Annotated in this window: 415 protein-coding genes, 4 tRNA genes and 1 riboswitch; of the genes, 232 read left to right on the plus strand and 187 right to left on the minus strand. The window is 67.6% G+C overall.

From position 1 onward, the window contains the following. Positions 1–10 precede the first annotated feature (10 nt). The 10 genes from rpsP to ASF57_RS01055 all read right to left on the minus strand — a co-directional run bounded on the left by rpsP (position 11) and on the right by ASF57_RS01055 (position 11,482). Positions 11–373: a 30S ribosomal protein S16 gene (gene rpsP, locus ASF57_RS01010; RefSeq protein WP_055957770.1), complete on the minus strand. Its 363-nt coding sequence runs from the start codon at positions 371–373 to the stop codon at positions 11–13. A 114-nt stretch (positions 374–487) separates the two neighbouring features. Next, positions 488–2,041: a signal recognition particle protein gene (ffh, locus tag ASF57_RS01015; RefSeq protein WP_056478989.1), complete on the minus strand. Its 1,554-nt coding sequence runs from the start codon at positions 2,039–2,041 to the stop codon at positions 488–490. A gap of 44 nt (positions 2,042–2,085) precedes the next feature. Then, positions 2,086–2,310: a hypothetical protein gene (locus ASF57_RS01020; RefSeq protein WP_056189555.1), complete on the minus strand. Its 225-nt coding sequence runs from the start codon at positions 2,308–2,310 to the stop codon at positions 2,086–2,088. A 400-nt stretch (positions 2,311–2,710) separates the two neighbouring features. Next, the gene (locus ASF57_RS01025) at positions 2,711–3,793 is read right to left on the minus strand and encodes an SAM-dependent methyltransferase (protein WP_056478992.1); all 1,083 of its coding nucleotides are present in this window, start codon (positions 3,791–3,793) and stop codon (positions 2,711–2,713) included. Continuing rightward, complete coding sequence (gene lgt, locus ASF57_RS01030; RefSeq protein WP_056189550.1) at positions 3,790–4,707, minus strand: prolipoprotein diacylglyceryl transferase; 918 nt, start codon at positions 4,705–4,707, stop codon at positions 3,790–3,792. Before lgt ends, ASF57_RS01025 begins: the two co-directional genes overlap by 4 nt. A gap of 132 nt (positions 4,708–4,839) precedes the next feature. Continuing rightward, a complete protein-coding gene (locus ASF57_RS01035) occupies positions 4,840–7,002 on the minus strand; it encodes a methyl-accepting chemotaxis protein (protein ID WP_056478995.1) in 2,163 nt (720 codons plus the stop codon). Positions 7,003–7,215: 213 nt separating this feature from the next. Further along, positions 7,216–8,769: a threonine ammonia-lyase, biosynthetic gene (gene ilvA / locus ASF57_RS01040; protein WP_056478998.1), complete on the minus strand. Its 1,554-nt coding sequence runs from the start codon at positions 8,767–8,769 to the stop codon at positions 7,216–7,218. Positions 8,770–9,036: 267 nt separating this feature from the next. Continuing rightward, a complete protein-coding gene (locus tag ASF57_RS01045) occupies positions 9,037–9,393 on the minus strand; it encodes a diacylglycerol kinase (RefSeq protein ID WP_056189539.1) in 357 nt (118 codons plus the stop codon). 1 nt (position 9,394) lies between these two features. Further along, the gene (locus tag ASF57_RS01050) at positions 9,395–10,444 is read right to left on the minus strand and encodes an AbrB family transcriptional regulator (RefSeq protein WP_056189537.1); all 1,050 of its coding nucleotides are present in this window, start codon (positions 10,442–10,444) and stop codon (positions 9,395–9,397) included. 63 nt (positions 10,445–10,507) lie between these two features. Beyond that, entirely contained in the window at positions 10,508–11,482 is a 975-nt protein-coding gene (locus tag ASF57_RS01055; RefSeq protein ID WP_056479001.1) for a LysR substrate-binding domain-containing protein, read from the minus strand. A 138-nt stretch (positions 11,483–11,620) separates the two neighbouring features. On the opposite strand from ASF57_RS01055, the gene ASF57_RS01060 reads away from it, so the two are divergent. Further along, positions 11,621–13,210 (plus strand): catalase, encoded by a 1,590-nt coding sequence (locus ASF57_RS01060; protein ID WP_056189532.1) that lies wholly within the window; start codon positions 11,621–11,623, stop codon positions 13,208–13,210. A 369-nt stretch (positions 13,211–13,579) separates the two neighbouring features. Then, positions 13,580–15,598, plus strand: coding sequence for an EAL domain-containing protein (locus ASF57_RS01065; RefSeq protein WP_056479004.1), 2,019 nt, complete (start codon positions 13,580–13,582; stop codon positions 15,596–15,598). A gap of 142 nt (positions 15,599–15,740) precedes the next feature. On the opposite strand, the gene rplS is transcribed toward ASF57_RS01065, so the two are convergent. Further along, complete coding sequence (rplS, locus tag ASF57_RS01070; protein WP_056479007.1) at positions 15,741–16,196, minus strand: 50S ribosomal protein L19; 456 nt, start codon at positions 16,194–16,196, stop codon at positions 15,741–15,743. Between the two features lie 268 nt (positions 16,197–16,464). On the opposite strand from rplS, the gene ASF57_RS01075 reads away from it, so the two are divergent. From ASF57_RS01075 to ASF57_RS01120, 10 genes are all read left to right on the plus strand, one after another. Next, positions 16,465–17,031 (plus strand): NifU family protein, encoded by a 567-nt coding sequence (locus tag ASF57_RS01075; RefSeq protein ID WP_056479010.1) that lies wholly within the window; start codon positions 16,465–16,467, stop codon positions 17,029–17,031. Between the two features lie 187 nt (positions 17,032–17,218). Further along, complete coding sequence (tsaB, locus tag ASF57_RS01080) at positions 17,219–17,896, plus strand: tRNA (adenosine(37)-N6)-threonylcarbamoyltransferase complex dimerization subunit type 1 TsaB (protein WP_056189520.1); 678 nt, start codon at positions 17,219–17,221, stop codon at positions 17,894–17,896. Further along, a complete protein-coding gene (locus ASF57_RS01085; RefSeq protein ID WP_056189516.1) occupies positions 17,893–18,414 on the plus strand; it encodes a GNAT family N-acetyltransferase in 522 nt (173 codons plus the stop codon). The genes tsaB and ASF57_RS01085 overlap by 4 nt, the downstream gene beginning before the upstream one ends. A 27-nt stretch (positions 18,415–18,441) precedes the next feature. Beyond that, positions 18,442–19,392, plus strand: coding sequence for a lysophospholipid acyltransferase family protein (locus ASF57_RS01090; protein ID WP_082503613.1), 951 nt, complete (start codon positions 18,442–18,444; stop codon positions 19,390–19,392). Continuing rightward, the gene (gene miaB, locus ASF57_RS01095; RefSeq protein ID WP_056479013.1) at positions 19,389–20,729 is read left to right on the plus strand and encodes a tRNA (N6-isopentenyl adenosine(37)-C2)-methylthiotransferase MiaB; all 1,341 of its coding nucleotides are present in this window, start codon (positions 19,389–19,391) and stop codon (positions 20,727–20,729) included. Before ASF57_RS01090 ends, miaB begins: the two co-directional genes overlap by 4 nt. A 172-nt stretch (positions 20,730–20,901) precedes the next feature. Further along, positions 20,902–22,011 (plus strand): PhoH family protein, encoded by a 1,110-nt coding sequence (locus ASF57_RS01100; protein ID WP_244476757.1) that lies wholly within the window; start codon positions 20,902–20,904, stop codon positions 22,009–22,011. Next, complete coding sequence (gene ybeY / locus ASF57_RS01105) at positions 22,008–22,517, plus strand: rRNA maturation RNase YbeY (RefSeq protein ID WP_056479019.1); 510 nt, start codon at positions 22,008–22,010, stop codon at positions 22,515–22,517. Before ASF57_RS01100 ends, ybeY begins: the two co-directional genes overlap by 4 nt. A gap of 36 nt (positions 22,518–22,553) precedes the next feature. After that, positions 22,554–23,657: a hemolysin family protein gene (locus tag ASF57_RS01110; protein ID WP_056479022.1), complete on the plus strand. Its 1,104-nt coding sequence runs from the start codon at positions 22,554–22,556 to the stop codon at positions 23,655–23,657. Between the two features lie 10 nt (positions 23,658–23,667). Continuing rightward, positions 23,668–25,344 (plus strand): apolipoprotein N-acyltransferase, encoded by a 1,677-nt coding sequence (gene lnt / locus ASF57_RS01115; protein WP_056479025.1) that lies wholly within the window; start codon positions 23,668–23,670, stop codon positions 25,342–25,344. Then, complete coding sequence (locus ASF57_RS01120) at positions 25,341–26,516, plus strand: MFS transporter (RefSeq protein ID WP_244476758.1); 1,176 nt, start codon at positions 25,341–25,343, stop codon at positions 26,514–26,516. The genes lnt and ASF57_RS01120 overlap by 4 nt, the downstream gene beginning before the upstream one ends. Positions 26,517–26,624: 108 nt before the next feature. Here the strand turns inward: ASF57_RS01120 and ASF57_RS01125 are convergent, their stop codons facing one another. Then, the gene (locus ASF57_RS01125; RefSeq protein ID WP_056479028.1) at positions 26,625–28,691 is read right to left on the minus strand and encodes a protein meaA; all 2,067 of its coding nucleotides are present in this window, start codon (positions 28,689–28,691) and stop codon (positions 26,625–26,627) included. 231 nt (positions 28,692–28,922) lie between these two features. On the opposite strand from ASF57_RS01125, the gene ASF57_RS24270 reads away from it, so the two are divergent. After that, positions 28,923–29,330 (plus strand): catalase-related domain-containing protein, encoded by a 408-nt coding sequence (locus ASF57_RS24270; RefSeq protein ID WP_200935789.1) that lies wholly within the window; start codon positions 28,923–28,925, stop codon positions 29,328–29,330. 33 nt (positions 29,331–29,363) lie between these two features. Next, positions 29,364–30,641: a crotonyl-CoA carboxylase/reductase gene (gene ccrA / locus ASF57_RS01135; protein WP_056189493.1), complete on the plus strand. Its 1,278-nt coding sequence runs from the start codon at positions 29,364–29,366 to the stop codon at positions 30,639–30,641. 38 nt (positions 30,642–30,679) lie between these two features. Here ccrA and ASF57_RS26300 read toward each other — a convergent pair whose 3' ends face one another. Further along, positions 30,680–30,847: a hypothetical protein gene (locus ASF57_RS26300; RefSeq protein ID WP_200935790.1), complete on the minus strand. Its 168-nt coding sequence runs from the start codon at positions 30,845–30,847 to the stop codon at positions 30,680–30,682. A 172-nt stretch (positions 30,848–31,019) separates the two neighbouring features. On the opposite strand from ASF57_RS26300, the gene leuD reads away from it, so the two are divergent. The 4 genes from leuD (at position 31,020) to ASF57_RS01155 (ending at position 34,582) form a co-directional block, all read left to right on the plus strand. Then, complete coding sequence (leuD, locus tag ASF57_RS01140; RefSeq protein ID WP_056189704.1) at positions 31,020–31,622, plus strand: 3-isopropylmalate dehydratase small subunit; 603 nt, start codon at positions 31,020–31,022, stop codon at positions 31,620–31,622. Positions 31,623–32,071: 449 nt separating this feature from the next. Further along, on the plus strand, positions 32,072–33,232 hold the full coding sequence (locus tag ASF57_RS01145; protein WP_244476791.1) for a lytic murein transglycosylase: 1,161 nt from the start codon (positions 32,072–32,074) through the stop codon (positions 33,230–33,232). Next, entirely contained in the window at positions 33,229–33,615 is a 387-nt protein-coding gene (locus ASF57_RS01150) for a RidA family protein (RefSeq protein WP_056479034.1), read from the plus strand. Before ASF57_RS01145 ends, ASF57_RS01150 begins: the two co-directional genes overlap by 4 nt. Positions 33,616–33,628: 13 nt before the next feature. Next, positions 33,629–34,582, plus strand: a complete 954-nt coding sequence (locus ASF57_RS01155; RefSeq protein WP_056479037.1) for an NAD-dependent epimerase/dehydratase family protein — start codon at positions 33,629–33,631, stop codon at positions 34,580–34,582. 47 nt (positions 34,583–34,629) lie between these two features. Here ASF57_RS01155 and ASF57_RS01160 read toward each other — a convergent pair whose 3' ends face one another. From ASF57_RS01160 to ASF57_RS01175, 4 genes are all read right to left on the minus strand, one after another. Continuing rightward, the gene (locus ASF57_RS01160) at positions 34,630–34,965 is read right to left on the minus strand and encodes a PepSY domain-containing protein (protein ID WP_244476759.1); all 336 of its coding nucleotides are present in this window, start codon (positions 34,963–34,965) and stop codon (positions 34,630–34,632) included. A gap of 110 nt (positions 34,966–35,075) precedes the next feature. Beyond that, on the minus strand, positions 35,076–35,918 hold the full coding sequence (locus ASF57_RS01165) for a DUF1206 domain-containing protein (protein ID WP_056189480.1): 843 nt from the start codon (positions 35,916–35,918) through the stop codon (positions 35,076–35,078). A 27-nt stretch (positions 35,919–35,945) separates the two neighbouring features. Then, complete coding sequence (locus tag ASF57_RS01170; RefSeq protein WP_056189478.1) at positions 35,946–36,287, minus strand: hypothetical protein; 342 nt, start codon at positions 36,285–36,287, stop codon at positions 35,946–35,948. 169 nt (positions 36,288–36,456) lie between these two features. Beyond that, the gene (locus ASF57_RS01175) at positions 36,457–37,902 is read right to left on the minus strand and encodes a saccharopine dehydrogenase NADP-binding domain-containing protein (protein WP_056480111.1); all 1,446 of its coding nucleotides are present in this window, start codon (positions 37,900–37,902) and stop codon (positions 36,457–36,459) included. A 347-nt stretch (positions 37,903–38,249) separates the two neighbouring features. Here ASF57_RS01175 and ASF57_RS26305 point away from each other — a divergent pair, with 347 nt between their 5' ends. Next, on the plus strand, positions 38,250–38,426 hold the full coding sequence (locus ASF57_RS26305) for a hypothetical protein (protein WP_200935791.1): 177 nt from the start codon (positions 38,250–38,252) through the stop codon (positions 38,424–38,426). Between the two features lie 21 nt (positions 38,427–38,447). On the opposite strand, the gene ASF57_RS01180 is transcribed toward ASF57_RS26305, so the two are convergent. Both ASF57_RS01180 and ASF57_RS01185 read right to left on the minus strand, forming a co-directional pair. Further along, a complete protein-coding gene (locus ASF57_RS01180; RefSeq protein WP_056479039.1) occupies positions 38,448–39,065 on the minus strand; it encodes an N-acetyltransferase in 618 nt (205 codons plus the stop codon). A gap of 147 nt (positions 39,066–39,212) precedes the next feature. Beyond that, a complete protein-coding gene (locus ASF57_RS01185; protein ID WP_056479042.1) occupies positions 39,213–40,379 on the minus strand; it encodes a type III PLP-dependent enzyme in 1,167 nt (388 codons plus the stop codon). A gap of 678 nt (positions 40,380–41,057) precedes the next feature. Here ASF57_RS01185 and ASF57_RS01190 point away from each other — a divergent pair. Then, the gene (locus ASF57_RS01190; protein ID WP_056479045.1) at positions 41,058–42,635 is read left to right on the plus strand and encodes a glucan biosynthesis protein G; all 1,578 of its coding nucleotides are present in this window, start codon (positions 41,058–41,060) and stop codon (positions 42,633–42,635) included. Beyond that, a complete protein-coding gene (locus ASF57_RS01195) occupies positions 42,632–43,126 on the plus strand; it encodes a GNAT family N-acetyltransferase (protein ID WP_156375912.1) in 495 nt (164 codons plus the stop codon). The genes ASF57_RS01190 and ASF57_RS01195 overlap by 4 nt, the downstream gene beginning before the upstream one ends. A 67-nt stretch (positions 43,127–43,193) precedes the next feature. Here the strand turns inward: ASF57_RS01195 and ASF57_RS01200 are convergent, their stop codons facing one another. Next, positions 43,194–43,433, minus strand: a complete 240-nt coding sequence (locus tag ASF57_RS01200) for a hypothetical protein (protein ID WP_056479048.1) — start codon at positions 43,431–43,433, stop codon at positions 43,194–43,196. A 149-nt stretch (positions 43,434–43,582) separates the two neighbouring features. Next, a complete protein-coding gene (locus ASF57_RS01205; protein WP_056479051.1) occupies positions 43,583–44,461 on the minus strand; it encodes an SDR family oxidoreductase in 879 nt (292 codons plus the stop codon). A 106-nt stretch (positions 44,462–44,567) separates the two neighbouring features. On the opposite strand from ASF57_RS01205, the gene ASF57_RS01210 reads away from it, so the two are divergent. Then, positions 44,568–44,966, plus strand: coding sequence for a helix-turn-helix domain-containing protein (locus ASF57_RS01210; RefSeq protein WP_056479054.1), 399 nt, complete (start codon positions 44,568–44,570; stop codon positions 44,964–44,966). Positions 44,967–44,978: 12 nt separating this feature from the next. On the opposite strand, the gene glyS is transcribed toward ASF57_RS01210, so the two are convergent. Together glyS and ASF57_RS01220 are read right to left on the minus strand one after the other, a co-directional pair. Then, positions 44,979–47,123, minus strand: a complete 2,145-nt coding sequence (gene glyS / locus ASF57_RS01215; RefSeq protein ID WP_056479057.1) for a glycine--tRNA ligase subunit beta — start codon at positions 47,121–47,123, stop codon at positions 44,979–44,981. 57 nt (positions 47,124–47,180) lie between these two features. After that, a complete protein-coding gene (locus ASF57_RS01220; protein WP_056189455.1) occupies positions 47,181–48,128 on the minus strand; it encodes a glycine--tRNA ligase subunit alpha in 948 nt (315 codons plus the stop codon). A 223-nt stretch (positions 48,129–48,351) separates the two neighbouring features. On the opposite strand from ASF57_RS01220, the gene ASF57_RS01225 reads away from it, so the two are divergent. Then, the gene (locus ASF57_RS01225) at positions 48,352–48,591 is read left to right on the plus strand and encodes a hypothetical protein (protein ID WP_056479061.1); all 240 of its coding nucleotides are present in this window, start codon (positions 48,352–48,354) and stop codon (positions 48,589–48,591) included. A 24-nt stretch (positions 48,592–48,615) separates the two neighbouring features. Here the strand turns inward: ASF57_RS01225 and ASF57_RS01230 are convergent, their stop codons facing one another. From ASF57_RS01230 to ASF57_RS01240, 3 genes are all read right to left on the minus strand, one after another. Then, positions 48,616–49,470 carry a S49 family peptidase gene (locus ASF57_RS01230; RefSeq protein ID WP_056479064.1) on the minus strand — a complete coding sequence of 285 codons (855 nt, stop codon included), beginning with the start codon at positions 49,468–49,470 and terminating at the stop codon, positions 48,616–48,618. 136 nt (positions 49,471–49,606) lie between these two features. Beyond that, positions 49,607–50,401, minus strand: a complete 795-nt coding sequence (locus ASF57_RS01235; protein ID WP_056479067.1) for a methyltransferase — start codon at positions 50,399–50,401, stop codon at positions 49,607–49,609. Then, entirely contained in the window at positions 50,394–50,618 is a 225-nt protein-coding gene (locus ASF57_RS01240; protein WP_056189444.1) for a DUF2007 domain-containing protein, read from the minus strand. The genes ASF57_RS01235 and ASF57_RS01240 overlap by 8 nt, the downstream gene beginning before the upstream one ends. A gap of 158 nt (positions 50,619–50,776) precedes the next feature. Between ASF57_RS01240 and ASF57_RS01245 the strand changes: the two genes are divergently transcribed. Then, positions 50,777–51,796: a polyprenyl synthetase family protein gene (locus tag ASF57_RS01245; protein ID WP_056479070.1), complete on the plus strand. Its 1,020-nt coding sequence runs from the start codon at positions 50,777–50,779 to the stop codon at positions 51,794–51,796. A gap of 31 nt (positions 51,797–51,827) precedes the next feature. Here the strand turns inward: ASF57_RS01245 and ASF57_RS01250 are convergent, their stop codons facing one another. From ASF57_RS01250 to ASF57_RS01265, 4 genes are all read right to left on the minus strand, one after another. Next, positions 51,828–53,429 carry an EAL domain-containing protein gene (locus ASF57_RS01250; RefSeq protein WP_244476760.1) on the minus strand — a complete coding sequence of 534 codons (1,602 nt, stop codon included), beginning with the start codon at positions 53,427–53,429 and terminating at the stop codon, positions 51,828–51,830. Positions 53,430–53,607: 178 nt separating this feature from the next. Further along, entirely contained in the window at positions 53,608–54,483 is an 876-nt protein-coding gene (locus ASF57_RS01255) for a 4-(cytidine 5'-diphospho)-2-C-methyl-D-erythritol kinase (protein ID WP_056479077.1), read from the minus strand. A 78-nt stretch (positions 54,484–54,561) separates the two neighbouring features. Next, positions 54,562–56,415, minus strand: a complete 1,854-nt coding sequence (locus ASF57_RS01260) for a tetratricopeptide repeat protein (protein ID WP_056479080.1) — start codon at positions 56,413–56,415, stop codon at positions 54,562–54,564. 172 nt (positions 56,416–56,587) lie between these two features. Then, a complete protein-coding gene (locus ASF57_RS01265; protein ID WP_056479083.1) occupies positions 56,588–58,249 on the minus strand; it encodes an electron transfer flavoprotein-ubiquinone oxidoreductase in 1,662 nt (553 codons plus the stop codon). A gap of 240 nt (positions 58,250–58,489) precedes the next feature. On the opposite strand from ASF57_RS01265, the gene ASF57_RS01270 reads away from it, so the two are divergent. From ASF57_RS01270 to ASF57_RS01285, 4 genes are all read left to right on the plus strand, one after another. Next, a complete protein-coding gene (locus ASF57_RS01270; protein ID WP_056479086.1) occupies positions 58,490–59,386 on the plus strand; it encodes a uracil-DNA glycosylase in 897 nt (298 codons plus the stop codon). A gap of 103 nt (positions 59,387–59,489) precedes the next feature. Further along, a complete protein-coding gene (locus tag ASF57_RS01275; protein WP_056479088.1) occupies positions 59,490–60,401 on the plus strand; it encodes a neutral zinc metallopeptidase in 912 nt (303 codons plus the stop codon). A gap of 85 nt (positions 60,402–60,486) precedes the next feature. Beyond that, positions 60,487–61,044 carry a molybdenum cofactor biosynthesis protein B gene (moaB, locus tag ASF57_RS01280; protein WP_056189421.1) on the plus strand — a complete coding sequence of 186 codons (558 nt, stop codon included), beginning with the start codon at positions 60,487–60,489 and terminating at the stop codon, positions 61,042–61,044. A 122-nt stretch (positions 61,045–61,166) separates the two neighbouring features. After that, entirely contained in the window at positions 61,167–61,439 is a 273-nt protein-coding gene (locus tag ASF57_RS01285) for a PilZ domain-containing protein (protein ID WP_056479091.1), read from the plus strand. A 15-nt stretch (positions 61,440–61,454) separates the two neighbouring features. Here the strand turns inward: ASF57_RS01285 and ASF57_RS01290 are convergent, their stop codons facing one another. Then, entirely contained in the window at positions 61,455–61,976 is a 522-nt protein-coding gene (locus tag ASF57_RS01290; RefSeq protein WP_056479094.1) for a hypothetical protein, read from the minus strand. Between the two features lie 187 nt (positions 61,977–62,163). Between ASF57_RS01290 and ASF57_RS01295 the strand changes: the two genes are divergently transcribed. Next, the gene (locus ASF57_RS01295; protein WP_056480118.1) at positions 62,164–63,288 is read left to right on the plus strand and encodes a PA0069 family radical SAM protein; all 1,125 of its coding nucleotides are present in this window, start codon (positions 62,164–62,166) and stop codon (positions 63,286–63,288) included. Here ASF57_RS01295 and ASF57_RS01300 read toward each other — a convergent pair. From ASF57_RS01300 to ASF57_RS01310, 3 genes are all read right to left on the minus strand, one after another. Beyond that, entirely contained in the window at positions 63,254–63,898 is a 645-nt protein-coding gene (locus ASF57_RS01300) for a ribonuclease HII (protein WP_056479097.1), read from the minus strand. The genes ASF57_RS01295 and ASF57_RS01300 overlap by 35 nt on opposite strands. A 70-nt stretch (positions 63,899–63,968) precedes the next feature. Further along, positions 63,969–65,048 carry a glycosyltransferase family 1 protein gene (locus ASF57_RS01305; protein WP_056479100.1) on the minus strand — a complete coding sequence of 360 codons (1,080 nt, stop codon included), beginning with the start codon at positions 65,046–65,048 and terminating at the stop codon, positions 63,969–63,971. Further along, the gene (locus ASF57_RS01310) at positions 65,045–65,866 is read right to left on the minus strand and encodes a UDP-2,3-diacylglucosamine diphosphatase (protein WP_056479103.1); all 822 of its coding nucleotides are present in this window, start codon (positions 65,864–65,866) and stop codon (positions 65,045–65,047) included. The genes ASF57_RS01305 and ASF57_RS01310 overlap by 4 nt, the downstream gene beginning before the upstream one ends. A gap of 585 nt (positions 65,867–66,451) precedes the next feature. Between ASF57_RS01310 and ASF57_RS01315 the strand changes: the two genes are divergently transcribed. From ASF57_RS01315 to ASF57_RS01355, 9 genes are all read left to right on the plus strand, one after another. Continuing rightward, positions 66,452–67,660: an aminotransferase class V-fold PLP-dependent enzyme gene (locus ASF57_RS01315; RefSeq protein WP_056189401.1), complete on the plus strand. Its 1,209-nt coding sequence runs from the start codon at positions 66,452–66,454 to the stop codon at positions 67,658–67,660. A 129-nt stretch (positions 67,661–67,789) separates the two neighbouring features. Then, a complete protein-coding gene (locus ASF57_RS01320; RefSeq protein ID WP_056479106.1) occupies positions 67,790–68,728 on the plus strand; it encodes a D-2-hydroxyacid dehydrogenase in 939 nt (312 codons plus the stop codon). Positions 68,729–68,967: 239 nt separating this feature from the next. After that, a complete protein-coding gene (locus ASF57_RS01325) occupies positions 68,968–69,828 on the plus strand; it encodes an NADP-dependent methylenetetrahydromethanopterin/methylenetetrahydrofolate dehydrogenase (RefSeq protein ID WP_056189395.1) in 861 nt (286 codons plus the stop codon). A gap of 5 nt (positions 69,829–69,833) precedes the next feature. Further along, positions 69,834–70,475, plus strand: a complete 642-nt coding sequence (fchA, locus tag ASF57_RS01330) for a methenyltetrahydrofolate cyclohydrolase (RefSeq protein WP_056479110.1) — start codon at positions 69,834–69,836, stop codon at positions 70,473–70,475. A 256-nt stretch (positions 70,476–70,731) separates the two neighbouring features. Further along, complete coding sequence (locus ASF57_RS01335; protein ID WP_056189389.1) at positions 70,732–71,910, plus strand: malate--CoA ligase subunit beta; 1,179 nt, start codon at positions 70,732–70,734, stop codon at positions 71,908–71,910. An 18-nt stretch (positions 71,911–71,928) separates the two neighbouring features. Next, positions 71,929–72,822: a succinate--CoA ligase subunit alpha gene (sucD, locus tag ASF57_RS01340; RefSeq protein WP_056189386.1), complete on the plus strand. Its 894-nt coding sequence runs from the start codon at positions 71,929–71,931 to the stop codon at positions 72,820–72,822. A gap of 267 nt (positions 72,823–73,089) precedes the next feature. After that, the gene (locus tag ASF57_RS01345) at positions 73,090–75,849 is read left to right on the plus strand and encodes a phosphoenolpyruvate carboxylase (RefSeq protein WP_056479113.1); all 2,760 of its coding nucleotides are present in this window, start codon (positions 73,090–73,092) and stop codon (positions 75,847–75,849) included. Between the two features lie 130 nt (positions 75,850–75,979). Further along, positions 75,980–76,954 (plus strand): CoA ester lyase, encoded by a 975-nt coding sequence (locus tag ASF57_RS01350; protein ID WP_056189381.1) that lies wholly within the window; start codon positions 75,980–75,982, stop codon positions 76,952–76,954. Between the two features lie 219 nt (positions 76,955–77,173). Beyond that, positions 77,174–77,608: a heme-binding protein gene (locus tag ASF57_RS01355; RefSeq protein WP_056189378.1), complete on the plus strand. Its 435-nt coding sequence runs from the start codon at positions 77,174–77,176 to the stop codon at positions 77,606–77,608. 128 nt (positions 77,609–77,736) lie between these two features. Here the strand turns inward: ASF57_RS01355 and ASF57_RS01360 are convergent, their stop codons facing one another. Then, positions 77,737–78,603 (minus strand): porin family protein, encoded by an 867-nt coding sequence (locus ASF57_RS01360; RefSeq protein ID WP_056479116.1) that lies wholly within the window; start codon positions 78,601–78,603, stop codon positions 77,737–77,739. Positions 78,604–78,852: 249 nt separating this feature from the next. Here ASF57_RS01360 and ASF57_RS01365 point away from each other — a divergent pair, with 249 nt between their 5' ends. Continuing rightward, positions 78,853–79,032, plus strand: coding sequence for a hypothetical protein (locus ASF57_RS01365; RefSeq protein ID WP_056189372.1), 180 nt, complete (start codon positions 78,853–78,855; stop codon positions 79,030–79,032). 216 nt (positions 79,033–79,248) lie between these two features. Further along, positions 79,249–79,467, plus strand: a complete 219-nt coding sequence (locus ASF57_RS01370; RefSeq protein ID WP_056189369.1) for a hypothetical protein — start codon at positions 79,249–79,251, stop codon at positions 79,465–79,467. Between the two features lie 7 nt (positions 79,468–79,474). On the opposite strand, the gene ASF57_RS01375 is transcribed toward ASF57_RS01370, so the two are convergent. From ASF57_RS01375 to ASF57_RS01385, 3 genes are all read right to left on the minus strand, one after another. After that, positions 79,475–80,320 carry a formate/nitrite transporter family protein gene (locus ASF57_RS01375; RefSeq protein WP_056479119.1) on the minus strand — a complete coding sequence of 282 codons (846 nt, stop codon included), beginning with the start codon at positions 80,318–80,320 and terminating at the stop codon, positions 79,475–79,477. A gap of 65 nt (positions 80,321–80,385) precedes the next feature. Then, complete coding sequence (locus ASF57_RS01380; protein WP_056189694.1) at positions 80,386–81,105, minus strand: molybdopterin-binding protein; 720 nt, start codon at positions 81,103–81,105, stop codon at positions 80,386–80,388. A gap of 165 nt (positions 81,106–81,270) precedes the next feature. Next, positions 81,271–83,538: a lytic transglycosylase domain-containing protein gene (locus ASF57_RS01385; protein WP_056479122.1), complete on the minus strand. Its 2,268-nt coding sequence runs from the start codon at positions 83,536–83,538 to the stop codon at positions 81,271–81,273. 186 nt (positions 83,539–83,724) lie between these two features. Between ASF57_RS01385 and dapA the strand changes: the two genes are divergently transcribed. Further along, positions 83,725–84,624 carry a 4-hydroxy-tetrahydrodipicolinate synthase gene (dapA, locus tag ASF57_RS01390; protein WP_056189361.1) on the plus strand — a complete coding sequence of 300 codons (900 nt, stop codon included), beginning with the start codon at positions 83,725–83,727 and terminating at the stop codon, positions 84,622–84,624. An 80-nt stretch (positions 84,625–84,704) separates the two neighbouring features. Beyond that, positions 84,705–85,178, plus strand: a complete 474-nt coding sequence (gene smpB / locus ASF57_RS01395; protein WP_056189358.1) for an SsrA-binding protein SmpB — start codon at positions 84,705–84,707, stop codon at positions 85,176–85,178. Between the two features lie 111 nt (positions 85,179–85,289). Here the strand turns inward: smpB and ASF57_RS01400 are convergent, their stop codons facing one another. From ASF57_RS01400 to rpoZ, 3 genes are all read right to left on the minus strand, one after another. Beyond that, the gene (locus ASF57_RS01400; protein WP_056480121.1) at positions 85,290–86,048 is read right to left on the minus strand and encodes an NYN domain-containing protein; all 759 of its coding nucleotides are present in this window, start codon (positions 86,046–86,048) and stop codon (positions 85,290–85,292) included. A gap of 380 nt (positions 86,049–86,428) precedes the next feature. Then, positions 86,429–88,672 carry a bifunctional (p)ppGpp synthetase/guanosine-3',5'-bis(diphosphate) 3'-pyrophosphohydrolase gene (locus tag ASF57_RS01405; RefSeq protein ID WP_056189352.1) on the minus strand — a complete coding sequence of 748 codons (2,244 nt, stop codon included), beginning with the start codon at positions 88,670–88,672 and terminating at the stop codon, positions 86,429–86,431. A gap of 217 nt (positions 88,673–88,889) precedes the next feature. Further along, positions 88,890–89,300 (minus strand): DNA-directed RNA polymerase subunit omega, encoded by a 411-nt coding sequence (rpoZ, locus tag ASF57_RS01410; RefSeq protein WP_056189348.1) that lies wholly within the window; start codon positions 89,298–89,300, stop codon positions 88,890–88,892. A 763-nt stretch (positions 89,301–90,063) separates the two neighbouring features. On the opposite strand from rpoZ, the gene ASF57_RS01415 reads away from it, so the two are divergent. The 6 genes from ASF57_RS01415 to fabF all read left to right on the plus strand — a co-directional run bounded on the left by ASF57_RS01415 (position 90,064) and on the right by fabF (position 95,179). Continuing rightward, complete coding sequence (locus tag ASF57_RS01415; RefSeq protein WP_056479125.1) at positions 90,064–90,363, plus strand: hypothetical protein; 300 nt, start codon at positions 90,064–90,066, stop codon at positions 90,361–90,363. Between the two features lie 227 nt (positions 90,364–90,590). After that, positions 90,591–91,313 carry a carbonic anhydrase gene (locus tag ASF57_RS01420; protein ID WP_056189341.1) on the plus strand — a complete coding sequence of 241 codons (723 nt, stop codon included), beginning with the start codon at positions 90,591–90,593 and terminating at the stop codon, positions 91,311–91,313. A gap of 119 nt (positions 91,314–91,432) precedes the next feature. Further along, complete coding sequence (gene fabD / locus ASF57_RS01425) at positions 91,433–92,374, plus strand: ACP S-malonyltransferase (RefSeq protein WP_056479129.1); 942 nt, start codon at positions 91,433–91,435, stop codon at positions 92,372–92,374. A 16-nt stretch (positions 92,375–92,390) separates the two neighbouring features. Continuing rightward, a complete protein-coding gene (gene fabG / locus ASF57_RS01430) occupies positions 92,391–93,131 on the plus strand; it encodes a 3-oxoacyl-[acyl-carrier-protein] reductase (RefSeq protein ID WP_056479132.1) in 741 nt (246 codons plus the stop codon). Between the two features lie 465 nt (positions 93,132–93,596). Further along, positions 93,597–93,833 carry an acyl carrier protein gene (locus tag ASF57_RS01435; RefSeq protein ID WP_018044468.1) on the plus strand — a complete coding sequence of 79 codons (237 nt, stop codon included), beginning with the start codon at positions 93,597–93,599 and terminating at the stop codon, positions 93,831–93,833. 83 nt (positions 93,834–93,916) lie between these two features. Next, positions 93,917–95,179, plus strand: coding sequence for a beta-ketoacyl-ACP synthase II (fabF, locus tag ASF57_RS01440; protein WP_056479135.1), 1,263 nt, complete (start codon positions 93,917–93,919; stop codon positions 95,177–95,179). A gap of 856 nt (positions 95,180–96,035) precedes the next feature. Here fabF and ASF57_RS25320 read toward each other — a convergent pair. After that, a complete protein-coding gene (locus ASF57_RS25320) occupies positions 96,036–96,506 on the minus strand; it encodes a hypothetical protein (RefSeq protein ID WP_156375913.1) in 471 nt (156 codons plus the stop codon). Between ASF57_RS25320 and mltG the strand changes: the two genes are divergently transcribed. The 4 genes from mltG (at position 96,505) to ASF57_RS01465 (ending at position 101,252) form a co-directional block, all read left to right on the plus strand. Then, the gene (gene mltG / locus ASF57_RS01450) at positions 96,505–97,872 is read left to right on the plus strand and encodes an endolytic transglycosylase MltG (protein ID WP_056479141.1); all 1,368 of its coding nucleotides are present in this window, start codon (positions 96,505–96,507) and stop codon (positions 97,870–97,872) included. The two genes, ASF57_RS25320 and mltG, sit on opposite strands and share 2 nt — an antisense overlap. Before the next feature lie 290 nt (positions 97,873–98,162). After that, positions 98,163–99,041 (plus strand): YicC/YloC family endoribonuclease, encoded by an 879-nt coding sequence (locus tag ASF57_RS01455; protein ID WP_056479144.1) that lies wholly within the window; start codon positions 98,163–98,165, stop codon positions 99,039–99,041. 12 nt (positions 99,042–99,053) lie between these two features. Then, entirely contained in the window at positions 99,054–99,716 is a 663-nt protein-coding gene (gene gmk / locus ASF57_RS01460) for a guanylate kinase (protein ID WP_056479147.1), read from the plus strand. A gap of 114 nt (positions 99,717–99,830) precedes the next feature. Continuing rightward, positions 99,831–101,252 carry a dihydrolipoyl dehydrogenase gene (locus tag ASF57_RS01465; RefSeq protein ID WP_056479150.1) on the plus strand — a complete coding sequence of 474 codons (1,422 nt, stop codon included), beginning with the start codon at positions 99,831–99,833 and terminating at the stop codon, positions 101,250–101,252. 19 nt (positions 101,253–101,271) lie between these two features. Here ASF57_RS01465 and ASF57_RS01470 read toward each other — a convergent pair whose 3' ends face one another. The 3 genes from ASF57_RS01470 to ASF57_RS24275 all read right to left on the minus strand — a co-directional run bounded on the left by ASF57_RS01470 (position 101,272) and on the right by ASF57_RS24275 (position 103,750). Beyond that, positions 101,272–102,192 carry a DMT family transporter gene (locus ASF57_RS01470; RefSeq protein ID WP_056480124.1) on the minus strand — a complete coding sequence of 307 codons (921 nt, stop codon included), beginning with the start codon at positions 102,190–102,192 and terminating at the stop codon, positions 101,272–101,274. A gap of 8 nt (positions 102,193–102,200) precedes the next feature. After that, positions 102,201–103,217, minus strand: a complete 1,017-nt coding sequence (locus tag ASF57_RS01475) for a lysylphosphatidylglycerol synthase domain-containing protein (RefSeq protein WP_056479152.1) — start codon at positions 103,215–103,217, stop codon at positions 102,201–102,203. A 170-nt stretch (positions 103,218–103,387) separates the two neighbouring features. After that, on the minus strand, positions 103,388–103,750 hold the full coding sequence (locus ASF57_RS24275) for a (2Fe-2S) ferredoxin domain-containing protein (RefSeq protein ID WP_082503617.1): 363 nt from the start codon (positions 103,748–103,750) through the stop codon (positions 103,388–103,390). Between the two features lie 240 nt (positions 103,751–103,990). Here ASF57_RS24275 and ASF57_RS01480 point away from each other — a divergent pair, with 240 nt between their 5' ends. Together ASF57_RS01480 and ASF57_RS01485 are read left to right on the plus strand one after the other, a co-directional pair. Then, on the plus strand, positions 103,991–105,304 hold the full coding sequence (locus ASF57_RS01480; protein WP_056479155.1) for a capsule biosynthesis protein: 1,314 nt from the start codon (positions 103,991–103,993) through the stop codon (positions 105,302–105,304). Between the two features lie 75 nt (positions 105,305–105,379). Further along, positions 105,380–105,658: a hypothetical protein gene (locus ASF57_RS01485; RefSeq protein WP_056479158.1), complete on the plus strand. Its 279-nt coding sequence runs from the start codon at positions 105,380–105,382 to the stop codon at positions 105,656–105,658. A gap of 45 nt (positions 105,659–105,703) precedes the next feature. Here the strand turns inward: ASF57_RS01485 and ASF57_RS01490 are convergent, their stop codons facing one another. The 8 genes from ASF57_RS01490 to ASF57_RS26160 all read right to left on the minus strand — a co-directional run bounded on the left by ASF57_RS01490 (position 105,704) and on the right by ASF57_RS26160 (position 112,870). Further along, entirely contained in the window at positions 105,704–107,071 is a 1,368-nt protein-coding gene (locus ASF57_RS01490; RefSeq protein ID WP_056479161.1) for a sigma-54 dependent transcriptional regulator, read from the minus strand. Positions 107,072–107,135: 64 nt separating this feature from the next. Next, complete coding sequence (gene fliN, locus ASF57_RS01495) at positions 107,136–107,480, minus strand: flagellar motor switch protein FliN (protein ID WP_056479163.1); 345 nt, start codon at positions 107,478–107,480, stop codon at positions 107,136–107,138. A 27-nt stretch (positions 107,481–107,507) separates the two neighbouring features. After that, positions 107,508–108,107: a FliH/SctL family protein gene (locus ASF57_RS01500; RefSeq protein ID WP_056479166.1), complete on the minus strand. Its 600-nt coding sequence runs from the start codon at positions 108,105–108,107 to the stop codon at positions 107,508–107,510. Next, positions 108,104–109,165 carry a flagellar motor switch protein FliG gene (gene fliG / locus ASF57_RS01505; protein WP_056479169.1) on the minus strand — a complete coding sequence of 354 codons (1,062 nt, stop codon included), beginning with the start codon at positions 109,163–109,165 and terminating at the stop codon, positions 108,104–108,106. Before fliG ends, ASF57_RS01500 begins: the two co-directional genes overlap by 4 nt. Before the next feature lie 54 nt (positions 109,166–109,219). Beyond that, positions 109,220–110,821 (minus strand): flagellar basal-body MS-ring/collar protein FliF, encoded by a 1,602-nt coding sequence (fliF, locus tag ASF57_RS01510; RefSeq protein WP_056479172.1) that lies wholly within the window; start codon positions 110,819–110,821, stop codon positions 109,220–109,222. 242 nt (positions 110,822–111,063) lie between these two features. Then, positions 111,064–111,339 carry a DUF1153 domain-containing protein gene (locus tag ASF57_RS01515; protein ID WP_018044452.1) on the minus strand — a complete coding sequence of 92 codons (276 nt, stop codon included), beginning with the start codon at positions 111,337–111,339 and terminating at the stop codon, positions 111,064–111,066. A gap of 101 nt (positions 111,340–111,440) precedes the next feature. Next, positions 111,441–112,115 carry a flagellar hook capping FlgD N-terminal domain-containing protein gene (locus ASF57_RS01520; protein ID WP_056479175.1) on the minus strand — a complete coding sequence of 225 codons (675 nt, stop codon included), beginning with the start codon at positions 112,113–112,115 and terminating at the stop codon, positions 111,441–111,443. Between the two features lie 11 nt (positions 112,116–112,126). Beyond that, positions 112,127–112,870 carry a flagellar hook-length control protein FliK gene (locus ASF57_RS26160; RefSeq protein WP_056479178.1) on the minus strand — a complete coding sequence of 248 codons (744 nt, stop codon included), beginning with the start codon at positions 112,868–112,870 and terminating at the stop codon, positions 112,127–112,129. 916 nt (positions 112,871–113,786) lie between these two features. Between ASF57_RS26160 and mnmA the strand changes: the two genes are divergently transcribed. The 4 genes from mnmA to ASF57_RS01545 all read left to right on the plus strand — a co-directional run bounded on the left by mnmA (position 113,787) and on the right by ASF57_RS01545 (position 118,137). Next, complete coding sequence (mnmA, locus tag ASF57_RS01530) at positions 113,787–114,938, plus strand: tRNA 2-thiouridine(34) synthase MnmA (protein ID WP_056479181.1); 1,152 nt, start codon at positions 113,787–113,789, stop codon at positions 114,936–114,938. 76 nt (positions 114,939–115,014) lie between these two features. Further along, the gene (locus tag ASF57_RS01535) at positions 115,015–115,668 is read left to right on the plus strand and encodes a class I SAM-dependent methyltransferase (protein ID WP_056479184.1); all 654 of its coding nucleotides are present in this window, start codon (positions 115,015–115,017) and stop codon (positions 115,666–115,668) included. Then, a complete protein-coding gene (locus ASF57_RS01540) occupies positions 115,665–116,453 on the plus strand; it encodes a VTT domain-containing protein (RefSeq protein ID WP_056479187.1) in 789 nt (262 codons plus the stop codon). Before ASF57_RS01535 ends, ASF57_RS01540 begins: the two co-directional genes overlap by 4 nt. Before the next feature lie 199 nt (positions 116,454–116,652). Then, a complete protein-coding gene (locus ASF57_RS01545) occupies positions 116,653–118,137 on the plus strand; it encodes a HAMP domain-containing sensor histidine kinase (RefSeq protein WP_244476762.1) in 1,485 nt (494 codons plus the stop codon). A 27-nt stretch (positions 118,138–118,164) separates the two neighbouring features. On the opposite strand, the gene bioB is transcribed toward ASF57_RS01545, so the two are convergent. Then, positions 118,165–119,184, minus strand: a complete 1,020-nt coding sequence (gene bioB / locus ASF57_RS01550; protein ID WP_056479193.1) for a biotin synthase BioB — start codon at positions 119,182–119,184, stop codon at positions 118,165–118,167. Positions 119,185–119,231: 47 nt separating this feature from the next. Then, a complete protein-coding gene (locus ASF57_RS01555; RefSeq protein ID WP_056479196.1) occupies positions 119,232–120,116 on the minus strand; it encodes a fumarylacetoacetate hydrolase family protein in 885 nt (294 codons plus the stop codon). Between the two features lie 513 nt (positions 120,117–120,629). Between ASF57_RS01555 and ASF57_RS01560 the strand changes: the two genes are divergently transcribed. Both ASF57_RS01560 and ASF57_RS27190 read left to right on the plus strand, forming a co-directional pair. Then, the gene (locus ASF57_RS01560) at positions 120,630–121,874 is read left to right on the plus strand and encodes an outer membrane protein transport protein (protein ID WP_348528116.1); all 1,245 of its coding nucleotides are present in this window, start codon (positions 120,630–120,632) and stop codon (positions 121,872–121,874) included. A gap of 417 nt (positions 121,875–122,291) precedes the next feature. Continuing rightward, entirely contained in the window at positions 122,292–124,727 is a 2,436-nt protein-coding gene (locus ASF57_RS27190; protein ID WP_056479198.1) for a PQQ-dependent sugar dehydrogenase, read from the plus strand. A 155-nt stretch (positions 124,728–124,882) separates the two neighbouring features. On the opposite strand, the gene phaC is transcribed toward ASF57_RS27190, so the two are convergent. Beyond that, positions 124,883–126,691: a class I poly(R)-hydroxyalkanoic acid synthase gene (gene phaC / locus ASF57_RS01570; protein ID WP_056479201.1), complete on the minus strand. Its 1,809-nt coding sequence runs from the start codon at positions 126,689–126,691 to the stop codon at positions 124,883–124,885. Between the two features lie 144 nt (positions 126,692–126,835). Here phaC and ASF57_RS01575 point away from each other — a divergent pair, with 144 nt between their 5' ends. The 5 genes from ASF57_RS01575 to prfB all read left to right on the plus strand — a co-directional run bounded on the left by ASF57_RS01575 (position 126,836) and on the right by prfB (position 131,062). Then, positions 126,836–127,165 carry a hypothetical protein gene (locus ASF57_RS01575; RefSeq protein WP_056479204.1) on the plus strand — a complete coding sequence of 110 codons (330 nt, stop codon included), beginning with the start codon at positions 126,836–126,838 and terminating at the stop codon, positions 127,163–127,165. 232 nt (positions 127,166–127,397) lie between these two features. Continuing rightward, positions 127,398–128,630 carry an LL-diaminopimelate aminotransferase gene (locus ASF57_RS01580; RefSeq protein ID WP_056480130.1) on the plus strand — a complete coding sequence of 411 codons (1,233 nt, stop codon included), beginning with the start codon at positions 127,398–127,400 and terminating at the stop codon, positions 128,628–128,630. 177 nt (positions 128,631–128,807) lie between these two features. Then, positions 128,808–129,020, plus strand: a complete 213-nt coding sequence (locus tag ASF57_RS01585) for a hypothetical protein (RefSeq protein ID WP_056189261.1) — start codon at positions 128,808–128,810, stop codon at positions 129,018–129,020. Between the two features lie 205 nt (positions 129,021–129,225). After that, complete coding sequence (locus tag ASF57_RS01590; RefSeq protein WP_056480133.1) at positions 129,226–129,543, plus strand: hypothetical protein; 318 nt, start codon at positions 129,226–129,228, stop codon at positions 129,541–129,543. A gap of 390 nt (positions 129,544–129,933) precedes the next feature. Continuing rightward, positions 129,934–131,062, plus strand: a protein-coding gene (gene prfB / locus ASF57_RS01595) for a peptide chain release factor 2 (RefSeq protein ID WP_156375915.1) whose coding sequence is annotated in 2 segments (ribosomal slippage) — positions 129,934–130,002 and positions 130,004–131,062 — 1,128 coding nt in all. Because the reading frame shifts where the segments join, the coding sequence is not laid out codon by codon here. A 93-nt stretch (positions 131,063–131,155) separates the two neighbouring features. On the opposite strand, the gene ASF57_RS01600 is transcribed toward prfB, so the two are convergent. After that, positions 131,156–132,292, minus strand: a complete 1,137-nt coding sequence (locus ASF57_RS01600; RefSeq protein ID WP_244476764.1) for a M23 family metallopeptidase — start codon at positions 132,290–132,292, stop codon at positions 131,156–131,158. Positions 132,293–132,452: 160 nt separating this feature from the next. After that, positions 132,453–132,920 carry a peroxiredoxin gene (locus tag ASF57_RS01605; protein WP_056189680.1) on the minus strand — a complete coding sequence of 156 codons (468 nt, stop codon included), beginning with the start codon at positions 132,918–132,920 and terminating at the stop codon, positions 132,453–132,455. A 173-nt stretch (positions 132,921–133,093) separates the two neighbouring features. On the opposite strand from ASF57_RS01605, the gene ASF57_RS01610 reads away from it, so the two are divergent. Together ASF57_RS01610 and ASF57_RS01615 are read left to right on the plus strand one after the other, a co-directional pair. Further along, positions 133,094–136,543, plus strand: coding sequence for an AsmA-like C-terminal region-containing protein (locus tag ASF57_RS01610; protein WP_056479210.1), 3,450 nt, complete (start codon positions 133,094–133,096; stop codon positions 136,541–136,543). A 183-nt stretch (positions 136,544–136,726) separates the two neighbouring features. Beyond that, positions 136,727–137,965 (plus strand): GGDEF domain-containing protein, encoded by a 1,239-nt coding sequence (locus ASF57_RS01615; RefSeq protein ID WP_056479213.1) that lies wholly within the window; start codon positions 136,727–136,729, stop codon positions 137,963–137,965. A gap of 96 nt (positions 137,966–138,061) precedes the next feature. On the opposite strand, the gene tyrS is transcribed toward ASF57_RS01615, so the two are convergent. Beyond that, positions 138,062–139,360 carry a tyrosine--tRNA ligase gene (gene tyrS / locus ASF57_RS01620; RefSeq protein ID WP_056480137.1) on the minus strand — a complete coding sequence of 433 codons (1,299 nt, stop codon included), beginning with the start codon at positions 139,358–139,360 and terminating at the stop codon, positions 138,062–138,064. Positions 139,361–139,480: 120 nt separating this feature from the next. Between tyrS and ASF57_RS01625 the strand changes: the two genes are divergently transcribed. From ASF57_RS01625 to ribB, 3 genes are all read left to right on the plus strand, one after another. Then, on the plus strand, positions 139,481–140,620 hold the full coding sequence (locus tag ASF57_RS01625; RefSeq protein WP_200935792.1) for an anhydro-N-acetylmuramic acid kinase: 1,140 nt from the start codon (positions 139,481–139,483) through the stop codon (positions 140,618–140,620). Between the two features lie 94 nt (positions 140,621–140,714). Next, the gene (gene aroC / locus ASF57_RS01630; protein ID WP_056479219.1) at positions 140,715–141,818 is read left to right on the plus strand and encodes a chorismate synthase; all 1,104 of its coding nucleotides are present in this window, start codon (positions 140,715–140,717) and stop codon (positions 141,816–141,818) included. Between the two features lie 51 nt (positions 141,819–141,869). Beyond that, positions 141,870–142,946 (plus strand): 3,4-dihydroxy-2-butanone-4-phosphate synthase, encoded by a 1,077-nt coding sequence (gene ribB, locus ASF57_RS01635; protein WP_056479222.1) that lies wholly within the window; start codon positions 141,870–141,872, stop codon positions 142,944–142,946. A 143-nt stretch (positions 142,947–143,089) separates the two neighbouring features. On the opposite strand, the gene ASF57_RS01640 is transcribed toward ribB, so the two are convergent. Continuing rightward, a complete protein-coding gene (locus ASF57_RS01640; protein WP_056480140.1) occupies positions 143,090–144,019 on the minus strand; it encodes a histone deacetylase family protein in 930 nt (309 codons plus the stop codon). Positions 144,020–144,216: 197 nt separating this feature from the next. On the opposite strand from ASF57_RS01640, the gene ASF57_RS01645 reads away from it, so the two are divergent. The 9 genes from ASF57_RS01645 to ASF57_RS26680 all read left to right on the plus strand — a co-directional run bounded on the left by ASF57_RS01645 (position 144,217) and on the right by ASF57_RS26680 (position 152,014). After that, entirely contained in the window at positions 144,217–144,870 is a 654-nt protein-coding gene (locus tag ASF57_RS01645) for a L,D-transpeptidase (RefSeq protein ID WP_056479225.1), read from the plus strand. A gap of 168 nt (positions 144,871–145,038) precedes the next feature. After that, the gene (locus ASF57_RS01650) at positions 145,039–145,476 is read left to right on the plus strand and encodes a hypothetical protein (protein ID WP_056479228.1); all 438 of its coding nucleotides are present in this window, start codon (positions 145,039–145,041) and stop codon (positions 145,474–145,476) included. Between the two features lie 66 nt (positions 145,477–145,542). Then, positions 145,543–146,856 (plus strand): GGDEF domain-containing protein, encoded by a 1,314-nt coding sequence (locus tag ASF57_RS01655; protein ID WP_082503619.1) that lies wholly within the window; start codon positions 145,543–145,545, stop codon positions 146,854–146,856. A gap of 134 nt (positions 146,857–146,990) precedes the next feature. Then, the gene (locus tag ASF57_RS01660) at positions 146,991–148,994 is read left to right on the plus strand and encodes an acetyl/propionyl/methylcrotonyl-CoA carboxylase subunit alpha (protein ID WP_056479233.1); all 2,004 of its coding nucleotides are present in this window, start codon (positions 146,991–146,993) and stop codon (positions 148,992–148,994) included. Between the two features lie 77 nt (positions 148,995–149,071). Then, positions 149,072–149,503: a gamma-glutamylcyclotransferase gene (locus tag ASF57_RS01665; protein WP_056189223.1), complete on the plus strand. Its 432-nt coding sequence runs from the start codon at positions 149,072–149,074 to the stop codon at positions 149,501–149,503. Between the two features lie 124 nt (positions 149,504–149,627). Further along, a complete protein-coding gene (locus tag ASF57_RS01670; RefSeq protein ID WP_056479235.1) occupies positions 149,628–150,467 on the plus strand; it encodes a formate/nitrite transporter family protein in 840 nt (279 codons plus the stop codon). Positions 150,468–150,482: 15 nt separating this feature from the next. Then, complete coding sequence (locus tag ASF57_RS01675; protein ID WP_056189218.1) at positions 150,483–150,767, plus strand: acylphosphatase; 285 nt, start codon at positions 150,483–150,485, stop codon at positions 150,765–150,767. A 114-nt stretch (positions 150,768–150,881) separates the two neighbouring features. Continuing rightward, positions 150,882–151,604, plus strand: a complete 723-nt coding sequence (locus ASF57_RS01680) for a DUF599 family protein (RefSeq protein ID WP_056479238.1) — start codon at positions 150,882–150,884, stop codon at positions 151,602–151,604. 149 nt (positions 151,605–151,753) lie between these two features. Then, a complete protein-coding gene (locus ASF57_RS26680) occupies positions 151,754–152,014 on the plus strand; it encodes a DUF3253 domain-containing protein (protein WP_056189674.1) in 261 nt (86 codons plus the stop codon). On the opposite strand, the gene ASF57_RS01690 is transcribed toward ASF57_RS26680, so the two are convergent. Further along, positions 151,972–152,805, minus strand: coding sequence for a YdcF family protein (locus tag ASF57_RS01690; protein ID WP_056480143.1), 834 nt, complete (start codon positions 152,803–152,805; stop codon positions 151,972–151,974). The genes ASF57_RS26680 and ASF57_RS01690 overlap by 43 nt on opposite strands. Before the next feature lie 223 nt (positions 152,806–153,028). On the opposite strand from ASF57_RS01690, the gene ASF57_RS01695 reads away from it, so the two are divergent. Next, positions 153,029–153,331, plus strand: coding sequence for a hypothetical protein (locus ASF57_RS01695; protein WP_244476765.1), 303 nt, complete (start codon positions 153,029–153,031; stop codon positions 153,329–153,331). 169 nt (positions 153,332–153,500) lie between these two features. Here the strand turns inward: ASF57_RS01695 and ASF57_RS01700 are convergent, their stop codons facing one another. Then, entirely contained in the window at positions 153,501–154,934 is a 1,434-nt protein-coding gene (locus ASF57_RS01700; RefSeq protein WP_056479241.1) for a mannose-1-phosphate guanylyltransferase/mannose-6-phosphate isomerase, read from the minus strand. A 234-nt stretch (positions 154,935–155,168) separates the two neighbouring features. Beyond that, positions 155,169–155,456 (minus strand): hypothetical protein, encoded by a 288-nt coding sequence (locus ASF57_RS01705; RefSeq protein WP_056189209.1) that lies wholly within the window; start codon positions 155,454–155,456, stop codon positions 155,169–155,171. A gap of 573 nt (positions 155,457–156,029) precedes the next feature. On the opposite strand from ASF57_RS01705, the gene ASF57_RS01710 reads away from it, so the two are divergent. Beyond that, positions 156,030–156,362, plus strand: a complete 333-nt coding sequence (locus ASF57_RS01710) for a SelT/SelW/SelH family protein (protein WP_056479244.1) — start codon at positions 156,030–156,032, stop codon at positions 156,360–156,362. 95 nt (positions 156,363–156,457) lie between these two features. Next, a complete protein-coding gene (locus ASF57_RS01715) occupies positions 156,458–158,602 on the plus strand; it encodes an HWE histidine kinase domain-containing protein (protein ID WP_056479247.1) in 2,145 nt (714 codons plus the stop codon). 36 nt (positions 158,603–158,638) lie between these two features. On the opposite strand, the gene ASF57_RS01720 is transcribed toward ASF57_RS01715, so the two are convergent. Next, positions 158,639–159,475, minus strand: a complete 837-nt coding sequence (locus ASF57_RS01720) for an aldo/keto reductase (RefSeq protein ID WP_056479250.1) — start codon at positions 159,473–159,475, stop codon at positions 158,639–158,641. A 753-nt stretch (positions 159,476–160,228) separates the two neighbouring features. Here ASF57_RS01720 and ASF57_RS01725 point away from each other — a divergent pair. From ASF57_RS01725 to ASF57_RS01735, 3 genes are all read left to right on the plus strand, one after another. Next, complete coding sequence (locus ASF57_RS01725; protein ID WP_056189200.1) at positions 160,229–161,602, plus strand: methyl-accepting chemotaxis protein; 1,374 nt, start codon at positions 160,229–160,231, stop codon at positions 161,600–161,602. A 94-nt stretch (positions 161,603–161,696) separates the two neighbouring features. Continuing rightward, entirely contained in the window at positions 161,697–163,229 is a 1,533-nt protein-coding gene (locus ASF57_RS01730; RefSeq protein ID WP_056479253.1) for an AMP-binding protein, read from the plus strand. A 157-nt stretch (positions 163,230–163,386) separates the two neighbouring features. Further along, positions 163,387–163,478 (plus strand) — tRNA-Ser (locus tag ASF57_RS01735). A gap of 197 nt (positions 163,479–163,675) precedes the next feature. Here ASF57_RS01735 and ASF57_RS01740 read toward each other — a convergent pair. The 5 genes from ASF57_RS01740 to ASF57_RS25340 form a co-directional block, all read right to left on the minus strand. Further along, complete coding sequence (locus ASF57_RS01740; protein ID WP_056479256.1) at positions 163,676–164,410, minus strand: DUF4396 domain-containing protein; 735 nt, start codon at positions 164,408–164,410, stop codon at positions 163,676–163,678. Positions 164,411–165,175: 765 nt separating this feature from the next. Next, complete coding sequence (locus tag ASF57_RS01750; protein WP_056479262.1) at positions 165,176–165,631, minus strand: hypothetical protein; 456 nt, start codon at positions 165,629–165,631, stop codon at positions 165,176–165,178. Between the two features lie 723 nt (positions 165,632–166,354). Next, on the minus strand, positions 166,355–166,975 hold the full coding sequence (locus ASF57_RS01755; RefSeq protein ID WP_056479265.1) for a hypothetical protein: 621 nt from the start codon (positions 166,973–166,975) through the stop codon (positions 166,355–166,357). 198 nt (positions 166,976–167,173) lie between these two features. Further along, positions 167,174–167,596, minus strand: coding sequence for a hypothetical protein (locus ASF57_RS01760; protein WP_056189183.1), 423 nt, complete (start codon positions 167,594–167,596; stop codon positions 167,174–167,176). Between the two features lie 182 nt (positions 167,597–167,778). Next, positions 167,779–167,973, minus strand: coding sequence for a hypothetical protein (locus ASF57_RS25340; RefSeq protein WP_156375916.1), 195 nt, complete (start codon positions 167,971–167,973; stop codon positions 167,779–167,781). 59 nt (positions 167,974–168,032) lie between these two features. Here ASF57_RS25340 and ASF57_RS01765 point away from each other — a divergent pair, with 59 nt between their 5' ends. The 16 genes from ASF57_RS01765 (at position 168,033) to gor (ending at position 186,498) form a co-directional block, all read left to right on the plus strand. Continuing rightward, a complete protein-coding gene (locus tag ASF57_RS01765) occupies positions 168,033–168,335 on the plus strand; it encodes a hypothetical protein (protein ID WP_244476766.1) in 303 nt (100 codons plus the stop codon). Between the two features lie 497 nt (positions 168,336–168,832). After that, complete coding sequence (locus ASF57_RS01770) at positions 168,833–169,486, plus strand: LemA family protein (protein ID WP_056479268.1); 654 nt, start codon at positions 168,833–168,835, stop codon at positions 169,484–169,486. 21 nt (positions 169,487–169,507) lie between these two features. Next, positions 169,508–170,290, plus strand: a complete 783-nt coding sequence (locus tag ASF57_RS01775) for a YgcG family protein (RefSeq protein ID WP_056480149.1) — start codon at positions 169,508–169,510, stop codon at positions 170,288–170,290. After that, the gene (locus ASF57_RS01780; RefSeq protein ID WP_056479271.1) at positions 170,280–170,912 is read left to right on the plus strand and encodes a TPM domain-containing protein; all 633 of its coding nucleotides are present in this window, start codon (positions 170,280–170,282) and stop codon (positions 170,910–170,912) included. The genes ASF57_RS01775 and ASF57_RS01780 overlap by 11 nt, the downstream gene beginning before the upstream one ends. A gap of 145 nt (positions 170,913–171,057) precedes the next feature. Then, positions 171,058–173,124, plus strand: a complete 2,067-nt coding sequence (locus tag ASF57_RS01785) for a carbon starvation CstA family protein (protein ID WP_056479274.1) — start codon at positions 171,058–171,060, stop codon at positions 173,122–173,124. A 5-nt stretch (positions 173,125–173,129) separates the two neighbouring features. Beyond that, positions 173,130–173,354: a YbdD/YjiX family protein gene (locus ASF57_RS01790; RefSeq protein WP_056479277.1), complete on the plus strand. Its 225-nt coding sequence runs from the start codon at positions 173,130–173,132 to the stop codon at positions 173,352–173,354. Positions 173,355–173,484: 130 nt separating this feature from the next. Then, positions 173,485–174,765 carry a DUF898 family protein gene (locus ASF57_RS01795; protein ID WP_156375917.1) on the plus strand — a complete coding sequence of 427 codons (1,281 nt, stop codon included), beginning with the start codon at positions 173,485–173,487 and terminating at the stop codon, positions 174,763–174,765. Between the two features lie 98 nt (positions 174,766–174,863). Beyond that, positions 174,864–175,937, plus strand: coding sequence for a M48 family metallopeptidase (locus ASF57_RS01800; protein WP_244476767.1), 1,074 nt, complete (start codon positions 174,864–174,866; stop codon positions 175,935–175,937). A 172-nt stretch (positions 175,938–176,109) separates the two neighbouring features. Beyond that, complete coding sequence (locus ASF57_RS01805) at positions 176,110–179,334, plus strand: efflux RND transporter permease subunit (RefSeq protein ID WP_056479286.1); 3,225 nt, start codon at positions 176,110–176,112, stop codon at positions 179,332–179,334. 61 nt (positions 179,335–179,395) lie between these two features. After that, positions 179,396–180,673, plus strand: coding sequence for an efflux RND transporter periplasmic adaptor subunit (locus tag ASF57_RS01810; RefSeq protein WP_056479289.1), 1,278 nt, complete (start codon positions 179,396–179,398; stop codon positions 180,671–180,673). Between the two features lie 370 nt (positions 180,674–181,043). Then, complete coding sequence (locus ASF57_RS01815; protein ID WP_056479293.1) at positions 181,044–181,649, plus strand: DUF2975 domain-containing protein; 606 nt, start codon at positions 181,044–181,046, stop codon at positions 181,647–181,649. Further along, positions 181,649–181,882, plus strand: coding sequence for a helix-turn-helix transcriptional regulator (locus ASF57_RS01820; protein ID WP_056479297.1), 234 nt, complete (start codon positions 181,649–181,651; stop codon positions 181,880–181,882). The genes ASF57_RS01815 and ASF57_RS01820 overlap by 1 nt, the downstream gene beginning before the upstream one ends. 62 nt (positions 181,883–181,944) lie before the next feature. Further along, positions 181,945–183,210, plus strand: coding sequence for a hypothetical protein (locus ASF57_RS01825; RefSeq protein WP_056479300.1), 1,266 nt, complete (start codon positions 181,945–181,947; stop codon positions 183,208–183,210). A gap of 268 nt (positions 183,211–183,478) precedes the next feature. Beyond that, positions 183,479–184,660, plus strand: a complete 1,182-nt coding sequence (locus ASF57_RS01830) for an MFS transporter (RefSeq protein WP_056189148.1) — start codon at positions 183,479–183,481, stop codon at positions 184,658–184,660. Between the two features lie 107 nt (positions 184,661–184,767). Continuing rightward, positions 184,768–184,935, plus strand: coding sequence for a 50S ribosomal protein L33 (gene rpmG / locus ASF57_RS01835; RefSeq protein WP_018044575.1), 168 nt, complete (start codon positions 184,768–184,770; stop codon positions 184,933–184,935). A gap of 165 nt (positions 184,936–185,100) precedes the next feature. Continuing rightward, positions 185,101–186,498, plus strand: coding sequence for a glutathione-disulfide reductase (gene gor, locus ASF57_RS01840; RefSeq protein ID WP_056479303.1), 1,398 nt, complete (start codon positions 185,101–185,103; stop codon positions 186,496–186,498). A 9-nt stretch (positions 186,499–186,507) separates the two neighbouring features. Here gor and ASF57_RS01845 read toward each other — a convergent pair whose 3' ends face one another. The 3 genes from ASF57_RS01845 to galE form a co-directional block, all read right to left on the minus strand. After that, positions 186,508–187,914, minus strand: coding sequence for an SGNH family hydrolase (locus tag ASF57_RS01845; RefSeq protein WP_056479306.1), 1,407 nt, complete (start codon positions 187,912–187,914; stop codon positions 186,508–186,510). 69 nt (positions 187,915–187,983) lie between these two features. Continuing rightward, positions 187,984–189,129 (minus strand): lytic murein transglycosylase, encoded by a 1,146-nt coding sequence (locus ASF57_RS01850; protein WP_244476768.1) that lies wholly within the window; start codon positions 189,127–189,129, stop codon positions 187,984–187,986. A 68-nt stretch (positions 189,130–189,197) separates the two neighbouring features. Continuing rightward, the gene (gene galE, locus ASF57_RS01855) at positions 189,198–190,187 is read right to left on the minus strand and encodes a UDP-glucose 4-epimerase GalE (protein WP_056479309.1); all 990 of its coding nucleotides are present in this window, start codon (positions 190,185–190,187) and stop codon (positions 189,198–189,200) included. A 167-nt stretch (positions 190,188–190,354) separates the two neighbouring features. On the opposite strand from galE, the gene galU reads away from it, so the two are divergent. Both galU and ASF57_RS01865 read left to right on the plus strand, forming a co-directional pair. Then, on the plus strand, positions 190,355–191,221 hold the full coding sequence (gene galU, locus ASF57_RS01860; protein ID WP_056479312.1) for a UTP--glucose-1-phosphate uridylyltransferase GalU: 867 nt from the start codon (positions 190,355–190,357) through the stop codon (positions 191,219–191,221). Between the two features lie 212 nt (positions 191,222–191,433). After that, positions 191,434–192,402 carry a DUF817 domain-containing protein gene (locus ASF57_RS01865; protein WP_244476769.1) on the plus strand — a complete coding sequence of 323 codons (969 nt, stop codon included), beginning with the start codon at positions 191,434–191,436 and terminating at the stop codon, positions 192,400–192,402. Here ASF57_RS01865 and ASF57_RS01870 read toward each other — a convergent pair. Then, a complete protein-coding gene (locus tag ASF57_RS01870) occupies positions 192,390–192,605 on the minus strand; it encodes a hypothetical protein (protein ID WP_055953370.1) in 216 nt (71 codons plus the stop codon). The two genes, ASF57_RS01865 and ASF57_RS01870, sit on opposite strands and share 13 nt — an antisense overlap. Before the next feature lie 437 nt (positions 192,606–193,042). On the opposite strand from ASF57_RS01870, the gene ASF57_RS01875 reads away from it, so the two are divergent. From ASF57_RS01875 to ASF57_RS01885, 3 genes are all read left to right on the plus strand, one after another. Beyond that, positions 193,043–194,203: a trypsin-like peptidase domain-containing protein gene (locus ASF57_RS01875; RefSeq protein WP_056479318.1), complete on the plus strand. Its 1,161-nt coding sequence runs from the start codon at positions 193,043–193,045 to the stop codon at positions 194,201–194,203. A gap of 114 nt (positions 194,204–194,317) precedes the next feature. Beyond that, positions 194,318–194,524, plus strand: coding sequence for a hypothetical protein (locus ASF57_RS01880; protein WP_244476770.1), 207 nt, complete (start codon positions 194,318–194,320; stop codon positions 194,522–194,524). Then, positions 194,521–195,198: a DnaJ domain-containing protein gene (locus ASF57_RS01885; RefSeq protein ID WP_056479323.1), complete on the plus strand. Its 678-nt coding sequence runs from the start codon at positions 194,521–194,523 to the stop codon at positions 195,196–195,198. The genes ASF57_RS01880 and ASF57_RS01885 overlap by 4 nt, the downstream gene beginning before the upstream one ends. Before the next feature lie 130 nt (positions 195,199–195,328). Here ASF57_RS01885 and ASF57_RS01890 read toward each other — a convergent pair whose 3' ends face one another. After that, positions 195,329–196,819: a D-alanyl-D-alanine carboxypeptidase gene (locus ASF57_RS01890; protein WP_056479326.1), complete on the minus strand. Its 1,491-nt coding sequence runs from the start codon at positions 196,817–196,819 to the stop codon at positions 195,329–195,331. A 302-nt stretch (positions 196,820–197,121) separates the two neighbouring features. On the opposite strand from ASF57_RS01890, the gene ASF57_RS01895 reads away from it, so the two are divergent. From ASF57_RS01895 to ASF57_RS01910, 4 genes are all read left to right on the plus strand, one after another. Further along, positions 197,122–197,559 (plus strand): phasin family protein, encoded by a 438-nt coding sequence (locus ASF57_RS01895; RefSeq protein WP_082503623.1) that lies wholly within the window; start codon positions 197,122–197,124, stop codon positions 197,557–197,559. Between the two features lie 309 nt (positions 197,560–197,868). Next, the gene (clpS, locus tag ASF57_RS01900; RefSeq protein ID WP_244476771.1) at positions 197,869–198,297 is read left to right on the plus strand and encodes an ATP-dependent Clp protease adapter ClpS; all 429 of its coding nucleotides are present in this window, start codon (positions 197,869–197,871) and stop codon (positions 198,295–198,297) included. Between the two features lie 23 nt (positions 198,298–198,320). Continuing rightward, entirely contained in the window at positions 198,321–200,795 is a 2,475-nt protein-coding gene (clpA, locus tag ASF57_RS01905; protein ID WP_056479329.1) for an ATP-dependent Clp protease ATP-binding subunit ClpA, read from the plus strand. Positions 200,796–200,993: 198 nt separating this feature from the next. Continuing rightward, entirely contained in the window at positions 200,994–201,257 is a 264-nt protein-coding gene (locus ASF57_RS01910) for a hypothetical protein (protein ID WP_056189114.1), read from the plus strand. Between the two features lie 3 nt (positions 201,258–201,260). On the opposite strand, the gene egtD is transcribed toward ASF57_RS01910, so the two are convergent. Together egtD and egtB are read right to left on the minus strand one after the other, a co-directional pair. After that, complete coding sequence (gene egtD, locus ASF57_RS01915) at positions 201,261–202,229, minus strand: L-histidine N(alpha)-methyltransferase (protein WP_244476792.1); 969 nt, start codon at positions 202,227–202,229, stop codon at positions 201,261–201,263. Between the two features lie 44 nt (positions 202,230–202,273). Further along, positions 202,274–203,575, minus strand: a complete 1,302-nt coding sequence (egtB, locus tag ASF57_RS01920) for an ergothioneine biosynthesis protein EgtB (RefSeq protein WP_056480155.1) — start codon at positions 203,573–203,575, stop codon at positions 202,274–202,276. Between the two features lie 203 nt (positions 203,576–203,778). Between egtB and murI the strand changes: the two genes are divergently transcribed. The 3 genes from murI to rpsD all read left to right on the plus strand — a co-directional run bounded on the left by murI (position 203,779) and on the right by rpsD (position 206,041). Next, positions 203,779–204,654, plus strand: coding sequence for a glutamate racemase (gene murI / locus ASF57_RS01925; protein WP_056479335.1), 876 nt, complete (start codon positions 203,779–203,781; stop codon positions 204,652–204,654). Between the two features lie 96 nt (positions 204,655–204,750). After that, positions 204,751–205,227, plus strand: a complete 477-nt coding sequence (locus ASF57_RS01930; RefSeq protein WP_056480158.1) for a DUF3291 domain-containing protein — start codon at positions 204,751–204,753, stop codon at positions 205,225–205,227. Between the two features lie 196 nt (positions 205,228–205,423). Beyond that, entirely contained in the window at positions 205,424–206,041 is a 618-nt protein-coding gene (gene rpsD, locus ASF57_RS01935) for a 30S ribosomal protein S4 (RefSeq protein ID WP_056189104.1), read from the plus strand. Positions 206,042–206,141: 100 nt separating this feature from the next. Here the strand turns inward: rpsD and ASF57_RS01940 are convergent, their stop codons facing one another. Beyond that, a complete protein-coding gene (locus tag ASF57_RS01940) occupies positions 206,142–206,408 on the minus strand; it encodes a hypothetical protein (RefSeq protein WP_338011514.1) in 267 nt (88 codons plus the stop codon). 122 nt (positions 206,409–206,530) lie between these two features. After that, positions 206,531–207,301, minus strand: coding sequence for a cold shock domain-containing protein (locus tag ASF57_RS27195; protein WP_056479338.1), 771 nt, complete (start codon positions 207,299–207,301; stop codon positions 206,531–206,533). 380 nt (positions 207,302–207,681) lie between these two features. Between ASF57_RS27195 and ASF57_RS01950 the strand changes: the two genes are divergently transcribed. From ASF57_RS01950 to ASF57_RS01965, 4 genes are all read left to right on the plus strand, one after another. Beyond that, entirely contained in the window at positions 207,682–208,152 is a 471-nt protein-coding gene (locus tag ASF57_RS01950; protein ID WP_056189093.1) for a response regulator, read from the plus strand. A 157-nt stretch (positions 208,153–208,309) separates the two neighbouring features. Then, a complete protein-coding gene (locus ASF57_RS01955; protein WP_056189090.1) occupies positions 208,310–209,440 on the plus strand; it encodes a Ppx/GppA phosphatase family protein in 1,131 nt (376 codons plus the stop codon). Continuing rightward, positions 209,437–210,153: an RlmE family RNA methyltransferase gene (locus ASF57_RS01960; RefSeq protein WP_056189087.1), complete on the plus strand. Its 717-nt coding sequence runs from the start codon at positions 209,437–209,439 to the stop codon at positions 210,151–210,153. The genes ASF57_RS01955 and ASF57_RS01960 overlap by 4 nt, the downstream gene beginning before the upstream one ends. A 341-nt stretch (positions 210,154–210,494) precedes the next feature. Next, positions 210,495–211,715, plus strand: coding sequence for an alpha-hydroxy acid oxidase (locus tag ASF57_RS01965; RefSeq protein ID WP_244476772.1), 1,221 nt, complete (start codon positions 210,495–210,497; stop codon positions 211,713–211,715). 55 nt (positions 211,716–211,770) lie between these two features. On the opposite strand, the gene ASF57_RS01970 is transcribed toward ASF57_RS01965, so the two are convergent. The 3 genes from ASF57_RS01970 to ASF57_RS01980 form a co-directional block, all read right to left on the minus strand. Beyond that, positions 211,771–212,196: a DUF779 domain-containing protein gene (locus ASF57_RS01970; RefSeq protein WP_056189080.1), complete on the minus strand. Its 426-nt coding sequence runs from the start codon at positions 212,194–212,196 to the stop codon at positions 211,771–211,773. A gap of 124 nt (positions 212,197–212,320) precedes the next feature. Continuing rightward, positions 212,321–213,841 (minus strand): aldehyde dehydrogenase, encoded by a 1,521-nt coding sequence (adh, locus tag ASF57_RS01975; RefSeq protein ID WP_056479344.1) that lies wholly within the window; start codon positions 213,839–213,841, stop codon positions 212,321–212,323. A 199-nt stretch (positions 213,842–214,040) separates the two neighbouring features. Further along, positions 214,041–215,444, minus strand: coding sequence for a serine hydrolase (locus ASF57_RS01980; protein WP_082503624.1), 1,404 nt, complete (start codon positions 215,442–215,444; stop codon positions 214,041–214,043). A gap of 390 nt (positions 215,445–215,834) precedes the next feature. On the opposite strand from ASF57_RS01980, the gene ASF57_RS01985 reads away from it, so the two are divergent. Both ASF57_RS01985 and ASF57_RS01990 read left to right on the plus strand, forming a co-directional pair. Then, positions 215,835–217,004: a multidrug effflux MFS transporter gene (locus ASF57_RS01985; RefSeq protein ID WP_156375942.1), complete on the plus strand. Its 1,170-nt coding sequence runs from the start codon at positions 215,835–215,837 to the stop codon at positions 217,002–217,004. Between the two features lie 78 nt (positions 217,005–217,082). Further along, the gene (locus tag ASF57_RS01990; RefSeq protein WP_056480164.1) at positions 217,083–217,610 is read left to right on the plus strand and encodes a DoxX family protein; all 528 of its coding nucleotides are present in this window, start codon (positions 217,083–217,085) and stop codon (positions 217,608–217,610) included. Between the two features lie 3 nt (positions 217,611–217,613). Here the strand turns inward: ASF57_RS01990 and ASF57_RS01995 are convergent, their stop codons facing one another. Continuing rightward, complete coding sequence (locus ASF57_RS01995; RefSeq protein WP_056479347.1) at positions 217,614–219,029, minus strand: MFS transporter; 1,416 nt, start codon at positions 219,027–219,029, stop codon at positions 217,614–217,616. Between the two features lie 305 nt (positions 219,030–219,334). Here ASF57_RS01995 and ASF57_RS02000 point away from each other — a divergent pair, with 305 nt between their 5' ends. The 4 genes from ASF57_RS02000 (at position 219,335) to panE (ending at position 223,499) form a co-directional block, all read left to right on the plus strand. Then, positions 219,335–220,237 (plus strand): DUF3313 domain-containing protein, encoded by a 903-nt coding sequence (locus ASF57_RS02000; protein WP_056189065.1) that lies wholly within the window; start codon positions 219,335–219,337, stop codon positions 220,235–220,237. A 164-nt stretch (positions 220,238–220,401) separates the two neighbouring features. Continuing rightward, a complete protein-coding gene (gene guaB, locus ASF57_RS02005) occupies positions 220,402–221,895 on the plus strand; it encodes an IMP dehydrogenase (protein ID WP_056479350.1) in 1,494 nt (497 codons plus the stop codon). Between the two features lie 145 nt (positions 221,896–222,040). After that, positions 222,041–222,472 carry an MAPEG family protein gene (locus ASF57_RS02010; protein ID WP_056479353.1) on the plus strand — a complete coding sequence of 144 codons (432 nt, stop codon included), beginning with the start codon at positions 222,041–222,043 and terminating at the stop codon, positions 222,470–222,472. Positions 222,473–222,548: 76 nt separating this feature from the next. After that, complete coding sequence (gene panE / locus ASF57_RS02015) at positions 222,549–223,499, plus strand: 2-dehydropantoate 2-reductase (RefSeq protein ID WP_056479360.1); 951 nt, start codon at positions 222,549–222,551, stop codon at positions 223,497–223,499. On the opposite strand, the gene ASF57_RS26310 is transcribed toward panE, so the two are convergent. Further along, positions 223,496–223,669, minus strand: coding sequence for a hypothetical protein (locus ASF57_RS26310; protein ID WP_200935794.1), 174 nt, complete (start codon positions 223,667–223,669; stop codon positions 223,496–223,498). The two genes, panE and ASF57_RS26310, sit on opposite strands and share 4 nt — an antisense overlap. A gap of 147 nt (positions 223,670–223,816) precedes the next feature. Between ASF57_RS26310 and ASF57_RS02020 the strand changes: the two genes are divergently transcribed. The 4 genes from ASF57_RS02020 to ASF57_RS02035 all read left to right on the plus strand — a co-directional run bounded on the left by ASF57_RS02020 (position 223,817) and on the right by ASF57_RS02035 (position 232,034). Then, positions 223,817–225,118, plus strand: a complete 1,302-nt coding sequence (locus ASF57_RS02020; protein ID WP_056479363.1) for an RsmB/NOP family class I SAM-dependent RNA methyltransferase — start codon at positions 223,817–223,819, stop codon at positions 225,116–225,118. Between the two features lie 443 nt (positions 225,119–225,561). Then, on the plus strand, positions 225,562–227,118 hold the full coding sequence (gene guaA, locus ASF57_RS02025) for a glutamine-hydrolyzing GMP synthase (RefSeq protein ID WP_056479367.1): 1,557 nt from the start codon (positions 225,562–225,564) through the stop codon (positions 227,116–227,118). A 440-nt stretch (positions 227,119–227,558) separates the two neighbouring features. Next, entirely contained in the window at positions 227,559–228,833 is a 1,275-nt protein-coding gene (locus ASF57_RS02030; protein WP_244476773.1) for an efflux RND transporter periplasmic adaptor subunit, read from the plus strand. Between the two features lie 33 nt (positions 228,834–228,866). Continuing rightward, complete coding sequence (locus ASF57_RS02035) at positions 228,867–232,034, plus strand: CusA/CzcA family heavy metal efflux RND transporter (protein WP_056479369.1); 3,168 nt, start codon at positions 228,867–228,869, stop codon at positions 232,032–232,034. A 244-nt stretch (positions 232,035–232,278) separates the two neighbouring features. On the opposite strand, the gene ASF57_RS02040 is transcribed toward ASF57_RS02035, so the two are convergent. Beyond that, complete coding sequence (locus ASF57_RS02040; RefSeq protein ID WP_056479372.1) at positions 232,279–232,611, minus strand: hypothetical protein; 333 nt, start codon at positions 232,609–232,611, stop codon at positions 232,279–232,281. Between the two features lie 233 nt (positions 232,612–232,844). Then, complete coding sequence (locus ASF57_RS02045; RefSeq protein WP_056186567.1) at positions 232,845–234,467, minus strand: ABC-F family ATP-binding cassette domain-containing protein; 1,623 nt, start codon at positions 234,465–234,467, stop codon at positions 232,845–232,847. A 171-nt stretch (positions 234,468–234,638) separates the two neighbouring features. Here ASF57_RS02045 and ASF57_RS02050 point away from each other — a divergent pair, with 171 nt between their 5' ends. The 3 genes from ASF57_RS02050 to ASF57_RS02060 are packed head-to-tail and all read left to right on the plus strand — an operon-like array spanning position 234,639 to position 238,034. Continuing rightward, the gene (locus tag ASF57_RS02050) at positions 234,639–236,522 is read left to right on the plus strand and encodes an MHYT domain-containing protein (protein ID WP_056479375.1); all 1,884 of its coding nucleotides are present in this window, start codon (positions 234,639–234,641) and stop codon (positions 236,520–236,522) included. A 35-nt stretch (positions 236,523–236,557) separates the two neighbouring features. Next, on the plus strand, positions 236,558–236,971 hold the full coding sequence (locus ASF57_RS02055) for a response regulator (protein WP_056186660.1): 414 nt from the start codon (positions 236,558–236,560) through the stop codon (positions 236,969–236,971). A 13-nt stretch (positions 236,972–236,984) separates the two neighbouring features. Further along, positions 236,985–238,034 (plus strand): response regulator, encoded by a 1,050-nt coding sequence (locus tag ASF57_RS02060; protein WP_056479378.1) that lies wholly within the window; start codon positions 236,985–236,987, stop codon positions 238,032–238,034. Positions 238,035–238,040: 6 nt separating this feature from the next. Here ASF57_RS02060 and ASF57_RS02065 read toward each other — a convergent pair whose 3' ends face one another. The 3 genes from ASF57_RS02065 to ASF57_RS02075 form a co-directional block, all read right to left on the minus strand. After that, the gene (locus ASF57_RS02065) at positions 238,041–239,510 is read right to left on the minus strand and encodes an FAD-binding oxidoreductase (protein ID WP_056479381.1); all 1,470 of its coding nucleotides are present in this window, start codon (positions 239,508–239,510) and stop codon (positions 238,041–238,043) included. 242 nt (positions 239,511–239,752) lie between these two features. Beyond that, positions 239,753–241,534: an EAL domain-containing protein gene (locus tag ASF57_RS02070; RefSeq protein ID WP_056479384.1), complete on the minus strand. Its 1,782-nt coding sequence runs from the start codon at positions 241,532–241,534 to the stop codon at positions 239,753–239,755. Positions 241,535–241,883: 349 nt separating this feature from the next. Beyond that, positions 241,884–242,234: a hypothetical protein gene (locus tag ASF57_RS02075; RefSeq protein WP_056186550.1), complete on the minus strand. Its 351-nt coding sequence runs from the start codon at positions 242,232–242,234 to the stop codon at positions 241,884–241,886. Positions 242,235–242,719: 485 nt separating this feature from the next. On the opposite strand from ASF57_RS02075, the gene ASF57_RS02080 reads away from it, so the two are divergent. Beyond that, the gene (locus tag ASF57_RS02080) at positions 242,720–243,982 is read left to right on the plus strand and encodes a D-serine ammonia-lyase (protein WP_056479387.1); all 1,263 of its coding nucleotides are present in this window, start codon (positions 242,720–242,722) and stop codon (positions 243,980–243,982) included. A gap of 161 nt (positions 243,983–244,143) precedes the next feature. Here the strand turns inward: ASF57_RS02080 and ASF57_RS02085 are convergent, their stop codons facing one another. Genes ASF57_RS02085 through ASF57_RS02100 form a run of 4 tightly spaced genes read right to left on the minus strand, consistent with a single transcriptional unit; the run spans position 244,144 to position 247,767 of the window. Continuing rightward, on the minus strand, positions 244,144–245,103 hold the full coding sequence (locus tag ASF57_RS02085; RefSeq protein WP_056186547.1) for an aliphatic sulfonate ABC transporter substrate-binding protein: 960 nt from the start codon (positions 245,101–245,103) through the stop codon (positions 244,144–244,146). A 48-nt stretch (positions 245,104–245,151) separates the two neighbouring features. Next, entirely contained in the window at positions 245,152–245,682 is a 531-nt protein-coding gene (locus ASF57_RS02090) for a cupin domain-containing protein (protein ID WP_056186544.1), read from the minus strand. A gap of 25 nt (positions 245,683–245,707) precedes the next feature. Further along, complete coding sequence (locus ASF57_RS02095; protein WP_056479390.1) at positions 245,708–246,664, minus strand: ABC transporter substrate-binding protein; 957 nt, start codon at positions 246,662–246,664, stop codon at positions 245,708–245,710. Beyond that, complete coding sequence (locus ASF57_RS02100; protein ID WP_056479394.1) at positions 246,664–247,767, minus strand: LLM class flavin-dependent oxidoreductase; 1,104 nt, start codon at positions 247,765–247,767, stop codon at positions 246,664–246,666. Before ASF57_RS02100 ends, ASF57_RS02095 begins: the two co-directional genes overlap by 1 nt. Before the next feature lie 330 nt (positions 247,768–248,097). Here ASF57_RS02100 and ASF57_RS02105 point away from each other — a divergent pair, with 330 nt between their 5' ends. Both ASF57_RS02105 and ASF57_RS02115 read left to right on the plus strand, forming a co-directional pair. Then, a complete protein-coding gene (locus ASF57_RS02105) occupies positions 248,098–249,483 on the plus strand; it encodes an FAD/NAD(P)-binding protein (RefSeq protein WP_056479397.1) in 1,386 nt (461 codons plus the stop codon). 306 nt (positions 249,484–249,789) lie between these two features. Then, positions 249,790–250,059, plus strand: a complete 270-nt coding sequence (locus tag ASF57_RS02115; RefSeq protein ID WP_056186531.1) for a hypothetical protein — start codon at positions 249,790–249,792, stop codon at positions 250,057–250,059. 153 nt (positions 250,060–250,212) lie between these two features. Here the strand turns inward: ASF57_RS02115 and ASF57_RS02120 are convergent, their stop codons facing one another. The 5 genes from ASF57_RS02120 to ASF57_RS02140 all read right to left on the minus strand — a co-directional run bounded on the left by ASF57_RS02120 (position 250,213) and on the right by ASF57_RS02140 (position 253,073). Next, positions 250,213–251,064, minus strand: a complete 852-nt coding sequence (locus ASF57_RS02120; protein WP_200935795.1) for a porin family protein — start codon at positions 251,062–251,064, stop codon at positions 250,213–250,215. 332 nt (positions 251,065–251,396) lie between these two features. Continuing rightward, positions 251,397–251,681: a hypothetical protein gene (locus ASF57_RS02125; RefSeq protein ID WP_056479404.1), complete on the minus strand. Its 285-nt coding sequence runs from the start codon at positions 251,679–251,681 to the stop codon at positions 251,397–251,399. A gap of 96 nt (positions 251,682–251,777) precedes the next feature. Continuing rightward, positions 251,778–252,011, minus strand: a complete 234-nt coding sequence (locus ASF57_RS02130; RefSeq protein WP_056479407.1) for a DUF2171 domain-containing protein — start codon at positions 252,009–252,011, stop codon at positions 251,778–251,780. Between the two features lie 71 nt (positions 252,012–252,082). Then, the gene (locus ASF57_RS02135; RefSeq protein ID WP_056186522.1) at positions 252,083–252,319 is read right to left on the minus strand and encodes a hypothetical protein; all 237 of its coding nucleotides are present in this window, start codon (positions 252,317–252,319) and stop codon (positions 252,083–252,085) included. A 553-nt stretch (positions 252,320–252,872) separates the two neighbouring features. Then, positions 252,873–253,073, minus strand: coding sequence for a hypothetical protein (locus ASF57_RS02140; RefSeq protein ID WP_056479410.1), 201 nt, complete (start codon positions 253,071–253,073; stop codon positions 252,873–252,875). Between the two features lie 229 nt (positions 253,074–253,302). On the opposite strand from ASF57_RS02140, the gene ASF57_RS26315 reads away from it, so the two are divergent. Continuing rightward, positions 253,303–253,479: a hypothetical protein gene (locus tag ASF57_RS26315; protein WP_200935796.1), complete on the plus strand. Its 177-nt coding sequence runs from the start codon at positions 253,303–253,305 to the stop codon at positions 253,477–253,479. Positions 253,480–253,515: 36 nt separating this feature from the next. Here the strand turns inward: ASF57_RS26315 and ASF57_RS02145 are convergent, their stop codons facing one another. The 8 genes from ASF57_RS02145 to ASF57_RS02180 all read right to left on the minus strand — a co-directional run bounded on the left by ASF57_RS02145 (position 253,516) and on the right by ASF57_RS02180 (position 262,174). After that, positions 253,516–255,114 carry a cytochrome c gene (locus ASF57_RS02145; protein ID WP_056479420.1) on the minus strand — a complete coding sequence of 533 codons (1,599 nt, stop codon included), beginning with the start codon at positions 255,112–255,114 and terminating at the stop codon, positions 253,516–253,518. 34 nt (positions 255,115–255,148) lie between these two features. Beyond that, positions 255,149–255,493, minus strand: coding sequence for a hypothetical protein (locus ASF57_RS02150; RefSeq protein ID WP_200935797.1), 345 nt, complete (start codon positions 255,491–255,493; stop codon positions 255,149–255,151). A 1-nt stretch (position 255,494) separates the two neighbouring features. Further along, positions 255,495–255,983 (minus strand): TspO/MBR family protein, encoded by a 489-nt coding sequence (locus ASF57_RS02155; RefSeq protein WP_056479425.1) that lies wholly within the window; start codon positions 255,981–255,983, stop codon positions 255,495–255,497. After that, complete coding sequence (locus tag ASF57_RS02160) at positions 255,980–257,176, minus strand: geranylgeranyl diphosphate reductase (protein ID WP_056480170.1); 1,197 nt, start codon at positions 257,174–257,176, stop codon at positions 255,980–255,982. The genes ASF57_RS02155 and ASF57_RS02160 overlap by 4 nt, the downstream gene beginning before the upstream one ends. Positions 257,177–257,198: 22 nt before the next feature. Beyond that, complete coding sequence (locus ASF57_RS02165; protein ID WP_056186514.1) at positions 257,199–258,542, minus strand: BCD family MFS transporter; 1,344 nt, start codon at positions 258,540–258,542, stop codon at positions 257,199–257,201. Beyond that, positions 258,542–259,426, minus strand: a complete 885-nt coding sequence (gene chlG / locus ASF57_RS02170; protein WP_056186512.1) for a chlorophyll synthase ChlG — start codon at positions 259,424–259,426, stop codon at positions 258,542–258,544. Before chlG ends, ASF57_RS02165 begins: the two co-directional genes overlap by 1 nt. A 149-nt stretch (positions 259,427–259,575) precedes the next feature. Next, a complete protein-coding gene (gene ppsR / locus ASF57_RS02175; protein WP_056479428.1) occupies positions 259,576–261,027 on the minus strand; it encodes a transcriptional regulator PpsR in 1,452 nt (483 codons plus the stop codon). Between the two features lie 76 nt (positions 261,028–261,103). Beyond that, the gene (locus ASF57_RS02180; protein ID WP_244476774.1) at positions 261,104–262,174 is read right to left on the minus strand and encodes a cobalamin B12-binding domain-containing protein; all 1,071 of its coding nucleotides are present in this window, start codon (positions 262,172–262,174) and stop codon (positions 261,104–261,106) included. Positions 262,175–262,294: 120 nt separating this feature from the next. Between ASF57_RS02180 and bchF the strand changes: the two genes are divergently transcribed. The 17 genes from bchF to bchO all read left to right on the plus strand — a co-directional run bounded on the left by bchF (position 262,295) and on the right by bchO (position 281,747). Further along, positions 262,295–262,798 carry a 2-vinyl bacteriochlorophyllide hydratase gene (bchF, locus tag ASF57_RS02185; protein ID WP_056479431.1) on the plus strand — a complete coding sequence of 168 codons (504 nt, stop codon included), beginning with the start codon at positions 262,295–262,297 and terminating at the stop codon, positions 262,796–262,798. Next, positions 262,795–264,090, plus strand: a complete 1,296-nt coding sequence (locus ASF57_RS02190; RefSeq protein ID WP_056479434.1) for a ferredoxin:protochlorophyllide reductase (ATP-dependent) subunit N — start codon at positions 262,795–262,797, stop codon at positions 264,088–264,090. Before bchF ends, ASF57_RS02190 begins: the two co-directional genes overlap by 4 nt. A gap of 4 nt (positions 264,091–264,094) precedes the next feature. Then, positions 264,095–265,645, plus strand: a complete 1,551-nt coding sequence (gene bchB, locus ASF57_RS02195; protein WP_056479437.1) for a ferredoxin:protochlorophyllide reductase (ATP-dependent) subunit B — start codon at positions 264,095–264,097, stop codon at positions 265,643–265,645. Next, positions 265,620–269,330, plus strand: a complete 3,711-nt coding sequence (locus tag ASF57_RS02200; RefSeq protein ID WP_056479440.1) for a magnesium chelatase subunit H — start codon at positions 265,620–265,622, stop codon at positions 269,328–269,330. The genes bchB and ASF57_RS02200 overlap by 26 nt, the downstream gene beginning before the upstream one ends. Beyond that, positions 269,327–270,220 (plus strand): ferredoxin:protochlorophyllide reductase (ATP-dependent) iron-sulfur ATP-binding protein, encoded by an 894-nt coding sequence (bchL, locus tag ASF57_RS02205; RefSeq protein WP_056479443.1) that lies wholly within the window; start codon positions 269,327–269,329, stop codon positions 270,218–270,220. Before ASF57_RS02200 ends, bchL begins: the two co-directional genes overlap by 4 nt. A 14-nt stretch (positions 270,221–270,234) precedes the next feature. After that, entirely contained in the window at positions 270,235–270,936 is a 702-nt protein-coding gene (bchM, locus tag ASF57_RS02210; RefSeq protein ID WP_056479447.1) for a magnesium protoporphyrin IX methyltransferase, read from the plus strand. Then, the gene (locus ASF57_RS02215; protein ID WP_056186490.1) at positions 270,933–272,363 is read left to right on the plus strand and encodes an MFS transporter; all 1,431 of its coding nucleotides are present in this window, start codon (positions 270,933–270,935) and stop codon (positions 272,361–272,363) included. Before bchM ends, ASF57_RS02215 begins: the two co-directional genes overlap by 4 nt. A gap of 12 nt (positions 272,364–272,375) precedes the next feature. Then, positions 272,376–273,152 (plus strand): photosynthetic reaction center subunit H, encoded by a 777-nt coding sequence (gene puhA, locus ASF57_RS02220; protein ID WP_056186487.1) that lies wholly within the window; start codon positions 272,376–272,378, stop codon positions 273,150–273,152. Beyond that, positions 273,149–273,820, plus strand: coding sequence for a photosynthetic complex putative assembly protein PuhB (gene puhB, locus ASF57_RS02225; protein ID WP_056186484.1), 672 nt, complete (start codon positions 273,149–273,151; stop codon positions 273,818–273,820). The genes puhA and puhB overlap by 4 nt, the downstream gene beginning before the upstream one ends. Before the next feature lie 4 nt (positions 273,821–273,824). Next, on the plus strand, positions 273,825–274,295 hold the full coding sequence (puhC, locus tag ASF57_RS02230; protein WP_056479450.1) for a photosynthetic complex assembly protein PuhC: 471 nt from the start codon (positions 273,825–273,827) through the stop codon (positions 274,293–274,295). Continuing rightward, positions 274,295–274,594 (plus strand): hypothetical protein, encoded by a 300-nt coding sequence (locus tag ASF57_RS02235; RefSeq protein ID WP_056186647.1) that lies wholly within the window; start codon positions 274,295–274,297, stop codon positions 274,592–274,594. The genes puhC and ASF57_RS02235 overlap by 1 nt, the downstream gene beginning before the upstream one ends. A 59-nt stretch (positions 274,595–274,653) precedes the next feature. Further along, positions 274,654–275,691, plus strand: coding sequence for a magnesium-protoporphyrin IX monomethyl ester (oxidative) cyclase (gene acsF / locus ASF57_RS02240; RefSeq protein ID WP_056186644.1), 1,038 nt, complete (start codon positions 274,654–274,656; stop codon positions 275,689–275,691). A 1-nt stretch (position 275,692) separates the two neighbouring features. After that, the gene (puhE, locus tag ASF57_RS02245) at positions 275,693–276,511 is read left to right on the plus strand and encodes a putative photosynthetic complex assembly protein PuhE (protein WP_056479453.1); all 819 of its coding nucleotides are present in this window, start codon (positions 275,693–275,695) and stop codon (positions 276,509–276,511) included. Between the two features lie 120 nt (positions 276,512–276,631). Then, on the plus strand, positions 276,632–277,849 hold the full coding sequence (hemA, locus tag ASF57_RS02250) for a 5-aminolevulinate synthase (protein WP_056480173.1): 1,218 nt from the start codon (positions 276,632–276,634) through the stop codon (positions 277,847–277,849). Between the two features lie 127 nt (positions 277,850–277,976). After that, on the plus strand, positions 277,977–279,140 hold the full coding sequence (gene bchI / locus ASF57_RS02255) for a magnesium chelatase ATPase subunit I (protein WP_082503628.1): 1,164 nt from the start codon (positions 277,977–277,979) through the stop codon (positions 279,138–279,140). Continuing rightward, complete coding sequence (locus ASF57_RS02260) at positions 279,137–280,843, plus strand: magnesium chelatase subunit D (protein WP_056479456.1); 1,707 nt, start codon at positions 279,137–279,139, stop codon at positions 280,841–280,843. The genes bchI and ASF57_RS02260 overlap by 4 nt, the downstream gene beginning before the upstream one ends. A 10-nt stretch (positions 280,844–280,853) precedes the next feature. Continuing rightward, positions 280,854–281,747, plus strand: a complete 894-nt coding sequence (bchO, locus tag ASF57_RS02265; protein WP_056186473.1) for an alpha/beta fold hydrolase BchO — start codon at positions 280,854–280,856, stop codon at positions 281,745–281,747. Between the two features lies 1 nt (position 281,748). Here the strand turns inward: bchO and ASF57_RS02270 are convergent, their stop codons facing one another. The 6 genes from ASF57_RS02270 to ASF57_RS02295 form a co-directional block, all read right to left on the minus strand. Beyond that, the gene (locus ASF57_RS02270) at positions 281,749–283,146 is read right to left on the minus strand and encodes an amidase (protein WP_056479459.1); all 1,398 of its coding nucleotides are present in this window, start codon (positions 283,144–283,146) and stop codon (positions 281,749–281,751) included. Between the two features lie 7 nt (positions 283,147–283,153). After that, positions 283,154–284,764, minus strand: a complete 1,611-nt coding sequence (locus tag ASF57_RS02275) for an ABC transporter substrate-binding protein (protein ID WP_056479461.1) — start codon at positions 284,762–284,764, stop codon at positions 283,154–283,156. Between the two features lie 43 nt (positions 284,765–284,807). After that, complete coding sequence (locus ASF57_RS02280; protein ID WP_056479464.1) at positions 284,808–286,346, minus strand: amidohydrolase family protein; 1,539 nt, start codon at positions 286,344–286,346, stop codon at positions 284,808–284,810. Positions 286,347–286,395: 49 nt separating this feature from the next. Then, positions 286,396–287,211 (minus strand): ABC transporter ATP-binding protein, encoded by an 816-nt coding sequence (locus tag ASF57_RS02285; protein ID WP_056479467.1) that lies wholly within the window; start codon positions 287,209–287,211, stop codon positions 286,396–286,398. Beyond that, entirely contained in the window at positions 287,208–288,137 is a 930-nt protein-coding gene (locus ASF57_RS02290; RefSeq protein WP_056480179.1) for an ABC transporter permease subunit, read from the minus strand. Before ASF57_RS02290 ends, ASF57_RS02285 begins: the two co-directional genes overlap by 4 nt. 63 nt (positions 288,138–288,200) lie before the next feature. Next, positions 288,201–289,256: an ABC transporter substrate-binding protein gene (locus ASF57_RS02295; protein WP_056480183.1), complete on the minus strand. Its 1,056-nt coding sequence runs from the start codon at positions 289,254–289,256 to the stop codon at positions 288,201–288,203. A 379-nt stretch (positions 289,257–289,635) separates the two neighbouring features. Here ASF57_RS02295 and ASF57_RS02300 point away from each other — a divergent pair, with 379 nt between their 5' ends. After that, the gene (locus ASF57_RS02300) at positions 289,636–290,268 is read left to right on the plus strand and encodes a LysE family translocator (protein WP_056479471.1); all 633 of its coding nucleotides are present in this window, start codon (positions 289,636–289,638) and stop codon (positions 290,266–290,268) included. Between the two features lie 82 nt (positions 290,269–290,350). Here ASF57_RS02300 and ASF57_RS25345 read toward each other — a convergent pair whose 3' ends face one another. Then, positions 290,351–290,620: a hypothetical protein gene (locus ASF57_RS25345; RefSeq protein ID WP_156375918.1), complete on the minus strand. Its 270-nt coding sequence runs from the start codon at positions 290,618–290,620 to the stop codon at positions 290,351–290,353. 865 nt (positions 290,621–291,485) lie between these two features. Between ASF57_RS25345 and ASF57_RS02305 the strand changes: the two genes are divergently transcribed. From ASF57_RS02305 to ASF57_RS25350, 3 genes are read left to right on the plus strand one after another with little or no spacing between them, the layout of a single operon-like run. Continuing rightward, positions 291,486–293,012: a phytoene desaturase gene (locus tag ASF57_RS02305; protein ID WP_056479473.1), complete on the plus strand. Its 1,527-nt coding sequence runs from the start codon at positions 291,486–291,488 to the stop codon at positions 293,010–293,012. A gap of 19 nt (positions 293,013–293,031) precedes the next feature. Beyond that, the gene (locus tag ASF57_RS02310) at positions 293,032–294,084 is read left to right on the plus strand and encodes a phytoene/squalene synthase family protein (protein WP_244476775.1); all 1,053 of its coding nucleotides are present in this window, start codon (positions 293,032–293,034) and stop codon (positions 294,082–294,084) included. Continuing rightward, entirely contained in the window at positions 294,081–294,248 is a 168-nt protein-coding gene (locus ASF57_RS25350) for a hypothetical protein (RefSeq protein WP_156375919.1), read from the plus strand. The genes ASF57_RS02310 and ASF57_RS25350 overlap by 4 nt, the downstream gene beginning before the upstream one ends. Before the next feature lie 7 nt (positions 294,249–294,255). Here ASF57_RS25350 and ASF57_RS02315 read toward each other — a convergent pair whose 3' ends face one another. Together ASF57_RS02315 and crtD are read right to left on the minus strand one after the other, a co-directional pair. Continuing rightward, positions 294,256–295,155 (minus strand): carotenoid 1,2-hydratase, encoded by a 900-nt coding sequence (locus ASF57_RS02315; RefSeq protein ID WP_200935798.1) that lies wholly within the window; start codon positions 295,153–295,155, stop codon positions 294,256–294,258. After that, a complete protein-coding gene (crtD, locus tag ASF57_RS02320) occupies positions 295,113–296,636 on the minus strand; it encodes a 1-hydroxycarotenoid 3,4-desaturase CrtD (RefSeq protein ID WP_244476776.1) in 1,524 nt (507 codons plus the stop codon). Before crtD ends, ASF57_RS02315 begins: the two co-directional genes overlap by 43 nt. Positions 296,637–296,731: 95 nt before the next feature. On the opposite strand from crtD, the gene ASF57_RS02325 reads away from it, so the two are divergent. From ASF57_RS02325 to pufC, 12 genes are all read left to right on the plus strand, one after another. Then, a complete protein-coding gene (locus tag ASF57_RS02325) occupies positions 296,732–297,601 on the plus strand; it encodes a polyprenyl synthetase family protein (RefSeq protein WP_056479485.1) in 870 nt (289 codons plus the stop codon). 1 nt (position 297,602) lies between these two features. After that, complete coding sequence (locus ASF57_RS02330; protein ID WP_056479490.1) at positions 297,603–298,754, plus strand: methyltransferase; 1,152 nt, start codon at positions 297,603–297,605, stop codon at positions 298,752–298,754. A 111-nt stretch (positions 298,755–298,865) separates the two neighbouring features. Then, positions 298,866–299,801 (plus strand): chlorophyll synthesis pathway protein BchC, encoded by a 936-nt coding sequence (gene bchC / locus ASF57_RS02335; RefSeq protein WP_056479492.1) that lies wholly within the window; start codon positions 298,866–298,868, stop codon positions 299,799–299,801. Beyond that, positions 299,798–300,802, plus strand: coding sequence for a chlorophyllide a reductase iron protein subunit X (locus tag ASF57_RS02340; protein ID WP_056479496.1), 1,005 nt, complete (start codon positions 299,798–299,800; stop codon positions 300,800–300,802). The genes bchC and ASF57_RS02340 overlap by 4 nt, the downstream gene beginning before the upstream one ends. A gap of 5 nt (positions 300,803–300,807) precedes the next feature. Continuing rightward, entirely contained in the window at positions 300,808–302,400 is a 1,593-nt protein-coding gene (gene bchY, locus ASF57_RS02345; protein WP_056479498.1) for a chlorophyllide a reductase subunit Y, read from the plus strand. Continuing rightward, on the plus strand, positions 302,400–303,866 hold the full coding sequence (gene bchZ / locus ASF57_RS02350) for a chlorophyllide a reductase subunit Z (protein ID WP_056479501.1): 1,467 nt from the start codon (positions 302,400–302,402) through the stop codon (positions 303,864–303,866). Before bchY ends, bchZ begins: the two co-directional genes overlap by 1 nt. A gap of 133 nt (positions 303,867–303,999) precedes the next feature. Further along, a complete protein-coding gene (locus ASF57_RS02355) occupies positions 304,000–304,215 on the plus strand; it encodes a hypothetical protein (protein WP_056186434.1) in 216 nt (71 codons plus the stop codon). 152 nt (positions 304,216–304,367) lie between these two features. Next, positions 304,368–304,589, plus strand: coding sequence for a light-harvesting antenna LH1, beta subunit (gene pufB / locus ASF57_RS02360; protein ID WP_056186431.1), 222 nt, complete (start codon positions 304,368–304,370; stop codon positions 304,587–304,589). Positions 304,590–304,603: 14 nt separating this feature from the next. Then, a complete protein-coding gene (pufA, locus tag ASF57_RS02365) occupies positions 304,604–304,792 on the plus strand; it encodes a light-harvesting antenna LH1, alpha subunit (protein ID WP_018043293.1) in 189 nt (62 codons plus the stop codon). Positions 304,793–304,887: 95 nt separating this feature from the next. After that, entirely contained in the window at positions 304,888–305,712 is an 825-nt protein-coding gene (pufL, locus tag ASF57_RS02370) for a photosynthetic reaction center subunit L (protein ID WP_056186428.1), read from the plus strand. Between the two features lie 44 nt (positions 305,713–305,756). Further along, the gene (gene pufM, locus ASF57_RS02375; protein WP_056479506.1) at positions 305,757–306,749 is read left to right on the plus strand and encodes a photosynthetic reaction center subunit M; all 993 of its coding nucleotides are present in this window, start codon (positions 305,757–305,759) and stop codon (positions 306,747–306,749) included. Next, entirely contained in the window at positions 306,746–307,858 is a 1,113-nt protein-coding gene (gene pufC, locus ASF57_RS02380) for a photosynthetic reaction center cytochrome PufC (RefSeq protein ID WP_056479510.1), read from the plus strand. Before pufM ends, pufC begins: the two co-directional genes overlap by 4 nt. A gap of 121 nt (positions 307,859–307,979) precedes the next feature. Here the strand turns inward: pufC and ASF57_RS02385 are convergent, their stop codons facing one another. Continuing rightward, the gene (locus ASF57_RS02385; protein WP_056186421.1) at positions 307,980–308,339 is read right to left on the minus strand and encodes a cytochrome c family protein; all 360 of its coding nucleotides are present in this window, start codon (positions 308,337–308,339) and stop codon (positions 307,980–307,982) included. Between the two features lie 261 nt (positions 308,340–308,600). Here ASF57_RS02385 and ASF57_RS02390 point away from each other — a divergent pair, with 261 nt between their 5' ends. Then, the gene (locus ASF57_RS02390) at positions 308,601–308,789 is read left to right on the plus strand and encodes a hypothetical protein (protein ID WP_056479514.1); all 189 of its coding nucleotides are present in this window, start codon (positions 308,601–308,603) and stop codon (positions 308,787–308,789) included. Between the two features lie 67 nt (positions 308,790–308,856). Here ASF57_RS02390 and ASF57_RS02395 read toward each other — a convergent pair whose 3' ends face one another. The 12 genes from ASF57_RS02395 to ASF57_RS02450 all read right to left on the minus strand — a co-directional run bounded on the left by ASF57_RS02395 (position 308,857) and on the right by ASF57_RS02450 (position 319,276). After that, on the minus strand, positions 308,857–309,438 hold the full coding sequence (locus tag ASF57_RS02395) for a hypothetical protein (RefSeq protein ID WP_056479518.1): 582 nt from the start codon (positions 309,436–309,438) through the stop codon (positions 308,857–308,859). A gap of 69 nt (positions 309,439–309,507) precedes the next feature. Then, positions 309,508–309,747, minus strand: coding sequence for a hypothetical protein (locus tag ASF57_RS02400; protein ID WP_056479521.1), 240 nt, complete (start codon positions 309,745–309,747; stop codon positions 309,508–309,510). Positions 309,748–309,792: 45 nt separating this feature from the next. After that, complete coding sequence (locus tag ASF57_RS02405; RefSeq protein ID WP_056479524.1) at positions 309,793–310,833, minus strand: formate dehydrogenase subunit gamma; 1,041 nt, start codon at positions 310,831–310,833, stop codon at positions 309,793–309,795. Positions 310,834–310,904: 71 nt separating this feature from the next. Next, complete coding sequence (fdh3B, locus tag ASF57_RS02410; protein WP_055955987.1) at positions 310,905–311,501, minus strand: formate dehydrogenase FDH3 subunit beta; 597 nt, start codon at positions 311,499–311,501, stop codon at positions 310,905–310,907. 16 nt (positions 311,502–311,517) lie between these two features. Next, positions 311,518–314,460: a formate dehydrogenase subunit alpha gene (locus ASF57_RS02415; RefSeq protein ID WP_056186406.1), complete on the minus strand. Its 2,943-nt coding sequence runs from the start codon at positions 314,458–314,460 to the stop codon at positions 311,518–311,520. A gap of 7 nt (positions 314,461–314,467) precedes the next feature. Further along, positions 314,468–314,710 carry a formate dehydrogenase gene (locus ASF57_RS02420; RefSeq protein WP_056479530.1) on the minus strand — a complete coding sequence of 81 codons (243 nt, stop codon included), beginning with the start codon at positions 314,708–314,710 and terminating at the stop codon, positions 314,468–314,470. Positions 314,711–314,778: 68 nt separating this feature from the next. Further along, the gene (locus tag ASF57_RS02425; protein WP_056479533.1) at positions 314,779–315,405 is read right to left on the minus strand and encodes a molecular chaperone TorD family protein; all 627 of its coding nucleotides are present in this window, start codon (positions 315,403–315,405) and stop codon (positions 314,779–314,781) included. A 146-nt stretch (positions 315,406–315,551) separates the two neighbouring features. Continuing rightward, positions 315,552–316,247, minus strand: coding sequence for a DUF3306 domain-containing protein (locus ASF57_RS02430; protein WP_056479535.1), 696 nt, complete (start codon positions 316,245–316,247; stop codon positions 315,552–315,554). Continuing rightward, positions 316,244–316,759: a DUF3305 domain-containing protein gene (locus ASF57_RS02435; RefSeq protein ID WP_056479537.1), complete on the minus strand. Its 516-nt coding sequence runs from the start codon at positions 316,757–316,759 to the stop codon at positions 316,244–316,246. Before ASF57_RS02435 ends, ASF57_RS02430 begins: the two co-directional genes overlap by 4 nt. 71 nt (positions 316,760–316,830) lie before the next feature. Then, positions 316,831–317,841 carry a DUF6352 family protein gene (locus ASF57_RS02440; RefSeq protein ID WP_056479540.1) on the minus strand — a complete coding sequence of 337 codons (1,011 nt, stop codon included), beginning with the start codon at positions 317,839–317,841 and terminating at the stop codon, positions 316,831–316,833. A 62-nt stretch (positions 317,842–317,903) separates the two neighbouring features. Continuing rightward, positions 317,904–318,479 (minus strand): DUF6505 family protein, encoded by a 576-nt coding sequence (locus ASF57_RS02445; RefSeq protein ID WP_056479544.1) that lies wholly within the window; start codon positions 318,477–318,479, stop codon positions 317,904–317,906. After that, positions 318,476–319,276 (minus strand): biotin/lipoate--protein ligase family protein, encoded by an 801-nt coding sequence (locus tag ASF57_RS02450; RefSeq protein WP_056479547.1) that lies wholly within the window; start codon positions 319,274–319,276, stop codon positions 318,476–318,478. The genes ASF57_RS02445 and ASF57_RS02450 overlap by 4 nt, the downstream gene beginning before the upstream one ends. 349 nt (positions 319,277–319,625) lie before the next feature. Between ASF57_RS02450 and ASF57_RS02455 the strand changes: the two genes are divergently transcribed. Together ASF57_RS02455 and ASF57_RS02460 are read left to right on the plus strand one after the other, a co-directional pair. Continuing rightward, positions 319,626–321,623, plus strand: coding sequence for a 4Fe-4S binding protein (locus ASF57_RS02455; protein WP_056480189.1), 1,998 nt, complete (start codon positions 319,626–319,628; stop codon positions 321,621–321,623). A gap of 36 nt (positions 321,624–321,659) precedes the next feature. Beyond that, on the plus strand, positions 321,660–322,136 hold the full coding sequence (locus ASF57_RS02460) for a GNAT family N-acetyltransferase (RefSeq protein WP_162241531.1): 477 nt from the start codon (positions 321,660–321,662) through the stop codon (positions 322,134–322,136). Between the two features lie 7 nt (positions 322,137–322,143). On the opposite strand, the gene ASF57_RS02465 is transcribed toward ASF57_RS02460, so the two are convergent. Beyond that, entirely contained in the window at positions 322,144–323,367 is a 1,224-nt protein-coding gene (locus ASF57_RS02465; protein WP_082503664.1) for a c-type cytochrome, read from the minus strand. 279 nt (positions 323,368–323,646) lie between these two features. Here ASF57_RS02465 and ASF57_RS02470 point away from each other — a divergent pair, with 279 nt between their 5' ends. Genes ASF57_RS02470 through glp form a run of 4 tightly spaced genes read left to right on the plus strand, consistent with a single transcriptional unit; the run spans position 323,647 to position 328,566 of the window. Next, positions 323,647–324,810: a molybdopterin-binding protein gene (locus ASF57_RS02470; protein ID WP_244476777.1), complete on the plus strand. Its 1,164-nt coding sequence runs from the start codon at positions 323,647–323,649 to the stop codon at positions 324,808–324,810. Beyond that, complete coding sequence (locus tag ASF57_RS02475; RefSeq protein ID WP_056480196.1) at positions 324,810–326,783, plus strand: molybdopterin biosynthesis protein; 1,974 nt, start codon at positions 324,810–324,812, stop codon at positions 326,781–326,783. Before ASF57_RS02470 ends, ASF57_RS02475 begins: the two co-directional genes overlap by 1 nt. Beyond that, entirely contained in the window at positions 326,780–327,325 is a 546-nt protein-coding gene (gene mobB, locus ASF57_RS02480) for a molybdopterin-guanine dinucleotide biosynthesis protein B (protein WP_056479552.1), read from the plus strand. The genes ASF57_RS02475 and mobB overlap by 4 nt, the downstream gene beginning before the upstream one ends. Further along, entirely contained in the window at positions 327,313–328,566 is a 1,254-nt protein-coding gene (gene glp, locus ASF57_RS02485) for a gephyrin-like molybdotransferase Glp (RefSeq protein WP_056479557.1), read from the plus strand. The genes mobB and glp overlap by 13 nt, the downstream gene beginning before the upstream one ends. Here glp and ASF57_RS02490 read toward each other — a convergent pair. Then, positions 328,542–329,522 (minus strand): substrate-binding domain-containing protein, encoded by a 981-nt coding sequence (locus ASF57_RS02490; protein WP_082503630.1) that lies wholly within the window; start codon positions 329,520–329,522, stop codon positions 328,542–328,544. The genes glp and ASF57_RS02490 overlap by 25 nt on opposite strands. Positions 329,523–329,595: 73 nt before the next feature. Between ASF57_RS02490 and ASF57_RS02495 the strand changes: the two genes are divergently transcribed. Genes ASF57_RS02495 through ASF57_RS02505 form a run of 3 tightly spaced genes read left to right on the plus strand, consistent with a single transcriptional unit; the run spans position 329,596 to position 331,809 of the window. Continuing rightward, a complete protein-coding gene (locus tag ASF57_RS02495) occupies positions 329,596–330,291 on the plus strand; it encodes an ABC transporter permease (RefSeq protein WP_056479563.1) in 696 nt (231 codons plus the stop codon). A gap of 4 nt (positions 330,292–330,295) precedes the next feature. Beyond that, positions 330,296–331,012 carry an ATP-binding cassette domain-containing protein gene (locus tag ASF57_RS02500; protein WP_244476778.1) on the plus strand — a complete coding sequence of 239 codons (717 nt, stop codon included), beginning with the start codon at positions 330,296–330,298 and terminating at the stop codon, positions 331,010–331,012. Beyond that, positions 330,985–331,809, plus strand: a complete 825-nt coding sequence (locus ASF57_RS02505; RefSeq protein WP_056479568.1) for a substrate-binding domain-containing protein — start codon at positions 330,985–330,987, stop codon at positions 331,807–331,809. The genes ASF57_RS02500 and ASF57_RS02505 overlap by 28 nt, the downstream gene beginning before the upstream one ends. A gap of 34 nt (positions 331,810–331,843) precedes the next feature. Here the strand turns inward: ASF57_RS02505 and ASF57_RS02510 are convergent, their stop codons facing one another. Further along, on the minus strand, positions 331,844–332,089 hold the full coding sequence (locus ASF57_RS02510) for a hypothetical protein (protein WP_056479573.1): 246 nt from the start codon (positions 332,087–332,089) through the stop codon (positions 331,844–331,846). A gap of 20 nt (positions 332,090–332,109) precedes the next feature. Continuing rightward, positions 332,110–332,751: a PRC-barrel domain-containing protein gene (locus tag ASF57_RS02515; protein WP_056479576.1), complete on the minus strand. Its 642-nt coding sequence runs from the start codon at positions 332,749–332,751 to the stop codon at positions 332,110–332,112. Positions 332,752–332,902: 151 nt separating this feature from the next. On the opposite strand from ASF57_RS02515, the gene ASF57_RS02520 reads away from it, so the two are divergent. The 4 genes from ASF57_RS02520 to ASF57_RS02535 all read left to right on the plus strand — a co-directional run bounded on the left by ASF57_RS02520 (position 332,903) and on the right by ASF57_RS02535 (position 339,237). Then, positions 332,903–334,291: a Wadjet anti-phage system protein JetA family protein gene (locus ASF57_RS02520; protein ID WP_056479579.1), complete on the plus strand. Its 1,389-nt coding sequence runs from the start codon at positions 332,903–332,905 to the stop codon at positions 334,289–334,291. A 233-nt stretch (positions 334,292–334,524) separates the two neighbouring features. Beyond that, positions 334,525–334,794, plus strand: a complete 270-nt coding sequence (locus ASF57_RS02525) for a hypothetical protein (RefSeq protein ID WP_056186340.1) — start codon at positions 334,525–334,527, stop codon at positions 334,792–334,794. Positions 334,795–334,918: 124 nt separating this feature from the next. Further along, positions 334,919–335,569 (plus strand): DUF4194 domain-containing protein, encoded by a 651-nt coding sequence (locus ASF57_RS02530; RefSeq protein ID WP_056479582.1) that lies wholly within the window; start codon positions 334,919–334,921, stop codon positions 335,567–335,569. A 212-nt stretch (positions 335,570–335,781) separates the two neighbouring features. After that, the gene (locus tag ASF57_RS02535; protein ID WP_056479585.1) at positions 335,782–339,237 is read left to right on the plus strand and encodes an SbcC/MukB-like Walker B domain-containing protein; all 3,456 of its coding nucleotides are present in this window, start codon (positions 335,782–335,784) and stop codon (positions 339,235–339,237) included. A 14-nt stretch (positions 339,238–339,251) separates the two neighbouring features. Here ASF57_RS02535 and ASF57_RS02540 read toward each other — a convergent pair whose 3' ends face one another. Continuing rightward, complete coding sequence (locus ASF57_RS02540) at positions 339,252–339,725, minus strand: cupin domain-containing protein (RefSeq protein WP_056480199.1); 474 nt, start codon at positions 339,723–339,725, stop codon at positions 339,252–339,254. Between the two features lie 534 nt (positions 339,726–340,259). Between ASF57_RS02540 and ASF57_RS02545 the strand changes: the two genes are divergently transcribed. Next, positions 340,260–340,631 carry a response regulator gene (locus tag ASF57_RS02545; protein WP_056479588.1) on the plus strand — a complete coding sequence of 124 codons (372 nt, stop codon included), beginning with the start codon at positions 340,260–340,262 and terminating at the stop codon, positions 340,629–340,631. A gap of 1 nt (position 340,632) precedes the next feature. Beyond that, positions 340,633–341,436 (plus strand): Crp/Fnr family transcriptional regulator, encoded by an 804-nt coding sequence (locus tag ASF57_RS02550; RefSeq protein WP_082503631.1) that lies wholly within the window; start codon positions 340,633–340,635, stop codon positions 341,434–341,436. Positions 341,437–341,477: 41 nt separating this feature from the next. On the opposite strand, the gene ASF57_RS02555 is transcribed toward ASF57_RS02550, so the two are convergent. Then, positions 341,478–341,681, minus strand: coding sequence for an Rmf/CrpP family protein (locus ASF57_RS02555; RefSeq protein ID WP_056479595.1), 204 nt, complete (start codon positions 341,679–341,681; stop codon positions 341,478–341,480). A 157-nt stretch (positions 341,682–341,838) separates the two neighbouring features. Then, positions 341,839–344,268: a PAS domain S-box protein gene (locus ASF57_RS02560; protein WP_056479596.1), complete on the minus strand. Its 2,430-nt coding sequence runs from the start codon at positions 344,266–344,268 to the stop codon at positions 341,839–341,841. Between the two features lie 527 nt (positions 344,269–344,795). Here ASF57_RS02560 and ASF57_RS02565 point away from each other — a divergent pair. The 6 genes from ASF57_RS02565 to ASF57_RS02590 all read left to right on the plus strand — a co-directional run bounded on the left by ASF57_RS02565 (position 344,796) and on the right by ASF57_RS02590 (position 350,484). Beyond that, the gene (locus tag ASF57_RS02565; RefSeq protein ID WP_056479598.1) at positions 344,796–345,887 is read left to right on the plus strand and encodes an HWE histidine kinase domain-containing protein; all 1,092 of its coding nucleotides are present in this window, start codon (positions 344,796–344,798) and stop codon (positions 345,885–345,887) included. 11 nt (positions 345,888–345,898) lie between these two features. Beyond that, positions 345,899–346,354, plus strand: coding sequence for a response regulator (locus ASF57_RS02570; RefSeq protein ID WP_056480206.1), 456 nt, complete (start codon positions 345,899–345,901; stop codon positions 346,352–346,354). 112 nt (positions 346,355–346,466) lie between these two features. Further along, positions 346,467–347,792: a LarC family nickel insertion protein gene (locus ASF57_RS02575; protein WP_056479600.1), complete on the plus strand. Its 1,326-nt coding sequence runs from the start codon at positions 346,467–346,469 to the stop codon at positions 347,790–347,792. A gap of 2 nt (positions 347,793–347,794) precedes the next feature. Then, positions 347,795–348,613: a hypothetical protein gene (locus ASF57_RS02580; RefSeq protein ID WP_056479602.1), complete on the plus strand. Its 819-nt coding sequence runs from the start codon at positions 347,795–347,797 to the stop codon at positions 348,611–348,613. Then, positions 348,610–349,323, plus strand: a complete 714-nt coding sequence (gene larB / locus ASF57_RS02585; protein ID WP_056479606.1) for a nickel pincer cofactor biosynthesis protein LarB — start codon at positions 348,610–348,612, stop codon at positions 349,321–349,323. The genes ASF57_RS02580 and larB overlap by 4 nt, the downstream gene beginning before the upstream one ends. A gap of 51 nt (positions 349,324–349,374) precedes the next feature. Next, positions 349,375–350,484 carry an aldo/keto reductase gene (locus ASF57_RS02590; protein ID WP_056479609.1) on the plus strand — a complete coding sequence of 370 codons (1,110 nt, stop codon included), beginning with the start codon at positions 349,375–349,377 and terminating at the stop codon, positions 350,482–350,484. Positions 350,485–350,796: 312 nt separating this feature from the next. Here ASF57_RS02590 and cynS read toward each other — a convergent pair whose 3' ends face one another. Genes cynS through ASF57_RS02610 form a run of 4 tightly spaced genes read right to left on the minus strand, consistent with a single transcriptional unit; the run spans position 350,797 to position 354,516 of the window. Continuing rightward, positions 350,797–351,285: a cyanase gene (gene cynS / locus ASF57_RS02595; protein ID WP_056186303.1), complete on the minus strand. Its 489-nt coding sequence runs from the start codon at positions 351,283–351,285 to the stop codon at positions 350,797–350,799. Between the two features lie 34 nt (positions 351,286–351,319). Beyond that, positions 351,320–352,306, minus strand: coding sequence for an ABC transporter ATP-binding protein (locus tag ASF57_RS02600; RefSeq protein ID WP_056479612.1), 987 nt, complete (start codon positions 352,304–352,306; stop codon positions 351,320–351,322). A gap of 5 nt (positions 352,307–352,311) precedes the next feature. Then, positions 352,312–353,151: a nitrate ABC transporter permease gene (gene ntrB, locus ASF57_RS02605; RefSeq protein ID WP_056186297.1), complete on the minus strand. Its 840-nt coding sequence runs from the start codon at positions 353,149–353,151 to the stop codon at positions 352,312–352,314. Between the two features lie 3 nt (positions 353,152–353,154). Next, entirely contained in the window at positions 353,155–354,516 is a 1,362-nt protein-coding gene (locus ASF57_RS02610; RefSeq protein WP_056479615.1) for a CmpA/NrtA family ABC transporter substrate-binding protein, read from the minus strand. 174 nt (positions 354,517–354,690) lie between these two features. Between ASF57_RS02610 and ASF57_RS02615 the strand changes: the two genes are divergently transcribed. Next, on the plus strand, positions 354,691–356,589 hold the full coding sequence (locus tag ASF57_RS02615; RefSeq protein WP_056479618.1) for a sigma 54-interacting transcriptional regulator: 1,899 nt from the start codon (positions 354,691–354,693) through the stop codon (positions 356,587–356,589). A 158-nt stretch (positions 356,590–356,747) separates the two neighbouring features. On the opposite strand, the gene ASF57_RS02620 is transcribed toward ASF57_RS02615, so the two are convergent. Both ASF57_RS02620 and ASF57_RS02625 read right to left on the minus strand, forming a co-directional pair. Further along, positions 356,748–357,035, minus strand: a complete 288-nt coding sequence (locus tag ASF57_RS02620) for a hypothetical protein (protein WP_056479626.1) — start codon at positions 357,033–357,035, stop codon at positions 356,748–356,750. A gap of 446 nt (positions 357,036–357,481) precedes the next feature. Next, positions 357,482–357,556: transfer RNA gene (locus ASF57_RS02625), tRNA-Gln, on the minus strand. Positions 357,557–357,655: 99 nt separating this feature from the next. On the opposite strand from ASF57_RS02625, the gene ASF57_RS02630 reads away from it, so the two are divergent. From ASF57_RS02630 to ASF57_RS02640, 3 genes are all read left to right on the plus strand, one after another. After that, a complete protein-coding gene (locus ASF57_RS02630) occupies positions 357,656–358,408 on the plus strand; it encodes an SDR family oxidoreductase (protein ID WP_056479631.1) in 753 nt (250 codons plus the stop codon). 102 nt (positions 358,409–358,510) lie between these two features. Continuing rightward, positions 358,511–360,130, plus strand: coding sequence for a peptide chain release factor 3 (locus ASF57_RS02635; RefSeq protein WP_056479634.1), 1,620 nt, complete (start codon positions 358,511–358,513; stop codon positions 360,128–360,130). 188 nt (positions 360,131–360,318) lie between these two features. After that, complete coding sequence (locus ASF57_RS02640; protein WP_056186279.1) at positions 360,319–361,110, plus strand: DUF2189 domain-containing protein; 792 nt, start codon at positions 360,319–360,321, stop codon at positions 361,108–361,110. 35 nt (positions 361,111–361,145) lie between these two features. Here ASF57_RS02640 and ASF57_RS02645 read toward each other — a convergent pair whose 3' ends face one another. Then, the gene (locus ASF57_RS02645) at positions 361,146–361,598 is read right to left on the minus strand and encodes a response regulator (RefSeq protein ID WP_056186277.1); all 453 of its coding nucleotides are present in this window, start codon (positions 361,596–361,598) and stop codon (positions 361,146–361,148) included. Positions 361,599–361,653: 55 nt separating this feature from the next. After that, on the minus strand, positions 361,654–362,121 hold the full coding sequence (locus tag ASF57_RS02650) for a BLUF domain-containing protein (RefSeq protein ID WP_056186274.1): 468 nt from the start codon (positions 362,119–362,121) through the stop codon (positions 361,654–361,656). Between the two features lie 252 nt (positions 362,122–362,373). Between ASF57_RS02650 and ASF57_RS02655 the strand changes: the two genes are divergently transcribed. From ASF57_RS02655 to ASF57_RS02670, 4 genes are all read left to right on the plus strand, one after another. Continuing rightward, positions 362,374–363,765, plus strand: a complete 1,392-nt coding sequence (locus ASF57_RS02655) for a flagellar hook-basal body complex protein (protein ID WP_056186271.1) — start codon at positions 362,374–362,376, stop codon at positions 363,763–363,765. Between the two features lie 46 nt (positions 363,766–363,811). Continuing rightward, the gene (gene flgK, locus ASF57_RS02660) at positions 363,812–365,689 is read left to right on the plus strand and encodes a flagellar hook-associated protein FlgK (protein ID WP_056479637.1); all 1,878 of its coding nucleotides are present in this window, start codon (positions 363,812–363,814) and stop codon (positions 365,687–365,689) included. A 71-nt stretch (positions 365,690–365,760) separates the two neighbouring features. Beyond that, positions 365,761–367,584: a hypothetical protein gene (locus ASF57_RS02665; protein ID WP_056186264.1), complete on the plus strand. Its 1,824-nt coding sequence runs from the start codon at positions 365,761–365,763 to the stop codon at positions 367,582–367,584. A gap of 135 nt (positions 367,585–367,719) precedes the next feature. Beyond that, positions 367,720–368,058 carry a hypothetical protein gene (locus ASF57_RS02670; RefSeq protein WP_056186262.1) on the plus strand — a complete coding sequence of 113 codons (339 nt, stop codon included), beginning with the start codon at positions 367,720–367,722 and terminating at the stop codon, positions 368,056–368,058. A 39-nt stretch (positions 368,059–368,097) separates the two neighbouring features. Here the strand turns inward: ASF57_RS02670 and ASF57_RS02675 are convergent, their stop codons facing one another. The 3 genes from ASF57_RS02675 to ASF57_RS02685 are packed head-to-tail and all read right to left on the minus strand — an operon-like array spanning position 368,098 to position 370,072. Beyond that, positions 368,098–368,586 (minus strand): hypothetical protein, encoded by a 489-nt coding sequence (locus ASF57_RS02675; protein ID WP_056186609.1) that lies wholly within the window; start codon positions 368,584–368,586, stop codon positions 368,098–368,100. Further along, a complete protein-coding gene (locus ASF57_RS02680) occupies positions 368,570–368,947 on the minus strand; it encodes a rod-binding protein (RefSeq protein WP_056186259.1) in 378 nt (125 codons plus the stop codon). The genes ASF57_RS02675 and ASF57_RS02680 overlap by 17 nt, the downstream gene beginning before the upstream one ends. 45 nt (positions 368,948–368,992) lie before the next feature. Further along, positions 368,993–370,072, minus strand: coding sequence for a flagellar basal body P-ring protein FlgI (locus ASF57_RS02685; RefSeq protein ID WP_056186607.1), 1,080 nt, complete (start codon positions 370,070–370,072; stop codon positions 368,993–368,995). A gap of 301 nt (positions 370,073–370,373) precedes the next feature. Between ASF57_RS02685 and ASF57_RS02690 the strand changes: the two genes are divergently transcribed. Beyond that, positions 370,374–370,802: a flagellar assembly protein FliX gene (locus ASF57_RS02690; RefSeq protein WP_056479638.1), complete on the plus strand. Its 429-nt coding sequence runs from the start codon at positions 370,374–370,376 to the stop codon at positions 370,800–370,802. A 70-nt stretch (positions 370,803–370,872) separates the two neighbouring features. Here ASF57_RS02690 and ASF57_RS02695 read toward each other — a convergent pair whose 3' ends face one another. Continuing rightward, positions 370,873–371,418 (minus strand): ferritin-like domain-containing protein, encoded by a 546-nt coding sequence (locus ASF57_RS02695; RefSeq protein WP_056479641.1) that lies wholly within the window; start codon positions 371,416–371,418, stop codon positions 370,873–370,875. A 580-nt stretch (positions 371,419–371,998) separates the two neighbouring features. On the opposite strand from ASF57_RS02695, the gene dksA reads away from it, so the two are divergent. Continuing rightward, entirely contained in the window at positions 371,999–372,418 is a 420-nt protein-coding gene (gene dksA / locus ASF57_RS02700) for an RNA polymerase-binding protein DksA (RefSeq protein WP_056186249.1), read from the plus strand. 114 nt (positions 372,419–372,532) lie between these two features. On the opposite strand, the gene flgH is transcribed toward dksA, so the two are convergent. From flgH to flgF, 4 genes are read right to left on the minus strand one after another with little or no spacing between them, the layout of a single operon-like run. Beyond that, a complete protein-coding gene (gene flgH / locus ASF57_RS02705; protein ID WP_056186246.1) occupies positions 372,533–373,279 on the minus strand; it encodes a flagellar basal body L-ring protein FlgH in 747 nt (248 codons plus the stop codon). Positions 373,280–373,327: 48 nt separating this feature from the next. Beyond that, positions 373,328–374,392, minus strand: a complete 1,065-nt coding sequence (gene flgA / locus ASF57_RS02710; RefSeq protein ID WP_056479644.1) for a flagellar basal body P-ring formation chaperone FlgA — start codon at positions 374,390–374,392, stop codon at positions 373,328–373,330. 14 nt (positions 374,393–374,406) lie between these two features. Beyond that, positions 374,407–375,198: a flagellar basal-body rod protein FlgG gene (flgG, locus tag ASF57_RS02715; RefSeq protein WP_056186239.1), complete on the minus strand. Its 792-nt coding sequence runs from the start codon at positions 375,196–375,198 to the stop codon at positions 374,407–374,409. A gap of 12 nt (positions 375,199–375,210) precedes the next feature. Beyond that, positions 375,211–375,951: a flagellar basal-body rod protein FlgF gene (gene flgF / locus ASF57_RS02720; protein ID WP_056186237.1), complete on the minus strand. Its 741-nt coding sequence runs from the start codon at positions 375,949–375,951 to the stop codon at positions 375,211–375,213. A 270-nt stretch (positions 375,952–376,221) separates the two neighbouring features. On the opposite strand from flgF, the gene fliL reads away from it, so the two are divergent. From fliL to ASF57_RS24295, 8 genes are all read left to right on the plus strand, one after another. Beyond that, positions 376,222–376,728 carry a flagellar basal body-associated protein FliL gene (fliL, locus tag ASF57_RS02725; protein WP_056186235.1) on the plus strand — a complete coding sequence of 169 codons (507 nt, stop codon included), beginning with the start codon at positions 376,222–376,224 and terminating at the stop codon, positions 376,726–376,728. A gap of 92 nt (positions 376,729–376,820) precedes the next feature. Then, entirely contained in the window at positions 376,821–378,038 is a 1,218-nt protein-coding gene (gene fliM, locus ASF57_RS02730) for a flagellar motor switch protein FliM (protein ID WP_056186231.1), read from the plus strand. Positions 378,039–378,048: 10 nt separating this feature from the next. Then, positions 378,049–378,570 (plus strand): DUF6468 domain-containing protein, encoded by a 522-nt coding sequence (locus ASF57_RS02735; RefSeq protein WP_056479647.1) that lies wholly within the window; start codon positions 378,049–378,051, stop codon positions 378,568–378,570. Positions 378,571–378,602: 32 nt separating this feature from the next. Further along, positions 378,603–379,385 carry a hypothetical protein gene (locus ASF57_RS02740; protein WP_244476794.1) on the plus strand — a complete coding sequence of 261 codons (783 nt, stop codon included), beginning with the start codon at positions 378,603–378,605 and terminating at the stop codon, positions 379,383–379,385. A gap of 165 nt (positions 379,386–379,550) precedes the next feature. Continuing rightward, entirely contained in the window at positions 379,551–380,174 is a 624-nt protein-coding gene (locus ASF57_RS02745; protein ID WP_056479654.1) for an invasion associated locus B family protein, read from the plus strand. 214 nt (positions 380,175–380,388) lie between these two features. Beyond that, a complete protein-coding gene (locus ASF57_RS02750) occupies positions 380,389–380,772 on the plus strand; it encodes a hypothetical protein (protein WP_244476779.1) in 384 nt (127 codons plus the stop codon). Positions 380,773–380,906: 134 nt separating this feature from the next. Beyond that, positions 380,907–384,344, plus strand: coding sequence for a hypothetical protein (locus ASF57_RS02755; RefSeq protein WP_056479657.1), 3,438 nt, complete (start codon positions 380,907–380,909; stop codon positions 384,342–384,344). Positions 384,345–384,510: 166 nt separating this feature from the next. Next, a complete protein-coding gene (locus ASF57_RS24295; RefSeq protein ID WP_082503634.1) occupies positions 384,511–384,684 on the plus strand; it encodes a DUF3606 domain-containing protein in 174 nt (57 codons plus the stop codon). A gap of 86 nt (positions 384,685–384,770) precedes the next feature. On the opposite strand, the gene fliP is transcribed toward ASF57_RS24295, so the two are convergent. Together fliP and ASF57_RS02765 are read right to left on the minus strand one after the other, a co-directional pair. Next, entirely contained in the window at positions 384,771–385,529 is a 759-nt protein-coding gene (fliP, locus tag ASF57_RS02760) for a flagellar type III secretion system pore protein FliP (protein WP_056479660.1), read from the minus strand. An 84-nt stretch (positions 385,530–385,613) separates the two neighbouring features. Next, positions 385,614–387,215 (minus strand): hypothetical protein, encoded by a 1,602-nt coding sequence (locus ASF57_RS02765; protein WP_056479664.1) that lies wholly within the window; start codon positions 387,213–387,215, stop codon positions 385,614–385,616. 363 nt (positions 387,216–387,578) lie between these two features. On the opposite strand from ASF57_RS02765, the gene ASF57_RS02770 reads away from it, so the two are divergent. From ASF57_RS02770 to recA, 9 genes are all read left to right on the plus strand, one after another. Next, positions 387,579–388,073, plus strand: coding sequence for a nucleoside deaminase (locus ASF57_RS02770; RefSeq protein WP_056479666.1), 495 nt, complete (start codon positions 387,579–387,581; stop codon positions 388,071–388,073). 359 nt (positions 388,074–388,432) lie between these two features. Further along, a complete protein-coding gene (flgB, locus tag ASF57_RS02775; protein ID WP_056479669.1) occupies positions 388,433–388,855 on the plus strand; it encodes a flagellar basal body rod protein FlgB in 423 nt (140 codons plus the stop codon). A 30-nt stretch (positions 388,856–388,885) separates the two neighbouring features. Beyond that, a complete protein-coding gene (gene flgC, locus ASF57_RS02780) occupies positions 388,886–389,296 on the plus strand; it encodes a flagellar basal body rod protein FlgC (RefSeq protein ID WP_056479672.1) in 411 nt (136 codons plus the stop codon). Between the two features lie 34 nt (positions 389,297–389,330). Continuing rightward, positions 389,331–389,645, plus strand: a complete 315-nt coding sequence (gene fliE / locus ASF57_RS02785; protein ID WP_056479675.1) for a flagellar hook-basal body complex protein FliE — start codon at positions 389,331–389,333, stop codon at positions 389,643–389,645. A 72-nt stretch (positions 389,646–389,717) separates the two neighbouring features. Beyond that, positions 389,718–389,984, plus strand: coding sequence for a flagellar biosynthesis protein FliQ (gene fliQ / locus ASF57_RS02790; protein ID WP_056186199.1), 267 nt, complete (start codon positions 389,718–389,720; stop codon positions 389,982–389,984). A gap of 18 nt (positions 389,985–390,002) precedes the next feature. Then, the gene (fliR, locus tag ASF57_RS02795) at positions 390,003–390,767 is read left to right on the plus strand and encodes a flagellar biosynthetic protein FliR (RefSeq protein ID WP_056186196.1); all 765 of its coding nucleotides are present in this window, start codon (positions 390,003–390,005) and stop codon (positions 390,765–390,767) included. Positions 390,768–390,790: 23 nt separating this feature from the next. After that, positions 390,791–391,858 carry a flagellar biosynthesis protein FlhB gene (gene flhB, locus ASF57_RS02800; protein ID WP_056186194.1) on the plus strand — a complete coding sequence of 356 codons (1,068 nt, stop codon included), beginning with the start codon at positions 390,791–390,793 and terminating at the stop codon, positions 391,856–391,858. A 150-nt stretch (positions 391,859–392,008) separates the two neighbouring features. Further along, positions 392,009–394,687 (plus strand): response regulator, encoded by a 2,679-nt coding sequence (locus ASF57_RS02805; protein ID WP_056479678.1) that lies wholly within the window; start codon positions 392,009–392,011, stop codon positions 394,685–394,687. A gap of 142 nt (positions 394,688–394,829) precedes the next feature. Then, positions 394,830–395,921 (plus strand): recombinase RecA, encoded by a 1,092-nt coding sequence (gene recA / locus ASF57_RS02810; RefSeq protein ID WP_056186188.1) that lies wholly within the window; start codon positions 394,830–394,832, stop codon positions 395,919–395,921. Positions 395,922–396,279: 358 nt separating this feature from the next. On the opposite strand, the gene ASF57_RS02815 is transcribed toward recA, so the two are convergent. The 3 genes from ASF57_RS02815 to ASF57_RS02825 form a co-directional block, all read right to left on the minus strand. After that, entirely contained in the window at positions 396,280–396,615 is a 336-nt protein-coding gene (locus ASF57_RS02815) for a cytochrome c (protein WP_056479681.1), read from the minus strand. A 2-nt stretch (positions 396,616–396,617) separates the two neighbouring features. After that, positions 396,618–397,907: a PQQ-dependent sugar dehydrogenase gene (locus ASF57_RS02820; RefSeq protein WP_056479684.1), complete on the minus strand. Its 1,290-nt coding sequence runs from the start codon at positions 397,905–397,907 to the stop codon at positions 396,618–396,620. Positions 397,908–398,011: 104 nt separating this feature from the next. Further along, positions 398,012–398,428, minus strand: coding sequence for an MAPEG family protein (locus ASF57_RS02825; protein WP_056186178.1), 417 nt, complete (start codon positions 398,426–398,428; stop codon positions 398,012–398,014). A gap of 214 nt (positions 398,429–398,642) precedes the next feature. Here ASF57_RS02825 and alaS point away from each other — a divergent pair, with 214 nt between their 5' ends. Continuing rightward, positions 398,643–401,309: an alanine--tRNA ligase gene (alaS, locus tag ASF57_RS02830; RefSeq protein ID WP_056479687.1), complete on the plus strand. Its 2,667-nt coding sequence runs from the start codon at positions 398,643–398,645 to the stop codon at positions 401,307–401,309. 58 nt (positions 401,310–401,367) lie between these two features. On the opposite strand, the gene ASF57_RS02835 is transcribed toward alaS, so the two are convergent. From ASF57_RS02835 to ASF57_RS02855, 5 genes are all read right to left on the minus strand, one after another. After that, positions 401,368–401,739 (minus strand): DUF2147 domain-containing protein, encoded by a 372-nt coding sequence (locus ASF57_RS02835; protein WP_244476795.1) that lies wholly within the window; start codon positions 401,737–401,739, stop codon positions 401,368–401,370. A gap of 227 nt (positions 401,740–401,966) precedes the next feature. Then, complete coding sequence (locus ASF57_RS02840; protein ID WP_056480214.1) at positions 401,967–402,527, minus strand: hypothetical protein; 561 nt, start codon at positions 402,525–402,527, stop codon at positions 401,967–401,969. Positions 402,528–402,691: 164 nt separating this feature from the next. Then, positions 402,692–402,767, minus strand: a tRNA-Ala gene (locus tag ASF57_RS02845). Positions 402,768–403,043: 276 nt separating this feature from the next. Then, positions 403,044–403,119: transfer RNA gene (locus tag ASF57_RS02850), tRNA-Ala, on the minus strand. A 145-nt stretch (positions 403,120–403,264) separates the two neighbouring features. Then, on the minus strand, positions 403,265–403,657 hold the full coding sequence (locus ASF57_RS02855; protein WP_082503635.1) for a TIGR02300 family protein: 393 nt from the start codon (positions 403,655–403,657) through the stop codon (positions 403,265–403,267). 256 nt (positions 403,658–403,913) lie between these two features. Between ASF57_RS02855 and aroA the strand changes: the two genes are divergently transcribed. Together aroA and cmk are read left to right on the plus strand one after the other, a co-directional pair. Beyond that, positions 403,914–405,263 (plus strand): 3-phosphoshikimate 1-carboxyvinyltransferase, encoded by a 1,350-nt coding sequence (aroA, locus tag ASF57_RS02860; protein ID WP_056479693.1) that lies wholly within the window; start codon positions 403,914–403,916, stop codon positions 405,261–405,263. 5 nt (positions 405,264–405,268) lie between these two features. After that, entirely contained in the window at positions 405,269–405,901 is a 633-nt protein-coding gene (cmk, locus tag ASF57_RS02865; protein ID WP_056479696.1) for a (d)CMP kinase, read from the plus strand. A 58-nt stretch (positions 405,902–405,959) separates the two neighbouring features. Here the strand turns inward: cmk and gltA are convergent, their stop codons facing one another. Beyond that, positions 405,960–407,249, minus strand: a complete 1,290-nt coding sequence (gltA, locus tag ASF57_RS02870; protein ID WP_056186163.1) for a citrate synthase — start codon at positions 407,247–407,249, stop codon at positions 405,960–405,962. A 248-nt stretch (positions 407,250–407,497) separates the two neighbouring features. Then, positions 407,498–408,919: a glutamate--tRNA ligase gene (gltX, locus tag ASF57_RS02875; RefSeq protein ID WP_056479699.1), complete on the minus strand. Its 1,422-nt coding sequence runs from the start codon at positions 408,917–408,919 to the stop codon at positions 407,498–407,500. 171 nt (positions 408,920–409,090) lie between these two features. Here gltX and ASF57_RS02880 point away from each other — a divergent pair, with 171 nt between their 5' ends. Beyond that, positions 409,091–411,379 (plus strand): ComEC/Rec2 family competence protein, encoded by a 2,289-nt coding sequence (locus ASF57_RS02880; protein ID WP_082503636.1) that lies wholly within the window; start codon positions 409,091–409,093, stop codon positions 411,377–411,379. Here the strand turns inward: ASF57_RS02880 and lexA are convergent. Continuing rightward, positions 411,373–412,125, minus strand: coding sequence for a transcriptional repressor LexA (gene lexA, locus ASF57_RS02885; RefSeq protein ID WP_056186006.1), 753 nt, complete (start codon positions 412,123–412,125; stop codon positions 411,373–411,375). The genes ASF57_RS02880 and lexA overlap by 7 nt on opposite strands. A gap of 537 nt (positions 412,126–412,662) precedes the next feature. Between lexA and ASF57_RS02890 the strand changes: the two genes are divergently transcribed. After that, a complete protein-coding gene (locus ASF57_RS02890) occupies positions 412,663–413,952 on the plus strand; it encodes a calcium-binding protein (protein WP_056186003.1) in 1,290 nt (429 codons plus the stop codon). Between the two features lie 110 nt (positions 413,953–414,062). Here ASF57_RS02890 and ASF57_RS02895 read toward each other — a convergent pair whose 3' ends face one another. The 10 genes from ASF57_RS02895 to ASF57_RS24300 all read right to left on the minus strand — a co-directional run bounded on the left by ASF57_RS02895 (position 414,063) and on the right by ASF57_RS24300 (position 424,073). Continuing rightward, complete coding sequence (locus ASF57_RS02895; RefSeq protein WP_056480217.1) at positions 414,063–414,740, minus strand: metallophosphoesterase family protein; 678 nt, start codon at positions 414,738–414,740, stop codon at positions 414,063–414,065. Between the two features lie 209 nt (positions 414,741–414,949). Continuing rightward, complete coding sequence (locus tag ASF57_RS02900; RefSeq protein WP_056479702.1) at positions 414,950–415,912, minus strand: type II secretion system F family protein; 963 nt, start codon at positions 415,910–415,912, stop codon at positions 414,950–414,952. A 97-nt stretch (positions 415,913–416,009) separates the two neighbouring features. After that, the gene (locus tag ASF57_RS02905; protein WP_056479705.1) at positions 416,010–416,978 is read right to left on the minus strand and encodes a type II secretion system F family protein; all 969 of its coding nucleotides are present in this window, start codon (positions 416,976–416,978) and stop codon (positions 416,010–416,012) included. Beyond that, entirely contained in the window at positions 416,975–418,429 is a 1,455-nt protein-coding gene (locus ASF57_RS02910; protein WP_056479708.1) for a CpaF family protein, read from the minus strand. The genes ASF57_RS02905 and ASF57_RS02910 overlap by 4 nt, the downstream gene beginning before the upstream one ends. Before the next feature lie 90 nt (positions 418,430–418,519). Beyond that, positions 418,520–419,764 carry an AAA family ATPase gene (locus tag ASF57_RS02915; RefSeq protein ID WP_056479711.1) on the minus strand — a complete coding sequence of 415 codons (1,245 nt, stop codon included), beginning with the start codon at positions 419,762–419,764 and terminating at the stop codon, positions 418,520–418,522. A 111-nt stretch (positions 419,765–419,875) separates the two neighbouring features. Continuing rightward, positions 419,876–420,610 (minus strand): CpaD family pilus assembly protein, encoded by a 735-nt coding sequence (locus ASF57_RS02920; RefSeq protein ID WP_056185985.1) that lies wholly within the window; start codon positions 420,608–420,610, stop codon positions 419,876–419,878. Positions 420,611–420,714: 104 nt separating this feature from the next. Continuing rightward, on the minus strand, positions 420,715–422,205 hold the full coding sequence (locus tag ASF57_RS02925) for a type II and III secretion system protein family protein (protein WP_056186589.1): 1,491 nt from the start codon (positions 422,203–422,205) through the stop codon (positions 420,715–420,717). A 34-nt stretch (positions 422,206–422,239) separates the two neighbouring features. Next, the gene (gene cpaB, locus ASF57_RS02930) at positions 422,240–423,037 is read right to left on the minus strand and encodes a Flp pilus assembly protein CpaB (RefSeq protein WP_056479715.1); all 798 of its coding nucleotides are present in this window, start codon (positions 423,035–423,037) and stop codon (positions 422,240–422,242) included. Positions 423,038–423,159: 122 nt separating this feature from the next. Next, complete coding sequence (locus ASF57_RS02935; protein ID WP_056480224.1) at positions 423,160–423,666, minus strand: prepilin peptidase; 507 nt, start codon at positions 423,664–423,666, stop codon at positions 423,160–423,162. A gap of 236 nt (positions 423,667–423,902) precedes the next feature. Further along, positions 423,903–424,073, minus strand: a complete 171-nt coding sequence (locus ASF57_RS24300; RefSeq protein WP_082503638.1) for a Flp family type IVb pilin — start codon at positions 424,071–424,073, stop codon at positions 423,903–423,905. A 421-nt stretch (positions 424,074–424,494) separates the two neighbouring features. On the opposite strand from ASF57_RS24300, the gene ASF57_RS02940 reads away from it, so the two are divergent. Beyond that, positions 424,495–424,995, plus strand: coding sequence for a pilus assembly protein N-terminal domain-containing protein (locus tag ASF57_RS02940; protein WP_156375921.1), 501 nt, complete (start codon positions 424,495–424,497; stop codon positions 424,993–424,995). A gap of 8 nt (positions 424,996–425,003) precedes the next feature. On the opposite strand, the gene ASF57_RS02945 is transcribed toward ASF57_RS02940, so the two are convergent. Together ASF57_RS02945 and ASF57_RS02950 are read right to left on the minus strand one after the other, a co-directional pair. Continuing rightward, positions 425,004–425,456 (minus strand): response regulator, encoded by a 453-nt coding sequence (locus tag ASF57_RS02945; RefSeq protein ID WP_056479718.1) that lies wholly within the window; start codon positions 425,454–425,456, stop codon positions 425,004–425,006. After that, a complete protein-coding gene (locus ASF57_RS02950; protein WP_056479721.1) occupies positions 425,453–426,604 on the minus strand; it encodes a PAS domain-containing protein in 1,152 nt (383 codons plus the stop codon). The genes ASF57_RS02945 and ASF57_RS02950 overlap by 4 nt, the downstream gene beginning before the upstream one ends. 316 nt (positions 426,605–426,920) lie before the next feature. Between ASF57_RS02950 and ASF57_RS02955 the strand changes: the two genes are divergently transcribed. Together ASF57_RS02955 and ASF57_RS02960 are read left to right on the plus strand one after the other, a co-directional pair. Further along, entirely contained in the window at positions 426,921–428,369 is a 1,449-nt protein-coding gene (locus ASF57_RS02955; RefSeq protein WP_056479725.1) for an AmpG family muropeptide MFS transporter, read from the plus strand. 19 nt (positions 428,370–428,388) lie between these two features. Beyond that, a complete protein-coding gene (locus tag ASF57_RS02960) occupies positions 428,389–429,357 on the plus strand; it encodes an EcsC family protein (protein WP_244476796.1) in 969 nt (322 codons plus the stop codon). Positions 429,358–429,364: 7 nt separating this feature from the next. On the opposite strand, the gene ASF57_RS02965 is transcribed toward ASF57_RS02960, so the two are convergent. Beyond that, on the minus strand, positions 429,365–430,792 hold the full coding sequence (locus ASF57_RS02965) for a leucyl aminopeptidase family protein (RefSeq protein WP_056479728.1): 1,428 nt from the start codon (positions 430,790–430,792) through the stop codon (positions 429,365–429,367). 137 nt (positions 430,793–430,929) lie between these two features. On the opposite strand from ASF57_RS02965, the gene ASF57_RS02970 reads away from it, so the two are divergent. The 4 genes from ASF57_RS02970 (at position 430,930) to ASF57_RS02985 (ending at position 436,873) form a co-directional block, all read left to right on the plus strand. After that, on the plus strand, positions 430,930–431,784 hold the full coding sequence (locus tag ASF57_RS02970) for a tetratricopeptide repeat protein (protein WP_056479731.1): 855 nt from the start codon (positions 430,930–430,932) through the stop codon (positions 431,782–431,784). Between the two features lie 198 nt (positions 431,785–431,982). Beyond that, the gene (locus tag ASF57_RS02975; protein ID WP_056185955.1) at positions 431,983–433,749 is read left to right on the plus strand and encodes a heparinase II/III family protein; all 1,767 of its coding nucleotides are present in this window, start codon (positions 431,983–431,985) and stop codon (positions 433,747–433,749) included. Between the two features lie 79 nt (positions 433,750–433,828). Continuing rightward, complete coding sequence (purH, locus tag ASF57_RS02980; RefSeq protein WP_056479734.1) at positions 433,829–435,427, plus strand: bifunctional phosphoribosylaminoimidazolecarboxamide formyltransferase/IMP cyclohydrolase; 1,599 nt, start codon at positions 433,829–433,831, stop codon at positions 435,425–435,427. Between the two features lie 69 nt (positions 435,428–435,496). Beyond that, complete coding sequence (locus tag ASF57_RS02985) at positions 435,497–436,873, plus strand: DUF2252 domain-containing protein (RefSeq protein WP_056479737.1); 1,377 nt, start codon at positions 435,497–435,499, stop codon at positions 436,871–436,873. Between the two features lie 49 nt (positions 436,874–436,922). On the opposite strand, the gene ASF57_RS02990 is transcribed toward ASF57_RS02985, so the two are convergent. The 6 genes from ASF57_RS02990 to ASF57_RS03015 all read right to left on the minus strand — a co-directional run bounded on the left by ASF57_RS02990 (position 436,923) and on the right by ASF57_RS03015 (position 446,263). Further along, complete coding sequence (locus ASF57_RS02990) at positions 436,923–438,680, minus strand: MFS transporter (protein WP_056185946.1); 1,758 nt, start codon at positions 438,678–438,680, stop codon at positions 436,923–436,925. Positions 438,681–439,015: 335 nt separating this feature from the next. Next, the gene (locus ASF57_RS02995; RefSeq protein ID WP_056185943.1) at positions 439,016–440,710 is read right to left on the minus strand and encodes a cation acetate symporter; all 1,695 of its coding nucleotides are present in this window, start codon (positions 440,708–440,710) and stop codon (positions 439,016–439,018) included. Continuing rightward, on the minus strand, positions 440,707–441,015 hold the full coding sequence (locus ASF57_RS03000; protein ID WP_056185939.1) for a DUF485 domain-containing protein: 309 nt from the start codon (positions 441,013–441,015) through the stop codon (positions 440,707–440,709). Before ASF57_RS03000 ends, ASF57_RS02995 begins: the two co-directional genes overlap by 4 nt. Positions 441,016–441,143: 128 nt before the next feature. After that, a complete protein-coding gene (gene acs, locus ASF57_RS03005; protein ID WP_056185935.1) occupies positions 441,144–443,093 on the minus strand; it encodes an acetate--CoA ligase in 1,950 nt (649 codons plus the stop codon). 146 nt (positions 443,094–443,239) lie between these two features. Beyond that, the gene (locus tag ASF57_RS03010) at positions 443,240–443,509 is read right to left on the minus strand and encodes a hypothetical protein (RefSeq protein WP_056186584.1); all 270 of its coding nucleotides are present in this window, start codon (positions 443,507–443,509) and stop codon (positions 443,240–443,242) included. Between the two features lie 114 nt (positions 443,510–443,623). Beyond that, complete coding sequence (locus tag ASF57_RS03015; protein ID WP_156375922.1) at positions 443,624–446,263, minus strand: ATP-binding protein; 2,640 nt, start codon at positions 446,261–446,263, stop codon at positions 443,624–443,626. Between the two features lie 300 nt (positions 446,264–446,563). Here ASF57_RS03015 and ASF57_RS03020 point away from each other — a divergent pair, with 300 nt between their 5' ends. Continuing rightward, positions 446,564–447,055 (plus strand): phasin, encoded by a 492-nt coding sequence (locus tag ASF57_RS03020; RefSeq protein WP_056185929.1) that lies wholly within the window; start codon positions 446,564–446,566, stop codon positions 447,053–447,055. Positions 447,056–447,442: 387 nt separating this feature from the next. Continuing rightward, positions 447,443–447,796: a hypothetical protein gene (locus ASF57_RS03025; RefSeq protein WP_056479743.1), complete on the plus strand. Its 354-nt coding sequence runs from the start codon at positions 447,443–447,445 to the stop codon at positions 447,794–447,796. Between the two features lie 129 nt (positions 447,797–447,925). Here ASF57_RS03025 and ASF57_RS03030 read toward each other — a convergent pair whose 3' ends face one another. From ASF57_RS03030 to ASF57_RS03050, 5 genes are all read right to left on the minus strand, one after another. Further along, the gene (locus tag ASF57_RS03030; RefSeq protein ID WP_056185924.1) at positions 447,926–448,591 is read right to left on the minus strand and encodes a L,D-transpeptidase; all 666 of its coding nucleotides are present in this window, start codon (positions 448,589–448,591) and stop codon (positions 447,926–447,928) included. 123 nt (positions 448,592–448,714) lie between these two features. Then, positions 448,715–448,996, minus strand: coding sequence for a hypothetical protein (locus ASF57_RS03035; RefSeq protein WP_056185921.1), 282 nt, complete (start codon positions 448,994–448,996; stop codon positions 448,715–448,717). A 36-nt stretch (positions 448,997–449,032) separates the two neighbouring features. Next, positions 449,033–449,929: a glycoside hydrolase family 16 protein gene (locus ASF57_RS03040; RefSeq protein ID WP_056185918.1), complete on the minus strand. Its 897-nt coding sequence runs from the start codon at positions 449,927–449,929 to the stop codon at positions 449,033–449,035. Between the two features lie 245 nt (positions 449,930–450,174). Beyond that, positions 450,175–452,325: a TonB-dependent receptor gene (locus tag ASF57_RS03045; protein ID WP_082503639.1), complete on the minus strand. Its 2,151-nt coding sequence runs from the start codon at positions 452,323–452,325 to the stop codon at positions 450,175–450,177. A gap of 105 nt (positions 452,326–452,430) precedes the next feature. Beyond that, positions 452,431–452,633: riboswitch (cobalamin riboswitch) on the minus strand. A 138-nt stretch (positions 452,634–452,771) separates the two neighbouring features. Beyond that, entirely contained in the window at positions 452,772–453,362 is a 591-nt protein-coding gene (locus ASF57_RS03050) for a hypothetical protein (protein WP_056479746.1), read from the minus strand. A gap of 242 nt (positions 453,363–453,604) precedes the next feature. On the opposite strand from ASF57_RS03050, the gene ASF57_RS03055 reads away from it, so the two are divergent. Together ASF57_RS03055 and ASF57_RS03060 are read left to right on the plus strand one after the other, a co-directional pair. Further along, positions 453,605–453,847 (plus strand): hypothetical protein, encoded by a 243-nt coding sequence (locus ASF57_RS03055; RefSeq protein ID WP_056185912.1) that lies wholly within the window; start codon positions 453,605–453,607, stop codon positions 453,845–453,847. A gap of 65 nt (positions 453,848–453,912) precedes the next feature. Beyond that, entirely contained in the window at positions 453,913–454,347 is a 435-nt protein-coding gene (locus tag ASF57_RS03060) for a hypothetical protein (RefSeq protein WP_056186580.1), read from the plus strand. The last annotated feature ends 85 nt before the right edge of the window (positions 454,348–454,432 follow it).

Below are 454,432 nucleotides of genomic sequence, written 5' to 3' on the forward strand. Positions count from 1 at the left end.
GCGGGGGACCTCAGGCTGCGGCGTCTTCGGCCGGGGCAGCGGCCTTCTCGGCGCGCTTGGCGGCGCGCTCCTTGGCCTTCTCGCCCGGCTCGGCCTTCTGCGGGTTGTTGCGCGCGGGGCGCTTGGCGAGGCCAGCGGCGTCGAGGAAGCGCAGGACGCGGTCCGTCGGCTGCGCGCCCTTGGCGAGCCAAGCCTGGATCTTGTCGGCTTCGAGCACGATGCGGGCCGGATCATCCTTGGCCTTCATCGGGTCGTAGACGCCGACCTTGTCGATGAAGCGGCCGTCGCGCGGGGCGCGGGCATCGGCGACGACGATGCGGTAGTACGGGCGCTTCTTGGCGCCGCCACGGGTCAGGCGGATCTTGAGGGACATTTTTTTCTCCTGATGAGGGGGTTTTGCGTGTGTCGGATGAGGCGTCCGGTGGGCAGAGAGGAGCGGAGAAGACGCAGGTCCCTTCGCTCGTCGCTGCGCACCGGCGCCCCGGTGCTACTTCTTCTTCCCGAACGGGAAGCCGCCAAGGCCCGGAAGCCCCTTCGGCCCGCCGAGGCCTGGCAGGCCCGGCATCTTGCCCCCGAGGCCCGGAGGCATGGGGGGGAGCTTGCCGCCGAGCTGCTTCTGCATGTCGGCGATCATCTCCGGCGTGGGCTCCGCCATGCCGGGGGGCAGGCCGGGCATACCGCCCATTCCACCGCCGCCGCCCATGCCGAACATCGAGCCCAGCGCCTGGCCGATGCCGCGCTTGCCCGAGCCCATCGCCTTCATCATGTCGGCCATGGTCCGGTGCATCTTGAGGAGCTTGTTCAGCTCCTCCACCTTCGTCCCCGAACCCGCCGCGATGCGCTTCTTGCGGGAATTCTTGAGGAGGTCGGGATTCTTGCGCTCCTGCGCGGTCATCGACGAGATGATGGCCCGCTGGCGCTTGAACATGTTCTCGTCGAGGTTGGCGCTCTCGACCTGCTTCTTCATCTGGCCCATGCCCGGAAGCATGCCCATCAGGCCGCCGATGCCGCCCATCTTCTCCATCTGGACGAGCTGCATCGACAGGTCGTCGAGGTCGAACTTGCCCTTGCGCATCTTCTCCGCGGTGCGGAGCGCCTGCTCGTGGTCGATGGTCTCGGCCGCCTTCTCGACCAGCGAGACGATGTCGCCCATGCCGAGGATGCGGTTGGCGACGCGGGAGGGATGGAATTCCTCCAGGGCGTCGACCTTCTCGCCGGTGCCGACGAGCTTGATCGGCTTGCCGGTGACGGCGCGCATCGACAGGGCCGCGCCGCCGCGCGAATCGCCGTCCATGCGGGTCAGCACGATGCCGGTGACGCCGAGGCGCTCGTCGAAGGCGCGGGCGGTGTTGACCGCGTCCTGGCCGGTGAGCGCGTCGGCGACCAGCAGCACCTCGTGCGGGTTGGTGGCGGCCTTGACCTCGGCCGCCTCCGCCATCAGCGCCTCGTCGAGGGTGATGCGGCCGGCGGTGTCGAGCATCACCACGTCGAAGCCGCCGAGGCGGGCGGCGTCCATGGCGCGCTTGGCGATCTGCACGGCCGACTGGCCGGCGACGATCGGCAGGCTCTCGACCTCGACCTGCTTGGCCAGGATCGCCAGCTGCTCCATGGCAGCCGGGCGACGGGTGTCGAGCGAGGCGAGCAGAACCTTGCGCTTGTCGCGGGCGACGAGGCGGCGGGCGATCTTGGCCGTGGTGGTGGTCTTGCCCGAGCCCTGCAGGCCGACCATCAGGATGGCGACGGGGGCGGGGGCGTTGAGATCGATGATGCCGGCTTCCGAGCCCAGCATCGCCACAAGCTCGTCGTTGACGATCTTGACGACCATCTGGCCGGGCGTGACCGACTTCAGCACGACGGCGCCGACGGCCTTCTCGCGCACCTTCTCGGTGAAGCCGCGCACCACCTCGAGGGCGACGTCGGCCTCCAGCAAGGCGCGGCGGACCTCACGCAAAGCCGCGGTGACGTCGGCTTCGGTGAGGGCGCCGCGGCGCGTCAGGCCGGAGAGAATTCCGGAGAGGCGATCGGACAGGCCTTCGAACATGCGTCAGGCTCCCTGAACCGGCATCGTCTGCATCGTCGGAGCGATCACTGGTTGACGCCCGCGCTCTCGGCCCGCCGCGCCTGCAGCGCATCCTCGAAGCCGCGGATCGCCTTGGCGAACTTGTCGCGGCATTCCGGATTGCAGAAGCCCACCACGGCGCCGTTGTAGAGGGTGAGCGAATCCGCCGCGATCGGCTTGCCCGACCACGGGCAGGTGTCGTTCACCGCATCCTCGATGCGCAGGGGCGTCTTCGCGGGGGCGTTGGGCATCGGAACTCGACGACGACGTGTGAACCGGAACCGACGCCCTGTTCTCCAACGCGAAACCCGCCCGAGGGCGCATCGCGCTGTCGGGCGTTGACCTCCGGCCTCACAGGGCCGGTCGGCGTTCGTGTTGACGATCAAACCGTCGCATGAATGCGAAGGCGGTTAATCCGATGAGGGGGTGAAGTCAAGTTTTGCGCCTGCTCGGCGATCCGCCGCCCGCCAAGCCTCATACTCAGTTGTTCGGGACGACCCGGCTATGCGTTTGCCTTGAGCCATCAGGACGATGAGAACGTCGATGGACGCCCACACCCTGACCCTGCTGCTGTTCCCCTGCGGCGCTCGCGCACTGGGTCTGTGGCCCCTGTGGCTGGCCCGTCGCGTGCCTTGAGCCGGGCCGAGCCGCCTACGACGGCGCCGTCGGGAGACCCGGGAGGGCGGTGAGCGACGGGTCCGAAAACGCCATCGCCTTGAACAGGCTGCCCATGCCGCGCCGGGAGGGGTCGGTCAGGCGGGCCACCGCTGCCGTGATCGCATCGCGCTGGGCCGGGCTGGCGTCGCGGCCGAGGCGTTCGGCGCGCTCGCGCAGGCCCAGGGCGGCGAGAACGTCGCGCTGGTCGGCCGGGCCGTGCAGGGTCGCGCCCTCGGCGCGGGCGGCGCGGCCCAGGGCAGAAAAGTCCACATGGGTGGTCAGGTCGGCCTCGCCGGGCGTGGCGAGGGGCGGCACGAAACCGTGGCCGCGCATCGCCTGGAGCGAATCGCCGAACCCGGGCCGGACATGGCCGTAATCGATGATCAGGGCCGCGCCCCGGTCGGCGACGAGGCGACGGGCGAGGCTGCGCACGATCTCGAGGGCGGCGCTCGGCAGGGTCATCAGCACCCCGTCCGGACCGGTGGCGTTGATGCGGGTGTCGGGCTCGGCAGCGAGGCCGAAGGCGAGGGCAATCCCGTCCGGGGCGAGGCCCACGAGGCGCTCGAACCAGCCGCGCGCGGTGCGCTGGAACTGGCGCACGGGGAGCGCGTCGAAGAACTCGTTGGCGATGACGAGGGTCGGCGCGCGCGGGAGGGTATCGATGCTGTCGTGCCAGGTCGGCGCGGCGGCCGCGAGGCGTGTCGCCTGGGCTTCGCGCAGGACCGGGCTGGTCTCGACGAGGTGCAGGGCGGGGCGGAGTGTCGGGGCGGCGCGTGACAAGGCTCGGAGCGCGTCCTGCATCAGGGTGCCGCGCCCGGGGCCGAGTTCCACCAAAGCGAGATCGGGCGGTGCGCCCATCGCGCCCCAGGTCGCCGCGATCCAGATGCCGATCAATTCGCCGAACATCTGGCTGATCTCGGGGGCGGTGATGAAGTCGCCGCTGGCGCCGAGCGGGTCGCGGGTGCGGTAATAGCCGTAGACCGGATGGCCGAGGCAGAGGGTCATGTAGCGGTCGAGCCCGATCGGACCCGAGGCCAGGATCTCGTCGCGAATCGCGGCGAAGAGCGGACTCGTCACGCCGCGTCGGCCTTCGCCGGATTGGCGGCGCTGGCGGTGCTCGCGGGGGGCAGGTCCTCCACCGCGACACGCGGGCGGGTGGTGCCGCGCAGCGCCATCACGATGGCGGCGAGCCCGACGAGCGCCATGGGGACACACAGCACCATCCCCATGGTGATGCCGCCGGTGGACCAGTTCTCGGTGCCGAACAGGTAGCCGAGCTGGCGGTCCGGCTCGCGGAAGAACTCGCAGAAGGTCCGGGCCAGGGCATAGCCGAGGACGAAGATGCCGCCCATCAGGCCGGGCTTGCGGAAGCCGTAGGCGCGCACCGCCAGCGCCATCACGACGAACATCAGGGCGCCCTCGGTGGCGGCCTCGTAGAGCTGGCTCGGATGCCGGGGCAGGGGGCCGCCGGAGGGAAACACCACCGCGTAGGCGAAGTCCGGGGCGATGCGCCCCCACAATTCGCCGTTCACGAAATTGGCGATGCGGCCGAAGAACAGCCCGATCGGCACCACCACGCCGGCGATGTCGAGGAAGGTGAAGGGCTGGAGCTTGCGGGCACGGGCGAACAGCAGCATCGCCAGAACGGCGCCGAGGAAACCGCCGTGGAAGGACATGCCGCCGTTGCGGATGGCCAGGATCTCGATGGGGTCGGAGAGGTAGAGCGGCAGGTTGTAGAACAGCACGTAGCCGATGCGCCCGCCGAGCACGACGCCGAGCGCCACCCAGACGATGAGATCGTCGATGTCGGTGAGGGTCGGGCGCCGCACCACGCCCCAGTAGCGGTCCGCCGCCACCAGCCGACGGGCGTAGTACCAGCCGCCGAGCAGGCCTACGATGTAGGCCAGCGCGTACCACTTGATGGTGATCGGCCCGATCGCCACCGCTACGGGATCGATGGCGGGGAAGGGCAGGGCGAGGAGCGGCGGCATGGCGAGGCGTCCCGGTTGACCCGGGGCATTGGAGCCAAGCCCGCCGGGGGGTCAAGGCCGCTGAGGACATGGCTGACGAAGCAGGGCCGGCGAGCGCCGCCGGCCCTGGTCGCGTGGGGTCGGGCGCGCGCCTCAGGCGGCCCGCACGGTGGCGAGGAAGGTGCCGACCTCGGTGCGCAGGTGCTCGGACTGGCGCGACAGGTCCGCCGAGGCGCGCTGGACCTGGGCCGCCGTGGCGCCGGCCTCCGCCGCCGCATGCGCCACCGCCTCGATGTCCTGGCTCATCGCCCCGGTGCCGGCCGAGGCCTGGCCCATGTTGCGGACGATCTCCTGGGTGGTGACACCCTGCTCCTCGACCGCCGCCGCGATGCTGCTGGTGACGACGCTCATGCTCTCGATGCGGGTGACGATGCTGCGGATCGCCCCGGTGGCGCCGGTGGTGGCGGAACGGATCGCCTCGACCTGCTCGGCGATCTCGGTGGTGGCGCGGCTGGTCTGCTCGGCGAGGTTCTTCACCTCCGAGGCGACCACGGCGAATCCGCGGCCCGCCTCGCCGGCCCGGGCCGCCTCGATGGTGGCGTTGAGCGCCAGGAGGTTGGTCTGGCTGGCGATCTGCGAGACGAGGCCGACCACGTCGCCGATCCGGGTCGCGGCCTCGGACAGGGTCTGCATGGTGGCGGCGGTGCGGCCCGCCTCCTCGACGGCCTGACCCGACATGGCGGAGGCCTGCTCCACCTGCCGGCCGATCTCGCCGACCGTGGCGCCGAGTTCCTCGGCCGCCACCGCCACCGCGTTGACGTTGCCGGCGGTCTCCTGCGCGGTCGCCGCGACCGAGCTGGAGCGACGGGCGGTGCCGGCCACCGCCTCGGTCATGCCCGAGGCCGCGCCCTGGAGGTCGGACGAAGCCTGCGAAACGGTGCCGACGATGCCGCCGACGGAGTGCTCGAACCGGTCGGCGAGGTCGCGCAGCAGGGCGCGGCGCTCGGTCTCCTGGCGCAGGCGTGCCGCCTCGGTGGTCTGGAGCTGCTGGGCGGCTTCTTCCAGGGAGATGTCCCGGATGGTGACGACCGCGCGGGCGATGTCGCCGATCTCGTCGGCGCGGCGGCTGCCCGGCACCTCGGCCAGGGTCTCGCGGCGGGCAAGCGCCTGCAGAGCGCGGGTCAGGGCGCCAAGGGGACCGACGATGGTGCGGGCGAACAGCAGGCCGAGGATCGCCGTCACGGCCAGCACCGCCAGGGCCGTGAAGGCCAGCGCCCGGGTCAGGGTTCCGACCGCCGCCAGCGTCTCGTCCTCGGATTGCTCGGCCAGGATGGTCCACGGTGCGCCGAGCACCGAGACCTTGGCGGTGGCGACCATGCGGCGCCCGGCGCCGTCCTGGTAGGTGAAGGGGCGCCCGCTCGCCAGGGCATCCTTGTCGAGGCCCAGGGTCGTCACGGGTGTGCCGGCGGTCACGGGCTTGCCGGAGTTGGCCGTGAGCGGCGGGTCGCTGCGCAGGGCGCCGTCGCCGCCCACCGCCATGACCTGACCGGTCTCGCCGAGGCCGCCGCGATCCGCGAGGGTGCGGTCGAACAGGGCCGGCGTCAGGCGCATCACCACGAAGCCGATCCGGGCCGAGTCCTGGCCGGTCCCCATGGCGACGTTGGCGCGGCGCGCGATGGCGCGGCCGATGAAGGCCGACGGCACGGCATCGGCCGAGTAGGCGCCGTAATCCTCGTAGAGGGTCGCGTCGGAACCGGAAGCCTTCAGGCGCTCCACCAGACGGACGAGGCCGGTGCCGGCCAGATCGGGTTCGGCAAGGGCGCGTCCGAAGTCCTTGCCCTTGGTCGTGGTGTAGACGATGCGGCCGTCCTCGGAGACGAAGACGAGGTCGGCATAGCCCGGCCGCTCCAGGATCTTGCGGGCGACCTCCTGGACCTTGGCGTGGCGACGTCCGTACATCGTGCCGGCCGCCTCGGCGCCGAGGCGGGCTTCCAGCGTCGCGCCCTCGGTGTAGGTGCGGACGAGACCGGCGAAATCGGCCTTGACCGGATCGAGGGCTTCAACGAGGTCGCCGAAATTGCCGCCCACCTGCGGGTTGCCCGCGATGGTGACGAGGTCGCCGCCGACCCGCTCGGCCACCAGCTCGATTCCCGCCTTGCGGGCCGAGGCGGCGAATTGCAGGCGCTCCTGGGCAGCATCCACCAGCCCGGCGCGGGCGCTGTACCAGCTCAGCCCGCCCATCACGGTGGCGCTGACGAGGGCGAGCCCGACCGTGATTGCGGGAAGGCGGAAGTTCAGACTGGAGAGACGAGGCATCGAAGGGCACCGATCGGGAAATGCGAAGCCCGATCATGCAACCAAATACTGAAGAATTAGGTTTCAGCCCGTCCGTCGCTCGGCAGCCCAGGCAGAGACTGCCGGTTACGCTCCGCCGATGCGGCATCAATTGTTGCGTTTCGGCCAGCGACGCGGCGGAGACTCTGGTCGACCACACGCCAGCTCAAACCGGGCGGCCGAAACCCATCCGGCTCAGGCAGCTTCCCGGCCGGATGCTCCGCCGTCGTCGAGAAACATCCGGTAGGCCGGGTTGTCGGTCTCGTCGATGCACGGATAGTCCAGCTTCGCGATGGCGGCATCGAAGCGGGCGCGGTCCGCCGGCGGCACACCGATGCCGGCGAGCACGCGACCGTAATCGGCTCCGTGATTGCGGTAGTGGAACAGGCTGATGTCGAAGTCGTCGCCGAGCGCGTCGAGGAACTTCATCAGCGCGCCCGGGCGCTCCGGGAACTGGAAGCGGTAGAGCCGTTCGTGGGCGAGCCCGGTGGTCCGGCCGCCGACCATGTAGCGGATATGGACCTTGGCCATCTCGTTGTCGCTCATGTCGACGGTCCGGTAGCCGGCGGCGCGCAGCGATTCGATCAGGCCGTGCTTCTCCCGCGCGCCGCCGGCGAGATTGATGCCGACGAAGATCTGCGCATCGGTGCCGGTCGCGTAGCGGTAGTTGAACTCGGTGATCGCCCGCGGCCCGAGGGTCTGGATGAAGGCGCGGTACGCGCCCTGGCGCTCGGGGATGGTGACGCCGAGCAGGACCTCGCGCTCCTCGCCGATCTCGGCCCGCTCGGCGATGTGACGCAGGCGGTCGAAGTTGAGGTTGGCGCCGCTGGAGATCGCCACCAGCGTGCCGGTCCCCGCCCCGGCGCCGTCCCCCTGGCGCGCGGCGTAGGCCTTGGCGCCGGCCAGCGCCAGGGCGCCCGAGGGCTCCGAGATGGCGCGGGTGTCGTCGAAGATGTCCTTGACCGCTGCGCACATCGCATCGGTGTCGACGGTGATGACCTCGTCGAGGAACTCGGCGCAGAGCCGGAAGGTCTCGGCTCCGGCCTCGCGCACGGCGACGCCGTCGGCGAACAGGCCGACGGTGGGCAGCACCACCCGTTTCCCGGCCGCCAGGGCGGCCGCCATGCAGGCCGCATCGTCCGGCTCGACGCCGATGACCTTGGTCTCGGGCCGCAGATATTTCACGAAGATGGCGATGCCCGCGGCGAGGCCGCCGCCGCCGACGGGCACGAAGATCGCCTCGATTGGACCGGAATGCTGGGTCAGGATCTCCATCCCGATGGTGCCCTGGCCGGCGATCACGTCGGGATCGTCGAAGGGGTGCAGGAAGGTCAGCCCGTCGCGCGCCTCCAGTTCGCGGGCATGGCCCAGCGCCTCGTCGAAGGCATCGCCGAACAGGATGACCTCGGCGCCGCGCGCCCGGCACGCATCGACCTTGATCGCCGGAGTCGTGCGCGGCATCACGATGACGGCGCGGACGTTGAGCCGTGCGGCGGCGAGCGCCACGCCCTGCGCATGGTTGCCGGCCGAGGCGCAGACGACGCCCTTGGCCAGCAGCTCGGGCGACAGGCCCGACATCTTATTGTAGGCGCCGCGCAGCTTGAACGAGAAGACCGGCTGCAGGTCCTCGCGCTTCAGGAGCACCGGGCGGCCCAGGCGCGCCGACATGCGCGGCATCGGGTCGAGCGGACTCTCGATAGCGACGTCGTAGACGCGGGCGGTGAGGATCTTGCGGATGTAGTCGGTCAAGGAGACACGGGCTCCGGCGAGGCGGCGATGCGGAAGACGGATGCCCGCACATAGGCGCTCGGCGCGCCAGAAGCGAGCGAGGTCCTGTCGCGGGCGAGGTCCTGTCGCGGGCGAGGTCCTGTCGCGGGCGAGGTTCTGTCCTGGGCGAGGTTCTGTCCTGGGCGAGGTTCTGTCTTGGGCGAGGTTCTGTCGCGGGAGCCGCCGCGCGATGGCGACGACGCCGTCCGTCGCGGGTTCGGGGCGAGGGCGTCGCCTTGTGATGCGGCGTCAGGGGTGGTCTGACAGGCGCTCGACCAGGGCGGCGATCCAGATCAGCGCGGCGATGCCCTGGGCCGAGAAGGTCCCGGCCGAGGCGAGATCCTTGACGATGCCGATCTTGGGATGGTGCCCGGGATGGAGGTGGTCGCAGAGCTTCTCGATCGCGGTGTTGAGGAACTCGGCGGCCAGCATCAGCAGCAGGCTCGCCAGCAGGGCGACCCGGACCCAGAGCGTGGAGCCGAGCAGCAGCCCCAGCGGCACCCCGAGGACCAGCAGCACGAGTTCGAGGCGCACGGCTCGCTCGGTGCGGGCGCCGTGCACGAGGCCGCGCCAGGAATTGAGGAAGGCGAGATAGAGGGCGTGCATCTCAGCGGGCCGCCGGAGCGCTGCGGGTGATCCACTTGGCCACGACCGGTCCGGTGACCAGCACTACGAACAGCCGCAGGGTCTGGACTGCGAGCACGAAGGACACGTCGACCTTCGAGCCGACCGCGATGATCGCCACCGAATCGAGCCCGCCGGGACTGGTGGCGAGGTAGGCGGTGAGAAAGTCGATGGGCAGCAGGAAGGTCAGACCGTAGGCCCAGCCGCCGCACAGGGCGATCACCCCCAGGGTGGCGATCATGATGCCCGGCAGGGCGCTCACCGTTTCGCGCAGGGTCTCGCGCCGGAAACGCAGGCCGACATACCAGCCGATGGTGGCGTAGGCGAGGTCGAGGACCGGCATGGGCAGTGCCATCGACACGAGGCCGGAGGCGTGGAGCGCCGCGCCGAGCAGCATCGGCCCGATCAGCGCGAAGGCCGGCAGGCGCAGGACCTTCGCCAGAACGGCGCCGGCGGCCGCCACCGCCAGGGTCGCCAGGATCGAGAGCGGCGCCACGCTGAAGGGGTCGGATGCCGGCACCACGTCGGTGACATCGGTGAGCAGGCGGGCCATGACGGAGGCCGACAGCACCACGGCGACCACCCGCACGTACTGCATGAAGGCCACGAGGCGGGGATCGGCGCCGTACTCCTCCGACATCGCCACCATGGCGGCGGCGCCTCCGGGGGACGAGCCCCAGGCCGCGGTGGAGCCCGGCAGGATGCGCAGGCGGGTGAGCGCCCAGCCCACCGCGCCGCCGACCAGCACCGTGACCAGCACCACCGCCAGGATCAGGGCGCCGTCCTCCGACACCGTGCGGACGATCTCGCCGGTCACCGTATGGGCGACGAGGCAACCGATCATCGCCTGGGCCGCCTGGAAGCCGAATTTCGGCACCGACAGGTTCGCGCCGCCGACGCCGAAGGCGATCGCCGCCACCATCGGCCCGAGCAGGAGCGCCGCCGGAAAATGCGCGTGGTCGAGGCCATAGGCCAGGAGGCCGGAGGCGCCGAGGAGAGCCGCCCAACGGCCGAGAAAGCGCAGTGAGAGCACGGAGAGGCCGGAAGGATGCGGAGAGACGCGAAGGCCGGGCCGTACGGCCCGTCGTGCCGGGCGCTACACCGGATCGGCCACGCTGTCACGGCGCGGGATGCGCGGGCGGGGCATACCGTCGTCGCGGCAGGCGGTGGTGCCGGACGGGGCATGGGCGCGGAAGAAGGCGGCGAGATGGGCGAGGCCGTCGCTGCGCGGATCGCTGGTGCGCCAGGCCAGGGCGATTGTACGGCCGGGGCCGTCGACGTCGAAGCTGCGGGTCACCGTGAGGCCGCTCGGGTCGGGTCCGATGGGAACCGCCAGCGTGGGCAGCAGGGTGTATCCGGCCCCCGCCGCCACCATCGAGCGCAGGGTCTCCAGGCTGGTGGCGTGGCGCCCGGCGGCGGAGCCGGCGCCGCAGGCCGCCACGGTCTGGTCGCGCAGGCAGTTGCCCTCGTCGAGGAGGAGGAGGTCCGGCCCGGCGATGTCGGTGGCGCGCAGCGCACCGCCCCGGGCAAGAGGGTGCTCGGCCGGGCAGGCGAGCTGGAACGGCTCGACGAAGAGCGGCGACACGGTGAGCCCGGAGGCCGGCACCGGCAGCGAGATCAGGGCCGCGTCGATGCGGCCGTTGCGCAATCCTTCGAGAATCTCGGCGGTGCGGGCCTCGCTCAGGGCCAGGGCCAGTAGCGGAAATTCCTGGCGCAGGGTCCGCAACACCAGGGGGAACAGGTAGGGCCCGAGCGTCTGGATGGCCGCCAGGACGAGGCGGCCGGTGAGCGGGGCGCCGCGCCCCTCGCTGGCCAGGACCAGGAGGCGCTGGGCCTCCGCCATGACGATGCGGGCCTGGCTCACGATGGTCTGGCCGGCCGGGGTCAGCATCACCCGGCGATTGCCGCGCTCGAACAAAGCCAGGCCGAGCAGGTCTTCCAGCTTGCGGACCTGGACACTCAGGGTGGGCTGGCTGACATTGCAGCGCTCGGCGGCCCGGCCGAAATGCATCTCCTCGGCGACGGCGACGACATATTCGAGATCGCGCAGGGACAGGCCCGACATATTCATAGGCTTTGTCTATCATCCCTTTCGCCACGATGCATTAGCCAAATCGCCGGCGCGGGTCCATAAGACCGGCTCGGAATGATTCCAAGATTCGGATGCGGCGGTCGCCGCGACGATCTTATCTGAGCGAGAGAGCACCGCATGAGCGATCAGCGCCCGATCCTGACCACCCGACAGGGCCACCCGGTTCGCGACAACCAGAGCACCCGTACGGTTGGCGAGCGCGGCCCCGCGACCCTCGAGAACTACCAGTTCATCGAGAAGATCACGCATTTCGATCGCGAGCGTATCCCGGAGCGCGTCGTCCACGCCCGCGGCGCCGGCGCTCACGGCTACTTCGAGGCCTATGGCAAGATCGGCAACGAGCCGGCCTCCAAGTACACCCGCGCCCGCGTTCTCAACGAGACCGGCGTCAAGACGCCGATGTTCGTGCGCTTCTCCACCGTGGCCGGCGCCAAGGAAAGCCCCGAGACCGAGCGCGACCCGCGCGGCTTCGCGGTGAAGTTCAAGACCGTCGACGGCAACTGGGATCTGGTCGGCAACAACCTCAAGGTCTTCTTCATCCGCGACGCGATCAAGTTCCCCGACATGATCCACGCGTTCAAGCCCGATCCGGTGACCAACCGGCAGGAGGCGTGGCGCTTCTTCGACTTCGTGGCGCAGCATCCCGAAGCCATCCACATGGTGACCCACCTCAAGTCGCCCTGGGGCATCCCCGCCAACTATCGCGAGATGGAGGGCTCGGGCGTCAACACCTACAAGCTGGTCAATGACCAGGGCGAAGCCGTGCTGTGCAAGTTCCATTGGGAGCCCAAGCAGGGCGTCCGCAACCTGACCTCGGCCCAGGCCTCCGAGATCCAGGCCAAGGATGTCGGCCACGCCACGCGCGACCTCTACGACAACATCAAGGCCGGCAACTTCCCCGAGTGGGAATTCTGCGTGCAGATCATGCCCGACGGTCCGAACGACCACCTGTCGTTCGATCCCCTCGACGACACCAAGCTCTGGCCGGTCGAGGACTTCCCGCTGCTGCCCGTCGGCCGCATGGTGCTCGATCGCGTGCCGGACAACTTCTTCGCCGAGGTCGAGCAGTCGGCCTTCGGCACGGGCGTGCTCGTGGACGGCATCGATTTCTCGGACGACAAGATGCTCCAGGGCCGGACGTTGTCCTACTCGGACACGCAGCGCTACCGCGTCGGCGCCAACTACCTCCAGCTGCCGATCAACGCGCCGCAGCCGGGCGTGAAGGTCTATTCGAATCAGCGCGACGGCCAGATGACCTACGGCGTCGACGGCACCGGCCCGAATGCCCACATCAACTATGAGCCCTCGACCCTGGCCGAGGGCCTGCGCGAGGCGCCGAAGCCGGCCAAAGACTATCACCAGCCGGTGCAGGGCCAGCTCGGCCGCTACCAGACCTCGCGCACCGAGGACGACTACACCCAGGCCGGCGTGCGCTACCGTTCGTTCCAGGATTGGGAGCGTGACGACCTGATCGCCAACCTCGTCGGCGACATGAAGCAGTGCCCGGAGCCGATCCAGCTGCGGATGGTCTGGCACTTCTGGCACGCCGACGAAGATTACGGCCGTCGCGTCGCCGAGGGTGCGGGGATCGATCTGGAAAAGGCCAAGGCTCTGCCGCCGCTTCCGGGCCGCGCCGCGCCGGGCAAGCGGCTCCAGGCCGAGACTTATACCGACGGCAGCCAGGCTCACAGCATCGCCGCCGAGTAAACTCACCGTCTCATCGCGAAGGCTGATCGAGTCCCGCCGGGTCCTAGGACCCGGCGGGACTTTTTCGTTGCTCGATCCTCTGCGCGCCGCAGGCAAAGGTCGGATCGGGAACGACGGGCGACGAGGGGTTCGACGCAATGACATCCATCGAGCGTTGACGGACATCCGTCGTTCGACAGGCACGGACGTGGCGGTGTGATGTGCTGTAAATCTGAAAGCTTATGCTGTTGAAGACAAGTTCTTGTTTTTGATGATTCCCCCTATAGGCTGCGTTATTCGAAAGACGCACGATATATTTACCGATTTGTCTGTCAGATAGCCGGCGTGGCAGAATGCCAGGGTGTTCGAGCGCGGGACGAAAGATCAGCCTTGATCAGGAACGAACCCAGCTCCGTCGAGGCGATCATCGAGCGCGATCGGGCGCGCGAGGTCCTGCGGGGCATGCGCCCGACGCTGATCGCGAACGTGTTCGTCTCGGTGTCCCTCGGCGGGATGATGTGGGAGCTGGTTCCTCGCGCGCTGATCCTCGCCTTCGTCGGCGTCAACGCCCTGCTCAACTTCTCCCGTGCCCTGATTGCCGCCCGATGGCTGAGGCTGAGCCATACGGACCGGTACCCCGACCGGGTCCTGGCCTTCGCGTGGATCGGCGCCCTGCTCTCGGGCCTGTGCTGGGCCGGTGCCCTGATCGGCCTCGCGCAGAACGGACACACGCAATCGGTGGCGGTCGCCCTGGCCTTCTGCAGCCTGAATGCCGGGGTCATCCAGAGCAAGGTGTCCCGGGCTCCCGCCATCGCCTTCATGCTTCCGAGCCTCTCGGTGCTCACGGTGCTGTTCCTCGTCGAGGGATCTCTCAGCGCGCAGATCATCGCCGTGAACCTGATCATCCTCGCGGTGCTGATGATTCGCGGCGCGACCGACCAGGAGGCGCATTACCTGGAGTCGAGCCGCCTCAAGCTGGAAGCCACCGCGCTGGCCGAATCGTTGAAGGCCGCCAATCTCGCCGCCGAGCAGGCCCTGCGCCGTCTCGAATATTCGGCGTCCCACGATCACCTGACCGGCCTGTTCAACCGGGCGGCCTATCAAGCCGCCTTCGAGGCACGCCTGGGAAATGGGACGGCGGATCGGGAGGAGTTCTGGATCCTGCTGATCGACCTCGACCGCTTCAAGGGCATCAACGATACCTTCGGGCATGCGGTCGGCGACGCGGTCCTGATCGAATCCGGTGCGCGCCTGAGACGGATTCTCGGCGCGGAGGCCGTGGTCGCGCGTCTCGGAGGCGACGAGTTCGCCGCCCTGGTCCCCGGTCCGCCCGGCCGGGACGACGGGCCGAGGCTGGCGCGGGAGATCGTGGCGCAGCTTGCCGTGCTGGTCACGGCGTCCGGCCAGACCGTCCAGGCGGGTGCCAGCGTCGGCATCGCCCGCTACCCGGGTGACGCCGACACCCTCGTAGATCTGCAATGCCATGCCGACCTGGCCCTCTATGTCGCGAAATCGAAGGGCCGTGGCGCTTGGTGCCGGTACGAGGAGGCCATGTACCGGGTGGCGCGGATCAAGCGGGAGATCGAGCGCGACCTCGCCGGCGCCTTGGAGAGCCGGGCGATCCGGGCCTGGTTCCAGCCCCAGGTCGAGAGTCGGACCGGCGCGGTGGTCGGGGTCGAGGCGCTGCTGCGCTGGAACCATCCGAAGCTGGGGTGGGTGTCGCCCCCGGACGTGATCGCGGCTGCCCTGGCGACGCGCCAGTCGCGCGCCGTGATGCAGGTCATCCTGCGCGACGGCTGTCGTATGGCGCAGCAGCTCGATGCCGCCGGCCATTCCCACGTCCGTGTCTCGATCAACATGTCGCCGAGTGAATTCGGGAGCTATCCCCTCGCCGCGATGGTCGCCGCCGAACTGGCGGCCCACCAGGTCGCGCCGGCGCGCCTCGCGATCGAGATTACCGAGGAGGCGGTCTATTCTAGCGAGCGGGGCGGGGCGGACGTCGAGGCGCTGATCGGGATGGGGGTCGGCATCATCGTCGATGATTTCGGCGTCGCGTACTCGTCGATCGGAGCCCTGCGCAACCTGCGCTTCGACTGCCTGAAGATCGATCGGAGCTTCATCAAGAACCTCGTCGACGAGGAACGGGACCGCCTGCTGATGAAGGCCATCCTGGCCTTCGCCCGGACCCTCGGGGTGACGGTGGTGGCCGAAGGCGTCGAGACCCGCGCCCAGTTCGACATCCTGAAGCAGCTCGGATGCCCGATCCTTCAGGGCTACCACTTCGCCGGCGCCATGCCGGAGCCTGCCGCGCTGGACTGGGTCGCCCACAACGCCGCCCTGCGATTCGGATTGTCCCGGGACGAGGGCTGGTTCGTCACGGGCCGCCGACGCCTCGCCGTGCAGGCCTGATCACCGATCGTCCGGTCGGTGGCGACGGATTCTGCTCCGAAAACGACGGAAGGCCCGCGCGATATCCCGTGCGAGCCTTCTCGTATCCGCCTGACGCGCGCGCGATGCGCCCGTCAGATGTTCATCGGATCCTGCTGCGATCTTACTCGGCAGCGTTCTTGGCCGCGCTCTTGGCGGCCTTCTCGGCCTTGCGGGCGTCCTTGTTCGCCTTCGAGGCATCGGCCTTGGCGGCCTTCTCGGCGGGGCGATCGGCGCGCTCGACGATACGGGCGGACTTACCGCGACGGTCGCGCAGGTAGTACAGCTTGGCGCGACGCACCTTGCCGCGACGGACGACGACGATCGAATCGATCAGCGGCGAGTAGAGCGGGAACACGCGCTCGACGCCTTCGCCGTAGGAGATCTTGCGGACGGTGAAGCTCTCGTTGAGGCCGCCACCGGAGCGCGCGATGCAGACGCCCTCATAGGCCTGCACACGGGTGCGCTCGCCTTCCTTCACCTTCACGTTCACCGTCACGGTGTCGCCGGGCTGGAAGTCGGGGATGGTCTTGCCGAGCGAAGCGATCTGCTCCTGCTCGAGCTGCTGGATGATGTTCATCGATGATATCCTGCCGGTGCGCGCCCGTGATCCCCGGATGGGACCGCGTGCGTCAGGATTTCGGCATCCTGTTTTGAATTGAGGCGGGCCATACACGAGGTGCGGCCCCTTGTCCAACCCGGTCCCGGCGGTTTCGGGGCGGGCTCTGCGCAGCCCGCACGGTTGAGAAAATCGCCGCTCCGGTCCACATGGAGAGGGCGGCGGAGCCTTCCGGCGTCATTCCCGGCCGGCCTTGAACCGGCGCAGCGGACGAGGATCTTTCTGAGCCATGTTCATCCAGACCGAAGCCACTCCGAATCCCGCCACCCTGAAGTTCCTGCCCGGCCGCGTGGTCCTGACCGAGGGCACCTTCGAGGCGCGGGACGCCCAGGCCGCGGCCCGCTCGCCCCTGGCGACCCGCCTGTTCGACGTGCCCGGCGTCTCGGGCGTCTATCTCGGGCACGATTTCATCTCGGTCACCAAGGCCGAGGACGACAATCTCTGGCCGCAGGTGAAGCCGGCTGTGCTCGGCGCGATCATGGAGCATTTCCAGTCCGGTGCGCCGACCCTGGCCGAGGGCCACGTCGTCGGCAGCGAGGATGCCGAGGAGTTCTTCGATCCGGCCGACCTCGAGACGGTTGAGACGATCAAGGACCTGCTGGAGACCCGCGTTCGTCCGGCCGTGGCCGGCGACGGCGGCGACATCACCTTCCGGGGCTACAAGGAAGGCGTGGTCTACCTTGAGATGAAGGGCGCCTGCTCGGGCTGCCCGTCCTCCACCGCCACCCTGCGCAATGGCGTGCAGAACCTGTTCCGGCACTTCCTGCCGGAAATCCGCGAGGTGCAAGCGATCTAAGGTCGGCGATCCAAAATCGGCGATCCGAGGTCGAGAAACCGCCCGTTCGGCGCAAAGCCGCAACAGGTTTGCGCGAATGTGTCCCTGACGGCCGCTCCGCTCTGCCGGAGCGGCCGTTTTTGTCTTAACGTCAGGCCGTCCCGGGACGCAGGCGCGCTCCGGGGCCGCGGCACGATCGGGAGTGAGTTTGCGTATCCTCGCCATTGACACGGCGCTCGACGCCTGTTCCGTCTGCATCGCCTCGGATGCCACCGACGATCTCCTCGCCCACGAGTCGATGGTCCTCGGTCGCGGTCATGCCGAGGCCCTGCTGCCGATGATCGAGCGCGTGGTCGCCCGGGTCGAGGGCGGTTTCGAGGCGCTGGACCGCGTCGCCGTGACGGTCGGGCCGGGCAGCTACACCGGCCTGCGGGTGGGGCTTTCGGCCGCCCGCGCCATCGGTCTCGCCACCGGCATTCCGGTGGTCGGCGTCACCACCCTGTCGGCCCTGCTGGCGCCGCTGCTGGCGCTCAACGGCGAGGGCCTGATCGTCGCCGCCATCGACGCGCGTCACGGCTCGGTCTACCTCCAGGCGATGAGCATGACGGACGGCATCGTGGTGCCGCCGAGCCACGTTCCGGTCGCGGAGGCGGCGGCGATGCTCGATGGCGTCGTGACGCTGGTCGGCTCCGGTGCGCCCCTGATCGCCGCCGCCGCCAAGGCCCGCGGATTCGCCGTCGAGGTCGCCGGCACCGGGGCCGCCGAGATCGGCTGGATCGCCTCGCTCGGCATGCTCGCCGATCCGGCCCAGGCCCTGGCCCGGCCGCTCTACCTGCGTGGCCCCGACGCCCAACCGCAGGACCATGCGAGGCTTGCGCGCCGATGACCCGACCCCTGACTCCCTTTTGGCCCTTCGAGGTCTGGTCCGCCTGGTGGGAAGCCTGGGGCACGGCGCCCTACGTGACCGTTCTGCGCGATTCCGGTCAGGCCCGGGCGCTGGCCCGCATCCACGCCACCGCCTTCGCCCGCCCCTGGGACGCGCACGAGTTCGAGCGCATGCTGTGCGAGCGTTCCACCGAGGCGCATGCCCTGTGGAAGAACGGTGCGATCCAGGGCTTCGTCCTGTCGCGCCGCGCCGCCGACGAGGCCGAGATCCTCACGGTGGTGCTGGCGCCGGGCGTGCGCGGCGGCGGCCTCTCGCATAAGCTGGTGAGCGCGCATCTCCAACACTTGGCCCAGACCGGCATCCGCACCGTCCATCTGGAGGTCGACGAGGGCAACGCCCCGGCGCTGAAGCTCTACGCCCGCCACGGCTTCCGGCAGGTCGGCGAGCGGACGGGCTACTACACCCGCGCCGACGGCCAGCGCGCGACCGCGCTGACCATGACGGCGGTGCTGGCGTGATCCGGCGCCACGGCGCCTGAGCGCGTGATGACCCGCGTCGGCACGGCGATCCGGCTCCTCCTCTGCGCGCTCCTCTTCGGCGCGATCGTCGGCCCCCACCTTCTCAGCCTGCGCTTCGGGCGCGGACGGATCGCGGCCTGGATGCCGGTGCTGTTCCACCGCGCCTTCCGGATGCTGTTCGACCTGCGGGTGACCCAGAGCGGCACCCCGCCCGGGCCGGGCGAGCCGGCCCTGGTGCTCGCCAACCACGTGTCCTGGCTCGACATCCTCGTCCTCGGCTCCCTGCGGCCGCTCTCCTTCGTGGCCAAATCCGAGATCGCCGGCTGGCCGGTGGTCGGCACCCTGGCGCGGCTCCAGCGCACGGTCTTCATCGACCGGACCCGCCGCGCCGACACCGCCAGCGTCAACGCCACGGTGGCTCGCCGTCTGGCGCGGGGCGATCTCATCGTGCTGTTCGCCGAGGGCACCACGGGCGACGGGACCCGGCTGCTGCCGTTCCGCTCCTCGCTCGTGGGCGCCGCCCGCGCGGCCGTCGCCGGAGAGGGCCCGGCCCGCATCCGCCTGCAGCCGCTGGCGCTCACCTATCCGCGCCGGAACGGCCTGCCGGTGGTGCGTGCCGAGCGCCCCGAGATCGCCTGGTACGGCGACATGGACCTCGCGCCCCACCTCGCCAGCTTCCTGGCCGGCGGTCCCCTCGACATCCACGTCAGCTGGGGCGCGCCGATCGCCTTCGAAGCCGGCACCGACCGCAAGCGCGCCACCGCCCTGGCCGAAGCCTCCGTGCGCGAGGCGGTCCAGCGCGGCACGACCGGACGCCCGCCCCTCGGGCCGGTCTGGTGTGGGCGCCGCCCCGCCGGAACGCGCTCCAGCACGAGCCTGCCGGGGAGGGAGTTGCCGATCCACCAGGGCATCGCGACGGCGGCGCCGATCCGTGCTATGGGCGGCCGCACATCCTCATCCTCGGAATCGGACTGTTGAAGAAAGCCTACGTCAAATCCTACGGCTGCCAGATGAACGCCTACGACGCCGCCCGCATGGCGGACGTGCTGGGCGCCGAGGGCTATGCGGCCACCGACGTGGTGGAGGACGCGGATGTCGTCATCCTCAACACCTGCCACATCCGCGAGAAGGCCGCCGACAAGGTCTATTCGGAGCTTGGGCGCCTGCGTGTGCTGAAGGGTGAGCGGGCGCAGGCCGGACGCGACACCAAGATCGTGGTGGCGGGCTGCGTCGCCCAGGCCGAGGGGGCCGAGATCCTGGCCCGCGCCGCGACCGTCGACGTGGTGGTGGGGCCGCAGAACTACCATCGCCTGCCGGATCTGCTGGCGCGCTCCGCCACCGGGCGCGTGGTCGACACCGAGTTTCCGGTCGAGGACAAGTTCGACCATCTGCCGGCCCGCCGGACCCACGGCGTCACCGCCTTCCTCACGGTGCAGGAGGGCTGCGACAAGTTCTGCGCCTTCTGCGTGGTGCCCTATACCCGCGGCGCCGAGGTCTCGCGTTCCGTGGCGGCGATCCTGGCGGAGGCCGAGAAGCTGGTGCGCGGCGGGGTGCGCGAGATCACGCTGATCGGTCAGAACGTCAACGCCTATCACGGCCTCGGGCCGGACGGCGAAAGCGCGAACCTGCCGGTTCTGCTGCGGGCGCTGGAGCGTCTGCCCGGCCTCCTGCGCCTGCGCTACACCACGAGCCACCCCAACGACATGGACGACGATCTGATCGCCGCCCACGGGACGATCCCGGCGCTGATGCCGTACCTGCACCTGCCGGTGCAGTCCGGCTCCGACCGGGTGCTACGGGCGATGAACCGCAAGCACAGCGGCGACGCCTATCGGCGGATCATCGAGCGGGTGCGAGCGGCCCGGCCCGACATCGCCCTGTCGTCGGACTTCATCGTCGGCTTTCCCGGCGAGACCGATGCGGAGTTCGAGGAGACGATGCGGCTGGTGCGCGATATCGGCTTCGCCAGCGCCTTCTCGTTCAAGTACAGCCCACGTCCCGGCACCCCGGCCGCCGACAGCGTCGATGCGGTGCCGGAGGCGGTGAAGTCCGAGCGTCTGGCCGCGCTCCAGGCTTTACTCGACGCGCAGCGGCACGCCTTCAACGCCTCGGCCGTCGGCCATGTGGTCGAGGTCCTGGTCGAGAAGGTCGGGCGCCACCCTGGCCAGGTCGCCGGCAAGACGCCCCATCTGCTGCCGGTGCAATTCGATGCGCCAGCCTCGACCATCGGCACGGTGGTGCCGGTGCGGGTGGTGCGGGCCGGCTCCAACAGCCTGTTCGGCGAGACGGTCGGCGACACGGCGGCGGCCGCTTGAGCGCTCGGAGCGCAGCGGCGACGCGTCCGGTCTCCGGTCGGGCGATACGCCGCGCCGGGGAAGCGCTGGACGTGGCGCAACGAATTCCGATGTCAGGGGCTTCTCCGGACACGCGGTGCGAAACGGCTTCGCACCCTCCGATTCGTCCCGGACGGCAATGAAGGACAACGGCGTGCCAGGAACTGAAGGGTCGGGCGGACGTGGCGGCGCCCTGCGGGGGCGCGGCCCGGCGGCGCGGATCGGGGGGCTGGTCGAAACCGAGGAGGTCGCGCTGACCTTCGACGACAACCGCCTCGCGAGCCTTGTCTTCGGCCAGTACGACCAGAACGTCGCCCATATCGAGCGCCGTCTCGGCGTCACTGCCACGGCGCTCGGCAATCATCTCGTGCTGAAGGGCAGCGTCGAGGCGGCCGAGAAGGGCCGCAAGGTGTTCGAGCGGCTCTATGCCCGGGTCAAGACTAACGGGCTGCCGCTGACCCTCGGCGACGTCGACGGGGCGATCCAGGAAACGACGCAGCAGGGCAACCTCTTTCCCGCCGCCGAGGTCAGCGCCGAGCCCGACCGGGCTGTGTTCGACCAGATCGCCACGCGCAAGCGCGGCGCCGTGCGCGCCCGCAACCCCGCGCAGGACGCCTACATCAAGGCCCTACGCAGCCACGAACTCGTCTTCGCCGAGGGACCGGCCGGGACGGGCAAAACCTGGCTCGCCGTGGGCCATGCGGTCTCCCTGCTGGAGCAGGGCCATGTCGAGCGCCTGATCCTGTCGCGCCCCGCCGTCGAGGCCGGCGAGCGGCTGGGCTTCCTGCCGGGCGACATGCGCGACAAGGTCGATCCCTACCTGCGGCCGATCTACGACGCGCTCTACGATTTCATGGAGGCGCGCCACGTCGATCGCGGTCTGCAGACCGGCATCATCGAGATCGCGCCGCTGGCTTTCATGCGCGGGCGCACCCTGACCAACGCCGTGGTGCTCCTCGACGAGGCGCAGAACACCACCTCGATGCAGATGAAGATGTTTCTGACCCGGCTCGGTGAGAATTCCCGCATGATCATCACCGGCGATCCGAGCCAGATCGATTTGCCGCCGGGCCAGAAATCCGGCCTCGTCGAGGCCGTGCGCGTGCTCGACGGCGTCGAGGGCATCGGCCGCATCACCTTCCGCGACGTCGACGTGGTGCGCCACGATCTCGTCCGCCGCATCGTCACCGCCTACGAGGCGGCGTCGCACGGGGAGGGCGATGCCGACCGGGCGCCCCTGTCCCGCCGGAGGCCCCTGTCGTGAGCGCTGCCGTTTCGGCCGAGATCGACGTCGCGATCGAGGACGCGCGCTGGACGAGCGTGGCGCCGGATCTCGAAGCGTTCGTGATCCGGGCCGTGGAAGCCGGGCTCGCCGCCGCCCCCGAGGCGCCGGAGGGCGAGGTCGAGATCAGCGTGCTGCTCACCAACGATGCGGCGGTGCAGGACCTGAACCGGACTTGGCGCGGCAAGGACAAGCCGACCAACGTGCTGTCTTTCCCGGCTGCGCCCCAGCCCACTCATCCGGGCGTGCCGCGTCCGCTCGGCGACGTCGTTCTTGCGTATGACACGATGCTGCGCGAGAGTGCCGAGCAGTCGAAACCGCTCAGCGACCATCTGGCCCATCTCCTCGTCCATGGCACCCTTCACCTCCTCGGTCAGGACCACGAGACCGGCGAGGCGGATGCCGAGGCGATGGAAGCCCTCGAAGTGGCGGCGCTTCGGACCCTTGGCGTGCCCGACCCCTATGCTGCAGAGACCTGCACGGAGTGAGCGGCGATCCCGCCCGACATCCCAGATCAGAGAGACATGACGAACGATCGAAGTCGCGGCGCGGCCCAGGCCGCGCCCAGTTCCGGCGATGGTGAGAACCAGGCCCGCGAGCCCTGGTACGACCGCCTCCTCCACGTGTTCCATCTTCGCCCGCGCGATTCGCTGCGCGACGACATCGAGGGCGCGCTGGCCGAGCCCGACACTGGCGAGAACGCGTTCTCGCCCCTCGAACGCGCCATGCTGAAGAACGTGCTCGGCCTGCACAAGGTGCGGGTCGACGACGTCATGATTCCCCGGGCCGACATCGTCGCGGTCTCGATGGACACCAGCCTCGGCGACCTGCTGAAGCTGTTCCGCACGGCCGGGCATTCCCGGCTTCCGGTCTACGGGGAAACCCTCGACGACCCGCGCGGCATGGTCCACATCCGCGACTTCGTCGACCACATCGCTGCCCGGGCCGAGGCCGGCAGCCGCCGTGCGGCGCCGACGCAGCCGGAGGGCGAGGCCGCCCCGATCCTGCCGCCGCGGGCCCGCCGGGGCGCCCGCGCTCTGCGCAGCCTCAACCTCGCCCAGGTCGATCTCTCGGCGACGCTGGCGGCGACTCGTATCCAGCGCCCGGTGCTGTTCGTGCCGCCCTCGATGCCGGCCATCGATCTGCTGGTCCGGATGCAGGCGACGCGCACCCACATGGCCCTCGTGATCGACGAGTATGGCGGCACCGACGGCCTGATCTCGATCGAGGATCTGGTCGAGATGGTGGTGGGCGACATCGAGGACGAGCACGATGTCGCCGAGGGACACCTGATCCAGCGCGTCGATGGGGAGAGCGACGTGTTCGTCGCCGATGCCCGGGCGGGCCTCGCCGAGGTCTCCGCCGCGAGCGGCGTCGACCTCGTGGCGGCGGTCGGCGAGATGGCCGAGGAGATCGACACCATCGGCGGCCTGATCGTGACCCTGGCGGGGCGCGTGCCCTCGCGCGGAGAGCTGATCAGCGGTCCCGGGAACCTCGAATTCGAGGTGCTCGACGCCGATCCGCGCCGGGTGAAGCGCCTGCGCCTGCAGCGGGGGGATGCCCGCATCACCGCCGTGGTTCCGCTGGCCCTGCCGGCGCCCACGCCGCCCGGATCGCCGGCCCCGTGACGGGTTTCGCATGACGTCGAGCGTCGTGGGACGCGCCGGTTACGGAGCGGCGACGAGGCCGCTTGCCGCCCTGGCGCAGTGGGTGATGCTGACCGCAGGCTGGCGCCGCATCGCCGTCGCCATGGCGGCCGGCGCCGCCGGCGCCCTGGCGATGCCGCCCTTCGGGCTGTTTCCCGCCCTCGTCGTATCCCTGTGCGTCGCGGTCTGGCTGATCGATGGCGCCGCCACCGGACGCCGGGCCACGCGCGGGGCGGTCCTCGCCAGCGCGGTGATCGGCTGGGCCTGGGGGTTCGGCTATCTCACCGCGGGTCTGTGGTGGCTCGGATCGGCTTTCCTGGTGGAGGCCGAGGAGTTCCTGTGGGCGCTGCCCCTGGGTGTCGTCGGCCTGCCGGCGGTACTGGCCCTGTTCTACGCCCTCGGCTTCGGGCTCGCCCGGCTGCTGTGGTCGCGCGGGGCACTGCGCATCGTCGCCCTCGCGCTCGGCCTGTCCGCCAGCGAGTGGCTGCGCGGGCACCTCTTCACCGGGTTTCCCTGGAATACGCTCGGCATGGCGCTGGGGCAGAACCTGTGGCTGATGCAGGGCGCGTCCCTGGTCGGCCTCTATGGCCTGACCCTTCTGGCGATCCTCATCGCGGCCGCCCCCGCGACCTTGGCGGTGGCGGACAGCGCGCGCGGACGCTTCGGGCCGCTGGTCCTCGCCGGCCTCGCCCTGGCGGCCCTCGCGGGATTCGGCGCCGCGCGGGTTCCGGCCGCCGCCGATCCGATCGTGGCGGGTGTGCGCCTGCGCCTGGTCCAGCCGAATCTCAACCAGGACGCCAAGTTCCGGCCCGAGAACCGTCAGGACATCCTCGACCGCTACCTCGAACTCAGCGACCGCGCCGCCGCGCCCGACCGTACCGGCATCGCCGACGTCACGCACGTGATCTGGCCGGAATCAGCCTTTCCGTTCCTGATCCAGCGCGATCCCGAGGCCCTGGCCCGGATCGCCGCCGCTTTCCCGCCGGGCAAGCAGCTCATCACCGGGGCGGCGCGGGCCGAAGTGCCGGTGGGCGACGCGCGTCCGCGCTTCTTCAACAGCATCCTGACGATGTCGGCCGGGCCGAAGCTCGGCGACATCTACGACAAGGTCCACCTGGTGCCCTTCGGCGAGTACCTGCCCGGACCCCTCGACGCGACCCTGCGCGCCCTGCACATCCGGCAGTTCGTCTCGATCCCGGGCGGCTTCACCGCGGGCGACCGGGCGACCCAGCGGATCATGACCATCCCGGGCCTGCCCCCGGTGGCGGCGACGATCTGCTACGAGGCGATCTTTCCGGGCGCGATCGTGCCGGGCGCCACGCCGAACTGGCCGCCGCCGGTTCCCGGCCTGATCCTCAATCTGACCAACGACGCCTGGTTCGGCGACACGCCGGGGCCACGCCAGCACCTCGCCCAGGCGCGTCTGCGTGCCGTGGAGGAAGGGCTGCCCCTGGTGCGCGACGCCAACACCGGCATTTCGGCCGTGATCGACGCCCATGGCCGCATCACCGCCAGCCTGCCGCTCGGCGTCGAGGGCGTGCTCGATGCCAACCTGCCGACCCGGCTCTCCGGGCGGACGCTCTATGCCAGCCTCGGCGACCTGCCGTTCGGGCTGGTCTGGATCGGGGGTTTCCTCACCACCCTGGCGGTACGGCGGCGCAGCGCGTGAAGACGACATCGCCGACGCGAGCCCGGCCGATCCTTCTCGGTCTCGGCATCCTGCTGGTCGCCTTCAACATGCGCCCCGCCCTGACCACCGTCGGCCCGCTGCTGGAGCGCATCCGCGCCGAGACCGTCCTGAGTGCCGCCGGGGCGGCCCTGCTCACCACGCTTCCGGTGCTGTGCATCGGTCTCGCCTGCACCCTCGGCCCTCCGGTGATGCGACGCTTCGGGGCCGATCGCGGCGTGCTGCTGGCGGTGGCGATCGTCGCGCTGGGTTCGGGCCTGCGCGGCCTCGGCGGTCTCGGGCCGCTCTTCGTCGGCGCCTGCCTCGCCGCCTTCGGGATCGGCCTCTCGGGTGTGCTCCTGCCGGGGCTGGTCAAGCGCGACTTCCCGGGACTGACCGGATTCGTCACCGGCCTCTACACCATGGTGCTCTGCCTCGGTGCGGCGGCGGGGGCGGGCCTCGCGGTGCCTCTGGCCGACCAGCTCGGAAGCTGGCCCGTGGCCCTCGGGGTGTGGGCGCTCCCGGCCATCGTGGCGACCGTCGCCTGGGCGCCATTCGCGACGGGCGCCGATGCGCAGGCCGGACACGCGCGCCGGATCTCCCTGTGGCGCGACCGGATCGCCTGGCAGGTGACCGGGTTCATGGGCCTGCAATCGTCGCTGGCCTACATCATGTTCGGCTGGTTGCCCCTGGTGTTGCACGACCGCGGGCTCAGCGCGGTCGAGGCCGGGTTCGTGTCCTCACTGATGAGCATCGGGCAGGCCCCGGCGGCGCTGCTGGTGCCATCCTTCGCGGCACGGGTGCGCGACCAGCGCGGCTTCGCCGCCGGGCTTCTCGGCCTGTGCATCGTCTCGCTGGTGGCGCTGGTCTACGGGCCGCTGTCCTGGGCCCTTCCGGTGGGCATGCTGCTCGGGGCGGGCCTCGGTGGGCTGTTCGGCCTCGGCCTCACCATCATCGTCCTGCGTGCCCGCGATCCGGCCGCCGCCGGCAGTCTCGCGGCGATGTCGCAGAGCGTCGGCTACACCCTGGCCTCGCTCGGCCCCCTGAGCTTCGGTCTGGCCCACGACCTGACCGGCACCTGGGCCGCCTCGACGGCCCTGTTCTGCGCCATCGCGATCGCGGCGTTCCTGTGCAGCCTGGGTGCGGGACGCGACCGCTATGTCGGGCGGGGCTGAGCGGCCCCGAGACCTCGAGATTACGGGCTGGCGCTTCGACCAACGGCCCAGACCGTCAGGGCCGATCGGGTGCCCGGAGGGGCCAAAAACCCTCCGGGCGCGCTTGGCTCAGAACACCTTCTCGGCGGTGTCGCCGCGCGGGGTCGCTCCCGCGACGCCGGCCTTGGCGTCGGCCTGCTCGGCGGCGCGCTTGTCGAGGGCGCGTTCCACCACCTTGGCGATGCCCACCATGATGGTGTCGAGGATGTAGTCCTTCGGGGTGTAGACCGCCGTCACGCCCATGTTCTTGAGCACCAGTTCATCGTCGGGCGAGATGATGCCGCCGACCACCAGCGGGATGTGATCGAGCCCGGCCTCGCGCATCTTGGCCCGGACGTCGCGCACCAGGGGCACGTGGCTGCCCGAGAGGATCGACAGCCCGACCACGTGGGCGCCCGTGGACTTCGCCTTGGCGACGATCTCGGCCGGGGTCTGGCGGATGCCGTCATAGGTCACGTCGAAGCCGACGTCGCGGGCGCGCAGCGCGATCTGCTCGGCGCCGTTCGAATGGCCGTCGAGGCCCGGCTTGCCGACCACGAGCCTGGGGGTCTCGCCCAGGCGCTCGCCGAGATCCGCGATGAGCAGTTTGGCATCGGCGGCGGCGCCCGATGAGATGGTCTCGAGGGAGACGCCGGTCGGGGCGCGATACTCGCCGAAGACCTGGCGCAGGCGCTCGCCCCACTCACCGGTGGTGACGCCGGCCTTCGCCGCCGCGATCGACACCGGCATGATGTTGGCGCCGGAACGGGCGGCCGCTTCGAGGTCGTCCAGTGCCTTGTCGACGGCCCGGCCGTCGCGCTTGGAGCGCCACTCGCGGATGCGCTGTTCGGCCTCCATCTCGACCGTCTCGGAGACGGTGAAGATCGCCCCCTCGCCGGCGGTGAGGGGCGAGGGCTCGCCGGCCTGGAACTTGTTGACGCCGACCACGACCTGATCGCCGGCCTCGATGGCGGAGATCCGCTTGGCGTTTGACTCCACCAGCGCCCGCTTGAGGGCGCCGGTCTCGACGGCCGCCACGGCGCCGCCGATGCCGCCGATCTCCTCCAACGCCTTGCGGGTCTCGGCCTTCAGGGCCTCGACCTTGGCATCGATGACCTTCGAACCGTCGAAGATGTCGTCGTATTCGAGCAGGTCGGTCTCGAAGGCCAGAATCTGCTGCATCCGCATCGACCATTGCTGGTCCCAGGGGCGCGGCAGGCCCAGCGCCTCGTTCCAGGCCGGAAGCTGCACGGCGCGGGCGCGCGCCCGCTTCGACAGGGTGACGGCCAGCATTTCGATCAGGATGCGGTGGACGTTGTTTTCCGGCTGCTGCTCGGTGAGGCCGAGGGAATTGACCTGGACGCCGTAGCGAAAAATCCGCTTCTTCGGGTCGGTGATGCCGTAGCGCTCCTGGGCGATCTCATCCCAGAGTTCCGAGAACGCCCGCATCTTGCAGATCTCGGTGACGAACCGCATGCCGGCATTGACGAAGAACGAGATGCGGCTGAACACGTCGGCGAAGCTGGCTTCGTCGAAATCCGGGTCGTCGCGCACCGTGTCCAGCACCGCGATGGCGATGGCGAGCGCGTAGGACAGTTCCTGCACCGGCGTCGCCCCGGCCTCCTGCAGATGGTAGGAGCAGACGTTCATCGGGTTCCACTTCGGCACTTCCTTGGTCGTGAACAGGATCACGTCCTTGGTCAGGCGAAGGGAGGGCGCGGGCGGAAACACGTAGGTGCCGCGCGACAGGTATTCCTTGATGATGTCGTTCTGCGTGGTGCCCTGGAGCCCGGCGAACGGCGCGCCCTGCTCCTCGGCCACCGCGAGGTAGAGCGACAGCAGCCACGGTGCCGTGGCGTTGATCGTCATCGAGGTGTTCATCTGCTGCAGCGGAATCTGGTCGAACAGGGTCCGCATGTCGCCGAGATGAGCGATCGACACGCCGACCTTGCCGACCTCGCCGCGCGCCAGCTCGTGGTCGGGATCATAACCGGTCTGGGTCGGCAGATCGAAAGCAACCGAAAGACCGGTCTGCCCCTTGGCGAGGTTGCCCTTGTAGAGCGCGTTCGATTCCTTCGCGTTGGAATGGCCCGCATAGGTGCGGATGATCCATGGCTTGTCGCGCTTGATCTCCGCAACGCCTGCCTGTCCGCTCATCCCCGAAGACTCCCTGAGACTGAATTTGATGTGATCTAAAATTGAATTTGATTGTTCTCGATCACTTGCTGCGCACCCTAGCGAAGCGCGTGCGCGGCGTCATCAGGACGAACGGCCCGGATGCTCACGGTTGCGCGCCTGCAACGATCGCGCGCTCTCGGCCTGCCATTCACGGCACAGTGGTCGGCTGCCCGATCCGGGCGCGGAGCTGATTGCGGTTGGGACGGCAGATTGACGGCGATCGCCGCGGACCTGTCGAACGCGATCGCGCAGGGCGATGGCGGCCGCGATTCCAGGCCCGACGCCGGCGGCCGTCAGCGTCTCGTCGAAACCATCGTCAGCGCGATGGGCGACAGCTCGCGCGCCATCCGGGAGCGGCTGATTGGACATTGGTACAAGGTGCATCCCGACTTCGGTCGCGGCGTCGCCGAGGGCCGGCATCGCCGTCGGTCAGGAGATCGCCGAAGAAACCTGTGGGCAGCGAGCCTTAAAGGTCCGTGGCAAAAGCATAATATTGAATACAGGAAGGCGTCGGTCCGGCCGGCGCCTTCTGCTTGTGGATCGCAAGGTTTCTTGCGCGCCAACGAAAAGATTCTTGGCCGTTGGGGCTCTTGGACGGCTTCGGGTTCGCCGATATAGCGGGCAGCACAAGAAGTCACGGGGAGAGCCAAGATGGCCGCGAGCGTTGCGTCGAGCACGACTGAAATCAAGGACCTGTACGAGATGGGCGAGGTCCCGCCCCTCGGTCACGTGCCGGCGAAGATGTATGCCTGGGCGATCCGGCGCGAGCGCCATGGACCGCCGGAGCAGTCGCATCTGCTCGAAGTCCTCCCGGTCTGGGAGATCGGCGACGACGAAGTGCTCGTCTACGTCATGGCCGCCGGCATCAACTACAACGGCGTCTGGGCCGGCCTCGGCGAGCCGATCTCGCCCTTCGACGTGCACAAGGGCGAGTACCACATCGCCGGTTCGGACGCGTCGGGCATCGTCTGGAAGGTTGGCGCGAAGGTGAAGCGCTGGAAGGTCGGCGACGAGGTCATCATCCACTGCAATCAGGATGACGGCGACGACGAGGAGTGCAACGGCGGCGATCCGATGTTCTCGCCCTCGCAGCGCATCTGGGGCTACGAGACCGGGGATGGCTCGTTCGCGCAGTATTGCCGGGTGCAGTCGCGTCAGCTCATGGCCCGCCCGAAGCATCTGACCTGGGAGGAGGCGGCCTGCTACACGCTGACCCTCGCCACCGCCTACCGCATGCTGTTCGGCCACGCCCCCCACACCGTGCGCCCGGGCCAGAACGTCCTGGTCTGGGGCGCGTCCGGCGGCCTCGGCGTGTTCGCGGTCCAGCTCTGCGCGGCCTCCGGCGCCAACGCCATCGCGGTGATCTCCGACGACACCAAGCGCGACTACGTCATGAGCCTCGGGGCCAAGGGCGTGATCAACCGCAAGGAGTTCGATTGCTGGGGCCAGTTGCCGAAGGTGAACAGCCCTGAATACAACACTTGGCTCAAGGAGGCCCGCAAGTTCGGCAAGGCGATCTGGGAGATCACCGGCAAGGGCAACGACGTCGACATCGTGTTCGAGCATCCGGGCGAATCGACCTTCCCGGTCTCCACCCTGGTGGCCAAGCGCGGCGGCATGATCGTGTTCTGCGCCGGCACCACCGGCTTCAACATCACCTTCGACGCCCGCTACGTCTGGATGCGCCAGAAGCGTATCCAGGGCTCGCACTTCGCCCATCTCAAGCAGGCCTCGGCGGCGAACCAGTTCGTCCTCGACCAGCGCATCGACCCGTGCATGAGCGAAGTCTTCCCCTGGGACAAGATTCCCCAGGCTCACACCAAGATGTGGAAGAACCAGCACGCCCCGGGCAACATGGCCTGCCTCGTCAACGCCCCCCGCGCCGGTCTGCGCACGGTCGAGGACGTGGTCGAGGCCGGAAAGCGCTAAGGTCCGATACCCGATACCCGATACCCGACACCAGACGATCACCTGCCCTTTTCGGAGGGCAGGTGCTTGGCGTATTCTTCGCGCTCTTCCTTCTGCTTGATCAGGTCGGCGTAGGCTTGGCGCATCTCGGGGGAGACCGACACCGTGCGGGCCTTCTCCTTCTTGCGTTTCGGCGCCTTCTTGAACTGGTTCGTGGTTTCGCTCATGGCTGTTCCCCTGGTGTTGCGCACAGCATAGGCCCGATGGGCGACGATCGCGAGACGCGAAGCCCCGTCTTTCGGCGTCGTCGCCCGCCTGATAGAGGTCGGCCCACATGCGGCACCTGCCTCGTCCGGGGATGAGGCCGCCGCCCATCGCGAGACCACGGCGACCGGCATCATGGACAAGTTCACCACCCTGGAGGGCGTCGCGGCGCCCATGCGGATCATCAACGTCGACACCGACCGGATCATCCCCAAGCAATATCTCAAGACGATCAAGCGCACCGGCCTCGGCAAGGGCCTGTTTTCCGAGATGCGATACCGGGACGACGGCTCCGAGAACCCGGATTTCGTCCTCAACAAGCCGGCCTATCGCAACGCCCGGATCCTCGTCGTCGGTGACAATTTCGGTTGCGGCTCGTCGCGCGAGCACGCGCCCTGGGCCCTGACCGATTTCGGCATCCGCTGCGTGATCTCGACGAGTTTCGCCGACATCTTCTTCAACAACTGCGCCAAGAACGGCATCCTGGCGATCACGGTCTCGCCGGAAGACCTGGAGAAGCTGTTCGAGGATGCCGAGCGCGGCTCCAACGCCACGCTCTCAGTCGATCTCGAAGCCCAGACCATCAAGGGTCCGGACGGCGGCACCCTGCATTTCGACATCGATTCCGGTCGCAAGGAAAGCCTGCTCAACGGCCTCGACGAGATCGGCCTCACGCTGAAGCGAGCGCCCAAGATCGACGCCTACGAGGAGAAACTGGCGGCGCGCGGGTTCGCCTGAGGAGCTGCGGCAAGACGCCTCCCGGCAAGACCGGGCGATCGAAAGTCCGTGGCGCTCCGTCATTCCGGGGCGCCGCAGGCGAGCCCGGAATCCATAGCCGCCGACAGTGTAAGGCCTGGTACCACCTGAGTTTCTGGATCCCGGGCTCCGCTGCGCGGCCCCGGGATGACGCAGTGCTCCGAGTGGTTTCCGCCATCATATCGGCATTCTGCCTGAGGTTGTGTTGGGGGCTGCTGTACGCTGTGCGCAGATCCAACAGGCTGAGTTGGCCAAGCGATACCCAACACCCCGAGAGCACCAAGCCATCACCCCAACGAATCGGTCTCGCCCTCAACCGTTCGTTAACCCTGGTATCGCCTGAATCGCCGCTCACGATCGATGGGTACGTAGTGGCGGAGAACACGATGGCATTCGGCCGACCGGGCAAGACGGCGACCCTCTCCCTCGGGATGGCTGCGGCCCTCCTGTCGATCTCCGCTCCGGCGCGGGCCGATTTTCAGGGCTGCCTCGCCAACCTCCAGGCGCAGGCCGCGGCGCAGGGCATCTCGGCCCAGACCTTCCGGGCGGCCACCGCCGGCATCGCGCATGACGAGAAGGTGCTGGAACTCTCCCAGGCTCAGCCCGAGTTCAAGACTCCGATCTGGGATTACATGGCCGCCCTGGTCGACGAGGAGCGTGTCGACGACGGCAAGGCGGCGATGCGTCAGCACGCACAGGCGCTCGCCAACGCGGAGGCGCGCTACGGCGTCGACCGCCACACCATCGCGGCGGTCTGGGGCGTCGAGTCGAATTTCGGCAAGAACCTCGGCAAGATGCCGCTGGTCCAGTCCTTCGCCACCCTGATCTGCGCCAATCACCGCCGGAAGGACTTCTTCAAGGGCGAGCTGATGGCCACCCTGAAGATCATCGAGCGCGGCGACATCGACCCCTCGCGCCTCAACGGCTCCTGGGCCGGCGCCTTCGGCCAGACCCAGTTCATGCCCACCACCTACCAGCGTCTCGCCGTCGACGGCGATGGTGACGGACGTCGCGATCTGGTCGATTCGGTGCCGGACGCCGTCGCCTCCACGGCCAACTTCCTGCGCGTCGCCAAGTGGAACAACGGCCAGCCCTGGGGCTATGAGGTCAAGGTCCCGCGCGGCTTCAACGCCGGCGCCGCCGGGCGCAAGAACAAGAAGCCGGTGGCGCACTGGGCCTCCCTCGGCGTCACTCGCATCGACGGCCGCCCGCTCTCGGGCGACGGGCCGGCGGGTATCCTGCTGCCGGCGGGCAGCGACGGGCCGGCCTTCCTGGTGACGAAGAACTTCGACGCGCTCTACTCCTACAACGCCGCCGAATCCTATGGTTTGGCCATCGCGGTGCTGTCCGATCGCCTGCGCGGCCGCGCGGGCATCCAGGCGGAGTGGCCGACCGACGATCCGCCCCTGTCCCGGGCCGAACGCCGCGATCTCCAGGCCCGTCTGACCAAGCGCGGCTTCGACGTCGGCGAGCCGGACGGCAAGGTCGGGTCGAAGACCCGCGACGCGATCAAGGAGGTCGAGCGCAGCCTCGGCATGCCGGCGACCGGCCGTCCCGGTGCCAAGGTGCTGGAGGCGCTGCGACGCGGATGAGTGCGCGCCGCCTGATCAGCTCGGGGTCGCCCTTCGAGACCGCCTACGGCTATTCCCGTGCCGTGGTGCAGGATGGCGACGTGTTCGTGGCCGGAACCACCGGCTACGATTACGCCACGATGACGATGCCGGACTCGGCGGAGGATCAGGCCGAGGCCTGCTGGCGCACGATTGACGCCACGCTGGTGGACGCGGGGTCGTCGCTGGCAGGGATCGTGCGGGCGACCTATTACGTCACCGATCGCGCGGATGCCGAGGCGGTGCTCGGAATCTGTGGGCGGGTGTTGGCCGATGTCCGGCCGGCCGCCACCATCGCCATCGTGGCGGGCCTGCTGCGCCCCGAGATGAAGGTCGAGATCGAGGTCACCGCGAGACTGCCCTAGGGAGAACCCGATCGTGGTCGCACGGCTGATCGCATTGACGGGCGCCACCGGATTCATCGGGCGCCACCTGCTCCACAGCCTGTCGCAGCGGGGCTATCGCGTGCGGGTCCTGCTGCGCCGGCCGGTCGCGATGCCGGAGGGCGCCACCAGCGCCGTGGTCGGGGACCTGACGCGGCCGATGAACATGGCGGCAGCGCTCGCCGGCGTCGACGCGATCGTGCATTCGGCCGGGCTTGCCCATGCGATGTCGGGAACGCCGGAGGACGACTTCCGCGCCTCGAACACCGAAGCCACGCTGCGCCTCGCCGAAGCCGCCGCCCGCGCCCGCGTGAACCGCTTCGTCTTCCTCTCGTCGATCCGAGCCCAGGTCGGCTTCGCGGCGTCCGGCATCGTGACGGACACAGACCTGCCGGCGCCGACCGAGCCGTACGGACGCTCGAAGCGCGATGCCGAGGCAGCCCTGGCGGGGACCGATCTCGACTGGGTCGCCCTGCGACCCGTCCTGGTCTACGGAGCCGGCGCGAAAGGCAATGTCGCCCGCCTGATGCAACTGGCCCGCTCGGCGGCGCCTCTGCCGTTCGGGCGCCTCGACGGTCGGCGCTCGCTGGTCTCGGTCGAGAGCCTGGGCGCCGCGGTAGCGGCGGTTCTCGAAGCGCCCGGCCCGCTGCGCCGGCCCCTGATCGTCGCCGAACCCGATGCCCTGACCCTGCCGGACATGATCACGGCGTTGCGGGCCGGTCTCGGGCGTGGGCCGGGTCTGGTGCCGGTGCCGAGGAGCCTGCTCGGCCTCGCCTGCCGCCTCACCGGTCGGGAGGCCCTCTACGCTCGGCTGGCCGGCGATCTGGTGGCGCGGCCCGATGGGCTGTTGGACCTCGGCTGGACCCCGGCTACCGCCGCCCGGGACGGGCTGGTGCGGCTCGCCCGGGAGAGCCTGGCCGGCCACGGACCGAACGGAAACCAGACATAAAAAAAGCCCGGCACCGCGCCGGGCTCTGTCGCGAAATAGGCTGTCGATCAGCGGCGGACGTCGAGCACGTCGCCGGAGCGACTGTCGATGACCACGGTCAGGTCGTCGCCGCGACGGTCGGAGCCGCGGACGATCATCCGGGGACCGCGCCGGTCGACGCCGTCGACATCGACGAGGCCTTCGCGCCGGGCGATCCGCGCCGCCTCGCCCCGGGACAGCTCGCTGCGCGGCGGACCGCGATCATCGTAGCCGCGACGGTAGCCGGGATCGACCTGGACGCCGCCGGGGCCGATGGAGATCCCCTGCGCGGAGGCGGGCGCGGCGGTCAGGCCGAGGCCGAGCGCCATGAGGCTGCCGGCGAGAATGGTCGAACGAATGGACAACTGGGCTTCCCCCTCTTGCGCGCATCGGGGCGGCACCATCAGCCTCAATACCTGGACGCACGAACTGCGCCTCAATCGACCGATGCGCGCGTTGGTTCCGTGGGCGCGACTCAGCGGACCGCCTTGAGGGCGGCCGCGACGGCGTCGTCCGTTTGGTCGATATCGGGCGCATCGATGTGGCGGAACCGCGCCTGGATCAGGCCGAAAGCTCCGAAGGCGAAATGTCCGGCCGCCACGATGGCGAGCAGGACCCAGCCGTAGGGCTGGGCGCGCAGGGCCGCGAAGGCACCGGCAAGCCCCTTCACTTCGGACGAGGCCTGGTACCAGGCCGCCGCGATGAAGAACCCGCCGATGATCAGGAACGCGATGCCGCGCGCGGCATAGCCGAACTGCCCGATCGGCTTGGCCCAGCGGCAATGGTCGGCGTCGAGCTTCAGGCGGTCGGTCACGTCGCCCTTGAAGGCCTTCACCAGGAAGGCGACCCCGCCGCCCATCACGCCGAGGCCGATCAGGCCGACGAGCCACAGCCCGAACGGCTTGGCGAGGAGCCAAGCGGTCCAGTCCTGCGCCTTGTCGCCGCCGCCTCGGCTCAGACCGAGGGCGAGACTCGCGGCGGTGATCGCGAGACCGGTGTAGATCACCGCACTGAGGAGATGGGCGAGGCGCACGATGCTGCCCTTGAGCGACGTGCCGCGGCGGTCAGCGTCGGTGACGCCCTCGACTAGGCGCCAGATCGCGAATCCCAGGAGCCCGACGGCGATCAGGCCGACCAGCACGGCACCGAACGGCCCGGCCAGGACCCAGCGGATGGCGCTCTCGCTGTCGCCCGCGCGTCCCCCCCGGCCGATCGCCGCCAACAGGGCGAGGCCGCCGACCAGACAGTAAACGACGCCGCGCGCGCCGTATCCGAACCGAGCCAGACGCTCGATTGTGTTGAGTCCAAGTGAAAACACGGCGCTTCCTGGTATTCCACGACTGGTTCAGTCGGAGGAACGCGCAGCCTTGCCAGATAGTGCCACGTAGAAGCCGAGGCCGTCGCCAGCCGGCAGGGTCTGCAGGCGATCGACCAGACCCTTGCGCTTGGCGTCGAGCAGAAGCCGTCCGATCGGTTGGAACAGGGTTTCGCCGCCGCCCTCCGGCGGAGGATCGAGACGGAGCGCCACCGTCTTGCCCTTCCCGAACCGGCTGCGCTCCAGCATGTCGGCAAGCGACGCTTCCGCCGTCGGTCGGTTCACCCCGCGCAGGTCGAGCACCGATTCGGCGTCGGTGACGCCGAGCGAGCCACGCAGCTTGGCGGCATAGAAATCTTCGAAGTGAGGCACCGGGCAATGCAGTCCTGGCTGGAGACGAAGACGGATCTGCGCGTCAGAGCGCGATGCCATCGTAGACGTCTGTCAGTCCAGCGCACAACGGGGTCGGGGTGCGTCGTGTCGGGTTCAGTCCCCGGCACCAACGGTGCGCCGGGAACCGATCAGGCGAGTCGCAGGCCGATCAGCCGTGAACGAGCACGTTCCGGAACTGCCACGGATCGCTGGTGTCGATGTCCTCGGGGAACAGGCCCGGGCGACCGGTCAGCGGGGTCCAGTCGGTATAGACGCCGACGACGGGGCCGAGATACGGGGTCTGCACCTCGAGGCAGCGGCGGAAGTCCATCTCGTCGGCCTCGACGATGCCGGCCTCCGGGTTCTCCAGGGCCCAGACCATGCCGGCGAGCACGGCCGAGGTCACCTGCAGGCCGGTGGCATTCTGGTAGGGGGCGATGCGGCGGGTCTCTTCGATGGAGAGCTGCGAACCGTACCAGTAGGCGTTCTTGGCGTGGCCGTAGAGGAGAACGCCGAGCTCGTCGATGCCGTCCACGATTTCGGTCTCGTCGAGGATGTGGTGCTTCTCCTGAACCTTGCCGCCATTGCCGAACATCTCGTGCAGCGACAGGACGGCGTCGTTGGCCGGGTGGTAGGCGTAGTGGCAGGTCGGGCGGTAGGCGGCGCGCTCACCCTCCAGCACGGTGTAGTAGTCGGAGATCGAGACGGCCTCGTTGTGCGTCACCAGGAACCCGAACTGCGACTGGGCGGTCGGGGTCCAGGAGCGCACGCGGGTGTCGGCGCCGGGCTGCAGCAGGTAGATCGCGCAGCGCGACCCCTTCTCCTGCTCGCGGGCGTTGTCGGGCTTCCAGGTCTCGTGGGTGCCCCAGCCGAGTTCGGCCGGCTGGTTCCCTTCGGAGACGAAGCCTTCCACCGACCAGGTGTTGACGAACACGCCCATAGGCTTGGCCGACTTGGCGCGCTGGGTGTCGCGCTCGGCGATGTGCACGCCCTTGACGCCGACCTCGCGCATGAGCGCGGCCCAGCCGGCGCGGTCCTTCGGCTCGGGGGTCTTCAGCCCGAGATCGCCGGCGACGTTGAGGAGCGCCTGCTTGACGAACCACGAGACCATGCCGGGATTGGCGCCGCAGCACGAGACGGCGGTGATGCCGCCCGGGCTCGCCGCGCGGGCGTCGAGGATGTCCTGGCGCAGGGCGTAGTTGGTGCGGTCGCCCTGGCTCTTGTTCTTGTCGAAGTAGAAGCCCGGCCAGGGCTCGGCCACGGTGTCGATGTAGAAGGCGCCGAGTTCGCGGCACAGTTCCATGATGGCGCGCGAGGAGGTGTCGACCGAGAGGTTGACGCAGAAGCCCTGGCCGCCGCCCTCGGTGAGGAGGGGCGTCAGGATTTCGCGGTAGTTCTCCTTGGTGAGCGCCACCTGCTCAAAGCGCAGGCCATGCTTGTCGGCCAGCGCCTTGTGCGCATCGGACGGCTCGACGACGGTGAAGCGGGCCTTGTCGTACTCGAAGTGGCGCTCGATCAGCGGAAGGGTGCCGCGCCCGATGGAGCCGAAGCCGATCATCACGATGGGGCCGGTGATGCGGCCGTGGACGGGCCAGGAGGTTGCGGCTTCGGTCATCAGCACTCGATCCTTCTCATACTCAATTCGTCGTCATCGCTCGGCGAGCGCCGTGCTTAGGCGCCGCAAATGACGAACAAGCGACGGGCTCAGTGACGTTTGCGGCCCGCAGGGTCAACTCCCCGACCGGATCGGCGTCCACCTGCGCGACGGGCCGGGCTCGACGCAGGGGTTACGGAACCTTGAATCGTCCCATGTGTCGGACGCGGGTCGCCGTCCCACCGCAACGGATTGCAGACCGCCTCCGACACTCCGATATTGCACTGCAACAGAACAACGCCGATCCCCGTCTTCAGAGGGGTCGACAGCGAGGAAGCGTCCGTCCCTCGACGCCACGGACCGCCGCCATGCTTTCCCTGATCACCGCACGCCTTGCCGCCCCCGTCGACGAGCCGATCGATCGCGATCCCGGCATCATTACGCTGGCCGCCTCCATCCTGCGCATGATGGGCCGTCGCCACGACGCCGCCTTTCAGCGTCGCTGCGAACTCGCCGCCAAGGCCGAGCATCACTCCGCGATCTGAGGTGCGGCGTCGGGCCGACCGTCAGGCCACTCGTCGTCGCGAGGCCGCACCGGCCACGGCGAATGGCCGCTCGCCGATGATCGGTTCGGCGATCGGCAAGGCCACCACGTCCGCTGTGTCCGTGCGGTCGGGTGCCGAATCATCCCAGGCTCCGGTGGCTCGCACGATGCCGCGCGCGCCCGATAAAGTCTCCGGCCGCAATTCGAGCCCGAGCAGGCGATCGCGCTCGAACGGACCAGGCATGAACAGCCCCTCCGCCAGCGCCGGCGAGAAGCCGAAGCGCGCATAGTACGGCGCGTCACCCATCAGCAGCACGGCGCCGTGACCGAGGATCGTCGCCCGGCGCAGAGACGCGTGCATCAGCATCGTGCCGAGACCGATGCCCTGAAGGGACGGATCGACGGCGAGCGGGCCGAGCAGCAGGGCGGACCGGCCGAGGCCAGCCTCCACGTGCCAGAGGCGGACGGTGCCGATCACCCGGTCGTCCTGCTCGGCCACCAGGGCCAGCCCCTCGGCCGGAAGACGCCCCTCGCGCAGGCGCTCGGAGGTCTTCAGGCGTCGCGCCTCGCCAAAGCAGGCGTCGAGCAGTCGTTCCCGGGCGACGAGGTCGGCGGGTTTCTCATCACGGATCTGGACCAAGGCCGCACCCTTCCCGAACGTTGGGCAGGCGACGAAACGATCCGGGCGCCATCGCGGAGGATGCGCACGGGGCGAGCATGTGGGAGGCCACCGCCGGGCACCCTCGCTGGAGGGTGCCCGACCTGCGCGTCACGACCGTAGAGTGGTTCAGATGACGTATTGCTGAAGGGGCGGGAAGCCGTTGAACGCCACCGCCGCATAGGTGGTGGTGTAGGCACCTGCGCCCTCGATCAGCACCTTGTCGCCGATCGAGAGCGACACCGGCAGCGGATACGGCACCTTCTCGTAGAGCACGTCGGCCGAATCGCAGGTCGGGCCGGCGAGGACGCAGGGCGTCATGCGGTCCTCGTCGTGCTCGGTGCGGATCGCGTAGCGGATCGACTCGTCCATGGTCTCGGCCAGACCGCCGAACTTGCCGATGTCGAGATAGACCCAGCGCACCTCGTCCTCGGCCTCCGACTTCTTCGAGACCAGCACGACCTCGGCCTCGATCATGCCGGCATTGCCGACCATGCCGCGGCCCGGCTCGATGATGGTCTCGGGCATGTGGTTGCCGAAGTGCTTGGTCAGCGCGCGGAAGATCGCGTCGCCGTAGGATTCCACGCCCGGCACCGCCTTGAGGTACTTGGTCGGGAAGCCGCCGCCGAGGTTGACCATCGACAGGCTGATGCCGCGCTGGGCGCATTCCTCGAAGATCATGGCGGCGGAGGCCAGTGCCCCGTCCCAGGCCCCGGTGTTGCCCTGCTGCGAGCCGACATGGAAGGAGACGCCGTAGGCGGTGAGGCCCTGGCGATGGGCGTGCTCCAGCACGTCAACCGCCATCTCCGGCACGCAGCCGAATTTGCGCGACAGCGGCCACTCGGCCCCGGCCCCGTCGCACAGGATGCGGCAGAACACCTGCACGTCGGCGCTCTCGACCCCGACCGCGTCGGCGGCGCGGGCGATCTTCTCGACCTCGGCTTGGCAATCGACGGCGAAGAGGCGCACGCCGAGCTTGAGCGCACGGGCGATGCAGCGCTCCTTCTTGATGGTGTTGCCGAACGAGACCCGGTCGGCGGTGGCGCCGGCGGCGAGCGCCATCTCGACCTCGACCACCGAGGCCGTGTCGAAGCAGGAGCCCATCTCGGCGAGCAGGCGCAGCACCTCGGGAGCCGGGTTCGCTTTGACCGCATAGAACACGCGGGTGTCCGGCAGGGCGCGCGCGAACGCGGTGTAGTTGTCGCGCACGACCTCGAGGTCGAGCACCATCACGGGCCCTTCGTCCTGGCCCATGTCGCGGCGGGCGCGGAGGAAATCGCGGATACGATCGGTCATGGTCGTTCCAACCCACAGGTTCGCGGCCGCCCTCACGGGGCGCGCTGTCGAATGTCAGGACGACGCGAGTCGTCCGGCGTCTGGGGGCGCTGCGTCGCGACGCATCGCGTGCTTTGGAGACACGCGAAGCGCAGCGGGCGCGAGAGCACCCGGAAGCTGCCTTGGATTGGAAGGGAGGACCCCCACCGCACGCCGGGCAAAGAGAAACAAGCCTCTTCGGTGCCGGCCTTTGGAGGGCCGACGAGACCAAAAAAGCCCGTTCGTCGTTGCTTTAAGCTGCGTCCCCCGTGGAGAGCGGGGTTCGCCGGTTTCGCCTCCGGCTGCCGGTTGTTGTCGGGGTCCGGTGTTGCCACCTGGATGCCGGCCGGAGGGAATCCACCCTGTCGACCATCGATCCTTTAAGACCCCTGGCGGCTGTCCGGCAGTTGGCCGGATGCCCACCAACCGACACGCGGCCACAGGCACGTGCGAAATTGGGCAAGGCGCATATACGGTCAGGGCGTTCCGGCCACAAGGGAAAGCCGTGTTTTTCACCAACCTTCTGCTGTGAGCAGCCAGGGCTGTTGCATAAACGCCGCGCCGGTTTTCTTGACCGCGCCGATGGGCTCTTCCCAAGGGGCCGCGGACGGGCCATCAAGCGCACGGTTTTCACGCGTGGACGCACCGGGTCGCAGGCCAATGACAGAACTCAACCGGCGCTCCGTCGTCCAGGGTCTGGCGGCGACCGCGGCCTTCGTCGCGGGTACCGCGGAGGGGCAGGCGCAGCCGCCGGACCGGCGGCCCGAAACCCCGTTCGGCTTCGCCGATGTGGAGCGCCGCGCCAGCGACCTCGCCAAACTTCCCTACGACGCCCGGATTCCGGCGCTGCCGGCGCCGATCGCCAAGCTCGACTACGATGCCTGGCGCGATATCCGCTTCAAGCCCGACAAGGCGTTCCTGGGGGAGGGGAGCCCGTTCCGGCTCCAGCTCTTCCACCTCGGCTTCCTCTACAACCGCCCCGTGACGGTGAACCTCGTGCGCGGCGGGGTGGCGACGCCGATCCCCTATCAGGGCAGCCTCTACGACCTGGGCCGGACCAAGCTCGACCGGGCGCTGCCGCTCGATCTCGGGTTCGCGGGAATCCGCATCCATTCCCCCCTGAACAAGCCGAACCTGCTCGACGAACTGATCAGCTTCCTGGGGGCGAGCTACTTCCGCTTCCTCGGGCGCGACCAGCTCTACGGTTTGTCGGCGCGCGGCATCGCGGTCAATGTCGAGGGCGTCGGCGGACCCGAGGAGTTCCCGGTGTTTCGCGAGTTCTGGATCGCCCAGCCCGAGACCAATGCCGATGCGCTGGTGATCGACGCGCTCCTCGACGGTCCCTCGCTGACGGGCGCATTTCGCTTTACCGTGCGGCCGGGCGACGAGACCAGCGTCGGCGTGACGGCGACGTTGAACCCGCGGGTCGATCTCGCCACGGTCGGTCTCGCGCCGCTGACCTCGATGTATTTCATCGGCGAGAACGACCACAGCCACACCGACGATTACCGGCCGGAACTCCATGATTCCGACGGGTTGCAGATCGCGGCGGGCAGCGGCGAGTGGCTGTGGCGCCCGCTGGAGAACCCGGCCGCGCGCCGCATCTCGACCTTCGCCGACCGCGACCCCAAAGGCTTCGGGCTGCTGCAGCGTGACCGCCACTTCGAGGCCTATCAGGACCTGGAGGCCTCCTATAGCCGACGCCCCGGCTACTTCGTCGAGCCCGAGGGCGCCTGGGGCGAGGGCGCCGTGATGCTGATGGAACTGCCCACGGATACGGAGGTGAACGACAACATCGTCGCCTGCTGGCGGCCGGCTCAAGCCTATCCGGCCGGGACGCCGGTGCGGCTCGCCTACCGGGTGCGGACGGTCGGCGGCGAGACCCTGCATCCCGGCGGGCAGGTGGTGAACACCTTCAGCGTAGCGCCGGTGGCGAGCGGAACCGCGAAGGCCGCCGAGATCAAGGGCGGTCTCGTACGCCGCTTCCTCATCGATTTCGCCGGCGGCGAACTCGGCTATTACCGTCCCGATCCGGCCAAGGTCGAGATCGTGGCCGGTACCTCGGCGGGCCGGATCACCGCCACCTCCCTGGTGCCGAATCCGCATATCGACGGCTTTCGCGCCGCCGTGGATGTGGCTCTCGAATCGACCGGGCAATCGACCGATCTGCGGGCCTTCCTCAAGGCGGGCGGCCGCGCGCTGACGGAAACCTGGACCTGTCCCTGGACCGCCACGTGAGCGCGCCTTCGCCGAAGGCGGAGCCGCCCCCCATCGTCACGCTGCGGGTCGCCACGCCGGCCGACCTCGACGCGCTGGTCGCCCTCGAACATGCGGCCTTCGCCGGTGACCGGGCCGAGCGCCGCTCCATCCGGCACGCCATCCGGTCGCCGAGCATGACCGTGCTGGTGGCGATCATGGATGACGGGGCGGAGCAGGACATTCTGGTGGGCGCGGCCACCCTGGAGCGGCGGCGCGGCAGCCGCAACGCGCGACTCTCGTCGATCGCGGTCTCGCCGCTGCGGTCGGGTCTGGGCCTCGGCAGCCGCATACTCGACGGCGCCGAGGACGATGCCAGGGCCCATGGCTGCACCCGGCTGCGCCTCGAGGTCCGGGCCGACAACGGCGCCGGCATCCGCCTCTACGAGCGCCGCGGCTACGTGCGGTTCGCGGTCATCCCGGATTATTACGAGGATGGCATGGAAGCCTGGCGCTACACCAAGGACCTCTGAACGGACATGACCCGTCCCGGCCAAGGCCGGAACGGGTCATGGATCGAGCCGGACTAAAGCGACGAAATCAGTCGCAGCTCTCCTTCGTGACCGTCTTGCGGTCGCCGAGGTCGTTCTCCTTGGTCACCGTCTTCGAGGAGCAGCCGTCGCTCGACTCGCGGCGCTCGACCGTGCGGCTCTCGGAGGCGGGGCGATCGACGACCACGGTGTCGGGCGCATCACGGTGGATCACCGTGGTTTCGGCCTGGGCGGCGGAAGCACCGAACAGCGTTGCCAGGGTCAGGGCGGCGAGAACGGGGTGGCGCATGGAGAACTCCCAAGTTGAAACTGCCGCCACAACGGAGATCGCCGTCAAACCGTTCCGCTTAACGCGGAGACATCTTGATCAATGGTTACGAATACGCGCCGAGCGCTGATGTTGCCCCGGTTGCGTCGGCGCGCATTCTGACAATCGACTCAACCAAGGGCAGCAGCGAGCGTCGTAGCAAGGGGAGTCGTCGGCCGTCCGATCAGGGCACGCAACGCATGGCCCGCGTCGAACAGGGCGTCTTTGGCGGCGCCGGCATCGGAATCCGCGAGCAGACTCGCCAGCCCCTCGGGGAGCCCCGCGGTCAGGAGGGCCGAGCGGTAATCCGCCGCCGCCAGATCCTGATAGCGCAGCGGTCGGCCGGAAATGCGGGCGGCTTCGGCGGCGAAGTCCGCCAGGGTGTAGGCCGCGTCGCCCGCCAGTTCGTAGATCCGGCTCTCGGACGATCCGGCGGTCAGCACGGCAGCCGCAGCCTCGGCGTAGTCGGCTCGCGCCGCGCTGGCGATCCGTCCCGCGCCGGCGCTTCCGAACATGACGCCCCGTGCCAGGGCAGCCGGGAGGGCGGCGGCGTAGTTCTCGGTGTACCAGCCATTGCGCAGGAGGACGGTCGGCACGCCCGACCCCGCCAGGGCCGCCTCGGTGGCCCGATGTTCCTCGGCCAGCGCGAGGGGCGAGGTGTCGGCCCGCAGCAGGCTGGTATAGGCGATCACTTTCACTCCCGCATCGACGGCCGCCGCGATGACGTTGCGGTGCTGAGCGACGCGCGACCCGACTTCGCTCGACGAGATCAACAGCAGGCGATCGATGCCCGCGAAGGCGACGCCGAGGGTATCCGGCGCTGCGTAATCGGCGACCCGGACCTCGACGCCGCGCGCCGCCAGGTCCTGCGCGGCGGGCGTGTCGCGGTTGCGGACGCCGGCGACGATCGTACCGGCTGGCACTGCGCGCAGCAGCGCCGCGATGACAAGACGTCCGAGTTGACCGGTGGCTCCGGTGACGAACAGGCGCGGAGACGGGGTCTGCGACATGGCTGGGCTCCTGGTGGTTTCTTTCCGACACAAGGTCTATAAAAGAGACCGCCCAGGCCCGTAAGACGGCAGGTTTTTGTGTCCAGGTTACCGTGGAGGAACCACCATGGCCGAAGGGCCGGACCTCGCCCGCAAGTTCGCGTCCTGGCAGGATCTCGGCTTCGACCCGGACCATTGCCCGGTCCGCGACGTGCTGAGCCATCTCGGCGACAAGTGGACGACGCTGATCATCGCCGCGCTGGCCGGTGGCGCGCAGCGGTTCGGGGCGATCCATCGGGTGATTCCCGACATCTCGAAGCGGATGCTGACGCAGACCCTGCGCGACCTGGAGCGGGACGGGCTGGTGAGCCGTCGCGTGTTCCCGACCAGCCCGCCGAGCGTCGCATACAGCCTCACGCCGCTGGGCGGCTCGCTGCTCGATCCGCTCGGTGTGCTGGTCGAGTGGGCGGAGCGGAACCACCCCGCCATCCGCGCGGCCCGGACGCGCTTCCGGGCCGATCCTTGAGCGGCGGGGCGCTCAGCCCTCGATGCGGGAGAAATCCGCCACTTCGCGCGTCGCCGCCCGCAGAGCATTGAGCAGGGCGAGGCGGTTCCGGCGCAGGTCCGCATCGTCGGCATTCACCGTGACGCGCTCGAAGAACGCGTCCACCGGCGCGCGCAGGGTCGAGAGCGCCTGCATGGCCCCGGCAAAATCCTCAGCCGCCACCGCCGCCGAGGCCTTTTCGCGGGCCACCGCAAGAGCCTCCGCCAGGGCGCGCTCCTCCGGCTCACCCGTGGCAGCCTGCCCCGCATCCGGGGCGGCGTCGTAGGTGCGGCCGTCCTTCTTCTCCTCGATGCGCAGAATGTTGGCGGCGCGCTTGTAGCCGGCGAGCAGATTCTTGCCGTCATCGGTCTCCAGGAACGAGCCCAGCGCCTCGACGCGGCGCACCACCATCAGGAGGTCGTCCTGCCCGGGCAGGGCGAACACCGCATCGATCAGGTCGTGGCGGGCGCCCTTGTCGCGCAGGTAGACTTTGAGGCGGTCGGCGAAGAAGGCGAGGAGACTGGCAGCGTCCGCGTCGCTCTCGCTCAAGGCAGCGTCCGCCTCGATCCGCGGCGTACCGCCGTAGTTTCGCAAGCCATCGGCTGCCGCCTGGTATCCGTCGTGCAACAGGGACAGCTTGACGGTGTTCTCGATCAGCAGCCGGATCACGCCGAGCGCCGCGCGCCGAAGGGCATACGGGTCCTTACTGCCGGTCGGCTTCTCGTCGATCGACCAGAATCCCACCAGGGTGTCGAGTTTGTCCGCGAGCGCCACCGCGACCGCGACCGGATCGGTCGGAACCCGATCGGAAGGGCCGACCGGTTTGTAATGATCCTCGATTGCCGCCGCGACGCTCTCCGGTTCGCCCTGGAGCGCCGCGTATTTGCGCCCCATCAAGCCCTGCAGCTCGGGAAACTCGCCGACCATCTCGGTGACGAGGTCGGCCTTGGCGAGCGTCGCCGCGCGCTCGGCCAGATCCGGGTCGGCCCCGACCAGGGGCGCCAGTTCACGAGCCAGGGCGGCGATGCGCTGCACCCGCTCCCCCTGCGTGCCGAGCTTCTCGTGAAACACGATGCTGTAGAGCTTGGGCAGGCGGTCGTCCAGCCGGATCGCCTTGTCGGTCTCCCAGAAGAACTTGGCGTCCGACAGGCGCGCCCGCACCACGCGCTCGTTGCCGGCCGTGATGGCGAGGCCGCCATCGCTGGCGACGAGGTTCGATGTCAGGATGAAGGCGGGCGCGAGGGTGTCGGTGCCGGCCCGGCGCAGGACGAAGCACTTCTGGTTGGCCCGGATGGTGGCCCGGATCGCCTCGGCCGGGATGTCCAGAAAGGTCTCGTCGAACGAGCCCATCAGCACCACGGGCCATTCCACCAGACCGGCGACCTCCTCCAGCAGGCCCTCGTCCTCCACCAGTTCGAGGCCGCGCGCGAAGGCGAGGTCGCGGGCATCGTGCAGGATGATGTCCTTGCGGCGCTCCACGTCGAGCACGACCTTGGCGCGCTCCAGGGCCTGGACGTAGTCGTTGAAGCGCCGGACTTCGATCGCCTCGGGCGCGAGGAAGCGGTGGCCGTAGGTGGTGGTGCCGGCGACGATGCCGTCGACCGCGAACGGCACCACATCCGGGGTCTCAGTCTCCGGCCCGAAGGTGGCCACGATGGATTGCAGCGGCCGCACCCAGCGCAGGGCGCCCGGCTGCGCCGAGGCCTTGCCCCAGCGCATGGATTTCGGCCACGGGAAGCTGCGGATGATCTGCGGCAGGATCTCGGCCAGGACGTCGAGGGTCTCGCGGCCCGGCCGCTCGATCACCGCCGCGTAGAACTCGCCCTTCTTCGGGTCGGTCACAATGGTGGCCTGGTCGAGGCTCGCCAGCCCCGCGCTCTTGAGGAAGCCCTGGACCGCTCCCTCCGGCGCGCCGACCCGGGGGCCCTTGCGCTCCTCGCGCACGTCCTGCCCGCGCGGCGGCAGGCCGGCGACGTGCAGCGCCAGCCGGCGCGGCGTCGCGAAGGCCTTGGCGCCCTCGTAGAGGAAGCCGCGCTCGACCAGAGCGTCGGTGACGAGCTTCCGCAGATCGTCGGCCGCACGCCGCTGCATGCGGGCGGGAATCTCTTCGGAGCGGAGTTCGAGGAGGAGGTCGGGCATGGGCGGGGCGTCCGGGAAGATGTTCGAGAAGGCGAGGAGCGTCGGCAGCGCGATGGGTCAGGCCGCCCCGCCGCCCGCCGTGCGCAGGTACGCCGCCCCGCAGGCCTTCGCGAGTTCGCGCACCCGGAGGATGTAGCTCTGACGCTCGGTCACCGAGATGACGCCGCGGGCGTCGAGCAGGTTGAAGACGTGGCTCGCCTTGATGCACTGGTCGTAAGCCGGCTGAGCCATCCGATGGCGATCGGACTCGCCCGTGGGTGCTCCCGCGTCGAGGTAGGTCCGGCAGGCTTTTTCCGCGTCGGTGAACTGGCGGAACAGCATCGCGGTGTCGGCCGCCTCGAAGTTGTGGCGCGAATATTCCTGCTCGGATTGCAGGAAGACGTCGCCGTAGGAGACGCGCTCGTCGCCCGTGCCGCCGTTGAAATTCAGGTCGTAGACGTTCTCGACGCCCTGGACGTACATCGCCAGGCGCTCGAGCCCGTAGGTCAACTCGCCGGCGACCGGCGCGCATTCGATGCCGGCGACCTGCTGGAAGTAGGTGAACTGGCTCACCTCCATGCCGTCGCACCAGCACTCCCACCCGAGCCCCCAGGCGCCCAGCGTCGGGCTCTCCCAATCGTCCTCGACGAAGCGGATGTCGTGGAGCTTCATGTCGACGCCGATGGCATCGAGGGAGGCGAGGTAGAGTTCCTGCAGGTTCGGCGGATTGGGCTTCAGGATGACCTGGAACTGGTAATAGTGCTGCAGCCGGTTGGGGTTCTCGCCGTAGCGCCCGTCCTTGGGCCGGCGCGAGGGCTGCACGTAGGCGGCCTTCCACGGCTTCGGTCCCAGTGCCCGTAAGGTGGTGGCCGGATGGAAGGTGCCGGCGCCCACCTCCATGTCGTAGGGCTGCAGGATGACGCAGCCCTGCGCCGCCCAGAACCGCTGAAGCGTCAGGATCAGGCCCTGGAACGAGGTCTTGGGCGCGAGATCGACGGCGCTCGACAGGGGATTGGCGCTCGACATGGGTCTTCCGGTCCGTGGAGGGACGGCCAGCGTTTAAGAGGCCGGTCCGGGGTGTCAAGCGACGGCGCCGCGCAGGCCCGTTTACCACGCGGGTGTGGCGGCACACACATTTCGGCCACGATTCGACATAGCGGTGGAACGGTCTCGCTTGCTGCCAAGTTTATCCGGCAATCAAGGGGTTTTCGCCGCCTCCCGGGCGGACGACAATTTGGATCTTCGCGCCATGCGCTCGTCTTTCACAGTGTTCGCCACCCTCGTTGCAGCTTCCCTCGTTGCGACCCCGCTGGTCATCACGGCGTCGAACGCGCTCGCGACCGGTGAATATTCGGATGCGGTGACGATGCCGGCAGCCGTGACTCCGATCGAGGTGGCGGCCGTACCGGCACCGGTCCTGGCCGAGACCTGCGCCCGGAAGGTTCGGGTCGTCTATGCCGGCTACGGCAACGACGCCTGCAAGCGCTGAACCGCGGCGTCTCGCAGCGACACGCTACAAGCCATAGCGGGCGAAGGCGGCGCGATCCTCGATCGCCGCCATCACCTCGCCCGCGACGCTGCTACCCGGTGCCGAGCGGCGCAGCAGCCGCGCGATCAGCGAGCCCTTCTTGTCGGCGATGAAAACCAGTTCGACCGTATCGCCGTAGCGCGCCCGAAGCGTCGAGCGGGCATCGCCGAGCCCATCCACCAATCCGAGCGGCACGGCCTGCTGGCCGGTCCAGACCGCGCCGGTGAAGAGATTCTCGCCCTGCGCCGCCAATTTCGGGCGCCGTGCGCTCACCAGCGCGGTGAAGAGCGCCTGCACGTCGGCCTGGATGACCTTGAGGCGCGCGACGTCGGCGGCGTCTTCCGGGCGGAACGGGTCGAGCATCCCCTTGGCTTCGCCCTGCGTGTGCACCCGACGGTCGACGCCGATGCGCTCGATCAGGCGGTCGAACCCGAACCCCGCCGAGACGACGCCGATCGATCCGACGAGGGACATCGGATCGGCGATGATCTCGTCGGCGGCACAGGCGATCATGTAGCCGCCCGAGGCCGCCACATCCTCCACGAAGGCGAGAACGGGAAGCTTCTTCTCGGTCGCTAGAGCGCGGATGCGCTGGTGGATCAGGTGGGACTGGGCCGGTGCGCCGCCGGGCGAATTGATAACGAGGGCGACCGCCGAGATGCCGGGTGTCGTGAAGGCGCGCTCCAGGCTGCTGGCCAGACCGCCGATCGAGAGCCCGGCCCGGAACGGCGACACGGCTCCGATCGCTCCGCTGAGCCGCAGGACGGCAACGCGCGGGACGTTTCGGCGCCAACGGCGCGGCAGGAGCGCGCGCAGGGGACCCGGCAGGGAAATCGGCATGGTGCAGCGACTCGAGGTTGCTTAAAACGCGGACCGGCGCGACCGCGCTGCCCGGGGGAGCGCGACTGGGCCGTCCCCGAGCCTGAACTGGGGCGAGCCGAACCGCTTTGCCAGCCTCGCTGTCGTCGCCCCCGGTTCAGGGCGTGTCAGAGGTCTGGCCGATCCAGCCTCGGCCGGCATTGAGCCCCTCGGTCACCTCCGTGAACCGACCGGCTTCGTCCTGCAGGATGAGCGCCGGCAGGAGCCCGAAGGGCCCCCGGCTGCCCTTGACGGCACTGACGAGGATGCGGATCGCCGGGCGGTCGGGTCTTGCCTGCACCGGCCGGACGGTCACGGCGCCGAAACGCCCCTTCAGGGCATCGAGGCAGGCGGGCAGGGCGTCGGCCCGGTGGATCAGGCCGAGACGCCCGTGCGGGCTCAGCAGGTCGGCACAGGTGCGGAGCCAGCCGTCGAGTCCGCCTTCGGGGTCGGCCATGCCATAGCCATGCGCGCTGGCCTTGGCCGTCACCGGCGAGGCGCGGTAACGGCCGGGCTCGAAGAACGGAGGGTTGGTCAGGACGAGACCGGCGACGCCGGAGGCGAGCCCGGCGGCGCGGCGCTGGGCGCCCGTTGCCAGGACATCCGCAACGATCACCGTGGTCCGGTCGCCGAGTCCATTCGCGTCCGCGTTGATCCGGGCCAGCCCGGCGAGTTCGGGCTCGCGCTCGACCAGGACCACCCGGGCGTCGGGATGGCGCAGGGCGACGGCGAGGCCGACCGCCCCGGTGGAAGCCCCGACATCGCAGACGATGGTGCCCGGTTCCGGCACCATCAGGCTCGCCAGCAGCACCGCATCGGTGCCGGCCCGGTGTCCGCCGCGCGGAGGCTGATGCAGCCGGAGGCGGCCGCCGAGCCAGAGATCGGGCGGGGCAAGAGTCAGGGGATCAGGCATCCCGAAGCTCATGGGCGAGACCCGCATCGGTGAGCAGGCGCCGCGCCTGGCGGGCATGGTCGTGCGGCACCAGGAGCCGCCGGGCGAAAGCGCCGATCGAGCCTTCCAGCAGGCTCATATGCTGGTCGGCCACGAGGACCGGGATCGACGCGCCCTCCAGAAGCGACTGGGCGAAGCCGATGAGAACGATGTCGTTGCTGCGGATCAGTTCGGTCATGCATCGTCATCCGGGGCGACATCATGGGCGCAGCTTGTCGCTGTAGCTTGCGGCATGGTGCGTGTTGCAGCGCCATCGGGCGCATGCGATGGGGTGTCACAGACGCGATCGATTGGATCGCGCCGCGTTGGCGTAGGGAAGCGGGAGGTCTCGAGGTCTTGGGCGTCGTAGTTCCGATCGATGAGAGCAGCCCCGACCCGGAGGCGAGCCTGGCCGACCTGGTCTCCCTGGTGTCCAGCGGCATGGAGCGCGTCAACGCGACCATCCTGTCACGGACCGGGTCCGACGTGCAGATGATTCCGGAAGTTGCCAACCACCTCATTTCGTCGGGCGGCAAGCGTCTGCGTCCGATCCTCACCCTGGCGACCGCCGACCTCTGCCACTATGCCGGGGACGGCGCCGTGAAGCTCGCGGCCAGCGTCGAGTTCATGCATACCGCTACGTTGCTGCATGACGACGTGGTCGACGGCAGCGACATGCGGCGCGGCAAGGTCGCGGCCCGCATCAAGTGGGGCAACGAGGCGAGCGTCCTCGTCGGCGATTTCCTTCTGGGACAGGCCTTCCGCATGATGGTCGAGGTCGGCTCCCTCAAGGCCCTCGACATCCTGTCGGCAGCAGCCACCATCATCGCCGAGGGCGAGGTGATGCAGCTGACCGCCGCGAAGAATACCGAGACGAGCGAGGACGAGTACCTCGCCGTGATCAGCGCCAAGACGGCCGAACTGTTCGCCGCCGCCTGCGAGGTCGGTCCGGTCCTCGCCTCCCGCGCCGAAGCGGAGCAGGCGGCCTGCCGCGCCTACGGCATGAATCTCGGCATCGCCTTCCAGCTCATCGACGACGTGCTTGATTACGGCGGCACCAGCGACACCCTCGGCAAGAACGTCGGCGACGATTTTCGCGAGGGCAAGATCACCCTGCCGATCGTGCTGGCGGTCCGGCGCGCCACCGTCTCCGAGCGCAGCTTCTGGAAGCGCACGCTGGAACTCGGCGAGGTGGCCGATGCCGACCTGGAGACCGCCCGCACCATTCTCCGGCGACACGGCGCCCTGGAGGAGACGATGGCGCGCGCGCGCCTTTACGGGGATCGGGCGCGCGATGCCCTGAAGCCGTTCCCGCCGAGCCCGATGAAGCACGCGCTCCTGCAGGTCGTGGATTTCTGCATCGCGCGGGCTCACTGAGCCTTCGCCGTGGGCGCAGGCCCCTGGGCTTTCAGGCCGCGACGTGATCCGGGACGGGAGGCGCGCTGAGGATCGGATTGCTGCCGCTCCGGCTCTCCGTGGTTTCCATCGGGGACGGGGCGATCACGATCCGACCGGCAGCGTCGGTCCATTGGACCAGCAGTTCGTCCGTGATGCCCTTGTCCTGCGGTTTCCCGAACAGATAGCCCTGTCCGTAGGTGCAGCCCTGGCCGGCGAGCCAGTCGACGCTCGACCCGGTCTCGATGCCCTCGGCGGTGGTCAGGAGACCGAGGCTGGAGCCGAGGGCGATGATCGCGTCGACGAGCTTCGCTCGCTCGCTGCTGAGCCGCATCGCCTCGACGTAGCTGCGGTCGATCTTGAGCTTGTCGAAGCGCAGCTCGCGCAGATGATAGAGGCTGGAATAGCCGGTCCCGAAATCATCGAGGGCGACGCGGATTCCGAAGGCCTGGAGTGACGTCAAAGCGGTCCGCGCCGCCTCCAGGTCGTTGACCAGGGCGGTCTCGGTGATCTCGATTTCGAGGCGGTACGGAGCGAAACCGGTCTCGGTCAGGATCGCCAGGATGCGCTCGGGCAGGCGTGGGTCCCGCAGCTGGATCGGCGAGATATTGACCGCGAGCTGCAGGTGAGCGGGCCATTGGCGCGCATCCGCGCAGGCCTTGCGCATCAGCCCCCAGGTCAGTTCGGCGATCTGGTCGGTCTCCTCGGCCAGGGTGATGAAGGCGTCGGGTCCGAGAATTCCGTGCTGCGGGTGGTTCCAGCGCGCCAACACCTCGAAGCCGATCAGGTCTCGGCCGGGCAGCGAGACCACCGGCTGGTAGAACGGCTCGATTTCCCCGCGTTCGATTCCGACCCGCAGTTCGCCCTCCAGGCGTGCCCGCGCCTTGAGAGCGTGGCCCATATCGAGGTGGAAGAACCGGAAGGTGGCGCGGCCGTCGCGTTTGCCCTGATCCATCGCGACGTCGGCGGAATGCAGCAGGGCTTCCGCGATTCGGCATTCCTCCGTCGCCGTCGTGATCCCGACGGTGGCGCCGATCTCCAGATGCCCCTGTTCCCAGGCGATCGGTTGCGAGATCGAGGCGATGATCCCTTGCGCCAGGCGCGCCAGAACCTCCAGATCGTCACCGGGATCGACCAGGAGGGCGAATTCGTCGCCGCCGAGACGGGCGAGGAAACCCTGGGCGGGCCGCAGAAGGCGGAGCCGGTCGGCCACCACGCACAGGGCGGCATCGCCGGCGGCATGGCCGTGGAGGTCGTTGACCGGCTTGAAGCGATCGAGGTCGATCAGCATCACGGCGATGCGCGGAACGCCCGCCGCATCCGAACCGCCCTGAATGCGGGCCTCGAGGGTTTCGCGGAACAGGCGCCGGTTGGCGAGCCCGGTCAGCGCGTCATGGCGTGCCACCGATTCGGCCTGCGCCTCGGCGCCGTCGCGATCCCGCATGGCCCGGCGCAGTTTCAGCGATTTGCGCACGCTCGCCGCGACAAGGCCCAGGCTCATGCACAGCGACAGCATCAGGAGGTCCTGAAGCTCGTAGGTCCGGGTCGCCTCGCCGAGGAAAGTGAAGAAACCGAGCCGCGTTCCGAGAAGCCAGACGCAGGTTCCGATCATCATGAGACAGAGAAGCTCGCGAAGCTCCCCTTCCCCCCATGACTTATGACCGTGATCGGGCATCGACCGCTCCTTGCGCGCGGCGATCCTGCGGAGACAAGTCTTGCTTGGGCGTAAAGTTTACAGAGGAAGTGCGCCGAAACGGACGCAAATACGCTGGCTCACGCCGATGCCTGGGGCCTTATCGCAGAAAGGCCGCGCTGACCCACCAGTTCGGTTGTGCCGCCGACAGGTGCCGGGCCGCCCGCGCCGCGTCGGAGCGATGATCGAACAGCGCGAAGACCGTGGCGCCCGACCCCGACATGCGGGCGAGCCGGCATCCGGGTTCCCGGCGCAAGGCGGCCAACGCCACGTCGATGGCTGGAGCAAGGGTCCGGGCCGGTGCCTCCAGGTCGTTGCGGGCGGGGCCGATTGCCTCGAGCAGGCCCGAGCGGGACAGGCGAGCCGCGATGACCGGATGTGCATCGGTGCCGTAGCGCTCGCCCACCGCGAGGCCGAGCGCCCGGAAGATCGGTGCGGTCTCGACCGGAACGCCCGGATTGACCAGCACTGCGGGAATGGGGGTGAGGTCGAGGGCCGGGCCGATCGATTCGCCGGCCCCTCGCATCATCCGGGCGCGCGGCATCAGGCAGACGGGAACGTCGGCACCGGTGGTGCGCGCGGCGGCGATCAGGTCGGGATGATCGGGCGCGAGATCGTTCCAGCGGCCGAGGAGGCGCAGGGCCGCCGCCGCGTCGGAGGAGCCGCCGCCGATGCCGGCGGCCACCGGAAGGCGCTTGACCAGGTGGAAGGCCCCGTGGCGCAGGCCGGGGCGCAGGCGCGCCAGATTGCGGGTCGCCTTGATGACGAGGTTGTCGTCGAGGGGGCCGGCGGGGCCGGCGGTCGGCCCGGTGACCGTCAGGGTCAGGTCGGGGCCGGGCTCCAGGGTCAGGGTGTCGCCGGCGCCCGTGAAGGCCACCAGGCTCTCCAGCTCGTGATAGCCGTCGCCGGCCCTCCGGCCGAGGACGTGGAGCGTCAGGTTGATCTTCGCCGGAGCGCGGGTGACGAGGAGGGACACGGCGCCTCGGAGCTTGAGCGTGGAACGGGTGCGGGGCCGGTCTGGCCTCGCAACCCGCGCCGCGTCAAGCGTCCCGTGTCAGCCGCCGCTCTTCTTGTCAGCAGCGCCCGGAGGCTCGCTCGGGGCCGGGGCGCCCTTCGGCAGTTCCGGGTTCACCTTGCCCTCGGGCGGGTTCTCGGCCGTGGCCGCCGGCTTCTCCAGCTCGGGCAGCCCGTCCTTGAGCTTGGCGTTGATCTTCTCGAGTTCGTCCGGCTCGGGGTTCAGGTCCTTGGCATGCTGCCACTGGAACTTGCCCTCCAGGCGGCGCCCGGCACGCCAATAGGCGTCGCCCAGGTGATCGTTGATGGTGGGATCGCCGGGCTTCAACTCGATCGCCTTCTCCAGCTCGCGCACGGCATCGTCCCAACGGCCGAGGCGGAAATAGGCCCAGCCCAGGCTGTCGATGATCATGCCGTCGCGCGGAGCCGCATCGACGGCCTGCTTCAGCATCGTGAAGGCCTCGTCGATGTTCATGTTCTGGTCGACCCAGGAATAGGCCAGATAGTTCAGCACCTGCGCCCGGGCGCCGGGCTGGCTGGCCGGCACGAGTTCCAGCGCCTTCTTCAGGTCGGCCTCGGCCTTCGGCCATTGCTTGGCCCGCTCGTAGGCGGTGCCGCGGAAGTAGAAGGTCGTCCAGTAATTCGAGGCCGGGCGGTCGCCGATCAGCGCGATGGCGCGGCTGTAGGTCTCCGCGGCCTCCTCGTACTTCTTGCGCGAGCGCTGGACATTGCCGAGGGCCGTGATGACCTCGATGTCGTCCGGATGCGCCTTCATGGCGGCATCGAGGTGGGCGATGGCCTCCTCGCCCTTGCCCATCTGCTCCAGGTTCAGGCCGACCTGCACGTCGGCATTGAGGCGGAGCGGCGAGGTGGTGGGGATCTGCGCGTAGGCCTCGTTCGCCCGGTCGGTCTGCTTCATGCGGTCGAGAAGGTCGGCCAGGGTCAGGCGGGCCAGCGCGTGCTCCGGGGCGAGGTAGAGGGCGAGGCGCAGGTAGACCACCGCCGGCAGCTCGTCGCCCTGCGTCGAACCCGCCGAACCGAGCCCGTACAGCACCTCGCCGGCGCCCTCCTGCGCGGTGTTGACGAGGCGGGTAAGGGGCTTGCCCTCCTTCAGCTTGGTCAGGGCATCGCGCACGATCGGGTGGCGCGGCAGCAGCTTGTCGAACTCGGTATAGGCCTGGATCGCCAGATCGGTGCGGCCGGCCTGCGCCTCGAAGCGCGCATAGGCATCGACGATGCGCAGGGTGTTGCGGTCGGCATCGTAGGCGGCCTTGAGGCGGCGCTCGGCCTCGGCCTGATCCCCCACGAGGCTGGCGATCAGCCCGGCGTGGAAGTCCCGGAAGGTGTTGTAGTAGCGCTCGCCCTTGAGCTTGTTGATGGTGTCCAGCGCGCGCTTGCCGTCATTGGCCCCGGCATAGGCCCAGGCGGTCAGCAGCGTGCTGGTCAGGTCGGCGGCGGCACCCCGGCCGCTACGGGCGAAGTTCTGGCGGGCCTGGGCGAACTGCCCGGCCTTGATCTGACGGACACCGAGGGCGAGCTGGGCGAGACCGTTCGAGCCGTCGCGGCTGGTCAGACGTTCGGCCGCCCGGAACGCGTCCGGCAGGGACCCGTCGGCGAGCAGGGACACGAAGGCGCGCTCCAGCAGCTCGGCGTTGCGCGGGTCGGCCTTCACCGCCTCGCGATAGTAGCTCGCGGCGGCGGCCGTGTCCTTGGAAGCGCCGGCGATGTAGGCCGAGAGGAAGTTGCCTTCGAGCGATTCGGCGGGCTCGTACTCGGAGATCGGCGCGGATTCGCGCGGTTGGGCCGCGTAGGCGGCGGGCGAGACCGCGAGGCCGATCGCGAGAGCCGAGAGAACCCGGCGACCCGTCCGGGTGGTTTTGGCGTTTCCGTTCATGGGCACCGATCACGGCTCCTGCGCACCGGCCGCGTCGGCAGCCGGGCTCGATTGCGGCGGGACACTGGACTCTTCGCGCCATCCTAGCAAGGCAGCAGGATGGCGCGCGGCGGGATCGGGCCCCGCCGCGCGAAGCCGTGATCGGGTGGGTTTCCGCAGGGCGGACGCGCGATCACATGTTCGGATAGTTCGGTCCGCCCGGTCCCTCCGGCGTCTCCCAGTTGATGTTCTGGTTGGGATCCTTGATGTCGCACGTCTTGCAGTGGACGCAGTTCTGAGCGTTGATCTGGTAGCGGACGCCGTCGCTGGCTCCCGCATCCGCGACCCATTCGTAGACGCCGGCCGGGCAATAGCGCGCCGACGGACCGCCATAGACGTCGTGCTCCGACGCCTTCTGCAATTCGAGGTTGCGCACCTTGAGGTGGGCCGGCTGGTCCTCCTCGTGGTTGGTGTTCGACAGGTAGACCGAAGACAGGCGGTCGAAGGTCAGCTTGCCGTCGGGCTTCGGGTAGACGATCGGCTTGACCTCGCTGAGCGGCTTCAGCGTGGCGTGATCCGGCTTGCCGTGCTTGAGCGTCCCGAAGGGCGAGGCATCCAGGATGGTGTTCGACCACATGTCGAGACCGCCGAGGCCGACGCCGATCAGGGTGCCGTATTTCGACCAGAGCGGCTTGACGTTGCGCACGCGCTTCAGGTCCTGGCCGATGGCGCTGTCGCGCCAGCCGTGCTCATAGGTGCTGAGCTCGTCGCCCTGGCGCCCGGATTCCAGCGCTTGGGCCAGGGCTTCGGCCGCCTGCATGCCGGACAGGACCGCGTTGTGCGAGCCCTTGATGCGCGGCACGTTGACGAAGCCGGCGGAGTCGCCGACGAGGCAGCCGCCCGGGAAGACGAGCTTCGGCACCGATTGCCAGCCGCCCTCCATGATGGCGCGGGCGCCGTAGCCGATGCGCCTGGCCCCCTCGAAGGTCTCGCGGATCATCGGGTGGGTCTTGAAGCGCTGGAACTCGTCGAACGGCGACAGGGTCGGGTTCTCGTAGTTCAGGTGCGTGACGAAGCCGACCGAGAGCAGACCGTCGTCGAAATGATAGAGCCAGGAGCCGCCGCCGGCCTTGTTCGGCAGGGGCCAGCCCATGGTGTGCTGGACGAGGCCGGACTGGAACCTGTCGGGCGCCAGCTGCCAGAGTTCCTTGACGCCCAGACCGTATTTCTGGTGGTCGCTGTGGGCGTTCAGCTTGAAGCGGTCGATGACAGTCTTGGTCAGGGAGCCGCGGGCCCCCTCGCCGAAGACCGTGTATTTGGCCCGCAATTCCATGCCGCGGGTATAGTCGTCGCGCGGTTCGCCGGACTTGCCGATGCCGAGGTCGCCGGTGGCGACACCCACCACGATTCCGGAATCGTCGTACAGAACCTCGGAGGCGGGAAAGCCCGGGTAGATCTCGACGCCGAGTTCCTCGGCCTTGGCACCGAGATACTTCGTCACGTTGGACAGCGACCCGACGAAGTTGCCGTGGTTCGACATCAGCTTGGGGAAGAACAGGTTCGGCATGGTGACGCCGCTGTTCTTGGTCAGGAACATGAACTCGTCACGCTCCACGGCCGTCTTCAGCGGGCGCGCGTCATCCGTGCGCCAGTCGGGCAGCAGGCTGTCGAGCCCGGAGGGATCGATCACCGCGCCCGACAGGATATGGGCGCCGACCTCGGACCCCTTCTCCACCACCACGATGCTGGCATCGGCGGAAAGCTGCTTGAGGCGGATGGCGGTCGCGAGTCCGGCCGGGCCGGCTCCCACGATCACCACGTCGAACTCCATCGCCTCGCGTTCGGGCAGCGCCATCCGTCATCCTCCTGTGAGGCCCTGCTGTGCCGCCGGGCCTTCGTATTGCGTCTCGCACGTCCGACCGTAGGACCGGACGCTCACGTGTCTGGCGATCACTCTCAACCCATTCCAACCTGAGAACGCAAGCGCCGCAAAGGTCCAGAGGGCGCCCGGTGACGATGTCGCGCGGGGCAAATGCCGGTGCGCAGCGTCGCATGCGCGGTTGTCCACAGCCGCGTGAGGCGCCACATCGGATGGATGAGCCAGAGCGACGACCGACAGCGGGATCTCATCGCCAGCCTCGATTTCCATGTCGAGGCGGGACTCGACCTGTTCCTCGACGAGGCACCCCACGACCGCTTCTCGGAAGCGGAGGCGCCCGAGCCGGTGCCGGCGGCGCCTGTGCGGCTCGCCCCGGCGCGCGACGGTCCGGCCCCGCAGCGCCCCCCGTTGCGCGGTGCCGACATGGTCCTGGCGGACCTGCCCGAGCGCGGTGCGGCCCCGCCTCCGCCGGCCCGGACCTTCGGCCAGTCGGCCTCGGCCAAGCCCGGAGAAGCGGCCGGCGATGCCCGGGCGCGGGCTCGCGAGGTGCAGACCCTGGAGGAACTGGAAGCGCTGCTCGCCGGCTTCGACGGCTGTCCCCTCAAGTTCACCGCCAAGAACCTCGTCTTCGCCGACGGCAATCCGGCGGCCAAGCTGATGTTCATCGGCGAGGCGCCGGGCGCCGACGAGGATCGCGTCGGCAAGCCGTTCATGGGCCGCTCGGGCAAGCTCCTCGACCGGATGATGGCCGCCATCGGCCTCGACCGGACGGCGGCCTACGTCACCAACATCGTGCCGTGGCGCCCGCCGGGCAATCGCAACCCGACCCCGCAGGAGGTCGCGATCTGCCGGCCGTTCATCGAGCGGCAGATCGAACTGGCCGATCCCGACCTGATCGTGTGCCTGGGAAGCCCGGCGACCCAGACCATTACGGGCACCAAGGACGGCATCCTCAAGGCGCGGGGCCGGTTCTATCCCTACCGGGTCGGGATGCGAGAGATCCGCGCGCTGGCGACCCTGCATCCGGCCTATCTGCTGCGGCAGCCCCTGCAGAAGCGCCTCGCCTGGCGGGACTTCCGCACCCTGCGGGCCGCCCTCGACGGCAAGGCCTGAGCCCGCTACGGCGTCTGCACAAGCGGAACCGTATTTGCGGGCCGCGACTTAACTCACGCGGTCGTGTTCCTTGCCGCGCGTCCGAACAGGGTGTCACGAGATCATGCGCTGGGAAGATTTCCGTTCTTCGGACAACGTCGAGGACCGGCGCGGTGAAGGTGGCGGCGGCGGTGGATTCGGATTCCCCGGCGGTGGTGCAGGCGGCCTCGGCATCGGCGCTATCGTGATCCTGACCCTCATCGGATGGGTCACGGGCATCAACCCCGCGATCCTGATCGGCGGGGCCGAGCAGATGTCGGGCGGCGGGCGTCCGCGCCAGGAGCAGGTCGATCCGCAGACCCAGGCCCAGCGCAAGACCAAGCCCACGGATGAGAGCGGCCGTTTCGCCGCGGCGATCCTCGGCAACACCGAGGATGTGTGGAAAGAGATCATGCCGAACCAGACGGGACGCCAGTACCGGCCGACCGCGATGGTGCTCTATACCGGCGGCACCCGCAGCGGCTGCGGTTCGGCCCAGGCCGCCATGGGTCCGTTCTACTGCCCGCTCGACAAGAAGGTCTATCTCGACACCTCCTTCTTCAAGGAGATGGAGCAGAAGTTCGGCGTGAAGGGCGACTTCGCCTACGCCTACGTCATCGCCCACGAGGTCGGTCACCACGTCCAGGACGAACTCGGCATCCTCGGCAAGGTCCAGAGCCGCCAGCAGAGCGCATCGAGCAAGACCGAGGCGAATCAGCTTTCCGTGCGCGTCGAGCTGATGGCCGACTGCCTTGCCGGCGTCTGGGCCAAGAACTCGAACGACAAGTACAATGCCCTGGAGCCGGGCGACATCGAGGAGGCCATGCGGGCTGCGAGCGCCATCGGCGACGACAAGCTGCAGAAGCAGTCGCAGGGCTATGCGGTGCCGGACTCGTTCACCCACGGCTCGTCCGAGCAACGGATGCGCTGGTTCATGACCGGCTATCGCAGCGGCCAGACCAAGTCCTGCGACACGTTTCGCGCGGCGCGTAACTGAGCCGCGTTCGCCGCGCTGTCGGGAGGAAGGCGGTTCGGCTAGACTCATCGCCGTTCCACACCCATCCGATTGAAGGCACATCACGATGGTCGCATCGGACAAGACCCGCAGCTTCATCCCGCTGACCATCGCGGTCCTGACCGTGTCCGACACCCGCGTCGCCGAGGATGACCGCTCCGGCGACACCCTCGTCGAGCGTCTCAAGGCGGCGGGTCACGAATTGGCGGCCCGGGCCATCGTGCCGGACGAGGTCGAGGCGATCCGGAACCAGGTCGAATCCTGGTGCCGCGACCCTGCGGTGGACGTGGTCATCACCACCGGCGGGACCGGCTTCACCGGTCGCGATGTGACTCCGGAGGCGATCGAGCCACTGTTCGAGAAGCGCATGGACGGCTTCTCGGCCGTGTTCCACCGCATCTCCTACGACAAGATCGGGACCTCGACGCTGCAATCGCGCGCCACTGCCGGCGTCGCCAAGGCCACCTACATCTTCGTGCTGCCGGGCTCTCCGGGCGCCTGCCGCGATGCCTGGGACGGAATCCTCGCCGCCCAGCTCGATTACCGGCACCGCCCCTGCAACTTCGTCGAGATCATGCCGCGCCTCGACGAGCATCTGCGTCGCGGCGCGTCGATCACGGTCTAGCCGATCGTCCGGCTTCGAACGGGCTGGTGTATTTCGGCTTTCGAACGCGTCGTTAACCGTACCGCAAGCGCCGCGCCGTCTCATGCGGTAGCATCGTCACCGTTCGGTTCTGCAGGGACATCATGGTCGCAAAGCACGCGTCGAACCTGGATCAGTTTCGCAGCCGCCGAAAATTCGAGCGGGTGGAGATGGCCGAGCAGGCGACGGCTGTCTTCGATGACGGAACCCGTCTCACCTGCCTGATCCACGACATGTCGAATGGCGCCGACGCGCGAATCGGGATGCGCATCGAACTGTTCGACTGTCCCGCCTCCGGCGTGCCGGAAAGCTTTCTTGTGATCATGAAATCCGGGCGGGTGATCCGCTACACGCCAGGCTGGAACGAGCGCCTTTAGGCGCCCTCGCTTACCTCATGATCGCTCGAGACGGGCCGGCACCCGGCGGACCTTGAGCCGCCGCGCGAATTTCGGCCCCGACAGCAGCCGGTCCCGGCGTACGAGATCGCCCGGTCGCGGCGCGGTCACGCCGATGACGCTCTCCCCCCGCGCGGCGAGTCGGGAGGGCAGGCCGGTATGCGGACGGCGCAGGCGCGCCAGGGACACCTCCGGTCGGGCGGTACCGATGAAGCGGTCGAGCAGGCGGATCCAGCCCTCCGCCGGGACATCGCCGGCTTCGAGGCAGAGCACCCAGTCCCGCCGCGCCGCTCTGGCGCCGGCCGACCACGGCGACGCGCCGCGTCCGCGCAGGACCACCTTGGCGCCCGTCGCCTCCGCGACCGTCTCGATCGCCGGGTTCGCACCGGCCACGATGATCACCGCATCGCCGACGAGGCCCGCCGCCACACCCGCCACCAGAGCGCCGAGGGTGTCGGCCAGCCGATCGATCGCTTCCGGGTCGTTGGGCCGCGTGACGGAGATCAGTGCCGAAATCATGCGCGCGCATACCGCATTTTTGCGTGAGGCCAAATTTCCACGTCTCTGATGGCCCATCTCACACTACGGAGGCGCGTGCAGGGGGGGAGGAATGCTGGCCTCCGACCAAACGGCCTCGCGACTTCCCTGGGACGCCCCTGTTCGTTCGTGTTATGTTCTCGTCCGGGCAACGGGAATGTTGGAGCGGATGCGGAACACGCGAACGGCCGATCTCACGGTGACGGAGAGCGCGCCCCGGCGCCTTGCCGAGACCACGCCCCTGCCGTCGGGCCGCCGCGGTCGGGGCGCCACGGCCAATCCGGGCAGCCGCTTCGAGCCGACGGGGCGGGAGGCCTTCGCGGATGGCTGGCCGGATCGCGATGCACCGGCGCCTTTGCGCACCGAGGTCCTGCCGGAGCAGGCGCGCACCCTGATCACCCGCAACACCTCGCCCGATATCTCGTTCGATCGCTCGATCAACCCCTATCGGGGCTGCGAGCACGGCTGCGTCTACTGCTTCGCCCGTCCGAACCACGCCTATGTCGGGCTCTCGCCCGGCCTCGATTTCGAGACCAAGCTGTTTCACAAGGCGAATGCGGCCGTCCTGCTGGAGCGGGAGCTGTCGGCTGCAAACTATCGCCCGGCCACCATCGCCCTCGGGACCGCCACCGATCCCTATCAGCCGATCGAGCGCGAGCATCGCCTGACCCGCTCGGTGCTCGAAATCCTGGCCCGTTTCCGCCACCCGGTCGGCATCGTCACGAAGTCGAACCTCGTCCTGCGCGACATCGACCTCCTGGCCGAGATGGCGCGGGACGGGCTCGTGAAGGTCGCGGTGTCGGTCACCACCCTGGATCCGGAGCTGGCGCGCCGCCTGGAACCGCGCGCCCCGCATCCGGAGAAGCGCCTGGAAGCGATCGGCCGGCTGAGCGAAGCCGGCATTCCCGTGATGGTGATTGCGGCACCGATCATCCCGTCGCTGAACGATCACGAGGTCGAGGCGATCCTGACCCGGGCGCGCGCCCTCGGGGCCATCGAGGCGAGCCATGTCCTGCTGCGGCTGCCCCTCGAACTCGATGCCCTGGTCGACGACTGGTTCGCCGAGCATTACCCGGGGCGGCGCCGGCACGTGATGTCGCTCGTCCGGCAGGCCCGGGGCGGCAAGGCCTACGACGCCGCCTTCGGCACCCGCATGACCGGCACCGGCGCCTATGCCGACCTGATCCGCGACCGCATGCGCCTCGCCCGCCAGCGTCTCGGTTATCCCGAAGAGCGCCGCCGCCTGCGCACCGACCTGTTCAGGGTGCCGACCGACCAGCTGTCCCTGTTCTGACATCGTAGGCGCGGGTGAAGCTGGCGCGGTGATGCGGCGAGCGGCCGAGAGCCGCCAGCCCCGCCAGGTGCGTGCGGGTGCCGTAGCCGACATTGCTGGCCCAGCCGTAATCCGGATAGCGCCCGGCGAGGCGCCGCATCAGCGCGTCGCGCAGGGTCTTGGCGACGATCGAGGCGGCGGCGATCTGCGGCACGAGCCGGTCGCCTCCAACGACGGCGCGGCAGGGCAAGGCGCGGCAGGGCAAGGCGAGGCCCGGAACCGGGTCGCGGCCGTCGACCCAGACCGGCGCATCGAGTTGCAGGGCCAGGACGGCCCGCCGCATGGCGTCGAGGGTGGCGCCGCGGACATTGATGCGATCCACGAGGGCGCGGGAGCCCGCGGCCACGGCGACGCGGGCATGGCGGCGGATCAGCGGCGTCAACGCCTCCCGTTCGGCCGCCTTCAGGCGCTTGCTGTCGTCGAGGCGTGCCAGGAGGTCGGGGGGGAGGGCGTCGGGCCGAAACCACACGGCCGCGACCACGACGGGGCCGCACAAGGCCCCGCGCCCCACCTCGTCGCATCCGATCACGGCTGGATAGGTCGCCGCCAGAAGCGGGTCGAACGGCGGCATCGCGGCAAGATCCGTGCACAGGGGGCCTGTTGGCCCGTCCCTAGCCCGGCCACGGCAACCCGTCCACGCCTCAACCGAGATGGATCGCCGCTTCCGCCTGAGTTTCCAGGGCTGGCCGGCGCGCCGGTACGGTGCCGTGCGCGACGGCGATGTTGTCGTAGAACTGGCGCGCGCTCTCCGCCCACGTATAGCTTAGGGCCTCCGCGCGGCACCGCGCCCGCGGCAGGTCCAGGGCCGCCATAGCCGCTGCCCGCAGATCGTGGTCGAGGATGCCGGCGCCGGAACCGCCGATGACGTCGAGGGGCCCCGTCACCGGATAGGCGGCCACCGGCACCCCGCAGGCCAGGGCTTCGAGGAGCACGATGCCGAAGGTGTCGGTCAGGCTCGGGAAGACGAAGACGTCGGCGCCGGCATAGAGGGCGGCGAGGTCGGCGCCGGTCCGGGTCCCGAGGAAGCGCGCGCCCGGATCGATGGCGGCGAGGCGCGCCCGATCCGGACCGTCCCCGATCACGACCTTGGTGCCGGGCAGGTCGAGGCGCAGGAAGGCCTCCAGGTTCTTCTCGACCGCGAGGCGACCGACCGAGAGGAAGATCGGTCGGGGCAGCCCGGCGAGATCGGCCGGTTCCGGCGCATTCGTCGGCCGGGGCTGGAACAGGTCGGTGTCGACGCCGCGCGTCCAGCGCATCAGCTTGGTGAAGCCGCGCGCGTCGAGGTCGCGTTCCAGGGAGGGGGTCGACACCATCGTGCCGTTCGAGGCTCCGTGGAACCGGCGCAGCCAGGCGTAGCTCCAGGCCTCCGGCACGGGCGCGCGCGCGGAGAGGTATTCGGGGAAGCGGGTGTGATAGCTCGTGGTGAACGGCCGGCAATGGGCGAGGCAGTAGCGGCGGGTGGCGTAGCCGACCGTGCCCTCGGTCGAGATATGCACATGGGTCGGGCGCAGATCGTCCCACAGCCGCGCGACGTGGCGCTTGGTGGCGTAGGCCAGCCGGATTTCCCGATATCCGGGCAGCGGCACGGAGGCGAAGTCCTGATGCGTCAGGAACACGGTCTCGAAGCCGAAAGCCGCGCCGGCCGCCGCCATGTTCTCCAGGGAGCGGACGACGCCATTGACCTGCGGGTGCCAGGCATCCGTGGCGATGAGGAGTCTCACGCGACGGCCCGGGCTCCGTCGGGGCGGGGATGCCCGACCAGATCGGCGCGGGCGGCGCGGGCGCGCAGCAGGCTCGGGTAGTGCAGCACCTCCATGGTGCCGTCGTAATGCTCGACGATGGCGGTGCAGGATTCGACCCAGTCGCCGGTGTTCAGGTAGGTCAGCCCGTTGATCTGGCGGTTGGCGGCGTGATGGATGTGGCCGCAGATGACCCCGTCAGCCCCAACGCGCCGGGCTTCGGCGCTCAGCAATTCCTCGAACTTGCCGATGAAGTTGACCGCATTCTTCACCTTGAGCTTGGCCCAGGCCGAGAGCGACCAGTAGGCGAGTCCGAGGCGCCGGCGCGCGGTGTTGACGTAGGTGTTGATGAACAGCGCGAAGGTGTAGGCGCCGTCGCCCAGGAAGGCGAGCCACTTGGCGTGGCGCACCACCATGTCGAACTGGTCGCCGTGGATGACGAGGTAGCGCTTGCCGTCGGCGGCCACATGCAGGCGCTGGTCGGCGACCTCGATGCCCCCGAAGGTCATGCCGATGTAGTCGCGCAGGAATTCGTCGTGGTTGCCCGGCACGTAGACCAGGGTGGAGCCCTTGCGCACCTTGCGCATCAGCTTCTGCACCACGTCGTTGTGGCTCTGGGGCCAGTACCAGCCCGACTTGAGCTGCCAGCCGTCGACGATGTCCCCAACAAGATAGATCTCGTCCGCATCGTAATCGCGCAGGAATTCGAGCAACAGATCGGCCTGACAGCCCTTGGTGCCGAGATGCATGTCCGACAGAAACAAGGTCCGGACGCGGGTCGTCTCGGTATCTTCGCCCACGCTCGCCTCCGGGACAGCCTCAGTTGTGGCGAGCCAAACCGGATTCCCGTATCAGTTTGATGACGCCGACCCGTGCGTCGGCGAGGGTACCGCAACGCGACGTAAGCCCTTCTTCCACGAAAAAAATTTTGATTTGGAAGTAAGTATTTCGGGTTTTCCTTTCCCCGCGAAGGCGGGCATAGTCCTCCGCAAGGTGCCCCACCGGGCGGCGTTCGAAAACGCATGGCCGGAGCCCATCGAGGCAAATCAAGGGTGCCGTTCCCGGGGACGACGACGCTGAAACGGCCCAGCGGCGCGCGCATATCCAGCGTGCGACCCGGCCCATGGAGAAGAGGCGTGAGGCATTCGGTGGCGCGCGGGACGGAGGATGTCGGAGGTCGAACTCCGGCCGGCTCATCCGTCCGCACGGCGCGCGACCGGGTCCCGAACGCCGGCGGGCTCGTCCCACAATCCGGCACATCGGCGGCCGCGTCGGCCTAGTCCCGGACGTCTCGGGACAGAGCCGCGCGGTTCGTTCAAACCATCCAGAACCTTGCATGCCGCAGGTGAATGCCTGCGGAGACGAAGAGAAAGCGGAGAAACATCATGGCGGCAACGCGACGTCCCGGCCGGAACCACCTGTTCGTCCCGGGCCCGACGAATATCCCGGATCGCGTGATGCGCGCGATGATGGTGCAGTCCGAGGATCACCGTTCGGTGGACTTCCCCTCGCTGACCAAGCCGCTCTTCCAGGACACGAAGGCCGTCTACGGTTCGACCGAGGGCACCATCTTCCTGTTCCCGGCCTCCGGCACCGGCATCTGGGAATCCGCCCTGTCGAACACCCTGTCGCGCGGCGACAAGGTCCTGGCCGCCCGCTTCGGCCAGTTCAGCCACCTCTGGATCGACATGGCCCAGCGCCTCGGCCTGGAAGTCATCGTCCAGGACGAGGAGTGGGGCACGGGTGCGAGCCCGGAGCGGATCGGCGAGGCCCTGCGCGCCGACAAGAACCACGAGATCAAGGCCGTCATGGTCGTCCATAACGAGACGGCGACCGGCGTCACCAGCGATATCGGCGCCGTGCGCAAGGCGATCGACGCCGCCGGCCACCCGGCCCTGCTATTCGTCGACGGCGTGTCCTCGATCGGCTCGCTCCCCTTCAAGATGGACGAGTGGAAGGTCGATTGCGCCATCGCCGGCTCGCAGAAGGGCCTGATGCTCCCCGCCGGCCTCGGCGTGATCTGCGTCAGCCAGAAGGCGCTCAAGGCCGCCGACACCTCGTCGGGCCAGAACGACCGCCTCGCGCACGTGTACTTCGACTGGGCCGACCACCAGAAGCAGAACCCGTCGGGCTACTTCCCCTACACCCCGTCGCTGCCGCTGCTCTACGGCCTGCGCGAGGCCCTGGCCTGCCTCAACGAGGAAGGCCTGGAGAACGTCTATCACCGCCACCACGTGCTCGGTGAGGCGACCCGCCAGGCCGTGGCGGCCTGGGGCCTGAAGACCTGCGCCAAGGAGCCCAAGTGGAACTCCGACACGGTCACCGCCATCCTGGTGCCGGAGGGCGTCGACGCCGCCGCGATCATCAAGCACGCCTACGTGCGCTACAACCTGGCGCTCGGCGCCGGTCTGAGCCAGGTGGCCGGCAAGGTGTTCCGCATCGGCCACGTCGGTGACATGAACGAGCTGTCGCTGCTGGGTGCCATCGCGGGTGCCGAGATGTCGATGCTCGACCATGGCATGAAGGTCCAGCCCGGCTCCGGCGTCGCCGCCGCGTCGAGCTACCTGCGCGAGAACCCGCTCCACAAGGCCTGAGCTTCTCGAAGCCCGACACGCGACCGGGATGGGTTCGCCCATCCCGGTCACACCCGCGACCCTATCGGTGACGTGCCCAAGCGGTGACGCGCCCTATCCGAGACTTGGCCGGATCGGCCAGAGGATTCCATGACGAAGAAGATCGTGTTCCTCGACCGCGAGTCCCTGGACGCCAAGGTCCGTGAATTCAACTTCCCGCACGAGTACGTCGAGTACGAGTCGACCTGGACGCCGGAAGAGATCGTCGAGCGCCTGAAGGGCGCCGAGATCGCCCTGATCAACAAGGTCCCGATGCGGGCCGACACCCTGAAGCAGCTTCCCGACCTCAAGCTGATCGCGGTCGCCGCCACCGGAACCGACGTGGTCGACAAGGAGGCCGCCAAGGCCCAGGGCATCACCGTCGTCAACATCCGCGGCTATGCCTTCAACACCGTGCCCGAGCACGTCATCGGCCTGATGTTCGCGCTGCGCCGGGCCATCGTGCCCTATGCCAACTCGGTGCGCCGGGGCGATTGGGCGAAATCGACCCAGTTCTGCTACTTCGACTACCCGATCCACGACATTGCCGGCTCGACCCTGGGCATCGTCGGCTACGGCGCCCTCGGCAAGTCCATCGCCAAGCGGGCCGAAGCCCTCGGCATGACGGTCATCGCCTACGACGTGTTCCCCCAGGAGGGCCTCGTCGATTTCGAGACGATCCTGCGCGAGTCCGACGTCATTACGCTGCACGCGCCGCTGACGCCCGAGACCCGCAACATGATCGGGCGCGAACAGCTTGCGAAGATGAAGAAGCATGCGCTTCTCATCAACACCGCGCGCGGCGGCCTCGTCGACGAAGAGGCTCTGGCCGAGGCCCTGAAGGCGGGCACCATCGGCGGCGCCGGGTTCGACGTGGTGATGACCGAGCCGCCCAAGAACGGCAACATCCTGTGCGAGCTCGACCTGCCCAACCTCATCGTCACGCCGCACGTGGCCTGGGCCAGCAAGGAAGCCATGCAGATCCTCGCCGACCAGCTCGTCGACAATGTCGAGGCTTTCGTGGCGGGCAAGCCGCAGAACGTGGTCTAACCTGACCTCGACGTGGTCGAGGACCGAACTGCGCATCGATAAGAACCGATCGTCATTCCGGGGCCGCGAAGTGGAACCCGGAATCCCAGAACATACGTGGTATTCCAGTCGGTGACCTCGGCGACTCTGCATTCCGGGCTCGACGTCGGCGCCCTGGATTGACAGCGCGGGTCGTGCCGCCGAACGGACATACCAACACGAACGCCAGCCGCGCCGAGACGCGGGCGAGAGGACGCCAAATGAAGAAGCTTCTGTTCCAATTCGATACCGACGCCGTTCCGAGCGTGTTCGACGTGGTGGTGGGCTACGATGGCGGCGCCGACCACATCACCGGCTACGGCAACGTCACCCCGGATAACGTCGGCGCCCTGGTCGACGGCACGATCTACACCCGCGGCGGCTCCGAGAAGAAGTCGACGGCGATCTTCGTCGGCGGCGGCAGCATGGCGGCCGGCGAGGCCGTGTTCGAGGCGGTGAAGAAGCGCTTCTTCGGCCCCTTCCGCGTGTCGATCATGCTCGATTCCAACGGCTCCAACACCACCGCCGCCGCCGGCGTCGCGCTGGTCCAGAAGGCCGCCGGTTCGCTCCAGGGCAAGAAGGCCGTCGTGCTCGCCGGCACCGGCCCGGTCGGCATGCGCTCGGCCGCGCTCCTCGCCCAGGAAGGCGCCGAGGTCATCCTGTGCGGTCGGTCGCTCGACAAGGCTCAGGCCGCCGCCGACCAGATCAACACCCGCTTCAAGGTGAGCATCAAGGCCGCCGAGACGCCCGACGCCGCCTCGCGCGCCCAGATCGTCAAGGGCCAGAACCTCGTGTTCTCCGCCGGCGCCATCGGCCTCGAGCTGCTGCCCGAGGATGCCTGGAAGGACGAGGCCAGCATCGAGTTCGTGGCCGATTACAACGCTCAGCCACCCCTCGGCTTCGGCGGCATCGAAGCCATGGACAAGGGCAAGGACCGGCACGGCAAGAAGGTGTTCGGCGCCCTCGGCATCGGCGGCCTGAAGCTCAAGCTGCACCGCGCCTGCGTCGGCCAGCTCTTCGACAACACCGAGCAGGTGCTGGACGCCGAGGCGATCTACGCCCTCGCCAAGAAGATGGCCTGATCGCCATGGCCGAGAAGGAAAATCCCGCGCACGAGACGATCCAGACCTTCCTGGACGGTCTCGCGAGCTCGGCGCCCACCCCCGGCGGGGGTGGTGCCGCCGCCATCTCGGGCGCCATGGGCGCCGCCCTCCTCAGCATGGTGTGCAACCTCACCATCGGGAAGAAGAAGTACGTCGAGGTCGAGGGTGAGCTGAAGGAAATCCTCGGCAAGTCCGAGGCCCTGCGCGCCGAACTCACCGGCATGATCGCCGACGATGTCGCCGCCTTCGACGCGGTGATGGGCGCCTACGGGCTTCCTAAGACCACCGACGAAGAAAAGGCCGCGCGGGCGGACACGATCCAGGCCGCCCTCAAGGTCGCCACCGACGTGCCGCTCGAATGCTGCCGCGCCTGCCGCAAGGTCATCGACCTCGCCCAGATCGTGGCCGACAAGGGCAACCTCAACGTCATCTCGGATGCCGGCGTGGCGGTGCTCTCCGCCCATGCGGGCCTGCGCAGTGCCGCCCTCAACGTCTACGTCAACGCCAAGGGCCTCGACGACCGGGCCTTCGCCGACGAGCGCCTGCGCGAGCTGGAAACCCTGATGGGCTCGGCCGGTCCGCTGAACGAGTCCATCTACGAGATCGTCAAGGCCAAGGTGAACTGACGCCTCAGGTTAGCTGAGGCGGTTAAACCCCCAGGCTAAGCCGCGAGGCATCGGGCCAAGACAAACCGGACGATCGGCGATATCAAGAGCTGCTCCCGACGCCATCGGGGCAGCTCTTGTGCAAACTGAATACAGTTCACCGCCCCTCAAGGCAGAGTGAACGCCAATGTAAAAAAATATAAACGGCCAAGCACTTTCCGTGAAGTGAAATTTACGAGACAGTCGGGCCAACGAAGAAACGCCGAGGAGAACGCTGATGGACGTGCACGAGTACCAGGCCAAGGAACTGCTTGCCGGCTTCGGTGTCGCCGTTCCAAAGGGCGCCGTCGCCTTCAGCGCCGATCAGGCGGTCTATGCCGCCACCGAGCTCGGCGGATCGTTCTGGGCCGTCAAGGCGCAGATCCATGCCGGTGCCCGCGGCAAGGCCGGCGGCATCAAGCTGTGCCGGACCTACAACGAGGTTCGCGACGCCGCCAAGGACCTCCTCGGCAAGCGCCTGGTGACGCTCCAGACGGGGCCGGAGGGCAAGCCCGTCCAGCGCGTCTATGTCGAGACCGCCGATCCGTTCGAGCGCGAACTCTACCTCGGCTACGTCCTTGACCGGAAGGCCGAGCGCGTCCGGGTCATCGCCTCCCAGCGCGGCGGCATGGACATCGAGGAGATCGCCGCCAACGAGCCGGAGGCGCTGATCCAGGTGGTGGTCGAGCCCGCCGTCGGCCTGCAGCAGTTCCAGGCCCGCGAGATCGCCTTCCAGCTCGGTCTCAACATCAAGCAGGTCTCGGCCGCCGTGAAGACGATCATGAACGCCTACCGGGCGTTCCGCGATTGCGACGGCACCATGCTGGAGATCAACCCCCTCGTCGTCACCAAGGACGACCGGGTGCTGGCCCTCGACGCCAAGATGTCCTTCGACGACAACGCCATGTTCCGCCGGCGCAACATCGCGGACATGCACGATCCCTCGCAGGGCGACCCGCGCGAGGCCCAGGCCGCCGAGCACAACCTCTCCTATATCGGCCTCGAGGGTGAAATCGGCTGCATCGTCAACGGTGCCGGTCTGGCCATGGCCACCATGGACATGATCAAGCATGCCGGCGGCGAGCCCGCGAACTTCCTCGATGTCGGCGGCGGCGCCTCGCCGGACCGGGTCGCCACGGCCTTCCGCCTCGTCCTGTCGGATCGCAACGTGAAGGCGATCCTCGTCAACATCTTCGCCGGCATCAACCGCTGCGACTGGGTCGCCCAGGGCGTCATCCAGGCGGCGCGCGAGGTGAAGATCGACGTGCCTCTGATCGTCCGGCTCGCCGGCACCAATGTCGAGGCCGGCCAGAAGATCCTGGCCGAGAGCGGCCTCGATCTCATCACCGCCAACAGCCTGTCCGACGCCGCCGCCAAGGCCGTCGAGGCCTGCGCCGCCGCCAAGAACAACCGCTAAGAGAGGGGAGGATACGTCATGAGCATTCTGATCGACGAGAAGACCCCGATCCTCATCCAGGGCATCACGGGCGACAAGGGCACCTTCCACGCCAAGGAGATGATGGAGTACGGCTCCAACGTCGTCGGCGGCGTCACCCCGGGCAAGGGTGGCAAGACCCATCTGGGCGTGCCGGTGTTCAACACCGTCAAGGAGGCCGTCGAGGCGACCGGCGCCACCACCTCCATCACCTTCGTGGCCCCGCCCTTCGCGGCCGACGCCATCATGGAAGGCGCCGATGCCGGCCTCGCGCTGATCTGCTCGATCACCGACGGCATCCCGGCCCAGGACATGATGCGGGTGAAGCGGTATCTGCGCCGTTACCCCAAGGATCGGCGCACCATGGTGGTCGGCCCGAACTGTGCCGGCATCATCTCGCCCGGCAAGTCGATGCTCGGCATCATGCCCGGCCACATCTACCTCAAGGGCAATGTCGGGGTGATTTCGCGCTCGGGCACCCTCGGGTACGAGGCGGCCGCCCAGATGATGGAAGAGGGCATCGGCATCACCACCTCGGTGGGCATCGGCGGCGACCCGATCAACGGCTCGTCCTTCCTCGACCATCTCGCCCTGTTCGAGCAGGACCCGGAGACCAAGGCGGTTCTGATGATCGGTGAGATCGGCGGCCCGCAGGAAGCCGAGGCCTCGGCCTGGATCAAGGAGAACATGACGAAGCCGGTCATCGGCTTCGTCGCCGGCCTCACCGCCCCGAAGGGCCGCCGCATGGGCCATGCCGGCGCGATCATCTCGGCGACCGGCGATTCCGCCGCCGAGAAGGCCGAGATCATGCGCTCCTACGGACTGACCGTTGCCCCGAGCCCCGGCGAGTTCGGTTCCACAGTGGCGCAGGTGATGCGCAAGCTGGCCGCGTGAGATCGAAAACCCTCTCCCATCCGTGGGGGAGGGTGGTCGCGGAGCGACCGGGAGAGCGGTAGGCCATCCGCGAAGCGGTCGCCTCCTCTGCCGCCTGCTCCGCAGGCACCCTCTCCCGCAGAGGGGGAGGAGGTCCGTCGCGCTTCCAGGCCCGAAGCTTGATCGTCCTGATCGCCGATCGCATGAGCCCGGCGGCTGCAACACACCAATCCATTGCCCGCCTCCGTCGCGGTCAATCGGCTGATACTCCCCTCGAGGTGGCCTTCGATGACGGATACCCTTCACGCCCCGGTCGGAGCCGTCGACCTCACCTTCGCGCCGCCCGTGATCACGGGCACCTCGTCGAAGGAAGCGCTCGACATCCTGTTCCATGCTCTCCTGGCTGTGGCGCGCCGCCATGAGCCCGAGCTTGAGGACGTGCTGCACGGCCGCGCCAACATCTCGGAATTCTCGCCCGAACTTCTGGCCCGCGCGCTGCAGGTGCAGGGCATCTGGTTTCAGCTTCTCTCGATCGCCGAGCAGAACGCCGCCATGCGCCGGCGCCGGCAGGTGGAGCGCACCAAGGGCCGCGAGGCGCTGGGCGGCAGCTTCAGCGCCGTCCTGGCCGACGCGGCGGCGAACGGCATCAAGGCGCCGGAGATCCACGCGCTGCTCAAGGACCTGCGCATCCGCCCGACGATCACCGCGCATCCCACCGAGGGCAAGCGCGTCACCGTGCTGGAGAAGTTCCGCCGCATCTACCTGGTGCTGCGTGAGCTGGAACTGCCGCGCTGGACCGAGCGCGAGCGCAACGGCCTGATGAACGAGTTGCGGGACCAGATCGAACTCGTCTGGATGACCGGCGAACTCCATCTGGAGAAGGCCACCGTCGAGCGTGAGGTCGCCTGGGGGCTGCACTTCTTCGACGAGACGCTGTTCGAGATGCTGCCCGAAGTGCTCTACTCCCTGGAGGAGAGTCTGGCACAGTATTACCCCGACGAGAAGTTCGAGGTGCCGGCCTTCTTCCAGTTCGGCTCCTGGATCGGCGGCGACCGCGACGGCAATCCGTACGTCACCTCCTCGGTCACCCGCACCACCCTGCAGCGTAACGCGCTCGCCTCCCTTCGGCGCTACCGTGACGGCGTCACCGCGCTCGGACGGACGCTGTCCCTCACCGAGCGCTCGCTGCCGGTGCCGCCGACCTTCAAGGCCGAGCTGGCGCAGATGCTCGCCGAGAGCGGTGACGGCCGCGCCATCGCCAACCGCAACCCGGGCGAGGCCTATCGCCAGTTCCTCACCTGCATCCTGCGCAAGCTCGAGGCGACGATCCTGCGCAACAAGGGCCAGCGCTCGACCGGACCCGATTATCCGAGCGCCGACGGCCTCATCAACGACCTGCGCATTCTGGAACAGGGCCTCGCCGACGCGAAATGCGCGTCGCTGGCGGTCGACCTGGTGCGCCCGGTGCGCCGCATGGTCGAGATCTTCCGATTCTCCACCGTCCGCCTCGACTTGCGCGAGAACACCACCCGCACCACGAAGACCCTGCAGGCTCTGTGGGTTCAGTCGAACGGGCAGAACCGCACCCCGCCCGACGTCGATTCCCACGAGTGGAAGAAGTGGCTCATCGACGAGCTGGCCAAGCCGCGCACGGGCGAGCGCAGCTTCGAAGACCTGCCGGACGACGCCCGCGAGACCCTGGAGACCTTCGCGCTGGTCGGCGAGATGCGCGAGCAGCTCGACCGCGAGGCCTTCGGCTCGTTCATCCTGTCGATGACCCGCTCGGTGCAGGACATCCTCGGCGCCTATCTGCTGGCCAAGGAGGCCGGCAACTTCCTCGACGCCGCCGGCACCGAGATCTGCTGCCTGCCGGTGGTGCCCCTGTTCGAGACCATCGACGATCTGCGCGCCGCGCCGGCGATCATGAAGGAGCTGTTCTCGATCCCGGTCGTGCGCCGCTCCACCCGCTGGCAGGGCGGCGTGCAGGAGGTCATGATCGGCTACTCGGATTCGAACAAGGACGGGGGCTTCGTCGCCTCGAACTGGGAGCTGTACAAGGCGCAGGACAAGCTGACCCAACTCGGCAAGGCCTCCGGCGTGCCGATCGCGTTCTTCCACGGCCGCGGTGGCTCGGTCAGCCGTGGCGGCGCCCCGACCGCGCGGGCCATCGCGGCCCAGCCGCCCGGCTCGATCAACGGCCGCTTCCGCACCACCGAGCAGGGCGAGGTGGTCTCGTTCAAATACGCCAACCGGGGCACCGCCGCCTACCAGATGGAGCTTCTGGCCTCCTCGGTGTTCGAGCACGCTTTGAAGTCGGAGCGCGAGGCCGCCAAGATCCCCCGCAACGAATTCGACGACTGCCTGGAGGCGCTGTCCGGCGCCTCGCGCGCGGCCTACGTCAACCTGATCCAGCACCCCGATCTGGTGACCTATTTCGGTGCCGCGAGCCCCCTCGACGAGATCGCGCTTCTCAACATCGGCTCGCGCCCGGCCCGCCGCTTCGGCGCCCGCTCGCTCTCCGATCTGCGCGCCATCCCGTGGGTGTTCGCCTGGTCGCAGAACCGCCACGTCATCACGGGCTGGTACGGCGTCGGTTCGGGCCTGAAGAGCTTCCTCGACGTGCGCGGTCAGCAGGGCGAGGCTCAGCTGAAGCGCCTGTTCGCCGAATCGAAGCCGTTCCGGCTCATCCTCGACGAGGTCGAGAAGACGCTGCTGATGGTCGATCTGGAGATCGCCCGCGATTACGCGAGCCTCGTCCCCGACGAGGGCGCGCGCAACAGCATCTTCCCGCTGATCGAGGCCGAATACGCCCTGACCCGCGAGATGGCCCTGCGGGTCAGCGGCGGCAGCGAACTGGCGGAGCGCTTCCCCCTGTTCCGCGATCGCCTCAACGGGCGCCTGCCGACGATCAACCAGGTCAGCCGCGAGCAGGTGGAACTCCTCCGCCGCTTCCGCTCGGAAGAGGACGAGGACCAGCGCGAGGCGGTGAAATCCGCCTTGCTGCTCTCGATCAACTGCATCGCCGTCGGCTTCGGCGCGACGGGGTGAGGATGCTGTCAGGAAACCGAGGGCCGCCCCAGGCCCTCGGGCTTGCGCTCAGGCGCATCCGGACCGGTATGGTGGCCCGACCGTCGGGTCTCATGAACGACCAGAACACTCCCAACAGGAAGGAATCCCAATGAGCTTCACCCTGATCCAGCAGGCCACCCCGCGCCTTCACCGTTCGGAGCTCGCCGTTCCGGGCTCCAACCCGACCTTCATGGAAAAGTCCGCCACCTCGAAGGCCGACGTGATCTTCCTCGATCTCGAGGACGCGGTCGCTCCGGACGACAAGGAGCAGGCCCGCAAGAACATCATCCAGGCGCTCAACGAGATCGACTGGGGCAACAAGACCATGATGATCCGCATCAACGGTCTCGACACCCACTACATGTACCGCGACGTGGTCGACATCGTTGAGGCCTGCCCGCGCCTCGACATGATCCTGATCCCCAAGGTCGGCGTGCCGGCCGACGTCTACGCCATCGACGTGATGGTGACGCAGATCGAGCAGGCCAAGAAGCGCGAGAAGAAGATCGGCTTCGAGGTCCTGATCGAGACCGCGCTCGGCATGGCCAACGTCGAGGCGATCGCGACCTCGTCGAAGCGCCTCGAAGCCATGTCGTTCGGCGTCGCCGATTACGCCGCCTCGACCCGCGCCCGTTCGACCGTCATCGGCGGCGTCAACAAGGACTACTCGGTCCTGACCGACAAGGACGAGTCCGGCAACCGCGAGACTCATTGGCAGGACCCGTGGCTGTTCGCCCAGGCCCGCATGATGGTCGCCTGCCGCGCCTACGGCCTGCGTCCCATCGACGGCCCCTTCGGCGACTTCTCCGATCCGGACGGCTACACCTCTGCCGCCCGCCGCTGCGCCGCGCTCGGCTTCGAGGGCAAGTGGGCGATCCACCCCTCGCAGATCGATCTCGCCAACGAGGTGTTCACCCCGTCGGCCGCCGAAGTCGACAAGGCCCGCCGCATCCTGGCGGCCATGGAAGACGCCGCCAAGGCTGGCAAGGGCGCCGTGTCCCTCGACGGCCGCCTGATCGACATCGCCTCCATCCGCATGGCCGAGGCACTGATCGAGAAGGCCAACGCGATGTCGGCGAGCTGACACGCGAGCGACCAGACGAATTAACCCGCACCTTGGCCGCCTCTTCGGGGGCGGCCCTTTTGTTTGGCGAGGGTTCTGGGGATGCCAGGGCACCGAATCGGGCCCTCGTCCGTTAGCAGACCGCCGTCATCGGCAAGCGTTGCTGAAAATCTACAAGATCAGCGTGTCACGCTCTCGCATGACACGACACCACGACCAGGTATTCAGGGAGATCCGATCATGCACGTGACCATCGAAGACGCGCACAAGGCTATCGAGGCGGCGCGCGCCAAGGCCGTCGAGCTCGGCACGCAGATGTGCATCGCCGTGGTTGATTCGGGTGGAAACCTGAAGGCGTTCTACCGGATGGACGGCGCCTGGGTCGGCTCCATCGACATTTCGCACAAGAAGGCCAAGACCTCCGTGTTCTTCGGCATGATGACCGGCCAGATCGGCCAGCTCTCGCAGCCGGGCGGGCCGCTTTACGGCATCGAGCACTCGAACGACGGGCTCATCACCTTCCCGGGCGGCATCCCGATCGTCGACAAGGACGGTGAGATGTCCGGCGCCATCGGCGTCAGCGGCTCCACCGTCGAGAACGACCACGCGGTGGCCCTGGCCGGTGCCAGCTCGATCGGATCGACGGAACTGCCTGCCCACCCCTGGCGGACCTGACCCGACCCCGTCACCGACGCGGGCGATCCGGCACCGAACAGCAAAAAGCCCCGCTCGCGAGAGCGGGGCTTTTCTCGTCCGGGACGTCCCGGTCCGGCGACCCCGCAGGGCCGCCGGACCGAATGATCCTAGTACGAGCCGAACTTGTAGTTGAAGCCGGCCTTGATGAGGTTGCCCTCGGTGTTGAAGCGCGAGGTGTACGAGCCGGTGGCGGGCGCACCCAGACCGGTGTTGTTCACCAGCACGTTGCGGCTGCCGAGGTCGTAGCGCAGGTACTCGGCCTTCAGCGTGATGGCGCTGGCGCCGATGAGACCGCCGATGAAGTTGAAGCGGTTCAGGAAGCTGTCGGTGGGGATCGCGTACTCGACGCCGCCGCCGTAGACGTAGCCCGTCTCCATGCCCTTGTAGCGGCCGAAATAGGCGAGCTGGCCGGCAGTGTTGAAGAAGTCGGCCTGATACTTGACCTCGCCGTAGGCGAAGCCGCCGGTCCCGTAGACCAGGAACCGGTCGAAGGCATAGCCGAGGCGGCCCTGGACGGTGCCGAGGTAGTTCAGGCGGTTCCGGTAGCTGCTCGGATCCGGGATGAAGTTGTTCTGCGCGATGGCCGGGCCGAGATAGTCGCGGCGCTTGCCGATATCGGTCCAGGTCACGTCGGCCTCGGCGCCGATGACGAAGCCGGAGCCCGGGGTGAGCTGATAGTTGTAGCCGATGCCACCGCCGATGTTGCCGATGCCGTCCTGCTCGGCCTTGAAGTTCGGCGCGCGGCGGCCGAGGGCCACGTTGTTCGCGGTGTTGACGTTATTGCCCAGCGTCCGGATGTTCTGGCTGTCGCTGAAGGTGTAGGAGCTGTGCGTTCCCACGTAGATGCCGGTCCAGGTAAAGACCGGGATCGGGGTGAAGACCGGCGCCACTTCGCGGCGCGGAAGGTCAGCAGCGTTGGCCGCGCCGAGGGCGACGAGCGAAGCAACGCCGGCCAGGAGGAATTTTGAGATCATCGGGGTGTCTGTCCCAGGGTCGGAGAGTTGTTGGCCAAGCTATCCTCGGTTGTTCATCTCGACTATGCCCCGCAAGACACACCCCCCTCGGAAGCGTCTCAGGCCGTACCGAATTTCTACGCCCGGACTTCGCGGATCGGAGAATGTGGGACGATGCGCGAGGCGGTGCGATGCGGAATCCGACAACGGCCGGTTAAGCACGTTGCGCTAGATCGATCCGGCACCCCTCCAGCCGTGACAGGAGCGACGATGACACGGGACCAGCTCGCCGCCGAACTGAAGCGCATCGCCACCGACCAGGTGAGCGACATCGAGCGCGCGGTGAAGGACGGCCACAAGACGATCGCGCTGAACGAAATCGCCGATCTCAACCGCAACCTGAAAGCCCTCGCGGCGGCCGTCAAAGGAAAGGGGCTCGTGCGAGCCTGAAACCGCCTCGTGCAAGCCTGAAACCGGCTTGTGCGCGCCTAAGAATCAACGCGTGCGCGCTGCGGAAAGCGCGTGCGTTTCTTAACGATCCCGCGCCGACACATCGTTCTGTGGCGGCGCCTTTCGAACCGACCTCGGGGAAAACCTGCGAATCCCGGTTGACCCACCCTGGCGGGTCAGACCATGTTCCTGATCTGTTCTCAATCAGGATCCGCGATGCAGCCTCGTCCCAACACCCTGTCCGAGTGGGCGGCTCCGGCGGAGGCCATCGTGTCCGCTTACCTGGAGGAGGCTGGCGGCGATGCGATCCTGGCCCTGCACCGCGCCGTGGCCGATGCCCTGACGGATCTGTGCGAGGCGGAGCGGCGAACCCTGCGGCGGGACCGCCTGATCTCGCACGGCTACGTCCGGGGCCGGGCGGATTCCGCGGGCTGAGCCCAGCTCACGCCTCGCCGTCCGATTCCTTCTGGGCCTCGACCTCCGGAGCGACCTGGCCGAAATTGAGCACCGCCACCAGGGCCGTGCCGCCGAAGACGTTGCCGATCAGCGTCGGCAGGAAGAAGCGCCAAACATAGTCGACCATCGAGGCCTCGCCGGTGAAGACGAGGTAGAACGTATCCACCGATCCGGCGACGATGTGGCTGAGGCCGCACATCGAGACCAGCCACGTGATCAGGATGATGACGAACACCGCCGCCGAACCGGTCGCGGGCAGCATCCAGACCATCAGGGCGATGAGCCACCCGGCGAACACCGCCTTGATCACCGTGGTGGCGAAGGCCGAGGCCAGCGCGTGATGGCTGATCTGCGTGAAGGCGGCATGGAGGCCGGGTTCGAAGGCGTCCGAGAAGGCGAGCACCGCCGCGATCGCCGCCGTGCCGACGATGTTGCCGAAGAGCACGATGCCCCACAGGCGCAGCACCCGCCACAGGGTCGTCCGGCTTCGATCGTGCAGGAGCGGAAGGATCGGCGTCAGCGTGTTCTCGGTGAAGAGCTGCTGGCGCCCGAGCACCACGATGAGGAAGCCTGTGGCGTAGCCGAGGCTCGTGATCAGGCTGGCCCAGGGAGCCTCCGGCAGATGCGCCTGGAGCACCCCGGGCACGATCAGCGAAAAGCCCATCGAGAGGCCGGCCGCGAGGGCCGAGATCAGCAGCGCGCCGCCACGCCGCCGCAACTCCTCGTCGCCCTCGCGGCGGATGACCTCGTGCAAGACGAAGGCGTCCGGCCGGCCGCTCTCGGCCACGCTCTCCGCTTGTTCGGCATCCTCGTTCTCCGTATGCTCCGCCATCGTGTCCGCTCCACAGGTCGCATTGATGCAAGCGGGTCACGGCGGCCCGGGTTCGGGCGGTCGCGTCAAATCCGCAAGGTGGCGAGCAGCGCCACGATCTCGGCCTTCGCCCGCGCGACGGCCTCGGCGTCCTTGCCCCGCACCACGATGCGGTTGGCGAACCCGGTCTGCGTCATCGACGGATACGACCCGATGGAGACAGCCCCGTGCGCCTTGGCGATAGCGGCGAGGCCGCCCGCATAGGTGCCCTCGGGCATGTTGCCGGCCTCGATGGTTTCCGACAGCACCCTGGCGCCGGTGTCGAGGGTCGGGCCGATCGTATCGAGCATCGCCTGCATGATCGCCGGCACGCCCGCCATGACGAAGACGTTGCCGATGCGGAAGCCCGGCGCTTTCGAGATCGGATTGGCGATCAGGTCGGCGCCGGCCGGGATGCGGGCCATGCGCAGACGCGCCTCGTTGAGGTCTTCCGGCTTGTGGCGCTCCAGCAGCATCGCCTTGGCGCGCGGGTCGATGTCGATCGTCACCCCGAAGGCGGCGGCCACGCAATCGGCGGTGATGTCGTCGTGGGTCGGGCCGATGCCGCCGGTGGTGAAGACGTAGGTGTAGGCGTGCCGGAGCGCGTCGAGGGCGGCGACGATGCGGTCGGCCTCGTCGGGAACGATCCGCACCTCCTTCAGGTCGATGCCGATGGCCGTGCAGTAATCGGCGATGGTGCCGATGTTCTTGTCCTTGGTCCGCCCGGACAGGATCTCGTCCCCGATGACCAGGATTGCGGCCGTGATGACATTGCGAGCAGCGGGTTCGGGGGCAGCGGCTTCGGCGGTAACCGCTTCGGGGAGGACGGTTCGGGTTTCGGTGGAATCGGTCACGGCATGTCCGGGGCAGGCGGCTGAGATCCTGCCACCTAGCGCGGCAAGGCCGCGCTGACCACGTCGGTCCACGCCGGGTCAGCGCGCCCCGCGCTGGAGGTCGCCGTCGATCAGGAGCGCGCTCTTGCCGTCGAGGCGGTTGCGATAGACCTGCAGGTTCTCCATCACCCGCTGGACGTAGTTGCGGGTCTCGGTGAAGGGGATGCGCTCCACCCAGTCGATGGGGTCGACGCCGCCCTTGCGCGGGTCGCCGTAGGCGTCGATCCACTTCTTCACGTTGCCGCCGCCGGCATTGTAGGAGGCGAAGGCCAGGATGTACGAGCCGCGCCAATCCTCCATCAGCTCGCCGAGATGGGCTTGGCCGAGTCGGGCGTTGTAGGCCGGGTCGCTGGTCAGGCGGTCCTGGTCGAAGCTGGCGCTGACGCGGCGCGCCGTGCGCTGGGCGGTCGCCGGCATCATCTGCATCAGGCCGCGGGCGCCGACGCTCGATTGCGCCTGCGGGTCGAACTGGCTCTCCTGGCGGGCGATGGCGAAGACCATCGCCTTCTCCACCAGGGGCACGGCGGCGGAGGCCTCGTAGTTCGGAATGCCGATGGTCGGATAGGCGTGGGCGTCCAGGGGCAGGCCGCGCTGAACCGCGGCCTTGCCGATGGCCACGAGGGCGCGGGAGTTGCGCTGCTCGGCCGCGATGTTGCCCAGCGCTTCGAGTTCGGCGGCATCGGTCAGGCGATTGGCCGCGTCGATGTAGAGGGGCAGCGCGAGATCGCGGATCGCCGCGGCTTCCAGCATCTTCAGGGCGCGCACGTAGAGGCGCTGGTCGAAGGCGCCCTGCTGCTTGGCGTCGAGGTTGGGAATGCTGCGCAGCGACAGGCTGGAGCGCCCGAGCTTGGTGCGCGCCAACTGCCCGTAATAGGCGATCGGCTGCAGGGCGGCCCGCTCGTAGAAGGTCTTGGCGGCCTCGGCCTGTCCCAGGGCCTCGGCCGCGCGACCCTGCCAATAGGCGACGCGGGCGAGCGAGATCGGGGTCTCGGCGATCTCGGCCGCTTCGGCGAAGTGCCCGGCTGCCTTGGCGGCGTCGTCCTGGAACCGCAGGGCGATCCAGCCGGCGTGGAACGCGGCCTCGATTCGCTTCTCCACCGTGCGGGCGCAGGGAGCGCGGGCGACCGCGTAGGCACCCGCGGGGTCGTTGGTATCGATCAGCTTGCGGGCCACGATCCGGCGCTCGACCCACCACTCGTCGCCGTCGACCAGGACATCCCCGTTGGTCGGCGCGGTCGCCAGCATCGCGGCCGCCTCCGCGAACTTGTCATGGCGGCGCAGGTACTGGGCCCGTGACAGGATGTAGGATGAATCGCTGCGCAGCGACGGCGGCACCGCGTTGAGGGCGGCGGGCGCGGACGAACTCTTGTCCTCCACTGCGCGGCGGGCGCGCACCAGGGTGGCGTAGCTGCCGCCGGCCAAAGCCGCGGCGCGCCCGGCGGTGTCGTAATCCTCCTTCAGGAGCGCGCGCTCCATCCGGTAGCGGTGATCGATTCGGGTCAGCACCGTCGGAAAGGCGTCGACCACCTTGGTCTCGAGGTTCCGGCCGAAGGTCTCGGACCGCCACAGGTCGCGCACCAGCGCGGCTGCGTCCTCGTCGAGCCCGTCGGCCTTGAAGGCGAGCGCCAGGGCGAACTTGCCCGGCGCACTCGCGGGCTTCGCTGCGGCAAAGAACGCCCGCACGGTCGCGGCATTGCGGCGCTCGGTCAGCAGGGCCTCCTCGGCCCGGCGCCGGAGCAGCGGGCCGGCCGGCCAGTCGGGATGGAGGCGGGTGAACGACACCGTGCGCTCGAAGCCGATGCCGGCTCCCGCCCGGATCGCCACCCATTCGAGGAGCGCGCGGGCGGCCGGGTCCTTGAAGCCGTCGCGCAGGCGGTCGCCCTCGGAGACGCGGCCCTTGCGGTAGGCATCGATGGCCTGCCGCAGGGCCGGCAGGTCGATATCCGGCGCCACCTGGGCGGCGCGGGCCGAGTCCGGCACCTCGGGGATCGGGGCGACGGGGGAGACCGCCGCATCGGGGAGCGGAAATGCGATGCCGGCCTCGGGGTCGGCCGACGCGTAGGCCTTGGCGGCGGCCGGGAGGGCCTGGCTCGGGGCGGCCTCCGGCGCCTTCGCGTCGATCTTGAGGGCGTCGGCCGCGACCGGATCGGGGATCTTGGCGTCCGGCAGGGCGGCGGAGGGCGCCACCGCATCGCTCGCCGGCCGCAGGCTCGGCTCCCCGTCCGGCCCGGCAGAGGCCGCGAGGGCGCCGGCCGAAGCCAGGCTGAGGGCCAGCATCAGGGCTGCGCGCTGCGTCGAGAACACCATGGTTCTTCCAGTCCCATCACCGTGGACAGACCATCAAGCTCACCCAAAGGGCATTAAGAAGGCATTAACCCCGGCAAAGCAGCGTTTGCGCCGGTGCGGGCGAGCGCCTATGTCTGCCCGTCCGCGACACGCGGTGCCGCTGCCGGAACACCGGCCATGACAAGACCGACGGCTGGGAACGCCAGGATGACCGAGACCTCCACCCGACGCCTCCGGGGCGCGATGACCGCGCTCGTGACCCCGTTCAAGGACGGGGCCTTCGACGAGGCCGCTTTCCGCAAGTTCGTGAACTGGCAGATCGCGGAGGGCATCCACGGGCTCGTTCCCACCGGCACCACCGGCGAGAGCCCGACCCTGAGCCATGCCGAGCACGACCGCGTGGTCGAGATCTGCATCGAGGAAGCGGCCGGCCGCGTGCCCGTGATCGCCGGCGCCGGCTCCAATTCCACCGCCGAGGCGGTGTCCCGCGCCCGCCACGCCGAGAAGGCCGGGGCCGACGCGGTGCTGGTGGTGACGCCCTATTACAACAAGCCGACCCAGGCCGGGCTCTACGCGCATTTCAAGGCCGTCAACGATGCCATCGGCATCCCGATCATCCTCTACAACATTCCCGGGCGCTCCATCGTCGACATGAGCGTCGAGACGATGGCGCGCCTGTACGAACTCAAGAACATCGCCGGCGTGAAGGATGCCACGGCCAAGCTCGACCGTGTCAGCCTGCAGCGCCAGGCGATGGGCGAGGATTTCATCCAGCTGTCCGGCGAAGATGCGACGGCGCTCGGCTTCAACGCCCAGGGCGGCTGCGGCTGCATCTCGGTGGTGTCCAACGTGGCGCCCCGGCTCTGCGCCGACCTCCAGGACGCGACGCTCGGCGGCGATTACGCCAAGGCGCTGCAGATCCAGGACCGTCTGATGCCGCTCCATGCCAGCATGTTCGTCGAGCCGAACCCGTCGCCGGCGAAGTACGCCCTGGCGCGCCTCGGCCTGATGACCGACGAGGTGCGGTTGCCGCTCCTCCCGGTCGGCGACGAGACGAAGGCGCTCGTGGATGCCGCCCTGCGCCATGCGGGCCTGCTCGACGCCTGAACCATCTGGCAAATCGGCGACGACGAACCATATTCCTCGGCCCGGTCGCGACTCTGCGACCGGCCTGACCCGACGTTGTGATGGCTCCCAAACCTGAATCGAACCGCCGCGTCGTCGCCGACAACCGCGCCGCCCGCTACCATTACGAGATCACCGATACCCTGGAGGCCGGGCTCGCGCTGACGGGCACCGAGGTCAAATCCCTGCGCAAGGGCAAGGCGACGATCGGCGAGGCCTATGCTGGTCCGTCCGGCACCGATCTGATGCTGTTCAACGCCTACATCCCCGAATACGTCGAGGCGAACCGCTTCAACCACGAGACCAAGCGTCCGCGCCGGCTGTTGCTGCATCGCAAGCAGATCAACAAGCTGATCGGTGCGACCCAGCGCGAGGGCTTCACCGTGGTGCCGCTGAAGATCTACTTCAACGAGCAGGGACGGGCGAAGATCGAACTCGGGCTCGGCCGAGGCAAGAAGCTGCACGACAAGCGCGAGGCCTCGAAGGAGCGCGACTGGCAGCGCGACCGCGCCCGCATCATGCGCGACAAGGGCTAGGATCTCCGGGGCGAGGCTTGCGTCCACCCGAATCGATGAAAGATGCGAAAAGGCCGGGCGTCGCGAGACGCCCGGCCTTTCGTCTTTCGCACGATGGCTCGGCCTGAGGCTCTACGACTCCACCGGTTCGTCGCTCTGCCGAATGCCGTAGCGGCTTTCCAGGGCCGCAGCCGGGACCGGGCGCGCCGAGCGCTCCGGGGTTTCGCCGCGCGAGCGGGTGCCGGTATCGCCCGATCCACGATTGTCTTGGCTTCGGCTATCCTGGCTTCGGCTATCCTGACTTCGAGTATCCTGACTTCTGACGTCGGGATTGCGGCTGTCCGGCGCGCGCCCCCCGGTGCGTTCGCCGGGATCGCGCCCGATCCGCGGAATGAGCTGGGCGAGGTCCACGAACTCGTCGGCCTGCCGGCGCAGGTCGTCGGCGATCATGGCCGGCTGCGTCTGGATGGTGCTGACCACCGTCACGCGCACGCCGCGCCGCTGCATGGCTTCCACCAGGGAGCGGAAATCGCCGTCGCCGGAGAACAGCACCATGTGGTCGATTCGGGGGGCGAGCTCGAGGGCATCGATCGCCAGCTCGATGTCCATATTGCCCTTCACCTTCCGCCGACCCATCGAGTCGACGAATTCCTTCGCGGGCTTGGTGACGACCCGGAAGCCGTTATAGTCGAGCCAATCGATCAGCGGGCGGATCGACGAGTATTCCTGGTCTTCGACGATCGCCGTGTAGTAGAATGCCCGAAGGAGATTATCGCGGGACTGGAATTCCTTCAGCAACCGGCGATAATCGATATCGAAACCCAGAGCCTTGGTCGCCGCGTAGAGGTTTGCGCCATCGATGAATAGCGCGCTGCGCTGTTGTGCGCTCATGAACGGATCCATTTAATAGAGAAATATTGCAAGAAATAAGTTAGAAAAGTCCGGTGGATATTGGCAGGCTATGGAATTCTTGCGCAGACTTGATCTTGGGCGCCGGCAGACCAAAGCAGGGCGAAAAACGCCGAACGGCCTCTCAGCTCAGATATAACGCCTGAAATACCTATGTTTGTTTAAATCCTGCGGCGACAAAAAGTCAAATCTTCCTGTTGAACGCCACTTTGGCATGCAACTGCAAATATCAATCGATCTTAGCCCCGGGCATTGGGGGCGCTGTGCTGCGCCCCGTCACAACCCCGAGGCCCAGGCTGATCCGTCCTGAATCACCGAACGGATGCAGCACCATAGCCGAACAGGCCGCCCCGGGCACGCCGTCAGCCGTTCACCCGTTCGACCTTGTTCACCGTGCGCTTGCCGCGCAGTTCGGCGATGATCGCGTTGAGGTGCTTCAGGTCCCAGACCGATAGGTCGATGATGATCTGCGTGAAATCCTGGGTCTTCCGCTTCATCGAGACATTGTCGATGTTGCCATCGTGGTCGGCGATGACCTGGGCGATCTGGGCGAGAACGCCGGGCTCGTTGATCGATTGCAGGGCGAGGCGCGCCGGGAAGCGCTCGCTGGCCCCAGCCTCCACATCCCAGCGCACGTCGAGCCAGCGGTCGGGCTCGTTGTCGAAATCGGCCAGGGCGGCGGACTGGATCGGGTAGATCGTCACCCCGATGCCGGGCGTGAGAATGCCGACGATGCGGTCGCCCGGCACGGCGCCGCCATTGGGCGCGAAGCTCACAGGCAGGTCGCCGTCGAGGCCGCGGATCGGAATGCCGTCCGCGCGTCCGTGCTCGGCGGCGCGACCCTCCGGGAAGGTCAGCCGCATGGTCTGGTCCTTGGCGAGACTCAGGCGGCCGGCGCCGTCGCCGGAGGTCGGCTGCGGCAGGGGCGCGGGCGCCCCGCGGCGCTCGTCCTTGTGGTCGGGATAGACCGCGCGCACCACGTCGCCGGAGAACATCTCGCCCCGGCCGACGGCGGCGAACACGTCCTCCAGGCTCTGCCGGGCGAGGCGCGGCAGCGCCCCCCGCAGCTTGTCCTCGGAGAAGCTCTTGGCGGCGCGCTCGAAGGCCCGGTCGAGAATCTGGCGGCCGAGGCCCGCATATTGGCGCCGCACCGCCGAGCGCGTGGCCCGGCGGATGGCCGAGCGCGCCTTGCCGGTGACCACCAGGGATTCCCAGGCCGCCGGCGGCGCGGCGCCGTCCGAGCGCGCGATTTCGACCTCGTCGCCGTTGACCAGTTCGTGCAGCAGCGGCGCCATCCGGCCGTTGATCTTCACCCCGACTGCCGAATTGCCGACATCGGTGTGGACCGCATAGGCGAAGTCGATCGGGGTCGCGCCCCGGGGGAGGGCGATGAGCCGGCCCTTCGGGGTGAAGCAGAACACCTGGTCCTGGAAGAGTTCGAGCTTGGTGTGCTCCAGAAACTCCTCCGGGCTGTCGCCCTCGGCCAGCAGCTCGATGGTCCGGCGCAGCCATTGGTAGGCGCCGCTCTCGGTGGCGAGGCGGGGATGACCTCCGCCGATCTCGTCCTTGCCGCCGCTCTCCTTGTAATGGGCATGGGCGGCGATGCCGTATTCGGCGATCTCGTCCATGGCGGCGGTGCGGATCTGCAGCTCGACGCGCTGACTCTTCGGGCCGATCACCGTGGTGTGGATCGAGCGGTAATCGTTCTGCTTCGGCGTCGAGATGTAATCCTTGTACCGGCCCGGCACCATCGGCCAGCTGGTGTGGACGACGCCGAGCGCCCCGTAGCAATCGGCCAGGGTCTCGACCACGACCCGGAAGCCGAAGATGTCGGACAATTGCTCGAAGGCGACCGATTTGCGCTCCATCTTGGCCGAGATCGAGTAGGGCCGCTTCTGCCGGCCGGTGACCACCGCCTTGATGCCCTGGGCCGCGAGCTTCGCCGTCAGATCGTGCTCGATGCTCTCGACCAGCCGTTCCGATTTGGCCGAGAGGTCGGCGAGGCGCTGCGCGATGGTGGCGTAGATCTCCGGCTTCAGATTGCGAAGCGCCAGATCCTCGAGTTCCTCGCGCAGCTCCTGCATGCCCATGCGGCCGGCGAGCGGGGCGTAGATGTCGAGGGTCTCCTGGGCGATGCGCTCGCGCTTGTCGACGCGCATGTGGTGCAGCGTGCGCATGTTGTGCAGGCGGTCGGCGAGCTTGACCAGAAGCACGCGCACATCGGCCGCGACCGCCAGCAGCAGCTTGCGGAAGTTCTCACCCTGCGCCGCCCGCTTGGAGACGAGGTCGAGGCGCTTCAGCTTGGTCAGGCCATCGACCAGCGCCCCGATTTCCGGGCTGAAGATCTCGCGGATCTCGTCCAGGGTCGCGGCGGTGTCCTCGACGGTGTCGTGCAGCACCGCCGCCACGATGGTGGCGTCGTCGAGCCGGAGGTCGGTCAGGATGGCGGCGACTTCGAGGGGATGGGCGAAGAAGGGATCGCCGGAGGCGCGCTTCTGGGTTCCGTGCGCGCGCATGGCATAGACGTAGGCGCGGTTGAGCAGGGCCTCGTTCGCGGCGGGATTGTAGCGCTTGACCCGCTCGACAAGCTCGTATTGGCGCATCATCCGCCGGGAGACCCTTCCGCAACGCAACGCATCCGGCAGCGGATGCCGCTTCCCGATGTGTCCCGCATCGCACGCGTCCACGCCAGCCCCACGGCGTCGCATCCGCGGAAATTCCGGGACCCACCGCAGGAAAAGCGATTCTCCCGCTCCGATCGCGGCATGAAAAAACCCGGCGCGAAGGCCGGGTTCTCGTCGCTTCGTCGCGAAGGTGGGAGGCCTACTCGGCCTCTTCGTCCGTCTCGGTGGGCGGCGCCAGGTTCTCGAGGCCGCGCAGCAGGTCTTCCTCGCTCATGCGATCGAACTGCACCGCGCCGTCGTCGCTGGACGAGGGCGGGGCGACGGCGGCGGCGGCCGGCGAGCTCGACAGCAGCGGCACGGTCTCGGCCTCCGGCTCGTCGACCTCGACATATTTCTGCATCGAGTGGATGAGCTGTTCCTTCAGGTCATCCGCCGTGATCGTCTCGTCGCCGATCTCGCGCAGGGCGCAGACGGGATTCTTGTCGCGGTCGCGGTCGATAGTCAGCGGGGCGCCGGCAGCGAGCAGGCGCGCCCGGTGGCTGGCCAGCAGAACCAGCTCGAAGCGGTTCTCGACCTTGTCGATGCAGTCTTCAACGGTGACGCGAGCCATGGCGGACGGCTCCTTCCTCGGACGGAATTTCTGGGCTGAGCCCGATACATACACCCCTTGGCGCCGGGCAACAAGCGGTGGCGAAATCCATTCGCCTATCCCCGGGACCGGCACTATCGTCGGCGGGCGATCCTCCTCTCACCGGCGAACGGAATCCCGACGCTTTTCGAAGGCCCGCTTGGAACGCGCGTTGGTCCGGTCGCCGAGGACAAGTTCATAACAACCGGAGGAGAGACTGTTTTGAATCGCGACGGACGTCCACGCTGCGCGTCCTCTGCTAACGAAATTTAAAAGTCGGAAACATTCCCAACGGCGCCAATCTCAGCAGCACGTTGCGATCGAAGCCAACCACGACAAGAGAATAGACTCTTTCTGGACATCGAGCATCCAGCTCTATGAATCCTTGGTAGGAATCATCATGGAATAGATATCAGCAATAAATCAAATTAATATTTTAATGATTGAAACGTAATATTCGTTCATCAAATTTATATACGTATTAAAATATAGAAAATTGATTCACTAAATTATAATTACCTATAAATAGCTAGATAATTCAATCACAATAAGTGGCGTCGACGTCTGTACGGTGGCGATTTTGGTCGAATTGAACCGATCAATCAACCTTTTGGGTTGCCGCGATAGACAGATCAAGGCTATTGAAGAACGACACTGAATAAGTTTTTGGGTTATTTTCGGAGCAGCCCTTGAGCGATAAGCAATAAAGGCGTGTTTGTTTGAGCGAACGCTACGGAGATCGTCAATGAGGCAGGGTAACCTTGGATTGCTGCTACTTCTGATGGCCGCACCGTCATTTTGCATGGCCTTCATTACTGCGCTTGTCTTGTCGAATGAAATTAAAACCTTATTTTATTTTGTGATTTTAGCGACTGCGCTTCTTTTGATAATGCTTATATATTTCTATGTGTATTACTACCTATCAATCGAGATGGTCATTATTCTAACGATTGGTGTCCCGCTGACGGCAGGATCTATTCTTGGATCCATCTCAAGGATCGGCTTTCTCTTTGTGCGCGACTGGTTCAGAAAGACCCGGATCTGAAAGGCATCCACGCGATGGATTTCGTAACGTAAAGACGTTTTGAAGAACAGGGCGGATCACAGTACACCGGATATCCCACCCTATTCCATCCCATGGCCCACGTTCATCGATCCCCGGCAATCCCATCGCCATCCCCCGCATAACGCCTCAGGGACCCTCCGCGTGGACCGGTTATAAAGGAGACGAGTCGCGGCGAAGAACCGGCGCGGCCGGGGGACGAACCGACCATGACTGCACATCTCACCCGCCGTGGCCTTCTCGGCTGCGGCTGCGCTCTCGGGGCCGCGTGCTTTGCCGCGACGGCGCTGCCGAATCTCAGTCTCGCGGCGGTCCCGTCCTCGAAGAAGACGACCCTGACCGCCGATCAGGCGCTGGAGGCCCTGAAGGAGGGCAACCGGCTCTACCAGACCGACAGTCCGGTCCGGTCGGTGCAGGGCCGCGAGCGCCGGATCGAGATCGCTCTGGGTCAGACGCCGTTCGTGGTGCTGGTGAGCTGCTCCGATTCGCGCGTCTCGCCCGAGATCCTGTTCGGGCGCGGCCTCGGCGAGCTGTTCATCGTGCGCAATGCCGGCAACTGCGTCGACACCGCGGCCCTCGGCTCGATCGAGTACGGCGTCTCGCAACTCGGCGTGCCGCTGGTGCTGGTGATGGGCCACAGCCGCTGCGGCGCCGTCGAGGCCGCCATCGACGTCGTCAAGAACAACACCGTCTTCCCGGGCTCCATCGGCCGGATGATCGAGCCGATCGTGCCGGCGGTGCTGTCGCAGCGCGACGTGCCGGGCGATTTCACCGAGAACTGCGTGCGGGCCAACGTCAACCGGGTGGTGGAGCGCCTGCGCAGCGCCTCCGAGCCGTCGCTGCTCGATCCGCTGAGGGCCGGCAAGCTGCGCATCGTCGGGGCGTCCTACAGCCTCGATTCCGGCACGGTCGACTTCTTCAACCAGGGCTGACACCCGCCCGCCTCGCTGCGGCGCCATGTTGACACAGGTGGCGGGCGGTGCGACTGCGCCGCCCTTCCGGTTTGGGCTATCCGGGCCGGGCAATCCCGGCCCGACGACGAGGAGATCACATGGCGCGCGCTTGCATCTTCCCCGGCCAGGGCAGTCAGGCCGTCGGCATGGGGCGAGCGCTGGCCGAGCACTTCCACCAGGCCCGCGACGTGTTCGCGGAGGTCGACGAAGCCCTGAACCAGCCGCTCTCGCGCCTGATGTTCGAGGGGCCGATGGAGGACCTCACCCTCACGGCCAATGCCCAGCCGGCCCTGATGGCCGCCAGCTTGGCGACGCTGCGCGTGCTGGAGGCCGAGCGCGGCCTGGACCTGAAGCGCGACGTCGCCTGCGTCGCCGGGCATTCGCTGGGCGAATACACGGCCCTGTGCGCTGCGGGTACCTTCTCCATCGCCGACGCCGCCCGGCTGCTGCGCATCCGCGGCACCGCCATGCAGGGCGCCGTGGCTCCGGGAGAGGGCGCCATGGCGGCGCTGATCGGCGCCGATGCCGACATCGCCCAGGCGATCGCCGCCGAGGCGGCCGAGGGCGCGGTCTGCGAGGTCGCCAACGACAATGGCGGTGGCCAGGTGGTGCTCTCCGGCGCGAAGGCGGCGGTCGAGCGGGCCGTCGCCCTAGCGCAGGCGCGCGGGATCAAGCGCGCGGTCATGCTCAACGTCTCGGCCCCGTTCCACTGCTCGCTGATGGCCCCCGCCGCCGAGGCCATGCGGCAGGCGTTGGCCGAGGTCGCGATGCACAGCCCGGTGGTGCCGGTCTACGCCAACGTGCGGGCCGCCCCCCTGTCCGATCCGGCCGCGATCCGCGAGGCCCTGGTGGCCCAGGTCACCGGCACCGTGCGCTGGCGCGAATGCGTCGCCGCGATGGCGGCCGCCGGCATCGACCAGTTCAGCGAGATCGGCACCGGCAAGGTGCTCACCGGCCTCGTCAAGCGCATCGCCCCCGGCGCCGTCGCGGGCGCGGTCGGCACGCCCGACGACATCGCTGCCTTTCCCGCCTTCGGCTGAACCTCGAGGAACGCCCATGTTCGACCTGACCGGCCGCAAGGCCCTCGTCACCGGCGCCACCGGCGGCCTCGGCGGCGCCATCGCGCGGGGCCTGCACGCGCAGGGCGCCACGCTCGCCATTTCGGGCACCCGCCAGCCGGCCCTGGAAGCCTTCGCGGCCGAACTCGGGGGCGAGCGCGTCCACCTCGTGCCGTGCGATCTCTCCGACAAGGCCTCGGTCGAGGCGTTGATCCCGGCTGCCGAAGCGGCCCTCGGCGGCCTCGACATCCTGGTCAACAACGCCGGCATCACCCGCGACAACCTCGTGCTCCGCATGAAGGACGACGAGTGGGATGCGGTCATCGCCGTCAACCTGTCGGCGGCGTTCCGGCTGTCGCGGGCGGCGGTGAAGGGCATGATGAAGCGCCGCCACGGCCGCATCGTGAACATCGGCTCGGTGGTGGGCGCCACCGGCAATCCGGGGCAGGTCAACTACGCCGCCGCCAAGGCCGGCCTCGTCGGCATGACCAAGGCGCTGGCCGCCGAGGTCGCCACCCGCAACCTGACGGTCAACTGCATCGCGCCGGGCTTCATCACCTCGCCGATGACCGACGCGCTGAACGACAAGCAGCGCGACGGCATCCTCACCCGCGTGCCCATGGGCCGCCTCGGCACCGGCACCGACATCGCCGCGGCCGCGATCTACCTCGCCTCCGACGAGGCCGCCTACGTCACCGGCCAGACGCTGCACGTGAACGGCGGCATGGCGATGTATTGATGCCGGGCGCCTCTCTCCTCTCCTCCCCCTTGTGGCGGGCAGCGGCGCCGCCCCACCCCTGGCCCCTCCGCACAAGGGGGAGGAGCCCGGTTTTTGCTGCACCGCACAGGGGATAATTTTGGGGACCGGCTCGAAAAGGCCACACCGATGAACGGGTTGTGAACCGCCCCTCGCCAGCGTCGGAACCCTGTGTTAACACCCCGGCTGCCGTGCGAGGGGGGTGCCGATTCAGCGTGTTGCGGAGGTTGGAAAATCACGGGTCACCGACTGGACAAGTCCGGTGACTTGACCGAAACGCGCGATCGATCACACCGGCCGCTCCATCCGACAGTCAGTCCCGGGACGGGACGGCGGCCACGGCACCTTCAAAAACAAGACCTCCCAGAACAAGACCTCCACCAGCAAGACTCTTCACACAAAGATCCTTGCACCATCACGACCTTGAAGAGCTAAGGACCAAGACCGATGAGCGATATCGCTGAGCGCGTGAAGAAGATCGTTGTCGAGCACCTCGGCGTGGAGCCGGAGAAGGTGGTCGAGGGCGCGAACTTCATCGATGATCTCGGCGCCGACAGCCTCGACACCGTCGAGCTCGTGATGGCGTTCGAGGAAGAGTTCAACGTCGAGATCCCCGACGATGCCGCCGAGACCATCCAGACGGTCGGCGACGCGGTGAAGTTCCTCGAGAAGAACTCCGCTTAAGGCCACGGATCGCGCGTGCGCGGGGCCGATCCGGGCCCCGCACGCCATTCGTTGTGATGACAGGACCGGTTCGGGATAGCGCGATGCGTCGGGTAGTGGTGACGGGCTTGGGGATGGTGACGCCGCTGGCCAGCGGGGTCGAAGCCACCTGGAGCCGGTTGATCGCCGGCGAGTCGGCGGCCAAGGTCGTGACGGCGTTCCCCGTCGACGATCTGGCCTGCCGCATCGCCTGTTCCGTGCCCTTCGGCGACGGCACTGACGGCAGCTTCAATCCCGACGCCTTCATGGAGGCCAAGGAGCAGCGCAAGGTCGATCCGTTCATCGTCTACGCCATGGCGGCCGCCGGCGAGGCCCTGAACGATGCCGACTGGCACCCGACCACCTACGAGGACCAGTGCGCCACCGGCGTCATGGTCGGCTCCGGCATCGGCGGCATCGGCGGCATCTACGACGCCTCGGTGACCCTGCACGACAAGGGCCCGCGCCGCATCTCGCCCTTCTTCATTCCCGGCCGCATCATCAATCTGGCCTCGGGCCAGATCTCGATCGCGCATGGCCTGAAAGGCCCCAACCACGCGGTGGTGACGGCCTGCTCCACCGGCGCCCACGCCATCGGCGACGCGGCCCGGCTGATCCAGTTCGGCGATGCCGACGTGATGGTGGCGGGCGGCGCCGAATCGCCGGTCAACCGCCTCGCGCTCGCGGGCTTCGCCGCCTGCCGCGCCCTCTCCACCGGCTTCAACGACGACCCGACCCGCGCCTCGCGCCCCTACGACAAGGACCGCGACGGCTTCGTCATGGGCGAGGGCGCCGGTGTCGTCGTGCTCGAGGAATACGAGCACGCCAAGGCTCGCGGCGCCAAGATCTACGCCGAGGTGATCGGCTACGGCCTCACCGGCGACGCCTACCACATCACCTCGCCGGCCCCGGACGGCGACGGCGCCTTCCGCTGCATGAGCGCCGCCGTGAAGCGCGCCGGCATCCAGGCCAGCGACCTCGACTACATCAACGCCCACGGCACCTCGACGCCCATGGGCGACGAGCTGGAGCTGAAGGCCGTGGAACGCCTGCTCGGCGACCACGCCGCCCAGGCCTCGATGTCCTCGACCAAATCCTCGATCGGCCACCTCCTCGGCGCCGCCGGCTCCGTGGAAGCGATTTTTTCGATTTTGGCCATCCGCGACGGCATCTTGCCCCCGACCCTCAACCTCGACAATCCCTCCGTCGAGACCGCCATCGACCTCGTGCCGCACGAGGCCAAGCGCAAGCGGGTGGATACGGTGCTGTCGAATTCGTTTGGGTTCGGTGGGACGAATGCGAGCTTGGTGATGCGGCGGTTGGATTAATATCAAGGCAATCGTTCCAATCTTTGAGAGACATCTCTGCGATACGACGCGTCCGGACAACTAAGAACTTGAGCTGCTTTTTCTTCTACAAGGTTACTTAGAGTTCTATCTATAATTTGACTGTCATGGCTGCCGCGTGGGCGGACGGAAGAAGTCCGCCGTCGCGTGTTGCGAGCGAAGCACCACGTTAGGCAACTGACGCTATAGCCTCGATGACGGAATCTTGGCTGGCAAATAAATATTCTGAGATACGTGTGAATCATCTGCCGCAATTCCTTGAATGGGACGACGGAAGGTCATCGCGTTTTACAGCCCTTGCGAAGCGGATTTGGAAGACAGCCCCGTCATTCCGGGGCGCCGAAGGCGAGCCCGGAATCCAGAGCCGCTTTCAGTAGAAAACCCCGCTGAACCTGTGTTTCTGGATCCCGGGTTCCGCTTACGCGGCCCCGGGATGACCGCGTTCTTGGAAGCAACTGATGAGCCAGGCGCGACGGCGAATTCAATGTTCTCCTCAGGGCCAATACTCCGAGGTGTCTGTCGCACAACCGCTCTGGCGCAAGGGTCGAGCCCAGAACCAACAGGAAGCGCCGATTCCGCTATCGGTGAAGCGACAGGATCGTACTTTGGCCTAACATCGTCGGCGCCAGGAAAACCTTCTGTTTCGGTGCAAACATTTTCAGAACAAGCACCAGAAAAATGAAGATATAAAGCACAAATCGTATTCGTTTCTGGTAGAGCGTTATGAACCTCAAGATCGGCGACAGGATCGGAGAGGTGTCGGCATAGCTCGCAAGCTTTTTTATGTTGCTTATTAAGATATAAAGGAAGCTCGCGAACCAAGCGATACCTCCGAAAGTCAGTCCAACCAACCAAAAGCCTCTTGTTTTTCGAGCTGATCGAAAGGTATCTTCATGAGAACAGACAAAATGATAAAGAATGGGATTTGAAAAAACAGGGCAATAAGATTTCCGCGCCTCATGTGAAAATCCTCGATTCGGCGCATAACATAGCCTCGGAAAGAGGACTGAATAGAAGTCTTGCGGTCGTTCAAGACAAGTGAGTGTGCCTCTGGAGCCGCTACGGGTCGAGCGCCGAGATCCTTCCCCACGGAAAACGGTCGCCCTCCCGCACTCCGCCGACCAAGCGGCTCGCCCAGGCCGGATCGCTTCGCTGGGTCGGCGCATCCCCATTTCGCCACAAAACCCACGCAGTTCGCGCGCCAAAATGCCCGTCCCGTGCGCCAACCCACTCGACTCGGGCGCAGGGAATCCCCAAAAAATCCGGCGGCGGCCGGGGCGGGGACCTGAGGCCCGAACAGGATGTCCATGTTCTTCCGCAAACGTCAGAATCCGGCGTCGACGCCGATCCCGTCCGACGAGCCAGCCCTGCCCAACCGTTTGTCGCCGCGCAGCCCGAGCGAGGCGATCAAGCCCACCGCCGCGCCGCCGCCGCCCGACCGTCCGGTCCGTGAGCGCGGCGGTCTGCTCGCCCGCATCTCCGGCCTGCTCACCGCCTCCGTGGTGCTGGCCATCGCGGTGATGATCGGCGTCACCCTGTTCGAGCGTCAGACCAAGGAGCCGGGGCCGCTGCCCGCCGACAAGGTGGTGGTCATCCCGCCGCGCAGCGGCACCTCCGAGATCGCCGAGGCACTGAGCCGCGAAGGCGTCATCACCCACACCGCCCTGTTCGAATGGGCCGCCCGCTTCTCCGGCAAGGCGCTCAAGGCCGGCGAGTACACCTTCAAGGCCCATGCCAGCATCGGCGAGGCCATCGACACCCTGTCCTCCGGCCGTCAGGTGCAGCACGCCATCACGTTCCCGGAGGGGCTGACCTCCGAGCAGATCGTGATGCGGCTCAACGACAACGACATCCTCACGGGCGACATCAACGAGATCCCGCCGGAAGGCTCGCTGCTGCCCGACACCTACAAGTTCGAGCGCGGCGCCACCCGCCAGCAGATCGTCAACCTGATGCGGACCAAGCAGCGCGAGGTGCTCAACCAGATCTGGCTGCGCCGCTCGGCCGAGATCCCGGTGAAGACCCCGGCCGAGATGGTGACCCTGGCCTCCATCGTGGAGAAGGAGACCGGCCGGGCCGACGAGCGGCCCCGCGTCGCCGGGGTGTTCGTCAACCGCCTCAACAAGCGCATGAAGCTGCAATCGGACCCCACCATCGTGTACGGGCTGGTGGGCGGGCGCGGCACCCTCGGGCGCGGCATCCAGCGCACGGAGATCGAGCGCGCCACGCCCTACAACACCTACGTGATCGAGGGCCTGCCCCCGGGACCCATCGCCAATCCCGGCCGCGCCGCCCTGGAAGCCGTGGCCAACCCCTCGCGCACAAAGGACCTGTTCTTCGTGGCCGACGGCACCGGCGGCCACGCCTTCGCCGAGACCCTCGAAGGCCATTCGCGCAACGTCGCCCGCTGGCGTCAGGTCGAGAAGGCGCGCCAGACCCCGACCCCGGACGCGGTGGTCGACAAGGCCGACCCGCCCGGCACCTCCGCCGCCACCATGCCCGGCGCCGCCTCGGCCTACGCTCCCGACGGCACCAACATGGCGGCGACCCCGGAGCCTGGCAGCGTCCGCCCGCGGGCCTTCGACGCCTCCGAGGGTACCCGCCTCGACCCCCTGCGCAACAAGACCTTCGACCTGAACTCGCCCAAGACCGTGCCGGTGCTGAAGCAGCCGTAGGGGTTCGGTACGCTGCTCTTGAGTCTCTTTGCGAGCCAAATAAATCGATGAACCACTCCGTCATTCCGGGGCGCCACAGGCGAGCCCGGAATCCAGAGCCGCCGACGGTGTAAAGTCTGGCACCCGTTGTGGTTCTGGATCCCGGGCTCCGCTGCGCGGCCCCGGGATGACGGGGTGCCACCCCATGCGATGGCCCTCCCTCGGCACCCGCAGGGTCGCCCAACCACCCCCACCCTCGGTCCCTCCCCACAAGGGGGAGGGAAGGCGGTCGGTCCGACGCGGACACCACGATGATCCTCTCCAGCATGACCGGTTTCGCCCGGGCCGCCGGCACCACCGGGCCGGTGCAATGGGCCTGGGAGGTCCGCAGCGTGAACGGGCGCGGCCTCGATGTGCGCCTGCGGGTGCCGAGCGGCTACGACGCGGTCGGGGAGGTCGCCCGCACCGCCCTGCAGAAGACCCTGGCGCGCGGCCAGTGCCAGCTCAACCTGACGCTGACCCGCCCCGACGCCGCCCCGCGCGTGCGCGTCAACGAGGCCCTGCTGGGCCAGCTCGCCGCCGCCATCGCCCGCGTGCCGCGCCCCGAAGGGCTGGCCCCGGCCTCCCTCGACGGGCTGCTCGGCATCCGGGGCGTGATCGAATCTGACGAGGAGCCCGGCACCGACACCGACGCCCTGGCCCACGATCTCGCCGCCGGCGTGGTCCAACTGGTGGCCGACCTCGTCGAGGCCCGCCGGGCCGAGGGGCGGGCTTTGCGCGCCGTCATCGAGGGCCAGCTGTCCGAGATGGCCCGGCTCACCGCCACCGCCGAGGCCTGCCCGGCCCGCAAGCCGGAAGCCGTCAAGGCGCGCCTCGCCGCCACCGTGGCGACCCTGCTGGAGGCCGGCAGCCTCGATCCCGACCGCCTGCACCAGGAGGCGGTGCTGATCGCCGCCAAGGCCGATGTCCGCGAAGAGCTCGACCGGCTCCAGGCCCATCTGGCCAGCGCGGCCGAACTCCTCGCCGCCGGCGGCGCCATCGGCCGCAAGCTCGATTTCCTGGCCCAGGAGCTAGGGCGCGAGTCCAATACCCTGTGCGCCAAGGCCAACGACGTCACCCTGTCGCGGATCGGACTCGACTTGAAGGCCGTGGTGGAGCAATTCCGGGAGCAGGTTCAGAACGTCGAGTAGGTTGGTCCCGAAATGCAGGCCTCATCGAAGGAGAGCGCACCGTCGATCGGGCGGCGCGGGTTCATCCTCATCCTGTCGTCCCCGTCCGGCGCGGGCAAGACCACGCTGACCCGGGCGGTGGCGGCCGACCCGAAATGGGGCCTCGACCTCTCGATCTCGGTGACGACGCGCCAGCGCCGGCCCTCCGAGATCGACGGCAAGCACTACACCTTCATCGACCGCGAGGCCTTCGACGCCCTGCGCAGCGCCGACAACCTGCTCGAATGGGCCGAGGTGCACGGCAATTTCTACGGCACCCCGCGCCGCCCGGTGGAGAAGGTGCTGGGCGCCGGCCGGGACATGATCTTCGACATCGACTACCAGGGCACCCGGCAGGTGCGCTCCAAGCTCGCCGAAGACGTGGTCACGGTGTTCATCCTGCCGCCCTCGCTGGCCGAACTGCGCCACCGCCTGGAGCGCCGGGCCGAGGATTCGCCGGACACCATCGAGAAGCGCCTCGCCAATGCCCGGATGGAGATCCAGCGCTGGAGCGAATACGACTACGTCATCGTCAACGACGACCTCGACGACGCCTTCCGCTCCCTCGAGGGCATCCTCATCGCCGAGCGCCTGAAGCGCGAGCGCCGCGTCGGCCTGACCGCCTTCGTCGAAGGCTTGCTGGCCGAGCCGGACTGACGGAAGGCCGCAGCCGCGCCAGGAACGTTCGCCGGACCGGCGTGTTGGCCCGCCGCCCCGCACCGCTTCGCCCTTGCAGGGCCCAGCGGCGCCAACCTGCGAGACCCCGACGCGATGCGCGAGAGATCCTGTGACATCGCCGTGATCGGCGCCGGCACCGCCGGCCTCGCCGCCTTCCACGCCGCCTTCCACGCCGCCCGCGCCGCCCGCGCCGGCGGCGCCGACGTCGTGCTGATCGAGGCCGGCCCAGGCGGCACCACCTGCGCCCGCGTCGGCTGCATGCCGTCGAAGCTCCTGATCACCGCCGGCAACGCCGCCCATGCGGCCCGCCGGGCCGGGATTTTCGGCGTCGAGGCCGGTCCCGTCCGCATCGATGGCCCCGCCGTGATGGCCCGGGTCCGGCGCGAGCGCGATCATTTCGTCGCCGGCGTGCTTGACGGCGTCGAGGCCATCGACGCGGAGGCCCGAATCGACGGCCGCGCCCGCTTCACCGGCCCCGGCACCCTGATGGTCGACGATCACACCCGCGTCGCCTACCGCGCCGCGGTCGTCGCCACCGGGTCACACCCGGCGATGCCCTCCAACCTGTGTGACCTCGACACGTTGCTAGTGAATACCGACACGGTGTTCGAACTGCCGGATCTGCCCGAATCCCTCGCCGTCCTGGGCGGCGGCGCCGTCGGAATCGAGCTGGCCCAGGCCATGGCCCGCCTCGGCGTCGCCGTCACGCTCTTCGACCCCGGCACCCACCTCGCCGCCCTGCGCGACCCGGGCCTCGCCGCCGAGGCCCGCCGGATCTTCGACACCGAGATCACCCTGGAACTCGGCTCCGAGGTCACCGGCGGCCGCATCGACGAAGGCCGCGCCTGCCTGACCTGGACCGGCGCGGACGGCGCCGCCCACAGCGGCAGCTTCGCCCGGGTGCTCGCCGCCATCGGCCGTCCCCCGAACCTGCATCACCTCGGCCTCGACCAGGCCGGCCTTACCCTCGACGCGGACGGCATGCCGGACGTCGACCCCCGCTCGCTGCTCTGCGCCGGCGCACCCATCTTCCTCGCCGGCGATGCCAACGCCGAGCGGCCGGTGCTGCACGAAGCCTCCCGCCAGGGGCACATCGCCGGCGCCAACGCGGCCCGGCTGATCGTCGACGGGGGCAGCTCCGTCGAGGCGCCCCGGCGCTGGACGAACCTCGCCATGGTGTTCACCGAGCCGCAGGCGGCCAGCGTCGGTGTTCCGTTCGATCCGGAGGACACCAACACCTTGATCGGCAACGTCGATTTCGGCGACCAGGGACGGGCCAGGATCATGGCCGAGAACGCCGGCGGTCTGCGCCTCTACGCCGACAGAACCGGCCGCCTCACGGGCGCCGAGATGCTCGGCCCGTCGTGCGAACACCTCGCGCACCTGCTCGCTTTGGCGATCGAGGACGGCCTGTCGGCCCAGACCCTGCTCGACCGGCCGTTCTACCATCCCACCGTCGAAGAGGGGCTGAAGACCGCCCTGGACGATATCGTCTCGCAGACGGCTAAGCCCTGAACCGAAAGCCGGCGGTTCGTCAGACCGGTGAGACCCCGACCGCCGCGCCTCTGTTCCGTCGGCGATGCACCGTGATGGTGTTACCGATGGAGGCCACCACGATGCATAGGATGGCGATCCACTCCGTGGGGGTGAGGCGCTCACCTAAGATCATGACGCCTGCAAGCGACCCGACTGCGGGCTCAAGGCTGAGGAGTACGCCGAAGCTCTGCTTCGACAGACGCTGTAGCGCGACCATCTCGAGGGTGTAGGGCAGCGCGCTCGACAGGGCGGCCACCGCGAGTCCGAACCCCAGAATCGCGGGATCGAGCAGTGCCACGCCCGCACTGGCGATGCCGAAGGGCATGACGACCAGGGCCGCCATCGACATCCCGATCGCGACGGCACAGCCCCCGTGGAGATGCCCGACCCGCTGTCCGAAGACGATGTAGAGCGCCCAGCAAACAGCCGCACCAAGCGCGCAGGCGACGCCGACCGGATCGAGCCCGCTGGAGAGGCCGCCGAGCGGCAGCAGCAGGCCGAGCCCCAGGATCGCACAGCCGATCCAGGCGAAGTCGATCGGCTTGCGCGAGACCACGAGCGCCAAGGCCAGCGGGCCGGAGAACTCGATGGCGATGGCAAGGCCCAGCGGGATGGTCCGGAGCGACAGGTAAAACAGCAGATTCATCGCGCCCAACACCGTGCCGTAGAGCACCAGTGACCGGGCATCGGCGAAGCTCAGTCGCAGGCGCCAAGGCCGCCACAGGAGTACCAGCATCACCGCCGACAGGCCGACGCGGAGCGTGGTGGTACCCTCGGCACCGAGCATCGGGAACAGGCGTTTGGCGAAGGACGTGCCCACACTCAGCGAGACGATGCTGCCGAGGAGGGCACCCACCGGCAGCAGAGTCGCGGCCAGAACACCCCGTGCTGCCATGGGCCCGCGAATGGTCGTAGACATGTCGCGCTTCAAGACGTCGGCGGCAGGATCAGTGCGCGCCGGGCCTCCAGCGCCTGCCACAGCAGCAGGGCAGGGAGGCCGAGAACCACATCGGGAACGCGCTTGATCAGCGAAAGGGCGAGCGCGGTGCCGGCATCGATGCCGAACAGGCTGCCCAGGAGGACGAAGCCACCCTCCTGCACGCCTAGCCCGCTTGGAACGGGGAACGCGGCAGACTTGATCGCTTGGCTTAGCGCTTCAATGACCATGACCTCGGCGAAACCGACATTCGCCACTCCGATACACGCCAAAGCGATCCAGATCTCGAGGGCGCCCAAAATCCAAGCCATGAAATGCAGAAGCACGGAGGCGGCGAGCCGCCCACTCCGGTTCGCGCCCCAGATCGCATCGAGAGCGTCGTAGACGCTGCCTCCCGTCTGCTTCGTCACGCCACCTTGTCCGCGGAACGTCCCGCGCAGGCGGGCGATGGCCTTTGCTGCCACAGTCCGCGCTGCAGCGCTGCGTTGTACCAGCAGGAAAGCGGTGAGCAGCAGTGCGGTGACGCCCAGCACGCGCAAGACCCAGGTCGCGAGACCCTGAGCCGAGTCCCCTCCAACCTGCAGCAGAAGCACTACCCCGCCCAAAGCGAAGAGCGCCTGGGTGCCCGCCTGGAACAGCATGTCGACCAGGATCGATCCAGCCGCGAGGGTTCCCGTCGCGCCCCAGAAGGTGAGCAGGCGGCCACCGACGACATCGCCTCCGATCGAGGCGACCGGCAGCAGCACGTTGATGCCCTCGCGGACGAATCTCAACAGGACGAAGGCGCCGGTCTTTGCTTGTCCGAGACCGGCGATGCCCCGCACGATCTGGGCCCAGGCCAGCCCGCAAAAAAGGATGATGACCACGCGAACCAGCACGATGCTCACGAGACCCACCGCTCCCACGCGCCCGAAGGCGTCTGCGACGGACCCGAGATCGTTTGTTGCGATCAGCCAGACCCCGAGTCCAAGTCCCAGCAGGGTTCCAACGAGGGGTAGGCGACGCATCACGCCATGGCCGAGACTTGTCGTTCGCGAGTCTCCTGCGGGCGAAAGTGCTTCCGCAGATGACGACTCAGGCAAGAGGTCGGTCAAGTGTTGTCCGCTCCAAGCTATACCTATCCTGGGCCGCGATGCAGGTGACGAAACTCGACCAACCTGAATCTACCGACCCGAATTCATCGATCCGCCCCCAGCGCTAAGCGGACTTTGGGGCCGAAATCGGGGAACAGTGCATCAACCGATTCAGCTGCAGAGGCGGTTGGATCGAGAAGATGGATCCGCTGATTTACCAAGCTCCCCGTGGTCGCGACAGCCATCAACCGTTTTGGACAGGGACCAAGGCAGCCGGTTTCGACGATGCGGAGCTTGCCAACCGTGGTTCGACCTTTCAGCTCACGCTTTAGAAGTTTCCGTAACGAACCCTTTTTCAAACCCTGACGCTTGACGCATTTGCTGCAGACCAGCACCAACTCCGAAAATTCAGCCCTGGCCAGGCGTAAGCGTGCCGGGTGCCCTTCCACCTCATTCTTGCTGTTCATTCACCCACCGGTTTATCGAGCGATCGAGGTCTATTGGTACCGTCACCGAGGGTGCAACGGATGACGAGGCGCCTTAAAAAGGGCCGAAAACCGCAACATGCCAGAACACAACGCCAGAGTGTCGAGAGGGCTCCGAAGGCGTGACCATATGCATCGTCGTCTGGCTTCGTCAGGATGACTGCCCTTGACGGGCCGTCCACAGCTAGCCCGCATCGAGCCGAGTCCCGGGAACCTAGAAGCATGAGCGTCGACGAGGTCAAGCAGAGGGACCGGGTGCGCGGGGTCATCGACGTCGCACTGAATTCGGTACCGGATCTGCGGCGCGATGCCGAAACCGTCCCTCCGGTCACGCCAAGCCGCGTCCCGGCCCTGTTGAAACGGGCACAGGAGCAGCTCGACTGGCGGCGCCTGCCTGGGATTCGCCCTCCATCGGCAACGCCGAAGAACCTGATAGGCGGTCTCCTCCGTCAATTCGGCTTTTTCGTTCTTCTGCCGACAGCCATCGCAGGGCTCTATCTTTTCGTCTTCGCCTCGGATCAGTACATCGCGACTGCCCAGTTTGCGGTGCGCGGCAATGTCGAGCCGATGGACGAAAGTCCGGGCGGGCAATTCTCAGACTTGATGATGAAGCATAACAGCCAGGATAGCTTTATCATCCGAGATTACATCGATAGCCAAGCAATCGTTTCAAAGGCGGAGCAGCATCTCAAAGTCTCGGAGATGTTCTCTCGGAGTAATGCAGATTTCTGGGAACGCTACCGGCCGGGGCAACCGATCGAGGAGTTGGTCAAGTACTGGCGCCACCATGTGACGACACGGATCGAGGTGCTATCCGGCATCATCACCTTGAACGTACGTGCGTTCACGCCCGAGGACGCTCTGACCATCAATCGGGAAGTGGTGGCGCGCAGCGAAGCCCTGATCAACGACATCTCGCGACGTGCTCAAGGTGACATGGTCAAACATGCCGAGATTGAAGCGGCGAAGGCGCAGGAACGGCTGCGCAACGCCCATCTGGCTCTCCAGGTCTTCCGAAACCGCTGGGGGATCATCGATCCCGCCAAGGCGGCAGAATCGACGCTGACCACGATCGCGTTGCTGCGCAAGGATCGGATCAAGGCCGAGTCCGACCTCGTTGTGCTGCGCGGCTCAAACCTCGACGAGAAATCGCGCAGCATTCAGAATCTGGTTTCCGGCATCAGCGCTTTGGATCAGCAGATCAAGAAACTGACCGACCAACTCACCACCGAGGGGTTGTCCGGCTCGGATCCGAGCACGAACATGACGCGCGCGTTGCTGGAATACGAGGGCCTGCAGGTCGAGCGCACCATCGCGACGAAGCTCAACGAATCTGCGAACCTCATGGTCGATCGGGCCAGAATCGCTGCCGGCAAGCAGCAGATCTACCTGGCGACATTCGTCGAGCCCTCTTTGCCGACCTACTCTGAGTATCCGCAGCGCGGGTACAGCCTGATGGTGGTGTTCTTCGGCTTCCTGGTCGTCTGGAGTTCACTGGCGTTGATCCTGGCCGGTATCAACGACCAACGCCTCTGACGCCGCCCCAGCGGCGTTGGTATGGACCTGCCGCAACCGCCAGTTTTTCCAAGCCAAGGGGTTCCTTCAGACCGTATGTCGGACTTCAACGATCTCATTGCCCGGGCGGTCAATCCCGCGATGTCCCGCTCGGAACGCGAGGCAGTCTACAGCGTCGTCAAAGAGGCGGTCGAGCGTCTCCAGGCGCGGGACGGCCTTACTGCGGATGATCCCCGGACTGCCCTTCAACAGCATCTGGTCCAGGAGACGATCCGCGATGTCGAGGCCGAAATCGCGCGTTTCGTCGCCTTGGAAAAGTTGGAGCGCGCCCATGCCGTCCAGATGGCGACCGAGCAGGCTTATGGCGATCGCTGAGCGCGACCGTGCGGTGAGCAGTGCACTCTATCGCTGGAAAATCGATCAGCCGTAGGCGGCGACAGCCCTCACGTTGCCGGGTTCCGCAACCGACAGGCCGGCATCGACGTACTCGTTGAGCTTGTTGCGCAGCGTCCGGATCGAGATCCCCAAAATGGTCGCAGCATGCGTCCGGTTGCCGAGACAGTGATCCAGGGTATCGAGAATTAGATCGCGCTCCACCTGGGCCACAGTCTGTCCAACGAGACCGCGGGTTGCGGCCTCGGCCACTCGGGCAGCCCGCTCGGCCGGACCTGCACAGACCGGCGCGATACTGTCCCCTTCGGGTGTTAAAATCGCATCGTGACCGATCTCGGATCCAGACGCGAGCAACACGGCGCGATGAAGAGTATTCTCGAGTTCGCGCACGTTGCCGCGCCAAGGATTGGCCCGGACGAGGCTCTGCGCCGCCTGACTGAGCGGGCGCATCGGCAGTCCATTCACGTCGGCGTATTTTCGAGCGAAGTGAGCGGCGAGTTCAAGGATATCGGCCGGGCGTTCCCGTAGGGCCGGCAGGCGGAGATGTACGACGTTCAGCCGGTAGTACAGATCCTCGCGGAATGTGCCCTTGCGAACTTCTTCCACCAGATTGCGATTGGAGGTCGCAAGGACGCGGATGTCGACTTTCACCGGTGCGGTTCCACCGACCCGGTCGATCACGCGCTCTTGGAGGGCGCGCAGCAGTTTCGACTGCAGGCGCACATCCATCTCTGAGATTTCATCGAGCAGCAACGTTCCGCCATTGGCTTCTTCAAACCGGCCGATTCGACGCGCGATGGCGCCCGTGAACGCCCCTTTCTCGTGGCCGAACAACTCGGATTCGAGCAGTGCTTCCGGAATGGCTGCGCAATTGACGGAGACGAAGGGCCGGTTAGCCCGGTTCGACTTTCCGTGGACGTGGCGGGCCAACACCTCCTTGCCAGTACCGCTTTCGCCAGTGATCAGCACCGACGCTTCGGAGCGCGCCACCTGCTCGGCGAGTTTGACCACCTTCTCCATGGACGCGTCGCGCCACACAAAGGCACGGCCATCCTCGGATACTGCCTGGAGCACTGCCGCGATCATGTCAGGGTCGGGGGGCAGGGGGATGTACTCGCGAGCCCCAGCTTGGATCGCCGCAACGGCGGCCTTGGCATCAGTGGCAACACCGCAGGCGATGACTGGCGTGCGGATACGCTCGTCGGTCAACGCGGTGACCAGATCGCGGATCGCCAAGCCGACATCGATCATGATGAGGTCGGCGCCCTTAGAGCGGAGAACGGCCAGGCCCTGCGTCAGGCTCTCCGCGTTGGTCACGGACGCACCGCGGTTCATGGCGATCTTCGACGCCGTGATCAGTTCGCTGTTCAGGCGTCCGATGATGAGAAGCCGCATGGCTCAGGGTCTCCGTCAGGTTTGGCTTCGCGCGGGTGCGCGGCGGCCGGAAAGATGAGAAGGTTCAGTGATCGCTCTTGATAATCTCGGTCATCGTAACGCCAAGGCGGTCCTCGACGAGGACGACCTCACCACGCGCCACGAGGCGATTGTTCACGAAAATGTCGATGGCTTCGCCGACCTTTCTGTCGAGTTCCAGCACCGCGCCGGGTTGGAGTCGGAGCAGATCTCCGATCGGCATGCGGGAGGATCCGAGCACCGCCGAGACGACCACCGGCACGTCGAAGACCTGCTCCAGGTCCGCAGCGCTCTTCGGAGTCGTTGGGGCCTCGCGGATCGACTCGGTCCCGAGCCCGTCGAAGGACGCATCGCCGTTATTGAGCTGGGGAAGGCTGAAATCGTCGGACATGCGGGCTCTTCCTGATCCGGTGTCGGGTTAGGCGGGGATGCCAATGGCGGAGAGCACGGCGGCCTCGATGCGGGCGCGGTCTCTCACCACACCACCATCGGCCCATTCCATGCGCGCGTCGCCCAGTGCGAGATCGGGCTCGCCGAGCACGACGAGACGGCCCTCGAAGCCGCGCTCGCGCGCCAGTCTCTTCACAAGAGCCTCAGAGTCATCGACGAGACTCTCGTGAACCCGGACCACTAGGTGAGGCACGCCGCGCAGGTGCTGGAGTGCGGCGCGGGCGGCGTCGCCGATTGCCGCCAGGGGCTGAGCATCAAGGGCCTCGCCGGCGATCTTGCGGGCAAGGGCGACCGCGAAGTCCATCGCTTCGTCCTCACGCGACAGGTCACGTGCATCCGATTGCCCGATCAGGCCGGCGGCTGCGAGCCCCAGTCGGGTGATCGCGTCCGACAGGCGCGCCTGGATCTGCTGTTCGGCCATGGCCTGCCCTTCGCGAAGTCCGCGCGCATAGCCCTCGGCCTCGGCGCGCGCGATGGTCTCCGCCAGAGCGGCCGCCTCCTTGACGGTGGCGGGGTTGTCCGGGCGGGGACGGAAATCGGTGTCGAAGAGGAAGCGACGCGCGTTCAATAGACCAGTTCCTCCTCACCGCTCGACTTGGCGATCATGATCTCGCCCTTCTCCGCCAAGTCCTTGGCGAGTTCGGTCATCTTGGCCTGAGCCTCATCTACATCCTTGAGACGGATCGGGCCGAGCGAACCCATCTCGTCGGTGATGTTCTTGGCCGCCCGGGTGGACATGTTTTTGAGGAAGAAGGTGCGCACCCGCTCGTCGGCCCCCTTGAGGGCCCGGCACAGCGTCTCGTTATCGACCTTGCGCAGGAGGGTCTGAACGCTGCCGGCATCGAGCTTGAGCAGATCCTCGAAGGTGAACATCAGCTGGCGAATCTTCTTGGCCGACCCGCGATTGGCTTGGTCGAGGGCCGTCAGGAAGCGACCCTCGGTCTGGCGGTCGAACGCGTTGAACACGTCGGCCATCAACTCGTGCGCGTCACGACGCGTGGTCTGCGCGATCGTCGAGACGAATTCGACGCGAAGGGTTTCCTCGATGTGCCGCAGCGCCTCCTTCTGCACCGTTTCCATGCGGAGCATCCGGTTGAGAACGTCGATGGCGAATTCCTCGGGCAGAATGGTCAGAACCTTGGCGGCGTAGTCGGAGCGCACCTTCGAAAGGACGACCGCGACGGTCTGCGGGTACTCGTTCCGCAGAAACGAAGCGAGGATCTCGGGGTCGATCTGCGTGAGGCTTGCCCAGACCCGCTTCCCCGAGGCGCCCTTGATCTCTGCCATGATCGCCGAGACCTGCTCGGTCGGAAAAATCTTCAGGAGCAGCGATTCGGTGCGCTCGAAATTCGACGTGATTCCGCCGCCGGAGGACAGACGCGAGACGAAGTCGACGATGAGCTTCTCGACGGTCTCAGCCTCCAGCGAGCCGAGCTGCACCATGGCGTGCGAGACGAGCTTGACCTCGTCCTCGTCGAGCATCTGCCAGATCGGTGCGCCTTCGCTTTCCCCCAGCAAAAGCAGAAGAGCAGCGGCGCGCTGAGCCCCGGTCATGCCCGGGAAGCCGCCGCCGCTACCGCCGCCGAGCTTGGCAAGTTCCGCCTGAAGGTTCAGTCCCGAGGCCATGGCCTCACCTCCTCACCGGGTGATGCAGGGAATGGTTTCCAGCCGCAATCGACATCAGGTCTCGTGGATCCAGTTGCGGAGCACTTCCACGGTCTCGCTCGGGCTGGCACGAACCATGTCGACGACACGCTGGACAGTCTCAGCCTGTACCTTGCCGTTCAACTGCGCAAAATCGACAAGCCGCGCAGTGGTATTCTCGGGCGGCACCATCAGAGCTTCGGCGACGGCGGCTCCGGCGCCCGACGCGATCGCGATCTGGATCGGCTCCGAGGCCAGGACCTTCTTCAGCAGGGGGCGCACGACCGCCATCAGGACGATCAGCGTCAGCATGCTGAGAACAGCCAGCTCGACGATCCGCATGATCTCCTCTTTGGACGGGGATAGCAGCGACTGAACCAAGCTTGGCTCGGCGAACTCAACCTGTGTCGGGGTCTCTGCAAACCGAAGGTTCATCACCTCCACCTGATCGCCGCGGGCTTTGTCGTAGCCGATGGCCGACCGGACCAGGGCAGCGATGCGATCGACCTCATCAGCCGGGCGCGGCTGGTAGACCGGCTTGCCATCCGGTCCCGGGACGTAGGCTCCGTCGACCACCACCGCAACCGAGAGCCGCTTGACCCTTCCGCCCTCGGCAATTTCGGTTTTGGTGACGCGGGAGATCTCGTAGTTCGTGGTCTCCTCATTCTTGTTCGTGGAATCTTTCGGAGTCGGAGCCGGCCCCGGCTGATTGGCACCAGGAAGCTCGTTGCCCACCGTGACCGCGCCTTCGGAGCCACTCGTGATCGAGATCTCGCTGCGTGTCTGGGTGGAGCGCATCACGCGGCTCTCGGGATCGAAGCTTTCCGAACGACTTTCGATTCGGTTGAGGTCGAGTTCGGCGCTGACCTGGATGCGAGCGCGGCCGGCCCCGACGATTCCGGCGACGATCTCCTCAATCTGCGAGCGCAGGCGGCGCTCGATGCCGACCTGCTTCTCCTCCATGCCGGCACCTGCATCGGCCTCGGTGCCGCGTGCACCGTCGGCCAGAAGACGCCCGCGCTCGTCGACGATGGACACGCGTTCCGGCTTCAGGCCCTCCACCGCAGAGGCCACGAGGTGGCGGATAGCCCGGACCTGGGAGGGGTCGAGATCTCCCATCAGCTTGAGGACGATGGCGGCGCTCGGTGTTTCACGATCGCGCTCGAACAGGCGGCGCTCCGGGATCACGAGGTGAACACGGGCGGCCTGGACCCGAGCGATGGCCCGAATGGAGCGGGACAGCTCGCCTTCCAGGGCCCGAAGGTGGTTCACGTTCTGAACGAAGTTGGTGGACGAGAAGGCGTCGCCCTTGTCGAAGATCTCGTAGCCGACGCCGGCGGCGCCCGGAATGCCCTTACCGGCGAGGTCCATGCGCAGGCGGGGAAGGTCGGCGCGGGGCGCCAGGATGGTCTGACCGGCGTCGCCGCGGGTTTCGTATTTGATGCCGCGTGCGTCGAGGTCACGGATCACGGCCGAAGAATCGGACATCGACAGGTCGGCGAAGAGCACGCCCATGTCGGGCTTGGAGACGCGCAGGATCACGAAGGCGAAGAAACCGATCAGCGTCATCGTGACGGCGGCCATGGCGGCGAGACGCGCCGGGCCTAACTTGGTCACGAGGTCGAGGACCGGTTTCACGAAGCGACGTACCCACACGAGACGCGGCACCGGACTCCCGGCACCTACTAGGCAAAATTTGCCTGGGTCGTGGTTACCGCGAAGTTAACGTTCCGTGAGGAAGGACGGGTGGTCCTATGATGGAGGACAGGTAGTCCTATAGAGGTCCCCGGAGACGCGAAAGCCGCGCCCGGATGAGGAGACGCGGCTTCCGGGTTCGGATAAGACAGACGGGATTGACGGAAATCCCGGCAGTCGGCGACTCAGTGACGGTAGTGCTGGATGCGCGTCGTGCGCAGGCCGGCCAAACCGTGTTGATCGATAGAGAATTGCCAGCTCAGGAACTCCTCGGTGGTGAGGGTGTAGCGCTGGCAGGCCTCCTCAAGGCTGAGCAATCCGCCTCTCACGGCGGCGACCACTTCGGCCTTGCGACGGATGACCCATCGCCGCGTGGTGGTCGGCGGAAGGTCCGCAATGGTTAACGGACTTCCATCAGGCCCGATCACGTACTTCACTCTCGGGCGGCTTGGTTCGGTCATGATACGCTCTACAACTCGACTGACCTGTCGAGATTGGAAGCTACTTGTGGCCGCTTAAGATATCTTGAAGCGGATCGCTCGCATTGGATTCGCCTGGTTCGTCATGTGGACAACTTCGCGCCGATGTCCTGAACCGCCGACACCGGGACCTTCGATTTGCCGACGAGAAGCACCGGTTCGGACCCGCTGAGATCGATGCTCGACACCGTTCCCTTGACCTTGGTGTCGACCACGATCTTGGTGCCGGTGACGTCGACCGCATCCACTTTAATCGAGTAGGTTCCGTTCGCCGAGGTGAACCCGCTCGACGAGCGCCCATCCCAGGTGAAGGACTGGGCGCCCTCCGCGAGGGCCTTGGTCTGAGTCGCCACCACGTTGCCCTTGGCGTCGCTGATCGTCATCGTGGCCTGCTTGGCGGCCCGTTGGGGCGTCAGCGTCCATTGGGCAGCACCGTCCTTGAGCGTGGTGGTCCTACCGTCCGCCGTGATCGTCTGGCCGATGAAGCCGGTCGCCGACGCCGCGCTCGACGACTTGGCGTTGGTGAGGATCGCGTCGAGCCGGTCGTTCGACTTCAGCTGCTGCTCGACGCCGGCATATTGCACCAGCTGTTGGGTGAACTGGTTGGTGTCCATCGGGTCGAGGGGGTTCTGGTTCTTAAGCTGCGTCGTCAGCAGCGTCAGGAACTGCGTGAAATTGCCCGCCAGTTCCTGCTGGGAGGTCTTGGTGGTGCCTTTCGCGTTCGCCGCGCTGGCGGCGCCTGTGATGCCTGAAGCCATGGTTCGGTTCCTCAGATACGGATGTCGATGCCGAGGAGGGCGCCGTAGCGGCGCATCGGAACGGCGGTGAGGGATGGGATGACGTCGGAGGCGTGGGAGCCGGCGCGCGCAGCGCCGTGCCGGTCCGAGGCGCCCCCGTCGGCGCCGGAGCCGTTCGACTGTCCGCTGGCGGCTCCATCGCCCCTCAGGGACAGGTTGATGCTTCCGTCGCCCGCGCTGAGACCGGCCTGGGCCAGCGCCTGCTGGAGATTGGCGGCATCGCGCTGGAGCAGCGCCAGGGTTTCCGGCCGATCGACGACAAGGTGGGCCTGAACCGCCCCGGTCGCCTTGTCGATGTCGAGGTTCACGTCGATGCGGCCGAGATCCTTCGGGTCGAGGCGGATTTCGAATTGATTGCTGCCGGCCAGGGATCGCAGGCCGATTGTCATCGGGACTGCGCCGAGAGGTACCGGTGCCGAGGCCTGGGCACTCGCCGGATTCTGGGCGGTCGGCTCCGCGCCTTTGGCACCCGCGGGAGCGGGGTTCACCACGGAAGAGGGCGCCAAGTCGGTCCGTGCCGTCGCATCGGGAGCGGGGCCCAGAGCCTCGGCAAAGGCGCCCTCGGCCTTGGCGAAAGGCTGGTCGCCAGCCTCCGAGCCGTCATTTCCCGCGGCTACCTTCAGAGCCGGCAATCCGGTGAGGGCCGACGCATCCGGCTTCACCACTGGCGTCGTGCCGGCCTCCACCGAACCGGCGATATCGTCACCGGCCTTCAACGGATCTCCCGGCTTGCCCGAGCCGCTCTGGGCTGCAACTGCGCCCAGGACTGCGGCCACCTGCGTTGGAGGCGGAGGGGCAAGGGCCGGCGCGAGAACGATCTGCGGCGCGCCCAGCGCCGCTTCCTTCGTCTCGTCTTCGGAGGCCCTACCATCCTCGGGGATCGCCTTGCCGTCGTCAGAGGCCGCATCCGCGTTGGATGTTTCGTCCGATGATCCGGCTGCCCCTGGGGGGGGCGTACCGACCGTTTCGGCAGTTCCCTGGCGGTCAGCGGTGGACACCCGGTCCCGAACCTGCGGGGCAGCGGCCCGCTGGCGCGCCTCCGGGGTCGACCGAGCGCTCTTCGCCCTTTCAGCCCTCTCGGCCTTTGCCGCGTCGTCCTGCTTTGCATCATGCCGGTCCTGCGCCGCTCGACGTGCAGCATCGGCGCGGTCCGACGCCACTCGGTCAATCCGAGTCGCCGCCGCCGCGTAGTCGACCCGGGGTCGCGGTGCCGCCGAACGCAGGTTGGACGAAGCGTCGCGGGATGCCGCGTCCGATGCCTCGATGCGGAAGCCGGCAAGGTTTGCCCCCGGCGACGGAACCGTTCCAGTCGGGGCTGGCCGCCGCGCCAGGGAACTCCGGTCGATTGGCGAGACAGGCATGGGTCGCTTACTCCTCGGCTCCGACAGAGCAAGGCGCAGGCCAGGAAATTTTTGATCTAAGAGACTGTGATTGATCAGGAATTTTGGTCGACTGCCGAGCTGATGAAAACGCGGGTCGGCAATTTCTGCCTTAGGGCCGGCAGCTTTCACCCCTCTCAGGGCCTACCCTTGCCTTGTTCCGCTTGACCTATCTCCCTGGAACTCCTGGGCGAGGATCGCTATAGACTCACGCGCGGGACCGGACCGGTCCTCACCGGCAAACCCTGGCGCGATGAATTCCCTCGATCTTCCCAAGGCTCCGCACGAGACGCGCGTCGTCGTCGCCATGTCCGGCGGCGTCGATTCCTCCGTCGTGGCCGGTCTCCTGAAGCGGCAGGGCTACGACGTCGTCGGCATCACGCTTCAGCTCTACGATCATGGCGCCGCCACCCATCGGAAAGGCGCCTGCTGCGCCGGCCAGGACATCCATGATGCCCGCCGCGTGGCGGAGGCTCTCGAGATCCCGCATTACGTTCTCGACTACGAGGACCGTTTCCGCGAATCCGTGATCGATCGCTTTGCCGAAAGCTACCTCGCCGGGGAGACGCCGATCCCCTGCGTCGAGTGCAATCGCTCGATCAAGTTCCGCGATCTGTTACGCACTGCCCGCGACCTGGAAGCCGATTGCCTCGCGACCGGGCATTACGTGGCGAGCCGCCCGGAGGCTTCCGGTGGCCGCGGCCTCTACCGCGCCCTCGATCCGGCGCGGGACCAGAGCTACTTCCTCTACGCCACCACGGCGGAGCAACTCGACTTCCTCCGTTTCCCCCTGGGGGAACTGCCGAAGGACGAGACCCGGCGCCTCGCCCGTGACCTTGGCCTTGCGGTCGCCGAAAAAGCTGACAGCCAGGACATCTGCTTCGTTCCGCAGGGCCGCTACGCCGATGTGATCGCCCGGCTGCGGCCGGACGCGGCCCGCGCCGGCGAGATCGTCGATCTCGGAGGGCAGGTGCTCGGCCGGCACGAGGGCATCATCCACTACACCGTCGGCCAGCGACGGGGCCTACGCCTCGCGGTTGGCGAACCGCTCTACGTCATCCGCCTCGAGCCCGACAGCGCCCGTGTTGTGGTCGGTCCACGCTCGGCCCTGGCCACCAGCCGAATTCGGATCACCGACCTGAACTGGCTCGGCGGCGACGAAGCTTTCGAGGGCCTGCCCGTGGCGGTGCGGGTGCGCTCCACCCGCGAACCCCGCCCGGCGCTTCTCACCCGTGACCCCTCCGACCATTCGGCCGAGATCGTCCTGGCAACGCCCGAGGACGGCGTCTCGCCCGGACAGGCCTGCGTGATCTACGCCGACGACGGCCCGCGCGCCCGCGTCCTCGGTGGTGGCACCATTCGGCGTATCGACGCGTTGGCGACCGGCACGGCCCAAGCCGCCTGAGCAAAAGCCGCGTCATCGTAAGCCACGCCATCGGCGCGGGCGAACCCCCATCCCCTCACAGGACGACGAGACCGACATGCTGAGCGAGCCGCGGGAGGCTGGTCCGAGCACCGCCCTGATGCGCAAGGCCTATGCCCGCTGGGCACCGGTCTACGATGTCATCTACGACAAGCTGACGGAGCCGGCGGCGCGCGACGCGGTGAACGCGGCGGTGGCTTGCGGTCCACGCATCCTGGAGGCGGGCGTTGGTACCGGCCTTTCGCTCGGCTATTACCCGCCCACCAGCTTCGTCTGCGGCGTCGACCTGTCCGAGGACATGCTGAAGCGGGCGCGCGCCAAGGTCCTGCGTCGCGGCCTGCGCCACGTGCACGGGCTCCAGGTGATGGATGTGTGCCGCCTCGGCTACGCCGACAAATCCTTCGACGCGGTGGTGGCGCAATTCCTCATCACCCTCGTGCCGGACCCTGAGGCGGCGCTTTCCGAGTTTCTGCGCGTGGTCCGGCCCGGTGGCGAGATCGTGCTGGCCAACCATTTCGGCCAGACCGCCGGTCCGGTGGCCAAGGTCGAGGAGATCGTGGCCCCGCTCTGCACCAAGATCGGCTGGTCCTCGGCGTTCAAATCGACTCGGATCGAAGCCTGGGCCCGAGCCAATGGCGTCGAATTCATCGGTGTCTCGCCGACCTTCCCCGGCGGATTCTTCAAGATCCTCCGGATGCGCAAGCCCGGGTGAGCGAGCCGCTCGCCCGTCCACCGGCATCGACGCGGACGAAACGTCTCTTCCGCTGGATACCGTTGCTGCTCCTCGTCGGTGCCTCTCTCGCCGTTCTTGTCTCGGGTGCTTCGCATCTCCTCAGCCTCGATCGGCTGCTCGCCTCGCGCGCCTGGCTCAACGCGTGGGTGGCGGAAGATCCATTCCGCGCGATGGTGGCGGCCTACTGCGTCTATGTCGGCGCGGTCGTGGTCTCCGTGCCCGCCTCGCTGTTCCTGACGATGCTGTGCGGATTTCTCTTCGGCATCGTGCCGGGCGCGCTCATCGCCCTGGCCGCCGCCACCACCGGGGCCGCCATCGTCTTTACGATCGGGCGCGGACCCGCTTCCGATCTGCTCCTACGGCGGGCCGGCCCGCGTCTCGCCGGCTTGGCGGCGGGATTTCGCGAGGACGCTTTCGGCTACATCGCTTTCTTGCGGCTGCTGCCGATTTTTCCGTTCTGGATGACCAATCTGGCACCGGCCGCCTTCGGCGTGAAGCGCAGCACCTTCGTGTTGGCGACCCTTGTGGGCCTGCTGCCCGGCGCCTTCATCTATGCCTCGACCGGAGCGGCCATCGAGGATGTCGTCGCCGTCCATGAGACCGCGAAGACCGCCTGCCTCGCGGCGCAGGGGCTCGATTGCGACAATGCCCTCACGCTGCGAGCCCTTATCACTCCCAAAATGGTCGCCGGTCTGGCCGCCTTGGCCGCCTTCGCCCTCGTCTCGGTAGTCCTACGACGTCGCCTGACCCGTCGTCAGCCTTAATTTCTGATCGAATTTAGCCATGTACCTGATCTAAAGAGTTCGGGAGCTGGACGCAGCCTTCGACGATTCGGAACGTTGGCACGGCAATCACGCGCCGAGCCTTCGCCCTGAAAACGCCGCTGGATGGTCCTCCAGATCGAATTCACGCCGTTGCACGTCGCGCCACAGGACACCGGAAACGCAAAGTGCCGAGATGGGTGTGACGTCGCGCGTCGAATTCCAGCAGCAGGTCACCTCCGTCGAGCCGACGCCGTCGCGCGGGCTCGGGCGTCACTTTGGGCTATCCGGGCGGCTGTTCCTGCTCACTGTGGCCTTCGTGGCCCTGATCGAAGTGCTGATCTACGTCCCGACGGTGTCGAACTACCGCCGGATGTGGCTCTCTGACCGGATCGCCGCGGCCCAGGTCGCGGCCCTGGTGCTGGACGCCGCCCCGGACCAGCAGGTCTCCGAGGGCCTGTCCCAGCGCCTCCTGGCTGGAGCGGGTGCTCGTGCCATCGCGGTTCGGGGCAATGGCGCCCGACGTCTGCTGTCGATCGAGATGGTGCCGGACACCGTGTCGGAAATCATCGATCTGCGTGAGGATCATTGGATCGCGTCGATCCGCGGCATCGCCCGGACCCTTCTGGCCGAAACACCACACCCGATTCGAGTCATCGGACATGGACGGGACGGCTTCGATCTCGTCGAGATCCTGATGGATCCGGGTCCATTCCGTGAGGCGGTGGCAGACTTCGCCATTCGCCTCGCCCTGTCATCCCTGGCCATCGCGGCGGCCGTGGCGGGGCTGATCTTCCTCGTGCTCCAGCGCGCGATCGTTCGGCCGGTCGGCCGCCTCGTGCGCAACATCACCGACTTCGCCGAGAACCCCGAGGCGATCGATGGCGTCATCGTGCCCTCTCGCCGGACGGATGAGATTGGACAGGCGGAAATCGCCCTGGCCCGGATGGAAACCGCGCTCGCGGGCGAGCTCCGTGAGAAGCGGCGCTTGGCCGGGCTCGGTCTCTCGGTGAGCAAGATCAACCACGAACTGCGCAATCTGCTGACCACCGCGCAGTTGCTCAGCGACCGACTGGATGGCGTCACCGATCCGGTCGTTCAGCGCGTGGCCCCGCGCCTCGTGGCGACCTTGGATCGCGCGATCCGCTTCTGCGAGGAAACCCTGGCGTATGGCCGGACCTCGGAGCGCAAGCCGAACCGGCGCACGATTCCGCTGGCTGCGCTGTTCTCGGAACAGGCCGACCTCGCCGGACGCGGCCGTGATTCGAAGATCGCCATTCACGAGATCTGCCCGGGCGATCTCAAGATTTTCGTCGACCCGGATCAGTTCTCACGGGCGCTCGCCAACATCGTGCGGAACGCGGTGCAGGCGCTCAGCCCTTCGGCCAATGGGGCGGAGGCTTCGGTTCGCGACAATCCTGCGATCACCATCGAGGCCAAGCGTGTCGGCGCGGCGGGATCTGGGGAGACCACGATCCTCGTGGCCGATAACGGCCCTGGTCTTCCGGCGCGTGCTCGCGAACACCTGTTCAGCCCGTTCAAGGGTTCGTCACGCTCAGGTGGAACCGGTCTCGGTCTCGCCATCGCGTTCGAGCTGGTCGAGCTGAACGGGGGACGCCTGACCCTCGACGAGACCGCTTGTGGAACCTGCTTCCGCATCACCATCCCGGACGCCGCCGGCGGATGAGCCGGGGCGGGTTCCGGGGGAGGGAGGTTACTCGGCCGCCGCGAGCGTCAGGCCCGGAACGGTGATGCCGATGTCGCGCAGCAGCTCGGCATCGGAATCGGTCTCGTTGTTGGCCGTGGTCAACAGGCGCTCGCCGTAGAAGATCGAGTTGGCGCCGGCGAGGAAGCACAGGATCTGCGCCTCGCGGGTCAGGCCCTTGCGCCCGGCGCTCAGCCGCACGCGGGCGCGCGGCATGACGATGCGGGCGGTGGCGCACATCCGAACGAGATCGAGGGGATCGACGGCCGGACGATCTTCCAAAGGCGTACCCTCCACCGCCACCAGGGCATTGATCGGAACGCTTTCCGGATGCGGCGCGTGGTTCGCCAGCACCTGAAGCATGCTCGCCCGGTCCTTGACGCCCTCGCCCATGCCGACGATGCCGCCGCAGCAGACGCCGATACCGGCGTCGCGCACGTTCTGCAGGGTGGTCAGGCGGTCTTCGTAGGTGCGGGTCGAGATGATGTCGCCGTAGAATTCGGGCCCGGTGTCGAGGTTGTGATTGTAGGAGGTGAGCCCGGCCTCCGCGAGGCGCTCGGCCTGCGTCGGCGAGAGCATACCCAGCGTCACGCAGGCTTCCATGCCGAGGCCGCGCACGCCGCGCACCATCGCCAGCACGGCATCGAATTCCGGGCCGTCCTTAGGCTGGCGCCAGGCCGCGCCCATGCAGAAGCGGTGAGCGCCGGCGGCCTTCGCCTCCGCCGCTTCGCGCAGCACCGCATCCACAGGCATCAGGCGCTCGCGGGCCATCCCGGTGCCCTTGTGGTGGGCCGATTGCGGGCAATAGGCGCAATCCTCGGGGCAGCCGCCGGTCTTGATCGACAGGAGGCTGGCGCGCTGGATGTCGGCGGGATCGTTGTGGGCGCGGTGAACCTGCGCCGCCCGGAACACGAGATCGAGGAGCGGCAGATCGTGGATCGCCTGAATCTCGGCCACCGTCCAGTCGTGACGGATGGCCGAGGTTTCGGCGGCCGGGAAGGGGGCGAGGGGGGCCAGAGCGTCGGTCATATGCCCAGAAGGCGAATCCTGGCCGGAAAATCAAGCCGGCCGCGCATTCAGTGGGTTGGCTCGCCGGCCGCCACCTTGGCGGTCCAGTCGTCGAAGGCGATGATCTCCTGTCGCTGCTCGCCGAGACCGTCGATGCCGAGGGTCACCACGTCGCCGTTGCGTAGGAAGCGGGGTGGCTTGAGCGCCATGCCGACACCGGGCGGCGTGCCCGTGGTGATGATGTCACCGGGCTCCAGCATCATGAAGTGCGAGACGTAAGCGACCAGCTGGGCAGGATCGAAGATCATCGTGGTGGTCGAGCCCGTCTGCATCCGGGTGCCGTTGAGGTCGAGCCACAGATCGAGCCGCTTGAGGTCGGGGATCTCGTCCAGCGTGACGAGCCAGGGGCCGAGGGGACCGAAGGTCGGGCAACCCTTGCCCTTCGTCCAGGTCCCGCCGCGCTCCATCTGGTATTCGCGCTCCGACACGTCGTTGCAGATGCAGGCGCCGGCCACGTAGGACAGGGCCTCGTTGGCGTGGACGTAGGAGGCGCGGGCGCCGATCACCAGCGCCAGTTCCACCTCCCAATCGGTCTTGGCCGAGCCCTTGGGCAGGATCACCCGGTCGTTGGCCCCTGCCAGGCACGACGGAGCCTTGTTGAAGAGGATCGGCTCGGGCGGAATGTCGGCGCCGATCTCGGCGGCATGGTCTGTGTAGTTCAGCCCGATGGCGATGACATTTCGCGTCGCGCCGACGCAGGGGCCGAGGCGTGTCCCGGCGGGCAGGGCCGGAAGGCTGGCCGGATCGATCCGGCGCAGGCGCTCCAGAGTTTCGCGCGACAGGGCGGGGCCGGCGATGTCCTTCACGTGCGCCGACAGATCGCGCAGGACGCCCTGCGCATCGACGAGACCCGGCTTCTCATCCCCGTTCGCACCGTACCGAACCAGTTTCATGGCTGATGCCTCCCTCTACTTCCCGAACCAACAGATCGATCGCCGGACAACAGGCGGCAAGAGGCGACACGCGACAGATGCCGCGGAATCTCTTCGCTTCAGAAACGTCGGAAGTGCCCGACGACGGCGCTTTTGTCGCCTAAAGGCCACACCGATGCCCGGAGATGCGTCTGCGCCGATTTTCCCGGAAGGGCGCTTACTCACAAATGAGAGAGTTTAGATATGAACCATTCTGCGACCCATCTCATACAGGGGATTACGATGATGAAATATTACGCATATTGAAGTATAAACGTGAATATTAACGCGATATTTACTTAAGTTTAACAGGATTGCGAAGTCGACCTGACCACGTCATTGTCTCACCCAAGGTGCGGGGCCGCCCCGTTCGGGACGGGACAAGCGAGCATCAGCAACAGGGGTGGGTCTTACATCATGATGGGCACGTTTCGGGGCCGTTCCATCCGCAGCTTCGCGCGGTCGGGCGTTTCGGCAGCTTTTATCTGCACGAGCGTGACCGCTGCCTCGGCCGGTGCCTTCGGCATCCGCGAGCAGAGCACGCAGGCCCAGGGCCTTGCCTTCGCGGGTGCCGCCTCCGGCTCCGGCGGCGTGTCCTCGATGTTCTGGAACCCTGCCACCGTCACCATGCGGCCGGGCTGGGTGACCGAGCAGAACCTCTCCTTCATCAACCTGTCCGGGCGGATCACTCCCGAGGCCGGCACCAACCCGGCGTTTGCCCGCCTCGGTGGCAGCGGCGATATCGGCCAGGGCGCCGTAGTGCCTGCGGGCGCCACCTCCTACCAGCTCAACGAACGTCTCTGGATCGGCATCACGACCGGCGCGCCCTTCGGCCTCGTGACCAAGCCGCGCAACACTTGGGCCGGCGAGATCTACGGACGCTCCAGCCGGATCTTTTCCCTCGCCTTCAATCCGGTCATCGGCTTCAAGGTCAACGAATGGCTGTCGGTCGCCGCCGGTCCGAACATCGAATATTTTAAGCTGACCCTGCGTCAGGGGTTTCTCTCGCCGATCAATATCGATCCCGCGAACCTGCCGAGTTCCGGCATCAAGGCGGATTCCTGGGGCGTCGGATTCACCGCCGGTGTTCTGATCACGCCGCTGGAAGGTACCGCAATCGGCGTCGGCTTCCGCTCGTCGGTGCATCACGACATCGGTGGTCAACTCATCCTTCCGGGCCCGTTCGCCGCTTTGGGCGGTGACGTGAAGGCGAAGCTCAACACGCCCGAGAAGCTGAGCGTCGGCCTCACGCAGGCGATCAGCCCGGTGGCCCGCATCAATTTCGGCTTCGAGTGGGACAACTGGAGCCGTCTCGGGGAGGTCAATGTCCTCTCCAATCGGACCGGTGGCGTCGCGACCGTCCTACACCTGAACTACAAGGACGGTTATACCTATTCCATTGGTGGCGAATACGATTGGTCTCCGGCGCTGACGGTCCGCGCCGGTGTCGCCTACGAGCAGTCGCCCATCAACGACGCGAACCGCACCGTCCGCCTCCCGGACGGCGACCGGGTCAACCTCTCCTTCGGCGGAAGCTACCGCTGGAGCGAGAAGCTGACGCTCAATCTCGCCTATTCCCACCTGTTCGTGGACAAGAACAGCATCGTCACGCGCGACAATCCGCTGGTGCCCTTCGTCGGGACGGCGAACGGCAGCGCCGACATCGTGTCGGTCGGCTTCCGCTACGTCTTCGGCGAGCCGGCCGTGGTCGCACCTGCGCCTTTGGTGCGTAAATTCTGAAGCTGGTGCCGGCGGCGGTGCAGACGCGATCTTCAACGCCGCCGAGACGCCCCGGGACCGGCCGCTCATCGCTGAGAGCCGACAGACCCGGGCCGCACGCAAGGGCGTTCCAGAACGCAACCAGAAGATCGATTGACGCCGCATCGAGATCTCCCAGCCTACAACATATCCTAGGAGATCACGGGCCGCCCCAATCAAGCAGATGATTTTTGCGCGCCGGCAGTGAGCGACCAAGGCCTGTGATGGCCATTACTTGAAAGATTTTCTGACAACCGGTCCGTATCGCAAAAAATCTGGACGACCTGACCCAGGGTCGAATGCTCATTTATTAAGAACTTTGAGAAAAGCGCGTCGATACCTTGATGGACGCGATGTCTCGCGTCACCATGGCCGATCTCGGCACATGGAGTGGCAGGAATGATCACGAATCTTGGTCCAGATGACGATCGGGTCGTTGGTTCGTCTGGCGCGGACACCCTGTCGGGAGGCATGGGCTCGGATACCCTGACGGGCAGCGGCGGAGACGATATCCTGTACGGGTTCGGGTCCGCCGATCGCGCCCTCGATTCAGGCGCCATCGACGTCCACCGCCTACCGGTCGGCTTCGCCAGTCCCGTCTATGCCGCATCGCCGCCCGGGCAGCCGGGCCTTCTCTACGTGGTCGAGCAGCATAGCGGTCGGATCGTCATCCTCGATACGGCCAGCGAGACCAAGTTGGCGATTCCGTTCCTCGATCTTCCCGACACCAGCCTCGCGCCCGGTGGAGAGCAGGGCCTTCTCGGCCTGGCGTTCGATCCCGGCTACGCCGCCAACGGCAAGTTCTACGTCTATCTGACCAACCCGACCGGAGCCGTCGAGATTCGCGAGTACACGCGATCCGCGACCCAACCGAACCAGGCCGATCCGGCCTCCGCCAAGGTCATCCTCGCCTTCGACCATCCGGGAGACCAGCATTACGGCGGCTGGATGGACTTCGGTCCGGACGGCTTCCTCTACATCGCCACCGGCGATGGCGGGTTCCCGGGACGCGTAGAGGACACGGCGCAGGACCCGAACTCACTCCTCGGCAAAATGCTGCGGATCGACGTCCGTGCCGATGGCTTTCCGAACGACTCGACCCGGAACTACGTCATCCCGGATGGGAATGCGTTCGCGCCGGGCGAGGGTGCACCCGAGGTTTGGGCGCTCGGCCTGCGCAATCCCTGGCGGAACAGCTTCGATTCCAAGACAGGCGATCTCTACATCGGCGATGTGGGCGAGGACCGAACCGAGGAGATCAACGTCGTCCAAGCCGGCACCGGTGGCGGTTTGAATTTCGGCTGGCGCGTGAAGGAAGGATCGATCGGCCCGGACGATCCGGCCTATACCGATCCGACCTTGGAGTACCAGCATGGCAGCGGCCCACTGAACGGGTCCTCAGTCACCGGTGGCTACGTCTACCACGGCCCCGGTGGTGCGCAGGATCTCTACCTCTTCACCGATTTCTCGGCCAATCATCTCTGGGCCACCCGCATCGTCAACGGCGAACCCCAGTTCTTCCGGAATCTGGATCAGGATTTGCGCATCGATAATGGCCGCTTCAGCGCCATCGTGTCTTTCGCCCAGAGCGGCGACGGCAGCCTCTACGCGATGGGCGTCGACGGGAAATTCCTCCGCCTGAGTTTCTCGGAAGGTGCCGGCGACGGGAACGACACGCTCGACGGCGGCGTGGGGAACGACATGCTCTTCGGCGGGAGGGGCGACGATCGGCTTTTCGGCGGCGCCGATGCCGATCAACTCGTCGGCGGGCTGGGCAATGACGTTCTCGATGGCGGCACCGGCAACGACATCGCCCGCTTCTCCGGAACGTTGGCGCAGCATGCCATCCGGTACGACGCCCCCACCGGACGCTTCACCATCAGCGACACGCGTCCTGGTCTCAATGACGGGACCGATATCCTGAGCGGCATCGAACGTTTCCAGTTTGACGATCAGGTGGTCAACGCGTCGAGCTACCAGCCGACGGTCTTCTCGCTCGCCGCCCTCTCGGCTGCTGCGCTGGAGGGGAACGGCGGTTCGACCCCTTTCCAATTCGACATCACCCGTGACGGGTCCGTCGATGCCGCCGCGACCATCCGCTTCTCGGTCACCAGCGATACGGCGGACGGCGCCGATTTCTCCGGTGGTGTTCTCCCGTCCGGTACCGTGACGTTCGCTGCCGGGCAGAGCACGGCGCGCGTCACGATCGCGGTTGCGGGCGATGCGCTGGTCGAGCGCGACGAGGCCTTCACGGTCACCCTCGCATCCCCCAGTACCGGCAGCATCGACCCGCTTCATGCAACCGCATCTGCGACGATCCGCAACGACGACATTGCGTCAGGGAGCTACGTTCGCGGCACGGCATCGGCCGACGTCCTCGATTTCTCGACCTGGACCACGCGCGTTCAGATCGCCGGCCTTGACGGCGACGACACGCTTCGCGGCGGCCGCGGAGATGACTCCCTGAATGGGGGCGCCGGCAACGACGTGCTGTCCGGGGGCAACGGCAATGACGTGCTCACCGGGGGCCTCGGAGCGGATCGCATGGCCGGCGGTGCCGGAAACGACACCTTCCTGATCGCGCGCGGAGACTTGGCTTTGAAGGGCGCCACGGACCTGATCGTCGATTTCCAGGGTGCGGGCGCCATCGGCGGCGATCTGATCAAGCTCACCGGTTTCACGGCCGGCTCGACCCTGGCTATGGTGGGGACATCGGGGAACGCGATGGTCTACGGGATCCACGATACCGCTGGCCTGTCCGAAGGACAGTTGCTGATCAGCACCGGCGGCACACCGGGCACCCTTCTGATCCCGAGCGACTACGCCTTCGCCTGATCGGCAGACGCGACGAAGCATCTGTTCTCTGAGGGCGGCCATGAATGCCCTCAGGGGACGGCGATGAATGCCCGCAGGGCCGATCCTTCAGGATTGGCCCGTCGTCAAAGACGATCGGAACGGCACGTCGTCGATGTACCGCGAGGGCGCAGCCCTTACGCTTTCATCCGCACGTATGTGCCGGGTGCCGGGCCAAGAGAGGCAAGGCCGGCTTCGCCGGGAATCCTGGCCGGGACGCGGGCCGGGGCCTGATGCTCCAGCCACTGGAACCAGTAGGGCCACCACGATCCCTTGGTTTCGATCGCCGCCGCCAGCCAGTCCTCGAATTTTCCTTTGGCCGGGCCGCCGGTCCAGAACCCGTATTTCGGCTTTGAGGGCGGGTTCACCACTCCGGCGATGTGACCCGATCCCGCCAGCACATAGTCGACCGGACCGCCGAACTTCGAGGAACCCTCGAACACCGACAGGGCAGGAGCGATGTGATCCTCCTTGGTGGCGAGATTGAAGATCGGAATTTTGACCTTCTTCAGATCGAGCCGCACGTTGCCGAGGATCATCTTGCCTTGCGCCAATGTGTTGTTGAGGTAGCAGTTGCGCAGGTAGAACGAGTGGTTGGCCGCCGGCATCCGGGTCGAATCGGCATTCCAGTACAGAAGGTCGAAGGGCATCGGCGACTGACCCTTGACGTAGTTGTTGACCACGTACGACCAGATCAGATCGTTCGGCCGCAGCATGTTGAAGGCTGTGGCCATGCCGGTGCCCTCGAGGTAGCCGCGCTTCTCCATCCGCGACTCGATCAGGCGGATCTGGTCCTCATCGGCGAACACCTTCAGGTCGCCCGCGTGGGTGAAGTCCACCTGCGTGGTCAGGAAGGTCGCGCTCTTGATGCGCTTGTTGCCGGTTGCGGCCTGCATCGCCAGTGTGACGGCGAGCAGCGTGCCGCCGACGCAGTAGCCCGCCGCCGCGACCTCGCTCTCGCCGGTGGCCACCCCGATCGCGTCGATCGCGCTCTCGATCCCCTCCCGCATGTAGCTTTCGAAGTCCTTGTCGGCGTGCCGCGCATCCGGGTTGACCCAGGAGATGCAGAACACCGTCAGGCCCTGGCTCACCATCCAGGCGATCAGGCTCTTCGAGGGGTTGAGATCGAGGATGTAGAACTTGTTGATCCAGGGCGGCACGATGAGGAACGGGCGCTTGAGCACCGTGTCGGTGGTGGGCGCGTACTGGATCAGCTCCATCAGATCGTTGCGGAACACCACTTCGCCCGGCGTCACCGCTACGTTGACGCCGACCTCGAAGCCGGCGGAGGGGTCGGTCTGGCGCACGCGAAGCTGACCCTTGCCGGCCTCGATGTCCTCGGCCAGCATCTTCATGCCGCGCACCAAGTTGGCGCCGTTCTCCTTCAGGGTGTGCCGGATCAACTCCGGATTGGTCATCACGAAGTTCGAGGGCGAAAGCGCGCCGGTGATCTGGCGCAGGTAGAACTGCGCCTTGTGCCGGGTGTGCTCATCGATGCCCTCGGCGTCCTCAACCAGCCCTTCGGCCCAGCGGGACGTGATGAGATAGCTCTGCTTGATGAAGTCGAAGATCGGGTTGGTCGACCATTCCGCGTGGGCGAAGCGGTTGTCCTTCGGCTCGGGCTGCGCCACGGGCGCGGCCGTTTCGCCCTGAAGCCTCTGCCAGGTCGAACCCCACAGGGTGATGAAGGCCTCGCTCAGTTTGGTCTGGGCCTCGACCGTCCGCTTCGGATCGGACAGCCAGGTCTCGGCCACGGTGCCGAGGGTGCGGACCACGTCCTTGACCTCCTCGGGCGGCTCGACCGCCTCGACCGGGAGGGCATCCGGCGTTCCGACCGGTTTCATGTAGCGAGAGGCAGCACGCCCGAATTCCTCGACCAGAAGGCTGGCGTTGCGGGACAGAGCTTCGATGTCGGGCAGCGGCGGCGTCGTCCGTTCGGTCGTCACGCGTGCGTTTCTCCCCGAGTTCGGCCTGACCCTTGTGCGTGCAACGCCTGTCGCGCGATCGTGGGAAGCCTCGTTTCCGACAAATTAACGCGCCATCGCGCAGTTCCGCCAGAGCGCCCGCTTCCGAAACGGCCGAGTACCCCCATGTCCCGGCGTCACAACCGTCAGTTTGTCGCCCTTGCGATCACCGCCGCGCTGCTCGGCGGCTGTTCCAGCGATCTCAATCTGATGCGGGCCGCCTATGGCACGGGCGAGGTGGGTCCTCAGGCCAAGGCGCCGGAATTCGTCGCCGATTCGCGGCGCAAGGATGATGGTTTCATGCCCGTCGGCGTCTCCGCCCCGGCCCGACCCACCCGCGCCAAGACAGCCGAGGGCACCAAGGCGCTGGAGGAGGAGCTGGTGGCCGCCCGCGGCCGCAACGAGGCGCGCGGCCGCTCGGCGGAGAGTGCCGCGCAGGCCGGCAAGGCGCAGTAGCCCGATCGCGCGCGCCCGCTGATTTCGTTCGGCGTCGTGGCACAAAACTGCTAGACCATTGCGAAGCGTGCGATATCTGCGATGGCCCTGTGCCCGGCAAGGTCGCCATAAGACGTCCGGATTTCCGCCCGAGGGACCTCCGGACGAAACCACGATTCCGCTCGGGTTGATGACAGATTCGCGCGTCGGGAGAATCCCGCGCCCACCTTTGATCCTGGACACCGTGAAGGCCATGACCGACTTCCACCGCATCAAGCGCCTGCCGCCCTACGTGTTCGAGCAGGTGAACCGGATCAAGGCTCAGGCCCGCGCCAACGGCGCCGACATCATCGACCTCGGCATGGGCAACCCGGATCTCGACGCCCCGAAGCACGTCATCGCCAAGCTGGTGGAGACCGCCGGCCGCCCGCGCACAGATCGCTACTCGTCGTCGAAGGGCATTGCCGGTCTGCGCCGGGCCCAGGCGAACTACTATAAGCGCCGCTTCGGCGTGAGCCTGAATCCCGACACCCAGGTGGTGGCGACTCTGGGCTCGAAGGAAGGCTTCGCCAACATGGCACAGGCCATCACCGCGCCGGGCGACGTGGTGCTGGTGCCGAACCCGAGCTATCCGATCCATGCCTTCGGCTTCCTCATGGCCGGCGGCGTGATCCGCTCCGTGCCGGCCGAGCCGACCCCGGCCTTCTTCCCCGCGGTCGAGAAGGCGATGCAGCACTCGATCCCGAAGCCGGTGGCGATCGTGGTGTGCTACCCCTCGAACCCGACCGCCTACGTGGCGAGCCTCGATTTCTATCGGGACCTCGTTGCCTTCGCCAAGCGCCACGAGATCATCATCCTGTCGGATCTGGCCTATGCCGAGGTCTATTTTGACGGTGATCCGCCGCCCTCCGTTCTGGAAGTGCCGGGCGCCATCGACTGCACCGTCGAGTTCTCCTCCCTGTCGAAGACCTTCTCCATGGCCGGCTGGCGCATGGGCTTCGCGGTCGGCAACGAGCGCCTGCTCGCGGCGCTGACGCGGGTGAAGTCGTACCTCGATTACGGCGCCTTCACGCCGATCCAGGTGGCGGCCACTGCCGCCCTCAACGGGCCGGAGGACTGCATCGTCGAAATGCGGTCGATCTATAAGAAGCGCCGTGACGCGCTGATCGAGTCCTTCGGCAAGACCGGCTGGAAGATCCCGACGCCCTCCGCCTCGATGTTCGCCTGGGTGCCGATCCCGGAAAAGTACCAGGCGTTGGGCAGCCTCGAGTTCTCGAAGCTGCTGCTGGAGAAGTCCGACGTGGCGGTGGCCCCCGGTATCGGCTTCGGCGAGCACGGCGACAACTATGTCCGCATCGCCCTGGTTGAGAACGAGCAGCGCATCCGGCAGGCGGCGCGCAATGTCCGGCGCTTCTTCGAGACCTCCGACAAGACCCTGCACAACGTGGTGCCGCTGTCCGATGCGCCCCTGTCGAAGGCGGGCTGACCGCGCGCCGGCTGCTTCCGCCGCAGCCTGTTGCGGTCGGGAGACAGGCGGCCGCAAAGCGGTCCGGCGATCATCGGCGTGCTTGTCACGACGGGGCCGGGTCAGCAGGGTCTTGCGTGGCCGCGTCCGGGTTTCCCCCCGTATCGCGCGGCCGGTTCGCCTAGGCCCGAGGAACGTATGCGTCGCCTGACCCTTGCCGTCGCCCTGGTGCTCAGCGCCTCCGCGGGAGCCTGCGCTCCGAAGCCGATCGTGGCCCGCGATCCGGTGCCGGCGCCAGAGCCGACCCTCGGCTACGAGTGCACGTCGCGCTCGACCGTGCTGAACGCCTATCACACCAATTGCGAGCCGATCCTGCAGGAGCGCTCGGTGGTGGTTCGCGCCAAGGGCTGACCCTGGCCCGGTGGATCGCGTTTGCGACTCGCCGGTCCAACCCCGCGCCGCCCTCGGATTTCTCCGCCTTACCCACAGGGTACCGTGCGAATCCTGCCGCAGCGCGTCCGATCGGACACGGACAGCACCATCGGGTTGAGGCATAAGGGGATCGGGCGCGTTTCTCCCTGAGTCTGTCTGCCCACCGGAGTTCTTCGTGCTGACCATGCGAACCGTCCTCGCCGCCGGCCTGATCGCGCTCGGGCTCCCGGGTGCCGCCTCGGCACAGATGCGTTATATCGGGGCCGATGGTCCGATCGTTCTGCCGACGAGCCCGAGCAGTGGTCGTCCGGTTCCGGACGTGCCGAACGCCATTCCGGTGCCGCAGGTGATGAACGGCGGCGGCTTCGGCCTGACCGGAACCGATTATTTCAGTGATGGGCTCAGCGAAGGCCCACTGAACAGGAAGCACCGGCCGCGCGAATTCGTCCTCGCACCCGCCCGGATCGGACCGGCGGACTACGTCCGCCCCGCTCTGCGTTAGCGCCGGTCGCGCAGCCGCCCTTCCGCTCCAGCGACGGGTCCGCGCCGGACGAAGTGCTTGCCGTACCGTTTGCGCCGCCGAGACGAACACCGGCGCGGATTCGATGCGACGTGACCATCGAGGGCGGGGACCATCGCGCGCCCGGGCGACTGATCTGCCTCACGTGTCAATTCTTGAGGTCGGCCCGCCGCGTAGGCGTCGAGGACGGGATCGGCGATGATCGGCGAGCGCATTACTCGCAAGCGAGGCACGCTGAAACCCGTTCGATTCCGGTGATGCCGCTCGCCCAAGAGACACCAGACCCAAGGTTTCGGCACGTGCCGTTTACACCATCGGGTCCGCCCGGTATCACCCGATCCCAGATCCCCAAAAACGAGCCCGAAACACCAGATGCGCGCCGAGATCGAACAACTCTCGGATGCCGCCAAGCAGTCGATCGGACTGCTGAGGAGGCATCTTTGACTGGGATACCGTCGAAAAACGTCTCGCGGAGCTGAACGCAGCTTCCGAGAACCCCGAACTCTGGAACGACGCCGAGGCGGCCCAGAAGGTGATGCGCGAGCGCACCCAGCTCGATGATGCGGTCAACGCGATCAAGAAGCTGTCCCAGGACCTCGAGGACGCCCATACGCTGATCGAACTCGGCGAGATGGAGGGCGACGAAGCCACCATTCAGGAAGGTGAGGCCGGCGTGCGCGCCGTCGAGAAGGAGGCCGCGCGCCGCCAGATCGAGACTCTGCTCTCCGGCGAAGCCGACGGCTTCGACACCTACCTCGAAGTGCATTCGGGCGCCGGCGGCACCGAGAGCCAGGACTGGGCCAACATGCTCCAGCGCATGTATGGTCGCTGGGCCGAACGCCGGAAGTACAAGGTCGAGATCGTCGAGTGGTCGGATGGCGACGAGGCCGGGATCAAGGGCGCGACGCTCCTGATCAAGGGCCACAATGCCTATGGCTGGCTCAAGACCGAGTCGGGCGTGCATCGGCTGGTGCGGATCTCACCCTACGATTCGAGCGCAAGGCGGCACACCAGCTTTGCCAGCGTCTGGGTCTATCCGGTCATCGACGACCGGATTGAGATCGAGATCAAGGAATCCGACTGCCGCATCGATACCTACCGGTCGTCCGGTGCCGGTGGCCAGCACGTCAACACCACCGATTCGGCAGTGCGCATCACGCACATTCCGACGGGCATCGTGGTGGCGTGCCAGCAGGAGCGCTCGCAGCACAAGAACCGGGCGACCGCCTGGAACATGCTGCGCGCCCGCATGTACGAGGCCGAGTTGAAGAAGCGGGAGGAGAAGGCCAGCGCCGAGGCCGCCGCCAAGACCGACATCGGCTGGGGTCACCAGATCCGCAGCTACGTGCTGCAACCGTACCAACTGGTGAAGGACCTGCGGACCGGCACGCAATCGACCGATCCCGACGCGGTGCTGGATGGCTCCCTCGATCCGTTCATGGAAGCCTCCCTGGCCCAACGCGTCTATGGCGGCGCCGACGTGGTCGAGGACATCGAGTAGGGCAGGGGCGCTCTCGGAGCGCCGCGGCAACTCTCAAAGCGCCGCGGCGACCCTCAAAGCGCTGCGGCGACCCTCAAAGCGCTGCGGCGACACTCAAAGCGCTGCGGCGACCCTCAGGAAGCGGATCGGATCGACGGGCTCACCGTCGATCCGGGTCTCGTAATGCAGGTGACTGCCGGTCGAGCGCCCGGTCGATCCGACGCGGCCGACGATCGCTCCGGGTTCGACCCACTGCCCCGGCACCACGTCGAAGGCCGAGAGGTGGGCGTAACGGGTGATCAGGCCATGGCCGTGATCGACCTCCACCATGTTGCCGTAACCGCCGTTGTAATCCGCCAGCGTGACGCGTCCGGCCGCGGTGGCACGGGCCGGCTCGCCGGTCTCCGCCCGCAGGTCCATGCCGGTATGCATGGCATAACTGCGCGTGAACGGATCGAGCCGCCCTCCGAAATTGCTCGACAGGCTGATCTCCCCCGACAGGGGTCGACGCACCGGCAGCGTGGCCGCGATGCGGCGGAGGCGCGCCTCGTCGGCGAGCGAGCGCTGGGCCTGAGCCAAGGAGAGGCCGAACGCATCGGGATCGAGCGGAACCAGGGGGCCGCCGATGCCGCTGGTGGACTTGCGTTCGAAGCGCGCGGGGTCCAGCCCGAGCCGGGCGACGAGACCGCGAAGGCGCTGGGCGCCCTGGCCGGCCCGCAGGCCGATGCGGTTGAGCACGCGGGATTGCGCTTCGGCGAGCCCGTCGAGGCGCTGCTCCATAGCGGCAAGCCGTCCCTCCACGGCCCCGGCGGACTGGCGCCCGGGTGCGAGGTCGTCCTGGGTACGAAGTTGCAGCGTGCCGGGAGTCGGATAGGGCTTCAATCCGCTGGCCGGCTTCGATGATGTCTCGGCAGCCCGCTCCTCGACCGGAGCTGCGCCGGGCTGGGACGGGCCAGGTTCCCCTGCCAGAGTGGCGATAGCGGCCTGACGGGCTTCCATCGCGGCCTGACGGCGGACGAGTTCGGCCAGGCGCTGGGTGATACCGTCCCGCGCGGCGGCTTGCTCCATCGTCACCCGGTCGAGTTGCAGGCGCAGGGCGCCGATGCGCTCCTCGTATCCGTACTGGATGGCGCTTTGCTGGGAGACGAATCGGGCGAGGACCTCGTCGTGAAAGACGAGGTAGTATGTCGCCCCGCCGGCCCAGGCCACGGCCAGGGCCAGCGCTCCCGCGAGGAGGCGTGTCCGAAGCACGGAACCCGGGACGACGGGGGTCGCCTTCCGAGATGGTTTTCGAGAGGACGATGGCGACAGTGACATGGGACGCGTGACCTGATCCACGACGTCACCCTGCCGAATCAGGGTTAACGAACCGCCAAGGCGTCCTAGCGCGAACGAGTTGCGAGATTTCGCTTCAGGCGAGGTCGCGCGCTGCCGCCAGCACCTCTTCAGCATGTCCCGGCACCTTCACCTTGGGCCAGAGCCGCGCGACGCGGCCATCGCGGTCGATGAGCAGCGTGGTGCGCTCGACGCCCATATATTTGCGGCCGTACATGCTCTTCTCGACCCAGACCCCGTAGGCTTCCAGCATCGCCTTGCTCTCGTCCGAGGCGAGGGGGAAGGTCAGGCCGTACTTGGCGCGGAACTTGTCGTGGCTTTTCACCGAATCCGGTGAAATCCCGATCACGATGGTGTCAGCGGCGGCGAAGTCGCCCTCGAGAGCATTGAAGCCCTGAGCCTCCAGGGTACACCCGCTCGTGTCGTCCTTGGGATAGAAGTACAGGATCGCCTTGCGGCCCCTCAGGGCGCTGAGACTGATCGTTTCGTCACCGGCGCCCGCAAGGGTGAAGTCGGGCGCCTGATCTCCGGTCGCGAGGGGCATCATGCCTTCCTTTCGGCTGATTGATAGTGTGCGTCTGCGGTTGCATCCCGACGGAGCCCGATGCTCCGAAAAACGCGTCGCCGCGGACCTGATAAGCCCCGCGAAAGCCGAAACCCGTAGGACAGCCGCTCGATAGCCCGGGGGGACGTTCCGATCCAGCGGCACAAGGATTGATGGACCAGGAAACGGCCAACGTTGTGCAATCCGCGCGGCCCGGCGTGCGATGGCGCGCCTTGCTCTGGCTGGTGGCAGCCCTGGGGCTCATCGTAGTCCTGAGCGTCGGCGGTCTCATCCTGCGCCTTTCGCAGGGGCCGATGCGGTTCGATGGACTCTCGGAACGGGTCGCGTCCGCGATCGCCGGCAGCATCGGACCGGGCTGGCGCGTCGGGCTGAGCGACAGTGCGGTCGAGCTGGATTCAGAGAACTCGCTGGCCCTGAGGGTCGTCGGTCTCGACATCCACAATCCCGAGGGCGACCTCGTGGTGCGTGCGCCCCAGGCCGTGGTCAGCCTGGACAGCTGGAGCCTCCTGCGCCTCTCGGTCCTGCCCCGCGCCATCGAGTTCCGCGACCTGCAGATGACGGCGCTGATCCACCGGGACGGCAGCATCGCCTTCGCGGCTTCCGACTCGACCCAGGCCGGGTCCGTCGAGCCGCACACCCTCCCGAGCGTCGATGCCGTGCTCGGCCGCGTCTCACCGATCTCCGCCACGGTCGCCTCAATCTTCGGCGTCGTGCTCGACTCGGCCGGCGTGATCGGGGCCCTGGACCGGGCGCGGATCACCAACGGGCGGCTCACCCTCATCGACGACGACGCCCGCCAGCGCGCCGTGTTCGAGCACGTCAACGGTCTGTTCCGCCGCGATGCCGTGCGGGACGCCCGTATCTTCGAATTGCGGATCGACGGCCCGCACGGCGAGTGGCGCTTCGGCGGCGACCTGCACGAGGCGGGCGGCACGAAGCGCACCGGGACGATCACCCTCGACGATCTGCCGATCAACGATCTCCTGCTGCTGTCGGGTCAGTCCAAGCTTCCGGTCGAGACCGACCTGAAGGTTTCGGCCAAGACGGACGTCGCCATCGATGCCGGCCGTATCGAGACCATGAAGGCCGAAATCCGCACCGGCGGCGGCAATGTCCTGATCGAGGAGAAGGACTTCAACCCGGTCACCATCGACAGCCTGGTGGCCGAACTCAGCTGGGACGAGGCCGGTCGCGCGATGAAGCTCGACGGGCTCGATTATCGCGGCGCCGGCAATGCGGTCCATCTCACCGGTGCCTGGACGGCGGCCCCGTCCGGCGCGGATACGGCCTGGACCCTGGTGCTCGCCGGCAAGGACGCGGTGCTGCGCGGTGCCAGCCCGGCTGACAAGCCGGTGACGCTCGATGCGGTCTCCGCCCACCTCACCGGTAAGGCCGGCGGCGTCGTCATCGACGATTTCGCCATCAAGGCGGGGGCGGCGACCGGTCGGATCACCGGGACTCTCGGAACGACCGCCGACGATGACGGCCTGACCCTGAAGATCACCGCCGCCTCAACCGACGCGCGCACGGCACTGCGGCTGTGGCCCGAACACGTGGCGCCGCCCGCACGCAACTACCTCGTCGACTATCTGCGTGGCGGGACCGTCAACGCCGTCGACATCAGCGTCGACATGAGCGGGACCGAACTGGCCGCCGCCACGCGCGGCGAGCCCATGCCCGACAATGCGGTGCACATCGACTTCGCCGTGTCGGACGCGACCCTGACGGTCGTGCCGGAATCGCCGCCGCTGACGCGCGGACGCGTGACCGGCACCATCACGGGGCAGACGACCAACATCCGCAACGTCACGGCCGATGTCCAGATGCCGGACAACCGGATTTTGTCGATCTCGGACGGATCGTTTGTCATCCCGAAGATTACCCCCGACATGGTCACGGCGCAGATCGGGCTGCGGCTCAGCGGGGGGGCGGATGCCCTGGTCTCCCTGCTCCAGACCAAGATGTTCAAGACGCTCACGGGCCTCGACCTCGATCCCGCGACGGTGAAGGGCAGTGCCGACCTGCGGATTGATTTCCCCCTCGACCTGAAGCACATCCCCGACTTGGCGGATCTGCCGGTGGGCATCAAAGGCACCCTGTCCGACATCGGTGTCGACAAGGTCTTCGGCAAGGATCGGCTCGAGGGTGGACGCTTCACTATCCTCTGCGAGCGCGGGGCGTTCTCCCTGAAGGGCGAGGGGCGGGTGATGGGCACCCCCCTGACCGTCGACCTGCGTCAGCCGAAGGCCGGCGCGCCGGGTGAAGTCAATATCGGCTTTGCCCTCGACGACGCCCTCCGCGCCCGCAAGGGTCTGCCGGTGGCGCCGCAGCTCTCAGGCTCCATCCCGGTGCGGATCACCATGCCGATCGGCCGGGCCGGCCCCGGCAAGGCGCCGGTCCGGGTGGAGGCCGATCTGAGCCGGGTCGGCAGCGACGGCCTGCTGCCCGGCGTTACCAAGGCGGTGGGCAAGCCGGGACGCGCCAGCTTCACGGTCGTGGAGGGCGCGAACGGCGCTCAGGATCTGCGCGATCTCAGCGTCGATGCCGGCCCCCTGATGGCGCGCGGCAGCATCAGCCTGAACGGCGAGGGCGGGTTCGAACGCGCGGACCTGACCGCCCTCAAGCTGTCGCCCGGCGACGACATGCGCCTGTCGGTCGACCACACCAGCGGCAACGCCTATCGGGTCTCGGTCCGGGGAGCGGTGGCCGATGCGCGCCCGTTCCTGCGCGGGTTGACCGGGCCGGCCGCCAAGGGCGGCCGCGAGACGAGCCCGAAAGACATCGACGCCGACATCAACCTCGCCATCGTCAGCGGCTTCAACGGAGAAGCGTTGACCAACGCAAGTGCCAAGCTCCTGTTGCGCGGCCGCGACCTCCGAAGCGGACGTATTCTCGGAAAGTTCAGCAGCGCGCCCTTCTCGGCCCAGATCACCCATGCCGATCGCGGCGGATCGAGCATCGCCATCGAGACGCTGGATGCCGGCTCGGCGCTCCGTTTCGCCGACATCTACAAGCGCATGTACGGCGGCAAGCTGATCATGAGCAGTTCGCTGAACGACGGGCCGCAGCCGGGCTCGGTCCAGATCCGCAACTTCATCCTGCGCAACGAGCCCGCGCTGTCGAGCATCATGGCCCAGGGACCGGCGACCAGCGAGGTCACCGATGCGCGCGGCCGGAAATACGTGGTCCAGAACGCCGGGAACGACGTAGAATTCGACCGGCTTCGGGCGATCTTTACCCGTACGGGGAGCCGGATCGACATCAGCGATGCGGCGATCTCGAATCCCGCCATGGGTTTCACCATGACGGGTTACCTCGACACCGCCAGGGAACGCACCGACATCAACGGCACGTTCGTACCGCTCTACGGCCTCAACAACGTCGTCTCGCAACTGCCGATTCTCGGCCAACTCCTCGGCGGCGGCCGAAACGAAGGGCTTTTCGCCCTCAACTTCCGCGTCTCGGGACGCCTCGCCAAGCCGGATGTGAGCGTGAACCCGCTCTCGGCACTGGCACCCGGCATTCTGCGCAAGCTGTTCAGCGCCGGCGGCGGCAACGACGGCGTCGCAGCCGGGCCGCCGATGGACGAAACCGAGCGCTGAGCGGAGTCAGTCCGAGACAGCGGTAGCAGGACCGCAGCCAGACGGGACGAGAGTCAGTCCGGTTCATTCTGAACCAGCCAGACTCTCGGGTCTTTGGTTTTCGTTTGTCTTATCGGGATAACCGATTTCCACTCATCCCTGACAAACTCTAGACCAGGATTCTGACAAACGACGGACTATGACGTGACCCTCGACATCGCTACTCTGCTCATCGCCACGACGGTGATCGACTTTGGTATTGCGGTCTACTTCTGGGTATTGTGGGTCAGCGGCCGCGCCGCCCGCATCCATCTCTGGATCGCCGCCTCGGCGACCAGCGCGACAGCGGGATGCCTTCTCTTCATGCTGCGCCAGATCGCGCCGGACTGGGTCGCGATCTGGCTCGCCCAGGTCTGCTTCATTCAGACCTTCGCCTTCCTGTGGGCGGCGGTCCGACTCGTCCACCACCGATCGCATTCTCCGATCGCGATCTGGGCCGGCACGACGATCTGGACGGTAGCCTGCCTGGTGCCGGCCTTTTTCGCGGGCGAGCAACTTCGCAATGTCGTCGCAACCCTCGGCTTCACGGCCTATTGCATCGCCATGTCAATGGAGATGCTGCGGCCGGATCAGGTACGGCCAACCCCCAACCGCGTTCTTGCCGCGTTTCTGCTCTGGCTGCTCTCGATCGCCTCTCTTGGACTGACGGCCTACACGGCCGTCCAGGAGAACATCGTCGTCCCGCTCGATCATGCCCAGACCCGGGCGGCGCTGTGGCTGATGCTGTATCTGGTGATCTACATCGTCCTGATCCTGGCCGTGACCACGCTGGAACTCGGGAACGAAGCGGAGCGCCAGCGCAAGGTGGCGACCACCGATGGCCTGACCGGATTGCTGAACCGGCGCGCGTTCTTTGATTGCGCCGAGGGGCTCGCGGCACAGCACCGGGACATGGCCGTGCTGATGCTCGACATCGATCATTTCAAGCGGATCAACGACAGCGGCGGGCATTCGGCCGGTGACGCGGCTCTGATCCGCTTCGCGGCGCTCCTGCGCCAGACGGCCAGGAGCCTGCGCGAGACACAGCCGCGGTCGACCGAAAGGCTCGGCGAACCGGTCCTGGCTCGGATCGGAGGCGAGGAGTTCGTCTGTCTGATTCCGGGTGGAACCCGCTCAGACGGCGCCCGTCTCGCCGAGGCAATTCGCTTGAGCGTCGAGACCGACGGGCCGGCCACGGGCCGGCCCGGCATGACCGTGAGTATCGGCTGTGCCGCGGCGCCGGTGACGGGCAGCACCCTCATAGACCTGCTGCAGGTTGCCGATGCCGCCCTCTATCGCGCCAAACGGGCGGGTCGCAATCGCGTCGAAGCGGAAAATTCGTTGATCGAACCGGCGACCGATACCCTCTCGGATTCCGGGGTCCAACAGCAGCGGTTTGCCTGAGCCCGGGCGCCACGCCGTCCGGGCCGCAGCCAGTCATCGGGACTGCCGGCGATATCCTGGTCCGAAACGACGTGCCGGTGACGGAACCTCCCCGCCTCAGCCCACTCGCACCAGCACGTGCTTCTTTCGGCCGAACGAGAGCTTGATCACACCGTCCGCCGTCAGGTCGGCGTGGCGCAGCACCGCCCGTTCGTCGGTGACCGGCAGGTCATTGACACGCAGACCCCCGCTCTTGATCTGACGCCTGCCTTCGCTGGTGGAGGGCAGAAGCTTAGCGTATTCGGGCCCGAAGGCCGAGAGTACGCCGAGGCCGGCGTCCAGCAGATCGGCCGAGACCGTGATGCTCGGCAAATCCTGCGCCACCGTGCCTTCCACGAAGGTCTTCCGCGCGGTCTCGGCCGCGGCGTCTGCAGCCTCGCGGCCATGCATCAGGGCGGTGGCTTCGGTGGCCAGCACCTTCTTGGCCTCGTTGATGCCGGCACCGGGCAGGGCTTCGAGGCGCGTGATCTCGTCCATCGGCAGCAGCGTGAACAGCTTGAGGAAGCGGCCGACATCGGCGTCCTCGGTGTTGCGCCAGAATTGCCAGTAATCGTACGGGCTCAGCATCCCGGCATCCAGCCAGACCGCGCCGGCCGCGGTCTTGCCCATCTTGGCGCCCGAAGCGGTGGTGAGGAGCGGGCAGGTCAGCCCGTAGAGTTGCGGCGTGCCCATGCGACGGCCGAGATCGATGCCGTTGACGATGTTACCCCACTGGTCGGAGCCGCCCATCTGAAGCACGCAGGCGTAGCGGCGATTCAGCTCGACGAAGTCGTAGGATTGCAGGATCATGTAGTTGAATTCGAGGAACGATAGTTCCTGATCGCGCTCCAGACGCATGCGCACGCTGTCCATCGACATCATGCGGTTGACCGAGAAGTGGCGCCCGATGTCGCGCAGCATCTCGATGTAGTTCAGCTTGGTCAGCCACTCGGCGTTGTCGACCATCGTCGCAGCATTGCCACCGTCACCGAAGTTCAGGAACCGCGAGAAGGTCTTCTGGATGCCGGCCTTGTTCTCCTCGATCTGCTCCAGGGTGAGGATCTTGCGTGATTCGTCGCGGCCCGAGGGGTCGCCGACCCGCGTCGTGCCGCCGCCCATCAGGGTGATCGGAGTGCCGCCGGTGGCCTGAAGCCAGTGCAGCATCATGATCGACAGGAGGTGACCCACATGGAGGGACGCGGCGGTGCAGTCGTAGCCGACATAGGCCGTCAGGCGGCCCTCGCGCGCGGCCGCGTCGATGCCGGCGAGGTCCGAGCCCTGGTGGATGTAGCCACGCTCGGTGAGGACCTTCAGGAACTCGGATTGCGGCTGGAAGGGCGCGGCGGCGGGGGCAACCTGGGTGGCGTCGGAGGACATGCGAAGTTCCGGTTCGAGGGAATCGCGGCGCGGGACAGGGTCGAAGGCCGCGTGATAGCACCGCACGGGATCTGGGCGGCTCTTAGCAGGGCTGCACACGGAAGGCACGGGGCGGAAACCATGGCGATGATGCGCGCGATCGGACTGATGAGCGGCACGTCCCTCGACGGCGTCGACGTCGCGCTGATCGAGACGGACGGCGAGACCGTGCGGGTTGCGGTGAGCCATAACGGCTATCTCGAACCCCTCGGGCCCACGGGTTATCGCGGCTACTCGGACGAGGATCGGTCCCTGCTGCGCCAAGCGCTGATCGATGCGGAAGGTGTTATCGCGCGCGAGGACCGTCCGGGATGCCTTGTCGAGGCCGAGGCCTTCGTCACCGCCGCCCACGCCGAGGCGGTCGAGAGCTTCCTGGCCGATAACGGCCTTACGGCCGCCGACATCGATGTGGTCGGCTTCCACGGCCAGACCGTGGTGCACCGGCCGGACCAGCGCATGAGCGTGCAGATCGGCGACGGCGCGGCCCTCAGCCGCCGCCTCGGCATCGCCGTGGTCTCGGATCTGCGCCACGCCGACGTGCTGGCGGGTGGGCAGGGAGCCCCCCTGGTACCGGTGTTCCACCAGGCGCTGGCCCGTGCCTCCGGCTTCGAAGGGGCGCTGGGCATCCTGAACATCGGCGGCGTCGCCAACGCCACGATCCTGTCGGCGAACGGCGACGTCATCGCGTTCGACACCGGACCCGGCAATGCCCTGATCGACGACTGGATGCGCGAGCGCACCGGCCGCCCCCTCGACGACGGCGGCCGCACCGCCGCCCGCGGCCGGCCCGACGAGCCGCTGCTGGCCTGGCTGCTGATCCACCCGTTCTTCGCCCGGCGCCCGCCGAAGTCGCTCGACCGGAACTGGTTCTCGCACAAGCTTGCGGGCCAGCTCTCCACCGAGGACGGCGCGGCGACGCTGACCGCTTTTACCGCGCGGGCGGTGGCGCGCGCCCTCGACCATGCGCCCGAGATTCCCGGACGCTGGATCGTGGCCGGCGGCGGCGCTCGCAACGGCGAACTGGTGCGCCTGCTGAACTATCATCTGCGCGCCGAGATCACGACGGCCGACGCCATCGGCTGGTCCTCGGCCTATCTCGAGGCGCAGGCCTTCGCGCATCTCGCGGTGCGTTCGGTGAAGGGCCTGCCGATCACCTTCCCGTCCACCACCGGCGTCCGTGAACCAACGACCGGCGGCGTGCTGGCACGACCGGAGGCTTAAGGTTCGGCCCGTGTCCTGGCGCACGGTCGTCCCCGAACCGGCGCATGGCCCCGCGCTGGCCCTCGGGGCAAACCCGCGCTAGAGCGGGTGCGCCATGTCGCACAATACGTTCGGACACTTGTTTCGCGTCACCACCTTCGGCGAGAGCCACGGGGTCGCCCTCGGCTGCGTGGTCGATGGCTGTCCGCCCGGATTGGCCCTGTCGGCGGAAGACATCCAGGCGGAACTCGATCGGCGCAAGCCCGGGCAGTCGCGCTTCACCACGCAGCGGCGCGAACCCGATCAGGTCCGCATTCTCTCGGGCGTCTTCGCCGACGACCGCACCGGTGGCGTCCAGTTGACCACCGGCACCCCGATCGCCCTCGAAATCGAGAATACCGACCAGCGCTCGAAGGATTATTCCGAGATCCGCGACAGCTACCGGCCGGGCCACGCCGACTACGCCTACGACGCGAAGTACGGCATCCGCGACTATCGCGGCGGCGGGCGCTCCTCGGCGCGCGAGACCGCCGCGCGGGTCGCGGCGGGCGCCGTCGCCCGCAAGGTCCTGCCTGCCGGCGTCACCATCCGCGCCGCCCTGGTGCAGATGGGACCGCACGCCATCGACCGGTCGCGCTGGGATTGGGAGGCGGTGAACGCCAATCCGTTCTTCTGCCCCGATCCCGAGACGGCAAGCTTTTACGAAGACTTTCTCGACGGCATCCGCAAAGACGGCTCGTCGGTTGGCGCCGTGATCGAGGTGGTGGCCGAGGGCGTGCCCCCCGGACTCGGGGCGCCGATCTACGGCAAGCTCGACGCGGATCTCGCCGCCGCCATGATGTCGATCAACGCCGTGAAGGGCGTCGAGATCGGCGACGGCTTCGCCTCCGCAGCCCTGCGCGGCGAAGACAATGCCGACGAGATGCGGTCCGGCAATGCCGGCGCCCCGACCTTCCTGGCCAACCATGCGGGCGGCGTCCTCGGTGGTATCTCCACCGGACAGCCCATCGTGTGCCGCTTCGCCGTGAAGCCGACCTCGTCGATCCTGACCCCGCGCATGAGCGTCACCCGTGACAACCGCGACGTCGACCTCATCACCAAAGGGCGGCACGACCCCTGCGTCGGCATTCGCGCCGTGCCGGTGGCCGAGGCCATGATGGCGTGCGTCCTCGCCGATCACTATCTGCGCCATCGGGGGCAGGTCGGCGCGCGGGACTGATCCCGCTTGCGCCCGCCATCGTCCGATCCGCGAAACGTCAAGAGACAGCCTGTGCCCCACACCCAAGTCACCGAGGCCATCGAGGCCTATGCCCGCGGCGAGATCGTCGTCGTCACCGATGATGACGACCGCGAGAACGAGGGCGACCTCGTCGTCGCGGCCTCGCTCTGCACCCCGGAGAAGATGGCGTTCATCATCCGCAACACCTGCGGCATCGTCTGCGCGCCTCTGACCCGCGCCGAGGCCCGACGCCTTCGCCTCGACCCGATGGTGGCCTCGAACGACGCGCCGCTCGGCACCGCCTTCACGGTCACGGTGGACACCAAGCACGGGCTGACCACCGGCATCTCGGCCGAGCAGCGCTGCAACACCGTGCGGGCGCTGGCCAACGGCAACATGGGCGAGGACGATTTCGTCCGTCCCGGCCATGTCTTCCCGCTGATCGCCAAGGATGGCGGCGTGCTCATGCGCTCCGGCCACACCGAGGCGGCGGTCGACCTGTGCAAGCTCGCCGGATTGCCGCCGGTCGGCGTGATCTGTGAACTCGCCAACGACGACGGCACCGTGATGAAGGGCCCGCAGATCACCGCCTTCGCGGACCTGCACAACCTCAAGCGCGTCTCGGTGGCCGATCTGATCGCCTACCGGCAAGCGCGCGAAACGCTTGTCGAGCGGGTCAGCACCTTCCCGGTGAAGACCGAGTTCGGCGAAATGACGGGCTACGCCTACACCACGCCGTTCGAGACCGTGCAACAATTCGCCTTCGTCCATGGCCGCATCGGCGATGGCAAGGACGTGCTGGTGCGGCTCCACCGTTCCAACGTGGTCGCCGACGTGATCGAGGGGGGCCGTCAAATCGAGGCGGTGATGCGCCGCTTCGCCCAGGAAGGCCGGGGCGTTCTGGTCTACCTGCGCGACGGTACGGCCGGCGTACCCCTGAAGCCCTTCGCCGAGGAGGGTTCGGAGGCCCAGCGAGTGGCCCAATGGCGGGAAATCGGACTTGGGGCGCAGATCCTGCGCGACCTCGGCGTCGCGTCGATCCGCAACCTCGCGACCTCGTCGCGCGCCTATGTGGGCCTGTCCGGTTTCGGGATCGAGTTCCTGGGTGACGAGCGCATCGACGGATAGGGCGCGCGAAGCGTCCGCTCGCGCGTCAAGCACCCGGTCCGAGCGTCGAACGCACGCGCCGAAGAGCAAGGCTTACGCCCGACCTTTCGGTTTCCCAGGCGCTTGCGAGTTTGAGGCGTAGCCCCCGCGGGCGGCGTGCTCATTCACCGGCCCATCAGGGCGTCGACATGGGCCGACACCGAAAGTCCCAGTCCCTTCAGGCTGTAGCCACCCTCCAGTACGGAGACCAAGCGGCCGCCTGAATGCTTGGCAGCGAGGTCCACCAGACGGCGCGTCGCCCAGCCGAAATCGGCTTCCGTCAGCTGGACATGCCCGAGCGGGTCGAGGTGGTGCGCATCGAACCCAGCCGAGATGATGACGAGGTCGGGCGCGAAGGCGTCGAGACGGCGCAGGATGCCGGCCTCGAAGACCTCGCGGAAGCGTTCGCTATCGTCGCCGGCGCGCAGGGGCACGTTGACGATGGTGTCGTGATTGCCGCGCTCGGACGCCGCCCCCGTGCCCGGGAAGAGCGGCATCTCGTGAGTCGATGCATACAGGACCGATTTGTCGTCCCAGAAGATGTCCTGGGTTCCGTTGCCGTGGTGGACGTCCCAATCGACAATCGCGACCCGGCTCGTCCCGTACGTCTCCCGGGCATGGCGGGCCGCGATGGCGGCGTTGTTGAACAGGCAGAACCCCATGGCGGTCATGCGCTCGGCATGGTGCCCCGGCGGGCGCATGGCCACGAAGGCGTTGGTGCATTCGCCCGACATCACGGCATCGACCGCATGGACCGCGCCGCCAACCCCGCGCAGAGCGGCTTCGAGCGTACCGGGCGACAGCAGGGTGTCGCCGTCGATCTGGACGTAGCCGTCCATTGGCGACGCTTCGATGATCGCCTGGACGTAGGGGACGGGATGGACCAGGGCCGGAACGGAGGCGTCGGCTTTCGGTGCCAGCCCGCGGAGCAATCCCGCGAAGCGCTCATCCTCCAGCGCCCGCTCGACGGCGCGGATGCGATCAGCCCGTTCGGGATGCCCTTCGGGCATGGCATGGTCGAGGGCGGACGGATGGCTCACGTACAGCGTCGTCACGGTCGTCCCTCCGGTGGCGAACCCGTGCTGCGGCATTCCCGCAACACATGGTGCCAATGTATCACATCTTGCGTGCGATCGTCGTGTTGGGATGCGCGTTCGGCCCTGGTTGTGCAAGACCTGATCCACCCAGAATCGATCGGGCCGCGTCACAGGTGGGCAGGTCGAAACCAGCCCTTCCAAGACAGGCCCCACCCATGCGCACTCCCGCCACCGCCCTGCTGTTGAGTGCCCTGCTGCCCCTTGGGGCCTGCAACCCCCGGACGACGGGGATCGCCACCGCACCGGCGGCGGTCCAAGTCGCCGCGGTCACACCCGCGCCTGGCGGCGCCGCACCGATGGACCCCGTTGCCCGCGACAAGGCTTGGATGAAGCTGGCGCCAACGGCGGTCGTCGATCCGAAGATCGCCCGCACCACCGTAGATTACCCGACGCGGGAAGCCCCCGGTACGGTCATCGTGGTCACCAAAGAGCGGCGCCTGTACTACGTGCTGGCCGACGGCAAGGCGGTGCGCTACCCCGTGGCGGTCGGCCATGCCGGCATGGCCTGGGCCGGGACGGCCAATGTCGATCGCAAGGGCGAGTGGCCCGATTGGAACCCGCCGCCCGAGATGCTGGCGCGCCGGCCCGACCTGCCGAAGCGCCTGGAAGGCGGACCGACCAGCCCCATCGGCGCACGGGCTCTGTACTTGGCCGAGGGCAGGAAGGACACACTGTTCCGCATCCACGGCACCAACGAGCCCGAGAAGATCGGCCAGGCGGTGTCCTCGGGCTGCATCCGCATGCTCAACGACGATGTCGTCGACCTCTACGACCGCGTGCCGATCGGCGCGAAGGTGGTGGTGCGCTGAGGCGCAGTGTGGAAGGTCATCTTTTCGAAAGGCTCATTCGTGATCAGGCTTTAACCTGAACGTCGATTCAGATTTGGGCGTTAACTGCTTGAACGATGCCGTCCTGCATAGTCAAACCATCGACAGGGACACAGACCGGCCAAGACAAAGCCGGGGAGGCATCAAGACATGATCAACCTTTCGCTGCAGGTTTTCTGTAACCGTATCGTCGCCGCCGGCGCCATCACCGCCGCCGACGTCGTCGCGCTGACCCGCCACGTCCTTCCGGATGGCCTCACCAGCCGCGACGAGGCCGACATGCTGATCGCCCTCGACCGGGTCGTGACTGCGACCGACGGCGCCTTCGGGGATTACCTGACCGCCGCCGTGGTCGACTTCGCGGTCTGGGGCGAGCGTCCCACCGGCTACATCAACACCGAGCTGGCGTGCTGGCTGGTCAGCTCCCTGCGCGCCGGCAGCGGCCCGAGCGTCCTTGCAGCCCGGATCGCCCGCGAAGTGGTCCGCGAGGCCCAGGTGAGCGACGAAGCGCTGATCGCATTCGCGCTATCCGCGAAGTCGGTTAATCAATACACGCAGATCGATAGATCATTTGTTAAGGCAGCGTGACTTATCCTGAGGCCGTCACCCGTTCAGGCCTTGGCAGCAGGTGCTTGTCTCAACCCGGATTTCCTGATGAGGCAGTCGACAGTCGGAAAGGCAGCGAAGATGCGGGCCAGCCGATGGCGGGCGCCCATTGATGCCCTGGACCCCGCAGGACGAGCGGAACTGCTGACCGAGGTCGAAGCCGTCCTGGACGGCCGCATCCGCGACCTCACGCTGACGAAACGTCTCGAAGCCCTCTATCACAGCAGCACCTGGCACGAACGCGCCAAACGTATACGCTCATGGCTGATCTGGGTAGCGATCCTGAATACGCCCATTTTCGCCATCGACGTCCTGCAGAATCCACGTATTTTCGAAGTGTCGCTCCTGTCGCACTTCATCTTCCTTCCGGTCATCTACGGTAGCTTGTGCTGGGCGATGACCCGGTTTCGGTCGCAGAAAGCCGAAAGTCTCATCCTGCCGGTCGCGGCCGTATCCCTGATGCTGATGTCCGGCGTCCTAGGCCACACCGGTGAGGGCGCAATCCCCGAGCGGTACTTAAGCGGTGGCTTGTTCGTCCTGGCGACCGGCTTGGTGATCTTTCCCGTTCGCCTCGTCTCGACAATCAGCGCCGCCGTCCTGGCGATCGGCATCTACGGGGCTTTCTGCCTCCGGAACCCGGCCATGGATCCCGTCATTCGGGCGACAATGTCGGTCTTCTACGGGGTGATACTGGGATGCCTGATCCCGGCGCGCCGAAGTATGAATATCCTCCATCGCCATTCCTTCATGCTCAGGCTGGAAGACCTGCTCAAGGCCGATCGATTGACCGAGATGAACACGCGCCTGGCGGTGCTGGCCGGGACCGACGACCTCACCGGTCTCGCCAATCGCCGCGCCATCCGTGGACGTCTGGTCGATGCCTGGGCCGAGGCGGCACAGCGCGACGGCAGCCTCGGCGTCGCCCTGCTCGATATCGATCACTTCAAGCGATTCAACGATACCGCCGGACACGATGCGGGTGACCGCTGTCTCATCGCCGTTGCGGAGGCCATACGTCAGGCGATGCCGGCCCAGGCGGTGGTCGGTCGCTTCGGCGGCGAGGAATTCATAGCCGTTTTACGGGATGCGACGCCGGAGAGCCTTCTAGTATTGGGCGAGGTGATCCGCTGCGCCGTCTCGGACCTCGGCATGCCTCATCCGGGGCTCGAAGGCCGGCAGGTGGTCAGCGTCAGCGTCGGGATCGCGCTGGCGACACCCGACGACTCGACCAACTGGCCGGACAATTTGGTCAAGCACGCCGACATCGCCCTCTATCGCGCCAAGGCTAACGGCCGGAACCGCGTCGTGGCGGCCTGGGATGCGCAGGCGGCCATCTCGGCGCCGGCGCGGCAGATGGCGTGAACACAATTCACGGTTCAACGGGCGCCTCACGGTTCGGTCTGCTTCCCGAAGCCGCATAACTGCTTTATCGGAGACAAGCTTGGGCGCCGACCGCGCCTCGATGTTTACCGTTTGAATACAGAGTGCGCGGATCAATGTTCGATAAAATCCTGATCGCGAACCGTGGCGAGATCGCCTGTCGCATCATCAAGACCGCCCGCCGCATGGGCATCAAGACCGTGGCGGTCTTCTCGGATGCCGACCGCGATGCCGTGCACGTCGCCATGGCCGACGAAGCGGTGCATATCGGGCCCGCGCCGGCGGCACAGTCCTACCTGCTGATCGAGAAGATCATCGAAGCCTGCAAGCAGACCGGCGCCCAAGCCGTGCATCCGGGTTACGGCTTCCTGTCCGAGCGCGAATCCTTCCCGCGCGCTCTGGAGGCGGCCGGCATCGTCTTCATCGGTCCGAACCCAGGCGCGATCGCCGCGATGGGTGACAAGATCGAGTCGAAGAAGGCGGCGTCCGCCGCCAACGTCTCCACCGTTCCGGGCTTCCTCGGGGTGATCGAGAGCCCCGAGCACGCGGTGACGATCGCGGACGAGATCGGCTATCCGGTCATGATCAAGGCGTCGGCCGGCGGCGGCGGCAAGGGCATGCGTATCGCCCATTCCTCGTCGGAGGTCGCCGAAGGCTTCGCCCGTGCCAAATCGGAAGCTGCTTCGTCCTTCGGCGACGATCGCGTCTTCGTGGAAAAATTCATCACCGATCCGCGCCACATCGAGATCCAGGTGATCGGCGACAAGCACGGGAACGTGATCTACCTCGGCGAGCGCGAGTGCTCGATTCAGCGCCGTAACCAGAAGGTTATCGAGGAGGCGCCGTCGCCGCTTCTCGATGAGGCCACGCGCCGGAAGATGGGCGAGCAGGCCGTCGCCCTCGCCAAGGCGGTGAGCTACGATTCCGCCGGCACGGTCGAGTTCGTCGCCGGCCAGGACAAATCGTTCTACTTCCTCGAGATGAACACCCGCCTGCAGGTGGAGCATCCCGTCACCGAGATGATCACCGGGCTCGACCTCGTCGAGATGATGATCCGGGTCGCGGCCGGTGAGACGCTTCCGCTCGCGCAAACCGATGTGAAGCTGAATGGCTGGGCCGTCGAGAGCCGCGTCTATGCCGAGGACCCGACCCGCAACTTCCTGCCCTCGATCGGCCGTCTCACCACCTACCGGCCGCCGGCCGAGGGCGAGTTCGGCGGCGCCATCGTCCGCAACGACACCGGCGTGGAGGAGGGCGGCGAGATCGCGATCCACTACGATCCGATGATCGCCAAGCTGGTGACCTGGGCGCCGACGCGGGCCGAGGCCATCGAATCGCAGGGCGAAGCCCTCGACGCCTTCGCCATCGAGGGCATCCGCCACAACATTCCGTTCCTGGCGGCCCTGATGGCCCATCCGCGCTGGCGTTCGGGCAACATCTCCACCGGCTTCATCGCCGAGGAGTTTCCCGAGGGCTTCGTCGCCCCCGATCCCCAGGGCGCCGTCGCCCAGCGCATGGCGGCGGCCGCGGCGGCCATCGACCACAAGATGAACCAGCGCAAGCGCGGGATCTCCGGCCAGATGCGCGATCCCGCCCTGTTGCATTTCGAGCGCGACCGCATCGTCGTGCTGGCCGGCGAATCCTATCCGGTCACCGTCGACGCCGTCGGCGGCACGCTGCTGGTCACGGGCGAGGACGGCACCACCTGGACGGTGTCCAGCGAGTGGCGTCCCGGCGAGCCGGTCTGGCAGGGCGAGATCGCCGGCACCCGTGTCGCCATGCAGGTGCGTGGCCTCCTCAACGGCGTCGCTCTGCAGCATGCGGGCGCGGCGGCCGAGGCCCGCGTCTACACCCGGCGCGAAGCGGCGCTGGCAGCCCTGATGCCGATCAAGGAGGATGCAGGCTCCGGCAAGCAGGTGCTCTGCCCGATGCCCGGTCTGGTGAAGGCGATCCTGGTGAAGGAAGGCCAGGAGGTGAAGAACGGCGAGCCGCTGGCCATCGTCGAAGCGATGAAGATGGAGAATGTCCTGCGTGCCGAGCGCGACGCAACCGTCTCCAAGATCTCCGCGAAGGAAGGTGACAGCCTTGCCGTCGACGCGGTGATCCTCGAATTCGCCTGAGGATTCGCTGAGCCGCACCGTGCACCCTCCTCCATTCGGGGAGGGCGCACGGTCGGGACGGACGCCAGGAACGGTCGATGCCCCTCTACTTCGCCTACGGTGCGAACATGGATGCCGCCGCGATGGCGGCGCGGTGCCCACGCTCGACGCTGATCGGGCAGGGACGGCTCAACCGGCACCGCTTCATCATCATGCGCGAGGGCTACGCCTCGGTGGTGCGTGACCCGCGTGCGACCGTGTTCGGAATTCTGTGGGACCTGTCCCTCGGAGACGTGCCGGCCCTGGACCGCTACGAGGGCGTCGCGGCCGGCCTCTACATCAAGGCGATGCAGCCGGTCTCGATGCAGGGCGGCGCGAAGCGGGCACTGATCTATCTCGGCGGCAGCAGCGCTACGGGCGCGCCCCGTCCGGGCTACCTGGAGGCGGTCATCGCGGCTGCATCGGCGGCACAACTGCCGCCAGCCTACTGCGCCGAGTTGAAGACTTGGCAGCGTGGCCGCGCAGGGTAGGGCGCCGGCGCGGAATGTTTCGCAGGGCCGCGTTGGTCTTGGATCGCACCATCGCCCTCCGTGATCGTAGTTTGGCCTTCCCCTTGCGTCGAGCGTCCTCAAAACACATTGAGGAAATCTGCCGATGGACTTCGTAAAACCCGCCGACATGGCCGCCGCGATGAGTGAGGCCGGTGTCGTACGCGCGGATCTGTCGATCCGGGACATGCTGGTGCGCGGCATGATGGCCGGCGCGCTGCTCGGGATCGCCACCAGCCTCGCGCTCACCGGTGCCGTTCAGAGCGGCGTTCCCTTCGTGGGCGCCATCGTGTTCCCCGTCGGTTTCGTGATGATCGTTTGCTTGGGCCTCGAACTCTGCACAGGGAATTTCGGCATCCTGGCGCTGTCCTTCATGGAGGGGCGGATCGGCTTTCGGCCGATGATGCGCAACTTCGCCTGGGGCTTCGTCGGCAATCTCGTCGGCAGCGTTCTCTACGCCGTACTTCTGGTCATCGCCCTCACCAATGCCTGGCACACGCCGCCGGCCGGAGTGGCGCAGAAGATCATCGACATCACCCTGTCGAAGACGGTCGCCTACGAGACGCTCGGCAGCGCCGGCATGCTGACCTGCTTCGTAAAGGCCATGCTGTGCAACTGGATGGTCTGCCTCGGCGTCACCATGTCGATGATGTCGACCTCGACCTTCGGCAAGATCCTGGGTGCCTGGCTGCCGATCTTTCTCTTCTTCGCGCAGGGCTTCGAACACGCCGTCGTCAACATGTTCATGATTCCGGCGGGCATGATGCTCGGGGCACACGTCTCGTTCGAGCAATGGTGGGTGTGGAATCAGATTCCCGTTACGCTCGGCAACTTCGTCGGTGGCGTGCTCTTCATCTCGGTGGCGTGGTATCTCACTTTCCGCAGCGGAACGGCTCAGCCGGTCCCGCTCGCGAGGCCGCGCGCGGGCGGGATCGTCGCGCGCTGAGAGTCGGAGCAGGTGATGGAGACCCCCGAGATCCGAACCGTTGACGTGATCATCCGCGGACGGGTCCAGGGGGTCGGCTACCGGATGTGGACGCGTCGCGAGGCCGGCCGTCTCGGCTTGGCCGGTCATGTCCGCAACCGGGCGGACGGCTCGGTCGAGGCACGCTTCTGTGGCCGACCCGACACCATCGACCGGATGCTGGAGGCCTGCCGGACTGGACCACCGGGCTCACGCGTGAATGAGGTTGCGGTGACGGATCGCACCGATGCGGTGGTCGAGGTCGGTTTCGCGATTCGGTGACGTCCGAGGCCGGTCGGCGCGGGTCCGGTCCGGCAGCGCTGGACAGGGCGGCGGAAACCGCGCTAGCGCCCGGGGGCGAGGCGCCCCCGACCCGGTCGTCGAAGAGCGGACGCGATGCTGACCCCCGACTTCTCCTATCTCGACCTCGCGGCGCTCTGCTACTTCGTGGCCGCCTGGGCCGGATACGGCGTCGCCGTGGCGCGGATGCGCGGGCGCCGCACCAGTCTCAGCCAGATCATGAACGCCCAGCGGGCGGAATGGACGCGCCAACTCATCGAGCGCGACAACCGCGTGGTCGACACCACCATCAACGCCTCGCTGCAGAACGGAACCGCCTTCTTTGCCTCCACGTCGCTGATTGCCCTCGGGGGTGTGCTCACCCTGTCGCGCTCGGGCGACGACGTGCTCACGCTGTTCGGGGCTCTGCCGTTCGGAGCCATCGCCTCGCGGGTGACCTGGGAAATTAAGGTCGCGGGGCTGGCGGTGGTATTCGTCTATGCCTTCTTCAAGTTTTCCTGGGCCTACCGGCTGTTCAACTACGGCGCGATCCTGCTCGGAGCGGTCCCACCGAAAGGGTCGAGCGCGACGGTGGAGCAGATGCAGCGCGCGGCGCGCAAGGCCGCCGCCATGAATATCGCTGCGGGCAGTCACTTCGCCCGCGGCCAGCGGGCTTTCTTCTTCGCCCTGGCTTATCTCGGCTGGTTCATCAGCCCGTGGCTGCTCGTTCTTACCACCACGGCCGTCGTCCTGGTGATGTGGCGCCGGCAATTCGCTTCGCGAATTCGCGCCGCCCTGCTAGCGGAAGACGACGGGACAGGGCAGGGGTGGCAGCCATGACGATACCGAAGAAGCCGACGCGCCAGCGCACATCCTCACCCAAGAAGCCGGCGGCCGAGCCGGCTGCCAAAACCGCCGTGAAACCGGCGGTCAAACCGACGCCCAAGGTTTCGGGCCGTCCCGAGCGGAAGGGGCCGTCCGAGGACCTCATTGCGGAGACGATCCTGCGCCTCGTAGCGGCCCGCGATGTCGGCAAGACGGTCTGCCCATCGGAAGTGGCGCGGGAACTCGGCGGCTCGCAACCCGAGGCATGGAGCCCGCTGATGCAGCCGATCCGCCGCATCGCGGTGCGCATGACCAAGGCCGGACAGGTCGCGATCCTGCGCAAGGGCAAGGCCGTCGAGGACCCCGATGATTTCCGCGGCGTCTACCGGCTCGGCGCGGTCGCCTCGGTCGCGGACGGCGCCTGAGGCGCCGGCAACCACGCGTCGGTGTAGCCGGSGAGCCGATAGGCCGTGAGGCCGATCCACTCCTTGGTCACCAGATCGAGGAGGGCCAGTCCTTCCGACGCGAACCCGTTGATGCGCCAGATGTCGTCCCAGCCGCCGGTGCGGTAATCGACCGGATAAGCGGTGACGTCGAAGCCGGCCTGCCGGAAGCAGCCGACGGCACGAGGCATGTGCCAGGCCGACGTGACGAGGAGCCAGCGCTCGTCGGGCTTCGGCTTGACCAGGTCGGCGGTGAACAGGGCGTTCTCCCACGTGTTGCGCGATCGATCCTCCAGGATCAGTCGCGTCCGCGGCAGGCCCGTGGAATCGGCGTAACGGCTGACGGTCTCCGCCTCGGACGGTTTTCTGTTTACCAAGCTGCCGCTGCCCCCGGTGAAGACGAGCCGGGTCGTCGGATAGCGCCGGGCCAGATCCGCCATCGCGATCTGGCGCTCGGCGGCATCGTTCAAGACGAGCTGACCACGCTCGCCCGAGAGCCGCGTTTCGATCGCACCGCCCAGCACGATGATCCCCGCGACCGGTCTGCCATCGTCGACGAAAGCCGGAAAGCGCTCCTCCAGGGGCAGGGCGACAGTGACGGCGAGAGGAGAGAGCCCCGCGATGAGGAGAAATAGGCCGGCGACGGCCGCCAATCCGAAACCGAATCGCCGCGATCCGGATGCGCCGAAACCGAGCCCGACGAGCATCAGGAGCACGAGCGCATTCGAGGGTGTCACCACGAAAAACAACAGCTTCGAAAGCGGAAAGAACATGAGGCGCAGCCGGACCACACAAGAAGGATGCGCTTGATAGCGCAGGGGTCGACGGCCTGTCCGCCGTCACGGTTTCGGATGGCCGCTTTCTCCGACGGGCGATACAGACCCGCGACACTGGCGGCAGATTGCGTCGATCAGGGCGCCGACAAATCTGTCCGGGAGGCGACCTAAGTGGACAGCACCAATTGCGCTCGGTGCTCGAACAGCCTAGGTTAATCATATGGAGTGGGATAAATTCCCACGGGTGTTATTGTCTATGCCGCGCTTCTTTATTGATCTTCATGACGGAGCCAATTTCGTCAAGGACAATGTTGGCTTCGAATTGGCTGATGAGAGCGCAGTGCGCAGCAAGCTTGTACGCATCATGGCCAAGATCGCGCAAGAGTTCGGCACCGAGACCGAGCGCCAGGACTATCTGGCGATCGTAAGGGGGGAGGGGGCGCAGGTTCTCTACCGCGCCCACTTGTCCCTCGACATCCAGCAAGTCGACGGTTCCGTCGAGGTTACTTCAACCGATTCTTGAGCTTCCCGTTTAGACAACAAGTCAACCGAATGTCTGCGGAGTGAGGCCGTGCGCCGACCCTCGGGGCGCCGCTTGACTGCACCGGAGGGCCGAGCCCGCTCAGGCTGTCGGACGCCGACGGCGCCGGTCACAGCCTGAGTCCGATGCCGCCGCGTCGGTCCCGACCGCTCTAGCGGCCGTAGATGTCCTCGACGCGGATGATGTCGTCCTCGCCCGTATAGGAGCCGACCTGAACCTCGATGAGCTCCAGGGGGATCTTGCCGGGGTTGGTCAGGCGGTGCATCGAGCCGATCGGCAGGTAGATCGCCTCGTTCTCGTGCACCAGCACCACGGACTCGTTCAAGGTCACCTCGGCGGTGCCCTTCACCACGACCCAGTGCTCGGCGCGGTGGAAGTGCTTCTGCAGCGACAGCCGACCGCCGGGCGTGACCATGATCCGCTTGACCTGGAAACGCTCGCCGATGTCGATGCGCTGGTACCAGCCCCAGGGCCGGTACATCCGCCGATGGGCATCCGCCTCCGGGTGAGCCTTGTCGCGCAGGCGGGTGACGAGGTCCTTCACCTGTCCGGAGCGCGCCTTCGAGGTCACCAGCACGGCGTCCGGCGTGGTGACCACGACGACGTCGTCAAGGCCGACGACCGTGGTCAGGTGCTCGCCCTCGCTGTGGATCAGGCTGCCATGGGTGTCGATGGTCTCGACCCGTCCGCGCACCGCATTGCCGTCGGAATCATGCGCGAGCACGTCCCAGACCGCATCCCAGGTGCCGACATCCGACCAGGGGAAGGACACCGGCCGGACACCGGCCCGGTCCGTACGCTCCATCACGGCGTAGTCGATCGAGGTCTTGGGCGCCCGGCCGAAGGCCGCCGCATCGAGCCGGACGAAGTCGAGGTCGATCACGGCGGCCTCGAGGGCGGCCCGCGTGGCGGCCAGGATCTCGGGCGCGTAGGTCTCGAGTTCGGCCAGCATCACGTCGGCCCGGAACAGGAAGTAGCCCGAATTCCATAACGCCCCCTCGTCGATGAGCCGGAGGGCGCCGTCGCGGTCCGGCTTTTCGACGAAGCGCTCAACCTTGTGATTGCCCTCGCCCCCCGTAAGAGCCGCGCCGACGCGAATGTAGCCGTAGCCGGTGGCGGGCGCGGTCGGGGTGATGCCGAGGGTCATGATGGCCCCCGCGCGGGCACCGGCGGCGGCGGCCCTGGCCGCCTCCACGAAGGCGGCCGCGTCGCCGATGACGTGGTCGGCGGCCATGATGAGCACGATCGCCTCCGGATCGCGCCGGGCGGCATGCAGGGTCGCGACCGCGACGGCAGCGGCCGAATCCCGGCGCTCCGGTTCGAGGATGATGTCCGCCGCGATGCCCACATGCTGCAGCTGCTCGGCGACGATGAAGCGGGCATCGCTGCTGGTGAGGATGGCGGGTCGCGAGAAGACCGAGCCGTCACCGAGGCGCAGGGCGGTATCCTGGAACGTCGAGGAATCCGGATTGACCAGCGGCGTGAACTGCTTGGGCATGCTCTCGCGCGAGGCGGGCCAGAGCCGCGTGCCAGAGCCGCCACAGAGAATCACCGGATGGATCAACGCGTTGGCGTGCTGCGACATTTCACCATTCATCCCGAAAAATCTGCCTATCGTGGATCGAAGAAATCCGCGCAGACCGCACTGCAACAATAACGTGCTCTACCAGTTCAAAGACCAGTTCGCCACCACGGGCACCTGCGCAAAACCATCGATCACGCTTAATGATCGATGCAGCGTTTGGGGGTCGACTTCCCGAAAACACAATCGTCGCCGAGGAAGCTTCCCGGGCCGGCGTCCGCTGGTCCGGCACAAACGTCAGCGCCGTGGCTTCACCGCCTTGCGGACGCCCGCTTGCGGGCGACCGATCGGCAGGCGTGGCGTTTGCGCGGCAAGGGCCGTCCGGGCAATCTCCTGCGGCCGAGGCGCCCCGCTGGCGATCCGCTTCAGCGCTTCGGCCATTTCCTCGATCATCTGAGCCGATTCGCCCTCCAGGGTCTCCTCGGCCTTGATGCCGTTCAGTTCGGGCGCGATCTCCTCGGCGGCCTCGCGAAGTTCCGCGACGAGTTCCGCCGGCGACCAGCGGGGATAGGACGTCTGTGACATTCCCTGATCATGCCAGGGTGTCGGAGACTCGACAACGGCGGTCGAACGCCAGAGCAAGGAAAACGCGGACGCTCGGCTCTCCGAGAGGGCGGATTGTCGTGCATGGAAATGGCGGGTCCGGAAGCGCGGCGAACCATTTCGATGAAGCGATCGATCGGCTGATGCCAAGACCGAGGCTAACACCGATGCCAAGAGGGGGCTGGCCGAGTTGTCGGGCGTTCCGCGTCGGCCTCTGTTCCCGTCCACCGGGCTGACACTGGGCGGGTTCGGTCGGCGCCGATCGCGCGAGGATACTCTTGTCAGGCCAGCACTGTCGGGAAGCAGCATGCTGTTCGCGGATGGATCGAAGCAGCACCTCCCTAGCCAGCTCGGCCCCCTGTCCGTCATCCGTCATCGATGATCGGTTTCTGACGGCGCGTGCCGGCGAAGCACGCCCGATCCAAGTGGCCGCCTCCGAGTGACCGCCTCCGAGCGATCTGCCGCGTCGGATGAAGACCTTGCATGCGCCGCAACCGCGTCCCGGGCTGTCGTCATGGTTGACAACGCGGGACGGATTGGTCGCTTTACCGACCCATGGACGAAACGCGACGCCCATCGCCCGAGAAGCTGCGGGTTTCGATCACTTACTGCACGCAGTGCCAATGGTTGCTGCGTGCGGGATGGATGGCGCAGGAACTGCTCTCGACCTTTCGCGACGATCTCGGTGAAGTCGCGCTAATTCCAGGCACCGGCGGCACGTTCGTCATCCTGTGCGGAACGGAATTGATCTGGGACCGGACCCGCGATGGCGGCTTCCCGGAGATCAAGGTTCTCAAGCAGCGCGTGCGGGATTGCCTCGCCCCGGGTCGGGATCTTGGCCACATCGATCGCCGGAAAGACGATCGCCCGCCTGCGGATCCCGCATGAGCGATCGTACTCCGAAGGATCCGGTAACAGCGCGCGGTTCGGCGACGGGTGCTCCGGGGGGACGTCCCAGGTGGTGGCCCCGCCCCGTGGCCGCAGTGATCGACCGGATCCGTCACCGCGGGTTCTCGACACAGGTCTACCTGGTCGCCCTTGTGGTGGCGCTGATCGGGCCGGGCCTTCTCTTCACCGCGATTCTTCTCGTCCGCTATGCCGGCACCGAGCGGGCACGATTCGAGCAGGATGCCCGTGAGAAGGTGCGGGGTATCGCCCTCTCGGTCGACCGCGACACCGCCGGCCTCGTCTCCGTGCTGCAGACCCTGGCGACCTCGCCGCGGCTCAAGGACGGCGAGTTCGACAGCTTCGACGCCCAGGCCCGGCTCGTGCGCGATACGGTCGGCCTGGAGATCCTCCTGCGGCGCCCCGACGGACAGCAGGTCGTCAACACGGTGGTCCGGCGCGGCGCGCCCCTGCCGCGCACTGGGCTTCCCTTCGATCGCGAGGTCGCCTCCGGGGCCCAGCGGGCGATCGTCTCAGGGTTCATCAAGGGCATGAAAGCGGACGACGCGACCTATGCGGTCGCGGTGCCGGTGCTCAATGCGGGCAATGTCAGCCACATCCTCAGCTTCTCGGTCCCGGTTGGGCGATTGGACAGCCTCGTCGCCCGGGAGACCGTCGAGGGCTGGACCACCGGGTTGTCGGACCGCGACGGCATCATCCTGGCTCGCGTCCCCGACCGCGACACCCTCGTCGGGTCGATGCGCCTGGGCAGCCTGCGCCAAAACCAGACGGCGACGCAGGGAGTCTGGGACGGCAAGGATCAGGGCAGGAAGCCGGTCACGGTCGTGGAAGCGCGCTCGCGCCTGACCGGATGGACGGCGGCGGCGATCATTCCGCAGGCCCTGGTGGAGGCGCGCCTGCGCAACTGGATCTGGGCCTTCTGTGGATTCGGCCTGATCGTCCTGGCAACCTCGTCGATGCTCGCGGTTCACCTGTGGTCACGGGTATCCCGGCCCCTGCGCCGGCTTGCCGCCACGGGACCGGCCTTGGCGCGCGGCGAGGTCATCCCGCGCATCACTTCGCCGATCCACGAAATCCGGCGTCTCGGTGATGTCCTCGCCGAAGCCTCCCAGCGTCTGCGCCTGCGCAGCGACGAGCGCGACCGGGCGCTCGCCGAGACGGAGCGGGGTCTGAGCGCCCTGCGCGAGAGCGAGGCGCGGTTCCGACATATGGCGGATTCGGCGCCGGCCCTGATCTGGATGACCGACGAGGCGGCCCAGATCAGCTTCGCGAACATGCACTTCGACCACATGTTCGGCGGCCAGACGGCGGCCGAACTCAGCGGGGAGAACTGGCAGCGCATCATCTTCGCGGACGATTTCGAGGCCTTCACCCGACGGTTCAACGACGCCTTCGCGGCACGGGTGCCGTTCCAGGCCGACGTGCGGGTGATCGACCGGGACGGGGTGGTGCGCTGGCTCCGCTGCGAGGGCGTGCCGCGCACGGACGATACCGGCAACTTCCTCGGCTATACCGGCTGCAACGTCGACATCACCGATGCTAAGCGCGCCGCCGAGCACCAGCAGCTCCTCATTCATGAGCTGAACCATCGGGTGAAGAACACCCTGGCCACCGTGCAATCGATCGCCGGCCAATCCCTGCGCAGACTGGACGGGCCGGAAGCCACCGCCGCCCGCGCGGCCTTCGAGGCGCGGCTGCTAGCGCTGGCCCGGGTCCACAATGTCCTGACCCGCGAGAATTGGGACGGGGCCGAGCTGGGAACGGTCGTCTCCGATGCCATCGCGCCCCTGGACAGCGGGGAAGGACAACGGTCGCGCTTCATCGCCTCCGGTCCGACTCTCCGCCTGCCGCCGCGCCTCGCTTTGTCGATCGCGATGGCGCTGCACGAACTCGGGACCAATGCGGTCAAGTACGGGGCGCTGTCGCAGGAAGGCGGCACCGTCACCATCGCGTGGTCGGTCGAGCGCCTGGCCGAAACCCGCCTGACCCTGAAATGGACCGAGGACGGCGGTCCGCCCGTCGTGCTGCCGAGCCGGACCGGTTTCGGATCGCGGCTGATCGAACGCAGCTTGGCGCGCGAACTCGATGGTACGGTCCAACTCGCGTTCGCCCCGACCGGCGTCGTGTGCACGATCGAAGCTCCCGTTCCGCCGCCGACCCTTCTGGAGCGGAAGGTCGATCTGATCGGTCCCCGCGAGGTCCCGCTGTCCCGCTCGGCCTGACCGGGAACGGGAGACCGTGCCCGACGCCGGCCTGCGTTACCCGAACGTCATCGGGTCCGGCCCCATCCGGCCGTCGGGGCGGTCGAGAGTGTCGATGGCCGTCAACTCGTCCGTCTCCAGGGTGAAGCCGAAGACGTCGAGATTCTCCGGAATGCGGGAGAGCGTTGCGGTCTTCGGGATCGCCACGAGACCCTTCTGGATCTGCCAGCGCAGCACGACCTGCGCCGGCGTCCGGCCGTGCCGCTCCGCGATCCCCATCAGGATCGGATCGGACAAGGCCTGCCCGCGGCCGAGGGGGCTCCAGGATTCCGTGACGATCCCGTATCGCGCATGGACGGCGCGCAGCGTCTTCTGTTGAAAGCGCGGGTGCAGTTCGATCTGATTGACGGCCGGGACCACGCCCGTCTCCGTGATGATGCGATCGAGGTGATCGGGCTCGAAATTCGAGACGCCGATCGATTTCGCCCGACCCTCCGCCTGGAGACGCACGAAGGCCTTCCAGGTATCCAGGAAGAGGTCCCGATCGGGACAGGGCCAATGGATCAGGTAGAGATCGACATCATCGAGGCCGAGCCGGACCAGGCTTTCGTCGAAGGCCCGCAAGGTCGCCTCGTAGCCCTGGCGGTCGTTCCACAGCTTGGTGGTGACGAAGAGGTCGCTGCGTGACACCACGCTCGCCCGAACGGCCTGTCCCACACCTGCCTCGTTCTCGTAGATGGCCGCCGTATCGATCGAGCGGAACCCGGCGCGGATCGCTGCGCCGACAATCTCCGGCGCCCGGTCGTCCGGCAGCTGATAGACCCCGAAACCGAGCTGCGGGATCGTGCGTCCGTCGCAGAGGTTGATTGCCGGGATATCAGTCGCGTCAGCCATCAGGTCGATCTCCTAGGCGTGGGGTTGCCGCCATCGGCGACCTCGGAATGTGAACCCGCCAGGGATCGACGGGTGAGGTGCGACAGACGGTCCGGAAGGCGTCGTTGCCACCAAATCGAAGCCATCGCCACGGCCGAAGCGACTTGGTTGAAAATCGAAACCGATCAAAAGTTATGATTCGCAGGAGTGCGTCGTCAGGCCGATCATCTATCTGAAATTGTATTTTATCAATTCACACGAAAAAGATGAATTGCGAGAGGAATCTGATCCATTTGGCTCACAACTAAGATGAGAACTTGTCTTCCTTAACGAAACAGGAAATCTTCTGCCGGTAGAACATGCCAGTGTATCGTGCGATGGCTGATGTCTGGTTTCCTTTCGAGGGCTTATTGTTGTTGAAAACGAGGGCCAAAGGCATCCGCCGCAGTTTTGCACGGATGAACCGGCGTTTGTGTTTTTCAGTAAGTGCTCGATCAAGAGCTAAGATTCGCCGATCACGGTCGCAGATTTCGCCACTTGCAAGTCGCGCTCCGCGCTCGTTGCGCAGATCTTTGAAACTTCGATCTCAATTCAAAACCGCAATCATTGAATAAATCGAAAGCGGCGACCTTATCGATCTTTTTGCGTTGCAACGATATCCGGATTGACAAGTCCGTGATCAACCCCCGGTTCTTCCACGGTGCTATTGCGCATAACGATAACTTAAGGGGGTTCGGCTAAACCCTGTCGTTACGCCCAACAGGACCCATCCCGATGCTCGGACTCCCCTTCGCTCGTTCCACTCCGAAGCAGCCCTCGACTGATGTTCAGTCGGACACCGGACGTGGCACAGAGGAGGTCCGTCTCGTCCGCGCCGTCGAGGCCCTGATGGCGAGCCAGACCCTTGCGGCAGTCGACCTCCCGGAGGGCGCCCTGCGCGCAGCGATCGAGCGTCTGCACGCCGAGCGTGAGAGCGACCTGCTACGCAGCCTCGCCAACACCGCCGCCGTCGCCCGCGAAGCGTCCGAGGCGGCCACCAACACGGGCTGGATGACTTACGATGTCGGCGAGGTGGCGAGCGCCACCCAGACCATCGCAGGTGCCACCGAGGAGATGGCGGCCTCCGTCGCCGAAGTTGCCCAGACCTCCGAGACCGTCGTCATGGTGGCGCAGGGCGCCCTGGCGGAGACGCAGGCCTGTATCCTGGACGCGCAGAAGGCGCGGACTGCGATGCACGAGATCGATACCCGGACCGCGCAGATTTCCGATCGGGTCGTGGTCCTCGAGCGTGCCATCGCGCAGATCGAGGTGATGGCCACAACCATCGCGGCGATTTCCGCCCAGACCAACCTACTGGCCCTGAACGCCACCATCGAGGCGGCCCGTGCCGGCGAGGCCGGCCGCGGCTTCTCCGTCGTCGCCGCCGAGGTGAAGTCGCTTTCGGCCCAGACGGCCAAGTCGACCGGCGAGATCCGCGGTCTTCTCAGCACCCTGACCAGCGAAATGGGCGCGATTTCGGAGGCGGTCGGCGAGAGCCGCAGCGCCGTCACCACCGGACGCACCATCGTCGACCATCTCGAGCACCGGATCGTCGAGACGAATACCCGCATCGCTCAGGCGAGCGACCTGAACCAGGCGATCTCGCAGATGCTCGGCCAGCAGCGCGCGGCCACGTCCGAGATCTCCACGAGCGTCCAGAACATCGCCGCGAAAGCGGCCAAGACCCACGAGGAGATCGAGAAGATCACCACCCGCCTCGTCCGTGCCGAAGCGACCGGCCAGGCGGCCCTGAGCGCCAACGCCCGCGACGTGCCGGTCTACGGGCTCGTGCGGCTGCCCGCGGATGTGGGCGCCTGGAAGCGCAAGCTCGCGCGCGTCCTCGTCGGCATGGCGCAGCCGGAGCCGTCCCTGGCGAACCTGTCGGGGCAGCCGGGCCGCAGCCTGCGCACCGACCTTGCTGGAACGGCGCCTGCCGCCCATCCGGCCTTCGCCCGCTTCGCCGCGGCCGAGACTAAGGCCTGCGCCGAGGCCGCCAAGATGCTGGAAGCCATCAAGGTCAGCAACTGGGATATCGGCACGCCCGCCTATCAGGCAGCCGCAGAAGCCATGAAGGATATGCTGTCGGCCGCCAAGGAGATCACGGGCTGATACGCTCAGGACGAGGTGGCGCAGCCGTCGGCGCTCTTGTGCCGCCGGCGGGTTTCGGTTTCCCTGCGGGCCGAACGCCACGGAGCCTGCCCGCTTGCCCCCATCGTCGGACGCCGCCGCCCCCGAATCCCGCTTCAACGGTGCTTGCTACTGTCTGGCCGAGAACGCCCGGCTCCGGCCCGACAAGGTCGCGCTGATCATGGCGGGGGCCGACGACGACGTCAGGTCGCTGACCTTCGCGGAGGCCGACCGGGCGGTCCGCGGCATCGCGGCCGGCCTCCAGGGACTCGGCCTCGCACCCGGCGCCCGGGTCATGATCCGTATGGGCAACGAGATCGACTACGTCCTGGTGTATTTCGGCGCGCTGGCGGCGGGCCTCGTGGCGCTGCCCTCCTCGCCACAATTGACCGAGGCCGAAGCGGCATTCCTGATGGAGAATGCCGATGCTTCGGTCGTCGTGGTGGGCCGCGATCACCCGGCCGATCCGGCCGGCCTCGGTGGCCGCATCCTGTTGAAGCCCGACGCGATCGCCGCGATGAAAGCGGGACCGCCGCTGGTCGACTACGCCGACACCGGCGCCGAGGATCCCGCGACCCTGGTCTACACCTCCGGCACCACCAGCCGGCCGAAGGGCGTCCTGCACGCCCATCGGGCCATTCGCGGCCGCCGCCCGATGCATGAACACTGGCTCGGCTTGTCCGAGCACGACGTGATGCTGCATGCCGGCACGATGAACTGGACCTACACTCTGGGCGTCGGCATCACCGACCCCTGGGCCTGCGGTGCCACGGCGGTGCTGTACGACGGCCCGCGCGATCCGGCTGTCTGGCCGGCACTGATGGCGCGCCATCGGGCGACCCTGTTCGCCGCCGTCCCCAGCCTGTACCGACAGATTCTGAAATACGGCGATCTCTCGTCCGTCGACCTGCGTGCCCTGCGTCATGGGGTGACGGCGGGCGAAGCACTCTCGGCCGCGCTGCACGCGGCCTGGACCGAGGCGACCGGGAAACCCCTCTACGAAGCGCTCGGAATGAGCGAGGTCTCGACCTACGTGTCGACCGGACCGACCATTCCGGTGCGGCCGGGCTCTCCGGGCAAGCCTCAGCCCGGCCGGCGCGTCGCGATCCTGCCAACGGACGGGCCGGCGGATCCGCTCGGTCCGGGCGAGATCGGCCTGCTGGCGGTCCATCGGTCCGAACCCGGCCTGATGCTGGGCTACTGGAACCGCCCCGAGGAGGAGGCCGCGGTACGGCGCGGGGATTGGTTCGTCGGGGGCGACCTCGCCAGCCTCGATGCCGACGGCTACCTGACCTTTCACGGCCGCAACGACGACCTGATGAACGCGCTGGGTTATCGGGTTTCGCCGAACGAGGTCGAAGGCGTGCTGGGCGCCCATCCAAGCGTGGCCGAAGTCGGCGTGACGGAGGTGGCGGTGCGCAGCGACCTCAGCGTGATCACGGCCTTCGTCGTCGCGAGACCGGGTGCCGAGTTGGAGGCTGAGGACCTCATCGCCTGGTGCCGCGATCGGCTGGCGGCCTACAAATGCCCTCGCGAGGTCCGGTTCCTCGACGCCTTGCCGCGCACGCCGAACGGCAAGGTCCAGCGCAAGAGATTGGCTTGCCCCTGATCAGGATTGCGGCAGCGACCGTGCCAAGCGCTGCTCCATCGGGCTCTCGGCCCTTGTGCTCCCCACGGCACAGCGCCCGCAAAGCCGCCGAATTCCCCACCGTTAGCCGAAACGCGGCTTGACCCGCCGGATGCGAAATTCTAGATCGACGGCCTGCGGAGACGTGGCCGAGCGGCTGAAGGCACTCGTTTGCTAAATGAGCATACCCCGAAAGGGGTATCGAGGGTTCGAATCCCTCCGTCTCCGCCAGACCCCAATCCCCCGCGTCGCGATCGTCAGTTCGGTTCGGGCTGAGCGGATGTGAGTGACCGCTCGCTCGCTGTTGTCAGACGTGCTTTGCCGGCGTGCGATAGGGGACCGGGAGAGCGCTGAACCGCCCCTGCCGTCGAACCTCACCTGTCCGGCTCGGGGCCGATCCGTCCGAGGCGGCTTCCATGTCGCCCCCCTCACATGCGCTCCTTGCGGCCGGTGGTGATCAGCCACCAGTTGACCGGGTAGCTGGTCAAGAAACCGCTTACCATCGCGATCTGCATCACGAACCAGAACTCGGGCGTGTTCACTGCCGCTCGCGGCGCGCCGAGGGCCGGGAGCAGGACGAACTGGGCCAACGCCATGAAGCCGTACATTCCGATCTGCCACGCGATGAGGGAAGCCGTGTCGGCCTTCACGGCCGCAACGAGTCCCTCCACCGGCGAGAGATTCCGCATCGGCACGATGGCGAAGTACTGAAACACGATGCCGAGTCCGAAGGCGAACACGAAATCGAGGATCCAGACCGCGTACATCTTCTCGGCGAACACGGTCTGCCAGCCGAACCAGACCGCCACGGCCGGGATCAGGAAAGCAAGCCACTCCGCCGCGATATCGCCGAGCATGCAGCCACTGCCGCAGTGAAGGGCGCCTTTGCCGACCATGACGGGGAACGGGGGCTCGGTCCGGTGCGCGGTCGCTGCGTCCCGATCCCTCCCCGCATGATGCACCTCCGGGATGACGGACCGTCCATAGCGGAGATAGGCCCACGCGACTGCGATCGTCCCGAACAGGGCACAGACCGGCCATACGACATTCATGATGCCCATAGGTTGGGGATGCCGGACAACGTCGATGGAGATCACGAGGGCCCAGACAGCGCCCAACAGCAGGGCGGTGATCGAAAGACCATGAAGCCATCCAGGAAACATCGGGATCCTCTCTCCATCGCACTCCCAATTCAATGGGAGGTTGTTGCGCGATCGATTGTTCCCTCAGATCTGCCGTGTCCGGACCGCGTTCAGACATCGCTCTCCTGGCGAAAGAGAATCTCCAGTCGCGCCGCCGGCTGCACCCGTTCGCTGGGTAGGCTCTATTGCCGCGTCGGTTACGATGAGTTCCAGCGATGGAGAAGCCTGTCACCGATGCAGGCGGATGGCAGCCGGACCATGCCGTTCGCCTCGGCCCTGTCGTCCTCTGCGTCGGAATGCCAAGTTTCGTCCGGCCGATCATCGCCACCATCACGCCTGCACCCGATCCGACCGCCGCGCATGCCCAAGGTCGTGCAGGCCCATCAATGCTGCGTGTCCAACTGACACTGAATTGAGGGCCATGAGGTTGAGGGCCATCGGATTGAGGGCCCTCAACCTCATGGCCATGCGGCGGCTCGGTCGACTGTCCAGGGTTTGCGAAGGACGGCTGTTCCGGAGCGCCTTGAGTTCCGCCAAGCTGATCAGCAGGTTGGGCCGCGTGTTCACCCGTCGCAACGCTGGAAAAGTCTTCATCCGTCACACGGCTGACGATCGCGATGTCCGCCCTCCAAGAGCCGGAAGTCCATAGGGACGCGCCGGCGGTCGAGACTTGCTCGGTGCATCCGATGGTGGTCGGCAGGCGCGGGCCTTCTCGCGGCTGCACACGAAGGTCTCATCGGATCGCAATGGGTGTCTTGATCCGATCGAAGCGGAGCCGGCCTGACCTTATTGCACGGCCGGGATCGTAAATTCGCCGCCGGTGGACAGGAGTGAGGTCGGGTCGGACGGCGCCGGTGTCTCGACGCTCGACGTGCCCGTCCCCGTCGCCGGTGCGGCCGCGAGGTGCAGATCTGACGGGAGAAGGGCTACGCTCGCCCCCATGAGCCCGGCAAGGGCGCGAATCTCGTCAGGTTCACGCGGATCGCGGGAAATGCGCGCGGCGTCGCGCTGCAGACGGAGATTGCAGGCACGCGATGGCAACCCGCCGGACGGGGTGCACGCATCGTGGCGGGCGCAGGCCGCGTCGAGGGCATCGATCGGTGGACGCGGAGCGTTGTTGCCGGGTCCGCAATAATTGCCATGCACCAGCAGCGCCGGTGGAGCGTCGGACAGCGCCGGTTGGGCCAAAGTGGGCACCACTGCGCCGACGAGGAGTGCGAGGGACAGGCTCAGACGAACCATGGGAGACGTCCTTCCAATATGGGTCGGCCCCCGACTGGCAGCCGACGCGATGGTCTCGGTGATGAGAAACGGCCGGTGGGGACTCACATGCGGGAGCTCGGCCGTCCGGCATATCGCTTAGTGCTGCGTTCCTCGGAACGGACGGGGGACTGGGATTGCAGGGCCGGCGTCCGAAACCCATCGCTCAGCCCATCCAACCGCGTGCTTTCCGCTGTAGTTCCGCAGCCATCGGCTGGGTTACGGCACAAATCCGGTGCATCTAACATCGGTTAAGCCACATCGAAGATGGTTATATACTGTCCATCTATCACAGCGCACGACGAAACGTTGCGAGAGATCAGACTGGTCGGGGATTGTGATTCATGCGCGGTTCTGGATCAGAACGGTCATCGCTGGGCGAGGCGCCGAGCGCCAGACGATGGGTCCGCTCCCGACTCCAGCCATCGAAGGGGCGCTGTTCTTTGGCCAACGCGGCGGTCTCGCTCAGCGCGCACCGTGATCGCACAGCCAGCCGTTCGCGAAAGGCGTCGGAGCAGTTTTGCATGCGGGAATAGGATCGGTCACACAAGTGTTTGCCGTCACAAGACGGAGCGCCATTCGGTGATGCGGCCTCAGGCCCGACGCGCCCGGTCGAGACCCGACCAAGATTTGGCGCAAATGGAAACGGCGTGCCCCGTCATCCGGGACACGCCGTACCTGCTGTCTGGTGGCGGCGGCCGCCGATCAGCGACCCTGTTGCGGCATCAGCGAACGCGCTTGCTGGACGGCCTCGCGGCAGGATTGGTCGCCCTTGGCGTTCAGGTCGGTCGCGCGCTGAAGGGCCGTCTTGGCCTGGGAGACCTTGTCCTCGGCCGAGAGGCTGGGCGAAGCCGAGGCCTCTCCGCCGTTGGCAGCCTTGGCGGCCGCCGTCGGCTTGTTCTCGGATTGCGCGCGAACGTCGGCCGGAGAGGTGGCGATCCGCCCTGAGGCAACCGAATCCGCCTGTCCGGTCCCGGTGGCAGCAGCCACGGGTCCGGAAACGCCGCCGACGGTACCCGGCGATCCACCGGCCTCACGGGACGCTCCGCCCTGCTGGGCGCGATCCGTCTCGGCATTGCCGACGGGCTTGGCGTCGGGCGATGTGTTGCTGGCCGCGCGATCCGCTGAACCGGCGTGCGGCCCCTTATGCTGCCCGGAATCCGGCTGGGACACGGGTGCCCCCATCCCCACCTGGGCCCCGAGCTCGCGCTTCAACGTGGCGATATCGTCGGTGCAGGGGCCTCCCTCCTGGCCGTAGGCCGCCGTATGGACAAAGCCGAGCGCGGACAGAGCGGCTACGCCGCACAGCATCTTAAAAGGTGACATTGGCTTCCTTCGAATAATCCGACGACCAACGCGAGCGTCAATCAGATGTTCGAATGACAACGGAAGCCTTTTTGCCGCAGATCGATGAACCATCAAAAGAAGAAAAATAAAACAAAGGCGGCACACTCGGATTTTTCCGAATGTGCCGCCAATGTTGTCGATTGTACCCCGCCCTGCAGCGGAGCTTAATTGACGACGTTAGTATCCGTAGCCATAGGCCGGGTAGCCGTAGCCATACGCCGGAGCATAGCCATAGGCGGGGGCCGGGGCGTAGCCGTATCCGCCGCCGTAATAACCGACGGGACGGCCGTAGCCGTATCCATAGCCGCCATAGCTGTTTGCCACGATCGCGCCGGCTGCCAGACCGGCGATGCCGAGGCCGATGGCGGCACCCGGGCCGATGCCGCGACGATGGCCGTAACCGCGCCCGTAGCCGCCGCCATAGCCACGATATCCACCGTAGCCGCCGCGGAAGCCGACACCGCGATAACCACCGCCGTAGCCGTAACCGCCATGACCGTAACCACCGTGGCCGTAGCCCCAACCGCGTGCCTCGGCAGGTGCCGATGCCAGAAGGCCAAGGCCGACCAAGGCCGTGGAGGCAAGGACGAACTTCCGCATCTGAGAACTCCTGTCGTGTGAACGTTAGGCTAGAAACAACCTGCGCCCCAGGCCGTTCCCTCGAACCTGTTGGTTCAACACGTCACAGGGTGAGTCTCCGGCGCCACGCCGGTTCGGGCCGCAGCCTATTTGGCCGTAGTTTGGTCTGCGGATCGTCCGAGGCACAGCGATGACGCTTCGTCTCAACTGTGCTGTCGCAGGGCGATAGAAGAAATGCTGAGATCCGTGACCGTCGATCCGGTCGCTGCAGGCACTCTGACCTGTTCAGCGATCCGACGCTCGTTGCGGCGACGTTTGAAACGCCCGGTGCGCGCGGTCTGTCCCTCGCTCATCGGTTCGATCGACAGCGCAAACGGACGCGACACCAGACCGATCACCTCCGTTTGGTCGCAGGAACAGCCCCATCCGGCCCGTGTTCACCGATCAGGATTCTTGCATGGAGGACGCCGTCATGGAGGACGCCGTGAGCATTCGTGTCGCGCTGGTCAGTTCGCTTGTCATCGGGGCTACATCGGCGGCCCCGGTTCTGGCGCAGGGTGTGTTCCTCCCGGAAGACCGAAGGGGCGTCATCGTCCAGAATCAGCCGAACACCACCGGCAACAGTCGCGATGTCGTCATCTCCTATGGAGCCACGGGGGCCGATACGGTGACGACGAACTCTGCCGCCGGCGGCAATGCGAGCCGGCCCGAACAGGCGTTTCCGAATGGAAGCGCCAACGGCGGCCCCGGGGGGCGCTGACCGGCACCTGCAGGCGGCCGGTCTCTCGGCCTGATTGCGCTGCGTGGCCTTCGCGGGAGGCAGGGCAGAAAGCAGAGGCCTGCCCAAGGCCGTTCGAAAGCGCTTGAGCCCTGTCCTTGCGCCCTGGACTTGCCGAGGTGCCTGCCGGATGGGATGCCCAAGCAGAATCTGACTGTGTAACGGCCCGGCATCAAGGACGCGGGCAGGAGCGTCGCTCAGGCCTGGCGTTCGACAAAGGTTTCACCCGGACAGAGTCCCCATCCAGCTGTTCGGCCAAGGTGGCGAGCGCGGGCGTTTCCGGGGAGAACGACGGCGCAGCACCCAAGGATCGGGTGATAACGGCTTTTCGCGGCGCCGATGGGTTTGGTACTTCGGCTTTCTCGTGGCAGGAGCGGCATCGTGAGTAGCGCGCACCGCCGCGATGCGCGGCCCCATCCCTCGGAGACTGGGGCGGGGCAGCGCCGATGCGCGGCGGTCCGGTTCCGAGGAGTTCGACGATGCACGCAGGTGTGATCACCCCCACGACCCCGTCGGTCAGATCCGGTTCGGTCGGAAACTGGCTCGGCCGGGTGCGGATCGCCGTCGCCGCCCTGACGCTCGGCATCGGCCTGTCCGGATGTGGCGCCGTCAATCGGGTGCCGACCCTGGAGGAGCGGGCGAAGTCCTCGTGGAGCGAGGTCCAGAACCAGTACCAGCGCCGGGCGGATCTAATCCCCAATCTGGTCGAGACGGTGAAGGGCTATGCGCAGCAGGAGAAGGACGTCCTGGTCGGTGTGACCGAGGCGCGGGCCAAGGCGTCAAGCGTCAAGGTCGACGCCTCGACCGTGAGCGATCCGCAGAAATTCAAGGAATTCCAGGACGCGCAGAACCAGCTTTCGGGCGCTCTCGGCCGCCTGCTCGTCACCGTCGAGCGCTATCCCGACATCAAGTCGAACCAGAACTTCCTCGCCCTGCAGTCGCAGCTGGAAGGCACCGAGAACCGGATCGCCGTCGCCCGCCGGGACTACATCGCGGCGGTTCAGGACTACAACACCGAGGTCCGCACCATTCCGGGCCGGTGGATCGCGGCGATCTTCTACCCGGATGCGAAACCGATGGAGACCTTCACGGCGACGCCGAACGCCGAGCGCCCGCCGAACGTGAAGTTCTAGCCCAGGATGGGCGCTCCGAGCATGCGGGGGATCGCGGCGCGCCGCCTCTGGATCGACACGGCCTGCCTGCTGCTGGCGCTCTGGCTCGCCCTCTGGGCCGGAGCCGCCGGCGCGGCCGAACCGACGTTTCCGGCCCTGACCGGGCGGGTGGTGGACGCGGCCGGCATCCTCAAGCCCGAGGACCGGGCGATTCTCGAGGCCAAGCTGAAGGCCTACGAGGACAAGACCTCGGACCAGGTGGTGGTCGCCACCATCCCGAGCCTGCAGGACCGCACCATCGAGGATTACGGCAATCGGCTGTTCCGGGCCTGGAAGCTCGGAGAGGCCAAGACCAACAACGGAGCGCTGCTGCTGGTGGCGCCCAACGAGCGCAAAGTACGGATCGAGGTCGGCTACGGCCTCGAAGGGGCGCTGACCGACGCGCTCTCGAAGGTCATCATCACCACCGCCATCACCCCGCGCTTCAAGACGGGCGACTATGCCGGCGGCCTCAATGCCGGCGTCGACGCCATGCTGACGATCCTGGCCGGTGACGCCGAGGAGTGGCAGCGCAAGGCCAAAGTCCGGACCGACGAGGCCGATCCGAGCCAGGTCCTCCTTTTCATCGTGCTGTTCTTCGTCATCCTGTTCGTCGTCTATCGGATGAACCGGGGCGGGCGCGGCGGTGGCGGTGGCGGGTTCGTGATCCTGCCGGGACCGGTCTCCGGGGGATGGAGCGGCGGCGTGTCCGGCGGCTTCGATGGGGGCGGCTTTTCCGGCGGCGGCGGCTCGTCGGGTGGGGGAGGAGCCTCCGGTGACTGGTAAATCGAGGGACCTCCTGGACGAGGGCGCCCGCACCCGCATCGCGGAGGCGATCCGCAGGGCCGAAACCACGACTTCCGGCGAAATCGTGGTGCTGGTCGCCGCGCGGGCCGGCTTCTATCGCTCGGCGCCGCTTCTCGCCGCGCTTGCCTGCGGGCTGGTGGTCCCCTGGCCGCTGATCCTGCTCACGCCCTGGAGCGCGGCCGCGATCGCCCTGGCGCAGATCGCCGTCGTGCTCGTCGTGCTGCTCGCGGGTCTGCATCCCCGTGTGCGAATGGCCCTGGTGCCCCGTTCCATCCGCCGCGACCGGGCTCACGAACAGGCCCTGCGCGAGTTCAGGACAAGGGGCTTGTGCCAGACCGAAGGGCGCACCGGCGTGCTGATCTACCTCGCCCAGGCCGAAGGGCATGCGGAGATCGTGGCGGATCGCGGTGTCGCCGCTCGGGTCCCGACCCCGGCCTGGTCGAACGCGATCGATACCCTGCTCGATGCCCTCCGGCGCGATGAGGTCGAGGCAGGCCTGACCGCCGCCGTCGGCCAGGTCGGCACCATCCTGGCGGCTGACTTTCCTCCGCGCGCGGTCCCTGTCGACGCCCTGCCGAATCGCGTCATCACCATCCACTGAGCGGCGCGAGTCGACCTGGGACGAAGGCCGTTCGGTTTTCAAACCGCGTCGATTGAAATCGGCTGCCCTGGCCCTTCCAGTCAATTTGCGCGAGAAGGCCCCTTGACGACCTGCCGGCAAGGACAGGTCGCGGGAGCGAGACGTCATGAGTGCGGTATCCAAGCACGGACCCTGGGTCCTGGTCGGAGGTTTGGGGGCGGCCGCCCTCGCGATCGTCGCAACGACGCGCGGCGAAACGGTGAATGCCCTCTGGATCGTCGTCGCGGCGGTCTGCGTGTACCTGATCGCCTACCGCTACTACTCGCTCTTCATCTCCGAAAAGGTCATGCGGCTCGACAACGGCCGTCGGACGCCGGCGCACGTGCACAATGACGGGCTCGACTATGTGCCCACCAACCGCAACGTCCTGTTCGGCCACCACTTCGCCGCCATCGCGGGCGCCGGCCCCCTGGTCGGCCCGGTGCTCGCCGCGCAGATGGGCTACCTGCCGGGCCTGCTCTGGATCCTGGCCGGCGTCGTCCTGGCCGGCGCGGTGCAGGACTTCATGGTGCTGTTCATCTCGATGCGACGGGACGGCCGCTCGCTCGGCGAATTGATCCGTGCCGAACTCGGCACCATCCCGGGCATCATCGCGCTGTTCGGCACCTTCATGATCATGGTGATCCTGCTGGCGGTGCTGGCGATGATCGTCGTCAAGGCCCTGGCCGAGAGCCCGTGGGGCACCTTCACGGTCGCCGCGACGATCCCGATCGCCATGCTGATGGGCCTCTATGCGCGCTACATCCGCCCGGGCAAGGTCGGCGAGGTCTCCATCATCGGCTTCGTCCTACTGATGCTCGCCATCGTGTACGGCGGCAACGTCGCGGCCGACCCGTACTGGGGTCCGGTCTTCACCTTCACCGGGACCCAGCTGTGCTGGCTGCTGATCGGCTACGGCTTCGTCGCCTCCATCCTGCCGGTCTGGCTCCTGCTCGCTCCGCGCGACTACCTGTCGACTTTCCTCAAAATCGGCACCATCGTGGGTCTGGCGCTCGGCATCGCCTACGTCGCCCCGCACATGCAGATGCCGGCGGTGACCAAGTTCGTCGATGGCAGCGGTCCGGTCTGGGCCGGCTCGCTGTTCCCGTTCCTGTTCATCACCATCGCGTGCGGCGCGGTCTCGGGCTTCCATGCCCTGATCTCCTCGGGCACCACGCCGAAGCTCATCGACCGGGAGTCGGATGCACGCTTCATCGGCTACGGCGGCATGCTCATGGAGAGCTTCGTCGCCGTGATGGCGCTGGTCTCCGCCAGCGTGATCGAGCCCGGCATCTACTTCACCATGAATTCGCCCGCGGGACTCGTCGGCACCACGCCGGAGAGCGCGGCGGCGGCGGTGACGAAGCTCGACCCGGCCTTCACCATCACGGCCGCCGAGATCGCCCAGACCGCCGTCGACGTCGGCGAGCACTCGATCATCTCGCGCGCCGGCGGCGCCCCGACTCTCGCGGTCGGAATGGCGCACATCATCTCCTCGGCCATCGGCGGCAAGGGCATGATGGCGTTCTGGTACCACTTCGCGATTCTGTTCGAGGCCTTGTTCATCCTGACGGCGGTGGATGCGGGCACGCGCGCCGGCCGCTTCATGCTGCAGGACCTGCTCGGCCTCGTCTCGCCGGCGTTCAAGGACACCACTGCCTGGGTTCCCAGCATCCTGGCCACCGCCCTGTGCGTCGGTGCCTGGGGTTACTTCCTGTACCAGGGCGTCACCGATCCGCTCGGCGGCATCTACACCCTGTGGCCGCTGTTCGGCATCTCGAACCAGATGCTGGCCGCCGTGGCGCTGACCCTCGCCACCGTGGTGATCTTCAAGATGAAGCGCGAGCGCTACGCCTTCGTCACCATCATCCCGACCGTGTGGCTCTGCATCTGCACCCTGACGGCCGGTTGGCAAAAGATCTTCTCCGCCGACCCCAAGATCGGTTTCCTGTCGCATGCCGACCGCTTCTCGGCGGCGATCGCCGAGAACAAGGTGCTGGCCCCGGCCAAGACCATGGCGGACATGCATAAGATCGTCTTCAACGACCGGATCGACGCGGCGCTGGCGATCCTGTTCGTCGGCCTCGTGGTGGCCATCGCGGTCTTCGGCATCATGGCCTGCGTGAAGGCGTACCGGGCCGATCGCTGGACCGCGCTGGAGAGCGGCGGTCCGTCCGCCGTTCCGGCGGAGTAGGCACCATGGCGCTATCGTCGGCCGAGTTGCGGGACCGCCTCAAGACCTTCTCGAAATGCGTCTGCGACGGCGCCCGGCTGATGGTGGGGCAGGGCGACTACGAGGCCTATGCCGCCCATATCCGCCGGACGCATGCGGACCAGGAGCCCATGACCGAGCGGGAATTCTTCCGCAACCGCGAGAATGCCCGCTTCGGCGTCGGCAACCGCAACGGTTTCCGCTGTTGCTGAAGGAGTCCGCTGCTGCGACTTTGGCGGGTCTTAACCGGGTCTACAGTCTGTTCGTGTGCGGTTGTGGCAGCGGCACGGCAAATCGGCTTAGCTGGAGCCTCTGACGTTTGGGGGCACGATGACACAGCCGATGCCGGGCGACGCGCGATCCGTGGCTGGCCGCGTCGGGGCGATCACCTTCGACACGCGCTTGGCCGGGCTCACCGGCCTCGCCGTCCGGGGCTTCCTGCTGTCTCTGGTCACCTTCGGAATCTACCGGTTCTGGTATGTGACCGACCTGCGGCGCTACTTCTGGAGCCGGACCGTCGTAGACGGCAGCCCGGGCGAGTATGTCGGCCGCGGCAAGGAACTGTTTCTCGGGTTCCTGGTGGCGCTCGCGGTCCTGATCCCGATCTACGTGGCGATCTTCGTCGCCACCCTGTCGGTGCCGTCGCTCGCCCCCTTCGGCGGTGCCCTGTCCTTCGCCATCCTGTTCGTCCTCGGGCAATTCGCGCGCTATCGGGGCCGTCGCTACCGGGCCTCGCGCACCCTCTGGCGCGGGATCCGGCTCGGGCAGGACGGTTCGGCGATCACCTACGCGCTGATGGCGTCGGGGTGGGCGCTCCTGACCCTGGCGACCCTCGGACTCGCCTTCCCGTTCATGCGCGCGAGCCTGGAGCGTTACCGGATCAACAACACCCTGATCGGGTCGGGCCGCATGGCGTCGTCGGCCCGAGGCCGATCGCTGCTCCTGCCCTGGCTCGCCTTCTACCTCGTGGTGCTCGTCCCGGTTCTCGCCGCCGTCCTGGCCTTCTTCGCAGCCTCGGATTTTGCCATCCCGGCCGACCTCTTCGTGGCCAAGCCCGGCGGAAAACCCGGTGAGACCGTCTTCAATTCCGCCTATGCCGGCACTCCCATCGCCACCTACGGCGCCCTCCTCATCGGCACGATCAGCGTCTCTGCGCCCCTGGGGCTGCTGCTGATCCCGTTCTATCGGGCCCGCGAGACGCGGATTTTCATGAACGCGGCCAGCCTCGGCCCCGTTCGCCTCGCCTCGACCCTCAGAGCGCGACAGTTCTATTGGCCCTACATCGTCTACATGCTGTCGATCTTCGGCTTCATCACCGTGGTCGGCGTCGTGATCGGAGCCGGCGCCGTCTCGATCCAGACCGGCGGAGCCCTCAATGGCGCCCAGTGGGTGCTCATGTTCGGGCTGGTCCTGGCCTATCTCGGCGGTGCCCTGTTCTTCGCCGTGCTCTACGTCCGGGTCATCACCGCGCGCCTCTGGGCCGCCGTCGCGACGACCACCCAGGTGGAGAACGCGGACGGTCTCGAGGCGATCCTGGCTTCCGGTCGACGGGTCGGCAGCGGGCTCAACGAGGGCCTCGCCGACGCCCTCGACGTTGGCGGCGCCCTCGAGATCGGGTTCTAGTGCAGCCGCACGGTTCGGACCGAACGGGCGCCGGGCAGGGAGCGACGCTCCACGCCGAAGGGCGCTATTTCGATGGGCTCAGCGCCCGAATCCATCCCGTGACGCTGAGGCTCGATCAGCGCCTGTGGATCGCGGGGCCGGAGATCGCCGTCGACTGGGATCTGTTCGACCTCGTGGCCGGCGACACGGTGGCACCGTTGATGCGGATCGGCCCGCGCGGCCGACCGGCCCGCGTGGAGGTCAGCGACAGCGCCTTCGCCGACGCCCTCACGGCCCGATGCCCCGATCTGCATCGGTCGGATGACAAGGGGTCCGGCGGCAATCTGCGGCTCGTCGTCTGGTCGATCGCCGCCGGGCTCTCGGTGATCCTGCTGGCGATCTACGGAGTGCCTGCCATCGCCGCGCGGCTCGCCCCCGTGATCCCGATATCGGTCGAATCGCGGCTCGGCAGCGCCGTCGCGGATCAGGTCGACCGGATGCTTGGGCATCCGCCCGTCTGCGACGACGGTCCGGCCCGCGCCGTTCTCGACCGGCTCGTGGCACGGATGGCGGGGGAGCGAGGCATGGTGGGGCAGCGCGGCATGGTGGGGCAGCGAGGCCTGCCGGGCGAGCCCCGGATCGCCGTGCACCGCCACGCCGTCGCCAACGCCCTGACCCTGCCGGGCGGCCGCGTCATCATCCTGTCCAGCCTGATCGACCGATCCGAGACCGCGGACGAGTTCGCCGGCATTCTCGCGCATGAGTTCGGCCACATCGCCGCCCGTGATCCGATGCGCGCCCTGCTGGCGGCCAGTGGCAGTTCGTTCCTCCTCAGCCTCGTCCTCGGCGATCTCGCGGGCTCGACGCTCATCGTCGCCACCGGGCAGATGGCCCTCTCGGCCGGCTATTCACGGGATGCCGAGACCGCGGCGGATGCCTACGCGGTCGAAACCCTACGGCGCTCCGGCGGCGATGCCGGCGCACTCGCCACCATCCTCGAGCGCGTCGCCCGGGATGAAGAACCGGACGGGGTCGCGAGCCTTCTGCGCAGCCATCCCTTCACCCGGGAGCGCGCGCATCACATCCGCGCCCTAGCCGGCAATGACACAGCGGGACGCCACATCCTGACCGACGCGGACTGGATCATGCTGAAGGGTATCTGCCGCAACGTCGCGACGGCAGCACCCCGATAGGTCCGGCGTCGGTTCCGCACGCTTTCGTACAGTGTTGATCCGCGGATTTACACCCGGAAACAAAAATCCCGGCCTGGAACCACAATTGCGTCGCGGCGTCACGGCTACACATGGCCCCGTGGCATGCGACGAGCGTGGTACACCAGCCTGAACGCGACCACCTGGAAACCCGATGGGCCTCGTCCAGTATGCTCTGAAGTTCCGCATCACGATCTACGTGCTGGCCGTGCTGATGATGCTCGGCGGCGCGGCGGCGGTCGTGGTGGCGCCCAAGGACGTGCTTCCCACCGTCGACATTCCGGTGGTGGTGGTGGTGTGGACCTATAACGGCCTGTCGACCTCCGAGATGGAGCGTCGCATCACCACCTACGCGGAGTTTTCACTCTCCAACAACGTCAACAACATCGCCCGGATGGAATCGACCACCCTCCAGGGCACGGCGATCCAGAAGATCTACTTCGACGGCGCCGTGAGCATCGATCTGGCCATCGCGCAGGTCGTCTCGGCCATGAACTCGATCCGCGCGACGATGCCGCCGGGCGTGCAGCCGCCCATCGTCCTGCGCTTCTCGGCCTCCTCCGTGCCGGTGATCCAGCTCGCTCTCTCCTCCGACCGGGAGAGCCTGACCAAGGTCTTCGACTACGCCCAGTACCGCATCCGCCAGCGCCTGACCCAGGTCCCCGGTTCGACCCTGCCGTCGCCCTTCGGCGGCACCCCGCGCCAGATCATGGTCGACCTCGACCTGCACGCGCTCCAGGCCCTCGGGCTCACCGCCCTCGACGTCACCAACGCGGTGACGGCGCAGAACCTCACCATCCCGTCCGGCCTCGCCAAGATCGGCGAGCAGCAATACCCGGTGCAGCTCAACGCCTCGCCGGAGGCGATCGACGCCCTGAATCAGATCCCCATCAAGGTCGTGGGGGGGCAGCCGATCCTGGTGCGCGACGTCGCCCATGTCCGCGACGGCGGTCCGCCGCAGGTCAATATCGTGCGGGCTGATGGTCTGCATTCGGTGCTGATGCGGATCTTCAAGAACGGCACCGCCTCGACCCTCGACGTGGTCAACAACGTCAAGAAGGCCCTGCCGGACATTCAGGCCGCCGCCCCCGAGGGCATGAGCCTCAAGCCGCTGTTCGACCAGTCGGTCTTCGTCTCGGCGGCGATCGAGGGCGTGATCCACGAGGCGATCATCGCGGCGGCCCTGACGGGCCTCACCATTCTGCTGTTCCTCGGCTCATGGCGCTCCACCATCGTGGTGCTGGTCTCGATCCCGCTCTCGATCCTGACCTCGCTGGCGATCCTGACGGCGCTCGGCGAGACCATCAACGTGATGACGTTGGGCGGGCTGGCCCTGGCGGTCGGCATCCTGGTCGACGACGCCACGGTGGCGATCGAGAACACCTATCGGCTGTTCGAGGAGGGCGAGCCCTTCCGCAAGTCGGTGGTGGAGGGCGCCGCCGGCATCGCCAAGCCGGCGCTGATCTCGACCCTGTCGATCTGCGCCGCCTTCGTGTCGGTCTTCGCCCTGACCGACACCCCGAAATACCTGTTCACCCCACAGGCGCTCGCGGTCGTGTTCGCGATGCTGACCTCGTACGTCCTGTCCCGCACCCTGGTGCCGGTGCTGATCGACGTGCTGGTGGCGCGGGAATACGACGCCAAGCACGGGGAGCGCGCCGCGCCGCAGCAGGGCCGTATCGCCCGGGCGCTTGGCGGGATCGTGGGCCCGGTGTTCCGCCTCGCCGGCTGGTTCCGGCACGGCTTCGAAGCGCGGTTCGCGCGCTTCCATCACGGCTATCTCGGCCTGCTCCACGTCGTCATCGCCCGCCGGATCGCGACGCTGGCCGTGGTCGCAATCGTCTTCGCCACCACGGCGGGGCTCTTCGTCTTCGTGGGCCAAGACTACTTCCCGCAGGTCGCTTCGAGCCAGATGACCCTGCACCTGCGCACCCGCCCCGGCATGCGGATCGAGACGGCCGAGCAGGTTTTCGCCCAGGTCGAGACCGTGGTCCGCGAAGTCATTCCCGAAGGCGAGATCGACCAGATCCTCGACAATATCGGCCTGCCGGCGAACAACTACAACTTCGCCTTCTCGGATGGTTCGTTCGTCGCCTACAACGACGGGCAGATGCTGATCAACCTGAAGGAAGGCCATGGATCTGTGGCCGATTATACCAAGCGCCTGCGCGAGGTTCTGCGCGAGCGCTTTCCCGATGTGGTTTTTTACTTCCAGCCCTCGGACATCATCACCCAGATTCTCAACTTCGGCACCCTGGCGCAGATCGACATCCAGGTTTCTGGCCGCAACACCGCCAAGGATCTGGAGGTGGCGCAGACCATCGTCCGACGCCTCAAGGCCACGCGCGGCGCCGTCGACGTCCACCTGCACCAGATCGTCGGCACGCCGCAGTTCTTCGTCGATGTCGACCGGCGCCTCGCCTCGGAACTCGGGCTGACGCAACAGCAGATCGCGCAAGGGCTGAACGTCTCGCTCTCGGGCTCCTTCCAAGTGACGCCGAACTTCTGGACCGATCCGAAGACCGGCATCCCCTATCAGCTCTGGGTGCAGACGCCGGAATACCGCAACGCGTCCCTCACCGACCTGCAGAACACGCCGCTTCTGGTCAACGGCAACGCGGATGCGCCGGGCGTCCTGACGCTCCTGTCCAGCGTCTCGACCATGCGGCGGGAGGGTTCGCAAACGGTGATCAACCACGTCAACACGCAGCCGACCTTCAACATCTACGCTGCCGTACAGGACAGCGACCTCGGTTCGGTCGCCAAGGAGATCCGCCGCATCGTCGCCGAGGAGCAGAAAACCCTGCCGGCCCCCGACAAGATCACCGTCCGGGGCCAGATCGAGAACATGGAATCGGCCTTCTTCCGGCTTCAGGTCGGACTCGCGATCGCCCTGGTGGCGGTCTACCTGCTGATGGCGGTGAACTTCCAGAGCTGGGGCGACCCGTTCGTGGTGCTGGCGGCCCTGCCGCTGGCCTTCTGCGGCATCGTCGCGAGCCTGTTCATCACCGGGACCACGTTCTCGATTCCCTCGCTCTTCGGCGCGATCATGTCGGTGGGCATCGCCTCCGCAAACTCGATCCTGCTGGTGACCTTTGCCAAGGAGCATCGCGAGGCGACCGGCTGCGGAGCGGTCGAGGCGGCGCTGCTCGCTGGCGAGACCCGCCTGCGACCGGTGCTGATGACCGCGAGCGCGATGTTCCTCGGGCTGATCCCGATGGCGCTCGGCACGGGGGAGGGCGGCGAGCAGAACGCCGCCCTGGCCCGTGCCGTGATGGGCGGCATCGCGGTCGGTACGCCCGCGACCCTGCTGTTCGTGCCGTTCCTTTACGCCTGCCTCCGTCGGGGCGAGGTCAAGCCGCTGGAGGACTACGCGTGAGCCGGTGGCAGGTCGAGATACGGGATGGCAGGGTGATGTCCGGTTCGGGGATGGGACAGTCGTGAAGCATCCGGAGCACGGTCCGTTCGAAATCCCACCGCCTCCCGGGAAGGTGCCCTTCGTGCTCGTGGCGCTCGGCGTCATCGGGCTGCTCGCCTGGGGCGGCTACGGCCAGATGGAGCGCCGCGCGGCGGCGGCCGAGACGCAGCGCAAGGTCAACAGCTTCGTGCCGAAGCTACGCACGGCCACAGCCGAGCGCGCCGACAAGCCGATCGAGATCACCCTGCCGGGCCAGACCGACGCCTTCGCCAAGGCCGCGCTGTATGCCCGCGCCACCGGCTACATCGCCGAGCGCCGGGTCGATATCGGCAGCCGCGTGCGCCAGGGCGACATCCTGATGCGGATCGCGGCGCCCGACCTCGATCAGCAACTGGCCCAGGCCGAGGCGCAGACGGGCCAGCTCGAAGCCGCCCTGCTGCAGGCGCGATCCATGGTCGATCAGGCCAAGGCCAACGTGAACCTCGCCAACGTCACCAACACCCGCACCTCGACCCTGGCGGGGCAGGGCTGGGCCTCGAAGCAGAACGCCGACAATTCGCAGGCCAGCGTCCTCAGCCAGGCCGCGACCCTCGCCTCGGCCGAAGCGGGCGTGAAGGTGGCCCAGGCCAACATCAAGGCGCAGGCCGCGACGGTCGAGCGCCTTAGGGCGCTGACCGGATTCAAAGACATCATCGCGCCCTTCGACGGCGTGGTCATCCAGCGCGGCGTCGATGTCGGGGACCTCGTCCAGGCCGATGGAACCGGAACGGCCCTCCTGTCCGTCGATCGCGATGACATCCTGCGCGTCTCGGTCAACGTGCCCCAGAACCTCGCGGTCGGGGTGACGCCGGGAGTCGAGGCGGCGATCAAGGTGCCGCAGATCCCGAACCGGATATTTTCCGGCAAGGTGGAGCGCAGCTCGGTGGCGCTGCTGACCGCGTCGCGCACCCTGACGACGCAGGTCGACGTGCCGAACCAGGACGGTGCCCTGCGCGCCGGCCTCTACGTCTACGTCACCTTGAAGGTGCCTCGCACCGAAGCGAACGTGGTGATCCCGGCCGAAAGCCTCGTCTTCAATCAGCGCGGCACACAGGTCGCCCTGGCCCGCGAGGATGGCACGGCGCAGTGGCGTACGGTCCGAATCCGGCGCGATCTCGGCACCACGATCGAGGTCGACCAGGGCCTGGAGGGCGGCGAAGAGCTCGTCCTCAGCCCCCCCGCCGACCTCCGCGACGGCCAGACGATCGAGCGCCAGCCGCCCTCCACCGACAGCAAGCCGCTGAAATCGGCCGCGCGCTGACAAGAGGGATCAGGCTGCGTCCGTTGCCTCCTGGTGGCGAGAGGTCAGGGGTGGGAATGGGTCCGCCAGCCTCCGCACCATGACGTTTCTCCGAACACCACCTTGAACACACAGGCTCGGCGACTTTCGTCGCTGGCTGGAGATCCGCTGAGCAGGCAAGCGGCGCATCCCGTTATACGCTGTGAAGCCGGGACTCTTTCCGAAAACGTCTGGTCCGACACTCTGCCGATCCTGTGGCTGGCGCGCAGACCTGTCCGACGCACGCACGCGTCCTGGCATCGCTCGACCTGCCAAAGACGAAACCCCCAGCAAAAGATTATTGTTTTGCAGAAATTATTTTCCGTGATATCCCATCTGTGAAGGAGCGGGGATGTCGAACGTATCGGTCATGCCGAAGCGGAATCAGGTGCCGCAGCTTCAGACTGAGGAGCATCTCACGCTTCGGCGCTGCGCCCGTTTTGCCGCACGGCTGGTCGCCATGGTCCTGGCGGCGACCCTGGTCTTCACCGTGGCCGTGCTCACGCTCGGCCTGGTTTTCAAAGGCTCGTGGCTCTGGCTTGCTCCGGGTGCGGCCTTCATCGGCGCCCGTCCCGCGGACGTTGTGGGCGTTGTGCCGTTCGAGGGTCTTCCTTGGCCGACCCGGTGGGCCTACGGAGCGAATTTCACTTTGACCCAGATGCCCGTCGCGGCCGTGCTCTTCGATCTCCACGCGCTGCTGCGCCAGTTGGCGGTCGGGACGGTCTTTGCGGCCGGACAGGTTCTACGCCTGCGTCGCATGGCGATCTGCCTCCTGGCTTATGCCGTCGCTCCGATCGGCGGACAGGCTCTGATCCGGCTCGCCGGGGGTGGAGTCGATCTCGCGTGGTTCCGCACCTCCTCGATGCACGCTCTTCTGCTCGCCGTCCTTCTGATCGTTCTGGCCGAACTTATACGGGCCGGTCAGGCGATCCAGGACGACCGGGACGGGTTCGTCTGATGCCGATCGTGATGCGCCTCGACGTGATGCTCGCGCGACGCAAGCGGAAGTCGAAGGATCTCGCCCGCGCCGTCGGAATCACGGAGGCGAACCTGTCGCTTCTGAAATCGGGCAAGGTTCAGGGTGTGCGCTTCGCGACCCTGGAAGCGATCTGCCGTGAACTCGACTGTCAGCCGGGCGATCTGCTCGAATACGTGAACGACGGCGAAAACGCCCAGAGCCGCGCCGGCTGACGATCCGATCCTCGATCTCGAACCGACCTGCCTTCACGGTGCAGGAGCGGAGACCTGTGCCCATGTACAAATTCTCAGGTGTTCGGCGCGCGCTCGTGATCGGTCTCGCCGCCGGGCTGCTGACTGCCTGTCTCCCGCCGCCGTCGCAGGTCAGTCGGGTTGCGGTGGTCTGGCCGGACGGCGGGACCTCGGTCACGCTGCCGATGGAGCGGGCGTCCGGACGCTGGCTCGTACCGGTCGCCTTTCGGAGACCGGATGGGAGCGAACGGCGCTTGCTCGCTTGGCTCAACATGGGTGCGGCCGCTCCGATCCTGTCTCAGGATCTCTATCGCGCGTTGGGCCTCGCCGAGGGCCACGATCTTCTGATGGACATCGGTGGCGTCAGCGTCACGGTCGAGGCAGGGTCGGTGAAAGATGGCCCGGGCAGCGTCGACGGACAGGATCTCTTCGGACTCCTGTTCGCACCTCGCACCGTCGAGGCCGTTCTGCCGGCTGGAGTGCTTCAGCACTTTGCCGTCACCATCGATCCAAAGACCGCATCCCTGACGCTGGCGCGATCCGGTGCATCGCGGAGCCGCGGCGTACCGGTTCCGGTCCGGACCAATCCAACGACGGGGATCACCGTGGTGGATGCGCAGGTCGGCGACCAACGCATTCCGCTCGTTCTCGATGTCGGCGCGCCCTATACATGGCTGCGTGGACGGACCGTTGCCGGGTGGCTTCTTCAGCATCCGGAGTGGCGCCGTGCCGACGGCGCGGTCGGGCGCGCCAACCTGGCGATGGCGGATCTGGCTCTCGAACGCGCTGGCACAATCATTCGCCTGCCGGGCATCGACGTCGGGGGATTGATGTTCCGGGATGTCGGGGCTTTGGGCACGGGCCCGCTCGGTGGCGCCATCGGCGACGCTGCCCTCGGCGAAATCTTCTGGGACACTTGGCAAGTGGATGCGGGCGAGCCGGTGACCGGCTGGCTGGGCAACAACGTTCTCGACACCGTGCGGCTGACGCTCGACTACGCAGCCGGCACAAGCTTCTGGGAGCGGCTGGGCGGCGACGATCCGGGCGATCTCGACGGTGTTGGCCTGACGCTGGTGCGACGCGATGCAGGCTACGCCATCGCGGCCGTCGCGACGAGGAACGGGTATCCCCTCGTATCCGGCGTCGAAGTGGGAGACCGATTGCTGCAGGTCGACGGGTATCCGCTCGATGGCCTCGCACCCGATGCCGTGCGGGCGAAACTGTCGGCGCGTCCGGGCGAGCGACGCCGCCTGCAGCTTGACCGTGCCGGAACATCCGTCACCGTCGCGACGGAAGGAACGCGCTTCTGACGATGGCGCACTTGCCGGTACGGTGCGCGTTGGACCGCTTACGCCCTCAAGCCGGGCATCGTTCGATGCCCCCCCGTCCGGGCCTCTTCATCGTTGAGTTCGCACGGAAGACGCGAGGCATCGACGAACAGACAGGACAAGGATCGGCGTGAACAGCCCGGCCCAGGCTTCAGCCATCCGCAGCCAGCCAGGGCGCCGGTTGCGTCGGCAAGCCCCGGCGTAGACAAGGCGGTCCCGGTGTCGCGCGCGACCCGCAACGGACCCCTTCATGCCGGCCCCACGTCCCGCCGATTTCCCCGATGGCTCGCGCTTCGCCTCGATTGCCGCCGCCATCACCTGCGTGGCGGTGGTGGGCATCGGGCTCAGCCTGACGATTCCGCTGCTCTCCCTCGAGATGGAGCGCATGGGCGCCTCCGGCACCCTGATCGGGATCAACACCGCCGTGGCGGGGCTCGCCGCCATCGTCACCGTGCCGTTCGTGCCGCGCCTGGCGGCCCGGCTCGGAGTTCTGCGCCTCCTCGTCGGCGCCATCGTGCTCGGCGCGCTCTGCCTCGTCGCCTTCAAGCTGCTCCAGGGCATCGGCTGGTGGTTTGTGTTGCGCTTCGTGTTCTCGATGAGTCTCGGCGCCCTGTTCGTGCTCTCCGAGTTCTGGATCAATGCGGCGGCGCCGCCGGAGCGGCGTGGGCTGGTGATGGGCATCTACGCCACGGTTCTGGCCCTCGGCTTCGCGGTCGGGCCGATCCTGCTGACACTCCTCGGCACACAAGGATACGCGCCTTACTTCGGGGGCGCCTTGCTGTTCCTCGTCGCCCTGGTCCCGCTCCTGCTGGCGCGGGGGCTGTCGCCGGTGATCGGGCACGGAGCATCGCGACCGTTCCTCGCCTATCTGCGCCTCGCCCCCGCCGCCACCGTCGCGGCCCTCGTCTACGGAGCGGTTGAGACCGGTGGATTCGCGATCCTGCCGCTCTACGGCCTGCGCCTCGGCTACGAGGCCGAGACCGCGGCCGGACTGGTCAGCGCGCTCGCCCTGGGCAACGTGCTGTTCCAGATCCCCTTCGGCTGGCTTGCCGACCGGGTCGACCGCCGCCTCGTCCTCCTCATGGCCGGGCTCGGCGGAGCCCTCGGGTCGATGCTGATTCCCCTCGCGTCGACCTGGTTTCCGGGCCTCCTCGTGCTGCTGTTCCTGTGGGGCGGCATCGCCGGAACGCTCTATACGGTGGGCCTCGCCCATCTCGGCGCCACCGTGCAGGGGCCCGAACTGGCAGGCGCCAACGCCGCCTTCGTCGTCCTGTACAATGTCGGCCTGATGCTCGGTCCGCCGCTCATCGGCGGAGGCATGGACCTGATCCCGCCCCAGGGCTTCGCCTACAGCCTCTGTCTGCTGTTCCTCGGCTACGCGGTGGTCGTCGCCCTGCGCATCGTCCAGCATCCGACGCACGAGGCGCCTTGACGAATCCCGGCCGATGAGGCAATCACCCGCCGGTATTCAGCCGGCCACCGCCGGCCCTTTTGCGTTTCGCTGATGCGGAATGCCGCGATCACAGGAGCGCCGCGTCCATGGCCAAGGCCGTCACCGTTAAAGTCAAGCTGATCTCGACCGCCGACACGGGTTACTTCTACGTCACCAAGAAGAACTCCCGCACGCAGACCGAGAAGCTGTCGATGAAGAAGTACGACCCCGTCGTGCGCAAGCACGTCGACTTCAAGGAAACCAAGATCAAGTAAGCCCGCCGGCGCCTCGCGCCGCGCTGGGGTTCGGAAGGCCGCTTTTCCGCGAGGGGAGGCGGCCTTTTTCGTTCGGCGGTGGGAACGGCAAGACGCGCCGGTTGATGTACCGCGCGGTTCGGGCGATGGAGAGCCCTCGGTGCTCCCACCCGCAGGATGACTTCCATGGCTGACGATCTGGCCCGCACCTTCGATGTCGACCTGTTCGTCATCGGCGGAGGCTCCGGCGGCGTCCGGGCGGCACGGATCGCGGCCGGATACGGCGCCCGGGTTCAGCTCGCCGAGGAATACCGGGTCGGCGGCACCTGCGTGATCCGCGGCTGCGTGCCGAAGAAGCTCATGGTCTATGCCGGGCGTTTCGCCGACGAGTTCGAGGATGCCGCCGGCTTCGGCTGGTCGGTGTCCGAGCCGCGCTTCGATTGGTCGGTGCTGAAAGCACGCCGCGACGCGGAGGTGGCGCGGTTGGAGAGCATCTACGACGCCAATCTCAGCCGGGCCGGCGTCACCATTATCCCCGAACGGGCGGTGATCGAGGACGCCCACACCGTGCGGCTGGTCGGCTCGGGCCGGCGCGTCACCGCCCGTTTCATCCTCGTCGCGGTCGGCGCCCATCCGGTCAAGGAGCCGCTGATTCCGGGCGCCGAACTCGCCATCACCTCCAATGAAGTGTTCGAGTTGGAGACCCTGCCCGCGCGCATCCTGGTGGTGGGCGGCGGCTACATTGCGGTCGAGTTCGCCGGTGTCTTCGCCCACCTCGGTGCACGCACCACCCTGCTGCACCGCGGCGACAAGCTCCTGCGGGGCTTCGACGAAGAGGTCCGCGACGCGCTCGGCGAGGCCTATGCCCGGCGCATGGACCTGCGCCTGAACCGGACCGTGGAGCGACTCGATCGAACCGAGACCGGCATCCGGGCCACCCTCGACGACGGCACGACCCTGGAGGTCGATCAGGTCCTGACCGCCACGGGACGGCGCCCGAACACCGCCGGCCTCGGTCTCGAGGCGGTCGGGATCCAGCCCGATGCGCGCGGTGCGATCCCGGTCGACGCCTTCTCGCAGACCTCCATTCCCTCGATCTATGCCGTCGGCGACGTCACCGACCGTGCGGCGCTGACACCCATCGCCATCCGCGAAGGCCACGCTTTCGCCGATACGGTGTTCGGCAACACGCCGTGGTGTGTCGACCACGGCCTCATCCCCACCGCCGTGTTCTCGACTCCGGAGATCGGCGTCGTCGGCCATAACGAGGATGTGGCGCGCGACCTCTACGGCACTGTCGATGTATACCGTTCGCGTTTTCGCCCGATGAAGGCGACCCTGTCCGGCCGCGACGAGCGCGTGCTGATGAAGGTGGTGGTCGATTGTGCCAGCGACCGGGTCGTCGGCGTCCACGTCCTCGGCCACGATGCCGGCGAGATCATCCAGGCCGTGGGCATCGCCGTCACCATGGGCGCCACCAAGGCAGATTTCGACCGCACCGTCGCGGTGCATCCGACCCTCGGCGAGGAACTCGTCACCATGCGCAGCCCCGTGGTGACCAAGCACCCCGTCGGCGTCGGCTAGATCCCGCCCTCAGCCCGGCGGCCACTTGAAATCGTCGGCCCGTCCCGGTTGCGCCAGGGGCGCCGCTCCGCGCACCAGGCTGCGCTCCACTGTTCCAGACGGGTCCCCGTCGCGTGGGCGGCCGCTGATCAGGGTTCCGCCCGGCGTCACCTCGGCGCGTCCGAGGGGCACCACCGGCCCCGCAAGGGGCTTCACGGGCAGAGCGGGAATCCCCGGCGGTTCGGGCAGGCTCGGCAGCATCGCGGTGATCTGACGGTCGATGGCTCCGGCATCGTCGAGCTTGACCGCCTCTCCTTCCAGGGGTGTCTGAGGCGCGGTCGCCACGGGGGCGGCGAGGGCGGGCGGCGGCGTGGCTGCGCCCGCGCCCATCATGCGCTTGAGCTCAACGTCGGCGAAATGCGCCATCTTGCGCGCGCCGGCTTTGGTGAAATGCACGCCGTCGGCGGTACGCAGCTTTGCCTCCTGGCCCTCGAGGTCGGGACCGGTGGCCGTGTAACGGTTGCGATCATCGACGAAGCCCGGCCAGATATCGACATAGGTCTGACCCGCCTTGGCGATGCGCTCACGGTAGATATCGTTGATCTCGGCGATGTCCTTCGTCAGTGCCTCGCTGCGCATGGGGGGCGCCCCGACCCAGATCAGCGGAATCCTTGCGTCGGTGAAGACCTTGATCAGGGCATCGACGCGTTCGGAATAAACGGTCCGCCACCGGTCGTTCAGGGGATCGAGGGTCTGATCGCCCTCGCGGATCGGCTGGCGGTCGTTAGATCCCAGCATCACCACGGCATAGTTGGTCTTGGGATTGGCCTTGACGAAGTCCTCTGCCGCCTTCGGCCAATCCACCACATCCTTGCGCACCAAGCCGCTATCGGGCTTCGAGCGGTCGACCACGCCGATCTCCGTATTGTCCTCGAACACGTTCGAGAGCCCGCTGCCGAGGTGGCTCGCCAGCGTGTCACCGAAAACGGCGATCCGGGTCGTCGGCTCGACCTTCGGCACGACCGGCTTCGGCTGTGCGACGACGGGGGCTGGGCGCGGTCGACGTCGAACCGCCCGTCCATCGTCGCGGCCGCCGCGCGGATCGTCCGCATAGCTGCGCCCGCGGGTTGGAGCCGGTCGGGCGCTCGGCACCGGGGGCGCGGCCTGGGCCGGCGCCGGGCGATCCTCCCAAGGCCAGTAGAACTGCCGCGGTGCTTCCTGCGGCGGCGGTGCGTAGCGGCGCGTGGCCTGGCGCGCCCCGTAGCCGCTGTCGTCGCGATAATAGTCGCGCGGCCGCCGGCGCGGCGGCTCGTAGTCGCCACCACGCGGCGCATCATAGGAATCACCCCACTGGGCCTGCGCCGGCACAAGTCCGGCGAGAAACAGGGACAATCCCGAGAGGAAACACCAGGCCGTGCGGGAAGCCGGCAAGGTCATGGGGCGCCTCGAAATGCTGATCGGCGGAGCGATCGGTCCCGCTACCTTAGCGGAGGATGCCGGCGAGGTCTAAGGCCGGCCCGCGAGATGAGCGAGGAGCTTCGGCGTCGCATAGCCATCGGCCGGCAGACCTTCGGCGATCTGAGCCTGCCGCACCGCCTCGCGCAATTTCGGTCCGGCGCGCCCGTCAGCTTCGCCCGCATAGAGGCCGCGCCTGGCCAGGGCCGCCTGCAGGGCCTGCAGCCCCGCTTTGTCGAGGCGCGCCTCCTTCGTCGGCCACGCCCGCGCCAAGGCCGGCCCGCCCGACAGCCGATCGGCGAAGTGTCCCACCGCCAGAGCGTAGGAATCCGAAGTGTTGTAGGCGCGAATGACCTCGAAGTTGTCGGTGATCAGGAAAGCCGGTCCGGAAAGCCCCCCGGGGAGGAACAGGCTCGCCGGGCCGCCGCTCGGGAGAGGCTTTCCGTCCGTGCGCCGTATGCCCCGCCGGCCGAAATCCGAGAGGTCGCCGCGATAGCGCGCGAGATCGAAGTCGGTGGGCAGAATGACCTCGTAACCCCAGGAGAGCGATGGATTCCAGCCCAGCGTCTTCAGATAGGCCGCGATCGAGGCGAGCGAGTCGCTTTCCGATGTCCAGATGTCGCGGCGGCCGTCACCGTCGAAATCGACCGCGTGTGCGAGGAAGCTCGTCGGCAGGAACTGCACCTGGCCCATTGCACCGGCCCAGGATCCCTTCATGCGATCCGGGGTGATGTCGCCACGCTCAAGGATCGTCAGGGCGGCAAGCAATTCATCGCGAAACAGGCTGCCGCGGAATTTGACCTCCGCCAAGGTCGACAAGGCACGGATGGTCGACATCGTGCCGGCAGTGGCGCCGAAATCCGACTCCACCCCCCAGAATGCCAGAACGATGGCGCGCGGTACGCCGTAACGGGTCTCGATTTCCGCGAGCACGCGCGCCAGCTTGGCGGCCTGCGCCTGACCACGCGCAATCCGACTGGCCGACACGGCACCGACGAGATAGTCCCAGACCGGACGGCTGAACTCACCCTGCCGACGCGTCCGAGCGACGACGTCCGGGTCCGGCCCCGAGATCCCGGCAAACGCTGCCGTGAAGGTCGCGGCGGAAATGCCCCGTGCCTCCGCGTCCGGCCGCAATGCGGCGATGAAGCTGCCGAATCTACCGGTGATCTCGCGAGCGGCGACGGGCGGAGACACGCCTGCTCCCGCGGCGAGCACCGGACCTGCGCCGATCAGGCTTGCAAGGACGAGGGCTGACCAGCGCTTCACGTGCGATTGCGGCGGGTGAGGGCTTCTTCCCAAGCGAAAGCCTGACCGACGATCTCGTCGAGATCGTCGTATCGCGGCGTCCATCCGAGAGCCCGGATGCGCTCGGCTTCCGCCACGATCTGCGCCGGATCGCCGGGCCGGCGCGGCGACAGGCGGACCTCGAAGTCCCGCCCGGAAACGCGTTTGACCACCTCGATCACCTCGAGGACCGAGTAGCCCTGGCCATAGCCGCAATTCAGGGTCAGGCTCTCGCCGCCGGACCGGAGGTGATCCAGGGCGACCCGATGCGCCTCGGCGAGGTCGGAGACCTGGATGTAGTCGCGCAGGCAGGAGCCGTCGCGCGTTGGATAGTCGGTCCCGTAGACATCGAGATGCGGGCGTTGCCCGAGGGCGGCCTGGGTGGCCACCTTGATCAGGTGCGTCGCGTTCGGAGTCGATTGCCCGGTCCGGCCGCGCGGGTCGGCGCCCGCGACGTTGAAGTAGCGGAGGATGACGTAGGAAAACCCATGCGCCTTGGCCGCATCGGCAATCATCCACTCGCTCATCAGCTTGGAGCGACCATAGGGATTGATCGGTGCCGGTATCAGGCTCTCCGGCACCGGGACGGTCTCCGGTTCGCCATAGACGGCGGCTGTCGACGAGAAGATCACGTGCTTGACGCCGCAACGGACAGCCGTCTCGATCAGCGCCCGGGTCTTCACCGTGTTCGCCAGATAATAGTGGAGCGGATCGGCGACCGAATCCGGCACTACGATCCGCGCAGCGAAGTGAGCGATGGCATCGATGCGATGCTGAAGGATGACCTCGGTGACAAGCGATTGATCGGCAATGTCGCCGACGACAAGCTTTACTTCAGGCGGAAGTGACCAATCGAAACCAGTCGACAGGTCGTCGAGAACCACAACCTCGTCGTGGCCGGCATCGAGAAGAGCCAGCACCATGTGACTGCCGATATATCCCGCTCCGCCTGTCACCAGAACCGCCATCACATCCTCTCCCCAATCATTTCACCGACGATATATCCGAAATCGAGCTTGTCGGTTATGTCCATTACGCCGGTTGCCCGATGACCTCCGTTAACAGAGGTTGTGTTGCGCCATCGTCAAACCCTTCGAGGTTTTCCTCATCCTCCCTTGTTATCGGGTCCCGCTTGATGAAACCGATTCGCAAAGCCGTCCTGCCTGTTGCCGGCTTGGGCACCCGCTTCCTCCCGGCCACCAAGGCCGTCCCGAAGGAGATGCTCACCGTCGTCGATCGCCCGGTGGTCCAGCACGTCGTCGACGAGGCCCGCGAAGCGGGGATCGAGCACTTCATCTTCGTGACGGGGCGCGGCAAGGCGGTGATCGAGGACCATTTCGATGTGGCCTTCGAACTCGACCGGATGCTGCAGGAGCGCGGCAAGACGGAGGCCTACGAGTCTCTGAAGCGCGACCTGCCGGCCGCCGGCCAGACCAGCTTCACGCGCCAGCAGGCCCCCCTCGGCCTGGGCCATGCCGTCTGGTGCGCCCGTGAGATCGTGGGTGACGAGCCCTTCGCCGTTCTGCTGCCCGACATGCTGAGCCGAGGCTGCATGCAGCAGATGCTCTCCGCCTACGAGCGTCACGGCGGCAATGTCATCGCCGTCGAGGAGGTGAAGCCGGAGGAGACGCATCAGTACGGCATCGTGGGAGTCGGCCAGACCTTCGGTCAGACGTTCGAGATCAACGGGATGGTGGAGAAGCCGAAGGCAGGCACGGCCCCTTCGAACTTCATCATCTCCGGACGCTACATCCTTCAGCCCGAGATCTTCGATATCCTCTCCCATGGCGAGAAGGGCGCGGGCGGCGAGATCCAGCTGACCGACGCGATGATCAAGCTGGCGCAGGATCAGGCCTTCTTCGGCATGCACTATCAGGGAAGGACGTACGACACCGGTTCGAAGCTCGGTTTCCTGACGGCGAACATCGCCTACGCACTGGAGCGGCGCGACCTCGCCGATGCTTTGAAGGTCGAGATCGCGCAGCTTCTCAGCGAGCACTGAACGCCCGGCAGGAGGGGCTCGGCGAGCGCCTGTGCGGCCGTAGCGCGCGGACGAAAATCTGCGTTGAACGCCGTACAATCTCCTTGCTATTTGTGCGGCGCACTTTAGATTGTGCATTGCGGGACTGCGATGGCGTCGCGGTTCGGCAGCCCTTCTTGGGCGTTTCCTCCCTAGACTTCGGGCCGCTCTTCGGAGCGGCCTTTTTTTGTCCTATGCCGTTGCTGCCGGGAACAGGGACAGACATGAAGCACGGGACGGGGGCAGAGAGCGCAGCCAGATTCTGGCCGTTTCTCGCACGCTTCATTGCTCTGGATGTACGCGTTGGGACCTGGGCACAGGCGAAAGGGCCTTGGGTCGCCGGAGCCTACGAATTTTTAAGGTTTGGCATCAAGCAGGGCTGGGCCTGCCTGTTTGGTGGCCTGCTCTGCGCCGCCGTGATCGGGAGCTATCTGTTCTATCCGCCCGATGCCGCCCTGAGCCGCTACGACGCGCTGACCCTCGCGGCCATCGCCATCCAGGCTAGCCTGCTCGTATTGAAGATGGAGACCTGGGAAGAGGCGAAGATCATCGCCCTCTATCACGTCGTCGGCACGGTGATGGAGGTGTTCAAGACCAGCGTCGGATCGTGGATCTATCCCGACGCAAGCGTCCTGCGGATCGCCGGTGTCCCGCTCTTCACCGGCTTCATGTATGCCAGTGTCGGGTCCTACATCGCGCGGGTCTGGCGCCTGTTCGACTTCCGCTTCGCCCATCATCCGCGTCTGTCCCTGACGCTACCGCTGGCCGGGGGGATCTATCTGAACTTCTTCAGCCACCATGTGATCTCGGACATGCGGATCGCGCTATTCGTGGCCACAGTGCTGCTTTTTGGCCGGACGTGGGTGTATTTCAAGGTCTGGCAGGTCCACCGCCGGATGCCGCTGCTTCTAGGCTTCGGCCTCGTGGCAGTGTTCATCTGGATTGCAGAGAATATCGGCACCTACACCTGGGTCTGGCTCTATCCGAAGCAGGTGACCGGCTGGTCGCCTGTATCCTGGCAAAAGTTCGGGTCCTGGTTCCTGCTGATGATCGTCTCGTACGTCCTCGTGACACTCGTGAGCCGGCCGCGGCCGTTTCGACAGCCGGCTCGCGCAGAGTGCGGCGCCAATCCGGCGCCGACGAACGAACGTCAGTTCAAGTAGGTGCGGATCCAGTTCGGCGAGAGAACCTCGCCATCCTCGGTGATGATCCACGGCTGCTTGGCCGGGTCGGACAGGGCACCGGCGGCGGCTTCGATCGCTTCGCGCAGGGTGCGGTAGCGGGCCGGCTGGGCGAGGGGAGCCGGAACCGGAGCCGTACGCCAGATCGTCAGATCGGCAGGACGTTCCAGGGCTTGGGTTTCCATTTTCGTATTCCTTCAATCGTGAGGGTGGTTCCCCGCGATACCGGATGACCGGCTCAAGACCTTTACGGCCTCAAACCTGAACATTCGCTGCGGGGACGTTCATCGGTATGAATGGAAGCATCTCTGAGGCGGCTTCGAGGCTATTTCAGACCACAATGAAATGTTCATTCCAGCCTGAATCCTGTCTCCCTCATACGATGCGCTTGCGCGGTGCAATTAGCGCAGAATATGGCCGCTTTTGGACGCCTTCTCGTTCGGTTTGTCACCAAGCCTGACAATGTCGGGCCGATGTTTATCTTTGGCAGCCGCCAGAATCGGTGTGCTGTCACACCCTCGCCGGCGGTGGTACCGCATCAGTTGAAGGGCGATGAGTCACTGACCAGTTAATGGAAATGACGTGCGACGCGATTTTCGCCGCATGGTGAAGAGGATGACACATGCGCGATCGGTCTTCGCCGCAGCCTCCGGCGGATCGTTTCCTGCGATGGGTCGCCGGTGCGGCGATCGTCCTGCTCACACTCTTCGTCGCGCAACCCTACCTGACCGGTCTCGCGTTCTCGGAGCGGACGTCCCGCGCCATTACCGCCCGGGGCGACCTCGCGCCGGCCGAGACGACGACGGTCGAGTTGTTCGCCCGGGCGAGTCCGTCCGTGGTTCACGTCTTCGTTCAGGCTGCTGCTCAAGGCCGAGCCCTGATGGGCGTCGACGCGGAGGATGGCGACCAGAACAACGGCGCGCAGACCGGCACCGGCTTCGTCTGGGACGCGGCCGGACATATCGTCACCAACAATCACGTGGTTGCAGCGGCTGCGCAGGGCGGCAGCTCCGTCGCAGTCCGCCTCTCCTCCGGCGCGGTGGTGTCGGCAAGTTTGGTCGGTGCGGCACCGAGCTATGATCTTGCCGTGCTCCGCCTCGGCCGCACGACCGCCGCACCGCAACCCCTGGCGATCGGCACTTCGGTTGACCTGAAGGTCGGACAGGCGGCTTATGCGATCGGCAATCCCTTCGGTCTGGATCATACGCTGACCACGGGCGTGATCAGTGCACTTCAGCGGCGTCTACCCACGAGCGCGGGCCGCGAATTGTCGGGCGTGATCCAGACCGATGCCGCGATCAATCCTGGAAATTCGGGTGGTCCGCTTCTCGATTCCGCCGGGCGCCTCATCGGCGTGAACACGGCGATCTTTTCCCCGTCAGGAGCCAGCGCGGGCATCGGCTTTGCAATCCCCGTCGATGTGGTGAACCGGGTCGTTCCCGAACTCATCCGAAACGGCCGGACCCGCAATCCCGGCATCGGGATTATCGCCGGTCAGGAGGCCACGGCAGCGCGCCTCGGCATCGATGGCGTCGTCGTTCTGCGCGTCCTGCGCGGGTCGCCGGCCGCGACGGCCGGCCTGCGCGGTGTCGATCCCCAGACAGGCGACATCGGCGACATCATCGTCGGCGCCGGCAACCAACCCGTGCATCGTCTCGCCGATCTCACCGCCGCGATAGAGGCGGCCGGCCTGGATGCGCCGATCGAACTGACCGTCGAGCGCGACGGGCGCCCACGCCGTGTCCGTGTCACGACGTCCGACGTTGCGGAAAGCCGTCTTTGACTCTCGCCCTCTCGTCAGGTGGAGCGCCGACCGGTAAAGCGGCTCGGCGATCAGCGAAAGCGATTCATGGTCTGTCACCGTCCCGTGCCGATTCTCCTTCTCTGGTTCGCCGGCATGGTCGCCGCCGATGCCGGAGAGCAGATGCCGCCCCGTCTCTGCCCGGAGAATGCGCCGGAAGGCGTGCGGCTGCCCTCGCGGCGCGGGTGCGGTAGCGAACGCGCGCCGGACCGATCGGCTCGGGATCAGGGCTTGCGTGACATCGACGGGGTGAAACTTCGGGTCGGCGGGCGGATCACCGCTGAGTACGGCGTCAGCCGGTGACGTTCATCGCCGGCATCGTCGCGCTCCTGATCCTGTGGTGGTTCGCATCCCATGCGCGCCGGCGGTATCCGGCGCTGAGCACGCGCCTGCTGCGGCAGGTGGGTGGCTATCTTGCCCTCGCGGCGGCGGGGCTTTTCCTGTTCCGCGGCCGGCTCGAGTTCGCGCTCCTGCTGGGCGCGGGTGGGGCCTGGCTGCTGGAGGGTTCCACCGGATTGAAAACCCGCCTGAACGGTATCGCTTCCCGGTTCGACCCGAGACAATTCGGCGGCGGCAGCATCCGGTTCGATCAAAGCGGCGACGGGATCGCGCTGATTGGTCCCTATGCGGGGCAACCCCTGTCGGCGATCCCCGTGCCCGGTCTTCTCGCCCTGTTCGGACGCGATGCCGTCACCGCCCGCCGACTAGAGGCGTATCTCGACCGCCGGCATCCCGGCTGGCGTGTAGACGCTCAGGGAGATGCCGACACGGGGCCGCGCCGTGCGGCGTACCCAGGGGCGATGACGGAGCAGGAGGCCTATGAGATCCTGGGGCTTGAGCGCGGGGCGTCCCTGGAGCAGGTCCGCACGGCTCATCGGACGTTGATGAAGCGGCTGCACCCCGACCAGGGGGGAACGGCCGAGCAGGCGGCGCGCGTCAACGCGGCCCGTGACAGGCTTAACAACCGACATCGCTGATACTCCACGCGCGTTGCCAGACAGGGAATGTCGAACGTACCGCCGACCGGTGGAACGAACCGGGCAGGCGTATCCTGTGCCGGACGCGCGATGAGGCGTCCGGGCCGATCGAAGGTCGCCGACGGGGACCTTAGCTACGGGTGGCGAAGCAACTGAAACCGCTGCGCTTCAGCGCGTTGCAGGCGTCCTGGGCGGTATCCTGCTCGGCGAAGCCGGAGAACCGGGCCCGGAACAGAGTCGCGCCGCCATGCTCGACCTTCACTGTGTAGGGCGAGGCCTTGGAGAGCGTCCCACCGGCACGGCTGCGGGCCTCGGCGAGCATCGACTTCGCCTTGTCCTCGTCATCCATGGCGCCGAGCTGGATCACCCAGGCGGTCGGCGTGATCTTCGCGCCGGCCACCGGCTTCGGCGCCTCGGCGCGCGGACCATCGATGGAGGCGAGGCGGGCATCGCTCTTGCCCCCCGACGGGAAGGCCGCAGGACCGCTCGTGGCCGCATAGGCCTGCGCAGAATTCGGAAGGGCACCGGACCGCCACTTCGCACCGGCGCTCCCGGGGGTCGTGGTGGCGCTCCGGTTGGGTGTGATGTCGAGCGGCTGGCCGGCACGGAGCGTCGACGCGGTGGTCTCGACATCTTCCCCGTCGTCCGCGGAAGCAACCTGCGTCCGCGTCCGCGAAGCGCCGTCCGCCACCACGGCCGGGCGCGCGCGCTCGGCGACCTCGATGGTCGAGGGCGTCTGTCGCGAACCCGCATAGGCGCGCGGCAAGGATTGGCGCACGAGGTCGGCCATGATGCGATCACGGCTGGCGCCCGACTTGCCACCCAGCACGATCGCCACGATCTGGCGATCGTCCAGCTTGGCCGCCGTCATCAGGTTGAAGCCGGAATCGCGCGTGTAGCCGGTCTTGATTCCGTCCACCCCCTGCACGTTGCCGAGGAGGCGGTTGTGGTTGCCGATGACCCGGCCGCGAAAGGCGAAGGAGCGGGTCTGGAAGTACTTGTAATAGCGCGGGAAGCGGTCCTGAATCGCCCGCGCCAGGATCGTGAGGTCACGGGCCGTGGTGATCTGGTCGGCGTCCGGCAGACCGGAGGCGTTGGCGTAGTGGGTCCGGCTCATGCCGAGGGCCTTGGCCTTCTGCGTCATCATCTCGGCAAAGCGCGATTCCGAGCCGGCAATATTCTCGCCGATGGCGCAGGCGACGTCGTTGGCCGACTTGGTCACGATCGCCTTGATCGCCTCCTCGACCTCGATGGTCGAGCCGGGGCGCAGACCGAGCTTCGAAGGAGCCTGCGAGGCCGCGAAGGACGAGATCGTCAAAGGCGACTCGAGGGTGTAGCGGCCACGCTCAAGCTGTTCGAACAGCATGTAGAGCGTCATGACCTTGGTGATCGAGGCCGGGTGACGCAGCGAGTCTTCGTTGATCGCATGCAACGTCTTGCCGGTCTTCACGTCCACCACCATGGCGGCGTAGGGCGGGTTGTAGCCACCTCCGCCGCCGCCGCGGTGATGGTGACCGCGACGGGCCTCCGCCGGAGAGGCGAGGGCGGCCAGAACGGCGGCCGCCGCGATCGCGGCCGGCAGGGCAGGCACCCGGCCGACGCGGGGAGTATGGCTACGCATCACGACTCACTGCCTCGACATGCACAGCCCGCAGGCCGGCTTGCACCGCAACATCTCGGCGGAGCGGGCGGTCGGTCCGCCCAAACCCCGCAACATCTGTCAATCAGGCTAGGTGGACGCAGTTACGGCCCGGTTAATGCCTGGACGCCAATTCGCCGGGAAAACATCCCGTGGTGCATCGCAATATAAATCTTGACGTTCGATGGTGCATCGCACACATCAGGTCACAGGCTGCTCGCAGTCGACCGGGCCTGCACCCGAAACGTCAGGGACCGGCCTGAAAAAGCCGAGAGGATCGCCAGATGACCCAAATGTTCGACAAAGCTTCCACGATGAGCAAGACGGGCCTGTCCGACGCGCTGAGAAGCGTGTCCCTGGTGGCCAAGACCAACCAGACGGCCGGGATCGAGATGGTGGACTTTGCCAAGGACTCCTACGCAGCCAGTTCGGAAGCCATCAAGAAGCTGGCCGGCGCGCGTACGATGCAGTCCGCGCTCGAGATCCAGACCGCGTATCTGAAGGCCTCTTACGAGCGGCTTCAGGCGCAAGCGAACACGATGACGGAACTCTACCGAGGGCTGGCGAAGGAAATCGGTGCGCCCCTCCAGGACAAGACCGGGTTCGGCATGCCGGCCTTCTTCGATCCCAAAACTTTCTTTGATCCGAAAGCTTTCCTAGATCCGAAAAATTTTCCGAAACTTCCGGGCTTTCCGGGCGCGCCCAAGACGCTGGCCGCCTGAGCGCAGACCCGGCGGGGGGCATCGACCTCCCTTCGCGAGACCCGGAACCCCCCCTTCGACCCTGCGCGAGTCTTCGCGCGGGGTCGTTTGCGTTCGAGCGCCGCGCGGCGGCGTTGCGGCGGACAGAACCGCTGGCCGGGCCCCACCGATGCCTTGCCGAAAGCGGTATCGGACAAGTGCGCGCATCCGACTGGCGAAGCGGCCGATCGCTCTATAGATTACTCCCGATGCGAGCGCGCCTCGCCGGCGTGACCCGCGGACCAGCAGCCTACGAGCAGCATGCCGCACTATGGGGTCGATGCGATTCAGATGACCGACGTCCTGATACGGGGCAGCGAATCCTCACGCGCGAACGGCCCCGACACCCCTACGCAGCTTCGCCGTGTCGCCGAAGTGCGCGCGGTCGACGAACCCCACGAGCCGGGTGGTACCGATGACGGGCGGTCCGGAACCGCCATCATCACCCGAACGAAGCCCAAGACGAAGCGACCGAGCCTTTATCGGGTTCTCTTGCTGAACGACGACTACACGCCGCAAGAATTCGTCGTGCACGTCGTCGAGAAATTCTTCAACAAGTCGCAGGAAGCCGCCTTTCAAATCATGATGCACGTACACCACAACGGTGTCGGCGAGTGCGGGATCTTCACCTACGAAGTTGCGGAGACCAAGGTGACGCAGGTCATGGACTTCGCCCGCAAACACCAACATCCTCTCCAGTGCGTTATGGAAAAGAAATAGGCACCCCACACAGAGGCCACGCTTTGCCCAGCTTCTCTCGCAGCCTAGAACAAGCTCTCCACCGCGCCTTGGCGCTCGCCGGTGAGCGCCGGCACGAATACGCGACGCTGGAGCATCTCCTGCTCGCCCTCGTCGACGATCAGGACGCGGCCGCCGTCATGCGCGCCTGCAACGTCGAGGTCGACACCCTCAAGCGCAGCCTGGTCGAATACGTCGACACCGAATTGGCGAACCTGATCGGGGACGGCCGGCAGGATGCCAAACCGACAGCGGGGTTCCAGCGCGTGATCCAGCGCGCGGTGATCCACGTGCAATCCTCCGGGCGCGAGGAGGTCACCGGTGCGAATGTGCTGGTGGCGATCTTCGCCGAGCGCGAGAGCCACGCCGCCTATTTCCTGCAGGAGCAGGACATGACGCGCTACGATGCCGTCAATTACATCAGCCACGGCATTGCCAAGCGGCCGGGAGCCTCCGAGTCGAAGCCTGTGCGCGGAGCCGACGAGGAAGCGGCCTCGGAGCGTCCCAGCGGTGATGAGGGCGAGGGTCGCGCGAAGAAGAAGGGCGATGCCCTCGAGGCCTATTGCGTCAACCTCAACAAGAAGGCCCGTGACGGTCGCATCGATCCGCTGATCGGACGCGAGAGCGAGGTGCAGCGCACCATCCAGATCCTCTGCCGCCGGCAGAAGAACAACCCTCTGCTGGTGGGCGAGCCGGGCGTCGGCAAGACCGCCATCGCTGAGGGTCTGGCCCGCAAGATCATCAACAAGGAGGTGCCAGAAGTCCTCATCGAGGCCACGGTGTTCTCCCTCGACATGGGCACCCTGCTGGCCGGTACCCGCTATCGCGGTGACTTCGAGGAGCGCCTCAAGCAGGTGATGAAGGAGATCGAGGCGCATCCGAACGCGGTGCTCTTCATCGACGAGATCCACACCGTCATCGGCGCCGGTGCGACCTCGGGCGGCGCGATGGATGCCTCGAACCTCTTGAAGCCCGCCCTGGCGAACGGCTCGCTCCGCTGCATCGGTTCGACCACCTACAAGGAGTACCGCCAGTACTTCGAGAAGGATCGCGCCCTGGTCCGCCGCTTCCAGAAGATCGACGTCAACGAACCGTCGATTCCCGATGCGATCGAGATCGTGAAGGGCCTGAAGCCGTACTTCGAGGAATTCCACAAGCTGAAGTACACCACCGAGGCCGTGAAGGCGGCGGTGGAACTCTCGGCCCGGTACATCAACGACCGCAAGCTGCCCGATAAGGCGATCGACGTCATCGACGAGACCGGCGCATCGCAGATGCTGGTCCCGGAGGCACGCCGCAAGCGCACCATCGGCGTTAAGGAGATCGAGGCGACCATCGCCACGATGGCCCGCATCCCGCCCAAGACCGTGTCGAAGGATGACGCGGTGGTTCTCAAGAACCTGACCGAGAACCTCAAGCGCGTGGTCTATGGCCAGCCCAACGCCATCGATGCGCTCACATCCGCGATCAAGTTGGCTCGCGCCGGCTTGCGCGACCCGGACAAGCCGATCGGTTCGTACCTGTTCGCGGGTCCGACCGGCGTCGGTAAGACCGAAGCCGCCAAGCAGCTCGCGGCGTCCCTCGGTGTCGAGATGCTTCGCTTCGACATGTCCGAGTACATGGAGCGCCACACGGTCAGCCGCCTTATCGGTGCGCCTCCCGGTTACGTCGGCTTCGACCAGGGTGGCCTGCTGACCGACGGCATCGATCAGCACCCGCATTGCGTCCTGCTGCTCGACGAGATCGAGAAGGCGCATCCGGACCTGTTCAACATCCTGTTGCAGGTGATGGATCACGGCAAGCTGACCGATCACAACGGCAAGCAGGTCGATTTCCGGAACGTCATCATCATCATGACGACGAATGCGGGCGCGTCCGACCTGGCGAAGTCCGCCTACGGCTTCACGCAGGCGAAGCGCACGGGTGACGACGTCGAGGCCATCAACAAGCTGTTCGCACCGGAATTCCGCAACAGGCTCGATGCGATCATCTCGTTCGGGCACCTGCCAAAGGAAGTCGTGGCGAAGGTGGTGGACAAGTTCGTCCTCCAGCTCGAGGCGCAGCTGGCCGATCGCAATGTCACCATCGAGCTTTCGGACGAGGCGCGCGAGTGGCTGACCGAGAACGGCTACGACGATGCCATGGGCGCCCGGCCCATGGCCCGGCTCATCCAGTCGACCATCAAGACTCCGCTGGCCGACGAGGTTCTGTTCGGACGGCTCAAGGATGGCGGCGCGGTCCGAGTCGTGGTCCGCAAGCCGGAAGGCGATGGCAAGGAGGCACTCGGTTTCGAATTCCCGGCCGGCCCGGTGACGCCGAAGCCCGAGAAGGATGTCACCAACGCCGCCAAGAAGCACAAGCGGACCCGGGCCAAAGCGTCGACGCGCAAGCAGACCGACAAGCGTGATGACAAGGGTGGGTCCGGTGGCGGCGGCTCGGGCGTTCGTACCGTCCCGAAAGTGCCGTTGGTCAAGGCCTGATCGCGTAACCAGCCGGTCTCTCCGTTCATCGGAGGGGCCGGTTTCATGGTCCTGAACGTTGAGAAAACCAGACCCGCCGGTCGACATGAGATCGCCGGATGGTTAGCAAGCGCGGGAACGGAGAGCGGGCGCTGCAACGACAGATGGGCCGGAAACGCCTCCCTATCGCTGAGAACGATTGAGGAGGACGCCCCCCGGATGAGTGACTTACACGAAGGTCCCCTCACGCCGATTTCGCAGACCCACCAGCCCGTGCCGAAGCTGACGGCCCGCGAACAGCGTCGGCTGCGTCGCAAGCGCCGGCGTCAGGGCGAGGAAATCCTGGGCTGGATCCTCGTTCCTGTCATCGTCGTCGGGATCTACTGGGGTGTGACGGCCGGACTCGACGTTCTCGGTACCTCGCCGGGCCAACTCTGGGATCAGCTGATGCAGGTCAAGGCCATGCTGGAGAAACGCAGCTGACGCCTACGGCCTCTTCAGAGCGTGAATCGAAAACAGGGCGACCGGGTCGGTCCAGACAGATCCCGCCTCCCAACCACCCTCATAAGCCAAGGCACGGAAGCGATCGATCGTATACTTGTAGCTGTTCTCGGTATGGATGGTTTCGCCTTCCGCGAAAGAGATGCGCCGATCGGCGATCTGGATCGTCTGCGCTGTCCGGCTGACCAGATGCATCTCGATGCGAGAGGCGTCCGCATTGAAGAAGGCACGGTGCGTGAAGGCATCGCGGTCGATATCGGCACCGAGCTCTTGTTTCATGCGGACAAGAAGATTGCGGTTGAAGGCCGCCGTTACTCCCGCCACATCGTCATAGGCCGCTTCGAGGACCGCCCTGTCCTTCACGAGATCGACCCCGATGATCAACGTTGCGCCGGAGCCCAGAACCTGTCCGAAGTGTTCGAGCAGACGGGCTGCTTGGGGCGGCTCGAAATTACCGATGGTCGAGCCGGGAAAGAAGCCGGCCACAGGTCCCTCCGCGAGTCCCGACGGCAGGGAGAAGGCCCGGGTGAAGTCGGCGGCGACGGGGGTGATCGCGAGATGGGGGAAATCCTGCGCCAAGGCCTCGGCCTCGCTGCGCAGGAAGCTTTCCGAAACGTCGACCGGAACGTATCCGGCAAGGTCCGGCCGATGCACCAAGAGGCGCCGTACCTTGACGGTCGAGCCGCTGCCGAATTCTACGAGCGTCGCCCGCTCCGGAAGGGCCGCGGCAATCGCCGAACCCTGCGCGTCGAGGATGCCGAGTTCGGTTCGCGTCGGATAATATTCAGGCTGGCGGGTGATCGCCTCGAACAGGTCTGAACCGGCAGCATCGTAGAAGTACTTCGCCGAGAGGAACTTCTGGGGTGCCGACAGGCCGGTGAGGACATCGTCGAGGAATTGCCGTTCGGCGTCGAGGGCCGTGATCGGCGTCGCATCCGTGAAGACGGGATTGATGGTCAAGGGATCTCTCCGGATACGCGACAGGTCGAGGGGAGCAGTCAGATGCGGGTGTCGGACAGGCGCAGGCCCGTGAATTGCCAGCGCTGATGCGGGTAGAAGAAATTTCGGTATTCAACGCGCGCATGGCCTTGCGCCGTGGCGACCGATGAGCCGCGCAGCACGAACTGGTTCGACATGAACTTGCCGTTGTATTCGCCGAGCGCTCCGTCGACCGGGCGATAGCCCGGATAGGCGGTGTAGGCGCTGCGGGTCCATTGCCAGACGAGGCCGAAGGCGTCCGAAAGTTTGTCCTCGCGGGCAGCGACCTCCCACTCGAACTCGGTCGGCAGATCCCGTCCGGCCCATCGGGCATAAGCGTCAGCCTCGAAGTAGCTGATATGGGTCACCGGGAGAGCTGGGTCGATCGGCTGGATGCCGGCCAGGGTCATGCTTGCCCACGCTTGGCGGCCACTGATCTCTTCGGCCTCCGAGACGCCGTCACGCCGCCAGTAACCCGGCGCCTCCCAGCCCTCAGCCTGGGCGGCGATCCAGCCATCCGAAAGCCAGAGTTCGGGGCGCGTGTAGCCACCATCGGCCATGAAGGCGAGCCATTGTGCGTTCGTCACGAGGGCTCTGTCGATGGTACCGCCCTGGATCAGAACCTCGTGGCGCGGCGATTCGTTGTCGAACGAGAAGCCCTCACCCGTATGCCCGATCGGGACGATGCCGCGCGCGAGATCCGAACGCCCCTCTGCGCCAACCGGTCGAGGGAAGCGCCACCCGGCGTCATAGGCTGGTCCGAGGGGGTTCTGCGCAAAGGCATGCAGGATATCGGTGATCAGCAACTCCTGGTGCTGTTGCTCATGGTACAGCCCGATCTCCAGAACCGGCAGGATCGCATCCAAGGCGCTGGCGGAAGCTTGGCTCAGAAGAGCGTCCACGGCCCGATCCACATGCGCCCGGTAGCCCGCCACGTCGTCGGCGGTCGGCCGCGTGATCAGCCCGCGCAGAATGCGGGGCTGACGGGGGCCGGCGGCGACGTAGTAGGAATTGAAGAGGTAGTGCAGCCGCTCATCATAGATGGTGTAGCCCGGCAGATGCTCGCGCAGCAGGAACTGTTCGAAGAACCACGTCGTATGGGCTCGGTGCCATTTCGTCGGGCTCGCATCGGCCATCGACTGGACCTGCTGGTCCTCGGGAGAGAGCGGGCCGGCTCGCCGCTCTGTCTCGTCGCGGACATGATGAAAAGCGGCGATCCAGGCCGAGCGATCGACAGGCTTGGCATTTCGAGACGGAGGCGGGAAGACCGCCCGGTCCGTCGCCACGTCCTGGATCTCGCGAAACGCTGCCGTCGCTGCCATGACGAACATCCTCTCTGACACTATCGTCAGGTGAGATATGTCCGATGGTGGATTCGGCAATCTCCGCAAAGCTGGGCCGTTCGTCGCGGCAACGGTCCCGCACCCTACGGAACGCGTCGCCTTTTTCAGGCCATGGTGACATCCCCTTAACCGTCGCCGGCCGACACTTCGCCATTGAAGCGAGACAGTCGGACCGAACTCGGATGCGGATCGATCTCATGGCTGGAGCGACCACCAGCGCGGTGGCCCGGAACGTGGTCCCGACGCCCACCATCCTGGTGTTCGATTCCGGGCTCGGCGGCTTGTCCGTGCTGGATCAGGTTCGGCGGGCACGGCCCGATGCCAGCTATGTGTATGCGGCCGACGACGCAGCCTTTCCCTATGGGCGCCTCGCGGAGCCCGTCCTGGTCGACCGGGTGCTCGCCGTGATGGAGCGTTTGGTTGCCGTGCACCGCCCAGACCTCGTGGTGGTCGCGTGCAACACCGCATCCACCCTGGTTCTGCCGGCCCTGCGCCAGCATTTCACCACACCGTTCGTCGGCGTCGTGCCGCCGATCAAACCGGCGGCGGAGGCAACGCGCTCGCGTGTCGTCACCCTTCTGGCGACGCCTGGTACGGTGGCGCGGGCCTACACGCATGATCTCATCGAGACCTACGCGTCCACCTGCGCGGTGACCCTGGTGGGTGCTCCGAACCTCGCGGGCTATGCCGAGGCCGAACTGGCCGGACGGCCCATCGACGATTTAGAGCTCGCCCGCGAGATCGCTCCCTGCTTCGTGACCCTGGAGGATGGCCGGCGCACCGATGTGGTCTGCCTTGCCTGTACGCACTACCCCCTGCTGCTCACACGCTTCCAGGTCCTCGCACCATGGCCGGTGACGTGGATCGATCCCGCACCGGCCATCGCCCGCCGCGTGACCCAGTTGCTCGGACCGGTGGATCGCACCGCCCCCGCGGCTGCCCCCATGCTGGGTGCCTTCACGGCTGGAGGGGGCCTGACCCAACCGCTTCGACATTCGCTGATGCTGCGCGGCATCGGCTCCATCGCCGTCGAGCCGATGCCGCTCGGACGCCAATAGCAGGACGAAGCCACGCTCGTCGGCGAACGCGCGCTGTGGGCGCAATCGGGCGTCTCCTCCATCGCTCTCGGCCGAATGAGGGTGACCGGTAACATCATGACCTTCATCAGTGTCACCCGCCTGCGCCTCCGCGCGATCCGATTTCTGCCGGGATTTGCCATGCACGCGATCCGGACTCGCAATCAGGTTCGCCAGGCCACCGGATTCAAGGCCGGTGCCCTGCTACAGGATCACGACTGGACCTTCTGGACCATGACGGCCTGGACGGATGAGGCGAGCATGCGCCGGTACGTGATGGGGGGTGCCCATCGCAGCGCGATGCCCAGCCTGGTCCGCTGGTGCGATGAGGCCTCGGTGGTCCATTGGACCCAAGCGGACACTGTCCTGACCTCCGGGAGCAACCTCCCGCCTTGGGAGGACGCGGACCGCCGCATGCGTGCGGATGGCCACCCCTCGAACGTCAGGCACCCAAGTCCGCGGCATCTGACGATGACGTACCGGCCCCCGCGCCTCACCCGCTCCGGTCCGATCCGTGCCGCCGCGGCCGGTAGCGAAGAGCCGGCTCGGCATTGACCTTGCCGCGCTCCTGCTCTAACGAAGCGCCGGTGACGGGGCTCCGACGAGGGGCCCCGAAGCATTTTCGTACACACTCGTTCTAACGCACCCGTGGGCGGCAATGTCCGCTCTGTCGTTCCGTCATCGGCCCTGTGCCACGGCGGAAAGAGGAGGGCGCGTTCCTCGATAGATCTCCATTGCGAGAGGAACCGCGATGTCAAAACGCATTCAGGCGAAGCACAAGCTCGATCGCCGCATGGGCCAGAACATCTGGGGCCGCCCGAAGAGCCCCGTCAATCGCCGCGAGTACGGCCCCGGCCAGCATGGTCAGCGCCGCAAGGGCAAGATGTCCGACTTCGGCACGCAGCTGCGCGCCAAGCAGAAGCTCAAGGGCTACTACGCCAACATCACCGAGAAGCAGTTCCGCCGCTACTACGCCGAGGCGATCCGCCTGCGTGGCGATTCCGGCGAGAACCTGATCGGCCTGCTCGAGCGTCGCCTCGACGCCGTGGTCTACCGCGCGAAGTTCGTGCCGACCCCGTTCGCGGCGCGCCAGTTCGTCAACCACGGCCACGTCAAGGTCAACGGTCAGCGCGTCAACATCGCCAGCTACCTGGTGAAGCCGGGCGACCTGATCGAGGTCAAGGATTCGTCGAAGCAGCTCGAGATCGTCGTCGTGGCGGCGCAGCTCCCCGAGCGCGACGTGCCGGACTACATCGAGGTGGATCACTCCAAGATGACCGCCCGCGTGACCCGCGTGCCGAACCTCGGCGAAGTTCCCTACCCGGTCCAGATGGAACCGAACCTCGTCATCGAGTTCTATTCGCGCTGATCCCAGCGGATCGCGCCGAACACCGGAAGGGCCGCCCCCACAAGGGCGGCCCTTTCTCGTTGACACGGTCCTGGCGTGGAACGCTCACCCATGGCGACGATCAGCGGGGGAGGGGGTTCGCCGAACCCGGCTGCGGTGTGCGGTTCCGTGCCTGAAGCGCTCGGGATGCCTCCATCGCACTCGGCGGCATGCCATTCCCTGCCGTCGCACCCGCGACCTCGCTCGCGGCATCCGGCCTAGCGCCCCGTGCGTCGCGCTCCCCCGCCCCGAACGCATAGCCCGCGTTCACGCCGGCGTAGAATCCGGTGAAATCCTCCGCCGCGGCCGACCCGGCGGTGATCATGGCCACCAGGGTAACCGTCGACATCACGGCGATCCGCATCCGTTCGTCCTCAGCCTGTCATATCCCCAACGCGAAACGGCGGCCCAAGGGGCCGCCGCTTCAGTCAAGCTCTCAAAGGTGGCCGCAACGCGACCCCGGGACGACGATCAATCGTCGACGTTGATGCTCTGGGCCTCGCGGCCCTTCTGGCCCTCGACGACACCGAGGACGACCTGCTGGCCTTCGGCGAGCGAGTCGAGACCGGCCCGCGAGAGCGCGGAGCGATGCACGAACACGTCCTTGCCGCCATCGTTGACGGAGACGAAGCCGAAGCCCTTGGCCGGATCGTACCACTTCACCGTGCCGGTCATCTCGGTCGACGGGCCGCTGGCGAAGCGGCCACCGCCACGATCGCCGCCGCCGGCGCGATCGCCGTAGCCACCACCGCCGCCGCCGCCACCGTAACCGCCACCACCGCCGAAGCGGTCGCCGCCGCCGAACCCGCCGGTGCGGGGCGGACGCGCGTCGCGCATGGGCGCAGCCTCAGCCGTCGAGGTATCCACGCTGGTGACGTCGGTCACCTGCGGACCCTTCTGGCCCTGGGCGGTGTGAACCGTCAGGCGCGTGCCGGGCAGGAGATCGGCATGACCGGCAGCTTCGACGGCGCGGATGTGGAGGAAGGCATCGCCCGAACCGTCAGCCAGCTCGACGAAACCGAAGCCCTTCTCCTTGTTGAACCACTTGACCGTCGCATCGCGCTCCGGCCCCGAGGGAGCTGCGGCAGCCCTGGCCGGGCCACGGTCGAAACCGCCGCCACCGCCGAAACCACCACCGTAGCCACCGCCGCTCGGAGGAGCCTGATCCGGCCAACGCGGCTCGGCTCCACCCTCATCGAAGCCGCGCTTCTGCGGCCCCCGAAAATCACGACCACGTCCCATAGAAAGCTCGCAAAAACCGTCCGCCGACCATCAGTTTCGATAACCGCGTGCGCGCCATCCCAGACAGCCCACGCTCCGCACTATCATTACTCCCAGCAGCGGTGACCAAGAATAACGCCTTAGTCCTGACTGAAAGCTGCCTTGATCGCAAGATGCTTCTGCCCGGGTTCGTCAGGGTTCCGTAACTTTCCTGCGGCAAAATGCGTAGCTTTTTAGCGCACCGGCGAGCTGCGGGCGCCGATGCCTCGCGTTTGGGCAATTTTCAGGCGCCTGTGCGATCGTTGCAATTTGTCGTCGCGCGTTAGCAAAGCGCAAAGGCCGGTCCGGCTAAGCTGTTGCCGGAGCACGCCTGCGCCAGCCGACCGGTCCGACCCTCACACATGATCGCCACACCGAGCTTCCCGGATCTCTCGGCCCTCGTCGTCGACGAAAGCCTCTACATCCGTCGCATCGTGCGCGACATGCTCATGCGCGTCGGGATCAAGCGCGTGCTCGAGGCGCCGGACGGAGCCGAGGCCCTCGGCGTCCTGGCCGAAAGCAAGCCCGACCTGACCATCATCGACTGGGATCTGGCAATTCTCTCCGGGGAGGAGTTCATCCGCCTCGCCCGGACGCCGACGACCTCTCCGTCGCCGACCGTGCCGATCATTCTCATGCTCGCCCAGCCACGCCGGAACGTGGTGGATCGGGCGATCTCGCTGGGGGTCAACGAGATCATCGCGAAGCCGTTCTCGCCGAAGACGCTCTGGTCGCGCCTCGATGAAGTCATCAACCGCCCGCGTCCGTTCTCGCAGGTGAAGAGCCTGCTGCGCCCCGTCCCGCGCATGGCGGCGGCCGGCAAACTCGGTTAGATTTCCCCTCGCTCCGGTCGGGCCGCCGGAATCATCCGCCATCCACGCGCCTCTGTTATCGAGGCTTTGCAGTTTGTCGGGGAGACCTGTAGCGTCCTTGCGGAATGTTGGTCCGGCTCTCCGCCTGGGGCCATGATCGAGGATTTCGGCTCGGCCGATGAGGGAAGAGAGCGCCGCGACCCTGCCGGCCCGCCCGAATGGCGGGAAGAAGCCGTCGCCGGCTCCGCTCGCGCGTGTCGAGGCTCCCCGTGTGGAGTCGGCCCGCGTCGAAGCACAGGGTCCGGCCGGTCGCCCGCAGCGCCGCAACGCCTACGCGGCCCTCGATCTCGGCACCAACAATTGCCGCCTGCTGGTCGCCGAGCCGGCCTCGCACGGCTTTCGCGTCATCGATGCGTTCTCGCGCATCGTGCGCCTTGGCGAGGGGCTCGGCAGCTCCGACAGGCTGAGCGAGCCGGCGATCGAGCGGACTCTCGAGGCGCTTCGCGTCTGCCGCGCCAAGATGCAAGCGCGCGGCGTGCTGCGCGCCAAGATCATCGCCACAGAAGCCTGTCGCCTCGCAGTCAACGGCGCCGAATTCGTCGAGCGCGTGCGCAGTGAAGTCGGGCTCGACCTGGAGATCGTCGACCGTCAGACCGAGGCCTATCTGGCGGTGACGGGCTGTGCGGCCCTGGCCGACCCCTATTCCGAGTCGGTCGTTATCTTCGATATCGGCGGCGGCTCGACGGAGATCGCCTGGCTCGACGGGGCAGCCACCAACCCCTCTGCCGACCCCACCCTGCGCATCCGCGCCTGGGATTCGCTTCCCGTCGGGGTCGTGACGCTGGCCGAGCGGCACGGTGGCAGCGACGTCACCCGCCTGACCTTCGAGGGCATGGTCGAGGAGGTCGCCGACCTGCTCGCGCGATTCGCCATCCGGGCGGCGCCGGCGGCGAATGCGCGGCACTTCCACCTGCTCGGCACCTCCGGTACGGTGACCACGTTGGCAGCGATGCACCTGCGCCTCGCCCGCTACGAGCGTCGGCGCGTGGACGGCCTCTGGATGAGTGATGCGGAAGTCGGCGATGCCATCGACGATCTTCTCGACACCCGCCTCGACCAGCGCGCGGACAATCCCTGCATCGGTCGCGACCGGGCGGATCTCGTGCTGGCCGGCTGTGCCATCCTGGAGGCCATTCGCCGGGCCTTTCCGTCCGACCGCCTCCGGATCGCCGATCGCGGCCTGCGCGAGGGCTTGCTGATGAACATGATGCGTGAGGACGGCGTCTGGCGCCGTGGGAGCTACCGGTGAGTGACAGGCGTGGTGCCAGCGGGGGTTTGCGCGGCGAACTCAAGCAGCGGGTCAAGACGGGGCGGGGCCGCACGGCCTCGCAGAAGCGCTGGCTCGAGCGGCAGCTGAACGATCCCTACGTGGCTCGTGCCCGACGCGAAGGCTATCGCTCGCGTGCGGCCTTCAAGCTGATCGAAATCGATGAGCGCTTCAAACTGCTCAAGCCCGGGCAGCGCATCGTCGATCTCGGCGCCGCGCCCGGTGGCTGGTCGCAGGTCGCGGCCAAGATCGTCGGGGATACCGGCCGGATCGTCGGCATCGATCTCCTGGAGATCGAGCCGATGGTCGGCGTCGAATTCATCACCCTCGACTTCCTGGCGCCGGAAGCGCCGGCGCTGCTGACCGACCTGCTCGGCGGGCGCGCCGATCTGGTGCTGTCGGACATGGCGGCCAACACCACCGGTCACAAACAGACCGACCACCTGCGGATCATCGGGCTTGCCGAAACGGCCGCCGAGTTCGCGCGCGAGATCCTCGCACCCGGCGGATCGTATCTCGCCAAGGTGTTTCAGGGCGGCACCGAGGGAACGCTGCTGGCCGACCTGAAGCGCGACTTCGCCACCGTGCGCCACGTCAAGCCGAACGCCAGCCGGGCCGATTCCAGCGAACTCTACGTCCTCGCCTCGGGGTATCGGGGCCCGACCGGCGAAACCGCTGATCGGGATGACGCCTGACGGCGCCGCGACCCGACCGATCGAAGCTTAGCCACGATGCGTTTGATGCAATGCAGCACGAATGTGAGTGCAGACCTTTAGACTGCCGAGATCTACGCCCGCGATCTTACCATCGGTTTATTATCATTCCAAAGACTACAGCTGCAATATAACGTCGCAATCCCGGGCCGAGAGATTGACATATAACGCATAGAGCCTGTGTTGCGCATCGCAACAGGGATGGTGCAGGACGGCATCTCCGCGAGATCGCTGTGTGAGCCCATTGAATGACCGAGACGTTTCAAATTCAGCCTGGTTCCGAGACTGAAAAACTGCTCCACCGCCGCAAGTTCTTGGAGTTCTTGTCTGCAAGTCCGGTCGTCGCCCCCGGTCTCGTCACGGCCCTGGCAGGCCTCTCGGCCCTCGGCACCGATGCAGCCATGGCCCAGAGCTACGATGTCCTGCGTCAGTCGCCGGGCAATGTCGGCGACATCATCGATTCCCCAACCCAAGCCCTCAACGTGTTCGACTTCGAGCCGGCCGCCAAGAAGGCGCTCCCGCCGGCACATTACGGATACCTCGCCAGCGGCGTCGACGGCGACGAGACGCTCAAGGCGAATCGTGACGGCTTTGAGAAGATCCGCATCCGTGCCCGTCGCCTGGTCGATGTGCGCAAGATCGACACAACCGTGAAGATCTTCGACGAGACCTGGGCGAGCCCGATCGTGCTGGCCCCGGTCAGCAGCCAGGCCGCCTTCCATCCGGAGGCGGAATCCGCCGTGGCCCGCGGCGCCAAGGTCAAGGGTCACCAGATGATCCTGTCGACCGTGGGCAGCACGTCGATCGAGGACGTGATCAAGGAGCGTGGCGCGCCGGTCTGGTACATGCTTTACCCGACCGACGACTGGGCCGTAACCGAGGCCCTGGTGAAGCGAGCCGAGAAGGCCGGTGCCCCCGCCATCGTCCTCACCGTGGATCGCCAGGGTGGCCGTAACACCGAGACGCTGTTCCGAGAGCGCCGCCTCGACACCCGCAACTGCTCGGATTGCCACACGCCCGGCTTCAAGAACGAAGTCAGCCGCAAGCCGATGTTCGACGGCATCGACGTGTCGAAGGTGACGAACCTCTACGGCACCGGCATGACCTGGGATTACGTCAAACGCCTGCGCGGCATCGTGAAGGGTAAGCTGGTCCTCAAGGGCATCGTCACGCACGAGGATGCCAAGAAGGCCCTCGATTATGGCGTCGATGCCCTGATCGTATCGAATCACGGCGGACGCGCCGAGGAGAGCCTGGAGGCGACGATCGACGCGTTGCCGGAAGTGGTCAAGGCGGTGAACGGCAAGGTCCCGGTCCTGATCGACGGCGGCTTCCGCCGTGGCACCGACGTGATCAAGGCCCTGGCGCTGGGCGCCAACGCGGTCTGCATCGGCCGGCCCTACGTCTGGGGTCTGGCCGCCTTCGGAGAGCCGGGCGTCACCACCGTTCTGGCGATCATGCAGCGCGAGTTCGAGACGATCATGCGCCAGGTTGGAGCCACCAAGCTCTCCGAGATCACCCCCGTCAGCATCAGCCGCGCCTGATCCAATACCTTCCCGGACCGCTGTCGTCCGGGAAGGTGACGTTCGTCGATCGACTTTAGATCCGACAGGCGCCCGCCAACGCCGTATTCTCGGCCTCGGTGAACAGCCGTGAGCGAATGAGGAAGCGCTTGTCGCGTCCGTTCTCCAGGGAGAACATGCCGCCGCGCCCCGGCACCACATCGAGGATGAGGTGCGTGTGCTTCCAGACCGCGAACTGGGGCCGGCTGATCCAGAAATCGGCCCCCGCCACCGTGCCGAGATGGACGTCGCTGTCGCCGGTCAGGAAATCGCCCACCGGGTAGCACATCGGCGACGAGCCATCGCAGCACCCACCCGATTGGTGGAACATCACCGGCCCATGGTCGGCCCGCAATTCCTCGATCAGCGCGACTGCCGCCGGTGTTGCGGTGACGCGCAGGGGCGTACCGTCCGCGCCGGCCTGATCGGCGGAATTCGGATCGAGGGATGCGGTCGCGGTCATCGCGGGGTCTCCGTGAACAGGTCTGTCCGGACAGATAGGGCAGGGGACGAGCACGGGAACGAAAAAGCCCCGGCCGTTGCCGGCCGGGGCAAGTCTCATTCGGGTCCCGAACGGTTCGCCGGTCTCAGAAGAAGCCGAGCTTCTTCGCCGAGTAGCTGACCAACATGTTCTTGGTCTGCTGGTAGTGGTCGAGCATCATCTTATGGTTCTCGCGGCCGATGCCGGACTGCTTGTAGCCGCCGAAGGCCGCGTGGGCCGGATAGGCGTGGTAGCAATTCGTCCAGACGCGGCCGGCCTGGATGGCGCGGCCGAAGCGGTAGGCACGGGTTCCGTCGCGGGTCCAGACGCCGGCGCCGAGGCCGTAGAGGGTATCGTTGGCGATCGAGAGCGCGTCGGCGTCGTCCTTGAAGGTCGTCACCGAGAGCACCGGGCCGAAGATCTCTTCCTGGAAGATCCGCATCTTGTTGTGGCCGCGGAATACCGTCGGCTTCATGTAGTAGCCTTCCGCGAACTCACCGTCCTTCACGTTGCGCTCGCCGCCGGTCAGGCACTCGGCTCCCTCCTGCCGGCCGATATCGACGTAGCTGAGGATCTTCTCCAACTGCTCGGACGAGGCCTGGGCGCCGATCATCGTGGCGGGGTCGAGGGGTGAGCCCTGCGTGATCGCCTCGACGCGCTTGATCGCCCGCTCCATGAAGCGGTCGTAGATCGACTCGTGCACGAGCGCGCGGCTCGGGCAGGTACAGACCTCGCCCTGGTTGAGGGCGAACATCGTGAAGCCTTCGAGCGCCTTGTCGAAGAAGTCGTCATCCTCATTGGCGACGTCCGAGAAGAAGATGTTCGGCGACTTGCCGCCGAGTTCCAGCGTCACCGGGATCAGATTCTGGGAGGCGTACTGCATGATCAGCCGGCCCGTCGTCGTCTCGCCCGTGAAGGCGATCTTGGCGATACGTGGCGACGAGGCCAGCGGCTTGCCGCATTCGAGGCCGAAGCCGTTGACGATGTTGAGCACGCCCGGCGGCAGCAGATCGGCGATGAGCTCGGCTACCACGAGGATCGAGGCGGGCGTCTGCTCGGCCGGCTTCAGCACGACGCAGTTGCCGGCCGCGAGCGCCGGCGCCAGCTTCCACACCGCCATCAGGATGGGGAAGTTCCACGGGATGATCTGCCCGACGACGCCCAGCGGCTCGTGGAAGTGATAAGCGACGGTGTCGTGGTCGATCTCGGAGATCGAGCCTTCCTGCGCGCGGACGCAGCCGGCGAAGTAGCGGAAGTGGTCGATGGCCAGCGGGATGTCGGCGTGGGTCGTTTCGCGGATCGGCTTGCCGTTGTCCCAGGTCTCGGCCAGCGCGATGAGGTCGAGATTGTCCTCCATCCGGTCGGCGATCTTGTTCAGGATTCGGGCGCGCTCGCCCGGCGCGGTGCGACCCCAGGCCTCCTTGGCGGCATGGGCGGCATCCAGCGCCTTATCGACGTCGGCGGCATCCGAGCGGGCGACCTCGCAGATCACCCGGCCGGTGATCGGCGAGGTGTTCTCGAAGTAGCGGCCAGCGACGGGCGAGACCCACTGGCCGCCGATGAAGTTCTCGTACCGGGCCGAGAACGGGGACTTGGTGCCCTGATTCAGAAATTCCGGCTTGTTCATCGCGTATCCTCCTGGTTTGTTTTTATGAACCGCAGCCAAGGCTAGGCGGCGCGTCAAATCAAGATGGACTTTTGGCCAACAGATCGACCGCGCGGCGGAGCCCGCAGGCTGGAACGCACCCGTGTCCGGGATGGCGTCCCGGCCGGCATCCGGATGCTAGTCCGGTTTCGACGGGTTGGCGACCCGGAGGGTGGGTCGCTCAGGGCTGGATCGCCCGGGCGAGACGCCGCGTCGAGATCCGGCGGGCCGTGCGGGAATCGATGCGCGGCCCGGCCCAGGTTTGGCCCGGTGCGTCAAGCATAAGGCCGGTCGCCCGCCCGTCGGGCTCGATGTCGAGGGCGATGCGGGTCCCGTCCCCGCCCACGAACACCCGGTCGCTCTCGGGAGCCAGAACCAGCCGGGGCAGATCGGTCCCCTGCGCCACCAGTCCGTCGCCCGCACGCGTCAGCCGGACGATGGACCGCGGGCCGGTGCGATACGATCCGGCGTAGCGGTCGAGTACGTTCGGCGGCACCACGATCCCGGTCGCCTCGGATTGCTCCAGAACGAGCGCCCCGAGGCGTCGCGACAGCGTCTGGGCCGGTGTCGTCTCGGTGTTTCCGAGCACCACGATCGTCAGGCCGCGATCCGGATAAGTGTCCTTGATCGCCGAGAAGCCGTGTAGAAACCCGCCATGCGACCAGAGCCGCGCCCCATAGGCTTGCCCGAGATACAGGCCGAGCCCGTAGCCGTACCCCTCGTCCTTGACCAGCTCCGCCATCGCGGCGGGTCCGAGGACGCGGCCTCCGAGCAGAGACCGATCCCACGCCACGAGGTCGTCGACCGTCGAGACCAGGCCCCCGGCGCCGAGCGCCGCCGCGGCCGTGACGGGCGTCGCGTTTCGCCACTGCCCGGCCACGCGATGATAGCCGACGGCCCGGTGGGGAACGATCCGTTCGGGATCGGCGTCGCCCGTCCGCGACAGTCCGGCGGGGCCGAGGACGAGGCCGTGCAGCGCCTCCGCGAACGATTCGCCGGTCAGGCGCTCGATCACGGCGCCGAGGAGGATGTATCCGGTGTTGCTGTATTCCTGTGCCGAGCCCGCCGGAAACAGCAGCGCCTCGCCGAACAGCCGGCCGACCACCTCCATTGGCTGGCGCGCCACGCGGGCGATCGTACTGTCGTAATCGGCGAGCGCCGTCACGTTGGGCAAGCCCGAGCGGTGATCGAGCAGCATCCGCACGGTGATCGGCGCCCAGCCCGCCGGCAGGCCCGGCATATAGCGGGAGACCGGATCGTCGAGGCCGATCTGCCCCGCCTCCTGCAGCTTCAGGATCGCCGCGGCCGTGAACTGCTTGCTCAGGGACGCGATGCGGAAACGCGTGTCGGGCGTGTTGGCGATGTCCCACTCGCGATTCGCGGCGCCGTACGCCTGCCGGAACAGCACGACACCGTCCCGGGCCACGATGACGGCGCCGGAGAACAAGCCCGCGCGCGCATACGGCCGCACCAGCGCGTCGGCCTCGTCTGCCAAGGAGCGGCGCGATCCGGCCAAAGCCGTCCGGATCGGGACGAGACCGGCCAGGAGCGCGAGCTGAACGATGCGGCGACGGGTCTCGGGCATGGGCTGGCGGCCTTACCTCTCGCATCGGGCCGATGAAAGCGATGTCCGGCGACCCCATTCCACACCTTCCCGCCGGTAACGCGAAAAGGTCGAGGCACGCTTCGCGACGATTGTGGCGCGAGCGCGCCCATCCGTCCGCGAGGCTGGCATGCGGCGGCCCCGATGGCGCCGGCGCGCGGAAGGCACCAACAGCCGGGGCGAGCGTTCTGGCTCGATGACGATCGGGCCGGCCCGCCCATCCCCCCGGCCCGCCCATCCTCGAAGGACCGTTTTCAGGTGACCAGTCCCCCGGCCACGACTCTCCACGCCCCTGCGGGACCGACCGGCGCCGCAGCGCCCCAGCCCTGGAAGGGACCGGGCTTCGGCGAGTTCGTGGGCATCGTCGCTCTGATGATGGCGGTGACCGCCATTTCCATCGACAACCTGCTGCCGGCCTTCCCGGCCATCCAGGCGCGATTCGGCGTTGTCGATCCGAACAGCCTGCAACTGCTGATCTACGTCTACATGATCGGATTCGGCACGGCACAGATCGTCTACGGACCGCTCTCCGACACCTACGGCCGCCGCTCCGTCCTGCTCGCTGGCCTCGCGATCTACGTCGTCGGCACCGGACTCGCGATGGTGGCACCGTCGTTCGGCTGGCTGCTGGCGGCCCGCATCATCCAGGGCATCGGCGCCGCGAGCGGTCGCGTACTGTCCACCGCCATCGTGCGCGACCGCTTCGCCGGTCGCGAGATGGCGAGCGTGATGTCGCTGATCATGATGGTGTTCCTGATCGTGCCGATGATCGCCCCGGCCGTCGGCGGCGCGATGCTGCTGTTCGGCTCCTGGGTCTATGTCTTCGTCTCGATGCTGGCGCTGGCCGGAATCCTGGTGGTCTGGTTCGCCTGGCGGATGCCCGAGACACTGCATCCGCAGTACCGGAGGCCATTCTCGCTGGCAGCCGTCGCCCAGGCCGTCGGGATCACGTTCCGGAACCGGATCGCGGTTGGCTATGCCACGGCGCTCGGCCTGCTCACCGGCTGCATCATGGGCTATGTCGGCTCGGCCCAGCAGGTCTTCGACACGGGGCTCTACCAACTCGGCGCCCTGTTCCCCCTGGCCTTCGGCCTCGTTGCGGGCGCGATGGGAGCCGCGACCCTGGTCAATGCCCGCCTCGTGCGCCGCCTCGGCATGCGTCCGCTGTCGCATGCGGGCCTGAGCCTGTTCGTCGTGGTGGCGGTGGTGCAGGTGGGCGCGGGCCTCGCCTATCAGGGCCACCCGCCTCTGGCGCTGTTTCTCTCGATCCTGGCGGCCAACCAATTTCTGATCAGCTTCGCCATGCCCAATTTCAACGCCCTGGCGCTTCAGCCCCTGGGCGAGATCGCCGGCACCGCCTCGTCCTTCCTCGGCTTCTACACCACGATTCTGGGCGCCTTCTGCGGCTTCCTGATCGGACATGCCTTCGACGGCTCGGTCCTGCCGATCGGCATCGGCTACGCCGTCCTCGGCGCAGGTGCTTTGGCGGTGGTGGCCTGGACCGAGCGCGGCCGCCTGTTCCGGGGCGGCGTTTCGGGTTGAGCACCGCCGACGCTTAACGTCGTCTTCAGCCGGTCCCGACAAAGCTCCGCATCTCGGATGTCAGACGGAGCCCGATACGTGACCGGCCGTGCCCAAGACGGACTGCTCTTCCTCGCACGGCTGCTGCTCGCCGCCGCGCTCCTGCCCACCGGCATCGCCCGGGCCCTCAACGTCTCGGGTTTCGCCCTCACGCTGGCGGCGACCGGTCTGCCGTCGCCGAACGCCTTCGCCACCGCGGCGGTGATCGTTCAGGTGTTCGGGCCAGCGGCCCTGCTGCTTGGCGTACTCCCGCGTCTCAGCGGATCGGCCCTCGCGATCTTCGTCGGCGTCATGGCCATCCTGCTGCATCCGTTCTGGCAGTTTTCCGGGCCGAGCGCCGTCGCCGAACGCACCCTCCTGCTGGCTGATTTCGGCTTGGCGGGCGGCTTCCTGATGTACGCACTGACCGGGCCGGGGCGCTGGAGCTGGCAGGGCTGGCGCGAAGCCGGCCGCTCCGGCGGAACGGCGGCCCGGTCGGCCGGGTCCACCAAATCCGTGGCGTCTCGGGCCGGGACCAAGCCGAAGCGTGCCGCCGCCGGGCGAACCCCGGCACGCGCCGCCGCCTGAGGTCTACGGCATCGCGTTGCGGGGCTCGGCGGCGACGATCCGGTGCCCCGACACTTCCGCACCGGCGTCCGGCCTGAGCCGGCGGAAGGAGAAGAACGACAGGGCGGAGATCAGCGCGACCGCGAAGAAGGCAGGTCCGAAATCGCCCGCCACGATGTCGGTGCGGCCGTGATAGGCGGCCGTCGCCTCCAGGGCCATGGCCCCGAGGGACACACCGAGACTGAGCGAGAGCTGCTGCGCCACGCTGGCGAGGCTGGTGGCCGCGCTCATGTCAGGCGTCTCCAGATCGGCATACGCGATGGCATTCACGCAGGTGAATTGCAGCGAGCGAACGCAGCCGCCGATCAGCAGCACGCAGATGATCACCGCGTGCGGGGTTTCGGCCGTGAACAGACCGTTCACCGCGAGAAAGCCGGAGGCCACCAGCGCATTCAGGACCATCACGCGACGGAAGCCGTAGGTACGCAGGATGCGTGGGCCGATGAGCTTGATCAGCAGGGCGCCGGCCGCCGCCGCGAAGGTGATGAGCCCCGAACGCAGGGGGTCGAGACCGAAGCCGATCTGCAGCATCAGCGGCAGCAGGAAGGGGATCGCCCCAGTGCCGATGCGGAACAGGCTGCCGCCCGTCACCGCCGCCCGGAAGGTCGGGTAGCGCAGCAGGTCGAGGCGGATCACCGGGTGGGCGATGCCCCGGGAGTGCCGGCGGTACAGCACCAGCAGCACGATACCGCCCACGAGGCAGCCCCAGGACAGGGAGGCGGGCAGAAGATGTCGCCCGATCGAGGCGAGCCCGAGCATCACCGTGGCAAGGCCCAGGCCCGAGAGCAGAAAGCCGACGACGTCCAGGGGCGGGCGCTCCGCCTCGCGGATGTTCTCGAAGTAGAACGTCGCCAGCACGATCCCGGCGATCCCGATCGGAATGTTGATGAAGAAGATCCACCGCCAGTCGAAATAGGTCGTGATGAAACCGCCGATCGGCGGCCCCAGGATCGGACCGACCAACGCCGGAATCGTCAGATAGGCGAGGGCGCTGACGAGCTCGCTCTTCGGCACGCTGCGCAGGATCACGAGGCGGCCGACCGGCACCATCATGGCGCCTCCGATGCCCTGGAAGAATCGTGCGGCGACGAAGCCAGCCAGCGAATCCGAGGCCGCACAGGCCAGCGAGCCAGCCATGAAGACCGCCAGCGCCGCCCGAAAGACGGTTCGGGCCCCGAGCCGGTCGGCCATCCAGCCACTGATCGGGATGAAGATCGCGAGACTGACCAGGTAGGCGGTCAGCGCGAGCTTCAGGGCGATCGGATCCTCAACTAGGCTCTGGGCGATGGCCGGAAGGGCCGTGGCGATGACGGTCGAGTCCGTGTTCTCCATGAACAGGGCCGTGGCGACCACGAGCGGGACGATCTGGGACGTGCGCATTCGAGCCATCTATGTCGCGGCGAGCGGTTCGGACGCTTCTTAGCTGGGGTCTCGTCGCCGATCGCAAGGGATCGGCCGGTGACGGATCAGGCTGGATGAAAATGCCATGCCGTACGTGCAGGGTTCGAGGCTCCGACGAGCGTGGCCCTGCGGCCACATCCCGTCAGCATTGGCCCTCCCGAGGGGCGCGCGGCTTTCCACATTGTTGCTGAAGTCGCTAAGCTCGACGGCATGATAGGGCGCCGCGCGACTCCGCCTCGGAGCCGTGCCGGGCGCTCTCCTCCGCGTCCTCAAGAAAGTCACCGATGCTCCCGAGGTTCGAACATCGACGCAGGCTGGCGGGCTTCGTCTCCTGCTTTGCTCTGGCGGCCGCGGTTGCCGGATGCGGTACCGTGATCCTGACCGAGGCCGGATCGCTGACCCGCTACGATCGTCTGGTCTCCAGCGACGAAACGGCCAGCTCGTCGCGAATCTTCGTCGATCAGGCAGCTCTGGCCCAGACCCGGACCGTGCGGATCGTGCCCACGACGTTCCCGGAGGCGGTCGCCCCCGGTCTGACGCCGGCGGAACGCAAGCTCGTTGCCAACGCCGCCGATCGCGCCCTCTGCTACGAGTTGTCCCTGCGCTACGACGTGGTGTCCGGGCGGAAGGCCGACCTGACGGTCCGCTCGGCCGTCACCCGCATCGACCTCACCAACGTGCCGGCCGCTGGCGCCACGATCGCCACCTCGGCCGGCATCACCGTCGCGTCACAGCTCGGCGCCGGGTTCGCGACGGCCGTCGGGCGCATCCCGATCCCGCGCATCCCGATCGGGCTCGGAAGCCTGACCGTCGAGGCCGAGGCCCTCGACAGCCGCAACACGCAGCGCGCCGCCATGGTGTGGGGCGGTGCCACCAACGCCTTCACCAATCAGGCGCGATTCTCGCCGGCCAGCGACGCTTATGACCTCGCCGGGGAGTTCGGGCAGGATTTCGGCTTCTATCTCGCGACCGGCCAGGACCCGTTCAAGGCACCGCTCACGTTGCCGACCTACGACCGCGTCCGCGTGACGACTTTAGGCGAAGCGCCCCTCGATCCGGATTGCGAAGCCTTTGGTCGCGCCCCCGGTTTCGATGGTATCCTCGGCGATTACGTCGGTGCGCCCCCGGAATGGACCGACAAGGGACCGGCGGAAGGTCTTCCGGGCGCCCCCTACAGCCTGCGCTAGGCGCAACCCTTACCGGAGAACGGCGCCCAGAGCGCCTTTTTCTGTGGCGCAGGCTGACCGGCGGCTTTGCGCCGGTTCCCCCCGCGTGATACTGGCCCGTGCCAACCCACTGACGCCGGACGGCCCGCAAGGCCCGGCGCAGGCACCCGTTCCGGAGTTGGTTCATGGCTCGCATCACCGCAGATTCCATCATCGAGGGCCTGACCTTCGACGACGTCCTCCTGCGTCCCGCCGCTTCCTCGGTGATGCCTTCGGACGTGAAGATCGCGAGCCGGCTCACCCGGTCCATCCATCTCAACCTGCCGATCCTGGCCTCGGCCATGGACACCGTCACCGAGGCGCCGATGGCCATCGCCATGGCGCAGAACGGCGGCATGGGCGTCATTCACCGTAACCTCGAGCCGGCCGAGCAGGCCGAGCAGGTCCGCCTGGTCAAGAAATACGAGTCCGGCATGGTGCTGAATCCCATCACCATCCACCCGGACGAGACCCTGGCCGACGCGTTCTCGCTGATGAAGCAGAATCGCATTTCCGGAATCCCGGTGGTCGAGCGCGGCCCCAACGGCTCGCGCGGCAAGCTCGTCGGCATCCTGACCAACCGTGACGTGCGCTTCGCCACCAACTCGTCGGAGACCGTGGCCGACCTGATGACCCGCGACCGGCTCATCACGGTGCGGGAGGGCGTGAGCCAGGACGAGGCCAAGCGCCTCCTGCACCAGTTCCGCATCGAGAAGCTGCTCGTCGTCGACGACCACTATCGTTGCATCGGCCTCATCACCGTCAAGGACATCGAGAAGCAGGTCGCTTATCCGGGCGCCGTCAAGGACGAGCAGGGCCGCCTGCGGGTGGCGGCCGCCACGACCACCGGCGACAGCGGATTCGAACGGGCCGAGCGCCTCATCGATGCCGGCTGTGACGTGATCGTGGTCGACACCGCCCACGGCCACTCGATCAAGGTTCTCGACGCCGTACGCCGGGTGAAGCAGCTCTCCAACACCGTCCAGATCGTCGCCGGAAACGTCGCCACCCGCGATGGCGCCCAGGCGCTGATCGATGCCGGCGCGGACGCGATCAAGGTCGGCATCGGGCCGGGCTCGATCTGCACCACCCGCATCGTCGCCGGCGTCGGGGTGCCGCAGCTCACCGCTCTGATGGAGGCGGTCGAGGCGGCCCAGAGCGCCGACGTGCCCGTCATCGCCGATGGCGGCATCAAATACTCCGGCGACCTTGCCAAGGCGATCGCGGCCGGGGCCTCGGTCGCCATGCTGGGCTCGCTGCTGGCCGGCACCGACGAGGCGCCCGGCGAGGTGTTCCTGCACCAGGGCCGCTCCTACAAGAGCTACCGCGGCATGGGTTCGGTGGGCGCCATGGCGCGCGGCTCCGCCGACCGCTACTTCCAGGCCGAGGTCAGCGACACCCACAAACTCGTCCCCGAGGGGATCGAGGGGCAGGTGCCCTACAAGGGGCCTGTGGCGGCAGTGCTGCACCAGCTCGCGGGCGGCCTGCGGGCCGCCATGGGCTATGTCGGTGCCCCGACCATCCCCGACTTCCAGGAGAAGGCGCAGTTCATCCGCATCACCAATGCGGGTCTGCGTGAGAGCCACGTCCACGACGTGACCATCACCCGCGAGAGCCCGAACTACCCGGGTCGCGCCTGAGCCGGCATCCTCGTCCGGTCTCGGTCGTCACCGCTCCGCGCAGGCGATGATCGGGATCGGGGCCTACCCTCTCCAGGTGACCGCTGCCTAGGTGACCGCTGCCTAGGTGACGCTGCCTGGGTCACCACCGCGCGAAAGGTCCGCCGTGACCGTCCAAGCCATCCTGGCGCCCGTCTTCGCGCAGGTGTTCCTCACCTTCGCCCTGCTGTTCTGGCTCGGTCGGGCCCGTCTCGACGCCGTGCGAGGCGGCGCGGCGAAGAGCCGGGACTTGGCGATGGGCCAGCCCAACTGGCCCGCTCCGGCGCAGCAGGCGGCCAACACCTTCTCGCACCAGTTCGAAATCCCGGTGCTGTTCTACGTCCTCGTCGGATTCGCCCTAGCGACGCGCAAAGCGGACCTGCTCTTCGTCGTTCTGGCCTGGGTCTTCGTCGCCAGCCGGTTCGTTCACGCCGGAATCTACCTCACCAGCAACCATGTGCCCTATCGCTTCCAAGCCTACACGGCAGGGACGCTGGTGCTTCTGGCGATGTGGATCGTCTTCGCCGTCCGCATCTTCGCCAGCCCGATCGGCCTCTGATCCCGCGGGAGAGCGCAGCAGCGCCACCGCCCATTTCGGCTCAAGCTCACCCAACGAACAGGGAAGGAATTTGACCATGCGCGTGCTCGTCGTCGGGGCCGGAGCCACCGGTGGGTACTTTGGCGCACGCCTGGCCGAGGCCGGGCGCGACGTGACCTTCCTGGTCCGACCAACCCGGGCCGAGAAGCTCGCCGCCACCGGCTTGGTGGTCGAAAGCCCGGTCGGCCATTTCCAGCTTCCCGCGCCGCAGACCGTCACGGCGCGCGAACTGGCGGCCGGCCAGGGTGGCGCCTTCGATCTCGTGCTGTTCTCGTGCAAGGCCTATGATCTCGACAGCGCCATCGCGGATGTCGCACCGGCCATCGGACCCGACACCGCGATCCTCCCCGTGCTCAACGGCATGCGCCACCTCGACGCGTTGGACTTGGTATACGGCGCCGACCGCGTGCTCGGCGGTTCCTGCGCGATCGTGGCGACGCTCGGGCCATCCGGCGAGATCCGCCAGATGAATCCGCTGCATACGTTGACCTACGGCGAGCGTTCCGGCGGCCGATCCGCTCGCGTCGATGCCATCGAGACCCTGATGCAGGGCGTCACGTTCCAGCCCCGGCTCAGCGAGTGTATGGTATTGGAGATGTGGGAGAAATGGAGCTTCCTGGCCACGCTCGCCGGGTCCACATGCCTGATGCGTGCCACCATCGGCGACATCGTTGCCGCCCCGGGCGGCCTCCCGTTCATCGAAGCGCTGATGGAGGAGTGCCGCGCCATCGCCGAGAGCGCGGGCTATGCGCCGCGCCGGAGTGCACTCGACAACACCCGCAAGACCCTGACCGCTGCGGGATCCGCCTTCACGGCCTCAATGCTGCGCGACATCGAGGGCGGAGCCCGCATCGAGGCGGATCACATCATCGGCGATCTGATCGCGCGCGCGTCCGGCGCAGTCGCGCATCCGATGCTCGACCGCGTCTATACGCATCTCAAGGCTTACGAGAACCGGCGCGGCCGCGAAACCGCGGCACGATCCTAGTAGCGAGGCCCTGGCGGCGGAGGCGGCGGCGCGCCGTACTCGAGCTGGGTCTTGGCATCCAGCCGGCGCGGCGGGGGCGGCGACAGATCGGGGGCGGCCGGGGCCGTGGAACAGGCGGCCACGGCAATCGCGAGAAGGCTGGCAAGGCCGAGATGGATGACGGGGGACATGCAGTTCTCTAAAGCTCCGAGTGCGTTCGACGCGGCACCGTCGCTCAAGCTGAGCCGTGAACCCGCCGGAAGCTCGACCGCACTGTGACCGACCGCCGTCCGAAGCGTGGCCATATCGCGGCGCTATTTCAATATCGAGGACCCTGCTTGACCCCGCCCGCCCGCCTCTCCGCTGCGATCGAAGTCCTGACCGATCTGTCTTCGCGCCGTCGCCCTGCCGCCGATGCCCTGAAGGATTGGGGACTGGCCCACCGCTTTGCCGGATCGGGCGATCGCGCCGCCATCGCCAGCCTGGTCTACGATACCTTGCGCCGCCGCGCCTCCTCTGCCTGGATCATGGGCGACGAGAGCCCGCGCAGTCTGGTTATCGGCATGCTGCGCCTCCAGCACGGGCTCGCTGCGCCCACGATCGCCACGATGTTCTCCGGCGATCGCTTTGCCCCGGAGCCACTGACGGTTGCTGAGCGAGCCTGCTTGACCGACGGAACGCTCGCGGACGCGCCAGCGCACATCGCCGGCGATGTCCCCGAATGGGTTCTGCCCTCCCTGGCGGTGACATTCGGAGAGGCGACCCGTGAGGAACTACGAGCTCTCGGTCGCCGAGCCCCCCTTGATATCCGGATCAACACGCTGAAGCGCAGTCGCGATGATGCCATGACCGGCTTGGCTCATCTCGCGCCGATGCCGACACCGCACGCCCCGAACGGCCTGCGCATCCCCATCGGCGAGGATGGACGCGGCCCCGCTCTTCACGTGGAACCGGAGTTCATCGACGGGTGGTACGAAATTCAGGATGAGGGCTCGCAACTCGCGAGTATCCTAAGCGGAGCGCGACCGGGCGAGACGGTGATCGACCTCTGCGCAGGCGGCGGCGGGAAGACGTTGAGTTTGGCGGCCATGATGCAGAACACCGGCCGTCTCGTGGCAAGCGATGACGATCCGCGTCGGCTCGCACCGATCCACGAACGCCTGCGCCGCGCCGGCGCAGACGCCGAAATCCGCACGCCCCGCTCCGGTAAGGCTCGCGCCGACGTCCTCGGCGACCTCGACGAGATGGCCGACCGGGTGCTGGTCGATGCGCCCTGTACAGGCTCGGGCACGTGGCGGCGCAACCCTGACGCCAAGTGGCGGTTGCGGCCCAATGCGCTGGCGTCGCGGGTCGCGGATCAGGCCACTGTCCTCGACCGAGCGAGTCGGCTGGTCCGCCTTGGCGGCCGCATCACCTACATCACCTGTTCGTTGCTCCCCGAGGAAAACGATACGGCTATCGCCAGCTTCATCAGCCGACGACCGGACGACTTCGCTGTAGTTCCTGTACAGGATGTCCTGGCGGAGCAGGCCCTCCGTCTGGCTGAAGCCGTTCGCTTGACCAACCACGGCCTCCAGATGAGTCCGGCCCTCACCGGCACTGACGGTTTCTACGTCGCGACCCTGGAACGCCTCCGCTGAAGTAAGAAATGGCCCCATGGGGGCCATTCCGAAGCGTTTGATGAGTGGCTGATCAGAAGCAGCGACGCTTGCGCACCACCGCAACGTGACCGAATGGGCCTCGACGCTTGGTGACTATCGTCTTGCAACGCGGCCCGCGGACAATCGTCCGTTCAACGACACGCGCCTGCTCGACGTTGGAGCCAGGCGAAAGGCCGGCGGCGAAAGGCAATGCTGAAGCCGACGTCGGTCCGAACCCGGTCAGGGCGAAGGCTGCAATCCCGAAGATGGTGGCTCTCACAGCGGAGGCTCCTGTTCGTTTCTGGGGAGCAGGGTTTCGACCGCTGACGGTGAACAGCCGCTTAACGCGGCGGCACGAGCATCCCCAGTCCGATACCGGTCGCGGGGCCGCTCTGCAGGTTCGTCCGTTGCACGGGATCGAGGCCTCGTCTAACTCCGGTTCCATGACGACAGAACACGACAAAATCCTCATCGTGGATTTCGGCAGCCAAGTGACGCAGCTCATTGCGCGCCGCGTGCGCGAAGAGGGCGTCTACTGCGAGATCGTGCCGTTCACCAAGGCTGCGGAGGCGTTTGCGGAGACGAAGCCAAAGGGTGTGATCCTGTCCGGCGGCCCCGAATCGGTGACCACCGAGGCATCGCCCCGCACGCCTCAGGTGGTGTTCGAATCCGGTGTTCCCGTCTTCGGCATCTGCTACGGGCAGCAGACGATGGCGGCGCAACTCGGCGGTGAGGTCGAAGGCGGTCACCATGCGGAATTTGGCAGGGCAGAGATCGAGATCCTGTCGGACTGCGCTCTCTTCAAGGGCGTTTGGCATGTCGGTGAGCATTATCCCGTCTGGATGAGCCACGGCGACCGCGTAACCAAGCTCCCGGACGGTTTCACCACCGTCGCCATGTCGAAGAATGCCCCCTTCGCGGCGGTGGCCGATGAAGCGCGGAAGTACTACGCCGTCCAGTTCCATCCGGAGGTGGCCCACACCCCGCATGGCGCACTGCTGATCCGCAATTTCGTGCGCGATATTGCGGGCTGCTCCGGCGACTGGACCATGGGCGCGTACCGCGACGAGGCAATCGAGAAAATTCGCGCCCAGGTCGGAAATGAGCGGGTCATCTGTGGCCTGTCTGGTGGCGTCGATTCCGCAGTGGCAGCAGTCCTGATCCACGAGGCGATCGGCGAACAACTTACCTGCGTTTTCGTGGACCACGGCCTTTTGCGCATGGGTGAAGCTGAAGAGGTCGTCCGCCTTTTCCGCGACCACTACAATATTCCCCTGGTCCACGTAGAGGCACAGGCGCTCTTCCTGGGTGAACTCGACGGAGTCAGCGATCCCGAGCAGAAGCGCAAAACCATCGGCCGCTTGTTCATCGACGTGTTCGAAGCCGAGTCGAAGAAGATTGGCGGCGCAGCCTTCCTCGCTCAAGGCACGCTCTATCCGGACGTCATTGAGAGCGTTTCGTTCACGGGTGGCCCCTCGGTCACCATCAAGTCCCACCACAACGTCGGCGGACTGCCTGAGCGCATGAATATGCAGCTCGTTGAGCCCCTGCGCGAATTGTTCAAGGACGAGGTCCGCGTCCTCGGTAAGGAACTTGGTCTGCCCGATGCCTTCGTGGGGCGACACCCCTTCCCGGGCCCGGGTCTTGCCATCCGCTGCCCAGGAACGATTACGCCGGAGAAGCTCGAGGCCCTTCGGAAAGCAGACGCAATCTACCTTGACGAAATTCGAAAGGCCGGCCTCTACGACACGATCTGGCAAGCCTTCGCGGTGATCCTGCCGGTGAAGACGGTCGGTGTGATGGGCGATGGCCGGACCTACGACCATGTCTGCGCCCTGCGCGCCGTAACCTCCGTCGACGGGATGACGGCGGATTTCTATCCCTTCGACATGGCTTTCCTCGGACGCGTTGCGACCCGGATCATCAACGAGGTCAAGGGGATCAACCGGGTGACCTATGACATCACCTCGAAGCCACCCGGTACGATCGAGTGGGAATGACGATCCTGAGCTTCCACAAGGTTGCAAAATTTATCAGGAATTCCCGCTTTTCATAGGCAGAATAGCTCTGGAGCCTCGGCATTGGTCTTGTCGTTTGCGACATGGCATGTAGTATACCAGCTGTCCCTCCCAGGGACCCATGTGACGCAACTTCACCCCGCAGCCCCTCGGTCTGCGGGGTTTTGTTGTCAAAGGCTACTGGCGCGCGATGACGGGCGCTACGGAACGGAATGGATAACGCGGCGCAGGCCGAGGAGCCAAGGAGCCGAGGAGCCGAGGAACAGTCCGCTCATTTCCAGAGCTGACGCGAAGACCACACCTGCGAAGCAAAAGGCGATCTCTAGCCAAAGTGATCCGGACTCGCTTGTGCCCCGGGAAGCCGACCTCTAGAGACCGATCCGCGATCCAATATGGCTTTGGATACGTGCGCGAACGCGAAGTTGCCCGAGATCGAAATGATGAGCGAACCACAGGGCTCCTTCGCTCCACTTTCCGGATTGCAGCGCCGTACTCAAATCCTGCTTTTGTTCGTTGTTGCTGTGATTTGTATCGGACCCCTTTTGTGGTTCTCCGGGACATTCGCTGGGGCTGCGATAGCACCGGCGCCGTCAGCTGTACCCTCTCCATCTATTGGAAATAAGAGTTTCGTCCTCTCTGCTGATCAACTCGCCGCCATTGAGGTTGAGACGGTGGAACAGCGTCTCTTCTACGAAGAGATCACCACTGAGGGTAAGATTGGTGTCGATGAGTATCAGGCGACACCGGTTTTCTCACCTTATCCGGGCCGAGTCATTGCCATCTTCGCTCGGACCGGAGAGCAGGTGCAAAAGGGTGAGCGCCTTTTTTCAATTCAAGCCAACGAAATGGTCCAGGCACAGAACGATTATCTGGCCGCTTTGAATGTATTGGCAAAGACACGATCGCAACTAGGCTACGCGCAGGCTGCCGAGAAGCGGCTCCATGACCTCTACGACTCCCGCGTCACAACGTTGCGCGAACTGCAATCTGCACAGAACGATCTGAACACTGCGACCAACGACGCGCGGACCGCAGAAGTAGGTCTTGAGGCTGTACGAAATCGCCTCCGCATCCTCGGCCTGCGCGATGACGATGTCGCCAATCTTCAAAAGGGATCGATCAATCCCGAGACAGCGATCAACGCGCCCTTGAAGGGTACCATTATCCAGCGAAAGATCGGACCGGGACAGTATATCGGTACCGCGGGTGGCGACCCGTCCTACATTATTGGCGACCTTTCCAAGGTCTGGCTCATCGCACAATTGCGGGAGCCCGATGCAGCCAAGGTCGACCTTGGGGAGCGCCTCAAATTCCGCGTGCTGGCTTATCCAGAGAAGATTTTCGAAGGCCGAATCAACTTCATCGGGGCTTCGGTTGATCCGGCTACAAGACGCATCACTGTTCGAGCCGACATCGAAAACATACATAATCTTCTCAAACCTGAGATGTACGCTACGGTTCGGATTATCAATGAACGCGAGAGCCTTTCGCAGTCCGTTCCGCGTGCGGCGGTGGTGCTTGAAGGCAGCAAGGCAAGCGTTTGGGTGCTGAAGCCGGATAACTCGGTCGAGAGCCGAATCGTCAAACCTGGAATCATCGACGGTAGCAACATCGAGATTCTGGAAGGTCTGGTATCCGGCGAGCGCGTCATCTCACGCGGCTCCTTGTTCATCGATCGGATGCTGACCCGAGGCTGATTCGTCAGCGCTCGCCCGCAGGAACCACCGCAAATGACTGGACTCGTCCAACTCGCGCTTCGTCAGCGTGCCCTGGTGGTGCTGGCGTTTGTCCTGCTGCTGGCGTGCGGGCTCGTAGCCTTTCGGACTCTTAACATCGAGGCTTACCCCGATCCGACTCCGCCCATGATCGATGTGATCACGCAGGCATCAGGTCTGTCGGGCGAGGAAATCGAGCGATACGTGACCGTTCCGATCGAGGTGATCACCTCCGGATTGCCAAACCTGAAGCAGGTTCGTTCGGTTTCACTCTACGGCCTCTCGGACGTCAAGCTACAGTTCGGATTTGAATTCACGTATCGTGAGGCCGAGCAGCAGGTTCTCAATCGACTGGCCCAACTCGACGCGCTGCCCAACGGTGCCAAGCCAACCATCTCACCGGTGAGCCCCATCGGCGAAATTTTTCGCTATAAGCTGACTGCTCCGGCCGGTTACAGCGTCCTTGATCTGAAATCTCTGCAAGATTGGGTTTTGCGCCGTCGTTTCCGTGCCGTGCCCGGCGTTATCGACGTCATCGGCTGGGGTGGTAAGACGAAGACCTTCGACATCGCCATCGATCTCGACAGACTCACCGCCTACGGACTGACCCTGTCGGGCGTCGTCAAGACGCTCAACGATAGCAACCTCAATGTCGGTGGGAACCGGATCAACCTTGGGACGCAATCCGCGGTGGTGCGCGGCGTCGGTTTGATCCGTTCGACCGACGACATCGCCGACACCGTCCTGACCCAATCCGGTGGCGCACCGGTCCTCGTTCGCGATGTCGCCACGGTGACGATCGGACATCAACCACGCCTCGGCATCGCCGGCATGAACGATGACGACGACATCGTCCAGGGCATCATCCTGATGCGCCGCGGAGAGGAGAGCACGCCGACGATCCAGGCTGTACAGGCGGAAGTCTCGCGCATCGCGGCGATGGAACTGCTGCCACCGGGCGTGAAGATCGAGCGGATCTACGATCGAGCCGATCTAATCGCCGTCACGACGCACACCGTCCTGCACAACATGCTCGTTGGCATCGTGCTCATCCTGATCGTCCAGTGGCTATTCCTCGGCAATTTGCGCAGTGCGCTCATCGTGGTTGCAACGATCCCGTTCGCGCTGTTCTTCGCCGTGATCATCCTTGTGCTGCGTGGCGAATCGGCGAACCTGTTATCCGTCGGCGCCCTGGACTTCGGCCTGATCGTCGACGGAACCGTGATTATGGTTGAGGCCATCTTCCGGCGGCTATCGGGTCACGGTGACCCGACAGGAACCATCATCCAGTCTGGCCTAGCCGGCAAGCTTGGGCGCATTCGTCAGGCCTCCGCCGACGTGAGCCGCTCGATTGTCTTCGCCGCCATCATCATCGTGACCGGTTTTCTTCCGCTCTTTACCCTCACGGGTGTCGAGGGCCATATCTTCGGACCAATGGCGCAGACCTATGCGTACGCGCTCCTGGGGGGGCTCATCGCCACCTTCACGGTCACACCCGTCCTCTCCGCCTACCTGCTTCCAAACCACGTGGAAGAGGTTGAGACGCTCCTGGTCCGCAGCCTTGATCGACTCTACCGGCCAGCAATCCACGCCGCGTTGAGCAACCGCATCCTGACTCTCGGCCTAGCGGTTTTGCTCTTGGCGGGAGTCGGCGTGGCAGGACGTCAACTCGGTCTGGAATTCCTGCCGAAACTCGAGGAGGGCAACCTCTGGCTACGCGCCACCATGCCGGCGACGATCTCGCTCGAAGAGGGCAATCTCTACGTCAATCGGATTCGCCGCATCATCGCGGCCGTACCGGAGGTAGAAAGCGTCGTCTCACAACACGGCCGACCAGATGACGGAACGGACGCAGCAGGATTTTTCAATGGCGAATTCTTCGCGCCGCTGAAGTCCGCAGAGGCTTGGCGTCCGGGGGTGACAAAGGACAGGATGGTCAGCGACCTCCTCGAAAAATTGCGCGTTGAGTTCCCCGGTATCGAGTTCAATGTCTCGCAATACCTGCAGGACAACGTCGCGGAAGCTGTGTCCGGCATCAAGGGAGAGAACTCTTTCAAGGTCTTCGGCCCAGATCTGGAGACCCTTACGAAGGTCGCCAATCGCGTCGAAGCAGTTCTTCATCAAGTGCCAGGCGTAACCGATCTCGGTGTCTTCACATCCCTGGGCCAACCAACGGTACAGATCGACGTCGATCGCGTCCGGGCGGCCCGCTATGGGCTGACGCCTGGCGACATCAACGCAACCGTCCGCACAGCCATCGGCGGTGACAGCGCTGGAGATCTCTACGACAGCGGTTCAGATCGCCACTATCCAATCGTGATCCGCCTTGCCGAGCAATTCAGGCAGAGTGTGGCTTCGATCCGTGCCCTTCGCATTTCGGGACAGGGCCCAAATGGCACATTGATGCAGGTGCCCCTTAGCGAGGTTGCTCAGGTCGCTCTCGTTTCAGGACCGGCCTATATCTACCGTGAGGGTCAGGAACGATACCTGCCGGTGAAGTTCAGTGTCCGCGACCGCGATCTCGGTAGCGCAATCCTGGAAGCACGCGAGCGTGTGAACACCGAGGTCTCTCTGCCGCGCGGCTATCGCCTTGAGCTGGTCGGCGAATTCAACAACATGCAAGGCGCCCTCGCGCGCCTTTGCATCACAGTTCCGATTGCTATTGGCCTGATTGCGATCCTGCTGTTCATGAACTTCGGATCCGCCATCGACATGCTGCTGGCGCTCAGTGTCATCCCAATGGCTGCGGCCGGAGGAGTCCTGGCGCTTGTCATCACGGAGACACCGTTCAGCGTATCCGCCGCAATCGGCTTCATCGCACTCCTCGGCATTGCCGTCATGGACGGCATCATCGTGCTTTCACACTACAATGCACTGATCGCGGAGGGCGAAGAGCGTGTAAGGGCCATGTTGCGCACTTGTCGAACGCAACTCCGGCCGGTGGTCATGACCTGCGTCGTGGCTGGCGTCGGCCTCCTGCCGGCTGCCTTCTCCAACGGAGTCGGCTCCCAGGTTCAGAAACCTCTGGCGCTGGTAGTCGTCGGCGGCATGAGTCTGGCGCCGCTCCTCATCCTGTTGATCCTGCCAGCGCTCATTCTCGCGCTCTCGCGGCGAAACCCTGAACAGGCCGAAAGCGAGGAAATAGAGATAAGCGCCGCGAAGCCAGCATCCGGTTTAACCTAATCGATGGGTGCTGCATTTCCCTTGGCTGGTTGCCGCGCTAAGCGAACTCAGTCCCACAAAATCTCGATGCGATTTAGGTGGGAGCCGACAGCAATCGAGAAGCCTTCTCGCGCTGATGCATTCCGGTCAAGTTATCGGTCGGGTCTCGCCAGAGCAGACACGTTGCCGCTGTCGCGGTAGTTATCCTGGCAAAGCATTACGGCCCGCAGACCAGCGGGCCGGTCGATGCAGCAGCGCCGATCGATCAGTTGTTGCTGGTCAACGCGGCCTTCGACACCGGCAACTCGGGCGGTGTGGCATCCGCGATCTGGCCGGTAGTCCGGTGGGGGGGCTGGGCGGTCATCAAGTCTACACTGATCTGGATCGTCAGCATAAACAACAGCGCCACGACCAGCGCCTGTGCGGCGCGCTGGAAAGGACGGGCGGATAAACGAACGGACGCCTCCAGTCGATCGGCATCCATCGACACGGAGGCGATCCGGTCGGAGATCGGGAGAAGCCACGGCTCACTCGGAAGAGCCTGAAGCCCTCCCATTTCATGAGCGCCCGGCAGGTTCTGGAACAGTCCGCTGGACATATCCGTACTCCTGGTTGGTGAGTGGCAGCCCAGTGTGGAAGGCTGATCGTTCATGTTCAGTTAATATGACTTTTTGTTCATTTCAAGTTCAGGGTCGGAACACTCTGATCCACCTCCCCAATCTTTCGCAGGCATGACCCGCGAGCAGGCTTCCGCGTACCAAATTTCCCCGACGGGTATCGTTCTGAGCCGAACGTCAGAATCCGTGTAATGACAGGGTTCGGTGCGTGTACTTAGCTGCGCAGCCCCGGTGCCTCCTGGCCCGTCCGTGCGACGTACTCGGTGTAACCGCCGCCGTACTGATGGATGCCGTCCGGCGTCAGTTCCAGGACCCGGTTCGATAGGGCTGCAAGGAAGTGCCTGTCGTGGCTCACGAATAGCATCGTACCCTCATAATTCGCGAGTGCCGCGATGAGCATCTCCTTGGTGCCCATATCGAGGTGGTTCGTGGGCTCGTCGAGGACGAGAAAGTTCGGCGGATCGTAGAGCATCCGGGCCATGACGAGGCGGGCCTTTTCTCCACCCGAGAGCACCCGACAGCGCTTCTCGACATCGTCGCCTGAGAAACCGAAACACCCAGCAAGCGCCCGCAGGGAGCCCTGACCCGCCTGCGGAAAGGCATCTTCCAAGAAGCCGAAGACCGTCCGGTCCCCGTCGAGGACATCCATGGCATGCTGGGCAAAGTAGCCAAGCTTCACGCTGCCGCCGACCGCGACGCTGCCGTCATCGGGCGTGGCGGTTCCAGTGACGAGCTTCAAGAGCGTCGACTTGCCGGCGCCGTTGATACCCATCACGCACCAGCGCTCACGCCGGCGGATCGAGAAATCCAGGCCGTCGTAAATGGTTCGGCTGCCGTACCGCTTGTGTACGTTCTTGAGCATGACGACGTCGTCGCCGGACCGCGGGGCGGGCAGGAACTCGAAGGCAACGCTCTGGCGGCGCTTCGGCGGCTCGACCCGCTCGATCTTGTCGAGCTTCTTCACCCGGCTCTGTACCTGGGCGGCGTGGGAAGCCCGGGCCTTGAAGCGTTCGATGAATTTGATCTCTTTCGCCAGCATCGCCTGCTGGCGCTCGAACTGGGCCTGTTGCTGCGTCTCGTTCAACGCCCGCTGCTGCTCGTAGAAGATGTAGTCACCCGAATAGGTGGTGAGCTGCCCGCCATCGATTTCGACGATCTTCGTAACGATGCGGTTCATGAACTCGCGGTCGTGCGAGGTCATCAGCAAGGCGCCCTCATAGCCCTTGAGAAAGGCTTCGAGCCAGATCAGGCTTTCCAAATCCAGGTGATTGCTTGGCTCGTCGAGGAGCATGACGTCGGGGTTCATCAGGAGGATACGAGCGAGCGCCACGCGCATCTTCCAGCCACCGGAGAGCTTGCCGACATCGCCGTCCATCATCTCCTGGGAGAAGCTGAGGCCCGCCAGAACTTCGTAGGCGCGGCCCTCCAGGGCATAGCCGTCGAGTTCTTCGAAGCGCGCCTGCACTTCGCCGTAGCGCTCGATCAGCGCTTCCATCTCATCGGCTCGGTCCGGATCTGCGAGCGCCTGCTCGACCTCCTTCAGCTCGGCCCCGATCTCGCTGACGGGACCGGCGCCGTTCATCACCTCGGAGACGACGGTACGGCCCGACATCTCCCCCACATCCTGACTGAAATACCCGATGGAGATGCCGCGGTCGGAAGCGACCTGGCCCTCGTCAGGCTGCTCCTCGCCGGTGATCATCCGGAACAGGGTCGTCTTGCCGGCACCGTTTGGGCCGACAAGGCCGACCTTCTCGCCTTTCTGTAGGGCGGCGGACGCCTCGATGAAGACGATTTGGCGGCCGTTCTGCTTACCGATTTTTTCGAGGCGGATCATGGGGTCACGGAAGTTTTGGCGGATTGAGCGGCCTTACGGCATGCTGCCTGCAAACGGTAGTGCAAGGCGGCACCGCGCCGGAACTCCAGACATCCGAAACCCTGATGGTTCCTGGCGTCCGAACGGGATAGGCTGACACATCCTTCCGCAGAATGGTTGTCCGCCCCAACGATGGTTCACACCGGCTATAACCCGGCGCTCGTCGCGCTGTCCGTCACCATCGCGATCTTCGCATCCTACACGGCACTCGATCTCGTGAGCCGCGCGCGGGGTGCGGCAAGCCGAAGACGCCACGTCTGGATCGCCGCCGCTGCAGCCGCGATGGGCGGAGGAATCTGGTCGATGCATTTCGTCGGAATGCTGGCGTTCGAGATGGGAATGCCGGCTGCGTACGATCTTGGAACGACCCTCCTGTCGCTGGCTCTTGCCGTTGCCTGCACCGGCGCCGGTTTCGCCTGGATCAGCCGGCGAGGGGCAACAAGACAAGACCTGCTCATCGCTGGCCCCGTGATGGGACTTGGGGTCGCGGCGATGCACTACACGGGTATGGCCGCGATGCACGTCCCCGGAAATCTTGCCTATGATTGGCGCCTCGTCGGGATATCGGTCGCCATCGCGATCACGGCGGCGACGGCAGCGCTGTGGCTGACTTTGCGCCAGAACAGTGTTTGGCAGACGCTCATCGCGGCCAGTGTCATGGGCATCGCAGTCGCCGGCATGCACTACACCGGGATGGCGGCGGCCACGTTCACCGCCGAGGCCGCCGGCGCCCAGGCGGCGCACATTACAGACCTGGGTCAAGGCCAACAGAACCTCGCCCTTGCGGTGGCGGGCGCGACCTTCCTGATCCTGTTCCTGGCGATGCTGGCTTCGTCGTTCGACCAGCAACGGGTGCAAGAGGAACTCCGCGGCAGCGAGGCCCGCTTTCGTGCGGCCATCCAGGCCGTGCGCGGAGTTCTCTGGACCAATGATGCCGAGGGCAGGATGATCGGCGAACAGCCGGGCTGGAGCGCCATTACGGGGCAGAGCCCAACCGAGTACGCGGGTTACGGCTGGGCGAATGCCGTACATCCCGACGATTCCCAAGCCAGTATCGAAGCTTGGAACGAAACGGTGAGGGCACGCAAGACCTTCGTCCACGAACACCGGGTGCGCATCGCCGATGGCAGTTACCGCCATTATGCCATTCGCGCGGTGCCAGTGACGAACGGCGATGGTTCGATACGGGAATGGGTCGGCGTCCATACCGACATCACCGAGCAGCGCCAAGCCGAGGCGGAACTGCGCGAATCGAACGAGGAGATCCAGCGTTACGCCTACATCGTCAGCCATGACCTCCGGGCGCCCCTGGTGAACGTAATGGGCTTCACCAGCGAGTTGGAGGCGACGCGGGCAGACGTCGGCGCCGCCCTCCAGGGGCATCCACAATCGGCCCGGATCGACGCTGATTTTGGCGAAGCGCTCGGCTTCATCCAGGCGGCCGTGACCCGAATGGAGCGGCTCATCGCGGCAATCCTGAAGTTGTCCCGCGAGGGGCGGCGCAGTTTTACGCCCGAACGCCTCGACATGACGAGCCTCCTCCAGCGCCTCGCCGCCGCGCAGCAGCATCAAATCGAGCAGGCCGGCGCGCGGGTGATCGTCGCCCCGAACCTGCCCCGCCTCGTCGCCGACCGGCTCGCCATCGAGCAGATTTTCGGCAACCTGATTGATAATGCTGTGAAATATCTCGACCCGGCTCGGCCGGGACGCATCGAGGTCACGGCTGAGGCCCTCGGCGGCGGCCGGATCCGCTACCGTATCGCGGATAACGGCCGGGGCATCGCCGAACGGGACCACGCCCGGGTGTTCGAGTTGTTCCGGCGGTCCGGCGCTCAAGACCGGCCCGGGGAAGGGATCGGCCTCGCTCATGTGAAGGCGCTGGTTCGCTCTCTCGGCGGCCGTATCGAGGTCACGTCGGAACTGGGAATCGGCACAACCTTCAGCGTGACGCTGCCCCGCGAGACCGCTACAGGTCAGGGACAGAACGGGTCGCCGATGCGGCTCGCTGCCGAATAGGGGTGGAGCGAAGCGTGAACGCCGTCGAAATCGTCATGATTGAGGACGATGAGGGCCATGCACGCCTGATCGAGCGCAACATCCGTCGCGCCGGCGTGAACAACACGATCCTGCCGTTCCAGGACGGCACCTCGGCACTGCACTACCTGTTGGGTGCGGACGGATCCGGCGAGGTCAGCGCCAAGCGGCACCTGCTCATCCTGCTCGATCTGAACCTGCCCGACATGACAGGTATCGACATCCTCGAGAAGGTAAAGGCGAACCCGCATACCAAGCGCTCGCCAGTCGTGGTCCTGACCACCACGGATGATCAGCGCGAGATCCAGCGCTGCTACGATCTCGGAGCCAACGTCTACATCACGAAGCCGGTGAACTACGAGGGCTTCGCCAACGCTATCCGGCAGCTCGGGCTGTTCTTCTCGGTCATGCAGGTCCCAGAAAATCCATGAAGCCTTCGCTTCCATGACCGCACCGACGCCCCCAGGCCGCGGTCGCGTCCTCTACATCGACGACGACCCTGGTCTGGGGCGGCTCGTGCAACGCGCATTGCAGGCGCGGGGCTACGCTGTAGACCTCGCACTCGATGGCGATAGCGGCCTCCGGCGCCTGGCTCAGGGCGATATCGACGTGGTGGCCCTCGATCATCATATGCCCGGGCAGACCGGCCTCGACATCCTCCCCTGCATCCGTGCCCTGCCGGAGGCGCCGCCGGTGGTCTACGTGACGGGATCGGAGGACAGTCGGGTCGCGGTGGCAGCCCTGAAGGCGGGTGCCGTCGATTACGTCTGGAAGGACCTGCAGGGCCAGTTCCGCGAACTCCTGGGCGAAGCGGTGGATACGGCCCTACGTCAGGAGGCATTGCGGCGCGACAAGGAGCGTGCGGAACGCGAAGTCCGGGAAGCACGGGACCGGGCCGAAATCATGTTGCGGGAGGTGAATCACCGGGTGGCGAACTCGCTGGCGCTGGTGGCGGCCCTGACCCACATGCAGACCAACGCGGTCACCGATCCGGCGGCCAAGGCGGCGCTGCGGGAGATGCAGGCGCGGATTTCGGCGATCGCCGGTATCCACCGGCGGCTTTACACCTCCGATGACGTCGAGGCCGTCGATCTCGACGCCTACCTGGCGAGCCTGGTCGAGGAGCTTCAAGCGGCGATGAAGGCGGCCGGGCGCGACCATGCCATCCGCCTCGACGCGGCGCCGATCCGGCTCGCGACGGACAAGGCGGTGTCGGTGGGAGTCGTCGTCACGGAACTCGTGACCAACGCCTACAAGTACGCCTATCCACCTGAAATACCTGGAGAAATCCGGGTCTCGATCGCCCGCCAGGGTCCTGCCGGCCTGACCCTGACGGTGGAGGATGACGGCATCGGCTGGACCGGCGAGGGACAGCCGAGGGGGACCGGCCTCGGCTCCCGCATCGTCAAGGCGATGGCGGCGAACCTGCGATCGGCCCTGGTCTATGGGACCGGGAGCGCCGGAACCCGGGCGACGCTGTCGTTTCAAGGGTGAGCCGGTTCAGACCAAGGCACCAGCGTTCATGATCCCGTCCGGGTCCAGAGCGCGCTTCAGGGCCCCGATCAGACGAAGCCGGGCCGGATCGGAATAGCGCTCCAGCAGGTCGCGCTTGAAGCGACCGATCCCGTATTCGGCGCTGTAGCTGCCGCCGTATTCCAGCGCGATCGCGTATAGGTCACGGGCAAAACCGGCCTCGATCATGCGCGTGAACGCGAGCCGATCCTGACCCGGCGGCACGACGAGATTGTAATGCAGATTGCCGTCGCCGACATGGCCGTAGACGGAGAGGCGCACCTCGGGCAGGCGCTCGGCCAGCAGAACGGCGGCGCTGGCGAGGAAGTCGGTCAGCCGCGAGATCGGCAGGGCGATATCGTGCTTGACCGAGCCGCCGGCATGCTTCTCCCCCTCGGGGATCGATTCGCGCACCGCCCAAAAGGCGCGGCGCTGCGCCTCCGATTGGGCGAGGACCGCGTCGGTGACCCAGCCGCGCTCCATCAGGGTTTCGAGGCAGCCCATCAGCACGTCGTCGAGGGGGATGCGGTTGGAGGAGGCGGTGAGTTCCAGGAGCACGGCCCCGCCGGGCCCCGCCCTCAACCCGATCTCGCCGGCGCGCAGATCGGCGACGAGGCCGAGGGAGGAAGCCGAGATCAGCTCGAAGGTCGAGGCGAGGTCCGAGGTCTCCCGGCGCACGGTCGCGGCCATGTCCGGGATCGGCGCTCCGGCGGCGAGTTCGAGCCAGGCGGTGGCGCGCTGCGTTTGCGCCGGCCAGAGCTTGAGCACCACGCCGGTGATGATGCCCAGGGTTCCCTCGGCGCCGATGAAGAGTTGCTTCAGGTCGTAGCCGATGTTGTTCTTGCGCAGGGTCCGCATGTCGGAGAACAACGTTCCGTCCGGCAGCACAACTTCGAGGCCGAGGACGAGGTCGCGGGCCATGCCGTAGCGCAGGACCTGGAGCCCGCCCGCATTGGTGCCGAGATTGCCGCCGAGGCGACAGCTTCCTTCGGAGCCGAGGCTGAGCGGCAGGAACAGCCCATCCGCCTCGGCCGCCTTCTGGGCGTCCGCCAGGATCGTTCCGGCATCGCAAGCCAGGGTGAAGTTCAGCGGATCGACGGCACGGATGCGGGTCATCCGCTCCAGGCTGACCACCAGCTGGCGCCGGCCGGGTTCCGGCGTCGCTCCACCGACATAGCCCGTGTTGCCGCCCTGGGGCACCAGGCCGAACCCGCCTGCGCGGGCGAGCCCGACGAGGGCCTGGACCTCCGCGACGCTGCGCGGGCGCAAGACGGCCGGGGTCTCGCCCTGCATCAGGTCGCGGTGGTCGCGCGTGTACCGGGCGGTCATTCCCGGATCGGTGAGGACTCCGCCGACCCCGAGCACGGCTTCGAACGGGGCCAGGTCGTCGCGATTGGGGTCGTCGCGATTGGGGGCATCGCCATTGCGGGCGTCGCGGTTCGACAGGGACTCCGACATGGGGCAGGGCTCTTCGTGGCTGGCGTCGCATCGGGTCGGCCGGTGCGGACGGACCATGTCGTGCGGCCGCGCGGAAGGGAAGCGTGCTTCCTCGCGTATCCGGCGTCCCGGCAGTTCCGGTCCTTGCCGCCATTCGGACTCTTCGGAAGGCTGGAATTCGACCTTGCCCAGGTGCGCGTGGGAGCGCCGATAGCGCCCGCGAATGCCGTCTGCTTCCCGAAACGCTGAGGCATAGTTGTGATCTACGCGGCCTCGTCCCGGGAAGACACCCGCGTCGTGAGCCAATGCTGAAGATCGGCGGGGGCCAGCGGCGGCGACATCCAGTATCCCTGTGCTTCCTCACACTGCCAGGTCCGCAGGATCTCGTAGGCCTGCCCGTCCTCGACACCTTCGGCGACGACGCGGAAGCCGAGCCCACGGGACATCTCGATGAGATGCCGCACAAGCGTTTGCCCCTTGGGGTCGTCGGCAAGATCGCGCACGAACGACTGGTCGATCTTCACCAGGTCCGCGGGCAGGTGCCGTAAGTAGGAAAGACTGCTGTAGCCGGTTCCGAAATCGTCGATGGCCACACGGATGCCCGCGCTTCGGATGGCCCGAAGCTGCTCCTCGACATGCATCCGGTTCTTGATCAGTGCGCTCTCGGTCACTTCAATCTCGAAGGCTGAGGGACGAATGCCGGCCTTTCGCAATTGCCCGATGAGGTCGGTCGCGAACTCGGATTGGTCCAAATTCGCCACCGAGACATTGACCGAGATGGCCAAGTCGATGGCCATGTTTCGCCAAGCGACGATCTGCCGAATGGCTTCGGCCATCACCCAGGCCGTGAGCGGACCGACCAGATCGGTCTGTTCGACGAGCGGAATGAATTCGCCCGGTGAGACGGCGCCGAGTTCCGGGTGCTGCCAGCGAAGCAGTGCCTCGGCGCCGATGCAGTCTCCGGTGCTCAGAGCGATGCGCGGCTGATAGACGAGCGACAGTTCCTGGCCGGAAACGAGCGCCGTACGCATGTCGCTCAGCAGCCGGAAGCGCCGCCGATGGTGATCGTCGGCGACCATCGAATAGGTGCTGACGGAATGGCCCGTGAGACGCGCCTCCTGGGCTGCGTTGTGAGCCATTCGGATCGCATCTTCGGCAAGATGTTGTCCGACCGCCAGCGGCGCGACCCCGATGACCGGGTTCAGCGCAATCCGCACCGGGGCCGAACTTAGGTGGGTGTGCAGCGTGCCAGCCAAGTTCCCGAGACGATCCTTGAACATGGCCTCGCCGTGAAACGAGGGGACAATCCATGCGAATTGGGCTGCCCCGACATGATAGACCTGTGTGCTCAGCCCAAGATTGCTGGAAATCACCCGGGTTGCCTCTCGCATGAGGTCTTCGATGACCCCGACACCCAGGACCCGTACCGCATCCGACATCTTGAGGGCGTCGATGACCTCAACCAGCGCGAGGTGACGCAGCCCTCCGTTTCCCGTGGCCGCCTGATCGTGAAGGTCCTCGAGCAGTTGATGCCGGTTCGGCAGCCCCGTGATCGCATCGACACGGCCGAACGCGTGCTGAAGTTCGACCTGCGCCATGACCATGGCGGCCAGATCGATGAGCACCGCCTGTTCCTGCTTGGAAACCTGGCGCGGCTCCGGACCGAGAACACACATGGCCCCGAGGCAGAACCCTTCGCGTGTGGTCAGCGGGGCACCTGCGTAGAATCGAATCCCGGATCGAGCCAGGAGGCTGTCTCGATAATTGGGATGCTCCATCAGGTCGGGAATCACCAGGGAACCGGACGTGTCCGCCACCTCTGCGCAGGGCGCGCGATCCCGGGGAATCGCCCAGTGATCGACGCCGACCCGGGATTTGAACCATTGCCGATCGCTGTCCGTCAGTGAAATGGCGGCGATCGGGAGATCGAACAGCTGGCTCGCCATTCGGGTGATGCGATCGAAGCTTTCGGCAGGAGGCGTATCGAGGAGCCTCAGTTGCTTAAGAGCATGAAGCCGTTCGTCTTCGGATTTAAGGGTCGCCATTGCCTAACTCATGTTAGTATTGCAGCGATGTTATCGGCCAAATACGAACGCGAAACTAATGCTTAAGGCGAGTTCTACCCTCCTGACGGCTCTGTGCGCTTGCGTCACACCTCGATTGCGGATCGCAGGGGCGCCGTCATCGCGTCGTCAGGGCGCCGCATCGGCGGCTGCTGATTCCCCTATTCCCGGCGGCCACCGTCCCGGCGGGTCCATCGGAAACACGACGTCCGAGGGCGGCCGCCGCTCGGACGAGCGCCGGTCGATTCTGTCGGGACAGCATGGTTCGGCCTCGCCCCGTGCCGCGCAGGTCCGCCGATCCGGAATAGGCACCGATCAGGCGGATGCCGGATCACTCCACATGGACGGCGAGTTTCATCTTGGGGTGCACGCCACACAGGACGATGAAGTCGCCCCGCTGCGGAAACATCATCGTGGTGCGGCTGCCGGGCGCCTGGTCGCCGAAGTCGCGCCGAACGCCATCGGCCTCGATATAGGCGTGGTGCACGGCGGTCGCTTCCTCGTTCGACAGAACGATGGATCCTCCGGCCTGTAAGCTGACGGCCTGAAAGCCGAACCGTCGCGCTTTCTGGATGACGATGCCGGCGATGTTCGACGTCTCGGCATCGGCTTGGAGGCATCCAAGACAGCCCGTCAACGGCAGGACGAACAACCAACCGCGCCTCTTGCTCAGATCGCTCATAACCCGGCGCCGCTCTCCAACCCCTGATGCAAATCCTTCATCGAGAGCCTAAACGGTCACGGTTCCGAGATCGTTGCAATTTGGCGGATGGCAAAACATTCGTCGTTCGTAGTTGTTCGAAAGTGAATCAATCCGTCGAAACCGTTCCGTCCGGAGCTAAGGCTTTCAAATCGACGCTTCGATATCTGTAACATATATCAAGTGTGCTTCATGCTCGCCTGCCATAACGTTTTTCGGAGCGAGCGTTCAGCTTGTAGGCCTGGGCTCGCCTCGTGCCCCCGGACCCGACCACTCTCCCGGTTCAGACACGCCGACATCACCGTGTCGATCCGGCGAAGCCGTGCGTTCAAGGAACCGATGCGAGGAAAATTTCTCTGCCCTACGCCTGGGTCCTGTGCACCGGGTTCGACGATGCGCCGCGCGTTCTCTGATATCGCTGCCATTCCGGCATCGTTGCACCGCCCCCATCCGAAAGAACGCCGCCCATGACCGATCATCCGGCAGGAATCCCGGACGCCGTGCGGGCGGGGCGTCCGACCGTATGGCGCAATCCCCATCGCCGGGCGGCGAGAGAGGTTCTGCCCGGTCTGGCGTTCGGCTTGGCCGAGGTCAGGGCGGCGGAGGCGCGCTGGCGCCGCTTCGATCCGCTGTTGGCCCGACTGTTTCCCGGATTGGAGACCGGGCGGATCGACTCGCCCTTCCTGCCGCTGGACCCGACACTCGCCGCCGAGGTCAGCGGCCTCGATGCGGCGCATCTGTGGGTGAAGGCCGATCACGACCTGCCGGTGACGGGCTGCATCAAGGCGCGCGGCGGCGTCTACGAGGTGCTAATCACGGCCGAACGGCTGGCCTTCGACCAGGGCTGGCTGCGCAAGGGCGAATCCTACGCGCGCCTCGCCGAGCCCCCGATGCGGGCCGCCTTCGGAGCCTACACGGTTGCGGTCGGCAGCACCGGCAATCTCGGCTTCAGCGTCGGCGTCATGGCCCGCGCCCTCGGCTTCCAGGTCGAGGTCCACATGTCCCACGACGCCAAGGCGTGGAAGAAGCAGCGCCTGCGCGATCTCGGCGCCCGCGTGGTCGAGCATGCAGGAGACTACGGCAGCGCGGTCGCGGCGGCGCGCGACGCCTTCGCGGGTCGGGCCGACGCGCATTTCATCGACGACGAGAGTTCGGTCGACCTGTTCCTGGGCTATGCGGCGGCGGCCTTCGACCTCGAACGCCAGTTGGACGAGGCCGGGGTGCGTGTCGATTCCGACCACCCGCTCGTCGTCTACCTGCCGTGCGGGGTCGGGGGCGCGCCCGGCGGCGTGACCCTCGGGCTGACATTGCTGTTCGGCGATGCCGTGCACTGCGTCTTTGTCGAGCCGGTCGCCGCCCCCTGCATGCTGGTGCAACTCGCGGCCGGACTCGACCGGCCGGTCAGCGTCTACGATATCGGCCTCGACAACCGCACCGCCGCCGATGGCTTGGCGGTGTCGAGCGCCTCGCTCCTCGTGGCCGGCACCGTCGGCGGGCTCATCGCCGGCGTGGTCACGGTGGCGGATGCGGACCTGTTCGCCTGGGTCCGCGCCCTGTGGCAGCGGGCCGAGATGCGCCTCGAACCCTCGGCCGCCGCCGCGTTCGCCGCCATCCGCCCAGCGCTCGCCAGCCTCCCCGAATTGCAGATTGCGACCCACGTGGTGTGGACGACCGGCGGTGCCCTGCTGCCCGAGGCCGAGTTCCGCAAGGCACTGGCGGGCGCTGCGTAGGGCGAGGCGACGAGGGAGCGGCCGAACCGGCAGCGCTTGCGCGGCCGGGCGATTTTCCCTGCTACCGCGACCCCTTCGGCTTCCGGACCGCCCCGCACCCTTGCTGCTGGTTCGGGACAGACCGACCGGGTGGGTGATGACCCGGTCGGAACCGGCTCGCCTCAGAGCCCCGGCGGCGCCCAGATCGGGAGGGCGGAGGCGTCGACGGCGCGGGGCAGGAGCCCTTCGGCCCGGAACGCGTCGGCGATGGTCTGCTGCTCGGACAGGCCGGCGCGGGTGACCGGCTCGACCGCGTAGCTGCGGCGCCCGTTGGCCTGCAGCACGATGGCGGGGTCGAGCTTCCACAGGGCGCCGAGGCGCGCCGCGGCGGCCTCCGGGTTGGCCTTCACCCAGGCGCCGGTCTCGCGCAGCTTGGCGAACAGAAGGGTGAGCACGTCGGCGCGCTGTGTCGCGTAATCGGCACCCGCCAGGTAGTAGCGCTTGTACTGCGACAGGCCGGTGCCGTCGCGCAGCACCCGGGCGCCGGTCTGCTGCTCGGCCGCCGACAGGAACGGGTCCCAGGCGACCCACGCCTCGACGCTGCCGCTGGCCAGCGCCGCGCGTCCGTCCGAGGGCGTGAGATAGGCCGGGCTGATCGCCTTGAAGGGCAGCGTCTCCGAGGCCAGGGCGGCGAGCAGCAGATAATGGCTGCCGGCCCCCTTGGTGACCGCGACCTTGCGCCCTTTCAGATCGGCGATGGACCGGATCGAGGACTCGGCGCCGACGAGAATCGCCTGCGCCTTGGGCGAGGCGGCTTCCTGGGCGATGTAGGTGATCCGCGCCTGGGCGGCCTGGGCGAAGATCGGCACGGTGTCGGCCACGTCCGCCGAGACGTCGATCTGCCCGGCATTGAGCGCCTCCATGATCGGAAGGCCGCTGGTGAATTCATGCCAGGAGACGGTCACGCCGAGCGGCGCCAGGGCCTTCTCCAGGGCGGAATCCTCCTTCAGGAGGGCGATCAGCGTCGAGGATTTCTGGAAGCCGATGCGGAGTTTTCCAGGCTCCGCCCGGGCGCCTCCGGGCAACAGGGCGAGGAGGCTGAGGCCGGCGGCGGCCTTCAGCGCGTGGCGACGGTCGATCATGGAAGCGTGTCTCGTTTTGTCGGAAGCATTGTGCGGATTGCGCAGCGGTCAGGGATGCTTGTGGATCGGATCGACCCAGTGGACGGTCTCGGGGCGCTCGACCGGTTCGACATCGGTGATGTTGACCACCACGGCCTCGTTGTCGGAGCGCACCAGGACGCAGTTCAGCGGCTGGTCCGGATCGGCGTTGATCTCCTGGTGCGGCACGTAGGGCGGCACGAAGATGAAGTCGCCGGGGCCGGCCTCGGCCACGTATTCGAGCCGGTCGCCCCAGCGCAGGCGGGCGCGGCCGGAGACCACGTAGATCACGCTTTCCAGAGCGCCGTGATGATGCACTCCGGTCTTGGCGTCCGGGGCGATCGCCACCGTGCCGGCCCAGATCTTCTGGGCACCGACGCGCGCGTGGTTGATCGCCGCCTGCCGGAACATGCCGGGGGTCTGGGCGGTGTTGGGATCGAGCTTGTCGCCCGGGATCACCCGCACGCCATCGTGCTTCCAGCGATCCGCCGGGGCGGCATCGTCGTGCTCTCGGTGCATATGAGCTTGATCGGTCGGGTCGTGATCGTGGTCGCCGTGCATGTCTCGCCTCCTCCTGCGGTGCGGCTCATCGTACCGCGACGGCGGCGGGCGCGAAGCTGCGGTCGAGGATCGCGTCGGCCTTGGGTGCGCGCGCCTGTGGGATCAGCCCGGAACGGACGTACAGGTCGATGTTGCGCTGCTCGTCGGCGATGACGGCCTCGTCGATCGGCACGGCACGGTACTGCGCCCGCGCGAACCAGCGCAGGGGCACCGCCTCCGGAAGGCCGATGAGCTTCGACCAGAGTGCGGCATAGGGGGCGGGGTCCTTCAGCGCCCAGTCGCGGGCCGCGACCAGACGTCGACCGAAATCGGCGAGCAGCGCACGCTTGCGCGTCAGGGCCGCATCGCTCGCGACCGCGAAGCTGAGGCCCGGCGTGATGCCGTTGCCGTCGCGCACCACGCGGGCGAGGCCGGCGAGTTCGGCCGTGGAGGTGTAGGGCTCCCAGGTCGCCCAGGCCTCGACGCTGCCGCTGGCCAGCGCGATCTTGGCATCCGCCGGCGGCAGGAAGCGCAGGGTGACCGCGCCGGCCGGAAGACCCGCTTCCTCCAGGGCCGCCAGCACGACCTGATGGCCGATGGAGCCGCGATTGGTGGCGATGCTCTTGCCCCGCAGGTCGGCGACCGTCTTCACCGGCGAGTCCTTCGCCACCAGGATCGCGAGCCCGTCCTGACGGTTGCGGAAAGCCAGGAAGGCCTTCACCGGCACTCCGGCGGCGGCCGCGAAGGTGAAGGGCGCGTCGCCCACGCCCCCGGCATCGATCGCCCCGGCATTGAGGGCTTCCAGCAGGGGCGCGGCGGCGGGAAACTCGCTCCAGTCGAGGCGATAGGGCAGGTCGGCCAACACGCCGGCCGCTTCCATCAGCGCGCGGGCGTTGCCGCGCTGATCGCCGACACGCAGCACCGCCTCGTCGGCGCGGGCCAGGGCCGTGAGGGCCGGGAGCGCTAGGGCCAGGAGCGCGAGGGCCGTCAGGACGATCCGCATCACGCCGCCTCCGCTCGGGCGCCGCGTCGGGCGAGAAGCCGGCGGAAGGCCGGGATCAGGTCGCGACCGTAGGCGATGGCGTCCTCCAGCGGGTCGAAGCCCCGGATCAGGAAGGTCCGTACGCCGAGGTCGTGATAGGCCAGCAGCGCTTCGGCAACCTGCTCCGGCGTGCCGACGAGGGCGGTGGAATTGCCGGATGCGCCGGTCTCGCGGGCGATGGCGGTGTAGAGCCGGGCGTCGAGGCGGGTGTCCTGCGCCGCCGCGGCGAGCAGGCGGCGCGAGCCCTCGTTCTGCGGCGAGGCGGCCGGACCCAGGCCCTGCGCGGCGCGGGTCGCGCGGGTCCGGGCCAGGATGTCTTCGGCCCGGGCCCAGGCCGCGTCTTCCGTCGCCGCCAGGATCGGCCGGAAGGACAGGCTGAAACGCGGGTCGCGCCCGTGCGGAGCCGCCGCCGCCCGGACCTTGCCGATGGCCTCGCGGACCTGATCCAGGCTTTCGCCCCAGAGGGCGTAGGTGTCGGCATGGCGGCCCGCCACCGCGATGGCGGCCGGCGAGGCGCCGCCGAAATAGACCGGGATGCCGCCCTGGCGCACCGGTTTCACCTCGGAGAAACCGCGCGCGATCCGGTAATGCGCGCCAGCGAAGTCGAAGGGTTTCGCGGCCGTCCAGACCTGACGGACGATGGTCAGGAATTCGTCGGTGCGGGCGTAGCGCTCGTCCTTGGTCAGGTGATCGCCGTCCTGCGCCAGTTCGCGGTCGTCGCCGCCGCTGATGGCGTGAATGGCGACGCGTCCGCCGGTGAGCTGGTCGAGGGTGGCGAACTGGCGCGCCGCCACGGTGGGGGCGGTGAAGCCGGTGCGGTGGGCGATCATCAGGCCGATCCGGTCGGTCACCGCCGCGATCTGGGCCGAGAGCAGGAGGGCGTCGGGCGCCGTCGCATAGAAGGCCAACAGAATGCGGTCGAATCCGCCCCATTCATGGGCCTGCGCCAGCAGGTTGAGGTAATCGCGATCGATGGCGGGGCCGGCAGCCGCATGGGTTTCCGACTGGTCGCGCGGGGCGGCGAACCCGATGAACTCGACGGCATCCGGACTGAGGAAGCTCATGGGGTCTCCTGGGCTTGGGGCGAGTGTCGACGGCGCAAGATTTCAAACGTGCTGGGTTCGGCCCGCTCCGACGGGTCGCAGCGATCCCCCCAATGGTCCTTTCGCAGCATCGTGAAGTCAACGAGAACGTTCGTTTTTCAGAACGATGCCTCACAGAAGATCTTTCCAATCCGCATGGCTCAGCGAGAATTTCGATTGCAAGACCAGGATATCCGGATGGAACCCGAGAAAATCCTTGACCAACCGGGCATTGGATCGACGAACACCCAAACGCCTTGTTCTTTAAAAAGGACGATCCTATGACAGCGCGACGCGTCGGGAGTGGAGCCCATGACCTCACAAACACGGCCGTTGCCCGTTGCGGTGATCGGCGGCGGGTTCAGTGGCCTGATGGCGGCGGAGCGCCTGCTGAACGCGCTCCCACCCGACCGCCCGGTGCTGCTTTACGAGCGCAGCCGCCCCTTCGGCCTCGGGCTCGCCTACACCACCGCGAACCCGGATCATCTGCTGAACCTGCGGGCGACACAGATGAGCGCCGACCCCGACCGTCAGGACGACTTTGCGGAGTGGCTGGCCCGCACCCCGTTCGATGTCCCCGAGCGCAGGGGCATCCGCGTCACCGAAGCAGGGACCTTCGCGTCGCGGGGCGTGTATGGCCGTTATCTCGCCGCCCGCTGGGAGCGCGTGGTCGCCGGGGCGGGTGACCGGCTTCAGGCGATCCATGCGGGGATCGTCGATGTCGAACGAGTCCCCGAGGGCTTCGTGCTGCACGACAGGGATGGAACGACCCGACGAGTGGCCGGCCTCATCCTCGCCATGGGCAACCTGCCGGGGCCGGTCGTCGCAGCGAGCCGGTACCGGCGCGATCCCTGGCGGCCGGACACGTTCGGGTCGCTTGACCCGGACCGCGATGTGCTGGTGATCGGCACCGGCCTGACGATGATGGATTCCGTCGCGACCCTCCGGCATGCGGGCTTTGCGGGACGCATCGTCGCCGTGTCGCGCCGGGGATTGCTACCGAAGCCCCACGCGCCGGTCGCGGCCGGGCACCGCCCGAGCCTGACGCCCGAGATCCGGGCCTCGGCGCGCAAGCTCTTCGGCGCGGTTCGGCACGCGGTCGCGTCGGCCGAGGCCGCGGGGGCGGATTGGCGCGGGGTGATCGACGCCCTTCGCCCGGTGACCGACGAACTCTGGACCGGCTTGCCCCCGACCGAGCAGGCCCGGGTGCTGCGCCACATCCGGCCCTACTGGGACGTGCACCGCCACCGCACGGCGCCACCGGCCGCCGAGGCCATCGCCGCCGAGATCCGGCGCGGGCAGCTGGTCGTGCGGGCCGCGCGCATCGTCGCCCTCTCCGATACGCCGGAGCATGCGGTGGTGACCATCCGCCCGCGCGGAACCCGGGATCGCGAGACCATCGCGGCCCAGGCGATCCTCGACGCCACCGGCTTCAGCCGCCTCGCCGAGACCGAGGATCCGCTCATCCGCGCGCTGCTGAGACGTGGCCTGATCCGGCCCGGTCCCTTCGGCCTCGGCATCGCGGCGACGCCCGGCGGCGCGGTGACCGGACCGGAGGAGGGCCGAGCGACCGATGCGCCGCTCTGGGCCTTCGGCCCGATGCTGCGCGGCGTGCTCTGGGAATGCATTGCCGTACCGGATATCCGCGGCGCGGCCGGCGACCTCGCCGACCGCGTGGCGCGACGGATCTCCGGCTGATGCGATCCACCGGCGCTCAGGCTCGCGCGTCACCGCCCGGCAGCACGTTCTCTCGAAGAGGCCCCGGCCGTCCGTTTGCGCCTACCGCCGGCCGGAACTTCAGAAGCACTTTGTCTGGGCGATACGGTAGATTTCTGCCGTCGGCGGTCCCAATCAGCCGCCGGATGGAGAGGAGTCCCGTGCCGATGCCTGTGCCGATGTCCACGTCCATCTCGAACCCCATCTCCGTCCGCCCATCCTGCTGCCGCTGCCGCTGGCCGATCGAGGGAGCATGCGCAACGGACACGAGGATCGGGGACCATCGTCATGGAACTTCACACCAGACCGACTGAGAGCGCCGGACCGGCCGGTGGCGCCGCCCTGTTCGGGCCACGCAGCCTTCGGCGCAGCTACGGCAGGGCCGCGGCCGAGGCGGCCATCGAGAATGGCCTGCTGCCGCACGAACTCTCCGCCCTTCTTGCCGGGCGCCGCGTGGTCGAGGCGTTCCCGGTGGCGGGCCGCGAGAGCCTTGCCGATTACGCCGACCGCGCCGTCGCCGAGATGATGGTGGCCTATGTGAGCCAACCCCTGGCCTGAGCCCGCCCATACCGGCAGGCGGGCGGGCCAGGTGCCGAGCGAACTCAAACGTAGAAACGCCCCGAGGATCGCTCCTCGGGGCGCGCTTCGACGAAAGCGGCCAGATGATCGGGACTGGGGAGCGCTTCGGCCGAACCGAGTGCTCTCGCGGTCTTAGTAGGCGCCGAACTTGTAGTTCAGGCCGGCGCGGACGACGGCGAACTCGGTCCCGCTGTTGCGGTTGGTGAAACCGGGCTGGCGGTAGAGCACGTTGTTGGTGTCGACGGCGTAGACGCCCGGGCTCTTGTTGCCCTGGTCGAGGTTCACGTACAGGCCTTCGACCTTGAGCGTGACGGCCGACGAGCGGAAGAAGTTCAGGAACGAGTCGGTGGGGAGCGCGTACTCGATACCGCCGCCAGCGGCCCAGCCGGTGCGGAAGCTGTCGTTGCCGCGGTAGCCGCCGAACGAACGCTCGTTGCTGCCGGCGCCGTAGGCGAAGCCGCCGGTGCCGTACACCAGGGTGCGGTCGAAGGCATAGCCGACGCGACCGCGGACGGTGCCGAAGTAGTCGAGACCGGCCGTGCCGCGCGGATCGACGAAGGTGACGCCGGGCGCGGGGGCGAAGCCGGGGGTCAGGATCGCGGCGGTGCGGCTGCGGCCGAAATCGACATACTGGGCGTCAGCCTCGACACCGACGACCAAGCCCGAACCCGGGGTGAACTGGTGGTTGTAGCCGATCTGACCGCCGCCCGTGAAACCCTCGTTGGAGTTGTTCGAGTAGGCGATCTGCGACGGGCTGCTCGGTCCGACATCGAGGTTCGGGAACACGTTGTTGAAGACGTTGCTCTGGTTCTTGGCCGTATCGAAACCGTAACCCGCGTTGAAGCCGGCATAGAAGCCGGTCCAGGTGAACACCGGCACCGGCACGAAAACCGGGGGAGCCGCGCGGCGGGGAAGATCGGCGGCCGAAGCTGCAGCCGTCAGGCCGGCGAGCACGGTGGAAGCGACGAGGATTTTCTTGATCATTGGTTTTCAGGCCCGGCTCGAAGACCGCATTCACGATGCGTGTAAAACTTGTCTATTCAGAGTCCAGGCGAGTCCCTAGTGCATCGATGCAACACTAGAGACTCGTTTGAGATTCCGATCGATTGTGTGAGGCACGGTCATATTCAGTGGATACGCCGATAAATTTCATGGAATGTTTATAAAAAGCAATCAGATCGGCTGCATAGCCCGAATCTTAGACGAAATATATTTTCTTCGACTCAGAGATATTATTTCAGTATTGATAGATAAGCCGGATGATTTGGACATAAACGGAAGAAACCATCTTCATTCAGGTCTTATCCGATTAATATTCAGACGGCTCCATCACGAAGACCTTCGGCGAGTTGCAGCGCTTCGAGCACAGCCTTGCCGATCCGGTCCGCTTCGTCTTCTCCAGCCGGGTTGGCGAGAACCACTGCCACATGCCTCGGAACCGACAGACCTTCGGCGCCGACCGTGACCTGCAACTCGTCGCCATGCGGTGCCTCGATGCGGCGCAATCCGACGCGAAGCCCCGCCGCCTCGCCGAACACCCGCTCCAGGCCCGCAAGCGCGGCCCGGCCGGTTCCGAAATCGCCGTTGATCACGTCAGCCATGAGGAAAAACCCTTGAGTTCCGCGGACGGGCCGCGGCGGACGGACGGCCCGGCATGGGCCGCCCGCGACGTCCTAGCGCTGCCGCTCAATGCAGCGCTAGGACGTCGACCATTCCCGCTTGACCTCCTCCGCCGGCCGATCAAGCCGCACGGTGCCGCCCTCGACGGAGTGCACGAAGTCCACGGGGATGAAGTGATGCAGGCCCCCGGCCTCCGGGTCCGTCTTGGTCAGCTTGATCTCGCCCTTGTCGACGTGATCGACCGTGCCGACATGGGCGCCATCGGAGCCCACCACGTTCGCGTGTTCCTTGATCTGCGCGACATCGACCATCGGTTTCACTCCCTGTTGCAATCTCAACGGGAGCGATGAGGCGGTGTTCCGAGAAGCGGACCGATCCAGCTTCAGTGGCTGGTCGAGGGCTCCCGGGGCCGTTCCCGGCGGGCCGCCCGGGCCATGTTGATGAGTTCGCGCGCCGTCAATCCGCGTGCCGGGAGATCGGTCTCCTCGGGCCGGGGGGTCATGAGGGGTCGACCCTGCGCAAGGCCGCTGGACCGGAGGTTCGAATCATGGCTGCGCCAGAGCCGGCGAAGGCGCTTCGCGCGCCCGTCCTTCGGTCCGCCCTGCGTTTCCACCGCCATGCATCGTCTCTCCGCGTCTGTTGCCGGCCGATAGCAAAGCTTGGCCGTGGGCGATATTCTTGAAGTGGGCGCGCCCCGCTCTAGGGGAGGCGGGTCGGCTGGCCCCGCGCCCTGGATCGGCGACGTTCACGCTTCCTTAACCCTGTTCGTTCACACAGGGGGCAAGCCGGTGGCGGTCTCGGACCACCTGACCGGCAACGGCCATGCTGCCGGGACCCTGTGACGCCGGATGTACGCGCACGGGAATCCGATCGGCATGGCCGTTGGCATTGGCCGTTGGCATTGGCCGGCCCATGTGCCGCCGGCGCGCGGCGCGTCTGAACCGTCTTCCGCTCATCGGCGTTGAACCGTCTGTCTCCCGGGCGTCCGCGCACAGGCGCAACGCCTCCACCCGACGGATACGGACGATCGACCATGGCCCTCTTCTTCGCCCTGTTCCTCATCGGAACCCCGATGGCTCTCGCCGCCTTCGAACTGTCCCGCCTTCGGGCGACGCGTCCCCTCTGAGCGGCGACGCCGGACGGCTGGCGCGGCCGTTCGTTGCACGTGCGGGTCAGCGGCCCTTGTGCGGCCTCAGCTTGCGCGGATCCGCAACGGCGTCGCGGCAGAACGGGTCGCCCTCGGCGTTGAGGTCGATGGCGCGCTGAAGCGCCATCTTGGCCTCGGACAGCTTGTCCTCCCGGGGGTTTTTGTCCTCCGAAGGTTTTTCGTCCTCAGGAGGGTTTTTCGGCCGCTCAACCTCGAGGCGGCTCAACTTCGGGAAAGGCGGGCGTGTTCACCGCGCTCCCGCCGGCCGGAGGGCGCAGGCGGGTCATCCGTACGGGGCGTGCGTCGCGAACAACGATGTCCTGTATTCGAAAACCGGATCTCTGAGCCTCGGAACTCGAACAACAACATTTCCTTGTATCCGCTCTCGTTATCGTCAAGCTGGAACTGGATATCCTCTGGTCGATTGATCTCGACACATCCCACCAGGGGGTCACATGCAGGACCAAACGCTGATCTTCGGCCTGGCACTGGCGACATTCGCCGTTGCCATCGCGGCCCTGCTCGTGATGCGGGTTCGCGTCGCGGCCAAGAAGAAGTCGCCGGAGCGCTCCGCCTTCGTCGAGACCCATGGCGGCCCGCCCCGGCCAAACCGGCCGGGTACCGAACACTGAGAGGCGGGAGATCGCGGGCGCCCCTGCGGCGCGGTCTCAGGGCTTTGCGGCACGCAGCTCCGGGTTTTTCAGCTGGCTGTAGGTGACGCTGGAAAAGCTGCCGATCACCGCGTGCCAGCCGGCCTTGTCGTAGCGCGGATCCTGGCGAGCGGCCTTGCAGAAGGCGGTCGTCAGCCCGTTGACGATGTCGTCGCCCTTCGCTTCCGGCGCGGCCGCCCGGATCTTCGGCAGCAGCGCGTCGATCACCGGGATGAAATTCTCCGGCTCCAGGCCGGCAAGGCTTTGGGCTGCGCCGGATTCGGCGATGGCCTTGGCCACCTCCGGCTGAGCGATCTCGGCGCAGGGCGCGCTCCCGGCCAGCATGGTCTCGGTGGCTTTGCGCGACGTGGCGACGATGCCGCGCTCGCTGATCACCGGGGCGGCGTTGCCCCAGGCATTGCGGACATAGTCGGTGACGTCGGCGACCTCCTGGTCGGTCATGCCGACGCCGATGGCCGGCATCGGCGCGTAGCCGTTCTGCGCCGCGAGGCCGCCGAGGATCACGCGGATGACCGTCTCCGGCCCCTGCGCCTGCACCGAGGTGTTGCCGGCGAGCGCCGGGATCGCGCCCTCGACGCCCCGGCCGTCCGGTTTGTGGCAGGACGAGCAGTAGCTGAGATAGGTCGCGGCGCCGGGGGCGTCGGCCTGATTGAAGGCCTGGATGTCCTTGACCTTGTAGCTCTCCTTGGCCTTCTGCGTGCGCAGGTAGGCCACCATCGCCTTCAGATCGGCATCGGTCAGCTTGGACAGCGATTCCTCGATGGTCTGGCGCATCGGCCCGGCCGCGACGCCGGGCTGCTTGCCGGGCGCGGCCCCGGTCTTGAGGTAGGTCACCACCTGTTCGTCGCTCCAGGCGCCGATGCCGGTGTGGTCGTCCGGCGTGATGTTGGGCGCGTACCACCCATCGATGACGCCGCCGCCGAGCTTGCCGGCCAGCCCGCTGTTGCCCACGATCTTGTTGGCGTTGTGACACATGCCGCAATGGCCGAGCCCCTCGACGAGGTAGCCGCCGCGATTGACCTCGGGGCTCGCCTGCGGATCGGGCTGAAACTCGCCCGCCGTGAAGAAGGCGGTGCGCCAGGTGATCAGCGCGGTGCGGATGTTAAACGGGAACGGGATCTCGGAGGGCTTGCGCGGCTCGTGCACCGCCGGCAGCGACTTCAAATAGGCAAAGATCGCGTCGGAATCGGCCCGCGTGACCTTGGTGTACCAAGCGAACGGGAAGGCCGGATAGAGATAGGAACCGTCCTTGGTGATGCCCTCGTGGAAGGCGCGGTAGAAGTCGTCGGCGCTCCATCGCCCGAGGCCGGTCTCCGGGTCGGGGGTGAGGTTGGGCGTCCGGATCTTACCGATCGGCGTGTTGAGCACGTAGTTGCCGGCGAACGGCTTGCCGTCCGGCGCGGTGTGGCAGGCGACGCAATCCCCGGCGGTGGCGAGGTACTCGCCGCGCTTGATCAGGTCGGCATCGGCGGAGGCCGGGGCGGCGCTCTGGGCCGCGGCGGCATGAGCACCGAGGGCCAGGGCAACAGCCGCGAGGGCGGGGCGATTCAGCACCCGCCAGGGCCTGAGCGGGAGAGCGGGGCGGCGATATCTCATGGCGTCTCTCCGGATCGGGCTGTGCGGGGATCGGTCAGGGGCTTGGATCGGGGGCGGCCCTGGGTTCGGGTTCGCGCCGGCGGACGGGTCGGGCAGCGAAGCGTGGCGGTCTCGCGAACAGTCCGAGGCGCAGGGCCATCTCGGCACCGTGCGCCAGCCCGGACACGGCGAGGCCTCCGGCGATGGCAGGCCACGCCGCGCCGGTCAGCGCGGCGCGTAGGGCCAGCATCAGAGCCGCACCCGAGCCGAGATTGAACAGGAGCGCGACCGGCCAGGTGCCCCGCACCCGTCGGCTCCACAGGATCAGGGCCAGGGCCTCGATCGCGACCAGGAGCAGGATGGCATCGAGGAGGTGCCCGCTGGCCAGAAGCGCCTCCATGTCAGGCGCGCCGGAACGGGCCGTTGAGGCGGACGATCGCCCGGTTGAGGCAGGCGGCGATGCCGACCCAGACGAGATAGGGCAGCAACAGGGACGCAGCCAAGCCCGAGACCCGGACGGTGACCAGGATCAGCACCGCGATCGAGAGCCACAGGAACAGCACCTCGACGAAGGCCCAGTCCGGACGGCGCAGGCGAAAGAACAGGCCGCTCCAGGCGATGTTGAGCACGGCGTTGACGACGTACGCCGCCACCAATGCGCTCCGGGCCGGGACGCTCGCGTCGGCGTTCCAGGCGAGCACGGCCGAGATCGCCGTCAGGGTGAAGATCGTGGTCCAGACCGGACCGAAGGCCCAGTCCGGCGGCTTCCAGGCCGGGCGCCGAAGCGCCTGGTACCAGGGTCCGGTGGTGGTCAGGAGCCCGCCCGCCAGGGCCACCAGGATGGCCGAAACGGCGGCGATGCCGGCTGGTCCCCACAGCACGGCCATCATGGCGAGACCCAGCGGAACAGGTGCGCCAGATCCTTGAAGAAGATGCGCGCATGGGCGGCGGGCTTGGCCCGCACCAGCTCCTTGTTCATGTAGGAATCCCAGGTGAGCTGCTGCACGTCCCGGTCGCGGCAGATGGAGACGAAGCGCTCGCGCAGGCCGTCGTTGCGGTACCAGACGCCCTGCATGATCCGCAGGATCAGGAAGACTCGGCCATGCAGGCGCATGAACCGGCGACGCGCGCCGGCAAGCGCCCTGGCCTGCCCGGTGGCGAGGAAGGCTTGCGCCGCCTCGGCCGCGAGGCGCCCGCCGAGCATCGCATAGTAGATGCCCTCGCCGGAGGCCGGTGCCACGATGCCGGCGGCGTCCCCGGTGAGCAGGACGTCGCGGCCGTTGTCCCACCGGCGCAGGGGTTTGAGGGGAAGCGGCGCGCCCTCGCGCCGGACGGTCTCGCCGCCCTCGAGGCCGGTGGAGGCCCGCAGCGCCCGGATGGCGCCCCGGAGGGAGAACCCCTTGCGGGCGCTGCCGGTGCCGATGCTCACGGTGTCGCCGTGCGGGAAGACCCAGGCGTAGAAGTCGGGCGAGAGCTTGCCCTGGTAATAGACGTCGCAGCGGGTGGCCTCGACATCGTGGGTTCCGGTCTCGGGGAGCCGGACGATCTCGTGATAGGCGAAGACCTGGCGCATGGCGGCGTGGCCCGGGATCTCGGCCCGGCCGACCGGGGAACTCGCTCCGTCGGCGCCGATGACGAGGCGCGTCCGCGCGGCGCGGGGATAGCCGTCCTGGAGATAGTGAACGGTGGTGCCGTCGCCGTCGCGCTCGATGTGGCGGAAGGTGGCCGGGCGCAGCACCGCCCCGGCGGCGGCGGCGCGCGCGCGCAGCCACGGATCGAAATCGGCCCGGTCGACCATGCCGACGAAGCCGTCCCCGATCGGCATGTCGACCCGCTTGTCCTTGGGCGAGACCATGCGGGCGGAGCGGATGCGGGCGACGAGGAGATGATCGGGAATGGCGAAGTCGCGGATCAGGCGGGGCGGGATCGCGCCGCCGCAGGGCTTGATCCGGCCCGGCTTGTCGAGGAGCAGAACGCGCCTGCCTTCACGGGCGAGGTCGGTAGCGGCCGTGGCGCCGGCGGGGCCACCGCCCACCACCACCACGTCGTAGGTCTCCCCATCGGTATCCCGAAGCGCGGCCATGGTCCGGTCTCGCAGCATGGTCCTACCTCGCAGAAAGCGTTGCCTCGAAGGATGTCGCGGATCGCCGGGCGCGCGGGACCTGCGTCGCCGGAGCGTGGGAGATCCGCAGGGCGAGCCCTGCGGCGAACACGAACAGGACAGCCTCGGCGGCGAACACGCCCGCATAGGCATCGACCACCCGCGGGGTGACGAGGCGCGCGAGATCCACCGCCACCGTGCCCAGAAATCCACCGGCCCCGAAGGCGACGCCCTGAGCCGCGCCCCAGACACCCATGCGGGTCCCGCGCTCGGCCTCGCCACCGGCACCGGCCAGGGCCATCATCGAGCCGATGGCGGCCACCGCGAAGATGCCGTTGAACACCCCGAGGGCGAAGACCGGCACCCGCAGCGGAAAGTCGGCGCCGATCAGGCCGCCCCCCGCGATGGCGAGAAGGGCGAGGGCCGAGCCGGCGCAGCCGAGCGTGGTCCACAGCTTGAGCGATCCGAGCACCGGCCCGCCGATCCCCATGGTGACGCCCGCCACCGTAAGCATGCCGGCCAGCACGCCGCCATGCTGCAGGCCGGCAAGCTTGGTGGTGACGCCGGGCGTCATCGCGAAGACGAGGCCGGCAAAGGGTTCGAGGATGAGTTCCTGGGCGCTGTAGGCCAGCATCGCCATGAAGATGAAGATCGTGAAGCGGCGCGATTCGGGTTCGGCCCAGACGCGCGCCAGCACGTCGCGGAACGGGCGCTTCTCGGTCGAGCCGGCGCTGTCGGCGATCCGGGCCGCCGGCTCGACGCCCCGGATCGCCAGCCACGCGACTCCGAAGGCGATCAGCGAGACCGTGCCGGAGACGGCGACCAGCCGGGCGCCCGAGAACGGATCGAGGAAATGCCCGGCCAGCGGTGCGGTGATGGCGAAGCCCGCGATCATCATCACCCACACGACGGTGGCGGCCGCGCCCCGGCGCCTCGCCTCGACACCGGTGGCGAGAAGCACCAGGAGCGAGGTGCCGGCGGCCCCTGCGCCCATGCCCACGGTGAGAAACGACAGCACCGCAAGGGCGAGGCCGGCGGTCTGATGCGTCTCGGCCAGCGCGGTGGCGACGGCGGCGCCGAAGCCCCCGAGGGCCAGGGCCGCCATGCCGCCGACGATCCAGGGCGTGCGCCGCCCGGTGCGGTCGGAGCCGTAGCCCCAGCGCGGGCGCAGCACCTGCACGGCGTAGTGCAGGGCGACCAACGCCCCCGGCACGATGGCCGGCAGGGCGAGTTCCACGACCATGACGCGGTTGATGGTCGAGGTCATCAGCACCACGACGGAGCCGAGCGCGGTCTGGACCAGGCCGAGTCGGGCGATGGCGAGCCAGCCGAAGGACGCGGATGCCATCAGAAACCTCCCTGGACCAGGGGCCGGAGGGCGAAGGCCGCCACCAGCATGCCGAGGACGTAGAGCGTGGTCCCCGTGCCGTTGTACCAAGCGGCTCGCTCCCGTGGTGCGGCGAGGAGCCGGCGCATCAGCACGAACTGTCCGATCAGCAGGGCGCCGATGACGGCGGCGTGCCAGGGCCGGTTCCAGGCGAACAACCCGAGAATGACGGCGACTTGCGGCACCGCCATGACCAGGCAGGCGAGGCGGGCGGCGCCGAGGGTGCCGAGTTGCACGGGCAGCGAGCGGATGCCGGTGCGGCCGTCGCCCTCGACCGACTTGAAGTCGTTGAGGGTCATGATGCCGTGGGCACCGACCGAGTAGAGCAGGGCGATCAGCAGCACCCGGCGGTCCGGCACCGACGCGGCCATCACGGCGGCGCCGGTGAACCAGGGCAGGCCCTCGTAGCACAGGGCGACCGCCGAGTTGCCCCACCAGCCATTGCGCTTCAGGCGCAGGGGCGGGGCGCTGTAGATCCAGGCCAGGACGAGGCCGACCAGGGCGGCACCGAGAATCCAGGGACCGAGCGCCGCCGCGACCAGGAGCGACAGGACGGTCCATCCGGCCGCAACGTAGAGGCCCCAGCGCCCGGGCATCCGCCCGGAGGGAATCGGCCGGTTGGGTTCGTTGATGGCGTCGACGTGCCGGTCGTACCAGTCGTTGACCGCCTGTGAGGTGGCGCAGACCAGGGGTCCGGCCAGGATCACGCCGGCGGCGATCACCGGCCATTGCCCGGAGGGCGAGGCGCCCGAGGAAACCACGCCGCAGGTGAAGGCCCACATCGGCGCGAACCAAGTGATCGGCTTCAGAAGCTCGATGAGGGCGCTGGGTGCCGGCGTTGCCATGGAGACGACGCTAGATATTTACACCCACGAGTGTCAAGTTTGATTTACAACAATGTCGCGACGTCGACCATGCCGGTCGCGGACGGAGCGACGGCGATCAGACGCGGCGCGACGGGTTGGCCCCAGAGGCGCGCAGTCGCCCCCGCCCATCAGGCGTCGTCGGCGACGTCCCGGCCATCGAGATCGCCGATGCCGTAGCGATGCATCTTGGCGTAGAGGCCCTGCCGGCTCAGCCCGAGCATCTCGGCGGCCGAAGCGCGATTGTCGCGGGTGATGCGCAAGGCAGCCTCGATGCACAGGCGCTCGATCAGATCGGTCGATTCGCGCACCAGGTTCTTCATGGAGACGCGGCCGACCAGCTCCGTCATCTGCTCGACGGAGCGCGGCAGTTCACGCCCGCCGGAGACCGGCGCGGCCCGGCGCGGCGTAGCCCGCAGGGTGAAGCCGAGGCAGGGATGGCTTCCGCCGGTGACGGAAACGGCCGCGACCTCGACATCCTCGACGCCGCCATAGGCGCCGCGGATATGGGTCGGGAAGTGCCGGACCAAGCCGTGCTGGGCCAGCGTCGCGAACAGGGCGGAGGCCTCCGATTCTTCGCGGCCCAGCCAGGTCTCCAGGGGCTGGCCCCGCACCTGCTCCTCGGTGGCGAGTTGCACCAGATCGAGGAAGGCCGGATTGGCGGAGAGCACGCGCCGGGCCGGATCGGTCACGACGAACCCCTCGGGCAGGTTGCGCAGGACATCCAGCGCGCCGATGCCCGCGCGCGCCGCGCCCGCCTCCAGCGCCACCGTGTCGGGCGCGGCGAGCCGGAGCAGCACGCTGGTGGCGTTCTCCTGCCGGAACAGCGAGGCGGCGACACGGACCGAGCCGCGACCCTGGCTGAGCGCTGCATCGAGGTCGGCGGCCTGACCGGTCACCCGCAGCCCGGCGAACAGCGATTCGAGGTCCCGCAGGCTGGCGCCGTCGAACAGGTCGACCGCATCCTGCCCGACGATGCGCTTCTCCGCCCGGCCGATCAGCCGCGAGGCGGCAGGATTGACGTCGGTGACGCGTCGGGTCGCCGCATCCACCACCAGCACCGGCTCCGACCCGAGTTGGAACAGCAGGCGGTAGCGGGTTTCGGCCCCGCGCATGCGCAGGTAGTCGCGCTCCAGGGCCTGCTGCGTCTCGGCCAGGGTCCGTTGCAGCGAAGCCATGGCCCGCAGGTTGCGCCCGAGGACAAGGATCTGCCCGTCCTTGGCGAGTCGCATGGCGGCGTAACGCACGGGCAGGTCTGTGCCGGTCGGCGAAATGTGGTTGACCTGGCGCCAGCGCGTGACCGCACCGGGAGCCGCATCCTTCAGAAGGGCGGCGATCTTCGGGCGACTCTCGACCGTGACCGTCTCGACCCAGGGCCGGCCGAGCCAGGCCTCGCACCCCTCATCCGCGAGATCGGCGCTGCCGAAGGTCGCTTCCCGGATGACCCCCTCAGCGTCGATCACCAGGGAGAGATCCGTCGCGGCAGCCACCAGCAGCCCGGCCGCCTGAGCGTCGAGAGGACCGAGGGATTTTTGAAGCGCCGCGAGCGCATGGCTCGCGGCAGGAAGCGCCAGGCTGGTCACGGATCACCACGTCGGGATGTGGTCGGATGGGTCGGATCGAGATCTTGTGATCGATGCGATCGATCGGATACGTCTTTCAGCAGGGTATGGGCGACAGATCAAGCAAGCATTCCGCCACGGACACGGCGTGTCGCGCGTCGCCGGCGCTCGCGTCGGCGCCGACGCACCGGAAGCTCTCGGGATCGGTCGCGAAGGCGGGGCCGCCGACCATCACCCGGACGGCCGCGTTGCGGGAGTGACGGCGCAGGGCCGCGACGGTCTCGGTCATCCGGGGGAACAGCGTCTCGCAGGCGAGCGAGAGACCGACGATGTCGAACCAGCCCTCGCGAATCCGCCGCAGGCTGACGTCGTCCGGCTCGGCGGCGGTGCAGGTGACGGACCACCCGGCCTCCCGGAAAAATCGTTCGACGACCGTGAGGCCGAACCTGTGGGAATCTCCGGGGCAGGGCAGCAGGAGGATCCTGCGATGACTCCGGACGACCGTCGGCTCGCCGCCGAAGCGGCTGGTCATCTCGCGCATGATTCGCTGCAGGCGACCCATGGCGCGCGTCACCTCCACGAAGTCGCAGAGATCGTCTTCCCACAGCGTGCCGAGGTGGCGCGCCGTCGGCGCCAGAAGGTCGAGGAGCAGGCTTTCGGGACCGAGACCGGTCGCCAGCAGTTCGGTCAGACGGGACTCGAGGTCGTCGCCGGCCGGGGCCAGCATCAGCGCCGTGAACGCCGCAATCTGCACGGCATCCGGCAAAATATTGCTGGTTTGCGGCGGTGGCTCGATCTGATGCGCCAGCATCAGGCGCGGAATGATCTCCGTCTCGACCACGCGCGCCAAGTCCCGCTGCAGGCGCATCGCCTGACCGAAGACCGCTAGCTGCGCGCCGATTCCGGCATCGTACAGGTCGCTGACATCACGACCGGTCGGTTCGTAGCGCAAACAATCGCCGAACTGCCTCACATCATCCATTGGTCCCTCCCAATGTCGCTGACGGGGTAAAATTCGGTTCGATCTTGCGCGTCGAATTCCGGAATTTCGAAAGATCCGCCTCGATACTCCGGCGACGGGAGGGCTGGTGTCCCAGCACTTGTGATCGAGCGACACGATACCTGCTCGAACTGCTTTTTCAATATCCGTTTTATAACTATTCTGCATTCAATCTGTCATCTCATTTTGACGTAAAGCTGGCTTGACACTCGGGGATACCCTTTCTAACCTCCCTTCAACGAGCCCCGGCGACCCGGTCGCAAGGTGCTCAGAAAGGGGGCGATCAGCATGATCCGGAAAGCGGACAGGCCCAGGCGACCCCTCTACGACGCCGATGAGCGCGCCCGGCGCGATGCCACGCCCTGGACCTTGGTTCAGGGCATTCTCGCTCCCCTCCAATTCCTGGTGTTCGCGATCAGCCTCGGGCTCGTTCTCAGGACCCTGTCGACCGGGGAGGGCGCCTTTGCCGCCAACCTCTCCGTCGTGGTGAAGACCCTCGTCCTCTACGCCATCATGATCACCGGCTCGATCTGGGAGAAGGCGGTCTTCGGGCGCTACCTGTTCGCCCCCGCCTTCTACTGGGAGGACATGGTCAGCATGCTGGTGCTGGCCCTGCACACCGCCTACCTGGCGGCCCTCGCCACCGGCGCCCTCGACACCGCGGGCCTGATGGTTCTGGCGCTCGCCGCCTACGCGTCCTACGCCGTCAACGCCGCGCAGTTCGTGCTCAAGCTCCGAGCCGCCCGGCTCCAGGCCACGCCCAGCCGCCTCGTCGCGGGGGCCGCCCGATGAACGCCCACGCGCCGCTCCAGACCCGTCCCATCGGGCCGGCCCCGCAGACCGGCTGCGACATCCGCCAGGAGCGGGGCCAGCGCGCCGTGTTCTGCGGCTTGACCGGCATCGTCTGGCTGCACCGCAAGATCCAGGATGCCTTCTTCCTGGTGGTCGGCTCGCGCACCTGCGCACACCTGATCCAGTCGGCCGCCGGCGTGATGATCTTCGCCGAGCCGCGCTTCGCCACCGCGATCCTCGACGAGCGCGACCTTGCCGGCCTCGTCGATGCCAACGAGGAACTCGACCGGGTCGTCGGGCGCCTGATCGAGCGCCGCCCCGACATCCGGCTGCTGTTCCTCGTGGGCTCGTGCCCCTCGGAGGTGATCAAGCTCGATCTCTCGCGGGCGGCCCAGCGCCTCACCCGCAGCTTCCATCCCGGCGTGCGCGTGCTGAGCTACTCGGGCAGCGGCATCGAGACGACCTTTACGCAGGGCGAAGATGCCTGTCTCGCCGCCCTGGTGCCCGAGATGCCGCGGGCAGACGAGACCGCCGCGCCCTCGCTCCTCGTGGTCGGCGCCCTGGCCGACGTGGTCGAGGACCAGTTCGCCCGCCTCTTCGCCGATCTCGGCATCGCCGACGTGGCCTTCCTGCCGGCGCGCCGGGCCGGCGATCTGCCGGTGCTCGGCGCGAACACCCGCTACCTCCTCGCCCAGCCCTTCCTGGCCGAGACCGCCCGGGCCCTGGAAGCGCGTGGCGCTGTGCGGATCGGCGCCCCGTTCCCCCTGGGGTCGGAGGGCACCACCAGCTGGCTCGCCGCCGCCGCCGAGGCCTTCGGCATCGATCGCGAGACCGTCGCGCGCGTCACCGCGCCGGGACGAGCGCGGGCCGCCATCGCCCTCGACCTCTACCGCGAACGGCTTTCGGCCAAGCGGATGTTCTTCTTCCCCGACTCGCAGCTCGAACTGCCGCTCGCCCGCTTCCTGTCGCGCGAGATGGGCGCCGAGCTGATCGAGGTCGGCACGCCCTACCTGCACCGCCAGCACCACGCGCCCGAACTGGCCCTGCTGCCGGCCGGCACGCAGGTGGTGGAGGGCCAAAACCTCGATGCGCAGATGGATCGCTGCCGGGCCGCAAAGCCCGACCTGACAATCTGCGGCCTCGGCCTCGCCAATCCGCTGGAGGCGGAGGGCCTGGCGACCAAGTGGTCGATCGAACTGCTGTTCACGCCGATCCAGGGCTACGACCAAGCCGGCGACCTCGCCGAATTGTTCGCGCGGCCACTCAAGCGCCGCGCGCGGCTGGAGGTCTGAGGCGATGCAGCTCACGCTCTGGACCTACGAGGGACCGCCCCATATCGGCGCCATGCGCGTCGCCACCGCGATGCGGGGCCTGCACTACGTGCTGCACGCCCCCCAGGGCGACACCTACGCCGACCTGCTCTTCACCATGATCGAGCGGCGCGACGCGCGCCCGCCGGTGACCTACACCACTTTCCAGGCCCGCGATCTCGGCGCCGACACGGCCGCGATCTTCCAGGATGCCGTGGCGGAGGCCTATGCGCGCTTCCAGCCGGAGGCGATGCTCGTCGGCGCCTCGTGCACCGCCGAGCTGATCCAGGACGATCCGGGTGGCCTTGCCCGCGCCCTCAACCTGCCGATCCCGGTCATCCCCCTCGAACTCCCGGCCTACCAGAAGAAGGAGAACTGGGGCGCTTCGGAAACCCTCTATCGCATCGTCCGGGCCCTGGCCGGTGGTACGCCGAGCCTGCGCGACGGGCGCCGCCCGCTCTGCAACATCCTCGGCCCCACGGCGCTCGGCTTCCGCCATCGCGACGACCTCGTGGAAATCACGAAGATCGTCGCCGCCCTCGGCATCGACGTGAACCTGGTGGCGCCGCTCGGCGCGACGCCCGCCGATCTCGGGCGCCTCGGGGCGGCCGACTTCAACATCGTGCTCTATCCCGAGATCGCCCGCGCCGCCGGAGCACACCTGCAGAAGATCTTCGGCCAGCCGATGATCGAGACCGTGCCGATCGGTGTCCAGGCCACGATCCGCTTCGTCGAGGAAGTCGCGGCCGCGGCACGTGTCGATCCGGCGCCGGTGCTCGGCGGCGCGCCCTCGCGACTGCCCTGGTACTCGCGTTCGGTCGACTCGACCTACCTCACCGACAAGCGGGTCTTCATCTTCGGCGATGCCACCCACGCACTCGCCGCCGCCCGCATCGCCGCCACCGAACTCGGCTTCAAGGTGGTGGGTCTCGGCACCTACACCCGCGAATTCGCCCGCGAGGTCCGCGCCGAGGCGGCGCTTCACGGCATCGAAGCCACCATCACCGACGATTACCTCGACGTCGAGGCCGCGATCCAGGCCGCCGGGCCGGAACTCGTGCTCGGCACCCAGATGGAGCGCCACATCGCCAAGCGCCTGGGGCTGCCCTGCGCGGTGATCTCGGCGCCGATCCACGTCCAAGATTTTCCCGCACGCCACTCGCCCCAGATGGGGTTCGAAGGCGCCAACGTCCTGTTCGACACCTGGGTCCACCCGCTGATGATGGGCCTGGAGGAACACCTGCTCGGCATGTTCCGCGAGGATTCCGAATTCCACGGCGCTGCCGCGCCCTCGCACCTGCCGAGGCACGGCGTCGATGTGGCGCCACCCGAAGCCGAGGCGCCCTCGGCGCCCCTGGCACCGCCCGGTCCGATCCTCCTGACCTGGGCGAGCGATGCCGAGAAGGAACTGAAGAAGATCCCGTTCTTCGTGCGGGGCAAGGCCCGCGCGAACACCGAGCGCTTCGCACGGGACCGTGCCCTGCCGCTCATCACCGTCGAGACCTTATACGATGCCAAAGCGCATTTCGGACGCTGAGCGCCCGGCGCTCCGGGTCGTCCTCGTGACGATGGACAATCACGTGGCGAGCGCGCTGGAGCGCGCCCGTCAGCGACTCGCCCGCGACCTGCCGGGCCTAACGCTCGATTTCCACGCGGCCGCCGCCTGGGACACCGACCCCACCGCCCTGGAGGCCTGCAAGGCCGACATCGCCCGCGCCGACATCATCCTCTCGACCATGCTGTTCATGGATGAACACGTCCGGGCGATCCTGCCGTCGCTGCTGGCGCGGCGGCCGCATTGCGACGCGATGATCGGCTGCCTGTCGGCCAGCGAAGTGGTGAAGACGACCCGTCTCAACCGCTTCGACATGGACGGCACCAAGCGCGGCGCCCTCGATTTTCTGAAAAAGCTGCGCGGCAAGCCCGGCGCCCAGGGCAACGGCGCCCGCCAGATGGCGATGATCCGGAAACTGCCCAAGATCCTGCGCTTCATCCCGGGCTCGGCCCAGGACGTGCGGGCTTACTTCCTCACCCTGCAATACTGGCTCTCGGGGTCCGACGAGAACATCGCCAACCTGGTGCGCTTCCTGGTCGGTCGCTACGCCGCCGGCCCGCGGGAGGGCTGGCGCCGGATCGCGGCCGCACCGGCGCCGCTCAGCTACCCCGAGACCGGCCTTTATCATCCGCGCATGGCCGGCCGGATCGGCGAGGATGGGGCGAGGGTGCCCACGCCCGCAGGCCCCCTGAAGGGTCGCGTCGGCCTCCTCGTCATGCGCTCCTACGTGCTGGCCGGGAACACCGCCCATTATGACGGCGTCATCGCCGCCTTGGAGGCGCGCGGCCTCGCCGTCGTGCCGGCCTTCGCCAGCGGCCTCGACAACCGCCCGGCCGTCGACGCCTTCTTCCGGCATGGAGGGCGCTCGACCATCGACGCGCTGGTCTCGCTCACCGGCTTCTCCCTCGTCGGTGGCCCGGCCTACAACGACGCCGCCGGGGCGCAGGCGCTGCTCGCCGACCTCGACGTGCCCTATCTGGCGGCCCACGCCCTCGAGTTCCAAACTCTGGAACAATGGGAGGCCTCCGATCGGGGCCTGTCGCCGGTGGAGGCCACCATGATGGTGGCGATCCCCGAGCTCGACGGCGCCACCGCCCCGATGGTGTTCGGCGGCCGCTCCAGCCGCTCGCTCGGCGCCAGTGCCCGCGACATGGTCGTGCACCCCGAACGCGCCGACATGCTCGCCGCCCGCATCGAGCGCCTCGTCGTCCTGCGGCGCAAGGCGCGGGCCGAGCGACGGGTCGCCGTGGTGCTGTTCGGCTTTCCGCCCAACGCTGGCAGCATCGGCACCGCCGCCTTCCTGTCGGTCTACCATTCCCTCCACAACACCCTCGCGGCGATGAAGGACGAGGGCTACGCGGTCGCGTTGCCGTCGAGCGTCGACGCCCTGCGCGCGGCTCTGCTCGACGGCAATGCGAGCCGGTTCGGCACCCCCGCCAACGTCCACCACCGCATCCCGGCCGACGACCATGTCCGGCGCGAGCGACACCTGGCCGAGATCGAGGCGCAGTGGGGACCCGCCCCGGGGCGCCAGAACAGCAACGGTTCGCAGATCTTCGTGCTCGGCGCCCAGTTCGGCAACGTCTTCGTCGGCGTTCAACCGGGCTTCGGCTACGAGGGCGACCCGATGCGGCTGCTGTTCGAGCGCGGCTTCGCTCCGACCCACGCCTTCTCGGCCTTCTACCGCTACCTGCGCGAGGATTTCCGCGCCGACGCCGTGCTGCATTTCGGCACTCACGGGGCTCTGGAATTCATGCCCGGCAAGCAGACCGGCCTCTCCGGTGCCTGCTGGCCCGAGCGGCTGATCGGCGCGCTCCCCCACGTCTATCTCTATGCCGCCAACAACCCGTCCGAGGGCCTGCTGGCCAAGCGCCGCTCCGCCGCGACCCTGGTAAGCTACCTGACGCCGAGCCTCGCCCAGGCCGGACTCTATCGCGGGCTCATCGACCTGAAAGCCTCGATCGAGCGCTGGCGCGCCCTGGAGCCGGAAGCCGTTGGCGAGCGCCGCGATCTCGCCGAGCTGATCCAGGCGCAAGGGTCCGCCCTCGACCTCACCGCCGCCGAACCGGCCTGGACGGATGACCTCGCGGGCCACGTCCACCGCCTCGGCGCAGCGCTGCACGAGCTGGAGCACACCCTGATCCCGCACGGGCTCCACGTTGTGGGGCAGGGGACCCCGCCGGAGGAGCGGGCCGACATCCTGCTCGCGCTCGCCGAGGCCAGCCACGGTCTCGTGGCCGCACGGGCCGGCCTCGAGGCCCTGGTGGCGGGGGAGACCATCGACATAGCGCTGGAACAGGGTGGCCTCGCCCTCACCGAATCGAACCGCGCCGCCTTCGCCGCCCTGCGCGAGACCGATGGCCTGTTGTCACAGGATCACGAGATCCAGGGCCTGCTCCGCGCCCTTGACGGCCGGTTCATCGCGCCCGTCGCCGGCGGCGACCTCCTGCGCAACCCGGACATTCTGCCCACCGGCCGCAACCTGCACGGCTTCGACCCCTACCGTCTGCCCTCCGCCTTCGCGCTGGCCGATGGCGCCCGGCAGGCGGCGCGGCTTCTCGCCCGCTACCGCGACGAAGGGGCTGCGCTCCCCGAGAGCATCGCCCTCGTCCTGTGGGGCACCGACAACCTGAAGAGCGAGGGTGGACCCATCGCCCAGGCCCTGGCGCTGATCGGCGCGGCCCCGCGCTTCGACGGCTATGGACGGCTCAGTGGCGCCACCCTGATCCCGCTCGAAACCCTGGGTCGCCCGCGCATCGACGTGGTGGTCACGCTCTCGGGCATCTTCCGCGATCTGCTGCCGCTGCAGACGAAGCTCCTGGCGGAGGCCTCGTATCTGGCCGCAACCGCCGACGAACCGTCCGAACAGAACTTCGTGCGCAAGCACGCCCTGGCGCTTCAGGCCGAACACGGCATCGATCTCGAGACGGCGGCGCTCCGGGTGTTCTCCAACGCCGAAGGCACCTACGGCGCCAACGTCAACCAGCTGGTCGAATCCGGCCGCTGGGAGGATGCCGACGAGATCTCCGAGACCTTCGCGCGGCGCAAATCCTTCGCCTACGGCCGCACCGGCGTGCCGACGGCCCAGCGCGCCCTGATGGGAGCCGTGCTCGCCACGGTCGATCTCGCCTACCAGAACCTCGATTCCGTCGAAGTCGGCGTCACCTCGGTGGACCATTATTTCGACGGCCTCGGCGGTATGGGCCGGGCGGTCGCCAAGGCCCGCGGCGAGGCCGTGCCGATCTTCATCAGCGACCAGACCCGGGGCGAGGGCGTGGTGCGCTCGCTGACCGAACAGGTGTCCCTCGAGACCCGGACCCGGATGCTCAATCCGAAATGGACCGAGGGCATGCTCGGCCACGGCTACGAGGGCGTGCGCCAGATCGAGGCGCACCTCACCAACACCCTGGGCTGGTCGGCCACCACCAACGGCGTCGCCCCCTGGGTCTACCAGCGCATCACCGAAACCTACGTCCTCGACCCCGCCATGCGCGAACGCATGGCGGCCCTCAACCCGACCGCTTCGGCCAAGGTCGCACACCGGCTGATCGAGGCGCACCAGCGCGGCTTCTGGACCCCCGACGCGGCGACGCGCGACGCGCTCGACCGCGCCGAGGAGGAACTGGAAGACCGCGTCGAAGGCATCACCGCAGGGGTCGCCGCATGAACATCGCCATCCGCAATCCGGTCGCCGCCCGGCAGCCCGAGGGAAGCGTTCAGGTCGAACTCGACCCGAACCTGAAGATCGGCACCGCCAAGGTGTTCGCCGTCTACGGCAAGGGCGGCATCGGCAAGTCGACCACTTCGTCGAACCTGTCGGTGGCGTTCTCCAAGCTCGGCAAGCGCGTACTGCAGATCGGGTGCGACCCGAAGCACGATTCGACCTTCACGCTGACCAAGCGCTTGGCCCCCACGGTGATCGATGCCTTGGAGGCCGTGCAGTTCCACTCCGAGGAGCTGCGCATCGAGGATTTCGTGGCGGAAGGGTATAACGGCGTCATGTGCGTCGAGGCCGGCGGCCCGCCGGCCGGTACCGGCTGCGGCGGCTACGTCGTCGGACAGACGGTGAAGCTCCTGAAGGAGCATCATCTGCTCGAAGACACCGACGTGGTGATCTTCGATGTCCTCGGCGACGTGGTCTGCGGCGGTTTCGCCTCGCCGCTCCAGCACGCCGACCAGGCCCTCATCGTCACCGCCAACGACTTCGACTCGATCTTCGCCATGAACCGCATCGTGGCGGCGATCCACGCCAAGGCGAAGAACTATCCGGTGCGCCTCGGCGGCGTCATCGCCAACCGTTCGGCCAAGACCGACGAGATCGACCGTTTCAACGCCGCCGTCGGCCTGGAGCGCATCGCCCATTTTCCCGACCTCGACGTGGTCCGGCGCTCGCGCCTCAAGAAGTCGACCCTGTTCGAGATGGAACCGACGCCGGAGCTGGTTGCCGTCACCACCGAATACATGCGGCTGGCGGCCCATCTCTGGGCCGGCGGCAAGCCGCTGAACGCGATTCCCATGAAGGACCGCGACCTGTTCGAATTCCTCGGCTTCGATTGAGCGGGAGCCGCATCATGACCTCGCACAGCTACGCCGCCCGCCGCTCGCAACTCACCACCTATTTCGACCGCACCGCCGTCGACGCCTGGGCGCGGCTGACGTCGGACGCACCGGTCTCGAAGATCCGCGCCACGGTACGGGCCGGGCGCGATGCCATGCGGGGCACCCTGTTGTCCTGGCTGCCGGCCGACCTGAGCGGCACGCGCCTGCTCGACGCCGGCTGCGGCACCGGGGCACTCAGTCTGGAAGCGGCCCGCCGGGGCGCGGACGTCGTCGCCATCGACGTCTCGCCGACCCTGATCGCCCTGGGGCGGGAGCGCACGGCCATCTCGGCCTCGGGTCGCATCGACTTCCGGGTCGGCGACATGCTCGATCCCGGTCTCGGCCGCTTCGACTACGTGGTCGCGATGGATTCGCTGATCCACTACGCCACGCCCGATATCGTCCAGGCCCTGGCGACGCTGGCGGCGCGCACCGATGCCGCCATCCTGTTCACGGTGGCGCCGCGCACGCCGCTCCTGACCCTGATGCACATGGCCGGGCGGGTTTTTCCCCGCGGCGACCGCGCCCCGGCCATCGTGCCCGTCGGCGAGGCGGACCTGCGCCGCCGGGTGGCGGCCGAGCCGGCTCTGTCGGGCGTCCGCATCGGCCGCGCGCATCGGGTGAACAGCGGGTTCTACCTGTCCCAGGCCTTCGAACTCCGGCGGTCAGCATGACGCGCCTCGGCGCCTCCATGGCCCGCGCCCTGCAGCGCGTCGGCCCGGGCTTCCTCCCCTTCGCCGACGCGGCGACGGTGGAGCTGCCCATGGGGCGCCTGCTGCGTCTCGCCCTGTTCCAGGTCACGGTCGGAATGGCGGCCGTGCTGCTGATCGGTACTCTCAACCGGGTGATGATCGTCGAGCTGGCGGTGCCGGCCTGGATCGTCGCCGTGATGCTGTCGCTGCCGCTGATCTTCGCACCGTTCCGGGCGCTGGTCGGCTTCCGCTCGGACACGCACCGCTCCGTGCTCGGCTGGCGCCGGGTGCCCTACATCTGGTTCGGCACGCTGCTGCAGTTCGGTGGGCTCGCCATCATGCCGTTCGCCCTGCTGATCCTGTCGGGCGACACCACCGGCCCGGTCTGGCCCGGCCACGTGGCGGCGGCCCTCGCCTTCGTCATGGTCGGCGCGGGGCTCCACACCACACAGACCGTGGGCCTGGCACTTGCCACCGACCTCGCTCCGGCCCATGCCAGACCCCGGGTCGTCGCGCTCCTCTGCGTCATGCTGCTCGCCGGCATGGTGGTGAGCGCGATTGCGTTCGGGCTGCTCCTCGCAGACTTCTCGGCGCTCCGCCTGATCAAGGTCATCCAGGGCGCAGCACTGCTCACGGTGGTGCTCAACGGCATCGCCCTGTGGAAGCAGGAGCCCCGCGCCCCGAGCCGCACGGCCCGGGACCTGCCACGCCCCGCCTTCTCGGAATCCTGGGCGCTCTATGCCGGCAAGGGCCGGGCGCGCCGCCGTCTCGTCGCCACGGGGCTCGGCACGGCCGCCTTCTCGATGCAGGACATCCTGCTGGAACCCTATGGCGGCCAGATCCTGCACCTGCCGGTGGCCGCCACCACGGCGCTGACCGCTCTGCTCGCGGCCGGCGGCGGCATCGGGTTGCTGATCGCCGCGCGCTGGCTCGACCGGGGCGGCGACGCCTTCCGGGTCGCCGCCTCCGGCGCCGGGGTGGGCATCGCGGCCTTCTCGGCGGTGGTCTTCGCCGCACCGCTCGATTCGGCTCGACTGTTCGCGGTCGGCGTCAGCCTGATCGGTCTCGGCGGCGGCCTGTTCGCCCACGGCACCCTGACGGCCTCGATGGCCAAGGCGGGACCGGAGGAGACCGGGCTGGCGCTCGGCGCCTGGGGCGCGGTCCAGGCCAGTGCGGCCGGCCTCGCCATCGCGGCCAGCGGCATCCTGCGGGATCTCGGCGCCCATCTCGCCGAATCCGGTGCGCTCGGCGAGGCGATGAACCTGCCCTCGACCGGATACCTCATCGTCTACCACCTCGAGATCGCGCTGCTGTTCGCGACGCTGCTGGCCATCGGCCCCCTCGTCCGGGCCGAGAACCGCACGCCCCGGTCGCGCGCCCTGCCTCAATCCCTGCCCCGCTCAGCCTGAAGGAGACCGGCCATGCCGAGAGGTGAAATCACGGGCTACGTCGACGTCGCGCAGGTGGTCCTCTACGCCTTCTGGATCTTCTTCGCCGGCCTCGTCTTCTATCTCCGCCGCGAGGACCGCCGTGAGGGCTACCCGCTGGAATCCGAGGCCGCCCGCGGCCGGGCGATGCCGCCGGACCCGTTCCTGATCCCGTCGCCGAAGCAGTTCCTCCTGTCCAACGGACACGTGAAATACGCGCCCCAGACCGGCGAGCGCACCCCCTGGAACTACCGCGGCCACAAGTTCGAGGTCTGGCCGGGCGCGCCGCTCGAACCCGACACCGACGGCCTGCACGACGCCATCGGCCCGGGCTCCTACGCCAACCGCGAGGACAGCCACGACGAGACCTGGGACCGCGAGAAGCGTATCGTCCCCCTGCGGGTCGCCGACCACTTCGTGGTCCACGAGCTCGGCCCCAACCCCATCGGCATGTCGGTCTTCGGCGCCGACCGGCAGGTGGCCGGGACGGTGAGCGACCTCTGGGTCGACCGGGGTGAATCGATGGTGCGCTACTACGAGGTCGAGTTGGGAGCCGGCGGTCGCCGGGTGCTGATGCCCGCCACCTTCTGCCGGACCGGGCGCTTTTCCCAGACGGTGACCTGCGAGGCCCTGCTGGCGCACCAGTTCGCCGATGTTCCCACCACCAAGGACCCGGATTCGGTCACCCTCAACGAGGAGGAGCGGATCATGGCGTTCTACGGCGGCGGCACGCTCTACGCGACGCCGACCCGCCAGGAGGCGATCCTGTGAGCGCGACCCATTCCCTTCCCGCCAACGCCTTCGACGCGCCGCGCGGCCTGCCGGCCCCGCTGCCGGCCGGCGAGCACATCCTGTGGCAGGGCCGGCCCTGCGGCTTCGGCATCGCCTTCCGGGCCCTGCATCTCGGCCTTGTCGGCCTGTGGTTCGGAGCGCTCGCCTTCTGGGCCGCCCTGCCACCACTCCTGTCGGGGGTCTGGCGCGAGGCCGCGACCCTGGCACTGCCGACCCTGGCGGTCGGGACCGGGGCAGTCCTGCTGCTCGCGCTGCTCGGCTGGCTTTCGGCCCGCACCACCACCTACACCATCACCAACCGCCGGGTGGTGATGCGGATCGGTATCGCCCTGCCGATGACCCTGAACCTGCCCTTCGCCCTGGTGGACGCGGCCGAGTGCCGGCTCTACCGGGACGGCAGCGCCGATCTGCCCTTGCGCCTGCGCCCGGGCAACCGCGTCGCCTACCTCCACCTCTGGCCCCATGCCCGCCCCTGGCGCGTCAACCGGCCCGAGCCGATGCTGCGCACGGTGGCGCAGGGCCAAGACGTGGCGCAGATCCTGGGCCGTGCGCTGGCGGCGCACCGGGCGGCGCCAGAGGAGGCGGCCGGACCGGTGATGCTGCGGCCCCGCACGGCGCCGCGGCCCCGCCTCGCCGCCGCGAGCTGACGCGATGACCCGCCCGCACCCCCTCGCGCGCAGCGCCGGCCGCACCTCCCGCACGCTTGTCGTCGGGGCCGGCCTCCTCCTCGGCTTCGTCATCGCGGCCGTCACCATCGGCCGGGTCGAGAGCGTCGGCCTGACCCGTATGGAGCCGGCGCGCCCCGTTCAGAGCCTCGCCCTCCGGGTCGACGATGTGGCGGACGGCTCGATCACCCTGCGGGATGCCGAGCGCGGCACTCTCATCGCCACGGTCCGGCCCGGCGCGGACAACTTCATCCGCGCCACCTTGCGGGGCTTCGCGCAGGGGCGCCTCCGGGCCGGTATCTCCCGCGAAGTGCCGTTCCGCCTGACCCGCTTCGACGACGGAGCGCTGCGCCTCGACGACGCGCTCACCGGGCGCAGCGTCGATTTCGGCGCGTTCGGCCCCTCGAACTACGCCGCCTTCGCCCGCCTGATGCCCGACCATGGAGCCGTACGATGATGGCCTGGCTGAACGGACGCCGAACCGTCGACGTCCCCTGCACCGTCGAGATCGAGCAGACGGCCGAGAGCCTGCACGCCCACGTGGTGCTGGACGCCGCCTTCGAGATCGAGCCGGGCGACGCAGTGCAGGTGCACGACGCCCCCACCTCGGTGCCCTACGGCGAGCGCCTCGTGGTGCGCCGGACCGCCACCGTGACCCGCGCCGGCCGCATCGAGCGGCTCTGGACCAAGCTCGCGGGCCACCTCGAACTCACCGAACTCTACGAAGTCAGCTTTTCCGAGAGGAGGCGCCTGTGACCGCAGCGATCCAGCAGCCCACCCCGACCGCTTCGCCGAAGTTCTCGCCGAAGCTCCCCATGAACGAAGGGACCAAGGCGGCGCAGGAGACCACGTTCCTGAGCCCGCGCTTCTACACCACCAATTTCGAGGAGCTCGACCGCACCGACGTCGAGCCCGTGCGGGCGGAGTGGAACAAGCTCATCGCCGAGCTGCGCGCCGACCCGAACAAGCGCCACTTCACCCGCAACGACGAATTCGATTGCGACATGTCTGGGCTCGACCCGGCCCTGCGCAAGGAATTCATGGACTTCCTGGTCTCCTCGATCACCGCCGAGTTCTCGGGCTGCGTGCTCTATGCGGAGATGCGCAAGCGCGCCAAGAATCCCGACATCCGCGAACTGTTCGGCTTCATGAGCCGCGACGAGGCGCGCCATGCCGGGTTCATCAACGACGTGCTGAAGGATTTCGGCATTGGCGTGGATCTCGGCTTCCTGACGAAGTCGAAGAAGTACACCTTCTTCCGGCCGAAATTCATCTTCTACGCCACCTACCTCTCCGAGAAGATCGGCTACGCCCGTTACATCACCATCTTCCGCGAACTGGAGCGCAATCCGGAGCGTCGCTTCCACCCGATCTTCAAGTGGTTCGAGAAGTGGTGCAACGACGAGTTCCGCCACGGCGAGGCCTTCGCCCTGCTGATGCGCGCAAACCCGAAGCTGACCTCGGGCGTGAACCGCTACTGGATCAAGTTCTTCCTCCTGGCGGTCTTCGCGACCATGTATGTCCGCGACCATTGCCGCCCGGCCTTCCACGAGGCCCTGGGGGTCGACCCGACCGACTACGACTTCCAAGTGTTTCGGATCACCTCCGAGATCTCGAAGCAGACCTTCCCGCTCACCCTCGACCTCGACAATCCGCGCTTCAAGCAGGCGCTGGACCGGCTGCTGGTCTGTTCGGAGAAGATCGCCGACGCCAAGGCCCAGGGCGGACTTCTGGGCAAGCTCCGGCACGGCGCCTGGATCGCCGCCTCGGCGGTGAACTTCGCCCGGCTCTACGCCCTCCCGACTCTCGACAATCCGATGCCGGCGGAGATCCGCCTCGAGCCGGTCTGGTAGCATGGCGGCCTATGCGCTCCCCGCCCTCTACGCGGTGCTGGTCTGGTGGTTCTCCACCGGGCTGATCCTGCTCCTCGACCATCGCCCGCGCGCCACGCACGCGGCCAGCATGGTGGCGGGCACGGCCGTCCTCGCCCTGGCGCTCTGGGCCATCGGCGCCTCGGCCGGGGATGCCAGCGCGGGCGGCGCCTACACCGCCTTCACGGCGGCGCTCCTGGTCTGGGGCTGGCAGGAGATGAGCTACTACATGGGCTTCGTCTCCGGCCCGCGCACCCTCGGCTGTCCGCCGGGCGCCCGGGGCTTCGCGCGCTTCCGCGCGGCAGCCGCCACCAGCCTGTGGCACGAGGCGGCCATCGTCGCCGGCGGCCTCGCCATCGTGGCCCTGACCTGGCGCCAGCCGAACCTGTTCGCGCTGTGGACCTACCTCGTCCTGTGGGGGATGAACCTCTCGGCCCGCCTCAACCTCTTCCTCGGGGTGCGCAACCTCAACGCCGAGTTCCTGCCCGAGCACCTCGCCTATCTCGGCAGCTACCTGCGGGTGCGCGCCATGAACCCGCTTTTCCCGATCTCGGTGATGGCGGCGGGGCTCGCCACTGGCGCCCTGGTGCTGGCGGCTTTGGGCGAAGGCCTGACCGCCCACGACGTCGCGGGTCTCAGCATTCTGGCGACCCTGATGGCCCTGGCCACCCTGGAGCACGGATTCCTGATGCTGCCGCTGCCCTCGGCCGCACTCTGGCAGTGGAGCCTGCCGAAGCTGTCGCCCCCGCGCCCGCTGGCCTCGCCGATCCCGGCGACCCGCAGCGACATCGAGGGACACTGATTGTCCGCCCCGCCTCCTGGGGTCGGATTCGTCGACGCCGCCAATGCGGCAGGACACTTGAGCGGGCTGGAAGAACCCGCCGCACACCGAGGGAAGGGGACAGGCATGACACACGAAGGGATCGACTACGAAGCGATCTTCGGCTCTGCTTTGGCCGGCCTGCACCGTGAGGGACGCTACCGCGTCTTCACCGACCTCGAACGGCAGGCGGGCCGCTTCCCGCATGCCACCCACCACACGCCGGCCGGCACGCGGCCCGTGACGGTGTGGTGCTCCAACGACTATCTCGGCATGGGCCAGAACCCGGCCGTTCTCGACGCCATGCACGAGGCCCTGGACCGCTGCGGCGCCGGGGCCGGCGGCACCCGCAACATCTCGGGCACCAACCACTACCACGTGCTGCTGGAGCGCGAACTCGCCGACCTCCACGCCAAGGAGGCGGCGCTGCTGTTCACCTCCGGCTACGTCTCGAACTGGGCGGCTCTGGGCACCCTCGGGTCGCAGATGCCGGGCTGTGCGATCTTCTCCGATGCCGGCAATCACGCCTCGATGATCGAGGGGATCAAGGCGTCCCGCGCCGAGCGCCACATCTTCCGCCACAACGACCCCGAGGATCTCGACCGCAAGCTGCGCCTCGTCGACCCGGCCCGGCCAAAGATCGTGGCCTTCGAGTCGATCTACTCGATGGACGGCGACATCGCACCGATCGCGGAGATCTGCGACGTCGCCGAGGCGCACGGCGCAATCACCTATCTCGACGAGGTCCACGCCGTCGGGCTCTACGGGGACCATGGCGGCGGCATCTCGGAGCGCGACGGCATCGCGCACCGCCTCGACGTCATCGAGGGGACGCTCGGCAAGGCCTTCGGGGTCCATGGCGGCTACATCACGGGTTCGGCCAAGCTCTGCGACTTCGTGCGCAGCTTCGCCTCGGGCTTCATCTTCACCACGTCGCTGCCGCCGGCCGTAGCGGCGGGCGCTGCCGCCAGCATCCGCCACCTGAAGGTCAGCGGAGGCGAGCGCGCCCGGCACCAGGAGCGGGCCGCCACGGTGCGGGCCCGCCTGGATGCCGCCGGCATCCCGACCCTGCCCAACGACAGTCACATCGTGCCGGTGATGGTCTGCGACCCGGTGCTGTGCAAGGCGATCAGCGACACCCTGCTCGATGAGTTCGGCATCTACGTCCAGCCGATCAACTATCCGACGGTTCCGCGTGGGACCGAGCGTCTGCGGATCACCCCCTCGCCCCTGCATTCGGATGCCGACATCGACCATCTGGTCGACGCGCTCAGCGCGATCTGGGCACGGATGGGCGTCCGGCGCGCGGCCGCGGAGTGAGGGGCAGGAGCATCCCCGGCCCCTCCCTGCCGGGAGGGTGGAACCTGCGCAGCGAAGGGGCCGGTCGGTGTCATCGGGCCAGAGACGATCGGGCCTGAAAAGATGCGAGACAGGGAAGGTGAAGCCCATGATCGTCAACGGATCGACCCACGCGAGGGCGGGTGAAAAGGTGCCCGCCACCTCCGCGATCGTGAAGCCCCTGCAAGCCGAGACAGGACGTCGTCCCAGGACGACGCCCCCCGAGTCGACGCCCCCCGAGGCGAGGCCCGACGCTGCGGCCCCCACCTTCCCGTTCTCCGCCATCGTCGGCCAGGACGAGATGCGCCGGGCGCTCCTCATCGCGGCCGTCGACCCGTCCGTCGGCGGGGTCCTGGTGTTCGGCGATCGCGGCACCGGCAAGTCGACGGCGATCCGGGGGCTCGCCGCCCTGCTGCCACCGATGGCGGCGGTGGCGGGCTGTCCCTATGCCTGCGATCCCGGCCGGCCGGCCGAGCTATGCCATCGCTGCCGCGAGCAGGCGGTGCTGCGGGCCGAGGCCGTCCCGGTCCCGGTGGTGGACCTGCCGCTCGGCGCCACCGAGGACCGGGTGGTCGGCGCCCTCGACCTGGAACGGGCGCTCACCCGGGGCGAGAAGGCGTTCGAACCGGGCCTGCTGGCACGGGCCAATCGCGGCTTCCTCTACATCGACGAGGTCAACCTCCTGGAGGATCACCTGGTCGACCTGCTGCTCGACGTGGCGGCGTCCGGCGTCAACACGGTGGAACGCGAGGGGCTGAGCATCCGCCATCCCGCCCGGTTCGTGCTCGTCGGCAGCGGCAACCCGGAGGAGGGCGAGTTGCGGCCCCAGCTCCTCGACCGCTTCGGACTTGCGGTCGAAGTGACGACGCCGACCGATCTGGCCGTCCGCATCGACGTGGTGCGCCGCCGCGACGCCTATGAGCGCGATCCGGCCGCCTTCTGCGCCCACTACGCCAAGACCGATCGCGCCATCCGCAAGACGCTCACCGCCGCCCGCGCGCGGCTTCCCGGGCTGCATGTGCCCGATGCCACCCTGGAAGCCGCAGCGCGGCTCTGCCTCGCGCTCGGCACCGACGGCCTGCGCGGCGAGCTGACCCTGATGCGTACCGCCCGGGCGCTGGCCGCCTACGAGGGGGCCGACACCGTGAGTCTCGACCATCTCGCCCGCATCGCCCCTTCGGCCCTGCGCCACCGCCTGCGCCGCAACCCCCTCGACGAGTCCGGTTCCACCGCGCGGGTCACCCGGGCCGTCGCGGAGATCCTGAGCCGATGAGTCCGGCCTGGGCCAATGCCCTGCGGGTGGCGCGGCTCGCCGCCCTCGATCCGCATGGCTGCGGCGGCGTCCTGGTCCGGGCCGGTGCCGGGCCGGTCCGCGATCTCTGGCTCGATCACCTGGCCTCGGATCTCGGGTCCCGTCCGACGCGCCGCCTACCGGTGGGGATCGCCGACGACCGGCTGCTGGGGGGGCTCGACCTTGCCGCCACCCTCGCGGCCGGGCGGCCGATCGCCCAATCGGGCCTCCTGGCCGAGGCCGATGGCGGCATCGTCGTCGTGCCGATGGCCGAGCGCCTGTCTTCCGGAACCGCCGCCCGCCTCGCCGCGACGCTGGATGCCGGCGCGGTCCGGGCCGAGCGCGACGGGATGGCGGCCCGGGCACCGGCCCGGCTCGGCCTCATCCTCCTCGACGAGGGGGAGGGCGACGACGCGCGGGTTCCCGAGACCCTGGCGGACCGCCTCGCCTTCCGCCTCGACCTGACCGGCATCGCCTGGGGCGACACCTCCGGGGCGGCGCCGGACGAGGTGCGCCCGCACCTCGGCGATCCCGACGGCGTCGATACGGCCATTGCGGACCTGTGCCGGGCGGCCGCCCATCTCGGCATCGCCTCCCTGCGCGCACCGCTGATGGCGATGCGGGTCGCTCGCCTGCTGGCGGGCGGCGCGGATGTAACCAACGCGGACGTGCGCGCGGCCGCCTGCCTCGTCCTCGCCCCGCGCGCGACGCGCCTGCCGCCCGACGCCGAGGAACCGCAGGCCGCGCCCGCCGAGCGGCCGGATGCTTCACCGCCGGACGGATCACCCGATCCTGACGCGACCCTCGAGGCGGGTGCCGACAGCCTCGTCGAGGCCACTCGCGCGGCGATCCCCCCCGACCTCCTCGCCCGCCTGACGCAAGCCGCTCATGCGCCCCCGGCACCGAAGGCGGGCCGAGTCGGCGCGGCGATGCAGGCGCCGCGCACCGGGCGGCCAGCCGGTACACGGCCCGGCTCCCTCCGCGTCGGCCGCCTCGCCCTGCTGCCGACCCTGCGGGCGGCCGCGCCCTGGCAACGCCTGCGCGCCGCGCCAACAGATGCACCAAGCGACGCCCTGCTGCCGATCCAGGTCCGCAGCGCGGATTTCCGCATCACCCGGTTCCGCCAGCGCAGCGAAACCACCACGATTTTCGCGGTCGACGCTTCCGGCTCGTCGGCCCTGGAGCGGCTAGCCGAGGCCAAAGGCGCGGTCGAACTGCTTCTGGCGGAAGCCTATGTCCGCCGCGACAAGGTCGCCCTGGTGGCCTTCCGGGGGACGGGCGCAGAGGTCGTGCTGGCCCCCACCCGCGCCCTGGCCCGGGCCCGGCGCGGCCTCGGGGCGCTGCCGGGCGGCGGCGGCACGCCCCTGGCGGCCGGCCTCGATGCCGCTGCCGAACTCGCCCATTCCGTCCGGCGCAGTGGCGGCACGCCGGTGGTGGTGGTGCTCACCGACGGGCGGGCCAACGTCGCCCGCTCCGGGGTGCCCGGCCGGGCCGCCGCGAATGCCGATGCCCTCAACGCGGCGGCCCTGCTGCGGGCGGCAGACATCCGCACGATCCTGATCGACACGGCGGCGCGACCGCAGGACACCGCCCGCCATCTGGCGGACGCCATGGGCGCGCGCTATCTCCCGCTGCCCTACGCCGATGCCACGGCCATGAGCCATGCGATCCGCTCGGCCCGTTGAAGGACATGCGATGCCTGCGCCGAGCGACCGGCCCGATTGGGAGCGCGACGGCGCGGATTGGCCGAATCGGGACGCGAGCCGGTTCGTCCGCGCTTCGGACCTCACCTGGCACGTGCAGGAATTCGGTCGATCCGATGCGCCGGTTCTCCTGCTCCTGCACGGCACCGGGGCGGCCACCCATTCCTGGGCCGGCCTCGCGCCGCGACTTGCCGATCACTTCCGGATCGTCGCCCCGGACCTGCCGGGCCACGGCTTCACCGATCCGCTGCCGGCCGGACGCCTGTCCCTGCCCGGCATGGCGAAGGCGATCCGCGACCTGCTGACGACCCTCGACGTCACGCCGGACCTGGTGGTCGGGCATTCCGCCGGAGCGGCGATCCTGGTGCGGCTCTGCCTCGACGGCTTGGCCCCGCGCCTGCTGGTGGCCCTGAACGGCGCGCTGACGCCGTTTCCCGGTCTGGCCTCGGTGCTGTTTCCCGGTCTTGCCCGGATGCTCTTTCTCAACCCCATCACCCCGCGGGTCTTTGCCTGGACCGCCGACCGCCCGGCGGTGGAACGCCTGATCCGAGGCACCGGCTCACGGCTCGACGCGCGTAGCCTCGACCTCTACCGGCGCCTGTTCCGCCGGCCCGGCCATGTGGCCGGAGCGCTGGGCATGATGGCGAACTGGGACCTCGCGAGCCTCGACCGGGAGATCACCCACTTGAGCGTGCCGACCCTGCTGCTGGTCGGCGGAGACGACAAGGCGATCGCCCCGGAGACGGCCTTCGCCCTCAAGGACCGGCTGCCGAACGCGCGCGTCCAGTTGATCCGCAACCTCGGCCACCTCGCCCATGAGGAGGCGCCGGACCGCATCGCCGAGGCGATCCTGACGGCCTTCGCGGGCGAGACCCGGACGGGCTGACCTACGCCAGACCGACGGGAGCGCGCCGGTGCCACGTGGTCGCCGACTGGTAGGCCTGCCCGATGCGCAGGGCCATCGCCTCGTCGTAGCCCCGGCAGGCGATCTGCAGCGACAGCGGTAGCCCGTCCGCGGTGAACCCGTTCGGGAGCGCCAGGGCGCATAGGTCGAGGAGGTTGCCGAATCGGGTGAAGCGCGAGGGCAGATGCCCTTCGTCGACGCTGGCGAGAGGGATCGCCGGGGTCTCGGTGGTGGGAGTCAGAAGGGCGTCGAACCCATCCATCGCCGTTAAAAACTGCCGCTGGAGATCGCGTCGCCGATGCTGGGCGCCGAGGTAGTCCTGCGCCGTAACGCTGGCGCCCGCCAGGATGCGAGCCCGGACGGCGTCTCCGAGCGGTGCGTCCGGGTCTTCGGCGAGCGCCCCGTTGACGAAGTAGGCCTCCGCATTGGTGATGGCGCTGGCCTGCGCGGTCACGAGGTCGGACAAGCGGAAGGGCAGGGCGATCTCCACCACCTCGGCGCCGAGGCGTTCGAAGGTCGCGAGGGCGTCGTCATAGGCGGCGAGCATGGCAGGCGCGACGCCCGTGCGCTCGGCCTCGGGCATCCGCGCGAGGCGCAGGCCGCGTACGCCCCGGCCGAGATCCGGCATCGGGTCGGCAGGCGCCACGCCGCGGGTCGACGGATCGAGCGGGTCGGCGCCCGCGATCGTCCGGTACAGCACCGCCACGTCGGCGACCGAGCGCCCGAGGGGGCCGGGGGTATCCAGAGTGGTGCTGAACGGCACGATTCCATACGTGCTGACGCGACCGACCGTGACCTTGAGCCCGGTCAACCCGCAGAACGCGGCAGGCAGGCGCACCGATCCGCCCGTGTCGGTGCCGATCCCCCAGGGCGCCAGGCGGGCGGCCACGGCCACGCCGGTCCCGCTGCTCGATCCACCGGGTGTGTGGGCCACCGCGAGGTCCCAGGGATTCCAGGGCGTGCCGAGGTGCTGGTTGGTGCCCCAACCGCCATAGGCGAACTCGACCGTGTGGGTCTTGCCCAGCACGATCATGCCCTGGGCGATCAGCCGCTGGGCGATGGTGGCGGTGGTTTGCGCGCGTCGGCCCCGGTGAGCGGCCGAGCCGCCCATGGTGATCCGCCCGGCGAGATCGATCAGATCTTTCAGGACCACCGGCACCCCGTGCAGGGGGCCGACGGCATGGCCGGAGCGGATCGCCCAGTCGGCCCCCTCGGCCGCGAGGCGCGCGTCGGCGGCATAGACGTCCGTGAAGGCCTGGAGCTTGGGCTCGTGCGCGGCGATCCGGGCGAGATGGGCCTCGACCGCCTCGACGGGCGAAAGGCGACGGGCCGCGATGGCCTCGGCGAGCGCCAGGGCGGTGAGATCGGTGGGGTCTGACATGAGACGCCTATGGAACGCTGACGAGGGACAGATCGAGGAACCAGGACTGGGCGGAGACGAAGCCCTTCACGCGGGGCGACATCGCGCGCGGGTTGCGGTCGTGCACCACGTAGAGCCAGGGTGGATCGTCCACGAGGCGCGCGTGCGCGGTGCGGGTGGCCTCCGCGATGACGGCGGGATCAGTCGATTCGGACAGGCGCTGGAGCGCGGCGTCGAAGGTCTCGTCCCGCCAGTTGGGAAAATTGAAGCCGCTCGGCGGAAAGCGGTCGGAGGAGAAGTAGCGAGCCATCACCCCGGCATCCGAGGTGGGCGAGCTGACGTTCAGCGCCATCGCCCCGGACAGACTCGGCGCATCCGGCAAAGCGCGGGTGGCGTTGAGGAGCACCTGCCACTCGACCACGTTGAAGCTGACCTCGACGCCGCAGGATTGCTTGAGATTTTCCTGGAGGAACTCATTCATCGGCAGGGGCAGCATCTGGCCCGACCCCGAGGTGGAGATCATGACCGGGAAGGCGAGCGGCTTCTTCGGTCCGTAGCCCGCCGCGGCCAGGAGCGATCGGCCCTTCTCCGGATCGAAGCCGTAGCGGTTTGCGGGCGCGCCGAAGCCCGGATCGTCCGGCTTCAGCCAGCCGATTGCGGGCTCGGCGGTGCCGTTGAGGAAGCTCACGATGGAATCGCGGTCGACGCAGTAGTTCAGCGCCTGCCGAACCCGGACATCGCGAAACGGGCTGTCCTTGGCGCCGATGTTGTAGAACCACGGCCAGACATGCGGATACGACCCGGTGGTAACGGTGAAGCCCGCGGATTTCAGTGACGGGATCGCATCGGCGGCCGGAACCTCGATCCAGTCGACTTGTCCCGACCGCAGGGCCGCGATCCGGGCATTCGCCTCGGGGATCGGCATCAGCCGGATGCGATCGAGCTTCGCGCGGCGACCCGCATCCCAGTAACCGTCGAAGCGCGCGAGATCGACCGCCTCGCGGGGGCTGACCCGGGTGATCCGGAATGGCCCCGTGCCGGCAGCCGGCAGCATCGCGGTGCCGGCCCAGGTACGGCCACCCTTCTCGAACGAGGAGGGCGCGGTCATCAGCAGGTAGACCATCATGTAGGGAAAGTACGATGCCGGGATCGTGGTGGTGATCGCGACGGTGCGGTCATCGACCTTGCGGTAGCGATCGATGATCGGCACCCGCGTCCGGGTGATGCCGGCTGCCGCCACCTCGTACTGGGGCGCGTCGGCCTTGAAGTAGCGATCGAGGTTCCACACCACCGCATCGGCGTCGAACGGCGTTCCGTCGTGGAACGCGACTCCGTCGCGCAGGTGGAAGAGCCAGGTCCGCTTGTCGTCGGCGGCCTGCTCCCAATGGTCCGCCAGCCCCGGCCGGAGGGTGGCCGGGCGGTCGGCCCGGGTCAGATCCCAGGAGACCAGCCCCTCGAAGATCGGGTAGCCGAGGAAGCGCAGGCCCTCGAAGCCGTTGTTCGGCATGCCGGTCGTGGTCGGGATGTCGGTCGCCGTCATGGCGATGCGCAACAGGCTCTCGGCCTGGGCAGGAGAGGCGAACGCCCCGAACGACCCGAGCGCCATGGCGGCCAGCGCCGCCCGGTTTCGACGCGTCATCGTTTTGCACCCCGTGGTGTTGCGGCGGATCATCGGCCCCTCGTCAGTTGCGCGAGGACGGGGCGTAGAAGGGCTGGCGCGGAGCATCCGGCAGGTAGCCGTCGTAGAAAGCCTTGACGTAGGGCGTGACCGCGCGCCCGAGTTCGCGCCGGGCCACCTCCTCGGGCGTGCGCGGCCTGCCCAACGTCTCGGCGATCTCGGCCAGGACCGCGTCGCGATCGACCTGGGTGAACCGGCCATCGGCGTAGACGATCTTCCCGTCGACGAAGACCGCATCGACGGCGCCGGTCTTGGCCCGCTGCATCAGCGCGTCGAGGAGGGGAATGTCGGTGTCCTGGTAGGGATAGGTCGCCCGGTCGTAATCGATCAGCACTGCGTCGAAGAAGCGGCCCGGATCGAGCCGGCCAATGCTTTGGCCGAAGGCGGTGGTCTTGGCGCCGTGCTCGGTCGCCATCCGCAGGACCTGCGGGCAGGTCGGCACGTCGTCGTCCATGCCGGGGGTGCGGTGGGCCCGCAGGACGAGGCGCAGTTCCTGGAGCATGTCGCGATCTTCGTTGATCCCGGCCTCGTCGAGGCCCATCCCGACGGTCATGCCCTTGGCCTCGTAGAGGTTGAGGGGCGCCACGCCGGAGCGCAGGCGGAAATTCGACGAGCAATTGTGGCAGATGCAGGTGCCGGAATCGGCGGCGATGTCGGCATCCTCCGCCGTCAGCCAGACACCGTGCCCGAGGGTCAGGTGCGGCCCGAGCACGCCGAGGTCGTGGAGGTGGCGCACGGCCGTCTTGCCCGTCCGGCGCCGGGCGTATTCCTTCTGATAGGCGGTCTCGAGCAGGTGCATATGCATCGGCACCCCGTGCTTGCGGGCCGCCGCATCGAGGGTCTGCAGGGCCTCGTCGCTGCACCAGTGCAGGTTGGCGGGGGCCAGCTGAATCCGGGTCAGGCGCTCGCCCTCGTTCTCGGCCTTCAACGTCTCGAACAGGGTCATGAAATCGCCGAAGGGCATCGACTGCGCCTTGAGATGCGCCATCAATTGCCCGGCGATGGGCTGGGGCAGGCGCTCGCAGAAGGCCTCGTCGGCCTCGTAGACGAGGCGGTTCTGCTCGCGCACGGCGTAGCAGTAGGAGGCGCGCATCCCGATCTGGCGATAGGCGCCGAGCACCTGGGACGCCGCACCGTGGACCTGCTCGTAACCACCCGCCATCCAGCCGTGAATGTGCTGCACGGTGGTGACGCCGGAGGCGAGCATCTCGAAGGCCGAATAGAGCGTGTCGAGCCCGTGATCGACGCGCTTGGCGGCGATCCGGGTGGCGAACCACAACTCCAGGGCGTGGTCGGGCGAGCCGAGCTGCAGGGGGGTCAGCCCGACATGGTGGTGGCTGTTGACGAAGCCCGGCAGCATCACGTGGCGCGGATAACGATGCGTGACCGCGTCCGGCGCCTTGGCGCGCAGCGACTCCGGAGGGCCGACCTCGACGATGACGCCATCCCGCACCAGCACGGCGGCGTTGTCGTGCTGGATGGGGGTATGGCGGTCCTGAACGCCGGTGATGACGGTGCGGGCCTCGACGATGATCTCGGTCATGCTGATCCTTCGGACGAATGAGGGTGGAGGTCGCGGACGTGGACGGCGCTCAGCGCGCCTCCTGCTCCGCGAAGGCGCGGTCGACCTCGTCGGCGAGGAGTTCGCCGAAGCGGTCGCGCAGGTCGTGGAAGCGCGGATCGCGGGGATTGCGCGGCCGGGGCAGGTCCACCGGCACGATGGTCTTCACGCGACCGGGACGGGCGGTGAACACCACCACGCGGTCGGCCAGCGCGATCGCCTCGTCGATGGAATGCGTGACGAGGACGATCGACGCGCCGCTGTCGCGCCAGATCTGCAGCAGGAAATCCTGCATCTTCGCCCGGGTCTGGACGTCGAGGGCGGCGAAGGGCTCATCCATCATGAGAACCTTCGGCCGCATGGCGAGCGCCCGGGCGCAGGCCGCGCGCTGGCGCATGCCACCGGAGAGTTCGTCCGGCTTCTTGTCCATCATGTCGGCGAGGCCGACCCGCCGCAGCATCTCGGCGGCGATCTCCCGGCGCTTGAGCTTCTGCACGGCCCCGATGGCCAAGCCGAAGGCGACGTTGTCGAGAATGGTCAGCCAGGGGAACAGCGAGGCGTCCTGGAAGATCAGGCCGCGCTCGGCCGACGGTCCCGTGATCGGCAGGCCATCCGCCGCCATGGTGCCGGCGCTCGCCGGTTCCAACCCGGCGATCATGTAGAGCAGGGTCGACTTCCCGCAGCCGGACGGCCCGAGGAAGACCACGAATTCGCCCGGGAGGATGTCGAGCTCGATGTCGCGCAGGGCCTGGACCGGAGATCGACCGGCGGGCGTCCAGGTCTTGCCGACGCCGGACAGGCGCACGGCCGGGCGGCGCGGCGCGGCGCGTGGAACCGGAGCGTTCATCGGCCACCTCCCTGGGGGGCGATCCACCACAACATGCGGGCCTGGATCTGTCGCAGGGCCCAGTCGAAGCTGAAGCCGAGAAGGCCGATGATCGCCATGGTGAAGAAGCTCAGCCGCGCGTTGAAGGTCGAGCGCGCCAGCGACACGATTTGCCCGAGGCCGCTTCCGACGCCCACCGCCTCGGCGATCAGCACCACCATCCAGGCCGCGAACAGGTTGAGACGCAGGGTCATGAACAGGCCAGGCAGGATCGCCGGCAGGACCACGCGGAAGAAGGTCTGCCGGGAATCCGCCCCCATGATGCGGGCGACGTTGAGGTAGGTGACCGGCACGGCCGCGATCTGCGCGCTCGTCGTGAGCGCGATGGCGAAGAAGAGCGTGATGAAGACGAGGAAGATCGCCGGCACGTCGCCGATCCCGAAGACGAAGATCGCCACCGGCAGCCAGGCCACGGGCGAGATCGGCGCCAGCAGCAGGACCGTGGGCAAGACGAGATTGCGGAACAGCCGGATGTAGTGGAGGAGCGCCCCCACCAGCACGCCGCCGACGAAGCCGAGCACGAGGCCCACCGTCACCCGCATCGTCGTCCACCCGATGGTGGCCAGCAGCGGCATCACGCCCCCGCCGCCCCCCCGACTGCCGATGCGATTGGCCCGGTCGAAATATGTCAGGGTCCCGGGCAGGTCGGACAGGAACAGGTGTGGCGGCGGCAGGAGCAGCGGATTGAGGAAGCCGAGCGCCCACAGCGTCTCCCACAGGCCGGCGAACAGGCCGAGGGAGGCGATGCTCCAGCCGAGCGTCGCCAGAGCGGAGCGGAGTTGGGGGTATCGCGCTGGCGTCGGGGAGGGCACCGATGTGGGGGCCGTTTGGGCCACGCGCACGGGAACCGGCGCCACCGCGCCGAGGGAGGCATCCGTTGCTGCCATGAGGCTGCCTTTCGGGAGATCGGGAATCGGGTCCGGCATCCGGTCGGGTGACCGCAAGGTGCGTCAGGCCGATTTCAGCTTGAGCCCATCGTAGAGGGGCCGGTTCTCGGCGATGACCTGCTCCATGAGGCGCCAGTCGAAGGCCTCGCGGCCCGGCGCCTTCTTGACGTAGCCCATCTCCTTCATCGACTGGCCGCGCGCGATGATGAAGTCGGTCTGATTGCGCTGGTCGGTGCAGACCGGCTGCTTGGCGGAAGCATCGACTGCAGCCGCCATGGTGGTCTTGTAGTAGCTGCCGACGGTGTCCTTCAGGGCGGCATCACGATCGGACTCGATCTGGGCCTGTGCGGTGAACAGCGCCTTGATCACGGCCCGTACGGCAGCCGGATTCGCTTCGATGAACGGCGTCCGGGCTGCCAGAACACAGTCGGAATAGCCTGCGCCGTAGACGTCGGTTCCATCCGACAGGAGCGTGGCGCCCGTGCGCGACTGGAGGCACTGGGTCGCATAGGGCTCGATGTGGCAGATCGCATCGACCGCACCGGCGATGAAGGCCTGGGCCAGCTCCGGCGAGGTATCGAGATAGCGCACGTCGAGGTCCTGGAAGGTCAGGCCGGCCTTCTTCAGGTAATCGAACGGCAGCACCTCGAGCGTGTCGGCCTGGAAGGTGCCGAGGGTCTTACCCTTCAGGTCGGCGGCGGAACGGATGCCCTCCCGCGCCACGATCATGCAGCCCTGGACGCCGCCGCCGGCGACGATCTTCACCGGCGCACCGGCGTCGTAGAGGGTCATGAAATTCGAGTAGGGGATCATCGACATGTCGACGAGCCCGGCCCCGAACATCGTGGTGATCTCGGCATTGGAGGGCGTCACCACGAAGTCCAGCGTGACCCCATCGGCCTCCGTCAGCTTGCGCTCGTGGGCGAGGAACATGCCGAGGTTGCAGAAGCCGGAGCCGTGGGTGGCCTTGACGGTGGTCATGGCGCCCGCGGCAGCGGCCGGCGCCATCAGGGCTGCTAGGTGGGCAGGCAGCGCGATGGCGGCGCCGGCGGTTCCCATCCCGCGAAGGAGGCCGCGCCGGGAAAAGCGTTGGAAGAACAGGCCGTCACGTTCGCACATGATGCTCTCCGACATTCGCAGAATGCGAAGATGCCGCGAACCCTCGGGTCTGCCGGACGCAGGACTGCATCGGGAGAAGGCATGATGCAGTCGGAGCGGGCAGCACCGTCCGGGACGGGCTTCCTCGGATGGGCACGCCAACCCATGAGAGCCAAAGGCTCTGCGCTGCCCGTGGGCCGACGCAAGGGCCGCGCCAACCGCCCAGGCTGCCGCGCTGGCCGCCGGCTTGGCGGAGGTGCGGAATTTGCTGGGCCGCCGATCGACGATACCGCGTTCCCTGCGGCACGTGATGGTACCGTGCGGCCCGAGCGGAATATCGGCTCGGCCCGGGACAGACCCTGATCACCCGCCTGAGACCGATGCAGCGAAAGAGCTTCCGATGCCTGATTTGAGCAGCCTGCTGGCCTTCGCCGCCATCGCCCTGGGGATGGCCCTCACACCGGGGCCGAACATGGTCTACCTGATCTCGCGGTCGATCTGCCAAGGCAGGACCGCCGGCCTGATCTCGCTCGGCGGCGTGGCCCTCGGGTTCGTCGTCTACATGCTGTGCGCGGCGTTCGGCATCACGGCCCTGCTGCTGGCCGTTCCCTTCGCCTACGACACCATCCGGATGGCCGGGGCGGTCTACCTGTTCTGGCTCGCATGGCAGGCGGTGCGACCGGGCGGGCGTTCGCCGTTCGAGATCCGGACACTGCCCGAGGACAGCCCGCGCCGGCTGTTCGTCATGGGATTGCTGACCAACCTGCTCAATCCGAAGATCGCCGTGATGTACCTGTCGCTGCTGCCGCAATTCATCGATCCGACGAAAGGCAGCGTCCTCGTCCAGGCCCTGGTGCTCGGCACGGTGCAGATCGTGCTCAGCCTCTCGGTCAATGCCGCGATCGCCGTATCCGCCGGTGCGATGGCAACGTTCCTGACGCGCCGACCGTCCTTCGCGATGGTCCAGCGGTGGGTGATGGGAACGGTGCTGGCCGGCCTCGCGGTGCGGATGGCGAGCGAAGCCCGACGCTGAGGGAAACGACCTGCGATTCCCGCAAGGATGGTCCGGATCGCGTGGAGGCGATCAGGGCCAGACCGAAGTCCCAGCCGGCCTGTTACCGCGATGATGCCTTCGTCTCGGCAGACATGATCTCTCGCGGTCCACGCGCGTCCGAAGGCTTGCCGAGCCCGGCTTCCGTCTCACCCGCTTTGGCTTTCTGCCGTGACGCGGCCTCAGCAGGACGCTCGATCACCAGAACCGCACCCAGGGTGAAAAAACTGGCACCGAACGGCGCGGCAAGCAAAGACCACAGCCCTATGATCGGCCATGTCACTGCGACCGTTAATCCTCCGCCCAAAATCGCTGCGAAACTGAGAAAACCCAAGACACATCAACCGATTTGCGATCAGATGGCTGACCGGAGGCGAAGCGTATGCGCTGGATTGTTCTTGGAACACCGTTTGATGAATAGCAACAAGCCAGGATTCGTTTTGGTGATTACCCGTCTTGCCTGTAAAGTATTTATTCCTGACGCCCTCAAAACCTGATTTATCCTAACTTTTTTCGAGCCTCCGCTATTGGTCTGCAAAAAATTCTTTATTCAGGCCCGCAAAGACATGAGAAGGCTCTGCTGCGTTGCGGCTATAACTTCGGAACGGTGCCCCTGCCGCGCGCCGACCAAAACAGCCGAAAGTTGCGGTTCAATCAATTCGACCTGCGAAATCAAGGCTAAAGCTACATATAGACTTTTATACCTAGGCTTTTTACGAAGTCTTACGTTAACGTGATACAGTTTTGCAATATCGGGGCGTAAATTTTCGGTCCTATAACGTACCATCATCGCGACATGACGGTACGGAAAGCGGGTACATCGCGTCGATCACGCACCATCCGTATCCAGTCTCGATACGCGCAGGACTCACGTAAGGAACCGTGCCGCGAACGGGCGCTCGCACCGCGACGACCGCTGATCCCGCATCGATCCTCTCAAACAAAGGGGTGATCGACTCCCATCACGCAACGGTTCGAACCTTGCGCGTGAAACGCTGCGCGCGATCCGAGTGGACCTTTGGGCTGGCCCTGGCCACCTGCATTCCTCCGAGGGATTTCGCGACGAACCTGATGTTCTCCAACCGTCGCGTCCCATCCGTCCGCATCGGTATGATGGGCGAACCGGCCTCCGAACCGACAGGACGGTTTGGCCAAATCAGCGCTTGCAACGGACGCGTTCCCGCGAATAGTGTCATTCTATGTTGACACTCGCAGACTCACCGAGCCTCGCGACGACCCGGTCTCCGCGCCCGCACGCGGTGGTAATCGGCAGCGGCTTTGGCGGGTTGGCGGCGGCGGTTCGCCTCGGTGCGCGGGGCTACCGGGTGACGGTGCTGGAGCGGCTGGAGCAGGCCGGTGGCCGGGCTCGCGTCCATCGACAGGACGGCTTCACCTTCGATGCCGGGCCGACCATCGTGACGGCGCCGTTCCTGTTCGAGGAATTGTGGACCCTGTGCGGGCGGCGCATGGCCGACGATGTCACCCTGGCGCCGATGCTGCCGTTCTACCGCATCCGCTTCCCGGACGGCGCCACCTTCGATTACAGCGGCGATCCGGAAGCGATGCGGGCCGAGGTCGCCCGGTTCTCGCCCGAGGACGTCGACGGCTACGAACGGTTCATGGAGCGCAGCGCCGCGATCTGCCGGGTCGGCTTCGAAGATCTCGGGCACGTGGCCTTCTCCTCCGTCCGCGACATGCTGCGGATCACCCCGTCCCTGCTGCGCCTCGGCGGCCATCGCTCGGTCTATGATCTCGTGGCGCGCTACATCCGGGACGAGCGCCTGCGCACCATCTTCAGCTTCCATCCGCTCCTGATCGGCGGTTCTCCCTTCCGGGCCAGCGCCATCTATTGCCTCATCGCCCACCTCGAGCGCCGCTGGGGCGTGCACTTCGCCATGGGGGGGACCGGACGGCTGGTCGACGGCCTCGTGGGCTTGATCGAGGGGCAAGGCGGGACGATCCGCTACCGGGCCGAGGTGGCCCGCATCGACGTGGCGGCGGGCTGCGCCACGGGGGTGACGCTGACCGACGGGACCGCCATTCCCGCTGACATCGTGGTCTCGAACGCCGACTCGGCCGCGACCTACCTGACCCTGCTCGGCGGGGCGGGGCGATCCTGGCACCGGGCGAAGCTCAAGGCCTCGTCCTCCTCGATGGGGCTGTTCGTCTGGTACTTCGGGACGAACCGCAAATTCCCCGACCTCGCGCATCACACCATCCTGATGGGGCCGCGCTATCGCGAGCTCATCGCCGACATCTTCGTCCGCAAGGTCCTGGCGCCGGATTTCAGCCTCTACCTGCATCGCCCCACCGCCACCGATCCGCTCCTGGCACCGCCCGGCTGCGACGCCTTCTACGTGCTGTCGCCGGTGCCGAACCTCGCCGGCGGGCAGGACTGGTCGCAGCTTGCCGCCGCCTACCGGCAGGCCATCGCGGACAGCCTCGACGCCACCGTCATGCCGGGCCTGTCCGGATCGATCGTCACCACCCGGGTCACGACACCAGCGGATTTCGCCAGCGATTTTCTGAGCTTCCGTGGGTCCGGCTTCGGCCTCGAACCGGTGCTGACGCAATCGGCATGGTTTCGGCCGCACAACGCCTCGTCGGCCTTCAAGAACCTCTATCTCGTCGGGGCGGGCACCCATCCGGGCGCCGGGCTGCCCGGCGTCCTGTCCTCGGCCAAAGTCCTCGACACGGTGGTGCCGGATGCGCGTCTCTACGCTTGAAGCCGTTCGGTACGCCCCGGTGCGGGCGCCGCTTTGGGCGATTCCGCACGCGGATGCGACCGACCACGCCGCCTGCCTGGCCGCGATCCGGACAGGCTCGCGCAGCTTCTTCGCCGCCTCAGCCCTGCTGCCGGCCCGGGTGCGCCGCCCGGCCTACGGGCTCTATGCCTTCTGCCGCCTCTCCGACGATGCCGTCGACGACGCACAGGCTCGCGACCGGCCGGCGGCCCTGGCCCGCCTCGCCGCGCGCCTCGCCCGCATCTACGACGAAGCCCCCAGCGACGCTCCAGCCGACCGGGCGATGGCCGATCTGGTCGCGGCCCATCATCTGCCGCAGGCCTTGCCCGGCGCGCTGATCGAAGGATTGGCGTGGGATGCGCAGGGGCGTCGATACGAGACCCTGTCGGACCTGACCGCCTACGCGGCGCGGGTCGCCGGCAGCGTCGGCGCGATGATGACCGTGCTGATGGGCGTGCGCGACGCCGTCGTGCTCGCCCGGGCCTGCGACCTCGGCGTCGCCATGCAGTTCACCAACATCGCCCGGGACATCGGCGAGGATGCCCGGGCGGGACGGCTCTACCTGCCGCTCTCCTGGATGCGGGAGGTCGGCCTCGACCCGGACGCGTTCCTCGCCGATCCCGTCGCGAGCCCCGCCCTCCAGGCCCTGGTCGCACGCCTGCTCGCCGTCGCGGATGCGCTCTACGCCCGGGCCGAGGCCGGCATCCCCGGATTGCCCCTCGGCTGCCGGCCCGCCATTCGCGCCGCCCGCCTGATCTACGCCGAGATCGGCCGGGACCTGGAAAGGGGCGACCTCGACTCCGTCGCCATCCGCGCCCGGGTGCCCGGCCGGCGCAAGGCCGTCCTGATGGCCCGCGCCCTGCTGCCGCTGGCGTCCATCCCCGATCATACGGCCCCGCCACTCGCCGAAACCGCCTTCCTGGTGGAGGCCGTCGCGGCCCAGCCCGTGCCAGTGCCGCCGGCCTGGTGGAACGTGCCCGGTCAGGTCGCCCGGGTCCTCGATCTGATCGAGACCCTGCGGGAGCGCGAGGGCGCGGTGCCGGTCGGCCCGTGAGCGACCCGCTCTTTGCCGTCTTCGATATCGGGCTGGTCTTCGCCCTCGCCCTCGGGCTGGCGATCTGGCAGCTCGTAGTCCTGAAGCGCAGCATTCGGCGCGACCGTGCCGCCGCCCTGGAGAAGGCGGAGGCGTCTGAGCGGTCTGGAGACCGTTCAGACTGACCGGCGATCACCCCACCCGGCGCGGCATCCGGAACGGCAGCATCAGGCGAACCAGCGGATTCGCGTATCGCCTGAGGGACAGGCTCTCGTGCATCGGCCGGACCGCCTCGCCGCGTAGAGTCGTGCTGAGCTGCGAGCGGGCATAGAACGGCGTGTCCTCAAAGGTCCGCACAATGTCGGCGCGGCCGTCGTCGCTGCGGGTCTGCCGCGGCATGCGCCAGACCCGCGTCGCCGGAAGCTCGGCGCGCGGGGGCGGATCGATGTCCCGGGGTGTCCCATCGGCGGTAAAGCACAGGGTCAGGTCCTGGCGCGAGCCGTCGCGGCGATGCACGTCGTACAGGATCGCCGCCCCGGCCTGAAGGTCCGCCCGGCACCAGGTCCAATCGCGAAACGCCGCTTCCAGGGACGTGTCGCCGTGGTTCGTGTCGAAATAGGCCGTGCCGCGCCAGTTCAGATCAGGCTCGGTGAGGGCGACCTCGACCGGGGAGGACGGCGCCATCGGCCACCAGCGGTGCTGGCCCGCGGCGTCGAGGTGATGCGGCCCGGGCGTGATGCCGCCGGGTCGCAGCCGCACGGTGCCGCGCACCCGCTTGGGAATCGGCGCCGTCACCTCGTCGATCCGGATGGTCAGCGTCGTGCCATCCCACGACAGCCCGCTCGGGCCGATCGCGATGTGGTCGGCATCGCGCGTGAGGCTGGCGCGCCCCCGCTCGGTCATGCAGAAGCGGTTGGCTCGTTCGCCGTAGAGCACCACGTTGACGGCGCAGTGGTCGAAGGGATCGCGCGTCGGGTCCCAGGCGTAGTAGGGCGAGAACACGCTGCCGATGAAGGCGATGATGGTCAAACCCTGTCGCCCGTCCGCGCTCAGGGCGTCGACGTACCACCAGACGTAGCCGTCGCGATCCACCCGCGTATCGAAGCGCGGGCGCCAGTCCGGTCCCGCAGCAGGCTGTCCGCCGCGATCCGCCCGGATTGCGCCGCCATCGGCACCCCCGGCCCCGGGTGGATGCTCCCCCCGGCGAGGTACAGGCCCGGGATCCGGGTGCGAGCTCCCGGCCGCTTGAACGACGCCATCCAGCCGTGGGAGGCTCGGCCGTAGAGAGCCCCCGCCGTCCCCGGAAACAGCCGCGCGAAATCCGCCGGTCCCGTCGTCACCGGCTCCGCCGTTTCCGCGAGGGTCAGGCCGCTCGCGCCGAGGCGCCGCCGCATCGTGGTCACGCATGTCTCGATCTCCGAGGGGCCGATGGGCCGGGCAGGGGCATTGACGAGGCAGAGGAGGCGCTCGGGCCGGTCGGACGGAGCGGCGCGGTCGGATCGATCCTGCGCGCAGACATAGACGGTGGGGTCGTCCGGCAGGTGCCCGGCGCGGATGCGGGCGAACTCGGCCGCGTAATCGCCGGAGAAGAACACCGTGTGCCGGGCGAGCGGGAAACCGTTGGTCCGCGCCTGGAGGCACAGGGTGACCGCCGAGAGCGAACGATCGCCGGCCGGTACCGCGTCGGCGGCGCGGGCGGCCTCGCGCCCGAGAAGCCCGTCGGCCAGGGCCGCGACGTCGGCGTTGCAGACCACCGCATCCGCCGCCAGCCGCTCGCCGTCATCGAGGTCGACCCCGACCACGCGACCGCCCTGGACGGCGATTGAGCGCACCGAGGTTTCGTAGCGGAAGCGCGCGCCCCGGTCGGCGGCGAGATCCGCGACCACGGCGGCCAGCCGGCTGAGGCCGCCGCCGACGTGCCAGACCCCCTGGCTTTCCACATGCGCCACCAGCATCAGGGTGGCGGGCGCCGCGAAGGGCGACGAGCCGCAATAGGTCGCGTAGCGCCCGAACAGCTGCCGCAGGCGCGGATCGGCGAAGTAGTCGCCGAGCGCGCTCCACAGGGTGGTGAAGGGTTGGATGCGCCAGAGGTCGCCGAGGCCCGAGAGCCCGGCCTGTCGCGTCAGGTCGATCGGGCTCGGGCGCTCGCCCCGGATGAACGGTCGCTCCAAGGTGGCGTAGACCTCGGCGGCCCGGGCGCGGAAGCGGCGATACCCGTCCCGCTCCCGCGCCCCGGCGAAGGTGGCAATCGCCGCCTCGGAGGCCTCGGGATCGGCATGGAGGTCGAGCTGCTCGTCCGGCCCCCAGGCGTGTCGCGCCAGGATGCCGGCCGGTTCCAGACGCACATGGGGGGCGAGATCCGCACCGCATTCGGCGAAGATCTCCTCGAACACCCACCGCATGGTGAAGACCGTAGGGCCGGCATCGACGGCCGTTCCCCCGACCGGGACCCGCCGCATCTTGCCGCCGGGATGAACGGCCTGCTCGATCACCGTCACGTCGAGCCCGGCATGGGCCAGCCGCAGGGCCGCCACCAAACCTCCGATGCCGGCTCCGATGATCACGACCTTCACGTGCGCCTCTCCCGTCACACCGATCGACCTTGACGAGTGTCAATAAATACTGACACTTTGTTTTAGCAAGAACAAGTGACAGGGAGAGACGGGTCATGGACGCCAACCGTCGCATCGAGCAGGCCCTCGACGCCGCCGTCGCCCATCTGGAAGCGCCCGGCGCCCCGCCGCGCCTGGCCGAGTCGATCCGTTATGCGGTCTTCCCGGGCGGGCACCGCATTCGTCCGCGCCTGTGCCTCTCGGTGGCCCGTGCCTGTGGCGACGACGATCCGGCGGCTTCGGACGCGGCGGCGGCGGCGATCGAACTCTTGCACTGCGCATCCCTGGTGCATGACGATCTGCCCTGCTTCGACGACGCGCCCCTGCGGCGCGGGCAGGCCTCGGTCCACGCAGCCTTCGGCGAGCCCCTGGCGGTACTGACCGGCGACGCCCTCATCGTCTCCGCCTTCGAGACGCTGGCTCGCGGCGCGGCGCGCAGTCCGAAGCGCTTGGCGGCCCTGGTCGGGCTCGTCGCCCGCGCCGCCGGCTCCCCCGCCGGCATCGCCGCCGGACAGGCCTGGGAATCGGAACCGAACGTGGCGCTCACGGAATATCAGCAGGCCAAGACCGGAGCCCTGTTCGCGGCCGCGACCGTGACGGGCGCCGCCGCCGCCGGTGCGGCATCCCTGCCGTGGCGGCTCCTCGGAGAATGCCTCGGCGAGGCCTATCAGGTTGCCGACGACCTGCGCGACGTCGCCTGCCGCCAGGAGGAGGTCGGCAAGCCGGTGGGGCGTGATTCGACCCTCGGTCGGCCGAATGCAGCAGCGCTGCTCGGCATGAGCGGCGCGCTGGCCCGGTTGAAGCGCCTCGTCCGCGAGGCCGTCGACGTCATACCGGATTGCCCCGGTGCCGACATCCTGCGGGCGGAGATCGTGGCGCAGACGCGGTTGTTCCTGCCGGCAAGCCTGGCGCGGGAACTCGCCTGACGTGGCCGGCAGTGCGACGGCCGGGGCGCCGCCCACGCTCCGCCCCCGCGGCGGGCGGTCCCGCTGGTACACGCTCAGAGCCCGCATCATCGCCGATCCGCGATTCCAGCGCTGGGCCGCCGGCTTTCCGCTGACCCGACGCATCGCGCGGTCGAACACCCGGGCGCTGTTCGATCTGTGCGCGGGCTTCACCTACTCGCAGACGCTGTTTGCCTGTCTGAAGCTCGATCTCTTCGCGCTGCTCGCCGAGGGCCCGGTTCCCGCCGATCTCCTGGCAGCCCGGATGGATCTGTCCCGCGAGGCGTCGGCACGCCTCCTCAAGGCGGCCGTTTCGCTCGATCTCATCCGGCGCCTTCCGGACGGATGTTTCGTCCTGGCCGATCTCGGGGCGGCGCTGATCGGGAACCCCTCGATCAGCCGCATGATCGAGCATCACGCCCTGCTCTACGCGGATCTGTCCGATCCGGTCGCACTCCTGCGCGGCGAGAGCGGGCCGACCCGGCTCGCGGGCTACTGGCCGTACGCACGAGGCGATGGAGCCGAGCTGTCGACGGAGGCCGTGACCCCCTACAGCGCGCTGATGTCGGCCTCGCAGGCGCTGATCGCCGAGGACATCGTCGAGGCCTATCCGTTTCGGCGGCATCGTTGCCTGCTGGATGTCGGCGGCGGCGAAGGCGCCTTCCTGTCCGCCGCCGCCGCCGCAGCGCCCGACCTCGCGCTCAGGCTGTTCGATCTGCCCGAAGTGGCACGGCGCGCCGCGGCGCAATTCGCCCGCTCGGGCCTCGCCGACCGGGCTCAAGCCGTCGGCGGCAGTTTTCTGATCGATCCACTGCCCAAGGGTGCCGACGCACTCAGCCTGATCCGCGTCGTGCACGACCACGACGACGCGACGGTGCGAGGGCTGTTGCGAGCGGCCTGGACGGCGCTGCCGCCCGGCGGACGCCTGGTGCTGGCCGAGCCGATGAGCGGCACCGCCGGGGCCGAGCCGATCACCGATGCGTATTTCGGCTTCTACCTGCTGGCGATGGGGAGCGGTCACTGCCGCACCGCTGCGGAACTGACCGCGCTGCTGGCCGAAGCGGGGTTTCAGCGTATCCGCGAGGTCGCGACCCGGCGCCCGCTCCTGACCCGCATGCTGGTGTCCACCCGTTAAGACACCGAATAACGTAAGTTCTGCTTGACGTTCGAAAGTGTCTATCTAGGATGACACATCGAGTTCGAAGCCAAACGGACCGAATCGTCGGATGAGGGGAGGGCAGGCTCGATGCAGACGAACGCCGTGCTTCTTCATGCCCCCCGCCGGCTCGACCTCGAAACTCTCGACCTCGATACGCCGACGGCCGCTGACGCGGTGGTGGCGATCCGGTGGAGCGGAATCAGCACCGGTACCGAGCGCCTGCTCTGGTCCGGGACGATGCCGGCCTTTCCCGGCATGGGGTATCCGCTGGTGCCCGGCTACGAGTCGGTCGGCGAAGTGGTCGAGGCCGGCGCGGATTCCGGTATCCGGGTCGGACAGACAGTGTTCGTGCCCGGAGCCCGCTGCTTCGGACCCGTTCGCGGCCTCTTCGGCGGCGCAGCCTCCCATCTGGTCAGTGCCGGCGACCGCCTCGTCCCCATCGATCGGGCCTGGGGCGAGCGCGGAACCCTGATCGCACTCGCGGCGACCGCCCACCACGCCCTCGCGGGCATCGACCTGACCCGGCCGCTCCTGGTCGTGGGGTACGGCGTGCTCGGGCGACTGGTCGCCCGCCTCGCCAGGACCCTCGGCGGCGCGCCGCAGGTCTGGGAGATCGATCCGACCCGCCACGCGGGCGCCGACGCCTACGCTGTGAGCACCCCCGAGGCGGATGCCAGACACGACTACGCCACGATCCTCGATGTCAGCGGCGACGCGAGGATCCTCGATAGCGGGATCGCGCGTCTCGCCCCCGGCGGCGAGATCGTGCTCGCCGGGTTCTACGAGCGCCGCCTCGGCTTCGATTTCGCGCCCGCCTTCCTGCGCGAAGCCCGCATCCGCGTCGCCGCGCAGTGGCGGCCCGAAGACCTCGCCGCGACCTTGTCCCTGGTCGAACGCGACCGTCTCTCCCTCGACGGCCTCATCACCCATCGGCGCCCGGCCTCGGACGCTCCGGACGCTTACCGCACGGCTTTCGGCGAGCCCGAATGCCTGAAGATGATCCTGGATTGGAGAGCCGCATGAACATCCAGCTGACGAATCTGCAGCTGAACGGGGCCTCCGAAGCGCTGCGGGCCGAGGCCGGCATCGAGCCGGACCCCGTTCCGGTGACGGCGACCAAGGAAACACAGATCATCGCGATCTACGGCAAGGGTGGGATCGGCAAGTCGTTCACCCTGGCAAACCTCAGCTACATGATGGCCCAGCAGGGCAAGAAGGTCCTGCTCATCGGCTGCGACCCCAAGAGCGACACGACCTCGCTTCTGTTCGGTGGCCGCGCCTGCCCGACGATCATCGAAACTTCGACGAGGAAGAAGCTCGCCGGCGAGCAGGTCGCCATCGGCGATGTCTGCTTCAAGCGCGACGGCGTCTACGCCATGGAACTCGGCGGCCCCGAGGTCGGGCGCGGCTGCGGTGGGCGCGGCATCATCCACGGCTTCGAATTGCTGGAGAAACTCGGCTTCCACGAGTGGGGCTTCGACTACGTCCTGCTCGACTTCCTCGGCGATGTGGTCTGCGGCGGTTTCGGCCTGCCGATCGCCCGGGACATGTGCCAGAAGGTCATCGTCGTCGGCTCGAACGACCTGCAGTCGCTCTATGTGGCCAACAACGTCTGCTCGGCGGTGGAATACTTCCGCAAGCTCGGCGGCAATGTCGGCGTCGGCGGCCTCGTCATCAACAAGGACGACGGCACCGGTGAGGCGCAGGCCTTCGCCGAGGCGGTCGGCATCCCGGTTCTGGCCTCGATCCCGGCGCATGACGACATCCGGAAGAAGAGCGCGAACTACGAGATCATCGGCCGGCCCGAGAGCCCCTGGGGCTCGCTCTTCGCCGATCTCGCCCAGAACGTTCACGACGCTGCGGCCAACCACCCGACGCCCCTGAGCCAGGACGGCCTGCTCGGCCTGTTCAAGGGCGAAGCGGTCGGCCGGGGCGTCACCCTGGTGCCCGCCACCTTCGAGGACATGTGCGGCACGACCCAGGTCGTGAAGCCGTCCCTCGAAGTCGTGTACGACGAGGTCTGACGCGCATGGCCGTCACCCTCGACATCGCCGATCTTCGCGCTCGCAAGGAGCGCCCGGCCTCGACCCTGGTGCCCATCGTGGCCCCGGCCGAGGTGGTGAACATCGCCGCCACGAAGGCCGATGGTCTCGGGTGTCACTCCGGCAAGGCGACGATGCGGGCAGCGGCCGAGGCGGCCGGCCTGTCCGACACCCTGGAGCAGCTCCGCAAGGACTACCCGGCGGGTCCGCACGACCAGCCCCAGAGCATGTGCCCGGCCTTCGGCTCGCTCCGGGTCGGCCTGCGCATGCGGCGCACCGCGACGATCCTCTCGGGCTCGGCCTGCTGCGTCTACGGGCTGACCTTCACGTCGCACTTCTACGGCGCCAAGCGCAGCGTCGGCTACGTGCCCTTCAACTCCGAGACGCTGGTGACCGGCAAGCTGTTCGAGGACATCCGCGAGGCGGTGTTCCAGGTTGCCAAGCCCGCCGATTACGACGCCGTCGTCATCATCAATCTCTGCGTGCCGACCGCCTCGGGCGTGCCCCTGCGGCTTCTCCCGAAGGAGATCGACGGGGTCCGCATCATCGGCATCGACGTGCCGGGCTTCGGGGTGCCGACCCATGCCGAGGCCAAGGACGTCCTTGCTGGGGCGATGCTGAAATTCGCCCGGACAGAGGCCGAGCAAGGCCCCGTCCAGGCGCCCCGCGCCGGTCGGTCCGAGCGCCCGACCGTGGCGCTGCTCGGCGAGATGTTCCCGGCCGACCCGGTCGTCATCGGCGGTCTGCTGGAGCCACTCGGCCTCGCGGCCGGACCTGTGGTGCCGACGCGGGAATGGCGCGAACTCTACGCCGCCCTCGACTGCACCGCGGTCGCCGCGATCCACCCGTTCTACACAGCCTCAATCCGGGAATTCGCCGCCGCCGGGCGCCCCATCGTGGGCTCGGCTCCGGTCGGCCATGACGGCACCGCCGACTGGCTCGACCGGATCGGCGAGGCCTGTGCGGTCCCCCGCGCCACCGTCGGGGCCGCCAAGAACCGGCTGCTGCCGATGATCAAGGGCGCGCTCGCCGCCAGCCCGATCCGGGGCCGGATCACCCTGTCGGGCTACGAAGGCTCCGAACTCCTGGTCGGGCGCCTCCTCGTCGAGAGCGGTGCGGATCTGGCCTATGTCGGCACCGCCTGTCCGCGCACGCCCTATTCGGAGGCCGACCAGGCCTGGCTCGAGGCGCGCGGCGTCACCGTGCGCTACCGCGCCTCCCTGGAGGACGACCTTGGCGCCATGATGGATGCGCGGCCCGATCTCGCCATCGGCACCACGCCCGTGGTGCAGAAGGCCAAGGCAATGGGAATACCCGCCCTCTACTTCACCAACCTGATCTCGGCCCGCCCGCTGATGGGCGTGGCGGGCGCCGGATCGCTGGCCAAGGTGATCAACGCGGCGCTCGGCAATCGCGGTCGCTTCGATACGATGCGGGCCTTCTTCGATGGGGTCGGCGAAGGTCACGCAGCCGGCATCTGGGAGGATGTGCCCAAGCTTCGCCAGAACGTCGCCTCGGCCGTGCGCGCCAAGCCCGCCCCAGGAAAGTTCGACCATTCGCCGATCGGGGAGATGGCCTGATGCTTGTCCTCGATCACGATCGGGCCGGCGGCTACTGGGGCGCCGTCTACGTCTTCACCGCCATCAAGGGCCTGCAGGTCGTCATCGACGGACCGGTCGGCTGCGAGAACCTGCCCGTCACCTCGGTGCTGCACTACACCGATGCCCTGCCGCCGCACGAACTGCCGATCGTGGTCACGGGGTTGGCGGAGGAAGAACTCGGCCGCCACGGCACCGAGGCCGCGATGAAGCGGGCTCACGCCACCCTCGATCCGGCCCAGCCGAGCGTCGTCGTCACCGGCTCGATCGCCGAAATGATCGGCGGGGGGGTGACGCCGGAAGGCACCAACCTCCAGCGCTTCCTGCCGCGTACCATCGACGAGGACCAGTGGCAGGCGGCCGACCGGGCCATGGCTTGGCTCTGGAACGAGTACGGCGCCAAGCGCTTCGCCAAGAAGGGCATCCCGGCCCGGCCCGCCCGTCAGGAAGGCGTCAAGCCGCGGGTCAATCTCATCGGCCCGGCCTACGGCACCTTCAACATGCCCTCGGATCTGGCCGAGACCCGTCGCCTCGTCGAAGGCATCGGCGCCGAGGTGAACCTGGTGTTCCCGCTCGGCTCGCATCTCGCCGACGTCCCCGCCCTGGTGAACGCGGATGCCAACATCTGCCTCTACCGTGAGTTCGGCCGCCTGCTGTGCGAGGCCCTGGAGCGTCCGTACTTCCAGGCGCCCATCGGCATCCACTCGACGACGCGGTTCCTGCGCGCGCTCGGCGAAGCACTCGGCCTCGACCCGGAGCCGTTCATCGAGCGCGAGAAGCACACCACGATCAAGCCGGTCTGGGACCTGTGGCGCTCGGTGACCCAGGATTTCTTCGGGACCGCCAGTTTCGGGATCGTCGCGTCCGACACCTACGCTCGCGGCGTCCGCCACTTCCTCGAAGACGAGATGGGCCTGCCCTGCCATTTCGCCGTGTCCCGCAAGGCCGGACAGAAGACCGATAACGCCGAGATCCGCGACCTGATCGCGACAAACCCGCCGCTGGTGCTGTTCGGCTCGTTCAACGAGCGGATGTACGCGGCGGAAGCCGGCGCCCGCGCGGTCTTCGTGCCGGCCTCGTTCCCGGGTGCGATCATCCGGCGGCACACCGGCACGCCCTTCATGGGGTTTTCAGGCGCGACCTACCTGGTTCAGGAGGTCTGCAACGCGCTCTTCGACATGCTCTTCCACATTCTGCCGCTGGCCCGGGACATGGACAAGGTCGAGGCGACGCCCGCGCGTCTGCACCGCGAATTGCCCTGGGACGAGGCGGCCCGGGCGCGCCTCGACGCGCTGGTGGAGGCCCATCCGGTGCTGGTGCGAATCTCGGCGGCCAAACGCCTGCGCGATGCCGCGGAGCGGGTGGCCCGGCAATCCGGCGCGGTCCGCGTCGACCCGGACCATGTCGAGCGCGCCCGCGCCGAGGCGAGCCTCGGAGCTGCCGCATGAGCGCGCGTCCCGGTCTCGCCCCCCATTCCCTTTCCGGCTGGAGCGGCGCGGCGCCGTCCGGCCGGTCGAGACCGACCCCGCGCGTCCCAAACCGGACGCGTCCCGCCGCGGAGCGCCACGAGGAGATCATCCCATGCAACGTTCGCTGAATTCGGTGTCGCGCCTGCATCAGGACGAGGTCCAGGCCCGGATCCTCCTGGCCACCACCTACCCGTTCTTTCTGGCCGCAGCCCTGGTGCAGCGCGTGATCCCGCAAGCCGAGACCGCGCTTCCGCAACAGCGCCGTTCGGTCTTCGCCGAGGCACGCACCATGGCGGTCTCGGCCATCCCGTTCGTGTTCATGGGCTGAGTTCGCCTTCGGGTCGAGGCGCTTCGCCCGCCCCCGATCGACCTCCCGTCCCAACAGGCGGGAAGGACCGCCGAGGCCGCTCCGCGCGGTCCGGCGTCACCCCCCGTGCCCGAACCTGCGGGCGCGACCAGTCACAGCGGAGGTTTGAACCGATGGCCAATGGCATTGTCGAAAAACCGAGCAGCCTGTCCGGGCTGACGGAACCGGAAGCCAAGGAGTTCCACGCGATCTTCTTGACCAGCTTCATCATCTTCACGGCGATCGCCGTGGTCGCCCACATCCTCGTGTGGCTGTGGCGCCCGTGGCTGCCCGGACCGAAGGGCTACGCCGCCCTCGAGACGGCCGCCCACGGCGTCGTCTCCCTGCTCTCCTGAGAAGGACCCTCATCATGCACAAGGTCTGGCTTCTCTTCGATCCGCGCCGCACGCTCGTGGCGCTCTTCACCTTCCTGTTCATTCTGGCGCTGCTGATCCACTTCATCTTGCTCAGCACAGACCGGTTCAACTGGCTGGAAGGCCCCAAGGCGCCGCGCGCCGCCAATGCGCAGACGCTGGTTCTGCCCACGATGCCCGCCTGACCGGCGCGCACCTCGAGCACGGATGATCGGCGGGCGGCCTGCAAGCCCCCCGTCGACCATCGCCGGAGAGATGTGGTGGAGCGGGGGAGGTCGCGATGGCGATGCTGAGTTTCGAACGAAAATACCGCATTCGCGGCGGCACCCTGATGGGCGGCGACCTGTTCGATTTCTGGGTCGGGCCGTTCTACGTCGGGTTCTTCGGCGTCACGACGCTGTTCTTCTCGGTGCTGGGCACGGCCCTGATCATCTACGGCGCAGCGCTCGGGCCGACGTGGAACGTCTGGCAGATCAACATCGCGCCCCCCGACCTCAAATACGGCCTCGCCCTGGCGCCCCTGCAGGAGGGCGGCCTCTGGCAAATCATCACCTTCTGCGCGGTCGGGGCCTTCTCGTCCTGGGCCCTGCGCGAGGTCGAGATCTGCCGCAAACTCGGCATCGGCTACCACGTGCCCTTCGCATTCTCGGTGGCGATCCTGGCCTACGTCACCCTGGTGGTGGTCCGCCCGCTCCTGATGGGCGCCTGGGGGCACGGTTTCCCCTACGGCATCCTCTCGCACCTCGATTGGGTGTCGAACACCGGCTACCAATACCTGCACTTCCACTACAATCCGGCGCACATGCTGGCGGTGACGTTCTTCTTCACCACGACGCTGGCGCTCTCGCTCCACGGCTCGCTGATCCTGTCCTCCACCAATCCCGGGAAGGGCGAGGTGGTGAAGACGCCCGAGCACGAGGACACCTTCTTCCGCGATACCATCGGCTACTCGATCGGGACGCTCGGCATCCACCGCCTCGGCCTGTTCCTGGCCCTGTCTGCGGGGTTCTGGAGTGCCGTCTGCATCGTGATCAGTGGTCCGATCTGGACCCGCGGCTGGCCCGAATGGTGGGGCTGGTGGCTCAACCTGCCCGTCTGGCGCTGAGCTGGCACGAAACTGATCTCGGGACAGGGGGGGCGCGTGACGCCATGGCCTATTACCAGAACATCTTTTCCGAAGTGCAGGTCCGTCCGATTCAGCCCGAACACGGCATCCCCGTGGATGTCGACAAGCGCTGGGGCACGCCGTTCAACTCCTACCTGTTCGGCCTGATCGGCAACGCCCAGGTCGGGCCGATCTATATCGGCTATCTCGGGGGGCTTTCCTTCGTCTGCGGGCTGATCGCGTTCGAGATCATCGGCCTCAACATGTGGGCTTCCGTGAACTGGGACCCGGTCCAGTTCGTCCGGCAACTGCCCTGGCTCGCGCTCGAACCGCCACGCCCGCAATACGGCCTGAAGGTGCTGCCGCCGCTCGCCGAGGGCGGATGGTGGCTCATCGCGGGCTTCTTCCTGACCGCTTCGGTGCTGCTCTGGTGGCTGCGCCTGTTCCGCAGGGCGAAGGCGCTGGGCCTCGGCTATCACGTGCCCTGGGCCTTTGCCTCCGCGATCTGGCTGTTCCTGGTGCTGGGTTTCATCCGCCCGGTCCTGATGGGGTCTTGGAGCGAGGCGGTGCCCTTCGGCATCTTCCCGCACCTCGACTGGACCGCCGCCTTCTCGCTGCGCTACGGCAACCTCTTCTACAACCCGTTCCACATGCTCTCGATCGTCTTCCTGTATGGGTCGACGCTGCTGTTCGCGATGCATGGCGGGACCATCCTGGCGGTGAGCCGCTTCGGCGGCGAGCGCGAGATCGACCAGATCGTCGATCGCGGCACCGCCACCGAGCGCGCCGCCCTGTTCTGGCGCTGGACCATGGGCTTCAACGCCACCATGGAATCGGTCCACCGCTGGGCCTGGTGGTTCGCGGTCCTCACCACCCTGACGGGCGGCATCGGCATCCTGCTCACCGGCACGGTGGTCGACAACTGGTACCTGTGGGCGGTCAAGCACGGGGTCGCCCCCTCCTACCCACAGGTCTATCCGCCCGTCGTCGATCCGCTCGCCGTCTCGCCCGGCAGCCTCACGGGGGGAGCCCCATGAAGACCTTCTTCATCGTCCTCGGGGCCTCCATCGCGTTCTTTCTCACGGTGGCGATGTTCGGATTGACCGATTGGGACCGCCCGCCGCTGGCGGTTCAGCAGAGCGGCTTTCGCGGGACCGCGATGGCGCAGATCCACACCCGAGCCGGCGCCGCGGCGACCAAGGCGGCCAACCTCGCCCCGGCTCCCGCCGATCCCGCCGAACCCGGCGAAGAATTGGCGGGCACGACCTACGAGAACGTGCAGGTCCTCAAGAACGTCAGCGTCAACGAGTTCAATCGCCTGATGGCCTCGATGACCGAATGGGTCAGCCCGGAGCAGGGCTGCACCTACTGCCACAACACCGAGAACATGGCCGACGACAGCCTCTACCAGAAGAAGGTCGCGCGTCGGATGCTGCAGATGACGCAAGCTCTCAACACCGACTGGAAGGACAGCCATACGGGTGGGGCCGGCGTCACCTGCTATACCTGCCACCGCGGCCAGCCGGTGCCGAGCAACGTCTGGTTCACCGATCCGGGCCCGAACCGGCCCGGCGGCTTCATCGCCCGCAACAACGGGCAGAACCTCGCCGCTCCCTCGGTCGGGCTGGCTTCGCTGCCCTACGACACCCTCACCGAGTATCTCGCCGACAAGACCATCGACAATAACGCGATCCGGGTGAACGCCACGACGGCGCTGCCGACCACCAAGGGCAAGCCTATCCAGGAGGCGGAGAAGACCTACGCCCTGATGATCCACATGTCGGAGGGCCTCGGGGTGAATTGCACCTTCTGCCACAACACGCGTGCGATCTCGGACTGGTCGCAGAGCACACCCCAGCGGGTCACTGCCTGGCACGGCATCCGGATGGTGCGAGACATCAACGGCAACTATCTCGAGCCGCTGCTCTCGACCTTTCCAAAGAACCGGCTGGGCGTGCTCGGCGACGTGCCGAAGGTGAACTGCACCACCTGCCACAACGGGGTCAGCAAGCCACTCAACGGCGCCCACGTGATCGATGCCTACCCGGAACTCGCCCGGGCGACGGACACGGTCGCGGCCAACCCGGCGACTCCCATGCCTACGGCCCCGGCCGTCCCGCCTGAGACGGCTCCGGCTCCGCAATAATCCGGGCACGGGGTTCAAACGAAGAAAGCCGCCGGCGCGATGCCGGCGGCTTTTTTCTCAAACTGCTCTCGTGAACGGGCCGCCGCCTACCAAACGGGACGCGGCGACACCCCGTTCGAGCCTACTTCTTCGAGGCGAGGTAGGCGATGACGTCGTCGATCTTCTTGTCGTCCGGGTAGCCGGCGAACACCATCTTGGTGCCCGGAACCTTGGTCTTCGGGTTCTTCAGCCACTCGTGCAGGTTGGCCTCATCCCAGGTGATCCCGGAGCCCTTGAGGGCGGCGGAATAATTGTAGCCCTCCTCGGATGCGGCCTTGCGGCCGACGACGCCGGTCAGGTTCGGCCCGACCCCGTTCTTACCGAAGGCGTGGCAGGCTTTGCACGGTGCGAAGGCCTTCTCGCCCGCGGCCGCATCACCTTCCGCATGGGCCGCCACCGGCAGCAAAGCGGCGAATACGGCACCGATCATCATAGACCGCATTTGGGGGGTTTCCTCTCGGATCGATTTCCTGACCAGCCATACCTAACCCCCGCTCTCGCAAAGGTATCCGAACGATCCGCCTCATCACGCGTATTTGATTATCACCGACGGGATTAAGCCGTGGCCGACCCTGGAACGCGTCATTTGCCTTCCCTAACCTGGGGTGGGATCGCACAGCCGATCGCGAAAGGTGGAGCGATGCCGGTCCGACCGTCAGACGTCTGTCAATTTCTGGATCGCTCGGGATGGAGCCAGGCGCGGTTGGCCTGGGAACTCGGGGTCAATCAGCCCCGGATATCGCGCTTCATCACCGGCATGAAGAAGCCGAACCGCCAGTTGGAACAGGTGTTGGAGGCTTTCTTCACCCGTGACGCGCGTGCGCGCGGCAACGATGGGCGCATCGGCCTGCACGCGCCCTCAGGCGTGCAGCAATCCTCGATCGTCGCCTGAACGATCGTTCGGATGGACGACGAGCGTCAGGCCAAGCCACGCGCTGATGCGGGGCCGGGTGGGCGACTTAAGGCTGTGGCGTCGAGAAGAATTTCGGATCGAGGGCCGCCAGGGCCAGGAGCTGCGGCGGCATGATCACGCCCGCGACGCGCATGGACCGAGCGGCCGCACGACAGGCCGGCTGATCGTTCGATCCGGCAGCTGCCTCGATCTTGGCAACCAAGGCTGGATCGGGCTTCGGGCTCGGGGCAGGGGCGCCGGGCGCAGGCGGAGATTTCGCGCTGGCATTGGCCTGCGTTAGCACCGTCTTGCCGTTGCTGACCGGCGCACGCGTATCGCTGGTCGGTGCCTTGGTCTCGGGATTTGCCGGCCCGCTGAGCCCCGATTTTTGCTGCGGCTCTCCGCCGGACGGGGAGGGCTGGCCATCGCTCTTGCCCGACGCGTTGGAGACGGCGGTGGCCTGCTTTGCCGGCGTCGCGGCCTCCTGCTTCTTCTCTTCCGGCTGCTTCACGAAGGCGACCAGCTCCTGGCACAGGTTGGCCGGTCCCTTCGACGGCGCAGGCGCGGGCGCCGCATCCTGGGCGAAGGCGGCCGGTGCCACGAGGCAGCCCGACAGGAGAAGCGCGGCGAAAGGCAGGCGTCGGGTCATGCTCGGGTCCCTGAAATCTCGTCCGCTGGAATCTTGGGCGCGGGAAACGTTCGGCGATGGGCTGTCGGTTCAGGACCGCTTGGGATGCGAGGGCTCGCCGGTGGCCTTGCCGTGGGCCGCCTCACCGGTGTCGTTGGTGTTCGGGTCGCCGTTCCACTTCTCGCCGACGAGGTTGGTTCCCGGCTCCGAGACGCGCGCCCCCGACGTCGCGAAGGCCTGGTAGGCGAATTTCTGATTGCTCGTCAGCGCGTACATGGCGAGGACGCCGAGCCCGATGGCCGCGATCACGGCAAGAATGAAGGCTTTCATGGTCTCGGTCCTCGCCGCTTGGGCATCGTCAGGCTGGGGCTTCGATTATTCGGCCGGGGCGGGGTGGCGCCCGGAGAGTTGCGGACCGCTTGCGGTCTTGGCCTGCTCCTGCTCGACCCAGAGATCGTGGTGGGCACGCGCCCAGGCGAGGTCGACCTTGCCGCTGCCCATCGCGTCGTAGGCGCCCTTCATGCCGAGCGTACCGATGTAGATGTGAGCGAGGATGCCGGCGATGAAGGCGATGCCGATCAGCGAGTGAATCACCTGCATGACCTGCATGCCGTTGATGTCGAGCAGCGCGAACGGGAACAGCATCATCAGGCCCGTCACGCTCATGGCGACGCCGAAGCCGGCGACCATCCAGAACACGCCCTTCTGGCCCGCATTGAAGCGGGCGGCATGCGGGTGCTTCTTGCCGATGAAGCCGCCGCCGGCCTTGATCCAAGCCCAGTCGAGGCGGTTCGGGATGTTGTCCTTGATCCAGACGACGAACATCATCACCACGCCGAACATGAACGGCCAGGCGAGGTAGACGTGGCTGTACTTGGCCCATTGCGCCAGGGCGCCGAAGGCCTCGGGGCCGATCAGCGGCATGAGCAGGCGCTTGCCGAAGATGTAGTTCAGGCCGGAGAGCGACAGGATGATGAAGCACACGGCCGTCATCCAGTGAGTGAAACGCTCGAACGTGTTGAACCGAAGGATCTTCTTGCCGGATTCCTGGCTGTGTTCGGTCAGGATGCGTCCGCGCCAAAGGAAGAACACGCCGAGGGCCGCGATCATGCCGAGGATGAAGGCCGCGCCGATCCAGGGCAGGTAGCGCTCGCGGAACGACTGGTACTCGCGACCCTGCGGCTGGATGAGGTTCGCCGCCTTCTGATCCGGGATGCTGATGCGCCCCGTGATCTTGTCGGCGTTCTTGAAGAGGAATTCCTCATTGACGGAATCCGCCGTGGGCCTGGCGCCCATCGGGTTCTGCCCGTCCCGGGTGATCGGGTTCTGTGCCCGAGCCGGTTCGAACGCCGCCGGCGCGGCCAGGAGCGTCGTTGCGACGACGAGGGTGCTGAGGAGCGTGATTGCCCGCCGCATCGGCGTTCCTTTCGATGGCGTGATGCGGGACCTCCGCCTAAGCGGAGGTCCCGAGGTCGTTTCCGCGGCGATCAGATCGCCACGGTCTCGCGGTAGGCGGTCTTCCAGCCCCAGGCGCCGGAGCCGTAGCCACGCTTGATCACGCGCTGCTTGTAGATCTCGGCGATCATCTCGCCGTCGCCAGCGAGCAGGGCCTTGGTCGAGCACATCTCGGCGCAGAGCGGCAGCTTGCCCTCGGCGAGCCGGTTCGAGCCGTACTTCTCGTACTCCGCCACCGAGAGGTCCGGTTCCGGACCGCCCGAGCAGTAGGTGCACTTGTCCATCTTGCCGCGCGAGCCGAAATTGCCGACGCGCGGATATTGCGGCGCGCCGAACGGGCAGGCGTAGAAGCAGTAGCCGCAGCCGATGCAGATATCCTTGGAGTGCAGCACCACCGCGTCGGCGGTGGTGTAGAAGCAATTGACCGGGCACACGGCGGCGCAGGGCGCGTCGGTGCAGTGCATGCACGCCATCGAGACCGAGCGCTCGCCGGGCTTTCCGTCGTTGAGAGTGACGACGCGACGACGGTTGATGCCCCAGGGCACCTCGTGCTCGTTCTTGCACGCGGTCACGCAGGCGTTGCACTCGATGCAACGGTCTGCGTCACAGAGGAACTTCATACGGGCCATGGTGGATGCGCTCCTCTCACGCGGCCTTGATCTGGCATAGGGTACACTTCGTCTCCTGCATGCCCGTCACAGGGTCGAAGCCGTAGGTGGTCACCGAGTTGACGCTCTCGCCGAGCACCACCGGGTCGGTGCCCTTCGGGTAGTAGTCGCGCATGTCCTTGCCCTCGTACCAACCCGAGAAGTGGAAGGGCATGAAGGCCACGCCCTTGCCGACACGGTCGGTGACGAGTGCCTTCATCTTGGCCTTGGAGCTGTTCTCGGCGCCCGTGACCCAGACCCAGCCTCCGTCCTTGATGCCGCGCTCGGCGGCATCGCCGGTGTTGATCTCGACGAACATGTCCTGCTGAAGCTCGGCGAGCCACGGGTTCGATCGGGTCTCCTCGCCGCCGCCCTCGTACTCGACGAGACGACCCGAGGTGAGGATGATGGGGAAGTCACGCGCCACGTTGCGCTCGACCGCCGCCTTCTGCACCGAGAAGCCGATATTGGGCATGCGGAACTGCCGCTCGTCGGGCCGGGTCGGGTACTTCGCCACCAGATCGGGACGGGGCGAATAGACCGGCTCGCGGTGCACCGGCACCGGGTCGGGCAGATTCCAGGCATTGGCCCGCGCCTTGCCGTTGCCGAACGGAATCACGCCGTGATCGAGGCAGACGCGCTGGATGCCACCCGACAGGTCGGTGGCCCAGCTCACGGTGTCGGGCTTGTCGCCGCCGATCTTGAGGATGGTGGCGAGTTCGTCCGCAGTCAGGTCCTTGTCCCAACCGAGCTTCTTGAACACCCCGAAGGTGAATTCCGGATAGCCGTCGGTGAGATCGGAATCCTTGGTGAAGCTGTCCTCGGCCAGCAACGTCTGGCCGTTGCGCTCGGTGCCGAAACGGGCCCGGAACGTACTGCCGCCGTCCTTCACGTGCAGAGAGGTGTTGTACAGGATGGCGGAACCCGGGTGGCGCAGCTCGGGCTTGCCCCAGCACGGCCAGGGCAGGCCATAATAGTCGCCGCCGACTTCCGGATCGTCCTTCGGCGCCCGCAGGGTGATCAGGTCGAACTTGTGCTGATTGCGCATGTGCGCCTTCAGCCGTTCCGGGCTCTGGCCGCAATAGCCGGTCGACCAGCCGCCGCGGTTGATCTCCCGCAGCAGATCTTCGGCCGACGGGACGTTGTTCTCGACCTTGATGTTCTTGAACAGCGTCTCGGCGAAGCCGAGCTTCTTGGCCAGGAGGTAGAGCACCTCGTAGTCGTTCTTCGACTCGAAGGCCGGCTTCACGATCTGCTCGCCCCATTGCAGCGAGCGGTTCGAGGCCGTGCGCGAGCCGTCCATCTCCAGCGACGTGCAGATCGGCAGCAGGTACGTGTTGTCCTGCCGGGCATCGAGGGCCGCGAAGGTCGTCGGATGCGGATCGGCGACGACGAGCAGTTCGAGCTTGTTCATGCCCTCGATCGCCTCGGGCAGGCGGGTCACGGTGTTACCGCCATGGCCGAAGACCATGAAAGCCTTGATCGGACTGCGCTGGTCGATCTGCTCGGGCGGCAGGTTCACGGCATCGAACCAGCGCGTCGAGGTGATGCCGGGCGCCTCCATGTTCTCCTTGCGCGAGCGGGCCTTCCGCCCGGCCGCGGCCGGAACCTCGTCGAAGCGGGATTGCAGCCACTCGTAGGGCACGTCCCAGACGCGAGCCCAGTGGCGCCAGCCGCCCTCGACCAGACCGTAATAGAGCGGCAGCGAGGTCACATCGAGGCCCAGATCCGTGGCGCCCTGCACGTTGGTGTGGCCGCGGAAGATGTTGGCGCCGGTGCCGGGCTTGCCGACATTGCCCGTGGCGAGACACAGGATGCAGAGCGCGCGCACGTTGGCGGTACCCACCGTGTGCTGGGTCGCGCCCATGCACCAGATCAGGGTGGCGGGCTTCTCCTTGGCGAATTTCTCCGCGACGCGGCGCAGCTGCTCGCCGGGCACGCCCGAGACGCGCTCGACCTCTTCCGGCGTCCACTTGGCGACTTCCTTGCGGACATCGTCCATGGCGTAGACGCGCTGGGCGATGAACTCCTTGTCCTCCCAGCCATTCTGGAACACGTGCCAGAGGATGCCCCACACCACCGGAATGTCGGTGCCGGAGCGGATGCGGACATACTCGGTGGCGTGGGCCGCCGTCCGGGTGAAGCGCGGATCGATGACGATCATGTTCGCGCGGTTGATCTCCTTGCCCGACAGCACGTGCTGCATGGAGATCGGGTGCGCCTCGGCCGGATTCCCGCCGAGGATGATCATCGTCTTGGCGTTGCGGATGTCGTTGTAGGAATTGGTCTGGGCGCCGTAGCCCCAGGTGTTGGCGACGCCCGCCACCGTGGTCGAGTGGCAGATACGCGCCTGATGGTCGACGGAATTGGTGCCCCAGAAGGCCCCGAACTTGCGCATCAGGTAGGCGGCCTCGTTCGTGAATTTGGCCGAGCCGAGCCAGTACACCGAATCCGCGCCGTTCTTCTCGCGGATGGCACCCAGCTTGTCGCCGATCTCCTCGATCGCCTGCTCCCAGGACACGCGCTGCCATTGCCCGCCGACGAGCTTCATCGGGTACTTCAGGCGTCGGTCGGACGAGACAAGCTCGCGGATCGCCGCGCCCTTGGCGCAGTGCGTGCCGCGGTTGATCGGGCTGGCATAGGACGGCTCCTGGCCGACCCAGACACCGTTGACCACCTCGGCCGTCACAGTGCAGCCCACCGAGCAGTGGGTGCAGACGTTCTTCCTGATCTGAACGTCCGGGCCGACGGCCGATGCGCCCGCAGCCCGCGCCTGACGCACGGACCCGAGCTGGATCGTTCCGGCCGCAGCCAGAGCGCCTGCAGTCAGGCCGGATTTCTTCAGGAATCCACGGCGATCCAGCACGCCGGCCGCGAGGCCGGCCGCAACGGCCTGGTGCTTGGTGCGGCTCGCCTCGCCGCTCTTGCGCTTGGTCAGCATCGCAGGCTCACTTCTTTCCGGCGTTCGTGCTGTTCTGGAGAGTCTCGTATCCGTTGGTCCGGTAGAACGCCTTCACCTCGTCGGTGAGGCGATAGCGCGACCGGGTCTCGTCCGTGCCCGGGTCGTAGGCCTGGGCTTCCGTCGCGGTCAGCGGCGCGGTGGAGACGCCGACCGCGGCCGCCACCGTGCCGCCACCGAGGGCGCGAAAGAACTGGCGACGGCCGAGCTGGTCCTTCTGATCCTGTCCCATCGCCCAAACTCCCTGACGGGCTCCGACCTGTTCAGGTCCGACGCCCCAATCCCACTGGAATGGATGCCTCAGGCATCCATCGCGAAAGCGGCCGCCTCGATCTCGAGGAAGGCCCGTCCCAATGCCCCGACCGAACGATAGAAGCGCGCCGCCCTGGCGCGCTCCAGATCGGTGAAGAACCGCATCCCCCACGGCGCGATGTGCCGGAGGAAGAGGTCGCGCGCGGCATCCGGCCCTGCCGTGAACCGGCCGGACGTCACCCCCCCCATCACATCGAAGAGAATCGCGATGTGATCCTCCGGTTCGGTCATCGACGGATCCCGCTCGATCCCCAAAGCCGCGAGATCCTCACGGACCCGGGCCAGGGGTCGCTCATTGAGGAACCCGGTCAGATAGTAGGACGCGTAGGGCAGAAGCTCCCCGCGCCCGACGCCGACGAACAGGGCGAAATACTCCCGCTCCACCGCCGCCTCGGACGTCGCAGCGGCGGCCTCGCCCAGCATGCCGACCTCCCGGCCGAGCACGCTGTCGCCCCCCTTGAGCCCCTTCAGGGCATCGAGCAGATCGCCGTTCGGCAGGCGGCCAAGCAGGACGGCCAGAAGATCGTATTGCTGGGCGCGAAGTTGATCGACCTCGTCGATGACGAGTTCGCGCGCGTCGGCCGTGATGATCGAATCCCCGATACCGACACCCATCTCCGCTGACAGCTCCGAAAGCGTCGCGCCGGAACGCACGCGCCGCCTCAATCCAACAGGTACCCGGTCACTCGACTTCGTCGTGCAGCCCAGTTTGTATTGATAATAAAAAGCGTTTGCCGCCACCGCAATCGCGTTTGTACGAATTAGCTGGGCATCGCGCCGCCATGGCGTCGCATGCGCGAAACGATTGTGGGCGATTGAAACTCTTCCCCCGCAACCGTGATCGGAAGCGCCTCCGGCGCTGCAACGTGCGGGCGATGGGCGTCGGAAACAGCGGGCGCGGGCAGCGTCTCGGCGAGTTCGACCACATCCTGGTCCTCGGCGGTCCGTTCGGTGTCCGGCTCCGCGTCCGGCTCGCGCGTGTCCCCGGGTTCGAGCGGTGTCGGCGCGGGTTTAGGGCCGGCGCCCGTCATGATCCGCTCGACCATGGCCTTGATGTCGTCCGTCGGTAGCATCGGCCCGAGGCCCGGGACTCCGCCCGGCGTGTTCCAGTCATAAGCGTATTCCCGCGCTTCGCTGACGAAGTCGCGGATGCCGGGATCGACCGACCACATCCGGCGCAGAGCGGCGTTTCGCAGGGCGGAGGGGATGCCCGCCCGGAGGAAGGGCGCGAGGTCGGTCTCGGCTGTCAGATCTTCGAGCTTCGGCAGGCGAGCGATGGCTTCGGCCAGTTCCTCATCCGCCTGGGGATTCGCCTCGATATCCGAAAGTGCCCTGGCCTCGCTATCGGCCTCGACGGCGCCACTCGCCTCGTCTGCTTGCGGAACGGCTCGCACGCGCTCCTGCTGTCGGACGGCCTGCTTGCGCCTCGCCCAGCGCGAGAGAATACCGTCGCTCATTCGCCGCGCCCCCGGCCGCCCCGCGCCAGCGCCTCCGGATCGGCCCGATCGCGCTTGCGCTTCTCGAATTTGCGCTCGACGTGGAACGCCTCGAAGAACGCCAGCAGGATCCCTTGCGATTCCGTCGGCATCGGCACCGCCTCCACGATCTCGCCGATCCCCTCGGCCATCGCTTCGCCCTCGTAGGGATCGGCCGTCACGGCGGCGATCTCATAGGCATCCTCGCCGAGCTTGCGCAGGGCGACCCAGAGGGACGGGCGACCGGAGACGAGGTTGTCGCGGTAATGCGAGGTCTCGGCCGGATGGAGCAGCACGTCGTAGGCACCGGCATAAAATACCGCCTCCTCTTCGGTCTCCGAGAGCCGGGTCCAGGCCGCCACCGGGGGAGCCGCCGGAAGAGCGGCGACGGGCAGCCAGGCATGGGTCGCCCAGGGGCCTCGCAGGCGCCGTCGCGCCACCAGGATGCCGACCTCGAAATGGTTGTCGGGCCTGACCTGTTCCTGCTCGGACACGATTTCCTGAGCAGGCCCGACCGGGATCGGTCCTCCACCCGGAGGGTCAACACGGTCGCCGTCGTTCGGCATCAGCTGGCTCCGGTGGCGTCGTTCAGGGGCAGGCCCACGATCAGGTTCTGCGGCTTCATCGTCACGAGATTGGCGGGCGTCGCGGCCAGCAGCAGGTAGACGGGCCTGTCGCCGACAGAGGAATCGACCCGCATCCGATCCTCGAAGGTCAGGCTGAAGAGGGCGACCACCCGCTCCTGGTCGGCCGCCGAGGCGGCCTCCCCCCGCCACAGGGCGTTGCCGATCCGGGTCGCCTCGGCATCGAGCCCGACGAACCAGCGCCAATCGGAATCGTCGAGGCGGTCGAGCGGCGTGACGCGCACGTCCACATGAAGGAGATGCCGGAGGAAGGCCTCGATCACGCGAGCCAGTCCGTCGCGGCTCCGGGCGCTCGATCCGAGGTTCAGGGCCATCGAGAAGGCGTCGGACCGGCTCCAGTAGGTCCAGGCATTCTCCGCGTTCAGGATGTCGAGCTCATTCGCCGCCTCCTTGCCCAGCATGGCCACCAGAGGCGACAGCGGCGCGCTGCCCTCGCGCGCCTCGATCACCTCGGCATCGGCAAGCAGGACGGCTCCGTCGAGGCGACTGACCCGCTGCGGCCGGAACATCAGTTCGGCGGCCCGCAGGACGAACGGATCATCGCAGCCGTCGAGGGCATTGCGCAGGATCAGGTGCACGAGCTGATTCAGGAACAAGGCGGGCGTGCCCTGCAATCCCTGCCGCACCAGCCCGAGATAGGCGGCCTCGATCGAGCGCGATGCGAGCAGGCGGTCGCGGAAGGCCAGCAGCACTGTCCAGTTCTCCCGCGCATCCGCATCGGCGATCGCGGCCACCATTTCAGGCGGTACGGTCCGCCGCGGGTCCGCCAGCAGATCGGCGTAGAGGCTCCGCTCCGCCCGGCAGGCCTCCTCGGGCGGCGCGAGCTCGGGCCGCGCGAGGTAGGCGAGGATCAGTTCGTCGGTGACGGCCAGGCCGCCCCCCTCGGTGCGCTGCGTCAGGTGGTGGCCGCTGGACACCCAGAATTCGGTCATTGGGGGGCGGCTCCTGACGGCGGAAAGGGCGACGGACAAGGTGGTTGCGAGCAGGCCATCGATCAGGATCCCGTCCCCGGCCGATCTCGGGCGAGACCGATCAGATCGGCCCGCTCCTCGGGCTCCTCGTCATCGGTCTCGACGAAGCGAAAGGCCCGGGCATGGGCATGCAGGCGATCGGCCCCGGGGGTCCCCGCATCGCGCTGATGGAGCGTGCGGAAGGCTTCCGATATCGCTCCGTCGACCTGCGTCCGGTGCATCGCCACCACGCTCCCCACCGGGACCCCGCACAGGGTGGCGGCGAAATCGATCTCCTCGCGCGCAGCCGCGCGGGCCATGGCCCGATCCGGAGCGCCAAGGCGCTCGTGGATGTGCCGGGCCAGATCCTCGACCGCCGCGTCGCGCTCGGCTTCGGTGGCCTCGCTGACCACCACGAGGGTGGAGAACCCCAGCGAGGAGACGCCGACGAAACCGGAGCGGAACGCGGCGCGCGCCTTCCCCTCCAGGTTCGGAAGGTCCTGATCCCAGAACAGGAACGAGCCCGTCACGGCCCACTCGCCCGGTTCGGCGGCGTGGGTGAACACGAAGGTGTCGGACACATCGAGCCGCAGGGTACGCGGAAGCCGGAGCGAACTCACAGACGGACTGTCCCGGTCGCCGGGTCCTGCCAGCCCGGCGCGCGCAGGAGAGAGGCGAGCGGCCAGCATTCGGTCTCACCCGCCCCGGCTTTTCCCGCCCCGGCTTCTCCCGTTTCGCCGCCCAGGATGACATCGCCGGTCCGGTCGATCCGCACGGGCATCCCGGCAGGGGTCGGCAGGTGGCTGAGATAACGCGCCGCAATCCCGGAGAACCCATCCTCCTCCCAGAGCGAGAAGGTCCGGATCAGGTTCCGGGCGAAGCTCTCCACCAGCGCGTTGCGGCTATCGGGTGGGAACCCCTCCTCGTCGAGGGCGGTCGATCCCGGCGTCAAGCCCGGATCGCCGGCACCCGATTTACTCAGGATGAGCATGGCAGAGAAGACGAGCCAGTCGGGCACGACCTCCTCCGAGCAGGCCTCCGGCCAACCGAGACGACCGCCGCCGAGACGCGCCCCGTCGAAGATCAGCACATCGGGCCAGCCGAAGGTCAGCGGCATTTCCGGTGGGCCGTGCGCGCCGACTGCGTCGGCCAGGGCCATCATGGCCGCCAGGAAGGCGCGCCGCGCCGAGGCCAGCGGCTCTTCGGGCACCAGCACCACGGCGACGTCGAGAACATCCGACCGCTCGGCGAGAACCAGAATCCCGGCCGCCTCCGCGCCCTCCCGGCGCGCAATCGCGCACGCTTCGGCAAAAGCATGGCGGGAGGCCGGCACCACTCGCGCCGTCAGGGACGGAGGCAGAGCGAGATCCGTCGCCGGCCGGAACTTGAGGGGTGAGGCCGTCGGAGAAGCGATCATGAACGTGAGACCTGACGGGTCGATCCAGGAGGAGGAACCGATCCCGCGTTCGGGCCGGAATGGATGTCGAACTTCGGTGACCACATGTGCTGTCGGCGGCCGGGCAACAAGACGGAGAGAAAGGCGCGAGCGCGGCCCGGAAGATCAGCGCGGGACGCAAGGTCCCTGCGCCCGTGTGTCGGATCGTAGTTTTGAACCGTTTGAGTATATAAGATACGGAGCCGGACGCGAAGGGGCAGTGATGCCGCCCGGTGTCGGTCCGATCCGCTCCCGCCCGTTCCCGAGCACTTGAATTCAGGGTCTGTTCTTGTCCGATCGTATCGTGTTCGCCTGCTCCTGCGAAAAGACGATGCCGCTCGATGCCGGCACGATCGGGCGGGGCTGTTCAGGCGACGTGAAGACCGCCGACCAGCTCTGCGGCCGTGAACTCGACCGGTTCCGCTCCGCCCTGCAATCCGGGCGACCGGTGACGGTCTCGTGCACCCTACAATCGCCGCTGTTCGACGAGGTCGCCTCCGAACTGGGTGCCGACGATCGGGTCTCCTACGCCAAGATCCGCGAGAATGCGGGCTGGTCCACCGAGGCCGATCAGGCCGGCCCGAAAATGGCGGCCCTCCTCGCCGCCTGCGCCGAGCCCGTGCCGGATGCCGCCACGGTGCCGATCGAGAGCCAGGGTGTCGCCCTGATCTATGGGCGTAATGCCACCGCGATCGAGGTCGGGCGGCGGCTCGCTGAGCATCTCGACGTCACGGTTCTGCTGAGCCGGCCAGAGGACGTCGAACCGCCACAGCGCAACGACTTCCCGGTGGTGAAGGGTACCATCGTGGGCGCGAAGGGACGTCTCGGTGCCTTCGATCTGCGCATCGACGACTATGCGCTGCCGGCTCCGTCCTCACGTTCGCACCTCGTGTTCGGACCCGGCCGTCATGGAGCGAACTCCACCTGCGACGTCGTCGTCGATGTCGGCGGCGGCACGGCTCTGTTTCCGGCCCATGAGCTCCGCCTCGGCTACCTGCGGGCCGACCCGCGCGATCGGGCGGCGGTCGAGCGGGTGATCGCCGAGGCGTCGCACCTCGTCGGCACCTTCGACAAGACGCGGTTCGTGGATTTCCATGCCGAGCTCTGCGCCCATTCGCGCTCGCGCATCACCGGCTGCACCCGCTGCCTCGAGGTGTGTCCGACCGGCGCGATCTCGCCGGCGGGCGATACGGTTGCGATCGACCCCTACATCTGTGCCGGCTGCGGCAACTGCGCCTCCGTGTGCCCGACGGGAGCGGCCGCCTATGCGCTGCCGCCGGCCGACGCGCTCATGCGCCGTCTGCGCACCCTGATGGGGGCCTACCGGGCCGCGGGCGGTCGCGACGCGGTGGTCCTGTTCCACGACGGCGAGCACGGTGAACCGCTGATCGATGCGCTCGCGCGCCACGGCACTGGACTGCCCGCCGCGATCCTCCCGGTCCGGGTCAACGAAATCACCCAGCTCGGTCCCGAGGCGTTCGCCGCCCTCTTCGCCTATGGCGCCGCCGGGGTGCGCATCCTCGCCCGTGCCCGCCCCAAGCACGATCTCGACAGCCTGCGCCGCGCGGTCGCCCTCGGCGACACCCTGGCTCGCGGCCTCGGCTATGGCGGCGAGGGCGGAGACCCTGTCGTCTCGCTGATCGAGACTGACGACCCCGACGCCCTGGGTGAGGCCCTGGCGGTTCGGATTGCCGGCGTGTCGGCGCAGGCGCCCTCACGCTTCATGCCGGTGGGCGGAAAGCGCGAGGTGCTGCGCTTCGCTTTCAACGAAATGCATGCAGCGGCCCCCGCGCCGGTGGCGCGGATCGATCTGGCCGCGGGCGCGCCGTTCGGCGGCCTGCATTTCCGCACCGACGATTGCACCCTCTGCCTCGCCTGCGTCGGCGCCTGTCCCACCCACGCCCTGTCCGACAGCGCCGACCGCCCGTTCCTCGGATTCGAGGAGAGCCTGTGCGTCCAGTGCGGCTTGTGCGCCAACACCTGCCCGGAAAACGTGATCGATCTCCGGCCGGGCGTCGATTTCGAGGCTTGGAAGGCGCCGCGCCGGGTGGTCAAGGAGGAGGAGCCCTTCGCTTGCATCACCTGCGCCAAGCCGTTCGGGACCCGCAGCACCATCGAGCGGGTGGTGGAGAAGCTGCGCGACCGCCACTGGATGTTCCGGGGCGAAGCCGGCGAGGCACGCGTCCAGGCGCTGATGATGTGCGAGGATTGTCGCGTCGAGGTCGCGGTCAACCAGGGCTTCGATCCGCATGCCGGACCGGAACGCGACCGTCCGCGCACCACCGAGGACTACCTGCGCGAGCGCGCCGCCCGGGGTGGGGCGATCTAGGCCCGTCATCGGATGCAGGTACGGCGCTGGCGCAGCATGGACACGGGCGACCTCGCGCCGGTGGTGGCCCTGGCCGACCGGTTGTTTCCCGACCATCCCGAGGACGCCGTGCATTTCGGCGAACGGCTCGCCCGGGGCACCGATTTGTGCCTGTCCTTGTGCGATCGCGAAACGGGAATCGCCGGCTACGCGATCGCCTATCCCTGGCCGCTCGGGTCGATTCCGGCTCTCAACCGGCCGCTCGCGACCCTGGATAAGCCGAACAGCGTCTACCTGCATGATCTCGGCATCGCGCCCGCCGCGGCGAAGAACGGTCACGCCCGGACGGGCGCGGCGATGGTGGGCGAGCGGGCTCGCGCACGGGGATACGCCCGCCTCGCCCTGGTGGCGGTGAACCGGTCGGTGCGGTTCTGGGAGGCCCTCGGCTTCGCGGTCCGGGCGCCTGGGGCCACCTCCGCCGCCAAGCTCGCGGATTACGGCGCGGAGGCCCGCTACATGGTCAAGGACCTGTGACGCCGGCTCACCGGATGGCGGTGGCGCTCTCCAGGAATTTCACCAGGGCCTCCCGGTCTTCGGCCCGGGTGATCGTCTGCTCCGGCATGCGCGTGCCCGGCGTGTAGCTTGCGGGGCCGACCTCGAAGAGCCGGCCGATGGTCCGGGCATCCCAGACGATATCCATACCCTTCAGCGCCTCCGAGTAGCGGTAGCCCGGCGCCGTCGCGATCCGGCGCCCCATGATACCGGCGAGGGTCGGCCCGGCGCGCGGGCCGTCCTCGGGCGTCAGGGTGTGGCAAGCGACACAGGCGCGAAACACCTCCGCCCCGCGGTCGTCGTGATAGGCCGCGAGCGCGTCGGCCGGACGCGGCATCGCCAGGGGCCCGATCGGCGCGCCGGTCTCGGCGTTCCAGCGCCGGATCAGGCGATCGCCGCCGCCGGTGAGGAGTTCCCGTCCGTCCGGCCGCCAGGCGAGGGACCAGACCGGAAGTCCCGGTCCAACGAGGCGATGCAGGATCGTGCCCCGGCTCCGGTCGATCACCGCGACGGCACCGCCGGCCGTGGCGGCGGCGATTCGGCTCCCGTCGGGGGAGGGCGCCAGGGCGATCACCGGGTTCGGGCCGACATCGACGGCCGCGCGCGTGCGCCCATCCGGCCGCAGCAGGCGCACGACGGCGTCCCCGCCCGCAACCGCGATCTCCCCGTCCGGCGTCACCGCGAGGGCGTTCAGGATGCTCGGCAGAGTGAGCACGATCGGCACGCCCCGCGGGTCGTCGGCCCGGGGCCAGATCCGCAGCGTGGTGTCGTAGCCGGCCGACACCGTTCGTCCATCGGCCAGGAAACCGACCGCGTTGACGTTGCCCTGATGGCCTGCGAGCACGCGCGCCGGGCCGCCGGTCAGGGGGCGGATGCGGACCGTGCCGTCCCACGAGGCCGAGGCCAGTTGGCTGCCGTCGGGTGAGAGCGCGAGCGCCGCGACCGGTCCGGCATGCTCGGAAAAGACACGCTCCGGCTCGGGCTGCCCGGCGCGCCACACAGCGATGCGGCCATCCTCCGACGCCGTGACGAAGCTACCATCGGGGAGGGCGGCGACCGCGTTCACCGCCCCATCGTGGAAGCGTAGCACGGTGAGGGCCGTGCCGGTGTCGATCGCCCACAGGATGGCGGCCTGATCGAAGCCGCCGGAGATCGCGAGGCCGCCACCCGGCGCCACCGCGAGCGCGCGGACGGGGCCGCCATGCCCGCGCATCTGCGCCTCGGCGGGGAAGCCGACCGCCAGGGTTGTCGCCAAGCAGAAGGCGAGTGTCCGAAAAGTCGAAGCGGTTCCCGCCGTGGCTTTGCCGACAGGCTCCAAAACTTGGCCGATACGCCGCAAGGCATTCCTCTCGTCACAGACCGGATGTGCGGTGCAGGCAGCAAGCCTAGACGATCCGCCCGCAGGATGTCGCGGCGCCCGGGCGGGACCCGGTGACGCGGCAGGCCTGCGAGGTGCTTGATCATCGCCCGGCGATAGCGCATCGCTCGGGACATGATCGCTCACGCCCGCAGCGCCATCGAGACGGAGGTCGATCCGGCCGCATCGGATCACGGGTCGCCCCCGCACCGGGCCGCCTCCGCGGCCCTGATGCCGCTTGACGAGGCCGTGCAGCAGCTGACGGCGAACCTAGTCCCGATCCCGCCCGAGGCGGTCCCGCTCGGCGAGTCCCTTGGCGGCATCAGCGCGGCCGACCTCGAAGCGCCGCGAGCTTATCCCGCCCAACCGACCGCGCTCCGCGACGGATGGGCTGTGCGCGCCGAGGCGATCGTCGGCGCCTCTCCGTACGCGCCGATTCTCGCTCCCCACCCCCTGATCTGGGTCGAGGCCGGCGCCGGGATGCCAGAGGGCCTCGACACGATCCTGTCGCCCGAAGCGATTGAGGGCGACGTCGTGGTGGCGGATGCCCCGGCCGGTGCAGGTGTCCGCCGGGCGGGTGAGGAGATCGCATCGGGTGCGCGTCTCCTTTCCGTCGGAGACCGGATCACGGCCCTGAACCGGCTCGCGCTGCAGGCGGCCGGATTCGCGAGCGTAGCCCTGCGCCGGCCCCGCCTGAGCCTGATCGTTGTCCGGTCTGCCGAAGCCGACTCCCTGTCGCCGCTGCTCGCAACCCTGGCCGACCGGGCGGGTGCCAGCATCGACGCCGTAATCGCAGCCGACACGCCGGAGGCCATCGCCGATGCGCTGCGTCAGCAGACCGGCGATGCCATCCTGGTTCTCGGCGGCACCGGCTTCGGCCGCCAGGATCACAGCGCGGCCGGCCTGTCCCGCGCGGGGAAGGTCCAGGCCCACGGCATCGCCCTGAAGCCTGGGGAGACGGCCGGATTCGGCACGGTCGGCGACCGGCCGGTCCTGCTTCTGCCCGGGCGGCCCGACGCGGCACTCGCCGCCTTCCTGGCGCTTGCCCGGCCGCTGATCGAAGCTCTGTCCGGGGCATCGCCGGACACGCCGGCTGTCCTTCCGACCCTCCGCAAGATCGCTTCGACCATCGGTCTCAGCGAGGTCGTCTATGCCCGACGCAGGCCCGACGGCTTCCTGCCGCTGGGCAGCAGCGACCTGCCGCTCCACAGCCTGATCCAGGCCGATGCGGCAATTCTTGTCGGACCCGAATCCGAAGGCGTTCCGGCCGGCCAATCCCTCACGGGGCTCGCCCTATGATGCGGGCGGCGTCCAACGAGGCGTTTCTCGACAGGCTGGCCAGGGCCGCACGTCAGGAACAATTCCTCACCGTGGTCAGCCGCGAAGAGGCCTTGGAGCGATTCCGGGCTGCCGTACCGCATGCCCCGCTCGGGTCCGAGACCGTCGCGCTGGGGGAGGCCGTCGGGCGCGTCCTGGCCGCCGACATCGCCTCGCCCATCGACGTGCCCCCCTTCGATCGCGCCTTGGTCGACGGCTTCGCCGTGCGGGCCTCCGACACCGAAGGGGCCGGCGAAGCCCATCCGCGCCGCCTGTCCCTCAATCGCGAGATCCTGGCTTGCGGCGTGGCGCCGGCCCTGGCGGTGGCGCCCGGCACGGCCACGCCGATCGCCACCGGCGGCGTTGTTCCCCGCGGCGCCGACGCCGTCGTCATGGTGGAGCAGACCGAGTTCCAGCCCGACAGCCTCGCGATCGACCTCGCCTTTGCGGCGCGGCCCGGCCAGTTCATCGGCTATGCCGGGGCCGACATGGCCTCGGGCGAGACCGTCCTGCGCCGAGGTCTGACGGTGACGGCACGCGAGATCGGGATGCTGGCCGCCTGCGGCCTGGCATCGATCGACGTGGTTCGGCGGCCGCGCGTGGCGGTGCTCTCCACCGGCGACGAATTGGTTCCCCCCGGCCAGCCCCTGCCGCCGGGCGCGATCTACGATTCCAACGGGCCGATCGTCGTCGCGACAATCATCGAGAACGGCGGAGTGGTGCGCCCGCTCGGAATCGTCCGCGACGACGAGGTCGCTCTGGAAGCGGCGCTGCGCACCGCCATGGCGGACTGCGACGTCGTGGTCCTGTCGGGCGGCACCTCCAAGGGCGCCGGCGACGTCTCGCACCGCATCCTCCAGCGTCTCGGCGAACCCGGCATCCTCGTCCATGGGGTGGCGCTGAAGCCCGGCAAGCCGCTCTGCCTCGCGGTGGCGGAGGGCACCCCGATCGTGGTGCTTCCGGGCTTCCCGACTTCGGCGATGTTCACCTTCCACGACTTCGTGGTGCCGCTGGTGCGTGCCATGGCGGGGCTGCCCCCGCGCGAAGAGGCCAGCGTGGCGGCAATCCTGCCCCAGCGCGTCGCCTCCGAGCGCGGACGCACCGAATTCGTCATGACCGCGTTGTCCGAAACCGAGGCCGGCCTGCGCGCCCTGCCGCTGCCGAAGGGGTCCGGCTCGGTGACAGCCTTCTCCCAGGCGGACGGATTCTTCGCCATTCCCGCCGCCCGCTCCGGCCTGGAAGCCGGCGAGGCCGTCACAATCACGCGTCTCGGCGCCGGCATCCGCCCGCCCGACCTCACCATCATCGGCAGCCATTGCGTCGGCCTCGACCGGGTCGTCGGCCGGCTCGCCGCGGGCGGCTATCGGGCTCGTACCCTGTGGGTCGGCTCCGCCGGTGGTCTCGCCGCCCTCGGCCGGGGCGAATGCGACCTCGCGGCGATGCACCTCCTCGACCCCGAGTCCGGCACCTACAACCGGCCCTTCCTGGGGCCGGGCATGATCCTGGCCGAGGGCTGGGGGCGCCTGCAGGGCGTGGTCTTCCGGCCCGGTCATCCCCTGTTCGCGGACCGCTCGGCCGCCGAGGCCGTGGCGGCGGCGCTGGCCGAGCCCGAGATGGTCATGGTCAACCGCAACACGGGGTCCGGGACGCGGGCCCTGGTCGAGGGACTTCTGGCGGGCGCCCGGCCACCGGGCTTCTGGAACCAGCCGCGCTCACACAACGCCGTCGCGGCGGCGGTGGCGCAGGGACGAGCCGATTGGGGCGTCGCCATCACGACGGTCGCCCGGGCCTACGGCCTCGGTTTCCTGCCGCTGGCCGACGAGCGCTATGATTTTGCCTACCGGGCCGAGCACGCCGCCCGGCCGGCCTTGGCCGCCTTCCTGGCCTGTCTCCGCGAGCCTGAGACGCGGGCCCTCCTCAGCGAGGCCGGGTTCTCGCCCGCGGAACCCGCGTGACGCCCGCCCGGGTCATCGGTCTCGCCGGGTGGAGCGGCGCGGGCAAGACCACGCTGCTGTCCCGCCTGATCCCGGTTGTGGTCGCGCGTGGGATCAAGGTCGCCACCATCAAGCACGCGCATCACGCCTTCGACGTGGACCGGCCTGGCAAGGATTCCTACGTTCACCGCGAGGCCGGAGCCTCGGAGGTCATCGTGTCCTCGGCGCGGCGCTGGGTCCAGATGCATGAGATCGGGGAAGCGGCAGAAGCGCGGCTCTCCGACTTGCTGCGCCGGCTCTCACCCTGCAATTTCGTCATCGTTGAAGGTTTCAAGCGCGAGGCCCACGCCAAGCTCGAGGTCCACCGCGTGGCCAACGGCCAGCCGCCGATGCACCCGCACGATCCCCGCATCCTCGCCGTGGCGAGCGATCGGGCATTTCCCGAGGCGTCCATCCCGGTGGTCGACCTCGACGCGATCGATCGGATCGCCGATCTGGTCCTGGCCTTGGCCGAACCGATGCCGGCGGCGCTGGCGCGCCTGGAGGAGTCATGGCCCAGCTGACCGACGACTGCTTCGCCTTCGGTGGCGCGCTGATGCGCATCGAGGACGCCGTGGCGCTGATCGGCGAGCGCCTCCCGGTGCTGGCCGGTACCGAATGGCTGCCCCTGGGGCAGGCGGATGGGCGAGTCGCGGCCGAGGACGTCACCGCCCTGCACGATGTGCCGCCCTTTCCGAACTCGGCCGTGGACGGCTATGCGGTGCGGCATGCCGACCTGAGCCCCGAAGGCGCGACGCGGCTTCCGGTGCGGGGGCGGCTTCCGGCCGGGGCCTCGCCCGAGGCCGTCGCGCCCGAAGGCGGCGCGATCCGGATCTTCACCGGCGCGCCGATGCCGCCCGGGGCCGACACGGTGTTCATGCAGGAGGACGTCCAGCGCGAGGGCGATGCCGTGATCCTGCCCGCCGGCCTGAAGCGCGGAGCCAATGCCCGCGCGGCGGGCGAGGATATCGCCCAGGGGACCTGCGCGGTTCCGGCCGGACGGCGCCTGCGTCCGCAGGACCTGGCCCTGGCGGCAGCCTCCGGTCACGACAGGATCGCCGTGCGGACGCGCCTGCGCGTGGCCCTGTTTTCAACCGGCGACGAACTCACCGAGCCGGGACGGCCGCTGCCGCCCGGAGCGATCCACGATTCCAATCGGGTGATGCTCGCGACCCTGCTCACCCGCCTCGGCGCGGAGGTGGCGGATCTCGGCATCCTGCGCGACGAACCCGCGGTGCTGGCCTCCCGGCTCCGCCAGGCAGCGCGGGATCATCACCTGATCCTGACCTCCGGCGGCGTCTCCACGGGGGAGGAGGACCATGTCAAGGCAGCGGTCGAGGCCGTCGGTTCGCTGATGTTCTGGCGCCTCGCCATCAAGCCCGGCCGGCCGGTGGCGATGGGCGTCGTGGACGGTACCCCGTTCGTCGGGCTGCCGGGCAATCCCGGCGCGGTCTACGTGACTCTGCTCTTCGTGGTGCGCCCGCTCCTCGCCCGGCTGGGGGGCGCCGTCGATCCGCCGCCGATCGGCCAGCCCGTCCGGGCGGCCTTCAGCTATAAGAAGAAGGCCGGTCGGCGGGAATTCGTGCGCGTCAGCGTGGCGCTGGCGCCCGACGCCGTGCTGGAGGCGGCCAAGTACCCACGCGATGGGGCGGGCGTCCTCTCCTCCCTGACCGAAAGCGACGGGCTGGTCGAACTGGCCGACGCGGTCACCGCCGTCGCGCCGGGCGACATTCTGACCTTCTATCCACACGCCACGCTCTGGTAGCCGAGGGTGGTCCCAGCCGCCCGTGCCGCTTCCGCGTGCAGGCTGGACAGCGCCGCGGCGTCGCCGGTGATGCGGGCCGCGAGGTAGTAGGTCTCCCAGCCAACCGACCGGAACGCGAGGCCGAAGCGCGCGGCGATCGCCGGCGTGCCCATGCCGACATCGGCCGCGCCCGTGGCGATCAGCGCAGCCACCGCCTGATGGGTGAACTCTTCCGTCTCCGCACCGAGGATCGCGCCGGGTTCCAACCCGGACTCGGCGCAGAGCCGCTCGAACCAGATCCGGGTCCCCGCGCCGCGCTGGCGGTTGACGAAGCGCAGGCGCAGTCGGGCGATGTCGCTCACGGACGCGACCGCGTGCGGATTGCCGGGCGGAAGCATCAGGCCCTGCTCGCGCCGGAACAGCGGCCAGACAGTCAATTCTGAATCCCGGAACAGCGCGTCGAACGGCGCCGGTGCCGGCCCCTCGGAGCCGTAATGGAAGCCGACCGCATCCGCCGTTCCGGACCGCAGATGCGCCAGGGCGTCGAGGCTTCCGGCGACCGCGAGCGTGACGTCGGACCGCTGCGCGATGATCCCGAGCAGCAGCGGATCGTGGCTCGCGGCCAGCCGGAGCGTGACGGGCTTTGGCGTCTCGATCGCTTGAAGTGCCTGCTCCAGCCGCTGTGACTCGGCGTCAAGCACAGGCTCGAGCCGCGCATAGGTTGCCGACAGGGCGGCGTGCAGGGCGCGGCCATAGGGTGTCAGCGTGGTGCCGTGCCCCTTGGTCTTGACCGCGACAGGTTTGCCCAGAGCCGCCTCGATGGCGGCCACCCGGCTCCAGGCCGAGCGGTAGGAAATCCCGAGCGTTCGCGCCGCGCTCAGCAGCGACGCCGATCCTACCAGAGCGTCCAGGACCGCGAAGGTCGATCGGAGCGCAAGGTTACGCCACGTCCCATCGGCCTCCAGATCGATCCGCATCGGCAAGGTCTTTCCTATTGATCTTTCGGTCCTCTCCGTATCATCCCCGAACCTTCCCTGCAGCCCGGTCCCGATGTTTCAGACTCTTCAGGAGACGATCTCGCGTCTGACGACCCTCGATCGCGACGTCTTCGCGATCGCTTGGCTGTCCCTGCGCGTCAGTCTCACGGCGGTGGCCATCGGGCTCTGCGTCGGCATTCCCCTGGGGGCGGTCCTGGCAGTGTCCAGCTTTCCAGGTCGGTCGATCCTAGTCGGGCTCCTGAACGCCTTCATGGGTTTGCCGCCGGTGATCGTCGGCCTGGTGCTCTACCTCGTCCTGTCGCGTTCGGGGCCTCTGGGAAGCCTCGGGCTGCTGTTCACCCCGGGCGCCATGGTGGCGGCGCAGGCCGTTCTGGCGACGCCCCTGGTCGCGGCGCTCACCCGGCAGGTCGTGGCCGATGCCGAAGCGCATCTCGGTGACCAGCTCCGCTCCCTCGGGCTGTCGGCACCGCGCCGCGCCCTCGCGCTCATCCACGACACCCGCTTCTCCCTCGTGACGACGGCGCTGGCCGCCTTCGGGCGGGCGATCTCGGAGATCGGCGCGGTTCTGGTGGTGGGCGGCAACATCGACGGGCACACCCGGACGATGACCACGGCGATTTCGCTGGAGACCCAGAAGGGCGATCTCAGCCTCGCGCTCGCCCTCGGGCTGGTGCTGATCGCCCTCGTCGTCCTGGTCAACGCCGTGGCGGCGATCCTGCGCGGCTACGCGCTCCGGGCCTATGGTTGAGCCGATGCCCGCCCTTGACCTCGACGGCCTCGTGCTGACCCGCAACGGCACCCGCATCCTGGACGGCCTCGATGCTCGCATTCCGGCTGCCGGCATCACCGCGCTGATCGGCCCGAACGGCGCCGGCAAGAGCGCTACCCTGCGGGTCATCGACGGCCTACTGCGTCCCGATGCCGGGTCGGTGTTGATCGTAAGCCAGGGGCCGGTCCGCCGCGCGCACCTGTTCCAGCGGCCGGCCCTGCTGCGGGCGAGCGCGCGGGCCAACGTCGCTCTGGCGTTGGTCCCCCTCGGCCTGTCCCGGACCGAGCGAGCGGCCCGCGCCCACGCCGCCCTGGTGCGGGTCGGGCTCGGCCACCGGGCCGACGCGCCGGCGACGCGCCTGTCCGGCGGCGAGCAGCAGCGGCTGGCCCTCGCCCGTGCCTGGGCGGTCACGCCCGACCTGCTGCTCGCCGACGAGCCCACCGCCAATCTCGACCCCGGGGCCACGGAGCTGGTGGAGGGGCTGATCGCCGAGATGGCGCGGCAGGGCGCCAAGGTGGTGCTCGTGTCCCACAACCTCGGGCAGGTCATGCGGCTCGCCGCCGACGTCGTGGTGCTCGCGCGCGGCCGTGCCGTCGAGCAGGGCCCGACACGCGCGCTTCTCACATCACCCGAGGCCCCCGAAACGCGGGCCTACATCACCGGAGAATTCCCTTGGACATCCTTCGCCGCGGCCTCGTAACCTTCGGCCTCCTGTTCGCCCTCGGCGGCGCCTCCGGCGTTCGGGCCGAGCCGGCCTCGATCGTCGTCGCCTCCACCACCTCCACCGAGCAGTCCGGCCTGTTCAAGCACCTGCTGCCGCTGTTCGAGGCCAAGTCCGGCATCGCCGTGAAGGTGGTCGCCCTCGGCACCGGCCAGGCCCTCGACGCGGCCCGGCGCGGCGATGCCGATGTGGTGCTGGTCCACGACCGGCCTGCCGAGGAGAAGTTTCTGGCGGAGGGGTTCGCCACCCGGCGCTGGGACGTGATGTACAACGATTTCGTCCTGATCGGGCCGAAGTCCGATCCGGCGGGCGTGCGCGGCGGCGATGTCGTGGCGGCCTTCGGCAAGCTCGCGACCGCGAAGGCGCCCTTCGTCTCGCGGGGCGACCGTTCCGGCACCCACAGCGCCGAACTGCGGACCTGGAAGGATGCGGGAATCGATCTCCCGGCGGTCAAGGGCGACTGGTACCGCGACATCGGCCAGGGCATGGGTCCGGCCCTGAACACCGCCTCGGCCCTGAATGCCTACCTGCTGGCCGATCGCGGAACCTGGCTCTCGTTCAAGAACCGGGGCGACCTCACCATCTTGGTCGAGGGCGACAAGCGCCTGTTCAACCCCTACGGCGTCATGCTGGTCAATTCGGCCAAGCACCCGGGCGTCAAGGCGAAGGAGGGTCAGGCCTTCATCGACTGGCTCGTCTCGCAGGACGGACAGGCGGCCATCGCCAGCTACAAGATCGACGGCAAGCCGCTGTTCTTCCCGAATGCCGGGCCGTAGCACGCGGCGGTGACGCCGCGCGCGACGGGTCCGGTCAGCGGATGTTGCCGGATTGGCGGCGCCGGGCGACGTACCAGATGCCGAGGGCGATGACCGCGATCACCAGGCTCAGCCAGATCCAGTTGAAATCCGTGGCCGCCGCATTGGCGGCCGTGGAGTTCGAGCCAGCGGGCCCGTTTTCCGGGATCGGCGGCGCCGGGTTGGTCTGCTGGGCGAGTGCGCCACCGAGAGTGGCCGTCCACAGGGCCACGGTCGTCGTCAGGGTGCGGATCTGGGTCATTGCGGTCTCCTCGCGTCCTGCTACTTCTCGGCCGTGCGGGCGGCGCCGTATTGGTACGCCGGCGCAGCGGTGAGTTCGGCCTTGGTCATGCGGACCTCCGCCTCGATCGGGACGCCGCCGGCCAGGACGGTGGCCCGACCCGCGGTCGGCTTCTTGGTCTCGTCGATGGTCCCGGTGGCGGGGTTGACCTGATCGGTGTGCTTGTTCTGGACCGATCCGAGCACTTCGCGAGTGGTGTCGGCCCCCGGCATGGTCTCGGGCTGGACCTTGGCCGCAGCCGCGGCGCTCGGGGCCGTCTCGGGGGTCGTCACCGAGGTCGGCCCGGAGGTGAGCGGCACATCCTTCATGTTCCAGCCAACCTTATCGAAAGGCACCGCCACGAGCTTCTCGCCGATGCCGAGGAAGCCCCCGACCCCGATGATGACTGCTTCGACCCGACCCCCGTCGCCGATGAGGACGTCGTCGATCGAGCCGACGCGGACGTGATCCATCCCTACCACCGGGAGCCCGATGATCTTGGAGCCGCGCAGGCCGCCCGGTCGAGGCTGCGCGGCCCCCGCGCCCTCCGCGGCCGGCTGTGCATGCGCGCCGCTCCCGGACAGTGCCGGGATCGCCAGCAGGGACAGGGCGAGGAGCAGGGCGCTCCGGCGTTGGGTAGGCATCGCAGACTCCACGAAAGCAGGTGGCCTCGCAGGAACGCGGACGACCGGTGGACAACGCGGCGGCGCGGTCGGGAGTTCAGGGACCGCGAGCCGCACCGCGTCCGGGAATTGACTCTCCGCGCCGGTCAGGGCTGATCTGTCCCGGCCTCCCATGCTGTTCACGCACCTCTCCGACGACCTGTTCAAGCCGCTTGCCTCGCCGAGCCGGGCCTTCAACGCGGCCCTGCTACTGCACCTGCACGCCCGCGTCTTCGGCGACACCGCCGAGCCCCTGCGCAAGAGCGAACTCCTGGGCGCGATCGGCGACTTCGCGGCGGATTTCATCGACCGGGAGATCGACGACGAGGCCGTGACGCCGGTCGAGCCGAATGAACGCCGCTCCGTGGTCTACCGGCGGCTCCTCGATGCCGGATGGCTGGTCGAGCGGCGCGAGCGCTACGTTCCGGTGGTCGAATTCGACCCCGAGGCCCGGATGGTGATCGAGGAACTCGCGCGCCTCGACCGGGGTGAGCGGCGCTCCTACGGCGGCGCCGTGCTCGACGTTCTGGGGAGCTTGGAAAGCGCCATCGCCAACCCGGCCGAGCGTTCCGAGGCTCTGGTCAACGCGGCGAAATCGGCTCGCACGTTCCTCAGCCACCTGCGCAGCCTCGCCGGGTCGATGCGCAAGAGCGAGGAACGCATCCTGCGCGAGGCGGACCAGGGCACCGCCCTGCGGCTCTACTTCGAGGAGTTCGTGGCACGGCACCTCGTCAGCGATTACCGGACGCTGCACACCCGTTTCAATCCGTTCCGCTTCCGATCCGGAATCGTGCGCGAGGCGGGCCGCGCCCTGCGCGATCCACTGACCCTGCGGGCGCTGACGGATGCGGGCCTGCGCGAGGGGCGGGCACCCGACCGGGACAGCGCCGAGCGGGCGGTCCGCAGCGACCTCGCCGAAATCCTGGCGATCTTCGAAGGGCTCGATCGGCATCTCGATGCCGTCGGCGATATCGTGGCCCGGCTCGAACGCCGCATCGCCGCGACCCTGCGCTACCTCGATCATCGCGATTCCGACCGCATCGAGCGGACCGCCGCCGCCCTGCGGGCGGTCGCCGGGAGCGACGACGTCCTCACCGGACTGCCCGACCCGCAGGTCTCGCTCTTTCGTCCGCCGATCGGGGAGCCGCATTGCTACGCCCCACGCCTGCGCCGGGCACCCATCGAATCCGAGCCCCTGCCGGAGATCGAGATCGACCCCGTCGTCGAAGCCTTCATCGCCGCCAAAGACGCCTTTCGCGAGCGCGTCGCAGTCACCCCGGAACGGGTGGTGGCGTTCATCGAGGGACGGCTCGGCCCCGAACGCGCCATTCGGGGCTCGCAGATCCGGATCGCGGACGTGGACGATTTCGTGGTGTTCCAGCGCCTGCGCGAGATCGACGTCCTGTTCGACGGCACGCTGCGGGGCCGCTACCGGTTGTCCCGCGTCGAGGGCCGCGTCTCGAATGGCTGGCTCGACTGCCCGGATTTCCTGCTCGAACGCGCGCCGGCGTTGCGACGGTGATCAGATCAGGTCCGGCCCCGGGTCGGACCTCTGCTTGATTCGATCAATCTTCGCGGTCTTCGAAAACGTGTCGATTGTTCATCGCGTTACATTCCGGCTCGTTAGCACTGGATGTTTAATCCCGGCCCTTGGCAAAATTCTGGGTCGGGTTCATGCTCCCGTCGATTTCGTGCCCAAGACGCGAAACCAAGATGCGAAGCGCAGAAGATGAAAGATTGCGGGAGCGATCGCCCATGACCACCGCCAAATGCCTGATCAAATCCGCCTGGATCGCCGCCGAAGTCGGGCGCGAGCGTTGCGAACGGGTTCTCGTGGTCGAGACCTACATCGCGGTCAGCCCGCTGGAGCCGAACTACGATCCGGCCCGTTACGAGGCTATCGTGGCCGAGGTGCAGCGGGTGCTGGCGGCCAACCCGTCCCTCGACCGCGCGTCCATCCTCAGCATGCATCGGGACACGGCCTGCCTCTCGCTCTTCCGCGCGACGCCGGCCGTCGCCGCCTGACGGGCTCGCCAGCCCCGACCCGCGTACCCATGGCGGACGGGCCGGGGAGACGGTAGAGACTGCGTCCGGCCTGGGGCGCCTTTCCGCGGCCGCGCCGGTCCGACCCGCGCGCCCGAGACCCGCCATGCTCGAACCCTTTCGTGCCATCCTGGATGGCGAGGACCCTCCGCCGCCCGGCGCCCGTGCGCCCTCCGATGAGGAGCTGACGCGCGCGCTGCAGGTGCTGCTGAAGAGCCAGTGCGTCTATGCCGGCACGCCCGGCATCGGCCGCTCCTACGAACTGGCCCGCCACTACGCGCCCTTCTTCCAAGCCTATTTCGCCTGCCTCGGCTACGGCTTCGAGGTGATGCATCGCGACCAGATGGTTTGCCTGCGGGTGCCGCCCGAGGGCATCCGCCACGATGCGCAGGCCGAGCGCCTGCGCAAGGACGAGACCCTCGTGCTGCTCGCCCTGCGCCTCGCTTACGAGGAGGGCCTGCGCGCCCACCGGGTCACCACCGACGGGGTGGTCGAGTGCACCACCGACGACATCGTCGAATCGATCCGCACCGCCACGCGCAGCGACCCGCCCGAGGAGGCTCGCCTCACCGAGATCCTGCGCCTGTTCGCGCGCAAGGGTGCGCTGCGGCTGGGCGAGCGCGACAAGATCGAGAAGATCACCCCCCTGATGGTCCTGCCCGGCATTGCCGTTCTGTCACCCGACGCCTGGATGGACCAGGTTCGCGCCTGGGGTGCCGCGCGGGGCGACGACGAGGGCGGACCGGCGCAGGACTGACCGAACAGGACTGACCGAACAGGACTAATGGAACAGCTCCGGATGCGCTTCGACCCGGAGCCGCGGCGTCACTCGGCCGGAGGGACGACGCGGCGGCGAGGCCCGCAGACGACCGCGCATCCCCAGGCCGGGGCCGGCACCGGCTTGCATCCGGGGCGGCATGCGTCCATGCCGGGACACTCATTTCAGCCCTGGGACAACCTGCACCGGCCGTGTATCGCCTCACCGACATCGTCCTCTCGAACTGGTACCTGATCCGCCGCGAGCAGATCCGGATCCGGGGCGCGGCTGCGCTGGTGGGTCCGACGGGCGCCGGCAAGTCGACGATCTTCGATGCGGTCGGCACGGTGCTGGCCGGCAACAACGCCAGCCGCCTCGCCCTCAACGCCTCGGCCTCCGGGCGCAGTGCGCGGACGGTGCGGGACTATTGCCTGGGCTGGATCAGCGATCCGGCCGAGGGCGGCCGCCCGACGCGGGAAGCCTGCGAGACGCTGATCGTCCTGGTGTTCGAGAACGAGACCACGGGCCGGGTCGTCTCGGCCGGTCTCGCCCTGGCGGCACGGGCCGAGGACAGCCGCGAAACCACGCTGTCGCGCTTCGTCCATGTGGGCCACCGCTTCGAGATCGCGGATTACGTGCGCGAGGCGCCCGGCGGCAGCTTCGTGGCGCCCTGGGCCGAGATCGCCAAGGATCTGCGCACGCGCGGCGAGACCTTCGACGAGTACCGGGCCTCCGGCGAGCGCTTCACCGCCGAACTGCTCGGGATGCTGCGCGAGGGCGCGGCGGTGCCCGAGCCGCGCCATTTCCTGCGCACCTTCTCCAACGCCGTCGCGTTCAAGCCGATCTTCGATTCCTCGGCCTTCGTGCGCTCGTTCGTGCTCGAACCCGAGCCCCTGGACGTCGCGCGCATCCGGCAATCGGTCGAGACCTGGCGCCGCCTCCTCGAGACGATCGAGGAACTGGAACGCCGGCTGTCGCACCTCGCCCGCATCCTCGGGCGCTACGAGACCTGGGCCGAGGCGAGCCTTGCGGCGTCCCTCGGCGAGTTGCGGGCTGCCGATGCCGATCTGCGCCGCCGCATCCTCGATCACGGCACGGCGCGTTCGGCCCTGAAGGATATCGCCGAACGCCTGCGCATCGCCCGCGAAAGCGTCGCCACCAGCCAGGGCTTCGTGCGCGAGATCGATGGCGAGATCGCGGGCAAGAAGGCGCTGCTGGCCGGGACCGCCGCCGAGGGACGGCTGGCCGCTTCGAATGCCGGGCTCGCCATGCTGGCGCGCGACCGGCGCGACCTCGCCGCCCGTGTCGGCGAGTTGGTCGGGATCGTCCTCGATGCCGGCAAGCTCACGGTGATCATCGGCGAGATCCGGAAGGTCTCGCCGGAGGCCGCGCGCCTGGTGGAGGCCTGCGCCCGGTCCGGCCTGCGCCGGGAGGCGAACCCGGAGGAGACGCTGCGCTCGGACGGGCCGCTGGCCGCCCTCATCGGCGGCCTCGCCGGGATGCCGGAGATCACGGCGCCGCTTGAACGGTCCGCGGAGGACGCGGCGCTGCGCGCCCGCGCCCTGGAGAACGAGGCGCAGACCCGCGCGCCGGCGCCGAGCACGGGTGGGCGAGGCGCGGCACCTCGGCTGTCATCGGACGTCGCCGCCTTCCGCGAAGAGCTCGGCCGGCTCGGCATCGTGGCGACGCCGGTCTGCGAGTTGGCCGAGATCACCGATCCGAAATGGGGGCAAGCCCTCGAAGGCCTCCTGGGCGGCGCCCGCGAGGCCCTGGTGGTGCAGCCGGACCGCCTCAACGAGGCGTTCGGCCTTCTCGAAGCGCGCAAGAGCCAGTTCTATCGCTGCCTCCTGGTGAAGACCACGGATACCGCCCGCCGCCGGGGCGGGCGCGACGACGAGGGACCGCTGGCGCTGATCGCGACGGCGGACCCGCACGCGCAGGCCTTCCTCGGAGCGCGACTCGGGGGCTACGACCTCGCCCCGAACGATGCGGCCCTCGTACATATGAGCCGCGCTGTCGCGCCAAGCGGGCGATCGACCTCCGGCATGGCCTACTCGGTGGTGCGCCCGGTCCAGCTGATGATGACCCGGGGCCATCGCGGGCCGACCGCCGAAAGCCGCCAGGATTGGGAGCAGGCGGTTGCCGAGGCCCGCCGGGCCCGGGCGGAGGCCGACGTCCTGCGCGAAGCCGCGCGGATTGCCGCCGCTCTGACGCGTCGCCTGTCCGAAACGAATCTCGACCTCGCCGAACTGCGCGCCGAGGCGGACGCGCTCGAGGGCCGCCGCCGGAGCCTAACGACGGAGCGAGACAGCGTCGAGCGGGCCGAGACCGGCGTGCTGGAGGCGGAATTGGCGGAACTCGCCAAGGAACGTTCGGCCTATCTCACCGAACTGGTCCAGGTGCTGGAGCCGAAACGCGATCTGCTCCTCGGCGAAGAGGCCGGCCTGAAGGCCAAGGTGGCGACGAGCCGCGAAGCGGCCCGCGCCGCGCTCCAGGCCCGCCGGACCGCGTATCAGCGCTGGACCGGGGGCGATTCGATGCGCATCCGGCTAGTCCGGCCCGAGGGCTTCGACCCGGCCGCGCTGGCCACCCTCCGGGCCGAGCGGGCCGAACTCGATTCGAAGGCCCTCGGGAGCCTTGCCAATGCCGCCCGCGCGCGCGCCCGGGACGCGGCGGAGACCGCGCGGACGCAGGGGCGCGCCGCCGAGCGCGATCTCGCCGAGTATTGCGTGCAGTGGCGGGTCGAGAACCCCCTCGGCACCGGCGATGCCCCCGCCTCCTTCGGCTATGGCTGGGCCAAGCGCGCCCACGACGAGGTCGCGGGCCACGAGCTGCGGCGCTACCGCGACCAGGCGCGGCGGGCGGAGAGCGAGATGCGCCGCCTGATGATCGAGGATCTGCTGACCCGCCTCGCCGACAAGTTCGAGCGGGTGCGCGCCCGCCTCGACGCCCTGAACGAGCGCCTGTCGAGCCAGACCTTCACGGGCCAGACCTACGCCTTCGAGGCGGAGGTGGACCGGCGCTACGCCGCCGTCCACGCCCTTGCGACCGAGGTGGCGCGCTCGCCGGATGCCGCGCAGGCGATCCTGCCCAACGAGGACGGCACCATCCCGGAAGGCCCGCTCTCCACCGCCATCGACGAGATCACGGCCCTGATCGCCGGGGACGAAAGCGCGACGCGGCTGGCCGATTACCGCAACTACTTCGTCTATGAGATCGGCATGCGCGACCGGGCGGGCAACCGCACCACCATGTCGAATCGGGCGCTGCGCGGCTCGGGCGGCGAGGCCCAGGCGCCGTTCTACGTGGCCATCGCGGCCTCGCTCGCCTCCGCCTATTATCCCGGCGACCGGCCTGGCGACGAGAATCCCGGCCTCGGCCTTTGCCTGCTCGACGAGGCCTTCTCCAAGCTCGACGTGCGCAACAGCCAGGCGCTGGTCGATCTCTATCAGGCCTGGGGCCTGCAACTCCTGATCGCCGCGCCCGAGGACAAGCGCACGACCCTGACCGAGGTGATGGACACCATCGTCACGGTCTACAAGAGCCCCGACCTCACATCCGTGCGGATCGAGGCCGAGCACCCGCTGGAAGCGGCCAAACGCGCGCTGGCGGCGATCAACCCCGAGCGCCAGGGTATCGAGGGGTTCCGGGTCGACGCTGCCGAGTAGGGCAGGGTGCTGCGCTACCAGACCGGCTCGGGCCCGTACCAGGTGAAGTGCTTCTTCACCGGCTCGATGACGTCCCAGGTGCCGGAGAAGCCCGCTGGCGTCACGAAGGCATCGCCTGCGCGATAGGTTCGGACCGTCCCGTCCGCATCCGTCACCGTCACCACGCCCTCGATGAGCTGGATGAACTCGGCCCGGCCGAAGTCGATGCGGAACTTGCCCGGCTCGCAGGTCCAGATCCCGGCCGCGAACAGGTCGTCCGGGCTCCTGTAGATGTAGGTCGCGGTCTGCTGCGGCTTGCCCGACAGGATGCAGGCGCGCTCCGGCCAATAGGGCGTCGCGGCCGGCTGGACGGCCGGAAAATCATAGGTCGAGCGGGTCGGCCCCTCGCGCAGGGGCGGCGGCGACGGGACCCTTCGGAAAGATGGCAGAGCACCGAGTAACGCCATCACGGGCATGGCGAAGGTGTGAATCAGGCGCGCAATTTCCATCGATACCATCCCGCGCTGTCGCGTTTCGTCAACCAAGATGATGGTCTACGAGGCAACCAGCGGTGCGCAAGTTCAATGATCCAGTCCTGCACCGATCCCTCGCGCGATCGTTAAGCAACGGTTCTGAAGACCGTCTTTGTCGTCCGCTCGTCTGACCGGAATTCCAGCACCGACGACCGAAATCGCACTCATGACTGCCGCATTGCCGAAGACCGACATGCCGATGTTCGGACGAAGGGCGGCAGCGACGCCGTTCTGGGGTCGATCAACGCGATCCGCAGCGTCACTGAGTGCGCGGCCCGATGTTTCCGCCAGACATGGCCGACGTGGCAAGCAGCCAACGCGCAAAAGCGCGCCGAAATCGAGCCCATCATAACTGCAACAAATGTTTGTCGGGTACCAAACATTTCTCCGCCGCCTGGAACTACACCAATTGGTAAGACCGACTTCACTTGCACAAGAGATCGATTAGGGCTCTATTTCAGCAGCTGGATGAATAGAGTCCAACGACCTCTGAGACCGAGGGCCGCCGCGATGGATACAAATCGAACGCTGCTGGTACTGCTGACGGAGAACAATGCGCTGGTCGGGATCGACCTGTGCGAAGCACTGGTGGAGGCGGGCTATCGCGTGGTCGGGCCTGTGGCAACGGTGGCGGAGACCGAGGCGCTCCTGGCAAATCAGGCCATCGATCTCGCGATCATCGAGCCCTTCCTGCGGGATGGCGATTGCAGGGACACCATGAGGCAACTCCGCCGGCGCGGCGTCCCGTTCGTCGTGCACGCCTCGTGCGGTCGCGACGATCCCCTGGCCCTGGGCTTCACCGACGCGCCCTGGCTCACCAATCCTGCGGTTCCCCGAGATGTCGTCATCACGCTCGGTGACATCGCGTTCGGGAGTTCCTGAGATGGCGCCTCACTTTGGCAGCCAGCCGGCGGGGGAGTGGACCTTCACCCTCACGCCGGACGTATCGGTGAACCCGTTCATCCGGAAACTCGAATGCTTCGCGCACCTGTCGGGGGAGGACCGTAGCGCCCTGTTCCGCCTGATCGCGAATGGGCGGGATTATCCGGCCCAGGCCGACATCCTCCGCGAGGGCGAGCCGGCGGACGGCATCCTTATCGTCCTCAAAGGCTTCGCCTGCCGAAACCAGTTTCGCCAGACCGGCGCGCGCCAGATCACCGCGTATCTGGTTCCGGGGGATCACTGCCATCTGGAAGCCGAACTCGTCAGCCGAATGGACCACACGGTCAGTGCGTTGTCGGCCTGCCGCATCGCCCGAATTCCCGCGGACGCCTTGCGGGCCGCGACCCGCCAGCATCCGACCCTGCGCAAGGCCCTGCGGCGGAGCGATCGAGTCGACGAGGCCACGCTGCGCGAATGGATCGTCAATATTGGGTGCCGCTCGGCCATCGAGCGCATCGCACATTTGTTCTGCGAACTGCACCTCCGACTGTCGAGCGTCGGACTCACGACCGGGATGACCTGCGAACTGCCCCTGACGCAATCCGAAATCGCGGTGACGGTCGGGCTGTCGAACGTGCACGTCAACCGCTCGCTCCAGGCCTTGCGGCGACAGCGGCTCATCGCCCTCTCGGGCAAACGGCTGACGATCCTCGATTGGACCCGCCTCACGGACCTGGCGGAGTTCAATCCGGCCTATCTGAACCTCGGCAGATCGGCCACGACATCTGAGGCGGCTTCCGCCTGAAGGACGCGGAAGCCGTGCGGGCAAGCCCCCGGGCCGGAGCCTCAGCCCCTCTGCGCGGATTGGGGATCGATGGTGCCGGTCTGGGTTTCCAGACGGTCGTCCGAGGCTTCGTCGAAGGCCTGCATCCAGGCCTCGCGATCCGGGCTTCCCTCCGCATAGGGGCAGCTTTCCCGCTGCTTGCCGTAGAGTCGGGCATTGCGGCCCTTGATGAAGGGGCTGTCGCTGGCGGTCGCGCCGTCGCTCATGTCTCGATTCCTCATCCTGTGTCCCGGCATGGGCACCCCCGCCGGGTTCCAGGGATCAACCCGGAGGCGCCGTCGCGGTTCACCGCTGCGTCGCCGGGGCAGGCAGCCGCGAGCGAATGCTGGCCGAGCGCACTCGAGGAGGAGATCCAGGCCCAGCTCAGCCTTCGCGCACGGACGCCCCGCGCAGTTCCACCGCCCGTCGCAGACTGCGCGAGAGATCCTCCACCGAGTAGGGCTTGCGCAGCAACTCGAAGCCGTGGGTCCCCTGTTCGGCGATGACGTGGCTGTAGCCGGACGCGAGCACCACCGGCAGGCCGGAGTGCCGGGCGCGGATGGCGTGGCCGAGATCGATGCCGTTCATCCCCGGCATGACCACGTCGGAGAACACCACGTCGAAGGGCGCGGGCGCTTGCCCGAGCGCCTGAAGCGCCTGCTCCGCATCGGTCACCCAGCGGGTCGCGTAACCGAGTTCCTGGAGTGCCTGGGTCGCGAAAGCCCCGACTTCGAGGTTGTCCTCGACCACCAGAACCCGCGTGCCGTGACCATCGGCCAGAGGAGCGGGTTCGGGAAGCGCCGCCTGGGTCGCCATCGCGCCGCGCACCCGCGGGAGATAGAGCGTGAAGGTGGTGCCATGGCCGAGTTCGCTCTCCACCACCACCTCGCCACCGGATTGCTTGGCGAATCCGAACACCTGGGACAGGCCGAGCCCGGTGCCTTGGCCGACGCCCTTCGTGGTGAAGAACGGCTCGAAGATCCGCTCCAGCACGTCGGGTGGAATGCCGGAGCCGGTATCGGACACCGAGACCGCCACGTAATCGCCGCGTATCCGGGGATGGGCGCGGACCGCTGGGATCGCGAGGGCACGGCTGACCCGGATTCCGAGGCGACCCTCGCCGTCCATGGCGTCGCGGGCATTGACCACCATGTTGACGAGGGCCGTGTCGAACTGGCTCGGATCGGCATCGACGAGGCAGGTGAGCGGCGCTCCGTCGGGGGCGTGGCCGGGGTCGACCTTGGTCTGGACCTGGATACGCGCCCCCGTCAGCGTCCCGACCATGTCCGCGACGGAGGCGACGCTGCGGGCGACGTCGAACACCTCCGGACTCAGGGCCTGCCGCCGGGCGAAGGCCAGAAGCTGGCCCGTCAGCTTGGCAGCGCGCGACACCGTATCGGAAATCGCGCCGATGTAGCGCTGACGCCGCTCCTCCGGCAGATCGGGCCGTTTCAAGAGATCGGTGGAGGACTTGATGACCGTCAGGAGATTGTTGAAGTCGTGAGCGACACCGCCGGTGAGCTGTCCGACCGCTTCGAGCTTCTGCGACTGTCGCAGCTGATCCTCGAGAATCTTGCGCTCGGTGACGTCGCGCCCCGCGGCGTAGAAGTGATCACCTTGCGGGATCGCATTCCAGGACACCCAGCGCACATCCCCATCCGCCGTCCGCATGCGGACGTCGAGATTGTCGAGGATGCCGCCCTCTGTCAGGCGCGCGAACGCCGCACTGGCCGCCGCAACATCGTCGGGATGAAGGAACCCATCGAAGCGGGAGCCGACCAGCGCGTCCGCCGGCCATCCCAGCATCTCGGTCCAGGCCGGATTCACGGAGCGGTAGATGCCGTCGAACCCGCAGATCACCAGGAGATCGCGGCTGGCGCGCCAGACCAGGTCGCGCTCGGTCGTGCGGTCCCGCGCCGTGGCGCGCAGGACCGTTTCCGCCTCCCGTCGCTCGGTGATGTCGTTGAACAGGATCGCGACGCGATGCTGCACCGGTTCGCCGACGCGCAGGGCGTGAACGTCGAACCAGCGACCGAGTGAGACGGCACCGCTCTCGAACCGGGCCGGCCGCCCCGTGAGCGCGACGTCGCCGTAGGTTTCGAGCCAGCGCGGCTCCAGGCCGGGAATCACGTCGCTGACCCATTCGCCGATGACGTCGCCGAGCCCGGCTTGGCGTTCGAACGCCGGATTCACTTCGAGGAACCGGTAGTCGACCGGACGACCGTCCGAATCGAACCGCATTTCGACGATGCAGAACCCTGCATCGATCGCATCGAACAGGGTCCGGTAGCGGGCCTCGCTCTCGGCGAAACGGCCCTCCTCGGTGCGGAAGCGGGTGACGTCGAGCTGACTGGCGAAGAAGTAGACCAGTTGGCCGTCCGCGTCGAAGACGGGACTGACGTAGAGTTCGTTCCGGAAGGCGCTTCCGTCGCGATGGTAGTTGACGATCTCCACCACCACGTCCCGCCGCGCCGCGATGGCGTCCCGAACGCGGGCGACCTCGGCCCGGTCGGTCCCCTCGCCCTGGAGGAAGCGACAATTGCGTCCGAGGAGTTCGTCGGCATCGTAGCCGCACAGATCCTGGAAGGCCCGATTGGCGAAGACGATCGGATTGTCGGGCTGATTGGGGTCCGTGATGATCATCGGCATGCGGGTCTTCTCCGCAGCCGTGAACAGCAGGTCCGGACTGGCGGCCGAGGTCCGCTGCCCGGAATCGGGCCTGCGGGTCATCGCGTCGCGTTGGACTCGGAGCCGGGCGATCTCGGCCTCGAGTTCTCGTTCTCTCAGGCGAAGGCGTTCGAGCGCGTCATCCATATCGGTCCGTTCTGTCCCAAACCGGCCTGCCCCAAACCGGTCTACCCCGAGCTGGGGCACCCCGGCGAAAAATCCCGCTCGTGAAGAAATGCTGGGCGCGCGCAGGAATCCGCGTCGCGCTCTGCCGGCCTTTCAGGCGCTTCGCGCTCGGTAGTTGCCTATCCGAAGCCCGCCATCCGAGAGCCCGCTATCCGAAGCTTGCCTATCCGACGTCCGGCAGGGCGTCGATGCCTTCGAACGCGTGATCGCCTGCGCCGGTTCGCTCACGCCAAGCATTTCGGAACCGGCACCGTGACGGGCGCTTTACCAGGAGCCTGTCGGTAAGCCGGCTTCCGGCCAGGAACGAAACCATCCTCGGAACGAAAGTCGGGACTGTGGATTGCGTCTGAAACCCCGGATCGCCCTGCAGCCACAGGCTATTACGGGTGGACCGTGCACAGCTCATACACCGTCGACGTCGCGAGAACCGGCGCCAGAAGACGCCGGTCACTGTTGGGAAACGATCGTTCGTGCCAAACTGCGGACCGATGCAGACGTTCGACACCTCTACGACGACCCTCCCGACCTTGCGGCGCGGGTCTCAGTTGCACGAGACCGAGCGCCGCCTGAACGCGGTGCTCAACAACGCTTCGGTGGCGATCTTCCTGATGGATGACCGCCAGCACTGCGTCTACATGAACCGCGCGGCCGAATTGCTGACCGGCTTCAGCCTGACGGAAGTGCTGGCCCGCGACTGCCCGCTGCACGACATCGTCCATCACACCTACCCGGACGGACGTCCTTTCCCGCTTGAGGAATGCGCCATCGATCGCGCCTTTCCCGAGAACAACCAGGAGCGGGGCGAGGAAGTGTTCGTGCACAAGGACGGACGCTTCTACCCCGTCGGATTCACCGCGAGCCCGATCCGCGACGACGATGCGAAAATCATCGGGACGATCATCGAGGTCCGGGACATCACCGAGGAGAAGGCCGCGGCGGAGCGCCAGCGCCTGCTCACCAACGAACTGAACCACCGGGTCAAGAACACGCTCGCCACCGTGCAGTCGATCGCTGCCCAGACCTTCCGGGGCAGGACCGACGATGCGGCCCGTCAGATGTTCGATGCCCGCATGGTGGCGCTGTCGAACACCCACAACGTTCTGACCAGCCAGAACTGGGAAGCTGCGAGCCTGCGCAGCGTCGTCGAGAGCGCCCTGGCTCCGCACGCGCTCGCCGAGGTCGATACGGCGCGGTTCGATCTCGTCGGCCCCGACACCCGCCTGCATCCCAAGGTGGCCGTGACCCTCGCCATGGCGCTGCACGAGTTGATGACCAATGCCGCCAAGTACGGTGCCCTCTCGGTGCCGGAGGGCCGTGTCGGCGTCCACTGGACGCTGGAGCGCATCGCGGGCGGCGAGCGCCTCGACCTCGCCTGGACCGAGACCGCCGGCCCCACCGTCGTGGAACCGACGCGCCGTGGGTTCGGCAGCCGCCTGATCGAACGGCAACTGCCCATGGAATTCGACGGCAGCGCGGTGATCGCCTATCCGCCGGGTGGCGTGACCTGCCACATCCGCATTCCTCTGACGGCGCTCGGCTGGCATGGACAGGATCTGGTGACCGGGCGGGCAACCCGATGACCGCCTCCCGCATGACCGATCTCGAAGGCCGGCGAGTCCTGCTCGTCGAGGATGAGAGCCTGATCGCCATGCTGGGCGAGGACATGCTGCTCGACCTCGGCTGCGAGGTCGCGGTGGCGATGCGCCTGGAAAAAGCCGTCGCGATGGCGCGCGCGACCGCGTTCGATCTCGCCATCCTCGACGTGAATCTCGGCGAGACCGTCAGCTATCCGGTGGCCGACGTGCTGTTCGCCCGCTGCATCCCTTTCATCTTCGCGACCGGCTACGGCGCCGCCGGCATCGATCCGGCCTATGGCTCCGTTCCGGTGATGCAGAAACCCTATCAGGTCGACCAGATGGCGCGGATGCTCCGGCATTTGCTCGTCTGCGAGGCGCTTCCCGCCAAGGGCGAGTCCGGGCGCGCGCTCCCCCACACCTGCACCTTCGGCGCCAAGATCACCGAACCGCACCCGATCCGGGCGGACTGACCCAGCGCCCGCTGCGGCCTTCCGTCTCCGCACCGGACGAGATCGCGCCGGACCTTTCCGAACGATCTCGCGTTCGCCTGTTGCAATGACGGGCCGGACACCAGCGCGCGGTATGCAGATTCATCTCGACGCCCTCGGTGGGGTCGCGGGCGACATGTTCGCCGCCGCCCTGCTCGATGCTTTTCCCGACCATCAAGCCGGCGTGATGGCCAGCATCGCGGCGGCTCTGCCGGCAGTGACCTGCGAACTCGTCCGCCACAATGACGGCATCCTGGCCGGTCGCCGCTTCATCGTCGCGCGCCAGGGAGCGGAACCGGTGCCGCCGCCCGGACCGATCCATCGGCATCCGGCGCATGATCATGACCACCAGCACGATCACCAGCACGATCACCAGCACGATCACCAGCACGATTCTTGGCATGCTACCGAACCCGCCACGCACGGCCACCGGCACTGGTCGCAGATCCGCGCCGCGCTCCAGGACTCCGCGCTGGAGCCGATGGTCTGCGAACATGCGATCGGCATCTTCGCCCGCCTGGCCGAGGCCGAGGCGCGAGTTCATGGCATCGCGGTCGAGGACGTGGCCTTCCACGAGGTCGGGGCCTGGGATTCCATCGCCGACATCGTGGCGGCCGCTCATCTGATCGGCGCCCTCGGCGCGGAGGCCTGGAGCGTCTCCGCCTTGCCGCTTGGCTCGGGCCGGGTCAGGACCCAGCACGGACCGCTGCCCGTTCCGGCCCCCGCCACCAGCCTCCTGCTCGAAGGTTTCGAGACCCTCGACGACGGTGTGCCGGGTGAGCGCGTTACGCCGACAGGCGCGGCCATCCTGGCCTATCTGCGGGCCATCGCGCCGGCCCCGGCGGCCATGCCCCGGACCCTTCAAGGGTCCGGCATCGGCTTCGGCACCAGGGTTCTGCCCGGCCTCAGCAACTGCCTGCGGGTGCTGGTCTACGCGACACGCACGACACCCGCCGGCAGCCCGCATCGCGACCTCGGGGTGATCGAGTTTGAGGTCGACGACCAGTCGGCGGAAGACCTCGCCATGGGGCTCGACCGGCTGCGCGATCACCCCGACATCTTCGACGTCGTCCAGATGCCGGTCTTCGGCAAGAAGGGACGGATGATGACCCATATCCGGGCGCTCGCGCGCGCCAGCGCCCTCGACGGGGCGATCGAGGCCTGCTTCCGGGAGACGACCACGATCGGGCTGCGCCACCGGGTCGTCTCGGGCGCCGCCCTGCCGCGCCGGATGCGCACCGTAACGGTCGCCGAGAGGCCGGTGCGGGTTAAGATCGTCGATCGCCCGGGCGGGCGCACCGCCAAGGCCGAGGCCGATGATGCCGTGGCGCATGAGAGCCATTCGGTCCGGGCCGGCCTGCGACGGGCCGCGGAGGAGGCTGCCCTGCGCGACGATGCGGAAGCGGGAGGCGACGCATGAGCATGGAGCAAGACCGCCTGCACCGCGTCCTGGCGGAGATCGGCCCCCTGGCGGTCGCGGTCAGCGGCGGCGTCGACAGCCTGACCCTGGCGGCCTCGGCTCATCGCCGCCTCGGCCGGGACCGGGCGCTGATGGTGCATGCCGCCTCGCCGGCCGTCCCGTCCGAGGCGACCCGGCGGGTGCGGTCGGAGGCGGAGCGCCTGGGCTGGTCCCTGCGCGTGGTCGAGGCCGGCGAATTCGCCGACCCGCAGTACCGGGCCAACCCGGTCAACCGCTGCTTCTTCTGCAAGACCAACCTGTACGGCACCATCCGCCAAGTCACCGACCGGACCATGGTGTCGGGCGCCAATCTCGACGATCTCGGCGAGTACCGCCCCGGCCTCGACGCCGCTCGCGAGCACGGCGTGCGCCATCCCTATGTGGAAGCCGGACTCGACAAGGCGGCGGTGCGGGCCCTGGCCCGGAACCTCGGCCTCGGCTCCGTGGCGGATCTTCCGTCCGCGCCCTGCCTGTCGAGCCGGGTCGAGACCGGCATCCGCATCGAACCCGAGACCCTCGCCTTCATCCACGCCGTCGAGAATCTGGTATCGCGCACGCTCGGGGCCGGATTGGGCGCCCGGCGCGCCGTGCGCTGCCGGGTCCGCGCCGCCGGCATCGTGGTCGAACTCGATCCCGACAGCCTCGCGGCCCTCGACACGCCGCACCAGACTCTGCTGGCCGAGCGCATCCAGGCCGAGGCTCCCACGAGCCTGCCCCAGGCGCCGGTCCGCTTCACCGCCTATCGCACCGGCAGCGCCTTCCTGACGGGAGCCACGCCATGAGCGCCACCGACAGTATCTCGGACGAATTCGTCCTCGATTTCGCCCGGCCGGAGCGGATCGGGTTGGAGGAAGCGATCTACGCCGCCGGCAAGTCGCCGGCCCAGATCGACGCCGTCCTGGCGGCGGCCGGCGCGCGCGGCGCTTCGCTGCTGCTGACCCGGCTCGACGCCGACAAGCATGCGGCCCTGGCGGAGGAGCACCGGACCCGGATCGACTACTGCGCCGTTTCGCGCACGGCCATCTTCGGCCGGAAGCGGGCGCTCTCCGGGCCGGCGCGGATCGGCATCGTGGCGGCCGGAACCTCGGACATTCCGGTGGCGCGCGAGGCCGAGCGCACCCTGGCGTACCAGGGCGAGGCGACCACCCTGTTCGCCGATGTGGGGGTGGCTGGCCTGTGGCGCCTGACGCGCAGGCTGGACGAGATCCGGGCCCACCCGATCCTGATCGTCGCCGCCGGCATGGATGCCGCCCTGCCGAGCGTCGTCGGCGGCCTCGTCGCCAGTGCGCTGATCGCGGTTCCGACCTCCGTTGGCTACGGCGTCGCCGAGGGCGGGCGCACGGCTCTCGATGCGATCCTGGCGAGCTGCGCGCCCGGCATCACGGTGGTCAATATCGACAACGGTTACGGCGCCGCCTGCGCCGCCCTGCGTCTGCTCCAGGCGGCCCGCGCGCTGGCCGACGCATCGTCCACCGAAGCGGCGGAGGCCTGACATGACATCTCACGCCCGCCCTATCGCCATCCCCCGATCCGGAGAGCAAACATGGAACGCCGCAGTTTCCTACAGGGCGCCGCTGCCGGCGCCGGCCTCGCCGCCACCAGCAGCGCCGGTGCGGCCGTGACCGCGCCCGGCCTGCCGAACACCCGGCCGAAGGACCCGGCCGACCTGCCCCTGATCACCGATCCGGGCGAGCGCCGCGGCGAGATGCTGTACCGCTCCTTCGGGCGCCACGCCGAGAAGATCTCGGCGATCGGCATGGGTGGCTTCCACCTCGGCAAGAACGCGGTCTCGGACGACGAGGCCACCCGCCTGATCCATGCCGGCATCGATCGCGGCATCACCTTCATGGACAATTGCTGGGACTACAACGGCGGCCGCTCGGAACTGCGCATGGGCGTCGCCCTGGCGCAGGGCGGGTACCGCGACAAGGTGTTCCTGATGTCCAAGATGGACGGGCGCACCAAGCAGGAAGCGATGCGCCAGATCGACGAATCCCTCAAGCGCCTGCGCACCGACCGCATCGATCTCGTCCAGCATCACGAGATCCTGCGCTACGACGATCCCGACCGGGTCTTCGCCGAGGGCGGCGCCATGGAAGCCTTCGTCGAGGCGAAGAAGGCCGGCAAGCTGCGCTACATCGGCTTCACCGGCCACAAGGACCCGCGCATCCACCTGCAGATGCTCGAAGTCGCCGAGGAGCGCGGCTTCCACTTCGATTCCGTGCAGATGCCCCTCAATGTGATGGACGCCCATTTCCGCTCGTTCGGGCACCTCGTGCTGCCCTATCTCGTGCAAGCCGGCATCGCGGCGCTCGGGATGAAGACCTTCGGCGACGGGGTCATCCTGAAGAGCGACGCGCCGATCAAGCCGCTCGAATACCTGCACTTCTGCCTCAACCTGCCCACCACCGTGGTCATCACCGGGATCGAGAACCAGCGCGACCTCGACCAGGCGTTCGAGGCGGTCAAAACCTTCAAGCCGATGGACCGGGCGACGGTTGCCGAACTCCTGGCACGCAGCAAGCCCTATGCGCTTCAGGGCAAGTACGAGCTGTTCAAGACCAGCGCGACCTTCGACGGCACGGCCAAGAACGCGGCTTGGCTCGGCGAGGACGTGGAGAGCGTGCAGAAGCTGGCGCCCACGATGGAGTGAGACCGGACGGCCTGATCGCGGCGGTGATGTCCGTTCCGGCCGAAGACCTTCCTCCCAGGTTCCCGGCAGCACCCCGTCATCCCGGAGCCGCGCAGCGGTGTCCGGGATGACGGGGTGCATGGCTATCCACTGTCGGCGATTCTGGATTGCACGCCGCGGGCGCGCCCCTTCGGGTCCGGGGCTCGCCTTCGTCGCCCCGGGATGACGGCGTGCTGCCTGAGTCCGGGCGGGGATGGGCGGGAGGGATCGCAATCGTCAGCGTGCAGGCGCCCATTCCTCCGACGTTTCCCGAAGGGCGAGCGCAGGCGGGACTCAGCCTTCCTTGAAGCCGTAATCCGGCACGCCTTCGTCGTTGCCATAGTATTTGTAGGGCAGGAACTTGCCCGAGAGGTTCATCTTGACCCGGTCGCCCTTGTTGTTGGGCTCGCGTTCCATGGTCATGTTGAAGTCGATGGCCGACATGATGCCGTCGCCGAACTCCTCCTGGATCAGTTCTTTCCAGGTCGTGCCGTAGACCATCACCAGTTCGTAGAAGCGGTAGATCAGCGGATCGGTCGGCGGCATCTGGGCAATCGAGCCGCGATAGGGCGCCTCGTTCAACATGCGCTCCTCGGCCTGGGACAGGCCGAACAGGGCGGCGGCCTTGGCGGCCTGGGCCTTGGGCAGTTTCATCTGGCCCATGCAGGCGGCGGTGATCAGGATCGGCGAGATGCCGCCGATCTCGTCCTGGATGTGCTTCCAGGTCCAGCCCTTCTCGCGCTTGATGTCGAGGAGCTTCTCGGTCAGGTCTTCGCGCTTCATGGATCGTCTCCGTGGCGGTTTGGAAAGAGGGAAGTCAGGCCCGCAGGGCCGGGGCCGCATCCGCCGACAGGGCGGCGGCATCGGCCTCGGTGAGCGCGGGGCGGATCACCGGCGGATGGCGCGGGTCGTAGCCGGCCGGCATCGCATCCCGCAGGGTCTTCGAGCGGGTGACCAGGAAGTCCATCAGGTGATTGCGCAGGGCGTAATAGCCCGGCGCGTGGTGCAGGTTGGCCCGGTCGCGCACCTTCGGCAGCGGGTTCTCGACGATCTCCGCCACCTTGGCCTGGGGTCCGTTGGTCATCAGCACGATGCGGTCGGCGAGATAGATCGCCTCGTCGACGTCGTGGGTGATCATGAAGACGGTCTGGCCGGTCTCGGTGCAGATGCGGCGGACCTCGTCCTGAAGCGTGCCCCGGGTGAGCGCATCCAGTGCCGAGAACGGCTCGTCCATGAGCAGGATCTTGGGCGCGATGGCGAGCGCCCGGGCGATCCCGACGCGCTGCTTCATGCCCCCCGACAATTCGGACGGGCGCTTGTGCTCGGACCCGGCGAGACCCACCGTCGCGATGGCGGTTTCCGCACGGGCTCGCACCTCGGCGCGGGTGGCCTTGCGCCAGCGCGACGACACCGCGTAGGCGACGTTGCCCAGAACCGTGCGCCAGGGCAGAAGTGCGTGGCCCTGGAAGATCACCGCCCGATCGAGGCTGGTGCCCTCGATGGCCTGCCCGTCGGCGATGACGACGCCCTCGCTCGGCGCTTCCAGCCCGGCCAGGATGTTGAGCACCGTGGTCTTGCCGCAGCCGGAATGGCCGATCATGCAGACGAACTCGCCCCGCCGCATCGGCAGCCACAGGTTCTCGAACACCGTGGTGCTCTTGCCTCCCGGCGCGGGATAGCGCCGGGCGATGCCCTCGATCGAGATGAACTTTTCGGACCCTGACGAGGGAGACGGCGAGGTCTGCGAGGACACGCGGGCGTCTCCGGGGCTGGGTGCAGTGCGGAAGCGAAGGAGCGTGGCCATGGCGCTCACTCCGGGAAGGTGACGAGGCGTTGCGCCCGCGCCAGCACCTGGTCGAGGATCATGCCGACGAGGCCGATGACCAGGATCGAGGTGATCACGTTGGTGATCGAGAGGTTGTTCCACTCGTTCCAGACGAAGTAGCCGATGCCGGTGCCGCCCACGAGCATCTCGGCCGCCACGATGACGAGCCAAGCGATGCCGATGGAGATGCGCATGCCCGTGAGGATGGTGGGCGCCGCCGCCGGCAGGATCACGGTGACGGCCCGGCGGAACGGCCCGACCTCCAGGGTGCGGGCGACGTTGAGCCATTCCTTGCGCGTGCCGGCCACCCCGAAGGCGGTGTTGATCAGCATCGGCCAGAGCGAGCAGATGAAGATCACGAAGATAGCCGAGAGCCCGGAATCCTTGATCGTGTAGAGGGCGAGCGGCATCCACGCCAAGGGCGAGACGGGCTTCAGGAGTTGGATGAAGGGATCGAGCGCCCGCCCCATCAGGGGCGACATGCCGATGAGGAAGCCGATCGGGATCGCCACGATCACCGCGAGGCCGTATCCGAGCGCCACCCGGCCGATGGAATAGGCGAGCTGGATGCCGAGCCCTTTGTCGTTCGGCCCCCGGTCGTAGAACGGGTCCCGCAGGTGCTTCCACATCGTCGCCCCGACATCGAGCGGCCCCGGCATGGCCGATTTGCCGGTCGTGGCGCTGGCGCCCATCAGGGCGGCGTATTCCGGGTCCATCGCCTCGGTCTTGCCCGTGCCGCTGACCGCGATCTGCCAGGTCAGCAGGAAGGCCAGCAGCAGGGCGAGCGAGACGAGGCCGGCGCGAACGGAGAGGCTTGGGGCCATGACTCAGCCCGCCCGCCGAATCTTGAAGGATTCGAGATATTCCTTCGGCTTGGCCGGATCGAAGGTCTTGCCCATGACCACGAAGCTCTTGGTGGTGGTCTCCGGCGGTGTCAGGCCGTTCTGCTTCATCAGCCTCGCGGCATCGGTGGCCAGATAGACCTTGGCGGCCACGGCCTGGTAATCGACCTCGCCTTTGATCTGCCCCCAGCGCTGCATCTGGGTCATGATCCAGACCGCGAAGGACTGCCACGGGAAGGCATCGAAATCGACGCGATCGGGCACCTTGCGCACGGCGCCGAGGCCGTCCGCGAAGGTGCCGGTGAGGACCTGTTCCACCACCGTGACCGGCTGGTTCAGGTAGTTGGCCGGCGCGATCTGGGCGGCGATCTCCTTCCGGTTCTCGGGCTTCGAGGCGTAGGTCGTGGCCTCGATGATGGCCCGCAGCAGGGCCGCGTAGGTGTTCGGCGTCTGGGTGATGAAATCCTGCGAGGCCGCGAAGGCGCAGCACGGATGCCGATCCCAGATGTCCTTCGACAGGATGTGGATGAAGCCGACGCCGTCATAGACCGCGCGCTGGTTGACCGGGTCCGGAGCCAGGAAGCCGTCGATGTTGTCGGCGCGCAGGTTCGCGACCATGTCGGGCGGCGGTACGGCGCGGATCTGCACGTCGGTGTCGGGGTCGATGCCGGCTTCCGCGAGGTAGTAGCGCAGCAGGTAGTTGTGCATCGAGTAGTCGAACGGCACCGCGAGCTTAAAGCCCTTCCAGTCCTTCGGGTCGCGCCGGTCCTTGTGCTTCATGGCAAGCGTGATGGCCTGTCCATTGACGTTCTCCACCGCCGGCATGGTGTAGGGCTGCGGATTCGAACCGACGCCCAGCGAGATCGCGATCGGCATCGGCGCCAGCATGTGAGCGGCGTCGTATTCGCGGTTCAGGGTCTTGTCGCGGATCACCGCCCAGCCGGCGGTCTTCACCACATCGACGTTGAGACCCTGCTTCTCGTAGAAGCCCATGGGCTTCGCCATGATGATCGGCGTCGCGCAGGTGATCGGGATGAAGCCGATTTTCAGGTCCGTCTTCTCGGGCTTGGCGCCCTCGGCGAAGGCCTCGGCGATCAGGCGGGTCGGCAGGAACTGGCTGACAGCCGCCAGGGCGGTCGCCGCCCCAACGCTGCGCAGGAACGCCCGCCGCTCGGCGTCGTGCGGAAACAGCGCCCGCATCACCGTCCCGTCGACGACACGCTGAATGGCCGCGTCGCCCACCGGCTGGGCCGCATCGTGTTCACCTTGCGAGCGGTGCGCACCACATGAGCAGCCGCCCCGGCCAAGCCGCCGGGAGGCGTCGAAAGGATTGTCGAACAGGGCCATAGCTGCCTCGCCGCTGAGAAGTACACCCTACTCCGCAACCCCCGTGCCAGGATCAGAAAAGAACTTTCTCTGAACTTTCACATAGGCTTAGGTCGATCCGATCTTGATACGAGATTTCGTGTTTTACGAGATCTCGTGGTTTTACAACGAAATCTCGTCGTGAGATAAGGCTTCATGCTTTCCGTTCCGGCACCGCTCGATCTCGGCCTCGCCTTCCGCGAAAGCCGTGAGCCGATGCTGGTGCTCGACCCGGATCAGGATCGGGTCGTCGAGGCCAACCCGGCGGCCGCCGATCTGCTGGGCTATGATTCTGCCGTGCTGCGGGGGATGCCGGCGAGCGTCCTTCATCCCGGCCAGCTGCCGACGCTGATCGTCTTCACCCAGGCGGTCCAGGCAAAGGGCCGGTGGTGGACCCACGCGCTGACTCCGCGCCACGGCGAGGGCAAAACCCTGCGGCTCGAATATGCGGGTTCGCTTCTTCTCAGCCACGCGCCGCTGATGCTGGTGACCCTGGCCGATCTCGATGCCCGCCGCCGGCGTCAGGTGGACGCCCAGGCGGATGCCCACATGCGGGCCGGCCTATCCGAATGGCAGCGGATGGAGCGGATCTTCCGCGATCTCGAGCGCGAGAACCAGCTCATCCTGCGGGCAGCCGGGGAGGGCATCTACGGCGTCAACGCGGACGGGGTGACCACCTTCGTCAATCCGGCCGCCGAGCGGATGCTGGGCTGGTCCGCCGCCGACCTCGTCGGGCGGGACATGCATGCCACGGTGCATCACACCCACCCGAACGGCGCGCATTATCACCACCATGATTGCCCGATCTACGCGGCGTTTCGCGACGGCGCCGTGCACCAGGTCGACACGGAGGTGTTCTGGCGCCGTGACGGACGCGCGTTCCCCGTGGAATACACATCGACACCGATCCGCGATCGGGGCCGCCTTCTCGGCGCGGTGATCGTCTTCCGCGACATAGGCCCCCGCCGCGAAGCCGACGAGCGCCTGCGCCAGGCCCTCGCCGAAGTCGATTCCCTGCGTGAGCGCCTGGAGCTCGAAAACGCCTACCTGAAGGAAGAAATCCGGCTCGAAAGCCATCACCAGGGCATCATCGGGCGATCTCCGGCCATCGAGGCGACTCTGCGCCAGATCGATGTGGTGGCCGGCACCGACGCAACCGTCTTGGTCACCGGCGAATCCGGCACCGGCAAAGAACTGATCGCCCGGGCGATCCACGAAGCCAGCCGTCGCTCCGACCGCCCCCTGATTCGGGTCAATTGCGCCGCCGTGCCGCGCGAATTGTTCGAGAGCGAATTCTTTGGCCATGCCCGAGGTGCCTTCACGGGTGCTGTCCGCGACCGGGTTGGCCGTTTTGAATTGGCGGATGGCGGCACGCTCTTCCTTGATGAGGTCGGCGAAATCCCCATCGATCTTCAGGGAAAGCTTCTCCGGGTCCTGCAAGAGCGCTCGTTCGAGCGGATCGGCGAGGAGCGGACCCGGGCCGTCGATGTCCGGCTGATCGCCGCCACCAATCGAGACTTGCGGGACGAGGTACGCCGGGGACGGTTTCGTGAAGATCTGTATTTTCGCCTCAACGTCTTTCCGATTGCGGCGAGCCCCTTACGCGAACGACCGGAGGACATTCCCCTGATTGCACAGCACTTTCTGAAGGGCGCATCCCGACGCCTCAACATCGCGGAACCGCGCCTGACGGAAGGCGACGCGCGCCGGCTCAGCCGCTACGCCTGGCCGGGCAACGTGCGCGAACTGGAGAACGTCATCGAGCGCGGCGCGATCCTCGCCGTCCGCGGACGCCTGCATCTGGACCTGCCGGAGATCGACGCGCCCCCCCGCCATCGTGAGCTGGCTCCGGCCGAGCCCGCGCTTGCCGTCCCAACGGAGACCGAACGGCGCGCTCGTGACCGGGCCGAGATCGAGGCGGCCCTGGTGCTCACCGGTGGCAAGATCTTCGGACAGGGAGGCGCCGCCGAGATGCTCGGTCTGCGCCCGACAACGCTCGCCTCCCGCATCAAAGCCCTGGGCATCAATCGTCGCGACCTGCTCAATCACCGGTGACGATTCACCCCGCGCCTGTCCCAAACAGCTTCTTGGGGAGCGATTGCAACTGGGCAGCCCGTGCAGGCGGTTGCCTGTCAGGCTTCCTGTGTCTCCCAGAGTCGGTCGCGGAACGCGATCGGAACGCCTTGGCACACAAGTATCGGCCGCGGTCTTCGTCAAGCGAGGTCGCGATGCTCGGCGATGCCAAATTGGAGATACTGTGCGAGCGGATCGACTCCCGCTGCCGCCACATCCGGGTTCGCGGCAAGATAGGCCTTCGTGTTGAAGAGAGCCGAGGGATTGCGCCCCTCCTTCCAGCCGAACCGATCGTAGTGAGCGAGGGTATTGGTACCAGCGGCGGCCACGTCCGGATTCGCGGTGAGATAGCCGGAGGTCGAATACAGCGGGTTGGGATCGCGCCCTTCGCGCCAGCCGAACTCGGCGTAATGCTGACCCGGATCCACCTGCGCCTATCAGACATCGCGGTTCATGGCGAAGCAGAACAGGTCATCCACGAGGGGAGGGCCTGAGGATTTGTTGATCGTACCGTCGCTGAAGTTCAGCCGCTCGATGCCGGTGACATCGTGGACCGCGGTACCGAAGCGGCCAGCCTCCTGTGCGCATGGAGTGCCGGAACGCGTGCGCGGGATGAAGCTCGAGCCTCAGAGTGACCATGGCCAGCAAGACGCGATGTTCCGCTCCGGCGCGGCCAAGATCGTTCGTGGACAAGATCGTCCGCAACCAAGATACTTCCCGCGCCGAAGTGCGCCAAAGCGCGTCTTCCTCGTCGATCAGCGAGACGCGGCCGGGAACGAGCCGATCCGAACAGTGCCGCCGATCGCCCCGTCAACCGGAGCTTGGGCCAGCAGGCCAAGCTTCGGACGAGGACCAGAGCCGCTTCCTGAAACATTGGCTGGGGCGCCAGGATTCGAACCTGGGAATGGCGGTACCAAAAACCGCTGCCTTACCACTTGGCGACGCCCCATCGCGCTCGGCGGAGGTGTGTCTAGACGCAGTGCCGGGTGCTGGCAACAGGGAGGGAAGGCGCTTTATGGTCGTTCGTCGCTTAGCGGAGGGTCGGAGCATGGGCGGGCGGATCGCGATCGTGACGGGAGCCGGCTCAGGAATCGGACGGGTGGTAGCCCTGGGCCTCGCGGAAGCCGGGTTTCATTTGGTCTTGGCCGGCCGCCGCCGCGCCCCCTTGGAGGAGGTTGCCGGCTTGGCTGAGACGTGCGGGGTCTCCGCCAAAGCTGTTGAGACCGATGTGGCTGATGCGGCTTCCGTGGCGCAGCTGTTTGCGCGGGTGTCCGCACGGTTCGGTCGCCTCGACCTGCTGTTCAACAACGCGGGCGTGTTCACCCCGGGGGCGGCCATCGACGCGGTCACCCTCGACGATTGGCGGCGGTCGGTGGACGTGAACCTCACCGGAGCCTTCCTGTGCACGCAGGCGGCGTTCCGGATGATGAAGGCGCAGGCACCACGGGGCGGGCGCATCATCAACAATGGCTCGATCGCCGCACAGGTGCCGCGCCCCCATTCGGCGCCCTATGCGGCCACCAAGCACGCGATCACCGGCCTGACCAAGGCGACCGCCCTGGACGGGCGCCCGTACGACATCGCCTGCGGGCAGATCGATATCGGCAATGCCGAGACGGAGATGACGGCTGGCATCGCCCTCGGTGCACGGCAGGCGGATGGAAGCATTCGCGCGGAGCCGGTCATGGATGCCCGGCACGTGGCCGACGCGGTGGTATACATGGCCGGGCTTCCGCTTTCCGCCAACGTCCCGTTCCTTACCGTGGTCGCCACCAACATGCCCTATCTCGGGCGCGGCTGAGTTTTGCGCATCGCGCTCGAAACGCCTACAGAACAGCCCTTCTTCGCTTAGACGTCGCGAACGCAGCGACGCCGCGCGCGGACCCGGAAATTATTGCCCGCCATGCTGATGCAGACCGAGACCAAAGCTCCGGAGACGAAGGCCGATCCGGTGGCCCGGCGCCGCACCTTCGCGATCATCTCGCACCCGGATGCCGGCAAGACCACGCTCACCGAAAAGCTGCTGCTGTTCGGCGGCGCGATCCAGCTCGCCGGCGAGGTCAAGGCGAAGCGCAACCGCGTGTCGACCCGCTCGGACTGGATGGGCATCGAGAAGGAGCGCGGCATCTCCGTGGTCACCTCGGTGATGACCTTCGAGTACGGCGACTGCGTCTTCAATCTCCTCGACACTCCAGGCCACGAAGACTTCTCGGAGGACACCTATCGCACCCTGACGGCGGTCGACTCCGCCGTGATGGTCATCGACGCCGCGAAGGGCATCGAGGCGCGCACGCGCAAACTGTTCGAGGTCTGCCGGCTGCGCGATATCCCGATCGTCACCTTCATCAACAAGCTCGACCGGGAAGCGCGGGACCCGTTCGAGCTTCTTGACGAGATCGAGAAGGTGCTGGCGCTCGACGTGGCACCGGTGACCTGGCCGATCGGCCGCGGACGCAGCTTCGCCGGCACCTACGACCTGGGCAACGGTCGGGTCCGCCGCCTGGACGCGGCCGACGACGCCGGCACCGTGGCGGTGACGGGCGTTGACGATCCGCTGTTCGACCAGCTGTTGACGGAGAACGGCGAGGCCGCGACCTGGCGCGAAGAGGCGGAGCTTGCCGAAACCGGACTGAAGCGATTCGATCTGGCGGCGTTCCGCGAGGGCCATCTGACGCCGGTGTTCTTCGGCTCGGCCCTTCGGAACTTCGGCGTACGCGATCTCATCGACGGGCTTGCTCGCTTCGCGCCGCCGCCACGCGGGCAGGATGCCGACAAGCGCCTCGTGGAGCCGACCGAACCGAAGATGACCGGCTTCGTCTTCAAGATCCAGGCGAACATGGATCCGAACCATCGCGACCGGATCGCCTTCATGCGCGTGTGCTCGGGCCGCCTGAACCGGGGCATGAAGGCGAAGCTGGTGCGCACCGGCAAGCCGATGTCGCTCTCCGCCCCGCAATTCTTCTTCGCCCAGGACCGGGCCATCGCCGACGAGGCCTTCGCGGGCGATGTCGTCGGCATCCCCAACCACGGAACGCTGCGAATCGGCGATACCCTGACGGAAGGCGAGGAGATCGTGTTCCGCGGCGTGCCGAGCTTCGCGCCGGAGATCCTGCGCCGGATCAAGCTGACCGATGCCATGAAGGCCAAGAAGCTGAAGGAAGCTCTCCAGCAGATGGGCGAGGAGGGCGTCGTTCAGGTCTTCCGACCGCATGACGGCTCCCAGGCCATCGTCGGGGTCGTCGGCGCCCTGCAGCTCGACGTGCTGAAGGAGCGGCTCCAGGCCGAGTACGGCCTGCCGATCGACTACGAACCGACACGCTTCTCGATCTGCCGCTGGATCACCGCCGAGACAGAGCCAACGCTCGACAAGTTCATCGGCAGCCACGGGTCCGCCATGGCGAGCGATCTCGACGGCGCTCCGGTCTTCATGGCGACCACGGCCTTCTCCCTGCGCTACGAGGAGGAGCGCGCGCCGGACATTCGCTTCAGCGACATCAAGGATTATCAGAAGCGGGCAGCCTAAGGTCAAGCTTTCGCGGACCATGACAAGTGCTGCGAAATTGTTTCTCCTGCATGATCTGGGTGGAGACAGGTTTTCACAAATCGGATACCCTTCCGGGTCTTCGCTCTCGGCGCCTTCACGCACGAGCAGACGCGGAAAGGCTTGGGCCTCGACGTCGTGAGCTTCACCCCTGCGAGAGGGCTTGAGCGATGACGACTCTTCCTGTCGACGATTTCGGCCATGCGATGGCGCGGCCAGCCGTGAACACGATCGATGGCCATGATCTGTCCATGGCTTTGCGACGCGGCGTCGATGATTTCCTGGCGATGCCCACCCATGCACTGTTCATCGGGTTGATTTACCCCTTGGTGGGGGTCGTCCTGGCGACCGTCGCCTTCGGGCTGGAGATCCTGCCGCTGGTGTTCCCCCTGGCCGCAGGCTTCGCCCTGATCGGACCCTTCGCGGCCATCGGGCTCTACGAACTAAGCCGCCGACGTGAGCAGGGGCTGTCCACCGAGTGGGCCCTGGCGTTTGCCAATCTCACACGGCCGGCAGCCGGCGCGCTCGCCGGCATGGGCATGTTGCTGACTGCGATTTTCGTGAGTTGGCTGGTGGCGGCCCAGGGACTCTACTGGGCGCTGTACGGCGATGCAGAGCCAGCCTCGCTGCTGGACTTCGCCCGAGATGTCTTCCTGACGCCGCGCGGTTGGGCGCTGATCATCGTCGGGAACCTCACCGGATTCGCCTTCTCTCTCGTCGTGCTGGCGATCAGCGTGGTTTCGGTGCCGATGCTCGTCGATCGGAACATCGATCTTGCGACGGCGATCGAAACCTCGCTGGCCGCTTTCCGCAGGAATCCCCGCATCCTGACAGCCTGGGGCTTCATCGTGGTCGGTCTTCTGGTGCTCGGATCTCTGCCGCTCTTCGTCGGGCTCGCGGTGGTCATGCCAATCCTCGGGCACGCGACATGGCACCTCTATCGGCGGGTGGTGCCCGCCTGAGGAGACGGCGCAATCCGTACCCGTCGGGGCCGAATTCAGAACTTACCCAGCATCGGGAAATCGATGTTCAGAGCCGATTCCGCGGCGAGCGGCGCTTCACGCCGACGCGGCTTGCGGTTGATGACCTGCTTGAGCTTGGTCTTCAGCACCGACATGTCGAAGGGCTTGAGGATGAAGGCGTCCGCACCGGCTTGGTGCGCGAGGTTGATGTCCTCGAAATCGAAGGACGCTTCGGTGAGGAGGAAGGGGGTGTTCATCAGGGCGTCGTCGGCCCGGATCTCACGCAGAAACGAGAGCCCGTCCATCGGCTCCATGTCGAGGTCGGAAATCACGAGGGAGTAGCGACGCTCACGCATTCGCTCCAGAGCCGTGACGGCGTCGGTCACACCCTCGACATCCGGGAAGCCGAGCCGGTTCATCAAGAGGATGATCAGCTTAAGCAACTTCTCCTGATCGTCGACGATGAGGATCGCGGGCGTATCGCTCATGGAATATCACGGGTTTGAGGACAGGACCCCGATGTCGGACTGAGCCGCGTCGGCATTAGACGAACAGATGGTCGATGCCCTGCTTCGTCATTGACTCAGCCTGCAGGGTCGCCGCCAGGGCGTGGATTGCGGTGCTCTTCGGGGTTCCGCGCTGGAACATGGGGAGAAGGGCGGCCTTCTGAAACAGCGCGTCATTCGTCGGACCCCGTATGCCAGTGGTGAAGGAGTTCACGAATTCCCGTTTCACGATCTCGCGCCATTCGACGATCTGAACATCGCGGTGGCGGGAATCGCTGCTGATCCGCGCGAAGGTATCGCTCACCGACGTACGCTCGCCTTCGATGATCTGGGCCGCGAAATTCTGCTCGATGATCAGGAAACTGGTGATCACCGAGAATTCGTTCTTCTTCTGCGCCTGCCGCGTGATCTCGCCGATCTGCCGGGTCCGCGTGGGCGCATCCGCCGCGAGGTTCAATCGCGAGAAGTAGATCAGATGGACGAGGGTCGACCGTTTGGCTCTCATGATAGCGATCCACCGCCTTCGATTCCGGGACACTAGCGGATTCGGCGATAACGTCGCGTAAACAAGAACCTTCGACCAAAGCGCCTCGGCAAAAGCTGCCGATCCGGCCGTCTCCCGGCCGTTCCTGCCGGGTCATCCCTGCAGAAAAACCATTACTGACAATACCTTACGCTTGGCACGTGGATTGCTGGACGAGATCCGGTCCGTGCCGCTCTGCGCCGGCGAAGCGATCGTCACACAAGGTTTTCGGTCATGGATGTCTTCTCCGCGATGCAGACGGCCGTCTCCGGCCTGAAGGCTCAGTCCTTCTCGCTGGAGAACATTTCCGGGAATATCGCGAACTCGCAGACCACCGGCTTCAAGCGGGTCGATACGAGCTTCGTCGATCTCGTCGCGGAACAGCAGTCCCCGAGTCGGCAGGTCGCCGGATCCGTCTCCGCAAATTCGCGGCAGACCACCACGGTGCAGGGCGGCCTGAACGCCACCGACATCGGAACCAACATGGCGCTCAACGGCGAAGGCTTCTTCGCGGTCACGACCAAATCCGGCGACGCCAACGGTCAATCCAGCTTCGTGACCGGCGATACCTATACAAGGCGCGGGGACTTTGCCCTGGATAAAGACGGCTATCTCGTCAACGGGGCCGGCTCCTACCTGAAGGGAAGCAGCCTCGATCCGGTCACCGGGCAGGCGACCGCAGAGGGTCCGATCCAGGTCGCGAACACGATTCTACCGGCACAGCCGACCTCCACCATCACTTATTCGGCCAACCTGCCGAAGACGCCCGCGACCGCCAAGGCCAATGCGAGTCAGCCCGGCACCGAGCTTCTCGGCACCCTGGCCTCGGGGGCCAACCCCGCCATCCTGTCCGGGACCGGCACCGCAACCGTGTCGGCGGCCGACGCGACTAGTTTCATCAACGGCAGCATTTCGGGTCCTGTCCTCACCGCCTACACTGCAGGGGGGGCCCCCGTCACCCTCACGACCCGTTGGGCAAAGGTTCAGAACGGCAATGCGGCGGCGGGGACGAATGATGTCTGGAACCTGTTCTACGCCAATCAGAGCACGGTCCTGAGCACTAATAGTACCTGGACGAACGCCGGAACGGCTTTCCAGTTCAACAGCAGTGGCCAATTGACTGCGCCCGCGGCCAGTTCGGTGACGATCCCCGCCCTCACGGTGGATGGCGTTAATCTAGGGAACATTCAGCTTTCCTACGGCACCGGGGGCCTGACTGGCTACACCTCCTCCGGCGGCACCGTCACCACGAATGCGCTGACCCAGGACGGCTCTACATCGGGCACCCTGAACAACCTCAGCATCACCAAGGACGGCAAGATCGCCGGTTCTTACAGCAACGGCAACACGGTCGCTCTGGCGAACATCAAGGTGGTGCAGTTCATCAATTCGGATGGCCTCAAGGCGACGTCAAACGGCACCTATCAGCAGACTCTCGATTCCGGCACGCCGCTGGTCGGCCTCGGTACCACCTCGATCATCGGCGGCAATGTCGAGCAATCCAACACCGACATTGCGAGTGAATTCTCGAAGATGATCGTAACCCAACAGGCGTACTCTGCCAACACGAAGGTCATCTCGACGGCGCAGGACATGATATCCGCGCTGATCAACATCATTCGCTGAGGACACCCGCGACCGGACGTGAACCGACAGGCAAGGGAGAAGCCTCGTGAGCTTTAATGCGATCAACACCGCCTCGGCCGGCCTGAAGGCGACCCAGGCCGCCATTGGCGTGGTCTCGCAGAACATCGCGAACGTCGGCACCGTTGGATACTCCAAGCGTACCCTCACGTCCGTGGCGCAGGGCATCGGCAATTCCGGCGTCTCCATCGGAACGCTCGGCCGCGCCTTCGATGCGGCGTCCCTCAAACAGTTGCGGATGGAAACCTCTGGGTCCGCCTATACGGGCTTCCTCTCGACGGTTCGCACGTCCCTCGACCAGCTCTACGGGATGCCGGGATCGTCGACCGCGCTCGATGGCGTCGTCAACGACTTCGCGCTGTCCCTGCAATCGTTGACCAACGATCCGACCTCCGCACCGGCCCGTGCCACCGTGGTTTCCAGGGCCGCGAACCTCGCCTCCACCATCGGCACCATCGCGCAGGGTGTACAGGATCTGCGCTCGGCCACCGAAAGCCAGGTCGGCAGCGACACGGCCAAGGCCAACGATTACCTGTCCTCGATCGCGACCCTCAACACGCAGATTACCAGCGCCTCCGACGAGGGCGCCCGTGCCAGCCTGCTTGACCAGCGCGACCAGGCCATCAACGGATTGTCCGCCTTTCTCGACGTGCAGACGGTGGATCAGCGCGACGGCACGGTGACGGTGATCACCACGTCCGGAATGACCCTGGTCGATCGCGGCGCGGCGGCGACCTTGAGCTTCGACGGCCGAGGCGCCCTGGATCCGGATTCCGCCTATACGCAGGATTCAGAGACGCGAGGCGTTGGCACCATCACCGCCACGACCCCCGGCGGCTCTCGCGTCGACCTCATCGCCTCGCAGGCCATTCGCTCGGGCTCACTCGCGGCAGCCATCGAGTTGCGCGACTCGATTCTGCCCCAAGCCCAGCGGCAGCTCGATGAACTCGCCGCCGGGCTGTCCCGCTCCATGTCCGACCGAGCCGCCGTCGGCACCGTGCCCTTGGATGGAACGGCGAATGCGCTGGACATCGATCTCGCCGGCCTCAGCTCGGGAAATGCGATCACGGTCAGCCTCAAGGACGCGATGGGCGTCTCGTATAATCGTGTGCTGATCCCCTACAGCTCGGCGACCCCACCGAGCGTCAATCGCGCGGATCTCAGCGATCCGAACGCCAAGATCAGCATGATCAGGCTGACCAATCCGACAACGGATCTTCGCGCCGCCCTGCAGGCTGCCCTCGGCTCCGAATTCAATGTCAGTAACCAGCCGGGCGCCGCCGCCGGCAGCTTGCGCATCGCCAGCAACCCGGCCGCCGGTGCTCCGACGCTTCTCGGCATCAGCGCCAGCGTAACTCAGGCCGCGAATCCAACGGACTTCCAGACCGGCAAGCCACAGATCCCGCTCTTCCTCGACAGCAGAGGCAAGGGGACGCTCTATACCGGCTCCTTCGAGGGCGGATCGCAACTGACCGGCTTTGCCCAGCGGATCACCGCCAACCAGGCCGTGGCCACCAACACCGCCCAACTCGTCAACACGGCGTCCAACACCCTGGCGTCAGACGCGACGCGCCCGCAATACCTCTACGGAGCGCTCATCGGCTCGAGCCGGACCTTCGCGGCGGCGAGCGGCATCGGGGGCGTCGACGCGCCCTACACATCCAGCGTCCAGGATTTCGCCCAGCGCATCATCGACACGCAGGGCGCCGGCGCCGCTTCCGCGCAGAGCCTCGACGAGGGCCAGGGAATCGCGCTGGCGACGGCGCAGGCCCGGGTCGCATCGGTGTCGGGGGTGAGCATCGACGAGGAGATGTCGAAGCTCGTGCAGCTCCAGACTGCCTACAGTGCCAACGCGCGCGTGCTCACGGCCGCCCGCGACCTTCTCGACACCCTGCTGCGGATCTAGGACGAGTCCGCGGTGTTCAGGCCTTCCCAACGCAAAGCCCGACCGAGGTCACGCATTCTCCCGAGGAACCGATGAGCATCGCTCCGTTCAACGCCAGCACCTATCTCGGCGACCGCAACACGGCCAATCTTGTCGGCCTGAAGGGTCGCCTCGATACGCTGACCAACCAGCTCGCCAGCGGCAAGACAGCCACGACGTATGGTGGCCTTGGGACGGGTCGCACCACCAGCCTCAGCGCGCATGCGGCCCTGAGCGCCCTTGATGGGTACGATGCAGCCATCACGGGCGCGACCACGCGCGTTACCCTGGCCAACCTGAGCATCACCCAGATCAACAATCTCGGTACCAATCTTCAGCGTTCGCTCGCCGCCAGCAACGGCTCGACCATCGACAACACGCCGCAGATCGCCCGCAACAGCCTGGACGCCGCGATCGATGCCCTGAACATCGACATGGGCGGCCAATACTTGTTCGGCGGGCGCGCGACCGATGCACCGCCGGTGGCCACTGCCGATACCATCCTGAACGGAGATGTCGCCCGGAACCTTGACGGACTGAAGACTCTGATCGCGGAACAGAAGGCAGCCGATCTCGGAACGGGTTCCGGCCGGATCACGACCGCGGCGAACGGCGCGACCGTCAGCCTCTCGGAAGACGGCATCGGCGCGGCCGGCATGGAGATGCGCGCCAATTTCGGGTTTCGACTGCTCGGCGCAACGAGTTCCAACCCGGCCGCGATCGAGCCGAGTGCGACCGGTGGCGGCGCACCGTCCAACGTCAGTTTCAAGTTCGCGGCGGCTCCGCAAGAGGGGGACCGCATTCGGGTGACCCTGGATCAACCCGACGGCACCCAGACCTTCGTTGATTATGCAATCAAGGCTGCAGCCACCGACGATGATCCGACAGCGCTGCGTCCGGATGTTGCCGAGGCCGTATTGAACCAGCGGTTCGGAGCGGATCGCGAGAAGAATTTTGGCAAAGCCACCGTCGCTGGAATCCAGGGGCCGGATCGGGTCGGAATCACCTCGACCTATAGCGGGGGCACGCCCGCGTCTCTGACCCTGGGCCTGATAGGGACGCCCCTTGCGGGCGACACCGTGACCGTCAGCGTCGGCCTGCGCGACGGCACGACCCAGACCTTGACCCTCACCGCCAGGGCCACCGCCGATGCCGCCTCCACGACGGAGTTCTCCCTCGAGGGCGACCGGGAGACCATCGCCAAGAGCCTGTCGAACGCCGTGACCAATGCCCTGAAGGGGTCTGCCTCGACCAGTCTCGCGGCCAGTTCGGCATCGCGGGCGGCGCAGGATTTTTTTGCCGGATCGCAATCGCCGGGCTTCGCTCCACGGCGCATCACGTTCGCCAACGGTCAGGCCACAGGTTACACCGAGCAGGCGAGCACCAAGACGGTGATCTGGTATAAGGGCGACGATACGTCTCCCGATCCGCGCGCCACGGCCACCGCTCAGATCGGCGCCAATCGAATCCTGAACATCGGCACCCAGGCCAACGAAGCGCCGATCCGTGCCGTGCTCTCGGGTCTTGCGATCATCGCGGCTGATCCGGGAACGACCGCCGTCAGCGGGACGCCGGACGCACAGCGCTTCAGCGCACTCGCCGACAGCGCCAGAGCCCTCCTGGTCACAGACTCGCGCAAAGGGGGCGGTGTTCCCGGCATTGCGAGCGATATGGGGCTTGCCGCCAACACACTCTCGAACACCAAGGCCGACAACCGGACCAATCGCGCCACCCTGGAGGGCTCGCTCGACGGCGTGGAAAACATCTCGGCCCAGGAGGTGACCGCCCAGCTGCTGCAACTCCAGACGCAACTTCAGGCGAGCTATCAGGTCACCTCGATGCTTTCGAAACTGAACCTCGTGAACTATCTCAGCTGACGCGCTCGCGCAGCGGCTTTCGGCTGACGAAGCAGCAGCTTCCGGCTGTCGAAGCAGCAGCTTCCGGCCGCCGAACTTGGCCGGGAAGGTGGGATGGCTTATCCCGGATTTCGGTTCAAGGACGGGAGACCCGGCATGACCTCTGCGATGCGTGCCGCATCGGCGATCGGCCTCGCCGCGCTTTTCGGCGGAGACCTTGCCGCGTCGGCGCAGCCGGGGGAGCGACCGAAACCGCATCCGGACCTGCGGCAGCGGGAGACCCGCCAGCCCTGCCCGAAGCAGGGTCCCGGCTTCGTGCGCGTTCCGGGCTCGCCGACCTGCATTCGCCTGAGCGGCCGGGCGGTCGGCGCCCTGGATATCGGCAGTCACGGCACTGCGCCCGTCACCGCGGGGCAGCTCTCGATCGACACCCGCAGTGAATCCGAGTTCGGGCCGGTGCGCGCCTTCGTGCGGATGGGCCACGGGCGGCCCTGACGCGCCACCCGGCCGTCGATCGCGTTCCTTGGTCCGTCGTCAGAGGCTGCGCGATAGGACCAGGGGCTGGCTGCGGGCGCCGCCGCTGCGTCCATAGGGGGAGGGCGCCTGCGAGGGGCGGCCGTAGACCGTGGGGGTTCGAGCCCGGTCGATCTCGTCCACCAGGGTCTTTACCAGGCCTTCGGAGACGCCCCGCGCCGTGGCGAGGACCGCCTGATTGGTCTCCAGCGCCTGAGCAAAGCGAAGATGCGCCGCCTTCAGGGTTTCGATGTCCTCCGGTGCGAAACGGGCGAGCACGATGGCATTGGCCTTGATCGCCTCGAGCCCCTGGAAGTAGGCCGCCGCCAGGGCGGATTTGCGATCCATATCCGCAAGTCCCTCACGCATTCGACCGACCCGGATGTGATCGCTTTCCCGGGCCAGCACGGCTTCCAGCGCTTCGAGGCTCGCCAACACGCCGGTGACCAGCGCCTGAGCGCCGGCGCGGTCTGCGATGCGAGGCGTTTGTGTCTCAGCTGACCTTTGCACCGCCACCCTCCTGCATCTTCATCATCTCACGAAACACCTGATCGGCGATGCCGACGCCGCCGCTCTTCACGATCTGGCCGGCATATTCCTTGGTCAGCATCGAACGGTACACGCCACCGCCGGTGCCGTTCTCGCCGAGCGGGCCATCGGTGCCTTCGGATTGCGACAGGCGGTCGAGGGACTGCTCGAGAAACATCGATTCGAAATCCGTCGAAGCCTTCTTCGCCTTGGCCTCAGCGGCGGTTTTGGCGGCCGTGGCGGTGCCCGAGCCGACCGCACTTTGGACGGTCTTGGCGATGTCTCCGACGATGGCCTTGCCGACCCCAAGGGCGGCGCTGGCGGCGAGGGGCGCGAACAGCATGGGATTACCTCTCGGGTCGGTTTGAGGAGATGGAGAGAACAGGCATCACATCACCTCGATGTCGGCCTGCAGGGCGCCGGACGCCTTGATCGCCTGAAGGATCGAGATGAGATCGCGAGGACCGATACCGAGGGCGTTGAGGCCGTCGACGAGTTCCCGCAGGGTCACGCCCTCCTTCACGACGGCGAGCTTGTTGCCGTCGCCGGTATCGACCTTGACGCCGGTGCGCGGCACCACCGTCGTGGCGCCGTTGGAGAGGGGAGCGGGCTGGCTGACCTGCGGCTGTTCGGTGATCGTCACGGTCAGGTTGCCCTGCGCGATCGCCACGGTGGAGACGCGCACGTCACGCCCCATGACGATGATGCCGGAGCGCTCGTCGACGATGACCCGCGCGGTCTGGTCCGGCTCGACCTTGAGTTGCTCGACCTCGGTCACGAGCCGGATCATGTTGCCGGTGTAGCGGGCCGGAATCTGCAGAGTAACCGTGGCCGGATCGGTCGGCTCGGCCGTGTCCGCCCCCATGAAGTCGTTGATCGCGGCTGCGATCCGCTTGGAGGTCGTGAAGTCGGGGTTGCGCAGGGAGAGACGAAGCGACCGCATGTCGTTCATCTTGAACGCCATCTCGCGCTCGATCATGGCCCCGTTCGGAACGCGCCCGTTGGTCGGCACGCCGCGCGTGATCTTGGCGGCGTCCCCTTCGGCGGAGAAGCCCGCGATGGCGACCGAGCCCTGGGCCAGGGCGTAGACTTCGCCGTCGGCGCCGAGCAGAGGCGTGACCAGCAGGGTACCGCCCTGGAGAGACTTTGCGTCGCCGAGGGAGGAGACTGTGATGTCGATGCGATTCCCCTGGGTCGCGAAAGGCGGCAGGCTCGCCGTGACCATTACGGCCGCCAGATTCTGAGTGCGCATGGTCGCCCCGCGGGTGTTGACCCCGAGCCGTTCCAACATCGCCTGCAACGATTGCTTGGTGAACGGGATGTTGTTCAGGGTATCGCCGGTGCCATTGAGGCCGACGACGATGCCGTAACCAACGAGCTGGTTTTGGCGCACGCCCTCGACGCTGGCGAGATCCTTGACCCGCGACAGGGCGAGGACAGGAGCCGCATGGCCGAAAACCAGGGCCATCGCTGCCAGCAAGCAGATGGTGAAGCGATGAAGCCGGGACGGGCCGTTCTGACTGTCAGGCATGGGGCTCTTCGCAGCAGGGATGTCCCGGATACCTTGCCAGGACCATGCCAAGCCAATCGTTTCTCCAATCCGTTGGAATTGAATGGTTTTCTTCTGCGAGGGAGGGAATGTTCGATCCGTCGGACTGATTGCTTCATGCCGACCCGGCATTTTCTGCCGGGCTCTTTACGCCGGCTTAACCATCATCGGCGGATTCTCACGGTGCAGGGCGCACCGCCGCCCCGATTGGTCTTTTCCCATGCGCGTCGATCCCCGCTTCGTCACCTTGAACACCGGTCCGGCGGCCGCGGGCGCTCGTCGCAACGACACCATGCGGTCCTTTACCCTTTCAGACCCCAACAAGGCGTCCACCAGCGCTGCGGCCACCCCGGCAGCCTCTCTGGCCGGACTCGATGCGATCCTGACCCTCCAGTGCAACGCGGACACCCCAGAGGAGCGTCGGCGGCGCTCGACCCAGCGCGGCAGCGACCTCCTTGATGGGCTGGACCGCCTCAAGGCCTCTCTCATCATGGGACGGGTCTCGACGCGCGACCTCCAGTCCATCGCGCGCCGCTTGGCCGACCGGACCGGGATCAGCGGTGACCCGCGTCTCGACGGTCTGATCGCCGATATTGAGTTGCGGGCCGCCGTCGAACTCGCCAAGCTCTCCCCCTCGGCAGCATTCTGACCTGCTTGGCGAAGGGCGGGGCACCAGCCAACTCAGCGCCCCGCTTCTCCCCTCGGCCTCGAGGGACCGTTCAGCCCTTGGTCTTCGCCTTGGCGCGCGGCGCCTCCTCGGCGGCCTCGGCCTCTTCGCTTCCATCCGTGTTGATCCGCTCGGCGATCTCGCTGAGGAGCGCGTCGGTCTTCTTCTCCTCCTCCAGGGTCTGTTCCAGAAGCTTGGCGGCATCCGCGTAACCGAGCTGTCGGGCCCAGGTCTTCAGCGTCCCGTAGCGAGCGATCTCGTAATGCTCGACAGCTTGGGCACAGGCAGCCAGCACAGCGTCGGCGGCCGGGCTGTCGGCGAAATCTTCGAGATCCTCCTCCATCTCGGAGGTGATGCCCTGCATCGCCTCGCAGGTTTTGGCGCGCGCCGGCTTGCCGATGATCTCGAAGACCTGTTGAAGACGCTCGACCTGCTCGGCGCTTTCCTCGGCATGCGTCTCGAAGGCGCTGCGAAGCTCCTCGTGCTGAGCCGCTTTCGCTGACTTCTTGAGGGCTCGGACCGACTGCTTCTCGGCGTAGTAAACGTCTTTCAGCGTCTCATAAAACGCATCGTGCAGAGACTTGACCTTGGTCGCCATGAGATATGCTCCGGATCGTAGGAAATAATAATCACTTTCCGAGACAGCAATCGGCACATCGACCACATGGTTTGCAGTGAATATTAAGCGATTCGCACAAAACCACGTCGATACAGCCAAACAAGCACAGCCAGCCTGACCGCCATCGGCCCCAAGTATCAACCATAAGTTAGGCCGGTTATCTTGGTTGTAGTAACCTAGGTAAAACCTTGAGGAACTTCCGCCAAGATCTCGACTGCTGAAGACTTACCGTTCTCGGCGGTGCCGAGCCCAACGTAGGGCCATCGCTCCGGTTCCGCTTGCGGCGCCCTGTGTTCGACCTCGGCCACAGGATTGGTGAGACCGGCGGAAGCCATTCAGCCTGCATTTTAACGCAGATTAGAAAGTCCATGACAAAGCGTCGCCGTTGTTGCAGCGCAAAGCGACTTGCAGAGGGTTTGCAGCCGTTGCGTGTTTGCCGCAGCGCGCAAAACATCCGAGAGGATTGCCGTGAGTAGGGATCACGATGCGTTGTCGTGGCCTGCCCCCTGCATTATAGCCACGCAAAATGATCGCCGCGAACCGGCTGCAAGAGGCGCGAATGGCGAAGATCACGATTGAGGACGGATACGTACCGAGTGAAACCGAGCCGTTCATGAATGATCGGCAGCGGGAGTATTTCCGTCGCAAATTGCTCGGCTGGAAGTCTGATATCTTGCGGGAGGCGCAGGATACGCTGGTGGCATTACAGACCGAGAACGAAAATCATCCTGACCTCGCCGATCGCGCATCTTCTGAAACCGATCGCTCGATCGAGCTGCGGGCGCGCGACCGACAGCGAAAGCTTACCGGCAAAATCGATGCGGCGCTGGCGCGTCTGGAAGACGGCTCCTACGGCTATTGCGAGGAGACCGGCGAGCCGATCTCGCTGAAACGCCTTGATGCCCGTCCGATCGCCACACTGTCCCTGGAAGCGCAGGAGCGCCATGAGCGTCGCGAGCGAGTCTATCGCGACGACTGACCCCGGATAGCCTGTCACCTGATCTCGAACAGAATCCTCTCCTGGATCGACCCGTGATCGATCGGGCTGCTGACGACACGATCTCGGCGCCCATCAACGGGGCGCCGATCGGTCTCAGAACGGCAGCAACACATCGACCAGCTGCTGGCCGTAACGCGGCTGCTGGACGTCTGTGATCTGACCGCGCCCGCCATAGGCGATCCGCGCTTGGGCGATCTTGCTGGATTCAATGGTGTTGTCCGACTCGATGTCCTCGGGACGGACCACGCCGGCGACGATGAGTTCCCGCACCTCGAAGTTGATCCGGATCTCCTGCTTGCCCTCGACCACGAGGTTTCCGTTGGGCAGGATCTGCGTCACGATCGCCGCCACGCTGGTGGTCACCGTCTCGTTGCGCTGAACCGAGCCGGCGCCGTCGCTCGACGTGTTCGAGGTGGCGGTTATGAGCTTGTCGGGACTGATCCCGGATGCCGCGATGCCCTTGCTGCTCTCCAGACCGAAGGCATTGGGCAATCCCATTCCCTCCGCGTTCGAGCGCGAGCGCTTGGTCTCGTTGTTCAGGTTCGCCTTGTCGGTGACGTTGACCTTCACGGTGACGAGGTCGCCGATCCGGGCTGCACGCTGGTCTTTGAAGAAGGCGCGCGAGCCTGTCCGCCATAGGGAATTCGGCGCGTAGGACACCGGCTGGATCTCCGGCATCGGCAGGCGCACCGGCTTGTAGCCGGCCTGAGAAGTCGGATCCTCGATGGCCGAAAGGGCGGGGGTCGCACCGATCTGGGACAGGCGGTCGGCCGTGTTGCAGGCACCGAGCGCGGTGCACATCAGCGTGACGGCAAGAGCGGGCGAGAGGCGGTAGGTCATGGGGACCGGACCTTTGGCAAACCGGAAAAGGGACGCGAACGAAGCGGATCAGCGCTGAACGGTCGGTGGGTCGAAGGCCGCACTGGCCTGGCGCAGCAGCGGTGCCGGACCAACCGAGACACGGCCGGCCCCGATCACGGTGGCGGACAGGATCTTCTTCGAGATCGGGTTGGTCACCGTGATCGATGACCCGAGACGGCCGCTCTCGTTGGCCTGCCCCCGGAGGGAGAGATTCAGGCCGGGGGAGTCGAACACGATGGTCACGGCCTCGCCACGTGCCACCAGATCGGGGGGTGCCAGGTCCCCCGAACGCAGGATCGCGCCGGCACTCAGGCTGCGCTGCGCCACCTGCCCGGCGAGATCGGCATGCGACCCCTGCGCATCGGCCGGGGTCGCCTCCCGCGGGCGGCGCTCCACCGTGAGATCCGAGGCCAGGATGGTCTCGCCGCGATTGAGGCTCCGGCCGAGGATCGCGACTTCGCGAATCTCTATGACCTGACCGGACACCCGCAGGGATGCCTGACGCTCGCCGAGCGTGATCAGGGCAGCGATTCGACGTGAGCGGGCATCGTAGCTGAGGTCGAGGGCAACGGCTTGGCCGTTCAGATCGAGGGGCGCCAGCAGGACCGGCGCTTCGCCATCGAGGCGGATGGCCAAATTGCGGGAGTCGACGCCGTAACCGGAATCGAGAGCGCGCTTGAGGGCGGCCTCGATCTCCGGCTGCGTCACCTTGCGGGCGGCGCGCTGGACCGACACCTGAAGCCGGCCGCCGGTCTCGACCGAGCCGAGCCCGAGCCCCGCGATCGCTTCGGCGATGCGGCGCACCTGGATGGTGCCGGTGGCGCCGAGAGCCGGCGCCCGGAACAGCGGACGCAGGGCCATCTCGGCGGCCGCACCCTCCACGAGGTCTCCGAGCGTCAGCACGTCGCCGCGCGCCGTGACGTCGCCGCGGAGGCGCATGGGAGCGCCGGCCGATCGCGCGTCCTGCGCCAACACCTGCAGGGTGAGGACGGACAGGGCCAGCACGGCGAACAAAGTCCGCGCGACAATGGCAGCGCTCAAGGTCGCAACGCGGGCGGAACGGCGGGGCGGGATCTGTCGCAGAGCATGCATGGTCAGGAGCCCGATCAGCTGCGGAACATCTGGGAGGTGGTCGAGAGCATCTGATCGGCGGCCGTCACCACCTTCGAGTTCATCTCGTAGGCGCGCTGGGCAGCGATCAGGGAGGAGATCTCGGTGACGGCGTTGACGTTCGCCTCCTCGAGGTAGCTCTGCTGAAGGTTGCCGAAGCCCTCCGCCCCCGGCAGGCCGTTGATGGCGGGACCGGACCCGGCGGTCTCGATGAACAGGTTGTCGCCGATCGACTCGAGGCCGACCTTGTTGACGAAGCGCGCGAGCTGGAACTGGCCCAGCGCCTGCGGAGCCGTCTGGCCCGGCACCGTCGCCTGCACGGCACCCTGGGCGCTGATCGTCACCGAGGTGGCATTGTTCGGCACCGTCACGCCGGGATCGACAAGGTAACCGTCACGGGTGACGAGCTGGCCCTGTGCCGACAGATCGAAAGAACCGTCTCGGGTGTAGGCCGTGCGCCCGTCCGGCAGGGTGACCCGAAACAGGCCCTCGCCGCGGATGGCGACGTCATATTCCTTCTCGGTGCTCGTCAGAGTGCCCTGCGACATCACCCGAGCAGTCGAGGTGGTCTTCACACCCGACCCGATGGCGAGGCCGGCGGGAAGTTGCGTGTTCTGGTCGGAAGTCGATGAGCCGGCCCGGCGCAGGTTCTGATACAGCAGATCCTGGAAGTGCGGTTGCTGGCGCTTGTAGCCGGTGGTGCGCAGGTTCGCGATGTTGTTCGAGATGACCTGAACGTTGAGTTCCTGGGCCGCCATGCCGGTGGCGGCAGCGTAGAGGGCGCGCATCTGCGGAGATCCTTACGCGACGTCGGCGAGACGGCGGATCGCCGTGCCGCGCAGGTCGTCGAGGCGCGAGATCACGCCCGAAACCATGGTGTAGGTGCGGTTCACGTCCATGAGCCGGGTCATTTCCAGGACCGGCTTCACGTTCGAGCGCTCGAGGGCACCGGCCTCCACCCGCCCGGCGAGGCCGGCGGCCTGGGGTGGTGCCGTCGAGGCGTACAGGTTCGCGCCCTCATTGGTGAGCGCCTGAGGATTGGCGAAGGTCACCAGCCGGACGCGTCCGCGAATGCCGAGATTGGTCGAGACCGTTCCGTCGGGGCCGATGGCGATGCCGGTCTCTTGCGGATTGATCTGGATCGGACCGCCGTCACCCTGAACCGGATAGCCGTCGCTGGTCACCAGCGTGCCCCGGGCGTCGGTTTCGAATGCGCCGTTGCGGGTGTACCGGTCTCCGTTCGGCGTGCGGACCACCAGGAAAGCCTCACCCCGCACCGCCACGTGGAGGGGATTGCCGGTCTGCTCAATCGGGCCCTGGGCAAGATCGAGGGCGGTGCCCTGGTCGATCACGTAGGAGACGCGTCGGTCCGGCGTCTTGAACGATTCGGCGCTCGCCACCGGCATCAGGTACTCCTGAAAGCGGGTGTTGCGCCCCTTGAAGCCGTTGGTAGAGATGTTGGCCATGTTGTTGGCGATCACGTCCAGCTCGCGCTGAAGCGCGACTTGGCTTGATACCCCCACGAACAATGCGTTCTGCATGACACTCTCAGTCCCGACGAGCGACGACGCAGACATCTCCGCATGCGGCGTGCCAAACCCGTTCGGAGTCTTTCATCGTTTAATATGAGAGCATTACGTGAGTTTGAGGAGCCTCCGGAGGCTGACCATTACCGGCCGCACGGCAACTCCAACCCGGCAGCTTTTGCCGCCTTAACGGCGCGTTAACCTTATCTGCTCGATACCATTGTGAGAGCCGCGGGAATTGAGCGGCAGCCCGTCGCGCTACCGATCCACCTGCGAGGTCCACCGATGGCCAAGAAGCCGAAAAAGGCCGTCGCCGAAGGTGAAGAGGGTGTGGAAGGCGATGCCCCGCCCGCCGGCAAGAAGAAGATCCTCATCATCGGCGCGGTCGTCGTGGCGCTGGCGGCGGGCGGCGGCTTCTTCTTCATGAAGAAGAAGGCTGGGGGCGACGGGCACGCCGACGCGGTTGCCGAGGTGAAGAAGCCGGTCGTGTTCCTCGATGTGCGGGAGATGACGGTCAATCTCGCCAACGAGCCCGGTCAGGATCGGACGCGTTTCGCCAAGGTCAAGGTCGCAATCGAGCTCAAGGATGCCAAGGTCGAAAGCGAGGTGAAGCCCCTGATGCCGCGCATCGAGGATACCCTCCAGGTGTACCTGCGCGATCTCAGGGCAAGCGACCTCGCTGGCTCGGCCGGCATCTACCGCCTGCGCGAGGAATTGTTGCGCCGGGTCAACGTCGCCATCCACCCGGCTCGGGCCGAGGCGGTACTGTTCAAGGACGTGGTGATCCAATAGGCGATCCGCGCCTCAGCACGCGCGTAAAGCGCGCGCGTTCATCCCGAGCGACCAACCAGATTGTCTGAGACGTTGCAGGTAACGAGAGTCTGATGGCCGGACCGGAAGACGAGATCGACGAAGACGATTGGGCCGCCGCGCTCATCGCCCAGAACGCCGAGGGCGGCGAAGCATCGCTCGCCGACGAGTGGGGGGCGGCCCTGGCCGAGCAGGGCACGACGACCCATGCCAGCGACGTCGCCGCCGAATGGGCGACGATGATCGAGGACGGGGAGACCGACAACCTCCCCGAACTTGCCGGCAACGACCGGATTCTGAACCAGGACGAGATCGACGGCGTCCTGGGCTTCTCCCTGCGCGAACTCTCCGCATCGGGAGCCGGCGGTGTCCGGGCGATCGTCGATTCCGGCGTCGTCCAGTACGAACGCCTGCCGATGCTGGAAATTGTCTTCGACCGGATGATCCGGTTGTTGTCGACAAGCCTGCGCAACTTCTTCCAGGACAACGTCGAGGTCACTCTCGACAACATCACCTCCGTGCGTTTCGGCGACTACCTGAACGCCATTCCGTTGCCGACGCTGCTGGGCGTCTTCCGTGCCGATGCCTGGGAGAATTCCGGGCTCGTTACGGTGGAATCGAACCTGGCCTACTCGACCCTCGACCTGCTGCTCGGCGGCAAGCGCGGTGGGTCCTCGACCCGCCTCGACGGACGCCCCTTCACCACCATCGAGATGCAGTTGGTCCGACGCCTCGTCGAGATCATCCTCACCGACCTCGAGCTCTCTTTCCAGCCGCTCTCGCCGGTTCGCTTCGCCATCGACCGGATCGAGACCAACCCGCGCTTCGCCACCATCACCCGGCCCGCCAACGCCGCCATCCTGATCAGCCTCAAGCTCGACATGGACGGACGCGGCGGCCTGCTGCAGATCCTGTTTCCCTACGCCACCATCGAGCCGATCCGTGAACTGCTCATGCAGAGCTTCATGGGCGAGAAGCTCGGCCGCGACCACGTCTGGGAAAGTCACCTCGCGACCGAAATCTGGCAGGCCGACGCCACAATGGAGGCGGTGCTGCACGAGATGATGCTGCCGTTGAAGAAGGTCCTGTCCCTTAAGGTCGGCGATACCCTGATGTTCGACACCAAGCCCTCCGACCTGATCGCGGTCCGGTGCGGCGACTGGGCTCTGACCCAGGGGCGGATCGGCCGGATCGACGACAACATCGCGGTGCAGCTCACCCGGCCCCTGCGCCGGTCGCGCACCACGCTCCAGGCCTTCGAGGCCTCCATGAACAACCGCAACGACGGGTGAGCGACCGACCATGAGCCTCCTCGTCACACTCGCCGCCGACATTCTCGTCGCCGTCCTCCTGGTTGCCAGCATCGTTTCGTCGATGCGGCTGAGCGGACGCATCACCAAGCTGAAGGCCGACGAGGCGGCGCTTCGCCAGACCATCAGCGACCTCGTCATGGCGAGTTCCACCGCCGAGCGCGCTATCGTGGGCCTGCGCGCAACGCTCGACGAGTGCGACCGGACCCTGGCTGACCGGCTCGGAACCGCCGAGCGTTACGCCACGGATCTCGCGGCCCATGTCGAGGCCGGCGAGACGGTCATCGCCCGCATCGCGTCGATCGTCGCGCAGGCTGCCCCGGGACGAGAGATTGTCCGCGCCGCCGCGCCACCGACGCAGGAGCCGCGCGACCTGGAGCGCGTGGTCGCCCCCGTCCGCATCGCCCCGGCCGGGCCGACAAGTCCCAACGGTGAGCGCCTCGGCGTCGCCGCTGCCGCTGCTCTCGCCATGTCCGAGCGCGCCCTGGGCCGCCTGAGGAGCAAAGCCGCGTGACAATTCCGGCTCGCACCCAGAAACCGAGCCGCCTGGTGCGGCTCCGCCAACAGCGGCCCATCAAGCTGCGCCTGATCGATGCCGTGACCCTGGCCGCCGTCGGATTGCTGGTGCTCAAGCTCGCAGCGATTACCGTTGAGGAATCGACCCTGCAGCCCGGTACGCCGATGCCGGATTTTGCGCGTGTGCTTGCCAAGGCTCGAACCAACTATGAGCCGGCAGACCCTGCGACCACCGGATCGGTCACGCCGAAGGAGCCGGAGAAACCAGCTCCGCAGCCCGAGAAACCCGCCGTGCGGCCGCCACCACCGCCGGAGGCGATGCCCGCTTCCGAACGCGCCATTCTCGAGCGTCTGGCCACACGGCGGGATACCCTCAAGCAACGCGGCGATGCCCTGGACCTGCGCGAGCAGTTGATCGGCAAGGCCGAACGCAAGCTGGAGGAGGGCGTGGATTCGCTGAAGCAGGGCGAGGACAAGGCGGACGGCAACAGTGCCCAGCGGGCCGAAGCCGAGAGGGCCGCCCTCAAGAACATCGTCACGATGTACGAGACGATGAAGCCGAAGGATGCCGCACGGGTGTTCGACAGGCTCGGCCTCGACATTCTCGTGCCCATCGTCCTCGCAATGAATCCCCGCAAGATGGCCGAGGTGCTTGCCCTCATGCAGTCCGAACCTGCCGAGAAGCTGACGGTTGCGCTCGCCAACCGTGCGCGCGGCCAGGGCGGCGTGACGGCGCCCACCGTCGCCTTGGGGCTCGGCGCCAACGAGCTTCCGGCGATCGACGCGCCGGGGTCGTCCGTGCCGCGCCGGTGAGATGACGAATCGGAGGCTCCGTCCACCGGGTTATGCCGCGCTCCATTGCGCGCTGCGCCGCGCCCGACTAGGGGCAGGGCTCGCGGGCGGAATACGTTTCCGCCGCGTGGTTTCGGGGGAGCCAACTACGTGTCGTCCAGCAGCTTGATCCGTTCCCTTGCCGTGATGAGCCTCGCGCTGTTCGTGGCGGGGCCCGTCGTCGCGCAGGATGCGGCGGCACCGACCGCATCGGACCCGGCGGAGGCTCCCGTCAAACCGAAGCCCCGGAGGGCGACGCCTGCCAAGCCTGCGCCCACCAAGGCGGCAGCGCCCACGCCCGCCGCCACTCCTGTGGCCGTTGCGGGGTGGCCCAATGGTGCGAGTTCCGTGAGCGAGGTCTACGGCGATTGGACCGTGACCTGTGCGAAGGCCGACACGAAGGTCGAGTGCGCCGTCATGCAAGCGCAGGGGGCGAAGGGCCGTCGCGAATTTGCCCTGGAGATCCGGCCGCCCAGCGACGGACGGGCTCAGGGCTTCATCCTGATGCCGCTCGGTCTGGCCATCGAGCCGGGCGTATCGTTCAAGCTCGACGAGGCCGTGCTGGGCAAGGGTGCCCCATTCATGTCCTGTAGCCAGGAAGGCTGCCTGGTGCCGGTCAGCCTGCCGACGCTGGCCACCGACACGATGAAGACGGCCAAGAACCTGCTGGTTTCGGCTACGAAGCCGGATGCCAAGGAGCCGGTCGTCATCACGGTCCCGCTCGAGGGATTCGCGAATGCCCTGGCGCGCGCCGCCGCCCTGGCAGGCTAATCGGCAAGCGAGCGAGCACTCCAGCGGGACTGTGCGCACCTCCTGCGTCCCACCCTTCGCTTCGAGCCAGCGACGCCATCGCCCTCGATAGGGAAGCGGACCGCAGGATCGAACTTCGAAGAAGAACCACGTGCCGGACCTGCGATGGGATCTGGCATCAGGGCGGACGCTCCAGGAGACATCTATGACGAGATCGGCTGCGCTGACGCGATACTTGACGGCCCTGGTCGTGGTCGGCGCCCTGACGGGTCACGCCAGCGCACAGGACGCATCGCCCCCCGAAAGGCCGCCCGGTCCTCCACCGACGGCGGCGGAAGCCAAGGCCGAGCAACAGAAAAACAGTGCCGCCAAGCTCGCCGGCCTGCTGGCGTTCGTGGTGGCGTCCTGCCCGGACGTCAGGCCGAACACCGAGCGCTTCAAGGCCGTCGTCTCAGGTCTCGGCGTCGCGTACGACGATCTCGCCAGCGGCGAACTGCGGATTCGCGCTCAAGCCTATACCGAGGTCTACAGCAAGGATATCGCCGCCAACTGCACCCGTGCGACGGAGAATTTCGGTCCCAATGGCCGGACGATACCGGATTTAATTGTCAAACGTTAGGAGTTCGAACAAAGCGACCGGGGGTCTTAAGCGCCCGTTAGCCCCGAAGAGGGAGGATGCCTCACTGGTGCGGCGTTCGGCGAAACGGCTCGGTGGCGAGCGGATTCGTCCCTTTAGGTTTGGTGAAAACTGCGATGGCACTCGGCGCCGATATCGCGACACAACGGCGTCGGCTTCGGACCGGCCTCGCCGCGATATCGGTCGCGGCAGCCACCCTGTGGGGGGCGACAGCCGCCTCCGCTGCGCGACTCACGGCCGTCAAGGGGGCCCAGATCGAACGTTACGGACGGATCGTCCTGAACTTCGACGGCGTCGTCTCCGTGAAAGCGCGTCTCTCCGGCTCCGTGCTGGTCCTGACCTTCTCCGAGAAAGCCAGCACGGGTCCGGAGCGGATCGCTTCCGAGATGCCGGACTTCGTCTCGGCGGTTCGGCGCGATCCGGACGGCACGGGTTTGCGGCTCGCACTCCAGAGGCCCTATCGGGTCAATGTGCAGCAGGCCGGCGAGACCGTCTTCGTCGATCTCCTACCGCAGGATTGGAGCGGTCTGCCGCCGCCCCTGCCGTCCGATGTGATCGCCGAACTGTTTCGCCGAACTCAGGCGGCCGAGGCGGCCCTTCGCGCAGCCAAGCCCCCCACCGAACCGACGCCTCTGCGCCTCGAACTCGCCCACCTGTCGACGCTCACGCGTCTGAGCCTGCGCATGCCGGCATCGGCGCCTCTCGAATTCGATGCGGTCGGTGGAGCGACCCGTCTCGTTCTCCCAGGCGCTTGGCGGATCGACGACATCGCGACGCGCGGGCGTCTGAAGCCGGCGATCGCCGCGCTGTCGGTGGAGAACGGCGTGGCCGGCGCGCGTCTCCTCGTCACTCCGGCGGCGGGCTTTGAAATCAGAACCTTCCACGATGAGGACGGGGCGACGATCGACGTCGCGCGCAAGGCGACCGATCCCAAAGCGATGTCCGCAGCCGCCGCCGGATCGACGCCGCAGGATGTTGGCGCGGCGGACCCTGACGCGAAGGCGTCCGCCCGGGCCGACGCCAAACCGATGGACGCCAAGCCGAGCGACGCCAAGCCGGCCGACTTGAAGCCAACCGATACGAAGCCGGAACGCACCTCTGCGATACCCTCGTCGCCAATGACGGAAGCGCTTGGGCAGCATCCGCCCGAGCCAGTTCAAACTACGATTCAGAGACCCGCCGGTCCAGGCCTCGTGTTTCCCTTCCGTACCCGGCCGCCCGCGGCCCTGTTCGAGCGCGCCGGCATCGCCCATCTGGTCTTCGAAACCACGGAACCGGTGGTCGTTCCGAGCGGCGATCCGCTGCTCACGCCGCTCGGGCCACCGACGCGAACCGGACGCGTCGTCCTCCTACGGTTTCCGGTCCCGCGTGATCGGCTGCTCGATCTTGTGCCCGTTGGTCCCGCAGAAGCACCCACCGGCTGGGAGCTCGTGGCGGGTGAGAACTTGGCGGCGAGCGTCGCGCTCTCGGCCGTCCGCGTCACCGACGCGGCCGGCCGGATCGGCGTCGGCATCCGGCTCCCCCATCCCGGCGTCGCGTCCTGGCTCAACCTCGACGGCGAGCGCATCGCTGTCGTCACCGGCCAAGGCCCGAAGCCGGCCGGAATCCCGAAGCGCCAAGTCTTCGTCGATTTCGAACTGTTGCCGAGCCGCCAGGGCGTCGCGGTGCTGGCGCAGGCCGATGATCTTCTCGTGCGCCCTGATCTCGACGGTGTCGCGATCTCGCGCGACAGCGGCATGGCGGTCTCCGGGGTGGCACGCCAGGACGAGGCTCCGCTCGCGACGTTGAGCGACCTCGCCGTCGATCGGACCCCATGGGAAGCGTCCCAGCGCGGCGACATCCGCGAGGTTCTCAACGCGCAGATGCAGGCCATAGCGGAAGTGCCGCGCGCGGCGCGCGGCCCTCTGCGAATGGTGCTGGCCCGCACGATGCTGGCCAACCGTCTGGCGATCGAGGCCCTGGGCGTTCTGAAGACCGCCTTCGCCGACGACCCCGTTCTGGCCGGCCAGCGCGACATCCCGATGCTGACGGTGGTCGCCGATGCCCTGCTGGGGCGCACGGGCGACATGCGCACGCACCTCGCCGCCGAGATCCTGCGCAACGATCCCGAGGCGCGGGCGTGGCAAGGCTACCTCGAATCGCTGGAGGGTCGCTGGAGCGCCGCCAACACATCGTTCCGCGCGACCGCGAGCGTGCTCGATCGCTACCCCGACGACCTTCAGGCGCTGTTGCGCACGGCCGCAACCGAAGCCGCGATCGAGACGGGCGACTGGGATGCCGCCAATCGGCAGATCATCGCGGCCACCCGCGCCGCCGATCACCCGACTCGGGAACGCCTCGCGCTGCTGCGTGCGCGGATCGACGAGGTCACGGGTCAGACCGTGGCGGCCCTCGACGCCTATGACCGGCTGAGCGACAGCACCGAGGCGCAGACCGCTGCAGCCGCCCGTCTGCGCGCGACGCTGCTGGGGCACGCCTCAGGCAAGATCCCGGTCGCCGATGCGATCGAGCGTCTCGAAACTCTGTCGCTGTCTTGGCACGGCGGCGATCTCGAGCCGAAAACCTTGTCCGGCCTCACGAAGCTCTACATCGAGGCCGGCCGGTGGCGCCAAGCCCTGATGACCGCGCGACGGGCCGATGCCCTCGGCTCGGATTCCCCCCTGGTCCGGGAGGTCCACGACACCGCGCAGAATCTGTTCGACGATCTCTTCCTCGGCGAGCGCAGCCCGAAGCTCTCGGGCGTGGAGGCCCTGGCGCTGTATTTCGATTTCAAGGATTTCGCCCCGATGGGCCGGCGCGGCGACGAGATCGTGCGACGCTTGGCGGACCGTCTGGTCGAGCTCGATCTGCTGGATTCCGCCGGCGAACTCTTGCAGCATCAGGTCGATCGCCGCCTCACGGGCGCGAGCCGCGCGGGGGTGGCGACGCGTCTGGCCGCGATCCGTCTGATGGATGACAAGCCGTTGCAGGCCCTGCAGACGCTGGACAACACCTACTTGCCGGAACTGCCGGAGGATCTTCGCCGCGCCCGAGCACTCCTCCGCGCACGCGCGCTGTCGGACCTGTCCCGTACCGATCTCGCCCTGGAGACCATCGAGGGCGAGACCGGCGCGGACGCCGAGCGCTTGCGGGCGGACATCCTCTGGACCGGCCGGCGCTGGCGCGAGGCCGGTGAGGCCCACGAGGGACTGGTCGGCGACGCCTGGCGGCGGCGTGTTCCCCTGGAGGACGCGGCGCGGACCGACATCCTGCGGGCCGCAATCGCCTACGGGCTTGCCGGCGAAACCCTCGACATGGAACGCTTGCGCGGAAAATTCGCCGATGCGATGGCCGAGAGCGGCGACGCGCGCACCTTCGCGCTGCTCACTCAGGCGAACGCCGTGCGCACGCCCGGCTTCCGGGAGATCGCCCAGAAAGCCACCAGCGCCGAGACGCTGCAGGCGTTCCTCTCGGAATACCGCAAGCGCTATCCGGACAGTGCCGTCCCGACGCCGAGTAAGCGTGACACCGATGCAAGGGCGGATGCACAGGCGAGCGCGCCACCGCCGGGCTGAGCGGGAACGCCTCGCCGGGGCGCCGGCGAAGCGCTTCGTAAAAGTCTGATCAGATTCGCGGATTTCAATTCAGCGTCGCGCAACAAACGCGGTGCGGCGACGTTCTGAATCCAATCGCATCGATCAGTGCGGCGCACGTTCCAGCCCGGCACATCAGAGGCCCACCATGTACACGGAACCGCTCGACACCAATACCGGCAAGACCCACCTCGACATCTACGACAGCCAGCAGCGCAGCTCGATCGCATCGCGCCTCGGGGTCTCCGAAGATCGCCTGAAGCGCGCCGTGCGGCTCGTCGGCAACCGGATTTCGACCCTGAAAAGCTATCTCGAGCGCTGACCGGTCACGCAGGGCGGATGTCGGACAGGGGCGCCCTCGGGCGCCCTTTTTCATGTCCGGCTCGTTCGGGCCGAGATCGCGGCCCGTCAGGTCCCGTAGCTCTGCACCAACGAACCGGCGACGAGGGTCCATCCATCGACCAGGACGAAGAAGATCAGCTTGAACGGAAGCGCCACCGTTGCGGGCGGCACCATCATCATGCCGACCGCCATCAGAATTGATGCGACGACGAGGTCGATGATGAGAAAGGGAATGAACAGCAGAAAGCCGATCTCGAAGGCGCGGCGCAGTTCGGAGATCATGAAGGCTGGCGTCACCACTTCCAGGCCGACCGCCTCGGGCCCGGCGGGCACCGGCGCCTTGGCCATGTCGAGGAAGAGCTTCAGGTCCTTCTCCCGCACGTTCCTGAGCATGAAAGTTTTGAAGGGCGCCGAAGCGCGCTCGAACGCGACGCTCTGGGTGATCTGTCCGGCGATCAGCGGCTCGATGCCGTTTCGGTAGGCCTCCCGTCCGACCGGGGCCATCACGAAGGCCGTCAGGAACAGGGCCAAGCTGGTAACCACGGCATTCGGCGGTGCGCTCTGGGTTCCGAGCGCCGACCGCAGGATCGACAGCACCACGATGATCCGGGTGAACGAGGTCGCCATCACCAGCACGGACGGCGCCAGGGCGAGGACGGTGAGGAGTGCGACGAGCTGCAGCGCGCGTTCGGTCACGCCCCCAGTGCCGAGATCGACCGACAGGCTCTGAGCCTGCGCAGCTGCGGTACTCAACGCCAGACCCGCGCCGATCAGGATTGTGCGGCGCAGGCGCCTTGGCAGGGAGGGTCGGGGCTCGATGATCATACGGGTTCCGGGTGGTGCGACGCAGCGTTGCCGCGCGCTTCTCATAGCACCCGGACTCCCGCGCGCATCCCCACGAGGCCTGACCTACGACTTCCGATCGAGCGGCCGACCGAGAAGGCGCGCGAACTCGGCCTCGATCTCTTCCACGGAAAACGGATTCGGTGTTGGCGCTGCCTTCGTCGGCTTCGGCGCCGGTGTTACGGGCGCGACGAAGGGAGGCTGGTCGTCCGTCTGGTTTGCCGTCGATCCGGGAGGATTGTCCGTGGGCTTCGGCGCGTCCGCGACGACCGCCGTCGAGTCCTGGCTGGGCTCGGGCTCCTGGACCGGCGGGGTATCTCGGACAGGCTGATTTTCTCGGACAGGCTGATTTTCTTGGACAGGCTGGATTTCTTGGACAGCCTCACGTGCCTCATCAGAATCGCGCTCCCGGACGGGCTCGGGGCTATTCTCGCGCTCGGGACTGTTGACGCGCTCGAACGGGGTGGACTCAGACTCGCCGGCCGAAGACCCGGAAGACGTGTCCGTGGCGGACGCAGGCTGGTCGCCTGCCGGACGATCGATCGCGACGGCCTCGACCATGTCGGCGAAGAAGAGATCCTGACCGGCGGACGCTTCGGACGCCGCGGGTTCCGTCGGGGCCGGGCCCCGCGCCGTGGCAGCCATGGCGGCTGCGATCGGATCGATCGAGACCGGCCTTACGCCGTGTGGCGCTGGTTCGCGTTCGCCCGCGGTCATGCCGGCTTCGGCCTCGGCCGGTGGAATGGGCGCAGGCTGGACCGGCATGGCCGGACGGACCGCCGCGGACGGACGGCGCAACGCCTCTTCCAGCTGCCGCGCCATATCGGACAGGATCGCCGCATCGATGCCGCGCGTCGCCGGAGCCGATGAGACGGGTGCCGGCGGAGGAGCTGCGGGGGGAGCAACCGGAGCACGGGGGCTTGCCTGCTCGGGCGTTCCCGGAAAGCCGACCCGCTCGGCAAGACCGGCCGGGACGAGATTCGCGATCGACGGCGGCGTCCGCCTGATCACGCGCGCCAGCTGAGATTCCCGCGGCCGTGCTGTCAGGCCCGGATCAGGGAGCGGAGCCTCAGGAGCGGAAATCTCCGAGACAGGGACCTCTGGGGTGAGGGGCTCGGTGACCGGTTCGGAATGCCCGAGGGCACCGAGCGGCCGACCGACCGTCCGGGGCGGGGCGTCGGAGCCTGGCACCGGCGCAGAGACCACCACCGGCATCTCGAAGGTTGGCTCGCGATAGGGCGCGATCGGCTGGTACGCGGGGGCAGGAGCCGGTTGCGTCTGGTGGGCGATCGAGGGTTCGGGCAGCGGATTCAGTGTCGGCTCGGGCGCCTCGTCGAACGCTGGCTCCTCGGGCGGCAGGCGAGCGCTGATGCCCCGCAGGATGTTGCGTTCGATCACCACGTCGTTCGGACCACCGACAAGCAGGAGGTGCTCGACGTTGTCGCGTCGGAGGAGGATGAGCTGACGCTGACGATCCAATTCGTAGATGTCGACAATGCCGAGCCGCGGCTGGCGTCCCCGTGCCGAGTTCTTGTCCGACAAGGGCATTCCCTTGCCGCCGAGGCGCCGGATCACGAACACGACGGCCGCCAGGATCACGAAGATCACGGCGAAAATGATCGCGAACTGGAGAGGGAACGAGCCTTCCGAGCTGAAGAACGATGGCAAGACCGGGGTCTCTCGCTTTTAGGGGCTCGTGGCCCGACGCAACACTAGAGGGACCAGTATCATGCGCGGCAGCGGCGCGGGCAACAACGTTAAGACTTCGTTAACAGCTCCTTTTCAGCTTCCCGGACCCGTAGCAGTGAGAAGCATTTAGGAGAGGTCAGGTGCCCTGCCGCCCGATCTGATCACGGGCTGGCAGGGCATGCCGTGTCCACACGACGAAGCCGATACGCAACGCGGCTTGAGTGCGTTCTGAAGCAGGTGCGGTTAGCCGCGCTTCAACGTGCATTTGCGCCACGGTCTCGAAACGGGACCCGTTGACGAGCTCGGCGCGTTGCTACGGCACAGACTCGAGCGAGGATCGACGTGACGCCTGCGGATGACCACCACCAGCACCATCTCCGCGACGCCGTCGCGCTGGCCCGTGACAACGTCCTTCAGGGCGGCCGGCCCTATGGCGCCGTGATCGTACGGGACGGCGAAGTGCTGTCGCGGGCGGTCAACACGACGGCGATCACCCAAGATCCGACCGATCACGCCGAGATGGTGGCGATCCGGGAAGTCAGCCGAACCCTGGGACGCACGAAGCTCGACGGCTGCATCGTCTACGCGAGCGGACGACCCTGCCCGATGTGTCACGCGGCCATGCGTCTGGCTGGAATCACCCAGGCCTTCTTCGCCTTTAGCGCGGAGGAGGGCGAGCGTTACGGCCTGATCGGTGCGGGCATCTACGCGGAACTCTGCCAGCCCTTGGCGGAACAGCCGATGCGCGTCGAGCACCAGCCCGTCGCCGTGGCCGAGCATCCCTACGCCCTCTGGCACGACCGTCAGACTATCACCGATCGAGCAAACACGGATTGAGCACACACTTATTGAGGATGACGCGATGACTGTCCCGCGTTGGATCTCCTTCCTGGCCATTGCGCTTTTTCTCGCGGCAGCGGTCACCCTCGGGCTCCTCTGGAGCCGGGGCACTTTGCGGCACCCCAGCGAAGATGCCCGCGGCGGCGGCGCGCCAGCGGCCTGCGCACCGCTCAATCCCAATGGCCCACCTCCGGCCGACTGTCCGCAGGTTCGGCAGCCGACGGAGCGGAATCCGTAGGCGCCGTACGCTTTAGAGAGCAGGCGGCCCGATTTTTAACGGTGCATTAACCATAGCAGTGGCAATTTCTGCCGGTCCTACCGGGCAGAGTCTTCCGGGTGAGGGGAGGGTTTCACCCATGTCCATCACCGATCTTCCAGTTCTCGGCATGCTGCGCACACGCATGCAGTGGCACCAAAGCCGCCAGAAACTTCTGGCGGAGAACGTCGCCAGTGTCGATCTCCCCGGGTTCAAGCCGCGTGATCTGGCTGACCCGAATCTCGGTCGAACCGGCCCCGTCCTGGCGCAACCGTCGGGGTCTACGACGAGCAACAGCCTCGCGATCACGAACGTCGCCCATATCGCGCCCGGCGGGGGGCCGGATGGCCCCGGCGCCGATCCCCGGCGCGTCAAGGAGTTCGAGATCCGTCCCAACGGCAACGGCGTCAATCTCGAGGACGAGATGATGAAGGCTGGCGACAACCAAGCCGACTACCAGATGGCGGCTTCGCTCTACCAGAAGAGCATCGACACCCTCAAAATCGCCATCGGCAAGCGCTGAGCGGCCATTGATCTCTTGTCGGAGCTTGTCATGGATTTCCTGAAATCGCTCACCACTGCCGCCTCGGGGCTCAAGGCTCAGTCGAGCCGGATGCGCCTCATCGCCGAGAACATCGCCAACGCGGATTCCGCCACCAGCACGGTCGGCGGGCAGCCATACCGGCGCAAGATCGCGACCTTCACTCAGCAGGTCGATCGCGAGACCGGCGCGGCGCTGATCGAGCAGGGACGGGTCCGTCGCGATACCTCGCCGTTCCGGACCAAGTACGACCCGGGCAACCCCAGCGCCAATGCCCAGGGCGAGGTGGCGATGCCCAACGTCAACGGGCTGATCGAGAACATGGATATGCGCGAGGCCCAGCGCTCCTACGAGGCCAATCTCAACATGGTGACGGCCACCCGCCGGATGGTCGCCAAGACCCTGGAAATCCTCAAGGCCTGATCCCATCCCCGATCTTCACTGAAAGCCCCACCCCATGACGACCAACGCTTTTGCCGCCGGGGCTTATTCGGCAATCCAGAACATCGGGGCCAAGGGCGCTCCCAAGATCGCGTCGCCCACGGGCGCAACGGGATCGAACTTCACCTCGCTGCTGACCTCCACCCTCGACTCCATAGGTGAGGCGGGCCGCAAGGCCGATACTCAGGCCCTGGCTGTGGCGGGCGGCAAGGCGAACGTCGTCGACGTCGTGACGGCGGTGGCCGAGAGCGAAACCGCCCTCCAGACCCTCGTCGCCGTCCGCGATCGCGTGATCTCGGCTTACGAGGAAATCATGCGGATGCAGATCTAGGGCAACGGGTCGGACATCTCTTTTCCCTTTGAATCGAGCACTTTACCCCAGACGCAAGATGACATTCCTCCCATGACCGGTCTCGCCATCATCGACGTCGCCCGCGACGGCATCTTCGTCTTCCTCAAGGTTGCGGGGCCGATCATGCTGGTCGCCCTCGTAGTCGGTCTCGTCGTGTCCCTGCTCCAGGCCCTGACGCAGATCCAGGAGCAGACCCTGATCTACGTTCCGAAGATCGTGGCGGTGTTCGCGACGCTTCTGCTGATGCTGCCCTTCATGGGCGACGCCCTCGGCAGCTACATGACCCGCATCGCGGCCCGCATCGTTTCCGGCGGCTGAAGCCTGTTATGACGGGGCATGAATCTCCTCCTGCCGGGCATCGCCGCGTCCTTCCTGGTCACCTTCGCGCGGATCGGCACCCTGGTGATGCTGATGCCGGGGGTCGGCGAACAACTCATCTCCCCGCGCCTGCGACTCGCCTTCGCGCTGCTGCTTTCGCTCATCCTGTTCCCGACCGTGCGGCCGCTTCTGCCGATGCAGGGCGGGGCCATCGCGGGGCCGGACTTGATCACGCTCCTGATCGGCGAATTGCTGATCGGGCTGGTGCTCGGGCTGACGGTTCGGATGGTCCTCGCCTCCCTGCAGACGGCCGGCATGATCGTGTCGCAGCAGCTCGGATTGTCGTATGCCATGACGGTCGATCCGACCCAGGGCGGGCAGCAGGCGGCGATCGGCAATTTCCTCGCCCTTCTCGGCGTGACGCTGATCCTCGCCACCGATCTGCACCACATCGCCCTGGACGGGATCGGACGCAGCTACGTCCTGCTGCCGCCGACCGGCCTGCCCAGTATGGGCGAGGCGGCGAGCCTCGCACTCAAGGCGATCGCGCGCGGCTTCGCGCTCGGCGTCCAGATCTCGGCCCCGTTCATCGCCTTCGGCATCCTGTTCAATGTCGGGCTCGGAGTCTTGGCGCGGCTGATGCCGCAGATGCAGGTGTTCTTCGTCGCCGTTCCGGCCTCGGTCCTCATCGGGATGCTTCTGCTGCTTGGCAGCCTCGGCGTGATGATGGGCGTCTTCCTCGACGATATCGGGCGTTACTTGGCGGACCTCGCCGGGCGCTGACGCGCAGCACGGAGTCCTGAGCCGTGGCCGACGATTCCGATCCGGAAGACAAGACCGAAGACCCGACTCCGCGGCGCATCGAGAAGGCGATCGAGCAGGGCAACGTCCCGAACAGCCCGGAGATCAACACCTTCTTCATCCTGGCGGCCTTCACCATGGCCCTGCTGATGGTGTCGGGCATGATCGCCAAGGATATGGTGGCGAGCATGCGCGGGTTCCTGATGAACGCCCACATGGTGCCGTCGGACCCGACGGCCTATACCGAGATGGGATTGCGCACGCTGATCATCTGCGCGCAGGCCCTGTGTATACCAGTGGGTCTCGTCGTGGTCGCGGGCCTGGCGGCGGGCATGATCCAGCACCCCTTCGTCTTCAGCACCGAGGCGCTCGGCCCGAAATGGGATCGGGTCTCGCCGATGGCCGGCGTCAAGCGCGTCTTCGGCATGGAAGCCCTGTTCCAGTTCGTGAAAGGGCTTGCCAAGCTCGGCATGGTCGGGGTCGTCGCCGGCACCATCCTGTGGGGCGAGCGCGACCGGATGGAGGTGTTCGCGCGCCTCGACCCGAGTGCCGTCCTGGCCGGAATCCTTACCCTCGCCCTGAAGATGATGGCGGGCATGCTCGCGGTGTTCGTGGCCATCGCCCTTGGCGACGCCGTCTACCAGCGCTTCCGCTGGCGCCAGCGCCTGCGCATGTCGAAGGAGGAGATGAAGCAGGAGCACAAGGAGAGCGAGGGCAGCCCCGAGGTGAAGGGCCGCTTGAAGCAGCTCCGTGCCCAGCGCGTGAAGAAGCGCATGATGGCCGCCGTGCCCACCGCCACCGTCATCGTCACGAACCCGACCCACTACGCGGTCGCGCTGCGCTACGAGGCCGGCATGGCGGCGCCGGTCTGCGTCGCCAAGGGCGTGGATTCGCTGGCGCTCAAGATCCGCGCGGTGGCCAAGGACCACGACGTCCCGATCCTCGAGAACCCGCCGCTCGCGCGCGCGCTGCACGCCACCGTGGAGATCGACGAGGAAATCCCGGCCGAGCATTACCGTGCGGTGGCCGAGGTCATCGGCTACGTCATGCGCCTGCGCCGGCGCGCGGCGTAAAGGAGAGCCGCGTGACGATTGGCGCGCGCGCCCGCCACCCTTTATGCACCGTCTTTCGCGAGAATTCGCGGCGACTTGCGCCGGTTGGCCCTTGCTGCGAACGGAAGCAGGGCGCTAACCGGAATGGCTTCAGGGGTGGATCGGCGGCGGATGGTTGAGTTCAGCGGACACGGAAAGCCCGCGTCGAACGCGATCGATCGCTCCGAGCGGCCGGGGCGCGTCGGGCTGCTGCTGGTGCTCGCCGGTTTGCTGGTCGGCGCGGCGGTCGGCCTGTCCTTCGTCGCCAGCGACCAGGCCCAGCCGCTCATCCTCGGCCTGCTGGCGCTGCTCGCCATGGCTGGGGTGTTCTGCCTGTTCGCCCTGGCGATCGGCGCGATCCAGTTCGCCGGCCAGACCACCCGCGACGACATCACCAAGGCGATCGTCGATGCGGCGCCGGATGGCGCCATCGTGGTGGAGGAGGGCGGCCGCCTGATCTACGCCAACGAATCCTACCTGCGCCTCGCGGGCGGCGAGACCGTCGCCAGCCTGCGGCCGGTGGAGCGGGTCTTCGTCGGCTCGCCCGAGGTGTCGGAGGCCGTCTACCGCCTGGCCCAGGCCTCCCGCGACGGCCTCGGGCACGCCGAGGAGATCCGGATGGCGCCGCCGCCGGGCAGCGCCGCCGAGCGGGCCTTCGCGTGGTTCCGCATCAGCGTGCGCCCGGTCGAGCGTCCGCGCCGGGCCGCCACCCTCTGGACCGTCAGCGACATCACCCACGAGCGCGAGCGCCAGGAGAACGTCTTCCAGGAACTCCAGCACGCGATCGACTACCTCGATCACGCCCCCGCCGGCTTCCTGTCGATCGATCCCGCCGGTTCGATCGTCTACATGAACGCGACCCTGGCCGCCTGGCTCGGCTACGATCTCGCCACCGTCGGCTCCGGCGGGCTCCGCCTCGCCGAGATCGCGCCCGGCGCCGATGTCCTCACCGCCTCCGAGGGCCTGCCCGGGGAGGTCCGCACCGATCGCTTCGACCTCGATCTGCGCCGCCGCAACGGCCATCCGCTGCCGACGCGCCTGTACCATCGCGTCGCGTTCGGCCAGGACGGACGGCCGGGCCCGTCCCGCACCTTCGTGCTCAACCGCTCGGCCGGCGCCGAGAGCGACGAGCCGCAGCGCGTGGCTGAGGTGCGCCTCGCCCGCTTCCTCAACAACAGCCCCATCGCCATCGCGACCCTCGACCAGAGCGGCCACATCGCCCGGGCCAACGCCTCGTTCGCGCGGCTGTTCGGCGGCGTGCCGCGCCAGGCGCTGCCCGATGGACGCAACGACCTGCACGGCGAGCCGACGATGTGGGAGGCCGTGGCCGAGCGCGATCGCGCGGCCCTCGAAGCGGCCCTGAGCAAGGCCGCCGCCGGCCTCGCCGAGGTGCTGCCGATCGAGATCGCCCTGTCGGGACCGGGCAACCGCTCGGCCCGGGTGTGGCTGAGCCCGGCGGGTGGCGAACCGGCCGCGGTCGGCCGCGACGGCGCCGAGGCCGACCAGGGCGACCGCGAGCGCGTGATCCTCTACGCCCTCGACACCACGGCCCAGCGCCAGCTCGAGCAGCAGGTGGCCCAGGCTCAGAAGATGGACACGGTGGGCCAGCTCGCCGGCGGCATCGCGCATGATTTCAACAACGTCCTCCAGGCCATCATCGGCTACTCGGATCTGCTGCTGGCGAGCCACCGGCCGACCGATCCGGCCTTCCAGGACATCATGCAGATCAAGCAGAACGCCAACCGGGCCGCCAGCCTGGTGCGTCAGCTGCTCGCCTTCTCGCGGCGCCAGACCCTGCGCCCGGAGGTGATGAATGTCGGCGAGGCGCTGTCCGACCTGACCCTGCTGCTCAAGCGCCTGCTCGGCGAGCGGGTCGACCTCGACCTCAAGCACGGACGGGACATCTGGCCGATCAAGGCGGACGTCAATCAGTTCGAGCAGGTCATCGTCAACCTCGCGGTCAACGCCCGCGACGCGATGCCGGAGGGCGGCCGCCTCCTCATCCGCACCGCCAACATCGCGCACGACGCCGTCCCCACGGAGAACCGGGACGGGATGCCGACCGGCGACCATGTCCTGATCGAGGTGCTCGACACCGGGCAGGGCATCCCGCCCGACGTCATGGAGAAGATCTTCGAGCCGTTCTTCACCACCAAGGAAATCGGCAAGGGCACCGGCCTCGGGCTCTCGACCGTGTTCGGCATCGTCAAGCAGAGCGGCGGCACCATCGACGTGCGCTCCACGGTGGGGGAGGGGACCGCCTTCCGCATCTCCTTCCCGCGCCACGAGCCCGCCGCCGAGCCGGCGCCCGAGCCCGAGATCGCCCTGGCACCCCCGAGCCCGCAGACGACCGCCGCCATCGCGGCCAGCCGGCTCAAGGTGACGTCGAGCCGGGCCGAGGCCGAGAAGCCCGCGCCGCGCAAGCCCGCGCCGGACCATACCGGGCAGGGCGTGATCCTGCTGGTGGAGGACGAGGACCCGGTCCGCGCGGTCAACAGCCGTGCCCTGTCGGCGCGGGGCTACACCGTGCTGGAGGCCGCCTCCGGCCTCGATGCCCTGCGGATCATCGCCGAGACCACCGAGACCATCGACCTCGTGGTGTCCGACGTGGTGATGCCCGAGATGGACGGGCCGACCCTGCTGCGCGAACTGCGCAAGCAATCGCCCGACCTGAAGGTCATCTTCGTCTCGGGCTATGCCGAGGACGCCTTCCGCAAGAACCTTCCCGACGGCGAGGATTTCAACTTCCTGCCCAAGCCCTTCAGCCTGAAGCAGCTCGTCGAGACGGTGAAGGAGATCATCGCGCGCTGAGCCGGCGGCGACGCAGATTCCTGGACCGGAGTCCCGGGAATCTGCGTCGCCGCCCTTGTTCCGTGAGAACAAAACAGGTACATAATCGGCAACCGGGGCGCATTGAGCCTTGCACCTCCCCCATGCATAAGGATGCCGACGAATGGCCCAGCCCGCGCTGAAAGTTGTGGATTCCCCGATGGTGGATAAGGACAAGGCGAAGGCGATCGACGCCGCTCTGTCGCAGATCGAGCGGGCCTTCGGCAAAGGCTCGATCATGCGCCTTGGCAAGAACGACAAGGTCCAGGAAGTGGAGGTGGTCTCCACCGGCTCCATCGGGTTGGACATCGCGCTCGGCGTCGGCGGATTGCCGCGCGGCCGCGTCATCGAGATCTACGGGCCGGAATCCTCCGGCAAGACCACCCTGGCCCTGCACACGATCGCGGAGGCTCAGAAGAAGGGCGGCGTCTGCGCCTTCGTCGATGCCGAGCACGCCCTCGATCCGGTCTATGCGCGCAAGCTCGGCGTGCAACTCGACGATCTCCTGATCTCGCAGCCCGATACCGGCGAGCAGGCCCTGGAGATCACCGATACGCTGGTGCGCTCCGGTGCCATCGACGTGCTGGTGGTCGATTCGGTGGCGGCCCTGACGCCGCGCGCCGAGATCGAGGGCGAGATGGGCGATTCGCAGCCCGGCCTTCAGGCCCGTCTGATGAGCCAGGCCCTGCGCAAGCTCACGGGCTCGATCTCGCGTTCGAAATGCATGGTCATCTTCATCAACCAGATCCGCATGAAGATCGGCGTGATGTATGGCAGCCCCGAGACCACCACGGGCGGCAACGCTCTGAAGTTCTACGCCTCGGTGCGCCTGGACATCCGCCGGATCTCGACCCTGAAGGATCGGGACGAGGCGATCGGCAACCAGGTTCGCGTCAAGGTCGTGAAGAACAAGGTCGCGCCGCCCTTCAAGCAGGTCGAGTTCGACATCATGTTCGGCGAGGGCGTCTCGAAGGTCGGCGAGTTGATCGACCTCGGGGTCAAGGCGGGCATCGTCGAGAAGTCCGGCGCTTGGTTCTCCTATGCCAGCCAGCGCCTCGGCCAGGGTCGTGAGAACTCGAAGGGGTTCCTGCGCGACAACCCCGAGATCGCCAACAAGATCGAAGCCTCGATCCGCCAGAATTCCGGACTGGTGGCCGAGAAGATCCTCGAAAACGCCAAGCCGACCGAGGACGACCTCGACGAGGGCGAAGCCTGAGATCAACGCCTCCGCCGTTCCCGCGGAGGCCGTCTGGATCAGCGAAAGGCCGCCGGACTTCGTCCGGCGGCCTTTCTCGTTCTCAAACCTGACCGGTCGGTTGGAAAAGACCCTCGCTCCCGTATGGGCGACGGTGTTCACCCACCCGTTTTCGCAAGCAGTGGCGTCCCTCTCCCCTCGTGGGGGGAGGTTCGAAGTGGGGGTGGCTCCGCCAGCCTTCGCAGCACGCGGGTCGGCCGACCACCCCCACCTGCAACGCCCTTTGAGACGGGGGAATGCCATATCCGTGCGGGACAGAGACCCCGTGCTCGCCAGCAACCAGCCCTCTGAATGAAGCCACCATCGAACCCCGTAAGGCCTATCCGGGGGGAAGAACGTCGACCTGGATCGCCGCGTAATAGGCGGCCAGATCGGCGATCTCGGTGTCGCTGAGCGGCTTGGCGACCACGTTCATGATCGCGTTGCGCCGGACACCGTCCCGATATTCCGTCAGCGCCTTGACCAGGTAGGGCTCGACCTGACCCGAGAGATTCGGCGCCTCGGGCAGCTTCGAGACCCCATCGAGGCCATGGCAGGTCTGACAGGTGATGGCGGCCTTGCGCCCGGCCTTGGCATCGCCCGCCTGCGCCGCCGCCGGGAGCAGGACCGATGCGAGGAGGCCGAACAGGGCCGCGCCTAGGCCGGGGCGGGCCATCGTCACTGGCCCTCGTACGAGATGCGGTAGATCGCCCCCGCCGTGTCGTCGGCGACGAGGAGCGAGCCGTCGAGCAGGACAGCGACGTCGGCGGGACGGCCGAGATATTCACCGTCCGCCGTCAGCCAGCCCTCGGCGAAGGGCTTGGGCGTCCCGGCCTTGCCGTCCTTGTCGAGCGGCACGAACATGATCCGGGCTCCGATCGGCTGGGTCCGGTTCCAGGAGCCGTGCTCGGCGGTGAAGAGGCCGCCCTTGTAGGAATCCGGGAACTGGCGGCCGGTGTAGAAGGTCATGCCGAGATCGGCGGCGTGCGGCGGCAGTTCGGCCTGCGGAAACACCGCGTCCGTCGGCGGCGTCTCGTCCTTGTACTCGACGGTGCGGACATGCCCGCCGCCGAACCACGGGAAGCCGAAATTCTCGCCCGCCTTGGCGATGCGGTTCAGCTCACCGGGCGGGGTATCGTCGCCCATGCCGTCGACCTGATTGTCGGTGAACCACAGGGCCTTGTCGGCCGGGTTGAAATCCATCCCGACGGAGTTGCGGATGCCGGTGGCGTAGACCTCGCGGTTCTTGCCGTCCGCCTCCATGCGGATGATGCCGCCGATGCCCGTCCGCGCGTAGAGGTCGCGCTTGGCGGCCGGCGGCACGTTGTAGGGCTGACCGAGCGAGATGTAGGTCTTGCCGTCCGGTCCGACGCGGCACATCCGGGCCGTGTGGTTGTAGCTCTCCTCGGACGCCGGGATCAGCTCGCCCTGCTTGACCAGGATGCCGGCCGCCACGTCCGGGCTCTCGTAGAAGAACTCCGCCGCCGGGAACGACAGCACGCGGTTCTGCTCGACGATGGTGAGGACGCCGTCCTTCGAGAAGCAGACGCCGTTGGGGATCTTGAAGTCGATGCCCGGGGCGAAGGCCCGAACCTCGTCGGCGACGCGGTCCTTGTCGCGGTCGGTGACCGTGTAGACCTTGCTCTTGCGGGTGCCGACGAACAGCACGCCGGCATTGGGGCCGACCGCGATCGAGCGTGCATCCGGCACCACGGCGTAGAGGTCGATCTTGAAGCCCTCGGGCAGCTTGATCTTGGAGAGGGTCCGGCGCAGCGCGTCGGCGCGCCGGCCGGTCTGAGGAATTTCCGGCGCCTCCGCGGTTCCCGTGCTCTGCATGCCGGTCAGCTTTTCCAGCGCGTCGGCCTTGGTTTTCGTGTCGGCCGAGGAAGCGCCCTGCGCCAGGGCGCCGGCGGAGAGCGCCAGCCCGGCACAGCCGGCCAGCAGCGTCGCGGTGAGGACCGTTCGCATGGATGTTCTCCCGAACTCCGCCCGCATGGTCGGGGCGGTTGCCCCGACGATATGAGCCTCGCAGACGGGCCGGCAAGAGTCCGAGTTGCGGATCGGCGGCGGCCTTAGGGGGTGTAGGGCAGGAGCTTGATGAACAGGCCCCAGAGGATGAACAGGATGCCGATGATGGAGACGAACCAGATCAGGGACCGGACCTTCGGAATGCCGAAGCCGTAGACCGGCAGGTAGACCAGCCGGGCGAAGAAGTAGAGATACGCTCCGAGCACCACCGCGGTGTTGTGGCGGCCGGTCGCCACGCAGGCGAGGACCAGGGCGGCGAAGATCGGAAAGGTCTCGAAGAAGTTCTTCGACGCCTTCTCGAGGCGGCTCGCCGCGCCCGTCACCTCGGGAGTCTTGCCCTCGCGGTTGCCGGAGGCCCAGGCGAGCCCGCCGCGCTGCTGCACGCCGCTGGCGGAAGCGGCGATGATGTGGACCAGCCCGAGCAGGCAGGACCAGGCGAGAAGGCGGATTTCGACCGGCATAAAACGATGTCCCTGAGATCAGCGAAGACGTGTTCCTAGCTCGGCCCTGGGCAAAAACGAAACCCGGTCGTGACTTGCGCCGGAACGCTCCTTATGAGTGCGCCTGCGCGGCGGAGCCCCCGGACACGGGGTGTTCGGCGCGCAGCATCCCGCGCACCGGAGCATTCCGGCGCGTCGGCATGCCGGCGGCACCCTACGACAGAGTTGTGATGCGATGAGCGGCGTCAACGAGATCCGGTCGACCTTCCTCGACTACTTCGCGAAAGAGGGCCACGAAGTGGTGCCGTCCTCGTCGCTGGTGCCGCGCAACGACCCGACGCTGATGTTCACCAATGCCGGCATGGTGCAGTTCAAGAACGTCTTCACCGGCATCGAGAAGCGCCCCTACGACCGCGCGACGACGGCCCAGAAATGCGTCCGCGCCGGCGGCAAGCACAACGACCTCGACAATGTCGGCTACACCGCCCGGCACCACACCTTCTTCGAGATGCTCGGCAATTTCTCGTTCGGCGACTACTTCAAGCCGCGGGCGATCGAGCTGGCTTGGAACCTGATCACGCGGGAGTTCGGCCTGTCCAAGGACCGGCTCCTGGTGACGGTCTACGCCGACGACGACGAGGCCGCCGGGCTCTGGCGCAAGATCGCCGGGTTCTCGGACGACCGCATCATCCGGATCGGCACCTCCGACAACTTCTGGCAGATGGGCGATACCGGCCCGTGCGGCCCCTGCTCGGAGATCTTCATCGACCAGGGTCCGGACCTCAAGGGCGGCCCGCCCGGCTCGCCGGACGAGGACGGCGACCGCTTCCTCGAGTTCTGGAACCTCGTGTTCATGCAGTACGAGCAGGTCGAGCCGGGCAACCGCCTCGCCCTGCCGCGCCCGTCCATCGACACGGGCCTGGGCCTGGAGCGCATGGCGGCGATCCTCCAGGGCGTGAAGAGCAACTACGACACCGATCTGTTCCGGGCACTCATCGATGCGGTGGCCCACGCCGTCGGCCGTCCGCCCGAGCCCGGCACCGTCGCTTCCTACCGGGTCATCGCCGACCACCTGCGCGCCGCCTCCTTCCTGGTGGCGGATGGCGTGCTGCCGGGCAACGAGGGCCGCGGCTACGTCCTGCGCCGCATCATGCGTCGCGCCATGCGCCATGCGGAGCTGCTCGGCTCGCGCGAGCCGATGATGTACCGCCTGGTGCCGACGCTGCTGCGCGAGATGGGCCAGGCCTATCCCGAACTCACCCGCGCCGAGGGCCTGATCGGCGAGACCCTGCGCCTGGAGGAAACCCGGTTCCGCCGCACCCTGGAGCGCGGCCTGGCGATCCTCGATGCCGAGAGCCGGACCCTCGGCGCCGGCCAGAACCTCTCCGGCGAGACCGCCTTCACCCTCTACGACACCTACGGCTTCCCCCTCGACCTGACGCAGGATGCCCTGAAGGCGCGCGGCATCGGCGTCGACACGGACGCCTTCGGGCAGGCGATGGAGCGCCAGCGCAAGGCGGCGCGCGCCGCCTGGACGGGCTCCGGCGAGGCCGCCACCGAAACGGTCTGGTACGGCCTCAAGGAACGCGTCGGGGCCACCGAATTCCTCGGCTACGAGACCGAGAGCGCCGAGGGCATCGTCACCGCCCTCCTGCGCGACGGCGCCGAGACCGAGACCTTGACGGCCGGCGAGACCGGCCTCGTCCTCGTCAATCAGACGCCGTTCTACGCCGAGTCGGGCGGTCAGGTCGGCGACACCGGCACCCTCACGGGCGCGGGCCTGAAGGCGCGGGTGACGGCGACGGAGAAGAAGCTGGGCGACCTGTTCGTCCACCACGTCACGGTCGACGCGGGCAGCCTGTCGCCGAACCAGCCCGTGGAGCTGGCCGTCGACCACGCGCGCCGGGGAGCCATCCGCGCCAACCACTCGGCCACGCACCTGCTGCACGAGGCCCTGCGCCAAGTCCTGGGCGATCACGTCGCCCAGAAGGGATCACTGGTTTCGGCCGACCGCCTGCGCTTCGATTTCAGCCATCCGAAGCCGATGGACGAGGCCGAGATCCGCGCCGTCGAGGACATCGCCAACGCGGTCCTGTTGCAGAACACCCCCGTGGTGACCAAGCTGATGGCGGTGGACGAGGCCATCGAATCCGGTGCGCGCGCGCTGTTCGGCGAGAAATACGGCGACGAGGTGCGGGTCGTCTCGATGGGCGCGCCGATCGCCGGCGAGGGCGGACGCACCAAGGCATTCTCGGTGGAACTCTGCGGCGGCACCCATGCGGGCCGCACCGGTGACATCGGGCAGGTCTCGGTGGTGGGCGAGAGCGCGGTCGGCGCCGGCGTCCGCCGCATCGAGGCCCTGACGGCGGGGGCGGCGCGCCGCTACCGTGCCGAGGAGAGCCGGACCCTGGCGCAGGTCGCCGGCCTCCTCAAGGCGTCGGCCACCGATGCGCCGGATCGGCTCGCGGCGCTGCTGGAGGATCGTCGGCGGCTCGAGCGCGACCTGACCGAGGCTCGCAAGAAGCTCGCCATGGGCGGCGGCGGCGGCAGCGCCGGCGACGACGGGATCGTGGAGATCGGCGGCGTGAAGGTCATGGCGCGGGTGGTCGAGGGCGTCGAGATGCGCGACCTCAAGAGCCTCGCCGACGAGGGCAAGACCCGCCTGGGCTCCGGCATCGTCGCCATCGTGGGCGTCGCTCCGGATGGCAAGGCCGGCCTCGTGGTCGGCGTGACCCCGGACCTGACGGAGCGCTACGACGCCGTGGCCCTGGTCCGGGCCGGCGCCGGGCATCTCGGCGGCAAGGGCGGCGGGGGACGCCGCGACATGGCCCAGGCCGGGGGCCCGGAGGGCGTCGGTGCCGAAGCTGCCATCGCGGCGATCCGGTCCGCGCTCACGGCCTGATCGCAGCGGACGCCGGCCCCTCGCGCCTGGGGGCGGGGGCCGGACCAGGTGGGAGCGCTCAGTTCGCGCGTTTCCAGGTCTGGCTCTTGCAGAAGACGCTCATGACGCAACCCGAGACCTCGATCACGTCCGGGCTCTTGATGGTCATGGTACCAGCGTAGGTCTTGCCGTCCTTCGGGTTGTAGAGCGTTCCCTCGAAGCCGCTGCCCGCCGCCGTCCGGGTGTTCATGATCTGCACGCCGACGAGGCTGCGGGAGCGCAGCGACGGGTCCGGGTTCTGCGCGTCGAGGCCCGGACCGGAGACGCCGGCCAGAACGCCGCAATAGCCGTTGCCGCACCGGCTGATCCGCACCTTCGAACCGCCGGTCTCCGTGAGCCAGAGCCCGGTCGGGTCCCGTCCCGGCTGCGCCAGCGCGCTGCCGCCGAGCATCAGCGTCACGGCCGCCGCCCAACCGGCGCGCTGCCAGATCCACCCTCTGGTCGTCATATCGAATGTCCCTCATCCCCCAGGTGATCGGGGCGAAGGCCATAGCGTGCCCGATCCCGGCTTTCCAGAGCGTTGCAGTTCCACACCGCCAGCGATGGGGGCCAAGGCTCATCCCTTTATCAGGACAGCCCCTGGCTCAGGACAGCGCCTCGCTCAGGGCAGCGCCCGGCTCAGGACGAAGCCCGGCCCAGGACGGCGCCCGCGTAGATCTCCGCGACCTCGCACAGCGGCAAGCCATCCTGGCGAAGCAGGAGCGCCTCGATCGCAAACAGGGGATCGTCCGGGCCTACCGATTCCGGCCTGCCGGCACCCGCCAGGAGGCGCAGGGCGAGGGTCTGCCGGGAAGGCGCCAGGGCGTGGACGACGCGGCCGAACGGCACTTCGCTCGTTTCCAGCATCCGGTTCATGTCGCGGGTCAGCCGGTCCGGAACGTACCAGTTGTCGGCCTCCGACAGGACGAGCGCTCCGCACGCGAGGCGCACCCGGCGATAGCGCACGAGGGCGTCCGGCGGCACCTTCAGGCGCGCGCGCATGGCGGGGCTCGCGGGGCGATCCGGGCCCGCAACGGCGTGGGCCACGAGGCCGGAGGCGGGCGCGAGGCCGCGTTCGCGGGACCAGTCCTCGAGAACCCGGGTGGCACTCGGACCGGCCAGCAGGCGGTCGCAGAGAACCTTCAGATCGGCCGACGCGGACCGGGCCGGGGCCGCTTCACCAGGAGGGAACGTCGCCATGAACACCGAACCACGTCCCATCCCATGACAGAACGCCGTGTCGTGGCCACCGCGCCCGCCTTACCCGTGCTGCCCCTGCGCCGTGCCATACGCAGCCGGACGGCGCCCGTCCATGTCGAAGCGCGCACCCATCACGAAGAGCATCATGTCGAAGAAGGAAGATTTGGTGGAGCCTAACGGGATCGAACCGATGACCTCTTCCATGCCATGGAAGCGCTCTCCCAGCTGAGCTAAGGCCCCACTCTCAACACCCCGGCGTCTCACGGGCAGGGTCTGAACCGCGCCGGCGATGGCGGTGTATACTGGCGGTCGGGCCGCGCCTCAACCCCTATTTCGCGTCCGCGGCGCTTTCCTGCCGCGTCATCGTCCGGTGCCGTTGTGATGCGCCGCGCCGGCTCACGCCAACAGGCGCGATCCCGCAACCAGCCAGGAAAGATCAAGGCGATCCACCCGATCGGATGTCGGTGCGTCGAAACATGATCGGGGCGTTCAGCAGCCCGGTGGGACGGGCGAGATTGGTGGAGCCTAACGGGATCGAACCGATGACCTCTTCCATGCCATGGAAGCGCTCTCCCAGCTGAGCTAAGGCCCCACTCTCAACACCCCGGCGTCTGCCGGCCACGTTGGCCGCCGTCGATGGCGGTGATGTACTGGGGCTTGTCCGCCGCCTCAACCCCCTTTGTGCCCCGCCGGCAAACTTTTTTCGCGGCGGGGCTTCGGCGGTCGTCGGACGAGACTCAGCTTTCCTCGTCGTTCTCGATGTCGCTGTCGATCAGGTCCGCGACGTCGTCGTCGCCGGTGTCCTCTTCCTCCAGGAAGGTGTCGTCGGCATCGTCGTTGCTGTCGCCATCCACGTCCTCGGTCGTGGTATCGGCATCGTCCTCGGCCGCTTCGACCTCATCCAGGGAGACGATCTCCGGACCACCCTTCTCGGCGTCCGTATCCTCGTCGTCGTCGGCCGGGACCGCGGCGGCGCGGGCCGCCAGGGCGGGAGCGGCGCGACCGGAGGCCGCCGCCACTTGATAGATCGTCCCGCATTTCGGGCAGGTCGGCGGATCGTTGTCGAGGTCATAGAACTTGGCGCCGCAGCTCATGCATTGACGCTTCAAGCCGAGTTCCGGTCTGGCCACGGGTGAACCTCTAATACGTGCAATCTTTTGGGAGAGCGGCCCCGTTAGTCGCGTGGGACGCTCCTGTCAAATCCGCTCGATCACCGCGGCATGCCGGAGCGCGGCCGTGAACTTTTCCCGAGCGTTTTCGGATCCCCGGATCCCCGCGCCGCAGGCCTCGGATGACGTCGGCACCCCCGCGTGTTAACCGGCGTCACAAAGGACGTGCAGGCCTGCCAAGGCCGCGCGCCGCTGCCCAGCTGAAAAGTCGTTGCCCGTGTCCCATGATTCCGAGCCCCAGCCGCTGACCGCCCATGCGGGCCTGCCCCTGAAGGGCGGCCTGCGACCGCCCGGCGACAAGTCGATCTCGCACCGGGCGATGATCCTGGGCCTGCTCAGCATCGGCGAGACCAACGTTCGGGGCCTGCTCGAGGGCGACGACGTCCTGAGGACCGCCGCCGCCGCCAAAGCCCTGGGCGCCGACGTCGAGCGCGTCGGCGACGGGCTCTGGCGCGTGCGCGGGGTCGGCCTCGGGGGCATGACCGATCCCGAGGAGGTCCTGGATTTCGGGAATGCCGGCACCGGCTCCCGGTTGATGATGGGTGTCGTCGGCGGCCAGCCGGTGACGGCGACGTTCGACGGCGATGCCTCCCTGCGCAAGCGGCCGATGCGCCGCATCCTGGACCCGCTCGTCCGCATGGGCGCCGAGGTGGTGAGCGAGGAGGCGGGCGGCCGCGTGCCCCTGACCCTGCGGGGCCCTCGCGAGGCGATCCCGATCACCTACGAGACCCCCGTGGCTTCGGCGCAGATCAAGTCGGCGGTGATGCTCGCCGGGCTGAACGCGCCGGGCATCACCACGGTGATCGAGGCGGCGGCCACTCGCGATCATACCGAGCGCATGCTGCGCCTGTTCGGAGCCGAGGTCACCGTCACGCCGCACGGTCCCGAGGGCCATGGCCGCGCGATCGCCCTCACGGGCCAGCCGACCCTGCGCGGCACCAAGGTGATCGTGCCGGCCGATCCGTCCTCGGCGGCCTTCCCGCTGGTGGCGGCCCTGATCGTGCCCGGCTCCGAGGTGACGCTGGAGGGCGTGATGATGAACCCGCTGCGAATCGGGCTGATCACCACCCTGCTGGAGATGGGCGCCGATATCGAGCGCCTGCGCGAGCGGGAGGAGGGGGGCGAGACCGTGGCGGATCTGCGGGTGCGGGCGAGCCGCCTGCGGGGCGTCGATGTCCCCCCCGAGCGGGCGCCGGCGATGATCGACGAATATCCGGTGCTGGCGGTGGCGGCCGCCTTTGCCGAGGGCACGACCCGGATGCAGGGGCTCCATGAACTCCGCGTCAAGGAATCCGACCGCCTCGCCGCGGTGGCGGACGGCCTCAGCGCCAACGGCGTCGCCTATCTCGTCGAGGGCGACGATCTGATCGTCCATGGCACCGGTGAGCCGGCGCGCGGCGGCGGCACGGTGGCGACCCATCTCGACCACCGCATCGCCATGGCGTTCCTGGTGATGGGGCTCGCCACCCGCGAGCCCGTGACCGTGGATGACGGCGCGATGATCGCCACGAGTTTCCCGAGCTTCCTGCCGACGATGCAGGACCTCGGCGGCCGGATCGAAGGTTGAGCGCGATGTCGATGGTGATCGCGATCGACGGCCCGGCCGCTTCGGGCAAGGGCACCCTCGCCAAGCGCCTGGCCGAGCATTACGGCCTGCCGCATCTCGATACCGGCCTGCTGTACCGGGCGGTCGCCCTGACGGTGATCGATGCGGGCCGCAACCTCGATGACCATCAGGCCGCGGCGCGCGCTGCCTCCAGCCTGATCGCCGACCGCCTCGCGGACCCGCGCCTGCGCGAGCGTGCCATGGGCGAGGCGGCCTCCCGTATCTCGGCCGTTCCGGCCGTGCGCGCGGCGCTTCTCGCCTGGCAGCAGCGCTTCGCCGGCAACGCCAGCGGAGCGGTGCTCGACGGTCGCGACATCGGCACCGTGGTCTGCCCGAACGCGCAGGTGAAGCTGTTCATCACGGCCGCGCCCGAGGAGCGGGCCCGGCGCCGTCACCTGGAGTTGCTGCGACGGGGCGAGTCGGCCAGTCTCGGCGCCATTCTGGACGATATCGTGGCCCGGGACGCACGGGACGCGCAGCGGTCCACGGCGCCCCTCAAGGCTGCCGCCGACGCGGTCGTGCTCGACACCACGGACTTGGACGCCGACGAGGCTTTCGCGGCGGCGCGGGCCGTGGTCGACCGCGCCCATCCGCACTGAACCTGCGCGACGGACGCCAAATCCCTCGCCGGACCCGCGTCCGGCGAGGCGGACCGGCTCAGCCGCGCTGGTCGATCGGGGTGTATTCGCGCTTGTCCGGACCGATATAGAGCTGGCGCGGACGGCCGATCTTCTGCGAGGGGTCCTCGATCATCTCGGCCCACTGGGCGATCCAGCCGGTGGTGCGTGCGAGGGCGAACAGCACCGTGAACATCGAGGTCGGGAAGCCCATCGCCTTGAGGGTGATGCCCGAATAGAAATCGATGTTCGGATAGAGCTTCTTCTCGATGAAGTAATCGTCCTTGAGGGCGATCTGTTCGAGCTGCACCGCGACTTCGAGCAGCGGATCGTCCTTGATGCCGAGCTGGCCCAGCACCTCGTGGGTGGTCTTCTGCATGATCCGGGCGCGCGGATCGTAGTTCTTGTACACCCGGTGGCCGAAGCCCATCAGGCGGAACGGATCGTTCTTGTCCTTCGCCTTGGCGACGTACTTGGCCACGTTCTCCGGATGGCCGATCTCCTCGAGCATCTTGAGGGCCGCCTCGTTGGCACCGCCATGGGCGGGCCCCCACAGGCAGGCGATGCCGGCGGCGATGCAGGCGAAGGGGTTGGCTCCCGACGAGCCGGCCAGACGCACGGTCGAGGTCGAGGCGTTCTGCTCGTGATCGGCGTGCAGGATGAAGATCCGGTCCAGCGCGCGGGCGAAGATCGGATTGACCTTGAACTCCTCGCACGGCACCGCGAAGCACATCCGCAGGAAGTTCGAGGTGTAGTCGAGGTCGTTCTTCGGATAGACGAACGGCTGACCGATCGAATATTTGTACGCCATCGCCGCCAGGGTGGGCATCTTGGCGATCATCCGCATCGACGCGACCATGCGCTGCTGGTCGTCCGAGATGTCGGTCGAGTCGTGGTAGAATGCCGACAGGGCGCCGACGCAGGCGACCATGATCGCCATCGGGTGCGCGTCGCGGCGGAAGCCCTGGAAGAAGCGGTTCATCTGATCGTGCACCATGGTGTGGCGCGTGATCCGGTAGTCGAAATCGGCCTTCTGGGACGGGGTCGGCAATTCGCCGAACAGCATCAGGTAGCAGGTCTCGAGGAAGTCGCCGTTCTCGGCGATCTGCTCGATCGGATAGCCGCGATAGAGGAGAACACCCGCATCGCCGTCGATGTAGGTGATCTTCGATTCGCAGGAGGCGGTCGAGGTGAATCCGGGGTCGAAGGTGAACTTGCCCGTCTTGGCGTAGAGCTTGCCGATGTCGATGACATCGGGGCCGATCGTGCCGGTCTTGATGGGAAGCTCGACGTGGTCGTCGCCCACGGTGATCGTGCTGGAGGCGCTCATGGAGACCTGGACCCTTTCGTGACAGCGGGGCGGCGCCGGCCCGCGTGGCGATGCAGTCAGCCACCCGGATCCGGGGCGCAACTGCAGCCTATGCTGCACTTGCTCACACGAGCATGGGGGTAGCGGATCGGCGAACCGTCATCAACCGACGGTCCGCCTCTCACCGGCATCGAAGCGAAATCCAGGCCGATTTGTCATGCCTCGGCGCCCGGGGAACGCCTGGTCCGGTCACCGTTTCGGGATCGCCCTCAGCCCGTCTGGTCGCGGAGACGGCCGAGGCATTCCTCCCGCCCGAGCACCGCCATGACGTCGAAGACCGGCGGCGACGTGGCGCGGCCGGTCAGCGCCGCGCGGAGCGGCTGGGCGATCTGGCCGAGCTTCAGGCTCTCGGTCTCGGCGAAAAGCCGGACGGCGCCCTCGGTCGCCGCCGCACTCCAGTCCGGCAGTGCCTCCAGGGCCGGGACGAGGGCGGCGAGCCGCGCCCTGGCCTCCTCGCCGAGGAGCCCCTTGGCCTTCTCGTCGGGGACCAGGGGCCGGGCCGCGGTGAGGTAATAGGCGCTGTCGAGGAGTTCCACGAGGGTCTTGGCCCGCTCCTTCAGGCCCGGCATCGCGACCAGGAGTTTCTCGCGCAGGGCGGGCGTCAGCGGCACCGCGATGCCGCGGGCCGGCCCGAGCGCCGGAAGCACGTCCTCGATCGACCGGACGAGATCCGCATCCGCCGAGCCACGGATGTAGAGACCGTTCAGGTTCTCCAGCTTGGCGAAGTCGAAGCGCGCCGGGGAGCGGCCGATCGCCTTGAGGTCGAAGGCCGCGATCATCTCCTCGGTGGAGAAGACCTCCTGGTCGCCGTGGCTCCAGCCGAGGCGCACGAGGTAGTTGCGCAGCGCGCTCGGCAGGTAGCCGAGGTCGCGATAGGCATCCACCCCCAGCGCCCCGTGGCGCTTCGAGAGCTTGGCGCCGTCCGCCCCGTGAATCAGCGGAATATGCGCCATGGCGGGCGCCGCCCAGCCGAGGGCGTCGGAGATCTGGCGCTGGCGCGCCGCGTTGGTGAGATGGTCGTCGCCCCGGATCACCTGGGTCACGCCCATGTCGTGGTCGTCCACCACCACGGCGAGCATGTAGGTCGGGTTGCCGTCCGAGCGCAGCAGGACCAGATCGTCGAGGTCCTTGTTCTGCCAGACGACGCGGCCCTGCACGCCATCCTCGACCACGGTCTCGCCCTCGGTCGGCGCGCGCAGGCGGATCACCGGCTTGACCCCGGCGGGCGCGTCGGACGGATCGCGATCGCGCCAGCGGCCGTCGTAGCGCAAGGGCCGGCCTTCGGCGCGCGCCGCCTCGCGCATCGCCGTCAACTCCTCCGGCGTGGCGTAGCAGCGGTAGGCGTTGCCGGTGGCCAGCAGGCTCTCGGCCGCCTCCCGGTGTCGGGCGGCCCTGGCATACTGATAGATGACGTCGCCGTCCCAATCGAGGCCGAGCCAGCGCATGCCGTCGAGGATTGCGTCGATGGCGCCCTGAGTCGAGCGTTCGCGGTCGGTGTCCTCGATGCGCAGCAGCATGCGACCGCCGAATCGGCGCGCATAAAGCCAGTTGAACAGGGCCGTACGGGCCCCGCCGATATGCAGGTAGCCCGTGGGCGAGGGGGCAAAGCGCGTGACGACGGCTGACGACATCAATCTGGACTTGAACTGCCTAGTGGAACAGGCGGGAAGCGGATCGACCGGCCTGGAGCGGCGCGTGTAGCATGCGCGACGCCCAGCGTTAAGAAATCGTCCCCTGGAAATCATGTCTTCCGAAATGGACTAAGGTCGCTGGCCCGACGGTGCGACCGGAAAGCGTGAACGATGGCGCAGGTGCGCGCGGCTGCAGCGGTGGGGCGATGGACGCGCCGCTTCGCCGCGCGCCGGGCGGTCTGGCGGCTCGTTGCGAACTGGGTCCGGGCCGGTTGGACCCGGGAGATCGAGCAGCGTCGCCTGTTCGCCTGGCTGGCGGTCGCCTTCGGGGCCGGCATCCTGGTCTTCTTCCTCGGGACGCAGGGCGCGCCGTCCCTCGCAGCCCCCCTCGTGGCGGCGGCGCTCCTCGGTGCCCTCACGCCCCTGCTGGTGGCGCGTCCGGTCGGGCTCGCGCTGGTTCTCGCCGGCATCGCCGCCCTCCTAGGCTTTGCCGCCGCGACGTTCCGCGTCCAGCAGGTCGCCGGCCCGATCCTCGCCCGGACGACGATCGCCCCGCTGGTCGGCACCATCGAGGGGCTGGACGAGCGGGAGGAGGGCGCGCGCCTGATCGTACGAGTGGAAAGCTTCGGGACCCTTGCCGACGCGGTGCGACCGAGGCGCGTGCGCGTCTCCTACCGCAAGGCCATCCTGCTGAAGCCGGGCGACCGGATCGCCGCGACCGCTCGCCTGCTTCCGCCCCCGGACGCGGCCCGCCCGGGCGGCTACGACTTCGCCCGCGACGCCTTCTTCCGACAGATCGGCGCGGTCGGCTCCCTCGTCGGCACGGTCGAGCGGCGTCCGCCGGTCCTCCCGACGCCGTGGACTGACCGCCTCGCGGCCGCCGTCGACGACGCGCGCAACGCCCTCACGCGACGGATCACCGACGCCAATGGCGGGCAGGCGGGGGCGGTGGCGGCCGCGCTGGTCACCGGCAAGCGCGGCCTGATCAACAGCGACACCAACGACGTGCTGCGCGCGGCCGGGATTTATCACGTGGTGTCGATCTCCGGACTCCACATGGTGCTGGCCGCCGGCGTGGTGTTCTGGCTGGTGCGGGCCGGGCTGGCGATCGTGCCGTTCACCGCCCTGCACTGGCCCATCAAGAAGATCGCCGCCGGCATCGCCATGGTGGGGGTCACCGCCTATTGCGTGTTCTCCGGGTGGGACATCGCGGCCGAACGCTCGCTGATCATGACCCTGGTGATGCTCGGCGCGATTCTGGTCGATCGGCCGGCCCTCAGCATGCGCAACCTCGCGCTCGCCGCGCTGATCGCCCTGGCGCGGGAACCGGACGGGCTCCTCGGCCCCAGCTTCCAGATGTCCTTCGGCGCCGTTGCCGGGCTCATCGCCTGCGCACCGCTGATCGCCGGACAGGGCGGCCGGCGCGAGGGCGCCGGTCCCGTCACCCGCGCCGTCGCGTTCCTGATCGCGGCGATCGTCGGAACGCTGGCCACGACCCTCGTGGCGCAGATCGCCACCGCGCCCTTCGCGACCTATCATTTCCAGACGGTGCAGCCCTTCGGCCTCGTCGGCAATGCGCTCACCCTCCCGCTGGTCTCCCTGGCGGTGATGCCCGCGGCGGTGCTCGGCATCCTCGCCTATCCGTTCGCCCTGGATCAGCCGGTGTGGTGGGCGATGGGTCTGGCGGTGCGCGGAATGCTGTCGATCTCGACCTGGATCGCGGGCTTCGGACACGCCGTCGTGGTGGTGCCGGCCTTCGGGGCGGGGGCGTTGGGGCTGCTGGCGGCCGGCCTCCTCCTGCTCACCCTTCCGGCCTCGTCCCTGCGTTGGCTCGGGTTCATCCCGGCAGCGATCGGCATCGCCTTCGCGGCGTCGCCCGATCCCTTCGACATCTACGTCGAGCGGGAGGGCACCGGGGCGGCGATCCGGGATCGCAGCGGACACCTCGCCACTCTGGGGCGTCCGCCGGCCTTCGTGCTCGAACAATGGCTGAAAGCGGATGGCGATGCCCGGAAGGCCGGCGCCGTCCCGGCCTTTCCGGACGCCCGGTGCGATGGCCTCGGCTGTACCCTGACCCTGCCGGATGGGCGCAGGGTCGCCCTCGTCACCGACAAGCGCGCCTTCCCGGAGGATTGCGCCCGGGCCGACATCCTGATCAGCCGCCAATCGGCCCCGCCGGGCTGCGCCGCGGCGTTCGTCCTCGACCGGGCCTTCCTGGCGGCACACGGCGCGGCGGCCTTGCGCCTCACGCGCGAGGGCGCCCGCATCGTTACGACCCGGCGCCCGGGAGAAGCCGTTCCCTGGCGACCCGTGGCACCTGCCAACACGGACGCACCGGCGCGTGCCGCACCGGACATCGTGCCGGCAGCGCCGATCGGGCGAGCGAAGGACGCAACGGGTTCGCCCGGCGAAGGGCCGGGCGAAGGAATTGGCGAAGGGACCGGTGAAGAGCCTCAGTAACGGCGCACGAGACTGACGAGGCGCCCCTGGATCTGCACCCGATCCGGGCCGAGCACGCGGGTCTCGTAAGCCGGATTGGCGGCCTCGAGAGCGATGGACGATCCCCGTCGGCGCAGGCGCTTGAGGGTCGCTTCCTCGTCATCGATCAGGGCCACGATGATGTCCCCGGTGTTCGCCGTGTCCTGCTTGCGGATCACCACGAGATCGCCGTCGAGAATGCCGGCCTCGATCATCGAATCGCCGCGCACCTCCAGGGCATAGTGCTCGCCACCCGCGAGGAAGTCCGGCGACATCGTCACCGAATGGCTCTGCTCCTGGATGGCCGAGATCGGCGTACCGGCCGCGATCCGCCCCATCACCGGGATCGTCACAGCCCGGCCGCTCTCGTCGGTCGCCTGGGTGGTCGGCAGGCGTGAGATGGAGGCGCCGGCCGGCACGCCCTTGCCCTTGCCGCCCTCGACCACGCTCGGGGTGAAGCGACGGACTTCCGCCGCAGGCGCGGTCCGCGCCGAGGCGGATTGACCGCCGAGGCTCTCGGGCATCCGGATCACCTCGATGGCGCGGGCCCGGTTCGGCAGACGCCGCAGAAAGCCCCGCTCCTCCAAGGCCGTGATCAGGCGGTGGATGCCCGATTTCGACTTCAGATCGAGGGCGTCCTTCATTTCGTCGAAGGACGGGGGAACGCCGCTCTCGCGCATCCGAAGCTGGATGAACTGGAGCAAATCCAGTTGCTTACGCGTCAACATGCGGAACACTCTTCGTTGGAGACATTGGCTGCGGCGGACGACCACAGAAACAAACCACGAACACGTTAAACGTTCCGCAAGTGTTCTGCAAGAGTTCCTTAAAGAAGGCGGAATTCGTGCGCGGTGGCGCGCGTCCGATCCCAATTCAGGGCCGGTCGGGTTGGTCCGGTCACCGGTCACCAGAGCATCCGGACGCAACTCTGGCAATATCCGGATCGGGCGGAAAGGCCGCCAGAGCGCTGACCTTGCCCCGCGATCGACGGCGCTCAGGTTTCGTGCGCGTCGGGCAGGCATGAACCGGGAAGGCGCGCGTTTCTCGACTCTGTCGCACCCGGATCGGCCGTTCGCCGCATTCCGCAAAGGCACGGCGCGATGCGATGCGATGGACGGCTCGCGCTACAAAGCATCATAGACTGCAAGCCTTGCCTCTCATCTCTCCTTAACCAAGAGAAAACCCCGTCGTTGTGTCCTTTACTGCCTATATATAGATATTCCCCTTATAGAAAAACGCCAGAACAACGACAAGGCCAAGCAAACATGTCGAAAATCATTGCGTATTGGGACAGTGAAAGTTCCCGCAATGCCGCTGGCGGCCAAGCAGACCTCATCCTGGCGACGGCGCAAGGCGCGGCGGATGGCTGGGCGAAACACATCCAGGGCGACGCCGTGATCGAGATCGCCATCGCGATGGGCAATTTCGCCGGCGGAAATGTCCTGGCCAATGCCGGTCCCAGCTATGCCTGGGACGGCCAGGGATGGACCTTCGCCCCGATCCTGGAAGCGCGCGAGGGTTGGGATGGCAATGGAGGCGAGGCGGACGGCAAGGTCACCCTGGGCCAGGACAAGCTGGGCGATCTCTTCTTCGATCCGCAGGGACAAGCCGGTGTCCCGTCCAACAAGATCGACGCGTTCGGGCTGTTCCAGCACGAGATCGCCCATGCCATCGGGTTCATTGATTTCCAGCCGGCCTGGTATGAAAACGGATCGATGGTGTATTACGACGAGAATACAACCACGGTCCTGGGTGGCCCTGCCAAGCTCGACGATGCGCGGGCGCATGTCTCGGGCGTCGAAGATCTGATGGACCCCTATTCGCCCTGGGGGTGGCGCCCGCAGATCTCGGATCTCGACCTCGCTCTCCTTCAGGACAAGGGCCTTCCGATCGCAACGGATCGCAAGGACCAGATCTGGCTCGGCAGCAAATCCGACACCTTCTCGGCCTTCGGCGGCGACGATTACGTCGAGGGCGGACGGGGCGACGATCACATCGACGGTGGGGCCGGCAAGGATTGGCTCTATGGCGGCGTCGGCAACGACACCCTTCTCGGGGGTGCGGGCGCCGACGGGCTCGATGGCGGCGAGGGCGATGACCTTCTCGAGGGCGGCACCGGCGCCGATCGGCTCTATGCCGGCCTCGGCGACGACAACCTGCGTGGCGACGCGGGGGATGACGTTCTGGAAGGTGGCGACGGCACCGATATCCTGAACGGTGGCGCCGGCGCCGATCTCATCATGGGTGGTCGCGGCGGCGACCGGGTTGCCGGCGGAGCCGGGGATGACACCTTCGTCATCACCTTCGGCGATCTGGAGACGAAGGGCATTCGCGACCTGATCGTCGATTTCCAGGGCGCGGGGCAATCGGGCGGCGATGTGATCCAGTTCAGCGGGTTCGCCGTCGCCTCGACCCTGGACCTCATCGGAACGTCCGGCAACGCGCGCGTCTACGAGGTTCACGACGCCGCGGGCGGGTCCCAGGGGCAGCTTCAGGTCAGCGCGGGTGGAGCCCTGGGCCCGTTGCTGACGCTGAACGACTTCCTGTTCGCCTGATCCGATGTCGCGGCGGCCTGCATCGGGCCGCCTCGAACGAGCCTCGCTCTTCGTTCCTGGCCTCGTCGCGGCCTTCAGGCCGGGGCAAGCGGGGCGCGGACGCAGTCACCTCAAGCCGATCCGTCGCGATCGACGTGGAGAAACCCGATCGGGCCGGCCTGCCCTTGGTCGAAGATGCCGGCCGTGAGCTGCCGGCCATAGACGCAGGCGGTGTCGAGATTGGTCCGGTAGCGCTTCTGATCGGGAATTCCGGTCCGCTGCGGCGTATGCCCATGGACCACGTGCTTGCCGAAGTCGAAACCGGCGCCGAGGAAAGGCTGGCGAATCCAGAGGTGGTTGGCGACATCGGGATCCGGTCCGGTGCGCCCCGGACGGAAGCCGGCGTGAACGTAGTAGCGCAGGGCATCCTCGTGGAACGTGGGGAGCGACGCCATCCAGCGCACCACCTCCGACGGAAGCGCGTCCGGCTCCGTGACGCCGAACGAGCGGAGCGTGGCATCGCCGCCATTGGCGAGCCAGACCGCCGCGTCCGCCGCATCGCGATACGCATCGATCATCATCCGCTCGTGGTTTCCCATGAGGCAGACGACGGCGTTCGGTGCCGAGGCCTGCAGGTGGCTCAGCATCGCGACGACCCGTGCGCTTTCGGGGCCGCGGTCGACGTAGTCGCCGAGGCAGACGATGCGGGCGCTGCGGTCGCCCCGATGGGCGTTGATCCGTTCGAGCAGCCGCATCAGGGCATCGGCGCATCCGTGAATGTCGCCGATCGCGTAAGTCAGGTCGTTCATGGGGGTGTCGGGGCGCGGGGCGTGCGGAGTGGCTGGACTGAGCATCGCACCCGCATGGCAGGAATTCGGCGCCACGAAAATCCTCGACGCGCCCGGGCTGCCGCCGCACCGCTCGCCCGGTCGGGGCTCCTCAGGGGTTTGACCCGCCACCGTGAGCGGGGAATGCCGGGTCAGGGCCGCGCACGGGTCGGATCGGGCTCCGGCGTGGGTCAGCGAAAGACCTGGATCATGGCGGGCGTCAGGATGACGACGAAGAGCACGGGCAGGAAGAACAGGATCATCGGCACGGTCAGCTTCGGCGGCAGGGCCGCCGCCTTCTTCTCGGCCTCGTTCATGCGCATGTCCCGGCTTTCCTGCGACAGCACGCGCAGGGCCTGGCCGACCGGGGTGCCGTAGCGCTCGGCCTGGATCAGCGCCGTCGTGACCGCCTTGATCTGGTCGAGGCCGATGCGGCTGGCGAGGTTCTCGAAGGCCATGCGCCGGTCCGGAAGATAGGACAGCTCGGCGGTCAGCACCGCGAGTTCCTCGGCCAGAACGATGGACTGCCCGGAGACCTCGGCGCTGACGCGGCGAAAGGCGTGCTCCACCGACATGCCGGATTCGACGCAGATCAACGTAAGGTCGAGCGCATCCGGCCAGGCCGAGCGAATTTCCGTCTGGCGCTTGCTCGACGCGTTGAGAAGGTAGAGTTCCGGCGCCTTGATCCCGAAGAGAAGGACCGCGATCACGATCATCGCCCGGATCGCGAAGGGCTGGTCCAGAACCCCGAGCACGAACAGGTAGAAGATCGCCACCACCGCCAGAACGACCGGCGTCACGAGGCGGAAGAACAGGAAGGCGGTTTCGGCGCCCGGCGAACGGTAGCCCGCCATCATCAGCTGCTTGCGGGCCGTCTCGGTCCCGAGCCAGCGATCGAGGCTGAACCGCTCCACCACCCGCTTCATGTAGGCTTTGGGCGCGACCCGCAGGGTGACCTTCGAGGACATCCGCTCGCGTTCGCGGCGGCGAATCTCCTCCCGCTCCTCGCCGATCAGCTTCATGCGCTTGCCCAGGCGGTCGGGCTCGAACATCGGCTGGAGCAGCGCGAAGGCGGTCGCCGCGGCGGCGACGCCGGCCAGGACCGTGCCGAGGAAGCGCGGCTCGGTGACCTTGGCGGCGATCAGGTCCAGCATGCGGTGTCTCCGTACGATCCCGCCGGGCGCGGATGGGGGTGAGCGGGGAGCCCGCGCGTGGAGCGCGGACGGCGGAGAGTGCGGGTCGGCGGCCTCATCAGACGTCGAAGTTGATCATCTTCTTCATCGTGAAGACCCCGATCGACATCCAGATCGCGGAGCCCACCAGCGCGAGCTTGCCGATATCGGTCCGCCAAAGCAGCGAGATGTAATCCGGGCTCGACAGGTAGGTCAGGGTGGCCACGATGAAGGGCAGGGCCGCGATGATGCCGCCGGAGGCCTTGGCCTCCATGCTCATCGCCTGGATCTTGCCGGCCATCTTCTTCCGCTCGCGCAGGACGCGGGACAGGTTGGCCAGGGCCTCCGAGAGGTTGCCGCCGGACTTGGCCTGGATGCTGATCACGATCGCGAAGAAGTTCACGTCGGAGACCGGCACGCGCTCGTACATCTTCAGGAGGGCGTCCCCGAGCGAGACCCCGAGGGTCTGGGATTCCACCACCTGCCGGAACTCGCTGCGGATCGGTTCCTCGGCCTCGCGCGAGATGATCCGGAAGCAGTCGCCCACCGGGATGCCGGCGCGCACGCCGCGGGTGATGATGTCGATCGCGGTCGGAAGTTCCTTGATGAAGGCGGCGATCCGGCGCTTGCGCAGAAAGGTCAGGAGCCAGAGCGGCAGACCGAAGCCGCCGGCGAACACGGCGCCGAGACCGGCCAGGGGGTTGCCGGTCATGATGAAGATGGTCGCGCCGAAGACGAGCGCGATCCCGGCCGAGATCAGGTAATACTGGTTGCGGGACCAGGACAGGCCCGCGCGGGCGATCTTCAGCTCCAGGGTCACTTTGGTGCCCTCGCGCTTGGCCTCGACCTCCTTCAGGCTCTTCGCGACCTGATCCCGCCGGCTGACCGTCGCCGCACGGGCGCCCGGGGCCGCGACGACGCTCACGGTCCGGCGCCGCTCGGCGGAGCGCCGCTCGCCCGAGAGGTAGGGGGATACGAAGACATAGGCCAGTCCGCCGGCCGTCAGGGCCAGGAGACCGGAGGCGAGGGCGAGGCCGCTGGCGTTCACGATCCGCTCCCGCCCTCTCCGGCCGCGTCCAGCGCGGCCGCCAGCGCCTCGTCCTCACCGTAATAGCGCGCGCGCTCCCAGAAGCGCGGGCGGCCGATGCCGGTGGAGCGATGGCGGCCGATCAGCTTGCCGTTCGCGTCCTCGCCCAGCACGTCGTAGAGGAAGAGGTCCTGGGTGATGATGACGTCACCCTCCAGGCCCAACACCTCGGTGATGTGGGTGATCCGGCGTGAGCCGTCCCGCAGGCGCGTCGCCTGCACGATCACGTCGATGGACCCGCAGATCATCTCGCGCAGAGTTCGCGACGGCAGGCTGAACCCGCCCATGGTGATCATCGATTCGATGCGCGCCAGGGCCTCGCGCGGCGAGTTGGCGTGCAGGGTGCCCATCGAGCCGTCATGGCCGGTGTTCATGGCCTGGAGGAGGTCAAAGGCCTCCGGTCCGCGGACCTCGCCGACGATGATCCGCTCGGGGCGCATGCGCAGGCAGTTCTTGACCAGATCGCGCATGGTGACCTGACCCGACCCCTCCATGTTGGGCGGCCGGGTTTCCAGGCGGACGACGTGGGCCTGCTGCAATTGCAGCTCCGCCGCGTCCTCACAGGTGATGATGCGCTCATCGGCGTCGATGTAGCGGGTCAGGCAGTTCAGCAGCGTGGTCTTGCCCGAGCCGGTACCGCCCGAGATCACGACGTTGCAGCGGACGCGCCCGATGATCTGCAGGATGCGGGCGCCCTCGGGCGAGATCGCCCCGAAGGAGACGAGCTGATCGAGAGTGAGCTTGTCCTTCTTGAACTTTCGGATCGTCAGCACCGGCCCGTCGATGGCGAGCGGCGGCGCGATGATGTTGACGCGCGACCCGTCGGGGAGGCGCGCGTCGCAGATCGGGGAGGCTTCGTCGACGCGGCGGCCGACCTGACTCACGATCCGCTGACAGATGTTCATCAGCTGCTGGTTGTCGCGAAAACGCACGTTGGTGAGCTGGATCTTGCCGCCGACTTCGATGAAGGCCCGGGTCGCCCCGTTGACCATGATGTCGGCGATGTCGTCGCGCGCCAGCAACGGCTCGAGCGGTCCATAGCCCAGCACGTCGTTGCAGATATCGTCGAGCAGTTCTTCCTGCTCGGCGATCGACAGGACGATGTTCTTGAGGCCGATGATCTCCGAGACGATGTCGCGGATTTCCTCGCGCGCCGATTCGGCATCCAGGCGCGAGAGCTGAGACAGATCGATGGCCTCGATCAGCGCCCCGAAGATCATGCTCTTCGTGCGGAAATAGTCCTCCGACTTCGCGGTCTCCTGGATCTGCACCGGCTCGGGCCGGCGGGGCGCCTCGGCTTTCGGGCGCAGAATCGAATCATCGTGGATCGGCAGGGAGACCGGCGCCTTCGCAAGGTCCGTCATCGGCCGCGGGGCCGGCACCGCGGCGCTGCCCGATCGTCTACCGAACATGGCGCGGGCTCCTGGGTATCGGGTCCTTGGGGATCGGGTCCTTGGGGATCGGGTCCTTGGGGATCGGGTCCTTGGACGACAGATGGCGCATCAGGAGGCCTTGCGCCGGGCGAGCCGGGACAGCAGGGGCTCGAACAGGTTCGGACGCGCGCGCTTCAGCTCCGCCCGGCCGGTGATCGAGGCGGCGAGGGAAGAGAAGATTTCCGCCGCCTTCGAGCCGGCCTGCACCTCGCCGATCATCTGGCCGTTATTCGCGGCCGTTCCGAAGAGGGCCGCGTCGAACGGGATCGCGGCGCCGATCGTCGTATCGAGGGACTTGGCGAACTCCGCCAGGGCGATCTCCGGGCGCTTCGGAACGCCGACGCCGTTGAGGATGACCCGGGGCTTGCGGTCGTTCGGCCGGTTCTGCTGAAGCAGGGTGAGCAGGTTCTTGGTGTTGCGCAGGGCCGCGAGTTCCGGGCTGGCGACGATGATGATCTCGTCGGCGCTGATCATCAGGCGCCGCGACCAGGCGGTCCATTGATGCGGCACGTCGAGGACGACGCACGGCACCGCGGCCCGCAGAAGGTCGAGCAGGTGGTCGAACGCCGGCTCGCCCAGATCGGTGGTCCGGTCGAGGGTGGCCGGCGCTGCCAGCAGGGACAGCCGGTCGCTGCACTTCGAGAGGAGGCGGTCGAGAAGAATCGAATCGAGACGGTCCGGGGCGAACACCGCCTCGGCGATGCCCTGGGGCGGGTCCTGGTTGAAGTTCAGGCTCGCCGTGCCGAAGGCGATGTCCAGATCGGCGATGACGGTGGCGGTGTCCTGCTCGCGGGCGATCGTCCAGGCGAGGTTGTGGGCGAGGGTGGACACGCCGACGCCACCCTTGGCGCCGACGACGGCGACCGTCCGCCCCACCGGCTTGGCACCCGGAGCGGTGAAGAGGTCCGAGATGGCCTGGATCAGATCGATCGGGCGCACGGGCGCCATCAGGTATTCGCTGACGCCGCGCTGGATGAACTGCCGATAGAGCGCCACGTCGTTGACGTGGCCGATGACCACGACCTTCGTTCCCTCGTCACAGACCTCCGCCAGTGAATCGAGGTACTCGAGCGGGCGCGATTTCATGCCCTGGGTTTCGATGACGATGACGTTCGGCGTCGGCGCGTGGCGGTAGGCTTCGACGGCGGCGGCGCCGCCCCCCATCTGAACCTTGATGTGCGCCTTGTTCATGCGTCGATCCAAGCCGACCGATTCGACCAGGGTCGCACTCTCCTGCGTCTCGCAGAACGCCTGGATCGTGATGCGGGGCACGGGGGCGATGATGCGCTCGGACGTCTCGTTCGGATCCGTCATGAGGGTGGTTCCGGTTCAGGTTGGTGCAGAGGCGGGAGCGAAGGCGGATGACGTGATGAGCGACGTGGCGGGTAACTTAGAGGGTGGCGCCGGGCCACCCGCCCCTTGCGGTTATTGCGAGACCTGCGACTTGACCGAGGTCTTGCCATCCTGACGCCATTCGATTGACGGATCCTTGCCGTCCCGGATCTTGCCGATGTCGTTGGTCCGCCGGATGGTGTCGATGCGCCCCTCGGGCCGGGCCCGGACGAGGTCGACGGGGTCTGCGACCTGGGCGGCGAAGTTCGACTGCGAGGCGCACCCGAAATTCCAGTAGGTTTCGTTGCGTCCGTTGAAGGGCGCATCGCCGACGCCGAGATCCTGCGGCCAGGTCCCGCATTGGCTGGCAACCTTCGCCTCCATGCGCTGGAAGCTGAGACGCAGGGGCGAGGCGAGGTTCGGGTTGGCCACGGCGTAGTGGGAGATCACGATCTGCCGGCCCGGGACGCCGCCATCCGCGCCCATCCGGCGCAGGGCCGCTGCCGTCCGCTCGACCGCCGCCCCCTGGGCCGGGGCGATGCCGCCCGGCAGGTCGAGCACCAGAGTCCCCCGGCCGTAGCGCCGAAACTCGAGCAGGAACGCATCGACGTCGGCGGCCTGGCGCGGATCGAGATGGCCGGTTCCGGTGACGAAGACGTCGAGGGTGCGGACCCCCTCGGTGAGGGCGATGGGGTGCCGGGCGCGGTAATCGACCGGATAGAGCGAGCCCGTGGTCGCCACCGGATTGGCGCGGCAGGCTCCGAGCAGCGCGGCAAGACCCGCGATCGCCGCGAGAGCCATCGGGGTACGGGGGGACGAGTGGGACATCGGGGTCGGGTCCTGCTGATGCCGGGGCCGCGGCGCTGTGGGTTTCGGACGCGGAGATTCTGAGAAGATCTCGAAGCGGGACTGTGAGCCCGTGCGGCGCGGGCCTAGTCGGTGATGAAGCCGACGCGGCCGCGATAGGCGGTGCCGAGGGGCTTCGCGCCCGCGACGCCGTAGAGCCGGTTGAAGCGCCCGAGCAGGATCGCCTGCGCGTCCTGCGCATCGACGAAGCCGTCATCCGGGCGGGCGATCTGGCGCGGCTCCATCGGCTTGGCGATGTAGGGGGTGACCATGATCATCAGTTCCGTCTCCTGGCGCTGGTAATCGCGCGAGCGGAACAGGGCGCCGATGATGGGAAGGTTGACCAAGCCCGGCAGGCCGGTGATCGCGGCCTTATTGCGCTGCTGGATCAGGCCGGCGGTCATCATGGTGGCGCCGGAGGCGAGCTCGATGGTGGTTTCCGACTTGCGGACGGTGAAGCCCGGCACCGCCGTCGTCGTACCGGTGAAGTTGAGGTTCAGGGCGTTCTGCTGGTCGATCTCGGTCACCTGGGTTCCGACCCGCACCGAGATCTTGTTCTCCGCCAGGACGACGGGGGTGAAGTTCAGGCTGACGCCGTAATCCTTGTAGGACAGGCTGGGGACGCAGGACTGGATCGTGCTGGTCCCGATGGTGGTGCAGCTCAGGTTGGACGGCACCGGGATCTGCCCGCCGGCGGTGAAGGTGGCGGATTCGCCGGAAATCGCCGTCAGCGTGGGCTCGGCCAGGACGCGGGAGACGCCGGCCTGCTCGAAGGCCCGCAGGGTGGCGGTCAGGTTCGCGCCGCCGGCGCCGTTGATCGTGCCGGACAGCAGGTTGCCGTTGGGGAACTGGCCGCCGTTGATGGCGAGGGGTGTCGTGTTGGCGAGGTTGAGACCGGACCATCCGCCGCTCAGGTTGACGCCGAACTGCTTCAGCACCGTCCGCGAGACCTCGACCACCGTGACGCGCAGCATCACCTGATCCTTGCCGCGGATCGTCAGGTTGTTGATGACGGCCCCGCGGGCGGCCGGTCCGGTGCCCGAGATGCCCACGAAGGCATTGGCGATGTCGAGGGCCTGCGCCGCCTCCGAGGCCGAGTTGACCGTGCCGGTCAGGACCACCGAATCGCCCGCGGCCCGGACATCGAAGCGTCCTCCGGCGATGCTCTGGTTCAGCGTCTGACGCAGGACGTTGAGGTCGCGCGCGACCGTGACGTCAAGGGCGGTGATCTGCCGGCCCTCGGCGTCCATGATGAAGATCGAGGTCGCGCCGTTCTCCATCCCGATGATGAACACCTTGCGGGTCGAGCGGACGACCGCGTTGGCGACCTTCGGATTGGCGACGAAGACCTCCTTGGCGTCGCGCGGCAGGTCGACGACCAGCGACCGGCCCATGGTGAGATCGACCCGGCGCGAGGTCGCCGTCTCGTTGCCGCCGACCGCCAGAACGGGGGCGGCCGTCAGACCGCCCGATGGTTGAGCGACGCTCGGCGTCGGCACCGACAGGGCGAGAAGCCCGGCCAGGATTCCAGCCTGAATTCGGGAACGGCCCGCGGCTGGCTGGGGAATGAGGGTCATCGACGCTTCCTCGATCATGGTGCGGGCGCCGATCTCAGCGTCGCGACTGCTGCTTCGCGACGCCGAACCGCACCACGGTCAGGGCCGTCTCGGGGCGTCCATCGACGTTCGCGTCGGCGGAGCGGCCGCTATCCACGAGGCTGCGGAGGGACAGCGACAATTGCCCGACCTTCTGCGCCAGGGTCACGGTCTCGGCCTGGCCCGGGGTCAGCGCCAGGGTCGCGGTCTGGCCGGTGACGACGGTGTTGCCGTTCTTTTCCTGCACCACCTGCCCGATGGCGAGGACGCGGACATCCTGGAGCAGGGTTTCGGACAACTGCGTTTCGGTGGTCCCGCGCGCGGAATCCTCGTCGCGATAGGTCCGGATGATGTCCACGTGATCGTTCGGCAGGATGAACCCGCCGGCGGTGTTGCTGCCCGCTGTGTCGATGTTGATCGCCACCGCGCGCATCCCGGTCGGCAGGATCGCCGCCATGAACCCGCCATCGGAGCGGGCGAGCTTCTGCGGCCGGATCGGTTCGCCGGCGAGGAAACTCGACCGGGCGATGGAGCCGACGATCTCCTCTATGCCCTTCGGGGCGTTCTCGCGGGTGATGTAGCCCGCGGTGACGGCCTCGCTCGGCCAGGGCTGCCAGCGCAGGTCGGGCGCCTGGATATTCTGGCCCATGGGAAGCTCGGCGGCCGCGACGAGCACGTCGGTCATGGCGACGACGGGCGGCGGAACGACGGCCGCCGGCTGCACCGCCGGTTGATCGTCCCCACTGATCAACAATGCCGCTCCGCCACCTGCCAGGAGGGCAATGGCAAGGACGGCTAGTCTGGCTGGTTTCATCGCCGAACTCGACCCCGGAACGGCAGGACGCCGTATTGGTCGAGAATGGCCCGCCATTCCTCAAATTACGGTTAACAAGTGGTAATTTCAGCTAAGCCTTTTGCTTGGCCTATTGGGACCGATCAGGCCGGCAGCATCCGCAGCCAGATCGCGGTCTCGGGCAGCACGATCAGGGCCGACAGCGCCAGGGCGATGCCGTAGGGGACACCGGTTTTGGCGTCGTGCAGATGCAACGCGAAAGGCAGCCGGGCGACCGCAAACGGAAGCGGATGCGCCCGGATCGCCAGCAGGCCCAGCGTCAGGGCCCCCCCGGCCAGCGACGCGATGATGAGATAGTCGCCAAGCTGGTCGAAGCCGATCCACAGCGCCGTGGCGGCGACGAGCTTGGCATCGCCACCGCCGATATAGCCCAGGGCAAACAGCGTGAAGGTGACCGCGAGCGCTGCTAATCCGGCGCCGAGGTGCCACGCGACGACGTCCCACCCCAATCCACCGGAAATGGCGAAGGCCGCGAAAGCGACGACCAGGGCGATCGAGACGGTGTTGGGGATCAGCATCGTCAGCAGGTCCCTGACAGCGGCATAGGCCATCAGAAACGGGAAGACGACGAGGAGACTGATGCTGTTCATCATGTTGGCATCCCGGGCAGTTCGATCGAGGCGCGGCACGGATCGCCGGAGGCCTCCGGCATCGACCGGCCCGGCACGATCATGGCCCCGAAACCCTTAGCCGTTCCTCAACGGAGCGAGGAGCATTGCGGGTTGTCCGCAATGCTCCTCGAAACCACCGGCGTGCAGGATATCAGGTATCTCTGAAGAGTTCGGCGACTTATCGCTGCCGGACACGTCCGGCCTGTGCTCGGCGATTAAGAGGTCTTCAGGTTGTCCGCGACCTTCTGCAGGGTCGTGGTCAGCTTGGTACCGACGGAGGTCAGCACGGTGATGATCGCTACGGCGATCAGCGACGCGATCAGGCCGTACTCGATGGCGGTGGCGCCGGACTCGTCGGCCGCGAAACGCTTGAGGATGGACGACATGGCAAAGTTCCCCTGGAAGTAGCTGTGCCGGTCACGCTCTCAGCGTCATCCTCGGCCACGGACCCACTATGCCCAGGCCCTCTTGCGATAGCGTTAAATCGGCCGGTGAAACCGGCACCCGGCTGGCCGGTTCGCACCATGGTGAAACAATCCTTAAGGCAATAGGGTGGCCTTTCGACATTCGCTTTGTTGGAATGCACCTCGAATACATCCAGCCAATGCTTCACCAAGTCGAGACAAACTCACCCTGGGCGCCCGGCGTTTTCGACGATGCTGTCGAACGGTAATTTATGGGTTTGTTTACCGTGTCCGTGGTTGATATCGGCTCACTCGCGGCGATGGGGTCCGTCCTCGGACGCGGAGAACGATCACGACATGCGTCGTGCCATCAGGTCCGAGTGAGCATCCGATGCCGCTGTCCATGAACCCCACCCAGATCCCTGTCCGGTGCATCACCGCGCTACTGGTCGCGGCTTACGGGATCTTCGTCTGCGGCGACGCCCGAGCCCAGGACGCGGTCGCGGTTCCGACCGTGGTGGCAGTCTCGGTCGACAACGCCAAGGTCATGCGTCTTCCGGAGAAGACCCAGATGGTGATCGTCGGGAACCCGATGGTCGCCGACGTGGCACTCCAGAAGAACGGCGTCCTCATCCTGACCGGCAAGAGCTTCGGCAGCACCAACCTGATCGCCCTCGATGCCGCCGGGACCATGCTGGCCGAATCCACGATCAGCGTTCAGGCGCCGCAGGCCTCCGTGATCACGGTGCAGCGGGGTCTGGAGCGCGAATCCTATTCCTGCACCCCGAACTGTCAGCCCTCGATCCAGCTCGGGGACGCCACCAAGTTCTACGGGGAAGTCAGCAGTCAGGCCGAGTCGCGCCGCAACATGGCCACGGGCGCGGCCGCAGCCGGAAGCCGGTAGGCGGCCGCTCAGCGGATGAGCGGATGCCGACCGAGCGCCTCGCGCGCCGCCAGGCGAAACCCGTCCAATCCTTCGACCGTGGCCTCGAGGCCGGCGCGCCGGTCGGCCACATAGCGCAGAGCGCCGGCAACCACCCGTTCCGAATAGGGCTTGGCGATCACGCCGACCGCGCCGGCGAAGTCGTCCGGGATGCGCTTGGCGTTCGCCGTCATGAACACCACCGTCGTGTGGGGATCGGCGCTGAGAGCCCGGGCGACATCCACTCCGGTCGGGCCATCGACGAGGTGGATGTCGACGAAGGCCACGTCGGGCGCCGTCGATTGCCCCAGCGCGATCGCCTCCACCGAACTCCCCGCCACCCCGACGATGACATGACCGAGATCGTCGAGAAGGCACTCGAGTTCGAGGGCGATCAGCGCCTCGTCCTCCACGACGAGGATTCGGAGGGGGACATCGGTCATCGGGAGGCCCAATCCGGCTCGGCGGCGCGATCGGACATCACGCTCTGCAGCGAGATGGCATCGAGGGGCACGGTGATCTCCACACGGGTGCCGGGCGACACGTCGCTCCAGGCAATCACCCCGCGCAGCTGGCGCACCACCATCTCCACCAGGGACCGGCCGAAGCCGGCGGGATTGGGCGTCCCACTGGCCATGCCGATCCCATCGTCTTCGATCAGCATGCGCAGGCCGCCCGCGCTGCGCTGCGCCGTGATCGTGATCCGACCCGGCCGGCTACCCGGAAAGGCGTGACGCACGGCGTTGGTCGCAAGCTCGTGCATCATCAGCGCGAGGGGCGCCGCCATGGCGGCCGAGACCGCGATCGAGTCAATCTCCGCACTGACGGCGGTGCGGTCGGTGTCGAGACCGGCGACGAGTTCCGAGACGAAATCCTCCGCGAATTCCCGAAGGTCGAACTTCGTCACGTCGCCGGTGGAGTAGAGCATCCGGTGGACCGTCGACAGGGCGCCGATGCGCTCGGCCATCCCCTGCAGCGCGTCGCGGGCTTCGCCCTGCGGCGTGCGCCGTGCCTTCAGCAGCATCAGCGACGAGATCACCTGGAGGTTGTTCTTGACGCGATGGTCGACCTCGTGGAGCAGCGCCGTCTTCTGTTCCAACGCGGCCCTGAGGTCGGCCGTCTGCTCGCCGACGCGCCGCTCGAGTTCGTCGTGGGCATCCCTCATCGCGACTTCGTGACGGTGCTTGCCGGTCATGTCGGCCTGGGCCGAATAGAAATGCACGATCCGGCCCGTCTCGTCATGGACCGGCGCGACGGTCATCCCGTTCCAGAACGAGGACCCGTCCTTGCGGTAATTGACGAGTTCGACCTCGAGCGGGCGACCGGCCGTCACGGCCTCGCGCAAGCGCCTGATCGCACGCGGATCGGTTTCGGGCCCCTGCAGCATCCGGCAGTTCCGGCCATCGATCTCGTCCCACTCGTACCCGGTCAGGGCCAGGAACGCGTCGTTCGCCCAGACGATGGGATTATCCGCCTGTCGCGGATCGGTGAGGACCATGGGCGTCGGACTCGCGGTGAAGGCCGCCACAAACGCGCCCGCATTGACTCCGAGACCGCGTGCCCTGGTGACCGGCGTTTCCCTATGCGTCATGATCGGCTTCAGCCAAGACGAAACACCCGTTGTAGACCTGGACGCCGATCCGTCGCACGTCCCCACGGAGACGAACCCAGACTTGAACTGCCGGGATGCCCCGCCGTCAACACCTGGATCGCTGAACCCCCGGAGGGCTGGCAGACCGCTAACAGGAAGATGCGAGACCTCGCGTTAAGAATTCGGAAGGCATGTTGTGGACGGTAATCGGCCGTAAACGGCCGACATCCTCGTCGCCGGCCCGACGATCGGGCCGGCGACGAGGCCTGCTCAGTATGCGGGCATCAAGCCGTTCGGACCTCAGGAGTTCCATGTCATGGCTCAAAGCGACGTGCGGGGTGCTCGGAGCCGCCTTCGCCTGAAGGACATCATCGAGGACCCGCGCATCCTGCTGATGCTGGCCCTGGGCTTCTCATCGGGGTTGCCGCTGCTGCTGGTGCTCGGCACCTTCTCGACACGGCTCGCCTATTCCAACGTAAACATCAAGGCCATAGGCCTGTTCAGCTACCTGGCGCTTCCCTACACCCTGAAGTTCTTCTGGGCGCCGATCATCGACCGGTTCGACGTTCCCGTCCTGAGCCGCGCCCTCGGGCGGCGGCGTGCCTGGATGATCGCGAGTCAGTGTGCCGTGGCCCTGGCGCTGACGTTGATGGCCTTCGCCGATCCGGGCACCAGCCTCGCGCTGCTCGGCCTCGGGGCATTCCTCGTCGCCTTCTGTGCCGCGACGCAGGACGTGGTGATCGACGGCTGGCGCATCGACGCCGCCGGCACCGACCTGCAGGGCGTGATGGCCGCGACCTCGAACCTCGGCTACCGCCTTGCCCTGATGTCGGCCGGAGCCGGCGCCCTGTTCATCGCCAGCGCCTACGGCTGGCCTGTGGCCTACCTGTCGATGGCGGCCCTGATGGGCGTTGGCATGATCGCGGCCCTGCTGGCACCGGCCTACGACCGCGCCGTCACGACCACGGCGGCTCACCTGAAGGTCTGGACCTTCCGGGGCGCGGTCCTCGAACCACTGACGGAGCTGCACACCCGGTTCGGCGCCAGCCTCTGGGCCGTCCTGCTGCTGGTCGCCTTCTATCGCCTGCCGGACTTCATCTCCGGCGTGATGGCGAGCCCCCTGTACCGGGAGGTGGGGTTCAGTCTGGTGGAGATCGGCGCCGTCTCGAAGCTCTACGGCATCTGGATCGGCATCGCCGGCGCCTTCGTGGGCGGGTGGGCAATGACCCGGTTCGGGCTGTTTCCCACCCTCGTGGTCGGGGCTTTCCTGGGCGCAGCCTCCAACCTCGCCTTCTCGTGGCTCTCCTTCGGCGGCCCCGAGGTATGGCGCCTGACGGCGGCGATCTCGATCGACAATTTCTGCGGCTCCTTCGCCGGCATGGCGCTGATCGCCTACATGTCGAGCCTGACCGCGCCGGGCTTCGCCGCCACGCAATACGCCCTGTTCTCCTCGCTCTACGCGCTGCCGGGCAAGCTCATCGCCGGAAGCTCCGGTTTCATCGTCTCGGCCTACGGCTACCCGGTGTTCTTCGCCTTCACGGCCGCCGTCGGCATTCCGGTGGTGATCCTATGCCTCCTCGTCGGTCGCGCCGGCGAGCGCAAAGCCGCCGCCGCGGCCGCCACGGCTCGCGCTCCCGTCCGCCCGGAGGCCGCGGCCGGCGACGAGATCGGCGGGAACCAACTCCGAGGCCCCGAGCTTGCTTCCACCGGCACCGACCAACCTGGGACGGGTCGTCCCGAACGTCCCCGCCCGGCACACGGATGAGACCGCAGACGTGAGCAACATCAAACTCGTCGACGACAACACCACCGCACCCGCCATCGCCCCCGGCGCACCGCCGCTCAGCGACGCCGACCGCGCAGCCCTGCGCCGGGCGGTCGAGGCCCTGGAGAAACCCGGCCTCGCCGCCCGCCTCTCGGGGATCGCCGGCGCGCCCCTCGACTTCATCGGACGGGCGCTTCCCGCACCGGTGACCGACGCGGTGTCGCAGGCGACCGAGAGTGCGATGCGGGCCTCCCTCAAGGTCGCGCTGGCGACGCTTCCGGCGCACGTTGCGGCGCCCGTTGCGGCGGGCCGGGAGGGTCCGCTGGCGGCGAGCGCCGAAGCCCTTCTCGAAGGTCCGGTCGCCGAGCCGTCCGCCGCGATGCGCACGGTGACGCGTCTCGCCAAGTACCTCCCGTCGAGCACGTTCGGCCACAAGGCCATGGCGGCGGCCTCGGGTGCGGTCGGCGGCGCCTTCGGCCTCGCCACCCTGGCGGTGGAACTGCCCCTCTCGACCACCCTGATGCTGCGGTCGATCGCCCAGATCGCCCAGGAGGAGGGCGAGGACCTGAGCGACCCGGAAAACGCGCTCGCCTGCGTGCAGGTCTTCGCCCTCGGCGGACGCGAGGCCGCCGGAAGCGCGCTCACCGAGAGCGGCTACTTCGCGGTCCGCGCGGCGCTCGCCAAGACCATGGTGGAAGCCGCCCGCTACGCCGGCAACCGGGCGCTGCTCGACGAGGCGGCCCCGGCCCTAATCCGGTTCTCGACCCAGATCGCCGCGCGCTTCGGCCTCGTCGTCTCGCAGAAAGTGGCGGCCCAGGCCGTGCCGATCCTGGGGGCCTTCGGCGGCGCGGCCGTGAACGCTGCCTTCATGGACCATTTCCAGTCCACCGCCCGCGCCCACTTCACCGTGCGGCGCCTGGAGCGGATCTACGGAGCCGCTCCGGTGCGCGCCGCCTACGAGTCGGAGAAGGCGATGCTGGGGGTGTGACCCGGGCTTACGCCCGGGGGTAGCGCCGCGACAGCAGGGCGTGGACCAGACGCGCCGTCTGGACCTCGCCCCCCTCCGGGCGTCCCGGCTTGGTCGACGGATTCCAGCCGTAGAGATCGAAATGGACATGCGCCCGCGTCGCGGGCGCGAAGCGGCGCAGGAAGAGAGCGGCGGTGATCGCCCCCGCGAAGGGGCCGCCGGACACGTTGTTCAGGTCCGCGATTTTGGAATCGAGCAGGCTCGCATAGGGCTTGTGCAGCGGCAGGCGCCAGACCGGATCGGCCACCGCCGCTCCAGCCTCGGCCACGGATTGCGCCAGGGCCTCGTCCTCGGTGAAGAAGGCGGGCAGGTCGGGGCCGAGCGCCGTCCGGGCCGCCCCCGTCAGGGTGGCGAAGTCGATCAGCAGGTCGGGCTTCTCCGCATCGGCCAGCGCCAGCGCATCGGCCAGGATGAGGCGGCCTTCGGCGTCGGTGTTGCCGATCTCGACCGTGAGGCCGGCGCGGCTGCGGATCACGTCACCCGGTCGAAACGCGGTTCCCGACACGGCATTCTCGACGGCCGGGATGATCAGGCGAAGGCGCAGATTCAGCCCGGACCCCATCACCATCTCGGCGGCCGCGAGCGCGGCGGCACTGCCGCCCATGTCCTTCTTCATCAGCAGCATGGCGCTCGACGGCTTGATGTCGAGGCCGCCGGTGTCGAAGGCGACGCCCTTGCCCACCAGGGTGACCCGAGGCGCATCGACCGGCCCCCAGGTCAGGTCGATCAGGCGCGGCGCGCGCGGCGACGAGGCGCCGACGACGTGCACGAGGGGGAAGTCCCGCGCCAGATCCTCTCCCGTCACCACCGTGACGGCGGCGCCGTGCCGGTCCGCGACGGCGCGGATCGCGGCCTCGATCTCGGCCGGGCCGAGGTCGTTGGCCGGAGTGTTCACGAGGTCGCGGCCACGGGCCACGGCCTCGGCGATGCGGGTCACCGCCTCGGCGTCGACGCTCTCGGACACCGCGAGGGCAGGGCGCTCGGCACCCGCAGCCCGGTAGCGTCCGAAGCGGTAGCTCCCGAGCAGCCAGGCCAGGGTCGCACCCTGCACGTCGAAGCCACGCAGCTCGGAGCCCTGCACGTCGGAGTTCTGCACGTCGGAGTTCTGCGTCGGGCTGAACCGGTAGGTGCCGGGGGGCAGGAGGCCGGGGAGCTTGCCTGCGAGAAGTGGGTCCGCACCGTCGCCGAGGCCGAAGAGAACCGCGGCCACTCGACCCTCCGCATCGGGGAGGAGGGCGAGGCACCCGGCCTTCGGGCTGAAGTCGGTCGCGCGCGCGTAAGCCGCCTGCGGGGCGGGGAGCGCCGCCTCGATCCCGGGCCAGGATTCCCGGGTGACGCAGGTGATCGGCACGGCATCGGCGGCCTCGCGGACGAGGCGGGACAGGGTCTGGCTCATGGCTCTCGCACAGGCAGGAAACGGACCGCCGGGGGATTAACGGCGGGTTAGGGTTAACGCTCTATCACCGGCTCTACGGCGGCGCGAAGCGTTCCGCCGGTCACGTCCAGACCCGAGGGGTCGTCGCGGAGCGCGCCATGGTCACGCCGCTGTTGAAGTCCTCTCGCATCCGGCCGGCCCGGCTGGCCGTGGCGGTCCTGGTGGCCGCCCTCGCGGCGGGATGCCAGTCCCGCTCGCCCGAAACCACCGGCTCCATCGGGGGCATCTCGCTGCCGAGCTTCGGCCGGGCGCAGAACCCCGCGGTGATCAGCCGCCGCGAGGTCGAGAGCCTGGGCGAGAAATACGCCGGGGACCAGAACGATCTGCGCCTCGCGCTGCGCTACGCGCAGGCCCTGCGGGCCACCGACCAAAAGCCGCAGGCCGTCGCGGTGCTGCAGCAGGCGGCCCTGCGCAACCCCAAGAACACCGCGGTGCTGGCGGCCTACGGCAAGAGCCTCTCGGAAGTCGGCCGCTTCCAAGAGGCATCGGACGTCCTGCAGAACGCCCACACGCCCGCCCGGCCCGATTGGCGGGTGCTCTCGGCGCAGGGCGCCGTGGCCGACCAGCTCGGCGACAACGCCCGCGCTCAGGCCTTCTACGAGGCGGCCCTGAAGATCCAGCCGGACGACCCGGTCATCCTGTCCAATCTCGGGCTCTCCTACGCGCTCGGCCGTCAGCTGCCCCAGGCGGAAGCGACCCTGCGGCGGGCCGCCGCCCAGCCGCGCGCCGACGTGCGGGTTCGCCAGAACCTCGCCTTGGTGCTCGGCCTTCAAGGCAAGTTCGCCGATGCGGAAACCGTGGCGCGCCAGGATCTCTCGCCCGACGAGGCCGCCGCCAACACCGCCGCCCTGCGCGCCTTCGTGGCCCAGCCCAACAGTTGGAAGGCCCTGAAGACGGCCGATGCCCGCGCGGCGAAGCCCGTCCGCCGGCTGGCGGAAACGCCGACCGAATGAGCCTTCGCATGGACGGGGCCAGTGACTTGAGGTTAACCGAAGGTTAAGGCGCACGGCCTAGCCAGGACCGGACGGGACTCGATCGGAAGAGAAGCCGGCAAGATCCGAAACGGCAAGATCCGACCCGGATCGGACTCGACCTGAACAAGACTCGGCGCGGCGCCGGTTCGTAGGCGTTACGTTGAAAGAGGAGACTGCGTGCGTTGGGGGGCTGATCGCTGGCGGTTCTATCGGCTGATCGGACGCGAAATCGCGGGCTCGGTGCGCAACACCTATGCGCGCCTCACCGGCCGGCCCGATATCCTCAGCCGCGCCCGCGTGACCGGATTAGTCATCGCCCCGCACGATCTGCGCACCAGTGACGCCACCTTCGCCGACGACATCTATGCCGGCCTCTTCGTCTTCGCCGGTCGCTCGCTCTCGGTCAGCGGCCGCTCGCCCTTCGACTACGCGCCGCCCTCGCCGGAATGGGCCGACATCCTCTACGGCTTCGGATGGCTGCGCCACCTCAGGGCCGCCGACACCGCTTTGGCCCGGGCCAATGCCCGCGCCTTCGTGGCCGATTTCATCGCCGGACGCGGCGATGCGACGTTCGCCCGTCCGACCCCGGTCGCGGCCCGGCGGCTGATCTCGTTCCTGTGTCAGTCGCCCCTCGTCCTGGAGGGTGCGGACCACGCCTTCTACCAGGCGTTTCTCAAGAGCCTCGGCAAGGCCGCCCGCGACCTCGAGGGCGACCTGCGCCGCGGCATCTCCCCGCAATCCCGGCTTCTGGCCGCCGTCGCCCTCTGCTACGCGGGCCTGTGCTGCGAGGGCATCCAGCCGATCCTGCGCCGGGCCACGCGCATCCTGGTGCGCGAACTCGACCGGCAGATCCTGCGCGACGGCGGCCATCGCAGCCGCGACCCGCGCTTCGCCATGGAACTGCTGCTGGACCTGCTCCCCCTGCGCCAGAGCTTCCTCTCCCGCAGCGTCGACCCGCCGGTGGCGCTGCTGCACGCCATCGACCGGATGCTGCCGCTGCTGCGCCTGCTGCGCCACCCGGATGCCTCGCTCAGCCACTTCAACGGCATGGGCGCGACGGCGGCCGACCACCTCGCCACGCTCCTGGTCTATGACGGCGCCCTGGCCCAGCCGATGATGCACGCGCCGAATTCCGGCTACGAGCGCCTCGAAGGCGGGCGGGTGCTGGTCGTGACCGATGTCGGCGCGCCGCCTCCGCTGCCCGATTCGATCAATGCCGGGGCCGGCTGCCTGTCGTTCGAGATGTCGAGCGGCCCGCAGCGCATCGTGGTCAATTGCGGCCTGCCGGCGAGCGGCCCGGAACTGCGCCGCCTCGCCCGCAGCACCGCCGCCCATTCCACCGCCACGGTGGCCGACACCTCCTCCTGCCGCTTTCTGGTCGGGGGCGGGGCCTGGTACGAGCGCTGGGCCGTGACCTGGCTCTCGCGGCGTATCGGCCCGGTGATCCTGCGCGGCCCCCGCGACGTGAAGGCGGAGCGGACGACCGAGCCCGGCGCCACGATCCTGGCGGCCCGCCACGACGGCTATGCCGGCGACCACGGCATCATTCACGAGCGGCGCTGGCGCCTGACCAGCAACGGCCACCTGCTCGACGGGGAGGACGCCTTCGTGCGGCCCCAGCCGACCCGGCGCGGCAAAGTCCGGTCTGGCAAGGCCCGGTCAGGCAAGGCCCGGCACCGGCCGCAGGAGGTGGCGGTGCGCTTCCATCTCCACCCGGCCATCGCGGCCCGCGGCCTCGACGACGGCCGGCTCGAACTCACCTCGCCGATCGGCGAAATCTGGCATTTCGGAGCCGAGGGCGCGCAGGTCGCCCTGGAAGAGAGCGTCTACTTCGCCGGTCTCACCGGGGCACGGCGCACCGACCAGATCGTGCTCTATGTCTCGGTGACGGAGGACACCCGGGTCCGGTGGGGCTTCGCCAGGGCGCCCGCCCGCGAAGGCTGACGAGGCGTCTGGCCGCAGCGCACAAATCCGTGGTAGGCGCGGCGCAGGTTCCACCGTCGATTGCCTCGGACGAAATGCCATGTCGCACGATCAGGTGCGGGTTACCCGCGCGCTTCTCTCCGTCTCGGACAAGGACGGCCTCGTCGCGTTCGCCACGGCCCTCGACCGACTCGGGATCGAACTCGTCTCGACCGGCGGCACCCACAAGGCCCTGCGGGCGGCCGGACTCCCCGTCACGGAAGTCGCCGAACTGACCGGCTTTCCCGAGATGATGGACGGGCGGGTGAAGACGCTTCATCCCGGCGTCCATGGCGGACTGCTGGCGGTGCGCGACAACCCGGAACACCAGGCCGCGCTCGCCGCCCACGGCATCCGCGCCATCGACCTGCTGGTGGTCAATCTCTACCCCTTCGAGGCCACCGTGGCGCAGGGCGCCGACTACGACGCCTGCGTCGAGAACATCGACATCGGCGGCCCTGCGATGATTCGCGCCGCCTCGAAGAACCATGCCGACGTCGCGGTCGTGGTCGACGTCGCCGATTACGGCGACCTTCTCGGCGAACTCGCGGCGCAGGGCGGCGCCTTGAGCGCGCGCACCCGCCGCCGCCTCGCTCAGAAGGCCTATGCGCGGACCGCCGCCTACGACGCCGCCATCGCCAATTGGCTCGGCAGCCAAATCGAGACGGAGACGACGCCGGTCTTCCGCGCCTTCGGCGGGACCCTGGCCCAGTCGCTGCGCTACGGCGAGAACCCGCACCAGAGCGCCGCCTTCTACCGCATGCCCGGCCCGGCCCGGCCCGGCGTCGCCACCGCCCGCCAGCTTCAGGGCAAGGAACTGTCCTACAACAACCTCAACGACACCGATGCGGCCTACGAATGCGTGGCCGAGTTCGAACCGGCGCGGTCGGCGGCGGTGGCGATCATCAAGCATGCCAATCCGTGCGGCGTGGCCGAGGGGGCCAGCCTCCTGGAAGCCTACGAGCGCGCGCTCGCCTGCGATCCGACCTCGGCCTTCGGCGGCATCGTCGCCCTGAACCGGACGCTCGACGCCGACGCGGCCCGCAGGATCGTCGAGATCTTCACCGAGGTGATCATCGCCCCGGACGCGACCGAGGAGGCGGTCGCGATCGTGGCCGCCAAGAAGAACCTGCGCCTGCTGCTGGCCGATGGGCTGCCCGACCCGCGCGGCGGCGGCGAGACCGTGAAGACGGTTTCGGGCGGGCTGCTCGTCCAGGCGCGTGATTCCGCCGTGGTCGACGACATGCCGCTCCAGGTGGTCACGAAGCGCGCACCCACCGACCGGGAATATGCCGACCTGCGCTTCGCCTACCGGGTCGCCAAGCACGTGAAGTCGAACGCCATCGTGTACGTGCGCGACGGCGCCACCGTCGGCATCGGCGCCGGACAGATGTCGCGGGTCGATTCCTCTCGCATCGCCGCCTGGAAGGCCGCCGAGGGCGCCAGTCGCATCGGCGCCGCCGAGAGCCTAGCCAAGGGTTCGGTGGTGGCCTCCGACGCGTTCTTTCCCTTCGCGGACGGGCTGATCGCGGCGGCCGAGGCCGGCGCCACGGCCATCATCCAGCCCGGCGGCTCGATGCGCGACGCCGACGTGATCAAGGCCGCCGACGAGGCCGGCCTCGCCATGGTCTTCACGGGTCACCGCCATTTCCGGCACTGACGATCGGCAGCGCACCTGCCACCGGAACACGGCCGGGCGCCCACGCCCGCCGCATCGACGAGGCCTCCCATGACCCACATGCCCATCCTGTCCAGCCGCGAGGAGCGCCGCGCGGCCGGCAAGCGCCTGCGCGAGCACGTGTCCCGGGAATCCCACGGCCAGTGGCAGCCCACGCCGCAGCGTGATCCGCTGGCGGTGCTGCGGGCGAGCGACGCCGGTCGGCTGCCGAGCCTGATCCCCCTGCGCTACGAACGGATGCGGGACAATGCCTTCGCGTACCTGCGCGGGGCGGCGGCCGTGATGGCCGCCGATCTCGAGGGCGTGCCGGTCCCGGGTATTCCGGTCCAGGCCTGCGGCGATTGCCATGTCGGCAATTTCGGCGTGTACCGCAGCCCCGAGGGGCAGACCCTGTTCGACATCAACGACTTCGACGAGACCCTCTGGAACGTCGATTTCACCGTCGATGTGAAGCGCCTCGCCGCCAGCGTGGCCCTGGCGGCCCTTCCGCGCGGCGTGGAGAAGGCCCGCAAGGCCGCGAAGGCCAGTGCCTGCGCCTATCGCGAGCACATGCGCGACCTGTCCAACCTGTCGCCGCTGGCGATCTGGCACAGCCGCATCGATATCGACCGTGAGGTCGGACGTTTCGGGGACGGCGACCTGTGCCGGCGCCTGCTCGCGGAAGCCTCGATGGAGAATGCCGACGGCCTGAGCCGCGGCGACACCCCCAAGCTGGCCTCCGAGCCGGATCGCCAGAACCCGGCCGATTGGCGCATCGCCGACAAGGATCGGACGATCTTCCACGAGGGTCCGGACGGGCTGACCGAGGCCGTGCAGGACGCCGAAGCGGCACTCCAGGCCTATCCCGACGCCCTGAGCGCCGATCGCTGGACCCTGGTCTCGCGCTACGCCCGTCGCGACGTCGCCTTCAAGGTCGTGGGGATCGGCTCTGTCGGCCTCGTCTGCGCGGTCGGCATCTATGCCGATGCCGATGGCGCGCCGCTGTTCCTGCAGATCAAGGAGGCCCGGCCCTCCGTGATCGGGCAGCTCGCCCTGAAGCCGTTCTCGATCGTCTCCGAGGGCCAGCGGGTGATCGACGGCCAGCGGATCATGCAGGCGGCGAGCGACCTCTTCCTCGGCACCGCACAGTCCGAGGCGAGCGGTCGCTCCTACTACGTGCGCCAGCTCAAGAACCGGAAGCTCTCGGCCGTCGGCGAGATCCTGTCCGAGAGCGGGGCCAAGGCCTACGCCCAGCTCTGCGGCACCACGCTCGCCCGCGCCCATGCCCGGTCGGGCGACGCCGTGATGATCGCCGGCTATCTCGGCAAGGGCTCGGCCTTCGACGAGGCGATCGCGGATTTCGCCATGGCGTATGCGCGCCAGAGCGTCGAGGACCACGCCCTCCTGATCACCGACTTCCTGACGACGCCGACGCCGCAGGCCGCCTGAACGAAAAAAGGCCCCGCCGGGTGGCGGGGCCTTCCTCAGAGCCCGGCGATCAACGCACCGGGTTCTCGTCGTAGGTGAAGATGTCGCGATCCTTGGTCTCCGGGATGAACAGGAGACCGATGACGAAGGTCATCGCGGCGATCGCGATCGGGTACCACAGGCCGTTATAGATGTTGCCGGTCTGGGCCACGATGGCGAACGAGGTGGCCGGCAGAAGGCCGCCGAACCAGCCGTTGCCGATGTGATAGGGCAGGGACATCGAGGTGTAGCGGATACGGGTGGGGAACAGCTCCACCAGGGCCGCCGCGATCGGGCCGTAGACCATCGTCACGTAGAGGACGAGGATCGTCAGGATGCCGATGACGATGAGCTTCTGGCCCGTGAAGATGTCGATCGGGTTGGCCACCTTCACGATGGTGGCGTTGCCGGCGGGCGCCGGGTAGCCGGCGGCCGTCAGGGCGGCCGGGACCGCCTTGGCGAAGGCCGGATCGGCGACCGGGAAGTCCTTGCCCGCGATGGTCACGATGGTCGGCGCACCGGCGGCGACCGGCTCCGTGGTGTAGTTCACGGCCGAGCGGGCGAGCAGCGCCTTGGCGACGTCGCACTCCTTGGTGAACTTGGCGGTGCCGACCGGATTGAACTGGAACGAGCACGCATCCGGGTTGGTCTTGACCACCACCGGGACCGTGGACTGCGCCTGGTAGAGGGCCGGGTTGGCGTTGGCGGTGAGCTGCTCGAACAGCGGGAAGTAGGTCAGCGCCGCGATCAGGCAGCCGCCGAGGATCACCGGCTTGCGCCCGATCTTGTCGGAGAGCGCGCCGAAGAACAGGAAGCCGCCGGTGGCGAGAAGCAGCGACCAGGCGATCAGCACGTTGGCGGTGAACTGGTCGACCTTGAGGATGCTCTGCAGGAAGAACAGGGCGTAGAACTGCCCGGCGTACCAGACCACGGCCTGACCGGCGGTGAGGCCGAGCAGCGCCAGCAGCGCCCACTTGGCGTTGCGCCACTGGCCGAAGGCCTCCGAGAGCGGCGCCTTCGAGTGGGTGCCCTCTTCCTTCATCTTCTTGAAGGCCGGGCTCTCGTTCATCTGCATGCGGATCCAGACCGAGATGCCGAGCAGGACGCAGGAGACGAGGAACGGGATGCGCCAGCCCCAGGCCTGAAAGGCCGTGATGGTGGTCTGGGTGCCGTCGGCGGCCGTCGTGACCGTCGGCGCGTAGGCGCCGTTCACGTAGCCCTGCGTCGACAGGATGATCACCAGCGACAGCAGCAGGCCCAGCGTCGCCGTGGTCTGGATGAAGGCGGTGTAGAAGCCGCGACGGCCGCGGGGGGCGTGCTCGGCCACGTAGACGGCGGCGCCGCCATACTCGCCACCGAGCGCGAGGCCCTGGAGCATGCGCAGGGCGAGCAGGGTCACGGGAGCGACCCAGCCGATGCCGTAGGCGTTCAGCGTGTCATAGGACGGCAGCAGGCCGACCATGAAGGTCGAGATGCCCATGATCAGGATGGTGATCAGGAAGGTGTGCTTGCGTCCGACCATGTCGCCGAGGCGACCGAACACCAGGGCGCCGAAGGGCCGGACCAGGAAGCCCGCCGCGAAGGCCAGCAGCGCGAAGATGTTGCGGGTCGCTTCCGGGTAGGCCGAGAAGAACTGTGCCCCGATGATCGTCGCGAGCGATCCGTAGAGATAGAAATCGTACCACTCGAACACGGTACCGAGGGATGAGGCGAGAATGACTTTCTTCTCGCCGGCGCTCATCGGCCGTGTGGCCGAATCGCTGACGGGAATTGCGCTGGACGCAACCATGGGACGTTTCTCCAAGTCTTGTTTTGCCCAGGCGTAGTCCGCCCGTGATGTGTTGGACCCTGCGGATGCCGCAGCATTGCTGCCGGACCCGCGCGGACTGATCAGTCCCTCGCGTGCCGGCGGCTAGTCTGAGTACCCGCGTGGCGATGCTAGGCCATGCCACGTTTTCGCCCAAGTCCCCATCGCGGCCGAGGAGTACCGAATTCAGATATTTTTTGAGTCTTGAGGAAGTCTTTTTTGGATCGCGCCGGGATTAGACCGGCCAGCCGACATGATAAGGGGCGCGACTTGCGTCGCGCCCCCTCGATCCCCACCCGATTCGGAGCAGCTTCGGCTCAGTGCGCGTGGGCTCCGTCGGCACCGATTCCCGTCTCGGAGCGGACGAACTGCGCGTCGAACAGTGCCCGCTCGCGCTGGGCCCGCTTGGTGTTGTCGAGCTTCGAGACGACGATGATCGTCAGGAAGGCCAGCGGCATCGAGAACAGGGCCGGGTTGTCGTAGGGGAAGATCGCGGCCGGGTTGCCGAAGGTCGTGACCCAGACGGCCTTCGACAGCACCACCATGCCGACCGCCGCCACGAGGCCGACGAGGCCGCCGATGAGGGCGCCCCAGGTGGTGGTGCCCTTCCACAGGATCGACATGGTCAGGACGGGGAAGTTGCAGCTCGCCGCCACCGAGAAGGCGAGGCCGACCATGAAGGCGACGTTCTGGTTCTCGAAGACGTAGCCGAGATAGATCGCCACGATGCCGATGACGACGGCGGCGATCTTGGAGAGCCGGACTTCCGCCGCCTCGTTGGTGCGTCCCCGGGCGATCACCTGGGCATAGAGGTCGTGGCTGACCGCCGAGGCCCCCGCGAGGGTGAGGCCGGCCACCACCGCCAGGATGGTGGCGAAGGCCACGGCCGAGATGAACCCGAGGAAGTACGGGCCGCCGACCGCGTTGGCCAGGTTCACCGCCACCATGTTGGTGCCGCCGACCATGCCCTTGAGCTTGTCGAAGGCGCCGGCCGCGTCGAGGTTGAAATAGGCCGGATCGGACATCAGCAGGGCGATGCCGCCGAAGCCGATGATGAAGGTGAGGATGTAGAAATAGCCGATCAGGCCGGTGGCGTAGAACACCGACTTGCGGGCGGCCTGGGCGTCCGACACCGTGAAGAAGCGCATCAGGATGTGCGGCAGGCCGGCGGTGCCGAACATCAGGCCGACGCCGAGCGAGATCGCCTCGACCGGATTGCTGACGAGGCCGCCCGGCGCCATGATGGCGTCGCCCTTGGGGTGGGTGGCGACGGCGGCGGCGAACAGGGCCTCGGGGTTGAAGCCGTACTGGTAGAGCACCGCGCCGGCCATGAAGGTGGCGCCGCCCAGCAGCAGGCAGGCCTTGATCACCTGAACCCAGGTGGTCGCCTTCATGCCGCCGAAGGCCACGTAGACGATCATCAGCACGCCGACGATGATGACGGCGTAGAGGTAGGGCAGGCCGAACAGCAGCTGGATCAGCTTCCCCGCGCCGACCATCTGGGCGATCAGGTAGAACGCCACCACCACCAGGGTGCCGGTGGCCGAGATGATGCGGATCGAGGTCTGGTCGAGGCGGAAGCTGGCCACGTCCGCGAAGGTGAACTTGCCGAGGTTGCGCAGGCGCTCGGCAATCAGGAACAGCACGATCGGCCAGCCGACCAGGAAGCCGGTGGAGTAGATCAGGCCGTCGAAGCCCGAGGTGTAAACGAGCCCCGAGATGCCGAGGAACGAGGCGGCGGACATGTAGTCGCCCGCGATCGCCAGGGAGTTCGTGCCGGCCGAGATGCCGCCGCCGGCGGCGTAGAAATCGGCGGCCGACTTGGTGCCCTTGGCGGCCTTGTAGGTGATACCGAGGGTGAAGAGCACGAAGAACGCGAACATGCCGATCGCCGGCCAGTTCGTCGCCGACTGCTTGACGGCGCCGAGATCCGGTCCGGCCGCATAGGCGACCGTTGCGGCGAGCGCCGCCATCACGGTGCCGAGGACGAGGGGGTGCTTTGCGCGGATCATCGGGCGAGGTCCCGCTTGAGGGCAGCGGTCAGCTGGTCGAAGCGGCCGTTGGCGCGCTGGACGTAGATGCCGGTGAGGATGAAGGCGAGCACGATGACGGTGACGCCGAGCAGCAGGCCCAGGGAGGCCGTACCGCCGCCGATCTTCACCGCCAGCAGCGCCTTGTCGAAGGCGATCAACCCGATGAAGCCGAAATAGATCAGCAGCATGATGATGGTGAGCGTCCAGCCGAAGCGGGTGCGCTCGTGGACGAGTTCCTTGAAATGCGGGCTCTGCGCGATCCGCGCAGTCTCGAGATCGGCCATGACGTGTCTTTCCCAGGGATCCGCGTCTTCGCAGGGCGGCGTCCGGATTGCAGGCGTTCGATTGTGGGAACAGCAGGACGCGCGAACACGGGGTCACCGTGTCCGCGCGATCGGAGGGACCGTGGCGCTCAGTGCGTCCGGTTCTGGCGATTCTCGATCAGGTCGTCCACCACCGCCGGCTCGGCGAGGGTGGAGGTGTCGCCGAGCGCCGAAAACTCGTCCTCGGCGATCTTGCGCAGGATCCGGCGCATGATCTTGCCCGAACGCGTCTTGGGCAGGCCCGGAGCGAACTGGATCAGGTCGGGCGAGGCGATCGGCCCGATATCCTTGCGGACCCAGGTGACGAGCTCCTTGCGCAGCTCGTCCGAGCCGTCCTCGCCCTCCATCAGGGTCACGTAGGCGTAGATGCCCTGGCCCTTGACGCTGTGCGGATAGCCCACCACGGCCGCTTCGGAGACCTTCGGATGCGCGACCAGGGAGGACTCGACCTCCGCCGTGCCCATGCGGTGACCGGAGACGTTGATGACGTCGTCGACCCGGCCGGTGATCCAGTAATAGCCGTCCGTATCCCGGCGGCAGCCGTCACCGGTGAAGTAATTGCCCGGATAGGTCGAGAAGTAGGTCTGCTCGAAACGCTCGTGGTCGCCATAGACCGTGCGCATCTGGCCCGGCCAGGAATCCTTGATGCAGAGATTGCCTTCGCAGGGACCCTCGAGGGTCTTGCCCTCGGCATCGACCACGATCGGCTGAACGCCGAAGAAGGGCCGCGTCGCCGAACCCGGCTTCAGCTTGGTCGCGCCCGGCAGCGGCGTGATGAGGATGCCGCCGGTCTCGGTCTGCCACCAGGTATCCACGATGGGGCAGCGGGAATCGCCCACCACCTTGTAGTACCAGTCCCAGGCTTCCGGATTGATCGGCTCGCCGACCGAGCCGAGGACGCGCAGGGACGCCCGCGAGGTCTTCTTCACCGGGTTCTCGCCGCCGCCCATGAGCGAGCGGATCGCCGTCGGGGCGGTGTAGAAGATGTTGACCTTGTGCTTGTCGACCACCTCCCAGAAGCGGGAATTCGACGGATAGGTCGGGATGCCTTCGAACATCAGCGTCGTCGCGCCGTTCGCAAGCGGTCCGTAGACGATGTAGGAATGCCCCGTGACCCAGCCGACATCGGCCGTGCACCAGTAGACCTCGCCCTCCCGGTAATCGAAGACGTATTGATGCGTCATCGAGGCGTAGACGAGATAGCCGGCGGTGGTGTGGACGACGCCCTTGGGCTGACCGGTCGAGCCCGAGGTGTACAGGATGAACAGCGGGTGCTCGGCCTCCATCGGCTCGGCCGGGCATTCGTCGGTCACCTGGGCGGCGGCCTCGTCGTAATAGACGTCGCGGCCGGGCTCCATGGCGATCGACGAGCCGGTGCGGCGCACGACGACGACGTGGTCGACGCTGTCCTTCGGCAGGCGCGCGATGGCGGCATCGACATTGGCCTTCAACGGCACCTTGCGGCCGCCGCGCAGGCCCTCGTCGGCGGTGATGACCATCTTGGAGGCGCAGCCCTCGATGCGGCCGGCCAGCGAATCGGGCGAGAAACCGCCGAAGACGATGGAATGGATCGCGCCGAGCCGTGCACAGGCCAGCATGGCGTAGGCGGCCTCGGGGATCATCGGCAGGTAGATGGTGACCCGGTCGCCCTTGGACACGCCACGGTTGCGCAGCACGTTCGCCATCTTGCCGACTTCGGAATGAAGCTGGCGATAGGTGATGTGCTTGGATTCGTTCGGATCGTCACCCTCCCAGATGATGGCGACCTGATCGCCACGCGTCTCGAGATGACGGTCGACACAGTTGTAAGCGACGTTGGTACGCCCGTCTTCGAACCACTTGATCGAGATTTTACCAGGTTCGAAGCTGGTCTCCTTCACCGTCGTGAAGGGGGTCATCCAATCGATGCGCTTGCCGTGCTCGCTCCAGAATGCCTCTGGATCGGCGACGGAGGCCTGATACATGGCCAGGTACTTGGCATCATCGACGTGAGCGCCTTCGCTCCACGTCGGACGCACTTCGACTACCTTCTCGTCCATCGCGTTTTCCCTGTCGGCGCCCGATCGTATCGCGACTGTTCACGCAGCCGGGACTTCCGAATATCGTCATAGGCTCAACGACATATCGGCCGCAAGCACTCAGGCGGCCTGTTGGGAGACAGATTGACGAGTTTCTACGCGGTGCTTCAGTTACAACCGATGCAGATCCCGGTCTCGATCTTGCGATCCAGGGACTTCTGCTTCTGCACGGCATCCGACCCGACATCGTCGGAGCCTGCGCCGGCCCGGCCTGGCGGCTTCGTCACCCCCGTGGAGGTGATGTTACGGAACTGGCCGGCCGAATTGAGATTCTGTTCGGTCGGTCCTGTGCCGGTCTGCTGAGCCAGGGCGAGGCTCGGAGCACCGAGGCCGAGACCGGCGATCAGGGGCAGGGCGATCAGGGGCAACGTCCGCATCGGTTTCTCCATCCCAGGTTCTTGATCCCAGGTTCTCGATCCCAGGAGAGCCCGCCTCCCTGGCTGCCCACATAACGCGCGCTGACATCGCGGGTTGCGCGGGTACAACCGGAATCAGGCCCGCATCGTCGCGGGGCGAGCGGGGAACGACATCTCGACCAGGGTGCCCTCGTGCTTCCGGCTGTCGATCCGGAACCGCCCCTGATTGGCCTCGACCAGAGCCTTGGTCAGGGGAAGGCCCAGCCCGGTTCCTCTGCGCGTATCCGCCTGCAGGCCCTCCCTGAAAGGCAGGCTCTCGCTGGAAGGCAGGCTCTCGCTGGAGGACAGCTCTTGCCGGAACGGATTGAGCACGCCGTCAACCTCGTCCGGCGTCATCCCGGCTCCGGTATCGCGGACCCGAAGGGCGATCTCGCCGCGATCCGCCATGGTGGTGGAGACGATGACCTGGCCGCCCGCCTCGGTCAGGGCGATGGCGTGGGCGAGAACGTTGAGCGTGGCCTGATGCACGGACCGCTCATCGGCCAGCAGGGGCGGCAGATCGACGGAGAAGCTGGTGCGCAGCACGATCCGCTCCCGCGCAGCCTGGGGTTGCAGCAGGGCGACGCAGCGCGACACCACGTCGTTCAGCGGGACCTCCGCGATGTCGAGATCGAGGCGCCCGGCCTCGATGCGCGCCAGATCGAGGAGATCGTTGATGAGGTCGAGGAGGTGGGTTCCGGAGGCCCGGATCTCCTGCAGGGCCGCGCGGTGGCGTTCGGAATCCGGCGGCCCGAACGTCGCGTCGAGCAGACCGTCGGTCAGCCCCATCATGGACGTGATCGGTGCCTGGACGGATTGGCTGATCCGGGCCAGGACGTCCGCCTGCCGGACGCTGCCGGCCTCCGACGCGCGCGCGCGCGACGCCTCGTCCCGAACGTCCGACCCACCCTTCTCGGGACGCAATCCGTCGTTCCGAATCACGGCGCAGAGACGGCCCTGCGCATCGCCCGCCAGGGGCAGGATCTTGACCCGGAGGCGCACCCCGGTTCCGCGCGCGGTGACCGGGATCTCGTCCATCGCGGCGGAGGCGGGGTCGGCGTGCAGGCGCGCCAACAGGGCGACGGCGTGCTCGGCCGCGAACAGGCTGAGGAAGCTCGCCCCGACGACCTCTCGGGAATCGAGCCCGAAAGCCTCGGCGGTCCTGCGATTCAGCGTCAGGATGCGGCCGCGCTCGTCGAGGAGGGCGACCCCGTCCTCCAGCGTTTCGAGCACCGCCAGGGCGTCGGCACCGCGCCGTGCGGCGAAATCCTGCGCGATGGCCACCGCCGTGGCGGCGCGGGCCTCCTCGCTCGGCTCGGCATCGCGGGCGAGGAGCAGTTCGGCCGGCTGCCCGGCCCAATCCAGGACCGAATGCTCGACCAGGACGCTCGCACGGCCCCCATCCCGGGTGACCAGGACGAGGGGCGTATCGACACTCGAACGCGCGTGGGGGTCCAGGCCTCCGAACAGATGTCCGACCCCGCCGGCCGCAGCCAGTGCATCGCGGTCCGCATACCCGACGAGGTCGAGCAGCGGCCGGTTGGCGAACAGCACCGCATTGTCCCGGTAGACCAGGACACCGGAGGGAATGCGCTCCAGCGTCGCCACCATCGCGGCATCGGGTGCGGCGGGGTCCACCGGACGCGCGGGCGGGACCGGGAACGGCATCACCGCACAGGGCAGACCCGGCTCGGTCTCGGGCTCCGCCCGGTCGTCGCCGGCGAAACGGGCACCGAGGGCGCGGGCGATCTCGCGGAAGGCCGCGTGTTCATGGCTCGACAGGTGCGGATCGGGCTCGGGCAGAGGCGTCTCTACGCGGCCCGAATCAGGCGGGAGGACCGCGCCAAGGGCTTCCTCCGCCTCGGCCGGAGCCGGGACAGGCGTTGGAACCGGTGCAAGAACGGGCGCAGACACCGGGATGAGCATCGCTGACACGGCCGGAGGCGCCGATGCGACGGAAACGGCGGGCCGCACGATCGAACGGACCTGTCCGAAGCCGCGGAAGCCGTTTCCGCTCCGGTCGATCGGGGCGCCGGACAGTTCCAGTTCGCAGAGAGCGCCGTCCGGCTCGATCAGCGTCACCGGAATGGCCCGGAACGTCCGCGCCCCCTCCAGGGCGGCGAGCAATCCGCCGGCATCGCGGAGAATTTCCGCCTGCGCGAGGTCGCGCCAGGTCCGGCCCTGGAATCGGCGGCGAAACGCCGAACCGGCTTCCTGCGAGATCCGCACGATGGCGCCGCCCGCGTCGCTTTCCCAGGTAAAGCGCTGGCGAAGCACCAGGGGGTCATCGCCCTCGAGGTCCGGGTCCGGGTTCGGGTTCGGGTCCTGGTCCTGGTCCTGGTCTGCGATCTCGATCGCGTCGGGCACGGGCGGGATCGCGGCAGAGGGCGGCACCGGCTCCGCGCGGCTCTCCGCAGCCCGCCGGGGGCGAAGGTTCGGGAGCGGCGCGCCGGCGACGAGGACCACCGCCTCGCCGTCTTCGGCCAGTGCCGTGAGCAGGAGGCTGACCGTCACCGGTGGAGCGAGGCGCCGGGGGTCGAGGTGGAGCCGTACCAGCACGGGATGATCCCGGCGCAGACGCGCACGGGCGATCTGCTCGCCGAGCCGCAGATCCGGGTAGATCCGCCCGTCCGCATCGCTGATCGCGCGGAGCAGCGGGTCCGTGCCCGCGGAGGCATAGAGAACCCGCGCGCCGGACGCATCGAGGATCAAGGTTGCGGTCGATGGATCGGCCATGCGGGTCGCGAGGCGCGAATCATGGGCGCACCGGCGCAAGACGGCCTGCAGCGCCGGATCCTCAACCAAGCCCGGCCGTGAAGCTCCAGTCTCGAACATCCGCACCTGTTTCGCGTGACGATTTTTGCAACGTGACGTCCTTTTTAGTGCGTCACGCCCTCTTCGTAAGCCACCAGCGTCTCAAGCGGGCGTTTACCTGTTGTCAACCTTAATGCGCCCGAGCAGGGTGGCATAGGGCTGGGCCTGTGCTATTGTGCAGCGCACAACAAGCCATCAACAATCACCTGTGAGGAGAGGATAATGAGCAGCACCCCGAATTACGAGGTTCCCGCCGAGATGCGCGACTTTGCCGAGAAGAGTGTCGATCAGGCGCGCAAAGCGTTCGACACCTTCATCAGCGCTGCTCGCCGCACCGCCGATACCGTTCAGGGCTCCGCCGAGATGGCGCGCACCAACGCCCACGACGTTTCGGCGCGCGGCTTCGAGTTCGCCGAGCAGAACGTGACCGCCGCCTTCGATCTCGCCCAGAAGCTCGTCCGCTCCCGCGATCTGCAGGAAGCCATGCAGCATCAGGCTGAATTCGTGCGCAGCCAGTTCGCCGCGATCCAGGCCCAGGCCAAGGAGTTCGGCGGCCTCGCCCAGACGGCGATGCAGCAGAGCGCCGAGAAGGCCAAGGGCGCCATGCAGGAGGGTGCCGAGCACGCCCGCAAGGCGATGGAGCAGGGCACCGAGGCGGCACGCAAGGCCGGCAGCGACGCCGAGCAGGCCATGCGGAACGCCACCAACTCCTGAACGCGCTCCGCGCGTGACGTCCTGATCAACGGCGCCCATACGGCGCCCAGTCACAGCCCGCTCGGCCCCTGGCCGGCGGGCTGTTCTCGTTCGATGGGCGGCGCCGGACGGCCATCAGCCAGAGGAATTGCCTCGGGCCAGAGGACTTGCCCCATGTTGGACGATTTGCCCCGCGCCGCAGGGCTTGCCTCAGGCCAGAGGGCTTGCCTCAGGCCAGAGGACTTGCCTCAGGCCAGAGGACTTGCCCCCAGCCGACCCGTCTCCTACCGCTGGCAGCGTTCCGATTTCGGGCCGCTCGGCCCTTCCGCCTCCCGCCCGAAGCGGGTGTGGCGGGCAGGGGCGCCGACATCTTCCAGCGGCGCACGACTCCAACAGAGGTGCACATCCATGCAACGCATTTCCGGACGCTGTCTGATCCTCGGCCTCGTGGCCGGACTGCTCACGGCCCAGACCGCGCAGGCGCAGTACTACGATGACGGCTACGACCAGCCGCCGCCGCGCCGGTACGAGGAACGCCGGCTGCCGCCGCGCCCCTATGACCGGGACGATCGCTACGAGCGCCGGGCGCCACGCCGCGAGGTCGGCCTGAATTGCGATGCCGTCCAGTCGGGCTTCACCGGGTATCAGCCCTATTCCTGCCCGCTACCGGGTCCGCGCCCGCTTGGCGCGCGCTGCTTCTGCAACATGCCGATCGCGCCGCTGAGCGCACCGCAGACGGCCGTCGGCCGGGTCGTCCCCTGACCGGTCGGCACGTCTGACGTCCGATCGTCTCCAATAAGAAGGCCGCGCCATCCTCCCGGACGGCGCGGCCTTCTCGCATCTGACGGTCCGAGTGTGGCTGCCGAGGCAACCTCGCTCAGCGGGTCCCGATCAGTTGTTCAGCACGACGACCTTGGCGCCGACCTTCACGCGCTCGTAGAGGTCGGTCACGTCCTCGTTGGTCATCCGGATGCAGCCCGACGACACGGCCTGGCCGATCGTGTCAGGCTCGTTCGAGCCGTGGATGCGGTATTCGGTGTTGCCGATATACATGGCCCGCGCGCCGAGCGGGTTCTCGACACCACCGGCCATGTAGCGCGGCAGGTCGGGACGACGGGCAATCATCGCGGCGGGCGGGGTCCACGACGGCCATTCCTTCTTGGCGGTCACGGTCTTGACGCCCGACCACGTGAAGCCGGGACGACCGACACCGACGCCGTACCGGATGGCTTCGCCGTTCGGCATCACGAAGTACAGCCGACGCTCGGCGGTGGAGACCACGACCGTTCCCGGCTTGTAATTGCCGTCGAAGGCGACGATCTCGCGCGGGATCGGGGCGACCTGCGCCTGCGGGGCGGCTTGATAGCCCTGACCGACGGCGCCCGGGAAGCTGTAGGGATCGTCGGTGAGACGGCCGTTGGCATAGGCCGGATCGGCGGAATAGTAGTCATCGCCGGCATTGCCGCCGAAGGGATCGTAGGGAGCTGCCAGAACAGGGCTCGTCGAGAGGACGCAGACACCGAGTATGCCAGCCAGGGCGGTCGCCAAGGTCTTCATCTGTGGTCCCTTACCTATGCCGTAACCTTTGCTATACAAGCGTAAGCATAGAGCGGAGGTTCCACCGGCCGCGCAGATTTCGTCATCATTGCGGCAGCGTCGGTCGCCGGGCGACGATCGTGCTTAACGATCGCCGTAAGACCGGCGCGACCCGTATCCCTGTGAGGTGCCGTATCCGCAGCCATAGCGATAGCGCGAGCACCCGACCGAGAAGTCGTTCCGCGCCCGGGCCTTCGCCCGCTCCTGATCGATCACGAGATCGCGCTCCCGGTTGCGCTCGGCCGACAGCGAGGAGCCGTAGCGTTCGGCCGCTTCGGCTGCGGTCCCCCCCACGAGCGCCAGGGTCAGGCCGATCGCAGCGGCCCTTCCGCACCGGCGGGTCTTTCCATCAAATCTGGTCGTCATGCGTCGCATCTCCCGATCTGTCCCTCCTGAGCGGCCTCAGCCCGGCAGGCGCCAGACCGTGACGCGCTGGATCAGGTACTCGGCCGGCATGGGCGTCGAGGCGTCGGGATACCCACCCCACGATCCGCCGATGGCGAGGTTGACCAGGATGTACATCGGAACGGACTTCATGTCGGACGGCGTCGGAATGCGACGGACCTCCTTGCGGTCGACGTACCACACGATTTCGTCGGCGGTCCAAGCGGCGCCGTAGGTGTGCCAGTCCGCCCCGGGTCCGCCCACCGGGAAGGGCAGGGCGACCTTCTGGTTGCGCTGCTTCGGCGCCTCGCCGGTGTGGAGCGAACACCAGATCTCGTTTGGGACACCCAGTCCCTCGAAGATGTCGAGTTCGCCGTTCTCCGGCCAATTGCCCTTCGTCGGCATTAGCCAGAAGGCGGGCCAGACGCCCTTGCCCACGGGCAGCTTCGCCCTGATCTCGAAGTACCCGAACAGCTGCGAGAAGCTGAACCGCGTGGTCAGCACGCCGCCCATGAATTGCTTTCCATGCGCGAGCGGTTGCAGGTTCTCGGGTATCTTCGAACCCAGGATGGTGAGGTGTTTACCCGGATCGAGCTTAAACGGGTTCAGACCGAGCGGCGTGTCGAGGACCTTGTCGTCCTTCACGCCGGTAAAGCTCGGGTCGACGTAGATGCTGCCGGCGCTGCCGGAGCGGTACTCGAGTTTCGTCGGACCGCCCGAGCCGAGCACGGTTCGCCACCGGGTCGGGGAAGGGGGCTTCTTCGCCATCTCCGAGGCATCGAGCGTCTGCCAGCGCTCGTCGAAGGTCGGAGCCCCGAAGGTCGCCGGATCGATCTTGCCGGGCAGCGGACCGGCTTGCGCCAGGACGGTGCCGGCAAGCGTCGCGGCGACGAGACAGGCGAAGCGTTGGAACATCACAGTATCCTCGAAACGATGCCGGACCACTGACGCCGACGGGCCTCCGCCCCCATCCTTGATAGGGCGCCGCAAGGGTCCGAGCCAGTGCAGGGAGGCCTATGGCCGGCGCAGGGGTGCCACGACGACTTCACAACGCGGCGATCTCATGGCGCCAGCGGGATCGCGCATTCTCCCGTTTCTTCGGAAGGACAGCGACAGCGTCGCATCGCAAAGATCCCGGCAGGGACATCGCGGGCGCGGCTTCAGAAGCGCCCCGCGAGGGTCAGACGAAACGCGGTGGGCTCGACCGGATGGACATGCCGGTCGGCCACGCCCGCGGGGCCTTCGCCGCTCAGGCGCGAGGTGTAGAAGTAAGCGATCTGGTCCGCCCTGGCGTTGGTCAGGTTCAAGACGTCGAGGGACAGGCTGATTCCGTCGTCGAAGGCGTAGCCGATCCGTCCGTTCAGGAGAGCCGTCGCTTTCGAGCGCACCGAATTGTCCTCGATCAGCGGACGCGGCCCGAAGTAGCGAAAGCGCATCGAACCGAACCAGCCGGGACCCGCACCGAAGGTGAATCCGGCCGACGCGATGGTGGTCGGTGCCTCCGGCACCCGGTTGCCGATCGGGTCCCGGTCCGAGAAGCGGGCGTTGGTGACCGTCAGGTCGCCCTCCAGGGAGAGCCAAGGCGTCACCGCGTAGCGGTTGGTCCACTCGATGCCGAATCGGCGGGTGGGGCGGCTCGGCTCGGTGGTGCCGCTGTCGCCCTGGAACAGGTTCTCGGAGGCGAAATCGAGTTGGAACAGGGCGACGGCGGTCTCGAGCCCGGCGATGCTGCGGTTGCGCAGGCCGATCTCCGAGCCGGTCGAGGGCACGAGGAAGGGCGAGCGGCTGATGTTGAAGAGCGGGCTCGTCGGATCGACCGTGGCGGTGACGCCGCGGGCGTCGTTGGAGTGGAAGCCGCCGCCGTAATTCACGAACAGCTCGGTCTCGAACCACGGACCGAGCACGAGGCCGAGCTTCGGGTTGACGATGCCGTCCCGTGCCGTGCCGGAATTGGCCGGCGTGTCCGAGCGGACATCGGCGGTGAACCCGTCGGCCCGGACACCGACGCTGGTGCGCAGCCAATCGGTCCAGCGCACCCGGTTCTCGACGTAGAGGGCGGCGCTCGCCTCCAGCACCCGGTCGTCCAGCACCGTCGAGCGGACCTGCCGCGCGGTGGTGTTGAACAGGCCGACGCGGATCGAGTCCGTGCGGGTCTGAAGCCCTATCTCGGTCTCCATCGGCAACCCGAAGAGATCGCCCTGGACCGTGTGGCTGATCTCGCCGCCGCCCAGCACCCGGCTGTCGCGCTGGCGGAACTGGTCGCCGCTGACCGGATCGTTGAGAAAATACGTGAAGTCGTTGAACAGGTTCATCCCATAGCGGATGACGTAGGCGTTCGCCCGGGTGATGCCGGCGTCGCTCGTCCGGCTCCAGCGTCCGGAGAGCGAGAAACGGCCGGTGTCGCCGCCATCCGTGGGGTTCAGGGCGCCGAAGCGGCCGATGATCCCCTCCGCGACGGCGCGCTCCGGGATCTGGTTGGTGGCGTTCCACCGGGCCCAGTAGGCCATGCCCGTCAGGGCGAAGCCGTCCAGGGCCGTGCCCTGGCTGTAGCGGACGACGCCGTTGAGCTTGGCCAGACGGTCCGGCACGTCCCAGGGGCCGTCATAGGTCTGGGCCTCGCCCGCCACCAGAAGGGTGCCCTGCCCGAGCGGTGCCGACGCGATGGTGAGCGCCCGCTTGTAGCCGAAGCTGCCGAAGGAGGTCAGGGCGAGGTTGCGGTCGGTCTTGTCGAGATAGTCGATCCGCACCGAACCGGCCGAGGCGAAGTCGCCATCGCGCACGAAGTAGGGACCCTTGTGGAACTCCACCGCGCCGACGAGTTCCGGGATCAGGAAGTTGAGGTCGGCATAGCCCTGTCCGTGGGCGTGGGTCCGCATGTTGACCGGCATGCCGTCGATCGACAGCGCGATATCGGTGCCGTGGTCGAGATTGAACCCGCGCAGGAAGAACTGGTTGGCCTTCCCCTCCCCGGAATGCTGGGTGACGATGAGACCGGGCACGCTTTCCAGCACCTCTCCCGGTCGGGTGATCGGGCGGCTGTTGATCTGCGCACCCGATATCACCCCCGCGCTCGCCGCATCGACGGGCCTGAGACCGCCGCCGATGCCGGTGACGCCGCCGACGAAGCCCGCCTGCGCGACCGGTCCGGTTCCGGGCGGCGCCGATGCCTCCGCCGTGACCGAGAGTTCAGCCAGGTTCGCCTCGGCCGCCTGGCCAAAGACCGGCCGGATCTGCGCGCCGTAAGGCACCAGGCCGGCGCAGGAGACCAGAAGGAGCGTTCGGTAGGGGGGCCGTGACGGAGCGGGCGACATGAAACCTCGGGCGACGTCTGTGGCACGTCACCGCGACGAGGTCGGTCCGTTCGCCGCGTGCGAACGCCCCGACACCCACCAGGACACCCCGCCCGATGCGTTTCGCGTGTGACCACGATGGACGGCAGGTCTCCTGGCTCGCGGGTCACCGCCCTCTCATCGTCTTCCCAGGTGCCGGGGCACCCAGTGACGTGTTGATGATGGGCTCGCCGCTTACAGTTGCGGGGGCAGCCGCGGCGTTGGGCTCTCGCCCGCACCGCGTTCCCTTTTGATCCTCGATCCGAGGAACCGTCCGAGGCCAGAAGACCAGAGGAAGCCCGACAGCGTCAATCGAACGCGCGGGAAATCGGCGTCCTGTGCTCCCTGTGCGACAGCCCGGGCCGAGCCCAGCGCCGGGGGGTCGGGGACAGGCCGGGTGAAGGCTGGATGGGCGGCCGCCCCTCCGATCAGAGCGGGCGATCCCGATCCTGGTACGGGCTCCAGCTTCGCAGCGGCGAGGGTCCGATCTGGCGTTCGGCGCGGGGCGCCGGCTCGTCCTCGAGCCAGGTGCGGGGGCCATTGGCATTGCCCCGGACGACGTCACCGGCGACGATCGCGTGTCCGGAGGCGACCGCCACGATCAATTGGGTGGCGTAGGCCCTCGGACCGCTGCCCTTGAGGGACATGCCGGGTCCGCCCGGACGGAGCTTGCTGCCGAGCGCGCCCCAGAGGGGCGGTGTCTTGATCCGGCGCAAACCAAAGCCCTGGTCGATCAAGGCAGCGGCCGCCTCGATCTGGCCGTTGAGGAGAAGCAGGCCCGGCCGCGTCAGGCGGAAGGCATAGCTGCCTTCGTCGTCCTCCTCGACGAGGTTCACCAGCTTCAACGACAGGGCCTGACAGGCCGTGTCGACGTTGTCGCGGGTGAACTCGGCGTCGACGGCCAGCGGCCTCAGGGCTTGGCCCGAAATCCGGCAGGAAACCCGTTGGAGGAAGAAGCGACGTCTGGAAATCTGGCTCAGGCCCCATCCAAGCGCGATCGCGCGACGTGGGGCGATCATCCGCCGGACAGCATGGCGCCCGGAGGTTTCGGTCTGGTTGAGACGATCCGCGAGTTTCGGTGGCGGAATGCACGCCGTGGTTGACGATCCAGCACCCGGCCTGATCCCGCGGGGACCCCGGTCTCGGACACCGAGGCGGCGCGGGCGCTCGCCCCCGCGAGCGGCCGATCGAGGCCGGCCCTCTTGCTGTTCGCCCGTCACCGCCCTCTGTGAGCGGTCATCACCGCCGGGAGACATCGGACATGACGAAGCTGTTCATCGCCAACATCAGGACCGCCGAGGGACCCAAACCGCTGGTGACCGTGCGGGCCGCCGCCGAGGGCGAAGCCAGGCTGTTTCTCGAAGCCGCCTATCCGGACGACGAGATCCTCGACGTGGCGGAGCCGAGCGGCTGGGCCAGCGACGCCGACACCGGCAGCGCGGCGGGCGACATCCGCGAGCATGCCGGCGTGCAGTGGCAGGCGCCCTCCAGCCATTCCGGCTGAAATTCAGCGCCGCCGGTTGAAGCCGGCGCTTGCCAGCGCCAATCGTGCCGTGACCATTGCCGACCATGCCGATCCGCCGCGAGCATCGCTTCTTCTATCCGATCGACTGGCCCGAACTGTCGGCCGTCATCCGGTTCACCCGCGCGCGGGGCCGGTGCGAGTCCTGCGGACGGCCGCATGGCCGGCGGGTCTTCCATCTCGGCGATGGGCGCTGGTGGGACGACGATGCCAGCGCCTGGCGCGATGGGGCAGGGCGGTTCGTCTGCCTCGCGGTCGGGATCGACGACGTGCTGGGAACCGTGCGGACGACGCGCGTGGTCCTGGCGACGGCCCACCGCGACCACGATACGGCGAACAACGCCGCGAAGAACCTCGCGGCCTTCTGCCAGCGCTGCCACATCAACCACGACCGACCGGAGCATCAACGCCGGCGCTGGCGCACCCTGTTCCGGCGCAAGGCGTTGGGTGATCTGTTTCGCGGTCCGTATCCCAGCCCCTGAAACGCGCGGAACGGCTGGTTTCGAACAGGACATCAGACAGCACGACAGGACGTCAAGACGAGGATTCCGGTGCGGAACGGTTTCT

The sequence above is a fragment of the Methylobacterium sp. Leaf117 genome (assembly GCF_001422985.1).
Taxonomy (GTDB): Bacteria; Pseudomonadota; Alphaproteobacteria; order Rhizobiales; family Beijerinckiaceae; genus Methylobacterium.

Bases quoted from the DNA above. Each gene is read 5' to 3' on its own strand.
- rpsP (WP_055957770.1), bottom strand. From the start codon at position 373: ATGTCCCTCAAGATCCGCCTGACCCGTGGCGGCGCCAAGAAGCGCCCG.
- ffh (WP_056478989.1), bottom strand. From the start codon at position 2,041: ATGTTCGAAGGCCTGTCCGATCGCCTCTCCGGAATTCTCTCCGGCCTG.
- ASF57_RS01020 (WP_056189555.1), bottom strand. From the start codon at position 2,310: ATGCCCAACGCCCCCGCGAAGACGCCCCTGCGCATCGAGGATGCGGTG.
- lgt (WP_056189550.1), bottom strand. From the start codon at position 4,707: ATGCCGCCGCTCCTCGCCCTGCCCTTCCCCGCCATCGATCCCGTAGCG.
- ASF57_RS01035 (WP_056478995.1), bottom strand. From the start codon at position 7,002: ATGCCTCGTCTCTCCAGTCTGAACTTCCGCCTTCCCGCAATCACGGTC.
- ASF57_RS01045 (WP_056189539.1), bottom strand. From the start codon at position 9,393: ATGCACGCCCTCTATCTCGCCTTCCTCAATTCCTGGCGCGGCCTCGTG.
- ASF57_RS01055 (WP_056479001.1), bottom strand. From the start codon at position 11,482: ATGAATATGTCGGGCCTGTCCCTGCGCGATCTCGAATATGTCGTCGCC.
- ASF57_RS01060 (WP_056189532.1), top strand. From the start codon at position 11,621: ATGAGCGATCAGCGCCCGATCCTGACCACCCGACAGGGCCACCCGGTT.
- rplS (WP_056479007.1), bottom strand. From the start codon at position 16,196: ATGAACATCATCCAGCAGCTCGAGCAGGAGCAGATCGCTTCGCTCGGC.
- ASF57_RS01075 (WP_056479010.1), top strand. From the start codon at position 16,465: ATGTTCATCCAGACCGAAGCCACTCCGAATCCCGCCACCCTGAAGTTC.
- ASF57_RS01085 (WP_056189516.1), top strand. From the start codon at position 17,893: ATGACCCGACCCCTGACTCCCTTTTGGCCCTTCGAGGTCTGGTCCGCC.
- ASF57_RS01090 (WP_082503613.1), top strand. From the start codon at position 18,442: ATGACCCGCGTCGGCACGGCGATCCGGCTCCTCCTCTGCGCGCTCCTC.
- ASF57_RS01110 (WP_056479022.1), top strand. From the start codon at position 22,554: ATGACGAACGATCGAAGTCGCGGCGCGGCCCAGGCCGCGCCCAGTTCC.
- lnt (WP_056479025.1), top strand. From the start codon at position 23,668: ATGACGTCGAGCGTCGTGGGACGCGCCGGTTACGGAGCGGCGACGAGG.
- ASF57_RS01125 (WP_056479028.1), bottom strand. From the start codon at position 28,691: ATGAGCGGACAGGCAGGCGTTGCGGAGATCAAGCGCGACAAGCCATGG.
- ccrA (WP_056189493.1), top strand. From the start codon at position 29,364: ATGGCCGCGAGCGTTGCGTCGAGCACGACTGAAATCAAGGACCTGTAC.
- ASF57_RS26300 (WP_200935790.1), bottom strand. From the start codon at position 30,847: ATGAGCGAAACCACGAACCAGTTCAAGAAGGCGCCGAAACGCAAGAAG.
- leuD (WP_056189704.1), top strand. From the start codon at position 31,020: ATGGACAAGTTCACCACCCTGGAGGGCGTCGCGGCGCCCATGCGGATC.
- ASF57_RS01145 (WP_244476791.1), top strand. From the start codon at position 32,072: ATGGCTGCGGCCCTCCTGTCGATCTCCGCTCCGGCGCGGGCCGATTTT.
- ASF57_RS01150 (WP_056479034.1), top strand. From the start codon at position 33,229: ATGAGTGCGCGCCGCCTGATCAGCTCGGGGTCGCCCTTCGAGACCGCC.
- ASF57_RS01175 (WP_056480111.1), bottom strand. From the start codon at position 37,902: ATGACCGAAGCCGCAACCTCCTGGCCCGTCCACGGCCGCATCACCGGC.
- ASF57_RS26305 (WP_200935791.1), top strand. From the start codon at position 38,250: ATGCTTTCCCTGATCACCGCACGCCTTGCCGCCCCCGTCGACGAGCCG.
- ASF57_RS01185 (WP_056479042.1), bottom strand. From the start codon at position 40,379: ATGACCGATCGTATCCGCGATTTCCTCCGCGCCCGCCGCGACATGGGC.
- ASF57_RS01190 (WP_056479045.1), top strand. From the start codon at position 41,058: ATGACAGAACTCAACCGGCGCTCCGTCGTCCAGGGTCTGGCGGCGACC.
- ASF57_RS01200 (WP_056479048.1), bottom strand. From the start codon at position 43,433: ATGCGCCACCCCGTTCTCGCCGCCCTGACCCTGGCAACGCTGTTCGGT.
- ASF57_RS01205 (WP_056479051.1), bottom strand. From the start codon at position 44,461: ATGTCGCAGACCCCGTCTCCGCGCCTGTTCGTCACCGGAGCCACCGGT.
- ASF57_RS01210 (WP_056479054.1), top strand. From the start codon at position 44,568: ATGGCCGAAGGGCCGGACCTCGCCCGCAAGTTCGCGTCCTGGCAGGAT.
- glyS (WP_056479057.1), bottom strand. From the start codon at position 47,123: ATGCCCGACCTCCTCCTCGAACTCCGCTCCGAAGAGATTCCCGCCCGC.
- ASF57_RS01220 (WP_056189455.1), bottom strand. From the start codon at position 48,128: ATGTCGAGCGCCAATCCCCTGTCGAGCGCCGTCGATCTCGCGCCCAAG.
- ASF57_RS01225 (WP_056479061.1), top strand. From the start codon at position 48,352: ATGCGCTCGTCTTTCACAGTGTTCGCCACCCTCGTTGCAGCTTCCCTC.
- ASF57_RS01230 (WP_056479064.1), bottom strand. From the start codon at position 49,470: ATGCCGATTTCCCTGCCGGGTCCCCTGCGCGCGCTCCTGCCGCGCCGT.
- ASF57_RS01235 (WP_056479067.1), bottom strand. From the start codon at position 50,401: ATGCCTGATCCCCTGACTCTTGCCCCGCCCGATCTCTGGCTCGGCGGC.
- ASF57_RS01240 (WP_056189444.1), bottom strand. From the start codon at position 50,618: ATGACCGAACTGATCCGCAGCAACGACATCGTTCTCATCGGCTTCGCC.
- ASF57_RS01250 (WP_244476760.1), bottom strand. From the start codon at position 53,429: ATGATGATCGGAACCTGCGTCTGGCTTCTCGGAACGCGGCTCGGTTTC.
- ASF57_RS01260 (WP_056479080.1), bottom strand. From the start codon at position 56,415: ATGAACGGAAACGCCAAAACCACCCGGACGGGTCGCCGGGTTCTCTCG.
- ASF57_RS01265 (WP_056479083.1), bottom strand. From the start codon at position 58,249: ATGGCGCTGCCCGAACGCGAGGCGATGGAGTTCGACGTGGTGATCGTG.
- ASF57_RS01270 (WP_056479086.1), top strand. From the start codon at position 58,490: ATGAGCCAGAGCGACGACCGACAGCGGGATCTCATCGCCAGCCTCGAT.
- ASF57_RS01275 (WP_056479088.1), top strand. From the start codon at position 59,490: ATGCGCTGGGAAGATTTCCGTTCTTCGGACAACGTCGAGGACCGGCGC.
- moaB (WP_056189421.1), top strand. From the start codon at position 60,487: ATGGTCGCATCGGACAAGACCCGCAGCTTCATCCCGCTGACCATCGCG.
- ASF57_RS01285 (WP_056479091.1), top strand. From the start codon at position 61,167: ATGGTCGCAAAGCACGCGTCGAACCTGGATCAGTTTCGCAGCCGCCGA.
- ASF57_RS01290 (WP_056479094.1), bottom strand. From the start codon at position 61,976: ATGATTTCGGCACTGATCTCCGTCACGCGGCCCAACGACCCGGAAGCG.
- ASF57_RS01295 (WP_056480118.1), top strand. From the start codon at position 62,164: ATGCGGAACACGCGAACGGCCGATCTCACGGTGACGGAGAGCGCGCCC.
- ASF57_RS01300 (WP_056479097.1), bottom strand. From the start codon at position 63,898: ATGCCGCCGTTCGACCCGCTTCTGGCGGCGACCTATCCAGCCGTGATC.
- ASF57_RS01315 (WP_056189401.1), top strand. From the start codon at position 66,452: ATGGCGGCAACGCGACGTCCCGGCCGGAACCACCTGTTCGTCCCGGGC.
- ASF57_RS01320 (WP_056479106.1), top strand. From the start codon at position 67,790: ATGACGAAGAAGATCGTGTTCCTCGACCGCGAGTCCCTGGACGCCAAG.
- ASF57_RS01325 (WP_056189395.1), top strand. From the start codon at position 68,968: ATGAAGAAGCTTCTGTTCCAATTCGATACCGACGCCGTTCCGAGCGTG.
- fchA (WP_056479110.1), top strand. From the start codon at position 69,834: ATGGCCGAGAAGGAAAATCCCGCGCACGAGACGATCCAGACCTTCCTG.
- ASF57_RS01335 (WP_056189389.1), top strand. From the start codon at position 70,732: ATGGACGTGCACGAGTACCAGGCCAAGGAACTGCTTGCCGGCTTCGGT.
- sucD (WP_056189386.1), top strand. From the start codon at position 71,929: ATGAGCATTCTGATCGACGAGAAGACCCCGATCCTCATCCAGGGCATC.
- ASF57_RS01345 (WP_056479113.1), top strand. From the start codon at position 73,090: ATGACGGATACCCTTCACGCCCCGGTCGGAGCCGTCGACCTCACCTTC.
- ASF57_RS01350 (WP_056189381.1), top strand. From the start codon at position 75,980: ATGAGCTTCACCCTGATCCAGCAGGCCACCCCGCGCCTTCACCGTTCG.
- ASF57_RS01355 (WP_056189378.1), top strand. From the start codon at position 77,174: ATGCACGTGACCATCGAAGACGCGCACAAGGCTATCGAGGCGGCGCGC.
- ASF57_RS01360 (WP_056479116.1), bottom strand. From the start codon at position 78,603: ATGATCTCAAAATTCCTCCTGGCCGGCGTTGCTTCGCTCGTCGCCCTC.
- ASF57_RS01365 (WP_056189372.1), top strand. From the start codon at position 78,853: ATGACACGGGACCAGCTCGCCGCCGAACTGAAGCGCATCGCCACCGAC.
- ASF57_RS01370 (WP_056189369.1), top strand. From the start codon at position 79,249: ATGCAGCCTCGTCCCAACACCCTGTCCGAGTGGGCGGCTCCGGCGGAG.
- ASF57_RS01375 (WP_056479119.1), bottom strand. From the start codon at position 80,320: ATGGCGGAGCATACGGAGAACGAGGATGCCGAACAAGCGGAGAGCGTG.
- ASF57_RS01385 (WP_056479122.1), bottom strand. From the start codon at position 83,538: ATGGTGTTCTCGACGCAGCGCGCAGCCCTGATGCTGGCCCTCAGCCTG.
- dapA (WP_056189361.1), top strand. From the start codon at position 83,725: ATGACCGAGACCTCCACCCGACGCCTCCGGGGCGCGATGACCGCGCTC.
- smpB (WP_056189358.1), top strand. From the start codon at position 84,705: ATGGCTCCCAAACCTGAATCGAACCGCCGCGTCGTCGCCGACAACCGC.
- ASF57_RS01400 (WP_056480121.1), bottom strand. From the start codon at position 86,048: ATGAGCGCACAACAGCGCAGCGCGCTATTCATCGATGGCGCAAACCTC.
- ASF57_RS01405 (WP_056189352.1), bottom strand. From the start codon at position 88,672: ATGATGCGCCAATACGAGCTTGTCGAGCGGGTCAAGCGCTACAATCCC.
- rpoZ (WP_056189348.1), bottom strand. From the start codon at position 89,300: ATGGCTCGCGTCACCGTTGAAGACTGCATCGACAAGGTCGAGAACCGC.
- ASF57_RS01415 (WP_056479125.1), top strand. From the start codon at position 90,064: ATGAGGCAGGGTAACCTTGGATTGCTGCTACTTCTGATGGCCGCACCG.
- ASF57_RS01420 (WP_056189341.1), top strand. From the start codon at position 90,591: ATGACTGCACATCTCACCCGCCGTGGCCTTCTCGGCTGCGGCTGCGCT.
- fabD (WP_056479129.1), top strand. From the start codon at position 91,433: ATGGCGCGCGCTTGCATCTTCCCCGGCCAGGGCAGTCAGGCCGTCGGC.
- fabG (WP_056479132.1), top strand. From the start codon at position 92,391: ATGTTCGACCTGACCGGCCGCAAGGCCCTCGTCACCGGCGCCACCGGC.
- ASF57_RS01435 (WP_018044468.1), top strand. From the start codon at position 93,597: ATGAGCGATATCGCTGAGCGCGTGAAGAAGATCGTTGTCGAGCACCTC.
- fabF (WP_056479135.1), top strand. From the start codon at position 93,917: ATGCGTCGGGTAGTGGTGACGGGCTTGGGGATGGTGACGCCGCTGGCC.
- mltG (WP_056479141.1), top strand. From the start codon at position 96,505: ATGTTCTTCCGCAAACGTCAGAATCCGGCGTCGACGCCGATCCCGTCC.
- ASF57_RS25320 (WP_156375913.1), bottom strand. From the start codon at position 96,506: ATGGACATCCTGTTCGGGCCTCAGGTCCCCGCCCCGGCCGCCGCCGGA.
- ASF57_RS01455 (WP_056479144.1), top strand. From the start codon at position 98,163: ATGATCCTCTCCAGCATGACCGGTTTCGCCCGGGCCGCCGGCACCACC.
- gmk (WP_056479147.1), top strand. From the start codon at position 99,054: ATGCAGGCCTCATCGAAGGAGAGCGCACCGTCGATCGGGCGGCGCGGG.
- ASF57_RS01465 (WP_056479150.1), top strand. From the start codon at position 99,831: ATGCGCGAGAGATCCTGTGACATCGCCGTGATCGGCGCCGGCACCGCC.
- ASF57_RS01470 (WP_056480124.1), bottom strand. From the start codon at position 102,192: ATGTCTACGACCATTCGCGGGCCCATGGCAGCACGGGGTGTTCTGGCC.
- ASF57_RS01475 (WP_056479152.1), bottom strand. From the start codon at position 103,217: ATGCGTCGCCTACCCCTCGTTGGAACCCTGCTGGGACTTGGACTCGGG.
- ASF57_RS24275 (WP_082503617.1), bottom strand. From the start codon at position 103,750: ATGAACAGCAAGAATGAGGTGGAAGGGCACCCGGCACGCTTACGCCTG.
- ASF57_RS01480 (WP_056479155.1), top strand. From the start codon at position 103,991: ATGAGCGTCGACGAGGTCAAGCAGAGGGACCGGGTGCGCGGGGTCATC.
- ASF57_RS01485 (WP_056479158.1), top strand. From the start codon at position 105,380: ATGTCGGACTTCAACGATCTCATTGCCCGGGCGGTCAATCCCGCGATG.
- ASF57_RS01490 (WP_056479161.1), bottom strand. From the start codon at position 107,071: ATGCGGCTTCTCATCATCGGACGCCTGAACAGCGAACTGATCACGGCG.
- fliN (WP_056479163.1), bottom strand. From the start codon at position 107,480: ATGTCCGACGATTTCAGCCTTCCCCAGCTCAATAACGGCGATGCGTCC.
- fliG (WP_056479169.1), bottom strand. From the start codon at position 109,165: ATGGCCTCGGGACTGAACCTTCAGGCGGAACTTGCCAAGCTCGGCGGC.
- ASF57_RS01515 (WP_018044452.1), bottom strand. From the start codon at position 111,339: ATGACCGAACCAAGCCGCCCGAGAGTGAAGTACGTGATCGGGCCTGAT.
- ASF57_RS01520 (WP_056479175.1), bottom strand. From the start codon at position 112,115: ATGGCTTCAGGCATCACAGGCGCCGCCAGCGCGGCGAACGCGAAAGGC.
- mnmA (WP_056479181.1), top strand. From the start codon at position 113,787: ATGAATTCCCTCGATCTTCCCAAGGCTCCGCACGAGACGCGCGTCGTC.
- ASF57_RS01535 (WP_056479184.1), top strand. From the start codon at position 115,015: ATGCTGAGCGAGCCGCGGGAGGCTGGTCCGAGCACCGCCCTGATGCGC.
- bioB (WP_056479193.1), bottom strand. From the start codon at position 119,184: ATGACCGACGCTCTGGCCCCCCTCGCCCCCTTCCCGGCCGCCGAAACC.
- ASF57_RS01555 (WP_056479196.1), bottom strand. From the start codon at position 120,116: ATGAAACTGGTTCGGTACGGTGCGAACGGGGATGAGAAGCCGGGTCTC.
- ASF57_RS27190 (WP_056479198.1), top strand. From the start codon at position 122,292: ATGATCACGAATCTTGGTCCAGATGACGATCGGGTCGTTGGTTCGTCT.
- ASF57_RS01575 (WP_056479204.1), top strand. From the start codon at position 126,836: ATGTCCCGGCGTCACAACCGTCAGTTTGTCGCCCTTGCGATCACCGCC.
- ASF57_RS01580 (WP_056480130.1), top strand. From the start codon at position 127,398: ATGACCGACTTCCACCGCATCAAGCGCCTGCCGCCCTACGTGTTCGAG.
- ASF57_RS01585 (WP_056189261.1), top strand. From the start codon at position 128,808: ATGCGTCGCCTGACCCTTGCCGTCGCCCTGGTGCTCAGCGCCTCCGCG.
- ASF57_RS01590 (WP_056480133.1), top strand. From the start codon at position 129,226: ATGCGAACCGTCCTCGCCGCCGGCCTGATCGCGCTCGGGCTCCCGGGT.
- ASF57_RS01605 (WP_056189680.1), bottom strand. From the start codon at position 132,920: ATGCCCCTCGCGACCGGAGATCAGGCGCCCGACTTCACCCTTGCGGGC.
- ASF57_RS01610 (WP_056479210.1), top strand. From the start codon at position 133,094: ATGGACCAGGAAACGGCCAACGTTGTGCAATCCGCGCGGCCCGGCGTG.
- tyrS (WP_056480137.1), bottom strand. From the start codon at position 139,360: ATGTCCTCCGACGCCACCCAGGTTGCCCCCGCCGCCGCGCCCTTCCAG.
- ASF57_RS01625 (WP_200935792.1), top strand. From the start codon at position 139,481: ATGGCGATGATGCGCGCGATCGGACTGATGAGCGGCACGTCCCTCGAC.
- aroC (WP_056479219.1), top strand. From the start codon at position 140,715: ATGTCGCACAATACGTTCGGACACTTGTTTCGCGTCACCACCTTCGGC.
- ASF57_RS01645 (WP_056479225.1), top strand. From the start codon at position 144,217: ATGCGCACTCCCGCCACCGCCCTGCTGTTGAGTGCCCTGCTGCCCCTT.
- ASF57_RS01650 (WP_056479228.1), top strand. From the start codon at position 145,039: ATGATCAACCTTTCGCTGCAGGTTTTCTGTAACCGTATCGTCGCCGCC.
- ASF57_RS01655 (WP_082503619.1), top strand. From the start codon at position 145,543: ATGAGGCAGTCGACAGTCGGAAAGGCAGCGAAGATGCGGGCCAGCCGA.
- ASF57_RS01660 (WP_056479233.1), top strand. From the start codon at position 146,991: ATGTTCGATAAAATCCTGATCGCGAACCGTGGCGAGATCGCCTGTCGC.
- ASF57_RS01665 (WP_056189223.1), top strand. From the start codon at position 149,072: ATGCCCCTCTACTTCGCCTACGGTGCGAACATGGATGCCGCCGCGATG.
- ASF57_RS01670 (WP_056479235.1), top strand. From the start codon at position 149,628: ATGGACTTCGTAAAACCCGCCGACATGGCCGCCGCGATGAGTGAGGCC.
- ASF57_RS01675 (WP_056189218.1), top strand. From the start codon at position 150,483: ATGGAGACCCCCGAGATCCGAACCGTTGACGTGATCATCCGCGGACGG.
- ASF57_RS01680 (WP_056479238.1), top strand. From the start codon at position 150,882: ATGCTGACCCCCGACTTCTCCTATCTCGACCTCGCGGCGCTCTGCTAC.
- ASF57_RS01695 (WP_244476765.1), top strand. From the start codon at position 153,029: ATGGAGTGGGATAAATTCCCACGGGTGTTATTGTCTATGCCGCGCTTC.
- ASF57_RS01700 (WP_056479241.1), bottom strand. From the start codon at position 154,934: ATGTCGCAGCACGCCAACGCGTTGATCCATCCGGTGATTCTCTGTGGC.
- ASF57_RS01705 (WP_056189209.1), bottom strand. From the start codon at position 155,456: ATGTCACAGACGTCCTATCCCCGCTGGTCGCCGGCGGAACTCGTCGCG.
- ASF57_RS01710 (WP_056479244.1), top strand. From the start codon at position 156,030: ATGGACGAAACGCGACGCCCATCGCCCGAGAAGCTGCGGGTTTCGATC.
- ASF57_RS01720 (WP_056479250.1), bottom strand. From the start codon at position 159,475: ATGGCTGACGCGACTGATATCCCGGCAATCAACCTCTGCGACGGACGC.
- ASF57_RS01725 (WP_056189200.1), top strand. From the start codon at position 160,229: ATGCTCGGACTCCCCTTCGCTCGTTCCACTCCGAAGCAGCCCTCGACT.
- ASF57_RS01740 (WP_056479256.1), bottom strand. From the start codon at position 164,410: ATGTTTCCTGGATGGCTTCATGGTCTTTCGATCACCGCCCTGCTGTTG.
- ASF57_RS01750 (WP_056479262.1), bottom strand. From the start codon at position 165,631: ATGGTTCGTCTGAGCCTGTCCCTCGCACTCCTCGTCGGCGCAGTGGTG.
- ASF57_RS01755 (WP_056479265.1), bottom strand. From the start codon at position 166,975: ATGTCACCTTTTAAGATGCTGTGCGGCGTAGCCGCTCTGTCCGCGCTC.
- ASF57_RS01760 (WP_056189183.1), bottom strand. From the start codon at position 167,596: ATGCGGAAGTTCGTCCTTGCCTCCACGGCCTTGGTCGGCCTTGGCCTT.
- ASF57_RS01765 (WP_244476766.1), top strand. From the start codon at position 168,033: ATGGAGGACGCCGTCATGGAGGACGCCGTGAGCATTCGTGTCGCGCTG.
- ASF57_RS01770 (WP_056479268.1), top strand. From the start codon at position 168,833: ATGCACGCAGGTGTGATCACCCCCACGACCCCGTCGGTCAGATCCGGT.
- ASF57_RS01775 (WP_056480149.1), top strand. From the start codon at position 169,508: ATGCGGGGGATCGCGGCGCGCCGCCTCTGGATCGACACGGCCTGCCTG.
- ASF57_RS01785 (WP_056479274.1), top strand. From the start codon at position 171,058: ATGAGTGCGGTATCCAAGCACGGACCCTGGGTCCTGGTCGGAGGTTTG.
- ASF57_RS01790 (WP_056479277.1), top strand. From the start codon at position 173,130: ATGGCGCTATCGTCGGCCGAGTTGCGGGACCGCCTCAAGACCTTCTCG.
- ASF57_RS01795 (WP_156375917.1), top strand. From the start codon at position 173,485: ATGCCGGGCGACGCGCGATCCGTGGCTGGCCGCGTCGGGGCGATCACC.
- ASF57_RS01805 (WP_056479286.1), top strand. From the start codon at position 176,110: ATGGGCCTCGTCCAGTATGCTCTGAAGTTCCGCATCACGATCTACGTG.
- ASF57_RS01815 (WP_056479293.1), top strand. From the start codon at position 181,044: ATGTCGAACGTATCGGTCATGCCGAAGCGGAATCAGGTGCCGCAGCTT.
- ASF57_RS01820 (WP_056479297.1), top strand. From the start codon at position 181,649: ATGCCGATCGTGATGCGCCTCGACGTGATGCTCGCGCGACGCAAGCGG.
- ASF57_RS01825 (WP_056479300.1), top strand. From the start codon at position 181,945: ATGTACAAATTCTCAGGTGTTCGGCGCGCGCTCGTGATCGGTCTCGCC.
- ASF57_RS01830 (WP_056189148.1), top strand. From the start codon at position 183,479: ATGCCGGCCCCACGTCCCGCCGATTTCCCCGATGGCTCGCGCTTCGCC.
- rpmG (WP_018044575.1), top strand. From the start codon at position 184,768: ATGGCCAAGGCCGTCACCGTTAAAGTCAAGCTGATCTCGACCGCCGAC.
- gor (WP_056479303.1), top strand. From the start codon at position 185,101: ATGGCTGACGATCTGGCCCGCACCTTCGATGTCGACCTGTTCGTCATC.
- ASF57_RS01845 (WP_056479306.1), bottom strand. From the start codon at position 187,914: ATGACCTTGCCGGCTTCCCGCACGGCCTGGTGTTTCCTCTCGGGATTG.
- galE (WP_056479309.1), bottom strand. From the start codon at position 190,187: ATGGCGGTTCTGGTGACAGGCGGAGCGGGATATATCGGCAGTCACATG.
- galU (WP_056479312.1), top strand. From the start codon at position 190,355: ATGAAACCGATTCGCAAAGCCGTCCTGCCTGTTGCCGGCTTGGGCACC.
- ASF57_RS01865 (WP_244476769.1), top strand. From the start codon at position 191,434: ATGCCGTTGCTGCCGGGAACAGGGACAGACATGAAGCACGGGACGGGG.
- ASF57_RS01870 (WP_055953370.1), bottom strand. From the start codon at position 192,605: ATGGAAACCCAAGCCCTGGAACGTCCTGCCGATCTGACGATCTGGCGT.
- ASF57_RS01875 (WP_056479318.1), top strand. From the start codon at position 193,043: ATGCGCGATCGGTCTTCGCCGCAGCCTCCGGCGGATCGTTTCCTGCGA.
- ASF57_RS01880 (WP_244476770.1), top strand. From the start codon at position 194,318: ATGGTCGCCGCCGATGCCGGAGAGCAGATGCCGCCCCGTCTCTGCCCG.
- ASF57_RS01890 (WP_056479326.1), bottom strand. From the start codon at position 196,819: ATGCGTAGCCATACTCCCCGCGTCGGCCGGGTGCCTGCCCTGCCGGCC.
- ASF57_RS01895 (WP_082503623.1), top strand. From the start codon at position 197,122: ATGACCCAAATGTTCGACAAAGCTTCCACGATGAGCAAGACGGGCCTG.
- clpS (WP_244476771.1), top strand. From the start codon at position 197,869: ATGACCGACGTCCTGATACGGGGCAGCGAATCCTCACGCGCGAACGGC.
- ASF57_RS01910 (WP_056189114.1), top strand. From the start codon at position 200,994: ATGAGTGACTTACACGAAGGTCCCCTCACGCCGATTTCGCAGACCCAC.
- egtB (WP_056480155.1), bottom strand. From the start codon at position 203,575: ATGGCAGCGACGGCAGCGTTTCGCGAGATCCAGGACGTGGCGACGGAC.
- murI (WP_056479335.1), top strand. From the start codon at position 203,779: ATGCGGATCGATCTCATGGCTGGAGCGACCACCAGCGCGGTGGCCCGG.
- ASF57_RS01930 (WP_056480158.1), top strand. From the start codon at position 204,751: ATGACCTTCATCAGTGTCACCCGCCTGCGCCTCCGCGCGATCCGATTT.
- rpsD (WP_056189104.1), top strand. From the start codon at position 205,424: ATGTCAAAACGCATTCAGGCGAAGCACAAGCTCGATCGCCGCATGGGC.
- ASF57_RS01940 (WP_338011514.1), bottom strand. From the start codon at position 206,408: ATGTCGACGGTTACCCTGGTGGCCATGATCACCGCCGGGTCGGCCGCG.
- ASF57_RS27195 (WP_056479338.1), bottom strand. From the start codon at position 207,301: ATGGGACGTGGTCGTGATTTTCGGGGGCCGCAGAAGCGCGGCTTCGAT.
- ASF57_RS01950 (WP_056189093.1), top strand. From the start codon at position 207,682: ATGATCGCCACACCGAGCTTCCCGGATCTCTCGGCCCTCGTCGTCGAC.
- ASF57_RS01955 (WP_056189090.1), top strand. From the start codon at position 208,310: ATGAGGGAAGAGAGCGCCGCGACCCTGCCGGCCCGCCCGAATGGCGGG.
- ASF57_RS01970 (WP_056189080.1), bottom strand. From the start codon at position 212,196: ATGACCGCGACCGCATCCCTCGATCCGAATTCCGCCGATCAGGCCGGC.
- adh (WP_056479344.1), bottom strand. From the start codon at position 213,841: ATGAACAAGCCGGAATTTCTGAATCAGGGCACCAAGTCCCCGTTCTCG.
- ASF57_RS01980 (WP_082503624.1), bottom strand. From the start codon at position 215,444: ATGCCCGAGACCCGTCGCCGCATCGTTCAGCTCGCGCTCCTGGCCGGT.
- ASF57_RS01985 (WP_156375942.1), top strand. From the start codon at position 215,835: ATGATGGCGGTGACCGCCATTTCCATCGACAACCTGCTGCCGGCCTTC.
- ASF57_RS01995 (WP_056479347.1), bottom strand. From the start codon at position 219,029: ATGCGCACGTCCCAGATCGTCCCGCTCGTGGTCGCCACGGCCCTGTTC.
- ASF57_RS02000 (WP_056189065.1), top strand. From the start codon at position 219,335: ATGCTCCCGAGGTTCGAACATCGACGCAGGCTGGCGGGCTTCGTCTCC.
- guaB (WP_056479350.1), top strand. From the start codon at position 220,402: ATGGCTCGCATCACCGCAGATTCCATCATCGAGGGCCTGACCTTCGAC.
- panE (WP_056479360.1), top strand. From the start codon at position 222,549: ATGCGCGTGCTCGTCGTCGGGGCCGGAGCCACCGGTGGGTACTTTGGC.
- ASF57_RS26310 (WP_200935794.1), bottom strand. From the start codon at position 223,669: ATGTCCCCCGTCATCCATCTCGGCCTTGCCAGCCTTCTCGCGATTGCC.
- guaA (WP_056479367.1), top strand. From the start codon at position 225,562: ATGACGACAGAACACGACAAAATCCTCATCGTGGATTTCGGCAGCCAA.
- ASF57_RS02035 (WP_056479369.1), top strand. From the start codon at position 228,867: ATGACTGGACTCGTCCAACTCGCGCTTCGTCAGCGTGCCCTGGTGGTG.
- ASF57_RS02040 (WP_056479372.1), bottom strand. From the start codon at position 232,611: ATGTCCAGCGGACTGTTCCAGAACCTGCCGGGCGCTCATGAAATGGGA.
- ASF57_RS02045 (WP_056186567.1), bottom strand. From the start codon at position 234,467: ATGATCCGCCTCGAAAAAATCGGTAAGCAGAACGGCCGCCAAATCGTC.
- ASF57_RS02050 (WP_056479375.1), top strand. From the start codon at position 234,639: ATGGTTCACACCGGCTATAACCCGGCGCTCGTCGCGCTGTCCGTCACC.
- ASF57_RS02055 (WP_056186660.1), top strand. From the start codon at position 236,558: ATGATTGAGGACGATGAGGGCCATGCACGCCTGATCGAGCGCAACATC.
- ASF57_RS02060 (WP_056479378.1), top strand. From the start codon at position 236,985: ATGACCGCACCGACGCCCCCAGGCCGCGGTCGCGTCCTCTACATCGAC.
- ASF57_RS02065 (WP_056479381.1), bottom strand. From the start codon at position 239,510: ATGTCGGAGTCCCTGTCGAACCGCGACGCCCGCAATGGCGATGCCCCC.
- ASF57_RS02070 (WP_056479384.1), bottom strand. From the start codon at position 241,534: ATGGCGACCCTTAAATCCGAAGACGAACGGCTTCATGCTCTTAAGCAA.
- ASF57_RS02075 (WP_056186550.1), bottom strand. From the start codon at position 242,234: ATGAGCGATCTGAGCAAGAGGCGCGGTTGGTTGTTCGTCCTGCCGTTG.
- ASF57_RS02080 (WP_056479387.1), top strand. From the start codon at position 242,720: ATGACCGATCATCCGGCAGGAATCCCGGACGCCGTGCGGGCGGGGCGT.
- ASF57_RS02085 (WP_056186547.1), bottom strand. From the start codon at position 245,103: ATGATCGACCGTCGCCACGCGCTGAAGGCCGCCGCCGGCCTCAGCCTC.
- ASF57_RS02090 (WP_056186544.1), bottom strand. From the start codon at position 245,682: ATGCACGGCGACCACGATCACGACCCGACCGATCAAGCTCATATGCAC.
- ASF57_RS02095 (WP_056479390.1), bottom strand. From the start codon at position 246,664: ATGCGGATCGTCCTGACGGCCCTCGCGCTCCTGGCCCTAGCGCTCCCG.
- ASF57_RS02100 (WP_056479394.1), bottom strand. From the start codon at position 247,767: ATGAGCTTCCTCAGTCCGGATGCCGTCGAGTTCATCGGGTTCGCCGCC.
- ASF57_RS02105 (WP_056479397.1), top strand. From the start codon at position 248,098: ATGACCTCACAAACACGGCCGTTGCCCGTTGCGGTGATCGGCGGCGGG.
- ASF57_RS02115 (WP_056186531.1), top strand. From the start codon at position 249,790: ATGGAACTTCACACCAGACCGACTGAGAGCGCCGGACCGGCCGGTGGC.
- ASF57_RS02120 (WP_200935795.1), bottom strand. From the start codon at position 251,064: ATGATCAAGAAAATCCTCGTCGCTTCCACCGTGCTCGCCGGCCTGACG.
- ASF57_RS02125 (WP_056479404.1), bottom strand. From the start codon at position 251,681: ATGGCTGACGTGATCAACGGCGATTTCGGAACCGGCCGGGCCGCGCTT.
- ASF57_RS02130 (WP_056479407.1), bottom strand. From the start codon at position 252,011: ATGGTCGATGTCGCGCAGATCAAGGAACACGCGAACGTGGTGGGCTCC.
- ASF57_RS02135 (WP_056186522.1), bottom strand. From the start codon at position 252,319: ATGGCGGTGGAAACGCAGGGCGGACCGAAGGACGGGCGCGCGAAGCGC.
- ASF57_RS26315 (WP_200935796.1), top strand. From the start codon at position 253,303: ATGCAGGACCAAACGCTGATCTTCGGCCTGGCACTGGCGACATTCGCC.
- ASF57_RS02145 (WP_056479420.1), bottom strand. From the start codon at position 255,114: ATGAGATATCGCCGCCCCGCTCTCCCGCTCAGGCCCTGGCGGGTGCTG.
- ASF57_RS02150 (WP_200935797.1), bottom strand. From the start codon at position 255,493: ATGGAGGCGCTTCTGGCCAGCGGGCACCTCCTCGATGCCATCCTGCTC.
- ASF57_RS02155 (WP_056479425.1), bottom strand. From the start codon at position 255,983: ATGATGGCCGTGCTGTGGGGACCAGCCGGCATCGCCGCCGTTTCGGCC.
- ASF57_RS02160 (WP_056480170.1), bottom strand. From the start codon at position 257,176: ATGGCCGCGCTTCGGGATACCGATGGGGAGACCTACGACGTGGTGGTG.
- ASF57_RS02165 (WP_056186514.1), bottom strand. From the start codon at position 258,542: ATGGCATCCGCGTCCTTCGGCTGGCTCGCCATCGCCCGACTCGGCCTG.
- chlG (WP_056186512.1), bottom strand. From the start codon at position 259,426: ATGGCAACGCCGGCACCCAGCGCCCTCATCGAGCTTCTGAAGCCGATC.
- ASF57_RS02180 (WP_244476774.1), bottom strand. From the start codon at position 262,174: ATGCAGAATAGTTATAAAACGGATATTGAAAAAGCAGTTCGAGCAGGT.
- bchF (WP_056479431.1), top strand. From the start codon at position 262,295: ATGATCCGGAAAGCGGACAGGCCCAGGCGACCCCTCTACGACGCCGAT.
- ASF57_RS02190 (WP_056479434.1), top strand. From the start codon at position 262,795: ATGAACGCCCACGCGCCGCTCCAGACCCGTCCCATCGGGCCGGCCCCG.
- bchB (WP_056479437.1), top strand. From the start codon at position 264,095: ATGCAGCTCACGCTCTGGACCTACGAGGGACCGCCCCATATCGGCGCC.
- ASF57_RS02200 (WP_056479440.1), top strand. From the start codon at position 265,620: ATGCCAAAGCGCATTTCGGACGCTGAGCGCCCGGCGCTCCGGGTCGTC.
- bchL (WP_056479443.1), top strand. From the start codon at position 269,327: ATGAACATCGCCATCCGCAATCCGGTCGCCGCCCGGCAGCCCGAGGGA.
- bchM (WP_056479447.1), top strand. From the start codon at position 270,235: ATGACCTCGCACAGCTACGCCGCCCGCCGCTCGCAACTCACCACCTAT.
- ASF57_RS02215 (WP_056186490.1), top strand. From the start codon at position 270,933: ATGACGCGCCTCGGCGCCTCCATGGCCCGCGCCCTGCAGCGCGTCGGC.
- puhA (WP_056186487.1), top strand. From the start codon at position 272,376: ATGCCGAGAGGTGAAATCACGGGCTACGTCGACGTCGCGCAGGTGGTC.
- puhC (WP_056479450.1), top strand. From the start codon at position 273,825: ATGACCCGCCCGCACCCCCTCGCGCGCAGCGCCGGCCGCACCTCCCGC.
- ASF57_RS02235 (WP_056186647.1), top strand. From the start codon at position 274,295: ATGGCCTGGCTGAACGGACGCCGAACCGTCGACGTCCCCTGCACCGTC.
- acsF (WP_056186644.1), top strand. From the start codon at position 274,654: ATGAACGAAGGGACCAAGGCGGCGCAGGAGACCACGTTCCTGAGCCCG.
- puhE (WP_056479453.1), top strand. From the start codon at position 275,693: ATGGCGGCCTATGCGCTCCCCGCCCTCTACGCGGTGCTGGTCTGGTGG.
- bchI (WP_082503628.1), top strand. From the start codon at position 277,977: ATGATCGTCAACGGATCGACCCACGCGAGGGCGGGTGAAAAGGTGCCC.
- ASF57_RS02260 (WP_056479456.1), top strand. From the start codon at position 279,137: ATGAGTCCGGCCTGGGCCAATGCCCTGCGGGTGGCGCGGCTCGCCGCC.
- bchO (WP_056186473.1), top strand. From the start codon at position 280,854: ATGCCTGCGCCGAGCGACCGGCCCGATTGGGAGCGCGACGGCGCGGAT.
- ASF57_RS02270 (WP_056479459.1), bottom strand. From the start codon at position 283,146: ATGTCAGACCCCACCGATCTCACCGCCCTGGCGCTCGCCGAGGCCATC.
- ASF57_RS02275 (WP_056479461.1), bottom strand. From the start codon at position 284,764: ATGACGCGTCGAAACCGGGCGGCGCTGGCCGCCATGGCGCTCGGGTCG.
- ASF57_RS02280 (WP_056479464.1), bottom strand. From the start codon at position 286,346: ATGACCGAGATCATCGTCGAGGCCCGCACCGTCATCACCGGCGTTCAG.
- ASF57_RS02285 (WP_056479467.1), bottom strand. From the start codon at position 287,211: ATGAACGCTCCGGTTCCACGCGCCGCGCCGCGCCGCCCGGCCGTGCGC.
- ASF57_RS02290 (WP_056480179.1), bottom strand. From the start codon at position 288,137: ATGGCAGCAACGGATGCCTCCCTCGGCGCGGTGGCGCCGGTTCCCGTG.
- ASF57_RS02295 (WP_056480183.1), bottom strand. From the start codon at position 289,256: ATGTGCGAACGTGACGGCCTGTTCTTCCAACGCTTTTCCCGGCGCGGC.
- ASF57_RS02300 (WP_056479471.1), top strand. From the start codon at position 289,636: ATGCCTGATTTGAGCAGCCTGCTGGCCTTCGCCGCCATCGCCCTGGGG.
- ASF57_RS02305 (WP_056479473.1), top strand. From the start codon at position 291,486: ATGTTGACACTCGCAGACTCACCGAGCCTCGCGACGACCCGGTCTCCG.
- ASF57_RS02325 (WP_056479485.1), top strand. From the start codon at position 296,732: ATGGACGCCAACCGTCGCATCGAGCAGGCCCTCGACGCCGCCGTCGCC.
- bchC (WP_056479492.1), top strand. From the start codon at position 298,866: ATGCAGACGAACGCCGTGCTTCTTCATGCCCCCCGCCGGCTCGACCTC.
- ASF57_RS02340 (WP_056479496.1), top strand. From the start codon at position 299,798: ATGAACATCCAGCTGACGAATCTGCAGCTGAACGGGGCCTCCGAAGCG.
- bchY (WP_056479498.1), top strand. From the start codon at position 300,808: ATGGCCGTCACCCTCGACATCGCCGATCTTCGCGCTCGCAAGGAGCGC.
- bchZ (WP_056479501.1), top strand. From the start codon at position 302,400: ATGCTTGTCCTCGATCACGATCGGGCCGGCGGCTACTGGGGCGCCGTC.
- ASF57_RS02355 (WP_056186434.1), top strand. From the start codon at position 304,000: ATGCAACGTTCGCTGAATTCGGTGTCGCGCCTGCATCAGGACGAGGTC.
- pufB (WP_056186431.1), top strand. From the start codon at position 304,368: ATGGCCAATGGCATTGTCGAAAAACCGAGCAGCCTGTCCGGGCTGACG.
- pufA (WP_018043293.1), top strand. From the start codon at position 304,604: ATGCACAAGGTCTGGCTTCTCTTCGATCCGCGCCGCACGCTCGTGGCG.
- pufL (WP_056186428.1), top strand. From the start codon at position 304,888: ATGGCGATGCTGAGTTTCGAACGAAAATACCGCATTCGCGGCGGCACC.
- pufM (WP_056479506.1), top strand. From the start codon at position 305,757: ATGGCCTATTACCAGAACATCTTTTCCGAAGTGCAGGTCCGTCCGATT.
- pufC (WP_056479510.1), top strand. From the start codon at position 306,746: ATGAAGACCTTCTTCATCGTCCTCGGGGCCTCCATCGCGTTCTTTCTC.
- ASF57_RS02385 (WP_056186421.1), bottom strand. From the start codon at position 308,339: ATGCGGTCTATGATGATCGGTGCCGTATTCGCCGCTTTGCTGCCGGTG.
- ASF57_RS02395 (WP_056479518.1), bottom strand. From the start codon at position 309,438: ATGACCCGACGCCTGCCTTTCGCCGCGCTTCTCCTGTCGGGCTGCCTC.
- ASF57_RS02400 (WP_056479521.1), bottom strand. From the start codon at position 309,747: ATGAAAGCCTTCATTCTTGCCGTGATCGCGGCCATCGGGCTCGGCGTC.
- ASF57_RS02405 (WP_056479524.1), bottom strand. From the start codon at position 310,833: ATGCGGCGGGCAATCACGCTCCTCAGCACCCTCGTCGTCGCAACGACG.
- fdh3B (WP_055955987.1), bottom strand. From the start codon at position 311,501: ATGGCCCGTATGAAGTTCCTCTGTGACGCAGACCGTTGCATCGAGTGC.
- ASF57_RS02415 (WP_056186406.1), bottom strand. From the start codon at position 314,460: ATGCTGACCAAGCGCAAGAGCGGCGAGGCGAGCCGCACCAAGCACCAG.
- ASF57_RS02420 (WP_056479530.1), bottom strand. From the start codon at position 314,710: ATGGGACAGGATCAGAAGGACCAGCTCGGCCGTCGCCAGTTCTTTCGC.
- ASF57_RS02425 (WP_056479533.1), bottom strand. From the start codon at position 315,405: ATGGGTGTCGGTATCGGGGATTCGATCATCACGGCCGACGCGCGCGAA.
- ASF57_RS02430 (WP_056479535.1), bottom strand. From the start codon at position 316,247: ATGAGCGACGGTATTCTCTCGCGCTGGGCGAGGCGCAAGCAGGCCGTC.
- ASF57_RS02440 (WP_056479540.1), bottom strand. From the start codon at position 317,841: ATGACCGAATTCTGGGTGTCCAGCGGCCACCACCTGACGCAGCGCACC.
- ASF57_RS02450 (WP_056479547.1), bottom strand. From the start codon at position 319,276: ATGATCGCTTCTCCGACGGCCTCACCCCTCAAGTTCCGGCCGGCGACG.
- ASF57_RS02455 (WP_056480189.1), top strand. From the start codon at position 319,626: ATGCCGCTCGATGCCGGCACGATCGGGCGGGGCTGTTCAGGCGACGTG.
- ASF57_RS02460 (WP_162241531.1), top strand. From the start codon at position 321,660: ATGGACACGGGCGACCTCGCGCCGGTGGTGGCCCTGGCCGACCGGTTG.
- ASF57_RS02465 (WP_082503664.1), bottom strand. From the start codon at position 323,367: ATGCGCGGGCATGGCGGCCCCGTCCGCGCGCTCGCGGTGGCGCCGGGT.
- ASF57_RS02470 (WP_244476777.1), top strand. From the start codon at position 323,647: ATGATCGCTCACGCCCGCAGCGCCATCGAGACGGAGGTCGATCCGGCC.
- ASF57_RS02475 (WP_056480196.1), top strand. From the start codon at position 324,810: ATGCGGGCGGCGTCCAACGAGGCGTTTCTCGACAGGCTGGCCAGGGCC.
- glp (WP_056479557.1), top strand. From the start codon at position 327,313: ATGGCCCAGCTGACCGACGACTGCTTCGCCTTCGGTGGCGCGCTGATG.
- ASF57_RS02490 (WP_082503630.1), bottom strand. From the start codon at position 329,522: ATGCGGATCGATCTGGAGGCCGATGGGACGTGGCGTAACCTTGCGCTC.
- ASF57_RS02495 (WP_056479563.1), top strand. From the start codon at position 329,596: ATGTTTCAGACTCTTCAGGAGACGATCTCGCGTCTGACGACCCTCGAT.
- ASF57_RS02500 (WP_244476778.1), top strand. From the start codon at position 330,296: ATGCCCGCCCTTGACCTCGACGGCCTCGTGCTGACCCGCAACGGCACC.
- ASF57_RS02510 (WP_056479573.1), bottom strand. From the start codon at position 332,089: ATGACCCAGATCCGCACCCTGACGACGACCGTGGCCCTGTGGACGGCC.
- ASF57_RS02515 (WP_056479576.1), bottom strand. From the start codon at position 332,751: ATGCCTACCCAACGCCGGAGCGCCCTGCTCCTCGCCCTGTCCCTGCTG.
- ASF57_RS02520 (WP_056479579.1), top strand. From the start codon at position 332,903: ATGCTGTTCACGCACCTCTCCGACGACCTGTTCAAGCCGCTTGCCTCG.
- ASF57_RS02525 (WP_056186340.1), top strand. From the start codon at position 334,525: ATGACCACCGCCAAATGCCTGATCAAATCCGCCTGGATCGCCGCCGAA.
- ASF57_RS02530 (WP_056479582.1), top strand. From the start codon at position 334,919: ATGCTCGAACCCTTTCGTGCCATCCTGGATGGCGAGGACCCTCCGCCG.
- ASF57_RS02540 (WP_056480199.1), bottom strand. From the start codon at position 339,725: ATGGAAATTGCGCGCCTGATTCACACCTTCGCCATGCCCGTGATGGCG.
- ASF57_RS02545 (WP_056479588.1), top strand. From the start codon at position 340,260: ATGGATACAAATCGAACGCTGCTGGTACTGCTGACGGAGAACAATGCG.
- ASF57_RS02550 (WP_082503631.1), top strand. From the start codon at position 340,633: ATGGCGCCTCACTTTGGCAGCCAGCCGGCGGGGGAGTGGACCTTCACC.
- ASF57_RS02555 (WP_056479595.1), bottom strand. From the start codon at position 341,681: ATGAGCGACGGCGCGACCGCCAGCGACAGCCCCTTCATCAAGGGCCGC.
- ASF57_RS02560 (WP_056479596.1), bottom strand. From the start codon at position 344,268: ATGGATGACGCGCTCGAACGCCTTCGCCTGAGAGAACGAGAACTCGAG.
- ASF57_RS02565 (WP_056479598.1), top strand. From the start codon at position 344,796: ATGCAGACGTTCGACACCTCTACGACGACCCTCCCGACCTTGCGGCGC.
- ASF57_RS02570 (WP_056480206.1), top strand. From the start codon at position 345,899: ATGACCGATCTCGAAGGCCGGCGAGTCCTGCTCGTCGAGGATGAGAGC.
- ASF57_RS02575 (WP_056479600.1), top strand. From the start codon at position 346,467: ATGCAGATTCATCTCGACGCCCTCGGTGGGGTCGCGGGCGACATGTTC.
- ASF57_RS02580 (WP_056479602.1), top strand. From the start codon at position 347,795: ATGGAGCAAGACCGCCTGCACCGCGTCCTGGCGGAGATCGGCCCCCTG.
- larB (WP_056479606.1), top strand. From the start codon at position 348,610: ATGAGCGCCACCGACAGTATCTCGGACGAATTCGTCCTCGATTTCGCC.
- ASF57_RS02590 (WP_056479609.1), top strand. From the start codon at position 349,375: ATGGAACGCCGCAGTTTCCTACAGGGCGCCGCTGCCGGCGCCGGCCTC.
- cynS (WP_056186303.1), bottom strand. From the start codon at position 351,285: ATGAAGCGCGAAGACCTGACCGAGAAGCTCCTCGACATCAAGCGCGAG.
- ASF57_RS02600 (WP_056479612.1), bottom strand. From the start codon at position 352,306: ATGGCCACGCTCCTTCGCTTCCGCACTGCACCCAGCCCCGGAGACGCC.
- ntrB (WP_056186297.1), bottom strand. From the start codon at position 353,151: ATGGCCCCAAGCCTCTCCGTTCGCGCCGGCCTCGTCTCGCTCGCCCTG.
- ASF57_RS02610 (WP_056479615.1), bottom strand. From the start codon at position 354,516: ATGGCCCTGTTCGACAATCCTTTCGACGCCTCCCGGCGGCTTGGCCGG.
- ASF57_RS02615 (WP_056479618.1), top strand. From the start codon at position 354,691: ATGCTTTCCGTTCCGGCACCGCTCGATCTCGGCCTCGCCTTCCGCGAA.
- ASF57_RS02630 (WP_056479631.1), top strand. From the start codon at position 357,656: ATGGGCGGGCGGATCGCGATCGTGACGGGAGCCGGCTCAGGAATCGGA.
- ASF57_RS02635 (WP_056479634.1), top strand. From the start codon at position 358,511: ATGCTGATGCAGACCGAGACCAAAGCTCCGGAGACGAAGGCCGATCCG.
- ASF57_RS02640 (WP_056186279.1), top strand. From the start codon at position 360,319: ATGACGACTCTTCCTGTCGACGATTTCGGCCATGCGATGGCGCGGCCA.
- ASF57_RS02645 (WP_056186277.1), bottom strand. From the start codon at position 361,598: ATGAGCGATACGCCCGCGATCCTCATCGTCGACGATCAGGAGAAGTTG.
- ASF57_RS02650 (WP_056186274.1), bottom strand. From the start codon at position 362,121: ATGAGAGCCAAACGGTCGACCCTCGTCCATCTGATCTACTTCTCGCGA.
- ASF57_RS02655 (WP_056186271.1), top strand. From the start codon at position 362,374: ATGGATGTCTTCTCCGCGATGCAGACGGCCGTCTCCGGCCTGAAGGCT.
- ASF57_RS02665 (WP_056186264.1), top strand. From the start codon at position 365,761: ATGAGCATCGCTCCGTTCAACGCCAGCACCTATCTCGGCGACCGCAAC.
- ASF57_RS02670 (WP_056186262.1), top strand. From the start codon at position 367,720: ATGACCTCTGCGATGCGTGCCGCATCGGCGATCGGCCTCGCCGCGCTT.
- ASF57_RS02680 (WP_056186259.1), bottom strand. From the start codon at position 368,947: ATGCTGTTCGCGCCCCTCGCCGCCAGCGCCGCCCTTGGGGTCGGCAAG.
- ASF57_RS02685 (WP_056186607.1), bottom strand. From the start codon at position 370,072: ATGGCCCTGGTTTTCGGCCATGCGGCTCCTGTCCTCGCCCTGTCGCGG.
- ASF57_RS02690 (WP_056479638.1), top strand. From the start codon at position 370,374: ATGCGCGTCGATCCCCGCTTCGTCACCTTGAACACCGGTCCGGCGGCC.
- ASF57_RS02695 (WP_056479641.1), bottom strand. From the start codon at position 371,418: ATGGCGACCAAGGTCAAGTCTCTGCACGATGCGTTTTATGAGACGCTG.
- dksA (WP_056186249.1), top strand. From the start codon at position 371,999: ATGGCGAAGATCACGATTGAGGACGGATACGTACCGAGTGAAACCGAG.
- flgH (WP_056186246.1), bottom strand. From the start codon at position 373,279: ATGACCTACCGCCTCTCGCCCGCTCTTGCCGTCACGCTGATGTGCACC.
- flgA (WP_056479644.1), bottom strand. From the start codon at position 374,392: ATGCATGCTCTGCGACAGATCCCGCCCCGCCGTTCCGCCCGCGTTGCG.
- flgG (WP_056186239.1), bottom strand. From the start codon at position 375,198: ATGCGCGCCCTCTACGCTGCCGCCACCGGCATGGCGGCCCAGGAACTC.
- flgF (WP_056186237.1), bottom strand. From the start codon at position 375,951: ATGCAGAACGCATTGTTCGTGGGGGTATCAAGCCAAGTCGCGCTTCAG.
- fliL (WP_056186235.1), top strand. From the start codon at position 376,222: ATGGCCAAGAAGCCGAAAAAGGCCGTCGCCGAAGGTGAAGAGGGTGTG.
- fliM (WP_056186231.1), top strand. From the start codon at position 376,821: ATGGCCGGACCGGAAGACGAGATCGACGAAGACGATTGGGCCGCCGCG.
- ASF57_RS02735 (WP_056479647.1), top strand. From the start codon at position 378,049: ATGAGCCTCCTCGTCACACTCGCCGCCGACATTCTCGTCGCCGTCCTC.
- ASF57_RS02745 (WP_056479654.1), top strand. From the start codon at position 379,551: ATGAGCCTCGCGCTGTTCGTGGCGGGGCCCGTCGTCGCGCAGGATGCG.
- ASF57_RS02755 (WP_056479657.1), top strand. From the start codon at position 380,907: ATGGCACTCGGCGCCGATATCGCGACACAACGGCGTCGGCTTCGGACC.
- ASF57_RS24295 (WP_082503634.1), top strand. From the start codon at position 384,511: ATGTACACGGAACCGCTCGACACCAATACCGGCAAGACCCACCTCGAC.
- fliP (WP_056479660.1), bottom strand. From the start codon at position 385,529: ATGATCATCGAGCCCCGACCCTCCCTGCCAAGGCGCCTGCGCCGCACA.
- flgB (WP_056479669.1), top strand. From the start codon at position 388,433: ATGTCCATCACCGATCTTCCAGTTCTCGGCATGCTGCGCACACGCATG.
- flgC (WP_056479672.1), top strand. From the start codon at position 388,886: ATGGATTTCCTGAAATCGCTCACCACTGCCGCCTCGGGGCTCAAGGCT.
- fliE (WP_056479675.1), top strand. From the start codon at position 389,331: ATGACGACCAACGCTTTTGCCGCCGGGGCTTATTCGGCAATCCAGAAC.
- fliQ (WP_056186199.1), top strand. From the start codon at position 389,718: ATGACCGGTCTCGCCATCATCGACGTCGCCCGCGACGGCATCTTCGTC.
- fliR (WP_056186196.1), top strand. From the start codon at position 390,003: ATGAATCTCCTCCTGCCGGGCATCGCCGCGTCCTTCCTGGTCACCTTC.
- ASF57_RS02805 (WP_056479678.1), top strand. From the start codon at position 392,009: ATGGTTGAGTTCAGCGGACACGGAAAGCCCGCGTCGAACGCGATCGAT.
- recA (WP_056186188.1), top strand. From the start codon at position 394,830: ATGGCCCAGCCCGCGCTGAAAGTTGTGGATTCCCCGATGGTGGATAAG.
- ASF57_RS02815 (WP_056479681.1), bottom strand. From the start codon at position 396,615: ATGGCCCGCCCCGGCCTAGGCGCGGCCCTGTTCGGCCTCCTCGCATCG.
- ASF57_RS02820 (WP_056479684.1), bottom strand. From the start codon at position 397,907: ATGCGAACGGTCCTCACCGCGACGCTGCTGGCCGGCTGTGCCGGGCTG.
- ASF57_RS02825 (WP_056186178.1), bottom strand. From the start codon at position 398,428: ATGCCGGTCGAAATCCGCCTTCTCGCCTGGTCCTGCCTGCTCGGGCTG.
- alaS (WP_056479687.1), top strand. From the start codon at position 398,643: ATGAGCGGCGTCAACGAGATCCGGTCGACCTTCCTCGACTACTTCGCG.
- ASF57_RS02835 (WP_244476795.1), bottom strand. From the start codon at position 401,739: ATGCTCGGCGGCAGCGCGCTGGCGCAGCCGGGACGGGACCCGACCGGG.
- ASF57_RS02840 (WP_056480214.1), bottom strand. From the start codon at position 402,527: ATGGCGACGTTCCCTCCTGGTGAAGCGGCCCCGGCCCGGTCCGCGTCG.
- cmk (WP_056479696.1), top strand. From the start codon at position 405,269: ATGTCGATGGTGATCGCGATCGACGGCCCGGCCGCTTCGGGCAAGGGC.
- gltA (WP_056186163.1), bottom strand. From the start codon at position 407,249: ATGAGCGCCTCCAGCACGATCACCGTGGGCGACGACCACGTCGAGCTT.
- gltX (WP_056479699.1), bottom strand. From the start codon at position 408,919: ATGTCGTCAGCCGTCGTCACGCGCTTTGCCCCCTCGCCCACGGGCTAC.
- ASF57_RS02880 (WP_082503636.1), top strand. From the start codon at position 409,091: ATGGCGCAGGTGCGCGCGGCTGCAGCGGTGGGGCGATGGACGCGCCGC.
- lexA (WP_056186006.1), bottom strand. From the start codon at position 412,125: ATGTTGACGCGTAAGCAACTGGATTTGCTCCAGTTCATCCAGCTTCGG.
- ASF57_RS02890 (WP_056186003.1), top strand. From the start codon at position 412,663: ATGTCGAAAATCATTGCGTATTGGGACAGTGAAAGTTCCCGCAATGCC.
- ASF57_RS02895 (WP_056480217.1), bottom strand. From the start codon at position 414,740: ATGAACGACCTGACTTACGCGATCGGCGACATTCACGGATGCGCCGAT.
- ASF57_RS02900 (WP_056479702.1), bottom strand. From the start codon at position 415,912: ATGCTGGACCTGATCGCCGCCAAGGTCACCGAGCCGCGCTTCCTCGGC.
- ASF57_RS02910 (WP_056479708.1), bottom strand. From the start codon at position 418,429: ATGTTCGGTAGACGATCGGGCAGCGCCGCGGTGCCGGCCCCGCGGCCG.
- ASF57_RS02915 (WP_056479711.1), bottom strand. From the start codon at position 419,764: ATGACGGATCCGAACGAGACGTCCGAGCGCATCATCGCCCCCGTGCCC.
- ASF57_RS02920 (WP_056185985.1), bottom strand. From the start codon at position 420,610: ATGTCCCACTCGTCCCCCCGTACCCCGATGGCTCTCGCGGCGATCGCG.
- ASF57_RS02925 (WP_056186589.1), bottom strand. From the start codon at position 422,205: ATGACCCTCATTCCCCAGCCAGCCGCGGGCCGTTCCCGAATTCAGGCT.
- cpaB (WP_056479715.1), bottom strand. From the start codon at position 423,037: ATGAAACCAGCCAGACTAGCCGTCCTTGCCATTGCCCTCCTGGCAGGT.
- ASF57_RS02935 (WP_056480224.1), bottom strand. From the start codon at position 423,666: ATGAACAGCATCAGTCTCCTCGTCGTCTTCCCGTTTCTGATGGCCTAT.
- ASF57_RS24300 (WP_082503638.1), bottom strand. From the start codon at position 424,073: ATGTCGTCCATCCTCAAGCGTTTCGCGGCCGACGAGTCCGGCGCCACC.
- ASF57_RS02940 (WP_156375921.1), top strand. From the start codon at position 424,495: ATGAACCCCACCCAGATCCCTGTCCGGTGCATCACCGCGCTACTGGTC.
- ASF57_RS02945 (WP_056479718.1), bottom strand. From the start codon at position 425,456: ATGACCGATGTCCCCCTCCGAATCCTCGTCGTGGAGGACGAGGCGCTG.
- ASF57_RS02950 (WP_056479721.1), bottom strand. From the start codon at position 426,604: ATGACGCATAGGGAAACGCCGGTCACCAGGGCACGCGGTCTCGGAGTC.
- ASF57_RS02955 (WP_056479725.1), top strand. From the start codon at position 426,921: ATGGCTCAAAGCGACGTGCGGGGTGCTCGGAGCCGCCTTCGCCTGAAG.
- ASF57_RS02965 (WP_056479728.1), bottom strand. From the start codon at position 430,792: ATGAGCCAGACCCTGTCCCGCCTCGTCCGCGAGGCCGCCGATGCCGTG.
- ASF57_RS02970 (WP_056479731.1), top strand. From the start codon at position 430,930: ATGGTCACGCCGCTGTTGAAGTCCTCTCGCATCCGGCCGGCCCGGCTG.
- purH (WP_056479734.1), top strand. From the start codon at position 433,829: ATGTCGCACGATCAGGTGCGGGTTACCCGCGCGCTTCTCTCCGTCTCG.
- ASF57_RS02985 (WP_056479737.1), top strand. From the start codon at position 435,497: ATGACCCACATGCCCATCCTGTCCAGCCGCGAGGAGCGCCGCGCGGCC.
- ASF57_RS02990 (WP_056185946.1), bottom strand. From the start codon at position 438,680: ATGGTTGCGTCCAGCGCAATTCCCGTCAGCGATTCGGCCACACGGCCG.
- ASF57_RS02995 (WP_056185943.1), bottom strand. From the start codon at position 440,710: ATGATCCGCGCAAAGCACCCCCTCGTCCTCGGCACCGTGATGGCGGCG.
- ASF57_RS03000 (WP_056185939.1), bottom strand. From the start codon at position 441,015: ATGGCCGATCTCGAGACTGCGCGGATCGCGCAGAGCCCGCATTTCAAG.
- acs (WP_056185935.1), bottom strand. From the start codon at position 443,093: ATGGACGAGAAGGTAGTCGAAGTGCGTCCGACGTGGAGCGAAGGCGCT.
- ASF57_RS03010 (WP_056186584.1), bottom strand. From the start codon at position 443,509: ATGCGGACGTTGCCCCTGATCGCCCTGCCCCTGATCGCCGGTCTCGGC.
- ASF57_RS03015 (WP_156375922.1), bottom strand. From the start codon at position 446,263: ATGGCCGATCCATCGACCGCAACCTTGATCCTCGATGCGTCCGGCGCG.
- ASF57_RS03020 (WP_056185929.1), top strand. From the start codon at position 446,564: ATGAGCAGCACCCCGAATTACGAGGTTCCCGCCGAGATGCGCGACTTT.
- ASF57_RS03025 (WP_056479743.1), top strand. From the start codon at position 447,443: ATGCAACGCATTTCCGGACGCTGTCTGATCCTCGGCCTCGTGGCCGGA.
- ASF57_RS03030 (WP_056185924.1), bottom strand. From the start codon at position 448,591: ATGAAGACCTTGGCGACCGCCCTGGCTGGCATACTCGGTGTCTGCGTC.
- ASF57_RS03035 (WP_056185921.1), bottom strand. From the start codon at position 448,996: ATGACGACCAGATTTGATGGAAAGACCCGCCGGTGCGGAAGGGCCGCT.
- ASF57_RS03040 (WP_056185918.1), bottom strand. From the start codon at position 449,929: ATGTTCCAACGCTTCGCCTGTCTCGTCGCCGCGACGCTTGCCGGCACC.
- ASF57_RS03045 (WP_082503639.1), bottom strand. From the start codon at position 452,325: ATGTCGCCCGCTCCGTCACGGCCCCCCTACCGAACGCTCCTTCTGGTC.
- ASF57_RS03050 (WP_056479746.1), bottom strand. From the start codon at position 453,362: ATGATCGCCCCACGTCGCGCGATCGCGCTTGGATGGGGCCTGAGCCAG.
- ASF57_RS03055 (WP_056185912.1), top strand. From the start codon at position 453,605: ATGACGAAGCTGTTCATCGCCAACATCAGGACCGCCGAGGGACCCAAA.
- ASF57_RS03060 (WP_056186580.1), top strand. From the start codon at position 453,913: ATGCCGATCCGCCGCGAGCATCGCTTCTTCTATCCGATCGACTGGCCC.